Below are 461373 nucleotides of genomic sequence, written 5' to 3' on the forward strand. Positions count from 1 at the left end.
CCGCAGATCCATGCGAGAAAGGATGCCGCTTGCTCAGTATATTGCACCTCGATATACTTAACAAAGCGCGATTTCATGAGCCGTTACACCAGTAAACTCGGCTTAGTCTTCTAACCGTGAGATCATGCAGACTCCGCCGCTCGATCCCAACGTGGCTGACTTGGCTCCCACCGAACCCGCGCTGACATCGTACGATGAGCAGCACGCAATAACTTACGTTCGGCTTCTGCAGGCGGAAGGTGAGGGGGCTGACTGGCGGGAAGTAGCCCGAATAGTCTTACATATTGATCCAGACAGTGAGCCGGACCGCGCCCTCAACGCTTACCGAAGTCATCTTTCTCGCGCTAAGTGGATGTCCGAACAGGGGCGTCTATTTCGTGGCAAGGGCACAAATTAGAAGAAATCCATCCCCGCGAAGACTTGGCTAAAAATCCCTTTCTCCCGTTGAGCCGTGGTGCACCTGGAGCACCACATGGTGCTCAAATAGGGACTTCCCACAACCGAATCGATCACAATTATTGCGCCGCAATCTCTGTTGGTTGCGTGCAATGGAATGAAGTCATGCCTGAGTTTGACTGGCGCTCGCCGGAGTCCTACCGAAGCCTTCAAGATGCAGAAATTACCGACATCGCCTGGGAATGCCTGCGTCGCAATACGGATTATCAACGCGATTACGACGCGATGATTGCGAGGAGCCAGGACGGTCAAGTGACGCCCGAATTCAGGAGGAAGTGGGGTATCTGCTTTCGCCCATGACCCTCGGCGGTCATTCGGGGAAGAGACCATCTATTGGGCGCCCGAGGTTCTTCCGACAGTCGTTCCAATCGCAGTAGCGCCGCCATCTCTCGATCAAATGGCCGTATCTCCGCGACCCCTTGAACTTGCGGCCGGGCCGCTGCGCCGCGAGAATGATGGTTGGCACGCGGTGCTGCGCATTGGCGCGGTCGACCATCGCGTCTGGTCGAGGGAACCGCCGAGTATCGGCGCCCACTACGTGACCGAGTTGCCGTTCGATCGCGACTTCGAGGCGCGGGCCTACGCAGCGCGACGGTTGTGGCGCGCCATGAATGGACGGCCGGCCGGCCAGGCCTTTCATGAGCTATCCCAGCAGAAGCGCGAGCGCTTGAGCGCCGCCCTGCGTGCGCTCGACGTTCATGGTGCCGGCGGCACCTATCGCGTCGTCGCAGCAACACTCTTTGGCCAAAAGCGGGTCCCCGATCGTGCGTGGAAAACGCACGATCTTCGCAATCGAACTATCCGTCTGGTGCAGAGCGGCGCCGCGTTAATGCGCGGCGGCTATCGCAAACTATTGCGACCGGTGCGCAAAGACTTCTAGCGCCTCTCTCTAGGGGGATCGAAAACGGCCCGATCAATCTCCGGCATCCCCCTCCGACATCGCCCTTCTCCATGATGACCGCACACAAGCCGGCACCGCCGCGCGCTGCGAGTGTCACCCTGGAGTTCTCAAATGCCCGATCTGATGGCTGGTCTACCACCGCGCTTCCTGCGAACCCCGGAGGCCGCGCGCTATCTCGGGCTCTCCGGTCGCACGCTAGAGAAGCATCGGACGTACGGGACTGGGCCGACTTATCGGAAGATCGGTGGACGTGTCGTCTACGCTTTGGACGATCTGAAAGCCTGGGCCGATCGCGGCGCCAAGACGTCGACGTCCGATCCCGGCAAGGGGACGGTGTTGCCGGCCAAGAAGCAGTCAGGCTTACGCCCGTATGCGGGCCAGGAACGCCGCTGATTCACGTCGGAAGCAAAGATCATGCGGCACAAACACCGTTCCGAGCGCGATCAGCTCGAACTCTTTCGGGCATTGCCCGGCGATCTGGCGCGCCGCGATGCGCAGGATCTGAAGGCATATCCGTTCTTCTCGCTCGCAAAGACGCAGCGGATTGTGCCGATCGATTTTCGTGCCGGGTCAATCTCCATTCGCGTCGAAACCGTGCCCGAGCACGGCATGGCCACTATTTGGGATGCTGACGCACTGATCTGGGCCGCGTCCCAGATTGTCGAAGCTGGTGATGCCGGCTTAAGGACCTCTCGGTTGATGGCTGCAACGCCTTACGAGATTCTGACGTTTGTGGGCCGTGGGACGAGTGCGCGAGATTATGCCTGGCTGAAGGCCGGTCTCGACAGGCTGCAGTCGACGACGGTGATGACGTCGATCCGTCAGCCGACTGAGCGGCGGCGTCATCGTTTCTCGTGGATCAACGAGTGGCGGGGGACAGCCGATGCAAACGGCCGTCCACTCGGGCTCGAACTGATCCTGCCGGATTGGTTCTATGCCGGCGTCATCGATGATGCGTTCGTGCTGGCGGTTGATCGCGCTTATTTCGATCTGACGGGCGGAGTTGACCGATGGCTCTATCGTCTCGTCCGCCAGCACGGCGGTCATCAGGCAGTGGCTGGAGCTTTGACCTTGTGCATCTCCATGCCAGGTCCGGCGGCCTCTCTCCGCTCAAGCACTTTGCATACGATGTGCGCGAAGTGGTCAGCCAGCAGATGCCCGGCTACGAGCTAGTCCCCACGCGCGATCAGAACGGGGCTGAACTGTCGAACTTCAAGCCCATCGCCGTGGCGGCGCTATTTGCGAGACTTCGCAAGCGCGGTCTCATTCCAAACTCGGAGGACAATCTGTGAATCAGCTCGTGCTATCGGGGACCACGACCCTCGTGCCATCGGGGACCGGATCCTCGTGCTATCAGGGACCGGAATCGGGCCCAGGGGCTTGTTTCTCCGCGCTTTCCTGGCGCTCTAACTCTACTAACTGGAAATACTTCGGATTTCTTCTAACGGACCGCTCCAAAGCCCGTGATGGGCTCGTTCGTCAACGACAGTGTGGCCTCCAAACCGAGGGAGCCGCTGCATGAGCGATCTCACGCAAGTAGAGGTGCTGTGGCTCGAGAAGCGTATCGAGAATCGTGTTCGCTTCGGTCGCATCGCTGAGGAGCAGAGGATCGATCAATCGCGGCGCATCCTGTCTTTCGCGCCGGGCAGCATCTTTGCCTTCGTCCGCTGGACGTCCAACGACTTTGGAACACTCATTTCGCGCGTCGATGTCTTGCGAGCGGTCGCGCCGGGACAGCGCTGCTCGACCGTGCCCTATGTGAAGCCCGGGGCGGAGAGTTTGCTGCGGCTGGTCGGCTGGCAAAAAGTCGAACGGGTGCTGCAGGCGATCGACGCCATTGAGGCTCTTAGCATCAATCCGGCGGATGTCGCCCCTGATCATTGGCAGCACGTTCACAACCGGCTCTCGGTCAACGAAAACCCGCGCGCGTATACGAAGGCTCGTCATCAGGCTTGGCTCCATCGGCAGAGGATCATGCGATGATGGGGGGCCTGAAGACACTGACCATGACATCTGCGGGAGTGGCTGCGCTTGCCATAACGGTGATCGCAGACATAAGCCCGCTCTACATCTGGAACGCATCGCCGAGTGTCGCGATTGGGCTCTACCGCTTGCGATCCGTCGAAGAGTTTTACGTCACAGAGTTGGTGGCGGTTCGGCCACCCGAGCCGCTTGCGACCATTCTTGATCTGAACGGCTATCTGCCAATCGGCGTCCCCATGCTCAAGCGGGTACTGGCGCTGCCCGGACAAACGGTTTGCAGGCACGGTGTCTCAATCTCGGTCGACGCCATCGTCATGGGTGAGGCACGAGAACGCGACGGGCGAGGCCGACCTCTGCCGAACTGGCAGGGTTGTCGAGCCGTCGGCGAGGGCGAACTCTTCCTCATGAATTGGCAGTCTGACGACTCGCTGGATGGCCGCTACTTCGGCGTTCTACCCGCATCGGCTGTGATCGGCCGTGCGCGCCCCGTGTGGACCTGGGAGGAATGATCTTGGTCCTTCCATACTTTCGATCTGTCATTCGTCTGTTCGATCAGTTGCGGCACCATTCCTCCGTCCCGACCGAAAATTGTAATGCCGTCGCGCGCAGCGGCAGTCCAGGGCGGCCGAACGGCCGGTGCGAAGCAGCTTTACCCTGGGCGGTCGCGAGCACGGTGGCATGCTTGGGGTTATGGTGGGTGAGCACTTGGGCCGTCGTGCCACTGCTGTTCGCACTGTCGATAGACTGTCGTTTTGCACGCGCCGACGAACAAGAGGTCGCGCATCCGACGAGGGGCCAGACCACCGGCCGGTTCGAGCATTTCGTCGGCGAAGCCGCGCAGCGGTTCGCCATTCCCGTGCAGTGGATTCAATTAATCCTGCGGATCGAGAGCGCTGGAGATGCGCGCGCCAAATCGGACAAGGGCGCAATAGGGCTGATGCAGATCATGCCAGCGACGTGGACCGGACTTCGCCTGCGCTATGCTCTGGGAAATGATCCGTACGACCCGCACGACAACATACTGGCTGGTTCGGCATATCTAAGAGAGCTCTTTGACCACTACGGCTTTCCGGGTGCGTTCGCAGCCTACAACGCCGGGCCGGTGCATTACGAACAGCATCTTGCGGGCGACACTTTGCCGGTTGAGACGCGAGGCTATGTGAGCAGGATTGTTGCTGAGTTGGACGCCGCATCCGCTTCGACGTCGCCTGCCGATGCACGTCTATGGTTGGCTTCGCCGATCTTTCCTGCACAATCTGACCGAATGGGCGCCGCCGGCCGGCAGCAACCGACCGCGTCAAGACTGCACACGCCGTCGGTGATCGTTCCGAAGCCAACCGGAATGTTTGTCGCAAGGCTTGATGCGGGAGAGGGGCGATGACCCGTTACGCAATCTTGCGAATAGTCATGTGCTGCTCGAAGAAGTCTGCGGAGACTTGGAGATCGGTAGGAGATACGACGTATGCGTCCGGATCCTGCACATGAGCTCAGGCCTTGACAGGATGCTGAGCGTTCCAAGCCCACGGCAGCAGTTCGTCCAGACGGTTGATCGGATGTCCGTCGACCATTCGCTGCAGCACGTCACGCAGGTATGCGTAAGGCTCGACGTCATTGAGTTTGCACGTCTCGATCAGCGAACAGAGGATTGCCCATCGTTCCCCGCCGCCGTCGCTACCGGCAAAGAGATGGTTCTTGCGGCCGAGCGCCACAGGTCGGATCGCCCGCTCGACGGGGTTCGTGTCGAGTTCGATGCGGCCGTCATGGAGGAAGCGGGTCAATCCATCCCAGCGCGACAGCGCGTACCGGATCGCTTCGGCGAGATTGCCGCGGCCGGGCAGTTGCGGGAGCTGAACCTCGAGCCAAAGGCGAAGGCTGTCAATGATCGGCTTGGCGAGTGCGCGCCGCGTGGCCAGCCGATGCGCTGGCGATTGACCACGCACCTGCGCTTCGACGGCATAGAGGCTGGCGATGCGGCGCAGGGCCTCGTGCGCGATGGGCGTGTCCTCGGCTTGCGCAACCTCGTAGAACCTGCGCCTGGTGTGCGCCCAACATGCGGCGAGAGTGATGTTTCCGGCGCCAGTCAGCCGCTCGAATCCAGCGTAACCGTCGACGTGCAGAACGCCCCTAAAGTGCGTCAGATGCGCTGCCGGGCGCTCCGCTTTCCGGTCGGGCGCGAACACATAAACCGCAGCTGGCGGCTCAGGCCCAGCCCAGCTCCGTTGATCGCGGGCATACACCCACAGCCGTCCGGTTTTGGTGCGCCCGCGGCCAGGATCGAGCACCGGGATTGGAGTGTCGTCGGCAAACAGGTGATCCGACGCGAACATGTGCTCGCACAGCCGATCGTGCAGAGCCGCAAACCACCAGCACGCGCCGCCGACCCATCCGGCCAATGTCGAGCGCTCCAGTTCGACGCCATGGCGGGCAAAAATCTGCGCCTGTCGATAGAGCGGTGTGTGGTCGCAGTATTTGCTGACCAGCACCTGCGCGAGCATGGCTGGCGTGGCCAAACCGCCGGCGATCGGTCGTTCGGGCGCCGGTGCCTGGGTGATCGTTCCGCAGCTGCGGCAGGCATATTTCGGGCGGCAGACGCGCACCACGCGCAACTGCGCTGGTACCCAGTCCAGCATCTCGCTGACACTCTCACCGATCGCATGCAGCGCGCCGCCGCAGCACGCACATTTCTCGCTATCGACGTTGAGCACGACCTCTTCGCGGGGCAGATGATCCGGCAGTGGCTTGCGCTTCGGCCGCAGTTTCTGCGTCGGCGCAGACGCCTCCACCGAGGCTTGATCTGCCTCGACAGCCGACAGATCGACGTCCAGGTCTTCCAGTCCAAGGGCGAGTTGATCGGCGTCGAGACGCTCGGAACGTCGTCCAAATTGTGCACGCTGAAGCTGTTTGATGATTGCCTGGAGACGCTGGATCTCGCTGTTCCGATGCGTGATGACCGAAGCAATGTCGCGCACCAGGCGATGCAGAAGCGCAGTATCCGACGGCAGATTGTCGAGATCGAGCTGCATGACCGATTCTACTCGGACACGCTGATTCGACGAAGCAACTTCGCTATATTCTATGCGTGTTTTTGCGATTCAACCCGCGATGACCGGGCGCCAACGACGCTCGGGTGTGCGCCAATCGATGCCTTCGATCAGCATGGCAAGCTGCGCCGGGGACAGCGTCACCGTGCCGCCCGGATCGCTCATTCTCGGCCAGATGAAGCCGCCTTGGTCGAGCCTTTTGCTGAACAGACAAAGGCCGTTGCCGTCCCAGAACAGGATCTTAAGCGTGCTTGCCTTCTTGCCTCGGAAGGCAAACAGGTGGCCGGAGAATGGGTCCTTCTTGAGGTGTTCCTGAACGAGAGCGGCGAGGCCATCCAGGCCCTTCCGCATGTCGGTATATCCCAAAGCCAAATGCACTTTCACGCCGGCCGGCACGATCATCATCGGGCAGTCTCCTGCTCAATGACGTGGCGACGGACTGCATCCGGATCACTGCCGATCGGTGCGAAGACGCGACGCCCATCGTCCAATTCGACAACCGTCATGCCGTTAGGCGGCTGCAACAGATCGTTCAGGACGAGCGTTGCGGATTGTGCGCCGGCGACCCTCACAGCCGCCAATTTCGCCGGCACTCGCTTGCTGAACCCGAACTGTACCCGCCACCGGAACAACATGCTCGTGACGATGCCGTGGCGCCGGCAAACCTCGGCAGCGGTGGCACCGGGGAACTCGGACTGGGTCACAATCGCGAGCTTTTCCTCCTCACTGAAGCGACGCCGGTTGGCGCGTTCGTCGCTCGGCGGATCGACGGCTGGTGCATCTGTCAAGCGGCTTCTTGCGCGAGACCCCTTAGCAGCGCTGCTAACACTAGTGCTTATTAGTGGGCGGGCACTCGGATGAAGTTGCGTCCGCCAGTCGATTTCCACCTCATTGGCGTCGATCAGATCGCGCCACCGTTTCAGGCTGTGCTGCGATATGCCATGTGCCCGGGCATAGGCTTGCATGCTCAGTCCACACCACCTCATCGCTTCAACGTGCATTGTCCAGAACGCTTGGACGGCTCTGCAGCGCTGGTCCTTCGACACTGGACTCCGCTTCTTGCGAAGCCGCTCCCGACGTTCCTCGCGACGCAATTCCGCACGTACTTTCAGCGTTTCGGCGTCAATCAGATGCCGCAGCCAGCGATCGAATGTGCCGTCACTGAGACGATGCTGACGACAGTATTTGCGCTTGCTGAGACCGCTTCGCCGCCACGCCTCAACGTGTACCGACCAAAAAGAGCGACGCGCTTCGTTCTTGAAATATTCCGTACCCACCGGAGATCCTCCAATGCAGCAAGGAACCCGATATGGAACGACAACGCACTCTCGGAAAGTCGTGCAGGATTCGGACGCTTACGATACGACGGGCGATGGCGAGATAAAAGGGGCTCACCGGTCGAACCGCAAGCCATTGGCATGGCTTGGGTTCTGGCGTGCCGGTCGGTCGGTACGCGTGCCGCGCTCTGCGTTTTGGGCAATGCAATCAAAGACATCTTCGGCACTGTGGGTGCTTTTGCGCCATTTGAGGGCCGGATATGACCGTTCGCGATAGCGACTTGCGTGTCCGGCCTGGGCGTATCCGCAGCACGCGCGCGCCCAAGCTCAAAACATTCATCAGCCAGGTGTTACGTGCCGCCAAGAAGGCTGGACACATCTCCGGTCAGGCTGCCTCCGGCAGACGGTCAGCAGCCTATGGGCGCTCGACCTTTGGCCGCGGCAGGCTAGCCTTCAGCCGAAGCCGGTTGTCCAGCCCGACCCGACGTGTTGTCGTGAAGGCGCGTGTTGTTCGCCACAAGGGGCGATCCTTCCGCTCAGCGCCATTGACGGCCCATCTTTCGTACCTGAAGCGCGACGGCGTCACCCGAAGTGGTGAGCCCGCCAGTATGTTCGATGCTTCCGGCGACCGTGCGGATGGCGCGGCCTTTGCCGAGCGGTGTCAGGACGACCGCCACCATTTCCGGTTCATCATCTCGCCCGAAGATGCCGGCGGTATGACCGACCTCAGAGCGTTCACCCGCGACCTGGCCAAGCAGATGGAGATTGATCTCGGTACGCGGCTCGATTGGGCGGCCCTCGATCATTGGAACACAGACAACCCTCACATCCATCTTCTCGTTCGGGGAGTCGATGAGGAGGGGGCCGACCTCGTGATCTCCCGCGACTACATCAGCCGTGGCCTTCGTTCGCAGGCCGAGGAACTGGTTGCGATCGAACTAGGTCCGAAGCCCGAGCACGAAATCCGCGATTCACTGGAGAGGGAAGTGATTGCAGAGCGATGGACCCGGCTCGATCAGGAGATCTGGCTGGCCGCCGACGAAGCCGGCTATGTCGATCTTCGCCCTGACCCCCCTGGCAGCTCGGACCCCGAAATCCGGCGCCTGATGGTGGGCCGCCTACAGCATCTGAAGAAGATGGGCCTTGCCGCGCCAGCTGCGCTCGGAGAATGGATGGTGGGGCTCGAGGCCGAGCGCAGCCTGCGCGACCTCGGCATGCGCGGCGACATCATCAAGACCATGCACCGTGCCTTCACAGAGCGTCGGGAAGCACGAGGTGTTTCGGACTTCGTCATCGAAGGCGGACGGCCAGCGAACCCGATCATCGGGCGGCTGGTCGATCGGGGATTGCATGACGAGTTCACCGGCGAGGCTTACGCCGTGATCGACGGAACAGACGGTCGCGCGCACCACTTCCGCCTTCGCGGGATCGAAGCCTTCGAAAATGCTCCGCCAATCGGCGGAATTGTCGAGGTACGGCGCTTCGGTCAAGCCGACGATCCCAGTCCCACTTTGGTGCTCGCGACCCGTTCCGATTTCGATCTCGGCGCGCAGGTCGACGCGAAAGGCGCGACATGGCTGGATCACCGATTGGTCGAGCGCGAGCATTTGCCGCTAGCCATGGGCGGCTTTGGCCGCGAGACCCGCGATGCCATGGAGGCTCGGATTGAGCATCTGGTTCAGGAAGGTCTGGCGCGGCGGCAGGGCCGGCGCGTCATCCTGCAGCGCGACCTCCTGGACACGCTGCGCAGGCGCGAACTGGACGGAGTGGGCGCAAGGGTTTCGGCCGACACTGGCCTGCCTCAGGTGAAGGCCGCTTCCGGTGAGCATGTGGCCGGCACGTATCGCCAGCGGCTGACGCTGACCTCGGGACGGTTCGCCATGATCGACAATGGGCTCGGGTTTCAACTGGTGCCCTGGTCCCGCGAACTCGAAAGCCGGCTCGGCCAGCATGTCTCCGGGGTCGTGAAGGACAGCGGCGGCATCGAATGGGGTTTTGGCCGCAAACGCGGCTTGGGCCTCTAGCTAACTCTCAAATTGGCTTGTGAAGGTTGCGCAAAATGTCCGGGACCAAAATCCTCTGGGGGCAGATTTTCGTGGTCGGCTCGATCGTTCTGCTGGCCATCTGGGGCGCGACCGAGTGGACCGCTTGGCGGTTGGGCTATCAGCCAGAGCTTGGTCGGCCCTGGCTCGAGCTTTCGGGCTTCAAAGTCTATTACCCCCCGGTCTTCTTCTGGTGGTGGTTTGTCTATGACGCCTATGCGCCCGGGGTGTTTGTTGAGGGAGCCTTTGTCGCGGCCTCGGGGAGTTTGGCTTCGATTGCAGTGGCGATCTTTATGTCGGTCCGGCGGGCACGTGAAGCCAAGATTGTCGAGACCTATGGCTCGGCTCGCTGGGCGGAGGCGCAGGAGGTGAGGGCGGCCGGCCTGCTCGGGGCGGACGGTGTGGTGCTTGGCAAACTTGACCGTGACTACCTCCGCCATGACGGTCCAGAGCACGTGCTGTGCTTCGCGCCTACGCGGTCTGGCAAAGGTGTTGGCCTGGTCGTCCCCTCGCTGCTTGCATGGCCCGGCTCGGCCATCGTGCACGACATCAAGGGTGAGAACTGGCAGCTGACCGCCGGCTTCCGCGCGCGGCAGGGCCGGGTCCTTCTGTTTGACCCAACCAACCCAAAATCTGCAGCCTACAATCCGCTCCTGGAGGTTCGACGCGGGGCATGGGAGGTTCGCGATGTCCAGAACGTCGCGGACGTACTGGTCGACCCCGAAGGCTCGCTCGATAAGCGGAACCACTGGGAGAAGACCAGTCACTCGCTTCTGGTTGGCGCCATCCTTCATGTCCTCTATGCCGAGGCGGATAAGACGTTAGCCGGCGTGGTTGGCTTCCTGTCCGACCCGAAGCGGCCGATCGAGGCGACCTTGAAGGCGATGATGACGACGCCGCACCTCGGCGACCAGGGCGTTCATCCCGTAGTCGCCTCGACCGCGCGTGAGCTCTTAAACAAATCGGAGAACGAACGCTCGGGCGTCCTGTCCACCGCGATGTCCTTCCTGGGTCTCTATCGCGATCCCGTGGTGGCCGAGGTGACGCGCCGATGCGACTGGCGCATCGCTGATCTGACTGCCGATGCCCGTCCCGCCTCGCTCTACCTCGTGGTGCCGCCCTCCGATATCTCGCGAACCAAGCCATTGATCCGTTTGGTTCTGAACCAGATCGGCCGCCGCCTGACCGAGGATTTGCACGTCAGTGATCGGCGGCATCGAGTCCTGATGATGCTTGACGAGTTCCCGGCGCTTGGGCGTCTCGATTTCTTCGAGTCCGCTCTCGCCTTTATGGCGGGCTACGGCATCAAGGGCTTCCTGATCGCGCAATCGCTCAATCAGATCGAGAAGGCCTATGGACCCAACAATGCCATTCTCGACAACTGCCACGTCCGCGTCAGCTTTGCCACGAATGACGAGCGCACCGCCAAACGTGTGTCCGATGCGTTGGGTACCGCGACCGAAATGCGGGCGACGAAGAACTACGCCGGGCATAGGCTGAACCCCTGGCTTGGGCACCTCATGGTCTCACGGCAGGAGTCCGCGAGGCCGCTACTGACCCCTGGCGAGGTGATGCAGCTTCCGCCAGGAGATGAGATCGTCATGGTCGCAGGCATAGCGCCAATCCGGGCGAAGAAGGTGCGCTACTACGAAGATCCGGCGGTTCACCGAGCGGGTAATGCCACCGCCCGACCCAAGCACCGCCGGCCGGTCATTGCGAATAGACGGATGGTCCACGAGTCAGCTTCCTACGACAGCGGCGGGGTCGGCCACCCTTGCCGGCGGTGCCACGGAGGACACGGCCAACAGCGGGCTCCGTCTTGAACCAGAACTTCCCGATCACGTTGCAATCGCCAAGGAGGTGACTGAACCGACCCCGGCGGAGGAATTTGCGGCAGTTCTTGACGATGACGATGATGCGATCCGCCAGTCTCGTCTACTACGCCAGCAAATGCGCGGCCTAGCCCGCCAGGTGACCATGGACCCAAATGACGGTATGGAGCTGTGAGGTTCAATGCGCAACCGTATGAACGTCTATTTCCCTCCTGAGCTGCTCAAGCAGATCTCGGATCTTGCCGATCGCAAGAAACTCTCTAGGTCGGCGATCGTGGAAGCCGCAGTGGCCTCGTTTCTGTCGCCAGACGGCGCCGACAGGAGGGAGGCAGCATTTACACGCCGCCTTGATCATCTTTCACGCCAGATGCAGAGGCTCGAGCGCGACGTCGGTTTGACCGCCGAGACACTAGCTTTATTCATTCGCTTTTGGTTGACGATCACGCCGCCATTGCCCAACGACGCGCAGGCAACCGCGCAATTGAAAGGCCGGGAACGCTTTGAAGGTTTTGTCGAGACACTCGGACGCCGTCTACAAAAAGGGCAGAGCTTTCTGCGTGAGATTCCGGAAGACATCGTTCATCAGGACCCTCTGTAGTGGGGAAGCCCTGAGAAAAGAGCATCACTCGTATCGAGCGAAGCTACCGCTTCTCGAGCGAAGCTACCGCTTCGTTTTATGGCTTCCTCAGCCAACCTGTCCAACTCCGTGGCGAGGCGCAGCCTAGTATTTTTGTGCGGACGGGGCGATCACGTCTATTGACCAACGCCTTCGTCCTTATCCGCGGCCGAACTGGGTCCAATCACCTAGTTGCCATTCGGCCGCGGACCAAGGACGAATACGACAACTATATTGGCATCTTCGATAGTTTGATCAAACTGAAGCCAGTTTCAACCGAATTGTACGCACTCTGCTTGGAGGGCTTCGATACTGATGAGAGCTACTGCGATGGCAGTCGTAAGGAGGGCATCGGATACTTTAATTACAGGAGCGTCGATTTCGCACATCGACAAACGATCGTGTCGACGCTTCGCATGAAGTCTCTATCCACTTTCATTATTCTACCGGCCAACTCGGATTATGGGTCGTTCGAAGAACGGGTGACCGCTACCATCGGTGACATCAGGGAGGATTTCGGAATAACATCGGCAAGATGTGCCTCCAGGCGATCTACACAGCAACCCGTCAGTCCATGTGTCCAGCGTCGTGGCAAGAAGTACGATTGACGCGATCCTAAGCGCAGAAGCAGCAAAAGCCGCTCAGGTCTCCGGAAGCACCCCCACGACATGAACCGGGCGCAAGCTTCGCCCGGAAGGGGATGGGATTTTTACCAAATCAGCGGTGGACTGTCCGTTAGTTTAGCAACCCGGACCAGAGCTGAGCCGCATTCCTTGGTCAGGAAGGCCGAGATCCGCCGCATCCTGGCGGAGCGGGACCAATGAAGCGCCGCCGTCGACTGCACCGGAAGCGTGCCCGGCAGTGGCCAGCATTCGGGTTGTCTTACTGCGGCTGACAAGAGCGACCTAGATCGGTAGGCTGGTCTTCTACACCCAGCTTACCGGTTCTGATGATGAGGGTTTTGGCGGTCGTCGCCTTGCTACTACTGCCAACCAATCCGCTCCGCGCCGGCGCCACGATCGTGGGTGCCGGCTCGCAGTCGTGCTCGGCTTGGACGAACAGAACCAAGAACGCGGTAGTAAAAGGCGCTTTCGAATCCTGGGTTGTTGGCTTCATCAGTGGTCTGAATGTTAGCGGCGATAGAGAAATTGTCGGAGGCGGTGACTTTACAGCGATAGTTGCGTGGATGGACCAGCGCTGTCGATCGCGTCCGACCGACCAAATTGGAGTCGCAGCTCTAGCCCGCCCTATTCGTGAGAGCGCGGTATTTTGGTCCGACTGGTGCATCCGCACACCTCCGCTGACGAGGCGCACAGGATTGCCTTCGGCTTTTCACCGCCTGACGACCGGTACTTTGCAACGCGCTTGAGGGATGGGTTGGGTGAACGCGGGCGGACGCCCCACCGGTCAAGGACCGAGCGGCAGCAGCGCGCCGGGCAAGCTGCGGATCAGGTCGGCTTCGGGACATGCCGCGGCGAACGCAAGGCGAATGCGGCTCTTGGTCTCGACAACCCGGGCGGCGATTTTCAAGAGCCGAAGACGCAGCGTCGCGAACTCGGCAGTGGCCAATTCCCGGACTTTGGGAATGGCGTCGCGCACGGTCAGCATCAGCCAATAAGCGGCGGTATGGAGAACGAGGCGGACTTGATTGGCGAGCGCCGAACGGCAACTGGTGCGATCGGAGGCGAGCTGCGTCTTATGCAGCTTGATCAGATTCTCGGCTTGGCCGCGCGCGCAATACAGGCTGTCGTAGATCCACTCGGCCGAGCCGACATCGAGGCTGGTGACGACGAAGCGGATGTCGAGGCCGAGCATCGTCGCCTCAATACGGGCGACGGTGCGTCGTTCGCGATCCCAGGACTTTGCCTTGTGGCGCGTCTCGGTATAGCCGCGCAGAACCGGCAGGTTCTCGATGGCGCGTCGCGTGCGGATGTCGTCGGCGACCGCGTCGACTTTTCTGGCGAGCGGCTTGGTGCCGGACAGACCGAAGATGTAGTCGATGCCGTTGGTCTCGCACCACGCCATTGCCTCCGGCCGGGCATAGTGCCCGTCGCCACGGAACGTAATTCGCGTGTTGTGCCACCGCGTCCGGATATGCCGTACCAGGCGGCGCAGATGGGCACGCACCTCGACGCCGCCCGGCGTCTTGCCGGGCCGCAGCACGACCGCCACGGGCCGGCTCTTCTCCGTGTCGTAGACGTGGATCGGCAGGAAGCAGCGTTCGTCATAATGAGCGTTGAACAGCGAGAGCTGCTGATGGCCGTGGACGACATCGCAGGTATCATCGATGTCGAGCGTGACGGATGCCGGCTCGCGCGGGTAGCTATCCATCCATGCGTCGACCAAAGTGTAGGTCAGTCGGATCACGTCGCGCAGGCGCGGAGCATTCTCCAGACGCGACAGCGTCGGTTGGGAACACAGATCGCGACCCGTGTCCGGCAGCCGTCCGCAGGCCAGCTTGAATGCCGGATCGGACCGCAGATGATCGAGGTCGTCGGCGTCCTCGTAGCCGCAGCAGATCGCGAACATGCGCGCGCGGAACATATCGACAAGGCTGTGCACGACCCGCGTCGGATCGCGCCGATCCGGGAACACCCGGGCCAAATTGTCGGCCAAGCCGAGACGCCGCTCGGCCATCGCCAGAAGCATCACGCCCCCGTTCGAGGTCAGCCGACCGCCATCGAAGGCAGCTGTGACTTTCTTGGCGTGAACGGCTGGAAACGAGAAGGGCAGAATCGTATCATCGGTCATGGCGGGCCTGGTGTTCGCGGCTGAAGGTGATGGGGTTGGCTTTGCAACCGAATCCTACGCCGCATCAGCGCTTTACACCACGCTCGCCAGCCTCTCAGGCGCCCTCTGACGAATAAGACGGGCTAGATCTCGCGATGGAATTGGCTGGCAACGCAGCGAAGCGCTGACCCGCCGGCGGTCTGCTTCATCCGCGGTTCGACCAAACCCATTCCCGTGATGTCACGAGATTTCGACTGGCTCCAACGCCGCTAGCGTCCATATAGTTATGGTTGGGTGGGCAGTTGGACCTCAGGAGATCGTTGATGGCCAACCCCGTAGACCTTCGAGACCGCGCGGCCATGTTTGAAAAGCGTGCGGACGAGGCAAAGGATGCAATTTCCCGAGCGCACTATCGGGAGATGGCCGCGCACTATCGTACGCTTGCGGTAGAGCATTCCGAAATCATGCGCGCTGACGCTTAGCGCAAAGGCGTTCGTGATATAACCCGTCCACGACCGGGACACCCGGGCGTAATCTACAGTCCAAACTCCCGCCGGCTCACGCGGTCGGCGGGTTTTTTATGCCCGCTCCTCCAGATCGGCGATTGACCCGAACCGTGACGTTGGGCAGAAGTAGTATTTTACGCTCGTGCAGTCGTTGGTAGCAGTCAATTTCCGTGGGCAAAGAATTTTCCCGTGCGTCGCAGGTGCGGCGCGCGGCAATTTATTCGGTTGGGATGGCGGGCGGAGTGGCGCTCGCGCTGCTCGTTATGTTCGGCCTGCTCGACGATGCGATCGAGATGCGATTGTACAAAAATTGCCTAAGTGTCCGACCGAAAAATAAGTTGAGTGATATCAGCGAGTTCTGATTCCATCGGTGTTGCGAAGCATCAAAGGGATCGAGAATGTGGACTGATATCACCCGGGCACAGTTTGCCCGAGAGGAGCTGCGTTTGCCAAGCGACTTGACGGATGCGGAATGGGGCGTGCTGGAGAGGTTGCTTCCTGTGCGGGCCAAGCGCGGGCGGCGCCCGAAATGGAGCTATCGCGACATCGTCGAGGCAGTACTCTATCTGCTGCGCGGCGGATTGCCGTGGCGCATGCTGCCGCCCACTCTGTTTCCACCAATGACCACGGTGCAGTACTATTTCTACCAATGGCGCGACAGCGGATTGTGGCAATCGATCAACCACGCACTCCTGATGCTGGCGCGCGAGGCGATCGGCCGGGAGGCCTCGCCGACGGCCGGCGTGATCGACAGCCAATCGGTCAAGACCACGGAAAGTGGCGGCCCTCGCGGCTACGACGCGGGAAAGAAGATCAAGGGTCGAAAGCGCCACATCGTCACCGACACCCAAGGGCTCCTGGTCGGAGCGATCGTTCACGCTGCCGACGTCCAGGATCGTGACGGCACGCCAGATGTCCTGTGCAGCATTCGCTACCGCTTCCGGGGATGTCCCGATCGCTGTTGAACTACGTCGGGTCGACGTTGCCGGAATGAATATTACGCAGCCCTCGTGACGTGGGCAACGGACTTGATTGTCATGCGATCGTGGTGAGCTTGAAGGGCCGCACGCAGAACCGACAATTGCTTATGCGCCTTCAATCGTCGGAAGCCCTTGTTGGCCTCGATCATACCGGCCGCGACCCATCGCAAGGCCATACCGGCATCCCGCCAGCGTTTAACGTTGCGCGTGACGCGGCGAATGGTGCCCATCATGTTCTCGGCGATATTGGTACAGGCGAGCGATCGGCGAAGCTCCTTCGGCAACTTCAACCGGACGACAGTCAGGATTTCGTCGAGGCCTTCGAGGATACTGGCCGCAACGCCGGGCCATTGCTGGTCGAGTCGACGCGCGAGATTGCGGATCAATTTTTCAGCCTTGTCGGCGTCATCGAGCTCCCAGGCCTGGCGCAGCACCCGGCGGGTGGCCGCATGATGCTCTTTCGGCAGGCGTTCCATGATGTTGCGCGCCTTGTGGATCTGGCAGCGCTGGATCGCAGCGGCCGAACCGAAGGTGCGGCGGATCGCCTTCGACAACGCCTTCGCGCCGTCGGCGATGAACAGTCTTGGCACCGTCGGGTCGAGCCCGCGCGAGACCAGGTTGTCCAGCAGGGCCTGAACCGTTGCTGCATTCTCGGTCGCCCCTTCCACCAGCGCCAGCGGATGCTTGTTGCCTTCGCCGTCAACCCCGATCGCGGCCACCAGCACGAGATCGTCGTCGAGATGCAGCCCGTCGATTTGGACCACCAGAAGGTCGAGCGCGGACAGATCGGCAGCCATGAAGTCGGCCAGCCGCGCCGCCGACAGAGCCACGAACCTCCGCGAGGCCGCCGACTTCGAAATCCCCGATCCGGGCGGTGCCGGCACGTCACCCTCGGGCAGCCGGACGGCGCGGCCGAACCGGCGCGTCGACACATTGATCAGCATCAGGTTCATCGCCCAGCGACCGAGCCAGTCCTCCTGCGCCGCCGTTTCCCAGCTCGGGATCGTGACCTCGCGGCCGTCCATGCCCCGGACCCGCGGGCGACCGACCTCGATCTTGCCGCCGTGGAAACCGATCCGCCCCCGCGTTCGGCCCCAACGGTGCGCCCGCCGCGCCGCATCACGACCGTGGCGCGGCCCGCAGGCCGCTGTCACATCCGCCTCCATCATCGTGCCGAGCGCCTCGATTCCTGCCGCAAGGCAGAACCGATCGAAGCTCGCTCGCACTTCCGCAAATGATTTCTCCACAGCCCCGGTCGCCGGCCAACCAGCCGGTGTGATATCTCTCGTCATGGCGTTGCTCTCCTTTGTGGAATCAGCACCCCGAGCCTACCGGCTCAAGGTGGGCAACGCCGACCTCTTCAGAAATTCAACAGAACCCGGGACATCCCCACCGCTTCCCCTGGCTGCGCCATATCTTCGCCGATGGCGGCTATGCCGGCGAAAAGCTCAAGGCGGTGCTGGAAAAGATCGGCCGGTGGACTGTCGAGATCATCAAGCGCTCCGATGCCGCACAGGGCTTCGAGGTGCTTCCGCGCCGCTGGGTGGTCGAACGAACCTTCGCCTGGTTCGGCCGCAACCGCAGATTGGCCAAGGACTTCGAGCGAACCATCGAAAGCGCAACTGCCTGGCTCTTCCTCGCCTCTGTCCAACTCATGACAAGGCGCATCGCAGCGATAAAAACAGCAATGCAATTTTGAGTCAGGCTCTAAGGGCTCACCGGGACCTGCCAATGGCCTGCCTAACTGAGGAGCGGGCCTTACGGCTGGGATTTTACACGCCGTAGTGTTTCGGCGACCAACAACGACCGACACGCGTCCCTGCCATCAAAGGAGCGCGGGAACAAATGCCGTCGCGGCTGTTCATTTGTAAGCGTAGCTCTGCGGCCCTTTTGAATGGCGCTTGACGCCTATTTTGTTCGCGTGGCGCGTCGCCGCGGCTTCCTTGTGTCGGACAACGCGTTGACGGCGGCTTCGAGTGCCTTCCGGTCGACGACGTTGGGATCGAACCGCTCCGGGCCCCAGAGGCGCATGTGTCCGTGCTCGGGATGGGCGGGGTCGCTGATGGCGGCGAGGTATTCGGCATAGCCTGGCGCACCGCCGACGTCTTCCGGAGGACAACGACCGGCGGCCTCGAGCAGGAAGGGAAGCCCCTCCGTCGTGGTGTTCTCGAACCATTTTTCGAGCTTGATCACATGGTCCCAGCTGTCGCCGAAGTCATAGAGATAGTGGATCGTCTTGGCGCCGGTCTCGCGAACGATATCGCACAGCCGCGCTTTGCGGGCATCCATGGGCTGGTGACCGTAATCATTGTCGGGGTCGGGAATCCCCCAATGTGCCTCACCAGCAAAGAACTCGAAGAGGTGACTGTTCGTCCAGCCGAATGCCTCCTGAAGCGTCAGATGCAGCCGATCAAGGCGCAGGGTGACGGGTACGACAAGGCGACGCATCACCTCCGGCTTCACATCCTTGAGGGTCACCTTGATCCGGACCGCGGTCGTGTTCAGGCTCATGCCGCCAGCCTCGGATCGCGTGTATGCATCGTATAGGTCGACGCCCAGGGAAGCAGTTCGTCCAGTCGCGCTGCAGGCCAACCATTGACGAGCTTGGCGAGAACGTCAGCGAGCCAGTGCTCGGCACTGACGCCATTGAGCTTACAGGTCTCAATGAGCGAAGCCAGCAATGCCCAATTCCCGGCGCCTTCGTCGCAACCGGCAAAAAGAGAGTTCTTGGCGTTGAGCTTGATCGGTCGCATCGCACGCTCGACAGCATTCGTGTCCATTTCGATGCGCCCATCATCAAGATAGAGCGTCAGGCCGTCCCAATGACGTAGTGCATAGCGCAAAGCCTTCGCCGTGTCGCTCTTCTGCGCAAGGTGATCGAGCTTGGCCTCAAACCACTGCTTCAAGGCTGCAACCAGAGGCCGGGTATGCGCTTGTCGGCCAGCACGGCGCTCGTCCGCAGATCGGCCGCGGAGGGCCTTCTCGACCGCGTAAAGCTGGGCGATGCGCTCAAGAGCCTCGCGGGCAACCGGAGCTGGCGCAGGCGCAGCCTCCCGCTCGATCTTCACAAACTGGCGCCGCAGATGCGACCAGCAGAAGGCGAGCGTCCCGGACAGGGCGTCCGCACGCGTCTCTCGGGTCATGGTCTTGTAAGCCTGATAGCCGTCGCAGTGGATGATGCCGCGATAGCCCTCCAGCAGCCGCAAGCCATGAACGGCGCCGCGGCCCGGTGCATAGGCATAGACTACCCCAGGCGGATCAGGTCCGGCCCAAGGCCTGTCATCGCGTGACAGCGCCCAGAAGTAGCCGGTTTTTGTTCTGCCGCGCCCCGGATCCAGCACCGGCGCCGGGGTCTCATCGACACAGAGCTTCGAGGAGGCGAGCAGAAGCTGGCGCAGACGATGCCACACGGGCTTCAATTCCTGGGCGGCATAGCCGACCCAGAAGGCGAGCGTGGAACGATCCAGCGCTATTCCGTGCGTCGCCAGCATCTGCACCTGGCGGTAAAGCGGCAAATGCCAGTGATACTTGGCATCGATCACATGCGCGACCAGCCGCTCGGTGGGCAATCCTCCCCTGATCAATCGCTCGGGAGCCGCGTGCTGCAGGACGACGCCATGACAGGCGCGGCAGGCCAGCTTGGGACGGCGGGTGATGATGACGCGATACTGCGCCGGAACGACGTCGAGCCTCTGGCTCTCATCCTGACCAATCTCGAAGAGGTTGCCCTTACAAGACGGGCAGCAGCTCTCGGCCGGCATCATAGTCTCGATGACGCGCGGCAAATGCTCCGGCAGCTGACCACGGTTGGCTCTGCGCGCGGCAGCTCTCTTCTCGCCTGTTTTGGGATTGGCACGATTCTCGGCGGCTTCGAGAGCCGCAACGGCCTGATCGATATCCTCCAGAACAAGCTGCAGCTGATCAGCGTCCAGCTTTTCCGAGGACCGACCGAACTGCGCATCTTTCGCAAGCTTGAGCAACCGCTCGAGCCGGGCGCAGCGATCCAGCAGAGCCGCGGCAAAGGCACGCAACTCGGCTGGATCGCTCGGTAGCTCATCAGGCAAATCACTCATTGGCCCGAGCTTGCCATGCTTCGCGTCACGATGCAGCGATGATTTGCATTTTTACGCAAGCGCTTTCGGCTGCGGGATCCGAGGCGCGTGCATGCGCGTCCAATCCATGCCGGCCAGCAGTGCTGACAGCTGGGCCCCATTCATCCGCATCACACCGGCCACGATGGGTGGCCATTTGAAGCCGCTGCCATCGAGCCGCTTCCAGTACATCACAAGGCCGCTGCCATCCCAGACGACGATCTTCACCCGATCGGCGCGCTTCGCACGGAACACCACCGCCACGCCCTTCATCGGGTCATGGCCCAGCGTATCCTTCGCCAGCAGCGCCAAGCCCTCTGCACCCTTCCTGAAGTCCACAGGTTGCGTCGCCACGTAGATCATGAGGCTCGCCGGCATCGTCAGCATGAACGTGTCCGTCGCAGCGCAATGAACACATCGCTCAACGCAGCAAGGCCAGGCGCCCCGCGCACCTCCACGCGCGCGCCCTGGAACTCAACCGTAACAATGGCTGCTTCCGGCGAACCGGAGGGCTCTGCGGCCGCAGGCAACGCTAATTCCGACACCACCGGCACGAACGACAGCGTGTCCGCCGACGCCGGCAATACCAACTGGCCCAAACGCGCCCGGCGCCGCCAATCATGCACCTGCTGGGGCCGGCAGCCATGGCGACGAGCGACGTCTGTTACAACCGCCCCCGGTTCGAGGCTTTCCGCCGCAATCTGCGCCTTCAAATCATCCGGCCAGCGCTTTCGACCTGCGCCAGCGAACACTTCAATACGCGGTGACAACGGTCGTCTTATGTCGTCAGAATGGTCGTCCATTGTGAGCACCCTTCCAGAAGATGACTCTTCTAACGGTGCTCTCAAGACTCCGCACAAACAATCAGACGGGCCTCGGCGCTACGCTTACGTTCATTTGCATCTGCCTCGCGATCAGTCTGGGTTGTGTCGCCTACATTGCGACGCGGCCGGGATTTCAGTTCACGACGACGCTTGAACTGCTCAGGCAGGAGTGCCACGGCGATGAAGAATGTGCGCAAAAGCTCGAGGCGCAACGTAGAATCAACATAGCTGACACGATAGACAAAATGGGCGAAGCAGCCATCGCCAAGCAGGACGCCCTAAAGCGGAGTTCGACTTGTGCCAAACGCAACAATGCGTGCTCGTCGTCCGTTAAGAATCCGAATTGAGCGGGATGGGACATGTGAACGTGCGCCATATCCGGATCAGGAACAGGTCCAAGAAATCTCTCAGCCAGGCGAGGATGCGGCGGAAGTTGTGGCCTACGGCGGAGAGGACGACGTTGGCGGCGTCTCCTGCGCGGCCTTTGAGGTAGCAGCGCCCGAGGTGACCTTCGGCCTTCAGGTGTCCGATGATGGGCTCGATGGCGGATCGGCGGCGCAACTCGCGCTTGATGATCCCGAAGACGCCGCGCTTCTGGCCGGAGATGAAGACGCGACGTGGATTTTGAGCGTCGTGGCCGCGATACCCCTTGTCGACATAGGCCCGCTCGATCGGACAGCCGGTGAGTGCCTCGGTGCGGTCGATGACGTCGCGCAGGGTGTGACCGTCATACGGATTATCGGGCAGCGCCCTGACGTGTAGCACGAACAGACCGCCGGGAGCTCGGCGGTTGTTGGTGACGATGGAAGCCTTGACGCCGAACTCGTACGGCGCGGAGGCCTTGCCCTTGCCGATGCACTCCACCTCCGGGGCATGGAAAGAATAAAGCTTCCAGCCGCGTTGGCGCTGCTGCTGCGAGCGGATCTGGCTGGCCCGGCCAAGCGGAAGGGCGAACGCCTCCTCCAGGGCTGGCTGGCCGTCGATCTTGCGGCGGATATCGCGGATGATCCGGCCGAGCCTTGAGCGCAGGATACGCAACTGCCGCTGATGCCGCCTGAATTGTTTGGCATGGGCGTAGCGGCCCGCCATCATCGCGGCGGCCTTGGCGATCCGAGAATAGGACTGCCGCAGCCTGACGCCGTGCCTTCTCGCCAGGCGATTGAGCCCCTTGATGGCCGCATGCAGCAGCTTGGCGTCGGTCGGAAAGGTGATGGCCTTTGGCTGCACCGTGGTATCGACCGTGACCCGCTTGAGGTCCTGGCCGCGTAACGCGCCGGCCTCGTGCGCCACCCGCAGGCTCTCGGCCAGCAGCAGTTCCAGCTTGTCGCCGAGCCGCTTGCGCCAATGGCTCAGGTCCGATCGCTCGTGCGGGAAGGCGTGCTGGAAGAACTCTTCGCCGGTGAAGTACTGGAAATACGGGTCGTGGACCCAGCGCTCGCAAATCCCCTCATCGGACAGCCCGTAAATCTGCTTGAGCAACAGCAGCCCGATCATGAAGCGGGTCTCGATCCCCGGCCGGCCGTTCTCGCTGTAGAGCGGCGCGATCTCGCCGTCGATCCAGTCCCAATCGATCTTGCCGGCCAACAGAACCAGCTCGTGCTTCAGATTGATGATCTGGTCCAGCCGCGCCCGGAACAGGTCGTTCGATCCCGTCGTCTTGTGCTTCTTCGGTCGCATCGTCCCCTCCGATGCAACACAGAATCATGGTCCGCTGCGAAAGGGAATCTGGAGGGTTCTGTGAGGTCGCGCTCACGCGAGGGCGCGGCAGGCGCTTATGACGCGACCTCATTGAAGCCGGATTGAACGAAGGCGCGGGAGGCTATTCGCGGTTTTGCAGCTATGGGGATTGTTCGAGATCGCCATGCCCGATCTGCTGGCTCGGCGCGTGAGGCAGAGACACAGGAGTGCGCATCCTGGAAGAGTTGAGATCAGACGCGCTTCGCCTGAGATCGCGATAGGCCTTTTGCTGCATCGGACGGTTGTTGTCGCGCAGTGTGACAGCACGGATTCGACATCGTCCGCGATGATCGAGACGCTGGGAGCGAAATGACGAATGATGATCGTCGTGCACGACATGACTTGGCTCACGATGTGTCGCATCGGAACGGTGATGTTCGAGGGCTGGGGCGTCTGAAGCTATGTCGAAAGCGCTCAATGATGCGCATGACGCCACCACAATCGGGACAGGCAGGAACCTCGGCCCAGGTTTGAGCCTCCGAATCCACAGGCGACGGCTGGCCATCGTTTGGGGCTGTTCGCTCATGATCGAGAAGTTCGCGGCAAAGGGCGAGCTTGGCAGCGCGATGGCGGTTGGCCATGAAGCCGAAGTGGCGGATGCGGTGGAAGCCGTCAGGCGGCGTATGAAGCAGGAAACGGCGAATGAACTCATCGGGCTTGAGATTCATGATCTTTGTCGCGCTGTTTTGGCGATAGTCCTTCCATGAGAAGGCGACATGATCGTCGTCGAGTGCGACGAGCCGGCTGTTGGCGATCGCGACGCGATGGGTGTAGCGGCCGAGATAGGCCAGGACCTGTGCGGGTCCGCCGAAGGGCCGCTTGGCGTAAGCAACCCAGTTGATGCGTCGCATGGCGTCGAGGTGGGCCGCAAAGGCAGCCGGCTCGGCCAGAGCTCCGAGATCGCCGAAGAAACGCAAGGCACCGGAGTTGAAGGCTGCCGACAGACGTTTGAGAAAAAGTGTGCGAAATAGTCTGGACAACGGTTTGACGGCCAGGAAGAAGTTCGGTCGGCAAGCGGTCCAGCGCGCGCCATCGGGCGAGAGGCCGCCACCCGGAACGACGCAATGGACGTGGGGATGATGCATCAGCGTCTGTCCCCAGGTGTGGAGGACGGCGACGCCGCCGATCGCACCGCCGATCGCACCGCCGAGCCGGCGTGGATTGGCGGCGAGCGTCGTCATCGCCTCGGCGGCAGCCTTGAACAGGATGGCATAGACGACGGCCTTGTTCTGGAAAGCGATCGCGGCGATCGGTGCGGGAAGTGTAAAGACGACGTGGAAATAGGGAACCGGAAGCAGGTCGGCTTGACGCGCGGCGAGCCACGCGGCTCGGGCTCTCCCCTGACACTTCGGACAGTGCCGATTGCGGCAGGAATTATAGGCAACGCGTGTCGTGCCGCAGTCGTCGCAAGCCTGCATGTGGCCGCCGAGCGCCTCGGTCCGGCACGCAACGATCGCGCTCATCACGCGCCGCTCGACCCGCCCCAGATGACCGGCATGTACACGGCGATAGGCGTCGCCATGCCGGCGCAGAATATCGGCAATCTCGATGGCGGGCCTGTTGGAGCGGATGTCGGAGCGGGTCATGACCCGCATCCCGCTGCGGGTCATCCAGGTGGCGTCACCTCCAGCGACAGGCGATCGAGCGGGCTCTGCGTCGCTCGGATCGTATCGGTGGCGACCTGCGTGTAGCGCGCTGTCGACGACAAATTATTGTGCCCGAGCAAGACCTGGATGATCCGGATATCGGTTCCGTTCTCGAGAAGATGTGTCGCGAAGCTGTGGCGCAGCGTGTGCAGCGTGACGCGCTTGGTCAGGCCCGCAGCCTTCACCGCCGACCGGCAGGCGGCATGCAGCACGGTCTGATCGATCGGATGATCTTCGTCACGACCAGGGAACAGATAAAGCCGCGGCCGGGCGAGCCGCCAGTAGGTGCGCAGGATGCCCAGCAGCTGGGGCGACAGCATCACGTTGCGATCCTTCGCGCCCTTGCCGTGGCGCACCTGGATGACGCCGCGGGCGCTGTCGATGTCTTCGATCCGCAGTCCCGCAACCTCCGAGGCCCTGAGCCCGGCCGCATAGGCGGTGGTGAGCGCGGCGCGGCTCTTCAGGCTCGATACCGCTTCAAGAGTAAGCGTAGCGCCGAGGCCCGTCTGATTGTTTGTGCGGAGTCTTGAGAGCACCGTTAGAAGAGTCATCTTCTGGAAGGGTGCTCACAATGGACGACCATTCTGACGACATAAGACGACCGTTGTCACCGCGTATTGAAGTGTTCGCTGGCGCAGGTCGAAAGCGCTGGCCGGATGATTTGAAGGCGCAGATTGCGGCGGAAAGCCTCGAACCGGGGGCGGTTGTAACAGACGTCGCTCGTCGCCATGGCTGCCGGCCCCAGCAGGTGCATGATTGGCGGCGCCGGGCGCGTTTGGGCCAGTTGGTATTGCCGGCGTCGGCGGACACGCTGTCGTTCGTGCCGGTGGTGTCGGAATTAGCGTTGCCTGCGGCCGCAGAGCCCTCCGGTTCGCCGGAAGCAGCCATTGTTACGGTTGAGTTCCAGGGCGCGCGCGTGGAGGTGCGCGGGGCGCCTGGCCTTGCTGCGTTGAGCGATGTGTTCATTGCGCTGCGACGGACACGTTCATGCTGACGATGCCGGCGAGCCTCATGATCTACGTGGCGACGCAACCTGTGGACTTCAGGAAGGGTGCAGAGGGCTTGGCGCTGCTGGCGAAGGATACGCTGGGCCATGACCCGATGAAGGGCGTGGCGGTGGTGTTCCGTGCGAAGCGCGCCGATCGGGTGAAGATCGTCGTCTGGGATGGCAGCGGCCTTGTGATGTACTGGAAGCGGCTCGATGGCAGCGGCTTCAAATGGCCACCCATCGTGGCCGGTGTGATGCGGATGAATGGGGCCCAGCTGTCAGCACTGCTGGCCGGCATGGATTGGACGCGCATGCACGCGCCTCGGATCCCGCAGCCGAAAGCGCTTGCGTAAAAATGCAAATCATCGCTGCATCGTGACGCGAAGCATGGCAAGCTCGGGCCAATGAGTGATTTGCCTGATGAGCTACCGAGCGATCCAGCCGAGTTGCGTGCCTTTGCCGCGGCTCTGCTGGATCGCTGCGCCCGGCTCGAGCGGTTGCTCAAGCTTGCGAAAGATGCGCAGTTCGGTCGGTCCTCGGAAAAGCTGGACGCTGATCAGCTGCAGCTTGTTCTGGAGGATATCGATCAGGCCGTTGCGGCTCTCGAAGCCGCCGAGAATCGTGCCAATCCCAAAACAGGCGAGAAGAGAGCTGCCGCGCGCAGAGCCAACCGTGGTCAGCTGCCGGAGCATTTGCCGCGCGTCATCGAGACTATGATGCCGGCCGAGAGCTGCTGCCCGTCTTGTAAGGGCAACCTCTTCGAGATTGGTCAGGATGAGAGCCAGAGGCTCGACGTCGTTCCGGCGCAGTATCGCGTCATCATCACCCGCCGTCCCAAGCTGGCCTGCCGCGCCTGTCATGGCGTCGTCCTGCAGCACGCGGCTCCCGAGCGATTGATCAGGGGAGGATTGCCCACCGAGCGGCTGGTCGCGCATGTGATCGATGCCAAGTATCACTGGCATTTGCCGCTTTACCGCCAGGTGCAGATGCTGGCGACGCACGGAATAGCGCTGGATCGTTCCACGCTCGCCTTCTGGGTCGGCTATGCCGCCCAGGAATTGAAGCCCGTGTGGCATCGTCTGCGCCAGCTTCTGCTCGCCTCCTCGAAGCTCTGTGTCGATGAGACCCCGGCGCCGGTGCTGGATCCGGGGCGCGGCAGAACAAAAACCGGCTACTTCTGGGCGCTGTCACGCGATGACAGGCCTTGGGCCGGACCTGATCCGCCTGGGGTAGTCTATGCCTATGCACCGGGCCGCGGCGCCGTTCATGGCTTGCGGCTGCTGGAGGGCTATCGCGGCATCATCCACTGCGACGGCTATCAGGCTTACAAGACCATGACCCGAGAGACGCGTGCGGACGCCCTGTCCGGGACGCTCGCCTTCTGCTGGTCGCATCTGCGGCGCCAGTTTGTGAAGATCGAGCGGGAGGCTGCGCCTGCGCCAGCTCCGGTTGCCCGCGAGGCTCTTGAGCGCATCGCCCAGCTTTACGCGGTCGAGAAGGCCCTCCGCGGCCGATCTGCGGACGAGCGCCGTGCTGGCCGACAAGCGCATACCCGGCCTCTGGTTGCAGCCTTGAAGCAGTGGTTTGAGGCCAAGCTCGATCACCTTGCGCAGAAGAGCGACACGGCGAAGGCTTTGCGCTATGCACTACGTCATTGGGACGGCCTGACGCTCTATCTTGATGATGGGCGCATCGAAATGGACACGAATGCTGTCGAGCGTGCGATGCGACCGATCAAGCTCAACGCCAAGAACTCTCTTTTTGCCGGTTGCGACGAAGGCGCCGGGAATTGGGCATTGCTGGCTTCGCTCATTGAGACCTGTAAGCTCAATGGCGTCAGTGCCGAGCACTGGCTCGCTGACGTTCTCGCCAAGCTCGTCAATGGTTGGCCTGCAGCGCGACTGGACGAACTGCTTCCCTGGGCGTCGACCTATACGATGCATACACGCGATCCGAGGCTGGCGGCATGAGCCTGAACACGACCGCGGTCCGGATCAAGGTGACCCTCAAGGATGTGAAGCCGGAGGTGATGCGTCGCCTTGTCGTACCCGTCACCCTGCGCCTTGATCGGCTGCATCTGACGCTTCAGGAGGCATTCGGCTGGACGAACAGTCACCTCTTCGAGTTCTTTGCTGGTGAGGCACATTGGGGGATTCCCGACCCCGACAATGATTACGGTCACCAGCCCATGGATGCCCGCAAAGCGCGGCTGTGCGATATCGTTCGCGAGACCGGCGCCAAGACGATCCACTATCTCTATGACTTCGGCGACAGCTGGGACCATGTGATCAAGCTCGAAAAATGGTTCGAGAACACCACGACGGAGGGGCTTCCCTTCCTGCTCGAGGCCGCCGGTCGTTGTCCTCCGGAAGACGTCGGCGGTGCGCCAGGCTATGCCGAATACCTCGCCGCCATCAGCGACCCCGCCCATCCCGAGCACGGACACATGCGCCTCTGGGGCCCGGAGCGGTTCGATCCCAACGTCGTCGACCGGAAGGCACTCGAAGCCGCCGTCAACGCGTTGTCCGACACAAGGAAGCCGCGGCGACGCGCCACGCGAACAAAATAGGCGTCAAGCGCCATTCAAAAGGGCCGCAGAGCTACGCTTACCTTCAAGAAACTGAACCACTTCGTCGGCGCTGAGAACGACCGGCAGCTTGCGCGGTTCTCGCGCATAGGGAATGCGCTCTGGGATGAGCGCCTCGCCGAGCGTGACGCCGTAGAAAAACCGTAGCGCACAGACGATCTGGTTCAGCGCCGGCCATGAGATGCCGGTCGAGACCAAATGCACCTGGAAGGCGCGGACGTCTTCCAGCTCTAACCGGTCAGGCGATCGGCCAAAATAGCGGCTGAACTTCGAAACCGCGCTGATGTAGGATCTTTGCGTCGCCGGCGACAGATTGCGGACGGTCATGTCTTCGATCATGCGGCGGCGAAGAGGGCTCAAATCGGCCATCTCGATACTCCTGTCTGAGGGGGTGGGCTCCACCAACACCCACATCCTCTCAGCCAGGAGGCGATCTATGCCACCTTGCCCCCTACGCCGCGGCAGCGGCTTCGTTCAATCCACAATCGAATTTGCAGGCTTTGGCGGTCTTTACCTCCCAATCCCTGCAATCTCAAACCGTCTCAAATCCGAAAAACAGACTCTCGCTCAATCGCTTAGAGCCTTGTTCACGGACGACGTGCTCCGGAACCTGCGTTGGAAACGATGCTGGGAAAAGCTGTAAATCAAGCAGCTTACAGATGAGTGGCAGTTGCAGCTGCCAATGATTCGAAGCGAACTATTAGGTCTGCCGGCTCATATACCGGCAGACCTCACAATCATTGATCCCTCTTCAGCTTGCGACGGCCCCAATGGGGCTCTTTGCCCTTCGGGTTGAGCTCCGGGACATAGTGGCGGTTCAACGCTCGCATGACTCCGATGCGGGCAAACATCGTCGGGCCACCACCTTCCGCCACCAGGATCAGCACCTGCATGGCGGCTTCGCGTGGCGTGTGTGAACCATTTGGGCGCTTCCACACGCGCGTTATGCCGGATGGGTAGGGCGCTAGCTTATCAACATGGCCCCGAGGCAGGCCGATCGAAATAGGCTCGCGGCATCACCAGCCAGAGCAAGAAGAGAGTTCCAAGTCCGCTCGTCAGTAGTGCGGTAGACAGGGGAACGTTGAGCAGCGCTAACACAGCCATCCCACCAGAGACGATTACGAAGCGAGCGGGGAGTCGAGATGAGCAGGCATTGCCGAAGGCGAGTACCAAGCCACAACCGAAGACGCTGAGCGGCGCTAACCGCGGCCCCACCGACGCGATCCCCTCCGTGGCAAACAGAGAGGCGTTTAGTGTACCAAACCGATATTCGCGCTCCAACACGACGCCCAGTTGCTCGCTGTAGGGGCAATGAAGGAGGGGCTTCAAAAATGATATCTGGCAAAAATACGTAAGAGGATGGGTAGCAAAGAAGCGGTCGTAGAGGTCTATGGAAATAGCCGGAACCGCGATCAGCCTGAAATTGAAGAGCCCAAAGATAGGGAGATAGTCATCGGGTAGCCCGGGGACCAGGACTAGGGAAATCGACAGCAGCCCAACCACCATTGGGATGAGCAGCGAGAGCATCACGGTTGCGCGCGGCCCGTTCCACATAGACAGCAGCAACAGGAACAACATCCAGGCCGGGGCGAGAAGATTCATCTTTGTGAGCATTATTGGATAGCCTAGGAAAAGGAGCGCAAGAGCGGCGCCGGCTCCTAACCACCGCCTTGAGAACGCGAAGCACGCGAAGGTAAACGGGAGCAGAGCGCCAGTCACGATGCCCATGAGATACGCGAGTGGCGTCGGCAGCACGATCCCCGACCGGTGCAAGTAGATGTTCTCATAACTGACGAATTTGAAATGATATTGCGCTGCCGCGATAAGAACCACTGCGCTAAGCGCGAGAGCGCCAATCAACAGCTTTCGCAGCAAACCAACTGAAAGCTCAGGGACCGGAGGCCGGCGTAGCGGCAGGAACATCGCCGGCAGAAATAACGCTGCGGCAGCGGCCAGCATCTCCCAGCTTGAAGTTGCCTCCGTGAGCGTCACATAGGTCAAAAGAACACTGAAAAAATAATAGCAAGCGAAATACCCGAAACTGATTCGGGCGAACAGGAACACGAAGCCCAGACAAACAAAGGGCAAGATCTGGATCAGGTTAGCGGCCTGACCGAACGCCGGGGGGTGCACATCGAGGATGTAGGAATAATAGATTCGAACGAAGAAAGCCGAGACCCAACAGACACATATTTGAGCTGCAAAGACGAGGCTGCCCCGATATCTGGCGCCCGGTTTAGCCGAGGGCTGCACGAACTCTTCAAAGGACTCGAACCTAACGACCTCTCCGCGCACGACCGCGTCGATCGCCGTACCGTCAACGAACCTGTAGGGCACGCCGTCATAGTAGCCCTCAACGACGAACGGCTCGCCGTCTGGAGCGAGCGCTTCGGGAACTTTATTCATGAAAGTTGAATAGCACAGCCGCCTTATCCGCGTAAATTCGTGAATAGCTGGAAGGTGTTCTTCATGCCGGGATAGGGCCGTCGAATGCGCGGAACCAGGACATCAGATCTTGTCGCGCTCAGCTCGAGCTAGATCCTGAACCTGCTTCGGTGCCGTCGCTGAATCGCGCCTCGAAGTGTCGCAGTCGGCGACGATCGAGTGCGGATAATGCGGACGAACTCGCTATCAGTCATCGAAACTCTCGAGACATCGCTGGTGTGCACGGTTCTTCACCTTGATCCAGTCTTTCGACCGGCCGGAGCCATAGCGCCAGTCGCGCCGTTTCGACACCAAGCCTTCCAGACCCATGCGACAAGCGGCGCCGAACAGCAACGCACGCGCCTTGGTACGAGGGCGTGCGGCGAGCCGTAACCGAGATAAGTGAGAACGTGAGAACCGGTGGACTCCGACTAAAGAAGATCTGGACGCTATTGCGGACGATCTCTGGCGCAAGCGTGCTGATGAGCCTCGCGTCGAGCGGGCGAAAGGGGCTGCGCCTAAACCCCCAAGGGTGACCTACGAGGCGAAGGAAGCGGTGCGGGAAATTTAGGGCCCGGTCACGAGCATTGACAATAAGCTGAGGTGGCTGAGCGAAGTCGATCTCAGGGGCTTCGCTTTCGAGGCTGGCGAGGTGTCGAAGGGTGCCGCCCAGACTGGCTCGGCATTGCTAACCCGTCTTATTCGTCAGAGGGCGCCTGAGAGGCTGGCGAGCGTGGTGTAAAGCGCTGATGCGGCGTAGGATTCGGTTGCGAAGCCAACCCCATCACCTTCAGCCGCGAACACCACGCCCGCCATGACCGACGATACGATTCTGCCCTTCTCGTTTCCAGCCGTTCACGCCAAGAAAGTCACAGCTGCCTTCGATGGCGGTCGGCTGACCTCGAACGGGGGCGTGATGCTTCTGGCGATGGCCGAGCGGCGTCTCGGCTTGGCCGACAATTTGGCCCGGGTGTTCCCGGATCGGCGCGATCCGACGCGGGTCGTGCACAGCCTGGTCGATATGTTCCGCGCGCGCATGTTCGCGATCTGCTGCGGCTACGAGGACGCCGACGACCTCGATCATCTGCGGTCCGATCCCGCATTCAAGCTGGCCTGCGGACGGCTGCCGGACACGGGTCGCGATCTGTGTTCCCAACCGACGCTGTCGCGCCTGGAGAATGCTCCGCGCCTGCGCGACGTGATCCGACTGACCTACACTTTGGTCGACGCATGGATGGATAGCTACCCGCGCGAGCCGGCATCCGTCACGCTCGACATCGATGATACCTGCGATGTCGTCCACGGCCATCAGCAGCTCTCGCTGTTCAACGCTCATTATGACGAACGCTGCTTCCTGCCGATCCACGTCTACGACACGGAGAAGAGCCGGCCCGTGGCGGTCGTGCTGCGGCCCGGCAAGACGCCGGGCGGCGTCGAGGTGCGTGCCCATCTGCGCCGCCTGGTACGGCATATCCGGACGCGGTGGCACAACACGCGAATTACGTTCCGTGGCGACGGGCACTATGCCCGGCCGGAGGCAATGGCGTGGTGCGAGACCAACGGCATCGACTACATCTTCGGTCTGTCCGGCACCAAGCCGCTCGCCAGAAAAGTCGACGCGGTCGCCGACGACATCCGCACGCGACGCGCCATCGAGAACCTGCCGGTTCTGCGCGGCTATACCGAGACGCGCCACAAGGCAAAGTCCTGGGATCGCGAACGACGCACCGTCGCCCGTATTGAGGCGACGATGCTCGGCCTCGACATCCGCTTCGTCGTCACCAGCCTCGATGTCGGCTCGGCCGAGTGGATCTACGACAGCCTGTATTGCGCGCGCGGCCAAGCCGAGAATCTGATCAAGCTGCATAAGACGCAGCTCGCCTCCGATCGCACCAGTTGCCGTTCGGCGCTCGCCAATCAAGTCCGCCTCGTTCTCCATACCGCCGCTTATTGACTGATGCTGACCGTGCGCGACGCCATTCCCAAAGTCCGGGAATTGGCCACTGCCGAGTTCGCGACGCTGCGTCTTCGGCTCTTGAAAATCGCCGCCCGGGTTGTCGAGACCAAGAGCCGCATTCGCCTTGCGTTCGCCGCGGCATGTCCCGAAGCCGACCTGATCCGCAGCTTGCCCGGCGCGCTGCTGCCGCTCGGTCCTTGACCGGTGGGGCGTCCGCCCGCGTTCACCCAACCCATCCCTCAAGCGCGTTGCAAAGTACCGGTCGTCAGGCGGTGAAAAGCCGAAGGCAATCCTGTGCGCCTCGTCAGCGGAGGTGTGCGGATGCACCAGTCGGACCAAAATACCGCGCTCTCACGAATAGGGCGGGCTAAGCTCGCGGATCACTACCGTGAGGTACTCGCCGCCGCCGCACTGGTCGCGGGACGTGGTACGCGGTCCTGCACATCATGCGAGGTCCGCGGGTTTTCTTTGCCGTTTTCTGGCTTGAAATAATTTCCCCTACGAGTCCACCAGCCCGGTCGCAGATAGGTGCTGGGAACGGGCCCAACTTGAGAAATGCTAAGGCCGCTCGACCAGGGTCTTTCGCGGTCGACCAAGCTTCGGACGGGGTGGTCTGACCTTGGACTCAGTCGACGGCACGACCTCCAGCCTGACCCGGAAAGTCTCAAAGAGACTTAGGACCCGGCTTAGCTGCGGATCCACGGTTCCTCCGAACGTCTTGTAGACCGTCGTCCGCATAATGCCGAGTTCGCGCGCGAGCGAGGTGACGTTCTGCGATTTGACGACGGTGCTCAGCTCCCGGATGGTGTCAGTCGGATCGTCGAAAGCGAAGGCTTGACTGATTCGTGTAGCGATCGCGCTCGGGCTGGCGATCCCGGACGCAGGCGTAATTCGGGCCTTTACGTTCAGCGCTTCGAGCAGCCTAAGAACCCGGCCGAGCTTCGGGTCGATTCGACCGCCAAACGTCCTGTAGAGGGTGTCGCGTCGCAGGCCCGCGTCCCGTGCCAGGAGCTGTACGTTATGAGCTCGCGTGACGAGGCTGAGCGCCGTCTTAGCCTTTAGTATATCATTTTCTTCAAAGTTATCAGATAGATAAGTGGCGATAGCCGCTGGATTGTCGCGGAATAAATCGGCTAAGTTTTCTTCGTTGCCAGCCAGCATTTCCAGAGCGTTTGTCCGTCACTGTGGCCTTCCAGCTACAGCATTATCGGCCGATACGTCTAGATTACCTCGCAGACATCGACGACGCTTCCACTTGGGGAATTTTCGACAATGAAAAAGACTTTGCTCGCTCTCGCCGCGGTTGTGGCGATGACCGGTTCGGCCTCGGCCGCTGACCTGGCTGCCCGTCCCTACGTGAAGGCTCCGATGCCGGCGCCGGTCGCCAACTGGACCGGCTTCTACATTTTCGGCGGTGGCGGTGGCGGCCTCTCTAATGCTGACCAGAGCGTTGTGGATACGGTTTCCGGTACGCCGCTGACGATCACCCAGCGCCAGGGCGGCTCGGGCTGGTTCGGCACCGTGGGCGCCGGTTACGACTGGCAGTTCAGCGGCACCTGGGTCGCTGGCGTGTTCGCTGACGGTCAGTTCGGCAGCATCCGCGCCACCATCCAGGATCCGCTCAATCAGATCACGGGCTCCCAGAAGCTCGAGACGTCGTGGGCCGCTGGTGTGCGCCTCGGCTGGCTGGCCGCCCCGAACGTTCTCACCTACGTCAACGGCGGTTACTCGGGCGCCCACTTCGGCCAGACCAACTTCACGGACCTCGCCGGCGTTCCCGTCGGTGCCCACCTCAACAGCTACAACCGCAACGGTTGGTTCATCGGTGGCGGCGTCGAGAATAGCCTGAACTTCTTCGGCATCAGCTCGCCCGGCTGGTTCATGAAGACCGAATATCGTTCGGCCTTCTACAACGCCAAGACCCAGGACGAGCTGTTCGACGCCGGCAACGTTCCGGTCGGCAACAGCATCCGCGCCAACAGCTGGAACCAGACGATCTCGACCTCGCTGGTCTACCGCTTCAACTGGACCGGTCCGGTCGTCGCGAAGTACTGATCTGGTCTCACGGCCAAACGTCAAAGCCCCGGCATCGTCCGGGGCTTTTTCGTTTGTCCTGAACGCTAGGCGCGCCGAGGCGTGCGAAGACGATGCGGCCTCCAAGAATTTCTGACTCATATTCATCTGCTTCAGGCACAACGATTGGCGTCGCACATAGGAGGCATCGCATCCTCGGCGGAGCAAGGAGGCGAACGATGCGATCAATCATTGCCATTGTTGTAACGATATGCGCTTTTTCTCCCGCGTTCGCTCTGACGCAGGGGGAGATTGAGGCAAAGCTACGTGCCGCGGGCTATTCGCAGGTTCCAGAGCATTTCGCGCGGGCGGATCGCGCTGGTGGCCGCCGCCGGGGTCGCTTTGTCGGCCGCGCCGGCGCATGCCGCCGATCCCGATCCCTACGCCGGTTTCGGTGGCGCGCGTTACGTCGCCATGGGCGCGGGCTTCCGGCGCGCGGATCTGCCGATGTTCTGTGCCGCCGCACGTGCCCTGCTGGCCGAGGTCGGCGGCAACGAGGCTGCGGCTGAGAAGCTTGCGCGAAGCCGCGGCCACGGCCGACTATCGATCGCGCTCGCGCTCGTTTTTGTCGGGACAGGGGTTGAGGAGGTGTGGCGGGTCGCTCCGTGGTGCTTTCGCAGCTCGGGTTCCCGCTGGTGGATCTTCATGCTATAACGGTCAGCGGCCGGTCACCCGGCGCAATCTGCAGTCCAAATTCCAGCCGGCTCACAAGGTCGGCGCGATTTTTGATTGGGCGTCGAGCGTGAGTTCTCAGGCGATGATATCAGCGGCGTGTGTGGTCGTTCTCGGATCGCTTACCTCGGGTTGTCTGAGCACTGGTCAGGCCACGTCTAAGCCGGCGGCCCACTCGGCTGCCCCTTGGGCTCGTGATCTTAATGAGCCCCCACCAAGTCGGCCGGCCGCGAAGGACGCAAATCCTCGCTAGGAATACTCTGGCTCCTTGCAAGCCTCTAGCCGGTTTTGCTTGCTCTCGGTGGTTGACCCACTGCACGCTGTCACGGTCTTACTGCGGCTGACAAGAGCGACCTAGCCCGATCTATTCACGAGAGCACGGTCGTTCTTGACGTCTGACTGGGGCTGGCGGCTGGCGTGGGTGACCGTCCGGCCTTTTGTCACCGGGTTCTACATCAAGCTGTTTTGTACGCGTTGGAGGAGTGGGGCGGGTGAGCGGGCGCAGGCCCGGTCGGTTACGGGCCGAGCGGGAGCAGCGCGCCGGGCAAGCTGCGGAAGAGGTCGGCTTCGGGGCATGCCGCGGCGAACGCAAGGCGAATGCGGCTCGCGGTTTCGACGACCCGGGCTGCGATTTTCAAGAGACGAAGACGCAGCGTCGCGAACTCGGCGGCGGCCAATTCCCGGACTTTGGGAATGGCGCCGCGCACGGTAAGCATCAACCAATAAGCGGCGGTGTGGAGAACGAGACGGACCTGGTTGGCGAGCGCCGAACGGCAACTGGTGCGATCGGAGGCGAGCTGCGTCTTATGCAGCTTGATCAGATTTTCGGCTTGGCCGCGCGCGCAATACAGGCTGTCGTAGATCCACTCGGCCGAGCCGACATCGAGGCTGGTGACGACGAAGCGGATGTCGAGGCCGAGCATCGTCGCCTCAATACGGGCGACAGTGCGCCGTTCGTGATCCCAGGACTTTGCCTTGTGGCGCGTCTCGGTATAGCCGCGCAGAACAGGCAGGTTCTCGATGGCGCGTCGCGTGCGAATGTCGTCGGCGACCTCGTCGACTTTTCTGGCGAGAGGCTTGGTACCGGACAGACCGAAGATGTAGTCGATGCCGTTGTTCTCGCACCACGTCATGGCCTCCGGCCGAGCATAGTGCCCGTCGCCACGGAACGTAATTCGCGTCTTGTGCCACCGCGTCCGGATATGCCGTATCAGGCGGCGCAGATGGGCACGCACCTCGACGCCGCCCGGCGTCTTGCCGGGCCGCAGCACGACCGCCACGGGCCGGCTCTTCTCCGTGTCGTAGACGTGGATCGGCAGGAAGCAGCGTTCGTCATAATGCGGATTCCGACGAAGCCGGCCATGCATTCCAATTCGAAGCCGGCCGGGTATTCCGATCTGAAGCCGGCCACCCGTGGCGTCGTTCGCATGGGTCAATTTCATGATGTCGTCGAGGGCTGGGAAGGTCAAGAGACCGGTTGATCTTGAGCGGGTTGCTTCTGCTTCCTGAGGCTCTCTCCTTTGAGTTCGATGCGGTAGGCATTGTGGACGAGGCGATCGAGAATCGCGTCGGCGATGGTGGGGTTGCCGATGATTTCGTACCAGCGATCGACGGGCAGCTGGCTGGTGACGATAATCGAGCGGGCTTCGTATCGATCCTCGACGATTTCGAGCAAATCACGGCGCTGGTCGGCGTCGAGAGGTTCTGGTCCCCAGTCGTCCAGGATCAGCAGATCAAGTCGTGCGATCGCCCGCAGCATCTTGGTATAGCGGCCATCGGCGCGGCCGAGTGCGAGAGCGGCGAAGAGACGCGGCACACGATGGTAGGCAACTGAGAAGTCGTCTCGGCAAGCCTTGTTGCCGAGGGCACAAGCGAGCCAGCTCTTGCCGACGCCGCACGGCCCGGTAACAAGGAGATTATGTCGTGCCCGGATCCAGTCGCCAGCGGCGAGTTTTAGAAAGAGCGTGCGGTCGAGGCCGCGGATAGCGCGGTAATCGACATCCTCGACGCAGGCGGCATGACGCAGCTTGGCGGCTCGAGCTCTGCTTTCGAACCGCTTTTGCTGGCGCAGCGTTTTCTCGTGTTCCAGGAGCAACGCCAGCCATTCGGCGTGTTCGAGGCTGCGCGCTTCGGACTGGGCATCGAGGTCCTTGAAGCCTTTGGCCATACCGTGGAGACCAAGGCTATGCAGCAGGTCGAGGGTGGGATGGGTGAGCATGCTGGATAATCCTTTCAATGGAAGTAACCGGGGCCGCGCAGATTGGGATGTTCGATGATCGCGTCCTCGGTATCGCGAGAACTGCGTTCGAGCTTGTTGGCGATGATGGAGGCGATGCTCTTGTAGGTCAGTGCGCTGACCGCGACCGCGCGGGCCGCGATCAGCTCGGCGCGTTCGGGATCAATATCCTTGAACAGCCGAAGCACGCCGAGACAGGTCCGGAATCCCTGTTCGGGATGAGGCCGATTGGCCAGGATGGCGAGAACGAGCCCCTCGGTGTTGGGCCCGATCGACCGCCCCCAGCGCCGGAATCGATCGGGAGTCCACTCGGCGTAACGCCGATGCGCACTGGGCATGTGATCGGGATCAGTGCCGTGCCGGCGGCCGCCATAACGGCGCTGGTGAGCAGCAACACGCAAACCCCGATGGAACAACTCGATGGTCCGGGTGGTGGCGCGAACGTCGACCTGCTCCCGGATCAGGCCGTGTGGAACTGAGTAGAAGAAGCCGTCGACCTCGACGTGATAATCGAGCGAGACGCGGGCCAGGAGCCATTCCGCGAACTGATAGTCGGCATCCGGCAACGGCGCCAGGACAGGCATCTCGACGGTCTCGAACAATTGTCGGCGGCTGACGCCGATCCGGCGCATGACGTGGGCGTTGATGCGCTCCAGCGCGGCGGCGATTGCCGCATTCGCCTCAGCCAGCGAGAAGAAGGTCTGCCGGCGAAGCCGCCCGAGGATATAGGTCTGGGCAAAACGCACTCCGGCTTCCACTTTTGCCTTATCCCGGGGCTTTCTTGGCCGTGCCGGAAGGATGCCAACGCCGTAATGGGACGCCATCATCCCGTAGCTGCGATTGATTTCGGGGTCGTAGAACGACGCCCGGTGCACGCCGGACTTCAGATTGTCAGGGACGACGAGGCGTGGCACCCCGCCAAAGAACCGGAACATTCGGACATGAGCCTCGATCCAGTCCGGAAGTGTCTGCGTCCAGGTCGCCTCGGCGTAGGTGTAATTCGAGGCGCCAAGCACGGCGACGAAGATCTCCGCGTCGCGCACAACCCCGGTTGCGCGATCAACGATCATGATCTTCTTGCCGGAGTAATCGACAAAGACCTTGTCGCCGGCCGGATGGTCCTGCCGCATCGTCGGAGACAGCCGCCGCTCGAATTCCCGGAATAAATCGCAGAACCGGCTGTAGCCATAACCTTCCGGATGGACCGCCCGGTACTCCTCCCACAGCACCATCAGATTGACGCCAGGCCGCTTCAGCTCACAGGCCAGCGAGGCCCAATCCGGCTCCCGGCGCCGGCGGAAGCCGCGCCTGACGCCGGCATGGGCAAACAGACGTTGTTCAAGAACGGCGTCGGTCAGATCGCCCGCCAAAGGCCACGCCAGCCCGGCAGTCGAGGCACGCTTGAGATTGTCCTGGATCGTGCTGCGCGCCACCCCGAGCGTGCGCCCGATCTCCCGGGCGCTCACCCCATCACGGGCAAGCCGCAGCATCTGTCGTATCTGTCGCATGGTCAGTTCTCTCTTGGCCGGCATCCGCTTCCCCTCGTGGATCAACGAGGGACTTGATGCCTGAAGGACTGACCCAAACGAAAACGCCGACTTCCAAAACCCGGCCGGCTTCAAATCGGAACGATGGCCGGCTTCAAGTCGGAATACCCGGCCGGAATAAATCGGAATCCGCAGTCATAATGAGCGTTGAACAGCGAGAGCTGCTGATGGCCGTGGACGACATCGCAGGTATCATCGATGTCGAGCGTGACGGATGCCGGCTCGCGCGGGTAGCTATCCATCCATGCGTCGACCAAAGTGTAGGTCAGTCGGATCACGTCGCGCAGGCGCGGAGCATTCTCCAGACGCGACAGCGTCGGTTGGGAACACAGATCGCGACCGCTGTCCGGCAGCCGTCCGCAGGCCAGCTTGAATGCGGGATCGGACCGCAGATGATCGAGGTCGTCGGCGTCCTCGTAGCCGCAGCAGATCGCGAACATGCGCGCGCGGAACATATCGACAAGGCTGTGCACGACCCGCGTCGGATCGCGCCGATCCGGGAACACCCGGGCCAAATTGTCGGCCAAACCGAGACGCCGCTCGGCCATCGCCAGAAGCATCACGCCCCCATTCGAGGTTAGGCGTCCACCATCGAAGGCAGCTGTGACTTTCTTGGCGTGAACGGCTGGAAACGAGAAGGGCAGAATCGTATCATCGGTCATGGCGGGCGTGGCGTTCGCGGTTGAGGTGATGGGGTTGGCTTCGCAACCGAATCCTACGCCGCATCAGCGCTTTACACCACGCTCGCCAGCCTCTCAGGCGCCCTCTCGCGAATAAGGCGGGCTAGATCGGTGGGCTGGTCTTCTACATCCAGCTTACCGGTTCTGATGATGAGGGTATTGGCGGTCGTCGCCTTGCTACTACTGCCAACCAATCCCCTCCGCGCCGGGGCGACCATCGTCGGCGCAGGTTCGCAGTCGTGCTCGACGTGGACGAACAGAACCAAGAATGCGGTAGTAAAGGGCGCCTTCGAATCCTGGGCTGTAGGCTTCATCAGTGGTCTGAATGTTAGCGGCGATAGAGAAATTGTCGGAGGCGGTGACTTTACAGCGATAATTGCTTGGATGGACCAGCGCTGTAGATCTCGTCCGACCGACCAAATTGGAATCGCAGCCCTAGATCTCGCGATGGAATTAGCCCGCCCTATTCGTGAGAGCGCGGTATTTTGGTCCGACTGGTGCATCCGCACACCTCCGCTGACGAGGCGCACAGGATTGCCTTCGGCTTTTCACCGCCTGACGACCGGTACTTTGCAACGCGCTTGAGGGATGGGTTGGGTGAACGCGGGCGGACGCCCCACCGGTCAAGGACCGAGCGGCAGCAGCGCGCCGGGCAAGCTGCGGATCAGGTCGGCTTCGGGACATGCCGCGGCGAACGCAAGGCGAATGCGGCTCTTGGTCTCGACAACCCGGGCGGCGATTTTCAAGAGCCGAAGACGCAGCGTCGCGAACTCGGCAGTGGCCAATTCCCGGACTTTGGGAATGGCGTCGCGCACGGTCAGCATCAGCCAATAAGCGGCGGTATGGAGAACGAGGCGGACTTGATTGGCGAGCGCCGAACGGCAACTGGTGCGATCGGAGGCGAGCTGCGTCTTATGCAGCTTGATCAGATTCTCGGCTTGGCCGCGCGCGCAATACAGGCTGTCGTAGATCCACTCGGCCGAGCCGACATCGAGGCTGGTGACGACGAAGCGGATGTCGAGGCCGAGCATCGTCGCCTCAATACGGGCGACGGTGCGTCGTTCGCGATCCCAGGACTTTGCCTTGTGGCGCGTCTCGGTATAGCCGCGCAGAACCGGCAGGTTCTCGATGGCGCGTCGCGTGCGGATGTCGTCGGCGACCGCGTCGACTTTTCTGGCGAGCGGCTTGGTGCCGGACAGACCGAAGATGTAGTCGATGCCGTTGGTCTCGCACCACGCCATTGCCTCCGGCCGGGCATAGTGCCCGTCGCCACGGAACGTAATTCGCGTGTTGTGCCACCGCGTCCGGATATGCCGTACCAGGCGGCGCAGATGGGCACGCACCTCGACGCCGCCCGGCGTCTTGCCGGGCCGCAGCACGACCGCCACGGGCCGGCTCTTCTCCGTGTCGTAGACGTGGATCGGCAGGAAGCAGCGTTCGTCATAATGAGCGTTGAACAGCGAGAGCTGCTGATGGCCGTGGACGACATCGCAGGTATCATCGATGTCGAGCGTGACGGATGCCGGCTCGCGCGGGTAGCTATCCATCCATGCGTCGACCAAAGTGTAGGTCAGTCGGATCACGTCGCGCAGGCGCGGAGCATTCTCCAGACGCGACAGCGTCGGTTGGGAACACAGATCGCGACCCGTGTCCGGCAGCCGTCCGCAGGCCAGCTTGAATGCCGGATCGGACCGCAGATGATCGAGGTCGTCGGCGTCCTCGTAGCCGCAGCAGATCGCGAACATGCGCGCGCGGAACATATCGACAAGGCTGTGCACGACCCGCGTCGGATCGCGCCGATCCGGGAACACCCGGGCCAAATTGTCGGCCAAGCCGAGACGCCGCTCGGCCATCGCCAGAAGCATCACGCCCCCGTTCGAGGTCAGCCGACCGCCATCGAAGGCAGCTGTGACTTTCTTGGCGTGAACGGCTGGAAACGAGAAGGGCAGAATCGTATCATCGGTCATGGCGGGCCTGGTGTTCGCGGCTGAAGGTGATGGGGTTGGCTTTGCAACCGAATCCTACGCCGCATCAGCGCTTTACACCACGCTCGCCAGCCTCTCAGGCGCCCTCTGACGAATAAGACGGGTTAGCTGGCAACGCAGCGAAGCGCTGACCCACCGGTTCCCGCGCTGGCCGGTTTTTGTCACTGACGCGAGCGATTCCTCTGCTGAGAGGCGGTGCGTCATGGACTGTCTCAGCCTTGTCATACCCGCCACTATTGGCTGATCCTGACGATTTGACGCCGCCTCCGTTGGCGGGCACTGGTCCTGAGTTGATTTAGCCCGTGTCCTAGTTTGTACCAGACGCTAATCAATCGTGAATTGCCGGCACACTGCCCACGCAGGGATACTGACCCGGCGATGATGACGGTGCTGTTCATTACTGCCTCGGTCGGCGTCTTGGCTGTGAGTGCCACATTCGCGGTGATCATCTATATCGATGCTCGGGCCGAGCGCAGGCACCGACAGTAAGGCCGCCTCAGTTGGCCTCCTTCATTCTGCAGGTGGCGCGCGGCGTAAGGCGCCTTGTAACGTTATGAATTTTTGTGCGCTTGGCGCGGTGGCGCTCGATTTGCAGTACTGTTGATCTATCCAAGGGGGTCCGGCTGGATGAGAGCTCGCTTATGGGCGCCCCGCTTCGGCGTTACTTTGAGCTGCAAGCCCATTGCGGTGAGCACCGCCAAAACGGTTGAAAAATTCGGAAGCTGTTCATTGCCGAAAGCACGATAAATGCTGGTACGCTGCAGCCCGGCCTCCCTTGAGATCTCCGAAATGTTGAAATCTTTGAGCGCCTCTCCGATCGCCCCGCAGATTCTGTGAGGTTCAGCTGATGCGAATGCTTGGTTCAGCTCATCGGCGAGTTTCGAGGGGATGACTGGCCGGTAAGTCTTCGTCACTTGAGCCTCCCAAAGCAGAAGGCCGGCTCTTTGAGCCGGCCTTTGTTGTTTGAATGAAGCTACTCAATACCTTGGGATGAGCGGACCACCAAAACGGTAGTTCACGCGAACCAGACCCATGTCGACATCCTGACCGATGCGAGCCGTGGCGAAAGAAACTCCCGCCGGATCGGTGAAAACGGTGTCGTGATGGCCCAGGAAGATATGGTCGTATTCGAAGCCCACCGACCAATTCGGCGCGAAGCCGAACTCTACCCCGGCGCCGACCGTACCGCCCCAACGAGCGGTGTCGCGTGTGGTAGCCAGGAGCGTACCGGCGCCGACGAATCCAGGCGGAACGTAGGCGTCGAAGCGATCTCCAACTACCGCTGCACCGCCCTTTACGTAGAGGAGAACATTATTCCAGGCATAGCCCACTTGGCCCGTGATCAAACCAAAGGCGTCGATGCGGCTGCGATTATCGGTACCTGAGAAGAGACCGATGTTGCTGCCGGTGAAATCGGCCCAGTTGCCCTGGCCCTCGACGCCGAAGACCCAGTTAGCCGACTGCCACCGGTACCCGATCTGACCACCAACCGTGCCTCCAGTTGCGTTGTGGCACCCGTCGGCAGCAGCCGGAACAATCGGGAACGCGCCGATCGCGACGATATCCGCGCAAGTGTGCGCCGAGCCGTAACCACCGTTGACGCCAATGTAAAAGCCGCTCCAGTCGTAGATGGTGGCGACCATCGGCGGCGGAGCCTTGGTGTACGGCCGGGCGGCCAAGTCCGCCGCACTGGCTGGTGCCGCCAGAGCTAGAGCCAACGTTCCGGCCGCAGCCACAAAAAGCACTTTCATGCGCGTGTCTCCCCAGAATGAATTACAAGTTCAATGAATTCGGTGCGCTTCGCCACCTGACTTGGCCAAGTGTATGCGGCTCGCTGGGGATTGCTGTAACCGCCCTACAACACTTGTTGCCAAAGGTGGACGGTGGATTCCTAATATTTGTTAGATAGTTGGAACTTAGTGCCTGTTAACGTGCACAGGGCATTTTGAGCCCACCACCATTTAAGATGGCGGCGTTTTGGGACGCGGTCAGTTGCCAGCGGACCGCCCGTTGCCGCGTGGTTGACTGTTCGCCCGCCGCTCCACATCGCGCCTTCGGTGATTGATTTGACCGTGATCTTTCCGACGATCCGCGGCACACTTTTCCGGTTCATGCCGGGCCGCTATGCCGAAGCGGCATCGTGGGTGTCAATGGCATTGCAGGACAATCCGGACTATCAACCTGGATTACGGATCGCCGCTCCAAGCAATGCGATGGCAAGAAGGATTGCGGCAAGCCGGGCTGCCGGAATGACGATTGCAGCCAGGGATTTCGCCCGTGGCAACGAGGATCGAATGACTTCCGCTTCTGGCCCTAGCGGGCCTTCGTGAAATGTCGGCTTCTGCGCCGCTGTTGGCGAATATGCGGACATCGTGGACTTATGAGTACGCGCTCTAGTCGAAGCAAGCCCCTACTTGGGTGTGGCTGGCACGACAAGCTGTGAGGTGAGTGTTCCACCTCGGTTTTTGCCGATGGGCCGGCACGGTTCCTGACGTCAAGTTGAGATGGTCCGGCGGGTGAGATCGAGGCACGCCCCGATGGCAAGCAGCAGGAACATCCCGATCGGAAACATGTAGATCATCGCATAGTTGATTAGGACGGCCTGCCCGATGAAAAAGCAGGTGTAGAGCGACGCGACGAACAGTGCTGCGTCCGCGGCATTAGGTGGAAGGTGACGTGCGATCCAGATGCATATTTCAGTGATCGTGAGCAGCGATTTCGCGCGATCATGAGCGCCGAATTCAGACGATCGTGAGCAGCCTCGCTCCGGCCGAGGCGGTGATAGGGTCAGCGTTCTGGCTGCTCGTCAAGGGTGATGGTTTTGGCGTTGCGTTTTCGCATGCTTTCGCCAGCAAGCTGGAGGCGGTGAGCGTTGTGGACGAGGCGATCCAGAATCGCGTCGCCTAGCGTGGGATCTCCGATAACTTCGTGCCATGTGTCCACAGGGAGTTGGCTGGTTACGATGGTGGAGGAGCGGCCATGGCGATCGTCAAGGATTTCCAGTAGATCGCGCCGCTCGGCAGCGGTGAGCACCGACAATCCCCAATCATCCAAAATCAGAACCTGGGCGCGGCCAAGGGTTTTGAGCAAGCGGGCATAACGTCCATCGCCCCGCGCGAGCCCCAACGCTTCGAACAATCTTGGGACGCGGTGATAGAGGACCGAGCGATTATCTCGGCAGGCCTTGTGGCCGAGGGCACAGGCTAACCAACTTTTGCCCAATCCGGTCGCCCCGGTTATGAGCAAATTCTCGTGGCGATCGATCCAGTCGCCGCTGGCGAGCTTGGCGAAGACGGCCCGGTCGATACCCCGCGGCGTGCGCAAATCGACGTCCTCCACGCAGGCATTCTGGCGGAGCGAGGCCAGCTTGAGGCGCGTGGTGAGCCGCCTGGTGTCGCGTTCCGCCGCTTCCCGGTCGACCAGCAGGCCGATGCGATCTTCGAACGGCAAGGCTTCGAGATCAGGCGATCGTCGCTGCTCCTCGAAGGCCTTGGCCATGCCGCTCAAGCCGAGCTCGATCAGGCGTTCGTGGGTGGGATGGTTGAGCATACAGGTCTCCTTGGCTTCAGTGAAAATAATCGCGGCCGCGGATGTTGCCGTGGCGCAGGGGTTGGTGTTCGGAGGGCTCGTCGAGAAAGGTACGATCCAGACCGTTCTGGAGGATGGAGCGGATCGAGGCGACGGATCGCGCCTTGATCAGAATGCCGCGCCGGCAGGCCGCTTCGACGCGCTCCGCGCTGTAGCTTTTGACCAGTGACAGAATGCCGAGGCAGGTGCGAAAGCCTTGCTCGGGATGCGGCCGGGCCGCGATCACGGCCTGGAAGAAGGCGGCGGTCGACGGACCGATCCGCTCGCCGGCGACGATCACTCCGGCGGGCGTCCATTGACCGTAGCGCCGATGGGCGCTGGGCATATGGTCGGCGATGGTGGTGTGGCCCCGCCGGTTGGGCGCGCGGGCGTGGCTGGCGATCCTGCGGCCGTTGTGGAAGATCTCGACCGTTCTGTCATCGATGCGTGCGTCGACAAGCTCACGGATGAGCCGATACGGCGCGGAATACCAGTGTCCATCGATCTCGATATGATAGTCGGGGCCGATCCGGCATCGCTTCCAGCGTGCGAAAGCGTAAGCCTGGTCCGGCAGCTTTGTAAGCTTGGGCTTGTCGAGCTCGGCGAACAGTTCGGCGCGACTGGCGCCAAAGTCGCGCATCTGCCTTGCATTGAGTTCGACGACGAGTGTTTTGATGGCTGCGTTCAGCTCCGCCAACGAAAAGAAGCGTTGGTTGCGCAGCCGCGCCAGAATCCATCGCTGGGCGACTTGCACCGCAACTTCGACCTTTGCCTTATCTTTTGGGCGCCGCGGCCGGGCTGCGAGAATGGCCGTGCCGTAATGGCTCGCCATCTCGGCATAGGTTCGGTTGAGGCCGGGATCGTGGCGGTCGGGATTGGTGACGGCGGCCTTGAGATTGTCGCAGACTACGAATGTCGGCACGCCGCCGAGGAAGGCGAAAAGATTGATGTGGACCCGGATCCAGTCGGCGAGCCCCTCGCTTGGACAGGCCTCGGCATAGGTATAGTTGGAGGCGCCCATCGCCGCGACGAACAGCTTCATCGACTGCACTTCCCCGTTTGAGGGATCGATGACGTCGATGGTGTCGCCGGCGAAATCCACGAAAACCTTCTCGCCGCCCAGATGCGTCTGCCGCATCGAAGGCCGGGCTCGCCCCTTCCAGGCCTCGTACGTCGTGCAGAACCAGGTGTAGCCGAAGCCATCGGGATGGGTGGCGCGATACTCGTCCCACAGCAGCCGACGGGTCACGTTGCGTCGGCGCAGCTCCTTGTCGACATAGCCCCAGTCGGGAACGGCCCGCTGGGGGCTCTGCGACGCAGGCCTCGGCGCCGGGAAAAGCAGCAGCTCCAGGTCCTCGTCGCTCATTCCGGCCGGCAACGGCCAGTTCAGCCCGGCAGCCCCGGCTCGGCGTAGATAGCTGTGCACGGCGCCGTTGCTGATGCCCAAGGTGCGCGCGATGGCTCGCTCCGGCAAGCCTTGAACATGTTTTAAGCGGAGAACCTCTTTGATCCGGCGCATCGACAATCTCTGGGTGGGCATCGGCCTTCCTCGTTCACTGACGAGGCAGTTCCTAAGCCGGTTGAGTTGTCGGCCGAAGCGGGCTGAGTTGCTGAAAAGCTGCTCACGATCCCGCGAAACATGCAATCCAGAAGCGGACGACCATGGCAGCCAGCCCAACGAGCAGGAGCGGCCACATGATGGGGACGTGGAGCGGTGCGGGCAATGATTGGTGAAGGGTGCTAGCGAGCTTGGTCGCGTAGACTTGGAGAACCTGTCTTGGCGACGTCGTGACGATCCGGAAATATTCGTGCTTGAGCGCATCGAAATAGGCGGGAGTGCCGAACAGGATGCGAGAGTCTAAGCGTTCGACGGCTTCGATGCCGCTGGCGTCATCCCAGCGAATGCCGAACGGGTTCTTGTTCACCCCGAGCCCGATGTAGAGGCTGTGCCACGGGCCGTGCTCCTCGGTAAATCTCGCGGGCTGCAGGTTGTATGCAATGTCGCGGGCGCGGTGCACCAGGTGGGGGGCCTTGTAGGCAACGAAGACGGCGAGAAGCTGCGCGATGTGCGGCAGAATGGTGCGGCGGCCTGACACGGCCACGCTGACGGCGATCGCTGCCGCGGAGGCGGCAACTCCCATCATGGCCGTTGACTGGCGAAACAGACTTGCTGTCGCAAGACTCAGAATACCCGCCACCAGCCAGCCGATGAACGTTCCTTGCGATGCCTTGATCAGCGGTAGGCCCAGCAGGGCCAGCGGCAGGATGGCGGAAAGGCAGGCATCGCCAAGTCCTGCCGGGTGGGGAGTGAGGATGGGGTATTGCCGAGCGAGGGCGATCGACAGCAGCACGAGCGCTGCGCTGATCCGCAGCTGCAGCGTGAACAGCAGGAGGGCGAGCAGGATCAGGCCGATAACGTTGATGCCAAGGTTGATCCGGGCAATATCGGACGGCTTTGCCGCCCGTCCTGTCAGCGCGGAGTAGAGTCCCAGCGCGAGCGCGTGCCCGGGGTCGTCGCCGAGGCTGTCATCGCCGATAGGAATCACTCTGCTGTCGCGACACAGAACGAGGAACTTGCCGGTCTTGAGTGCGCAATCTGCACTGTCCAGCCAGAGGCGAGCCGCAAGCCAGTCCGGTGGGGGTTCATTGGCTTTTGCGTGGGAGACGAGTGAGAACGCCAACAGGCAGGCTAGCATGAGTGCACGCATAGTATGCCCCTCACTTCAATCTGATGGTTCGGAGGTCATGCAGCCGATCAAAAATGCATGTTGGTCTCCCAAGACCGAAAGCGTTATTGAGCCGCAACTGGAGCGCGAATACAAGCCGTAACGCACCAAACTATATGAGACCAAAGGCGGGGGGATGTCCCGGGTTCTGTTGAATTTCTGAAGAGGTCGGCGTTGCCCACCTTGAGCCGGTAGGCTCGGGGTGCTGATTCCACAAAGGAGAGCAACGCCATGACGAGAGATATCACACCGGCTGGTTGGCCGGCGACCGGGGCTGTGGAGAAATCATTTGCGGAAGTGCGAGCGAGCTTCGATCGGTTCTGCCTTGCGGCAGGAATCGAGGCGCTCGGCACGATGATGGAGGCGGATGTGACAGCGGCCTGCGGGCCGCGCCACGGTCGTGATGCGGCGCGGCGGGCGCACCGTTGGGGCCGAACGCGGGGGCGGATCGGTTTCCACGGCGGCAAGATCGAGGTCGATCGCCCGCGGGTCCGGGGCATGGACGGCCGCGAGGTCACGATCCCGAGCTGGGAAACGGCGGCGCAGGAGGACTGGCTCGGTCGCTGGGCGATGAACCTGATGCTGATCAATGTGTCGACGCGCCGGTTCGGCCGCGCCGTCCGGCTGCCCGAGGGTGACGTGCCGGCACCGCCCGGATCGGGGATTTCGAAGTCGGCGGCCTCGCGGAGGTTCGTGGCTCTGTCGGCGGCGCGGCTGGCCGACTTCATGGCTGCCGATCTGTCCGCGCTCGACCTTCTGGTGGTCCAAATCGACGGGCTGCATCTCGACGACGATCTCGTGCTGGTGGCCGCGATCGGGGTTGACGGCGAAGGCAACAAGCATCCGCTGGCGCTGGTGGAAGGGGCGACCGAGAATGCAGCAACGGTTCAGGCCCTGCTGGACAACCTGGTCTCGCGCGGGCTCGACCCGACGGTGCCAAGACTGTTCATCGCCGACGGCGCGAAGGCGTTGTCGAAGGCGATCCGCCGCACCTTCGGTTCGGCCGCTGCGATCCAGCGCTGCCAGATCCACAAGGCGCGCAACATCATGGAACGCCTGCCGAAAGAGCATCATGCGGCCACCCGCCGGGTGCTGCGCCAGGCCTGGGAGCTCGATGACGCCGACAAGGCTGAAAAATTGATCCGCAATCTCGCGCGTCGACTCGACCAGCAATGGCCCGGCGTTGCGGCCAGTATCCTCGAAGGCCTCGACGAAATCCTGACTGTCGTCCGGTTGAAGTTGCCGAAGGAGCTTCGCCGATCGCTCGCCTGTACCAATATCGCCGAGAACATGATGGGCACCATTCGCCGCGTCACGCGCAACGTTAAACGCTGGCGGGATGCCGGTATGGCCTTGCGATGGGTCGCGGCCGGTATGATCGAGGCCAACAAGGGCTTCCGACGATTGAAGGCGCATAAGCAATTGTCGGTTCTGCGTGCGGCCCTTCAAGCTCACCACGATCGCATGACAATCAAGTCCGTTGCCCACGTCACGAGGGCTGCGTAATATTCATTCCGGCAACGTCGACCCGACGTAGTTCAACAGCGATCGGGACATCCCCAAAGGCGGGGTCAGCTCATCCAGTCGGGCTCGCCGCCGACTTAGGCGGCCTCTTTCATTCACGGTTCGAGCAAACCCATTCCCGTGATTTCACGGAATTTCGACTGGCTCCAACGCCGCTAGCATCCATATAGCAGTGGCTGGGTGGGCAGTTGGACCTGTGGAGATAGCTGATGGCCAACCCCGTAGACCTTCGAGACCGCGCGGCCATGTTTGAAAAGCGTGCGGACGAGGCAAAGGATGCAATTTCCCGGGCGCACTATCGAGAGATGGCCGCGCACTATCGTGCGCTTGCGGTAGAGCATTCCGAGATGATGCGCGCCGACACTTAGCGCAGGCGTTCGTGCTATAACCCGTCCACGACCGGGAGACCCCGGGCGTAATCTAAAGTCCAAACTCCCGCCGGCTCACGAGGTCGGCGGGTTTTCTTTTGCCGCCCGTCGGTTCACGACGAACGCCAGTTGTATCAATACCAATCGATCGAGGATTTCGCCGGGCCCCAGTTCCATCTACCAGGCAAGTAACGATTGGTAGGAACATCTGCGGACTCAGTCCCGCCCGTTTGTACGGCCGCAAAAGTAACCTTCGTTGGTGTTCCATTTGCGGCAACCGAGCCGCTCAAGACCTTGCCGTCCCACTCGATAGTCCGTGTCCGATCGATTGACATGGTCCGATCTCCAGTGAACCGCCAAAATAGCAGGGCTGCGCGCGAGGCCCTGTGACCAAATGGCCACATCATCGTGGAAAGCGCAGCGGCCATTCCCAGCATCATCAACGCGATCACCTTCGCGGCGACAGATAAAAATTCTTTCACCGTTTATCTTCTTTCGAGCGCAGGCGGTCACGTGCCACGCGAAATATTTGACAGCTTTAAAATGAAAAGGGGCAGCGTTAGCCATAGCAGTCCGTATGCGTCAAACAGAGCTCCGGTTAGAGACGATTGCGCAATATAGTAGGCGAAGACGCATGCTGCGACTGTGGTCGCGATCGCCGCAGGGTCTCTGCCGCGTCCCAGACTGGAAATGAGGCCAAGCAGTGATCCGGCAACAAAGGTCGCGAACAATGCGTACCAGGGACCTGCCTCTGCATAGCCGGAGACGTTCACAGGTGCAGGCTGATAGCCTGTCGTGGACGTGACATTTGGAAATACCTTAGGAAATATTAGTGTTGGCGGGAAGCATCGTTGCTCGCCAAAGACCCGACGTAGCCACGATGGATCGATGCCACATCGGCGTTCTGGGTCTGAGAAGGTTTCTACATAGAAGGGAAAGCCGACGGCCATCCTCAATAAGTTGGAGCGAACCATCCGGATCGCGATGATCCGAAACGTTGACAGGCGATCTGGTCGCGATCCCTCTGGTCGCGATCCCTCCGCAAAGGGCGCGGGCGATACAACGTGTTCAGCAGCGCAAAACTGAGTGATGCTAAGCACGAGGAAGAGAGCGGCAGCAATCGGCAGCACGAGAATGCCGCTGCGTAAAATTCCGAATTCTGAGAGTGCGAGCGTCAGCCCCACCATCAAGAGGTAGATGAATGCGGGCGCCTTCTGCATTGTCGCAAGGTCAAGACTAAGGATGACGACGCTTAGAACGGCGAAGGACAGCAACGCCGGTTTGTTTTTACCTATCACGCCGCGTGCAAGCAGATAGCAACTGAGCATCGGGAGGCTCGCAAAGGCGAAGGCAAAGTAGAAGTTTCCAAGCGCGCTCTGCAATTCGGCCCGACGCAGGATCTTGGCTTCGTAACACGAGGTCAGGTCCCAGGGAGCTGTCAGAAGGTTGAGGCCGCCAGACAGCGAAAGCCGATAGAGGCAGTAGGCAGTCATCGCCAACGCGGTGGCGATTGGAAGCCAAATGGGTACCTTTGATTCTTCAGAGAAGATGGGGCGATCGATCAAGCCTCCTGCCAGCAACGCGGCTGTCGGTAGCGCGATCACAAAGACTAGCAGCAGCATCCAATACGTCAGAGAGCCGAGGGTGGGCCCCGAAATGATATTGGGTTCATGGCCCACGTACGCCATGAGCTGGTCGCGGCCGAATGAGAAAGGGAAGATCGCCGCGCCGACTCCCGTCGTAAGGATATAGGCGCCCACTGCAATAGAGATTGCTAGGTAAGTGCGCTTCACAGCTCTTCCCGCATAGTCTGTGGGCGCGCGCTAAACGCCGCGCTTATTCCTCGAATTTGGCCCGGTTGTTCTGAAACGGTATCGCGACCCTTGAGGGTAAAGAAGGCCTTCGAAAGGCGAAGCGGCAACCCTTGGGGAAATCTACGGGGAGCTACGGGGCTGCAGCACTGTTGGCGGTATCCTCTATTCGTCATCCGCGCTGGTGGTTCTTGACGTGCGGCGCGGTCCGCTCTCCAGTCATTTCCTCCACGTAGTCGTCAATGGTGGCTAAATGCTTCTCGCGGTTGCCGAAGCGGCGGGCTTGCGTGCCGAAGATGAGGTAGCGGCGAAGCCGATCGAGCTCAGCGAGGTCTGCCTTCACGCGTTCGACTTCTGCTTCCTCATCGATCTTGCGCATCCGTCCTTTGTGGTGGGCCTTCGCGGCCGCGCGGTTCTCTGCCTTGGTCATGACGCCATCGAAACGCGGCGCCAGTGAGAGTCAAATTGTCGTTTATAGTGGCTCGAAACCTGCGCGATCTGCTGTGCGTCGTGGGTGTGGGAAAAGGTCGTCCGGGCTGCCGACCCGGCTGTGACAAGGAGCGCCCCCACGACCGAGATCGGGACCTTGCGGCAAATCTTGGAACTATATGCACGCTACTCGCACAAGTGTTATTGCCACGGTTTTGCACTACAGAAGGATCAGCATGTACCAATGGGCGTGCGTGGTCGAATGAAGCGAGGCCTGGAAGAGCTCTGGCGGCTAGAGCAGATCTGCCTAGCTGAGGCTGCGCCTGCCACGATGCATATCGAGCGGATCGGACTACTGAAGGTCGCCGAGGATTGTAGGCGCTCGGCGGACGAGATCGAGGCACGGGCCGCCCTTCAGAGTCGAGCTCGCAGTTTTTTGGGGGTATCTTGGGGGTATCCTGGATACGCAGACACCAATTGGCCCGGTCACGTGGGCGTGCGGTCTGATCGGCTTGGCGCTGTTCGTCGCGCTCTATCTTCCTTGGTAAGCCGATCGCGAGTCCATCACAAAGGCCCGCCGGTTCACGCTGGCGGGTTTTTGTCGCTGACGCTTAACGCAGCCGAAGGCCCGTCAGTTTATCGGACAGGCGATTCCTTTGCTGACAGGCGGTGCTTTATGGACTTAACCTGGTAATATCGGGCGCTATTGGCGTGCTGGCCTGTTTGTTCTTCCTCGGCCATAGCTGGCGGGCCTAGCACTCCCGGCGCTCTAATCCGCAATTGGATCGGCAGCCGGGAGCATCGAGGCTGGAAATGACCTGCCGTGCATGTCTGCCCTCCAAGTGACCCCGGTTGCGAACAGGAGCATCTTCTACCGAGCAAGCGTGGATGGAGGGGCACCATGATCGACTTAACCCGCGTCTTTGATGCCGCCATGATTGCGCTGGGAGCATTTAACGTCGTGCTGGTGGCGATGCTCATACTCGCTTTCTAAGCCGCCTCAGATGGCCGAGCCACCGGGGCTCACTCTGACAGAGGTGTCCGGATGGCAAGCAACATGATTCGTCGCAATTCGCTGCGTCGATCGTGCGGAACGCCGCGGCAAGGGTCGCAGGAGCCGGACCAGACGGAGCCTGCGGCCCTTAGTTGAAGCACTGTGGGGATTGGGCCACAAGCAGCAGAAATGAGAATTTGGCTGGGAACATACCGGCTGCGGCCGACTTTCGTTCTGCGGCGACGGTCTCGGTCCCACGAGGCAAGAGCCTGTCCGGAGGCCTCAGCATCATCACGCCCCCCGGCCCGATGGGGCCGCCACGGGGTCGTCTTATACGAGGCGCCGAATGGATGAGACTTGGAGAGTTGTGTTCGCGCTTAGCGCGACGGCTATTGTCGCCGCCGGCTCCTTCTTTGCCATCCGGTTTATCATCGGATTGAACCTCTGACCTCGACCTGACAAGCGGCGCCGGAAGCGAATCGCAGGCTATCAATTCCTTGGGCCCCTGGAGCACGCTCGAGTTACTGCGCGTCGTGGTGCGGACGAAGCGAGCCCGCCGTTTCACACATCTTTGCTAATTGGCGGTGCTGCGGCTCTTGGCCTTGGACGACCGCTCACAGCCGGCCTGGCCGGCGCGGCCGACTTCTTCGACGCATCATCGCCGCGGGCAGTTCCCCACGGATCGACCGACTTCTGGTCCGGAACATTGTTGAGAGAGAGTTAATAGGTGCCCTCAGCCCGATCGTCGTCCGCCTTTTCCGACGCCGTCTTCTCCTTGGGCTGTTCGCCATACTGTTGAACATGGTCCTGCGCCAGCGCGGGGGCGGCGATCAGGGCAAGCAAGACGGCGACGGCGATTTTGCGCATCGAAAAAGCCCGGTTCTGCGCCGAACATAACATCGCCGATTGCGATAGCAATGCAGCACGAGCGTGAGTTGGGTAAGACGATGATCGGACGATGCGCGCACCAGATCCACTACTGGTGTCGTGGGTGTGGAAAAGAGGAAATCAGAATGATGGAGGGGCCGATGTTCACGCCGGCGGGCCTAATGGCCATCGACGCGATAGCCTTGAGCGGCGAGCATTTCCTTGAGCCACGCCACCTTCTCGCTGGCATTCCTCGAGCCAGCTAGCGCCTTCCGTACATCCTCAACGAGCCCTTCCAGGCGCTTCAAGTGCGCCTGTGCCGCGTTTCGTTCGATCTCATCGAGAGCAGCCATAGCGCGAGTATGGCCGATATTTCGCCCAGCGTTAAAGCGCGCCGGAGTCTGATCTGCTCCATGGGGTGGCATCAGCACGACGTTGACGAGCTCGCGCTTGGAGCGCATCTGCCTGGAGCTGCGCCGGACCAGCCGGATCCTTGAGGAGCGGGCAGGGCTGGAGTTCATGGCCAACCGCTACCGAGCCGAGGTCAGTTGCCTTCAAAGCCGCTTCCCATCTCCTTCCCATTGCGGAATTCTGGGAAGAATGGCGCTATAAAGCGCTGTATTACTTGGGGCACGAGTAGTGTTTTAAGTTCTATGCATTCTTCGCGACAGTGGAACACCGTGCATGCGGCACGCAGCAATCTATTCGGTCGGGATGGCGGGCGTAGTGGCGCTCACGATACTCGTCGTTTTCGGCCTGTTCGACGATGTGATAGAAAAGAGATTGTACAGGAGTTTCGTCAGGGCTTATCAGGACTCGCCAATCGGCCTAACTGAAAAGCGTGCATTGCGGCTCGGATTTTACATTTCGTAGCGTCCCCGCGACCGACAAGGACCGACGCGCGTCAGTGCCATCAAACGAGCGCGGGAACAAATTCCGTCACGGCTGTTCATTTGCATTGGCTTCGCGATCAGTCTGGGTTGTATCGCCTACATTGCGACGCGGCCGGGATTTCAGTTTACGACAATGCTTGAACTGTTCAGGCAGGAGTGCCACGGCGATGAAGAATGTGCGCAAAAGCTTGAGGCGCAACGTAGGGTCAACATAGCCGACACGATAGACAAGATGGGTGAAGCAGCCATCGCCAAGCAGGGCGCCTTAAAGCGTCCCTAGCTAATTGATTTGGGTGCGGCCCCCAAGGCACGGGGGCCGATTTGCCAGCGATTCTTCAACCACACTTGTGGTTCTGGGCGTGCAGCCAGGTCCAATCGCCGGTCATCTCTTCGACGTAGTCGTCGATGGCCTTCATCAGCTTCTCGCGATGCGCGCGGTTGTCCTTTCTACCGAAGATGAGGTAGTGGCGAAGCCGGCCAAGCTCGGCTAGGTCGCCTCGGCCCACGCTTCTTTCGCGCGCTGACGCATGCGCTCTTGGTGCCAGGCCCGGCGGCCGCTCGGTTCTCTGCCTTCGTCATGATGGCATCGAACCGTAGCTTCTGGCGACTATGCGATATAAAGCTGCGATGGCTCGGCCCAGCGAGTACGCTAAGCGATTGTCGTGGCCGGTCTCAAGGTTTGCTAAGGGTCAGATTCGGACCTGAACGTCTAGGGTAGGCGCGTCCGCCTTGCTCACGCGAACAGACGTCCAGTTCTCCCGCGGGTCTTTCTTTTCCTACGCCAACCTACGACGACCAAGGAGCGCTTGTTGCGCTAATTCGATTGGTGGCTCTTTTAATCACCCCATCTGAGGGCGCTCTTTAGAGGTCCTCGCTCGGTGGGGGCGGCGGTGGGAGTCCATTCTTATCATTCGGAAGCGACTTCGCGGGGTGCGCGAATGCTTCGTAGCGCGCTGGGCGCCGCCGTCGCTCGCTACTTGGAAGATGACGCGATCATCGAGGTGATGCTCAATCCCGATGGGCGGTTGTGGGTCGACCGGCTGTCGAGCGGGCTTGCTGATACCGGGGAAACACTATCGGCGGCAGACGGCGAACGTATTGTTCGCTTGGTAGCGCACCATGTTGGCTCAGAGGTGCACGCTGGATCGCCACGTGTTTCGGCTGAACTTCCGAGCACGGGCGAGCGGTTCGAAGGTCTCTTGCCTCCGATCGTTGCGGCTCCGGCGTTCGCCATTCGCAAGAAGGCGGTCGCGGTCTTCACGCTCGACGACTACGTCGTCGCGGGCGTCATGACCTCCGCGCAAGCCAAGACACTCAGGATCGCAGTCGCGTCTCGGAAAAATATACTCGTTGCCGGTGGCACGTCGACCGGAAAGACAACATTGACGAACGCGCTCTTGGCCGAAGTGGCAAAGACTTCCGATCGCGTTGTGCTGATCGAAGACACCCGAGAACTTCAGTGTCGAGCTCCCAATCTCGTAGCCCTTCGGACCAAGGATGGCGTAGCCACGCTTTCTGATCTCGTTCGTTCCTCACTCCGACTGCGGCCTGACCGCATCCCAATCGGCGAGGTCCGCGGTGCCGAAGCACTCGACCTGCTCAAGGCTTGGGGCACTGGTCATCCCGGCGGCATCGGTACGATCCATTCTGGTACCGCGATTGGAGCGTTACGGCGGCTCGAGCAACTCATTCAGGAAGCCGTCATCGCGGTTCCGCGCGCTCTTATAGCCGAAACAATCAATGTGGTCGCTGTGCTCGCAGGACGCGGTGCTGATCGCCGCCTCGTGGAGCTAGCCCTCGTCACGGGACTTGGGGCCGCTGGCGACTACAGCGTTTCATCAGCAGGAGACTGACATGCGTCTACCACTTCGTTCTCTTCAAGTCGTATCCTTTGCCGCCTCTAGTGCGATTCTCATGACAACGGCACCGGCATGGGCCGCCGGCTCGAATATGCCGTGGGAGCAGCCGCTCAATCAGATCCTGCAATCGGTGGAGGGACCGGTCGCCAAGATCATTGCGGTGATCGTTATCATCGTAACCGGATTGACCCTTGCGTTTGGCGATTCTTCCGGCGGGTTCCGTAGACTAATCCAGATCGTGTTTGGTCTGTCGATCGCTTTCGCGGCCTCGAGCTTCTTCCTGTCGTTCTTCTCCTTCGGCGGCGGCGTGGTGATCTGATGGATGAACCGGTCGTGGGTTTTGTCGCGCCCCTTCACCGTGCATTGACTGAGCCGATCCTAATGGGCGGCGCGCCACGGTCGGTCGCGATTATCAACGGCACGCTGGCCGCAGCCCTTGGCTTGGGACTGCGGCTTTGGATCGCGGGTCTCGTCCTCTGGTTCATCGGTCACATGGCCGCTGTCTGGGCGGCCAAGCGCGACCCTGCCTTTGTTGATGTCGTGCGCCGCCATCTGCGTATCCCCAGTAATCTCAACGTCTGAGCCGTCGGTCATGATGCATCTCGCCGAATACCGCCATTCCAACGTCCGGCTTGCCGACTTCTTGGTAAGCGCGAATTTCTCCGCACCTTTTGCTTTTGAGAGTCCTGATGCATGAGGTGTCCACCAAAATAGGTGGACACCTTGTGATGAGCGACGATGATCAGAAACTGCGGGTCAGGCTTGTCGGCCGGAACGGTCGCCGGCGCTACGAGGCGGCATCGAAAGAGCGTCTTGTCGCGGCCTGCCTTGAGCCTGGGGTTTCGGTATCGAGGCTTGCACTCGAACATGGGGTCAACGCGAACCTCCTTCGGAAGTGGATCAAGAAGCACAGCGCGACCAGGTCGCTGCCGCCGTCCTCACGCCCGGCGTTCATCCCGGTTCAGCTTGAGGGGAAGTCCGAGCGGGACCTGTCGCGAAAAGACAGCGTGGCGACGGTTGATTTGCCGGCTTACGATGAAGTGCGTGGTTCGGAACCCAAAGGGACTCCAGCTTTTTGTTCTCCGGCCAAAGTGAGCGTGTCGCTGCCGAATGGCGTGAAGCTCGCGCTGGAATGCGGCGATGTGGATGCATTGACGGCGATCATCGGAGCGCTGGGCGATGTTTAGACTGGGCGATGACCTGCAGGTCTATCTGCACCGTGAGCCGATCGACTTCCGGGCTGGCATCAACAGCCTTGCGGTCCTGGTCCAGGAGACGATGGCGCTCGATCCATTCACTCCGGCGGTTTTTGCGTTCTGCAATCGCCGTTGCGACCGGATGAAGCTTCTGTTCTTCGATCGGTCCGGCTTTGTACTGGTCCTGAAGCGGCTGACCGAAGACAGGTTCCGATGGCCGCGCCGCCAGGAGGCGATCGTCACGCTGACGACGGAGCAATTGCACTGGATCCTTGACGGCATCGATATCGATGCGATGGTCCGCCATCCGGTGCGGCAATATCAGGTTGCCGGCTGAGCTCTCGAGTTGAGCGGTTGACGCGTCGGTACGGTTCAGATTCAAGAATTCGATGAATCGAACCGGCGATCCGAGTGTTGAAGTGCTGTTGGCACGCATTGCTGCGCTGCAGGCGGAGAACCATCAACTCGCCGACCGCGTCGCCAAGCTCGAGGAAGAACTGGCGCTGGCACGCCTGCATCGTTTTGCGCCGCGCAGCGAAAAGCATGTTGATCGTCTCTTCAATGAAGCCGAGCAGGCCTCCGATGAGGAGGACGCCGGCAGTGAAACGAACAATATCGCCGAACTTCCGGACACGGGCTTGCCACCCGTCGAAAACACAATGGGAAAGAAGCGCGGCCGCAAGCCGCTGCCGGGGAACCTACCTCGTGAGCGCGTCGAGTATGACCTGTCCGACGATCAGAAGGCGTGTCCTTGCTGCCGTGGCCAGATGCATCGCATGGGCGAGGCTGTCACCGAGCAACTTCATATCGAGGTGAAGGCGAAGGTTTTACAGAATGTGCGCTTCAAATATGCGTGCCGCCATAGCGATCGCACCGGGATCCACGCCCCTGTCGTGACCGCGCCGATGCCGCCGCAACCATTGCCGGGCAGCGTTGCCACGCCCTCGACGCTGGCGTTCGCGCTGGTTCACAAATATGTCGATGGCACGCCGCTCTACCGCCTGGCGCAGGCCTTCGAACGTGCAGGTGTTCCTGTCAGCCGCGGCGCTTTGGGCCACTGGGTGATTGGCTCGAGCGAGAAGCATCTGCATCGCATCTACGACGCCCTGAAGCTGCGGCTCAGATCACAACCTCTCATCCATGGCGACGAGACAACGGTTCAGGTCCTCAAGGAGAAGGACAAACGGGCCACCAGCACATCGTACATGTGGGCTTATCGCAGCGGCAAGGGCAGCCACGAGCCGATCGTTCTTCTGGATTATCAGCCGGGCCGCGGCCAAATCCACCCGCAAGCCTTCCTCGGCGATTACCGTGGCATTGTAATGAGTGACGGCTATACCGCATGGCGCACGCTGGAAGGGGCCACCCACATTGGATGCATGGCCCACTCCCGGCGGCGCTTTGTCGATGCCCTCAAAGCCAGGAAGAAGGGCGGCGGTCCGCCCGAGCAAGCGCTGCGGTTCTTTGAACAGCTCTACCGGGTTGAAAGGCGGGCGTGGGACGGAATACCGGAGAAGGGTGAAACACAGGCCTACTGCATTCGCCGCTTCCGCCAGCAACATAGTGTCCCCATCCTCAATGCTCTCAAAGTATGGCTCGATGACATGGCCCCGAAGGTCTTGCCTGACAGCAAGCTCGGCGACGCCGTATCCTACACCCGAAACCAATGGGAATATCTGACGCGCTACACCGGGGACGGCAGCATGCCGATTGACAACAATCTTCTGGAGCGCGACATCAGGGTTTTTGCAACTGGCAGGAAGAGTTGGTTGTTCAGCGATACCGTGGACGGAGCCAAGGCCAGTGCCGTCGTCTATAGCCTGATGCTGACCTGCCGCGCCTCACGTGTCGAGCCGTTAGCGTGGTTGCGCCACGTCCTCACCGAATTGCCTCAGCGCGCCGGCGACGCCGATATTACAGACCTGCTGCCCTTCAACTTCCACAAAGCCGCCACTGCCTGAACGGCTCGGTATCGCCCGATACCAGGGCAATCCATCAAAACCGCCGGCGTGCGAAGAAAATCGCGCTTACACTTCTTGCCGTGGGCCGCTCTGGTCGACGAAGGAATCATCCTGAACAAGGACGGTTCGTTCCAACGGACGGCGAAATTTCGAGGACCCGACCTCGATAGCGCCGTGCCGTCCGAACTTGTTGCCATCGCCGGCCGTGTGAACAACGCTTTGCGGCGCCTCGGCTCAGGCTGGGCCGTGTTTTTTGAGGCGCAGCGTCATTCTGCGGGCACTTATCCCTACGACATGTTTCCGGATGTGGCATCGGCGTTGGTCGATGCCGAACGTAAAGCACAGTTCGAAGAAGCCGGTGCGCACTACGAGTCCAGCTACTTCTTGACGTTTTTGTACCTGCCTCCGGAGGAGGGAGCCGCCAAGGCGGAACGTCTGCTCTACGAGGGCCGCGATCGTGCCCTTGGAACTGACGCGCGCGAGGTCGTACACGGATTCATTGACCAAACCAATCGCGTGCTGCAGCTCATCGAAGGGTTCATGCCCGAGTGCGGCTGGCTCGACGATCAGGACACGCTGACTTTCCTGCACTCGACGGTCTCGACCAAGCGTCATCGCGTTCGCGTGCCAGAAATTCCAATGTACATCGACGCCCTGTTGGCTGATCAGCCGCTGACTTGCGGGCTGGGGCCGATGCTGGGATCAGCCAACGTCCGGATCCTCACGATTGTTGGCTTTCCTGGCGCAACCACGCCCGGAATTTTGGACGAACTCAATCGCCTGGCGTTCTCGTATCGGTGGTCGACCCGGGCGATCATGCTCGACAAGACCGATGCCACCAAGCTGCTGACAAAAATTCGACGCCAGTGGTTCGCCAAGAGAAAATCGATAGGCGCCATTCTCAAGGAGGTGATGACCAACGAGGCGTCGGCGCTGCTTGATACCGATGCCCATAACAAGGCGATGGACGCCGACGCCGCGCTGCAGGAACTGGGGTCAGATCAGATCGGACAAGCTTTCGTCACGGCAACTATCACGGTCTGGGATCGTGCCCTGAGAGAGCCGACGAGAAGTTGCGGCTGGTCGAGAAAATCATCCAGGGGCGGGATTTCACCTGCATGGTCGAGACGGTGAATGCCGTCGAGGCCTGGCTCGGCAGCCTACCGGGACATGCCTATGCCAACGTGAGGCGGCCGCCGGTCTCGACCCTCAACCTTGCGCATTTGATTCCGATGTCGGCGGTATGGGCGGGCGAGGCGAGAGATCTGCATTTCAGGGGTCCGCCGTTGCTGTACGGTCGGACCGAAGGATCGACTCCGTTCCGATTTTCCCTCCACGTCGGCGATGTCGGCCATACTCTCGTAGTGGGACCGACAGGCGCGGGCAAGTCGGTGCTGCTGGCCCTGATGGCGTTGCAGTTCCGCCGCTATCCGAACTCCCAGATCTTTGCGTTCGATTTCGGTGGTTCAATCCGGGCGGCAGCGCTCGCGATAGGTGGCGATTGGCATGATCTGGGTGGTGCGCTGTCCAACGAGAGCGAAAACTCAGTCGCCCTACAACCTCTCGCCTGGATCGATGATCGTTCGGAGCGAGGATGGGCCACCGAATGGATCAGTGCGATCCTGGCCCGGGAAAAGATCGAGATCACGCCGGAGGTCAAGGATCACCTGTGGTCGGCACTGAGCTCCCTCGCGTCAGCACCGGCGCAAGAACGCACCCTGACGGGCTTGTCAGTCCTTCTGCAATCTTCCCCCCTCAAACGAGCTTTACAACCTTATTGCTTGGGTGGTCCGTCCGGCCGCTTGCTCGACGCCGAATTCGAGCGCCTTGGCGAGGCCTCGGTCCAAGCGTTTGAGACCGAGGGGTTGATCGGAACGAGCGCGGCTCCGGCCGTGCTGTCTTACCTTTTTCATCGCATCGGGGACCGTCTTGACGGCCGGCCGACCCTTCTCATTATCGACGAAGGCTGGCTTGCCCTCGACGACGAGGGGTTCGCCGGCAAGCTTCGCGAGTGGCTGAAGACGCTTCGAAAGAAGAATGCGTCCGTCATCTTCGCCACCCAATCCCTTTCCGATATCGATGGCTCCGCAATCGCGCCGGCGATCATTGAAAGCTGTCCAACGCGCTTGTTACTCCCCAATGAACGGGCAATCGAGCCGCAGATATCAGCAATCTACCGGCGCTTCGGCCTCAATGACCGGCAGATCGAACTTTTAAGCCGGGCCCCGCCGAAGCGCGACTATTACTGCCAGTCTCGCCGCGGCAACCGGATGTTCGAATTGGGCCTTGGTAAAGTGGCGCTCGCCTTCGCGGCGGCCTCTTCCAAGACTGACCAAGCCGCCATGGAGCGAGTGCTCGCGGAACATGGACGGGATGGCTTCGTGCCCGCCTGGCTCCAGCACCGTGGTCTCGCCTGGGCCATCGACCTGATCCCCGAACTCGGCAATTTGGAGAGACCGCTATGAGAAGACTTAGCTCATTGCTCGCCGCCAGCATGATTACCCTCACGCTCGGTATCACGGCGCCGGTGCGGGCGCAGTGGATTGTCTTCGATCCTGACAACTACCTTCAGAACGTCCTAACCGCGGCGCGTGAGATCGAGCAGATCAACAATCAGATCACCTCGTTGCAGAACGAGGCGCAGATGCTGACCAATCAGGCCAGGAATCTGGCCAACCTGCCGTACTCGTCGTTGCAACAGCTGCAGTCATCGATCCAGCGGACCCAGCAGCTGCTGGCCCAAGCCCAACGCATTGCATACGACGTACAACAGATTGATCAGGCCTTCTCGACAAGCTATAGGCCGGCATCCAGCAACCAGTCCAGCCAGGCGTTGTTCACCAACGCTGAATCGCGCTGGCAAAATTCTGTGGCTGGCCTGCAGGACGCACTCCGGGTGCAGGCAGGTGTAGTCGGCAACCTCGACACCAACCGCGTCCAGACCGCTGCGCTTGTAACGTCAAGCCAGGGGGCCAGCGGCGCGCTGCAGGCAACTCAGGCCGGCAATCAGATTCTCGCGCTCCAGGCACAGCAACTTGCTGACCTCACCGCCACTGTGGCAGCCCAGGGCAGGGCGCAGAGCCTCGAAGGGGCGCAGCGCGCCGCAGCTCAAGACCAGGGACGTGAACAACTCCGACGGTTCCTGACGCCGGGTCAGGGCTACCAACCCCAGGAAGTGCGGATGTTCCACCAATGAGTGACGCAAGACCCTCTGGAGCCGTCTTGGTTGCAGCAGTTGGAGTGTTGCTCGCCGCAGCCTGCGCGATCCAGCTTCGTGGTGGCGAAGGCTCTTCCTCGCCGGCAACGGCTGAAGAGACGACCAGCTTGGATGGTTCTGACGTTGCTAGCTGCCGCAGCGTCACGACGAACGACACGATGGGTTACCAACATTGCCTGCGCATTTGGGCGGAGAACCGGCGCCGCTTCTTCGGTGACAAAAATGGTCCCTTAGATTTCGACCCTGGCAGCTCAGGGGCCGCACCAAAGGACCAGAGCCGCCTATCCCAAGGTTATCCCTCAGTTACAATTCCAGACGCGAGCAGGCGATGACTGGCACTGGTGTTATCGATCAATTTCTGGAGACGTTCACACGCTATATCGATAGCGGCTTCGGCATATTGGGGGGCGACGTCGGATATCTCGCAACAACGCTTGCTGCGATTGACGTCACTCTTGCTGCCCTGTTCTGGAGCTGGGGGCCAGACGAGGATATTATTGCCCGCCTGGTGAAGAAGACACTATTCGTCGGCGTCTTCGCCTACCTGATTGGCAATTGGAACAACCTCGCACGCATTGTTTTTGAAAGCTTTGCTGGGCTTGGACTGAAAGCATCCGGGACCGGCCTATTGGCATCAGATTTCCTACGACCGGGTCGCATTGCTCAGGTCGGCCTGGACGCCGGCCGGCCGCTGCTCGACTCGATCTCGAACCTGATGGGCTACATCAGCTTCTTCGAGAATTTCGTCCAGATCGTCGTTCTGCTGTTTGCATGGGCCGTGGTTCTCATCGCCTTTTTCATTCTGGCGATCCAGCTTTTCGTCACTCTGATTGAGTTCAAGCTGACGACACTTGCCGGCTTCGTGCTCATTCCTTTTGGCCTCTTCGGCAAAACCGCCTTCGCAGCAGAGCGGGTCCTGGGCAACGTGATGTCTTCCGGAATCAAAGTACTAGTCCTGGCCGTCATCGTCGGTATCGGCTCGACCTTGTTCTCGCAGTTCACGTCCGGATTCAGTGGCGGGCAGCCGACGATCGAAGAGGCGATGACTCTTGTTCTCGCGGCGCTCACCTTGTTGGGGCTTGGTATCTTCGGGCCAGGAATCGCAAACGGCTTGGTCTCAGGCGGACCGCAGCTTGGCGCCGGCGCGGCGATTGGGACGGGTCTTGCTGTTGGCGGTGCTGTTGCCGCGGGCGCTGGCCTTGCCGCTGGCGGTGTAGGCCTCGCCGGTGGTGCGATCGCAGGTGCTGCGCGCGGAGGAAGCGCCGCTCTAAGCGGGGTCTCCGCTGCTTATCGAAGCGGCAACGCTGCAGGCGCCGCCGAGACCGGTGTGTCAGCCGTGACAAATCCGTTGCGCCGGATGGCGAGCACATTCGCCAGCGATGGGCAAGCAGGCGAGCGGGCCGCAGCTAGTTCAGCGGATCGGCAACCAGATTTCGCACGGCGCGCGAAGCAGGCCCAGACAATTCGGCATGGCGCATCCGCGGCCGGGCATGCCCTTCGCTCCAGCGATCCCGGCGGAGCCGGCACTTCAGTCGATCTCTCCGAAGGAGAGCACTGATGCGTCGTCGATCCACCAACTACTGGCACTGACAACTCAGCCAACTTATTACAACGCTAAGACGAAACTCTTGATCTCAGGAGGAAATTTCATGTTCAAACGACCGTCCGTTCACTACGGGCGCATGCCCGAACCCGTCACGCCTTATCAAAAAGCTGCTCAGGTCTGGGATCAGCGCATTGGATCTGCGCGCGTCCAGGCCAAGAACTGGCGGTTGATGGCCTTTGGCTGCCTCACGCTAGCAAGTGGTCTTGCGGGTGGTCTCGTTTGGCAATCGAGTCAAGGATCGATCACGCCCTGGGTGGTCGAGGTCGATCGGCTCGGTCAGGCGCAAAGGGTTGCCCCGGCCAACATTGACTATCAACCCACCGACGCTCAGATCGCCTACCATTTGGCGCGTTTTGTTGAAGATGTCCGAGGCCTACCCGCCGACGGCATCGTGCTCCGCCAGAATTGGTTGCGCGCCTATGATTTTACGACCGATCGGGGCGCGGCCGCGCTCAATGACTTCGCGCGCAACAACGATCCGTTCGTTAAGTTGGGCAAGGCGCAAATCTCGGTTGATGTCTCCAGCGTCATCCGTGCCTCACCGGACAGCTTTCGAGTCGCTTGGGTCCAACGCACCTACGACTACGGCTCGTTGAGTTCGACCGAGCGCTGGACCGCGATTCTCACCGTTGTGATTGAGACGCCGCGCAACGCCGAACGGCTGCGCAAGAATCCGCTCGGCGTGTATGTACGCGCCATCAATTGGTCGAAGGAGCTGGGTCAGTGACCAAGACGACGTCAAACATTTCCTCGAAGCCTAACAACCCAACCACCGCTAGCGCCTTGATCTCGAAGCGCGCGATCGTGTCGGCCCTGCTGGTTTGCTCGTCGGCCCTTGGAGGTTGCGCGACCTATATTCCGCCGAAAATCAACTATGACGCTGAGCTGCCGGCGTTGCCTGCGCCTCCAGCACCGGTCGACAACAGACCGCACCCGCTTCACGTCCCGCCTGCCTGGAAGCCAGCTCTCGGCGGGAAGTCAGGAGGGAAGGAGGAGGCTGAACCGGTGAGCCGTGTTGAAACAGCAAACAATGCGGCGCGAGTCGAGCCGCGCAAGCGGGGATATTTCAACGCGGCTCAGATCTACGCTTACAGCCCGGGAGCGCTTTATCAGGTGCACGCCTCTCCCGGACAAATCACGGATATTGCGCTCGAAGAAGGGGAGCAACTGACAGGATCGGGGCCTATCGCGGCAGGAGACACGGTGCGATGGGTTGTAGGCGATACCGAAAGCGGAAGCGGCGACACCCGTCGTGTCCACATCCTCGCGAAGCCGACGCGGGCGGCAATCGAGACCAACCTTGTCATTAATACCGACCGGCGCACGTATTTGATCGAGCTTCGCTCCCGCGAGCGGCCCTACATGCCCTCCGTCGCCTGGTATTATCCAGAAACAGCGCGCGAAAAATCGCGCGAGGCTTCCCTCACACCGGTTCTTCCAGATCCAGCGCAGCGCGTGCTTCGCTACGCGATCGAGGGGGACAGTCCACCCTGGCGGCCGCTCTGTGCGTATGACGATGGCCGCAAGGTCTATGTCGAATTCCCGCAAGGGATTGTCCAAGGCGAGATGCCGCCGCTGTTCGTCATTGGCCCTGACGGAAAGACCGAGCTGGTCAACTACCGCGCATACGGCAATTTACTGATTGTGGATCGGCTGTTTGCAGCGGCAGAACTGCGGCTCGGGGGCGAACACCAGCAGAAGGTCCGAATTGTCAGGACTGACGGGAGGTCGTCGTCATGAATTCGCAGATTGAAGGCGATCAGGATCGATCGATTTCGAGGCAAACACAGGACGACCCGTCGAGAAGCTTCCGCCTAAGAGCGGAGCATCCGCGCGTAACACGGCTATCGCGCAAGGTTCTCGCAGGAGGAATTGCGGTCGCGCTGGTAGTCATTGGCGGCGCTGTATTGTGGTCGTTGCAAAACAATCGTTCCCGAAATCAGCCGGCGGATGAGCTCTACGCCACTGAGCATCACGATATTGCCGATGGCATTGCGACGCTGCCGAAGGACTACATGGGGTTGACGCGTCAAGGTATTCCCCAGCTTGGTCCACCTCTTCCTGGAGACCTTGGGCGTCCTATTCTGGCCGCCCAAGGTCAGTCGCCGACGATTGGAGCTACGGCTCTCGATGCGGAATAGCAGCGCCGGGATCAAGAAACCGAAGCGGCCCGCGTAAGCCATTTGTTCGCTTCGGTCAATGCAAGAGATGCGCGCCCGCCTGCTGCCGCGGCCCAGGGTGGCGACCGGAATGCTTCATCAATTTCGGCCACCAATGGCGACGAGGGAGTTTCGCAGGGTGGTCAGGACAGGAAGCTCGCATTCGTCAATGCATTCGTTGATCGCCGTACAGTAAGCCCCGATCGCGTCACCAAGCCGGCATCACCCTATGTCGTGCAGGCGGGAACTGTCATTCCAGGTGCCTTGATCACAGGGATACGGTCGGACCTTCCGGGCCAGATCACCGCACAGGTGACCGAAAATGTGTTCGATTCGCCCACCGGGCGCTTTCTGCTTATCCCGCAGGGAGCGCGCCTGATTGGCGTTTATGACAGCCAGGTTGCCTTCGGTCAGTCGCGCGTGTTGCTGGTCTGGACCCGGCTGATCATGCCGAATGGCCGTTCGATGGTGTTGGAGCGTGAACAGGGGGCTGATACCGCGGGCTATTCGGGGCTTGAAGACGAGGTCAATAATCACTGGGGCGAATTGTTCAAAGCCGCGGCTCTTTCGACCCTACTAGCCGTCGGCACCGAGCCCGGCGCGGGCTCAAATACGAACAGCAATGACAGCGCGATCCTCCAGGCGATGCGGCGCGGTGCAGGCGACTCCCTCAATCAAACAGGCCAACAGATCGTCCGTCGCAGCCTCGGTATTCAACCAACGGTGACCATCCGGTCCGGTTTCCCGGTGCGTGTCATCGTCAATCGAGATCTCGTTCTTGAGCTGTATAGAGGGTAGGTGTCTGGTGTCGAAGCTTAAGATCACGGCGTTGTCGGACGATAAGCCAGTCAAAGTCATGACGGAACTACCTGCTTCGGTGCACCGGGATTTGGTTGCGTACGCTGAAGCCTTGGCGCGCGAAACAGGCCAGGCGATTGATCCAATCAAACTGGTCGCGCCAATGCTGGCGCGATTTATGGCCGCAGACAGAGGCTTTGCGAAGTCAAAGCGCGTCTATCGCTCGGTTGGCGACGGGTAGCGCTCGGCTAAAAACGTCAGAAATGGACGTAATGCGAATTTCCTATTGCTGGGCATCCAGTGCGCATAAAAGCAGACGTCCACTTGACCCTGCTCGTCGTGCAATTCTCGATAAACAACGTCGTCTCCAACAGTGGCGACGTCGGAGTCTAGGATAAAGCTCACGCCGAATCCCAGTCTTGTGAACTTGTGAATGAGGTGCCGACTGACGTGATGCCGTTGCACGTTTTGGATGATCCCACGCATCTGGATTCTGGATTCTAACATTTCCTCCACGCTGCCGGCACGATCGGGCGTTACGAGCAAAATGGTTTGATCGCGAAGGTCCGTCCAGAAGACAGCTTCGTGGGAAGCAAGCGCGTGATCTGTCGGGAGCAAAACGAAAACCCGCTCGCGCCACAGCGCGTGCGCGTGGACGGTTGACGAGTCGGGCAGTCCTGATCCAATTATAATATCTGAATCGCTGCTCTGAAGAGATCTACGTAACCCTGTCGTAGATCGCTCTGTGGCGACTAGGTTAGTAGGAGCGCAACGTTGCCGAAAGCCGGCAAGGAGTTCTCCGAGGCGGCCAGGGGCGACCGACGCGCATAAGCCTACCCGAAGTTGATCAGACTGGCCACGTGCCAAGCCGCTTGTCGATTCGAGAAGTGCGTCAAGTTGCTCCAAAATTGAGATTGCGTGTTTCAAGAAATGCAGGCCAGCGAGGGTAGGTCGTACGCCTGTTGTCGAACGTTCGAATAAAGCCGCTCCAACCTGGGCCTCGAGTTGAGCCACCGCACGGCTCAATGCAGAATGCTGAACAGGAAGGAGCTCGGCGGCCTTCCGGAAGCTGCCGCATTCATATGCGAGTGCCGCGAATCGAAGGTGCTTGAGCTCGATCGCCTGTCCCGAGAGGTGGCGGTCGGACTTGGCCGAAAGGCTGCACATCCAATACGACCCCCTTGTCGATAATGAAGCCGGCACCTCCGAGGTAGGTCAGCTCAGATTTGGACGCACCTGTACGATTCGACAGGGGGCATTCCTCCCGAGATCGGGTATGGCGTTACAGGCGCGTCGGGACCAACGCTGTTGAACGCTCCGGTTACCCAAAAAGGAGCCTTGCTATGGCTTTCAGAGAATGGCTAGAAATTGAGCCTTTCGGCGAGGCTTCCGCTCAAAATGGCTTTGGCCCCACAAGCCGTATGCACAGATTCGGGCATCGTATCGCAGGGACTGACGCAGTTCTTGCAACTATCGAGATCCCATTGAGCATCGTGCTGCAGTCGATCCCAATCGAGGTGACTACGAGATTAACGCCGAGTGGCGCAATCAGAACCAACCTTCATTTGAATGAAAGAGGCATCCAAGAGACGCCGTTGATCCAGCTCGTCAAAGAGCTCCTGGAGCCGCGCGCTTTGGTGATGGAGGAGGTCCGCCTCTCGGACCTACAAGCGCTCCAGAGGAGCCTAGAAACTTCTATCCAGCTCGTGTCGGCTGTAACGGCTGCTCTCTAGGATTGGGGCATGAACCATGCGTTTGTGGGTCATGAGTGATCTCCATGTTATATTGACCCGTGGTTGGGATCTTGCGCCGCCGGCGGAGCGGCCAGAGTTCCACGTGTTGATTATGGCAGGCGAACTGATCCCGCGTGCCGAGCGTGGCGTCCGTTGGCTTGAGGAGCGCGTGCCGGATAAGCCGGCCATTTACGTGCTGGGCAACCATGAGGCTTACGGGGCGGACGAGGCTCGGACAGTAGAGAAGGCTATGGACGCCGCCCGAGGCACAAAGATCTACGTGCTTCAAAATTGCGCGATCCCTTTTGGCCGTAACGTTCGCAGGAGCGACGTTGTGGACCGACTTCATGCTGCGGGGCGACATGTACGCGCAATGGCGATCGCGGACAAGCGAATGAACGACTTCAAGAAGATCCGGACCGACCGCCACAAGCGACCTTTTCGTCCGGCAAATGCGCTGTTCCGTCACCGGCAATCGCGAGCGTTTCTAGAGGCTGAAATGGGTAAGTCGAGGGGCGACCGCAAGTTGGTGATTGTCACCCATCACGCGCCGGTGCCGGATGCCCAACACTCTCGCGACTACGCGCAACTAACGGACGAAGAGATTTTAGCTGCAGCGTACCGTAGTGACTTGACGGCGCTCATGGGGCCCCAGTCGATTGAGAGGAAAGAAAACGCTGCGGCTGGCAGATGCTTGGATCTTCGGCCATACCCACGAATGCTTCGAAAAAACTTTGGCATGACGAGGGTCGTCTCTAACGCCAAGGGCCGCGGTCCATAGCTGCAGACGCAGCGCGCATGGGAAAATCCGACTTTTGATCCAAATTTCGTAGTCGAGATCCAAAGGGGAATAATTTGACAGCGTCAACCCGCAAGCACATCGGGCTTTCACCACGGTTATACTGTCTCTGCGATTTCAGTATAACCGGCGCACTGCTATTGCTTGGGCGAATGAAAGGCCAACTTAGGCTGCCTGTCGCTGGGAAATCTTGGCGATCGCGTCTTCTAATACCCGGACGTCAGCTCCGGGCCGCGTCCCGTTTTCCGCTAAATGTCGGCGGAAGGCGCGTGCGCCGGGCACAGCGTGAAATGCCCCGACGAAATGTCGCGTGATAGCATGCAGCCGTGTGCCCCGCGCGAGTTGTCGCTCGATATAGGGCATCATCGCCTCGAGCGCGTCTTGCATGGTCGCATGCGGCGCCACCTCGCCGAAAATGTCTTGATCGACGGAGAGAAGCCGCCACGGCTCTTGATACGCGGCACGGCCGAGCATCACGCCGTCGACATGCGCAAGATGCGCTTTCGCTTCGTCAATGCCTGGGATGCCGCCATTGATGATGACCGGCACATCCGACATCGTGCGCTTGAGGCGGTAGACGCGATCATAGTCGAGCGGCGGGATGTCGCGGTTTTCTTTGGGCGACAGGCCGTCGAGCCAGGCCTTTCTGGCATGCACGGTCAGGGTATCGCAGCCGGAAGCGACGACGGCGCGCGCCAATTTATCCAGCGCGACTTCCGGATCCTGGTCATCGATGCCTATGCGGCATTTCACCGTGACGGGCACTTTGACCACGCGTTTCATCGCCTCGACGCAAACCGCCACAAGCTCTGGCTGCGCCATCAGGCAGGCGCCGAAGCGGCCGTCCTTTACGCGATCGGAGGGACAGCCCACATTGAGATTGATTTCGTCATACCCAAAATCCTCGCCAATCCGGGCGGCCTGCGCGAGGTCGCGCGGATCCGAGCCACCGAGTTGAAGCGCCACTGGATGCTCGATCGCGTCGAACCCGAGCAGCCGCTCTCGATTGCCGTGAATGATGGCGCCGGTGGTCAGCATCTCCGTATAAAGCAGCGCCCGCCGGGTCAGGTGACGATGGAACACCCGGCAATGCCGGTCGGTCCAATCCATCATCGGAGCCACAGAAAAGCGATAGGGAGCGGATTGCAACTTATGGCCCAACAAGGATGAAAGAACGCTTCGTGATCTCGTTGGAGATAACCCGGGGCCTGCGGAATTACAACCCAGCTCGCTCACGCGAGCGGCCCGTGCGGACATCTCTAGTGCGGACAAAGGGTTGCGAATTGATGTGCGGAGGACGCGATTTTTGTAACGGCAGCTGCGGGGACGATCATGGCGACACTTATTAGCCCGTCTTATTCGTCAGAGGGCGCCTGAGAGGCTGGCGAGCGTGGTGTAAAGCGCTGATGCGGCGTAGGATTCGGTTGCAAAGCCAACCCCATCACCTTCAGCCGCGAACACCACGCCCGCCATGACCGACGATACGATTCTGCCCTTCTCGTTTCCAGCCGTTCACGCCAAGAAAGTCACAGCTGCCTTCGATGGCGGTCGGCTGACCTCGAACGGGGGCGTGATGCTTCTGGCGATGGCCGAGCGGCGTCTCGGCTTGGCCGACAATTTGGCCCGGGTGTTCCCGGATCGGCGCGATCCGACGCGGGTCGTGCACAGCCTGGTCGATATGTTCCGCGCGCGCATGTTCGCGATCTGCTGCGGCTACGAGGACGCCGACGACCTCGATCATCTGCGGTCCGATCCCGCATTCAAGCTGGCCTGCGGACGGCTGCCGGACACGGGTCGCGATCTGTGTTCCCAACCGACGCTGTCGCGCCTGGAGAATGCTCCGCGCCTGCGCGACGTGATCCGACTGACCTACACTTTGGTCGACGCATGGATGGATAGCTACCCGCGCGAGCCGGCATCCGTCACGCTCGACATCGATGATACCTGCGATGTCGTCCACGGCCATCAGCAGCTCTCGCTGTTCAACGCTCATTATGACGAACGCTGCTTCCTGCCGATCCACGTCTACGACACGGAGAAGAGCCGGCCCGTGGCGGTCGTGCTGCGGCCCGGCAAGACGCCGGGCGGCGTCGAGGTGCGTGCCCATCTGCGCCGCCTGGTACGGCATATCCGGACGCGGTGGCACAACACGCGAATTACGTTCCGTGGCGACGGGCACTATGCCCGGCCGGAGGCAATGGCGTGGTGCGAGACCAACGGCATCGACTACATCTTCGGTCTGTCCGGCACCAAGCCGCTCGCCAGAAAAGTCGACGCGGTCGCCGACGACATCCGCACGCGACGCGCCATCGAGAACCTGCCGGTTCTGCGCGGCTATACCGAGACGCGCCACAAGGCAAAGTCCTGGGATCGCGAACGACGCACCGTCGCCCGTATTGAGGCGACGATGCTCGGCCTCGACATCCGCTTCGTCGTCACCAGCCTCGATGTCGGCTCGGCCGAGTGGATCTACGACAGCCTGTATTGCGCGCGCGGCCAAGCCGAGAATCTGATCAAGCTGCATAAGACGCAGCTCGCCTCCGATCGCACCAGTTGCCGTTCGGCGCTCGCCAATCAAGTCCGCCTCGTTCTCCATACCGCCGCTTATTGGCTGATGCTGACCGTGCGCGACGCCATTCCCAAAGTCCGGGAATTGGCCACTGCCGAGTTCGCGACGCTGCGTCTTCGGCTCTTGAAAATCGCCGCCCGGGTTGTCGAGACCAAGAGCCGCATTCGCCTTGCGTTCGCCGCGGCATGTCCCGAAGCCGACCTGATCCGCAGCTTGCCCGGCGCGCTGCTGCCGCTCGGTCCTTGACCGGTGGGGCGTCCGCCCGCGTTCACCCAACCCATCCCTCAAGCGCGTTGCAAAGTACCGGTCGTCAGGCGGTGAAAAGCCGAAGGCAATCCTGTGCGCCTCGTCAGCGGAGGTGTGCGGATGCACCAGTCGGACCAAAATACCGCGCTCTCACGAATAGGGCGGGTTAGGCTCCCTTCGAGCAACTGGCGCATTCAAGTCCGTCGAAAGGGACAGTACGCCACGAGAACCTTTCGCAAAAAGGAAGACGCGGAGACCTGGGGTTTAGCCCTGGAACGTGAAATCGATCTTACCGCAAAGGCACCATCCGATTGGGACAAGCGAACGTTGGAAGAGCTTATTGATCTCTACCTTCAGGACATGCTGGAAGTTGGGAAGAAGGTTGGGAGAACCAGACAGCTCTTCCTCGAAAGCATTCGGCCCACTTTGGGTAAACTGAAGCTTTCAGAACTCACGCGAGCAAACTTCGTTGAATATGGTCGTTCGCGAGCAAAGGGGGGAGCTTCGGCAAGTACGGTTCAGTTCAACTTCTCCGATATAAGCGCAATCCTGACCTATGCTGAGGCCGTGCACGGCGCGCCGCTGCGTCACGACGAGTTTGACTTAGCTCGCGTAGCCCTAAAGAAGCTCGGTCTGATGAGAAAAAGTCGAGCAAGAACGCGGCGTCCCACCGTTGAAGAGATTCAGCGTTTGATCGAATTCTTCGCAGCCAGTCCACGCCAGTACATCGGGGATGTCCCGGGTTCTGTTGAATTTCTGAAGAGGTCGGCGTTGCCCACCTTGAGCCGGTAGGCTCGGGGTGCTGATTCCACAAAGGAGAGCAACGCCATGACGAGAGATATCACACCGGCTGGTTGGCCGGCGACCGGGGCTGTGGAGAAATCATTTGCGGAAGTGCGAGCGAGCTTCGATCGGTTCTGCCTTGCGGCAGGAATCGAGGCGCTCGGCACGATGATGGAGGCGGATGTGACAGCGGCCTGCGGGCCGCGCCACGGTCGTGATGCGGCGCGGCGGGCGCACCGTTGGGGCCGAACGCGGGGGCGGATCGGTTTCCACGGCGGCAAGATCGAGGTCGATCGCCCGCGGGTCCGGGGCATGGACGGCCGCGAGGTCACGATCCCGAGCTGGGAAACGGCGGCGCAGGAGGACTGGCTCGGTCGCTGGGCGATGAACCTGATGCTGATCAATGTGTCGACGCGCCGGTTCGGCCGCGCCGTCCGGCTGCCCGAGGGTGACGTGCCGGCACCGCCCGGATCGGGGATTTCGAAGTCGGCGGCCTCGCGGAGGTTCGTGGCTCTGTCGGCGGCGCGGCTGGCCGACTTCATGGCTGCCGATCTGTCCGCGCTCGACCTTCTGGTGGTCCAAATCGACGGGCTGCATCTCGACGACGATCTCGTGCTGGTGGCCGCGATCGGGGTTGACGGCGAAGGCAACAAGCATCCGCTGGCGCTGGTGGAAGGGGCGACCGAGAATGCAGCAACGGTTCAGGCCCTGCTGGACAACCTGGTCTCGCGCGGGCTCGACCCGACGGTGCCAAGACTGTTCATCGCCGACGGCGCGAAGGCGTTGTCGAAGGCGATCCGCCGCACCTTCGGTTCGGCCGCTGCGATCCAGCGCTGCCAGATCCACAAGGCGCGCAACATCATGGAACGCCTGCCGAAAGAGCATCATGCGGCCACCCGCCGGGTGCTGCGCCAGGCCTGGGAGCTCGATGACGCCGACAAGGCTGAAAAATTGATCCGCAATCTCGCGCGTCGACTCGACCAGCAATGGCCCGGCGTTGCGGCCAGTATCCTCGAAGGCCTCGACGAAATCCTGACTGTCGTCCGGTTGAAGTTGCCGAAGGAGCTTCGCCGATCGCTCGCCTGTACCAATATCGCCGAGAACATGATGGGCACCATTCGCCGCGTCACGCGCAACGTTAAACGCTGGCGGGATGCCGGTATGGCCTTGCGATGGGTCGCGGCCGGTATGATCGAGGCCAACAAGGGCTTCCGACGATTGAAGGCGCATAAGCAATTGTCGGTTCTGCGTGCGGCCCTTCAAGCTCACCACGATCGCATGACAATCAAGTCCGTTGCCCACGTCACGAGGGCTGCGTAATATTCATTCCGGCAACGTCGACCCGACGTAGTTCAACAGCGATCGGGACATCCCCAGTACATCCCCATGGATCGCATTATTCCGTTCGCAATTGCTACGGCGATGCGCGAAGGCGAAATCTTCCGAATCGAATGGGCTGATGTTGATATGAGAAAGCGCTTGATCAAGATCAGAGCCCGCAAGGCCCCCCAGGATCAAGACGACAATGACCAAGTTATACCGATGCTGAACGCGACAGGCTTTGACGCTTGGCAGCTAGTTCTCGAGCAGAGGATTGTGACCCGAGGCAAAGGGCGGGTTTTTCCTTATCGAGCAGCCAGCGCAGGCGCCGCCTTTGCCAGGGCGTGCCAGGTTCTTCACATCGAGGACCTACGATTTCACGATCTGCGCCGCGAAGCGGCAACACGACTCTTCGAAGCTGGATTGCCGATCGAAAGGGTTGCGCTTGTCACAGGTCACAAGGATTGGGAAACGCTAAGACGGTACACTCGTCTTAAGCCCGAGGATCTCGTGAAATTGCAGCCACCGGCGGAACTGTCGGTTGCGGATTATATAGATCAGTTGATGGATCCGTAAAAATGGCGGCGCACGGCAATCGGGTTGCTTCAGAGATAGTGCCAAGTTTGCGCAGCGAGATCTACCAGCGCGCACTCTACGTTGAGCCCCAAGGTGATTTCATCGAAATGGTTCTCATACGAATGGACGCTATCGAAGAGGCAGTCGTGGCGTGGGACAAGACTGCGAGACAACGGACGAAACGACAAAAGGTGGGTGAAAAATCTCGACTGGAATAGTGAGCTTACGGGCCGGCCATGCGGTGAACCTGATCGTTCAGATCGCGGCGGCGATTTACGTCTTAATCCGCGGCTTTGAATGCGCTCTTTTAGTTCTGTGCATGCCGCTGCCTTATCTGCCGGCCGGCTGATGACCATTCAACAGATGAGCAGATTGCCGCGCGTCGTCTGGCTCGATATTTACTGCTCTAGCAATGATTAGTGGTCACAAAATCCCGCATAGATGGCGGCGAGAACCACGTTGCGCGGCTAAACCTCCACAATAACATTGTGGGCTCGAGCGAGGAGCGGAATTTCTGAGTGTCTGTTCCAAAACATGTTGAGTCGAATGAATCGGTTGTGATTCAAGGTGAGCGGCCTGATTCGATGGGGACGCGCCGCCAATGTGGACTACCGAGAACCGTGCACGCTACGACCGCAGCCGCCTGCGCTATCCGAGCGACTTGACCGACGAGGAGTGGGCGCTGATCGCGCCTCGCATCCCGCCGGCCAAGCGCGGCGGCAACAAGCGTACGGTGGACCTGCGCGAGATTGCCAACGGGCTGATGTACATCCTGAGCACAGGTTGCCAGTGGCGCGCGATCCCCAAGGACCTGCCGCCGCGCTCGACGCTGTATGGCTACTTCGATCTGTGGAGCTGGAACGGCACGCTCGATAAAATTCATCACGCCCTCTATGTCGAATGTCGCGAAAGGGCCGAGCGCGAGGCTTCTCCCACCGCCGCCATCATCGATAGCCAGAGCGTGAAAAGCGCTGAAAAAGGGGGCCTCATGATCTCCATGGCTACGACGCGGGCAAGAAGATCAAGGGCAAGAAGCGGCACATTCTCGTCGACACGCAAGGCCTCTTGATGCACGCCATCGTGCATGCGGCGGACATCCAGGATCGCGACGGCGGCGTGCTCCTGATGGCAACGTTGTTCGGCCTCTATCCCTTTCTTCTGAAGCTCTACGCCGACGGCGGATATCAAGGGCCACATTTCCAGAAGGGGCTGCGTAGCGCTCTGAAGCGCGTGAACCTCGAAATCGTCAAACGCTCCGATCAGGCTCACCGTTTCGTCGTCTTGCCCAAACGCTGGATCGTCGAGCGTACCTTTGCCTGGCTCGGGCGATGCCGAAGACTGTCCAAAGATTGGGAATGCTTCAATCACAGGGCGCTCGCCTTTCTCAAGCTGGCCTCCATCCGACTCATGCTGCGAAAGCTATGCAATCCAAGGTAATCTTTCCGGACAGACTCTGAGAGAGGCCGGCCTTTACTGGCACGCCTAGAAGGCGGTCGGGCCGCCTGCAGCTTGGCGGTAAGTTGTTAATTCCCGTTTCATGCTTCAAACAGGATGACATCAGCCGCCGGCGAACTTTCAGCATCGACGCACGTTTTTGCTTTGCCTCGCCGCGGACGAGCGCTATCCAGCGTTTGCCTTCAACCCCGCCGCCTGGATTCCCGCGACCGCACAAGCCTCATCATTGTCGGAGGTGTCGCCAGACACGCCGACGGCACCGAGCAGCGTCGCGCCATCCATGATCAGCACGCCGCCGGGGACCGGCACGAGCGCGCCCTTGGCGATGGTGTTCACGGAATCGATGAAATAGGCCTGCTCCTGCGCACGCTGGAACAAGGCGCGCGAGCCCATGCCCATGGCGAGCGCACCATAGGCCTTGCCGTGAGCGATCTCGGCGCGCATCAGGCTGGTGCCGTCCTGCGCCGCGGCGATCTTGAGCACGCCGCGTGCGTCTAGGATGGTGACGACCAGCGGCTTGAGCTTCAGCTCGGTGGATTTTGCGAAGGCGGCGTCGAGGATCTTGCGGGCGGTGTCGAGCGAGAGGTCAGCCATGGCTGGTTTCCTTTTTAGGGTGAGAAGTGGAATTTGCTCCGGCGCGGTCGAGGCTCATCGCCAGCACGCGCGCGACGTGAAGCGCTTCGCGCTGGGCGCCGTCGTGGATCTGATGCCGGCAGGAGGTGCCGTCGGCAACGACGAGTGTAGCTTGGTCGGCGCGCCGCACCGCGGGCAACAGCGACAGCTCAGCCATCTCGATCGAGGCATCATAGGTGTCAGCGCCGTAACCGAACGCGCCGGCCATGCCGCAGCAGCTCGATTCGATGGTCTCGACCTTCAGGCCTGGAATGAGGCGCAGCACCTGCTCGACCGGCTTGAAGGCGCCGAAGGATTTTTGGTGGCAATGGCCGTGCACGACGGCTTTGTCGGCGACGGTGCCGAGCGGCAGTTGCAGCCTTCCGGCCTCCGCTTCGCGCACCAAAAATTCCTCGAAAGTCAGCGCGTGGGCGCCGACCGCCCTGGCATCGTTGTCCTTGCGCAGTGAGGTGAGCTCGTCGCGCAGCGTCAGCAGACAGCTCGGCTCGAGGCCGACGATCGGCACGCCGCGGGCGGCAAAGGGCGCGAACGCCGCCACGAGGCGGTCGAGCTCGGCCCTGGCTTCGTCGACGAGACCGGCTGAGAGGAATGTACGGCCGCAGCAGAGCGGGCGGCTGCCGCTCGCCGGCTTGGGCAGATGCACGCGATAACCGCCCGCGGCGAGCACGCGGAGCGCGGCGTCGAAATTTTCGCGCTCGTAGATGCGATTGAAAGTGTCCGTGAACAACACGACTTCACGGCCGGTCTCCGGCCCGACCGCTTCCGCGGGCGGCACAAACACGTCGCTGCGGAAGGCGGGCAGGGCACGGCGCGCGCTGATGCCGGCAAAGCGCTCGAACAGCTTTCGCAGCAACGGGCTGCGGTTGCGCAAATTGGCGAGTGGCGCGAAGCGCGACGCGAGACCGGCATAGCGCGGGAGGTAGCCGACCAGGCGGTCACGCAGGGTCAGGCCATGGGACGCTGCGCGGGCGGCGAGCACCTCGATCTTCATCTTGGCCATGTCGATGCCGGTCGGGCATTCGTGGCGGCAGGCCTTGCAGGAGACGCAGAGCTTTAGGGTCTCCATCATCTCGTCGGAGGTCAACGCATCGGGACCAAGCTGACCTGAGATGGCGAGCCGCAAGCTGTTGGCGCGCCCGCGGGTGACGTCCTTCTCGTTGCGCGTCGCGCGATAGGATGGGCACATCACGCCGCCCTCGAGCTTGCGGCAGGCGCCGTTGTTGTTGCACATCTCTACCGCGCCCTGGAATCCGCCGCCGGCGCCGGGATAGGCGGACCAATCCAGCATCGTCTTCAACTCGTTGACGCGGTAGTCGGGTTTGAAGCGGAACAGCGAGCGATCGTCCATCCGGGGCGCATCGACGATCTTGCCGGGATTGAGGACGCCCTCGGGATCGAAGCGGCTCTTCACCTCCCTGAAGTCGGCGACGAGACGCTCGCCGAACATGGTTTCGTGGAATTCGGAGCGCACCAGGCCATCGCCATGCTCGCCGGAATGCGAGCCCTTGTACTCGCGCACCAGCGCGAAGGCTTCCTCGGCGATCGCGCGCATCGCCTTGACGTCCTTCTCCAGTTTCAGGTTCAGCACGGGCCGTACGTGCAGGCAGCCCTCGGAGGCATGCGCATACATCGTGCCGCTGGTGCCGTGCTTTGCGAAAACCTCGCTCAAGCGCGCGGTGTAGTCGGCCAGGTGCGGCAGCGGCACGGCGCAGTCCTCGACGAACGAGACCGGCTTGCCCTCCTGCTTCATCGACATCATGACGTTGAGGCCGGCGGCGCGGAAATCGGCGATGCCACTTTGCGGCGCGGGCTCGGTGATCTCGACCACGCCGCCCCATTTACGCTTGTCGTTATTCCAGCCGAAGCCGAGATCGCCCATCAATTCGCCGAGTTGCTTGAGGCGCACCAGATTGTCGGCCTGGTCCTCTTCGGCGAATTCGACCACCAGAACGGCATCCGGATCGCCCTTGATGGCGGCGGAGATGATCGGCCTGAACATCGCGATGTCGCGGCCGAGCGCGAGCATGGTGCGGTCGACCAGCTCGACCGCGATTGGCTTGAGCTTGACCAGGTGCTGGGCGGCGTCCATCGCCTCGTAGAAACTGCCGAAATGGCAGATGCCGAGCGCCTTGTTGCGGATCACAGGCCACAACTTCAGCTCGACCTTGGTGGTGAAGGCGAGGGTGCCTTCGGAGCCGACCAGGAGATGCGCCATGTTGTTGCGCGCATTGCGCGGCGTCAGCGCATCGAGATTGTAGCCGCCGACACGGCGCTGCACCTTGGGAAAGCGCGCGGCGATCTCGTCGGCCTCGCGGGCGCCGAGATCGAGCATGTCGCGGAACAGGGCGCGCGCGCCGTCGTTCGCATCGAGATCGGAGAGATCGCGCGACACCTCGCCGTACCGGCCCAGCGTGCCGTCGGCGAGCGCCGCCTCCATCGACAGCGTGTTGTCGCGCATGGTGCCGTAGCGAAGCGAGCGGCCACCGCAGGAATTGTTGCCGGCCATGCCGCCGATCGTGGCGCGCGAGGCCGTGGAGACGTCGACTGGAAACCACAGGCCGTGCTTCTTGAGCTGACGGTTGAGGTCGTCGAGCACGATGCCGGGCTCGACCACGCAGGTGCGGCCCGCGACGTCGAGCGAGAGGATGCGGTTGAGGTGCTTCGAGAGATCGACCACGAGGCCGTCATTGACGGTCTGGCCGCATTGCGAGGTGCCGCCGCCGCGCGGGGTGACCTTGATGCCCTCGTCGCGGGCAATCGCCAGCGCTTTGAGGGCCTCGTCCATGGTCCTGGGCACGACCACGCCGGCCGGCACGATCTGGTAGAACGAGGCGTCGGTGGCATAGCGGCCGCGGCTGAAGCCGTCGAACAGGACGTCGCCGGTCATTTCCGCGCGCAGGCGCCGTTCGAGCGAGGAGGCGTTTGTCATCCCTGGTCCCGGATTGACCCAGCGAGGCCCAGCCTTGCTGAGTTATTCATTATTTCTCACGACCGATTATATTATGAATTCAAAATGAGCAAGTCGGTCGCCCCTCAGGGCGAGGCCGGTGCGTCCTCTTGGGGCTCGGTCAGGTGCTCGATCGCGGCCGCCCGCTTGTTGCGCAGGTGCTGGAACAGGATGTCGCTGAGCTCGCTGGCGGCGCGGCGGCGCAGCGCGTCGAGGATGGTCTCGTGCTCGTGCATTGCTTCCGCCCAGCGCTGCCGCTTGCGGGCGAAATTGGCGGAGTAACGGACCCGGCGGATGCGGCCTGCGAAGTTGGCGTAGGCGGTCTTCAGGGTCTCGTTGCGCGCGGCCGCGACGATGCTTTCGTGGATGCGCTGGTTGGTCTGGAAATAGCCGTGCATGTCGCGATGCAGATAGTGCCCGTACATCTCGTAATGCAGCTGCTCGATCGCGGTGATTTCTTCATCCGTAATGGCCTCGCAGGCGAGGCGCCCGGCAAGGCTCTCCAGCCCCGCCATCACGTCGAACAGCTCCTCGAGGTCGCGCTGGCTGAGTTGGCGGACGCGCGCGCCGCGGTTGGGCAGAAGCTCGATCAGGCCCTCGGAGGCGAGCACTTTCAGGGCCTCGCGCAGTGGCGTGCGGGAGATCCCGAGCATCGCGCAGAGCTGCCGCTCGGGGACGCGCGCGCCGTCGGGAATATTGCCCTCGACCACGTAGTCGCGCAGCCGCAGCAGGATCTCGCCGTGAAGCGAGGCCTCCTGGCGGTCGCCGCCGTTCGCGGCTGGTGGGGCGATCGGAACCCCGGTGTCGGGAATCGTGGATTTCATTGCAGCACAATAGTTTGCCTGTTTGATCGCGTCGATGTTCACAATCGAATACCAAACTTCGATTGAAAAGACAAAAAATGAATGCAAAATAGTTCCGAAGCCGGCGAGAGCCCGCCGACAGGGAGGTTTTCATGCACCAGGGACGCCATTTCCTTCAGATTCCCGGCCCGAGCCCGGTCCCCGAGCGCGTCCTGCGCGCCATGGACATGCCGGTCATCGACCACCGGAGCGCGGAATTCGGCGAGCTCGGCCGCGCCGTGCTCGAAGGCAGCCAGAAGATTTTCCAAACGGCGGGTCCGGTCGTGATCTTCCCCTCGTCGGGGACGGGCGCCTGGGAGGCCGCGATCGTCAACACGCTGTCGCCAGGCGATAAGGTGCTGATGGTCGAGACCGGCCATTTCGCCACCCTGTGGCAGCAGATGGCGGGGCGGTTCGGCATCGACGTCGACTTCGTGCCCGGCGACTGGCGCCGCGGCGCCGATCCCGCATTGATCGAGGCGAAGCTCACCGAGGACAAGGCGCGCGCGATCAAGGCCGTCATGGTCGTGCACAACGAGACCTCGACCGGCGCGACCAGCCGCATCGCCGAGATCCGCGCCGCGATCGACCGCACCTCGCATCCGGCGCTGCTGATGGTCGACACCATCTCCTCGCTCGGCTCGGTCGACTACCGCCACGACGAGTGGAAGGTCGATGTCAGCGTGAGCTGCTCGCAGAAGGGTTTCATGCTGCCGCTCGGTCTCGGCTTCAATGCGATCTCGGAGAAGGCCCGCGCTGCTGCGAAGACCAACAAGATGCCGCGCTCCTATTTCGACTGGGAGGAGATGCTCAAGCCCAACGCCAACGGCTTCTTCCCCTACACGCCGGCGACCAATCTGCTCTACGGCCTGCGCGAGGCGATCGCGATGCTGCTCGAAGAGGGGCTCGACAACGTGTTCGCGCGCCATCAGCGGCTGGCTGCCGCGACGCGTGCCGCCGTCAGTCACTGGGGCCTCGAGATCCTCTGCCAGGAGCCCTCGGAGTTCTCGCCGGTGCTGATCGCGGTGCTGATGCCGCCCGGCCATGATGCCGATCAGTTCCGCCAGATCGTGCTCGACAATTACAACATGTCGCTCGGCTCCGGGCTCTCGAAGGTAGCCGGAAAAGTCTTCCGCATTGGCCATCTCGGCGAATGCAACGCGCTGACGCTGCTCGGCGCGCTGACCGGCGTGGAGATGGGCCTGTCGGTTGCGGGCGTGCCGCATCGCTCCGGCGGTGTCGACGCCGCGATGAAGCTGCTGGAGCAGCGCCCGCAGGGCAATGCCTCGCCGCATCTGAAAGTGGTCGGCACCTAGGTCGCGCGGGACACGCAAGGCCAATCATAAAAAACAGTCAGGGAGGGTGGAGATGGGAATTCGGTTCAAGGCCACGCATGTCGTCTTGGCGATGCTCTGCGCGATGTATTTCATCACCTATGTCGACCGGGTGAACATCGGCACCGCCGCGAGCGAGATCCAGAAGGAGCTGGGTCTGTCGAACACCCAGCTTGGCCTCGTCTTCTCCGCCTTCGCCTATCCCTATCTGCTGTTTCAGGTGATCGGCGGCTGGGTCGGCGATCGCTTCGGGCCGCGCAAGACGTTGTTCTGGTGCGGCATGATCTGGGCGGCGGCGACCATCTCGACCGGCTTCGTCAACGGCCTTGCCGCACTGTTCGTCGCGCGTTTCGCGCTCGGCTTCGGCGAGGGCGCGACCTTTCCGACGGCAACGCGCGCGATGCAATACTGGACGCCCGCGAACCGCCGCGGTTTTGCGCAGGGACTGACCCATTCCTTCGCCCGGCTCGGCAATGCCGTGACGCCACCGGTGGTGGCGTTGCTGATCCTCTGGCTGACCTGGCGCGGCGCGTTCGTCGTGCTCGGTCTCGTCAGCCTGGTCTGGGGCGTCGTCTGGGTCTGGTACTTCCGCAACGAGCCGAAGGAGCACGCCTCCATCACCGAGGCCGAGCTCGCCGCACTGCCGCCGCGCCCGACCGGCGAGCGGCCGCGCGTGCCGTGGGGGCCGTTGCTCGGCCGCATGTGGCCAGTGACGCTGACCTATTTCTGCTACGGCTGGTGCCTGTGGCTCTATCTCAACTGGCTGCCGCTGTTCTTCAAGAACAACTACAATCTCGATATCAAGAACTCGGCGCTGTTCGCCTCCGGCGTGTTCTTCGCCGGCGTGGTCGGCGACAGCGTCAGCGGCGTGCTCTCGGACAAGATCCTCGACCGCACCGGCAATGTCCGCCTGGCGCGGCTGAGCGTCACCGTTGCGGGATTTACCGGGGCGCTGCTTTCGCTGTTTCCGATCCTGTTCGTCCACGACATCACGATCGTCGCGCTGTGCCTGTCGGCCGGCTTCTTCTGCGCCGAGCTGGTGATCGGCCCGATGTGGTCGATCCCGATGGACATCGCCCCGAAATATTCCGGCACCGCCTCGGGACTCATGAATACCGGCTCGGCCTTCGCCGCCATCGTCTCCCCGCTCGTTGCCGGCTTCGTGATCGATGCGACCGGTAACTGGTACCTGCCGTTCCTGATGTCGATGGGGCTGCTGCTGCTCGGTGGCTTCTCCGCCTTCCTGATGCATCCGGAGCGCCCGTTTACGGAGGCCGAGGGGCGCCTGCCGGTCGGAAAGGTGGTGGCCGCGGAGTAGGGGCGGCGGAGGCCCGCCGCTTATGCATGGGAGGCGTCTTAAGGAGAGGGGACAAGCCGGTCAAATGGTGCTATTCGGCGCCCATCAAAACCAAGGCTAGACCGGGAAGGACGCCGATGACCGTGCACACTGGAAGGCATTTCTTACAGATTCCAGGACCGACCAACGTGCCCGACCGGGTGCTGCGGGCGATGGACATGCCGACGCTGGACCATCGCGGTCCGGAGTTCGCCGAGCTCGGTTTTGCGGTCCTCGCCTCGATGCAGCGGGTGTTCCGCACCCAGCAGCCCGTGATCATCTTCCCCTCGTCCGGCACCGGTGCCTGGGAAGCGGCGATGGTCAACGTGTTCGCCCCGGGCGACAAGGTTTTGATGTGCGAGACCGGCCAATTCGCCGTGCTGTGGCGCGGCATCGCCGACAAGTTCAAGCTCGACGTCGACTTCATCCCGAGCGACTGGCGTCATGGCGCCGACCTCGCCGAGATCGAGAAGCGCCTTAGCGCCGACAAGCAGCGCACGATCAAGGCGGTCTGCGTCGTTCACAACGAGACCTCGACCGGCTGCGTGACGCCGCCGCTCGAGGTGCGCAAGCTGCTCGACCGCGTCAAGCATCCGGCCCTCCTGATGGTCGACACCATCTCCGGCCTCGGCTCGATGGAATACGAGCACGATGCCTGGGGCATCGACGTCTCGGTCGCCGGCTCGCAGAAAGGCCTGATGCTGCCTCCGGGCCTCGGCTTCAATGCCGTCTCGGAAAATGCGCTCGCGGTGGCGAAGGCCAACCCCGGCATGCGCTCCTACTGGGACTGGCAGGAGGTCATCTCCTTCAACAAGCTCGGCACCTTCCCCTATACGCCCGCGACCAATCTGCTCTACGGCCTGCGTGAAGCGGTCAAGATGCTGGAAGAGGAGGGGCTGGAGAATGTCTGGACCCGCCACAAGCGCCACAGCGCCGCGACGCGCGCCGCGGTCAAGGTCTGGGGCCTGGAGACACAGTGCGCCGATCCCGCCGCACACTCGCCGGCGCTGACCGGCGTGCGCGTGCCCGATGGACACGACGCCGACGCCTTCCGCAAGGTGGTGCTCGAGAACTTCGACATGTCGCTCGGCACGGGCCTGAACAAGGTCAAGGGCAAGGTGTTCCGCATCGGCCATATCGGCCATTTCAACGACCTGATGCTGATGGGCACACTCGCCGGCGTCGAGATGGGCCTGGATCTCGCAAAGATTCCGCACCGGAGCGGCGGCGTATTGGCGGCCATGGACGTCCTGAAGGGACGCGACGCGGTGCCGATGGCCAAGGCTCAGGTGGCCTAAAGGCTCAGGTGGCCTGAACTAACCCAGAAAGTGAGCGCGCGATGAACGCACCGACGACGACCAACGAAGACCTGCTCTACTCCGTCACGGACGGCATCGCGCGGATCACCTTCAACCGCCCCCAGGCGCGCAACGCAATGACCTTCGCCATGTATGACCGCATGGCGGAGATCTGCCAGGAGATCAACGCCGATCGCTCGATCAAGGCGCTGATCCTGACCGGCGCCGGCGACAAGGCGTTCGCCTCCGGCACCGACATTTCTCAGTTCCGTGCGTTTAAGACCGCGCAGGACGCGCTCGACTACGAGGCCCGGATCGACCGCGTGCTCGGCACGCTCGAGCAGTGCCGCGTGCCCGTGATCGCGGCGATCGCGGGAGCCTGCACCGGCGGCGGCGCCGGCATCGCGGCCTGCTGCGACCTCCGCATCGGCACCGAAACCACGCGCATCGGCTTTCCGATCGCACGCACGCTCGGCAACTGCCTGTCGATGTCGAACATCAGCCGCGTCGTCTCGCTGGTGGGACCTGCGCGCACCAAGGATCTGATCTTCAAGGCGCGCCTCGTCGAGGCGCAGGAAGCGCTGTCGCTCGGCCTGCTCAACGAGGTTGTGCCCGACGTCGAGACGCTGCAGCGCCGTGCCGACGAGACCGCCAAGCTCGTCGCAAGCCATGCGCCGCTCACGCTTGAAGCGACCAAGGAGGCCGTGCGCCGCATCCGCCGGACGCTGTCGCGCGAAGAGGGCGAGGACCTGATCCTTAAGGCCTATATGAGCGAAGATTTCCGCGAGGGCATGGATGCCTTCCTCAACAAGCGTACACCGAGCTGGAAGGGCAAGTAGCGCGCAACACTACGTCTCCGCGTCTCGATCGCTCAACTCGCGGCCACGGGACCGCCGAGGCACCGACCTTGCAAGCGACGAGGTCAACCCGGCCAGAAATAGCCCCAGCGCAAAAGAAATTGTTCGCTCAGCCAGCCGATCCAAATAGCGGGCGCCATAAAAAGTCCGAACGGCAGGAATGCCGTACCTCGCAGCGACCGCCGTCGCACGACAGCATTGGCGGTGTAGACGGCAATCGCCGAAAGTGCCGCCAATTCGATCACCGCGGCCGCCGTTGGGAGTTCGAGCCAGGCACCGGCAACTGCGGCAAGCTTTACGTCCCCAAGTCCCAATCCGTTCCGGCCGCGCCAGTGGCGGTAGAACAACAAGAGAAGAAGCAACGGCAGACTTACCGCTGAGGCGCGAAAGACCAGCCACAGCATGGATGATGCACTCGCATTGAATAAGATTGATCCGCGTAACAAAGCAATTCCGAAAGCCGCGGCGGTCAGCTCGTTTGGAATGAGGTAGTGGCGGGCGTCGTTGCAGGCGATGGCGAGCATTAGGGCGGCGAGGTATGCACCTAACAGCCCATCCGCGCCCGGCGCGATCATGAGGCTTGTGACAACGAACGCGAATACGACAACAGCGAATACCAAAGTGCTTAGAGTCTGTCCGGAAAGATTACCTTGGATTGCATAGCTTTCGCAGCATGAGTCGGATGGAGGCCAGCTTGAGAAAGGCGAGCGCCCTGTGATTGAAGCATTCCCAATCTTTGGACAGTCTTCGGCATCGCCCGAGCCAGGCAAAGGTACGCTCGACGATCCAGCGTTTGGGCAAGACGACGAAACGGTGAGCCTGATCGGAGCGTTTGACGATTTCGAGGTTCACGCGCTTCAGAGCGCTACGCAGCCCCTTCTGGAAATGTGGCCCTTGATATCCGCCGTCGGCGTAGAGCTTCAGAAGAAAGGGATAGAGGCCGAACAACGTTGCCATCAGGAGCACGCCGCCGTCGCGATCCTGGATGTCCGCCGCATGCACGATGGCGTGCATCAAGAGGCCTTGCGTGTCGACGAGAATGTGCCGCTTCTTGCCCTTGATCTTCTTGCCCGCGTCGTAGCCATGGAGATCATGAGGCCCCCTTTTTCAGCGCTTTTCACGCTCTGGCTATCGATGATGGCGGCGGTGGGAGAAGCCTCGCGCTCGGCCCTTTCGCGACATTCGACATAGAGGGCGTGATGAATTTTATCGAGCGTGCCGTTCCAGCTCCACAGATCGAAGTAGCCATACAGCGTCGAGCGCGGCGGCAGGTCCTTGGGGATCGCGCGCCACTGGCAACCTGTGCTCAGGATGTACATCAGCCCGTTGGCAATCTCGCGCAGGTCCACCGTACGCTTGTTGCCGCCGCGCTTGGCCGGCGGGATGCGAGGCGCGATCAGCGCCCACTCCTCGTCGGTCAAGTCGCTCGGATAGCGCAGGCGGCTGCGGTCGTAGCGTGCACGGTTCTCGGTAGTCCACATTGGCGGCGCGTCCCCATCGAATCAGGCCGCTCACCTTGAATCACAACCGATTCATTCGACTCAACATGTTTTGGAACAGACACTTAGACCTACCTCTGATTTTCCTCCGGTGGAATTTCGATTGAAATAGACCATAGGCTCTCGGCATCTGCGAAATGAGGAAACGCGCCCGTTGTTCACTGAAGCGACTGGAGACCAGTGATCATATCGGTTGCATCCGGCGTGCTGGCCCATCCGCCCGATGATCTCGTGGGCTTTGTGGCACAAAGCTGTGACACATTATCTCTCACCGCCAAACAGCAGGTCATTCCCGAACGATCGTAGGGGGCAACCCGAACTGCAACGTTGATTTGGGGGCTCGCCTTCTATTCCAGTCCCCAGATTTTGGCGGTCGAGCTTGCAATCGATCTCATTCCAAAGTCATAAGCCGAGCGGCGCCGGGCCGGCTTGAACTGGCCGGCATTCGCCCGCACAATGCAATTCGCATTGCTTCGCGAATTGCCAATCCGAACAATAACATAGGCGAAAACTTGGGGAGACGCACGTGGGACATGGAATGAAGGCCGCGGTCGTGCTGGCCGCTGCGCTTTGTGGCGCGCCGGCTTTTGCCGGCTGGGAGCCGACCAAGCCCGTCGAGATCGTGGTGGCCGCCGGCGCGGGCGGCGCCTCCGACCAGATGGCGCGGATGATGCAGGCCGCCATTCAGAAGAACAATCTGATGAAGCAGCCGATCGTCGTCTCGCTCAAGGGCGGCGCCTCGGGCGCGGAAGCGCTGATGTACATGAAGTCCAGCGAAGGCGACCCGAACAAGGTGCTGATCGCCTATTCGCTGATCTACATGCTGCCGCTGTCGGCGAAGATCCCGTTCAACTGGCGCGAGCTGACGCCGGTCTCGGTGATCGCGCTCGACCAGTTCGTGCTGTGGGACAACAGCGCAGGTCCGAAGACGGTGAAGGAATTCGTCGCGGCGGCGAAGGCGGCGAGTTCGCCGTTCAAGATGGGCGGCACCGGCTCCAAGCGCGAGGATCACGTGCTGACCGTCTTCCTCGAGCAGAAAACCGGCGCGAAATTCTCCTATCTGCCCTACAAATCCGGCGGCGAGGCCGCGACCCAGCTCGTCGGCAACCACACCGAATCCAACGTCAACAACCCGAGCGAAAATCTCGAAGTCTGGCGTGCCGGCCAGGTGCGCCCGCTCTGCGTGTTCGACAAGGAGCGCATCTCCTACACTAGCAAGGTGACGGACACGCAATCCTGGGCCGACATCCCGACCTGTAAGGAGGAGGGCGTTGACGTCCAGTATCTGATGCTACGCGCGATGTTCCTGCCCGGCAAGGTCACGCCGGAGCAGCAGGCGTTCTATGTCGATCTGTTCCACAAGGTGACGCAGACCGCGGAATACAAGGACTACATGGAAAAGCAGGCGCTGAAGCCGATCTTCCTCACCGGCAAGGACATGGTGCAATTCCTCGAGGAAGACGACGCCACCAACAAGTCGCTGATGACGGAAGCCGGATTCGTCGCGAAGTAGCCGTCTCTCTTTGCCCTCCCCCCGTTCTTACGGGGAGAGGGCATGGGTGAGGGGCTTCCCTCCCGGAAGAGAATGGCAGACAGACTCGCGGAGGGTCCCCCTCACCCGGCGCTTCGGCGTTCTAGAAAACGGTCGCGGACGCGGCCTCTGCCTCTCCCCGCAAGCGGGGCGAGGTGACATCACTCCCGGCTTTTGCAAATCAGCTCATGTCCCAAACCGATCTTGAAATCATCGTCGACGATCCGACCGCGCCTGAAGACGGCTCACCCTCCGTCGTCTCCTCCGGCACGATCGAGATATTCGTCTGCCTGCTGTTGCTCGCGTTGGCCGCAACGCTTGGCTATGACAATTGGCGCACCGGCGCGTCCTGGGATTCGACCGGGCCGGAGCCCGGCTATTTCCCGTTCTATCTCTCCGTCATCCTCGGTGGCGGCAGCCTCTATGGCCTGATTGCGGCCTTCGTGGCGCATCGCGCGGCATCCGAAAGCTTCGTCACGCGTGCGCAAGCGCGCCGTGTGATGGCGGTGTTCGTGCCGACGCTGCTGTTCTGCCTGGTGATGCAGTTCCTCGGCCTCTACGTCGCGAGCTTCCTCCTGATCGCGGGCTTCATGCGACTCGTCGGCAAGATCGCGCTGTGGAAGTCGCTGCTCACTGCCTTCCTGTTCACGGCGATCATGTTCGTCACCTTTGACATCGCCTTCGACGTCATCATGCCGAAAGGGCCGCTAGAAGCGGCCTTCGGCTACTAGGCGCTCACGATGGAAGCTTTCGGTCTCTTGCTTCATGGCTTTGCCGTCCTGCTGACGTGGAAGACGCTCGTGCTGATGATGTTCGGGCTGGTGCTCGGCATCTTCGTCGGCGTGCTGCCCGGGCTCGGCGGTCCCAACGGCGTTGCGATCCTGTTGCCGCTCACCTTCACGATGGATCCGACCTCGGCGATCGTGATGCTGTCCTGCATCTACTGGGGCGCGCTGTTCGGCGGCGCCATCACCTCTATCCTGTTCAACATCCCCGGCGAGGCGTGGTCGGTCGCGACCACGTTCGACGGCTATCCGATGGCGCAGCAGGGCAGGGCGGCGGAGGCGCTGACCGCGGCGTTCACGTCCTCCTTCATCGGCTCGCTGGTCGCGGTGCTGCTGATCACCTTCCTCGCGCCGATGATCTCCTCCTTTGCGTTGAAGTTCGGCCCGCCCGAGTTCTTCGCTGTCTATCTGCTGACCTTCTGCTCCTTCGTCGGATTGGGGCGCGAGGCCAAGCACAAGACGGTCATCTCAATGTCGCTCGGTCTTCTGCTCGCGGGCGTCGGCATGGACACGGTGTCGGGCAATCTGCGCATGACCTTCGGCTCGGCCGAGCTCTTGCGCGGCATCAACTTCCTCGTTGCAGTCATCGGCCTGTTCGGCATCAGCGAGATCCTGCTGACGATGGAGGAGCGGCTGGCGCTGCGTGGACACGCCGCGAGCATTTCGCTCCGCGTCGTGCTCAGCGTCTGGAAGGACCTGCCGAAATACTGGGTGACGCTGCTGCGTTCCTCCTTCATCGGGTGCTGGCTCGGCATCACCCCGGGCGGCGCGATCGCGGCCTCCTTCATGGGTTACAACCTCGCAAAGCGCTTTGCCAAGGATCCCGAGAGCTTTGGCAAGGGCCGCATCGAGGGCGTGTTCGCGCCGGAGACCGCGGCGCATGCCTCCGGCACCTCGGCGCTGCTGCCGATGCTGGCGCTCGGCATTCCCGGTTCCGGCACGGCCGCGATCCTGCTCGGCGGGTTGATGGTGTGGGGACTCAATCCGGGTCCGCTGCTGTTCGTGGAGCACAAGGATTTCGTCTGGGGTCTAATCGCCTCGATGTATCTCGGCAATGTCGTCGGCCTCGTGCTGGTGCTGACGACGGTGCCGATCTTCGCCTCGATCCTGCGGGTGCCATTCGCCGCGGTGGCGCCGATGATCGTGGTGTCCTGCGCGATCGGCGCCTTTGCGATCCAGAACGCGATGTTCGACATCTGGCTGATGCTGGGCTTCGGCGTCGTCGGCTACGTTTTCAAGAAGATCGGCATCCCGCTCGCGCCGTTCACCCGCGCGCTCGTGCTCGGCAACCGCGCCGAGGATGCCTTCCGCCTGTCGATGATCGGGGCCGGCGGCAACCTCAAGGTGTTCTGGTCGAACGGCCTGGTTGGCTCGATCACAACCTTGGCGATTGTGCTGTTGTTTTGGCCTGTGATCGACCGCTTGCTGCGCTGCGTCGGGTGGCCGCGGCAGGCGAAGCCTGCCGTGTGAGCCAAGCGGATTGGAAACGCCATCAGTATAGGTGTCGCGTAAGTCCGATAAAGTTCGAAGCCCATGTCGCTGGGTGCAGTTTCGCCCTTGAATCGATCGCGATGTTGGGAATAGTGCATTACATGACTATCACCGCTCGCGAGGGGAGCATCGTCTACGTCGAGGACTGCCTGATCAACGGCAATTTCGCCTAGCCCGGCACAGGGATGTCGTGAACATTACGATTCGCGATATGGGAGGCAGCGGTCTACGATTGCAAGCGCGGCGGCGGGCTTGATCAGGGCGACGCTCAGCAATGTCAGGTTGATCAATGCAGCCAACGGTGTCGGCGTCGGTGGCGGCGCCGCCGTTCTCAGCAATTCGGTCGTGTCGAGCAACTCGGTTGCCGGTATTGCCATCTCGGGCGGCGGCATTAACATTGACGCCATGAGGATTTCCTTCAACGCGATCGGCATCAAGCAAGAACGGTCAACCCGTCCAACAATGACCGTTCGTTCAATACCGCTGGCGTGTCGGGCACGGTCAACTCGTATTCGAACAATCGCTTCTCGGATAACGGTGCAGGCGGAACGATCACGCCAATCGGCAGCACAACCAATCCGTCTGGGTTGCAGTAAGAACGATGATCGCAGCGGCTCAGCGATGACGTGAGATGCCAAAGCCCGGCTCGCCGGGGCTTTTGGTGCTTGCGATTTCCTTCACGCTGGCACGATGCAGGTCGTCGTTGCATTGATCCGACTCGATTAGGCCCCTGAGCGAAGCTCACGCGGTTAGCAGCAACCGACCTCGTTCGACATCGTGAGAGCGAAGTTGGCGAAAATTCGCTGAGCGCATCCCTGATCTGGAGCTCAGCATCTGCGGTGGTCCTCCTGATCGCGGTGACGATGAGTCGAAAGCCCGGCGCTGACGCCGCACTTTCGGTATTTCATCGTGAAACGGTCAGAGCCCGTGACGCTTCCCGCGCTTGTCAGCGACGCTAATCAGCACCAAAATACAATCTGAGATTTTGTTGATCTGTTCTTTTTTGGAGGACGTCATGGCTGTTGAGCATTATCGGGCCCGGAAGGGCAAGGAGATTTCACACGCGGCCGCCGCTGTAGTTGCCGGAGGCTACACGACGAAGTTCGATTCCTGGGCGGGCTGACGCCTAAGCAGAAGGCCGCCTTCAAGCTTGCTGCAGACCGCTGGACACACGCGATCGTTGGCGATCTGCCTGATGTCATTGTCGGCGGCGAGAGGTTCAACAATCGGCGTATCACGGCGCAAGGCACCGACATTTACGGCCCGGGGAGGATTCTCGGTCAGGCGGGACCGAACCGCTTGCGCCCGCAGAATGCCGGAGCGGCTGCGTTCCTGCCGGGCGACTGGCGACATGCAATTCGATACGGCCGACCTCTCGGCGATGGAGGCGGACGGCACCCTGAACGACGTCATCATGCACGAGATGGGGCATGTGATCGGCATCGGGACGATTCTGGACGAACAAGAAATTGCTGAAGGGTAAGCACGCCAACAATCCGACATTCAACGGCCCTACGCCATGCGCGAATACGGCAAGCTCCGTGGTTCCGCGGGGTCGCTGCCTGTTCCCGTTGAAAACACGGGCGGGGAGGGGACGGTGGACTCGCATTGGTGCGACACCGTGTTCGGCGCAGAGCTGATGACCGGCTTCGTCAATCAGGGCGGCAATCCGATGAGCCGGGTGACGAAGCTTGCAGGATCTCGGCTATGAGGTGAACATGGACGCTGCCCAGCCGTATCAGCTGCCTGATCATCTCCAGATGGCTGAGGCGGGGCTCGTTGCCGCGCATGCTAAAAAGTCAAGAGGCATCGTGCTCCCGCGGATTCCGATCACGTTGCCCGAGGAGAGCATTGGCACCTAAGGCCAACGCTTTGCCAAGCAAGGCTCCTCGGGAATTCAGCGATACAGGATCATGGAGGGCATGAAACGACCGAAAGCGATCGTGCTTCCAGATTCGTCACTGATCCCGTCGGACTGCCTGATCTCGCCGCCGCCCAACCAGTTCACCCACGAGGTGGCGAGATCGCAGCCCTTCTATGCCTCGCAGGGCGCGCCGGGCGACCCACCGACCGGACAGTTCGAGGCGGAGCCAAAGGTCGTGCTGCTCTACCATGACGGCGGAGAGCTTGTCGTGTCGTCGATGCTGCCGGCCGCTATGTCGGCACGCGCTTCGAGCGTTTGCGCGAGATCTAGATGGTTGCGTAAGCCGTCAATGCGCGGTCGATGGTGATCACCGCGGCGATCCGGATGCGAAACGCCGGCTGTTGAGACGCAGCCGTTCTTCACACCACCTTGGCGTTCCGGAGCGTCGCGATCTCGTCTGCACTGAGGCCGAACTCCTTCAAGACCTCGTCGGTGTGCTCGCCGAATTCCGGCGGCCGCGCCACCATCTTGCTCGGCGTGCGCGACAGCGTGACGGGTTGGCCGACCAGGCGGATGTGGCGGTCCTCGTCGTTCGGCACGTCCTGCGCGATGCCGAGATGTTTGACCTGCGCGTCCTCGAACATCTGGTCGATGGCGTAGATTGGTCCGCAGGGCACGCCGGCATCGTTGAACTCGCGGACCCAGGTCTCGGTCGACTTCGTGACCGTGCGCTCCTCGATCTTGGCGTTGAGCGCGTCGCGATTCTTGGAGCGGGCCGGCGCGGTCGCATAGTCGGGATCACTGTAGAGCTCCGGCGCGCCGATCGCCTGCGCGCAACGCTCCCAGATCCGTCCGCCCGTGGTGGCGATGTTGATGTAACCGTCCGAGGTCTTGAACACGCCGGTCGGGATGCTGGTCGGATGGTTGTTGCCGGCCTGCTTGGCGACTTCCTTCTCCATCAGCCAGCGCGCGGCCTGGAAGTCGAGCATGAAAATCTGCGCTTGCAGCAGCGAGGTCTGCACCCACTGGCCCTTGCCGGACACCTCGCGCTCGAGCAGCGCGGTGAGGATGCCCATGGCGCAGAACAGGCCGGCCGTGAGGTCGGCGACGGGAATGCCGACCCTCATCGGCCCTTCGCCCGGCGCGCCCGTGATCGACATCAGCCCACCCATGCCCTGGGCGATCTGATCGAAGCCGGGGCGCTTGTGGTAGGGCCCGTCCTGGCCGAAGCCGGAGATGCTGCCATAGACGATGCCCGGATTGATCGTATGCCGAGCTTCTTCTAGACGTCGGGCCGGAAATTCTTGACCACCACGTCCGCCTTGGCCGCGAGGCGCTTGTACACGGCGAGCCTGCGTTCGTCCTTCGGATTCAGCGTCATCACCCGCTTGTTGCGGTGCAGATTCTGGGAGTCCTGGTCAACGGTTTGGTCGGCTCGACCATGAGGCTGGCAGTCTGCCGCTTTTCTAAGCGAGGCTCATCGAGGCGGCCGAACCTGGGTCGTAGCAAGCAGCCCACAAAATCTCCTGCGTATCAGACTCCAGATGTTCGTGCCGACGCTGCTGTTCTGCCTGGTGATGCAGTTCCTCGGCCTCTACGTCGCGAGCTTCCTCCTGATCGTGGGCTTCATGCGGCTCGTCGGCAAGATCGCGCTGTGGAAGTCGCTGCTCACTGCCCTCCTGTTCAAGACGATCATGTTCGTCACCTTCGACATCGCCTTCGACGTCATCATGCCGAAAGGGCCGCTCGAAGCGGCCTTCGGCTACTAGGCGCTCACGATGGAAGCTTTCGGTCTCTTGCTTCATGGCTTCGCCGTCCTGCTGACGTGGAAGACGCTCGTGCTGATGATGGTCGGGCTGGTGCTCGGCATCTTCGTCGGCGTGCTGCCCGGGCTCGGCGGCCCCAACGGCGTGGCGATCCTGCTGCCGCTCACCTTCACGATGGATCCGACCTCGGCGATCGTGATGCTGTCCTGCATCTACTGGGGCGCGCTGTTCGGCGGCGCCATCACCTCGATCCTGTTCAACTTCCCGGGCGAGGCCTGGTCGGTTGCGACCACGTTCGACGGCTATCGATGGCGCAGCAGGGCAGGGCGGCGGAGGGACCCGGAGTAATTGCGTCACCGTCTCCGCCGATCAATCTTACTGTGGCCAAGGAAGAACAAACCCGCCAGGATGCCAATAGTGGCCGGTATGACAAGGCTGAGACAGTCCATGACGCACCGCCTCTCAGCAAAGGAATCGCCCGTTTAATAAAACTGACGGGCCTTCGGCGGGTTCCGCGTCAGCGATAAAAACTCGCCAGCCGGAGTTGGCGTGGCGCAGACGTACGACCGGACTTCAACTGGAACGCCAAAGAGCCTTTCGGGGGGATGTCCCGATCGCTGTTGAACTACGTCGGGTCGACGTTGCCGGAATGAATATTACGCAGCCCTCGTGACGTGGGCAACGGACTTGATTGTCATGCGATCGTGGTGAGCTTGAAGGGCCGCACGCAGAACCGACAATTGCTTATGCGCCTTCAATCGTCGGAAGCCCTTGTTGGCCTCGATCATACCGGCCGCGACCCATCGCAAGGCCATACCGGCATCCCGCCAGCGTTTAACGTTGCGCGTGACGCGGCGAATGGTGCCCATCATGTTCTCGGCGATATTGGTACAGGCGAGCGATCGGCGAAGCTCCTTCGGCAACTTCAACCGGACGACAGTCAGGATTTCGTCGAGGCCTTCGAGGATACTGGCCGCAACGCCGGGCCATTGCTGGTCGAGTCGACGCGCGAGATTGCGGATCAATTTTTCAGCCTTGTCGGCGTCATCGAGCTCCCAGGCCTGGCGCAGCACCCGGCGGGTGGCCGCATGATGCTCTTTCGGCAGGCGTTCCATGATGTTGCGCGCCTTGTGGATCTGGCAGCGCTGGATCGCAGCGGCCGAACCGAAGGTGCGGCGGATCGCCTTCGACAACGCCTTCGCGCCGTCGGCGATGAACAGTCTTGGCACCGTCGGGTCGAGCCCGCGCGAGACCAGGTTGTCCAGCAGGGCCTGAACCGTTGCTGCATTCTCGGTCGCCCCTTCCACCAGCGCCAGCGGATGCTTGTTGCCTTCGCCGTCAACCCCGATCGCGGCCACCAGCACGAGATCGTCGTCGAGATGCAGCCCGTCGATTTGGACCACCAGAAGGTCGAGCGCGGACAGATCGGCAGCCATGAAGTCGGCCAGCCGCGCCGCCGACAGAGCCACGAACCTCCGCGAGGCCGCCGACTTCGAAATCCCCGATCCGGGCGGTGCCGGCACGTCACCCTCGGGCAGCCGGACGGCGCGGCCGAACCGGCGCGTCGACACATTGATCAGCATCAGGTTCATCGCCCAGCGACCGAGCCAGTCCTCCTGCGCCGCCGTTTCCCAGCTCGGGATCGTGACCTCGCGGCCGTCCATGCCCCGGACCCGCGGGCGATCGACCTCGATCTTGCCGCCGTGGAAACCGATCCGCCCCCGCGTTCGGCCCCAACGGTGCGCCCGCCGCGCCGCATCACGACCGTGGCGCGGCCCGCAGGCCGCTGTCACATCCGCCTCCATCATCGTGCCGAGCGCCTCGATTCCTGCCGCAAGGCAGAACCGATCGAAGCTCGCTCGCACTTCCGCAAATGATTTCTCCACAGCCCCGGTCGCCGGCCAACCAGCCGGTGTGATATCTCTCGTCATGGCGTTGCTCTCCTTTGTGGAATCAGCACCCCGAGCCTACCGGCTCAAGGTGGGCAACGCCGACCTCTTCAGAAATTCAACAGAACCCGGGACATCCCCTTTCCGGACGCTCTAGAGCATTTTCCGATCACGTTGCGTCGTAACCAGCCGCGACGAGATAATTTTGACATTCCTCGGGTGAGAAGCGTTTGAGAGCGTTGGCGATTGCTTGCCAGAGATCGGGCATGGTGCGGGCTGCGGCGGCCCGCAACAGCGCTTTCAGTTTGGAGAAGGCCATTTCGATCGGGTTGAAGTCTGGACTGTAGGGCGGAAGATAGAGCAGGCTTGCTCCGACCGCCTGGATGGCCTCTCGAACGCCATGGACCTTGTGAGCGGGCAAGTTGTCCATGATAACGGTATCGCCCGGCCGCAGCGATGGGGCGAGCAATTGCTCGACGTAGGCCAGGAAAGCGTCGCCATCCATTGGACCGTCCAGAACAAGCGGCGCGATCAGACCGTCGGAGCGCAATCCAGCGGTGAATGTCGTCGTCTTCCAATGTCCGTGTGGGATAGCTGCACGACATCGCTCGCCGCGTGGCGAGCGGCCGTAAAGCCGCGCCATTTTGGTGTTGGCGCTGGTTTCGTCGATGAAGACGAGACGCTCAGGGTCAAGATCGATTTGCCCTTCGAACCACTCCTCACGCGCGGCATTTATATCGCCGCGCCGTTGCTCGGCGGCGTGCGCTGTCTTTTTTTAAGTGTGATCTTTCTGCGCTGGAAAAAACGCCAGAGCGACGCGATGCCAGTCGATATTCCACGACGTTTCAACAGTTCTCGCAACTCGGCGAGCGTGATATCCGGCTTCGCTGTCACTGCCTCCAGAATCAATTGCGAATGCGCTTCGATGCGCTGCGATTTGCGGTCACCGCCCTGGCGTTTAGGAACGATGTCGCCAACTTCCTTGAGGCGACCGCGCCAGCGGATCGCACTGGCCGCGCTGACACCAAAGCGCTCAGCAGCCTGTCGACAGGACATGCCACCGTCAATCGCGGCTATCACCCTTTGACGAAGATCAACCGAAAGCGCCCTGGCCATACATGCTGGCCTCCCTCGCCAGCATGTAGCTTGAATCTGACTCGCGCCGTTTTGGGAATCCCCACCCGATTCATTCCGGTCGGAAAACGCTCTAGCGGTTATCGATGTTCTCTTGAGGGGCACTAGCTCCCCGGCAGCACCGGGCTTTTTTTGTTTTTGGCATAATTGGACGATTAGTTATGTCCAGCATCAGCATTAAGGGGGATCTGCCCACTGGCTTGACCTTCTTGATACTCGACATGCGGCAGAACTGGCGTTTGCACGGCCCCCAAAAGAAAACGCGAGAGGCCCGCAAAAGCCTGATGCTGTAGCCACAAAGCCCCGTAGGCGGTCAGATGATGCTGATCTTTGTAGAAGGTTTGCGCGCCGTCGCTTAGCGGACAAAAATTGCCATTGCAAAGGTATGGCCATGCATCAAAGAAAAACACTTGGGTTGGATGGCTGGCTTCGATCTGCCTGAGGACTTCTCTAGTAAACGCATGGGTGTCAGGGTCAACGATGACGTTCATCTTGGAGCAATCAAAGCGGCCGAAGAAGGCGGGTCGATCAAAACACGCCGAGGGCGGATTGGCGACCAAGGGTCCATTGCCCATCAAAATGACTTTGCGATCATTCGTCAAAAGGAGGTCGACCGTCTTTTTCATTTTCGTGGACCACAGGAGTTGCGCCTCCTTTTGGTTCAACTCGCGCGGATCTCCATCAAGTTTATACCGTCTACCAAAACCTTCCCCCATTCCGACTTCCCAGAGGCCGGCGAGTATCACGACGCGAGGATTGTCCTGCGCCACACGCAAGAGCCAGTCGTACTTTCCCCCGATGCAAACAGCGCTCTTAGCCGAAGCATCGGCGGGACTAATGTCTACTACAAACGGGCAACCCGGCACCATTGGATACTGGCTTCCACGCAGGTGCGTCTCTTTCAAGGTCTCTGCAATTGCCGGGGCATAGTGAACGGCGTGGCTGTCGCCGACAAGGACGACATCCGGATGACCAGCAACGCAAAGTCCAAATCCTCCTTCGCAAGCGGGCCGCGATACTCGCTCCATGATCCATGGATCCGAAAGCGGTGGAATTTGTGGTCTGATCACTGTCGATGCGACCGCGCCTGCCACGACAAGAAGCGCAGATAGAGAACCCCAGGCTAACGCAAAGCGCAGACGCGTACCAGCAAGCCCACGTCGGTATCTTTGCTCAACGAGGTGATGGAGAGGGATAGCCGCCAGGATGGATGTAATAACCAATCCGATTCGTTCAGATTGCTGTATCTCATTGAAACGCCAGTATTGGTAAAAAACTATGATGGGCCAGTGGACTAGGTAGATAGAGTAGGAAATCCGGCCTGTGTACACGGCGACTGGATTGTTCCAAATTTTCTCAAGGGAAGGAACCACCCCCCCATAGATCATAAAAGCTGCGCCTACACAGGGAATAATTACGAGTGCGGTTGGCGTGTGCGGTCGGAACGTGATTATGGCCGTGATCACCAAACAAAGGCCGATGGATGAAAGCGCATTGCTTAATATTTGACGTTTTGGTTTGCGCTCTAGCCAGACCAGCAGGGCCCCTACTACGAACTCGAATATACGGAACGGTGTCAGGAAAAAAACGGCATCTTGGTCAATCCTGAAGTAGGCGACTGCAGCGACAAAGCTCAGAGCGCCAGTCAAAGCCAGTGCTGTCGGGACAAATTTGTTCGCAAACTTCGAAAGAAAGTAGAGAGCAAGGGGCCAAAAGAGGTAAAATTGCTCTTCGACCGACAATGACCATGTATGTAAGAGCGGTCTAAGGTGGTTGTCGGGGATGTCCCGATCGCTGTTGAACTACGTCGGGTCGACGTTGCCGGAATGAATATTACGCAGCCCTCGTGACGTGGGCAACGGACTTGATTGTCATGCGATCGTGGTGAGCTTGAAGGGCCGCACGCAGAACCGACAATTGCTTATGCGCCTTCAATCGTCGGAAGCCCTTGTTGGCCTCGATCATACCGGCCGCGACCCATCGCAAGGCCATACCGGCATCCCGCCAGCGTTTAACGTTGCGCGTGACGCGGCGAATGGTGCCCATCATGTTCTCGGCGATATTGGTACAGGCGAGCGATCGGCGAAGCTCCTTCGGCAACTTCAACCGGACGACAGTCAGGATTTCGTCGAGGCCTTCGAGGATACTGGCCGCAACGCCGGGCCATTGCTGGTCGAGTCGACGCGCGAGATTGCGGATCAATTTTTCAGCCTTGTCGGCGTCATCGAGCTCCCAGGCCTGGCGCAGCACCCGGCGGGTGGCCGCATGATGCTCTTTCGGCAGGCGTTCCATGATGTTGCGCGCCTTGTGGATCTGGCAGCGCTGGATCGCAGCGGCCGAACCGAAGGTGCGGCGGATCGCCTTCGACAACGCCTTCGCGCCGTCGGCGATGAACAGTCTTGGCACCGTCGGGTCGAGCCCGCGCGAGACCAGGTTGTCCAGCAGGGCCTGAACCGTTGCTGCATTCTCGGTCGCCCCTTCCACCAGCGCCAGCGGATGCTTGTTGCCTTCGCCGTCAACCCCGATCGCGGCCACCAGCACGAGATCGTCGTCGAGATGCAGCCCGTCGATTTGGACCACCAGAAGGTCGAGCGCGGACAGATCGGCAGCCATGAAGTCGGCCAGCCGCGCCGCCGACAGAGCCACGAACCTCCGCGAGGCCGCCGACTTCGAAATCCCCGATCCGGGCGGTGCCGGCACGTCACCCTCGGGCAGCCGGACGGCGCGGCCGAACCGGCGCGTCGACACATTGATCAGCATCAGGTTCATCGCCCAGCGACCGAGCCAGTCCTCCTGCGCCGCCGTTTCCCAGCTCGGGATCGTGACCTCGCGGCCGTCCATGCCCCGGACCCGCGGGCGATCGACCTCGATCTTGCCGCCGTGGAAACCGATCCGCCCCCGCGTTCGGCCCCAACGGTGCGCCCGCCGCGCCGCATCACGACCGTGGCGCGGCCCGCAGGCCGCTGTCACATCCGCCTCCATCATCGTGCCGAGCGCCTCGATTCCTGCCGCAAGGCAGAACCGATCGAAGCTCGCTCGCACTTCCGCAAATGATTTCTCCACAGCCCCGGTCGCCGGCCAACCAGCCGGTGTGATATCTCTCGTCATGGCGTTGCTCTCCTTTGTGGAATCAGCACCCCGAGCCTACCGGCTCAAGGTGGGCAACGCCGACCTCTTCAGAAATTCAACAGAACCCGGGACATCCCCTGGTTGTCCGGTGCCCAATACCCCGAATCAATCCAAAAGAAGATGTTTGAAGCAGATAGAGCTGCCCACACAGCTGATTGAGCAAATTGCTTGAAGTGGTCAGCGGCGAGCAACAGTGATGAAAGAAAGAACGTGACCAGAACTGTCACAAACAGAGCGGGGAAAAGCCTTCTCGCACGGTTTATGTAGAAATCTCGAAAGGAGAAGACCCCTAACGCAATCTCCTCTTGGATTTTTCTTGTGATCAAATATCCGCTGATTACGAAGAATACATCGACGCCGACGTAGCCACCGAGTGCTGTATGAAAACCGGCGTGGAAGAATACAACTCCGAGAACAGCTATAGATCTGAGAACGTCGATGTCTGGACGGTAGTGCTCTATAGTCTGCTCAAGAATCATTGGACTAGCAGCAAGCACCGGAGCGTCCAGCGAGCGCACGCCATATTGCGAGATGCCCTGCTTGTTAATTGACAGTTCCGCCATGGTTCCTCGTCCCAGTTCTCAGTAGCTCTACGGTGTTTTTTTTGCTGCGCGCGTCGTCGCACCAAGATTGGGGACGCTGATTATTTGCCCCAGCCTGCAGATCGCATGTTTTGCGGCAACAGTTTTCGCGGTTGAACAAAGCCCGCCAGCAGCGAAGTTCGTGCACGCCAAGTCAAAGCAATGTGTACTAGAGCGGCAAAAAAATGACGCGCCGCACCCGTAGCAATCACCGCCCCCGAATCCGAGTCGAGAACAAGCGGTCGAAGTTTTTGTCTGGGATAGTTGCAAAGTTGCCACGGGCGACGGAGAATAATTATACCGTCCGCATGTAAAGCCTGCCGGATCAGATCGCGGCAGCCGGGCAGAGGCGCGCCGACTTCGTGATGGACACGCTCTCCAGCGGCCGGCGCTTCCGTATCTTGACCCTGGTCGACGACTTCACCCGGGGAGTGCCTGACCCTGCTCGCCGATACATCGCTCACCAGCATGCGTGTCGTGCGCGAACTCGACCGTGTCATCGACGGACACAGGGTTGGCGGGGAGGCTACGCGCTGAAGGCAGCGGCGACGTGCACGGCGCGGATCACAGCACCCGAGTAGATTGCTGCAAAGCCGACAATCCATGTGCCCAATCTTCGCCCGAACCGGGCCTTAGAGTCTGTCCGGAAAGATTACCTTGGATTGCATAGCTTTCGCAGCATGAGTCGGATGGAGGCCAGCTTGAGAAAGGCGAGCGCCCTGTGATTGAAGCATTCCCAATCTTTGGACAGTCTTCGGCATCGCCCGAGCCAGGCAAAGGTACGCTCGACGATCCAGCGTTTGGGCAAGACGACGAAACGGTGAGCCTGATCGGAGCGTTTGACGATTTCGAGGTTCACGCGCTTCAGAGCGCTACGCAGCCCCTTCTGGAAATGTGGCCCTTGATATCCGCCGTCGGCGTAGAGCTTCAGAAGAAAGGGATAGAGGCCGAACAACGTTGCCATCAGGAGCACGCCGCCGTCGCGATCCTGGATGTCCGCCGCATGCACGATGGCGTGCATCAAGAGGCCTTGCGTGTCGACGAGAATGTGCCGCTTCTTGCCCTTGATCTTCTTGCCCGCGTCGTAGCCATGGAGATCATGAGGCCCCCTTTTTCAGCGCTTTTCACGCTCTGGCTATCGATGATGGCGGCGGTGGGAGAAGCCTCGCGCTCGGCCCTTTCGCGACATTCGACATAGAGGGCGTGATGAATTTTATCGAGCGTGCCGTTCCAGCTCCACAGATCGAAGTAGCCATACAGCGTCGAGCGCGGCGGCAGGTCCTTGGGGATCGCGCGCCACTGGCAACCTGTGCTCAGGATGTACATCAGCCCGTTGGCAATCTCGCGCAGGTCCACCGTACGCTTGTTGCCGCCGCGCTTGGCCGGCGGGATGCGAGGCGCGATCAGCGCCCACTCCTCGTCGGTCAAGTCGCTCGGATAGCGCAGGCGGCTGCGGTCGTAGCGTGCACGGTTCTCGGTAGTCCACATTGGCGGCGCGTCCCCATCGAATCAGGCCGCTCACCTTGAATCACAACCGATTCATTCGACTCAACATGTTTTGGAATAGACACTTAGACTAGCATGAGTTGTTTTTATGCTGCATCCGAGCCGCATTCCGGAATCGCTTCATGCAACACGGCGAGGATAATATTCCGATCGACCTTTGCGGTTGCTCGTTCCAGTGCATCCAACCATCGCTTCATCTGAAGAATGGATGGCTCGTTGGTCTTTGCCGCCATGACGCCCTGGATACCAATTTCAGCTGGCGGCTCCTCGCGCGCAAAGAGCTTTTCATTTAGTCGTTCACCGGGCCTCATCCCGCTAAACGATATCTCAATGTCACGCCCCGGCTCGAGGCCTGACAGCCGTATCATGCGTTCGGCCAATTCGACTATCCTGACCGGTTGTCCCATGTTGAGCACATAGACAGAGGCATCATCGGGACGGGACACGACGGCATGAGACGCCGCCGTTATGACGAGGTCACATGCCTCTCGAATGGTCATAAAATAGCGCACCATATCCGGGTGCGTGACCGTCACGGGCCCCCCCGCCTCGATCTGTGCCTTAAACTTTGGAACGACGGATCCTTTGGAGGCCAATACGTTCCCGAAGCGCACAGAAATGAGCCGCGTAGGTTGCTGCTCTCCCTCCTGAATATCGTGATCAAGCGCCTGGCAGTACATTTCAGCGAATCTTTTTGTGAGACCCAGCATAGAAACGGGTTCGATCGCTTTGTCGGTCGATATCAGCACCATGGCCCTGGCCCCAGAAGCCACAGCCGCATCGGCAACATTGATCGACCCAAATACGTTGGTTTTGACGCCCTCGCTCCAATCACGCTCCAAGATCGGAACATGTTTGAGCGCCGCGGTGTGGAAAACCATCTCCGGGCCAAAGCCGCGCAACAGCTGGAAAATGCGATTTCGATCGCGGACGTCGGCGATTCGTCCCTCGACCGTTGCTTCGGGATGGCGCGCCGAGAGTGCCTCCATCACGGCATACAGCGCGGGCTCCGAGTTATCGATGATGAGCAGTCGGCTGGTTCCATGGCGGAGCAGTCGCTCACATATCTCTGAGCCGATCGATCCCGCTCCTCCCGTAACAGCGATCGCTTTGTCTCTTACCAATTGCTCAATCCGCCCATGATCAATCGGCTGGGTCGGCCGAAGCAACAGATCCTCAACGGCGATCGGCTTCAGTCTGGGAGTTTCACCTCCATCCAAAGAGGGCAAACGGCTCACAACGAGGCCGAGTTTCCGTGCTTGAATAAGGATCTTTTCCGGGTGCGCATCGAGCTCAAAAGCCGATGGCCCCATCACGAGCCGAGCAATCGGCCGCTTGCGACTTGCCAAGTCGCGAACGACGTCCTCCAGGTCATCTACTCCGCCCAACACTGGAATGTTGCGCAACAACTGTCCCCAGTCCGCGCGCGAGGGCGACAGTAGGCCAGCCGGCCAAATCGCCTTCACCGAGCCATTTTCAATGGCGCGCAGCAGGACTTCCAGATCGGCGGCCCTGCCGATCATCAGTGTGGGGGTAGCACTCAGTTCGCGTGCATGATGCAGGGTGCGCGTATAGCGGAAATAGCGATATGCAAAACGGGAGGCGCCCAGAAAGAACACTTGAAAGAACCAATAGAGAATAATGGTCACCTTCCCCAGGAAATATGTCCCATAGATGTTCGGGGCTAGGAAAACATAGTCCAGGGCAACGAGCGCGACGGTTAGAACCGTCGCTGCGCGAAATAAATTCAGTACGTCAGGTAAAGAAAAGAACCGCCACTTCGTCGTGGTCAAATTGAACGCATAACAAACGATGACGCTCAAAGCGACGAAGAACGGCAGCACGCGAACAAGTAGCGGCAGCCGTTCAATGAACAGATCGCTTTCGAACCGCAAATAGAAACTGGCGAGCACTGCCGCAACGGTAGCAAGAGCATCATGCACCGCGATCAAAAAATTACGATACGTGAGACTCGACAAACGCGTCATTGGATTATGGCCCCAGAGTGCGATAGAACCTCGCCAGGCTCTTTCCGCTTCTAACCCGAATGGCAGGGGTTTGCCACTTGTCTCAACAGGAGCCGGGTTTGCAAGCTTTGAGATCACTGATGCCTGGTGTGGGTATTTCGCCGGGCTAGACACCTGCTGAAGCGCGATCGCATCGAAGACCCGTTCGAGCGTGCTGACTCGGCTTCAGGCCCGGTGAAGCTCTTCAGTGCTGATCTAACCTGTTGCCGCACCAATCGAGTGCAAGAAGGCTGCCGGTTTGCTGATTGGTTGTCTCCCAACTACAACGCGCGGCTTGGCGATGAACCAGAGAACCGGTACCGACTCGCCAAGCTAGTCAGCTAACTACTCCGCAGGGAATCCGACGATGCTTTGCCGCTGAGGTCAATGGGCCAGACTTCAGCCATTTGAGTCATCCCGCTAAACTCCCCATTCCTGAAGCCGATGCGATAAGAATAGACAGCAAGAGCGACCGACCAAACTGCCAAAAGCAAATAGACCATCGGATCTCCTTCTTGATTTCTACCAGGAAGCCTCAAAACGCACTAATCCACGCCCCCATCGCGGTATTTTATTACCTTCACATTCATTGCAACCAGAAGGAGAGTCGCCACCAACAAGACCGTAAGGGCTACCCCTAAGAACACCAACAGCATCAAGACCTCGGATTCTTTAGTATTGGCAAGACTTGCTAAGCGATACTCGGCATGCACGCAGCAGGTCAATAACGGCTGGTTTGTAGCCGAGTGGCGTGCGAAGCGGTTCCACTGCCGAGAACCGCGTCAAGACGCATCCTGTTTGACCGGCATCGGCGCCAGGACTGACTTGCCGTCGGAGGCTTCCACACTATGGTAGCCCCGTTAACCCGTCCTGGAGCCCAGCAAGATGCCCTTCCCGCATGCCTCGGAAGCCCTATCACGTTTCACCGTGCTCGATCTGACACGGGTCCGGTCCGGGCCTACCTGCGTGCGGCAGCTCGCGGACTGGGGGGCCAATGTCATCAAGATCGACGCGCTCACCGAGGATTCTGGCGGCGAACAGCCGGGCGGGCCGCGACGGGGGGCCGACTTTCAGAATTTGCACCGCAACAAGCGGGCGATGACGCTGAATCTGAAGGACGAGCGCGGGCTCGCCGTGTTCAAGCGTCTCGCCGCCAAGGCCGACGTCGTGGTCGAGAATTTCCGTCCCGACGTGAAGAAGAAGCTCGGCATCGACTATGAGAGTCTGCGCGAGATCAACCCGCGCATCGTCTATGGCAGCATCTCCGGCTTCGGCCAGGACGGGCCCTACCACAAGCGGCCGGGTTTCGATCAGATCGCGCAGGGCATGGGCGGCCTGATGTCGATCACCGGCGCGCCGGGCGAAGGGCCGATGCGGGTCGGTATTCCCGTCGCCGACCTCACGGCCGGCCTGTTCTGCGCCATGGGCATCCTCACCGCGCTGCTCGAGCGCGAGGTCTCGGGCAAGGGCCAGTGGGTGCAGACCTCGCTGCTCCAGGCCCAGATCTTCATGCTCGACTTCCAGGCCGCACGCTGGCTGATGGAGAAGGAGGTCGCCAAGCAGGCCGGCAACAATCACCCGACCAGCATCCCGACCGGCGTGTTCAAGACCTCGGACGGCTATATCAACATCGCCACGACCGGCGGGCGGATCTGGGAGCGTTGCGCGCAGGCGATCGGCGCCCCTGAGCTCTACAGCCATCCCGACTATGCGACCGCGCCGGCCCGCTCCAAGAACCGGGACGCGCTCAACGCCAAGATCGAGGAGCGCACCGTGACCCAATCGACCGAAACCTGGGTCCGCGAGCTCAACGAAGCCGGCGTACCCTGCGGGCCGATTTATGCGATCGACCAGATGTTTGAGGACGCCCAGGTGAAGCATCTCGGCATCGCGCAGGATGTGCCCAATGAGGAAGATCGGCACATCCGGCTGGTTGGCCAGCCCGTCACCCTGTCGCGCACGCCAAGCGAAATGGTGGCGCGGCCGCCGGAGTTTGGCGAGCAGACCGAAGAGGTCTTGGAGGAATTTGGCTTCACCTCGCGTGAGATTGCAGCTTTGAGGCAAGCCAAAATTATCTAACCCGTCTTATTCGTCAGAGGGCGCCTGAGAGGCTGGCGAGCGTGGTGTAAAGCGCTGATGCGGCGTAGGATTCGGTTGCAAAGCCAACCCCATCACCTTCAGCCGCGAACACCACGCCCGCCATGACCGACGATACGATTCTGCCCTTCTCGTTTCCAGCCGTTCACGCCAAGAAAGTCACAGCTGCCTTCGATGGCGGTCGGCTGACCTCGAACGGGGGCGTGATGCTTCTGGCGATGGCCGAGCGGCGTCTCGGCTTGGCCGACAATTTGGCCCGGGTGTTCCCGGATCGGCGCGATCCGACGCGGGTCGTGCACAGCCTGGTCGATATGTTCCGCGCGCGCATGTTCGCGATCTGCTGCGGCTACGAGGACGCCGACGACCTCGATCATCTGCGGTCCGATCCCGCATTCAAGCTGGCCTGCGGACGGCTGCCGGACACGGGTCGCGATCTGTGTTCCCAACCGACGCTGTCGCGCCTGGAGAATGCTCCGCGCCTGCGCGACGTGATCCGACTGACCTACACTTTGGTCGACGCATGGATGGATAGCTACCCGCGCGAGCCGGCATCCGTCACGCTCGACATCGATGATACCTGCGATGTCGTCCACGGCCATCAGCAGCTCTCGCTGTTCAACGCTCATTATGACGAACGCTGCTTCCTGCCGATCCACGTCTACGACACGGAGAAGAGCCGGCCCGTGGCGGTCGTGCTGCGGCCCGGCAAGACGCCGGGCGGCGTCGAGGTGCGTGCCCATCTGCGCCGCCTGGTACGGCATATCCGGACGCGGTGGCACAACACGCGAATTACGTTCCGTGGCGACGGGCACTATGCCCGGCCGGAGGCAATGGCGTGGTGCGAGACCAACGGCATCGACTACATCTTCGGTCTGTCCGGCACCAAGCCGCTCGCCAGAAAAGTCGACGCGGTCGCCGACGACATCCGCACGCGACGCGCCATCGAGAACCTGCCGGTTCTGCGCGGCTATACCGAGACGCGCCACAAGGCAAAGTCCTGGGATCGCGAACGACGCACCGTCGCCCGTATTGAGGCGACGATGCTCGGCCTCGACATCCGCTTCGTCGTCACCAGCCTCGATGTCGGCTCGGCCGAGTGGATCTACGACAGCCTGTATTGCGCGCGCGGCCAAGCCGAGAATCTGATCAAGCTGCATAAGACGCAGCTCGCCTCCGATCGCACCAGTTGCCGTTCGGCGCTCGCCAATCAAGTCCGCCTCGTTCTCCATACCGCCGCTTATTGGCTGATGCTGACCGTGCGCGACGCCATTCCCAAAGTCCGGGAATTGGCCACTGCCGAGTTCGCGACGCTGCGTCTTCGGCTCTTGAAAATCGCCGCCCGGGTTGTCGAGACCAAGAGCCGCATTCGCCTTGCGTTCGCCGCGGCATGTCCCGAAGCCGACCTGATCCGCAGCTTGCCCGGCGCGCTGCTGCCGCTCGGTCCTTGACCGGTGGGGCGTCCGCCCGCGTTCACCCAACCCATCCCTCAAGCGCGTTGCAAAGTACCGGTCGTCAGGCGGTGAAAAGCCGAAGGCAATCCTGTGCGCCTCGTCAGCGGAGGTGTGCGGATGCACCAGTCGGACCAAAATACCGCGCTCTCACGAATAGGGCGGGCTAATTTCCGCTCGCAGCTCACTTGCCTCATGATAGTCGGGCGGCGTCACTTTCGCGCTCGCCCAAGGTGCCCGGACCGAATGCCCCTCCTGCAGAACTCCCAAGCGGTTGAAGAGCCGTCAAATTGGAAGCGCGACTGGTTGCTTTCATTTCGCTCCGACCCAATCCTAACGAGCGACGTCCTTGCTGTTTTGACGGCGGCGTCACTCCCATGGTCCACAACTCTTGTCTCGATCTTCAGCGCCCTCTTGATCCTCAACATATCCCGAACATTGCGTCTTGAGGCATTCCGCGATTCGATCACGAGATCGAGGAGCATCTTTCCCATATTGCTGTTTTTGTTGGTTCTGATCGGAACCGTCTGGGCAACCGGAGTTTCCTGGCCAGCTCGCCTGCGCGGAGTGAATCCCGCGCTCAAACTCCTCGCGATCCCATTTTTGGTCTACCACTATCGGAGGTCGCCGCACGCAATCTGGACGTTGTTCGCATTTCTCCTCTCTTGCACGGTCCTAATGGCTCTGTCCTGGGCCACCGCACTGGATCCGAATCTTATTCGCAACCCGGCATCCGTACCCGGCGTTCCCGTCAAGAACTACATCGATCAAAGCCAGTCCTTCGCCTTGTGTGCCATCGTCCTGGCCTGGCCAATTCTCAAGCTATCCCAATCTCGCCGATACTTTTTTGCGTTCTCTGCATATTTCAGTGATCGTGAGCAGCGATTTCGCGCGATCATGAGCGCCGAATTCAGACGATCGTGAGCAGCCTCGCTCCGGCCGAGGCGGTGATAGGGTCAGCGTTCTGGCTGCTCGTCAAGGGTGATGGTTTTGGCGTTGCGTTTTCGCATGCTTTCGCCAGCAAGCTGGAGGCGGTGAGCGTTGTGGACGAGGCGATCCAGAATCGCGTCGCCTAGCGTGGGATCTCCGATAACTTCGTGCCATGTGTCCACAGGGAGTTGGCTGGTTACGATGGTGGAGGAGCGGCCATGGCGATCGTCAAGGATTTCCAGTAGATCGCGCCGCTCGGCAGCGGTGAGCACCGACAATCCCCAATCATCCAAAATCAGAACCTGGGCGCGGCCAAGGGTTTTGAGCAAGCGGGCATAACGTCCATCGCCCCGCGCGAGCCCCAACGCTTCGAACAATCTTGGGACGCGGTGATAGAGGACCGAGCGATTATCTCGGCAGGCCTTGTGGCCGAGGGCACAGGCTAACCAACTTTTGCCCAATCCGGTCGCCCCGGTTATGAGCAAATTCTCGTGGCGATCGATCCAGTCGCCGCTGGCGAGCTTGGCGAAGACGGCCCGGTCGATACCCCGCGGCGTGCGCAAATCGACGTCCTCCACGCAGGCATTCTGGCGGAGCGAGGCCAGCTTGAGGCGCGTGGTGAGCCGCCTGGTGTCGCGTTCCGCCGCTTCCCGGTCGACCAGCAGGCCGATGCGATCTTCGAACGGCAAGGCTTCGAGATCAGGCGATCGTCGCTGCTCCTCGAAGGCCTTGGCCATGCCGCTCAAGCCGAGCTCGATCAGGCGTTCGTGGGTGGGATGGTTGAGCATACAGGTCTCCTTGGCTTCAGTGAAAATAATCGCGGCCGCGGATGTTGCCGTGGCGCAGGGGTTGGTGTTCGGAGGGCTCGTCGAGAAAGGTACGATCCAGACCGTTCTGGAGGATGGAGCGGATCGAGGCGACGGATCGCGCCTTGATCAGAATGCCGCGCCGGCAGGCCGCTTCGACGCGCTCCGCGCTGTAGCTTTTGACCAGTGACAGAATGCCGAGGCAGGTGCGAAAGCCTTGCTCGGGATGCGGCCGGGCCGCGATCACGGCCTGGAAGAAGGCGGCGGTCGACGGACCGATCCGCTCGCCGGCGACGATCACTCCGGCGGGCGTCCATTGACCGTAGCGCCGATGGGCGCTGGGCATATGGTCGGCGATGGTGGTGTGGCCCCGCCGGTTGGGCGCGCGGGCGTGGCTGGCGATCCTGCGGCCGTTGTGGAAGATCTCGACCGTTCTGTCATCGATGCGTGCGTCGACAAGCTCACGGATGAGCCGATACGGCGCGGAATACCAGTGTCCATCGATCTCGATATGATAGTCGGGGCCGATCCGGCATCGCTTCCAGCGTGCGAAAGCGTAAGCCTGGTCCGGCAGCTTTGTAAGCTTGGGCTTGTCGAGCTCGGCGAACAGTTCGGCGCGACTGGCGCCAAAGTCGCGCATCTGCCTTGCATTGAGTTCGACGACGAGTGTTTTGATGGCTGCGTTCAGCTCCGCCAACGAAAAGAAGCGTTGGTTGCGCAGCCGCGCCAGAATCCATCGCTGGGCGACTTGCACCGCAACTTCGACCTTTGCCTTATCTTTTGGGCGCCGCGGCCGGGCTGCGAGAATGGCCGTGCCGTAATGGCTCGCCATCTCGGCATAGGTTCGGTTGAGGCCGGGATCGTGGCGGTCGGGATTGGTGACGGCGGCCTTGAGATTGTCGCAGACTACGAATGTCGGCACGCCGCCGAGGAAGGCGAAAAGATTGATGTGGACCCGGATCCAGTCGGCGAGCCCCTCGCTTGGACAGGCCTCGGCATAGGTATAGTTGGAGGCGCCCATCGCCGCGACGAACAGCTTCATCGACTGCACTTCCCCGTTTGAGGGATCGATGACGTCGATGGTGTCGCCGGCGAAATCCACGAAAACCTTCTCGCCGCCCAGATGCGTCTGCCGCATCGAAGGCCGGGCTCGCCCCTTCCAGGCCTCGTACGTCGTGCAGAACCAGGTGTAGCCGAAGCCATCGGGATGGGTGGCGCGATACTCGTCCCACAGCAGCCGACGGGTCACGTTGCGTCGGCGCAGCTCCTTGTCGACATAGCCCCAGTCGGGAACGGCCCGCTGGGGGCTCTGCGACGCAGGCCTCGGCGCCGGGAAAAGCAGCAGCTCCAGGTCCTCGTCGCTCATTCCGGCCGGCAACGGCCACTTCAGCCCGGCAGCCCCGGCTCGGCGTAGATAGCTGTGCACGGCGCCGTTGCTGATGCCCAAGGTGCGCGCGATGGCTCGCTCCGGCAAGCCTTGAACATGTTTTAAGCGGAGAACCTCTTTGATCCGGCGCATCGACAATCTCTGGGTGGGCATCGGCCTTCCTCGTTCACTGACGAGGCAGTTCCTAAGCCGGTTGAGTTGTCGGCCGAAGCGGGCTGAGTTGCTGAAAAGCTGCTCACGATCCCGCGAAATCCGTGCTCACGATCCCGCGAAACATGCATTCTCCCTTTTCGTGCTTGCGATTGGCTTCCTGGCCAATTTGTCGTTTGTAATTCTCGCGCGAACGGCGCTCGTTTACGTTCCAATAATGCTTTTTCTTTTTGTTGTGCTGCACCTACCGCGCTCATTTTCATACGGCGCTATCGCTTGTTCCATCGTTTTGGCAGCGACCGCTTGGTTTTTTTCAAGCAATCTCCAAACTCGCACGAGCAGCATCATGCTCGAATACTCGAAGTACGGCACCAGCAATGAAAAAACGTCTGCCGGGTTACGGCTGGAGTATTGGCGCAAATCGTTCGGCTTCTTTCTAGAAGCGCCCATCTTAGGACATGGCACAGGATCAGTTCAGATGCTGTTCGATCGAGCCGCGCAGGGCCAAACTGGTTTGGCCACAGAGACGATCAGCAACCCTCATAATCAGACCCTCAGTATAGCGGTGCAGTTGGGCGCCGTCGGATGCATAATTCTCTTCGCTATGTGGATAGCTCACCTGCTGCTCTTTCGCGGGACAGGTTTCAACTCATGGCTTGGCTTCATCGCTGTAGTCCAGAACATCGTAAGCTCGTTGTTCAACTCGCATCTATTCGATTTTGTGCCAGGGTGGATCTACGTGATAAGCGTTAGTCTCGCAGCAGGAATGATATTGCAACGACAAGGACGAAGCGCTTGAGGGGTATCCTCCGTTGTGAACCTCGCCGTTCTGCGCCTGCTTTCGCCGGCGTCCATCCGTGCTGAAAGGAAGATACTGCGTCCTGATCTTATCTGCCGCTGCGGTCGTGGCACGGGCGTCGTAGAGGGCGCGGCAGTTCGCCCTCAGTTTCGCCACTCGGGCCTCTGCCGCGACATCTTTCCCATGTCGTACAAGTTAGATCTTTACTGCATTTGTGAATAGCGCCTCACCCCACTCATACAAGGGGCGCATGAAATCGGATCGGGTGTGAATTGCCCGGCCTTTGCGCTCGCGCCATTTTCGACCGTAGGTATCAAACGGAAAGTGTCGTAGGTAGTATTCACAGGTCTCTTCCCAATGGTCGACTGACAACGACTTGCCATAGTGTTGGCAATACAGAGCAGTCTTCACGCGATCTACGCCGCCCGGCTCGCGTCCCTGCCGCTCCGCGAAGATGACCTCTGGCCGATTTCGCCACAACATCAGGATGTCTCGTCTCTCCGGGCCGAAGAAACGACGAAAGCCCAGCAGCTCCCGATCGGTTTGATAGGGCTCATGATCATCAGGGGTCATATAGGAGTCGAATAGCTGAACCCGCACGCCGTCACACTCACTGGAGTGCGCTGTTTCTATAAACTCCCGTAAATTTCCAGTAACGCGCTCATCCGCGTCGAAACAGAATATCCAGTCGAATGGCAATTGTTCGCGCGTTGTCTGCAGCAAGAGCGCGCGATGCCGACCCTCGGCAATTCGGCGTGCCTCGATGTCATCTTCCCACGCCTGATTTGCTAAGAGTCTGTCCGGAAAGATTACCTTGGATTGCATAGCTTTCGCAGCATGAGTCGGATGGAGGCCAGCTTGAGAAAGGCGAGCGCCCTGTGATTGAAGCATTCCCAATCTTTGGACAGTCTTCGGCATCGCCCGAGCCAGGCAAAGGTACGCTCGACGATCCAGCGTTTGGGCAAGACGACGAAACGGTGAGCCTGATCGGAGCGTTTGACGATTTCGAGGTTCACGCGCTTCAGAGCGCTACGCAGCCCCTTCTGGAAATGTGGCCCTTGATATCCGCCGTCGGCGTAGAGCTTCAGAAGAAAGGGATAGAGGCCGAACAACGTTGCCATCAGGAGCACGCCGCCGTCGCGATCCTGGATGTCCGCCGCATGCACGATGGCGTGCATCAAGAGGCCTTGCGTGTCGACGAGAATGTGCCGCTTCTTGCCCTTGATCTTCTTGCCCGCGTCGTAGCCATGGAGATCATGAGGCCCCCTTTTTCAGCGCTTTTCACGCTCTGGCTATCGATGATGGCGGCGGTGGGAGAAGCCTCGCGCTCGGCCCTTTCGCGACATTCGACATAGAGGGCGTGATGAATTTTATCGAGCGTGCCGTTCCAGCTCCACAGATCGAAGTAGCCATACAGCGTCGAGCGCGGCGGCAGGTCCTTGGGGATCGCGCGCCACTGGCAACCTGTGCTCAGGATGTACATCAGCCCGTTGGCAATCTCGCGCAGGTCCACCGTACGCTTGTTGCCGCCGCGCTTGGCCGGCGGGATGCGAGGCGCGATCAGCGCCCACTCCTCGTCGGTCAAGTCGCTCGGATAGCGCAGGCGGCTGCGGTCGTAGCGTGCACGGTTCTCGGTAGTCCACATTGGCGGCGCGTCCCCATCGAATCAGGCCGCTCACCTTGAATCACAACCGATTCATTCGACTCAACATGTTTTGGAACAGACACTAATCTTACTGCGTCACAAACGGTGGTCTGTGAAATGGGCGAACTTGATTGCACAACAAGGACATCTCGACAACGTTCGGACCAGCCCTTGTTCGAGTCGCCGTCGCATCGTCGTGATCGAATTTGGAATGTGACGTTGGGTCCGTAGCGGCAGAACCGCGGGGTCTGTAATCCGCGGAAACGCGAGCGAGCGGGATCGGCCGGGCGCGCCGAGCGCCTGAGGGGGGAAACGCCTCCCGCTCGGAGATCAGGAATCCGAAGGCTGCAATGCACATCGTTGCGTGATGATGAAAGCCGCGCCAGCCGCGTCCCTCGAAGTGGCCAAGCCCGACCTCCTGCTTGAGTTCCTGATAGTCGCGTTCGATGCGCCAGCGCAATTTAGCCGTCTCTACGAGAGTCCGGAATGCCACATCCTCCGGCAATGTCGAGAGCCAGTATTTGGTAGGCTGGTCCTCGCCTTTCGGCCATTCGATCAGCAACCATTCCTCCAACCGCTGGGTGGTTTGCCAATAATCACGGTGCGCGGCACGGACCCGCACGCGGGCAAAGCGCGAGCTCAGCTTTTCGTTCGTTCCTTGCCGCCACGTGATGGTGCGCCAAGCTTTGGCCGGCAGGCCGATCGCGAGCGCTTTAACGGCGGCCGGCCGACGCTGACGGTTGCGGCGCATCAGTTTCGGGGGACGGCCGCGGCCCGACCATGGCTTCGGCGGCAAGGGACCGGTGCCGGGCGCCCATACCGTTGTGCTCGACAGAAGACCCGCCACATAGGTCAATCCCAGCGCCGTGATCTCCGTGCGCAGATCGCTGTTGTTGCCATAGCCCGCGTCCATCAGCACGACACCACGCGGAAGGCCGGTCGCACAGGCCCACCGCAACTGCTCCAGCGCGATCTCCGGCTTGGTCCGGAAGCCGACTTCGGCAGGAATGCCCACCTTGCGCCGCCGATCGCAATCCTCAGTCCATTCCTTCGGAAGATAAAGGCGGTAGGCAACAGGCAGGCTGGCGTGGTGATTGGCAATCGATAATGACACCGCCACCTGGCAATTATCCTGCTTGCCGAGCTGCCCGCAATATTGCCGTGCAACTCCAACCGAATGTCGCCCCTGCTTGGGAAATCCGGTGTCATCGATGATCCAAGCTTCGATCGGGCCCTGGCGTTCGATCGCCGGCAGGACCATCTCTCGTACCTTGCCCAGCACCTTCTCATCCGACCAGGCGCCGCTGCCGACGAAATGCAGCAGCGATTGATGTTGGGCGGCCGTCCGTTCCGGAGCCGTCATCGCCGCCATTGGCTCCACGCTCTTACGACCGCCACAGGCCATGAGGCCGACGCAATAGTCGCGCAGCGGTGCCTTCCGATCAGCATGACCGATGACGCTGGCAAGCCCTTCCAAATACGTCGCAAATCGCATCTCACTGGTCTTGGTGCCACGCCCGCTCATGTAGCCTCCTCGGCTGATGGTCCATGCTTCAACCATCGCTGATTCCGGCCGGATAAAGCCTGCGGTTTTGTGACTCAGTCGTACTAAGAGTCTGTCCGGAAAGATTACCTTGGATTGCATAGCTTTCGCAGCATGAGTCGGATGGAGGCCAGCTTGAGAAAGGCGAGCGCCCTGTGATTGAAGCATTCCCAATCTTTGGACAGTCTTCGGCATCGCCCGAGCCAGGCAAAGGTACGCTCGACGATCCAGCGTTTGGGCAAGACGACGAAACGGTGAGCCTGATCGGAGCGTTTGACGATTTCGAGGTTCACGCGCTTCAGAGCGCTACGCAGCCCCTTCTGGAAATGTGGCCCTTGATATCCGCCGTCGGCGTAGAGCTTCAGAAGAAAGGGATAGAGGCCGAACAACGTTGCCATCAGGAGCACGCCGCCGTCGCGATCCTGGATGTCCGCCGCATGCACGATGGCGTGCATCAAGAGGCCTTGCGTGTCGACGAGAATGTGCCGCTTCTTGCCCTTGATCTTCTTGCCCGCGTCGTAGCCATGGAGATCATGAGGCCCCCTTTTTCAGCGCTTTTCACGCTCTGGCTATCGATGATGGCGGCGGTGGGAGAAGCCTCGCGCTCGGCCCTTTCGCGACATTCGACATAGAGGGCGTGATGAATTTTATCGAGCGTGCCGTTCCAGCTCCACAGATCGAAGTAGCCATACAGCGTCGAGCGCGGCGGCAGGTCCTTGGGGATCGCGCGCCACTGGCAACCTGTGCTCAGGATGTACATCAGCCCGTTGGCAATCTCGCGCAGGTCCACCGTACGCTTGTTGCCGCCGCGCTTGGCCGGCGGGATGCGAGGCGCGATCAGCGCCCACTCCTCGTCGGTCAAGTCGCTCGGATAGCGCAGGCGGCTGCGGTCGTAGCGTGCACGGTTCTCGGTAGTCCACATTGGCGGCGCGTCCCCATCGAATCAGGCCGCTCACCTTGAATCACAACCGATTCATTCGACTCAACATGTTTTGGAACAGACACTAAGAACGAGTGCTTCATTGCGAACGCGGGTGATCCCAACTAGAAAATGTTTCTGACCCAGCAAGCTCGCATTGCAAACAACGCTTCGTTCGCTGTCCCGCAGCTGCCAATTGCTCGTGCTTGGCATAGTCACCTCCTGGGATGAGGAATTGGCTCTAAAAGTGGTGGACGGGAGCCCTGTTGGCAAGCGAAAGCTGCACTTTCTGAACGCGCTCAGTCTGGGGCTTGCGGCATCGCGGCTGCACGTCGCATCGATAGATACTTCAGCAATTTGGGAGTGTCGCCGTGATTGAGCGTCGTGGCTTCATGTGAATTGCGATCAATCGTTTGGCGCTTCATTGGGTTAAGAGTTTTCCTGGGCCGCACCTTGCGTCGTAAGCGACGTGCTCGGCCGGGATGCACGTCTGCGGTCGGATCGGCTGCCGGCGGAAGCAGACCGCCTCGTTCTGTCGTTCAACGGTTCTAATCGAACATTACTGCCGGATCGTTTGGCGATCCGGCGCCGATCTTGGCGTCGCCTTTGTCCGCCGCGACGAACGACGTACCGCCCCGCCTTAGGGCCACGACTTGGAAGCCGCTGATATCGAGAGGCTGACCAAACGTGATATTGGATGCAAGGCCGTTTACGCGGCGTGGTTTGGCGCTGTGCCGCGCGATGCCGTGATCACCGGTTTCAAGGACCGCTTGATCTTTGTCCGCCTCAAGGACGAGGACCTTTCGAAGGCTGTTGAGCTCCTTCCATCTCCACTTCGAAGACGACTTTGAAAGCTGCCGGTGAAAATGAACTCGGAATGAATGTCCGGCACGCAGGTTCTCAGCACACGGCAGTCGACTTCCCAAATGGAATCCCTGAGTACGGCAAAGGCCAGGGGATGCATCACCTGACCCTTTGGCGGCCCTCGCTGGCTACCGTTGCAAGCACGGCTAGTACACGAAGGTATTTCCAAAAAGAAACTGGCGCGAAGATAGCCACGCAGCAGCTTTTCCGTGACTGTCCACTGCCGCGAGTGTTGGCTGAAACTGAAGCGGAGCGTGGCGCATCCTGTTGATCGAAGATGTTTCGGCGCTTAAAAGCGCTTGTTGTCAAACAGCGATTGCTGGAAATGTTTCAGGATATATACCGCTGCGATTGCAGAGGTGTTACCCAGCTAACGCCCTGTCTTCTCGCGCATCGCATTCAGGTCGGAACGCAATCGTGCTGCCGATTCAGCAGCCGGCTCTCGTTTCGGCGGCAGCTCATTGAGGTCCCGAGCCCAAGGGGCCCCCGACCGAAAGGTCGAGGCAGGTGGGTCGGAGGTCGTGCACGCCGAAATAAGGCTGCCAAGAGCCAGAAACCCACTCCTGGCGAGCGAGCGAAACGTTCTGTCCATCTGATCGCTCCGAATCAGGCTCATACAGAATAAATCGCGCTTATAGCTACTTCAACTTGCTTTCCGAGTGGGCAGACCGGCGATAAGGAAGCGCGAACAGAACCTAGCCCGCCCTATTCGTGAGAGCGCGGTATTTTGGTCCGACTGGTGCATCCGCACACCTCCGCTGACGAGGCGCACAGGATTGCCTTCGGCTTTTCACCGCCTGACGACCGGTACTTTGCAACGCGCTTGAGGGATGGGTTGGGTGAACGCGGGCGGACGCCCCACCGGTCAAGGACCGAGCGGCAGCAGCGCGCCGGGCAAGCTGCGGATCAGGTCGGCTTCGGGACATGCCGCGGCGAACGCAAGGCGAATGCGGCTCTTGGTCTCGACAACCCGGGCGGCGATTTTCAAGAGCCGAAGACGCAGCGTCGCGAACTCGGCAGTGGCCAATTCCCGGACTTTGGGAATGGCGTCGCGCACGGTCAGCATCAGCCAATAAGCGGCGGTATGGAGAACGAGGCGGACTTGATTGGCGAGCGCCGAACGGCAACTGGTGCGATCGGAGGCGAGCTGCGTCTTATGCAGCTTGATCAGATTCTCGGCTTGGCCGCGCGCGCAATACAGGCTGTCGTAGATCCACTCGGCCGAGCCGACATCGAGGCTGGTGACGACGAAGCGGATGTCGAGGCCGAGCATCGTCGCCTCAATACGGGCGACGGTGCGTCGTTCGCGATCCCAGGACTTTGCCTTGTGGCGCGTCTCGGTATAGCCGCGCAGAACCGGCAGGTTCTCGATGGCGCGTCGCGTGCGGATGTCGTCGGCGACCGCGTCGACTTTTCTGGCGAGCGGCTTGGTGCCGGACAGACCGAAGATGTAGTCGATGCCGTTGGTCTCGCACCACGCCATTGCCTCCGGCCGGGCATAGTGCCCGTCGCCACGGAACGTAATTCGCGTGTTGTGCCACCGCGTCCGGATATGCCGTACCAGGCGGCGCAGATGGGCACGCACCTCGACGCCGCCCGGCGTCTTGCCGGGCCGCAGCACGACCGCCACGGGCCGGCTCTTCTCCGTGTCGTAGACGTGGATCGGCAGGAAGCAGCGTTCGTCATAATGAGCGTTGAACAGCGAGAGCTGCTGATGGCCGTGGACGACATCGCAGGTATCATCGATGTCGAGCGTGACGGATGCCGGCTCGCGCGGGTAGCTATCCATCCATGCGTCGACCAAAGTGTAGGTCAGTCGGATCACGTCGCGCAGGCGCGGAGCATTCTCCAGGCGCGACAGCGTCGGTTGGGAACACAGATCGCGACCCGTGTCCGGCAGCCGTCCGCAGGCCAGCTTGAATGCGGGATCGGACCGCAGATGATCGAGGTCGTCGGCGTCCTCGTAGCCGCAGCAGATCGCGAACATGCGCGCGCGGAACATATCGACCAGGCTGTGCACGACCCGCGTCGGATCGCGCCGATCCGGGAACACCCGGGCCAAATTGTCGGCCAAGCCGAGACGCCGCTCGGCCATCGCCAGAAGCATCACGCCCCCGTTCGAGGTCAGCCGACCGCCATCGAAGGCAGCTGTGACTTTCTTGGCGTGAACGGCTGGAAACGAGAAGGGCAGAATCGTATCGTCGGTCATGGCGGGCGTGGTGTTCGCGGCTGAAGGTGATGGGGTTGGCTTTGCAACCGAATCCTACGCCGCATCAGCGCTTTACACCACGCTCGCCAGCCTCTCAGGCGCCCTCTGACGAATAAGACGGGCTAGCTCCGTGGCACGATACCCAAATCCAGGTTCCTCGGCGAAGGCGAAACTTCGTGCGGCCAAAAACCGAACCGCGATGACTGAAGAATGATAGGGAACTTCTCGCCCCTCGAAGTAACCGAGCTGGTCGCGCGTCTGGGGTGGGACTGCCGATGGTCGGACTGCCGATGGCCGGACCGTCGACCGCCAAAATTTCTAGACCTAGATTTTGTAGCACACAATTGGCCGCTTAAATGCCTCGCGCGTCCATCTAAGCTCGAATTGGATCCGTGCGGCGGCCGGTATCCTTGGTCGCAATCTACAGTCCAAATACACTCCCGCCGGCTCACAAGGTCGGCGGGTTTTTCTCTTGACCTTGGGAAATTCACGGGTGGGCGCCGGTTCACGCTGGCGGGTCTTGGAGGCGATGCGAGAGCTTGTTGCAAGCGCTAATCATTCGTGAGTTGCCCATACCGGAGGCTGCAGAAATACTGACCCGGCTATGGATCCCCTGTTGCTAATTGTCGGCGTTGTGGCCATTTTGGCTGTTGGCGCCACGTTCGTGGTGATCACCTATTTCGATGTTAGAGCTGAGCGCAGGCGCCAACGGTAAGGCCGCCTCTGTTCATTTCGGTTTTTGGCGGTTCAATGCTCGCATGACTCCGATGCGGGCAAACATTGTCCGGCTGCCGCCTTCCGCCACCAGGATCAGTGCTGCTCGCGGCTTGCCATTCCGGCGCGGCGTGCTCTTTCGGCAGCGTGGCGATGTGCTCGCCGGCGTCGAGCAGCGTCACCAGTACGCGATCGCCGATCCTGATGGGATCCTCGAACGGCCGACGCCATCCTCGTTCCGTCACACCGCCCCCGGTTACCAATAGCCCATGCCACCGAAAGGGGGGATGTCCCGGGTTCTGTTGAATTTCTGAAGAGGTCGGCGTTGCCCACCTTGAGCCGGTAGGCTCGGGGTGCTGATTCCACAAAGGAGAGCAACGCCATGACGAGAGATATCACACCGGCTGGTTGGCCGGCGACCGGGGCTGTGGAGAAATCATTTGCGGAAGTGCGAGCGAGCTTCGATCGGTTCTGCCTTGCGGCAGGAATCGAGGCGCTCGGCACGATGATGGAGGCGGATGTGACAGCGGCCTGCGGGCCGCGCCACGGTCGTGATGCGGCGCGGCGGGCGCACCGTTGGGGCCGAACGCGGGGGCGGATCGGTTTCCACGGCGGCAAGATCGAGGTCGATCGCCCGCGGGTCCGGGGCATGGACGGCCGCGAGGTCACGATCCCGAGCTGGGAAACGGCGGCGCAGGAGGACTGGCTCGGTCGCTGGGCGATGAACCTGATGCTGATCAATGTGTCGACGCGCCGGTTCGGCCGCGCCGTCCGGCTGCCCGAGGGTGACGTGCCGGCACCGCCCGGATCGGGGATTTCGAAGTCGGCGGCCTCGCGGAGGTTCGTGGCTCTGTCGGCGGCGCGGCTGGCCGACTTCATGGCTGCCGATCTGTCCGCGCTCGACCTTCTGGTGGTCCAAATCGACGGGCTGCATCTCGACGACGATCTCGTGCTGGTGGCCGCGATCGGGGTTGACGGCGAAGGCAACAAGCATCCGCTGGCGCTGGTGGAAGGGGCGACCGAGAATGCAGCAACGGTTCAGGCCCTGCTGGACAACCTGGTCTCGCGCGGGCTCGACCCGACGGTGCCAAGACTGTTCATCGCCGACGGCGCGAAGGCGTTGTCGAAGGCGATCCGCCGCACCTTCGGTTCGGCCGCTGCGATCCAGCGCTGCCAGATCCACAAGGCGCGCAACATCATGGAACGCCTGCCGAAAGAGCATCATGCGGCCACCCGCCGGGTGCTGCGCCAGGCCTGGGAGCTCGATGACGCCGACAAGGCTGAAAAATTGATCCGCAATCTCGCGCGTCGACTCGACCAGCAATGGCCCGGCGTTGCGGCCAGTATCCTCGAAGGCCTCGACGAAATCCTGACTGTCGTCCGGTTGAAGTTGCCGAAGGAGCTTCGCCGATCGCTCGCCTGTACCAATATCGCCGAGAACATGATGGGCACCATTCGCCGCGTCACGCGCAACGTTAAACGCTGGCGGGATGCCGGTATGGCCTTGCGATGGGTCGCGGCCGGTATGATCGAGGCCAACAAGGGCTTCCGACGATTGAAGGCGCATAAGCAATTGTCGGTTCTGCGTGCGGCCCTTCAAGCTCACCACGATCGCATGACAATCAAGTCCGTTGCCCACGTCACGAGGGCTGCGTAATATTCATTCCGGCAACGTCGACCCGACGTAGTTCAACAGCGATCGGGACATCCCCTCCGGAAATGAGGAAATGACTTCGTACGCCTCATACACCAGAAATACGCGCGAGCTGCTGAAGCAAATCGCGCACAAAAGGCGATATCGCCAAGTCCTCGATCTTGTTACGTCACCGTTGCCCACAGACCGCGTGCTCGATTATGGTTGTGCGGACGGACACTTGTTTTCATTTTTAGTCGACAAGTTCGAGCGACGGAACCTCGTTGGCTATGATCCCAGTCCTAAATTGCTGTCCGAAGCAGAACCTAGCGTTCTCGCAGGAGCGCAGCTGACTACAGACATCGACAGTCTTCTAGAAACTCAGCCGTCCAGTTTCACGCTGATCTATTGCATGGAGGTCTGCGAGCACTTGACTGATAGGTCGCTGGACGAACTCCTACAAAACATCACTTCGTTTGCGTCTTCCCATGCCCGGATCATTATCGGCGTGCCAATCGAGACAGGACTGAGCGGATTCTTAAAGTCCATCTACCGCACTGCTCATGGCGGCCGCCAATCAGCCAGCATCGCTCAGGCATTTCGTTCCCTCTTCAGTATGAAGGTCGAACGAGAGCTTACCGATGTCGAATGGTACGGTGCGCATACAGGTTTCAGCCACATAAGATTGCGCGAAATCCTCAAACACAAAGGCTTTTATATCTCAAAGACCCTCCACTTGCCTTTCCTAGCTCTCCGAAGCGTTTTAAATAACGAGATCTATTTCGTGTGCCAACGAGGCAGGCGTACATGACTGCCCGGACTAAATGCTCTGGATCGAAATAGCCGGGCCTGGCATCATTTCAGGCAAGCGAGTGCGTCGACCAGATGCCGTCCAGCAAGGAAGTTGCGGTCTTGTTGTAGCGTATCGCGCTCGCAATGACTTCAAATTGCTCGAGGGTGCATAGAAAAGCTGGCGACGGCTCGACGGACACAACCAGTTGCCAAAACTCGTTCTCGGTGGGACATTCAACGGCGGGATCGAGCTCATAGCCAAGCCGACCGACCGTCAATCGGCCGCCGCCTGAAATTGGCGACAGCTCACGCATCTGCGTGGAAGCCAATATCTCAATAGAATTGTCCAAAACAGTCGCTTGAGCGTCGTCACCCGAGAGAGAAATAGGCAAGCGTGGATGAGTTCAAACGGAGTATTGGCATCACGGCGTGTTGCTCTCGAGCCTAAGCTCGCCCCCGCGATCCCGCTAACAGCAAATGCCGAAGCTGCGCGGTTTCGCCCGGAGATTGCTGCGCTGCGAGCCGTGGCGGTTCTAGGAGTCGTTCTCTGTCATCTCAAGATAAGTGCATTTGACGGAGGGTTTGTAGGCGTTGACATCTTTTTCGTAATATCAGGCTATCTTATCTCTCGAAATACATTACTCGATCTTCGGCAAAACCGTTTTTCATTCACGAATTTCTATATCCGTCGTAGCCGCCGGATCTTGCCCGCCCTCATCTTCACGGTTGTCGTGACATTTGTGGTTGGAGCGCTTTGGCTACCACCTGACGCTTTTCGCCAATTGGCGAAAGAATCAACTCATGCCTTGCTTTCAATATCGAATATTCAATATTGGCGGGAGTCGAAGCAGTATTTCGCAACGGCGTCCGACCAGCTCGCATTGCTGCATTGCTGGTCACTCTCGCTTGAAGAACAATTCTATTTGTTTTGGCCCGCCCTCCTATTCTGGGCCTTCAGGCTAGGCCGGATCGCGACCATTATCTTGGTGATGGCAAGCGTATCGTTTACTCTCTCGATACTGGAGCTCAGTAGGGACCCGCAGGCTGCGTTTTTTTTGACTCCCTTCCGTATTTTTGAATTTTCAATCGGCGCGCAAATCATTTTTATCGAAGAAAGAATTCGAGTTTCGAATCTTGTTGCTGAGAGTATCGCAATTGGCGGGATGCTCGCGATCGGCACGTCCTACTTAACGTTCACCTCAACAATGCCATTTCCAGGTTTCGCAGTCTTGTTACCGTGCGTTGGTGCGGCAGCAGTTATTTTCGTCGGATCGAATGCCCGGACGACATGTTGGTTGGCTAACCCTTTGGCTCAGGCAATCGGGGCTATCTCGTATTCGCTCTATTTGTGTCACTGGCCGCTTATTTTCTTCACCCGATTTATCTTTGGCGCGGAAGTTATGACAGCGACCACCGACGCTATTTTAATAGCGATCATGGGTATAACAGCCACTGCAATGTATTTCTTCATCGAAAAACCGTTTGTTCATGAGAGGTCACGATCGCTCTCGCCGCGATCACGAACATCCATACTCGGCTATGGCGGTACAGTCCTGGTGCTTGTTGCGATCACTCACACGGCATTTTTACAAGACGGGTGGGCATGGCGCCTTTCCTGGGAAAAACAACAGCTGACGGAGCTGCAACGCTTCGGTGTGGTTTCCTGTGAGGCCAAATCGTCCAGTAGCATCTGCGCGTTTGGAAAGTTTGATGCCCCACTAAGCGTGGAAATCGTGGGTGACTCGGTAGCTCAGCAGTATGTCGCAGCACTTGACCCATTGTTGAAACAGCTTGGCCTTCGTGGCGAAACTCTGACGGTGGGAGGTTGCCCGATATTGATTGGTATGGCGTTGAAGGGATCGCAACGAGAAGCCTGTGAATCAAGGAAAAAATCGATCCTTACACGCCTCCGATCGAGTGATGGCAATGTCGTGCTGACCCAGGCATGGGGCGGCTACAATGATGACACGACGATCTCTGATTTTGGACGCCTCGATCTTTCCTCTGGCGAGGAGCGATCCTTAGCCCAGCTGGAGACTAGCCTTGAAAAAACAATTGAGGTTTTGGCGGTGGGCCGACGTAAGATATTGCTTGTCGGCGATCAAGTAAGGACGAATTGTAAAATCGATAAGGATCGACTCTTGCCTGGTCCCCTCTGGCATGCACCTCAAGCGCCTTGCCCAAGTATCAATCGGGATCAAATTGCCCACTCTGGTGAGCGAGTGAACGCGGTGCTCGAACGAGTCGCAGCGAGGTGGGCGGACCGAGTTACCCTTATTAAGCCCGTAGACTACTTCTGCGACGAGGAGTGCCCGGTAGTTCGAAACGGGTTGTGGCTTTACCTGGACGAATTGCACTTTACTAGAGCGGGCAGCCAATATATGGGTCAGCGTGCTGAGAATGTCTTTAGAGAATTCCTTATAAGATAATTGGGGTGCCAAACGAGGAGTTGGGCCTGCATTCAGGAGGGACCAGGCCGCAACGTCGCCGGGGATTTTTTTGAACGACAGGCGTCCGCGATTGAGGTTGTTTCGGCAGTAATGGACCATCGTCCCGGAAACTTCGATCTTATGCGGTTCGTAGCCGCCTCGTTGGTGTTTTGGTCGCATCAATATTCGATCTCGGGCTTCAACGAACCCCTCATTCCATGGGTTGGGTCGTTGGGTGGCCTTGCCGTCTATGTCTTCTTTGCAATCAGCGGGTACCTGAATTCGCAAAGCGTGGTGCGGTCGCGCTCGCCGGCGCAATTCCTCATCAGCCGGGCATTTCGGATTTATCCGGCCTTGATCGTTTGTATAGCTTTGTGCGTCGTGATGGGCGCTTTGGTCACAACCTCGTCGCTAAGCGACTATTTTGTTCCGCCAGGTTTAGGAATCAATGGTCGAAACACGCCATTTTCGTTCTTTTGGCGCGACTCGACGCTTTTCTTCGGGCTGGATTACCATCTGCCAGGGGTCTTCGAGTCGAGCCTAGGCACGACCGAGGTCCTCACTCCGCTCTGGACGCTTCCACAGGAGGCGAAGCTTTACATTTACTTGGCCATCATCGCATTGGTCTGCCGGTTCGATGCACGCGCGATGGCGAGCGCCATTGTTGTCGTGCTCGGTGGCTTCGCGGTCTTCGGTTTCTGGCGGGAATTGGGCCCGATCTGGCTCGGGGAGCGGGGTCTGACATGCGCAATTCTTTTTGCCAGCGGGGTCGGCGTTGCCGCGTTGGAGCGGTGGCTGACAAAGGCGATTGCGATCGCCTGCTTTCTGTCGATCGCATTGTTGCTGCTGTTGTGCGGGCATAAAGAGACGTTCGTTCTCGTGGTGATCGCGCCGGTCTGTGTCGTCCTGAATGATCTCCCGCTGCCCCGCTGGACCGCGCCCAAGCTCGATATTTCCTTTGGCGTCTATCTGTATGCGCTCCCAATTCAACATCTGACTTCAGGCCTGCCTGTCAGCTTCTGGAGCAAGGGTCTCCTCGCTTTCGCTATTACGCTCGGGGCAGGTACGCTTTCGGCACTGCTGGTCGAGCAGCCAATGCTCAGGATACGAAAGCGGATCGGGCTGGTGACATGGCTAGACAGTGTGTGGCCCGCATTCCGAGCAATCGCAAAATCAGAACGGCGGTTTCTGTCCGTATTTTATCGCATGCGGCGCAATTCAGGCCGGGCGATTACTTCCGGAGAGTGGGCCATTTCGGCTGGCACCAACCATCGCGATCTAACAGCGCCTCTTTCCGACCTTGCGGCGGGGGCGGGACCTGGTGATATCTTGAAGTGATCGGCAGAGGGGCTCCAATAGAGCGCCAGGCTGCTAACTTGCCAACTCCCGGCGCCACCCGATCAGGATTAACGACCGGGGGCGACGTCAGGCGGTAGACCGATATAGGACGTCCTGATCGCGTTGTTCGATGAAGGCCGCGCCGCCGCAGTGAGTGGATGGGGATGCAGAGTTTCGTTGTAGGCGCCACCGGGATCGTCGGAGGCTATATCGTCGAGCATCTGGTCAAGTCCGGCGAAACGCCTTTGGCGTTGTCCCGGGTAAACCATCGCAGTTGCGGAGTAGTGTGGCTCCAGGGTGATCTCGCCACGCCCGAGACCTTGAAACCGCCTTCGTTCGAGACCTTGTATTGCACCGCGGAGGTTGGTCTGTTGGCGGATGCGCTGCCGTATATTTATACGCCGACGCTGAGACGTGTTGTCGCCTTTACCTCCACCAGCATCGTCACAAAGATAGAATCCGAAGTCGCAGCAGAGCGCGAGCTGCTGCAGCGGCTAGCGGAGGGGGAGAGGCGACTGATCGCCACCTGCGAGCGCTACAACGTCAATTGGACCATCCTGCGCCCGACTATCATCTATGCAGAGGGCCGCGACGGCAACGTCTCGCGGCTGGCGCGGCTCATTCGGCGGTTCGGTATGCTACCTTTGATGGGTGACGGCGCCGGGCTGCGGCAGCCCGTGCATGCGGAAGACCTGGCGATCGGGGCCATTGCCGCGGCAGCAAGCGACGCGGCAATCGGCAAAACCTATGCGCTGCCGGGTGGTGAGACGATTAGCTATCGTGAGATGGTCGGTCGGATTTTCGACGCACTCGGCGAGCCGCGTCGGATCATATCCGTACCACCATTTGTCTGGCGGCTGGCATTTGCCCTAGCAAAGCCGTTGCTTCCGAATGCAAATGCCGCGATGGGCGCCCGGATGGCGAAGGACATGGTGTTCGATCCCGCGCTTGCAGTCCGCGATTTTGGCTGGAATCCGCGGGGTTTTCATCCGCGATTTGAAAAATAAAATGGATAGTCTAAGAGATGATCGAGTCTATTTCCAGCGTCGTCGCAGCGACGGCTGCGAGAGGCTCAATCAGGAATCATCCCAGTTGCCATTAGCAAGCCCTAAAGTCGTCATTCTGCTCGCGACCAGAAACGGCGCCCCATTTATTCAGGAGCAAATCGACTCCTATAAGGCGCAGACCTATCGCAACTGGGATTTGCTGGTGTCCGACGACGGCTCCACGGATGATACGATTCAGATCATCGAGGAGTTTGCCAAGCAGGTTCCCCAGCGGGTGGTGGTGCGGCGAGGGCCGCAGATGGGTTTCTGGCAGAATTTCGCGTCGCTGGTCCGATCTGACGATATCGACGGCGACCTGTTCGCCTACAGCGACCAAGACGACGTCTGGTTTCCGGAGAAACTTGCGAAGGCGGTGAGCTGGTTCGAAGCGCGTCCGAGCGATCGTCCGGCTCTGTATTTTACGCGAACCGAGTTGATCGAAGAGAGCGGCGCGCCGATTGGCTTCTCACCTCTCTTCTTACGCGAGCCAACTTTTCAGAATGCCCTGGTGCAGAACATCGGCGGCGGCAACACGATGGTGTTCAATCGCGCTGCGCGGCTGGCGCTTCTGGCCACGCCGGCTGAGGTTGCTCTGGTATCGCACGATTGGTGGACGTACCAGGTCGTGACGGGGATCGGCGGCGTTGCGCATTACGATCCCTGGCCCAGCCTAAGATACAGACAACATGTGGAAAATCTTGTCGGAGCTAACATCGGTCTGCGGGCTCGGCTTGTTCGATCGTTCGCATTCTTGGGTGGCCGCTTCGCAATGTGGAATGAGGTAAACCTGAACGTGCTAGGCAGCATGCGAAGCCTGCTGACGCCGCACAACGCACTCGTCCTCGCCCTCTACACCCAAGCGCGTTTGGCAGCATCGCCCAAGCGGCTATGGCTCCTTTGGAAATCCGGTGTTTACCGGCAAAGCTTCCTCGAGAATCTCGCGCTTTTCGTAGGAGCGCTGTTTGGTCGCCTGTGAGGCCGCTTCACGCCATCTCGACGTTGCCTCTTTGCGCCTCTGGGTCAGCTCAAGCAGGACTGATCGCGATCAACCTATGTTTGTCGCCGTATGTTGTGCGACGATTCCTCCTGCCCTTTTATTTCGTACAATCCGAAGCATCGGTAGCTCCAGATAATTGAAGCTCAACACGCCCCAAATGTTCGCTGCAATTATGCACAAACCTGCGAATAAAATCTGATCGACCAAGCCGTGCTGTTGGGTCGAGAAAAGGCGGGTCAAAAGTGCAAGCAACAGAAAGTGGCTGAGGTAAGTGGAGTACGAAGCATCGCCCAGTTTGATCGCCCACCGAGGGGGCGCCCCCCAGCCAGTGCTTTCAAGCGAAATCGCTCCATATACCACCAACATGTAGGGTGAGCCGATCAGCAACATCCGCAACCATTGCTGACTGGGATCAAGTAATCCACACAAGGGTTGTCCAACCGCGACAAGGGCTGCGCCGGTTACGAGTATTGCCAATCCATGACGTCGTACATTCGCTAACGCGATGAATCCGCCAGCAATGAATTCAATCGTGTAGGGGTGCGTCACGATCTGCAATACAGGATTTGTGGATGTCGTAAATAGCTGAGCGACGACGATCAGTACGGCCCAGCCTGTGAGAAGCCGCACCATAGAGAGTCCCAGCGCGAGTGCGAGCGCCACCACTGCGTAGAAATAGACCTCATGGACCAGCGACCATCCCACCGGTAAAAGCGGGGTCGTCGCAGGCAGAAGAAAAACCGAATTAAGAAAGGCGGGGGCGGGATCGGGCCAGCCTCTTGCCAAATAAAACGCCACCATCAGCGCCAAATAAACCCAATAAATCGGGTAAATCCTAACAATTCTCGAGAAAAGAAATTGCCGCCAATGCTCACGCTGCGCGACAGTCGTAATCACGAACCCGCTGATAACGAAGAAGCAATGCACGCCCCCGATGCCCAGATTTGCAATGGCGGACTCAATTGCTCGGTACGACGGGTCGATCCTCGCGTTAAGACCTACGAAATGGAATACGACCACCATGTTGGCGGCTAAAGCGCGCAGCACTTGGATGGATTGGAATTTTTGCATGGTGCCGGAGCCTAGTGGCGCAACCCGAGTGCGTAAAGACTTTCACCCAGGCACGAGCGTGGCATCGCATACGTCGCGCTTTTGCTCAAAAGTTTTAGAAAGGCCGTTTTCGCCCGTTCTCCCATATCTTGTGAGCCAGCGACCGAGAAATGTCTGCCATCTGTATAGCGACACTCCATTGCTCGTGATCGGGCAATGCTCATCTGTCCTCGACTGTTACGGCAGGATCAGGCAGGCCGCATGGTCGCTGTGGCTGATCTGGAAGTCCGGTGTCTTGCGGCAAAGCTTCATCGACAATCTGGGGCTTCTCGTGGGGGTATTGTTCAGCCGCCTGTAACGGACGCTCACGCCAGTTCGACGCGGTCTCTTTGCGTCTCCGCGTACATTTCGAGGATCTCCTCGAGGGAACCTGCCGCTTTGATAATGCCCCGATCCATCCAGAGCGCCTTGTTGCAGAACTGGCGGCAGGTCTCGGCGCTGTGGGAAGCGAGCACCAGGATGCTCGCCTTCGCGACGAAATTGTCGATGCGATGCCTGGCTTTGGTGATGAATCTGTCGTCGCCAGCCATGATCCACTCGTCCATCAATAGGATTTCGGGGGCAAAGCTGGTCGCCACCGCAAAGGTCAATCGCGTCATCATACCCGAGGAATAGGTGCGCACCGGGATGTCCAGATATTCGCCTAGCTCCGTGAAGTCGGAAATGTCCTGCATTTTGCTGGCGATCTCGTCGGACGTCATGCCGAGGATTAGGCCGCGCATGCGGACATTCTCATAGCCGCTGATGTCCGGATCAATGCCAAGACCGATGTCAAGCATCGGAGAGATCGTCCCGCGAGTACGGACCGTGCCGACGACCGGCTCATAAATGCCAGCCATCACGCGCAGCAAGGTAGTTTTGCCGGCGCCGTTTGATCCGATCAGCGCGACCCTATCGCCGGCGGCGATATGCGTCGAGACGTTTCGCAGCGCTTCGACGACGATGCGCTGGTTAGCGTCGGTTGCCAAATGGCCACCGGAGCTACGGAATAGCAGGCTCTTCTTCAACGACCGCGACCCGCCATGATAGATGGGAAACGACACGCTGACATTTTCCATCGTCAGTTCTGACTGAATATTGTCGGTATTCATCATCGTCAGATCCAGTAGGCGATACGCGGGCGAAAGCGCGTGAAGACCAAACCGGCAAGCCCAAGATTGACGGCCGTGATCAACAGCACGGCAAGGTAGTTCTTGAGGGTGGGAACATTTCCTAACAACGGCGTCCGCGCGATCTCGATCAGATGGAAAAACGGATTGATGTCGGCGATATAGGCCCGGCGATGGAGCAATTCGGGCTTCCACATGATGGGCGTAACAAAAAATATTAGCTGCACGACGGAGTTGATGAGTGGTGGGATGTCGCGGAATCGGGCGGACAAAATGCCGATATAGACCGTTGCCAGCGTGCCGTTCAACACAAGGAGGATCAGTCCGGGAATCGCCAGTAAGGCCGTGGCGCCGGGCCAAATCCCAAAATAGACAAGGACCCCAAAATAGATCACGAAGTTATGGGCGAAGATGATGATCTTGCTCCAGCTCGACCGATAAACATAGATCGAGTAGGGCAGCCGGACCTGCTTGATATAGGACTCGGCCGCCGTGAAGATCATGCCCCCTTCGCTGAGGAAGGTCGCGAGCAGATTCCAGACCAGCAGACCGGTGCAGAAAAAGGGCACGAAATCGCGAATTGGGGTGTTGAACAGTTCAGCGTAGAGGAATCCCAGCGCCACCACCATGACTGCCATGCTGGCGGTCAGCCAGAACGGTCCCAACACAGAGCGGCGATAGCGCTGAAGGATGTCGTTCCATCCCATCCGGCCCCACAGACGCCAGGCGGCGAAACCGTCCCGAATGTCGGCAATGGCCATTTCGGAGGACTTTTGTCCGGCACCCCAAGTAGCGGTCGCCGGCGGACGTCCTTCGCCGGTTCGTGTTTCGACAGTCGCTAACATCGATCGATTTCAACTTTGTGGTGGCTGTAGGCAAAGTTCGGATTTCGATCCGGAAAATCGCAATGTTTTCAATGTCATGCGACCAAAGTACACGATGCGGTCAGACATGATGCAAGTTCCAGACAATGTCTTAGGCCATACAACATCAGTCGCGTCTAGCGCGCAGATGCTTGAATAATTATAGATTGCGGCCGGTTTGGGAGCGAGCGCCAACAAGGCATGCACCAGAGGAACCTGGCGCGAACCAGAATTCTGTTGATCATGTTCGTCCAATTGAGGCATCAGACGCAAGCGGATACAAAAGACCAACATCCGAAAGTGGATATGAAAATTGAACGGCTCGAGATTCCGGACATTCTGCTGGTGACCGCCGCGAGGCATGGCGACACCCGGGGATTTTTTTCGGAGACATTTCGTGCGGACGCGCTTCTTTCGAGTGGCGTCGAAGCGGCGTTCGTGCAGGACAATCACGTTTTATCGACGCAGAAAGGCGTGCTGCGCGGATTGCATTACCAGCTTCCGCCCCACGTGCAGGGTAAGTTGGTGCGGTGCTCGCGCGGAGCAATTCTCGATGTCGGCGTTGACATCAGGGCAGGCTCGCCGACCTTCGGCCGGCACGTTGCCGTCGAACTGTCGGCGGCGAACTGGTGTCAATTGTGGGTGCCGCCTGGCTTTGCTCATGGCTACGTCACAATGACCGACGATTGCGAAGTCATCTATAAGGTTACCGATTACTACGCGCCGGACTGCGATCGTGGTATCGCATGGGACGATCCTGACCTGGCCATCGATTGGCGGATTTCGCCGGGTGACGTGGTCTTATCGGACAAGGACCGGAAGCAGCCGCGTTTGAAAGATGTCCCTCCGGGTTTTCAATTCGGCGGGTGAGGAGGTCGCGCAATGCGGGTGATCGTGACTGGAGGAGCCGGTTTTATCGGATCGGCGGTATGTCGTCATTTCATCGCCGATCTCGGCCATGACGTCGTCGTGGTCGATAAATTGACGTATGCCGGCAACATGGCGTCACTGGCGCTGGTTGCGTCCAGTCCGCAGTTTGCGTTCGAAAAGCACGATATCTGCGACGGCGCCGCGATGGCTGCGATCTTCGAGAAATACCAGCCGGACGCAATGGTTCATCTCGCCGCTGAGAGCCACGTCGATCGTTCGATATCCGGCTCCGACCTGTTCTTAAAAACCAATGTGGTTGGTACCTTCACGCTGCTCGAGACGGCTCGCCGCTACATCGCGTCGGCCAAGAAAAATGCGGATGATTTCCGTTTCGTGCACGTCTCGACGGACGAGGTCTACGGGTCGCTCGGAGAGGACGGGCTGTTCACAGAAACCACGGCCTACGATCCCAGTTCTCCCTATTCGGCCACTAAAGCTGCTTCCGACCATCTGGCGAAAGCTTGGCACCGAACCTATGACGTGCCTGTCATCGTCTCCAATTGTTCCAACAATTACGGGCCCTATCATTTTCCCGAAAAGCTGATTCCGCTGGTTATCCTCAACGCACTGGATCGTAAGTCGCTTCCGGTTTATGGCGACGGCTCCAACGTCCGCGATTGGCTGTTTGTCGACGACCACGCCCGGGCGCTTGGCATCATTCTCGCAACAGGCAGACCCGGCGAAACCTACAATATCGGCGGACGCAATGAGCGGACCAACATCGAAGTGGTCCGGCAGATCTGTTCGTGGATGGATCGCCTGCGCCCGAACGACGCCTCGCATCACGAGCTGATTTCGTTCGTTGCCGATCGCCCGGGGCACGATCAGCGTTACGCGATCGATGCCAGCAAGCTCGAAACCGATCTGGGATGGCGAGCGCGGGAAACGTTCGAAACCGGGATCGAAAAAACAGTGCAGTGGTATCTCGCGCGCGAAGATTGGTGGCGACCGCTGCGGAACAGGGTCTATGGCGGCGAACGTCTCGGTCTGGTGGGGGCGTGAATCCACAAGTGCGAATCTATGTGATTGGCGCCGAGGGCCAGGTCGCGCGGTCCCTCCGGGAGGCTGCGGCCGCCGACAAGGAGATTGAGTTCGGCTTTGGCCGACGACCAGACGTTGATCTGCTGAACGCGGTCTCGATCGAGCGAGCCATTGCCGCATTCCGTCCCGACGTGGTGGTCAATCCCGCGGCCTACACGGCGGTGGATAAGGCTGAGTCGGAACCCGATCTCGCATTTGCGCTCAATCGCGATGGTGCAGGCGTTGTAGCGGCGGCGGCCGCGGATCAAGGCATTCCGGTCATCCATCTGTCGACCGACTACGTCTTTGACGGGATGAAGACCGGCGCCTATGTCGAGAGCGATCCGGTCAACCCGCAAAGCGTCTATGGCCGCTCCAAGTTGGCGGGCGAGCTAGCTGTCGCCGCGGCGAACCCAAGGCACGTTATTTTGCGTACGTCATGGGTCTACGCGCCGTTTGGAGGTAATTTCGTGCGCACGATTCTTCGCCTTGCATCGGAACGCGACCGGCTGCGGGTAGTGAACGATCAGGTAGGTTGCCCCACATATGCGCCGGATATCGCCGACGCGATCCGCGGCATCGCCGGCCGGGTGGCGGGGGGCTGGCAGCCACATTATGCGGGTGTCACGCATCTTGCCGGGCCCGACCCGATGACTTGGTACGCCTTCGCGAAACAGATCACCGATCTCGCCGCGTCCCGCGGCGGGCGGTCCATATTGCTTGACCCGATCTCGACTTCCGATTATCCGACAGCTGCCGTCCGACCAGCAAATTCGCAGCTTTCGAGCGCAAAACTGGCGGCGGTGTTCGATGTGGGGCTGCCTCCGCTGAAGCAGTCTCTGACGGATTGCCTTGATCGTCTTCTTGGGATTTGAACGGGAGATCTGCTTTGAAGGGCATTATTCTTGCTGGCGGGAGCGGTACTCGCCTCTACCCCATGACGCTTGTGACCTCCAAGCAGTTGCTGCCCGTCTACGACAAGCCGATGGTCTATTATCCGCTGACCACGCTGATGTTGGCCGGCATCCGCGACATCCTGATCATTTCGACGCCGCAAGACTTGCCGTTGTTTGAGGCGTTGTTGGGAGACGGCAATCAGTGGGGGCTGTCGCTGTCTTACGCGGTGCAGCCTAAACCTGAAGGTCTGGCGCAGGCGTTCGTGATCGGCGCCGATTTCATTGGCGGCGACGCTCCGGCGCTCATTCTCGGCGACAACATCTTCTTTGGCCATGGCCTGCCGAATTTGCTCGCCAGCGCCACGTCGCGGACGACCGGCGCCACGGTGTTTGCCTATCACGTCGCCGATCCGGAACGATATGGCGTGGTCGCGTTCGACAAGCAGGGCAATGCGACCTCGATCGAGGAAAAGCCACTACAGCCGAAGTCGAACTTCGCCGTTACCGGACTCTATTTCTATGATAACCGAGTTGTCGATATTGCGGCCAATATCAAGCCGTCAGCACGCGGCGAACTCGAAATCACCGATGTGAACCGGGCCTATCTTGAGCGCGGACAGCTTGCGGTTGAGCTGATGGGGCGCGGCTTTGCCTGGCTGGACACCGGTACGCCAGACAGCCTGTTGGAAGCCGCCGACTTTGTCGCCACGCTCGAGCGGCGACAGGGATTTCGGATCGCCTGTCCCGAAGAGGTGGCTTTCGGCCAAGGATACATCGATCGCGATCAGTTGGCACGCCTGGGCGCGGCGCTGGGAAAGAGCGCCTATGCGCGCTACATCAGCGACCTCGCTGAAGCCCTGTGAGCCTGTCTTTCCGATCATCGCCGCAGGTCTTCGCTTCGGTGATCCAGCAACAAGGACAACAACGTCGTGTCAGGCCAGGCTTCAACCTTCACCAGCGATCTCGCTGTTGTTTATCTGGCGCGCCATGCCGAAGGAAAAGGACCGGTCACGAATTTCATTGAATCCTTCGAGCGTCATCCACCCGGGATTGCGCATGATTGCGTGGTGGTTCGAAAAGGCTTCCCGCCGGGGGAATCCACGCTCGACAAAGTCCTGAAGCGTGCATTCCCTCATTTCATTTCAGTGTCGGATGACGGCTTCGACATCAACGCCTATGCCAAGGCTGCTGCGCAGCTTCCCCACACGCGTGTGGTCTTCCTCAACACGTTCTCGGAAATCACGTCTGACAACTGGCTTCGCAAACTGCGTTCGGCGTTTGCCGATCCGGCGGTCGGAATCGCTGGGGCCACCGGTTCCTATGAAAGCCTTCTCAGCAGCATGAAGCACGTCCAAAAGGGATGGTGGCTGTTTCAGAATGAGGGGATTCCAAAACCGGCCGGCCTCCGACGGTTGTTCCGAGCAATCAGGACGCGGTTGCCGAAGCAGCTGGCGACTAGGGTGGTGGCAACCGCGATTTCCTATTTCGCTGTGCGCTCGTCACGCCACGACCGCACGCTGGACGATAAGTTTGAAGCGTATTGGGCCAACGAGATCGGGCCCGGCGGCGCGCTGGCGCGCCTGAACGACATGGCGCCTTTTCCGAATCCGCACATCAGAACAAATGCTTTCATGATCGAACGACAGGTCTTTCTCGATGTACTGCCCGAATCGATCGAAACCAAGAACGATTCATACCTTTTCGAAAGCGGGCCGGGCGGGCTGACGCAGCGAATCCTTCAGCGCGGCCTGAAAATCGTGGTGGTGGGTGCGGACGGACGCGTTTACGGGATGGAAGAATGGGCCGAAAGCGGCACATTTCGCCTTGGAGGCCAGCGCAATCTTCTCGTCAAGGACAACCAGACTCGGGCGTTCCAAAACATGAATGCGGCCGGGCAGCGCACTTTCACGAGGATGACCTGGGGCGACGACCAGGGTACCATCTCCGGTACGTTATGAGCAGGGCAAATGCGCCGGAATCCGATCGCCGCGGGAGGGTGACGGGGGAGAATTGCCAACTGCGGAGCGCGGTTAGATTGTGCTGCGTGGCATAGGTTGGTACATAGGCCAGCGAAGGGTGGGCCCTCGCGCGGGGACGAGAACGGGCACTTCCAACGGTTGAACCGAGATTCACAGTTCCTGGTGAAGAAGTATGCGCGTTGTCGAGAAAATTTGCCGTGTCCGATTGCGGTCGGATCCCACCGGTTTTACCGTCCAGGATGGCACTTCGGTAGCATCGGCGTGCGTGGGTGGCATCCCAGGATACGGGTGGCCTGAAAGGGCATCGCGGCTCTCTGGCTGCTGGTCAGATTTGTTTACCGAAGAAGTAGGGGCTCTACGATCTGAAGCTGCAGCGGTTCTTGGTTGATGCAGGAGTTCTCGATTTCTCCGCTGAAAATGCTGGTGGACTTGTGGCGCAAGCGCGGCCTGATACGCGCTCTGGTGCACCGGGAAGTGGTCGGACGCTATCGCGGATCCGTCCTCGGACTGTTCTGGTCATTCTTCAATCCGATTCTGATGCTAATCATCTACACACTAGTCTTCAGCGTGGTTTTCAAGATGCGCTGGAATGTCGGGAGTGACTCGAAGACTGAGTTTGCGATGGTGCTGTTTCCCGGCCTGATCGTATTCACGCTTTTCTCGGAATGCTTGAACCGCGCGCCCAGCCTGATCCTGAGCAACGTGAACTACGTCAAGAAGGTGGTTTTTCCGCTAGAGATACTTCCTTCCGTTGCGCTGGGTTCGGCGATCTTTCATGGCGCGGTGAGCATGTGCGTGTGGTTTATTGCGTATCTGTTCTTGTTTGGAATCCCGCACCTGACCGTCGTGCTGATCCCCCTGGTTTTGCTGCCGCTGGTGCTTTTCATTCTGGGGGTGAGCTGGTTCCTGGCCTCACTCGGCGTCTATTTGCGCGACGTCGCTCAGTTCATGGGCATGATCACCACGATCCTGATGTTCCTATCGCCGATCTTCTACCCGGTGAATGCATTTCCGGAGAAATATCGCAGCCTGCTGTTCCTCAATCCGATCACGCCCGCGATCGAGCAGGCGCGGGATGTGTTGTTCTGGGGGAAGGTGCCGGACTCGACGATGTACCTGATCTATCTTTTGGGCGGCGCCTTGGTCGCATGGTGTGGCTTTGCCTGGTTTCAGAAGACCCGCCGGGGGTTCGCCGATGTCCTCTAGGGAAACTGCAATTAAGGTACAAAGCCTCAGCAAGTGCTACCAGATCTACAACAAGCCGCACGATCGTTTAAAGCAGTCCTTGTTTCCGCGACTCGGAGCGCTGATCGGCAAGACGCCGCAGCAGTATTTTCGGGAGTTCTGGGCGCTCAGAGACGTTTCCCTTGAAGTCAAGAAAGGCGAAACCGTTGGTATTATCGGGCGCAACGGCAGCGGAAAATCGACCCTGTTGCAGATGATCTGCGGAACCCTCAATCCGACCGGCGGTACGATTAAGATCAACGGTCGTGTGGCCGCGCTACTTGAACTCGGGGCGGGCTTCAATCCGGAGTTCACTGGTCGCGAAAATGTCTATATGGCCGCTACGCTCTATGGGTTGACCCAGGCGCAGATAGACGGCCGTTTCGAGCGGATCGCAGCCTTTGCCGATATTGGCGATTTCATCGAGCAGCCGGTGAAGACCTATTCGAGCGGCATGTATGTCCGGCTGGCATTTGCGGTGATTGCGCATGTCGACGCCGATGTTCTGGTGGTCGACGAAGCGCTCGCGGTCGGGGATGCGGTGTTCACCCAAAAATGCATGCGCTTCATCCGAGAGTTTCAAAAGCACGGCACCTTGCTGTTTGTCAGCCACGATACCGCTGCCGTGCAGAATCTGTGCGAATCCGCGATCTGGCTGTCCCAGGGCCAGATCCGGATGACCGGCACTTCCAGAGAGGTTTCTGAAAGCTACCTCCAGTTCACGCTTCAGGAAGTCTACGGCGAAGAAGCCAAGCTGATCTCGGTCGCGTCGGACCGGGCGGCTGGGCTGGCGTCTGAAACATCGCCAATGGATTCGCATGCGGCGCCGGCTGTGGATTACGGCGCCGTGGCCAGCGTACGCGACAATACCGCTTTCGCCACCGGCTGGAAGACCGGCCATGCCGAAATCCAATCCGTTTCCATGACGAAATTGTCAGCCGGTCCGGAGGGGATTTACGAAGGTGGCGAGCGCGTTCGCATGACCGTCCGCGCCAAGGCACATGGTCCACTCGGCAAGCCGATCCTGGGATTTCTGATTCGTGATCGGTTGGGGCAGGATCTGTTTGGAGAGAATACGCTCTCATTTACCGATCGCATGCCGGTTCGCATCGAGCCGGGCGTGACATTCGAGGGCGTGTTCGAGTTCCGTCTTCCGATGCTTCCGAACGGGCAGTACGCCGTCATGGCGTCGGTCGCAGACGGCGATGGTTATGACAACATTCAGCATCATTGGATGCATGACGCGCTGATCGTCAACGTCGCTTCAAGCAAGATTCGTTACGGGCTCGTCGGCATCCCGTTCGAGCGGGTAGAGTTGCAGGTTACGAATGATTAAACGAACGCTTCACGAACTCTACGCCAGCCACTCAGGAAAGATGTCCGACAAGTGGTCGCTCTATCTCGATGAATATGATCGTTTGTTCTCGTCGATGAGGGATCGTCCGGTCCGGCTGCTCGAGATCGGAGTCCAGAACGGTGGTTCGCTCGAGATCTGGTCGCAATTCTTTCCGAAGGCGCAAGCGATCATCGGCTGTGACATCAATCCGGATTGCGAGCGCCTGGCATATGATGATCCGCGCATCGGCGTCATTGTCGGCAATGCAAATGATCCGCAGACCCAGGGGCTGATACTGCAGAGGTCCGGACAATTCGACATCGTGATCGACGACGGGTCTCATTTGTCCAGCGACATCGTCAAGACTTTTGCGCTGTATTTTCCGCATCTTGCAGAGGGCGGAATCTTCATCGCCGAGGATCTGCATTGCAGCTATTGGGACAAGTTCGAAGGCGGCCTCTACTATCCCTATTCTTCGATGACGTTTTTCAAGCGCCTTGCAGATGTCATCAATCATGAGCATTGGGGGGTGCCCAAGGCCCGCGCCGAAATTCTGCGCGGCATTTTCGGCAAATACGGTTGCGAGCTACCCGAAGAAAGTCTCGCGTTGGTTCATTCGGTTGAATTCACTAATTCGATGTGCGTGGTGAGGAAATCGCCCGCCGCAAAGAACGGCCTGGGTCACCGCATTATTTCCGGGACCTTGGAGTTGGTGGTTCCGGCCAACAAGGAATGGAGCGGTACTCCGTACAAACTGGATCCGATCTTCGACGAAACCAACAATGTCTGGACCGATCGCTCATCCGCGCCTGAAGAGATGTATATTGAGACAGTGCGCGACCTTGGTGCGTCGGTCGAACTCATTGAGGATCTGAAGCAGGAATTGAGTCGCAAGCTCGATGAAATTTTGCATCTGAAGGACAGAAACGAGCAGCTAAGTCGTGAGCTCGATGAAATTCGCAGATCGACCAGTTGGCAAATGACATCGGTCCCGCGGCTTTTGGCAACGCGCATGCGAAGCCTGGCATCCGATGCGCCCGGTACGGGCAGCCTGCTTCCGATACTCAGCGCAGGGGTGAAGTCTCACCGGCGCTCCTTTTCGAGGAGTAATTCGACGACCGCCGAGCGTCTTCATAAGTTCGTCCTGCGACACGGTTTGGGTTTTTATCAAAAGCGCATGAGGCACACCCAGTTGGGCCGCGCCATCGCGCAATATGTGCGCGATCGCGGGCTTATCAGTTCCTTCGACCTCCATTCGAGCTCGCTCCCGCAAGGCAGCCCGGAGATCGTCGCGTCCGGACCTGCGCACGCCTCGGACGCCGAAGTCCATTCGCAGGTACCCGGCTATCACCTGAGCCTTCCGCTAAATTTCGAGGTGGCGGACGACCTCGCCGTTCGCCCCTGCGTCAATGTGCTGTTGCCGAGTCTCCGCCTCAAGAGCATGTCCGGCGGACCCAATACCGCGCTACTGCTCGCGTGCATGCTGGCGGAGCGCGGCGAGCGTATCCGATTAATCGCCTGCGATGCGCCGTTGGAGGGTGAAGACGCCGCGTTACTCCCTTACATGGAGCGGCTATTGAACCGGCTGGTCGCCCGCGACCGCATTGAGATCGTCGATGGATTCGACCGCACCAGGCCGATACCGATCGGCATCCGCGATGTATTTTTCGCGACTGCCTGGTGGACCGCCCAGATTGCGAAATACGCGGTTGCCAACACATCTAATAAGACTTTCATTTACCTGATTCAGGATTTTGAGCCGATCCTACACGAGGGCTCCACCTTTCAAGCCCGTGCGCTCGAAACCTATGGACTGCCGCATATCCCAGTGATCAACACCCGGCTCCTGCTCGACCATTTGATCCGGGAAGATGCGGGGCGCTTCTCAGATCAGGCATTTGCGGCCGAGGCGCTATGGTTCAATCCCGCCCTGGATCGTACCCACTATTTTCCCGTCGCCGCTCAATCCGGCAAGAAGAGGGTGCTGCTGTTCTACGCTCGCCCCAACATCGCCCGCCGCAACCTGTTCGAACTTGGACTGGTCGCGTTGCGTCGCGCCGTCGCCTCCGGCGCTGTCGACAAGGATAATTGGGAAGTCTGGGCGATGGGCGAAAAGATTCCGCCAATTGCACTCGGCGAAGGCGTTATGCTCAATCCGCTGCCGTGGATGAGCTTCGACGACTATGCCGGACGCGTGCGCACCGCCGATCTCATGCTGTCATTGATGCTGTCGCCGCATCCAAGCTATCCGCCGTTGGAAATGGCTGCGTCGGGCAAGCTGGTCGTCACCAACAGCTTCTCCGTAAAGACGGCGGATCGCATGCGGGCGTTCTCGCCGAACATTATCGTTGCGGAGCCGAATGCCGAAAGCCTCGGGCAGGCTATCGAGAACGCAGCGGGGCGGATCAATTGCGGGCTGCCGAGTTACGATTCCTCCGGCGCGATCGCATTGCCGACGGACTGGGATCAGAGCCTCAACGGAATTGTCACGGAATTGCTTGCGAGGCTGGAAGGGATGCGCGAGCCTGCGCTGGAAACAGCGCAATCGGTAGCGCCGGGCTTGCCGTCGGTGGCGAAGAGCGACTACGAGGCCTACCGCAAGACGAGACTCGCCCGTCGTCGACGCGACGGAAAGTATAGCCAGACACCCGGCCTGCTTTCATTCGTAACCAGCGCCTACAACACCGATCCCCGGTTCCTCGAAGAGCTTGGCAACAGCGTATTTCTTCAGGACGGGGGGATGCATTTCGAATGGCTAATCCTCGACAACGGTTCCACGGAGGAGGGCACCCGGCGCGCCCTTACAAGGCTCGCACGCCATCCCAGCGTGCGGCTCGAGCGCGTCGAGAGCAATCTCGGTGTCGTCGGCGGAATGCGCTACTGCCTCGAACGGGCGTCCGGACGTTATATTCTGCCGCTGGATTCCGACGATCTGATCGAGCCCGATTGCGTCCACGTCCTGACCCGCTTCATCGAGGAGAACGATTATCCTGCCCTGCTCTTCACCGACGAAGACAGGCTGGACGCAGGAAGGTTTCATACACCCTATTTCAAGGCGGACTGGGACCCTGTGCTGTTTCTGCACTCGTGTTACATCGCACACCTCTGCGCCATAGATCGCGAACTCGCGCTGGAGCTTGGTTCGTACAGCGACAGCTCGTCTGAGGGGTGCCACGACTGGGACAGTTTTATCCGTTTCATGCTCGCCGGCAAAAAGCCGACGCACGTTCCGGAAGTGCTTTACAGTTGGCGCATGCATACCGCATCGACGTCCGGAAACATCGAATCGAAGTCCTACATCACCGAGTCCCAACGGCGGACCCTGCAGAGATTTCTTGATCGCTCCGGTGCCACAAATATCGAGCTCGTGAACAGCCCGCTGTTCCAGTACAATGTGAACTGGTGGTTCCGGCGAAAGCGATCGCATGCGCAATCGATTCGGACGATCGTGATTGTCGCGACGGATGACGCCGCTGACGCGCTGCCGGACACAACAGCCATCGTGGTGGGGCGGGAAAACGTTGCCGCTCTCGCCGATGCAGTCGACAGAATCGGCACCGACCTCGTCCATCTGCAATGGCACGGCGTTTTGCCGCTCGACGACGAGTGGCGCTGGGACGCCATGGCGCTGCTTGAATTGTTCGCCGATGCGGTGATGGTTGGCGGCATGCTGGATGACGGCTCCGCAATCGTGGATGGTCCGCGCGTATTTGGCTACGGCGATGGCTGTGGTTGTCCGGATCAGGGGCGCGCGCTGACCGATCCTGGCTACGGCGCGCGGATGTGGAAGGCGCATACGGTTTCGGCGGTTTCGACGGCGCATTGCGTAGCCAGGACATCCTTTCTGAAGCAGTGTCTGGGTGAACTGCAGCGCGAGGCCGTCGCGATTGAAATGCTCGGCCCCTGGCTCGGGGCAATGGCGGCGGAGGCAGGTAAGAGGGTGGTCTATTCGCCGTTCATGCGCGCGCGTGTGGAGAGGGCCGACGCGGCGGTTGTTTCCGGGAGCGGGACGGCGCGTTGGTTGTCACGCTTCTGGTCACTGATCCCTGACCAGCGAGTGTATTCGCCGAGGCTGGGCCTGGCTGCAGAACTTGCCTACCGGGAAGTCCACCCCGAGGCTAATCGCCAGCATCTGGCGCAGCTGCACGCCGGGCTTCTCAGCTACTCCGACTGGCTCGAAATGCATATTGCTGGGCGGCGTTCGCGCTATCGGCTCCCCGCTGAGGCGGTCTCGGTTTCGCTCATTACGACGGTCTATGAAGGCACGAAGATCGACCTACTCGACGCGTTGGCGGCGTCGGTTGTGGCGCAAACTTTAAAGCCGGTGGAGTGGGTCATTGTCGCGCACGGACCGATTGCGCCCGACGCGCTTGCCCACATCGTACGCGAGGGCGCCGATCATTGGCGCGCAACGGTGATCGTTGAGCCGGCGTCGCTCGGCATCATGGGTGCCATGCGTCGCGGACTAGATAACGCTCAGGGCGACTACATCGTGCCGGTGGATGCGGATGACCTGCTCACCGTGGATGCCGTTCAGATCTTGGCGAGTTCGATCGCGCGATTGGACCAGCCGGACATGATCTATTCCGACGAAGACGCGCTTGTAGAAGGCAAGCCGGTGTCGCCCTATCTTCGTGCTGCGTTTGATCCAGTGCTCAATCTCGAGAGTTCGTATATCTGGCACCTATGCGCAATTAACCGGCAGCGCGCGTTATCGCTCGGCCTCTACACTGATCCCGGCGCTACATGGTGTCACGATTGGGACTGCGCGACGCGTATTGCAAAAGGGGGCGGCCGCATCGAGCATGTTCCCGAAGTGCTTTATCACTGGAGGCAACATGCCGCTTCCACTACCCACAAGCCCGAAGGAGATGAGCGCTCAATGACATCGGTGAGGCATGTACTCGAGCGTCAGATCGCCCAACTGGCAGTCCCCGATCGGTTCTGCGTTGCGGAATGGCCCGATTATCGCGGCGCGCGCGAGCTATATATTGCGCGCAAGACCGATCACTTACCTCAATTGATCTGGGCGGGCGACGCGGCGCGGGTCGAGTCTGTCGATTCCGATGCGATCCTGGTGTTCGCCGCCAGCGGCGTGATAATTCAGTCCCAAGACGTCGCTGGCGAGGTGGCCCGTCTGCTTGAGTTGCATCCTAAGGTCGGCGCTATCGGAGGCGTCGTTGTCGGTCCAGCCGATTTCGTGACGGATGGATGCTGCATGGTCAATCGGGCCGGCTTGCTGGAATCGCCGTGGCTGGGCCGGAGCGCGGCGTGGTCTGGCCCCTATGCCCTGGCACTGAAGCCACAGACCGTGACGACGACTGGTAATTCGCTCGCGTTCTTCAGGGTCGCGGCGTTGAAGCAGGCGGATCTCTGGCCGCTGGAAATAAACGAGCGTTCGCCGAGCTCCGTCCGCGACATATGCCTTCTTCTCGCGAAGGACGGTTGGAGCACCGCGTTCTCACCGCTTGTGCGGGCGCGGCGCAGCATCGCAGGTCAAAGCGACCCAGCCAGCGCTCGACCACTGCCTGATGTACGGCGCGAAAGCCAGGCGCTGGTCAGATATGGAACGGCTCTCGGTTACAGCGACTTACGGGTAACCCGGGCGTGGTTGAGTTGCAGGTACGCGGTGAGGTTGCGGCACTGAATTGCGGGTGAAAGTGGAGACTGCTCATGTCGTCGGGTGTTGCCGCCGCGGTCCAGCCACAAATCGCCGTCGTTTACCTTGCGAGGCTCGCGGAAGGCGTCGCGCCGGTTCGCAAGTTCATTGATTCCTACAAGCGCCGCCCGGTAGGCGTCACCCATGACCTGGTGATCGTTTGGAAGGGCTTTCCCAATAACGATCCCGCCGGCTCCCCGCAGAAAGCGATTTGCGATCAGGTTGAGCATCGATCGATCGCGATGACCGATAAGGGCTTCGATATTACAGCTTACAAGCTGGCCAGCGAAACACTGTCGCACAACCACGTTTGCTTCTTGAACACTTTTTCCGAGATCGAATCCGACGACTGGCTGCGCAAGCTCTACGATCACGCATCACGGGCCAATATCGGCATCGCCGGCGCAACCGCATCGCTGGAAAGCGTCCGCGACAGCATGAAGAGCATGTCAAGGGCCGTATGGCTTTGTGTCCAGGGCATCCCCTATGATCCGCTGATCGCCGAACAGTGGGGCCACGAGATCGTAAAGCACGCTCCGAACTGGTTGGCGCGGCGGCCGCCGTCGCTCTACTGGCGCGCGCGGCGGTTTGCCCGACGGGCCCTGGCGCTAAAATGGGGTGCATTGAAACCGCCGAGCCGCCAAGAGATGGAAGATCTCTTCGAGACCGTATGGGCGAAGCAAGGCGCTATCTATGCTAAATTGCCTCCATTTCCCAATCATCACATTCGCAGCAACGCCTTCATGATGCGGCGGCCGGTGTTTCTGGATGCGCTCCCGCCGAGGCTTGCTACGAAAGAAGACTGCTTTGAGTTCGAAAGCGGTCATGCGAGCGTGACGAACAGGGTTGTGCGGCAGGGTCTGTGCGCTGTTGTCGTTGGTAATGATGGTAAGGCATACCATTCCTCTGAATGGTCGAGCAGCAAGACTTTCCGATCTGGCGCGCAAGAGAACATCCTCGTATCAGATAACCAAACCCGCGCTTTCGAGGCGATGTCGCCAGAGTCGAAGAAACTGTACGAGCATTGGACGTGGCACGGACCGGCAATTCCGTGATCGAGCCCAAGGCAAGCTGTGATTGAAAGTGCGGATTCCGACGAAGCCGGCCATGCATTCCAATTCGAAGCCGGCCGGGTATTCCGATCTGAAGCCGGCCACCCGTGGCGTCGTTCGCATGGGTCAATTTCATGATGTCGTCGAGGGCTGGGAAGGTCAAGAGACCGGTTGATCTTGAGCGGGTTGCTTCTGCTTCCTGAGGCTCTCTCCTTTGAGTTCGATGCGGTAGGCATTGTGGACGAGGCGATCGAGAATCGCGTCGGCGATGGTGGGGTTGCCGATGATTTCGTACCAGCGATCGACGGGCAGCTGGCTGGTGACGATAATCGAGCGGGCTTCGTATCGATCCTCGACGATTTCGAGCAAATCACGGCGCTGGTCGGCGTCGAGAGGTTCTGGTCCCCAGTCGTCCAGGATCAGCAGATCAAGTCGTGCGATCGCCCGCAGCATCTTGGTATAGCGGCCATCGGCGCGGCCGAGTGCGAGAGCGGCGAAGAGACGCGGCACACGATGGTAGGCAACTGAGAAGTCGTCTCGGCAAGCCTTGTTGCCGAGGGCACAAGCGAGCCAGCTCTTGCCGACGCCGCACGGCCCGGTAACAAGGAGATTATGTCGTGCCCGGATCCAGTCGCCAGCGGCGAGTTTTAGAAAGAGCGTGCGGTCGAGGCCGCGGATAGCGCGGTAATCGACATCCTCGACGCAGGCGGCATGACGCAGCTTGGCGGCTCGAGCTCTGCTTTCGAACCGCTTTTGCTGGCGCAGCGTTTTCTCGTGTTCCAGGAGCAACGCCAGCCATTCGGCGTGTTCGAGGCTGCGCGCTTCGGACTGGGCATCGAGGTCCTTGAAGCCTTTGGCCATACCGTGGAGACCAAGGCTATGCAGCAGGTCGAGGGTGGGATGGGTGAGCATGCTGGATAATCCTTTCAATGGAAGTAACCGGGGCCGCGCAGATTGGGATGTTCGATGATCGCGTCCTCGGTATCGCGAGAACTGCGTTCGAGCTTGTTGGCGATGATGGAGGCGATGCTCTTGTAGGTCAGTGCGCTGACCGCGACCGCGCGGGCCGCGATCAGCTCGGCGCGTTCGGGATCAATATCCTTGAACAGCCGAAGCACGCCGAGACAGGTCCGGAATCCCTGTTCGGGATGAGGCCGATTGGCCAGGATGGCGAGAACGAGCCCCTCGGTGTTGGGCCCGATCGACCGCCCCCAGCGCCGGAATCGATCGGGAGTCCACTCGGCGTAACGCCGATGCGCACTGGGCATGTGATCGGGATCAGTGCCGTGCCGGCGGCCGCCATAACGGCGCTGGTGAGCAGCAACACGCAAACCCCGATGGAACAACTCGATGGTCCGGGTGGTGGCGCGAACGTCGACCTGCTCCCGGATCAGGCCGTGTGGAACTGAGTAGAAGAAGCCGTCGACCTCGACGTGATAATCGAGCGAGACGCGGGCCAGGAGCCATTCCGCGAACTGATAGTCGGCATCCGGCAACGGCGCCAGGACAGGCATCTCGACGGTCTCGAACAATTGTCGGCGGCTGACGCCGATCCGGCGCATGACGTGGGCGTTGATGCGCTCCAGCGCGGCGGCGATTGCCGCATTCGCCTCAGCCAGCGAGAAGAAGGTCTGCCGGCGAAGCCGCCCGAGGATATAGGTCTGGGCAAAACGCACTCCGGCTTCCACTTTTGCCTTATCCCGGGGCTTTCTTGGCCGTGCCGGAAGGATGCCAACGCCGTAATGGGACGCCATCATCCCGTAGCTGCGATTGATTTCGGGGTCGTAGAACGACGCCCGGTGCACGCCGGACTTCAGATTGTCAGGGACGACGAGGCGTGGCACCCCGCCAAAGAACCGGAACATTCGGACATGAGCCTCGATCCAGTCCGGAAGTGTCTGCGTCCAGGTCGCCTCGGCGTAGGTGTAATTCGAGGCGCCAAGCACGGCGACGAAGATCTCCGCGTCGCGCACAACCCCGGTTGCGCGATCAACGATCATGATCTTCTTGCCGGAGTAATCGACAAAGACCTTGTCGCCGGCCGGATGGTCCTGCCGCATCGTCGGAGACAGCCGCCGCTCGAATTCCCGGAATAAATCGCAGAACCGGCTGTAGCCATAACCTTCCGGATGGACCGCCCGGTACTCCTCCCACAGCACCATCAGATTGACGCCAGGCCGCTTCAGCTGTAAGCGTAGCGCCGAGGCCCGTCTGATTGTTTGTGCGGAGTCTTGAGAGCACCGTTAGAAGAGTCATCTTCTGGAAGGGTGCTCACAATGGACGACCATTCTGACGACATAAGACGACCGTTGTCACCGCGTATTGAAGTGTTCGCTGGCGCAGGTCGAAAGCGCTGGCCGGATGATTTGAAGGCGCAGATTGCGGCGGAAAGCCTCGAACCGGGGGCGGTTGTAACAGACGTCGCTCGTCGCCATGGCTGCCGGCCCCAGCAGGTGCATGATTGGCGGCGCCGGGCGCGTTTGGGCCAGTTGGTATTGCCGGCGTCGGCGGACACGCTGTCGTTCGTGCCGGTGGTGTCGGAATTAGCGTTGCCTGCGGCCGCAGAGCCCTCCGGTTCGCCGGAAGCAGCCATTGTTACGGTTGAGTTCCAGGGCGCGCGCGTGGAGGTGCGCGGGGCGCCTGGCCTTGCTGCGTTGAGCGATGTGTTCATTGCGCTGCGACGGACACGTTCATGCTGACGATGCCGGCGAGCCTCATGATCTACGTGGCGACGCAACCTGTGGACTTCAGGAAGGGTGCAGAGGGCTTGGCGCTGCTGGCGAAGGATACGCTGGGCCATGACCCGATGAAGGGCGTGGCGGTGGTGTTCCGTGCGAAGCGCGCCGATCGGGTGAAGATCGTCGTCTGGGATGGCAGCGGCCTTGTGATGTACTGGAAGCGGCTCGATGGCAGCGGCTTCAAATGGCCACCCATCGTGGCCGGTGTGATGCGGATGAATGGGGCCCAGCTGTCAGCACTGCTGGCCGGCATGGATTGGACGCGCATGCACGCGCCTCGGATCCCGCAGCCGAAAGCGCTTGCGTAAAAATGCAAATCATCGCTGCATCGTGACGCGAAGCATGGCAAGCTCGGGCCAATGAGTGATTTGCCTGATGAGCTACCGAGCGATCCAGCCGAGTTGCGTGCCTTTGCCGCGGCTCTGCTGGATCGCTGCGCCCGGCTCGAGCGGTTGCTCAAGCTTGCGAAAGATGCGCAGTTCGGTCGGTCCTCGGAAAAGCTGGACGCTGATCAGCTGCAGCTTGTTCTGGAGGATATCGATCAGGCCGTTGCGGCTCTCGAAGCCGCCGAGAATCGTGCCAATCCCAAAACAGGCGAGAAGAGAGCTGCCGCGCGCAGAGCCAACCGTGGTCAGCTGCCGGAGCATTTGCCGCGCGTCATCGAGACTATGATGCCGGCCGAGAGCTGCTGCCCGTCTTGTAAGGGCAACCTCTTCGAGATTGGTCAGGATGAGAGCCAGAGGCTCGACGTCGTTCCGGCGCAGTATCGCGTCATCATCACCCGCCGTCCCAAGCTGGCCTGCCGCGCCTGTCATGGCGTCGTCCTGCAGCACGCGGCTCCCGAGCGATTGATCAGGGGAGGATTGCCCACCGAGCGGCTGGTCGCGCATGTGATCGATGCCAAGTATCACTGGCATTTGCCGCTTTACCGCCAGGCGCAGATGCTGGCGACGCACGGAATAGCGCTGGATCGTTCCACGCTCGCCTTCTGGGTCGGCTATGCCGCCCAGGAATTGAAGCCCGTGTGGCATCGTCTGCGCCAGCTTCTGCTCGCCTCCTCGAAGCTCTGTGTCGATGAGACCCCGGCGCCGGTGCTGGATCCGGGGCGCGGCAGAACAAAAACCGGCTACTTCTGGGCGCTGTCACGCGATGACAGGCCTTGGGCCGGACCTGATCCGCCTGGGGTAGTCTATGCCTATGCACCGGGCCGCGGCGCCGTTCATGGCTTGCGGCTGCTGGAGGGCTATCGCGGCATCATCCACTGCGACGGCTATCAGGCTTACAAGACCATGACCCGAGAGACGCGTGCGGACGCCCTGTCCGGGACGCTCGCCTTCTGCTGGTCGCATCTGCGGCGCCAGTTTGTGAAGATCGAGCGGGAGGCTGCGCCTGCGCCAGCTCCGGTTGCCCGCGAGGCTCTTGAGCGCATCGCCCAGCTTTACGCGGTCGAGAAGGCCCTCCGCGGCCGATCTGCGGACGAGCGCCGTGCTGGCCGACAAGCGCATACCCGGCCTCTGGTTGCAGCCTTGAAGCAGTGGTTTGAGGCCAAGCTCGATCACCTTGCGCAGAAGAGCGACACGGCGAAGGCTTTGCGCTATGCACTACGTCATTGGGACGGCCTGACGCTCTATCTTGATGATGGGCGCATCGAAATGGACACGAATGCTGTCGAGCGTGCGATGCGACCGATCAAGCTCAACGCCAAGAACTCTCTTTTTGCCGGTTGCGACGAAGGCGCCGGGAATTGGGCATTGCTGGCTTCGCTCATTGAGACCTGTAAGCTCAATGGCTTCAGTGCCGAGCACTGGCTCGCTGACGTTCTCGCCAAGCTCGTCAATGGTTGGCCTGCAGCGCGACTGGACGAACTGCTTCCCTGGGCGTCGACCTATACGATGCATACACGCGATCCGAGGCTGGCGGCATGAGCCTGAACACGACCGCGGTCCGGATCAAGGTGACCCTCAAGGATGTGAAGCCGGAGGTGATGCGTCGCCTTGTCGTACCCGTCACCCTGCGCCTTGATCGGCTGCATCTGACGCTTCAGGAGGCATTCGGCTGGACGAACAGTCACCTCTTCGAGTTCTTTGCTGGTGAGGCACATTGGGGGATTCCCGACCCCGACAATGATTACGGTCACCAGCCCATGGATGCCCGCAAAGCGCGGCTGTGCGATATCGTTCGCGAGACCGGCGCCAAGACGATCCACTATCTCTATGACTTCGGCGACAGCTGGGACCATGTGATCAAGCTCGAAAAATGGTTCGAGAACACCACGACGGAGGGGCTTCCCTTCCTGCTCGAGGCCGCCGGTCGTTGTCCTCCGGAAGACGTCGGCGGTGCGCCAGGCTATGCCGAATACCTCGCCGCCATCAGCGACCCCGCCCATCCCGAGCACGGACACATGCGCCTCTGGGGCCCGGAGCGGTTCGATCCCAACGTCGTCGACCGGAAGGCACTCGAAGCCGCCGTCAACGCGTTGTCCGACACAAGGAAGCCGCGGCGACGCGCCACGCGAACAAAATAGGCGTCAAGCGCCATTCAAAAGGGCCGCAGAGCTACGCTTACCTTCAGCTCACAGGCCAGCGAGGCCCAATCCGGCTCCCGGCGCCGGCGGAAGCCGCGCCTGACGCCGGCATGGGCAAACAGACGTTGTTCAAGAACGGCGTCGGTCAGATCGCCCGCCAAAGGCCACGCCAGCCCGGCAGTCGAGGCACGCTTGAGATTGTCCTGGATCGTGCTGCGCGCCACCCCGAGCGTGCGCCCGATCTCCCGGGCGCTCACCCCATCTGCATATTTCAGTGATCGTGAGCAGCGATTTCGCGCGATCATGAGCGCCGAATTCAGACGATCGTGAGCAGCCTCGCTCCGGCCGAGGCGGTGATAGGGTCAGCGTTCTGGCTGCTCGTCAAGGGTGATGGTTTTGGCGTTGCGTTTTCGCATGCTTTCGCCAGCAAGCTGGAGGCGGTGAGCGTTGTGGACGAGGCGATCCAGAATCGCGTCGCCTAGCGTGGGATCTCCGATAACTTCGTGCCATGTGTCCACAGGGAGTTGGCTGGTTACGATGGTGGAGGAGCGGCCATGGCGATCGTCAAGGATTTCCAGTAGATCGCGCCGCTCGGCAGCGGTGAGCACCGACAATCCCCAATCATCCAAAATCAGAACCTGGGCGCGGCCAAGGGTTTTGAGCAAGCGGGCATAACGTCCATCGCCCCGCGCGAGCCCCAACGCTTCGAACAATCTTGGGACGCGGTGATAGAGGACCGAGCGATTATCTCGGCAGGCCTTGTGGCCGAGGGCACAGGCTAACCAACTTTTGCCCAATCCGGTCGCCCCGGTTATGAGCAAATTCTCGTGGCGATCGATCCAGTCGCCGCTGGCGAGCTTGGCGAAGACGGCCCGGTCGATACCCCGCGGCGTGCGCAAATCGACGTCCTCCACGCAGGCATTCTGGCGGAGCGAGGCCAGCTTGAGGCGCGTGGTGAGCCGCCTGGTGTCGCGTTCCGCCGCTTCCCGGTCGACCAGCAGGCCGATGCGATCTTCGAACGGCAAGGCTTCGAGATCAGGCGATCGTCGCTGCTCCTCGAAGGCCTTGGCCATGCCGCTCAAGCCGAGCTCGATCAGGCGTTCGTGGGTGGGATGGTTGAGCATACAGGTCTCCTTGGCTTCAGTGAAAATAATCGCGGCCGCGGATGTTGCCGTGGCGCAGGGGTTGGTGTTCGGAGGGCTCGTCGAGAAAGGTACGATCCAGACCGTTCTGGAGGATGGAGCGGATCGAGGCGACGGATCGCGCCTTGATCAGAATGCCGCGCCGGCAGGCCGCTTCGACGCGCTCCGCGCTGTAGCTTTTGACCAGTGACAGAATGCCGAGGCAGGTGCGAAAGCCTTGCTCGGGATGCGGCCGGGCCGCGATCACGGCCTGGAAGAAGGCGGCGGTCGACGGACCGATCCGCTCGCCGGCGACGATCACTCCGGCGGGCGTCCATTGACCGTAGCGCCGATGGGCGCTGGGCATATGGTCGGCGATGGTGGTGTGGCCCCGCCGGTTGGGCGCGCGGGCGTGGCTGGCGATCCTGCGGCCGTTGTGGAAGATCTCGACCGTTCTGTCATCGATGCGTGCGTCGACAAGCTCACGGATGAGCCGATACGGCGCGGAATACCAGTGTCCATCGATCTCGATATGATAGTCGGGGCCGATCCGGCATCGCTTCCAGCGTGCGAAAGCGTAAGCCTGGTCCGGCAGCTTTGTAAGCTTGGGCTTGTCGAGCTCGGCGAACAGTTCGGCGCGACTGGCGCCAAAGTCGCGCATCTGCCTTGCATTGAGTTCGACGACGAGTGTTTTGATGGCTGCGTTCAGCTCCGCCAACGAAAAGAAGCGTTGGTTGCGCAGCCGCGCCAGAATCCATCGCTGGGCGACTTGCACCGCAACTTCGACCTTTGCCTTATCTTTTGGGCGCCGCGGCCGGGCTGCGAGAATGGCCGTGCCGTAATGGCTCGCCATCTCGGCATAGGTTCGGTTGAGGCCGGGATCGTGGCGGTCGGGATTGGTGACGGCGGCCTTGAGATTGTCGCAGACTACGAATGTCGGCACGCCGCCGAGGAAGGCGAAAAGATTGATGTGGACCCGGATCCAGTCGGCGAGCCCCTCGCTTGGACAGGCCTCGGCATAGGTATAGTTGGAGGCGCCCATCGCCGCGACGAACAGCTTCATCGACTGCACTTCCCCGTTTGAGGGATCGATGACGTCGATGGTGTCGCCGGCGAAATCCACGAAAACCTTCTCGCCGCCCAGATGCGTCTGCCGCATCGAAGGCCGGGCTCGCCCCTTCCAGGCCTCGTACGTCGTGCAGAACCAGGTGTAGCCGAAGCCATCGGGATGGGTGGCGCGATACTCGTCCCACAGCAGCCGACGGGTCACGTTGCGTCGGCGCAGCTCCTTGTCGACATAGCCCCAGTCGGGAACGGCCCGCTGGGGGCTCTGCGACGCAGGCCTCGGCGCCGGGAAAAGCAGCAGCTCCAGGTCCTCGTCGCTCATTCCGGCCGGCAACGGCCAGTTCAGCCCGGCAGCCCCGGCTCGGCGTAGATAGCTGTGCACGGCGCCGTTGCTGATGCCCAAGGTGCGCGCGATGGCTCGCTCCGGCAAGCCTTGAACATGTTTTAAGCGGAGAACCTCTTTGATCCGGCGCATCGACAATCTCTGGGTGGGCATCGGCCTTCCTCGTTCACTGACGAGGCAGTTCCTAAGCCGGTTGAGTTGTCGGCCGAAGCGGGCTGAGTTGCTGAAAAGCTGCTCACGATCCCGCGAAATCCGTGCTCACGATCGTCTGAAATCTCTGCTCACGATCCCCTGAAATCCGTGCTCACGATCCCGCGAAACATGCACACCATCACGGGCAAGCCGCAGCATCTGTCGTATCTGTCGCATGGTCAGTTCTCTCTTGGCCGGCATCCGCTTCCCCTCGTGGATCAACGAGGGACTTGATGCCTGAAGGACTGACCCAAACGAAAACGCCGACTTCCAAAACCCGGCCGGCTTCAAATCGGAATGCCGGCCGGTTTCATTTCGGAATCGTGGCCGGCTTCAAATCGGAACGATGGCCGGCTTCAAGTCGGAATACCCGGCCGGAATAAATCGGAATCCGCAATTGAAAGCGTGCTTTTTAAAGAATCGAGACTATAAGGACCCGATGAACGAAGGAAAATGGCAGAGCCTCGGTGGGATGCCGCTCTCGATGATATGGGGTGGCGCCGGCGCCTGGGTCACGCCGTCGCGATTCCTGTAGGCGTATTTCGGGCGGCGCGTCCGATCATCCGGAACTTCGCCGGCATCACGTCCAGACGCGCCGACACGTCCTCGCCGATCAGAACCTTCTTCAGTCGTTCGTGAAGAACTGGCGGCGGCGCCCGGCTCAAGCGGTGTTTCGAGCCGGGACGGTCTCGAAGAAGGCTCGGATGATGACACGCAAGAGCTCTGCGAGCCATCGCAGCAGCAGACCGAAGTTATAGCCGGCGGCGGCGAGAACAGTGTTGATGCGGTCGCCGAGGCGTCCCTTGAGATAATTTCTGTCCATGCGGTGCTCGGCCTTGACGTGGCCGATGACAGGCTCGACAGCCGCACGACGCTTCATCTCGCGACGGATGGAAGCTGTGACGCGGCGGACCTGACCCGAGATCCAGACCCTGAACCGATGCGGGTGGTTGTGACCGCGATATCCTTTGTCGACGTGGATACGGCGAGTCTCCACCCCGGTGAGCTTCTCCATGTCGGCGATTACGGGACCGAGCGTGTGCCCATCGAAGGGATTGCCATGCAGGGCCTTGGCATGGAGCACGAACTGGCCGCCCTTCGGAGACGTCACAGGGGTGGCGATGCTGACCTTGCAGCCGAACTCGTAGGGCGCGCGGGCTTTACCTTTGCCGATGCACTCAACCTCCGGAGCATGTAACGCATAGACCTTCGGACCGCGCTGATGCTGATCCTGGCTGCGCACCTGCTGCGCTAAACCGAGCAACGGGCCGAAGCGAGCTTCCAGCACCGTATCGCCATCAATCTTGCGGCGGATGTCGCGGATGATCCGGCCAAGCCGTGTCCGCAGGAACTTGAGCTGCCGCCGGGCGCGTTTGAACTGGTGGGCGTGGGTATAGCGGCCGGTCATGATGGCGGCGCGCTTGGCCAGGCGCAGATAGCTCTGGCGTAGCGGCACACGGTTGCGCTTGGCGAGCCCGACCAGCTTGGTGATTGCTCGATGCAGCAGCCGCGCGTCGGTCGGATGTGCAACCGCCTTGGGCTGCACTGTGGTATCGACGACCACCCGTTCCAGGTCCTTGGGACCGATGGCGCCGGTCTTGTGCGCCACTGAAAGACTTTCCTGGATCAGGGCGACGAGCTGTTCCTCGCCGAGCCGCTGCCGCCAGCGTGTCATCGACGATCGATCGAACGGCAGACGGTGGCAGAAGCTCAATTCGCCGCAGAAGTATTGGTAATAGGGGTTCTCGATCCAGCGAGCGCACAGCACCTCATCTGACAGGTTGTGCATGTGCTTCAAAATGAACAGGCCGGCGACTAGCCGCGTCGGCAAGCCCGGCTGGCCCGACCCTGCTTGGCACACTGAACTGAAGCGCTCATTCAGGATGTTCCAGTCGATCAGCGCTGCCAACCGCACCAGCGGATGACCCATGTCGATGATCTGATCAAGCGCCGGAAGCAACAGGTCTTTCTGGCGATCATCCCTCGGCTTGCTCATCGCATTCCCCAATGTCGACGACGCCGTCAGGGAATCACGAATCGCCCAAAAGCAAAATCCTAAAACGCAAGAAAGCGAGGTCCAACACCCCGCTTTCCTGCAAAATCGAATACTACATCAAGACAAATTCTGCTTATTTCTCAGATCAATCCGCATTCTTCACGGACGACTCTTCAACCCCTCGCACCCAGCGGGGATCTCAGCTCGATGACAATCTCAACCCGCTCCAGATTAGCCGCGAAGCCTTTCCGGGGACGCGGCGCACGTTTCGGCTTGTCCTGAACCGTGCTTTCGAGTGCGGCTTTGATCGCCGCCATGCCAGTCTCGATTTCGTCGAACACGAAGCCATGCTGCTCCTCGCTCAACGTCTCGCCGCGCAGGCGCTCCGAGCGAGTGCCGTAGCGCGACCGCTCCAGCATCCTCACGATCGCCGTCAGCGCCGCGATCCGCTCGCCGGCCGTCGTGTTCGCCACTTCGAGATGGCGGTTGCGCACCTCCAGCAGTGCTACAGTGACCTGGTCCGGCTCCAATCCATTGGCACGCGGAGGTCTAAGCGGTTAGTAGAGCGCAACTTCAGCGAAACATATGGCGCTGATTAAATTTCTCCCACTTCGTCGGGCTGTGAGACTCTTGCTGCTTGAACAAGTTAATAAGATGCTCATCAGGGTTGCCCTCAACAAGACAGGCAGCATTCATGCCGGCGAATATGTCTGGCGGACTAAAATAGCGATACTTCGCTAAGTTCTTTTTTATGAAAGGCATCCCGAGATATTTTGCGAACACGAGTGCGCCCAAACCGACCTGGTTTCCATCGTACACTGTTCGACAGATTTCCTCTACTGCCTGTTGCTTCCTGATGCCTCTCATAAAATTGTACTTGTCGTGTTCGTTCGCTAGCCATCCGACAATGCGGTTTTTACGAGTTTCCCGCGTGCTTGAGGGGAGAAGATCTGATGCGGCGATCAACTCCGGCGCATCCACCGACAACAGATGATCACGCAGGTCTCCGACGCGGAACAGAGCCCTTGGATGAAAGCCGGCCATAGAGATAGCACTCGTCAGTGCAACCTCGCCATTTAGGACGGTATACCGCCTTTCATTCATTGGAACATAGCTAGACCAGAAGTTTTTGAATGCTGCGGATGTGAGGACGTCCTCATTGAACGAGTAGCAATAGGACTGTATGTGGTAACGAATTTCGTGAGACTCTGTCGCCCCAATAAAAGGATGACCGTCTTTAGAGAGCCGCGAAATGTATTTGGAGAGATTTTCGCCTTCAAAAAAATGCACGCTGTCATTGAGAACTATCAGTCTCTTTGGCGAGAGCGTGAGTGCGAACTCAACTCCTGTCTTGTAGGCCCCGAAATCGTAGCCATGGTTGTTCCGCCGGATAAAAGTGTGGCACTCATTGGGTAGCTTTTCCTCTATGTCCCGTGGCGTCGCATTCACCGCGAAAATCACGTTAATCTTCTGACGATTCAGCTCTTCTACGAGCGCGACAATGTCCGGCGGAAACGTCTCTGGTTGATATACGGCAAGTACGCAGTACACGGAATTTGAATGCCTCGCATTGCCTTGGCGGAACTGAATCGCATTTATGGATGGATTGAGCATTTGGTTCGCCCGGTGGAGCGCCCTGTTTTTTCTCTCGATCAGAGAGACCAACCGCATCTCGGCTTTAGGAGAAAAATACGATTCCCACACGGCACCCTCATGGCCACTCAACGGAGCATCGCTTTGAATTTTTGCCGTTCTTCCTTTGCTAAAGTCAGCAACTGGTAATCGGTTGGCGCGGAGCGTGGGCCAAGAACAGTTGGATTTATCTCCATCTCGCAATATTGCTGGGTGCGAAGGCAGTGGGTCGATGCGGCCCATTTGACGTCAACGATATGGTCTCCGATCCCGTGGGTGACGTTGACTGAGAATAGCCAGAGCAATGCAGCCATCAGCGTAAAATGGCGCAAATTCGCGGACCTGAGAACGGAGATGATGGTCCAGATGACAAGAACGAGAGGAATATAGAAGTACCGGCCGTAGTTCTGGTACTGGTTCACATGATCTAGGGGCGGGGCCGTGAAGCAGCTCACCGCGAGCAAGGTCAGGCCGAAGGCAAGAAAGTAAATTGTAGGCCGGGCCGCGACTTTTTTATTCTGCCAGAGAAACCAGATGCCGGCGAGTGCAACTGCTATTGAGATGGACGTAGCCGCTCTTGTCGAAATGTCTTCGTACCCGGTGATCCACCTAAAGAAGATGGAGGTGAAATAGTCGGTCTTCTCCGAAAGAGTCCCCGCCGCTGCAGTGCCAGACGCGCGCTTGACGACGTGCGAAATCTGCACGAGGCCGGCTAGCGCCGTTATGACCGCGAGCGCCTTTGAATACAGCGTTCTCTCTGTAAAGACTTTGAAAGCCACGAGTGGCGCGGCAATGATCGTAAAAGGAGATGACAGGCCCACAAGCGCGAAGGTCGAGGCTAGGGCGATACCGTGATCTCTCGTTGGGTTGCGCTCGTAAAGCGCTAGAGCAACAGCGGGGCCCATCACCCACTGCATGTAACACATACCGTAGAACACCTCTGATCCTACGGGAGATGCGACCAAGGCGAGCACGGCGGCCGTTTTGCCCCAACCTTGGAAGGCCGTCGAAACGAACGCCAGAGCTGCGGTCCAGATGATCGATATCATAAAGAAGGAAGCATATAGGCGCGGGATTATTTCAAGTGAGGCGAACCCGCTGATGAACGCCACGATACGGCAGCAGAGCTGCACGAAGCCATTGTATGGTAAGAGGAGCGCTCTATAGCCAAACAGACGATCCTCAACGAGGTAAATGTTGAAATCCTCAGCCCAAAGCTCGGGCGAGAGCACCAATCTGTCGTTGCGAATAAAGATAAAAACCAGAAGCGCTGTCGTAGCCAACGCTACCTGCGCAACCCTCAACAAGTTGATGCGGTTGAAATCAAAAGTTCCCGGTCTCGCGACCAGCACGTCCAATCCGACCAAAGCCCTGATCCCTTAACCCACGACCATAGAGCAAAGTTGCGTATCACTAGTGTGCAACCCGCACAACCCCGGAAGAATGATGACCGACTTTGAACGGCCTGACCGCGGCGAACGCGTCGGCATTCTCAAATCCTTAAGATCACTGGAGAAATTGGCGTAGTCTGGCGGTTTTGCTCGCGCGCTCGAAATCTTGCGGGCGCAAGTCAATGTCGGTTCTAAATTTTGCTCCGGTCGAAGCACCGAGGTTCAAGAATGAGGGAATGAGCAATCCAGTCCGGCGCCCCCTGTAGGCCTGAAGAAATATGGTCCCGATCCAGAAGAGGAGCTTGGACCGGTAGACTCCCCTAGGGCAGCTCATCAAGAGGACATCGTAACTTTCGGCTTGGATTGGCCCGCACGGACACCGAGGCGGCCGAGATGTGGAAGGTCGCGGACCTACCCAACCAAGCCTGCGGCCACGGGTCGTCTCTTGCGTCCCCAAACTGGATCTTCATCGCCAGAGAAAGCGTGACGACGGCTGCATCGTTAGGCATAAAAAATGCTGGAGTATGGGGGCTGCGCGACTTAGGCGTGAATGCCGTCATAGCGCTTGTATTTCAATGAGGCAACGTTCCCACGCAGTTGATGAATTGACGAGAGACCGCCGGCTCTAAGCCATCCTGGCAACAATTCCCGAGGCCAGATACAAAGTTATTGGGGCCAATCGGCGACATCAGAACTAAGCCAGCCACTTTACACTTTTCGACAGATCAGGTAACGAATGCGTATACCAAAATTGCGTGACGCGGGTTCGGCACGACTTTGAATGACGATCAGCGGTTGCCGCGCATTACCATTGTCTGTCCTGTTTATAACGAGGAAAAGGTCGTTCCGCTGTTCTTGGAGCGGGCGCTGCCGGTGATAGAGCTGCTTTCCGCGCGTTACCGCGCGGAGTTGCTGTTCCTCAATAACGCCTCTACGGACGGAACCTATGCCGAAATCAGTAAGCTGCGCGCGCAATATGATTTCGTCTATGTGATCACGCTAAGCGCCAATGTCGGCTATCAGCGCTCGCTGGAATGTGGACTGCGTAATGCGCAAGGCGACGTCATCGTCTTCATCGACGTCGATTGCGAAGACCCGCCCGAGATGCTGCTGGATTTCGTCAGCTACTACGAGAAGGGCTTCGATATCGTTTATGGTGCGCGCGTGGATCGCGAGGAAGCGCGGCCAGTCAAGATGCTGCGCAAGTTGTTCTACCATATCGTCCGATTGCTGGCGGACGAGGACATCATCCTGTACATGGCCGAGTTCTCGCTGCTTACTTCCGAAGTGCGCGATGCCATTGTAAACGACCACAACTCCTTCCCGTTCATCCGTGCGTCGATCTCGCGGGTCGGCTTCAGGCGGATCGGCCTGCCTTACAAGCGGCAGCGCCGCATCGCTGGGAAGACAAATTACAATCTCGTTGGAATGACGATCTTTGCCATCGCCGGCATCCTGTCGTCGACCACTCTGCCCTTGCGCCTGCCGATCTACGCGCTGCCTTTGTGGCTGCTGCTCACGGCTGTATTGGGAGCCGCGTACATATTGGCCGAAAGCCCGTGGCTGTTGCTGCTGAACCTTCTGTGCGGCTGCACGTATTTCGGATTTACGGCGGCGTTCACAGCGCTCTACGTGGCCCGCTCCTACAAGAATGGCCTTGGGCGACCAAACTATGTGGTGAACCGCCGCTACACGCACGCCCAGCGTTCCATCGTGGCGTCGTGAGCGAAACCGGCGCCCAGATTTCCTTGATTTTCGTCAAGCCTGTCGGTATGGGGTTCTGAGCATTTTCCTGATAAAAGCGGGGGCTTTTCTGGTCCATGCGTCCGGGCGCGCGTCGCTCTCGAGCTGCCGAGCCGAAACGGCAATTCCGTTCTCGAATTGAGTGAGAGACAAGATGAAAGCGATCATTCTCGCCGGTGGTTTGGGCACCCGTATCAGCGAAGAGTCGCACCTTAAGCCGAAACCGATGATTGAAATCGGCGGGAAGCCGATTCTTTGGCACATCATGAAAATGTACTCGCATCACGGGATCAATGATTTCGTGGTTTGTCTTGGCTACAAAGGCTACGTCATCAAAGAGTACTTCTCCAATTACTTCCTGCACATGTCCAATGTCACGTTTAGCATGCGTGAGAATAGCATGGAGATCCATGAGAAGTTCGCCGAGCCCTGGCGCGTGACGCTGGTTGATACCGGCGAACTCACCATGACCGGCGGTCGCCTGAGGCGGGTCGCGGCGTATATCGGCAATGAATCGTTTTGCTTCACCTATGGCGATGGTGTCGCGGACCTTGATATTTCGGCTCTCATCGCCAAGCATCGCGACGCTGGACGGCTGGCGACCGTGACCGCGATCCAGCCCCCCGGTCGCTACGGCGCACTGCACATTGAGAAGGAAGCGGTCCACCATTTCCAGGAAAAGCCGGCGGGCGACGGCGCCTGGATCAATGGCGGGTTTTTCGTGCTCGAGCCCGGCGTGCTGTCCTATCTCGACGGCGACGAGACGGTATGGGAACAGCAGCCATTGCAGCGGCTGGCTGCCGAGGGCCAATTATCAGCCTATCGCCACAGCGGTTTCTGGCAGGCGATGGACACGCTTCGTGACAAGAATCATCTCGAGGAATTGTGGTCGTCAGGGAAGGCCCCCTGGAAGAGTTGGTGATGATGTTCGGCGATATTTACAAGGGCCGACATGTGCTAGTGACCGGACACACCGGCTTCAAGGGAAGCTGGCTGGCCCTATGGCTCAAGGCGCTGGGCGCGAAGGTGACGGGAATAGCGCTTCCGCCGGAGACCGATCCCCACCATTTCGGCCTGCTGAATCTAGACATCGAGTCCCACTTCATTGATATTCGCGACGAAAAATTGCTGCGCGATCGGATCCGCAAGGCAGATCCGGATGTTGTGTTCCACATGGCCGCCCAACCACTGGTGCGGCGTTCCTATCGCAGTCCACTAGAGACTTGGGCCGTCAACGTGATGGGCACGGCCAATGTGCTCGACGCATGCCGCGAGGCGGAGCGCCTTGCTGCGATTGTCGTCGTGACCACCGACAAGTGCTACGAAAACAAAGAGTGGGTCTGGGGCTATCGCGAGACCGATCGTCTAGGAGGGCACGATCCCTACAGTGCGTCCAAGGCCGGGTGCGAACTGGTTGCAGCCAGCTACCGGAAATCATTCTTTAACTCGCCGGACGCGCCACTGCTGGCCACGGCGCGCGCCGGTAATGTGATTGGCGGCGGCGACTGGTCCGAAGATCGTCTGATTCCGGATCTGGTGCGCTCGATCCGGCACGGCAGGCCGGTGGAGATCAGATCGCCGACGGCGACGCGACCCTGGCAGCATGTTCTCGAATGCCTCTCGGGTTATCTCATGCTCGGACAGAAATTGATCGAACGCGATTCCACCTTTGCCGAGGCCTGGAATTTCGGGCCCGATCGGGAAGGCAACCGCCAGGTTCGGCAGGTCCTCGACGCGATCAAGCTGCAATGGCCGGCTGCGGAATGGTGCGACGCTAGTCAAGTCCGGGCCCACGAAGCGCATCTGCTTCAGGTCGATAGCGACAAGGCTCGTCAGCGGATGCGCTGGCAGCCGGTATGGACTTTCGACGAAGGTGTAACAGCCACCGCCGAGTGGTATCAGGCCTGGCTCGAACGAAGCGACGTCATCAGCGGTGAGCAGCTCGATCGCTATGTCGCGCGCGCCAGTGCCCGGGAGCTGGCGTGGGCCGAGGGTTCGGCTTCATGAAGCTCGAGCAGACCGGCATAGAGGGTGTCTGGGTTGCGGAGAGCGTGACCCACCAAGACTCGCGTGGGGCATTTTCCCGGCTCTTCTGCTCGCGCGAGCAACAGGACATCATCGGATCACGATCGATCGTTCAGATCAATCATTCGATCACTCGTCGCGTCGGCGCGCTCCGGGGACTGCACTATCAAAACGCGCCACATGCGGAAATGAAGATCGTCCGCTGTCTCCGCGGTCGCGTGTTCGACGTGGCCGTCGATTTGCGCAAGGGATCGGCGACGTTCCGGAAATGGACGTCGCTGGAACTCTCGCAGGACAATCGCCGCGCCTTGGTCATCCCCGAAGGATGTGCGCATGGCTTCCAGGTGCTAGAGCCGGATTCCGAACTGCTCTATCTGCATACCGCGTTCTACGCCTCCAAAGCAGAAGGCGCCGTCCGTTTTGACGATCCGATCATTGGCGTGGATTGGCCACTGGCGCCGACCGACCTGTCCGACAGGGACCTCCATCATCCGCTTCTCGACAGGAATTTCGAAGGTATCGTTGTATGAAATGCCGTCATTGCCATCATGAGCTCGAACACGTCTTTCTTGATCTCGGTCACGCGCCCCCATCGAACGCCTATCTGACGGCCAGCCAGCTGCGCGCGCCGGAGACGACGTTTCCGCTGCGGCTCTATGTTTGCGACAAATGTTGGTTGGTCCAGACCGAGGACTATGCGGCGGCCGACGAATTGTTTTCGCGCGATTATGCGTATTTTTCTTCGACCTCCCGCAGCTGGCTACAGCACGCGGAGCGTTATGTGGAGAAGATCACTCAAATCCTGAAGCTGAACCGCGACAGTTTCGTGATCGAGGTCGCTTCCAATGACGGGTACCTGCTGAAGAACTTCGTTGCGGCGGACATCCCATGCCTAGGGGTTGAGCCGACCAGCAGTACCGCCGACGCTGCAGAAAAAATCGGCGTGCCGGTGCTGCGCAAGTTCTTCGGAGAGGCGACCGCGACGGAGCTGGCGGAAGGGGGCGGGCGCGCCGACCTGATCTGCGGTAATAACGTCTACGCGCACGTGCCTGACATCAATGACTTCACGGACGGCCTTCGGATCGCGCTGAAGCAGGGGGGCACCATCAACCTCGAGTTCCCGCATCTGATGAACCTGATCAAGCTCAATCAATTCGATACGGTCTATCATGAGCATTTTTCTTATCTCTCGCTGACCGCCGTCGTCCGCATATTTGCAAGGTCAGGACTGCGCATTTTCGACCTGGAGGAACTGCCGACGCACGGCGGAAGCCTGCGCATTTACGGATGCCACGAAAGTGATCCGCGAAAAAACCAGCCTGTTGTGATGGATATGCTGGAAAAAGAGAAGGCCTATGGCTTGCGTGACCTGTCCATCTACAAGGGATTTCAGCGCAAGGCGGACAAGGTCAAGGATGACTTCCTTGAATTCCTGATTACCCAAAAGCGCGCAGGCAAATCGGTGGCTGCGTATGGTGCCGCGGCGAAGGGCAATACGCTGATGAACTATGCTGGGGTCAAACATGATCTCGTGAGTTTCGTGTGCGATGCCGCGGTCTCCAAGCAAGGGAGCTACATGCCGGGAAATCACCTCGCGATTCTGCCGCCGTCCGAGCTTGCGAAGGTCAAGCCCGATTGGGTGGTCATCTTCCCCTGGAACATCGCCGAAGAGGTGGTGCAGCAGCAGCAGCAGCAGCAGCTTTTGGCATCGGGAAGCAAATTCGTCATAGCCGTTCCGGAACTCAAGGTTGTTCCGTGAAGGTCCTGGTGACAGGCGCGACGGGGTTTGTCGGGCGGCACGTTGTTAGCACGCTGCTTGGCCGAGGTCATTCTGTTGTCGCTGTCGCCCGCAACGGTGAGAAGGCCCGATCGCTGCCGTGGTTCACGCAGCTCGAATTTATCTCCTGCGACCTTCACCAGGACTTCCGGCCGGCGCTTTCGGGTGGATCTCACCCGGATGCGCTGATCCATCTGGCTTGGCCCGGTCTGCCGAACTATCGCGACTTCTTTCACCTCGGCCGCAATCTTCCTGCTGACCTGTCGTTTCTGGAAGCAGCCGTGGATGCGGGTGTCTCGCAAATCATGGTGGCGGGGACCTGCCTTGAATATGGCATGGAGTATGGGCCGCTGACCGAACAAGGCGCTACGGCGCCGATCACGGCCTATGGTCTTGCCAAGGACGCCTTGCGGAAATCCCTGGAGTTCTTGCAGCAGCAAAAGCCGTTCACTCTGCAGTGGATGCGGCTGTTCTATATGTATGGCGAGGGGCAAAACCCAAAGAGTCTGTTGGCGCAGCTCGATCGCGCAATTGACGAAGACGCTCCATTTTTCAACATGTCGGCGGGCGATCAGCTGCGCGACTATCTGCCAATCAACGATGTTGCCGCGAATTTCGCATTGGCTCTTGAGAATCCACTAGCCTGCAATGGGGTCATCAACTGCTGCAGCGGCGCGCCGATATCAGTATTGGATCTTGTGTCGCAACGCCGACGCTCACGATCAAGTGGGATTGAACTCCGCCGCGGTCACTTCCCTTATCCCGACTACGAGCCGATGGCCTTCTGGGGCGTGCCCTCCAAGCTCAACGCGCTGAAGCTGTCGTCGCAGTGACTATCGTGGGCGGTCAGGTCTCGTCCAAGCCATCCGCCGCTCCGGGGGCGGACTCAGATTTCGTCAATTTCGACGGCCGCATCCGTGCCCGAGGGCAACTGCAGCAGCCCGATCGGTATCGCTATTGGCGAACCGACTTGACAGAAACACCGCGCATTTCGCGAGGCTCCGGGCTTTCTTACGCGGCAGCAAGCTTCCTGCAGGATGGTTTATCGGTCTCGCACCGATCGTTCGATCGCGTCACGGATTTCGATTCCGCTCGCCATGTCGTTGAGGTCGAGACGGGCATCTCGCTGTTCGCGCTGCACCGCTTCTTGTCTTCGCGCGGGCTTTATCTGCCCATCCAGCCGGGGCATGGCCGAATTTCGGTAGGAGGATGTATCGCCGCCGATGTTCATGGCAAGAACCAAAGTCGCGATGGTACGTTTATCAACCAGGTCGAGTCGATTGAGTTATTGCATCCGTCTCACGGGATATTAGAGCTGTCGCCACAGAAAAATCCGGACCTGTTTCGATTGACCTGTGGCGGTTACGGTCTGACCGGACACATCATCCGCGCACGGCTGCGCGCCTCACCAGCGCCGACGGCCTGGGTCCAGATGCGCGGCGTGCCGTTCGCCGATGCCGCAGAAGGATTCGAGCGCCTACGGCTCGCCACCGGCGGCACCGATTTCGCCTATACGTGGCACGACATGGCATCATCGAGGCCCGGGTTCGGAAGCGGCTATCTATTTCAGGGCAGGTTCGTCGACGAAGGCGCATCGACGGCGTCGGATGCGGAACCGCCAGTGCTATCCTCCGAGAGCCGCGGCCGCTGGCCGGTTTCCCTGATGAACGCGATCTCATCGCGTGCCCTCAATCTGGAGTTTCGGCGCCGACAAAAAAGAACGCTGCGGGGACAGGTCGTCTCCTTGCAGGATGCGCTGTTTCCGGCTCACAAGACGCAGTTGTACTTTCAGCTGTTCGGCGCCGCAGGTTTTCGCGAGTATCAGGCGATTCTGCCTGACGCGACGATTGAGGACTATGTCGAAACGGTCCGCGCCTATGTCCGTGCCCAGCCTCTGCCGATCACACTGTCATCCGCAAAGGCATTTGCCGGGAGGCGGGAGTTGCTGCGATTCACCGGGGCAGGCATTTGTCTCGCCTTCGATGTGCCGGCTGGTGCAGCCGCTGATCGGTTCATGGCTTTTCTCGACGAACGGGTGATGGCCCTTGGCGGCCTGCCCAACATCATTAAGGATTCGCGCTTGCCCCGCGCTGTGGTCGACTTCTGCTATGGCGAAGCGGATCGTTTCCGGGACGCGCTCCACGCCTTCGATTCGAAACGCCTGTTTCGTTCCGATCTGTCCGAAAGGCTCGGCCTTTGAGAGCGCTGGTGATTGGAGCATCGGCGGGCGTGGGACGCGCGCTATGCGAAGCACTTGCGGCGCGTGGTACGGCGCTGCTTCTGGCGGCACGCGATGCACAGGACCTTGATGCGCTCGCCGCCCATCTTCGATTGGTCCACGGCGTCGAGGTGCGAAGGGTCGCCACCGATGCCAGTGTCCCCTCGGTCTGTGTGGAGCAGATCGCAGCGGCCGCTTCGCAGTTCGGCCAGATCGATGGGCTTTATTTTCCGATTGGGGCATCGCAGCCGGATGACCTTGGGCTGTTGAACGCGCAGGACACGCTTCGGATAGTGAATTCCAACCTCACCGTCGTGATGGCAGTCACGGCGCACTTACTGCCGCAGCTTCTGCAACAAAAGCGAGCGCGCATTGTCGGTTTCGGTTCGATCGCCGCCGTTCGCGGCAGGAGAGCCAACGTGGTATATTCCGCTGCAAAACGGGGATTGGAGAGCTACTTTGAAAGTCTGCGCCATCTCACCGTGGGCAGCAGCGTGCTGGTTCAGTTCTTTCGACTTGGCTACGTCGAAACCCAGCAGTCGTTTGGCAAGCGTCTGCTCTTCCCCATCGTATCGCCTGCGCGAGTTGCAGATTATGTAATGGCGAACGCTGACAACGATATCGGAGCGCGTTTTTTTCCGAGGTTTTGGGCGGGAATTGCCCTCGCGATTTCCTGGCTACCCTGGCTAATTTTCAAAAAACTGAATTTCTAACGTAACGCGTTGAACCGATCTGTTCTTATGGTTGCGAGAGTGTCAAGCGACGTCCGGACTTAACCCCGTGGCGATATGAGGAAGTGCCCCCTTGTTGTTTGTGAATTAAATTAAAGCAAGCCGCTCGCGAAGCGCGCCCTCCATAGCGCCGTAGCGAGCGGGCGGCTTGCTTCACAGCTGCTTCTCCGATGGTGAGGCGGGCTTCTGCAGGAGCCCGCTGCGACGCTTCTCCTTCGAGAGGTGGCTGTCGCCGCGTATTGTGATCACGTGGCTGTGGTGCAGCAGACCATTAAGGATCGCGGTGGCGACTACGGGATCGCTGAAGACCCAGCCAACTTGAAAGCCACCCGCTGCACAGAACGATCGTCCCACCAAAGCAGCTTTGGTCTTCATACGGAGCTCGACGATTTTGCGCTCTGCGCGCCTTCCATGGTGTTCACCTACTTCTTCTTTCCGCATGCCGCGATCAATCGCCATGCGGTGTTCAGGGAGACACCGCCCGCTGGCAGTTGATTTCGCGTAGCAGAGACGCTCTGCGAGATCGGGCCGTGTTAAGCCCGCTCTCGAAGAACAGTACGATATCACGAGCTTGCAACTAGACCTCCGCATTGGGGGCGTGATGGTCAAAGCCGTGGCAGCGAGGCGCACCTCGATTTCGCATGCTGCCTCTGGGTCAACTCGCCAAATGTGAGCGTTTCGGCGCTGAAAGGTCCATTCGATGTGTTTCGGCGTGGGACGCCGATCGGGGGTCCCAGTCCAATGCCGATTGACATTCGATGCCAAACCGCGGCGCCCGTTCAGCGAAAACCGCCTGGCGCATCAGCCGCGAAACCTTCGGAGCCCAATGTGGGAGGTATCTTCGTTTATTTCAACGAGGATCGTCTGTTTGGCGAGTCCATAGTGGTAGAGCCTTATTCTGGTTACCTTCAGCTCTGCTGCAGGATCATCGCCTTCATTGCCGGCTTTGCCCCCGTCGTTATGCCGCCGCCCTATACTCGGCGTTCTTCGTAGCAACGATCTTCGACGGCCGCGGTGATCTACACTTCTCCTGTGTTCACAGGATGGGGCAAGGTCCTCGCCGCCCTCGCGCTAGTTTGCTCGCCTAACAACTCCGAAGTGTTTTTCGGAATGCCATATACGCAGTGGATCATGGCTCCGGTTGTGGCGCTGGCGCTGTACGAGAGCCCGACCACGCGAGGAAGAACAGCGGTCCTGCTCACCTACTTCGCGGTGGTCGGCCTTTCGGCGCCGTTCGTGATCATCGCCGCGCGTTTGTCGCGTGGAAGGCATTCAAAGAGCGGGCCAGCTGTTCCTTCGCCTTGTGCGCGATCACGGTCGCTACCGCGGTCATTCAGCTCCAGGGGATCATTGTCCGCCAGTCGCACAACGCTGCGGACGGCAGCATATTTGAGCGGGCTTTTGCCGCAACAAGCGTCTTCTATAGCTGGGCCAAAGGGCCGCAATATCCGGGAATGTGGATAGCTATAGCGATAGGCGTTCCAACTCTGGCATTTGCTGTCTGGTATTTCTGGCAGAACTGGCAGCTCGGCCAACGCGCGTTCATCTACTTTGTCGCCTATGGCGGCCTGGTCTTGGTGGCAGGCTGCCTCCATGTGGACGCTTCCCTTCACGATCAGCGCTTCCTCCTTGGCTTGAGCCAGACCGAGCTGTTGCGAGAAATCCTCACCTCCACGGATTGTGCCCGGCGCGGCCCTGGAATGCGGGACGGAGTAGAAGAAAATTGATAACAGTCCACAAATGCAGTCCATTCTGCTCAAGATCGCCGACACTTGGTATCGCCGCACCGTGCTGGCCAAGCTTTTCAGCTTTGCCTCGATTGGGGTTGTGAACGTCGCGGTTGACATCGGCGCCTTTACGGCAGCCTTTCATGTTCTCCATCTGCCGTTGATCCTGTCGAATATTGTTGCATGGCTAATTGCCGTCACTGGCTCTTATGCCATGAATAGCAAGATCACCTTCGGCCGTGAAACCGGGGGCGTTTTGAATCTTGGAAAGTATCTTCGCTTTACCGCGTCCGGCATCCTCGGCATGACAGTCGCAACAATGGTACTGGTCGTGCTGTCGCAGTATTCCAATGTTCCCATTGCCAAGCTTGCCTCAATTATCGCCGCGTTCGGGGTGAATTTTTGTATGTCACATTTCCTCGTTTTCCGGACCACTGAACCGGAAATAGGGCGCATCTAAGCGGGTTGGCGCGGGTGGCCAACGATTGTCTGGTTTTGATTCCATGCTTTCATTTGATTCGGGGGACGTTCGATAGGCGGCTGCAATGAACCAAATGAACCAGCGTCCCGGAATTTCGATCTTATGCGGCTCGTAGCCACCTCGTTGGTGTTTTGTTCGCAACACCGCGAGGCGGCTTTGCGCCGGGACTTGGCGCGACTTTTAGCTCGTGAGCGGTTGAGGCCCGAGACCAGAATCCAGCGCATCCAGATCGTCCTCACCGGCGATACCGACGCGGGCGACGAGGGCATAGCGACGAACATAAGGTAGCGCCGCTCCTCCCATCCGGTGCACTTCGACGTACTTAGGCACAGACTGGCCAGTCCGAGGAGATCCATTTCCCGGAGGCGCGGGCGAGCAGGGTAGTGAGGTGGATCTGACCCTGTTCGATCCGGGTGCTCTGGATGGTGGCGATCTCCTGCTGGCTTAGCGCCTTGCGGACGATGTCCAGGCCACTCGCGAGGGAGGCGTAGCGAAAGATTCGATCCCCCTCCCGCGGGAAGGGTGACCGGGCGACAGCGGTGAGAGTCTTCTCCGGATCCATCAGCTCGGCCTGGCTCGCGCCAACGCCGCCGCGATGGTCCCGATTTGCTCACTGGATCGGTGCATGGGAGCCCTCCGCCACCAGGACCTCGGAGCTGATAGCGCCGAATTTGAAACGCTTGGCCTTGACGCCGCGACCGGCTACCTCCTTGGCATCCTCCGGCATGAGCTTCTTGAGGCCGGCCTTGGCAGTTTCATGTTCGCCATAGGCCGCTCGCGTTCGAAGGTAGGTTGTCGCCAGTTCTGACCATTGATTTGAGGTCGTTGTCGACGATCTTGACCGCCTTAAGCGCGAGCGGGGTGTCTCCAGATTGAACAGAGCAGGGGCCTCCCCGCAGGATGCAACGCCAGAACTTCTTTTCGGCCGTGAGCAAAAGGTGCTGGCAGAGGGGATTGGCGTGGATCTTGATCTCAACCCATTCGCCGCCGCCAGTGATGATGGACAGCACTGAAGTTCGGGCGGCTATGACCCACATGTTGTGCTGTAACTGAGCCATGTGTTTGTCGGCCGCCGCCTCTTCGGTGAAACCTGCAACATGAACTTGGCTTCAAACACCGCGCCGCCCTGTTCAACGATCCCGTCCAAGGTCGCCGCCATCCATTTGTGAACGGCGTGGCGGATGCGCTTCTGAATGTCGGTGACGGTGTGGCCGGACGATTTCTGGTACCAGGCGCGATTGAGGACCTCAGTCACCGTGCCAAGCTGAACAATGAGGTTGTTTGAGAGATATTCCGGCTCGACGTCGCCCCGCTTCTCCCGCCAAAGACGAGTGAGCGCATCCGGTCATCGCCGATGAAGATGCGGGCATCGAGCCGCCGATAAAATGGCGTCGGTCGTTCGGATTGAATCGAATGATACGGGTCGGCGTATTGGCGCCATCTGTTTGGACAATCGTTACCGGTATCTTCTAGGCAAGAACAAGCGGCGTTCATTTGCCGCACTGCCCGAAGCCCCGCATCCGCGAGATACCGGCGCTGGATCAGCGTTGGGGGCCCGGTCGAATCAGTAACGCTCCAATCGCACCGGAATGCCAGTCCTTTCTTCAGCAAGAATGTTGCTCGTTTTGGCGGTGGAAATGGCTCTTGTTCGCGGCCGCTTCAACGTAAGGATGGAAGGTTTTCGGGCGGCATCAAAGCTACAAAACGAAGCCAAATCGGACAAATAAGGAGCAAGACCAGGACGCAGCGCGAGCGCTTGGCAAAGCCAGATCCTGCCCGAGCGCGCGATGTATTGAAATCAAGCGGTGATTGTCGGAAGATGTCGGATGCGTGGTACATGTTGAACCAGTCAGATCGTATGCGTAGTGCAGTGTTTTTTGATCGCGACGGTGTCCTCAATGAGGATGACGGCTATACTTTTGACCCGAACAAGGTCCGGTGGGTGGAAGGCGCCCGCCAGGCCGTCAAAGCAGTCAATGACGCCGGATATTTCGCGTTTGTCGTGACAAACCAATCAGGGATCGCGAGGGGGTTTTACGAGGAGCGACATGTTCGCAGTTTGCACGCATGGATGTCGCGTGAACTTGCTATTGTAGGTGCGCATATCGATGCGTTCGAATTTTGCCCACATCACCCCGAGGGCCTGATTGAGCGCTACCGCGTCCTCTGCAACTGCCGTAAGCCGCGGCCGGGGATGATTAGAGCTCTGCTTGAGCGGTATCCGGTAGATATAGGCGCTAGTTTCATGATCGGCGATAAGAAGAGCGATCTTGCCGCGGCGCAAGCGGCGGGCATCGCAGCTTATCTGTTTGATGGGGCAAACCTCCATGCATTCATTGCTCCATTGTTGAAAAATCAGTCCCCTCGTCCTCATCGCACCGACACGGCCGGATAGAACCAACAGCCCTATAGCCTCGCAGTGATTAGGTAAATCCGAACTGCACGGTTTTGAGTGGACACACTGCCATCTCCCGGCCAATCCGCGGCTCTCAATGCGCCTAAAACCTTGGCTCGCTGCAGGCTTTCTAAGCATAAGCAGGGCATATTGGATTATGTTCTGATGCCCACTGACCGCAAAGTGAAGCGAACCATAAGATTTCAGAAGCCCGCAACGTCGCTTGGTGGCGTGCTTTAAAACGGTTGACGCTCTTGTGCGCGCGATCACCCAGAGACTAGCCAAGAAAAGCCGTGTTTCCCGAGCCACGCCAGCACCGCCGAGCATGCGAGCGAAAGCAAGCCGGCGCAAAACCAAGGGCGGCCTCGCGCGGCACTGATCGAGCGCAGATAGAGAAATGCGCCGAGTAGCGTCCCGTAGTTCTTCCGAAAATCCCCGTTGAGCTTCGCAATTTTTGACAACTCGGAAGAGGTCTCAACTACACCCGCCATTGTGCTGGCTCCTCTCACCAAATTTAGGTCCAGCATCTTATGAACCACTGTTTTGCCCGACAGATCAAGCAAAAATTCGACTTTCCGGAAGTAGAAATTCATCATCAGCACCGCTCCCGGTCGCTTGGCCGGCGCCTAAGGAAGGCGGAGCGTATCCGCTCCGCCTGCTCAGTTCAGACGTCACTCGATCTGACATTAGGAGCGCGTCTTCGACGTGGTTGCGAGTCAGCAACAGCACTCTCGATTTTCGTCTCACCGCCTATAAGTCGGTTTTTTAGATCGATGGTAAGCGCGATTTTCTTCGCACGCCGGCGGTTTTGATGGATTGCCCTGGTATCGGGCGATACCGAGCCGTTCAGGCAGTGGCGGCTTTGTGGAAGTTGAAGGGCAGCAGGTCTGTAATATCGGCGTCGCCGGCGCGCTGAGTGTCCGACCGAAAAATAAGTTGAGTGATATCAGCGAGTTCTGATTCCATCGGTGTTGCGAAGCATCAAAGGGATCGAGAATGTGGACTGATATCACCCGGGCACAGTTTGCCCGAGAGGAGCTGCGTTTGCCAAGCGACTTGACGGATGCGGAATGGGGCGTGCTGGAGAGGTTGCTTCCTGTGCGGGCCAATCGCGGGCGGCGCCCGAAATGGAGCTATCGCGACATCGTCGAGGCAGTACTCTATCTGCTGCGCGGCGGATTGCCGTGGCGCATGCTGCCGCCCACTCTGTTTCCACCAATGACCACGGTGCAGTACTATTTCTACCAATGGCGCGACAGCGGATTGTGGCAATCGATCAACCACGCACTCCTGATGCTGGCGCGCGAGGCGATCGGCCGGGAGGCCTCGCCGACGGCCGGCGTGATCGACAGCCAATCGGTCAAGACCACGGAAAGTGGCGGCCCTCGCGGCTACGACGCGGGAAAGAAGATCAAGGGTCGAAAGCGCCACATCGTCACCGACACCCAAGGGCTCCTGGTCGGAGCGATCGTTCACGCTGCCGACGTCCAGGATCGTGACGGCACGCCAGATGTCCTGTGCAGCATTCGCTACCGCTTCCCCTGGCTGCGCCATATCTTCGCCGATGGCGGCTATGCCGGCGAAAAGCTCAAGGCGGTGCTGGAAAAGATCGGCCGGTGGACTGTCGAGATCATCAAGCGCTCCGATGCCGCACAGGGCTTCGAGGTGCTTCCGCGCCGCTGGGTGGTCGAACGAACCTTCGCCTGGCTCGGCCGCAACCGCAGATTGGCCAAGGACTTCGAGCGAACCATCGAAAGCGCAACTGCCTGGCTCTTCCTCGCCTCTGTCCAACTCATGACAAGGCGCATCGCAGCGATAAAAACAGCAATGCAATTTTGAGTCAGGCTCTGAGGCAATTCGGTGAGGACGTGGCGCAACCACGCTAACGGCTCGACACGTGAGGCGCGGCAGGTCAGCATCAGGCTATAGACGACGGCACTGGCCTTGGCTCCGTCCACGGTATCGCTGAACAACCAACTCTTCCTGCCAGTTGCAAAAACCCTGATGTCGCGCTCCAGAAGATTGTTGTCAATCGGCATGCTGCCGTCCCCGGTGTAGCGCGTCAGATATTCCCATTGGTTTCGGGTGTAGGATACGGCGTCGCCGAGCTTGCTGTCAGGCAAGACCTTCGGGGCCATGTCATCGAGCCATACTTTGAGAGCATTGAGGATGGGGACACTATGTTGCTGGCGGAAGCGGCGAATGCAGTAGGCCTGTGTTTCACCCTTCTTCGGTATTCCGTCCCACGCCCGCCTTTCAACCCGGTAGAGCTGTTCAAAGAACCGCAGCGCTTGCTCGGGCGGACCGCCGCCCTTCTTCCTGGCTTTGAGGGCATCGACAAAGCGCCGCCGGGAGTGGGCCATGCATCCAATGTGGGTGGCCCCTTCCAGCGTGCGCCATGCGGTATAGCCGTCACTCATTACAATGCCACGGTAATCGCCGAGGAAGGCTTGCGGGTGGATTTGGCCGCGGCCCGGCTGATAATCCAGAAGAACGATCGGCTCGTGGCTGCCCTTGCCGCTGCGATAAGCCCACATGTACGATGTGCTGGTGGCCCGTTTGTCCTTCTCCTTGAGGACCTGAACCGTTGTCTCGTCGTCATGGATGAGAGGTTGTGATCTGAGCCGCAGCTTCAGGGCGTCGTAGATGCGATGCAGATGCTTCTCGCTCGAGCCAATCACCCAGTGGCCCAAAGCGCCGCGGCTGACAGGAACACCTGCACGTTCGAAGGCCTGCGCCAGGCGGTAGAGCGGCGTGCCATCGACATATTTGTGAACCAGCGCGAACGCCAGCGTCGAGGGCGTGGCAACGCTGCCCGGCAATGGTTGCGGCGGCATCGGCGCGGTCACGACAGGGGCGTGGATCCCGGTGCGATCGCTATGGCGGCACGCATATTTGAAGCGCACATTCTGTAAAACCTTCGCCTTCACCTCGATATGAAGTTGCTCGGTGACAGCCTCGCCCATGCGATGCATCTGGCCACGGCAGCAAGGACACGCCTTCTGATCGTCGGACAGGTCATACTCGACGCGCTCACGAGGTAGGTTCCCCGGCAGCGGCTTGCGGCCGCGCTTCTTTCCCATTGTGTTTTCGACGGGTGGCAAGCCCGTGTCCGGAAGTTCGGCGATATTGTTCGTTTCACTGCCGGCGTCCTCCTCATCGGAGGCCTGCTCGGCTTCATTGAAGAGACGATCAACATGCTTTTCGCTGCGCGGCGCAAAACGATGCAGGCGTGCCAGCGCCAGTTCTTCCTCGAGCTTGGCGACGCGGTCGGCGAGTTGATGGTTCTCCGCCTGCAGCGCAGCAATGCGTGCCAACAGCACTTCAACACTCGGATCGCCGGTTCGATTCATCGAATTCTTGAATCTGAACCGTACCGACGCGTCAACCGCTCAACTCGAGAGCTCAGCCGGCAACCTGATATTGCCGCACCGGATGGCGGACCATCGCATCGATATCGATGCCGTCAAGGATCCAGTGCAATTGCTCCGTCGTCAGCGTGACGATCGCCTCCTGGCGGCGCGGCCATCGGAACCTGTCTTCGGTCAGCCGCTTCAGGACCAGTACAAAGCCGGACCGATCGAAGAACAGAAGCTTCATCCGGTCGCAACGGCGATTGCAGAACGCAAAAACCGCCGGAGTGAATGGATCGAGCGCCATCGTCTCCTGGACCAGGACCGCAAGGCTGTTGATGCCAGCCCGGAAGTCGATCGGCTCACGGTGCAGATAGACCTGCAGGTCATCGCCCAGTCTAAACATCGCCCAGCGCTCCGATGATCGCCGTCAATGCATCCACATCGCCGCATTCCAGCGCGAGCTTCACGCCATTCGGCAGCGACACGCTCACTTTGGCCGGAGAACAAAAAGCTGGAGTCCCTTTGGGTTCCGAACCACGCACTTCATCGTAAGCCGGCAAATCAACCGTCGCCACGCTGTCTTTTCGCGACAGGTCCCGCTCGGACTTCCCCTCAAGCTGAACCGGGATGAACGCCGGGCGTGAGGACGGCGGCAGCGACCTGGTCGCGCTGTGCTTCTTGATCCACTTCCGAAGGAGGTTCGCGTTGACCCCATGTTCGAGTGCAAGCCTCGATACCGAAACCCCAGGCTCAAGGCAGGCCGCGACAAGACGCTCTTTCGATGCCGCCTCGTAGCGCCGGCGACCGTTCCGGCCGACAAGCCTGACCCGCAGTTTCTGATCATCGTCGCTCATCACAAGGTGTCCACCTATTTTGGTGGACACCTCATGCATCAGGACTCTCAAAAGCAAAAGGTGCGGAGAAATTCGCGCTTACGATCGATGAGGAGCCTGGTTATGGGCAAAATGAGAGCATCCAAGCCGCAAAGAGCAGACTGGAACGTGATTGGTTAGTTGATACGCTTGAACTCGTACCGTTCGATCACTTTCGCTTTGTCCGGTTCCAGGGGGTGTGCTTGCTGAGAGGTGCCAAATAGCAATCCAGATGCCTTCTGTTTTGCGACGCTGGCCAACATCAGGGCAACGAGCACAAGGCCAACAGCTCCGACAGTGACAATGAGCTCAGCGAGAAAAGGTGCGGCGCCCGTGCCGAAAATCGGCTCGCGTGGCCCTTTGCCATTGGACCGGTGATCCTCTTGCAGTTGAGTGATTTCAGGCCGTCTGTTTGGCTTGATGAATAGCGGTTGATCGGACCGTGCCGTTTCTTTTGGTTTTGAAGGGTCGATCATTGCTGCTGCGCTTCCGTCTGCAAAGTTTGGTGCGGTTTGCGATCCAATGCCGCGACTTCGGGGCTAGCGGTGGTAGCCGTGCTTGCCGCCCAGAGCTCCCTTGCGACAGGCAAGGGCGATATCTGCACGTTTGCCCACCACGCCTTTTCGTTGCCGTACCGGTGCAAGGCTTCGTGATGCAAGCGGCAGAGAGGCACGGTAAACTCGTCGCTGACCTTGCGGCTCAGTGTTCTAGGTTGAGCGAACTTCAGGTGATGCGCATCCGCCGGGGATTGTTTGCATACGAGGCAGGGATGTTCGCGGACGAAGGCGAGATGTAATTTGTTCCTCTTGCGGGGCGGTTCCTTGGGGATAGCGAGGCCGGTTTGAAAGGCCGTCGAGGTGCGCTCGGCCTCGTAGACCTCGGTGATATCCACTGGGTTTTGAGGGGCGCCAGCTATTGGTTGCATGGGATCTGGTGGCGACTCCAATCTCGCCTGATAAGCAGCCTCGATTGATCGAGCATCAATCTCTTGGAGGGTGTTTTTGAGGGGTAGGCTGGCTTTGGCCCAAGCCAGGAGATCTTCGGTGCCTGCGAGCTCAGTCAGCAACCGCTGACGCAGTGCCGCTGAATCTGGCCCTCCAAGAACCGGCGGTCTGTTCAAAAGAGGTTTGGGCGTCCTTTTTTTCACTTCTGAGGCAGGGCGTTGCTCAGGAGCGGGCGGTACTCCAGCGATGGCATCGGGTGCATCGAGGTCGTCTTCACCTGCGATACCGACGAGCGCGAACAGTGCGTATCGGCGTGTATAGGTTAGCGCCGCACCCATCCGATGCGGCGCCTCGACGTCCTTGCCGGAGCAGACCGGAAGATCGGAGGAAATCCATTCCCCCGAAGCATGGGCGAGCAGGGTCGTAAGATGAATCTGGCCGCTCATTTGCTCGGTTCGGGTGGTCTGGATAGTTGCGATCTCCTGCTGGCTCAGAGTCTTGCGGACGATGTCCAGGCCAGAGGCGAGCGAGGCATAGCGGAAGGTCCGGTCCCCCTCCCGCGGGAAGGGTGACCGGATGACCGCGGTCAGGGTCTTCTCGGGGTTCATCAATTCGGCCTGGGCTCGGGCGAGCGCGGCTGCGATGGCTCCGATATGCTCACTAGACCGATGCATGCGACCCCTCCTCAGACTGGGCCTCGAAGCTGACGGCCCCCGATTTGGAGCGCTTGGCCTTGATGCCGTGGCCTTTTGCCTCTTTGGCATCCTCCGGCATCAGCTTCTTCAGATCCGATTTGGCTGTCTCGTGCTCGCCATGCGCCGTCCGGGTGCGAAGATAGGTCGCGGCAAGTTCCGCCCACTGATTGGACGTGGACATGTCCATGACCTTGACCGCCTCCAGCCGTGGACGCGGCGTCTCGATGTTGAAGAGGATCGGCGGCTCGCCGCGTTGCACGCAGCGCCAGAACTTCTTTTCGGCGGTGAGCAGGAGGTGCTGATAAAGCGGATCGGCGTAGATCTTGATCTCGACCCACTTGCCGCCACCGGTGATGATGGAGAGAACGGAGCTGCGCGCGGCGGTAACCCACATGTTGTGCTGGAGCTGTGCCATGTGCTTGTCGGCTGCAGCCTCCTCTGTGAAGGCCCATGGAAGCATGAACTTGGCTTCGAATACCGCGCCGGTCTGCTCGACCATCCCGTCGAGCGTCGCCGCCATCCATTTGTGAATGGGGTGACGTACGCGTTTTTGGATGTCCTTGATGGTTTGGCCTGAGATGCGCTGGTACCAGGCGCGATTCAGTAGTTCGGTTACAGTGCCGAGCTGAACGATTAAATTGTCGGAGAGGTCTTCGGGTTCCGCCTCGCCGCGTTTCTCATACCAAAGCTGGGTAAGAGCGCCCTGATCGTCGCCCATGATGATGCGGGCGTCCGAACCGCCGATGAAGTGCCGCCGGTCGTGCGGATTAAATTTGAATGTTGGGTTATGCGGCTCTGTCGCGCGGGACGCATCAGTTTGAAGGGTACTCAACGGGATCTCCTGCTTAAAGCTTGCGCGGCTTCTCCGCCGCACTGCCTTAAGCCCCGCAGTCGCGAGGTGAGATGCCGAGGCCGCTTGCGCCCGGCAGAATCAGTAGCGCTCCGATCGGCTTTGAATGCCAGTCCTTTTCGGAGCAAGATTCTTGCTCTTTTGCGCGACTTCTGACCGGAAGGTGCTCAAGGATGCTCGCTCCACCATTTGGGCCATCGCACCTTCTTTGGCGTGCGCGTAGCGTCCACTACGATGCGCTGTTCGGCCGGCGAGAGCCGCCGCGGCAGGCGCTCTAAAGTGGCTTCGACAAGCCACGGTTCGATCGCCATGCGAGCGGTCTCGCGATACGGATCGAGCTTTCTCGCCATACGCAATGGTTCAAGTGCGAGGGTGACGCTACCTGGGTCTACACCTACGTGGACGATTGTCATTGGCTCGCTTTGGCTCTTTTCACCTCGTGCCTGCTCGATCAGTGCCAGCGAAGCCCGTGCCGCTGCGCCATCACCATCGAGGCCGCGCTTTGCCAGATGAAGGAGATATGCTTCAGTCGCCGTGACAAGGCGTTCAGTGCCGCGTTCACGGATCGTAACCATTTGACCGAGCACCGCCTCATAAGGTGCAAGCCGGTGACGACCGCGGGGGCGGCCGGCGGGATTGCCGCTCTGGCCTTTCACGAAGCGCGAACCCTTGGGCGGCCGTCCATAACCGACTTCGTTGGCGTTATTAATCCAACCCATCGGCGTCTCCTGTGAGTCGCTTGGAGCTGTCGCCCCCAAAAATTAGCATGTGAGAATCGCGCGTGCATCGCCGGACCTCGTTGCATTCGCTTTCGGTAAGACTTGCGCCACGACGAGTTCGGTCGAGCCCAAGTTGAGCCGCTGAAGGCTCAAGAAGAAGCTGGGCACGCTCCAAACCCAAATCCGACCTAGTCGGGTTCGGTGCTGCGATCCCGAGGATCACGAGTGCCGCATCGGCATTGTCCGGATCGGGGGAGAAATGCTGCGTGATTTTTGCGTGCGACGGCTGCGTGGGAGCATGTTTTTTCAGCCACGCTTCGCGCGTGATGATCCACTTCTCGACCTGCCGCATGGCCATGCGTTTGCCCGCGAACGCGTCCCTTAGGGTTCGGTGCCACAGTGCTTCTTCCATCGAGATCTCGCGCGCTCTTCCCCCGTGAGTGGTGATCACGGTCTTGTCGAGCAGCACTTCCAAGGCGGAGCCCTCTTTCGCGCGCTTGCTGGAACCGCGTGGTCGTCCCTTAGGGTTGCCGCTGCGGCCCTTGTGAAACCTGCCCGCATTCGGCGAATCCGGGGCTGTTCGATCGGGATCAACAGCAGGCTGAGGAGCGGTCTCGGGCTTGGCGTTCATGACCCTGCTCCTTCCAGGCGTGGCTCAAGGCCGGTTTGCGCCGACCAGCGCTCAAGCGCCACATCGACATATTTCGGATCGATCTCGATCCCGCGAAAACGTCGGCCAGCGCGCTCGGCCGCGAGCAATGTTGTGCCCGAGCCGAGAAAGAGATCGAGCACCAGATCGCCATGTTTGGTGACATCCTTGATGGCGTCCGCAACGAGCCCAACCGGCTTCACGGTTGGATGCAGGGCAAGGTCTTCTCGTCGGCCGCCCCGCATGGAATTGGCAGATGCATAGTCCCAGACATTGGTGCGATTGCGACCGTGCTTGCCAAGCTCGACCATATTGAGATGAGAGGCCGAGCCCACCCGGTAGACGAAGACCAGCTCGTGCTTGGACCGGTACAGCGATCCCATTCCGGCATTGGACTTGTTCCAGATGCAGAGATTGAGGAGATCGCCATAGATGGTTGAGCCCACCGCCGTAACGTCGTCCATGTGCCGCCAGTCCATGCAGATAAAATGGACCGCACCATCGCGGGAAAAGCTTGCCGCGGCGCCAAGCGTGTCTTTGAGGAACGCGCGGAATTGGTCTTCGCTCATCTCGCCTGAGGCCATGGCGAATTCACCGTGACGGCCCGTTGGGTTCGCATTGCCTTCGATCCGGACGTTGTAAGGTGGATCTAGGAACGCCGCATCGATCCGGGCGTCCTTGCCGACAACACGCTCAAGGAAAGCGGCATCGCGGCTATCCCCGCATCCGATTCGATGCTCTCCGAGAATCCAGATGTCGCCAGGTCTTGCTTTCGGAGTTCTGGGCGCGGCCGGAATGACCTCATCATCGGGATCGGCCGCCGATCTCGAGACGATGACGTCAATTTCGCCGGTCGAAAAGCCGGTGAGGGTTGCGTCGATGTCGAGATCAATCGAGGCGAGTTCGCCCAGCTCTGCTTGCAGGATTTCGATGTCCCAGCCGGCATTGAGCGCGATCTTGTTGTCGGCCAATCGCAGCGTGCGTTTCTGGGTCTCCGAGAGGCCGGAGAGGGTGATGGTCGGCACCTGGGCAAGGCCCAAAGCTTTTGCCGCTTGAAGCCGGCCATGACCGGCGATGATGTTGCTATCGGGATCGACCAGTATCGGATTGGTAAATCCGAACTCCTTAATGGAGGCCTTGAGCTGTTCAATCTGCCGCTTCGGATGTGTCCTCGCATTGCGCGGATCAGGAACGAGATTGTTAGCTGGGCGATAGACGATGGAGAGCTGCGAAGATGCCGCGGGTAAGACTGATGTGTTCATGAAACTCACGATGAAGGATCCTCCGTTACCAAATGCACAATGGGTCTGTGCATCCCCTCGACTTCACATCGCCGCTGCAGCAGCACCTGAGCAAGCGCTCGGCTATGAGAGCGTCGCCGCTTTGCGCGGATGAGGGACAACATCGTTGGCGGGACGATAGATAATGGAGAGCTGCGATGGTGCAGCAACCGAGAGGAAATATTCATGAGATCACGTGCGCGCCTCAAGTTACCAAATGTGAAACTCTATCCTCGACTTCCTCTTGCGCGTCCCAGAGGTCCCCAACGCCCGCCGTGGCACCACTGTGCATTCGTCTTATGGTCCTGCGACAGTGAGTTTGAACATTCCGGCCCTGCCAAGAGTCTGCCTATGACAGTATCGTAGCTTTGAACGCGGTGTTGCAGCGGCGCCACCAGTTTGATCGCGTCCAGAGGCGCGGACGCCATTCAATGGCGGCAACATATTCCGTCCGCCGAGTTCGGGCTTGCTCTAACCGGATCGGCCGTGCTCCGTCAGGACAGGAAAGCTGTTGCGCAATCGCGAGATATTCGAGACGAGCATTCGATTTTCATCTCGTCCGCGCAAATGCCTCAAGGTTGGGAGAGAAGGCGGGCGCGAGATTTTATCCAGATCGCCTCCTGTTCGCGGCCTGTTATTGGCATTAACAGGAAAGTGCCGGCAGCGATGCCGAAGCCGCGGAAAACATTACCCAAAGCAGGCTAGCCAATATTCGTGGACTCGGTGAGAACCTGTTCTTAGACCGTCTTTTTTGAGAAATTCCCTGTTATTTCGCTGTGGCGGACATTGGATGATCGGTTGCTCACCGCTCGTCCGCGATCACCTTGCCGTCGTTCGGCAGTGCGCCCGGGCTGACCAGTTCGACATTGCCGCCGAGCTTCGTCACCGTGCGCAAGCTGGCCGCGATGTCCTCCCGTAGCGCATTGCTTGCGGCCGCCGTTTCCGCTCTCAGCGTCATCGCGTCGGTCTCGCCCTGGCGCGTGACGAGGAGGCGCAGCCGCCCGAGCGCGGGATGGCGCTTGCCGATTTCGGCGATCTGCTCGGGACGGACGAACATGCCCTTGATCTTGGTGGTCTGGTCGGCGCGGCCCATCCAGCCCTTGATGCGCATGTTGGTACGGCCGCATTTGCTCGGGCCCGGCATCACCGCGGTGAGGTCGCCGAGCGCGAGACGGATCCAGGGATGGTGCGGATCGAGCGAGGTCACCACGATCTCGCCGACGTCGCCCGGCGCGACGGGATCGCCGGTGCCGGGTTTGACGATCTCCATGATGAGATCCTCGTTCACGACCATGCCCTCGCGCGCGTCGGTCTCGAAGGCGATGAGGCCGAGGTCGGCGGTGCCGAAGGCCTGGTATGCGTCGATGCCGCGCGCCTTGATCTCGGCTTGGAGCGAGGGAGGGAAGGCCGCACCCGAGACCAGCGCGCGCTTGATCGATGAGACGTCGCGCCCCGAGCCTGCTGCGGCATCGAGCAGAATCTTCAGAAAGTCCGGCGTGCCGCTGTAGCCGACCGGACGGTAGGCCTCGATCAGCTCGAATTGCTGCTCGGTATTGCCGGGACCGGCCGGGATCACCGCGCAGCCGAGCGCACGCGCCGAGGCATCGAAGATGAAGCCGCCGGGGGTGAGGTGGTAGCTGAAGGTGTTGAGCACGATGTCATCGGGGCGGAACCCGGCCGCGAACAGCGCCCGCGCACCGCGCCAGGGATCGGCCTGCCGCCCTTCAGGCTCGAAGATCGGACCGGGAGAGGTGAAGAGGCGAGCGAACGATCCCGGGGATGCCGGCACGAAGCCGCCGAAGGGCGCTGAGGCCTTGTGCAGGGCCGGCAGCTCCGACTTGCGCAGCACCGGCAGGCCCGCCAGCGCCGCCCTGGAGGTCACGGCGGCCGGATCTATGCCCTTCAGCCGCTCGGCGTAGGCGGGTGCGGCCATTGCGCCGCGCAGCACGTCCGGCAGGCGGGAGAACAGCTCCGCCTCGCGCACGGCTGGTTCGCGCGTCTCGCGGGCGTCGTAATGGGCGGTCATGGCTGGTCTTTCCGGGTTGGCATCCGTTGCACGCCGCCGCCGGCATGGGTATCAGACGGCCAGTATCGAGGCGTGGAGAGGACGCGATGGCGGACGAAGGCATCATTGTGGCGGACGAGGCGGCGGACGTCGTCGCGCGCCTGAAGCGCCGCATGATCGAAGAGGCGCTGCCGCTGTGGTCGTCCGTCGGCTGGGACGATGCGGCAGGCGGTTTCGTCGACCGGCTGCACCGTGACGGCACGGCCGACACGGCCGCACCGCGGCGCGTGCTCGTGCAGGCGCGCCAGATCTATTGTTACGCCAAGGCGGCGCAGATGGGCTGGTACCCTGGGGGGCGCGACATCGCGCTGAAGGGGCTGGAGCATCTGCTCAGCAAAGCGAAGGCGCCCGACGGCCGGCCTGGCTACGTGCACCGGCTGACGCCGGACGGCGCCGTGCTGGACGGCCGACGCGATGCTTACGACCACGCCTTCATCCTGTTTGCGCTCGCGGCCGCCTACGGGCTCGACCAGGATGCGCAAATTCGCGCCGAGATCGATGCGCTGCTCGCCTTCCTCGACGGCCATCTGCGCTCGCCGCATGGCGGCGTGCATGAAGGCCTGCCGGTCTCGCTGCCGCGCCGGCAGAACCCGCACATGCATCTGTTCGAGGCGATGATCGCGTGCTTCGATGCGACCCACGATCTGTCGTTCCAGAACCGCGCCGGCGAGTTCTTCGCGCTGTTCCTCGCCAATCTCTACGACAAGCAGAATCGGATCCTGACGGAGTATTTCGAGGAGGACTGGTCCAAGATCGAGCCCGTCAGCGTCGAGCCCGGCCATCAGGCCGAGTGGGTCTGGCTGCTGAAAGGGTTTGAACGCATCACGGGTTGCCCGACCGGACAGCGTCGCGCCGAACTGCTCGCCACCGCGCTGCGCTATCGCGATGAGGCCACGGGGTGCCTGGTCGACGAGGGCGATGCCAACGGCAACATCCGTCGCAGCACGCGCCGGCTGTGGCCGCAGACAGAGATGGCCAAGGCGTGGATCGCGCAGGCCGAGTCCGGCGAGGCGGGCGCTGCGGACGAGGCGCGCGCCGCGCTGGTGCGGCTCGAACGGCATTATCTCAGCCATCCCGTGAAGGGCGGCTGGTACGACCAGTTCGATCGCGACGGCAAATCGCTGGTCGACACCATTCCTGCGTCGTCGTTCTATCATGTTCTCTGCGCAGTCACGGAAGCGGAGCAGGTGCTGAGCTGAGTTTCACAGCCACCGTTTGCGCCGCTTGAAGCTCTTGAGGTTCTTGAAGCTCTTGCGCTGATCGCCGGCGCCGCCGAGGTAGAACTCCTTGACGTCCTCGTTGTCGCGCAGCTCGTCCGCGGTGCCGTCGAGCACGACCTTGCCCTGTTCCATGATGTAGCCGTGGCTCGCTACCGACAGCGCGGCGCGGGCGTTCTGCTCGACCAGCAGGATAGTGACGCCGAGGTCGCGGTTGATCTTCTGGATGATCGAGAACACCTCTTTCACCAGCAGCGGCGACAGGCCCATCGACGGCTCGTCCATCAAGATCATCTTCGGCCGCGCCATCAGCGCGCGGCCGATCGCGAGCATCTGCTGCTCGCCGCCGGAGAGATAGCCGGCAAGGCCGGTGCGCTCCTTCAGGCGCGGGAAATAGTTGAAGACCATGTCGAGATCGGCATCGACCTCGCGGTCCCTGCGGGTGAAGGCGCCGAGCTTGAGGTTTTCGAGCGACGTCATGTCGGCGACGATGCGCCGGCCCTCCATCACCTGGAAGATGCCGCGACGCACGATCTTGTCGGGATCGATGCCGGCGATGGCGGAGCCCTCGAACAGGATCTCGCCACGCGTGACCTCGCCGTCCTCGGTCTTGAGCAGCCCCGAGATCGCCTTCAGCGTCGTCGACTTGCCGGCGCCGTTGGCCCCCAACAACGCCACGATCGCGCCCTTGGGCACGTCGAGGCTGAGGCCGCGCAGCACCAGGATGACGTCGTCATAGACGACCTCGATGTTGCGGACGGCGAGGAGGGGCGGTGCGGGCACGGCGGTTGGGGAGGGACGCTCGATGTGAGCCGTTTCACTCATGGTCAGTTACTCTCTCGGTGTCGTCGCCCGGCTTGACCGGGCGACCCAGTATTCCAGAGATGTCGAAGCCTCACTCGAGAGGCCGCGGCGTACTGGATCCCCCGCTCCAGTGCGCACTGCGCACAAGGCGGGGGATGACAGTTGTGTGCGTGGTGAAAGCCGGGCTCACCACCCCAGCAGTTCCGGCTTGCGCGGCAGCTCGATGGTCTTGACCTTCTCGAGCTTGATCGTGCCCTTGGCCATGAGGTCATTGAGGTCGCCGTCGGTCGCGCCCGCGATCTTAGTGCGATAGAGGTCGACCTTCAGCGTGCCGCGGTGGTCCTTGTCGGTCCAGGTCGAGGCATTGCAGACGCCTTCCATGCCCGACGGCACCCAGTCCTTCTTCTGGTAGAAGCCCTTCACGACGTTGTCGCCGGTGGCGCCGCCGTTCTTGGCGGCCCAGTCGAGCGCCTCCTTCATGTAGAGCGCCGAGCAGACAGCGGCGATGTAGTGCACCGGCCGGTAGACTTTGCCGCTGGGGTCGGACATCTTCGAGATCTCCATCACCGTCTTCATGCCGGGCGCATCGCCGCCCCAGCTCACCGCGGTGCGTAGCGGGAAGATCACGCCGTTGGCGGCATCGCCGGCGGTCTTGGCGGCGTTCTCGTCCATGCCCCAGACATTGCCGAGGAACTGGATCTCGACGCCGGCGGTCTTGCAGGCCTTCATCACCGAGATGTTGGAAGCGGCGGTGTTGCCGAGATAGGCGTAGTTGGCGCCCGAGGATTTCAGGCTCAGGCACTGCGCGCTGTAGTCACCCGGTGTGAGCGCGAACACCAGCGGCGGCAGCACCTCGAAGCCGAGCTCCTGCGCCATGGCTTCGCCTGCGGCCTTCGGCGCGTTCGGATAGGGGTGGTTGGCGCCCATGTGCACGAACTTCGGCTTGCCGGGCTTGCCCTTGGCCTTCCAGTCCTCGGCCGCCCACATCAGCATCGCGCGCAGCGAGTCCGAATAGCTCGGGCCGTAGAAGAAATTATAAGGCGCAGGCTTGGCCTTGCCGCTGACGCCCTCGGGATCGGTGAGGGCTGCGGCATAGGAGCCGGAGAGGTCGGGGATCTTGTCCTGGGCGAGGAAGCCGGTCAGCGCTTCGGTGTCTGCGGTGCCCCAGCCCATGATCGCGGCGACCTTCGAGTCCGGCGCCGACCATTTCTTGTAGAGCGCGATCGCGCGCGGCACCTGGTAGCCGTAATCGTTGGTATCGACGCTGAGCTGCTTGCCGCCGACGCCGCCGTTCTTGTTGACCCAGGCGAAGGTGTCGGCGACGGCCTGGCCGTAGGGCGTGCCGACGTCGGAGGTGCCGCCGGAATAATCGGCGAGATGGCCGATCGCGATCTGCGCCTGCGCGCCGGCCGAGAATGCGGCGATCGCCAGCGCGAGCGATGCAGTGCTCAAAAGGGATTTTGTCTTCATTGGTTGCCTCCTCCTGTTTATTAGTTGGTTAGCGAGTTGCCCGTGCTCAATGCGAGAACGGGTAGAGTTTCCAGTACGCCTTGATCTGTCGCCAGCGATGGGCGAGCCCGTCCGGCTCGAACATCAAGAACGCGATGATGATCACTCCGATCGCGATCTCGCGCAGGAAGGTGATGTTGGTGTTGAGGGACAGCGCCTTGTCGATCGCGCCACCCTTCAGGTAGAGGCTGATGAATTCCATCGTCTCAGGCAGCAGCACCACGAAGGCGGTGCCCATCAGCGTGCCCATGATCGAACCGGTGCCGCCGATGATGATCATGGCGAGGAACAGGATCGAGCGCTCGATGCCGAAACCCTCCTGCGAGACCACGAGCTGGTAGTGGGCATAAAGCGCGCCGGCGATGCCGGCGAAGAAGGCGGCCAGCCCAAACGACAGCGTGCGGTATTTGGTGAGGTTGATGCCCATGATCTCGGCGGAGAGATAATGGTCGCGGATCGCCACCAGCGCACGGCCGTCGCGTGTGCGCATCAGATTGGTGACGAGAACGTAGCTCGCGACCACATAGGCCAGCACGACATAGAAATATTGCCGGTCGCCGCGCAGCGTGAAGCCGAAGATCGAGAACGGATTGGCGCTGGCCGGCACCGAGCCGCCGGTGAACCACTCCGCGCGGGAGAAGAAGTCGAGCAGGATATATTGCGCCGCCAGCGTTGCGATGACGAGGTAGAGCCCCTTCAGTCGCGCCGCCGGAATGCCGAAGATCAGCCCGACCAGCGCGGTGACGACGCCCGCAAGCGGGATCGCGAAGAACACCGGGATCGGCGCGTTGTTGGAGATGTAGGCCGAGGTGAAGGCGCCGAGCAGGAAAAAGGCGGCATGGCCGATCGAGATCTGGCCGGTAAAGCCGACCAGGATGTTGAGGCCGAGCGCCGCGATCGAGAAGATGCCGATCTGGATCAGGATGCTGAGCCAGTACCCGCCAAGGAATTGCGGCACGAGGCAGAGCAACAGCACGCCGATGATCGCAAAGTTGCGGCTGGTCGTGGTCGGGAAGATCGTGGTGTCCGCCGCGTAAGAGGTGCGGAAATCACCAGCAGGGATGAGGGCAGGGCCGGCCATGGATCAGACCCGCTCGATGTCGTGGGTGCCGAACAGGCCGTAGGGCTTGATCATCAGCACGATGATGAGGACGTAGAACGGTGCGATCTCGTAGAGATTGCCCCAGTGCAGATACTCGCTGTCGACATATTGCGCGATGTTCTCGAGCAAGCCGATGATGATGCCGCCGAGCACGGCGCCGCCGACGGAATCGAGCCCGCCGAGGATCGCCGCCGGGAACACCTTGATGCCGTAGGCCGCAAGTCCCGAGGACACGCCGTTGACGACGGCGACCACCACGCCCGCGACCGCCGACACTGTCGCGGAGATCGCCCACGCCATCGCGAACACGCTCTTGACGGAGATGCCGAGCGACTGCGCGACCTGCTGGTTGAACGCGGTGGCGCGCATCGCGAGGCCGTATTTGGAGGCGCGGAAGAACCAGGCCATGCCGATCATCATCGCGACCGAGACCACGAGGCTCATGACATAGACGGTCTGGATCTGAAGCCCGAGCAGGCTGACCGACTGGCTCTCGAACACGCGCGGGAACGGTTGCGGATTGACGCCGAACATCCATTTCAGCGTGGCCTGGAGCACGGTCGAGAGGCCGATCGTCACCATGATCACCGAGATGATGGGTTCGCCGATCATCGGTCTCAGGATCAGGACCTGGATCGCGATGCCGAATACGAACATGAACACCAGCGTCATCGGCATGCCGATCCAGAACGGCACCTGGTACTTCGCAAGCAGCGCCCAGCACACCCAGGCGCCGACCAGCAGCAGTTCGCCTTGCGCGAAGTTGACGACCTGCGTCGCCTTGTAGATCAGCACGAACGACATCGCGACCACGCCATAGAGCGTGCCGACCACGAGGCCGTTGACCAGGAGCTGGATGAGGAAGGCGGTGTTCATGTCGATGTCCGCGCAAAATGCAGAAGCGATGACGGTGCACCCTCTCCCCTTGTGGGAGAGGGTGGCTTCGCGAAGCGAAGCCGGGTGAGGGGTTCTCTTGGCCGCGACGGTGCGGAGAGAGGACCCCTCACCCGGGCGAGGGTGTGGCCAGCGGCGGAGATGCCCTCTCCCACAGGGGGAGAGGGCGCATCGGCTGGCAGCGCGGTCTCGGTTCGAAGCAGGTTCACTCCGCGGCCTCCGCCATATGCCCATGCCCGCCGAGATCCACCACGCGCAGCGTCGTTCGCACGCGTTGCGTGGTGCCGTCCTGGAAGCGGATCACGGTGTCGACGGGGATGTCGGCATCGCCGCGGTAGATTGCGTTGATGATGCCTTCGTATTTCTCGTTGATGACGCTGCGACGCACCTTTCGGGTGCGGGTGAGCTCGCCGTCGTCGGCGTCGAGCTCCTTGTAGAGCAGCAGGAAGCGCGAGATGCGTTGGGCCGGCGGCAGCGTGGCGTTGACGGTCTCGACTTCCTTCTTGAGCAGCGCGTAGACCTCGGGGCGCGAGGCGAGGTCGCTGTAGGTCGTGAACGAGAGCCGGCTCTTCTCCGCCCATTTCGAGATGATGGAGTAACGGATGCAGATCATCGCCGCGAGCGCGTCGCGGCCGGCCCCTAGCACCACGGCCTCCGCGATATAGGGCGAGAACTTCAGCTTGTTCTCGATGAACTGCGGCGAGAAGCGCTCGCCGCGCGAGGTCTCGGCGAGGTCCTTGATGCGGTCGATGACGACGAGCTGGTGGTTCGCGTTGAAATAGCCGGCATCGCCCGACAGCATCCAGCCGTCCCTGATGTCGGCAACGCTTGCTTCGGGGCTCTTGTAGTAGCCGAGAAACATGTTGGGGTGCCGCACCACGATCTCGCCGACGCCGTGGACGTCGGCATTGTCGATGCGGATCTCGACGCTGTCGGCCATCGGTACGCCTGTCGTGTCAGGGTCGACCTTGCCCTCGGGATGCAGCGTGTAGGCCCCTAGCAGTTCGGTCTGGCCGTAGAGCGTGCGCAGCGGCACGCCCATGGCCTGGAAGAACTTGAAGGTATCAGGCCCGAGTGCCGCGCCGCCGGTCGCGGCCGAACGCAGGCGGGTGAAGCCGAGGCGGTCGCGCAGCGCGCGGAACAGGATTGCGTCGGCAAAGCTCGAACGTTTGCCGTCTGCGAGCGCGGCGAGTCCGCTTTTCATGCCGATGTCGAACAGGCGCTGCTTGAACGGCGTCGCGTCCATCACCTTGGCGCGGACGTCGGCGGCGATGGATTCCCAGACGCGCGGCGCAAACAGCACGAACGTCGGCGCGATTTCGCGCAGATCGTTCATCATCGTATCAGGCTCTTCGACGAAGTTGATCTTCATCCGGCACAAGAGGCCTTTGCCGAGCACGTAGACCTGCTCCATGATCCACGGTAGCGGCAGCACGGAGACGTATTCGTCGTCCGGCCCCTTCGGATCGAAGGCGAGATAGGTCGCGCAATGGCCGAGCACGCGGCCGGCGGCGAGCATGGCGAGCTTCGGGTGCGAGGTGGTGCCCGACGTTGTGCAGAGAATCGCGACATCCTCGCCCTTGGTGGCATCGACGAGGCGATCGTAGAGCTCCGGCTCACGCGTGGCGCGGCCGCGGCCGAGTTCGGCGAACGCTTCCGCCGACATCAGTCGGGGATCGTCGTATTTCCGCATGCCGCGCGGATCGGAATAGATGATGTGCTTCAGCCGCGGCACACGCTCGGCAAGCGCGAGCAGCTTGTCGACCTGCTCTTCGTCCTCGGCGAAAACGACCTGCGCCTCGCCATAGTTGAGGAGGTAGGAGGCTTCCTCGTCCAGCACGTCGCGATAGAGCCCAAGGCTCAAGCCGCCGATGGCGTGGGTCGCCACTTCCGCCGCGACCCAGTCCGGCCGGTTGTCGCCGATGATGCCGATGACGTCCTCGCGCCCCAAGCCCAATTCGATCAGGCCGAGCGCAAAGTCGCGTACGCGGGTGTGGTAGTCATTCCAGGTGAAGACGCGCCAGAGCCCGAGATCCTTTTCGCGCAACGCGATCTCGTTGCCGTGCTCCCTGGCATTGAGCGCAGCATCTTCGGATAAGTGTCGGCCTGCGCGACGCGGCCCGCGTAATCCATCATGCCGCGCTCTCCTGCGCTGGAGGAGCATCGTCCGGATCGACCAGCACCTCGTCCTCCTCGCCGAGATAGGCGCGCCTGACGTGCGGATCGGCGAGCACGGCGGCTGGATCGCCCTCGGCGATCTTGCGGCCGAAATCGAGCACCATGACGCGGTGGGAGATGTCCATCACCACGCCCATGTCGTGCTCGATCATCACCACCGTCATCCCGAACTCCTCGTTGAGGTCGACGATGTAGCGGGCCATGTCCTCCTTCTCCTCGAAGTTCATGCCGGCCATCGGCTCGTCGAGGAGAATGAGGCGCGGCTCAAGCGCCATGGCACGGGCGAGCTCGACGCGTTTGCGCAGGCCGTAGGAGAGGGTGCCGGCTTGAGCCTTTCGCACCGACTGGAGATCGAGGAAGTCGATGATCTCCTCGACCTTGCGGCGGTGCTCCAGCTCTTCCTTGCGCGCGCCGGTGAGCCAATACAGCGATCCCGTAAGGAAATTGTTGTTCAGGAGGTGATGGCGCCCGACCATGATGTTGTCGAGCACGCTCATGTGGTGGAACAGGGCCAGATTCTGGAAGGTGCGGCCGATGCCGAGCGTGGGACGCGCGTTCGGCGTCAGCCCTGTGATGTCGCGGCCCCGGTAGAACAGCTGGCCTTCGGTCGGCTTGTAGCGGCCGGAAATACAATTCACGATCGAGGTCTTGCCGGCGCCGTTGGGGCCGATGATCGAGAACAGCTCGCCGTCATTGATGGCAAAGCTGACATCGGTCAGCGCACGGACGCCGCCGAATCGCAAGGACACGCCGCGCACTTCGAGACTGGTAGCCACCAAACAAATCCCTCCCGGTGATGGCGCATTCAGCGGCGCTCTTCGTCCGTTCCTGTCGGGCGATCCTAGTACGGCCGTGCCGGTGAGGCCATGCAGCTATTGGTCTCGACCGGCGCCGCACCACTCTTGCTCCCGATCGGGATCAAAAGCCGCATCGCCCAAGGTGGTCCTCAATAGGGGAAAGCGCTATTTTGAAATGTCTCCCGCCTGACAATTCTGCGACAAAGTTTTTTCAGGCGGGAGTGGCCTTTCTTTCGTCGGATGGTGGTCGAAGTGGTCGTGTTGCAGTGCAGCAGAGAGATTGGGTGGCGAACGGTGCGGCTGGCTTCGGCATCATGATTTCAGAGGATCAACTGAAGCGGGTCGCCGCCTTGTCGCGCGAGCTCACGGACGCGGAGATCGAGGTCGCCCGCACCGGGATCACGGAACGGTCCTACCGCACCGGTGAGACCGTGTTCATGCGCGGCGATACGTTCAGCTATTGGGCGGGCATGGTGAGCGGCCTGGCACGGATGGGCGGGGTCTCGCGCGACGGCAAGGAGACGAGCCTTGCGGGGCTGACGGCCGGGGCCTGGTTCGGCGAGGGCAGCGTGCTTAAGAACGAGCCGCGCCGCTACGACGTGGTCGCGCTGCGCGACAGCCGCGTCGCGCTGATGGAACGCAGCGGCTTCATGTGGCTGTTCGAGAACAGCGTCGGCTTCAACCGCTTCCTGGTGCGTCAGCTCAACGAGCGGCTCGGCCAGTTCATCGGCATGCTCGAGGTCAACCGCACGCTGGATGCCACCGCACGCCTCGCGCGCAGCATCGCCTCGCTGTTCAATCCGATCCTCTATCCCGAGTCGACCGCGCATCTGGAAATCACCCAGGAGGAGATCGGGGCGCTCTCGGGCATGTCACGGCAGAACGCCAACCGCGCGCTGAACCGGCTGGAGAAGGTGGGGCTGCTGCGGCTCGAATATGGCGGCGTCACCATTTTGGATGTCGAGCGGCTGCGCGGCTACGGGGACTAGCGCGCATTTGCCGGCGCGTGGACCGGCCAGAGGTCGGCGCGCCAGCGGATCGCGATCGCCAGCATCGCGATGAAGCCTGCGGCGGCGTAGAGCGAGCCCGTCGCGGAATAGCCGATGATGTCGATCAGGCTACCGGCCGCGAGCAATCCGAGCGGCAGGCCGTAGATCACCATCATGCGGACGCCCATGACGCGGCCGCGCAGGTGTGCGCTCGCCGTCCGCATCAGGATCACGGCAGCTGAGATCATCGACATGCTCTGGGCGATGCCGGCGAGAACGAGGCAGGCCATCGCCACCGGCATGGTCCTGATCTCGACGAACACCAGCAGCATGGCGTACCAGGCCAGCGTTGCGCCGATGAGAAGCCGGGCAATGCGCAGTCCGCTGACCAGGCTGAGCGTGATGGAGCCGATCAGCGAGCCCACGGCGAAGCTCGCCGAGAGATAGCCGAGGCCGGTCTGGTCGGTATGAAAGATGTCCCGCGCGATGTAGGGCAATAGTCCGCCGGTGAAGGGAAATGCGGTGAGATTGGCCAGGAAGGCGACGCACAGCGCCGCGCGCATTCCCGGGCCGTTCCAGGCATAGACGATCCCTTCCTTGAGGTCGCCCAGCAATCGCGAGACCGCGTGGCTGTTCGCCGGAAGATCGCTCGTCGTGACGGTCCTTTTCGGCCGGGTCAGGCAGAGCATGAGAAGTGCGGCCGCGAGATACAGACAGGCGATCGCCACATAAACGAGGCCGATGCCGAGGACGGCGAACAGACCTGCGCCCGTCAGCGCTCCGGCGATGCGGGCGCTGTCCTGGGTCGTGCGCGCAACGCTGATGGCGCCCACCAGTTGCTCGGGCGGCATGATCTCGGCAAGCAGCGCGCCGCGAACGCCGAGATCGGAGGGGCGGATCAGGCCCATGAGCGCGACGATGATCATCACGCTCAGCGGCGACAAATGACCGGTCAGCGCCAGGACCATGATGGTCGACGAGAGCGCGGTATAGGCAAGGCGCATCACGACCAGGAGGTCGCGATGACCCATCCGGTCGCCGATCATGCCGAGCACCGGCGCGACCAGGGTCCCGACGAACTGCAGCGACGCAAGCACGGTGAGCAGCAGCACGGAGCCCGTCTCGACCATGATGTACCAGCCGAGCACCAGCGTCTCCACTTCGAACGCCCACGAGGTGAGCAGATCGGACGGCCACTGGAAGCGATAATTGCGGATGCGGAATGGCGCGAGTGCGGATGTGCTCAAGATGCGATGACGGGTTTCACGGCGATTCCCCCTTATTTTTGTTCTTCTGTTGGCAGGGTAGCCCCGGCCATGCCTCTGTCAATTGGCGCTACCGCATGCCGCCATGCTTGCCGACGATTTGCGGTGCGCCAGTGCGCCCGCAGCATCGCTTCGTCGCCTAGCCGATACGGAGCGGGTGATCAACCACCGCTTGCTCTTCCCGTGTGACGAGCCCATGCTTGCCTGGTTCCTGGGGCCATTCGGCAGGTCCAGGAACTCGCGCCATCGCGGCTTCCGCGAGGTCTTGACCCATGAACTGCTCTTGCTGTGGTTTAGAGGTCCAGAGCGGCTTTGCCTTCTGCCCGAAGTGCGGCACGAAGCAGCCGAACGCGTGCCCTGGCTGCGGCTTTCCATGCGCGCCGGATTTCGCCTATTGCCCGAAATGCGGTGCCTTCGTCGCTGAGGTCCCCACAGGCGGGCAGACATCGGCGCGGACGAGCCAGACGACGCTCCCGATCCAGTCCTCCTCTCCGCCGCTCGTGCCGGCGGAGGAGGCTCAAGCCGCATTTCGAGCTCCGTCGGACAAGATCGACAGCGAGGCGAACCGCCGCACCATCACCGTGCTGTTTGCTGATCTCAGCGGCTTCACTGCGATGAGCGAGCGGCTCGACCCCGAGGTCCTGCAGACGCTTCAAAACGAATTGTTCGAGGAGTTGACGGCCGCGGTGCAAAGCTTTGGCGGCTTCGTGGACAAATTCATCGGCGATGCGCTGCTGGCTCTGTTTGGTGCGCCGGCGGCGCACGAGGACGACCCGGAGCGGGCGATGCGCGCTGCCCTCGACATGATCGGCCGGACGGCGCGCCTCAGCGAACGCGCGGAGGCGTATGCCGGTTCACCGCTGCTGCTCCATGTCGGCATCAACACAGGGCACGTCGTCGCGGGCGGGCTCGGGGCGGGTGTTTCCAAATCCTATTCGGTGACCGGCGACACGGTGAATACCGCCCAGCGACTACAGTCGATGGCGGCTCCGGGCGAGGTGCTGGTCGGGCCGTTGACCCACCGTCTGACGCGGCATGCGTTCTCCTATGACTCGCTTGGCGAGGTCTCGCTCAAGGGCAAGATGGGCAGCGTGCTGGTCCACCGTCTGAAGGAGCCGCTCGACACGCCCCGTGCGGCGCGCGGTCTCGACACGCTGGGCCTCAATGCGCCGTTGATCGGGCGCGACGCCGAGCTTGCGCGCCTGATCGGCAGCCTTGATCGCGCGTGCGGCGGCGCGGCTCAACTGGTGCGGCTGGTCGGCGAAGCCGGCATCGGGAAAACGCGCCTGGTCAGCGAGTTCGTCGCGCGCATCCGCGACCAGGATCGATTCGCCGGCGTGGCGATCCGGCACGCGGCGTGCTCGCCGCTCGGCGAACAATCCTACGGCACTCTCGCCGCCGTGCTGCGTAGCGCCTATGGCATCGCGCAGAAGGCGGGAGCCGTAGAGGCGGAGGCGAAGGTCGCCGAAGCGCTGTCGGAGCTTGGCCTCGCGACCGACGAGGCCGACCGCCTGATGCCCCTCTATCTGCACGTCCTCGGCGACCCCAACGCCGCCCTCAGGCATGTCGAGCCCGAACAGCTCCGCCGGCAGATATTCTTCGCGATTCGCACCGTCTTCGAACGCCGCCTGGCACTGTCGCCACTGCTGATCATCGTCGAGGATCTGCATTGGGCCGATGCGGTCTCGCTTGAAGCGTTGCGGTTCCTGATGGACCGACTGGAGCGGACGCGGCTGATGCTGCTGTTTACGCATCGGCCGATGCTGGAACTGGACCAGTTCGGTTCGAGCAGGATCAGTCACACAACCCTTCGGCTGCCCCCGCTTGGCGACGCCGACGGACAAGGGCTGCTCGCGGCCTATTTCAGTCACGGTTGGCGTGAACCGCCGGGAGGTCTGTTCGGTCGAATCCTCGATCGCGCCGGCGGCAATCCGCTTTTCCTCGAGGAGATCATACGCGGCCTCATCGAAGTCGGCACCCTCGAGCGCGACGGCGCGCAGTGGCGGATCAAGTCGGATGAAGCGGCCGCCGATATTCCGGCAAGCATTCAGGCGTTGTTGCTGGCGCGTCTCGACCGGTTGCCGCATCAGGTGCGCCGCCTGGCACAGGAGGCCGCCGTGATCGGCCCGCGTTTTGATGCGGTTGCACTCGGTGCGGCGGCAACCGAGCCAGCAAGGGTTGAAGCAGGGCTCGAGCTTCTGTGCGACGCGGAGATCATCGAGGAGATCGCGGGCGCGAACTCGATTTCACTGCGAACCTACCGCTTCACGCAAACCATGCTTCAGGACGTGATCTATCAAAACCTGCTTCTGCAGCGCCGGATCGAGCTTCATGGACGGATCGGCGGGGCGCTGGAGAGGCTCTATGGCCATGAGCCCGAGCGCCTCGAAGATCTCATACTGCTCGGACATCACTTCAGTCTGAGCGCGAGCAAGCCGAAAGGCGCACGCTATCTGCGCGCGGCCGGCGATCGGGCACGCGCGAGCTATGCGAACGACGATGCCATCCGTCTCTACCAACAGGCCCTCGCCGTACTGTTGACCGGCGGCGAACGGGAGCCGGAACGTCTGGTCCTGTACGAGCGGATTGCGGACCTTTGTGGCGCGGCTGGCCGCCGGAACACAGCCGAGGAGCACTATCAGAGCGCGTTGGAGGGGCACCGCGCCTTACAGGACGGTATCGGCGAAGCACGAATTCTTCGCAAGCTTGGCCGATTGCTGTGGGACGCCGGCAAGCGGATCAAGGCAGAGACGCATTACGCCGAGGCGGCCAACCTGCTTGGAGGGACCGACGCGCCCATCGAGTGGGCGCATCTCCTGCAGGAGCGCGGCCGTCTCGCGTTTCGGACCGGCGATCACGTCGCCGCCGCAAGATGGGCGGACGAGGCGCTCGGCTATGCACGGTCCGTACCGGCGGACGCGGACGAGCAGAGTGGGCCCGAGGCCGCACGTGCGATTGCGGAGGCCCTCAACACCAAGGGCGTTGCGCTGGCGCGGCTTGGACGACACGAGGAGGCAGTGCGCGAGGTGGAGCAAAGTGTTGCGGCCGCCGAAACAGCCGGCTTCCTTAACGTAGCCTGCCGCGGCTACACCAATCTCGGTGTGCTCTACACGATTGTCGACCCGGCGAAAGCCGTGGAGGTCTGCCGGCGTGGACTCGATGTCGCGCGTCGGATCGGGGATCTCGGCTTCCAGGCACGCCTCCTTGCCAATTTTGCCGTTGCGTGTTGCACCTTCACGGACAGATGTACCGAGGAAGGCGTGCCGGCTGCCGAGAAGGCGATCGAAATCGACCGGGCACTCGATCAGCGCGAACATCTCTCTGTGCCCCTGATCGTTCTCGGGCAAATCCATCAATGCCACTTCCGCCCCGATCTGGCCGCCCTTTGCTACAATGAGGCAATCGAGGTGGCGAACGAAACCGGCGAACCGCAGCAGCTCTTTCCATGCTATGATGGTCTCGCCACGCTGAGCCTTGATCGAGGCGACATGCCCGAGGCCGACCGATATTTCGCGCTGGCGCATGATGTCTGCGCCCGCCACGGGCTTGATCCCGCCGGGCTGATCGTACTGCCATTTCTTGACTAGGTCATATGAAGGAGTTCAACCATGTCAGAACTTCATGTCGACGGACCGCTTCAACCGGGCGATCGCGCACCGAACATCGTGCTGGACGCGATCACACGCGATGGAACGATCGCGCTCCAGGATTTTCGCGGGCATAGCCCGATATTGATCGGCTTGTTTCGCGGGCTGCACTGCCCGTTCTGTCGGCGCCACATCGCGGCACAGGCGCAACTTGACGCAGCCCTGCGCGACAAGGGCGTCGAAAGTCTCACGGTCGTGAACACGCCCATCGAGCGCGCGCGGCTCTACTTCCGCTATCATCCCTTGCCCAATCTGCTCGCCGCGTCCGACCCCGAGCGGGTCTCGCACCGCGCGTTCGGCCTGCCCACTATCGAGTTTACGGAGAACGAAACCGAGTGGCCGCGCAAGGTGGGTATGGACGTCGTCAAGAGCATGCAGGTGGAGGTGCCCGGCGAAACGTCGGGGTCGATGAATCGGTTGGCGGCTGCCGAGTACCTCAACAACAAGGACGGCTACGAGATGATGGAGGCCGATCAGCGCATGGCGGCAACCGGCCAGGGCCAGCTGTTCGGCCAGTTCCTGCTCGATCGCGAGGGGATCGTGCGCTGGACCTTTACCGAGGTTCCTGAAGGCGGCCACCGCATGTTCGGGGCTCCGAGCCCTCAGGAGTTGATGTCGGCCGCCTCGCATGTGGCGAGCTAAGCATCGTCGGCTGGTGACTAACCCGCCACCTTCGGCCGTTTCTCGGCGAGCGCTGCCGCCATCGCCGAGATCAGCGGGCGCATGAAATAGTGGTCTTCCGCCGGTGCGATGTCCGTGCGCAGGCCATGGGCGGCGAGCTCTCCCGACACCGCGGGACCCACCGACGCAATCAGCGTCCGCTCCAACCCTGCGCGCAACTTCGCCTCACTGCCATGTGCCTTCGCGGCTTCCACGAGGCGGCGGACCTGGCCAAGATTGGTCAGCGCGATGGAATCGATCCGCCCCTCGGCCATGTCGTCGATGGCGGCGACGATGTTGGCGTCCGCCGCCTTTGAGTCGTAGGCATAAGGCAGCACGGTATCGACATCGGCGCCTTGCGCGGCAAGTGCGCCGGTCAGTGCGCTGTGGTCCTTGTCCGGATAAAGCTGAAGGCCGACGCGTCGCCCGTTCAAGTCGAGCCTGCCCAGTATTTCGATCACGCCCTCGGTGGTCGGCTTCTCCGTGGTCTGCTGCGCATCGAGGGAGATCTCGCGCAACGCCTTGCCGGGCTTCGGGCCGCGAGTGAATTTTCGCGATTTGGCGAGGGCTGCGACCAGAGCCTGGTCGAGACCACGGCTCCGCGCGAGCTTCATGATCCGCCGCAGGCCTTCGCCCGTCATCAGCACGAGATCGTCAAAGGGCTGGTCGATGGCGCGGCGGATCCAGGCCTCGACCGGGGCGGGATCGGGCGCGTCGTGAATAGTGAACATCGGGCACTGCACGACATCGGCACCTTGCTCCGCCAGAAGCTTTGAAAACTGCGCCTCCTCGCGCGTCTCCAGGATCAGGATGCGGTAGCCGTTCAAGCGGTCGGCCATGGGTGTGCTCCGGTGGTAAATGGTCCGTTCATCCTGACTCCGCGCTTTATGCTGACGCAAGTCTTTGGGATCAAGTCTTGGGATTGGCGCGAGGGCGGGGTCGGTGATAGAGCAGGGCGCAAATCGCGGGTCGTTCCGCAGTCGCTGCCCAAACCTTCATCAAGAGCCATGCCCGATCATCAATATGTCCTGACCCTGTCCTGTCCGGATCGTCCCGGCATCGTCTCAGCGGTGTCGACCTTCCTGGCCCATAACGGACAGAACATTCTCGATGCCCAGCAGTTCGACGACATCGAGACCAAGAAGTTCTTCATGCGCGTGGTGTTCACCGCGGCCGATCTCGCCGTGGAGCTGTCGGCGCTCCAGACCGGCTTTGCCGCGATCGCGGAGCGTTTCGGCATGGAGTGGCAGATGCGCGACCGTGCCGCGCATCGCAAGGTGATGCTGCTGGTGTCGAAGTCCGACCACTGCCTGGTCGACATCCTCTATCGCTGGCGCACCGGCGAGCTACCGATGGTCCCGACCGCAATCGTCTCCAACCATCCGCGCGAGGTCTATGCCGGGCTCGACTTCGGCGGAATCCCGTTCCACCATCTGCCCGTCACCAAGGAGACCAAGCGCGAGCAGGAGGCGCAGATCCTCGATCTCGTCGCCGAGACCCGAACCGATCTCGTCGTGCTCGCGCGCTACATGCAGATCCTGTCGGATGATCTTTCTGCCAAGCTTTCCGGCCGCTGCATCAACATCCACCACTCGTTCCTGCCGGGCTTCAAGGGCGCAAAGCCCTATCACCAGGCCCATGAGCGCGGCGTCAAGCTGATCGGCGCTACCGCCCATTACGTCACGCGCGACCTCGACGAAGGCCCGATCGTCGATCAGGACGTCGAGCGCATCAGCCACCGCGACACGCCGGAGGATCTCGTCCGCAAGGGCCGCGATATCGAGCGGCGCGTGCTGGCCCGCGCGATCCGCTACCACCTCGACGACCGCGTCATCCTCAACGGCCGCAAGACCGTGGTGTTCATGGATTGATTGCCCGTCGTTCCGGAGCGCGCGACGCGCGAATCCGGAACCTCGAGATTCTCGGGTGCGCAATTGCGCACCATAGTTCGCCTCTGCGAGGCGTCCCGGAATGACAGCGAGATCGTTGTTGTGCCTCAGCGCACCGCGCCGCCCGACGTGGACCCCGTCGCACCCTTCTGCGCCTGCTCTTCCTTCTCGCGATCCGCCGCCGGCAGCAGCCGCTTGCGTTCGCGCTCTTTCATGTAGGCGTCGTATTGCGGCGTGCCGGGCCGCGGCGGTGCGTCGGCCGGCAGGCCGCCGGCCCATTGCGGGACGTAGTCGCCCATGCCGGCGGTGAGCTTTTCGTTGACGGTGCCGCAGCCGGACAGCCCCGCGGCGAGCGCAAAGAGGGTGAGGACGGAGCGGAAGGGCTTGAGCATTGTGCGCGCGCGAATTCAGTCAGGTTGGACGCCGGGTTAGGCTGGCGCGGGAAGAGTAGTCTTCAACAAGGTAAAATAGACTTATTCGAGGTAGGTAATTAGCTACCGATTTGCGCTGAACCGAAGACTCGCCGGTGTCCGAATTCTGCAAAAGAAAGACGAAATCCTCCATCCACGCGTCTGGTCGCTTTCTAGACTGTGGCAAGGGGCACGCGACAAACTGGCTTGGTCGGCGGCGGGGCTTTTTCGTTGACAGGTCCATTTTATTTGTACAATCGTACAAATAGGAGCGGCCAGGATCGGGGGCTCGGGTTACCCCGACGTAACCACGGCATCGCTCCCGTCGTCGGCAATCGGGACGCGCGGCTTGCGCCGAATGGTCGCCAAACGTCCGATTGACAATAAGGGCGCGAAAGACGCCATGTGGCGCGACATCGCGCGTGCGTGAGCTAAGGTTGAGCCAAGGACCGGGCACTCGGTCCGGCGCACAAGAGGTCAGGAATGAAGGGGAGGGACATCTGATGTTCGAACGGAAGACGTTTTCTTACAAGGTCTCTTGGACCGCAGCAGCGGCCGCCATCGCCGGCCTCGCGGCCATCGTGCCGGCCAAGGCCGAGGACACCGTCAAGGTCGGCCTGATCCTGCCGATGACCGGCGGCCAGGCCTCGACCGGCAAGCAGATCGAGAACGCGATCAAGCTCTACATGCAGCAGAAGGGCGACACCGTCGCCGGCAAGAAGATCGAGATCATCCTCAAGGACGACGCCGCGATTCCGGACAAGACCAAGACGGCCGCGCAGGAGCTGATCGTCAACGACAAGGTCAATTTCATCGCCGGCTTCGGCGTGACGCCGGCCGCGCTCGCGGCCGCGCCGCTCGCAACCCAGGCCAAGATCCCGGAAGTCGTGATGGCGGCCGGCACCTCCATCATCACCGAGCGCTCGCCCTACATCGTGCGCACCAGCTTCACGCTGGCGCAGTCGTCGACCATCATCGCCGACTGGGCGGTGAAGAACGGCATCAAGAAGGTGGCGACGCTCACCTCCGACTACGCGCCGGGCAACGACGCGCTGAACTTCTTCAAGCAGAATTTCACGGCCGGCGGCGGTGAGGTGGTCGAAGAGGTGAAGACGCCGCTCGCAAATCCGGATTTCGCGCCGTTCCTCCAGCGCATGAAGGACGCCAAGCCCGACGCGATCTTCGTGTTCGTGCCGGCCGGCCAGGGCGGCAACTTCATGAAGCAGTATGCCGAGCGTGGCCTCGACAAGGCCGGCATCAAGGTGATCGGACCGGGCGACGTCACCGACGACGACCTGCTCAACAACATGGGCGACGCCGTGCTCGGCACGGTCACCGCGCATCTGTATTCCGCGGCGCATCCCTCGCAGATGAACAAGGATTTCGTCGCGGCCTACAAGAAGGCCTTCGGCAACCGCCCGGGCTTCATGGCCGTGAGCGGCTATGACGGCATCCACCTCATCTACGAGGCGCTGAAGAAGACCAACGGCGACACCGATGGCACCAAGCTGGTCGAAGCCATGAAGGGCCAGAAGTGGGAAAGCCCGCGCGGCCCGATCTCGATCGACCCCGAGACCCGCGACATCGTGCAGAACATCTACATCCGCAAAGTCGAGAAGGTCGACGGCGAGCTCTACAATGTCGAGTTCGCGACCTTCGAAGCCGTCAAGGATCTCGGCAAGACCAAGAAGTGACCCGCGAAAGCGGGGCATCCCGGGGCGCGCATTAGCGCGACCCCGGGATCTCGTGAGCTACACTCTGCGTCATGCCCGGGCTTGTCCCGGGCATCCACGCAAAGCCCGGACAAGAACGTGGATGGCCGGGACAAGCCCGGCCATGACGATAACTCCAAGCTGAGACGATGACCTCTATCCTCACCAACCTGTTCGATGGCGTTGCCTACGGCATGCTGCTGTTCGTGCTCGCTTGCGGGCTTGCGGTCACGCTCGGCCTGATGAACTTCGTCAACCTCGCCCACGGCGCCTTCGCCATGGCCGGCGGCTATGTCTGCATGGTCCTGGTCAATCGGATGGGCTGGCCGTTCTTCGCCGCGCTGCCGCTCGCCTTCGTCTCGTCGGCTGCGATCGGCATCGTGCTGGAGCGAACGCTCTACCGCCATCTCTATGCGCGCAGCCATCTCGACCAGGTGCTGTTCACGATCGGTCTCACGTTCATGTCGGTCGCGGCCGTCGACTACATCCAGGGCTCGTCGCGGGTGTTCATCAATTTGCCGGCTGCGCTCCAGGGCCAGTTCGACGTGTTCGGCGTCGGCATCGGCCGCTACCGGTTGATGATCATCGTGATCTGCGGCCTGCTCACCATTGGTCTCCAGATGGTGCTGGCCAAGACCCGGTTCGGCAGCCGGCTGCGCGCCGCGGTCGATGATCCCCGTGCCGCGAGCGGCCTTGGCATCAACGTGCCGCAGGTGTTCGCCTTCACCTTCGCTTTCGGTTGCGGGCTCGCCGGCCTCGGCGGCGCGCTGAGCGCCGAGATCCTCGGCCTCGATCCGTATTTCCCGCTGAAGTTCATGATCTACTTCCTGATCGTCGTCACCGTCGGCGGCTCGTCCTCGATCACCGGGCCGTTCCTGGCCTCGCTCCTGCTCGGCATCGGCGACGTCGCCGGCAAATATTACGTGCCGAAGATGGGCCCCTTCGTGATCTACACCATGATGATCGTGATCCTGATCTGGCGCCCGAACGGCCTGTTCGGCCGCACGGCCGCGCGTTGAGGCCGCCGATGAGCGCTTCCTCCGACGTCGGTTATCACGCCCAGCGCCAGGCACGCTGGCACTATGGCGAAGTCGCCTTCTGGCTGGTCGTGCTGGCCTGCGGCTTCGCATTTCCCACGCGCTATCTGATCATGACCGACATCCTGCGGCTGGCGCTGTTTGCGATGTCGCTGGATCTCATCCTCGGTTATGCCGGCATCGTCTCGCTCGGCCACGCCGCCTTCTTCGGCGTCGGCGCCTACGCCGCGGGGCTTCTCGCCTTGCATGGCATCATCAACGAGCCCGTGCTCGCGCTGATCGTCGCCGGCCTTGCCGCGATGGTGCTGGGTTTCGCCACCAGCTTCCTGGTGATCCGCGGCGTCGATCTGACCCGGCTGATGGTCACGCTCGGCATCGCGCTGCTGCTTGAAGCGCTCGCCGAGCGCTTCTCTAACATCACCGGCGGCACCGACGGCCTTCAGGGCATCGAGATGCAGCCGATCTTCGGCGAGATTGCGTTCGACATGTTCGGCAAGACCGGCTTTTTCTACTCGCTGGCGGTGCTGTTCCTGTTGTTCCTGTTCGCCCGCCGCGTCGTGCATTCGCCGTTCGGCCTGTCGCTGCGCGCGATCAAGAACAATCCGCTGCGCGCCGCCGCCATCGGCATCCCCGTCAACCGCCGCCTGATCGCGATCTACACGCTCGCGGCGTTCTATGCCGGCATCGCGGGCGCGCTGTTCACCCAGACCACGGCGATCGCCTCCCTCGACGTGTTCGCCTTCGAGCGTTCGGCCGATTTGATGCTGGTGCTCGTGATTGGCGGAACCGGATATCTCTATGGCGGGCTGGTCGGTGCGGTGGTGTTCCGTATGCTCCAGGAATTGTTCTCCACCATCACCCCGCAATATTGGCAGTTCTGGATCGGTCTCGTGCTGGTCGTGATCGTGCTCGTCGGCCGCCAGCGCCTGCATCGCTGGATGCTGTACGTGCCGAACCTGGTCATCAAGCAGGTTGCCGGACGCAAGGCCGTCGTTGCCGTGCCGGAGAGCGACGCATGACCATCGCGCTCGAAACCCAAAATCTCGAAAAGCAGTTCGGCGGTCTGCGCGTGACGCGGGACCTGTCGCTCAAGATCGAGCAGGGCGCCCGCCACGCGCTGATCGGCCCGAACGGCGCCGGCAAGACCACGGTCATCAACCAGCTCACCGGCGTGCTCAAGCCGAACTCGGGCCGTATCCTGCTCGAAGGCCAGGACATTACCGATCTGCCGGTGCACAAACGCGTGCTGCGCGGTCTGTCGCGCACCTTCCAGATCAACCAGCTCTATCCCGACCTGACCCCGCTCGAGACCATCGGCCTTGCCGTCTCCGAACGCCTCGGCCATGGCGGCGACTGGTGGCGGCGGATGGGCACGCGGAGCGACGTCAATGGCGAGATCGCCGATCTTCTGAGGCGCTTCCATCTGCTCGACGTCATGAACGAAGAGACCGTGACGCTGCCTTACGGCAAGCAACGCCTGCTCGAGATCGCGGTCGCGATCGCCGCCAAGCCCCGCGTGCTGCTGCTCGACGAGCCCGCCGCCGGCGTGCCCGAGAGCGAACGCCACGACATTCTCGCCGTCGTAGGCAGCCTGCCGCGCGACGTCACCGTGCTCCTGATCGAGCACGACATGGACCTCGTCTTTTCCTTCGCCGACCGCATCTCGGTATTGGTCTCGGGCGCGCTGCTCACCGAAGGTCCGCCCGACGTGGTCGCGCGCGACCCGCAGGTCAAGGCCGTCTATCTCGGCGAGGAGGCGGTCAATGTCTGACCTGCTCGCGATCGACGCCCTTCGCGCTGGCTATGGTGAGGCGGTGGTGCTGCCCAACATGTCCCTGCGCCTCGCCGAGGGGCAGGTGCTTGCGCTGCTGGGCCGCAACGGCACCGGCAAGACCACGCTGATCAACTCCATCGTCGGCGTGACCCGCCGTTTCTCCGGTTCGGTCGCGCTGGCCGGCACCGATGTCACGAGCTTGCGGCCCGATCAGCGGGCGCGGGCCGGCATCGGCTGGGTGCCGCAGGAGCGCAACATCTTCCGCTCGCTGACGGTGGAAGAGAACATGACCGCGGTGGCGCAGCCCGGCCCCTGGACGGTCGAGAGGGTCTACGAGATGTTCCCGCGGCTGAAGGAGCGGCGGAGCAATTTCGGCAACCAGCTCTCCGGCGGCGAGCAGCAGATGCTGGCGATCGGCCGGGCGCTGACCCTCAACCCGAAGGTTCTGCTGCTGGACGAGCCGACCGAGGGCCTCGCCCCCATCATCGTCGAGGAGCTTCTGAAGGCGATCGGCAGCATCACCCGGGCGGGCGGCATCTGCTCGATCATCGTCGAGCAGAACGCGCAAAAGATTCTGGGGCTCGCCGACCGTGTTGTGATATTGGAGCGCGGAACGATCGTCCACGACGCCCCGAGTGCCGCGCTGAAGGCCGACCCGTCGGTCCTCGAACGCCACCTCGGCGTCGCAGGGGCGGCGGCCCACTAAAATATCCCGGGAGTAGAAAATGCAGCGAACCAAAGCCCCCTTCCGCGCCGACGAGGTCGGCAGCCTCTTGCGTCCCGCGAAGATCAAGGAAGCCCGCGCCAGGCTCGAGAAGGGCGAGATCTCGGTCGACGATCTGCGCAAGATCGAGGACATGGAGATCGAGAAGGTCGTGCACAAGCAGGCCTCGATCGGCTTGAAGCTCGCGACCGACGGCGAATTCCGCCGCTCCTGGTGGCATTTCGATTTCCTGGCCAAGCTCACCGGCTGCGAAATGTTTCACCCGGACACGGGCATCCAGTTCGCGGGCGTCGAGACGCGGCATGACGCGGTCCGCGTGATCGGCAAGCTCGATTTCCCCGACGACCATCCGATGCTGGATCACTTCCGCTTCCTGAAGAAGTCCGCCGACCAGGCCCACGTCACCGCCAAGATGACGATCCCCTCGCCGGCCGTGCTGCACTTCCGCGGCGGCCGCAAGGCGATCTCCAAGGACGTCTATCCCGATCTCGACGCGTTCTACGAAGACCTCGGCAAGACCTACCGCAAGGCCGTGAAGGCGTTTTACGATGCCGGCTGCCGCTATCTTCAGTTCGACGACACCGTGTGGGCGTATCTCTGCTCGCAGGACGAGTTGCAGAAGGCGCGTGAGCGTGGCGACAATCCCGAGGGTCTCCAGCAGATCTATGCGCGCGTCATCAATTACGCGCTGGCCGAGAAGCCGGCCGACATGGTGGTGACGACGCATGTCTGCCGCGGCAATTTCCGCTCGACCTGGATCTCCTCGGGCGGCTACGAGCCCGTGGCCGAGACCATGCTGGCCGGCACCAATTACGATGGCTACTTCCTCGAATACGACTCTGACCGCGCCGGCGGCTTCGAGCCGCTGCGCTTCCTGCCCAAGGGCAACAAGGTCGTCGTGGTCGGCGTCATCACCTCGAAGTTCGGCGAGCTCGAGAAAAAGGATGACATCAAGCGTCGTCTCGAAGAGGCCGCCAAGTTTGCACCGCTGGAGCAGCTCGCGCTGTCCCCGCAATGCGGCTTTGCCTCGACCGAGGAAGGCAACATCCTCTCCGAGGAAGAGCAGTGGGCCAAGCTCGGCCTTGCGGTCGAGATCGCCAAGGAAGTGTGGGGCAACTAAGTTTGCCACATGGCTGCTGTCATTCCCCGCGAAAGCGGGGAATCCAGTACGCCGCGTCTTCTCGGTGAATCACTGGCGTCTCGGATTACTGGATCGCCCGATCAAGTCGGGCGATGACACCGAGTGAGTGGCGGGCAGCGTCACACCCTCGAAAACCAGTGCGCTTACCCGCCCTCACTTCTCCGCCAGATAAACCTCGCCCAGCAGCGACGAGTTCGACCACGGCACCTGCTTGTTCTTCGTGCTCGAGACCACTTCCGCCCGCACGCGCGTCAGCATCTGCTGAACCTCCAGCCCCGGCGTGCCGAGATGGCGGGAGAGGGCGGCGGAGAACGGCGAGTTGGCGCCTTCGCCATCGAGTGCGACCTGGCCCGGCGCGGTGGCGAACGCGATCAGCGTGCCCGCGCCCAGCGTTGCACCGGCGCCCAGGCTTGTTGGCGCTGCGAGGCCCGAAGCGCCCTCGATGCCTCGGTTGGTGCCGGCGGCTGCGACCTGCTGCGCCATCGGATTGTTGCGGCAGGCATCGAAGATCAAAATGTTGGTGCGGACCTGATCGTCGAGGCCGGCCATGATCGTGTCCATGTCAATCATCGCCTCCGTCATGCCCGCGCCCGGCTTGAGGTCGACGTCGACGGGAATGAGATAGTTGCGGCCGTCGACCTGCACGCCGTGGCCGGCATAGTAGACCAACGCGACCTGCGCCCGCGCCGCCTCGCGCAGGAAGTCGCGCGTCACTTTCTGCATCGCTGCGCGGTCGAGATCGATGCCCTTCGACACCGTGAAGCCGATGTCGCGCAGGCTCCTGGCGACGGCACGCGCATCGTTGGCCGGATTGGGCAGCGCCTTGACATGCGCATAGGCGCCGTTGCCGATCACCAGTGCCAGGCGCTTGCCGAGCGTCACCGGGGCAGGCGAGGGCGCAGGCGCCGCGCCCGTTTGATGCGGGGCCGGCTGCGTCGCCGGTGACGGCGGATCGCGCGGGATGGGTGTGAGCGCATCCGTCACCAGCGACAGCCGCACCTTGGCGGTGGCCTGGTTGGCCTTGCTGCCGGCATCGGAAGCCACGATCGCCAGCGTCGCCTTGTAGTCGTCGCGCGCATGGGCGTAGTCGCCCTTCGCCTCATAGGCCAGCGCGCGGTGGATATAGCCTGATATCAGCACGCTGTTCGGCGGCGTCATGATGTTGACGGGCGGTTTCTCTTTCGCAAGCCGGATCGCCTCGCTGCCATCGGCAATGGCGCGATCGAAATCGCCCCGCACGCGCCAGATCGCGGTGCGATTGATCAGCGGCTGCGGCAGTGTCGGGTCGAGCCGGATCGCCTGGTTGATGTCGGCAAGCGCGCCGTCGAGATCGCCGAGCGCCTCCTTCGCAATGCCGCGATTCTGGAACGAGAACGTCGATTTGGGCTGCAGCTTGATCGTGGCATCGTAGTCGGCGATCGCCTTGGCGTAGTCGCCCTTGCCGCGCCAGGCGTTGCCGCGATTGTGGAAGATCGTGCCATCAGGCGGGCCGAGCTTCAGCGCATCGTCGAAATCGGCGATCGCGATGTCGTAGTCGCCCTTGTCGTAATAGGCCGATCCCCTGAGATTGTAGACCGCTTGGCTCGGCTGGAGCCGGATCGCCTCGGTGGTGTCGGCGATGACCTTCGAATAGTCGCCCTTCTTGTTCCAGCCCACCGCGCGCCAGAAATAGATCGTCGCGAGCTGCTCGCCGCGAAACACCTTCAGCGCGACGATCTTGTTGCAGGCGTCGATCATCTGGTCTGGCGGCGTGGTGTCGGTGGTGCAGAGCGGCCCGAGCTGGCTCCGCGCCTGCGCGAAGGCGGGTGCGGCCCACAGGGTTGCTGTGAGCAGGCAGAGCGCGACGAGCAGGCGGCGCATGGCGATGGTCCCTTGAAGGAGAAGCGCTTGTTTGTTGCTCGGCGGTGCGCCGGGGTTCACGCGCTCGTCATTGGACGTGGGGTAAAGCCAAGAGAGGGTATTCCCTCAGTGGGCAGATTTTGCTACGACGCTGGTCCCAACAGTTCTGCCCACCGCTTTCCCACTCATGAAGAACGACGAAATCCTTAGCCAAATCACCGAGTTCTGCCGCAAGGCGGACATGGCGGAATCGACGTTTGGCCGGCGCGCGGTGAACGATGGGAAGCTGGTCCATCGCCTGCGCGAGGGAAAGCGCATCACGATCGACACGCTGGAGCGGATCCAGGCCTATATCGCCGCATCGACGACGGGCGGCCTGCCGCCGCCGCGGGGACTCCAGGTACCCCCGGAAAAACGCGATCCGCGCGGTAATTTCCGTTTCTTCGAGAACCGGCAAAAATACCTGCTGTTCGTCCATACCTGCAGCGAGAAGAGGGTGGTCGCCGAGCGCGTCGCGCTGGAACTCGCCAGCATCCATCCGCGCCCGCCGGCGCTGCGCATCTTCGACGCAGGCGTCGGCGACGGCACGGTGCTGGCCCGGGTGCTGCGCGCAACGCACCAGCGCTACCCGCACATGCCGTTCTACGTGGCCGGCAAGGAGCTCAGTCTCGAGGACCTGCGGCTGACGCTGGAGAGGGTCCCGGACCGCATTTTCGAGCATCCGGCGTCGGTGTTCGTGTTCACCAACATGTTCTACTCCGAGGCGCCCTGGCTCACGCCGGCATCGCCTGCGGCGGCGGCGGCCACCGTCTGGCACGAGGTTCCGTTACGTGGCGCCTCGTCAGGCGAGTTCGAGCAGCAGATCGCCGAGTTGAGGCCGTTCCTGGAGCAGAACTGGCGCGCCGCGATCAGCCCACGCACGGCCATGCCGCTCTACGAGCGGCCCGTCGTCCTGGTGCTCTACCGCGAGGACCACAGGTTCCTGCTGGATTCGACCATTCCGCGGCCGGGCCAGGCCGAGGCCAATTTCGACCTGGTCATTGCATCCCAGCCCTACCGCGCCCTGTCCTCGGTCAATTTCCGGGCAAAGCGGATCATTGCACCGCTGGCGCGGGCGCTTCGGCCGGGCGGGCGGCTGATCGGAATCCACTCCCATGGTCACGATCCCGGCATGGAAATGATCCAGGCGATCTGGCCTGGAGAAAATCCTTTCGCGGTCAGCCGTCATGAGCTATTGCGCGCCGTGAAGTACGAGCTTGGGTCGTTGGGCCGGGACCTAAATTTTAATGCTTATGCGGACAACCGTTCGATCTTCAGGTATGATATGGAAGCGCTGCCCAACGAGGTGACGGGTACCATCGGAACCTCGACGGCCTTTGCAGCGTGGAATGCGGCGGTGTATGTGGCGCAGATCGAGGACGACCGATTGACAGAAATGACTCAAAACGGCCGCACTCTGGATGCCGCCCGGGACGTGCTGCGGAAGTACAACGGGCTCTGGTTTCTCGACGAGTCCTACGTCATCTCGCGACGGCGTGATTGACATAATCCAAGGTTAAACATCGCAAACGCCCGCCAGGTTAACGGCGGAACAAGGGGTTACTGATGCGCGCGTCCTATCTCTTCACCAGCGAATCCGTGTCCGAGGGTCATCCCGACAAGGTCTGTGACCGGATCTCCGACGAAATCGTCGATCTGTTCTACCGCGAAGGGCCGAAAGCCGGCATCGATCCGTGGCAGATCCGTGCGGCCTGCGAGACGCTCGCGACCACCAACAAGGTGGTGATCGCCGGCGAGACCCGAGGTCCCGCATCCGTTACCAACGAGCAGATCGAAGGCGTCGTGCGCGCCGCGATCAAGGACATCGGCTACGAGCAGGACGGCTTCCACTGGGAGAAGGCCGACATCGAAATCCTGCTGCATCCGCAGTCGGCCGACATCGCGCAGGGCGTCGATGCGCTGCAGCCGGGCGAGGTCAAGGAAGAGGGCGCAGGCGACCAGGGCATCATGTTCGGTTACGCCACCAACGAGACGCCTGATCTGATGCCGGCGCCGATCTTCTATGCCCACAAGATCCTGCGCCTCATCTCGGAAGCGCGTCACTCTGGCCGCGAGAAGGTGCTGGGTCCGGACTCCAAGAGCCAGGTCACCGTGCAGTACGAGAACGGCAAGCCGGTCGGCGTGCGCGAGATCGTCGTGTCGCACCAGCATCTGGTCGAGGACATCTCGTCGAAGCAGATCCGCGACATCGTCGAGCCCTATGTCCGCGAGGCGCTGCCGAAGGACTGGATCACGCCGAAGACCATCTGGCACATCAATCCGACCGGCAAGTTCTACATCGGCGGTCCGGACGGCGATTCCGGCCTGACGGGCCGCAAGATCATCGTCGACACCTATGGTGGCGCGGCCCCGCATGGCGGCGGTGCGTTCTCCGGCAAGGATCCGACCAAGGTCGACCGTTCGGCGGCTTACGCGGCGCGCTACGTCGCCAAGAACATCGTCGCGGCCGGTCTCGCCGATCGCTGCACCCTCCAGCTCGCCTACGCCATCGGCGTCGCGCGTCCGCTGTCGATCTACATCGACACCCACGGCACCGGTAAGGTGTCGGAGGACCAGCTCGAGATGGCCGCCGCCAAGGCGATGGATCTCACCCCGCGCGGCATCCGCAGCCATCTCGACCTCAACCGCCCGATCTACGCGCGCACCTCGGCCTACGGCCATTTCGGCCGCACGCCCGACAACGAGGGCGGCTTCTCCTGGGAGAAGACCGACCTGGTCGAAGCGCTCAAGCGCGCGCTCTGATCACCAACGTCGTTCCGGGGCGCCGCGACAGCGGCGAACCCGGGATCCTTATCCATAATGTCGAGATTCTGGGTCCGCCTTTCTAAGGCGACCCGGAACGACCAATTCAACAACAGGACCTCCGCTATGAATGCGAAGCCCGGCTTCACCGACTACATCGTCAAGGACATTTCGCTCGCCGATTTCGGCCGCAAGGAACTCTCGCTGGCCGAGACCGAGATGCCCGGCCTGATGGCCACCCGCGAGGAGTTCGGCCCGAAGCAGCCGCTGAAGGGCGCGCGCATCGCCGGCTCGCTGCACATGACGATCCAGACCGGCGTGCTGATCGAGACGCTGGCGGCCCTCGGTGCGGACATTCGCTGGGTCTCCTGCAACATCTATTCGACGCAGGACCACGCCGCCGCGGCGATCGCCGCCGCCGGCATTCCCGTCTTCGCCGTCAAGGGCGAGACGCTGGCCGAATACTGGGACTACACCGCAAAACTGTTCGACTGGCACGGCGGCGGTCACCCGAACATGATCCTCGATGACGGCGGCGACGCCACCATGTACGTCCATCTCGGTCTGCGCGCCGAGAACGGCGACACCGCCTTCCTCGACAAGCCCGGCTCCGAGGAAGAGGAAGTCTTCTTCGCGCTCCTGAAGAAGCAGCTCAAGGAGAAGCCGAAGGGCTACTTCGCCGAGATCGCCAAGAGCATCAAGGGCGTTTCCGAAGAGACCACCACGGGCGTGCATCGTCTCTATGACATGCAGAAGGCCGGCACGCTGCTGTGGCCGGCGATCAACGTCAACGACAGCGTCACCAAGTCGAAGTTCGACAACCTCTATGGCTGCCGTGAATCGCTGGTCGACGGCATCCGTCGCGGCACCGACGTGATGATGTCGGGCAAGGTTGCGATGGTCGCGGGCTTCGGCGACGTCGGCAAGGGCTCGGCCGCGTCGCTGCGTCAGGCCGGCTGCCGCGTGATGGTCTCGGAAGTCGATCCGATCTGCGCGCTGCAGGCCGCGATGGAAGGCTACGAGGTCGTGACCATGGAAGACGCCGCGCCCCGCGCCGACATCTTCGTCACCGCGACCGGCAACAAGGACATCATCACGATCGAGCACATGCGTGCGATGAAGGATCGCGCCATCGTCTGCAACATCGGCCACTTCGACAACGAGATCCAGATCGCGGGTCTGCGTAACCTGAAGTGGACCAACATCAAGCCGCAGGTCGACGAGATCGAATTCCCCGACAAGCACCGCATCATCATGCTGTCGGAAGGCCGCCTCGTGAACCTCGGCAACGCGATGGGCCATCCGTCCTTCGTGATGTCGGCCTCCTTCACCAACCAGACGCTGGCGCAGATCGAGCTGTTCGCCAACAACAAGGACGGCAAGTACAAGAAGGAAGTCTACGTGCTGCCCAAGTCGCTGGACGAGAAGGTCGCGCGCCTCCACCTCGCCAAGATCGGCGTCAAGCTCACCGAGCTGCGCAAGGACCAGGCCGACTACATCGGCGTGAAGCAGGAAGGTCCTTACAAGTCGGACCACTACCGCTACTGAGATCGCATCCAGCTGCGACACGAAGGCCCCGGAGCGATCCGGGGCCTTTTTTTGTGGCCTCGTTGTGCTACGCTCGGAGGTAGAGCCAGAACAAGCCCGCCACTTCTGAAGCGGGTGGCCGCGTTTCCCACGTTCATTGTCAAATGCATATGGAGGGAATGCGATGTCCAGCGAAGCCAACGTTCAGTTGCTCAAGGAAGCCTATCGTCGGTGGAACGACAGCAAGGGTGGCAGCGTCGACTATTGGTTCGACAGCGTCATCGGCCCGCAGATCAAATTCGAATCGCTTCCGCAGGGGGCTCCGGCGGTGCCCTTTGCAAAGTGTTATGATGACCGCGCCCAGCTGCGTGGCTATTTCGACGGTCTGTTGGCTGACTGGAGCATGCAGCACTACACCATGAATGAATACGTCGCCCAGGGCGATGCTGTTTTCGCGCGCGGCTCAACTGCCTGGACCAACAAGAGGACCGGGAAGGTCTTTGAGACCCCGAAGGTCGATTTCTGGCGCTTCAAGGATGGCAAGGCGATCGAATTTTACGAGTACTTCGACACAGCCCTTGTCTATGACGCCGCCACCGCCTGACGGTTGCAATTCGGCGCGGCGCCGCCCATCCTGCGCCGGGGGAAGAACGTGATGACCGAAGCCAAAGAACATTTCGACGTGCTGATCGTCGGTGCCGGCCTGTCCGGCATCGGCGCGGGCTATCATCTGCAGAGCAAGTGCCCGGGCAAGAGCTACGTCATTCTCGAGGGCCGCGACTGCATCGGCGGGACCTGGGACCTGTTTCGCTATCCCGGCATCCGCTCCGACAGCGACATGTTCACGCTCGGCTATTCGTTCAAGCCGTGGACCGATCCGAAGGCGATCGCCGACGGGCCGCAGATCCTGAATTACGTGCGCGAGACAGCAGCCGAGAACGGCATCGAGACGCACATCCGCTTCCGCCATCGCGTCAAGCGCGCGTCCTGGTCCACGCCGGATGCGCGCTGGACCGTCGAGGCCGAGCGCATCACGGGCGAGGGCGCAACCGAGCTCGTGCGCTTCACCTGCAATTTCCTGTTCATGTGCTCGGGCTATTACAAATACGAGGCGGGCTATACGCCGGAGTTTGCGGGCGTGGCGGATTTCGCCGGCCGCATCGTGCATCCCCAGAAATGGACCGAGGACATCGACTACGCGGGAAACCGCGTCGTCGTGATCGGCTCGGGCGCAACCGCAGTGACGCTGGTGCCTGAGCTTGCCAAGAAGGCGGCGCAGGTCACCATGCTCCAGCGCTCGCCGACCTACGTGGTGTCGCGCCCTGCGCAGGACCCCGTCGCCAACAAATTGCGCCGCAATCTGCCGACGCGGCTTGCCTATCATGTCATCCGCTGGCGCAACGTGATGTGGGGGATGTTCTTCTTCCAGCTCAGCCGGCGCCGGCCTGCCAAGGTGAAGGAGCTGGTGCTCAAGGGCGTGCAGATGGCGCTCGGCCCCGACTACGACGTCGCGACCCATTTCACGCCGCGCTACAATCCCTGGGACCAGCGGCTGTGCCTCGTGCCGGACGGCGACCTGTTCAAGGCGATCCGCGAGCAGCGCGCGGCTATCGTCACCAACGAGATCGACACCTTTACGCGCGACGGCATTCGCCTGAAGGATGGCAGCGAGCTTGCGGCCGACATCATCGTCACCGCGACGGGGCTGGTGCTCCAGGTCGTTGGCGGTCTCGAAGTCAGCGTCGACGGCCGCGCGGTCGATTTCGCCAACACGCTGACCTACAAGGGCATGATGTATGCCGACGTGCCGAACATGGCGTCGGCCTTCGGCTATACCAACGCGTCCTGGACGCTGAAATGCGATCTCACCTGCGAATATGTCTGCCGGCTCATCAACTACATGGACCGGCACAATTTCCGCCAGTGCATGCCGCACAATGACGACCCTGAAATCACCGCGCAGCCTTCGCTCGATTTCACTTCGGGCTATGTGCAGCGCTCGGTCGCGAAGATGCCGAAGCAGGGCTCGAAGCAGCCATGGCGGCTGTACCAGAACTACGCGCTCGACATCGTCACGTTGCGATTCGGCCGGATCGACGACGGCGTGATGCAGTATTCCTGATCACGCGGCCACCTGCTTTATGCCTTGCGCGTGGTGAGCGCGAGCCCAAGATCGATCGCAAGCGCGAGCACCACGGCGGCGCCGCCAAGTCCGAACAGGACCAGATAGTCGCCACCGGTCTGCGCGTAGATCCAGGAGAAGCCGTAAGCGGCCGCTGCCTGGAACAGCGCGAAGCTCGTGGTGGCGTGGCTCCATGTCGCGCGCTGCTGCTCGGTCGAGTGCGGCACGAGCTCGTGGATACGCCCGAGCACGAGTGGCACGATACCAGGGGTGAAGCCGCCGACCACCACGCTCGATACGATCAGCGAAACCGGCGCGGTGCTGACGGTAGGTAGCAGCACGGCGGCCGCCTCGATCAGGAACGCGGCGCGCAAGGCCGGTCCGAATCCCGAGCGGTCACCGAGATGGCCGGTAACGAGCGGGCCGACGATGGCGCCGAGACCGTACAGCACCCAGTAGCGCGAGCCCGCGGCAATGCCCTGGCCGAGGCCACGCGCCACGAAGTCGACGATGAAGACCATGTGCGGCACCAGCGCCACCGCGTTGAGGCCATACTGGACCAGAAGCGCGCGGACGGCGGGCGAGGCCTGATGGGACTTCGCGTGATGCGAAGGCGCGGCATCGCTCTTGGCCTCCGCAGGCCAGTTCCACCAGCTCGCGAGTGTGAGCACGGCGGAGAGCACGCCGAGGCCATACCAGCTCTGCTGCAAGCCCTGTTGAAGGAGCAACGGCACCAGCGTGCCCGATGCCGCGACGCCAAGGCCGACGCCGGCAAAGATCACGCCGCCGACGATGCCGCGCCTCGCGGCCGATACGTGCGGCAGAATGACGGAGGCCGCCAGCACCATGATGATTCCGCCGGTGAGGCCCGACAGAAAGCGCCAGGCGAAAAACCAGGTGAACGACACCGGACTAGAGCTCGCGAAGAAGGAGAGGGTGGCAAGCAGCATCATCGCCCGCAGCGCGCGGACTGCGCCGATGCGATTGGCCAGGGCGCGTGCCGCGAGCGCGCCGGCGAGATAACCGGCGAGGTTGGCAGCGCCGAGATAAACGACGTCGGATGCGCTGAACCACTTTGCGGCGATCAGCGCCGGGATCAGCGGCGTGTAGGAAAAGCGGGCGAGGCCAAGCCCGACCAGTGATGCGGACAATCCCGCCACGGCGTATCGCCAAGCCTGCCACGAAGTCGATTGCGATTCCGATCCCGGCCGCTGATGCGGCCGGGCGTGGTGCCCAGTGTTTGCATTGAGTTCGGTCATGTCATCCTCCTGCGCACACAATGGCGCGCGGATCATCCCGTCTTTGCGGCGCGCCGGCGCCGGAAGTCCTGCACGGGCAGGCCGCCCCAACCCCAATTGTCGGTGTCGACTTCCTCGATCACGACGAAGGTGGACTCGAGCGGCTTGCCGAGCACATCGAGCAGCAACTGGCTCGATCCCTTGATCAGCGCGGCCTTCTCCTCCGCCGTGAGCGACGCCGCTCCCGGCGTCGTTCCTTCGCGGGTCACTTGAATGGTGACGATCGGCATGGTGTTTCTCCGCGCTCAGTGGCCGGCGCTCTGGCCGCCGTCGACGTGAAGGATCTCGCCGGTTACGAAGCTTGCCTGCTCGAGATAGAGCACGGCGCCAACGATGTCGGACATCTCGCCCATGTGGCCGACCGGATGCAGCGCGCCGAGCTGGGCATGCGTCGCAACGGGATGCATCGGCGACTTGATGATGCCGGGCGCCACCGCGTTCACGCGGATGCCGCGCCTGGCGTATTCGACCGCGAGCGACTTGGTCGCGGCGTTCAGCCCGCCCTTGCTCAGCGAGGCCAGCACCGACGGCACGTTCGAATTGGCCTGATCGGCCAGGGTGGTCGTGATCTGGACGACGTGACCCGAACCCTGCTTCTCCATCTCCGCAATGGCGAGCTGCGTGATGTGGAAAAAGCCCGCAACGTTGGTGCCCATCACCGCCGCATAGTCCTCGGCCGTGTACTGCGTGAACGGCTTTGCGACGAAGATGCCGGCATTGTTGACCAGCGTGTCGACGCGGCCGAAGCGCGCGACGGCCTGCGAGACCACGCGTTCCGCGGTGGCCCGGTCGGCGATATCGCCGGGAACGGCGAGGATGTCATCGTCGCCCGACGGCTTGATGGACCGCGCCGTTGCGACGACGCGATAGTTGCGATCGCGAAAACCCTGGACCAGGGCGGCGCCGATGCCCTGCGATGCACCGGTGATGATGGCGACCTTCTGCTCGATACCCATGGCTGACTCCTGTTGTTGGCTTTCAGAACCTGCGCCAGCAGCGGCTGGCTCGCGTACTGAGGTACGCCGCGGCGGCCCGGCTGCGAATACACGTTGTCCGGCAGACACTGTTACGTGGTGCGAACGAATGCCGGACCGGCCTTTGGCGGCGGTTGTCGCGGCGGGGGCGAGCGCCTAGCTTGTCACTGGAATTTGATGGGGCGACGGGTCGGCATGGATCGTCTGGATGCGATGAAGGTGTTCGTCCTTGCGGTGGACGAGGGCAGCTTGGCCGCCGCAGGACGCAAGCTCGGCCGCTCGCCGGCGGCGGTCAGCCGCGCCATCGCCTTCCTGGAGGAGCGGGTCGGCGCCGAGCTGCTGCACCGGACGACGCGATCGATCAAGCTGAGCGAGGAGGGCGAGCGCTATGTTGCGATCTGCCGTCGCGTGCTCACCGAGCTGGAGGAGGCCGACGACATCGTGGCCGGACCGCGCACGGCGCCCCGCGGCCTGCTCGCGATCACGGCGCCGGTGGTCTCGGGCGAGATGGTGCTGCGGCCGATCCTCGATGCATTTCTCGATGCCTATCCGACGGTGTCGGCGAAGCTCCTGCTGTTCGACCGTTCGGTCAATCTGATCGAGGAGGGCGTCGACATCGCGCTTCGCATCGGGCCTCTCGCGGATTCGGCGATGGTGGCGATGCGGGTCGGCGAGATCAGCCGCGTCGTGGTGGCTGCGCCGCGCTACCTGAAGCAGCACCCGCGCATCGCTGAACCCGGCGATCTCGCCAAGCACCAGATCGTGGCGATGGCGCACCTTCCCAATTCCTGGACCTTTGCGCCACCGGCCGGCTCATCGGCAGCCAGGACAGTCCAGTTCACGCCGCGGCTCGTCGTCAACAGCACCTATGCGGCGGTGGCGTCCGCGGTCGCCGGGCGCGGCGTGGCGCGGATGTATTCGTACCAGGTGGCCGAGCAGGTCGCGCGCGGCGAGCTCGAGATCGTGCTGGCCGACGATGAGGATCCGGAGATGCCCGCGCATCTGATCTGCCCGCAGGGCCGGCTCGCGGTGCCGAAGGTACGGGCCTTCACCGACTTCGCCGTGCCCCGGCTGAAGAAGCACTTTGCGCAGCTCAAGAAGAGCCTCGGTGCACGCTAGACATTGCGGCCGCACAGCGACTGCCAATGCGTTGTTTTGCGTATACGGCCGCCGGGCTGAATCGGCGATGGTTCCAGAACGGTTAACGCCGATTTAACGGATGAGCCCTAGCCTGTCTGGGCCGGGGTTACTCGCAAGGCCGAGGTGAGCCCAATGGAAGCCCAGAAGATTGCGGTCGACGCCGTCGTCGCGCTGACCGATTGCGACCGCGACGCCGTCATCGCCTTCATCCGTCGGCTCTATCTCGCCGGCGTCACCGACCCGAAGCGCCTGACCTTCAAGGGTCTCCAGGCGCTGTCGCGGGCTTGATCGAACACAATCGAATCTACTTGATGGTCGGATCGCTGATCCGGATCGAGGTGACGCGGTCCTGCCGCACCTCGAATGAGAAGGGCCATGGCTCGTACGTCCAGAGCTCCGTCTTCTCCAGCCCGCTAGGCCCGACGTGGAATGGGCCGCCGAACTGCGCCATCAGTTTGTCGGTGCTGTCGCCGAGATTGACCCGGTTGAAGCTGTAGGCGGCGACCGGTGCCTCGCCGCTGATCTGGAGCGCGACGGTGCGGTTCGCTTTCACGATGGCGGCAAGATAGGGAAACTCGCCGGTCTTGCCGAGGAAGTAGACATAGGCCGTCGCGTTGTTCGGTTGCGGCAGCCTGCGGTGCGGCTCGCCGAGCACGGCCTTGAGCGAGGTCTCCGAGATGCCGACGCCGAGCGCGCCCATGCGCTGGCAGGCAAAGCTAAGCACGTCGGGATCGGGCGGGGTGATGCGCTTACCGGCTTCGACCTTGCAGGCGAATGTCTGCCCGACCCGTAGCCACTGGCCGCGCAGCTCCGGATCCGGAGGCTTGCCGCCTTGGGGTGACGGCGAAGTGCCTTGGCCGTTCACGGGTGCGAATATTCCAAGCAGAACCAGCGCGAGCGCGGAGCCCGCCAACGACCGCCACATCCCCAGCGCACCCCGATTTTCCAACCCTGGAACCAGGATAGCACGCCGCAAACCGACCGCAACGCGGGGATTGGCGGCGGGTCAGCTACGATTTCAAATTGTGCGCGGCGCGGCTCGGGACGGCCCAATCACAACCTGCGGAACAGCCTCAGGATGCACGCCAATATCTTGCAGCTCGGGCCGGGTCGGAGTAGATCACGTCCCCGGCTGGGTCACTCGGGATTTGGGGAAATGCTGAAACAGCTTTTTGCGCCGCAACTTGTCATTCTCTATGTGCTCGCGGCTTCGACCATTTACGTTCACTTCCGCGGCAAGCAGCGGCTGCGCTTTGCGCGCCAGCTCGGCGATCACTCGACCTATCTCGCGCCCTACAACGTGCTGATGTATGCGGGCTCGGCCGTACCGAACAGCCCGGTGATCCCGGTCGAGCAGTTTCCGGAGCTGAAGCCGCTCAGCGAGAATTGGGAGACCATTCGCGACGAGGCCGTGCGCCTGTTCGACGAAGGCTTCATTCGGGCCGCCGCGAAGAACAACGACTGGGGCTTCTACTCGTTCTTCAAGAGCGGCTGGAAGCGCTTTTACTTGAAATGGTACGACGACTTCCTGCCCTCGGCGCGCACGCTGTGCCCGAAGACGGTGGAGCTGCTCAACGCGATCCCGAGCGTGCACGGCGCGATGTTCGCGATGCTACCGCCGGGCGGCAAGCTCGGCGCGCACCGCGATCCCTTCGCCGGCTCGCTGCGCTATCACCTGGGGCTCGTCACACCGAACTCGAACAAGTGCCGCATCCTCGTCGACGGCGTCGAATGCGTCTGGCGCGACGGCGAGGCCTTCATGTTCGACGAGACCTTCATCCACAGCGCGGAGAATGCGACCGACGTCAACCGCATCATCCTGTTCTGCGACGTCGAGCGCCCGATGAAGTACGGCTTCATGACCGCGATCAACCGCTGGGTCAGCCATCACATCGTCAAGGCCTCGGCGACCCAGAACGTGGACGGCGAGAGCGTTGGCGTGCTCAACAAGGTGTTCGGCAAGCTCTATGAGATCCATCTCGGCAGCCGCAAGGTCAAGGAGTGGAACCGCAACGTCTACTACACGCTGAAATATTCGCTGACGGCGCTGATCCTCGGTCTCATCGTGATGTCGACGCTGCGCTAGACCGCCCTACGAAAAACCCCGGAGCAACGCTCCGGGGTTTGTTTTTGCGGACGTTGCTGCGGCCTCACACCGGCTTCGCGCCAGTGTTGATGATCGACCCCACATGCTGCCCGCGCAGCGCCGCCGCGATCCGGCCGGGAACGAGACCGTTGACGACCTGCACGCGCGTGATGTGCCGCGCGTTGGCCATCACCTCGAGCAGCGCCGGATCGAACGGCAGCGTACCCTTCAGCTTCGCAAGCTCGGCAAAGCTCATCTCTTTCAGCAGCTCGGCCTTCTTGCCATCCGCGCCATTGGGATCGGTCGTGTAGACGCCGTCAACGTCCTCCACGATCGTGAGCCCGGCAGCGCCAAGCGCGTCGGCGAGCAGGAAGGCGCCGGTATCGGCCCGATGCAGCGGGATGCGCGCGGTCGGGAATTCATGATGGTGGTAGGGCGGGAACGCGCTGCCGACGACAGCGCGCGCCGCCTGGAGGTGGATGGCGAGCTGGCTCGCGATGGTGGGATGCTCGATGTAGGAGACACCCTCCGGCGCGAGCAGGCTTGCCAGGATGTGGCCGTTCTGGCCGGCCTCGCTGGCGGCGAGTGGTGCGAGCGAACCCACGGGAAGGCCGAGGTCGAGGCCGACGCTGTAGAGATGGCGGGCGCGGATGCCGGCGCCGGTCAGGATGAGCAGGCGATGCTCCGGCAAGAGCGACCGCAGCTCGTCGACGAGCGGGAGGATCGCTTCGTGACCGCGGTCCATGATGCGGCCGCCGATCTTGATGACCTGCAGCCAGGGCAGCAGCTTGATCGGGCGGTTGCCGGCAACGGGGCGGGTGAGATCGCTGTCGAGCAGAGTCTGGCGCGCGAGCGGCGAGGCGACGTGCTTGATCTGGTTGGTATCAGCCATGACGGTGCTCTCTTCAGCTCGCGGTGATGATGGTGCCGACGTGCTCGCCCGCGAGCGCGCGGGTGAGATTGCCGGGGACGAGGCCGTTGATGATCTGCACCTGCCGGACATGGCGCGAGGCGTTGAGCAGATCGAGCACCGGGAATTCCAGGATCGAATCCTGCAGGCCCTTGGCCTTCATCTCCGCCACCGAGATCTTCGGGATGAAGGTGGCGTTTTTCGACGTCTTGGGGTTCGCGGTGTAGAGGCCGTTCTCGTCTTTCACATAGATCATCGCCTTGCAGCCGAACTGCTCGGCGACGAGGAAGCATCCGGCGTCGGTCGGTAGGGCGGAATCACGCCCTCGGCCGCAGGCCGCATCCACAGGCTATAGGGCGGCATGCCGCTGAAGATCACCGCATTCACTTCGGCGAGGAACAGCGGCACGGACGACAGCCCGGCACTGGAGACGGCGGAGATGCCGTGCTTGGCCAGCAGCTGCCCGAGCATCGCGGCGTTCTGGTCGGCGACGGAAGCCCCGAGCTGCGACAGCACGCCGGCGGGCAGGCGGAGCCCGGCAGCGATCGAATACAGATGCCGCGCACGGGTACCGGCACCGGTGCCGATCAACAGCTTGTGCGCCTTGCGGGCGGCGACGATCTCCTCGACGACCGGATAGACCGCGGCACTGCCACGATCGATCATGCTCTGACCGCCGATCTTGATGACCGTGGCTTCCGGCAGGATGCGGAAGTCCGCTGCCTTTTCCGCTGCGGCCACAAGCTGTGGGTCGGTGAGCGAGCGCTGCATCAGCAGCCCCTCGAGCTCCGTGATCGTGTTCGACATCCGAGACATCCTCTCGTTTTCTGATGCAGTCTCTGCGGCGGACCCTTCAGCCTCGACCGCGAATCTTGCCGCACACTTCAGTCCATGGCAACAAGGTGGCCGCGATTTAGCGGCCAAACATGGAGCAGGCAATGGCCCCGTTGCCACTTGCGAACACCGAGATCGTGCAATTCTTCCGCGAGTGGTTGGATACCTTCTCAGGCTATGTCCGTGAGGTCGACTACGCTTCGGCGCGGCCGCTCTTCCATCCGGACGTGCTCGCCTTCGGCACGCATAACGATGTCATCCCGGGCCTCGACCAATGGGTTTCGTCCCAATGGAACAACGTCTGGCCGAGGACGACTGACTTCCGCTTCGTCCTCGACCAGGTCTCGATCCTGGCATCTCCCGACGGCACGATGGCGACGGTGATCGCGCCGTGGGCGAGCACGGGCTATCATCCCGATGGCAGTTCGTTTCCGCGGCCGGGTCGGGCGACGATGGTGTTTTCCAGAAGTGCTGATGGTTGGCTGTGCGTGCATTCGCACATGTCGCTCAATCGCGGTGTGCCGCAGGCGAGCCACGCCAATCGGCCGGTGAAGGCCTGGTAGAAATGCAAAAGGCCCCGGACATGTCCGGGGCCTTTCGATTTCCAGATATCGTTCAGCCTATTCCGGCTGGCCGATCGAGACCTTCATCGTGCCGACGCCGTCGACGCCGCATTCGAGCTTGTCGCCGGGCTGGAGCTGCGACACGCCGGCCGGCGTGCCCGTCATGATGATGTCGCCGGCGGCGAGCTTCACCTGCTGGGAGAGCTGCCAGATGATCTCGGGCACGTTCCAGATCAGCTCGGTGAGATCGCCCTTCTGGGCTTCCTTGCCGTTGACCGTCAGCCAGATCTTGCCCTTGGCGGGATGGCCGATCTTCGAGGCCGGCTGCACTGCGGAGCAGGGGGCCGAGCCGTCGAACGACTTGCCGATCTCCCACGGGCGCTCCTTCTTGCGCGAGGCGATCTGGAGGTCGCGGCGGGTGAGGTCGATGCCGACGGCATAGCCGTAGACATGGTCCAGCGCCTTGTCGGCGGGGATGTTGAGGCCGCCGCTCTTCATCGCGACGATCAGCTCGACCTCGTGATGTAGATCCTTGGTCAGCGGCGGATAGGGAATGGTGGCGCCGTCGGGCACCAGCATGTCGGCGTGCTTGGCGAAGAAGAACGGCGGGGCGCGCTCGTCGTTGCCCATCTCGCGGATGTGCTCGAGGTAGTTGCGGCCAACGCACCAGATGCGGCGCACCGGGTAACGGCCGCTCTCTCCGACGACGGGAAGCGAAGCCTGGGGTGGAAGCGGAATGACGTAGGAGGCGGCGTTCATGGAGCTGTCTCGCTGCTCTTGAGGTTGATGAGGAACTCTATGCGGTTGCGCTGATCGGCGCCAGAGCGCCGGCGTCGTGATGTTGCAGGCGGAAGAACGAGGCGTAGCGACCCGAGCGGCGGAGCAATTCGTCGTGGCGGCCCTGCTCGACGATCTCGCCGCCCTCGACCACCAGGATCGCATCCGCGTGCATGATGGTGTGCAGGCGGTGCGCGATCACGATCGTGGTGCGGTTCTGGCAGAGATGCTCGATCGCCTCCTGCACCTGCCGCTCGGACTCGGAATCGAGCGCGGCGGTGGCCTCGTCCAGCAGGATGATCGGCGCGTTCTTGATCAGCGCGCGTGCCACCGCGATGCGCTGGCGCTGGCCACCCGAAAGCTGCGTGCCGTGCTCGCCGACCGGCGTGTCGTAGCCGAGCGGGAAGCTCATAATGAAATCATGCGCGCAGGCGGCTTTCGCGGCATCAATGATTTGCTCTTCGGTCGCGCCGGGTTTGCCGAAGGCGATGTTGTTGCGGATGGTGTCGCGGAAGAGATAGACGTCCTGGCCGACATAGGCGGTCTGCGCGCGCAGCGATTTGCGCGAGATCGCGCCGATCGACTGACCGTCGATCACGATGTCGCCTTGCGTCACCTCGTAGAAGCGCAGCAGCAGCCCCAGCACGGTCGATTTGCCGCCGCCGGAGGGGCCGACCAGCGCGGTGACTTTTCCGGGCTCGGCAACGAAGGACATGCGGTTGAGGACGGTCTCGCCGGTCCGGTAAGAGAAGCTGACATCGCGCAGCTCGATCTTCGCTTCGGACAGCTTCAGCGCCGGCTTGTCGTCGTCGGAATGTTCGCTCGCCGGGCTGTCGACGACCTCGAGCAACATGCGCGCGCCGACGAGCTGGCTGTTCAGATCGATGTTGAGCCGCGCCAGCCGCTTGGCCGGCTCGGTCGCCATCAGGAACGCGGTCATGAAGGAGAAGAACGCGCCGGGCGTGGCGTTGAGCGCAACCACGCTGTAGCCGCCGTAGAGCAGGCAGCCGGCGACCGCGAAGCCGCCGAGCATCTCCATCAGCGGGTTGGAGCGGTTGGCGACGCGGGCCATCTTGTTGGCGTTGCGCTCGACGATCGCGATGTTCTCGTCGATGCGCTTCTGCATGGTGTCTTCGAGCGTGAATGCCTTCACCGTGCGGATGCCCTGGAGCGATTCCTGCATCGTCTCCAAGATGTCGGCGGTGCCGGTGAACTGGTTGAAGGCGAGGCCCTTGATGCGCTTGACCAGCTTGCGCAGCACCAGCATCGCCGGCGGCACCACGACGAGGCCGATGAACGACATCACCGGGTCCTGCCACACCATCACGCCGATCATGGCGAGCAGCATCATGAGGTCGCGCCCGACGGCGTTGACCAGCATGTTGAGCACGTCGGTGATGGATTTGGCGCCGGCCGTCAGCCGCGCCAGGAATTCAGACGAATGCCGTTCGGAGAAGAAGCCGACGCTCTCGCGCATCAGCTTGGCGAACAGCTGGCGCTGGTTGGTGGCGAGGATGGCGTTGGAGATCTTGGTCAGGATCACCATGTGGCCGTAGGTCGCTACGCCCTTGATGAACAGCAGGATCACCGTGATGCCCGAGAACATCGCGATGCCCGGGATGTTCTTGTCGACATAGGCCTGGTTGATGACCTGGCCGAGCACGTAGGTCGCGCCCGCGGTCGATCCGGCGGCAAGCGCCATCAGCGCGAAGGCGACGAGGTAACGCCGCCAGTAGATGATCCCCTGTTCCGTGACCAGGCGGCGAATCAGGATTGCCGCCGTATAGGGATCGTCGGTGATTTTCTTTGGAAACTGGGCCATCCGGTGTCCATTGACGGGGCAAGGAAAAGCCTGCCCGCGCGTCAGGGATCGAAGGGCCTCTGTGCCCGCTAAAGCCGCGCTTTTCAAGCCCAATTAAGGGCTTGCGCTGGGATGGAATCTAGGCCGAGACGGCGTGGCGGAGCTCGCCATGGCGCTCGCGGAACAGCTTGTCCTCCCAGGCCAGCGCGTGGGCCGCGATGGTCTCGAGGTCGTCGTATTGCGGCTTCCAGTCGAGCAGGCCGCGGATGCGGCTGGTGTCGGCGACCATGGTCATGATGTCGCCGGGCCGGCGCGGGGCGTATTGCACGGCGAAGCTGCGCCCCGAAACCCGGCGCACGGCGTCGATGGTCTCCAGCACCGAATAGCCGCGGCCATAGCCGCAATTGAGCGTCGTCGAGGCGCCGCCATTGCGCAGGTAAGCGAGTGCCGAGCGATGGGCCTGCGAGAGGTCCGAGACGTGGATGAAGTCCCGGATGCAGCTGCCGTCCTGGGTCGGATAGTCGGTGCCGAACACGTCGATCTTGGCGCGCTGGCCGGTCGCGGCCTCGACGGCGATCTTGAGCAGATGCGTGGCGCCGACGGTGGCCAGCCCGATGCGCGCCTGCGGATCGGCACCGGCGACGTTGAAATAGCGCAAGGTCACGTATTGCATGCCATAGGCGGCGGCGACGTCGTGCAGCATGATCTCGGTCATCAGCTTCGACGAGCCGTAGGGCGACAGCGGCCGCGTCGGCGCGTGCTCGGGCACCGGTACCAGGTCCGGATTGCCGTAGACGGCCGCGGTCGAGGAGAAGATGAAACGGCTGATGCCGCGCTTGACGGCGACGTTGAGCAGGTTGCGCGCGGTCATGAAGTTGTTGCGGTAGTAGCCGAGCGGATCGCGCATCGACTCCGGCACGACGACGGAGCCCGCGAAATGGATGATGCTCTCGATGTTGTGCTGGGCGATCACGCCTTCGACCAGGTTCTCGTCGCCGGCGTCGCCAATGAACAGCGGCACGCCCTCGGGCAGATAGGCGGAAAAACCGGTGGAGAGATCGTCGATCACGACGACGTCCTCGCCGGCTTCCGCCAGCGCCAGGACCGTGTGACTTCCGATATAGCCGGCGCCGCCGGTGACTAGCACAGTCATGATCTCACCCGTCTTCGATCAACGCGCCACGTTAACGTTTGCGCGGTGAAGAGGGGGTTTCGGCAGCCCTGAACTGGTCACTATGCTTAATGTTGCGTATAGGGGGCTTCCGTAACGGAGCATGACGTGGCGAATTCCCCCGGCGATCTGGAAGTGATCGTGCCAAATCTGCACAGGCGCTATTCCGGGGTCACCGCGACCAACCGGATGGTGGCGCCACGGCTGGCAAAGCTCCATCGCGCGGCGTGGTTCGGCTCGGATGCGCCGGAGGGGATTTCGCGACTAAGCGCTGCCGATTTCCTCAAACTATGGGGCCGCAAGACGCCATTGATCTGGCATGCGCGGCGCAACAACGAGATGATCGCGGGCGTGCTCCTGCGCGCGCTCGGCTGGCCATTGAAACTCGTGTTCACGTCGGCCGCGCAGCGGCATCACAGCTGGATCACGCGCTGGCTGATCCGGCGCATGGACGCGATCATCGCGACATCAGACATCTCGGCCTCGTTCCTGAAGGTGAAGGCGACGGTGATCCCACACGGCGTCGACACCGACGTTTATGCACCGCCGAACGATCGCGCCGCGGCCTTTGCGGAAGCCGCGCTGCCGGGCCGCTACGCGATCGGCTGTTTCGGCCGGGTGCGCGCGCAGAAGGGCACCGATGTGTTCGTCGATGCGATGTGTCGCCTGCTGCCGCGCTATCCGGATTTCACTGCAATCATCGTCGGCCAAGTCACGCCGGAGCAGACTCCCTTTGCGAACGATCTGAGGAAGCGGATCGAGGCCGTCGGCCTGCAGTCGCGCATCGTCATCACCGGTGAACTGCCGATCGAAGCGGTGCAGCGCTGGTATCAGCGGCTGACGATCTACGCCTTCACCTCGCGCAACGAAGGTTTTGGTTTGACGCTGATCGAGGCGATGGCGGCCGGCAGCGCGCTCGTCGCCGCGCGCGCCGGTGCGGCCGCGCTCGTGGTCGAGGACGGCTCGACAGGTGTGCTGATCCCGACTGGTGACGCTGATGCGTTGGCCGCCGCGCTCGAACCGCTGATGCGCGACCCGGACGCCGCGCTCGCCATGGGCGCGCGGGGGCGGGCACGGGTGCTGGCGAAGTTCAGCCTCGATGCCGAAGCGGCGCGGATCGGTGACGTTTATCGTCCGCTGCTCTGAACTGCCGTTTTCGCGACAGCAAACAAAAATCTCGAAAACAACCCCATGCAAAGTAGCCGGTGCCAGCGGAATCAACGGGTTGACGGCCGGTGCAATGCGTTGCGGATTTTACGAGGCCGTTTGACACGTCGGGCAAAACAGCGGCACGATGTCATCATCGGCCGCAGTTGCGATACCCGGATCATCCATCCAGGTTCCTTCAGACCGTCGCGGTCGACTTCACATTGGGCAGCGCACATACGGCATTTGCACTGGCACCGGCTCCTTGGAGCTGAGTGTGATATTATTCTCTCCGGAGAATGTCAGGTCGAATGCGACGTCTGAAATCGCGACGCCGTCCGAGCACGACGCGATTATTCGCATATTCGGCCCGTCATCGCGCAACGATTTGACCGTGCATTTTTCAAATGTGCCGGTTACTTGCCTTCCCTGGACGATTAAACCGCCCGCGTGGAGATCAGCATCTTTCTTGAAGGCAAGCCTGTTGTTCTCTTTCGTAAATATTTGGCCACAGGCCGAGGCGTCGATTGTCCAAGCTCCGTTCAAATCCGCAGCCTGAATCGAGGCCGATTGCGTCACGAGAAGTACCAACGTCAGCAAAGGATTGAAGGTCCTCATGAAACTCTCCGACTAAATGGTCAATACTGCCAAATCAGCCTCTTCGGCGCCGATGGGGGCGCAGCAAGACGCGCCCCTTCGTATCGGTCTTGAGCAGTATTTGGGTGCGGCGAACTGGCGAAGCTGTTGTTGATCTAAGTCAATAGGCTCTGCAGAGCGCTCGTCTGCTTGAGGCAAAGCGCAGCGTAGCGCGATGACGAGTGCGATCTGTCAGAGCTGGAAAGGCCGCCGCATTTGTCCGGCGGCCTCCGCGCTTGAGTGGCTTGCGGGGCGGCGCCCCAGCTAGAGATCGATGCTATCGGCGATGTTGCGGCCCTGTAGTTGGGAAATCTTCATTCCGTCAGCCTGCACTTGCGCGAACTCCGGGTCGTTTGCCACGGCTTCCTGCACTTTGCCGTAAACTTCCCAATTGGAATAGCGCGTCGCAACCAGCAACTCTCCTGCCCACTGGCCAGTGTGGAAGCGGGAGAGCCGAAGAAATTCGGCGCCGTGTTTCTCAAAGATTTTCTTCGCCTGCCTGACGATCTTGATCATTTCCTCGGGCTTGTCGGTCTTGAAGCGAGTGAATTGAACGATCGGCATGGGGCTACCTCCATAACTGTGTAAAATGTCCAAGAGGCATGAATCGAGCGACGTTTGAGGAGCGAACCTCTTGTTCGAATCTCGATGAAGATTCGTCTTGTCGACGTGATCTTGGTTCAGCCCTCACAAGCGGCAGCGACGCAGCCTTATCCCGCGAATGAACTGACAACGTCACTGACTAAAGCTGGCGGACGGAAAGACCTGCTGTTGGATTCGCTGCCAGTTGCCCGACCAACGCATGGCGTCAATGAGTTCACACTCCGAGCACCCGCTGCGCGATCGCCACGACCTCGGAAGCCGCGATATCCCGCATGCAGCGGTGGTCGTTCATCTTGCAGATCGTGCTCTGGCAGGGCTGGCATGAGAGCACGCTCTTGTCCTGGACCACGGTCGCGGCGAGGCCGTTGAGGGGGGCCCAGAGATAGGGGCTGGTCGGGCCGAAGATGCCCATGGTGGGTGTGCCGAGCGCGGCTGCGATATGCATCAGGCCGGAATCATTGGAGATGGCGACGCCGGCCGCGGCCATGGCAAGGACGCCCTTGCGCAGATCGGTGCCGGTGAGGTCCCGCACGCCCGGACCGCCGGCGGCGACGATCTCCTGGGCGAGGCCCTTTTCGGCGGGGCCGCCAACCACCCAGACCTCCAGCCCGCGCTCGGCCAGCAAGCGGGCAGCCTCCGGATAATAGGTCCAGCGCTTTGAGACGCCGACTGAGCCGGGAGCCAGCGCGACCGCCGCCTCGGCGCTGAGGCCATTTGCCTGCCGCCAGCGGACGACGTCCTCGGCCGGGACCCGCAATTGCGGCACCGGCCATTCCGCGGGCAGGGGGGCGCCATCGGGTTGGGCCAGGGCGGCGTTCTTGTCGATGAAGCGGGGCAGCTTCTTCTCGCCCCAGCGCCAGCGGTTGAGTAGGCCGAACCGGAACTCGCCTACGAAGCCGACCCTTTCCGGAATCCCGGCCAGCGCGGGCGCGATGGCCGCCTTCCAGGTCCGGGGCAGCACCAGAGCTGTCCCGTAATTCCGCTCGCGCAGGAGCTTCGCCAGGCCGAGCTGGCGGCCTACGGCGAGCTGGCTGCGCGGCAGGTCCCACATGATGCCATCGCGCACGCCGGGCATGTAATCGACCAGGGGGGCGCAGAGGGAGGTGGTCAGGAGATCGACCGGCCGGTTGGGCCAGCGTTCGTTCAGGACCCGGACAACGGTGTGATTCCGGACGAAATCGCCGATCCACATATAGGGGATGATCAGGATCGGGCGTGTGTCGCTCCGATCTGCATCTCGATCAAATTGCGAATCTTGGTTCATTCGTTAATAGGACCGGAACGTGCTGATGTGGCGGTTCGGTTACCCGCTCCGGGGCGGCAGGTAAAGCCGGGACAGCGCCCGATCCAAAACCGCTTACACTTTGGTGGATCATGCGCTAGGGCAGGACTGGGCCGTGAAATCGGGCAGGGCAAAACCTGGGCAGGGTAGGTGGAATGTTGCTGGTGACCGGCGGGGCCGGTTTTATCGGATCGAATGTCGTGGCTGCGCTGAATGAGGCCGGCCGCAGCGACGTCGTGGTCTGCGACCTGCTCGGCAGCGACGGCAAATGGCGGAACCTCGCCAAGCGCCAGCTTGTGGATATCGTCCCGCCGGCGGAGTTGCTCGACTGGCTAGAGGGCCGCAAGCTCGATGCCGTGATCCATCTCGGGGCGATTTCCGAGACCACCGCGACCGACGGCGACCTCGTGATCGAGACCAATTTCCGCCTGTCGATGCGCCTGCTCGACTGGAGCACGGCGAATGCGGTGCCGCTCATCTACGCGTCCTCGGCGGCGACCTATGGCGACGGCGATGCAGGCTTTGACGACGACGCCTCGCTGCCCGCGCTGAAGAAACTGCGGCCGATGAATCTCTACGGCTGGAGCAAGCACCTGTTCGATCTCGCCGTCGCCGAGCGCGTCGCGCGCGGCGACAAGCTGCCGCCGCAATGGGCCGGACTGAAATTCTTCAACGTGTTCGGCCCCAACGAATACCACAAGGGCTCGATGATGAGCGTGCTGGCGCGCCGCTTCGACGACGTGAGGGCCGGCCGTGTCGTGCAATTGTTCAAGTCGCACCGCGAGGGCATTGCCGACGGCGATCAGCGCCGCGACTTCATCTATGTCGACGACGTCGTCCGCGTCGTCATGTGGCTGCTGGCGACGCCGTCGGTGTCCGGTCTCTTCAACGTCGGTACTGGCAAGGCGCGCAGCTTCAGGGATCTGATGCTCGCTGCCTATGCCGCGCTCGGCACCAGGCCCAACATCGAATATGTCAACATGCCCGAGCAGATCCGCAGCAGCTATCAATACTTCACCCAGAGCGAGGTCGATCGCCTGCACCGCGCCGGCTATAACGGCGGCTTCACGACGCTCGAGGATGCGGTGAAAGCCTATGTCGGCGATTATCTCGACCGGCCAGACCGCTTCCGCTGAGGCTTCAAGGACCATGCCGACGCCCATTCTCGATTTCGACGCCCTCGCGCAAGCCATCTCAGGCCGTACGGTGCTGTGCATCGGCGACATCATGCTGGACGAGTTCGTCTATGGCGAGGTGTCGCGGATCTCGCCGGAAGCACCGGCGCCTGTGATCGCCGCCCAGCGCAGCGAGATCCATATCGGCGGCGCCGGAAACGTCGCGCGCAATATCGCGTCCCTCGGCGCGCGCTGCATCTTCGTCGGCCTCGTCGGCGAGGACGATGCCGGTGCACGGCTCAAGGCCGCGCTCGATGAGCAGGACAGCATCGAAAGCGCGCTGGTGTGCGATCCGTCGCGGCCGACCACGCGAAAAGTCCGCTTCGTCTCCGAGCATTTTTCCACGCATATGCTGCGCGCGGATTGGGAGCAGGCGGTGCCTGCCTCCGACGACATCGAGACCAGGCTGATCGACGCAATCCTGCCGCAGATCGCGCGCGCCGACATCGTGCTGCTCTCCGACTACGCCAAGGGCGTACTGACCGCGCGGGTGATCCGCCACACCATCGACGCCGCGCGAACGCTCGGCAAGCCCGTGATCGTCGATCCCAAGAGCCTGAACTGGGCGATCTATCGCGGCGCCACGCTGCTCACGCCCAATCGCAAGGAATTTTCGGAGGCGACCCGCAGCCGCGCCGACACGCCGCAGAGCATCGTCGATGCCAGCGAGGACGTGATGCGGCTCGCCGATTGCGAGGCGATCCTGGTCACGCAAGGCGAGCACGGCATGACGCTGGTGCCGCGCAATGGCGAAGCCGTTCATGTTCCGGCTGCCCCCGTGCAGGTGCGCGACGTCTCCGGCGCCGGTGACACCGTCGCCGCCGCGCTTGCGGTGTCGCTCGCGGCGGGTGCGGACTGGGACACGGCGTTGCGGATGGCCAATGCGGCCGCTGCCGTCGCCGTCGGCAAGCAAGGCACGGCCAGCGTGAGCGCGGCCGAGCTGCGGCGGAAGATCCTGCCGCATGCCTATCTCGCGGCCGAGGAGAAGATCGTGCTCGAGCCTGATGCGCTCGACGCACAGCTCGCGGAATGGCGCCGGCAGGACCTGCGCGTCGGCTTCACCAATGGCTGCTTCGACATCCTGCATCCCGGCCACGTCAAGGTGTTGACCGCGGCGCGCGGAGCCTGCGATCGCCTGATCGTCGGCCTCAACAGCGATGCCTCGGTGCGGCGGCTGAAGGGCGCCGATCGCCCGGTTCAGGACGAGCGGGCGCGTGCGGAAGTGCTCGCGGCGCTCGAAGCCGTCGATCTCGTCGTCATCTTCGAGGAGGATACGCCGATCGATTTGATCACCCGGATCAAGCCGAGCGCGCTGGTGAAGGGCGGCGACTACACCCGCGAGCAGGTGGTCGGCCACGAGGTCGTCGAAGCCGCCGGCGGGGCCGTCGTGCTGGTCGACATCCTCCAGGGCTTCAGCACGACCGCGCTGGTCCATCGCGCGCGGGGAGGGGGCAAGTGACGGACCAAGCGACGACGCTCGCCCGGGAGACGACCGGCCAGACGCTGTGGCGGCGCTTTCGCAGCCCGGCGGCGTGGTACGAGACGGCCGACCTGTTCGCAATCCTGACCGTGGCGTCGCTGCCCTGGTCGACCTCGCTCACGGCGATCTTCAACGCTGTGTTCCTACTCTGCATGGTGCCGTTTCTCGACGTCCGCGCATTCCTGCAATCGCTGAAGCGCCCGATCGCAGCCGCGCCGATCGCGCTCGTCCTGCTCGCGCTGGTGGGCACGCTGTGGTCGGATGCGGCCTGGGGCGCGCGTCTCTATGCGGTCAATCCGACCGTCAAGCTGCTCGTGCTGCCGGTCTTCCTCTATCATTTCGAGCGCTCGCCGCGCGGGCACTGGATGTTCATCGCGTTCCTGGTGTCCTGCGCGCTGCTCTCGGTGATGTCGTGGCTGGTGGCCTTCTATCCCAACCTGACGCTCAAGCCCGATCAGCTTGAGCGCGGCATCTTCGTCAAGAACTACATCGACCAGAGCCAGGAATTCGCGCTGTGCGCGGTCGCGCTCGCCTATCCCATCGTGATGCTGCTGCGCGAGAAGCGCTATTGGTTCGCGGGGCTATTGATCGCGCTGGCTCTGAGCTTCTTCGTCAACATGGCCTTCGTGGTGGTGTCGCGCACCGCGCTGGTCACCGTTCCGATCATGTTCGGCGTGTTCGCACTGCTGCACCTGCGCTGGCGCAGCATCGCGATCATCTCGGCCGCTCTGCTCGCCGGCGCCGCTCTCGCCTGGCAGGCCTCGCCGCAATTGCGCAAGACCGCGGACACCTTCGCCAGCGACTACACGCGCTATGTCGAAAAGGGCGAGCCGACCTCGCTGGGCCTGCGGCTCGAATTCTGGCGGAAATCGCTCGGCTTCTTCGCGGAGGCGCCGATCAAGGGGCACGGCACCGGTTCGACGCGTGGATTGTTCGAGCAGGTCAAGACCGGCAGCGGCTACCAGGCCTCCGCCGAGGTGATCGGCAATCCGCATAACCAGACGCTCAATGTCGCCGTGCAATGGGGCGTTATCGGCATCGCCGTTCTCTACGCGACCTGGATCCTGCATCTCCTGTTGTTCCGCGGCGATGGGCTGGCCTATTGGGTTGGCCTACTGGTCGTGGTGCAGAACGTCTTCACCTCGCTGTTCAACTCCCATCTGTTCGACTTCCACGAGGGCTGGATGTATGTCATCGGCGTCGGCGTTGCCGGCGGCATGGTGATCCGGGCCAGACGCGTCGATGCGAAGGTGGGGGAAGCTGGTTCCTGAACGGCCGCGCGGCTGGCAAGTCTTGTACTGGCAAGTCTTGTCGAGATGGGCTATCAGCGCGGTCAGGTTGCACCTAACTGGGATTTCATCGGTCGGCGGATGACGCGTCTTTCGCATCTCACCTTGCGCAATTTCCTGATCGCGCTCCACGACCTGCTGGCAACCACGGCGGCGCTGTTCGCAGCCTTCTACGTGCGTTTCGAGGGCGGCGACGGCTTCTTCGATCGGCTGCCGCTGCTGTTCCGGATCCTGCCCTACTTCCTCGCCTTCAGCGTGGTCGTGTTCTTCCTCTTCAATCTGACCACGACGAAATGGCGCTTCATCTCGCTGCCTGACGCGCTGAACATCATCCGCGTCGCGACCGTGCTGACGGTTGCCCTCCTGGCGCTCGACTACATCTTCGTCGCCCCCAACGTCCGCGGCGCCTTCTTCCTCGGCAAGGTGACGATCGTCCTCTACTGGTTCCTCGAAATCGCCTCCCTCAGCGCGCTGCGCATGGCCTATCGCTATTTCCGCTATACGCGGGTGCGGCGGCATGCGAGGGGCGAGGATGCCGCGCCGACGCTGCTGATCGGCCGCGCCGCGGATGCCGAGGTGCTGCTGCGCGGCATCGAGAGCGGGGCGATCAAGCACATCTGGCCGGTGGGCGTGCTGTCGCCGTCGAGATCCGATCGCGGCCAGTTCATCCGCAACGTGCCGGTGCTGGGCGACATCGACGACATCGAGGACGTCATCGGCGACTTCGCCAAACGCGACAAGCCGATCGCACGCCTGGTGATGACGCCGTCCGCGTTCGAGCCGGACGCCCATCCGGAATCGATCCTGATGCGGGCGCGCAAGCTGGGCGTGATCGTCAACCGCATGCCCTCGCTGGAGAGCGGCGACGCGCCGCGCCTCACGGCCGTCGCGGTCGAGGATCTCCTGCTGCGGCCGAGCGAAAAGATCGACTATGCGCGGCTCGAAGCGCTGATCAAGGGCAAGGCTGTCATCGTCACCGGCGGCGGCGGATCGATCGGGTCCGAGATCTGCGAGCGTGTCGTTGCCTTCGGCGCCGCACGTTTGCTGATCGTGGAAAATTCCGAGCCGGCGCTCTACGCGGTCACGGAGACGCTGGCTGCGCAGGGCGCTGCGGCCGCGATCGAGGGGCGGATCGCCGACATCCGCGACCGGGAGCGCATCATCCGCCTGATGGCGGAGTTCAAGCCGGACATCGTGTTCCATGCCGCCGCGCTCAAGCACGTGCCGATCCTGGAGCGCGACTGGAGCGAGGGCGTCAAGACCAATATCTTCGGCTCGATCAACGTTGCCGATGCGGCGCACGGCGCCGGCGCCGAAGCCATGGTGATGATCTCGACCGACAAGGCGATCGAGCCGGTGTCGATGCTCGGCCTCACCAAGCGCTTCGCCGAGATGTACTGCCAGGCGCTCGACCACGATCTTGCCGCAGCTAGCGGCAGTGCCAGGCCGCCGATGCGGTTGATCTCGGTCCGGCTCGGCAACGTGCTGGCATCGAACGGCTCGGTGGTGCCGAAGTTCAAGGCCCAGATCGAGGCCGGCGGCCCCGTGACGGTGACGCATCCCGACATGGTCCGCTACTTCATGACCATCCGCGAGGCCTGCGATCTCGTCATCACGGCGGCAACGCATGCGCTCGGAACGCAGCGTCCCGACGTCTCGGTCTACGTGCTCAACATGGGCCAGCCGGTGAAGATCGTCGATCTCGCCGAGCGCATGATCCGCCTCTCGGGCCTCCAGCCCGGCTACGACATCGAGATCGTGTTCACCGGCATGCGGCCGGGCGAGCGCCTGCACGAAATCCTGTTCGCCTCCGAGGAGCCGACCCGTGAGATCGGTGTCGCCGGCATCATGGCCGCGCAGCCGAACGAGCCGCCGATGCAGACGCTGCGCAAATGGATCGCGGCGCTGGAGCAGGCGATCGCGCGGGACGATCGGGCCACGATCAAGACCATCCTGAAGGATGCGGTTCCTGAATTCGGGTCGACCGCGGCCTGACCATGCAGTCTCAAGGCAAGATCGTCGTCGCGAGCCAGCACTATCCGCCTGATCCGAGCACGACCGCCGCGATCATGGCAGAGATCGCATGCCGCGTCGCCGTCAACCACGAGGTCATCGTGCTGTCGGGCTCGCCCGGCGAATTGCCGGCCTCGCAAACCGGCCCGGGCAAGCCGCGCGTGATCGCCATCAAGAACCGGATGGCGGGAAAGGCCGCGCTGGTGCGACGTGGCGCCTCCGAGCTGCTGTTCGCGGCGCGCACCTTCTTCGCGTTGATCCGGGAGCTTAGGGCTGGTGACGTCGTGGTCACCGTGACCGCGCCGTTCATGCTGCCTTACGCGGTCGCGGCCGCGGCAAGATGCAAGGGCGCGCGCTCGGCGCTGATCATGCACGACCTCTTCCCCGATGTTCTCGTGATGGCGGAAATCCTGAAGCCCGGCTCGTTCGTGACGCGAACGATGCGCGCGGCCAACAGCCTGATGTTCCGCGCGCTCAATGCCGTCATCACCATCGGCCGCGATGCGGAGCGGCCGCTCTTGAGCTATTCCGGCATGACGCGGAACAAGATCCGCTTCATCCCGAACTGGGCGACGCTCGTACCGGCGGCACGTCCCCTGGCGCCGGACAATCCGTTCCGCAAGGCGCTTTCCGCGCGATTCATTGTCGGCCTGTCGGGCAATCTTGGCTTCACCCATGATCCGGAGATCGTGTTCGAGGCGGCACGCCTTTTGAAGGACGAACCGGACATCCACTTCCTGCTGTCCGGCTGGGGCATCGGCTTCAAGCGGCTGAAGCAGTTGCAGGCCGAGGCGAACTTGCCCAATGTGTCGTTCGTGGCGCGGGTGGCGGATGCCGAGCTCGAGGCGTTCCTGGCGGCTGCCAATCTCTGGATCATTCCGTACCGGAAGAACGTGGCGGGGGTGTCGGTGCCGAGCCGGTTCTACAATCTGCTGGCGGTCGGCCGTCCGGTGGCGCTGGTCTCCGAGCCGGAGGCCGAGGCCGCGTTGACGGTGGCGGAGAACGGGCTCGGCTGGGTCGTGACGCCGGGCCGCGCCGATCAGCTCGCCGACGCAATCCGCGCGGCATCACGTTGCGACGCCGCCGCCATGGCCGAACGCGCGGTGAAGGCGGCAGCGAGATTCGACCAGACGACCGCGATGAACGCCTATGCCGGGTTGATCGACGAATTGTTGCGCAACCCCGATCTGACGGAGCAACGATGAGCGAGCGGAAACCGGTCGTGCTGGTGACAGGGGCGAGCGGCTTCGTCGGCCGCCACGTCGCGCCTGAGCTCGCGCGCGAGGGATGGTCGGTCCGCCGCGCGGCGCGCAGGCCGGAGGGAATCGAGGACGAGGTCGCGATCGGATCGATCGGGCCCGATACCGATTGGGAGGCGGCGCTCGAAGGCGTCGACGCCGTGGTCCATCTCGCCGCGCGCGTGCATCACAAGCACGAGGAGCACGCGGTCCAGCTCTACCGCAACGTCAACATCGCCGGCACGCTGCACCTGGCGCGCTCCGCGGCAACGGCGGGCGTTCGCCAGTTCATCTTCGTCAGCACCGTTCTCGTGCATGGCCGCAGCAATGATGGCCGCGCGCCGTTCAGCGAAGAGGACATCCTCACGCCGCGCGGCCTCTACGGCATGTCCAAGGCCGCCGCCGAGGCGGGCTTGAGGACGCTGGCGCGCGACAGCGACATGAATATCTCGGTGATTAGGCCGCCGCTGGTCTATGGCGCTGGCGCTAAGGGCAATTTCGCGCTGCTGACGCGCGCCGTGAATCTGGGACTGCCGCTGCCCTTTGGCGCAATTCGCAATCAGCGTGCGTTCCTGGCCGTGCAAAATCTGTCGTCGTTCATCCTGCGCCGGCTGGCTCACCCCGATCCCACGAGCAATTTCGAGATCTTCCTGGTCGCGGACACGGAACAGGTCTCGACGCCCGAATTCATCGAGCGGCTGGCGAAGGCTGCCGGCAAGACCTCGCGGCTGTTCGGCATGCCGCCGGACCTGCTCTCAACGCTGCTCAGCGTGATGGGCCGGCAAGATACTCATGACAGCCTGATCGGCTCGCTCGAGCTCAACCTCGCCAAGGCGATCGCGACCGGCTGGCAGCCGCAGGTCTCCCTCGACGAGGGCCTGCGGCTCGCGCTGTCGGCTCAGGACGCCTGAGGTCGGGAGAAGCGGTGCAGGACGAATCCGATTGCGATCGCGCCCGCGACAAGCGCGAGCCATGTGACCGAGGTCGAGCTTGCGCGAACCGTGATGATGGCAAGCACAGCCAGCAATAGATTGAGCGCGAACACATCGCCGATCACGCCGCGGACCGTGAAGCCGTTGTCGGTAGCGCGCTGGTAGAAGTGCGAGCGGTGCGCCGACCAGAATTGTTCGCGGCGCGCGATGCGCCGAAACAGCGTGATGGTGGAATCGACGAGGTAATAGGCCGGCAGCAGCAGTGCCGCAGCCGGCTGCCCATGCCAGGCGAGCTCCAGCAGGCACCAGCCGAGCAAAAGGCCGATCGGCAGGCTGCCAACATCGCCCAAAAACACTTTTGCGACCGGACGGTTGAACGGCGCAAAGCCGAGCATGGCGCCGCACATTGCCGTGGCGATCAGCGCCGCCGGCCACGAGAGATCACCGAGCAGTCCCAGCAGCAGCAGCGCCGCGGTGACGGGCACGACTTCCGCGACCGTCATCAGGTCCAGCCCGTCCATGAAGTTGACGAGGTTCACGAACCAGACGCCGGCGAGCAGGATGAGGCCACGCTCGAGCGGAAGGGGCAGTGCCGGCACGATGCGCGCAGTCTCGGACGCGGTGAACACGACCGCGCCGACGCAGGCTGCTTGCAGCGCCAGCCGCGCCAACACCGGCAGCGACACGATGTCGTCGGCGAATCCGACCAGGGCGATCACGATCGTTGCAATGACTAGCGCCGGCGGGATCGCAACGTTCGCCCAGGCGGCCCAGGCCGATGCGACCAGCAGCGTGGCGGTGATCACCGCGATGCCGGCGCCCTGCGGGGTCGGAATGCGATGCGAGGAACGGGCATTCGGTCGCGCCAGGGCATAGCGCTGGAGCAGGGGACGGCTGGTCCAGGTGATGATCGCCGACATCAGCGCGGCGACCGCGACGGCAAGCAGCGACGACATGACGGCAACAGCGTCGACGGTTGGGCTCACTGCGGCACCCCGAGCGGCGCCGACCCTTTCGCGGCCTTCTCCGCGCTGAGGATCCAGACCAGGCCGCCGATCGCGCCGACGATGAAGAGCACGGCGCCGAATAGCAGCGAGACGTTAACGCCTTCATTGGCGGAAAGCCCGGCGAAACCGAAGGCCAGGCCCATCGTCGCCTCGCGCACGCCCCAGCCGGCGATCGAGATCGGCATCAGGGTGATCAGCATGATCGGCGGAATGAGGAGGAATGTTTGGCCGAAGCTGACGGGGGCGGCAATCGACTTCACCACGCACCACGCAATGACGACGGCGAGCACGTGAACGAGAAGCGACAGAATTGCGACGATCGGTCCGCGCTTGGCGTTGAAGATCACGCGGTTAGCAATCACGGCGCAGGCGTGGATGTGATGGGTGGCCCACCAGGTCTTCAGCCACGACCATTTCAGCGCGCCGAAGATCAGGAAACCGACGCCGCCCGCGAGCGCGGCGAAATCGACGAGCAGCAGCGCCGAGCGTCCGTGCGGATCGGTGATGAGCTCGTAGCTCCAGGGCAGGCTCGCGACGACGACGATCGCCAGCGCGACAAGGCCGATCGCGCGGTCGACGAAGATCGAGTAGGTGGCCGCACGCCATCCGGCGCCGGCGCGCGCAACCAACCATAGCCGGACCGCATCGCCACCGATCGCGGAGGGCAGCGTCTGGTTGAAGAACGCACCGATCACGTTGTAGCGCATCGCGCGGCCGAGCTCGAGCGGCGCGCCGCATTCGGCGCTGACCTCGCGCCAGCGGACCACGCCGACGAAGATTTGCAGGAACGTGACCGCGATCGCCATGGCGATCCAGAGCAGGCTGGTCGCGGTCAGGCGTGAAAACAGTTCGGACAGATCGACCTTGCGCAGCGCCAGGTAGAGCAGCGCTCCGGAAATCAGGATTTTGGCCGTCGACAGCAGGATTCGGCGCATCTCGCCCGCATGAACAGGGTTTGCGAAGATTTGAGGCAACCCGACGCGAGGCGTCGAATTCGACCGCTTTGGTATGGTCTTGGCGCCGATCTTGCAATAGCGCTTATCTGGAGCGGTGACGAATAGCGGCGAGGCTATTGCGACGGCCTCGATACCGCGGCTAAAGAGGCGCCGCGGGGCCGGCTTGGGGATCGCGTGGCAACAGATCGCTTGGGAACAGGATGACGGATCAGGCGATTTTGGTCACGGGAGCCGCCGGGTTCATCGGCTTTCACGTCGCCCGGCAGCTTCTGGCCGAGGGCCGGCCCGTGGTCGGGCTCGACAATCTCAACAGCTATTACGATCCGGCGCTGAAACAGGCGCGCCTGGCGCTGCTTCGGAACGAATCCCGCTTCGCCTTCGTCGAGGCCGATCTCGCCGACCGCGACACCATCGCGGCGCTGTTTGCGCGACATCGATTTGACAAAGTCGTGCATCTCGCGGCGCAGGCGGGCGTGCGCTACTCGATCGACCATCCGCACACTTACGCCGATTCCAATCTCCAGGGCTTTCTCAACGTGCTGGAGGGCTGCCGCAACAACTCTTGTCGTCATCTCGTCTACGCCTCGTCATCCTCCGTTTATGGCGCCAACACTAAACTGCCATTTGCCGTGCAGGACCGGACCGACCATCCCGTGAGCTTCTATGCCGCGACCAAGAAGGCGAACGAATTGATGGCGCAGTCCTACAGCCATCTCTACCGGCTGCCGGTCACGGGCCTGCGCTTCTTCACCATCTACGGCCCGTGGGGCCGGCCCGACATGGCCCTGTTTCTGTTCGTGAACGCCATCATGGCGGAGCGTCCGATCCGGCTCTTTAACCATGGCAAAATGCGTCGCGACTTCACCTATATTGACGACGTCGCCCGTGTAGTATCCAAGCTCATCGACCGGGTGCCCGCGGATGACCCGGCTGCCGCAAATGCGCCGTCTAAGGTCTACAATGTCGGCAACCACCATCCGGAAGAGCTGATGCATGTCGTCGGGCTTCTGGAGCAGGCGCTGGGTCGGACGGCAATCAAAGAATTGCTGCCGATGCAGCCGGGAGACGTCTTGGAAACGTTCGCGGATGTCGAGGATCTGACGCGCGACACCGGCTTTGCACCGTCAACGCCGATCGCGCTCGGGGTCCGTAATTTTGTCACCTGGTATCGGGACTACTTCAAGGTTTGAAATGACGATGGACAAACGCATTATCCCCCTGATCATGTGCGGCGGCGCCGGCACGCGGCTGTGGCCGGCTTCGCGCGAGGTGCGCCCAAAACAGTTCCTGCCGCTGTTCGGCACGCGCTCGACCTTCCAGGACACGCTGCTGCGCGTGTCGGATGCCTCGCTGTTCGATCGTCCGATCGTCATCACCAATGCGTCCTATCGCTTCATGGTGCTGGAGCAGCTCGCCGAGATCGGCATCGAGGCCGACGTGATCCTCGAGCCGATGCGGCGCGATTCCGGCCCCGCGATCGCCGCGGGTGCGGTGTTCGCGCAGAACCGCGCCAGTGACGCGATCGTGCTCGCGCTCGCCGCCGACCACGTAGTGCAGGACAATGCGGCCTTTGTCGCGGCCTGCCGTGAAGGCCTCACCGCCGCGAGCGCCGGGCGCATCGTCACCTTCGGCGTCAAGCCGGAGCGGCCGGCGACTGAATACGGCTATATCAGCCCGGGCGAGGTGATCTCCGGCGAGGTGCACGCCGTCGCGCGTTTCGTCGAAAAGCCTGATGCCGTGAAGGCGGCCGACTACGTCAGTTCGGGCTATCTCTGGAACAGCGGCAACTTCATGTTTCCGGCCACTGTCCTGCTCGACGAATACCGCAGGGTCGACGCGGCGAGCGTGGAGGCGATCTCCAATGCGGTGAGCAATGCGGGCCGCGATCTCGGCTTCGTGACGCTGGAGCCCGAGGCGTTCGGCGCGGCGAAGGCGATCTCGATCGACTATGCGGTGATGGAGAAGACCTCGCGCGCAGCGGTCGTGCCGGTGTCCTGCGGCTGGTCCGACGTCGGCTCCTGGCACGCCGTGTGGGAATTGTCGGAGAAGGACGCGCAAGGCAATGCTTCGCATGGCAGTGCGGTGTTCGAAGACTCCCGCAACTGCAACGTCACCACTGATGCAGCGCTGGTCGCGCTCGAAGGCGTCGACGATCTCGTCGTGGTCGCCACCGCGGATGCGGTGCTGGTCTCGCGCCAGAAGGATGCCAACGGCCTGAAGCGCCTCGTGACGAAGCTGAAGGCGGTCGCACCGAAGGTCACCGAGGAGCATCTCAAGGTGCACCGGCCCTGGGGCAGCTACCAGTCCGTCGACAACGGCGAGCGCCATCAGGTCAAGCGCATTGTCGTCAAGCCGGGCGGGCGGCTGTCGCTGCAGAAGCACCATCATCGCGCCGAGCACTGGATCGTTGTCCGCGGCGCCGCCCGGGTGACCGTCAACGAGACCGTCAAGACCGTGCACGAGAACGAGTCCATCTACATCCCGATGGGCGCGGTGCACCGGATGGAGAACCCCGGCAAGATCATGCTGGAACTCATCGAGGTCCAGACCGGAAGCTATCTCGGGGAAGACGACATCATCCGGATTGAAGACGACTATCAAAGGTCGTAACCAGCAAGCTCCGAATCACGCGACCCGGGCCGGAAGGCGCAAGCTTTTGGCGCTAAGGCCCGGGGAACGTGTAACTTTTTGAATCAAATCGTGTCCGGTCAATTCGGCTGACATTCGCCACAAATGTGGCGCCCGTGCTAGAAGCGGCCCGGGGATTTGCGTTGAATCGGGGTTTACTCAGATGAGTTCCAAAGGGTTTGCACCGGCAAAGGCCGGCTTGCGCGTTGGCGTCGTTGGCGCGGGCGTGATGGGCAGCAACCATGCGCGCGTGCTCGCGGGTCTTCCAGGCGTCAGCCTCGTCGGTGTGGTCGATCCGTCGCCGGCGCATCTGACGCGCACCACCGAGCTTGCCAGCTGCCAGGGTTTCGAGACGCTCGACCAACTCCTCGCCGAAGGTGTCGACGCCGTCACCATCGCCGCGCCGACCCATCTGCATCACGAGGTCGCGCTCGCCTGCATCGCCAGGAACGTTCATGTGCTGGTGGAGAAGCCGATCGCCTCCACGGTCGCGGAAGGTCGCGAGATCGTCGCCGCCGCGCAAAAGGCCGGCGTGACGCTGATGATCGGCCATGTCGAGCGCTTCAATCCGGCGGTCGCCGCCGTCAAGCAGGCGATCGCTGGCGAGGATATTCTCTCCATCGCGATCACCCGTGTCGGTCCGTTCCCGCCGCGCATGTCCAATGTCGGCGTCGTCATCGATCTCGCCGTGCACGACATCGATCTGATCCGCTGGTTCACCGAATCCGACATCGTCGAGGTGCAGCCGCAATTGTCGAGCGCGGTCGCCGAGCGCGAGGACATCGCGCTCCTGCAGTTCCGCACCGCCAACGGCGTGCTCGCGCACATCAACACCAACTGGCTGACGCCGTTCAAGGCGCGCAGCGTCACGGTCGCGACCCGCGGCAAATACGTGATGGGCGATCTGTTGACGCGCCAGGTCACCGAGTGCTTCGGCTTCAAGCCGGACGGCAGCTATTCGATGCGGCATCTGCCGGTCGGCCACGACGAGCCGCTCCGCGCCGAGTTGATCGCGTTCCTGAAGGCCGTCCGCAACGGCGAGACGCCGGCGGTCACTGGCGACGAGGGCGTCGCCAGCCTCGAGATCGCCACGCAGTGCCTGGAAACACCGTCCCGGCCCGCAGCCACGTCGTCCGCCCGCAAGGGTCCGCGCCGCGTCGCGGGCTGATCTCTTCTCCATGTCGACCGCTCAAAACCCGCAAGGCGCCATGAACCAGCATCTGCGTTCCGAACCCATTCCCTTCGTCGACGTCGCCTCGCAGCGCCGCCGGCTCGGCGCCTCGCTCGATGCCGCCGTCAAGCGCGTCCTCGACCATTGCCAGTTCGTCAATGGTCCTGAAGTCGCCGAGCTCGAGAAGCAGCTTGCGGCCTATAGCGGCGCCAAGCACGTGATCGGCTGCGCCAGCGGCACCGATGCGATCCTGATGGTCATGATGGCGAAAAATGTCGGCCCCGGCGATGCCGTGCTGTGCCCGTCCTTCACCTTCATCGCAACCGCGTCGCCGGTGGCGCGCACCGGCGCGACGCCTGTTTACGTCGATGTCGATGAAGCCACCTTCAACATGAGCCCGGAGTCGCTGAAGCGCGGCATCGCGACCGCCCGCAAGGCCGGCCTGAAGCCGGTCGCGGTGATTCCGGTCGACTTGTTCGGCCAGCCCGCCGACCACGATTCCATCGCCGAGATCGCCAGGGCGGAAGGCCTGTTCGTGCTCGACGACGCCGCACAGGGGTTTGGTGCGAGCTACAAGGGCCGCAAGCTCGGCACCTTCGGGCTCGCCACCGCGACCAGCTTCTTCCCGGCCAAACCGCTCGGCTGCTTCGGCGACGGCGGCGCGATCTTCACCGATGACGACGAGCTCGCCGCGACGCTGCGCAGCATCCGCGTGCACGGGCAGGGCGTCGACAAATACGACAACGTCCGCCTCGGCCTGACCGGCCGGCTCGACACCATGCAGGCCGCGATCCTGATCGAGAAGCTGAAGATTTTTGACGACGAGATCGCCGCCCGCAACAAGGTTGCGGAGCGTTACGCGCGTGGCCTGTCCAACGTTGTCACCGTGCCGCGGCTTGCGCCGGGCAATACCTCGGTCTGGGCGCAGTACACGATCCGTCTCCCTGAGGGCACCGACCGCGACGGCTTTGCTGCCGCGCTGAAGGCCCAGGGCGTGCCGACCGCGATCTATTACGGCAAGTCGATGCACCAGCAGACCGCCTACAAGCAGTATCCGGTCGCCGACGGTGGCCTGCCGGGCTGCGAGAACCTGTCGCAGGACGTCATCAGCCTGCCGATGCACGCCTACCTGACCGAAGCCGACCAGGAGCGAATCATCGCCGCAGTCCGCGGCGCGATCGCGGGCTGAATTCGCTGTTTTGCCCTCTTTTCCCTCTCCCCCTGTGGGAGAGGGTGGCATAGGCGGCCTTCGGCCGCCGTCCCTTAAGAACGCCGATGCTTTGCATCGGCTATGGCGATAGCGGCGAGACGGGTGAGGGGTCTCTCTCCGCACGGAAAGCTGGGAGAGAGACCCCTCACCCGATTGAGTTTGTATCTACCTGCGGCGCGGCCCTCTCCCACAAGGGGAGAGGGCACGGCAATGCGCATCGCAAGCCGAGCGCCCGTCTTTTTTGATCACGTCAAACTTCAAAGCCTTCTCGTTGGGCTGATAAGTCTCTAAAACAGACGCATGCTCGGACGCATCTTCACGGTTGGTGGTTACACGCTGCTCTCGCGGCTGACGGGATTTGCCCGCGACATCATGCTCGCGGCGATCCTGGGCGCCGGCCCCGTGGCCGACGCCTTTTTCGTGGCGCTGCGGCTGCCCAATCATTTCCGCGCGATCTTCGCCGAGGGTGCCTTCAACGCCGCCTGGGTGCCCGCCTATGCCCACGTCCATGGCGAGCGCGGGGAGGGGGCGGCAAAATTGTTCGCCGACCGCATCTTCACGCTGCTGCTGGCCTCGCAGGTGGTGCTGCTGATCGTCGCCTGGCTGTTCATGCCGCAGGCCATGAGCATTCTGGCGCCGGGCTTTTCCGAGGATGCCGAGCAGCGCAAGCTCGCGATCGAGCTGACCCGGATCACCTTTCCCTATCTGCTGCTGATCACGCTCGTGACGCTCTATGGCGGCATGCTCAACGTGATGCAGCGCTTTGCCAGCGCCGCGGCGGCATCGATCTTCCTCAACATCTCCATGATGATGACGCTGGCGCTCGCCGCATGGTTTCCCAGCGCGGGCCACGCCGCGGCCTGGGGCGTCCTGATTTCCGGCTTCCTGCAATATTTCCTGCTCGCGGGCGATCTCGCGCGCCATGGCGGCCTGCCGCGCTTTGCGCCGCTCAAGCTCGACGAGGACGTCCGCAGCTTCTTCAAGGCGCTTGGGCCGGCGACGCTGGGATCGATGGGCACGCAGGTCGCGCTGTTCGCCGACACCATCATCGCGACCTTCCTGCCCGCAGGCGCGCTGTCGGCGCTCTATTATGCCGACCGCCTCAATCAGCTGCCGATCGGTGTGATCGGCATCGCGATCGGCACGGTGTTGCTGCCCGAGATGTCGCGGCGGATCACCGCCAACGATCATGACGGCGCGATGAAGGCGCAGCGCCGCGCCTTCGATTTCACGCTGCTGTTCTCGGTGCCGTTCGTGGCGGCCTTCATCACCGTGCCCGACGCGATCATGCGTGCGCTGTTCGCCCGCGGGGCGTTCTCGAAGGCCGATGCCGCCGCCGCCGGCGCCACGCTCGCGGCCTATGCCATCGGCCTGATCCCCTTCGTGCTGATCCGCAGCGCGGTCGCGACCTTCTATGCGCGCAAGGATACGGCGACACCGGTCCGCGCCTCGCTGACGGGCATCGCGGTCAATGTCGCCCTGAAGGTGGCCTTGATGGGTTCGCTCGCCCAGATCGGCCTTGCGCTGGCGACAGCTGTCGGTGTCTGGACCAATCTGCTGCTGGTGCTGTTCTTCGCCGTGCGGCGAGGCTTTCTCGTGCTGGACCGCGCGTGGCTGATGTCGCTCGCCAAATTCCTGCTGACCGGACTGATCCTCGCCGCCACGTTCTGGCTGATCGCGCGCTTCAGCGGTTCTATGCTGGGTTCGATGCACTTCCGCGATGAGCTGATGCTGGTGCTGCTGGCCGTCGGAGGCACCATCGTCTACGCGCTCGCGATCCTCATCCTGTTCGGCCGCAGCTGGTTGGTCTCGCTGGTGCGTGGCTAGGCCTGTATCAATCCGACGGGCCAAAGCCTGCTGCAGCAGGCGAGACACGCCGGAAGCAGCCATCACGTATATGGCTCTCCTCTGGTTCCCGGTACATGGTAACGTTTAACCTCGGTCGAGTTCGAAAGGGTGCGGTCTCACCAACGGTTATGCGATGACCAGACGGGCGAAAAAGGCGACCTCGCCGCGGAAAGGGCGGGTTGGTGCTACCCTTGCGTCCCCCAGTTTGCAGGGTCGCGCGCAGGACATTGCGCTGATCGATCACCTGATCGAACGGATCGACCAAGGTGGATCCACGCTTGTTATCAGCGGTGAGCCCGGCATCGGAAAATCTGCGCTCCTCGATGTTGCCAGGCACAGAGCCAGTGAACGCGGCTTCTCCGTCTTGAGCATGACCGGCGTCCTCGCCGAAGTCCATTTGCCGTTTGCAGCACTTGAACAGGCCTTGCGTCCGCTGATGAAAGGGGCCGAGGGCCTTGTCCCTCGCCAGCGATCGGCCTTGCTGGCCGCTTTTGGCATGCATGACGACGCGGGGCCGCCCGATATCTTCCTGGTTGCGCTCGCGACGCTGTCTCTTCTGAGCGAAAGGGCGACGCGCGAGCCTCTGCTGCTTGTTGCCGACGATGCCCAATGGCTGGATCAGGCGACCTTTGAGGTGCTGGCCTTCGTCTCGCGCAGACTGAGCTCGGACCCGATCGTTCTCGTGGTCGCCATGCGCGACGACTTCAAGAGTTCGCTTGGCGACGCCTCCACCCTGAGGCTGCGCCTTTCAGGGCTCGATCAAGCCGACGCCGAGCGCTTGCTGGACGCCAATGCGCCGGGCCTTCCGGCGGAGCTGCGCAGCCGCTTCCTTCGGGAGGCCTCGGGCAATCCGCTGGCCCTTGTGGAGCTGCCCCGCGGAGAACGAGCCGCTGGAGATGCGCCGTGGCTTCCGCTGACCGACCGGCTCGAGCGCGCCTTCTCCAGTCGCTCGTCCGACCTCCCGCACATCGCGCTATTGTTGTTGTTCGTGACGGCGGAGAACGACGGGACATCGCTCCACGAAATCCTTTCCGCCGCCGAAGCCGTGTTGGGCGAGCGCGTGGGTATCGCTGCCATCGCGCCCGCGGTCGCCGCGAAGCTCATCGAGATCAACGGGACGGAGGTGAGGTTTCGGCATCCGCTCGTTCGCTCCGCCATGCACCAGGCCGCCGACCCGGCGACCCGCCAAAGGATCCACGCCGCGCTTGCTGCCGTGATTCACGATCAGCTCGACCGCCAATTGTGGCATCGTGCCGCAGCAACGATCGGACCTGACGACGAGCTCGCCGGCGAATACGACCTGATGGCGGCGCGCGCGTTACGGCGCGGCGCCGTGGCGATGGCGATCGAGGTTCTGGAAAGCGCGGCACGGCTGAGCAGCACGGCGAAGGCGAGAGGCGACCGGATGTTGCGGGCAGCCGAACTCGCCGCCGATCTGGGGCAGCCGGAGCTCATGGAGCGCCTGCTGCGGCAGGCCGACATCGACGAGACGAACCAGTTGCGCTGGTCCGGATCGCCTGGTGCCGTGAGATCAGCCAGCCCCCGGCGGTCAACGATCCCGCGAAGATTCTCGCATTGATTGGGTTCGCCGCGAAAGCCCACGCCGCCGGCGCGATCGATCTGGCCGCCAATCTTCTTTGGCGAGCCGCGCAACGTTGCTGGTGGAGCAGCGCAAGCGATGAACTCTGCGCAAGGGTTCACGATGCGGCTGCGCGGCTGGAATTGCCTGACGGGGACCCCCGCCTGATCGCGATATCCGCTTACGTCGAGCCGCTGCGGCGGGGGGCGGACTTGTACCTCAAGCTTCAGGGGCTTGCGGGAACGGCGCACAGCGACCCCACCGTTGCGAGCATCCTCGGCAGCACCGCCAATGTCATCGGGACCTTCGACATCGGCGTGAACTTTCTCGCCGAGTCCAGTGCCGTGCTGCGCATGCAGGGACGGCTCAGCGATCTCGCCCGGGTGCTTTTCGCCCAAGGGTGGGCGGAAATGGAAGTCGGTGACTGGCGGGGCGCCATGAGGGAGGCCGAGGAATCCGCCCGGCTTGCCGAAGAGACCGGCGGGCTTCCGTGGATTGCCGCAGCCACGATCCTGAAAGCCAGGCTCGCAGGAATGCAAGGCAATCTGGAGCAATCCGAAGCGTATGCGGCGCAGGCGGAAGCCCTGGCCCTGTCCATCGGCGCGAGTTTCCTGCTGGCTATGTTGCAGATCGCACGAGGCGTATCCGCAATCGGCGCGGGCCGTCATTGGGAGGCCTTTGAGCATCTGCGACGCCTGTTCACGCCGGCCGATCCCGCTTTCAATTTCGGCCTTCAGTTCTTTGGCCTCGCGGATTTCGTGGAGGCCGCCGTGTCGTCCGGCAATGCGGACGAGGCGAGCCGCGTGCTCGATGAGATCGAGCGCGCCTCGGCTCCGACGCCGGTGCCGTGGGTCGGGACGATGCTGCAATATGGCAAGGCGTTCCTCGCTGCGCCGGAAGACGCCGAGCCGTTCTTCCTGCAAGGTCTTGGACTGCAAGGTCCTGGGCCGGCCGCGAAGAAATGGCCGTTCCTGCGAGCCCGTTTTCTCCTGGCCTATGGCGGATGGCTGCGCCGCCAGCGCAGATCCGCCAATGCGAGGGCTCCGTTGCGCGAGGCACGCGACATGTTCGATGCGCTCGGCGCTTCGCCCTGGAGCGATCGGGCCCGCGAGGAACTGCGAGCGTCGGGCGAAACCAGCCGCCGGCGAACCGAACAGGTGTGGGACACGCTGACCCCGCAGGAGCTTCACATCGCGCAACTCGCCGCCGAAGGTCTCTCGAACAAGGAGATCGGCGCCAGACTGTATCTGTCCCACAGAACTGTCGGGTACCACCTGCACCGGATATTTTCGAAGGCCGGAATCACCTCGCGGTCCGGGCTACGCCCCGTTCTCGCAAGCATCAGCCGCCCCGCGGACTGATCGCCGTCCCGTCATCGGACTGGTCATTTGACAGAAGCGGCAGCCCCTCCGCGCGGGCTAGCTGCGCGAGTGCGTCTACCCCCAAGCAAAAGTTGACCATGAAACTGTTCTCTTCACTCGCAATCCTCAGCCTCGGAGCAATCCTCATGACCCAAGCCGCCGACGCGGCCCCAGACGCCGGGACCGACCCCCGGATCGATCCCCAGGTTCGCGCCTTCCTGCGCGAGATCAACAAGGATCCGAGCCCGTTCTGGGAGCTGCCCCAGCCCAAGCCGCAGGACATCCTGACGGAGCTTCAGAACAAGACGCCAGTCGACATGTCGGGGGTGAACACGACCGAGCAGACCATCACCCAGGACGGTCAGTCCGTGAAAATCTACATCATGAAGCCCGAGCACGTGACCGGAAAGCCCGGCGTACTGCTGTTCATTCACGGCGGTGTCTGGATCGTCGGAAATTTCCAGAACCATCAGCGTCTGTTGCGCGACCTGGTGGTCGGCTCCGGCCAGATCGGTGTTTTCGTTGAGTATACGTCCCTGCCGAAGGCGCGCTTCCCCACGCAGCTCGACCAGTCCTATGCGGTGCTGAAATGGGTGGCGAGCCACGCCGAAGAGTTCGGCGCGGACGGTAGCCGGATCGCGGTGGCCGGCAATTCGGTTGGCGGCAACATGACCGCGGCATTGTCGCTGATGGCCAAAGACCGCAGCGGACCCAAGTTCAGCTATCAGGTCATGATGATCCCGGCGACCGACGCCAGCGTCGACACCGCATCCTACCACGAATATGGCACGGGACGATTTCTCGCCCGCGCCTTCATGAAATACGGCTGGGATCTGTACGCGCCGGACGCAGCGACGCGCAACAACCCCTACGTCTCGCCGCTGCGCGCCAGCCTGCAGCAATTGAAGGGGCTTCCTCCGGCTCTTGTCATCACCGCAGAGAACGATCCGCTGCGCGACGAAGGCGAGGCTTACGCGCGCAAGCTCAAGGAGGCCGGCGTGTCCGTGATCGCGACCCGCTACAACGGGATGATCCACGACTTCGTCCTGCTGAACGGCATCCAGAGCGACCCCGAGCCCCAGGCCGCGATTCGGCAGATGTCGGCGGAGATCAAGGCACATCTCGCACCTTGATCCAGCCTTGAAAGAGCAGGCGGCGACACCGTCGCCGCTTGCTACGTTTTGATTGATCCCGAACTTATGATTGCGACGTTCTCGCGCAATGCCCCGCTGACTGAATAAGTCCAGTCGGTTGGTGTCTGCAGCAACTTGCCAAGCCCAGTTTTGCGATTCTCGTCGGCTTACAGTCTCAAGGCCGACATCACGGCATCGGTTGGTACAGCCAGAATCGTCAATCTTGGCCCTTTTATATAGCCAGGCGCAACGCATCTACTCGCTACGACCATGGATCGGAGCGAGCCCGATCCATCGGGCTCGGCGGGAGTTCCGATCGGTGCAGATAACTCAATCGCCGACACGGAGACAGGAGTTCCACACTGCCTGGCATTTTGTGGAAAGCCGGCGCGTGCGCGCTCCCTCACATTTCCACCGAAGAGATAAATGACCAAGGAGCAGATCTCATGAAGGCGATCGTTGTAACGGAGCAAGCCGCGGGAACGGCCGGTATGAAGCTGGTGCGCCGGCCCGAGCCGCAGGCAGCGATAAACGATGTCGTCGTCCAGGTTCATGCGTCGAGATTCATCCCGACTGAGCTTGCGTGGCCCTCGAGCTGGGCCGATCGCCTTGATCGCGACCGGACGCCGTCGATCCCTGGACACGAGCTGGCCGGAGTGGTCTCTGCCCTTGGATATGGAACGACGGGGCTGTCGGTGGGACAACGGGTGTTCGGCCTCGCGGACTGGTATCGCGATGGCACGCTGGCCGAGTACGTGGCAATCGAGGCGCGCAACCTTGCGCCGCTGCCGGGCGACGTCGACTTTACCGTGGGCGCGAGCCTGCCGATCTCGGGCCTCACCGCGTGGCAAGGGCTGTTCCAGCACGGTCGCCTTCAGGCGGGGCAGAGCGTGCTGGCACACGGGGCGGCAGGCGCAGTCGGGTCTATGGTGACGCAACTCGCACGAGCGGCCGGAGCTTACGTCATCGGCTCCGGACGTGCCGCCGATCGTCAGACAGTGCTCGACCTCGGCGCGAAGGAGTTCGTCGACCTCGACAACGACGCACTGGAGGACATCGGCGAAGTCGATCTGGTGTTCGATGTCATCGGTGGTGAGATCCAGAAGCGGTCTACAGGACTCATTCGAGCCGGGGGAACACTGGTGTCCATCGTCGGGCCGGCGGAGGCGCAGCCTTCCAACGGGCTGGCGATCGACTTCGTCGTCGAGGCTGATCGTGCCCAACTGAGTGAGATCGTCCAGCGGGTGCGGGACGGACGACTGCGGACTAACATCGGCAACGTCTCGACCCTCGACGATGCCGTCGCCGCCTTAAATTCGACCGAGCGACGTAAGGGAAATACGATTATCCGCGTTCGTCCCTGAGCGACGCACGTCCGTTGATGCGCGCAGCCGGTCGGCTCGTCCAGGTCGGCCGGCTGTTGAGAATGTCCCAGGGGGCAATGGCCGCCCTCTCGGAGCGGTCGTAAACGTGCGCTTTGGAATGCCCCTCGCGTAGGGGGCATGAATCGTCGCGTCGAATGAGCGAATTCGTCGGAGCGAGGGACTCGCCTCCAAGGTGCAACCGACCTCCGCACATCCCTTGATTTTGCACGATTGCCGTGGTATTGGCGCCGCATGATCAAATCGTCGCGCCATTTCAACCGCAACCACATGACCCGCTTCGGCTGGGCCGTGGAAGGAGTCGCGCGCTAGGAATTCGACGACGACATCTTTTCCACCAGGCCCCGCCGGCATCGGACGGGGCCTTTTGTTTGGCCTCGCTCCCTGCCGGCACAACAGCAGGAGCATCCGATGCCACCCCAACAGACGAACATCTCATCCGAGATTGAGCGCGATGCCGCGAGGCTTCGCCTCGACCTCTCCATCGTCTTGAGACTGATCAAGCGATACTGGTATGCGTTTCAGGAGCGGTGGCAGCGCCCAGGGATCGCATTGCAGGACCTGAGTGACAGGGAGCTGATGGATATCGGCTTGACGCGTAGCGAGATCGACTACATCTCGCCTGAACGCGCTATCGATACGCTGAGAGATCGCGCCACGGATCTTTGGAGGCGGGGCGTGATATAGGTGATCAACCGTCAGAAGCGGAGATACGCTTTGCGAACAAGCGGCAGTCAGCGCGACTACTTTGTAGGAGTGCACCGCGGGACGAGTTCGGCAACTATCGTGCCATCAACCGGACCGTTCCTCACAGGGAAATGACCGGGCTGCGGCGTTTTCGTCGCATCCCGCTCTGACAGGCGAGGCGCCGGGCGAGTCTTCGCGGCCTGTGCCCGCCTAAAGCCGTTTGCCTTGCCACTTTTTCCACGGCAATATGCCCGCAAAACAACCATGAGGACGGGATAAGAAAATGGCGGCTCCCATCAAGTTCGGCGTTGGCCAAAGCGTGCTGCGCAAGGAGGATGACGCGCTCATCCGCGGCAAGGGCCGCTATACCGATGATTATGCGCCGCAGGCCGCGCTTCGCTGCCTGATGCTGCGCTCGCCGCACGCGCATGCCAAGTACACCATCGATGCGAGCCGGGCCCGTACGCTGCCGGGCGTTGCGCTGATCCTGACCGCCGATGATGTCAAGGATCTCGGCAATCTGCCCTGCCTGTTCAATCTCGAGACCGATCCCTTCACCGGCCCGCCTTACCCGATCCTCGCCAAGGACGAGGTGCGCCATGTCGGCGATTCCATCGCCTTCGTGGTCGCCGAGACCATCGACCAGGCCCGCGACGCGATCGAGGCGATCGAGGTCAAATGGAGCCCGCTGCCGGCGGTGACAGGCGTCGTCAACGCCGTCAAGAAGGGCGCGCCGCAGGTCTGGCCGGACAAGGCCGGCAACGTGCTGTTCGACGTCTCGATCGGCGACAAGGCGGCGACCGAGGCTGCCTTTGCGAAGGCGCATGCGGTGGCCGAAATCAACATCGTCAATCCGCGCGTCGTCGCGAGCTTCATGGAGGCGCGCGCGGCGGTTTGCGAATACGACGCCAAGCGCGATCATCTGACGCTAACCGTCGGCAGCCAGGGCAGCCACCGCCTTCGCGACATCCTCTGCCAGAACGTGCTCAACATCCCGACCGAGAAGATGCGGGTGATCTGCCCCGACGTCGGCGGCGGGTTCGGCACCAAGCTGTTTCCGTACCGCGAATACGCCTTGATGGCGGTCGCTGCGCGGCAGCTCAAGAAAGCGGTGAAATGGGCGGCCGACCGCACCGAGCACTTCATGGGCGACGCGCAGGGCCGCGACAACGTCACCACTGCCAAGATGGCGCTGGCCGAGGACGGCAAATTCCTCGCGATGGATTGCGACCTGATGGGCGACATGGGCGCGTATCTGTCGACCTTCGGCCCCTACATTCCCCATGGCGGTGCCGGCATGCTGCCGGGCCTCTACGACATCCAGGCCTTCCACTGCCGGGTGCGCACCATCTTCACCAACAGCGTGCCGGTCGATGCCTATCGGGGCGCGGGCCGTCCCGAGGCGGCCTATGTGATCGAGCGTCTGGTGGACGCGTGCGCGCGAAAACTCGACATGACGCCGGACGCCATCCGCCGCAAGAATTTCATTCAGCCGAAGGCGCTGCCGTACAAGACCGCAACGGGCAAGGTCTATGATTCCGGCGATTTCGCCGCGCATCTCAAGCGCGCGATGGAGATCGGCGAGTGGAAGGAGTTTCCCAAGCGCGCCAAGGCGGCCAAGAAAAATGGCCTGATCCGCGGCATCGGCCTTGCGAGCTATGTCGAGATCTGCGGCGTGATGGGCGAGGAGACCGCCAATGTGCGGCTCGATCCCAACGGCGACGTCACCGTCCTGATCGGCACACAGTCGAGCGGGCAGGGCCACCAGACGGCTTATGCGCAGATCGTCGCCGAGCAGTTCGGCCTGCCCCCGGAGCGCGTGCACGTGCGCCAGGGCGACACCGACGAGATCGCCACGGGGCTCGGCACCGGCGGCTCGGCCTCGATCCCGTCAGGCGGCGTCAGCGTCGAGCGCGCCACGCGCGAGCTTGGGCAGAAGCTGAAGGAGATCGCGGCGCAGGCGCTGGAAGCCAGTGCCGGCGACCTCGAGCTCTCCGACGGCGTGGTGCGGATCGCCGGCACCGACCGTTCGATGTCGTTCGCCGATCTCGCCAAGCGCGGGAGCGCCGATCCATCGAAGCTTAACGGCAGCGCGACCTTTGCCAGCGCCGACGGCACCTATCCGAACGGCACGCATCTGGCGGAAGTCGAGATCGATCCGGCCACCGGCATCATCAAGATCGTCAACTACGTGATCGTCGACGATTTCGGCAAGACGCTCAATCCGCTGCTTTTGGCGGGCCAGGTGCATGGCGGCGCCATGCAGGGTATCGGCCAGGCGCTGATGGAGCAGGTGGTCTACGGCGCCACTGACGGGCAACTGATCACCGCGACCTTCATGGACTACGCGCTGCCGCGCGCGGCGGATGGTCCGGACTTCGTGTTCGAGACCAGCAACGTTCCCTGCACGACCAATCCGCTGGGCGTGAAGGGGGCGGGCGAGGCCGGCGCGATCGGCTCCTGTCCGGCCGTCGTCAACGCCATCGTCGACGGGCTCTGGCGCGAATACAAGATCGACCACATCGACATGCCGGCCACCCCGGAGCGGGTGTGGATCGCCGTCAACGAGCACCACCGCCGTCACAGCCTTTAATCTCGAGCTCGACCAAATAATCCATAGTGCGACGATCTATCGCCGCGCTTTGGATGGAATGAACTCTGCCAATCGGTGTTGGCCCAATGTGGGGTCAGCACGATCCTGTCTCAGGGAAAGGGATTTTGCGAATGAAGCGAGTGTTGGTTGTTGGGGGCGCGCTGCTGCTCGGCATGGGCGCGGTTTGGGCGCAGCAGGACTCCGTCAAGGAGGTCCAGACCCTCATGAAGGGCAACGGCAAGAACGCCGGCGCGGTTGCGGCGATCGTCAAGGGCGAGAAGCCTTACGACCAGGCCACGGTGGATAGCGCGCTGGCGCAGTTCGCGGATACTGCCAAGAAGCTGCCGAACCTGTTCCCGGCGAGCGCAAAGGGCCAGAAGCCCGAGGGCGACTACAGCGCCTCGCCGAAGATCTGGGAGGACAAGGCCGGCTTCGACGCCAAGATCGCAAGCTTCGCCAAGGTCGTCGGCGAGGCCAAGGGCAAGATCAAGGACCTGGATTCGCTCAAGGCGACTTTTCCCGCGGTCGGCAAGGAATGCGGCGGCTGCCACGAGACCTTTCGTGTGAAGAACAGCTGACGCGGAGTCGGCAAAAAGTGAGGGCGGATGCGCACGGCATCCGCCCTTTTTGCGTTGTGTGCGGGCGCCTCGGTTGACTCGTACGCGTTTTCGGTCGGACGCGCATCTGGGCGGATCGAAGGCGAGCGCAATTGCTCAGCCGGCTCCCGAAGCTTTTCGAGCGGCAGGCTTGCGAGTCTCTTTTTCGAGTAACCACCCCAAAGCCTTCGCTGGGTTCAACCAGCGCACCTCATCGATCTGTTCGGCGAGCGTCAGCGCATGAACGGTCAGTACCTCAATGTCCTGAGGATTGACGTCCGCCTTTTCCAGCACGTGTATGCACCGGTTGATCGCCGCCAGATCGAGCTGAAGTTGCTCGACACTTGAGTGGTGATGTTTGGCCCCCACGACTTTCCATGGTCTCATTGCGCGCACTTTTTTCTCCCCATACGCGGTCACGCCTTCGTGAGTGCAGTTTGTGGCGGCAACACGAAAATGGATGGACGGAATCGGGGATGTTTGCGGGCGGCCCGTCAAAGGTAGGGCAGCAGCGGGGGAGGCTTGGACCATTGCGTTGAGGTGCCTCGGTTACCGAGGCATCGATTCGTCGAACCACACCAAGGGCAAAATTTGTTTGCGAGGCCTGGCTGATCGCTGTCGGGGCGCCACGTATGAGCTTATCTTCAACCGCAGCCGCTGCGACGTTGACGAGAGTTGTCGGATGCAGGCGCATCCGAGTCGTGTGCTTCGATCGCAGAGTTCCAATTCGCGGCGAGAATCTGAATCAAAACAGCGAGGCAGGCCATGGTCAAACCGTTCCCGTCGAAGACGCACATCGGCAACCATATGCTGCATCCTGAAACGCTGATGCTGACCTATGGCTACGATCCGCAATTGTCGGAAGGCGCGATCAAGCCGCCGGTGTTCCTGACCTCCACCTTCGTGTTCAAGACGGCCGACGACGGGCAGGACTTCTTCGATTTCGTCGCCGGCCGGCGTGAGCCGCCGGAAGGGATGGGCGCGGGGCTGGTCTATTCGCGCTTCAATCACCCCAACAGCGAAATCGTCGAGGACAGGCTCGCGATCTACGAGCGCACCGAGAGCTGCGCGCTGTTCTCATCCGGCATGGCGGCGATTGCAACCACGATCCTGGCGTTCGTCCGCCCCGGCGACGTCATTCTGCACTCCCAGCCGCTCTATGGCGGGACGGAAACCCTGCTGACGAACACGCTTGCGCGCCTGTCGATCGGCGCCGTCGGCTTCGCCGATGGCGTTGATGAAGCGGCGGTCAGCCAGGCCTCGGAGGAGGCCATGCGCAAGGGCCGGGTCTCGATGATTCTGATCGAAACTCCGGCCAACCCGACCAACGGGCTGGTCGACGTCGCGATGATGCGCCGTGTCGCCGACGCCATCGGCAAGACCCAGGGACACATTCCGATCATCGCCTGCGACAATACGCTGCTCGGTCCGGTGTTTCAGCGGCCGATCGAGCATGGTGCGGACATTTCCCTGTACTCGCTCACGAAATATGTCGGCGGTCATTCGGACCTGATCGCGGGTGCCGCGCTCGGCGCGAAGGCGATCGTGAAGGGCATCAAGGCGCTCCGGGGCGCGATCGGCACCCAGCTCGATCCGCATTCCTGCTGGATGATCAACCGCTCGCTCGAGACGCTGAGCCTGCGCATGGAAAAGGCCGACAGCAACGCGCGCCTCGTCGCGGACTATTTGCGCGATCACCCCAAGGTGGCCAAGGTTCACTACCTCGGCCATCTCGAGAAGGCTTCGCCGGCCGGAATGGTGTTTGCGCGGCAATGCCTGGGGGCGGGCTCCACCTTCTCGTTCGACATCGTCGGCGGCAAGGACGCGGCGGTGAAATTCCTCAACGCGCTGCAAATCCTCAAGCTGGCGGTGAGTCTCGGTGGAACGGAGTCGCTTGCGAGCCTGCCCGCAACCATGACTCATTCCGGCGTTCCCGCCGACATCCGCCGGAAAATCGGTGTGCTCGATTCCACGATCCGGCTGTCGATCGGCATCGAAAACCCGACGGACCTGATCGCCGATCTCGCGCAGGCGCTGAACGCGGCTTGAAGGCGTAGCCCGGACATTGCCGAACCCAAGCAACGCAATGAGGTCGGCCATGCCGCCGCTCGCGCGAGCCAAGGTGCCAAGCCGTTGGTCAGGCTGGTATCCCCTGGCAGGTCGAATGGCTCCGGACTTACGCTCCGCGCGAATGGCTCACGATGTCTCGAGGGTCGATATCGCGGCTGGAGGCAACGTAGTCGATCTCGCCGCGCGTCGTGCCGATGTCCATCAACTCCCGGTCACTCAAGCCGGACAACGTGCCGCGCAATCTCTGGCGATCGCGACTTGCCTGAAAGACATCCCAGTACTTCCGGATCAGGCTGCGGACATGCCGGGACGATATGGACGCCCGTTCCGGCCACATTGTACCTTGGATCAGGGTCATTGCAGTGTCTTCGGAGGGGGTTTTACACCCCGAGAAGGTGCCCGAAGACCGACGCGCGTGCTTGACCGACAGCTTACATTTTTCCTACCGGCAGCTTATTCTTGCGACGTCCAGCGGGCCCAAAAGCCCACCCCGGTCGCCCCGGAGGGCTCACCCAAGGGATTCGCACCGTGCGCTATCTCTTTGAGGAGTATGCATTCGACGCCGGTCGGCGAGAGCTGCATCGCGGAGCGGATCGGATCTCAGTTACGCCACTGGTGTTCGATCTCCTCGATTACCTGATCCGCAATCGGGAGCGCGTCGTAGGCAAGGATGAACTCATCGATGCCATTTGGCAGGGACGCTGCGTGTCCGATGCTGCGCTGACGACCCGCCTCAACAGTGCGCGATGCGCGATCGGGGATTCTGGCGAAGAGCAGCGGCTGATAAGAACACTGCCACGCAGAGGCTTCCGCTTCGTGGGTCAGGTCCGGGAAACGCTTGCCGCCGAGGGCGCAGCGGCCGCCGACGGCGGAGCCGAGACGCCGAAACCTGCGCTCTCGCTCCCCGACAAACCCTCGATCGCGGTCCTTCCATTCGCTAACCTCTGCCCGGATCCGGAGCAGGACTATTTTGCCGACGGTATGGTCGAGGACATCATTTCGGGACTGTCGCGTTCGAAGTCTCTTTTCGTCATCGCGCGACATTCGACTCTGGCCTACAAGGGCAGGGCGATCGACGTCAAACAGATCGGTCAGGAGCTGGGCGTTCGCTACGTGCTCGAAGGCAGTGTGCGCAAGGCCGGCAATCGAGTCCGAATCGCCGGTCAGTTGATCGACGCGGCGACCGGCCTGAATCTCTGGACGGACCGGTTTGACAGTGAGATCGAAGATCTTTTCGACCTGCAGGATCGGCTGACGAGCAGCGTCATCGGCGCAATCTCCCCGCGACTGGAGCGCGCCGAAATCGAGCGCGCCCAACGCAAACCCACCGACAACCTACAGGCCTACGACTACTATCTCCGGGCGTTCGCCGCCTTCTTCAGATTCACGGAGGAGGCAAGCATCGAAGCTATGGAGCTCGCAAAGACGGCCCGCTGTATCGATCCGGAATTTGCGCGCGCATATGCGCTCGGCGCCCGTTGCTATGTCCTGAGGAATGTTTTCGACTGGATCACTGATGAAGCCCATGAACACAGTGAAGCCGCGCGGCTGGCGAGGCGGGCGGTCGAGCTTGACCCGAACGATCCGTCGGTGCTTGCTATGGCCGGACACGCGCTCTCCCAGGTGGCAGGCGAGGTCGAGGAAGGCGATGCTCTTCTCGTGCGCGCGATAAAGCTGGACCCAAACCTCGTCATCGCACGACATTGGAACGGTTGGAGCCAACTCTGGCTTGGTCGTGGTGACGCCGCAATCGAGCAATTCAACACCGCATTGCGTTTGAACCCGCTTCATCCGCATGGGGGCGCCAACGCCCAGACGGGCTTGGCTTACGCTCATTTTCTTGCTGACCGTCATGATGACGCCTTGGCTTGCGCGGCAGCCGCCATCAGGCTGATACCGATCTTTCCGCCTGCGCAATTCATTATGGCGGCATGCCATGCGGCGTCAGACCGGGTTGGGGAAGCCCGGCGGATTTGCGACCGTGCGATGCAACTATGTCCCAATAAGCGTATCGATGCGTACACACGGCGATACCGCCGACGGGAAGATGTCGAAAAGCTGACGCAAGCGCTCCGGGTTGCCGGCATGCCGGAATGAGCGTGCGCGGCCACCTCGCGGCGTGCGGAATCGAAAAGGCCGGACGCTCCCTCCGGCGTCCGGCCTTCGCGTACGAAGCAGCCTTGAGGTTACTTCGTCACCTGGCCGCGGATCTCGCCGCCCGGATTGGCCGCGGTGTGGATGTTGACGTAGAGCTTGCCGGCGAGCAGATCAGCGGCCTGCGCATCGGTCAGCGTCGCCGAGCCCTCGACCGGGCTGGAGGTCGCATTCGGAATCGCGACCGCGACGCCGGCGTTCTTGCCGGCCTCGGCCGGCCCGTGGAAGTGAGCGGCCGTTGCCGGGCCGGACAGACCGGAATAGGTGACCTTCCAGGACAGCTTCTTGCTGGCGGCATCATAGTCCAGATCGGCGGTTCCGGCGCCGCTGGTGGTGGTTGCTGGCACCTCGGATTTGCCGTCGAGCGTTGCTTTCAGCTTTTCGGCGCCGGCGGGGGCTGCAAAAGCTGCGGCGCCCAGCGCGACCATGGCGATGACGGTCTTGTTCATGACATTCTCCCTGAGGCCTCGTTGGCCTGCCAAACTTCCAACATTGGCCGTTTCAGTTTATTCCCGTTTCCGGCCGGGGCGGGCTAAATTCTTCGTGGCTGGAGCCGCGTGGACATCGGTCATAGGTTCGCGGCAAGCAATGAATGGATCTGCATGTTGCAACGAACAATTGTCGTGGCGCTGCTTGCCGCGGTCACTGCTGCGGGCGTCTATTGGTGGCTCAGCGCGCCGGTGGTGGCGGCCGGTGCCGCCGCGCCTGCCCATGTCCCCAATCTCGCCAATGGCGAGGTGATGTTCAACGCCGGCGGATGCGCGTCCTGCCATGCCGTCCCCGACCAGCCCGATCGCACCAGGCTCGGCGGCGGCGTCGCGATCAAGTCGCCGTTCGGAACGTTCTACGCGCCGAACATCTCCTCCGATCCGACCTACGGCATCGGCAAATGGACCGACGCCGATTTCGTCAACGCGGTCATGCACGGGGTCTCGCCGGACGGACAGCATTATTTCCCGGCGTTTCCCTACACGTCCTATCAGCACGCCAGGCGCGAGGACGTGCTCGACCTCTTCGCCTATCTGAAAACGTTGCCGCCCGTTGCAGGCAAGGTGCGTGACCACGACGTGCGCTTTCCGTTCGACATCCGGCGCAACATCGGCATCTGGAAATTCCTGTTTATGGACGGAAAGCCCTTCGTCGCCGACGGCACGAAGTCGCCGCAATGGAATCGCGGCGCCTATCTCGTCAACAGTTTCGGCCATTGCGCCGAATGCCACAGCCCGCGCAACGCGCTTGGCGGCATCATCTCCGGAGAACGCTTTGCCGGTGGACCCAATCCGGAAGGCGAGGGCTGGGTGCCCAACATCACACAGAAGCGCCTCGGCGAGTGGAGCGCGAAGGATATTGCCTATTTCCTGAAGACCGGCGAATTGCCCGACGGCGACAGTGTCGGCGGCGCGATGACGCGCGTGATCAAGAACACCTCGCAATTGCCGGACGAGGATCTCGCGGCGATGGCGGATTACATCAAATCGCTGCCGCCGGTGGACGGGCCGCCGCGGCCGAAACGCAAGGAAGCCAGCTAGGGCGTGTATTCCTAAGGCGATAAATATCGCCCCATTAGGCCGCAGCCGCCGAGTGCCGTATTCATGTCCGCTATTGGAGAACAGGCTGACCAATTTCAAACGCCAACGCACTTCCGAATCTGACGACCCAAAGCTGTCGTCGGACAGGGCAACGGTTTACGACCGCTACTGACCTTCCATACCTGTGGTGCAAGGCGAACGTTGTTCAAGTATGTTACAGAACTCGATGAAACCTGGAGGCTATGATGAAATTTCTGGCGCTGGCGTTTTGTTTCTTGTTTGGCGCTTCTGGAACGGTTGCGTTTGCGGGGCCTGCAGAAGAGGCCAACGCTGCGATCGATCAATGGTCAGCGACGTATAGTGCAAACGACCGCGACGCGCTCGTAGGTCTATACGCCCCCGACGCGGTTTTGCTTGGAACGACAAGCCCGGCAATTTCCGAAGGAACAGAGGGGATACGGAAATATTTTCAGGAATTGCCGGGAAGCGGTCGCAAGAACTCGATTGTCGAGATACGAACGCTCGTCCTCAGCGAGACATCCGTCTTGGGAATCGGATTTTACAATTTTGCTCGAGCTGCAGAGAACGATACACCCCGGCCATCACGCTTTACTTTCGTGCTTGTGAAGCGCGACGGTCGATGGATGATCGCGCACCACCATTCGTCACCGCTGTCGGCCGCGCGTCAGTAGCTGTCGGAATTTTGGGAGACATCCTGCAACGATAGCAAGCGAGTGCTCATGGCCGCTAACGGGCTCGGCCGCGGTTCGGACCGATGTCAGCTAAATGGTCGTCCGTTAAGAATCCGAATTGAGCGGGATGGGACATGTGAACGTGCGCCATATCCGGATCAGGAACAGGTCCAAGAAATCTCTCAGCCAGGCGAGGATGCGGCGGAAGTTGTGGCCTACGGCGGAGAGGACGACGTTGGCGGCGTCTCCTGCGCGGCCTTTGAGGTAGCAGCGCCCGAGGTGACCTTCGGCCTTCAGGTGTCCGATGATGGGCTCGATGGCGGATCGGCGGCGCAACTCGCGCTTGATGATCCCGAAGACGCCGCGCTTCTGGCCGGAGATGAAGACGCGACGTGGATTTTGAGCGTCGTGGCCGCGATACCCCTTGTCGACATAGGCCCGCTCGATCGGACAGCCGGTGAGTGCCTCGGTGCGGTCGATGACGTCGCGCAGGGTGTGACCGTCATACGGATTATCGGGCAGCGCCCTGACGTGTAGCACGAACAGACCGCCGGGAGCTCGGCGGTTGTTGGTGACGATGGAAGCCTTGACGCCGAACTCGTACGGCGCGGAGGCCTTGCCCTTGCCGATGCACTCCACCTCCGGGGCATGGAAAGAATAAAGCTTCCAGCCGCGTTGGCGCTGCTGCTGCGAGCGGATCTGGCTGGCCCGGCCAAGCGGAAGGGCGAACGCCTCCTCCAGGGCTGGCTGGCCGTCGATCTTGCGGCGGATATCGCGGATGATCCGGCCGAGCCTTGAGCGCAGGATACGCAACTGCCGCTGATGCCGCCTGAATTGTTTGGCATGGGCGTAGCGGCCCGCCATCATCGCGGCGGCCTTGGCGATCCGAGAATAGGACTGCCGCAGCCTGACGCCGTGCCTTCTCGCCAGGCGATTGAGCCCCTTGATGGCCGCATGCAGCAGCTTGGCGTCGGTCGGAAAGGTGATGGCCTTTGGCTGCACCGTGGTATCGACCGTGACCCGCTTGAGGTCCTGGCCGCGTAACGCGCCGGCCTCGTGCGCCACCCGCAGGCTCTCGGCCAGCAGCAGTTCCAGCTTGTCGCCGAGCCGCTTGCGCCAATGGCTCAGGTCCGATCGCTCGTGCGGGAAGGCGTGCTGGAAGAACTCTTCGCCGGTGAAGTACTGGAAATACGGGTCGTGGACCCAGCGCTCGCAAATCCCCTCATCGGACAGCCCGTAAATCTGCTTGAGCAACAGCAGCCCGATCATGAAGCGGGTCTCGATCCCCGGCCGGCCGTTCTCGCTGTAGAGCGGCGCGATCTCGCCGTCGATCCAGTCCCAATCGATCTTGCCGGCCAACAGAACCAGCTCGTGCTTCAGATTGATGATCTGGTCCAGCCGCGCCCGGAACAGGTCGTTCGATCCCGTCGTCTTGTGCTTCTTCGGTCGCATCGTCCCCTCCGATGCAACACAGAATCATGGTCCGCTGCGAAAGGGAATCTGGAGGGTTCTGTGAGGTCGCGCTCACGCGAGGGCGCGGCAGGCGCTTATGACGCGACCTCATTGAAGCCGGATTGAACGAAGGCGCGGGAGGCTATTCGCGGTTTTGCAGCTATGGGGATTGTTCGAGATCGCCATGCCCGATCTGCTGGCTCGGCGCGTGAGGCAGAGACACAGGAGTGCGCATCCTGGAAGAGTTGAGATCAGACGCGCTTCGCCTGAGATCGCGATAGGCCTTTTGCTGCATCGGACGGTTGTTGTCGCGCAGTGTGACAGCACGGATTCGACATCGTCCGCGATGATCGAGACGCTGGGAGCGAAATGACGAATGATGATCGTCGTGCACGACATGACTTGGCTCACGATGTGTCGCATCGGAACGGTGATGTTCGAGGGCTGGGGCGTCTGAAGCTATGTCGAAAGCGCTCAATGATGCGCATGACGCCACCACAATCGGGACAGGCAGGAACCTCGGCCCAGGTTTGAGCCTCCGAATCCACAGGCGACGGCTGGCCATCGTTTGGGGCTGTTCGCTCATGATCGAGAAGTTCGCGGCAAAGGGCGAGCTTGGCAGCGCGATGGCGGTTGGCCATGAAGCCGAAGTGGCGGATGCGGTGGAAGCCGTCAGGCGGCGTATGAAGCAGGAAACGGCGAATGAACTCATCGGGCTTGAGATTCATGATCTTTGTCGCGCTGTTTTGGCGATAGTCCTTCCATGAGAAGGCGACATGATCGTCGTCGAGTGCGACGAGCCGGCTGTTGGCGATCGCGACGCGATGGGTGTAGCGGCCGAGATAGGCCAGGACCTGTGCGGGTCCGCCGAAGGGCCGCTTGGCGTAAGCAACCCAGTTGATGCGTCGCATGGCGTCGAGGTGGGCCGCAAAGGCAGCCGGCTCGGCCAGAGCTCCGAGATCGCCGAAGAAACGCAAGGCACCGGAGTTGAAGGCTGCCGACAGACGTTTGAGAAAAAGTGTGCGAAATAGTCTGGACAACGGTTTGACGGCCAGGAAGAAGTTCGGTCGGCAAGCGGTCCAGCGCGCGCCATCGGGCGAGAGGCCGCCACCCGGAACGACGCAATGGACGTGGGGATGATGCATCAGCGTCTGTCCCCAGGTGTGGAGGACGGCGACGCCGCCGATCGCACCGCCGAGCCGGCGTGGATTGGCGGCGAGCGTCGTCATCGCCTCGGCGGCAGCCTTGAACAGGATGGCATAGACGACGGCCTTGTTCTGGAAAGCGATCGCGGCGATCGGTGCGGGAAGTGTAAAGACGACGTGGAAATAGGGAACCGGAAGCAGGTCGGCTTGACGCGCGGCGAGCCACGCGGCTCGGGCTCTCCCCTGACACTTCGGACAGTGCCGATTGCGGCAGGAATTATAGGCAACGCGTGTCGTGCCGCAGTCGTCGCAAGCCTGCATGTGGCCGCCGAGCGCCTCGGTCCGGCACGCAACGATCGCGCTCATCACGCGCCGCTCGACCCGCCCCAGATGACCGGCATGTACACGGCGATAGGCGTCGCCATGCCGGCGCAGAATATCGGCAATCTCGATGGCGGGCCTGTTGGAGCGGATGTCGGAGCGGGTCATGACCCGCATCCCGCTGCGGGTCATCCAGGTGGCGTCACCTCCAGCGACAGGCGATCGAGCGGGCTCTGCGTCGCTCGGATCGTATCGGTGGCGACCTGCGTGTAGCGCGCTGTCGACGACAAATTATTGTGCCCGAGCAAGACCTGGATGATCCGGATATCGGTTCCGTTCTCGAGAAGATGTGTCGCGAAGCTGTGGCGCAGCGTGTGCAGCGTGACGCGCTTGGTCAGGCCCGCAGCCTTCACCGCCGACCGGCAGGCGGCATGCAGCACGGTCTGATCGATCGGATGATCTTCGTCACGACCAGGGAACAGATAAAGCCGCGGCCGGGCGAGCCGCCAGTAGGTGCGCAGGATGCCCAGCAGCTGGGGCGACAGCATCACGTTGCGATCCTTCGCGCCCTTGCCGTGGCGCACCTGGATGACGCCGCGGGCGCTGTCGATGTCTTCGATCCGCAGTCCCGCAACCTCCGAGGCCCTGAGCCCGGCCGCATAGGCGGTGGTGAGCGCGGCGCGGCTCTTCAGGCTCGATACCGCTTCAAGAAACTGAACCACTTCGTCGGCGCTGAGAACGACCGGCAGCTTGCGCGGTTCTCGCGCATAGGGAATGCGCTCTGGGATGAGCGCCTCGCCGAGCGTGACGCCGTAGAAAAACCGTAGCGCACAGACGATCTGGTTCAGCGCCGGCCATGAGATGCCGGTCGAGACCAAATGCACCTGGAAGGCGCGGACGTCTTCCAGCTCTAACCGGTCAGGCGATCGGCCAAAATAGCGGCTGAACTTCGAAACCGCGCTGATGTAGGATCTTTGCGTCGCCGGCGACAGATTGCGGACGGTCATGTCTTCGATCATGCGGCGGCGAAGAGGGCTCAAATCGGCCATCTCGATACTCCTGTCTGAGGGGGTGGGCTCCAACACCCACATCCTCTCAGCCAGGAGGCGATCTATGCCACCTTGCCCCCTACGCCGCGGCAGCGGCTTCGTTCAATCCACAATCGAATTTGCAGGCTTTGGCGGTCTTTACCTCCCAATCCCTGCAATCTCAAACCGTCTCAAATCCGAAAAACAGACTCTCGCTCAATCGCTTAGAGCATTGTTCACGGACGACTTCGTACTGTTGCGATAAAATGCCATGGTCCGCGACCGCCGCGCCTATCCCGGTAGCCTACGCTTCCGAAGGATCGAGCATTTCGCCGATCTTGTTGACGGCGACATTGATCGACATGCCCAAATAGTCGCCGGGATCGCCGAACCACGAGCCAGCCAACGGCACGGCCTGGCCCGGATGCCGCGCAATGGCCACCGGAATGAGGTCGAAGCCGGCGCTCAAACTGTTGGTGGGATCGTAATCCAGCCAGCCGGCGCCGGGCAGGAATACCTGCACCCATGCGTGGGTCGCGCCGGAGCCGGTCATGCCCACGGCGCCGCCATCGAGCGCCGCATCATAGAGATAACCGCTGACGAAGCGCGCGGCAAAGCCGAGCCGGCGCAAGGTCTCGATCATCAGCCAGGCGAAATCCCGGCAGGTGCCCGATTTCGTGCGCAGCGTTTCGCCGGGTGGCTGTGTGCCTTCGGCATCTCTGCCGCGATAGCTGAAGTCGCTGCGAAACTTGCCTAGCATTCGGCGCAGCACGTCGGCGGTCCGATCCTGATCGCCGGCAACGAAGCTCTTGGTCCACGCCGCATGGCTGCCGTCTGCATCGTCGGCGTGCGGGCGCAGGTAACCGGCAAGGTCGGTCCATTCGTCCGGGGTGTACTGCACCGGGACCTCCTCGGCCCGGGGCTCCAGCGGAAATGTCTCCAGGCCTTTGACGCCGAAATAGACGCCACGAACCCTGAACGTGAATGTCAGCTCGCTGCCGGGTTCGCTGAAGTCCATCACCGTGACGGCATTGGAGCGGGAGTCGGTGACCCAATGCACCTTTGACGGCAGGCTGGTAGCAGCGGACCAGCGAAGCAGCCGGGTCGAGGCGCCGCGCCGCGGCAGGAACATCGCCCGGTGCGTGCCGAACCTCACCGGCTTTGCATAGCGGTAGGTCGTGGTGTGCGTGATCTCGCCTATGATCGCCATGCATCGATCCGCTTCGCATTGCGGGGCTCGTTGAGCACCTTCCGCACAAGAAAGAGCAGGGACCAGCTTTCGGCTCGGCCGCTGCTGCCCATTGATCTAGATCAACGTCGTTCCCGGGATCGTCTGGCCCATCAAGCGATCACGCATTCCTTCAGACGTTGATGTGCAAACCGACCGAATGGAGCGATGGACATGGGTATCCTTTGGACGATCATCATTGGATTTATCGTCGGCGTGGTCGCGAAATTCATCATGCCCGGCGACAAATCCGAGCCCACGGGGTTCATCCTGACGACGGTTTTGGGGATCGTCGGTGCGTTCGTCGCGACGTGGCTCGGTCAGGCCGTGGGATGGTATAAGTTCGGGGAGGGCGCCGGCTTCATCGGCAGCGTGGTCGGCGCCATCATTCTCCTCTTCCTGTACGGGCTTGTTATGGGTCGTCAGGGCCGCGCCTGATCGACCCGAATGATCTTGCTGCGCATGAAAATCAAATTGTCAGTCGTCGCGATGCTCGCGACGATCGTACCGGGAGTCATGTCAGGATCGGCGCGAGCCGCAGCCCTCAGCGATGCCGAGGCGACGTTCCTTGACCAGCTCGTCACCGCATCGGTGGTGCTGGAGCAGCGATGCGACGGTTACGAGGTCGACGGCGCCGGCGGCGTTCAACTCGGCGCCCGGCTTCTCGGCAGCCCTGAGGCGGCGATGGCCATGATCGACGCCTATGCTGCAGCCATCAAGGCCCGCGACGGCGAGACCTACGATCCCGGTAAATTCCGCCCCGAGGTGCGTGAGGCGGCCGGCAAAACGTTCAGGCGCGTCCGGACGGACTTGATCAAGAACCCGACAAGGGGCTGCGCTGACTACGGCGATGCCAGCGTGGACCGCGGTTTGCTGAGGCGGTACTGAACGCGAACAAGCTCTGATTGAGAAGGACCTGTCACTCGCGTCATGCGATCGTCTGTTCCGGGACGTGCATTGCCGTCCCAGGCAACAAGAACAGGGAGGATGGCTATGAAGACGTTAGCGATGTCAGCGTTGATCCTTGCTACCTTGTCGATCGCGCCGGTGAGCGCCGCACCGATCGGTCCCGCGGCTCACCTGAACCCAAACCAAGGTCCGGGATGCTCGCTCTCCGGCGGCGCGGTTGCGAATTGCAAGAACGTCCTCAACTTCAAGTCCTACTACGAGTGCCGCAGTAACCGCATGGAGCGAGGCTGGACGGGCGTTGAGAGCGGCTACTACTGCCGGGCTCTCGACCTCAAATAAGAGCGCGGGTCAGTTCAGAATTTTGGGAGGCCGCCTGCGTTGGCGGCCTCTTCTATCGCGATGAGTGTCAGGCACGCATCCCGATCGCCGGACGAAATGGCGGGCCGTCCCAGGGCTGCGGTGCGGCGGCATAGCGGTCGAAGCGCATTGTGTGGCTGGCGAGCCCCTGGCTCAACACGCGCAGGCTGTTCGCATAGCCGAACATCGCTATGAGCGGTACCGTCGCATCGATCGCGACCGTGTCATCGTCGACGACCCTGGAGTGGGCGGTCCCACGCCGTGATGTCAGGTCGTCAACGATCGATTGTGCGAACGGCGTCGGTGTCACCACTTCGACCTTCATGATCGGCTCAAGCAAGACCGATTCTGCCGTTTGCAGCGCCCTGCGGAACGCGGCATTAGCCGCGATCTCGAAGGCGAGCGGTGAAGAATCGACGTCGTGATACTTGCCGTCGATCAGCTGGACCCTGACGTTCACCACCGGAAAGCCCGCAATCACGCCGCAGGCCAGTACGCTTTCGAGCCCTTTCTCGATCCCGGGCATATATTTGTTCGGTAGCGCATCCACACCAGTCTTGCGTTCAAGCTGGTATCCCGTGCCAGGCTCATTCGGCTCGATGGCAAGCTTGACGGCGGCAAACTCCCCCTTGGGCCCGTAGATCTTTTTGTGAGTGTATTCCGCCTCCGCACGTTTGGTCGGATGCTCGAGAAATGCCACCTGCAGGGCACCAATATTGACGGCTATTCCAGAGGTCCGGTTGAGGGCGTCCATCGCGCTCTCAATGTGGGTTTCGCTCGTTCCCTTCAGGATGATCTGAGCAGAGTCTTGATCGACCGACACGGCGAGCGCTCCGTCCTTGGCGGTGAGCTTCAAGAGCGCAGCAACGAGCTTCTCATGATCGGCCCTGGACTTCGCTTCGATGGCGACGTCAACAAGCAGGGGTGGCGTGCTCACATCATGCGGCATTGTAAGACCTGTAGCGTTGCCTTGGTCTAGCGTCAGCTCTCCTCACCCGCAATCCTCGCCAGATAATCCGACTTGCTGAACTGCATGTGATCCACACACAGCTGCGCCAGCGCCCAGCTGTCGCGGCCCTTCAACAGCTCGATCATCAGCTCGTGCTGGCGCCGCGATTGCGCAAGTCCCTCGCGGTCGGCGAGGTTCTTGGCGCGCATCGGCAGCGTCAGGCTCATGTAGTCCTGGAGCGAGCGGACGAGATAGGGATTGCCGCAGGCCGAGAACAGCGCGAGGTGAAAGGCGTCGTTGGCCTCGTGAATGCCGCGCAAATCCTGCACGTCTGCCTTCGCGCAATATTGCCGTTGCAGCCCAGTCAGCTCGTCGATCAGGGCTTGCGGTGCAGGCAGGGGGATCATCAGCGCGGCCTGTCGCGTCAGCATCTCGCGGACCTCGTAGATCTGCCGGACTTCCTCGGCCGAGTAGAACCGCACGGTGGCGCCGACGTTCTTCTCGCGGCGGACGATGCCGCGGCGCTCCGCATCCACCAGCGCCTGGCGCACGAAGTGCCGGGAGGTGCCGTAGCGCGACATCAGCGCGTCCTCGGTGAGGCGCGCACCCGGCGGCAGGCGGCCGAAGATGAAGTCCTCTTCCAGCCGCGCGACGACGTCGTCCGGATCGTCGCGCCGGACCGGCATGGCGTCTGCGGTGCGAATGTCGGACATGCCCTCAGCCTCCGGCATCTGCCGGTTCGTCTTGTGGAGCAGGGCGAGGCCGGATTGTCAATAATTTGTGTCCGCAGGCAGCGTCTGGAGCCGGAAAGCGCGGCGATCCGGCCCAATCTTATTGACAATCAGGGGGCAGGCTGTAGCACAATGGCAAGCGAGAAGGAGCGGCATGATGACGAGTGGTTTGCGCAAGGGTCTGACGAGCTATGGCGATGCCGGCTTCTCGCTGTTCCTGCGCAAGGCGTTTATCAAGGCCATGGGCTATTCCGACGACGCGCTGGAGCGCCCGATCGTCGGCATCACCAACACCTATAGCGACTACAATCCCTGCCACGGCAACGTCCCGCAGATCATCGAGGCCGCCAAGCGCGGCGTGATGCTGTCGGGCGCGATGCCGTTCGTGTTTCCGACCATCTCGATCGCCGAGAGCTTTGCGCATCCGACCTCGATGTATCTGCGCAATCTGATGGCGATGGACACCGAGGAGATGATCCGGGCCCAGCCGATGGATTCGGTGATCGTGATCGGCGGCTGCGACAAGACCCTTCCTGCGCAGGTCATGGCCGCGATCAGCGCCGATTTGCCGACCGTGGTCATTCCCGTCGGTCCCATGGTGGTCGGCCATCACAAGGGCGAGGTGCTCGGCGCCTGCACCGATTGCCGCCGTCTCTGGGGCAAATATCGCGCCGGCGAAATGGATGATGCCGAGATCGAAGCGGTCAATGGCCGCCTCGCGCCGTCCGTCGGCACCTGCATGGTGATGGGCACGGCGTCGACCATGGCCTGCATGATCGAAGCCATGGGCCTGTCGCTGCCGATGAGCGCGACGATTCCCGCGCCGCATGCCGAACGCTTTCGCCTGGCCGAAGCGAGCGGCAGAGTTGCCGCCGAGATGGCCAAAACCAAGGGGCCGAAGCCGAGCGAATTGCTGACGCCGGCCTCGTTCAGGAATGCGCAGGTCGTGCTCCAGGCGATCGGCGGCTCGACCAACGGCCTGATCCATTTGACGGCAATGGCGCATCGCTCGCCCCACCGCCTCGATCTCGAGGTGTTCGACCAGATCGGCCGCGAAGTGCCGGTGCTGGTCGACCTCAAGCCGTCGGGCGAACATTACATGGAGCATTTCCACCACGCCGGTGGCGTGCCGAAATTGCTGGCGCAGCTCGGCGATCTCGTCGATCTCGACGCGAAGACCATCAGCGGCCAGACGCTGCGCGATGTCGTCGCGAATGCGGAGGACGTGCCGGGCCAGGATGCGATCCGTCCGCGCGACAATCCGATCAAGAAGGAAGGCGGCCTTGCCGTCCTGCACGGCAATCTCGCCCCGCGCGGTGCCGTCATCAAGCAGTCGGCCGCAAGCCCCAAGCTGTTGCAGCACACCGGGCGTGCGGTGGTGTTCGAGTCCGTCGAGGACATGACCTTGCGGGTCGACCATCCCGATCTCGACGTGAACTCCGACGACGTGCTGGTGCTGCGCAATGCCGGCCCCAAGGGGGCGCCCGGCATGCCGGAGGCGGGTTATCTGCCGATCCCGAAGAAGCTCGCGCGCGGCGGCACCAAGGATATGGTGCGCATTTCGGATGCGCGCATGAGCGGCACCGCGTTCGGCACCATCGTGCTTCACATCACGCCGGAATCCGCCGTCGGCGGACCGCTCGCGCTGGTGAAGAACGGCGACATGATCCGGCTGGATGTTGCCAAGCGCAGCATCGAGCTGCTGGTCGATGCCGCCGAGCTGGAGCGTCGGCGCACCGCATTGAAGCCGGCGGCAGCACCCGATGAGGCGCGGCGCGGCTACGCCTGGCTGTTCAACGAGACCATCATGCAGGCCGACGAGGGCTGCGACCTCGATTTCATGCAGAGGACTGGGAAGCAGACTGGGAAGGGGTGACGAACCACCCGAACGAGCGCTCAGACCGCACAAGCGGCGGGCGATAAAACAGGGGGAAACGATGATTGCACGATCCATGCGTGGGTTGGTGGCCATGGCCGCCGTACTTTTCGTCACCGGGGCCGGGGCACAGGAGGTGAAGCATTATCGCTTTGCCTACGATCAGCCGCGCAACACCGGCTATTCCATCGCGGGCGACCTCTTTGCCGACAAGCTCAAGGAATTGAGCAAGGGCACCATGATCATCGATCAATATCCGGGTGCGCAGCTCGGGCAGGAGCCGCAGGTGCTCCAGCTCGTGAAGGCCGGCGACATCGAATTCGCCATCATCTCCTCGGCCAACACCGCGACGATCTCGCCGCAGGCCGGCGTGATGTCGCTGCACTTCCTGTTCCGCGACGAGAACCACGTGGTCAAGGGGCTGGCCGATCCCCGCGTGTTCGAAGCCCTCAAGACCATGATCGACGAGACCACGCAGGGCCTGCACGTGATCGCGACGGGCTCGCAGGGTGTACGCCACATGTACTCCAAGAAGGAGATCCACAATGTCGGCGACATCAAGGGGCTGAAGATCCGCGTCCAGGCGACCGCGACAGAGGACATGATGTTCCCGGCCTACGGCGCCCAGACCGTGCATATGCCGTTCGGCAGCGTCTATACGAGCTTGCAAACCGGCGTCGTCGACGTCGCCGAGAACAGCATCAACGTCTACCTCGTCAACAAGCACTACGAGGTCGCCCCGGTCCTCAACATCACCGAGCACGAGGCCAATAACGCGCTGGTGTTCGTCTCCGACAAGCTCTGGCAGAGCCTGTCGGCCGAGCAGAAGCAGTGGGTGCAGACCGCGGCCAACGAGGTCAGCACGAAAGAGCCGCAGAAGGCGTTCGACCTCGAGCGCACCGCGGCCGACAAGCTGAAGAAGATGGGCGTGAAGATCGTCGACAACGTCGACAAGAAGAGCTTCACGGTGATCGCCGATCCCTATCTCGACAAGCTCGCCAAGGAGCTCGGCCCGCATGCCGAGAAGATCAAGAATTTGATCCGGTCGGTGAACTAGTTACAGCAAAGTCGTCATGCCCGGGCAGAAGCGCGAAGCGCGCCTTCGTGCCAGATGTCCCGGGCATCCACGTTCTTCCTTCGAGCCCGCACCAAGTGCGTGGATGGCCGGGACAAGCCCGGCCATGACGGAAAGCTGCAGCCGGGAGCAACAATGCCCATCGCCGACAAACTGCTGGTGCAACGGCAACGCCACCTGAAATGGCGCTGGCTCGACTGGCTCGAGCTTGCGCTGATGGTTCTGTGCGGCGTGCTCTGCTTCGGCTTCTCGCTGTCGGTCACCGCCGACATCGTCACACGCACCATCGGCCACCCCTGGCTGTGGCTTCAGGAAGTCACCTCGACGCTGTTCATCTATGCGATCTTCGTCGGGACCGCGGTCGCGACCCGACGCAACGATCACCTCTATCTCACCGCGATCTCCGAAGCGATGCACGGCACGGCGCGGCTGATCGTCGAAGTGATCATTCGTCTCGTCGTGCTCGGCGTCGCCTTCTGCCTGATCTGGTACGGCTATCAGAACTATCTTCGCGGCTTCGGCAGCTTTCGCCTGCCGTCGGGCACGCCGATCGCCTCGCTCTATGCGATCATCCCGCTGTCCGGCGTGTTGATCGGACTGTTCACCATCGAGCAGCTCGTCAACGGCTTGCGCAACGGCTTTGACCATCGCGAGCCGCCCGAAGAGGACGGAGCGCCCGTCATCACGGACGTGCAGATGAGGGCGCAGCCGTGAGCGCACCTGTTGTCCTGGCGTTGATGTCGATCTGCTTCCTGTCGTTCGGCTATCTCGGCGTGCCCGTGCCGTTCTCGCTGATGGCCGGCGTGTTCATTGGTGCGCTCCTCTCCGATGTCTCGCTGGCCGCGATCATCCAGAAGATATTTGACGGCGTGGACTCCGAGGCGTTGCTGGCAATCCCGTTCTTCCTGCTGGTCGGCGAGCTCATGAGCTCGGCCAACGTGGTGGTACGAATAGCCAACCTGTCAGTATCGCTGGTCGGGCACATCAGGGGCGGGCTGTCGCAGGTCGTCGTTGTCTTCAGCATGTTCTTCTCGGAAATGTCGGGCTCGACCACTGCCGACGTCGCCGTGATGAGCCGTGCGCTGGGCGGCCCGATGAAGCGCGAGGGCTACGAGCCCGCCTTCATCGCCGCGATCATCGCGTCTGCCTCGACCATCGCGGCGCTGGTGCCGCCGAGCATCACGGCGGTGGTCTATGGCGCCGTCGGCAACGTCTCGATCGCCGGCCTGTTCATGGCGGGCGTGGTGCCTGGGCTGATGATCGGCTTCGGGTTGATGATCTATTGCTACTTCTTCGGCCCTTCCGGCCTGCGCAAGCCGCGCGCGCCGCTGCGGCAGGTGGTGTTCGCCGCGGGTGATGCCGCCCTGCCGCTGATGATCCCTGTCATTTTGCTCGGCGGCATCCTCACCGGCTGGTTCACGCCAACGGAAGCCGGCGTCGTTGCGGTGGTCTGGATTGTCGTCGTCGTGATCCCCGCGCTGAACCGCGGGCATATCAAAAAGATCCCATATGATTTCTGCCTTGCAGGCCTGATCTTCTCGCTGCCGCTGATCACGATCGGCGCCGCCAATGCCTTCGGCTGGATGCTCGCTTACTTACGCGGTGCGAGTTACATCGCCGACATGATCACCTCGATTGCCGGCAACGATCCGCATCTGATCATGCTGCTGATGGTGCTGCTCTTCACCGTGGTCGGTGACTTCATCGAGCCGGTGCCGACCATCATCATCTTCATGCCGCTGGTCAACGCGCTGACCGAGGCCGGCGACATCAACGCCGTGCATATGGGCGTGGTGCTGATCGCCACGCTCGCCTTTGGCCTGATCACGCCGCCATACGGCCTGGTGCTGCTAATGGCCTCGAAATTCGTCGGCATCAGTTTTGCCAAGGCCTTACGCGCCGCCTTGCCGATCTATGTTGTGTTCCTGGCCACGATCGCGTTCGCGATCTATTTCCCGAGCGTGGTGCTGTGGCTGCCGCAGAAAGTGCTGCCGGAATCGGTCGGCTGCTTCAAGTCGCCGGCGGGGACAGGCTACATCTGTCCTAAGTGACGAGCTGCTCGACGCGCCATTGCTCGCCTTCACGGAGGTAGCGAAACGGCGTGCCGTGGCTGTTCTTGAAATAGCTGCCGGCGAGCGATTTCGCCATTCCCTGCATCACCGCGTCGTGGCAGACGAACAGGAAGTCGTCGTCAGGATGACGGTCGTGCCATGCGGAGACGCAAGCCAGCGACCGTTCGGTCATGGCGTCCCAGTTTTCGCCGTCGGCGGGCAGGATCGAGACGAGGCCCGTCGCTGAGTTGACGCCGTGCTTGATCATGAGGTCGCGGACAGGGAGGCCCTCAAAGCTTCCGAAATCGAACTCGATGATGCCGTCATCGATCGAGAGCGGCACTGAGATGGCGTCTGCGATGATCTCGGCCGTTCGGGCTGCGCGCACGAGCGGGCTCGCGACAATTCGGCTGATGCCGGTACCGCGCAACATGTCCGCGGCCTCGTGCGCCTGCGCAAGGCCGTCCGCGTTCAGCGGGTTGTCGGTTCGTCCCTGAAATAGCCCCTGCCTATTCCAGTCGGTCGCGCCGTGGCGCAGGCCGCAGAACGAGCGCGCCGGTGCCGGCACGCTCACTTGCCCTTGCTCGTGAATTTCTTCACGGCGGCGCGGAAATCTTCCGTATTCATCGCCATGATGATCTTGTGCTCCTCGGCATCGAGCTGCTGCTTCACCGGCGTGGTCGCGGCCTGGTAGACCAGCGACTTGGTGCCGGCGATCGCCGCCGGCGGATTCTGCGCCAGGCGCTCGGCGAGTTTTCGCGTGGCCGCCTTCAACTCCGCGGCGGGGACGACCTTCGCAACCAGGCCCCATTCATAGGCCTGCTGCGCGGTAAAATTGTCCTCCGACAGGAAGATCTGGAGCGCACGTCGCGATCCGACCGTACCGACGATCCCGACCGTCGAGCCGCCGTCCGGCGACACCCCGATCTTGGCATAGGCCGGCGTGAACTTGGCATCCTCCGCGGCGATGCAGAGATCGGTGACGAAGGCGAGGCCCATGCCGGCGCCGGCCGCCGAGCCGTGCACGCTGGACAGTGAGATCTTCGGCATGCGCCGGATCATCTCGATGAAGGCGTGATAGTGCTTCAGCAGCTCGCCGACGACCGGCGTGACCGTGCCGGTTTCGGCCGCAGCGCCGATCGTCTGCAGATCGCCGCCAGCCGAGAAGGCGCGGCCTTCTCCTTCGAGCACGACGACCCTGATGTCGTCGGCGCCTTCGAGATAGGCCGCAAGCTGTTCGAGCTTCTGCGCGATTGCAAGGTTGACCGAGTTGAACGCGGCGGGGCGGTTGAGCGTGATGGTTGCGATCGGGCCGTCGATCCGCAGCAGGGCGGGATCATCGGGTTTGGAGACGGGAGCTGGCATCTGGAATATCCCCGGCATGAGGTCGTTGCTGCAACTAAATCGCAGAAGGTCGGGGGTGACAATCCCCGCATGCCGCTCTTGCGCAGGACGGAATGATGGGCTCAAATAGGCCGCCTTCGTTTAGGAACGGACACGAGCGCCGGCTCCTCCTGGGCAAGCCAAGCCAATATCAGCGAGAGAGGAGACGACATGGGTGACGCTCGTGTCTCCGGAAATGGGCTGTTCCAATGACGGGTGGTCCGGTGATCATTGTCGGAGCCGGCCATGGCGGCTACCAGGTCGCGGCATCCCTGCGTCAGGCGGGCTTTTCCGACCGCGTCTGCCTGATCAACGACGAGGCGCATCTTCCCTATCAGCGGCCGCCGCTGTCCAAGGCCTATATCAAGGGCTCGGCCGGGCCGGAGAGCCTGATGTTCCGGCCGGAGAAATTCTACCAGGATCAGAAGATCGAGCTGATCGCAGGCCGCGCAGTGTCGATCGATCGCGCCGGCCACAAGGTGCATCTCGCATCCGGCGAGACGCTGCCTTACGGCCACCTCATGCTGGCCACGGGCGCGCGCAACCGGCTGCTTGATTTGCCCAATGCGAATTTGCCCGACGTGAAATACTTACGCATCCTCGACGACAGCGAGGCGCTGCGACAGATCATGCCGTCGAAGTCGCGTGTCGTGGTGATCGGCGCCGGCTTCATCGGCCTCGAATTCGCGGCCACCGCGCGGATCAAGGGCCTCGAGGTCGACATGCTCGAGCTCGCCCCACGCGTGATGGCGCGCGCGGTGACGGCGGAGGTCTCGGAGTATTTTCAGGCGCGGCATCGCGAGGCCGGCATCCGCATTCACCTCGGTGTGCAGGCAACCTCGATCGAGGCTGAGGGCGGCAAGGTCACCGGCGTTTCCTTGAGCGACGGAAGGCATCTGCCGGCCGACCTCGTCGTGGTCGGTGTCGGCGTGCTGCCGAACATCGAGCTCGCGGCGGAGGCAGGGCTTGCCGTCGCCGCCGGCATCATCGTCGACGAATATCTCTCGACGTCCGATCCTGACATCTCCGCGATCGGCGACTGCGCGCTGTTCGCCAGTCCGCGCTTCGGCGGATCGCAGCGGCTGGAATCGGTGCAGAACGCCACCGATCACGCCCGCTGCCTCGCGGCACGGCTGACCGGCGACCGCAAGGCCTACGACAGCCATCCCTGGTTCTGGAGCGACCAGGGCGACGACCAGCTCCAGATGGCGGGGCTGACCACCGGCTACGACCGCGTCGTGCTGCGCGGCGATCCCGCGAAGAAAGCGTTCTCGGCGTTCTGCTACAAGGGCGACAGGCTGCTCGGCATCGAGTCGGTCAACCGTGCCGGCGACCACATGTTCGGCCGCCGCCTGTTCGGCCTGGAGCGCTCGATCACGCCGGAGCAGGCCGCGGATGAACGCTTCGACCTGAAGAGCGCGCTGGCCTGATCGCCCGGTTTGCGGGGCGAGATGAAGAAAGCGCCGCGCTCTACAAGACCGCGGCGACTTCCGCGGCCGTCGGCATCGACGGCCCGGCGCCCATCCGCTGCACGCTGATCGAGGCGGCCGCGTTGGCGAAAGCGAGCGCGGTACGCAGGGACACGCCCTCCGCCAGCTGCGCCGCAAGCGCGCCGACGAAGCAATCGCCGGCGCCGGTGGTGTCGACCGCCTTCACCGCGCGGCCGGACACCGCGAATTCCTCGCGGCCGGCGAGCGCGAGCACGCCCCGCTTGCCGAGCGTCACGCAGATGGTCTGGTCTTCGCGCGCCTGAAGTTGCCGCGCGACGTCGATGATTGTTGCTGCCTCGTCGCCGTCGGAGAGCTCCACGCCCGCGAGGAAGCCGAGCTCGGTCTCGTTCAGCACGAGGGTGTCGACGAGCGCCAGCAGCTCGGCGGACATCGTTTGCGCCGGTGCGGGGTTGAGCAGCGTCGTGGCGCCGGCGCTACGGGCGCGCTGGAAGAAGGCGGCAATCGTCGGCAGCGGAATCTCGAACTGGCTGACGGCCACATCGCCCTTCGCCAGCGGCGCATCCGCGACGTCATCCGCACTGACCAGCGCATTGCTGCCGGGGATGACGACAATGGTATTGTCAGATTCTGCGACGGTGATGATGGCGGTGCCGCTATGCGTGTCGGCGTCGCGGACGGAGCCGAGATCGATGCCCTGGGCGCCGAGGAATGTCCGGAGCTCGGCCCCGAACGAATCCTTTCCGAGCCGCCCGATCAGCGTGGTCTTCACGCCGAGCCGTGACGCCGCGACTGCCTGGTTCGCGCCCTTGCCGCCAGGAAAATACAGCACCTGCCGGCCGGCGACGGTCTCACCGACCTTTGGATGGCGATCGGCGGTCGCCGCCACATCCATGTTGATGCTGCCGGCGATAAAGACGCGCCCCATGATATGCCCTTACAAAACCCTAGACCCTGACTTCGAACTCGTGCCTGACTTTGGCGATGTCCACAAGGGTCGGCAGCCCGGCCTCGTTGCCGAGGCGCTGGATCTTGAAGGTCGAGGCGGCGCGGGCAAAATCAAAATGCTCGCGCCAGCTTTTGCCGGGGTGGGCGAGGTAGGAATAGACATAGGCGCCGTGGAAGACGTCGCCGGCGCCGTTGGTGTCGATCACGCGCTCGCGCGGGATCGGCATCGCCGGCATGACCTCGACCGCACCCGTTTCATTGTACCAGAGCAGGCCCTTCTCACCCATGGTGACGCCGCCGATCTTGCAGCCGCGGCTCTTGAGGTAGTCGAGCATCTTCTCGGGCGTCAGGTCCATCTGCTCACACAGGCGTTCGGCGACGATGGCGACGTCGATGAATGCGAGCAGCTCATGCGTGTTGGTGCGCAGGCCGCCGCCGTCGAGCGAGGTCAGGATTCCGGCCTCGCGGCAGACCTTTGCATAGTGGATCGCGGCATCGGGCTGATGGCCGTCGATGTGCAGGGCGCGACAGCCACCGAGATTGAGCATCGGGAACGGATGGATGTGCTCGTCGTCGCGGCAGCGGACGATGGCGCGCTTACCGTCCTTGGGCATGATGAAGGACAGCGAGGACTGGTTCACCTTCCGCCCGTGCAGCGAGATCGCGTATTTCGCGCACATGTCCTGGAACATCCGCCCCAGCCAGTCATTGGCCGCCGTGGCGATGAGGTCGGGCACGATGCCGAGCTTGGCGCAGCAGAACGCCGCCGTCACCGCGTTGCCGCCGAAGGAGACCGCGTAGTCCGTTGCCACGTGCTTTTCGTCGCCGGTCGGCATGTGGTCGGTGATGAAGACGACGTCGATATAGGTCTGACCGATAAAGAGAGCCTGCATTGGTTGTCCGTGATGCGCTGGGTGGTCCCGGCCGGCGAGCTTACTCTAACACCGGTTCCGCTCTGGGGACGCTGAAATTATTCGCAAATCTGCCGCCCGAGCGCTTGAGGTCGGCATGGGGCCGGAATACGACCATCACCGGTCCATGCCAAGCCCGGACAAACGCCGTCCTTCGGAATGGTTCCAGGTCGATCAAGGGGGGAATGATGATCACCGGCCTCGATCACGTCGTCGCCCTGGTGAGGGATATCGGTGCGGCCAAGGCGGCGTATCAGACGCTGCTCGGGCGCGCGCCGGCCTGGCAGAATTCCGGCGAGGGCGCCGACCGCGTGCTGTTCACGCTTGCGAACATGACGATCGAGCTGATGGCGCCGAGCGGCTTTAACGTTGCGGCGGACCGGATCCGCGCGCTGCTCGACGATCGCGAGGGCGTGCTCGCCAGCCTGTGCTTTCGTGTCGCAGACATGAGCAAGATGCACCGGCGGCTGGAGCGGGTGGCCTTGAGGCCTGATCCGGTCGCCGAGGTCGAAAGCAGCGACGTCGCGAGCGGCGCAATCCTGCACTGGAAACGCACGCGTGCCGCCACCGAATTGACGCGCGGCGTGCGCATGTTCTTCCTCGAGCTCGCCGAGGAGCGGCCGCTGTCGGCTGCGACCGACATCGCGCCGATCGATGGGCTCGACCACGTCGTGATCACCACCGAGGATTCCGACCGCGCCGCTGCGCTCTATGGCGCGCGGCTCGGCCTTGATCTCGCACTGGACCGCTCGCACCAGGATTGGGGCCAGCTGATGTTCTTCCGCTGCGGCGGCCTCATCGTCGAAGTGGTGCGCCGCCCCGTGGCGGGCGGGGATTCCCTGCATGATCGTCTCTGGGGCCTGAGCTGGCGGGTCGCCGACATCGACGCCACCCGCGCCCGCCTGCTCGCCGCCGGCCTCGACGTCACCGAGGTGCGCAACGGCCGCAAGCCGGGCACGCGGATCATGACGGTGCGGAATGGGACCTGCGGGATCCAGACGGTGCTGCTGGAGCGCTCGCCGAAGCCGGTGGATTGAAGGGGCGGCCTCCCCGTTCGTCATTGCGAGGAGCTCTTGCGACGAAGCAATCCAGTCTGTCTCCGCGGTGGCAGTCTGGATTGCTTCGCTGCGCTCGCAATGACGAAACTATGCGGCGGGCCTCGCGCATGATAAATGCGATCTGGACGATCACCCAGCGGGCACCCGGTTTGGCGAAAGCAACGGCAAAGCGAACTCTGAAATGGCAGCGCGACCCCGAGGGGATGCGGCTGCGCATTCTCGAAGCCGCCAAGCAGGAATTCTCCACCCACGGGCTCGCGGGCGCGCGTGTCGACCGCATCGCGGCGAAGGCCGGCGCCAACAAGCGCATGCTCTATTATCACGTCGGCAACAAGGACGAGCTCTATCTCGCGGTGCTCGAAGGCGCCTATGACAAGATCCGCAGCGAGGAGCGGGGGCTGGATCTCGAGCATCTCGATCCGCCCGAAGCGATCCGGCGCCTGATCGAGTTCACCTGGAACTACTTCCTGCGCAACCCGGAATTCCTGTCGCTGCTCCAGACCGAGAATCTCGCGCGCGCAAAGCACCTCAAGCGCTCGACCAAGGTCAAGTCGATGCACTCGCCCTTCGTCGAGATGATCCGCACCGTGGTGCGGCGCGGCGTCGACAGCGGCGATTTCCAGGTCGCGGTCGATCCGGTGCAACTCTACATCTCGATCGCGGGGCTCTGCTTCTTCTATCTCTCCAATTCGGCCACGTTGAGCGTGATCTTCGGCCGCGATCTGCTGGCCAAGGACGCCAAGGACGAGCGGCTTTCGCACATGGTCGGCCTCGTGCTGGCCGCGCTGACGGGGCGATCGACCGCGCTGTTCGAGATCGCCAAGGCGCCGAAGTCGCGCAGCGCCGTGGCGCAGACGGTGTAGCGGCCTAGTCCGCGCGTTGGTGGACTAATCGTCCGTCGTTTCCTCAATCTCCGCCGTCATTGCCCGCGAAGGCGGGCAATCCAGTATTCCAGAGACGGTTGAGATTGAACCGAGAAGCCGCGGCGTACTGGATTCCCCGCCTTCGCGGGGAATGACACCAGGGTGAGGCGGTCTCGTGCCCCGGACGTAGCGCAGCAGCGCGTCCGGGACACGAGCGGAGGTGAGGAACCCGGCACAAAACGTCACAGGGAAAGCTCTGGACAGTATTTATCCAACGAGTTAATTTCTCCCCCGAACGAAGAAGAATGCCGGGAGTGAGACGTGGCTGAGTTGAAGCCGCAAGGTGCGGTATCCAAGATGCTGAATGCGGCCTGGGTCCGGCCGTTCCTGTTCCTGGTCTTCATCGTCGTCGCCTGGGATCTTGCGATCCGCCTGTTCAAGATCCCCGCCTATCAGATCCCGGCGCCGGGCGATGTTCTCGCCGTGCTGCGCACCGAATGGCCGGAACTGCTGCGCCAGTCTTGGCCGACCACCTATGCGACCGTCTGCGGCTTCCTGCTGTCGGCACTGTTCGGCATCCCCGTCGCCATGCTGATCGCGGGCTCGAAGACGGTGGAGAGCTATGTCTATCCGCTGCTGGTGTTCTCGCAATCCGTGCCGAAGATCGCGATCGCGCCGCTGTTCGTGGTCTGGTTTGGCTTCGGCATTATTCCCAAAGTGATTTCCGCCTTCCTGCTCGGCTTCTTCCCCGTGGTCGTTTCCGCCGTGCAGGGCTTCAAATCGGTCGACCCCGACATGGTCGATCTCGCGCGCGCCATGCAGGGCAGCCGGTTCCGGGTTTTCCTCGCGGTGAATTTGCCGCATGCGCTGCCGGCGATCTTCTCAGGCCTCAAAGTGTCGGTGACGCTGGCCGTGGTCGGCGCCGTCGTCGGCGAGTTCGTCGGCTCTAATTCCGGCATCGGCTACGTGATGCAGCGCTCAATCGGCACGTTCGACCTGCCGACGATGTTCGCAGCGCTGGTGATCCTGGCGCTGCTCGGTGTGATCCTGTTCTGGATCGTGGACCGGATCGAGAAGCTGGTCATTCCCTGGCATGTCAGCCAGCGTGAGGACGTGATTTTCGCCTCGTAACAAAACTAAGGCAACGAACGGCCATCAACGGCCGACGCAACAAGGGCAAGGGAGAGAAACGATGAAGCGGTGGATAGGAGCTGTCTCGGCTGCGCTGATGGTGTTTGCGGCGATGCCCGCGCAGGCCGCCGACAAGGTCGTGCTGATGCTGAACTGGTACGTCTATGGCGAGCACGCGCCGTTCTATTACGGCAAAGCCAAGGGCATCTATGCCGCCGAGGGCATCGACCTCGAGATCCAGGAAGGCCGCGGCTCGGCTGCGACCACGCAGGCCGTGGCCGCCAAGACCGCCGACTTCGGCTATGTCGACGTCCCCACCATGATGCGCGCCGCGATCAAGGGCGCGCCTGTCGTCGCGACCGGCGTGCTGCTCCAGACCAGCCCGATGTCCGCCATGGGCTTTGCCGACAAGAACATCAGGAAGCCGGAGGACATCAAGGGCAAGACGGTGGCGATCACGCCGGCCGATTCCATGACCCAGATTTGGCCGCTGTTCCTGAAGAAGACCGGCCTGAAGGAGAGCGATTTCCAGACGGTCGCCGGCGACGGCCAGACCAAGCTCAACGCCGTCATCAACGGCCAGGCGGATCTGCTGCTCGGCTACGTCATGGACCAGTCGATGAAGATCAAGGATGCCACCGGCAAGGACGTCTATCCGATCAAGTTCGCCGACTACGGCATCAACATGGTCTCCTCGGGCATCATCGCCAACTCCGATTATGTGAAGGCCAATGCCGATCTCGTTCGCCGCTTCATGTCAGCGACGACCAAGGCGGTCGAAGCTGCCGAGAAGGAGCCGAAGGCCGCGGCGCAATCGATTCTCGATGCCAACCCCAAGGGCGGCAAGATCGACACGCTGACGCAGGGCTTTGAGCTGACCATCCCGCTCTACCGGACCGCGGAGACCAAGAGCAAGCGGCCATTCCAGGTCACCGACCAGAACATGACGGACTCCGTCAATCTGATGGTCGAATATGGCGGACTGGATGCCAAGGCCAAGGAGAACCCGAAGGCCTTCTACACCAACGATTATCTGCCGAAGAGCGGATCGTGAAGCAAGCCGCAGCCGTGAGCGAAACCGTGCAGCAGGCCGCGCATCTGAGACTGGTGAGCGACCGGGCTGCCGGCGATGCGTCGGGCATCAAACTGTCCGGCGTGTCGAAGACCTACCGGACGCGCGACGGCGACGTGCCGTCGCTGCGTCCGCTCGATTTCCACATCAACGACGGCGAATTCTTCGTCGTGGTCGGCCCAAGCGGCTGCGGCAAGTCCACGCTGCTCAAGCTGATCTCGGGGTTGCTGCCGCCGACATCAGGCGAGGTCCTGGTCGAGGGTGAGAAGGTCACGAAGCCGCACGGCAATGTCGGCATCGTCTTCCAGAACGCGCTGCTGCTGCCCTGGCGCAACATCCTCGCGAACGTGATGCTGCCGATCGACATGAAGCGGCTGCCGCGACAACACTATCTCGATCGCGCCAAGGCGCTGCTGAAGCTGGTCGGCCTCGAAGGTTTCGAGAAGAAGCTGCCCTGGCAGCTCTCGGGCGGCATGCAGCAGCGCGCCTCGATCTGCCGTGCGCTGGTGCACGATCCCAAGATCATGCTGATGGACGAGCCGTTCGGCGCACTCGACGCGTTGACGCGCGAGCGCATGAATGTCGAGCTGATGCGGATCCAGCGCGAGACCAGGAAGACGGTGCTCCTGATCACGCATTCGATTCCCGAGGCCGTGTTCCTCGCCGACCGCGTGCTGGTCATGACCGAGCGGCCCGGCGCGATCGCGGCGATCTACGACGTGCCGCTGCCGCGCCCGCGCTCGCTCGATGTAATGGCTGATCCTGTCTTCACCGAGCTCGTGCAACGCATCCGCAAGCATTTTTTCTCGCAAGGTTCGCTGGATTAAAGTCATGGCGCCGCGCCTGAAGCTGCGAGATATCGCGTTCTTTGAACGTCCCGTGCATTTCGCGCGGCCGTTCCGCTTCGGGGCGATCACGATCAACGCGACGCCGCAGCTGTTCGTGCGGGTCGAGATCGAGGTCGAGGGCAGGGGAGCTGCGGTCGGCGCCAGTGCCGAGCTGCTGGTGCCAAAATGGTTCGACAAGCGGCCGGAGCTATCGCCGGCGCAAACGGTCGACGGCCTGCGGCGTTCGCTGGAGATTGCGCGGGGCCTTTATCTTGCGCGGACTGGGTTTTTGACGGCGTTCGATCTGCATGCCTCGTGCATCGGAGCCCAGGTCGCGACTTGTGCGAAAAAGAACATTCCGGCGCTTGCTGCGGCCTATGGCCCGGCGGAGATCGACAAGGCGATCCTCGACGCACTGCTGCGCGGCGTTGAAACCAACTTTTTCGACGGCATGGCTGGCAACATTGCCGGCATCGATGCGCGGCTTTCGCCGGACCTCAAGGAAGCGGATCTCACGTCGTTTCTCGCCGGCCGGAAGCCGCTGCCGCGCGTTGCCATCAGGCATACCGTCGGCCTCGACGATACCGTCGAAGGCGATGGCGGCGTGGCCGACACACGCGAGAACGCCGGTGCGAATTATTTCAAGCTGAAGCTGTCGGGCGATACCGCAGCCGATGCAGGACGGCTGGCGCGGATCGGCAAGGAACTCGACACGCTCGGGCGCGACTACAAGGTGACGCTCGACGCGAACGAGCAGTACGCCGATCTTGCCGCACTACAGGCGCTGATGGACCGGCTTGATCGTGATTCCGCGCTGCGCCCGATCGCCTCGCGCTTGCTCTATGTCGAACAGCCGATGCCGCGAGACATCACCCGGCAATCGCCGCTCGGCTCGCTGGCCGCGCACGGCTTCATCATCGACGAGGCCGACGATTCCTACGACGCCTTCCCGGCGGCGCGTGCGCTCGGCTATTGCGGCATTTCCTCGAAATCCTGCAAGGGCCTCTACAAATCCATCGTCAACGCGACGCGCGCGGCGAAATGGAGCGCGGGCGGCGCGCGGTTCTTCGTGACGGGTGAGGACCTGACCTGCCAGGCCGGCCTTGCCGTGCAGCAGGATCTCGCGCTCGGCGCCTTCATCGGCGTCACCCATGCGGAGCGCAACGGTCATCACTATGTCGACGGATTTGGTGAGACGCCGACCGCTGAAGCGCAGGCTTTCGCGCTCGCGCATCCGGATCTCTATGCCGATGCCGGGCAGGGCATCCGCCTCTCCATTCACGACGGCGATCTCCTGACGGGATCGCTTCATGCAACGGGCTTTGCGACGTCGGTCCATCCGGACTGGTCGGCGCTCCGCCCGCTCGAACAGCCAACATCACCTTGGGAGTAATTGGCATGACCACCCAACGCCTCGGCCTCATCATGAACGGCGTTACCGGCCGCATGGGTCTCAACCAGCATCTGATCCGCTCGATCGTCGCGATTCGCGAGCAGGGCGGCGTTCGCTTGAAGAACGGCGACCGCATCATGCCCGATCCGATCCTGGTCGGCCGCAGCGCCGACAAGGTCGAAGCCCTCGCCAAGCGCTACAACATCACGCGCTGGACCACCGACCTCGATGCGGCGCTCGCCGACAAGAAGGACACCATGTTCTTCGACGCAGCGACCACGCAGGCCCGCCCCGGCCTGCTGACCCAGGCGATCAATGCCGGCAAGCACGTCTATTGCGAGAAGCCGATTGCGACGAATTTCGAAGAGGCGCTCGAGGTCGTCAAGCTCGCCAACGCAAAGGGCGTCAAGCATGGCACGGTGCAAGACAAGCTGTTTCTGCCCGGCCTGAAGAAGATCGCCTTCCTGCGCGACTCCGGCTTCTTCGGCCGCATCCTCTCGGTGCGCGGCGAATTCGGCTATTGGGTCTTCGAAGGCGGCTGGCAGGAGGCGCAGCGGCCGTCCTGGAACTATCGCGACGAGGACGGCGGCGGCATCATCCTCGACATGGTCTGCCACTGGCGCTACGTGCTGGACAACCTCTTCGGCAACGTCCAGAGCGTGGTCTGCATCGGCAACACCGACATCCCCGAGCGTTTTGACGAGCAGGGCAAGAAGTACAAGGCGACCGCGGATGATTCCGCCTACGCGACCTTCCAGCTCGAGGGCGGCGTCATCGCCCACATCAACATGTCCTGGGTCACACGCGTCTATCGCGACGACCTCGTCACCTTCCAGGTCGACGGCACGCACGGCTCGGCGGTCGCGGGCCTGTCGGATTGCATGATCCAGGCGCGGCAGGCAACGCCCCGGCCGGTGTGGAATCCCGACGAGAAGCGGCTGCACGACTTCTACGGCGATTGGCAGAAGCTGCCTGACAACGTCACCTACGACAACGGCTTCAAGGAGCAGTGGGAGATGTTCATCCGCCACGTCTACGAGGACGCGCCCTACAAGTTCACGCTGCTCGAAGGCGTCAAGGGCGTGCAGCTCGCTGAATGCGCGCTGAAGAGCTGGAAGGAGCGGCGCTGGATCGACGTCGCCCCGATCAAGGCCTGAGGTCTGTTGGATAAGTCTCGATGTCTGTTGAGCCGTCATTGCGAGCGAAGCGAAGCAATCCAGAATGCCTCCGCGGCGAGAGCCTGGATTGCTTCGTCGCTTCGCTCCTCGCAATGATGGGAAGAGGTCTGAAATCATGAACAAGCCCGTCCTGCCGATGTCGTCATTGTCGCTCAAGCTGCCGAAGGCCGATCGCTCGATCGAGACCTACCGGCTTGCGGCCTCGCGCACGTTTCCCGCAAAGCTCGAGGGACCGCTGAACCGCATCGCGTTCTCGGCCGTGCACACGGTTGTCGATCCCTTTGCGGACAACGATCCCTGGCTCTCGGCTGCCGTCGACTGGGACAAGACCATCGCCTTCCGCGAGCACGTCTGGGACCTCGGCCTCGGCGTCGCCGAAGCCATGGACACCGCGCAACGCGGGATGGGGTTGGACTGGCCGACTTCGCTGGAGCTGATCACCCGCTCGGTCGGCGCCGCCAAGCGGCGAAACGCGCTGGTGTTCTCCGGCGCGGGCACGGATCATCTTGCGGTCGAGGACGCCAAGAGCCTTGACGATGTGATCCGCGCCTATGAGGAGCAGCTCTCGGCGGTCGAGAAGGTCGGCGGCCGCATCATCCTGATGGCGTCGCGTGCTCTCGCAAAACTCGGCCGCAGCGCCGACGATTACGCCAAGGTCTATAACCGCGTGCTGTCGCAGGTCCGCGAGCCCGTGATCATCCACTGGCTCGGCGATATGTTCGATCCCGCTCTGACCGGATATTGGGGCACCAAGGACCTCGACAAGGCGATGGACGTTGCGGTGGCCATCATCAACAACAACGCTGCCAAGGTTGATGGCGTCAAGGTCTCGCTGCTCGACAAGCAGCGCGAGATCGACATGCGCAGGCGCCTGGACAAGCGCATCAAGATGTACACCGGCGACGATTTCAACTACGCGGAGCTGATCGCCGGCGACGACCAGGGCTTTTCGCACGCACTGCTCGGCATCTTCGACGCGATTGCGCCGGCTGCCTCTTATGCGTTGTCACGCCTCGCGGCAGGCGACGAGGCCGGCTTCCACGACGTGCTGGGGCCGACCGTGCCGCTGTCGCGTCATATCTTCAAGGCGCCGACGCGCTTCTACAAGACCGGCGTGGTGTTCATGGCCTATCTCAACGGCCACCAGGATCATTTCACCATGGTCGGGGGACAGGAGAGCGCGCGCTCGATGCTGCATCTGGCCGAGCTGTTCCGCCTCGCCGATCAGGCCGGGCTGCTGGCCAACCCCGAACTGGCGACCCGTCGCATGAAAACAGTGCTGGCCTCTCACGGGCTGGACTCCTGATGCGCGATTTTTCGTCCGACCATCGCTGGCTGTCGCTCAACACGGCGACGGTCCGCAAGCAGGGTGACCTCGTCGAGATCATCGACGCCTGTGCGAAGCATGGCATCCGCGCCATCGACCCCTGGCGCGATCAGGTCGCTGCGGTCGGTCTCGACCGCGCCGCACGCGCGGTGCGCGACGCCGGCCTCGAGCTGTCGGGCTATTGCCGCGGCGGCATGTTCACCTCGGACGCATCGCGTCGCGGCGAAGTGCGCGACGACAACCGCCGCTGCGTCGACGAAGCCAAGGCACTGGGCGCGCCCTGCATCGTTCTCGTCGTCGGCGGTCTGCCGCAATATTCGCGGCCGGGCAGCGAGGCGTCCAAGGACATCGTCGCAGCGCGCGGTCAGGTCGAGGAGGCGCTGGCCGACATGCTCGACTACGCCAGACAGGCAAAGCTGCCGCTGGCGATCGAGCCGCTGCATCCGGCCTACGCTGCCGACCGCGCCTGCGTGAACACGACGAAACAGGCGCTCGACATCTGCGATCGGCTCGACCCCGCTCGCAGCGGCATGCTCGGCGTCGCGCTCGACGTCTATCACATCTGGTGGGATCCGGAGCTGGTGGCCCAGATCGCGCGCGCCGGCAAGGACCGGTTACTTGCGTTCCATGTCTGCGACTGGCTGGTGCCGACCAGGGACATCCTCAACGACCGCGGCATGATGGGCGACGGCGTCATCGACATCAAATCGGCGCGCGCCGCGGTCGAGGCGCAGGGTTTTGCCGGCTATTCGGAGATCGAGATCTTCTCCAACGATTGGTGGAGCAAGCCGATGGACGAGGTGTTGCGCACGTGCATTACGCGGCACAGGACGGTGGTCTAGCTCCCACGCGCGCTGTCCTCACGGGCTTGCGACTTGTTGCCGCGTGTTGAAGCACGCCTTCCGCTTCACGGTACCGAAGCGGCGGGCTCGCTCAGCGAGCCGGTTGGAGTACCACCAACGAGAGGTGGACAGCCGTCAGCTTTCAGGCAGAATGATATCATCCCGATGCCGCAGCCTCGCCACGGTCTGCGCCAGATCGGATGCGGTAATGAGTGGCATCAACGATCGGCAGGCACGGCGGATGTACCCACGCCTGATGATCTTGGATGGCCCCGACGTGCAATCGTCGGGGCCATTGTTGTGATCGGCGGGGCAACGCGAGCGACTTTTGCCGGAGGCCCCGGCGTGTTCCACCCCCAGGCCCGTTCTAATGCGGCGATAAGGGATAAGGAAAGACCGCCCGAAGGCGGTCTTGCAGTCCAATGTGCCGGGCCAAAATAGTTTCGGGATCAAACCTTGTCCGGCCCGGTCTGATCGCCAGCTAACCACTATCGCGGGAAGGCCGCTGACAATTAAGATTTCAGTCCTGAAATGGAATGCACCCGCGACGTGGGAACCCGTCGTCCGACGCGAGTCTTGTTGCGTGCCTGCGTACAGCGCTGGCCGAAGGGGCTACGGCGCTGAGAACTTCGACTAGCTCTCAGGCTGGAGCTGCTCACGTCGGTGAAAAGTCAGACGATTGCGCTATCATTGATTGACCGTCAAACACCGGACTATCACTTGGCAATTCAATCTGCGAAATTGTGACAGCATAAATGCGCTTGTAAACAAGCTGGCGCGAAGGGAGGTTCGCAGTGGAGGCAGTGGAGAGAGTGCAGCGCTTGCGTGCGATGGGTTCGCTGTGCCGCCAACAGGCCGCGTACAACAGCATGAACAAATGGAAGCTGCTCGCAGAAGCAGAATACTGGGACCACCTGGCCGATCTTGAGTTGTCTGCTCACTCCCAGCAATGCAGCGCCATCAGCTCGGATGAGAAAGAGCGGCCTCAAGCGATCCCAACCGCGAATGAAGCTGGACCGAAGACGATTTCCGTCGCGTGAGGTCAAGACGAGGCCGTTGTTTGCATTCCGTACCACCGCACTTCTCGCAGAGAGAAGCGGCCCGGACAGCATGTTCTGGTCGAACTGTGGAGCAGGGCGATGATGGCACCCCGCGTCGCTCGGCCGTTGCTCGAATTGAAACGAGAGAATGCGACGCTGCCGTCACGGGCCTGCGAGCTGTTGCAGCGTGTTGAAGCGCGCCTTCTGCTCGCTGCTCAGCGTGGCATAGAACTCGTCAAGGGCGGGCTCGACCAGCTTGGCGGCCTGAAGCATGGCCTCGAGCCGGTGCTGCATCGCCTCCAGTCGTCCGACCGGCGTCACCGGCACATCGTTCGGACAGGCCGCCTGTAGGCCCTCAACGCCCTTCGCCGTCGCTTCGCCGAGGCGGTCGAGCGCTTCCTTCTGCTTACCCGCGGGGTGGAGCACAGCCTCGATCCTCTGGATCGGCAACTGGGTCAGGCCGGACTTCGGATCGCCGCAGCCTTCGGCACTGGCTTCCCGGGCATTGGCTTCCTGCTGCCGAGGCGAGCGGTCGCCGATGTTGGGGCCGAGCGCGTTGAAGCGGGCCTGCTGCTCGTCACTGAGCGAGTTGTAGAAAGTCTCCAGTGCCGGTCGCACGATCTTGACCGCATCCAGTGTCGCGCTGACGCGGTTCATCATCGCCCGCAAGCGGCCAGGCGGCGTCAGTGCATAAGTCTCCGCACAGGGGTCCTTGAACACACCGGCGGCGTTGGCCGCCGCGGTCTTCAACGCGTCGAGCAGCGCGCGTTGCTCCGCCGTCGGCCGCACCGCCCGCGTGATATCGTCAAGCGGCCAAGCGGTGACGCCTTTGTCCGGTGTGCCGCATAATTGCTGCAGCGTTTGCGGGCTCACGCTGGCGCGCTGGCGCGCGCGGGTGCCGCCGCCGGCTTGCGGATAGTCATTCGGGTTGGTGCTGGCATAGGCGGAATAGGGGCTGTCATCGCCCCAGAACACGGTGTCGACGAAGTCGTCATACGCGTACGCCCAATAGCCGGGCTCGTAGGCATAGGACCAGAACGTGTAGTCAAAAATGTCGGAATAGGCGTAAGGCCAGAACACGGGCCCAAGCCATGCCACGAACACCGCGGGATGGCGGTGTCGCCAGGCCTGCCGGGGAGCCCAGCCGCTGTGGCGGGCGACGAGAGCCGCCTGGGTTTGCGCATTCGCCCGCTCGCGGAAGTGCGCGGCAAACCGCCCGCGCGCGGCGGCAGCCGCTGCGGCTGTTGCAGCGGGGGCCTGCAGTCCCAGCCTCTGCTGGCGCGCCAGATCGATTTGCTGCGCCCGTTGCTCGTGCTGCAGCAGACGGTTCTGCGCCTGCAGTGCGCGTTCTTGTGCGCGTTGTGCGCGTGCGCCTTCAGGTTTTTGCGACTGCAAGGTCTGCACACGTTGCTGGAGGCGATCGATGCGGGTCCGGCGCTCCGTGGTCTGGCGCGACAGCATCTCGCGCTGTCGCTGCTCGACGTGCTGCTCACGCTGTTGAACGCGCTGCTCGCGCTCCGGCAGCCTATTCTGCGACTGCAGCAACCGCTGCTGCTCGCGTTGCGCTCTTGCGCCTTCCGGCTTTTGCGACTGCAATGTCTGCACACGCTGCTGCAAGCGGTCGATGTGGCCCTGGCGTTCCGAGGCTTGGCGCGACAGCGTCTCGCGCGGCTGTTCCCGCCGCTCGCTCACGGTCGGCGGCGCGCTGGGGTGTGAGGGGGCGGCAATATGCGGCGTCGGCGGCGGTGCCATCGCCGGACGTTGCGGTGCTGCCGGAGCGCGGTGGAATTCAGGTCGCGGTGCCGCCACGTGCGGGGCAGCTCGCTGCGGCGGTGCCGCGAAGTGCGGGGCCGGGCGCGGCGGCGGGGAGGCCATGCGAGGCGCCGGATTCGGCGCCATGGCCGGCCGCTGCGGCATGGCCGGGGGATGAAATGCCGGCGCGGCAGGACGCGCTATCGCAGGTGGCGCCGCCGGTCGGGCCATCGCGGGCGGCGCTGCCGGTCGGGCAGCCGCTCCCGGTGGTCCACCCCGATGGTCCTGGGCGGACGCGCCGACGCTCGCCGCGAGCATCGAGACACCGACCAAAAACGCCGAAAGGCACACGGCACGCGGAAGCATGATCGCAACTCCACGCTCGTCCCAGTCGCCCGGAACCGTTCAACGCGCAGGCGGCGAAATCGTTCGTTGTTGACTGTCAGCGGCCTTGCGGTCTTCCGACGCAGGCAGACCTCACGCGAAATCCTGCGTCAGGGTGGCAGCGATTCTCTCCAAGGCCCAATCAACCTGGTCACTGGTAATCACCAGCGGCGGGGCGAAGTGGATCGTGTGCTCGTGGGTATCCTTGGCGAGGATACCTTCGGTCTGCAGAGCCTCACAGTAGCGGCGCGCACGGCCGGCTTCAGTGTTGAGCTCGACCGCCAGCATCAGTCCTCGTCCGCGCACGTCGCGCACGGTGTTGGCGCGGATGCTTCTGAGGCCTTTCAGGAAGCGTTCACCTTGCACCGCAGCGTTCTCGATCATTCCTTCCTCGACGAGAACGCGGAGCGCGGCCCGCGCCACCGCGCAGGCGAGCGGATTGCCACCGAATGTTGAGCCATGCTGACCTGGTTTCAGCGTGCCGAGGACCTCGTTGTTGGAAAGCACGGCCGAGACGGGATAGAAACCGCCGGACAAAGCTTTGCCGAGCAGCGTCACATCCGCCTCGATGCCCTCGTGCTGTTCCGCAAGCAGCTTGCCGGTGCGGCCGAGTCCAGTCTGGATCTCGTCGAGGATCAGCATCACGTCGTGCGCAGTGCAGAGCTCGCGCACCCCCGTGAAATAGCCTGCCGGTGGAATGATGACGCCGGCTTCGCCCTGGATGGGTTCGACCAGGAAGGCGACGGTGTTCGGCGTGATGGCGTCTTCCAGCGCGGCAAGATCGCCGAAGGGAATGATTTTGAAGCCCGGCGCGAAGGGGCCGAAATGTTCGCGCGTGGCCGCGTCGGTCGAGAAGCCGACGATACCGAGGGTGCGTCCATGGAAATTGTTGGCGCAGACGATGATCTCGGCTTGCCCGTCGGGCACCCCCTTCACCTCATAGCCCCATTTGCGCACGGACTTGATCGCGCTCTCAACGGCTTCGGCTCCGCTATTCATCGGCAGCACCTTGTGAGAGCCGGTGAGTTCCGCGATCTCCTCGTAGAAGGGAGCGAGCTGGTCGTTGTGGAATGCGCGCGAGGTCAGGGTCAATCGGCCGGCCTGCTCGACCATGGCGGCCAGGATTTTCGGGTGGCAATGGCCCTGGTCGACCGCCGAATAGGCGGAGAGGCAATCCAGATATCGGTTGCCCTGGGTGTCCCAAACGAAAACGCCTTCGCCGCGCGACAGGACAACGCCAAGCGGCTCGTAATTGCGGGCGCCGAAGCGCGCCTCCCTCGAGATGAAATCAGCGACTGGCGGACTACTCATTCGTCACTCCAGCTCACGTGTCTCACGCATTCTAACAGATCTAATGCGTGGCTCGTTCGAAATGATGCGCGCGGGGCCTCAACCTATGGAGCAGGGCACGCTCAGGAAGCCGCGGAACCGCACCCGTCCGCCCCGCACCGGATGGCCGCTCACGGCATAGTTCGGGAAGCGCGCCAGGAAACGCGAGATCGCAATCGCGCCTTCGAGCCGCGCCAGCGCCATGCCGGCGCATTGATGCGCGCCGGTGGCGAAGGCGAGATGCCGGTTCGGCGTGCGCGCGATGTCGAAGCGTTCGGGCTCCGGGAACTGGGCGGGATCGCGGTTGGCCGCTCCGATGCACAGCGTCACCGACGTGCCGGCGTCGAGCATGATGCCGCCGAGCTCGATCTTCTCTGTCGTCATGCGGTTGCCGAGCTGGTTCGAGCTCTCGTAGCGCAGCATCTCTTCGACCGCAGTCTTGATCATGTCGGAGTTTTCGATCAGCCGCTGCTTCTGGTCCGGATTCCGGTGCAGCGCGACGAGGCCGTTGCCGATCAGATTGGTGGTGGTCTCGTGCCCGGCATTGAGCAGGAAGATGCAGTTGTGCAGCAGCTCCTTCTCGGTCAGCCGCTCGCCGTCCTCCTCGCCGTTGCCTTCTCCCTGGATCAGGCGCGTCAGCACGTCACGCTCGGGATTGCCCGGCTTTTGGCGCCTGCGCGCGACCAGGGTTTCGAGATAGGCGAGGAAGTCCTTTACCGCCTTGTTGCCGCGCGCAGCCACTTCGGGCGACACCACCGGCTCGAGTGCACCGAGGATCGCCAGCGACCAGTCGCGCAGCGGCTCGCGTTCGTCGTGGGGAACGTCGAGCAGATTGCCGATCACTTCGATGGGGATCGACGCGGCGAAGTCGTCGATCAGCTCGCAAGCCCCCTTGGCGGCGATGGCATCGAGCAGGCCGTCGACCAGCTTGACGATATCAGGCTCCATCCCCGCGATCGCGCGCGGCGACAGCGCGCCCATGATCAGGCGGCGCACGCGGGTGTGGGCAGGCGGGTCGTCGAAGACGAGGCTCGTGGTGTGGTGCTCGTAGAGCGGGGTGTCGCCGTATTTCGGCGCGAACTCGCGCTTCTTGTCCGAACTGAACGACTTTGTGTTCTTGTAGGTGGTGACGAGATCGTCATAGCGGGTCAGGAACACAGTGCCGTTGGGGAGGCGCTTGACCGGCTCGTTTTCCCGCAGTGCACGATAAGTCGGGTAGGGATCGTCGTAGAATTCGGGTGTCAGCTTCTCCAGATCGAAATTGGCCGCCAGTTCTTTCGCACTTGCGTTCATCGCCGCCATACTCGCCGGTTGAGACCGATATGCTGTTTTCGCTCTTTCGAGCGGCTCGGCTCACCGTCTACAGTCGTGTCGTGATTTGCAAGCCGACCGGACAGGAAAATGCACGCCCGCGCTGACGCTGCTGACACGGCCCCGAATTGGCCCGACGATATTTTCGCGACATTGCAACGCTTCGACGTCCGGCAGGTGCCTTACGTGCCCGATGCCGGTCATTCGAAGCTGATCCAGCGCGTGCTGGCCTCATCCTCGATGCGCGGCACTCCGCTGACGACGGAGGAGGAGGGTGTCGCGCTCCTGGCCGGGGCCTGGACCGGCGGACAGCGCGGCGTGCTTCTGATGCAGTCGAGCGGGGTCGGCAATTGCATCAACATGCTGTCGCTGATCCCGATCCTGCGCTTTCCGTTCCTCACGCTGGTGACCATGCGCGGCGAGTGGGGCGAGTTCAATCCGTGGCAGGTGCCGATGGGATCGACCACGCAGGGCGTGTTCGAGCTCTCGGGCGTCCAGGTGCTGCGCGCGTCCAATGCGGCCGAGGTGCCGGCGGTGCTGGAGGCGGCCGCAGCGCAGGCCTACAACGCACTCACGCCCACCGCCGTTCTGCTGTCGCAGCGCCTGATCGGCGCCAAGGTTTTCACCAAATGAGCAAGGCCAATCTCCTCGACCGCCGCCAGGTGGTGTCCACCCTGCTTGCGAACCGCAAGGACGTGGTTGCGATCGGCGGCCTCGGGGCCTCCACCAACGACATGTGTGCCGCCGGCGACCACGCGCGCAACTTCTACCTCTGGGGCGGCATGGGCGGCGCGGCGATGATCGGGCTTGGTCTGGCGCTGGCGCAACCAAAACTGCCGGTGCTGGTCATCACCGGCGACGGCGAGATGCTGATGGGGATGGGGAGCCTTGCCACCATCGGCCTGCAGAAGCCGTCCAATCTCTCGATCGTGGTGCTCGACAACGAGGCCTATGGCGAGACCGGCGGTCAGACCAGCCACACCTCCGCAGCTGCCGACCTCGTCGGCGTCGCCAGGGCCTGCGGCATCGGGGACTCCCGCGCGATCTCGACCATGGCCGAGGTCGAGGCCTTCGCCAAAGCCGTCCACGACGTTTCGGCGGGGCCGCGATTTGCCAATGTGAAGATCGACAGCGCCAGCCTGGAACGGATTCTCCCGGTCCGGGACGGGACTTACATCGTCAACCGGATCCGTGGCGATCTCGGCTTCCAGCCGATCTAGCCCCGCTTGCTCCGTCCTGAGCTACGTCCCGGGCCCTCCGGTCGGGGAAGTGTGGCCATTTTCCAACAAGTTTGTACCCACATAGGTTGCGCCGCAGCATTCTGCTTGACTTTTGCGTGGGTGAGTGCTTACTCACTAACATGAGCTCATTGCGAATGACGAGCGACCTGAGGCGTCAATTGATCCTCGGCGCCGCAAAGCGTTGCTTTGCCCGACACGGCTATACCGGCACCACGACCAAGAGCGTGGCGGCCGCCGCTGCCATTTCCGAGGCGCTGCTGTTCAAGCATTTTCCGTCCAAGGCGGCGCTCTACGCCGAAATCCTCAGCGACGAATGCGAAGCCGATCCGGCACTGACGGACCTGCTCGAGCGGGAGCCCTCGACGGCCACGCTGGTCGAGTTGATCCGCGGCATGGTCCAGCATTTCCTCCACATCGCCGACGGGCCCGATCAGGAGGAGGCGCAGCGCCTGCGACTGATGGCCACCAGCCATCTGGATGACGGCGAATTCGCCCGTCTGCTATATGCCAAGATCGAGAAGCTGATCGGGGCGGTCTTCCTCGCCTCGCTCGAGCGTACGGTTGCCGCCGGGGACGCACGGCCATTCAGCGGCGATCCGCTCAACCTGTTCTGGTTCGCGCATCATTCGGTGATGATGGCTGCGCTGACCAGGCTGCCGGCCACGCCCTGCCTCGTCTACGGCAAGGCGAACGATCTGGAGCGGCAGCTCTGTGAGTTTCTCCTGAGGGGTATCGGACTTAACGACGCCGCAATTGCTTCGCATTTGGGCCGCGATCAGGCCGCGGATGCGGGCAAGACGGCGATTGCAGAAAGCGCATGACATGAACATCGTAACCGAACACAAGATTTCGGGCGAACCGATCGACACCAAGGCTCGCCGGCGTCCGGTTAGGCCGGTGCTGTGGTTCATCATCGTCGGCACGCTCCTGGGCGTGCTCGTTGGCGGCCTCGTCTGGTTCAATTACTTCCGCGGCCAGATGATCAAGCAGTTCTTCGCCAACAACAAGCCGCCGCCGACCGCGGTCAGCGCGGCCGAGGCGAAGTCCGAGGTGGTGCCGAACCTGCTCACCGCAGTCGGCGGCCTTGCCGCCGTGCACCAGGTCGACGTCAGCGCCGACGTCAACGGCCGCGTCACCGAGATCAAGTTCGAGCCGGGTACGCATGTCGATGCCGGCACGCCGCTGGTGCAGTTCTTCGACATGCCGGAGCAGGGCGACCTCGCCAACTACAAGGCGCAGGCAACCGTCGCACAGCTCTCGCTCGACCGCGCCAAGCAGCTGGCATCGCGCCAGTTCGGCCCGCAGGCGACCGTCGATAACGCGCAGGCCGCCTACGATCAGGCGCTGGCCGGCATCGCCAAGACCGAGGCGGTGATCTCGCAGAAGCTGGTGCGTGCGCCGTTCTCCGGCGATCTCGGCGTCCGCAAGGTCGAAGTCGGCCAGTACCTGACGGCCGGCACGGCGATCGTCTCGCTGACCGATCTGTCGGAGCTGTGGGCCAACTTCACGGTGACCGAAAAGGACTCGGGCAACCTCAAGGTCGGCCAGCCGGTCCGGCTCAAGGTCGACGCCTACCCCGGCCGCACCTTCGATGCCAAGATCACCACGATCGAGCCGCAGGTCGCGGCCGACACCCGCAACATCCGCGTGCAGGCAACGGTCGCCAATCCGGAGAAGATCCTGAAGCCGGGCATGTTCGTGACCACGACGGTGGTGCTGCCGGCGAAGCCGGCCGTGATCACCGTGCCGGAAACGGCGGTCGATTACACGCTGTACGGCGACTCCGTGTTCGTGATCACCGAGAAGAAGGAAGAGGACGGCAAGACCAGCCTCTCCGCGGTGCGCACGTTCGTGCAGACCGGCAGCCGGGTCGACGGTCGCGTCGAAATCATCAAGGGCGTGAAGGTGGGCGACAAGGTCGTCGCTGTCGGCCAGCTCAAGCTGCAATCGGGCGCCCCAGTTGCGATCTCGACCGATCCGGCGCCGCAGATCCCGGCGCAGCCGCCGCGCTACTGATCCAATACATCCAGGTGATCCGGCCTCGCCGGGTCACTTTTCTTGAGACAAAGAAATCGAGATCGCCGCTCTTGAGACAAAGAAATCGAGATCGCCGCGATGCGCTTTACCGATATTTTCATCAAGCGACCGGTCCTGTCGGTCGTCGTCAGTCTGCTGATCCTGCTGATCGGCCTGCGCGCGGCGATGGTGCTGCCGATCCGGCAATATCCGAAGCTGTCGAACACGGTCATCAACATCACGACCGTCTATCCCGGCGCGTCCGCAGACCTGATCCAGGGCTTCATCACGACGCCGATCGAGCAGGCGGTCGCCTCGGCCGAAGGCGTCGACTACATGACCTCGTCCTCGGTGCTCGGCACCTCGACGATCCAGGTCTACATCAAGCTGAACTTCGATCCGAACCAGGCGCTCACCGAGGTGCTCGCCAAGACCAACTCGGTCAAGTACCTGATTCCAAAGGAATCCAACGACCCGATCGTCACCAAGACCACCGGCCAGACCACGGCCGTGATGTATCTCGGCTTCTCCTCCGAAGAGCTGTCGGGCTCGGCGATATCAGACTATCTGACGCGTGTGGTGCAGCCGGTGCTGTCGACGGTCGACGGCGTGGCCTCGGCCGACATTCTGGGCGGCCAGACCTTTGCGATGCGGCTGTGGCTCGATCCCATGAAGATGGCCGGCCGCAACGTGTCGCCGGCCGATGTCGCCGCCGCGATCGCCGCCAACAACTTCCAGTCCGCAGCGGGGCAGACCAAGGGCTATCTGATCGTTTCCAACATCTCGACGAACACCAGCCTGACTGACGTCAACCAGTTCAGGAAGATGATCGTCAAGGCCAAGGACGGCGGCTTTGTGCGGATGGAGGACATCGCCACAGTCGAACTCGCCGCCCAAAGCACGGATGCCAGCGTCGCCTTCAATGGCGAGCATGCGATCTTCATTGGCGTGAACGCGACGCCGCAGGGCAACCCGCTGACGCTGGTCAAGGGCGTGCGCGCGCTGTTCCCCGAACTCGAGCGCAATCTTCCGCCGTCGATGAAGATGAAGGTCGCCTACGACTCGACCAAGTTCATCCAGTCTTCGATCGACGAGGTGGAGAAGACGCTGGGTGAAGCCGTGATCATCGTGATCGTGGTCATCTTCCTGTTCCTGGCCTCGCTCCGTTCGGTCATCATTCCCGTCGTCACCATTCCGCTGTCGATGATCGGCGTCTGCACCTTGATGCTGGCGTTGGGTTTCAGCTTCAACCTTCTGACCCTGCTCGCGATGGTGCTCGCGATCGGCCTCGTGGTCGACGACGCCATTGTCGTGGTGGAGAACATCCATCGCCATCTGGAGGAGGGGAAGACGCCGGTTCAGTCGGCGCTGGAAGGCGCGCGCGAAATCGTTGGGCCGGTCATCTCCATGACCATCACGCTCGCGGCGGTGTACGCGCCGATCGGCTTCCTCGGCGGCCTGACCGGTTCGCTGTTCCGCGAATTCGCCTTCACGCTCGCGGGCTCGGTGATCGTGTCAGGTGTGATCGCGCTGACGCTGTCGCCGATGATGTGCTCTATTCTGCTCAAGAATACCGAAGAGGGCCGCTTCGCCAAGCTGGTCAACAAGGTGTTCGGCGCTTTGACGCGCTGGTATGGGCGCAGGCTCGACCGCTCGCTCGATTACAAGGCGATCACCGGTCTGTTCGCGGTGACGATCCTCGGGCTGGTCGGCTTCCTCTACATGCACACCTCGAAGGAGCTGGCGCCTGAGGAGGACCAGGGCATCGTGTTCGCGGTGACCAAGGCGCCGAAATACGCCAACATCGACTATGTCGATTTCTACGGCGAGAAGCTCGACGAGAAATTCCAGAAGTTCCCCGAAACCGATCTGCGCTTCGTGCTGAACGGCATCAACGGCCCGCAGGGCGGCATCGCCGGCATGCTGCTGAAGTCGTGGGACGAGCGCAAGCGCTCGTCGATCCAGTTGAAGCCGCTGGTGCAGGCCGAGCTTTCCAAGATCGAGGGCGTGCAGGCTTTCGCGTTCAACCTGCCGCCGTTGCCGGGTGGCCCCGGCGGTCTGCCGGTTCAGATGGTGATCAATTCCACCGCGGGCTTCCAGACGGTCTATGAGCAGATGGAGAAGCTGAAGGACGCCGCGCGCAAGAGCGGCATGTTCATCGTCTCCGACAGCGACCTCGCCTACAACCAGCCGAACGTGGAGGTCACGATCGACCGCACCAAGGCGCAGGATCTCGGCGTTAACATGCAGAACCTCGGCTCTACGCTCGCGGTGCTGCTCGGTGGCAACTACATCAACCGCTTCAATCTGGAGGGCCGGTCCTACCAGGTGATCCCACAGGTGCCGCGCAGCAGCCGGCTCTCGCCGGAATCGCTCGGCGGCTATTATGTGACGACCAACACGGGCCAGCAGCTCCCGCTGTCGACCGTGGTCTCGGTCAAGACCAAGACTGATCCGAATTCGCTGACGCACTACAATCAGCTCAATTCGGCGACGTTCTCGGCTGTGCCGATGCCCGGCGTGACGGTCGGATCGGCGGTCGACTTCCTCGAAGGCGAGGCCAAGAAGCTGCCGGCCGGCTTCAGCCACGATTATCTCGCGGACTCCAGGCAATACGTGCAGGAGGGCAACCAGCTTGCGATCACCTTCGGTTTTGCGTTGATCATCATCTTCCTGGTGCTGGCGGCGCAGTTCGAGAGCCTGCGTGACCCGTTCGTGATCATGATCTCGGTGCCGATGGCGATCGTGGGTGCGCTGATCCCGCTGTTCTTCGGCATGGCGACCATGAACATCTACACCCAGGTCGGTCTGCTGACCCTGGTCGGGCTGATCACCAAGCACGGCATCCTGATGGTGGAGTTCGCCAACGAGCTCCAGGTCAACGAGCGGCTCGACCGCCGCTCGGCCATCGAGATGTCGGCCCGCATTCGTCTGCGGCCGATCCTGATGACCACGGCCGCGATGGTGACCGGCCTGATCCCGCTCCTGACTGCGTCCGGCGCGGGCGCGGCCAGCCGCTTCTCGATCGGCCTCGTGGTGGTCGCCGGCATGTCGATCGGTACGCTGTTCACGCTGTTCGTGCTGCCCGCAGTCTACGTCGTGCTGGCAACCGACCACCGGGCGGCGGCCGATTCCGAGCGGAACAAGGAGGTCAACGATCTCGGCCTCAATTCCAAGGCGCTGCGACCGACCTGAGCCGCAGGTCAGCGAACCAGAAGGGCGGCAGCGGCATCCGTTGCCGCCCTTTTCATTTGCCCCGCAGCCTGCGGACGCCGTCAGGCTAGGGGGGAGCCCTTTCCGCGTTGGCGAGAGACAAGTTCCGGCCTTCTTGCTAGATTCGCCGGGATGAGCATCTCCCTCCACCCCGACACCCCGCAAGCCAGGACAGCGCCGAGCGCGGCCGCGGCTGGCGTCGTGCCCGGCGAGGCGGCGGGGCGCGGGATCAGGACCCGGCTTTTCACCAAATATGTCGCGCTGTTCGTGGCCGTCGTCGCCATTGCGCTGCTGGCCAACGGGCTGTTCGAAGTCTTCTTCTATTATCGCGAGCACAAGGCCGCGCTGATCCGGGTCCAGCATGAGCAGGCCGAGGCAGCGGCGGCCAAGATCGGCCAGTTCGTCAAGGAGATCGAGAGCCAGCTCGGCTGGACCACGCAGCTGCCCTGGTCGGCGGGCTCGATCGAGCAGCGCCGGTTCGACGCGCAACGGCTGCTGCGCCAGGTGCCCGCGGTCACAGAGCTCGCCCAGGTGGATGCGACCGGCAAGGAGCGCTTGCGGGTCTCGCGGCTGGCCATGGACGCGATCGACAGCGGGATCGACCTGTCGGCCGACCCGAAGTTCACCGAGGCGGTCGCGCACAAGGTCTATTACGGCCCGGTCTATTTCCGCAGGGAGTCCGAGCCCTACATGACGCTCGCGCTGGCCGGCGCGCGCAAGGATGCCGGCGTCAGCATCGCGGAGGTCAATCTCAAGCTGATCTGGGACGTCGTGTCCCAGATCAAGGTCGGCGAGCACGGGCACGCCTATGTGGTCGGCCCGGAGGGACGCCTGATCGCGCATCCCGACATCAGCCTGGTGCTGCGCAACACCGACATGTCGGGCCTCGCGCAGGTGCGCGCCGCGCAGGCTGGAGGCGGCACCCTGTCCGACGCGCTCCCCGAAGCGCGCAATATCCAGGGGCAGAAGGTGCTGACCACATCGGCCCCGATCGAGCCGCTGCATTGGACCATGCTCGTCGAGCTGCCGGTCGAGGAGGCCTATGCGGCGCTCTATGCCTCGCTGCAGCGGCTGGCGATCGTGTTGCTCGCAGCGTCGATCTTCGCGGTGCTCGCCGGGATTTTTCTCGCACGCCGCATGGTCGGACCGATCCAGGCCCTGCGCAGCGGCGCCGAGCGGATCGGCGGCGGCGATTTCTCGCAGCGCATCTCGATCAAGACCGGCGACGAACTCGAGGGACTCGCCGACCAGTTCAACGACATGGGCGCGCGCCTACAGGAATCCTACGCGGATCTGGAAAAAAGAGTCGAGCTGCGAACGGCTGAATTGTCCGAAACGCTCGAGCAACAGACGGCGACTTCTGAGGTGCTGGAGGTCATCAGTTCCTCTCCGGGCGAACTCGCTCCCGTGTTCTACAAAATGCTCGAAAATGCGACGCGGGTCTGTGGCGCAAGTTTCGGCGTCATGAATCTCTGGGACGGTGAAAGCTTCACGATTGCGGCGGATTACAATGTGCCGGCTGCGTTCGCTGCTTCGCGAAAAGATGTGGAAATCCGACCTCGTCCGAACAGCGCGCTCGCCGAGGTCGTCAGGACACGTGAGGTCGTCCACGTTCACGATGTGCGAAACACACCTGCCTATCTTGCTGGTGGGCCTGCCGTTCGCGCGATCTCAGACGTCGCCGGCGCCCGTACGATCGTCGTGCCGATGCTGAAGGAGAACGAGCTGATTGGCACGATCGCGGTCTATCGCAAGGAGGTCCGTCCGTTCGCCGACAAGCAGATCGCACTGGTTGAGAATTTCACCAAACAGGCTGTGATTGCGATCGAGAACGCTCGACTACTCAAGCAGCTTCGTGAGCGTACCACGGAGCTGTCGCAGTCGCTCGACAATCTGCGTACCGCGCAGGATCGCCTGATCCAGACCGAGAAGCTCGCCTCCCTCGGCCAGCTCACGGCGGGGATCGCCCACGAGATCAAGAACCCGCTCAATTTCGTCAACAATTTCTCCTCGGTCTCGACCGAGCTGATCGATGAACTCAACCAGGCCCTGCAATCGGCTTCGCTCGACGGCAAGACGAAGGAGGAGGTCGACGAGCTGACCGGCATGCTCAGGAGCAATCTGGAAAAGGTGGTGCAGCACGGCAAGCGCGCCGATTCCATCGTCAGGAACATGCTGCTGCATTCGCGCGCGGGTTCCGGCGAGCATCGTCCCAGCGATATCAATGCCATCGTCGAGGAAAGCCTCAATCTCGCCTATCACGGCGCGCGCGCGGAACGGCCCGCCTTCAACGTCACGCTCGAGCGCGAGTTCGATCCCGGGGCCGGGATGGTCGATGTCTATCCGCAGGAGATCGCGCGCGTCTTGCTCAATTTGATCTCGAACGGCTTCTATGCTGCGGCCAAGCGCAAGGAGAGCGCGACGGACGGCTTCGAGCCCACCTTGAACGCGGCCACCAAAAACCTCGGCGACAAGGTCGAGATCCGGATCCGCGACAACGGCACAGGGATTCCGCCCGAGGTGAAGGCGAAACTGTTCAATCCGTTCTTCACCACCAAGCCGGCCGGCGAGGGCACCGGGCTTGGCCTGTCCATGAGTCATGACATCGTCGTGAAACAGCACGGCGGCACGATCGACGTGAACACCACACCCGGTGTATTCACCGAATTCATCATCACGCTGCCGCGCCAGATGGCGGCGGACGATACTCCCGGAGGCAAGAATTGAACGTTTACATCCTGGTCGTCGATGACGAGCCCGACGTCGAGGCGCTGTTCCGGCAGCAGTTCCGGCGTGACCTGCGCGCCGGACGCTTCCAGATGGAATTCGCGCCGTCCGCGTCCGATGCGCTCAGGCTCGCCTCCGAGGTGCGCGACCCCTCGTTGATCCTGATCCTGTCCGACATCAACGTGCCCGGCATGAGCGGGCTCGACATGCTGCCCAAGGTGCGCGCCGAGCATCCGGACGTTCCCGTCATCATGATCACGGCCTATGGTGACGCCGAGACGCGCCGGAAGGCGATCGAGCGTGGCGCCATCGGGCTCCTCACCAAGCCGATCGATTTTGCGCTGCTGCGGCAGGAGATCGACACGAGGCTCGAGCAAGCCGCATGACTTCGACCATCCTCTTTGTCGATGACGAGCCAGACCTCGAGGCGCTGATCCTGCAAAAGTTTCGCAGGCAGATCCGCGACGGGCTCGTCGACATCATGTTTGCACGCGACGGCGTCGAGGCGCTGGAGTCCCTCGAGCAGAACCCGCATGTCGACATGGTGGTCTCCGACATCAACATGCCGCGGATGGATGGGCTGTCGCTGCTGGCGAAGCTCCAGGAGGCCGAGGACAAGAAATCGACCATCATCGTCTCGGCCTATGGCGACATGAGCAACATCCGCACCGCCATGAACCGCGGCGCGTTCGACTTCCTCACCAAACCGATCGACTTCGCCGACCTGGAAGCCACGATCGAGAAGACCATTCGCCATATCGAGATGCTGCGCGAGGTGCGGCGCCGTCAGATGGAGGCGGAGCGGGCCCATGCCGCGCTATCGCGCCATTTCTCGCCCGAGCTCGCCAAGCGTCTGGTGGCCGGCGGCGAGGGTGAGGGGATCGAGGTGCAGTGGCGCGATGTCGCGACCATCTTCACGGATATCACCGGGTTCACCTCCCTGGTCGAGAGCGCGCCGCCCGAGACGCTGGGCGCGCTCCTCAACGAATATGTTGGCGGGATGACCGAAACCATCTTCGCGCATGAGGGGACGGTCGCAAAAATCATCGGCGATGCGATCCAGGTGCTCTTCAATGCGCCCGGCGATCAGCCGGACTATGCGACGCGTGCGGTCGCCTGCGCCCATGACCTCGATGCCTGGGCGCAGGATTTCTGCGCGCGCCAGAGGGCCGTGGGCGTGAATTTCGGCACCACCCGCATCGGCATTCACGCCGGGCCGGCACTGGTCGGCAATTTCGGAGGCAACCGCTTCTTCGACTACACCGCCTATGGAGACACCATCAACATCGCGGCGCGACTGGAGGCCGCCAACAAGCATCTGGGAACACGCATCTGCGCCAGTGCCAGCGTCGCCAAGGCGGCCGAGCATTTTCAAGGCCGTCCCGTGGGTGATCTGATGCTGCGCGGACGCAGCGAACCGCTGCGTGCGTTCGAACCGTTGCCGCAGGAAAAATTCGAAGCGCCAAGGACGGCGCAATATTTCGAGGCTTTTGCCAAGATGGAAGCCGGCGACGTCGCGGCGATGCCGGCCTTTGCCGCGCTGGTCGGGATGCACGCCGACGATTCCCTGGCCGGCTTTCACCTGAAGCGCCTGCTCAACGGCGCCAAGGGTGTCCGCATGAAACTGGAATAGGAGTTCGACATGATTGGTGATTTCTCCGCCGGCAACTATCGTTTCATTCCGTCCGTGTTCCAGTATTCGGCGGGTGCTGCCGCTGACGACGGCTACGAGATCGAGCGGGTTCGGTTCGATCGCCTGGTGCCGCTGGCCGAGGGATTTGCGCTCGCGGCGAAGTATATCCGGGAAGCAGGCCGGCCGCTGATGGCGTTCTGTGCCTGCGAGCTGCGCTCACCGGCGGCCTTCAGCGAGGAAGGCTTTCGCGCATTCAACCTGCATTATGTGAAGACGCTGTCCGAATGGAGCATCTTCGACGGCACCACCAATCCGGTGGCGCGCAGCAATGTCTGTCCGGAGTTCGATCCGCCATCCGAACCGTCGTTCTATGCCTTCTCCTTCACGCGTCCGACAACCTCGAAGAGTCCTAGCTTCGTGATCGCCGGTGGCGCTGAGGCGCGCGAGGGCGGCGGGACCTATGTCGAGCGCACCGTGCGCTATCGCGACCTCAGTCCGGAGGGTCTTCGCGAGAAGGTGCGGTTCACCACGACATCGCAGATGGAGAACCGGATGACGGCCTTCGGCTTCGGCTGGAAGGACACCACCGGCGTGCAGGCCTATTCCGTGCACGATTTCCACCACGCGCTGGTCGACGAACTGGTCCGCCGCGGTGCGCTGCGCTCCGGCCTGACTTGGCATTTCGCCCGTCCGCCGGTGGTCGACCTCGAGTACGAGATGGATTGCCGACGGGTGCTGCGCGAGACGGTGATCTAGCGCTGACGCGGGTCGAGCGCGTCGCGCAGGCCGTCGCCGAGCAGGTTCAGCGACAGCACCACCAGGAAGATCGCAAGGCCTGGCCAGATCGCCATCCACGGAGCCTGGGTCAGGAAGCGCTGCGCCGCGTTGAGCATGCTGCCCCAGGACGGTGCGGGCGGCTGCTGGCCGAGACCGAGAAACGATAAGGCGGCCTCGGCGATGATGGCGGCGGCAATCGACAGCGTCGCCTGCACCAGCAGAGCCGGCAGGATGTTCGGCAGGATGTGCGAGAACGCGATCCGCCAGGGCGGATTGCCGAGCGCGCGCGCCGCCTCGACATAGTCTTCGGCCTTGACGCTCAGGACCTGCCCGCGCGTCAGACGGATGAAGATCGGCGTTGCCGAGATGCCGATCGCGATCATGGCGTTGCCGAGGCTGGGACCGAGGAACGCGGCCAGCGCAATCGCCAGGATCAGGAACGGGCAGGCCAACATTGCATCGGTGATCCGGCTGATCAGCGCGTCGACAAATCCGCCGCGATAGCCGGCGAGGAGACCAAGAGGAACACCGATCCCGAGCGCGATCGCGACCGAGATCAGACCCGCCATCAGGGAGGCCCGCGCACCGTAGATGACGCGGCTGAGGATGTCGCGGCCGAGATCGTCGGTGCCGAACCAGTGGGCGGCGGTGGGCGGCTTGCGCACCAGGCTCCAACTCGTCGCAATCGGATCATAGGGCACGACCAACGGCGCAAGGGCCGCAAGCAGAATGAAAGCCGTGATCACGACAAGTCCGAAGACCGCAGCCTTGCGCTTGAACAGGCGCCGCCGCGCACGGCGGGCCGGGCTGTCCAGCTCGTAGGCCTGGGTGGCGGGACCGGCTGGGAGTGCGGCGTCGGTCATCGTCTAACCTCGCAGCCGCGGATTGACGAGGACATAGGCGACGTCGGCAACGAGATTGAGCGTGATGTAGACTGTGGCCGTCACCAGCACCACGCCCTGCACCACCGCGTAGTCACGGTTGAAGACGGCATCCACGATCAGCTTGCCGAAGCCGGGAATGGAAAGGATCTGCTCGGTCAGCACCGCGCCCGACAATAGCGTGCCGAGCTCGAGCGCTCCGAGGGTGATGATCGGCGTCAGCGCGTTGCGCATCGCATGCTTGAGGATGACCGAGCGCTCGGAGAGACCTTTCGCGCGCGCGGTGCGGACATAGTCGCTCTCCAGAACCTGGAGCATGGCGCTCCGCGTGTGCCGCATCAGGACCGCCGAAATTGCGTTGCCGAGCACGAAGGCCGGCATGATGGTGGCTGCCAGGCTCGCGCGCCAGTCCTCGGTCAGCGGCACATAGCCTGAGGCCGGCAGCCAGCCGAGGTGAATCGAGAACAGGAAGATCATGAGGATTCCGAGCCAGAAATTCGGCGTCGAGATTCCCCACAGCGCGAACAGATTGGCGCCATAGTCCCAAACCGTGCCCTTCTTCACCGCGGAGATGATGCCGGCGGGAATGCCGATGAGGAATGCGATCAGGATCGCCATCGAGCCGAGCTGGAGCGTCACCGGCAGTTTCTGTGCGATCAGCTCGCGCACCGGCATCTTGTTGCGCAGCGACTCGCCGAAATTGCCGGTGAGGACTCCCTTGAGCCAGTAGACATATTGCACGGGGATCGGCTGATCGAGCTTGTACTGCTGCCGGATCTGCTCGATCGCGGCGGGATCGCGCTCCTCGCCGGCCATCACCAGCGCGGGATCGCCCGGCAGCAATTGCTGGAGCGAGAAGATCAGCACCGACACGAAGAACAGTGTCGGCACGATCTGCGCGATGCGGCGGGCGAGGAAGTTCAGCATGGCTCCACGCGTTTCCCGAGTGATGCCGCGATCACTTGAACTTCAGCCCGACCACGCGCACGAGGCCATCAGGCATCTGCCGGTAGCCCTCGAGCTTCTTCGTATGCGCGATCAGGAGCGTACGATGATAGATGTAGATGATCGGCAGGTCGTCGAGCAGGATCTTGGTCAGCTTCCCGTAGATCGCCCTGCGCTCCTCGACATTGGACGTCGCCCGTCCGTCTTCCATCAGCTTGTCGGCTTCGGGGTTCGAATACACGCCGTCGTTCTGCGGCGCCTTGCTGCGCATGAAGATGTAGGAATTGCCGTCCGGGTCGATGCGTCCGCTCCAGTTGATTTGGAACACCTGGAACTCGCCGGCCTGCGCCTGCTTGAAGGTGGTCGCGAATTCGACGACGCGGACCTTGATGTCGAAGCCTGCTTCGGCGGCCATGGACTGCACGACCTGGGCGACGGCCTCGTACTCGGTGCCCTTTGGTACCATGTAGTCGACGGTGACGGGCAGGCTGACACCGGCTTCCTTCAACAGCGCCTTGGCCTTGGCGATGTCGCGACCCGGAATGGGGAAAGCCTTCTGATAGTATGGATGCGTCGGGCTGACCCATTGATTGCCCGGCGTGAACTCGCCGTTGAATACGACCTGGTTGATGGCCTCGCGATCGATCGACAGGCTGAGTGCTTGGCGTACCTTCGCGGATTGGCTGAGTGGCCCCTTGGTCTTGTCGTTGCCGATGTTGATCGTCAGGCCCTGATAACCGAGCTCGGGGGCCGTCGACAGCACCAGCTTGGGATCGGCGCGCACGTCCTTGATGTCGGTGGCCAGCACGCGCTCGATCAAATCGAGCCCACCGGACTTGAGGTTGGCAAGGCGCACAGTGGCGTCGACAATCGGCAGGAACACGACGCGGTCGATATGGATGTTGTCCTTGTTCCAATAGTCGGCAAACCTCTCGAACACCATGCGGTCCTGCTGGGCGCGCTCGACGAATTTGTAGGGGCCGGCGCAGACCGGATGCAGGCCGAACTTGTCGCCCGCCACCTTCGCTGCCTTCGGCGAGACCATCATGCCGGAGCGGTCGGTGAGCTGGGCGATCAAGGGCGAATAGGGCGTCTTGAGCACCAGCTTGATGGTCAGGGGATCGACCACCTCGACATGGTCGACGCTGGCAAGCTCCGACTTCCGGAACGAGGTCGGCAGCGTCATGTGACGCTCGATCGAGAACTTTGCGGCTTCGGCGTCCAGCGGCTCGCCGTCATGGAATTTGACGTTGGGCCGGAGCTTGATCGTCATCTCCTTGCCGTCGGCCGAAGTCTCGTAGGAGAGCGCGAGCTGCGGCACGATGTTGAGCTTCTCGTCGATGTCGAACAGCTTGTCGCAGAAGGCGGAGAAGACGATGCGGCCGACATAGGTGCGGCCGATGCTGGGATCGAGGATGTCGGGGTCTTCGGCGATGCCGATGCGAAGCGTGGTCTGAGCCTGGGCTGCGCCCGCGAGCGACGTCAGCACAGCCGACGCCAGGATTGTCAAACGCATGAAACTCATCGCTCTCAACCTCTGTTTTGCGGCTATGCCGGGTCCGTTCCCAATGAACTAACCCCGCTGCCGCGGACTGCTTCCGGGCCGCCGCTGAAGGCGGCGACCAATTTTTCAAGGACCGGCGAGAAGCCGCCGTCGGACGGGACGATCGCCGCGGAGGACGGCAGTTCCGACGTTCGGTGACAGGCCGTTGCATGTCCGATGCCATCCGGTATGAGCTGCGGCATTTCACTGCGGCAGCGGTCGATCACGTAGGGGCAGCGGGTGTGGAAGCGGCATCCCGGCGGCGGATTGAGCGCGCTCGGGATCTCTCCCTGCAGCACAATCCGGCTGCGCTTTGCCCGCGGTTTAGGCATGGGGATCGCAGACAGCAGCGCACGGCTATAGGGATGGCGGGGTGCCGCGAACAGGGCGTCCGCCTCGGCGGTCTCGACGATCTGGCCGAGATTCATCACGGCGACATGATCGGCGATGTGCTTGACCACAGCCAGATCGTGCGAGACGAAGATGTAGGCCAGCCCAAGCCGGTCCTGCAGCTCGCGCAGGAGGTTGAGGATCTGCGAGCGGATCGAGACGTCCAGCGCCGAGACCGGCTCGTCGCAGATGATCAGTTTCGGTTCGACCGCGAGCGCGCGGGCGATGCGCTGGCGCTGGCCGCCGGAGAATTCGTGCGGATAGCGCCGTTCGAGCCGCGGCTCGAGGCCGACCAGCCGCAGGATTTCCGCGACGCGCTCGCGGCGTTGCGCCGGCGGTACCAGATCGTGCAGCGCCAGCGGCTCGGTGAGAATCTGGCCGACCGTCATGCGCGGATTGAGCGAGGCGTAGGGGTCCTGGAAGATGATCTGCGCCTCGCGGCGGAAGGCGCGGAGCGCCCAGGCGTCCAGCGAGAGCAGGTCACGGCCGGCGAAACGCACCGTGCCTGCATCCGGCTCGATCAGCCGCAGCACCAGGCGACTGACGGTGGATTTGCCGCAACCGGATTCGCCGACCAGGGCCAGCGTCTTGCCGGCGTCGAGAGAGAAGCTGACGCCATCGACCGCTTTGACATGCCCCAGTGCCCGGCCGAACAGCGAGCGCCCGGCGACAAAATGCTTGACCAGGCCTTCGACCTCGAGAAGCGCCATCACGACACCAGAAGTTCGAGCGGCGCGCGGATGCAGCGCGAGAGGTGGCCGGGGCTGACCTCGACCAGCGGTGGCGGCACCTCGGTGCAGGCGTCCAGCACGAAGGGGCAGCGCGCGGCGAAACGGCAGCCGGCGGGTGGCTGCGCCATGTTCGGCACCATGCCCTCGATCGTGGCCAGCTGCTCGGCGCGGTGGTCGAGCCGCGGGATCGAGCCCAGCAGGCCGACGGTGTAGGGATGCTGCGGCATCGCGAACAGCTCGTCGACCGGCGCGCGCTCGACGATCTCGCCGGCATACATCACCGCGACCTCGTCGCAGACTTCGGCGACGACACCGAGATCGTGGGTGATGAGGATGATGGCGGCGCCGCTCGCCGCCTTCAGTTCGCGCATCAGCTCCAAGATCTGCGCCTGCAGGGTGACGTCGAGCGCGGTAGTCGGCTCGTCTGCGATCAGGAGTCGCGGGTCGCAGGCCAGCGCCATCGCGATCATCACGCGCTGGCGCATGCCGCCGGAGAGCTTGTGCGGATATTCGTCGATCCGCCGCTCCGGCGAGGGGATGTGGACGCGGCGCAAGAGCTCGATGGCCCGCTCGCGCGCACTGCGCCGTGGGCCGCCGCGGTGGCGCAGAATGGTCTCGATGATCTGGTCGCCGATGGTGAAGCTCGGATTGAGCGACGTCATCGGCTCCTGAAAGATCATCGCGAGCCGGTTGCCGCGGAGATCGCGCAGCGTCTGGTCAGGAGTCTTCAGCAAGTCGAAGCCGTCGAAGCGGATCGCGCCCGAGATCTCCGCGCTTTGCTTCGGCAGCAATCCCATGATCGCCAGCGACGTCACGCTCTTGCCGCAACCGGATTCGCCGACGAGGCCGAGCGTCGCGCCATTGGCGACGCTGAGATCGACGCTGTCGACGGCGTGGGTCACGCGGCCGTCGTCGCCGTGGAAGCGGATGCGCAGATCCTTGGTTTCGATGAGAGGACTTGCGCTCATGATTGCCTTGCTCGGCTCGCAGCGATGCTGGCGTCGATGACGCTGCGATCGGTGTTGCCTGCCGGGTTCTGCCGCGTCGGCATGGAAGAGCGGAAATGCACCCAGAGTTCCTGACTGACGCGCTCCAGCCGTTCGAGCTCGCCCAGCGGGTCGGGATGGTCGTCGGCGCGAATGTCCAGCGCTGGCCATTCCTCCTCGCCGTGGATCAGGAGCGCGGCGGATTGCTTGCCGCGCTTGTCGCCGCCGGCGGCCTCGCCCGCGCGCATGGCGGCAAGCAGGCGGCGCGGGAAGGGCAGGCTGTCATTGGCGATATAGGTCTTCGCGGTCTCGTCGAGCACGTCGGCGCCGGCAAGCATGTTACCGGCGATCGAGAAGCCGCTGCCGGCGATGTGCCGGCACCAGTCGACGCAGTCGCGCCCGGTATGCGCGGCGATCGCGCCGCTGGCGTCCATGATGTGGATCTGGCGGCTCTCGCGGCCGTCGTCGGTCGCGAGCTGGGTGGCGAGAACGTCATGCGCATTCAGGCCCTCGCGCAGCAGCTTGACGCCGTCGATGCCGTAATAGGGATTGACGAAGGCCTGGGTCGCGATGGCGCCGAGACCGGCCGCGATGTAGGGCACGCGCGCGCCGACGGCGAAGAAGCGGGTAGCTACAGCGATGCCGAACTGGCCGGTGGCAGGGTCTCGCGCGATAATCGACCAGGTCATGTGCTGCCTTCAGCGCCCTGCGGCGTAGCCCTGCATGCCACGCGGGTTGGCGGCGGCGCGGCGGCGCACCCCGACGCGCGAGGCCGCGGTGAGGCGACCTTCCGACCAGTCGGGGCCGACCTCGACAATGTGTCCGCGCTCGCGAAGGTTCTCGATCGTCGCCTTCGGCACGCGGTTCTCGACCACGAGCACGCCGGGGCGCGCGGTGCGCGGCCAGAACGAGATCGGGAAATGCTCGGAGTGCCAGGCTGGCGCGTCGATCGATTCCTGGAGATTGAGGTTGCAATGGACGTGCCGCAGGAAGAACTGCGTGATCCACTGATCCTGCTGGTCGCCGCCGGGCGAGCCCCAGGCGAGGTACGGCTCGCCGTCGCGTAGCGCCATGGTCGGCGACGGCGTCGTGCGCGGCCGCTTGCCCGGCGCAAGCGCTGCAGGATGGTCTTCCTCCTGCCAGAACATCTGCGCGCGGCTGCCGAGGCAGAAGCCGAGCTCCGGAATGATCGGCGAGGATTGCAGCCAGCCGCCCGATGGCGTCGAGGACACCATGTTGCCGGCCTTGTCGATGATGTCGAAATGCACGGTGTCGCCGCGCACTTCGCCGAAACGCCCGACTGTCGGCTCGCCCGCGCCAAGCGCGCCGACCGCCTCGCGCTGCCCCTCGGCGCGGCGCAGCTTGACCACGCCGCCAAAACCTTCGACCGAACCGGGGAGGAAGTCGAGCGATGCCTTCTCTGAGATCAGTTTGCGGCGTTCGTCGTTATAGGCATCCGACAGCAGCGTCGCGATCGGGATCTCGCTGAACTTGGGATCGCCGTAGAACTTTTCGCGGTCTGCGAAGGCGAGTTTTGCGCACTCGATCTGGAGGTGAATGAATTCCGGCCCGGTCGGATCGAGCCCGTCGAGCGCAAAGCCCTTGAGCAGCGCGAGCTGCTGGAGCGTCACCGGACCCTGGCTCCAGACGCCTGCCTTGCAGACGGTGTAGCGGCCATAGTCGTAGGTCAGCGGTGCCTCGATCGTCGGCTGCCAACGCGCCATGTCGTCGGCCGAGAGCACGCCGCGATGCGGCGAGCCGCTGACATCCATCACTTCCTGGGTGCGGCAGAATTTGTCGATGGCTTCCGCAACGAAACCTTGCGACCAGGCCTTTCGCGCGCGCTCGATCTCGGCGTCGCGGTCACTGCCGCCGCTCTCGGCTTCGCTGAGAATGCGGGCGTAGGTCGCAGCCAGCGTCTTGTTGGTGAAGAGCGTGCCGGGCCTCGGCACTTCGCCATTGGGCAGATAGACCGCGGCCGACGTCGACCAATGCTTGCGGAACAGCTGCTCGACGGTCTGGATCGTGGCGCAGGCGCGCTCGACCAGCGGATAGCCGTCACGCGCATAGGAGATCGCCGGCTCCAGCACGTCGCGCACGCGCATCGTGCCGTAGTCGCGCAGCAGCATCATCCAGGATTCGAACGTGCCGGGTACGCAGGCCGCGAGCAGGCCGGTGCCCGGCACCATGTCGAGGCCTTCGCTCTTGTAATGCGCGATGGTGGCGCGCGCCGGCGCCGGGCCCTGGCCGCAGATCACCTCGGTGCGTGCGCGTTTGACGTCATGCACGATGATGGGCACGTCTCCGCCGGGGCCGTTCAAATGCGGTTCGACAACCTGGAGCGTGAACGCCGTGGCGACGCCGGCATCGAAGGCGTTGCCGCCCTTTTCCAGGATGGCCATGCCGACAGCGGTCGCGATCCAGTGTGTGGTGGCGACGACCCCGAATGTGCCCTCGATCTCGGGGCGCGTCGTGAAGGGATCGGGATTGACGTTGCTGGCCATGGGATTTCGCTACCTTATTTGTCGCGCGCGCAATTGATCACAGGCGATGCCGTGCCGCCAATGCGTGGACCGCATGGCACGCGCGCGTCACGCCGGGACCGGCGCAGTGTTCACCGCATGGCAGGCGACGCCGGCGATCAGTTCCGGGGCTTCCTTGCGGCAGAGATCGAACGCCAGCGGGCAGCGCGGATTGAAGGCGCAGCCGGGCGGCGGATTGATCGGATTCGGGATCTCGCCCTTCACCGGAATACGTTGGCGGCCCGACATTGCGAGATCGGGCACGGCGCCCAGCAGCATCTTGGTGTAGGGCATGCGCGGTCGGGCGAACAGCTCGCGTCCCTCCGCGATCTCGACGATGCGGCCGAGATACATCACGCCGACTCGGCTCGCCATGTGGCGGACCACGGCGAGGTTGTGGCTGATGAACATGTAGGTCAGGCCGAACTTGTCCTGGAAGTCGCGCATCAGGTTCAGGATCTGCGCCTGCACGGAGACGTCGAGCGCCGAGGTCGGCTCGTCGCAGACGATGAACTCCGCATCGGAGGCGAGCGCTCGCGCGATCGCGATACGCTGGCGCTGGCCGCCGGAGAACTCGTGCGGAAATTTCAGACGGTCGTCGGGATGCAGGCCGACGAGGCTGAGCAGTTCGCTGACGCGCGCCTGGATGTCGCGCTCGCCCTGGATCAGGTCGAAGGCGCGGATCGGCTCGGAGATGATGGCATCGACCCGGAAGCGCGGGTTCAGGCTCGCATAGGGGTCTTGAAAGATCATCTGGATGCGGCGGCGCAGTTTTCGCCGCGCCTGCGCCTGCCGTGGATCGGTCATCGAGATGCCGTCGATCAGCACGTTGCCGGAGCTTGGCGGCAACAGGCCGACGACCATCCGCGCCACCGTGGTCTTGCCCGAGCCGGACTCGCCGACCAGCGCAAAGGTCTCGCCCTTCCTGATGTCGAAGCTAACGTGATCGACAGCCTTGAGATATTCGAGATGCCCGCCTTCGAGCACGCGGTTGAGCCAGGGTTTTGAGACGTCGAAGACGCGGCGCAGATTTGTGGCCTGGACGAAAGGCGTGCTCATGCCGCGCTCTCCGCCGGCACGGTGTCGTAGAGATGGCAGGCAACGGATTGTGTGCCGCGTGATAGTGGCTCCGGCCGTTCAACCCGGCAGCGATCGAAGGCGAAGGCGCAGCGCGGATTGAACGAGCAGCCGCGCGGGATCGCCGACAGGCGCGGCATGGAGCCGGGGATCTGCACCAGGCGCTTGTCGTCCCCGGCAAGCGTCGGAATCGCGCCCATCAGGCCCTTGGCGTAAGGGTGCAGCGGATTCTTGACGACGTCCTGTACCGGGCCGATCTCGGCGACGCGGCCGGCGTACATCACCGCGACGCGGTCGGAGGTCTCCGCGATCACGCCCATGTCGTGGGTCACCAGCATCACGGCGGTGCCGTGGTCGCGGCCGAGCCGCTTGATCAGCGAGATGATCTGCGCCTGCACGGAGACGTCGAGCGCGGTGGTCGGCTCGTCCGCGATGATCAGCTCGGGCTCGGCGCAGATCGCCAGCGCAATCACCACGCGCTGGCGCATGCCGCCGGAGAATTCGTGGGGATAGCCGTCGATGCGCTTTTCCGGTGCGGGAATGCCGACCTCGGCGAGCAGGTCGATGGCGCGGCTGCGGGCGGTCGTCTCGGACAGGCTCAGGTGGGTTTTGATCGTCTCGATGATCTGGTCGCCGACGCGGTAAAGCGGATTGAGCGAGGTGAGGGGATCCTGGAAGATCATGCCGATCCGTTTTCCCCGGATGCGGCGTATCTGCTCGGCCGGCAGATTGTCGATGCGCTGGCCGGCGAGACGAATCTCGCCGCCGGCGATGCGGCCGGGCGGATCGATCAGGCCGATCACCGCCAGGCCGGTGACGGACTTGCCGGCGCCGGATTCTCCGACCACGCCGAGCACCTCGCCCTTGGCGATGTCGAACGAGACGCCGTCGATCGCGCGCAGCGTGCCGCGGCGGGAGGCGAACTCGACCTGAAGATTGCGCACGGAGAGTACGGGTTCGGTCATGGGCGAGGCGATTTCATCGAAGCTTTGCTCATCGAAGTCTTGCTCATCGAAGTTTCGGGTTGAGCGCGTCGCGCAGCCAGTCGCCGAGCAGGTTGATCGACAGGATCAGCGCGGCGAGCGCAAGCCCGGGGAAGGCGACGATCCACCATTCGCCCGCGAACAGATAATTGTTGCCGATGCGGATCAGCGTACCCAGCGACGGCATGGTGTCGGGCAGGCCGACGCCGAGGAAGGACAGGGTCGCCTCGGTGATGATGGCGAGTGCGAGGTTGATGGTGGCGATGACCAGGATCGGACCCATCGTGTTCGGCAGCACGTGGCGGAACATGATCTTCGGCGCGGGCAGGCCAATCAGCTGCGCCGCGGCCACGTAGTCCTTGTTCTTCTCGACCATGACCGAGCCGCGCACCGTCCGGGCATATCCCACCCAGAAACTCAGGCCGATCGAGATCACCAGCACCACCAGCATGCTGTTGGCATCCAGCCGGTTGCCGAGGATCGATTTCGCGATGCCGTTGACCAGCAGCGCGATCAGAATGGCGGGGAAAGTGAGCTGCACGTCGGCGATCCGCATGATCACGCCGTCGACCGCCCCCCCGAAATAGCCGGCGATCAGGCCGAGTGCGATTCCGAGCGCGCCGGCGAAGACCACGCCGGCGACACCGACGGCGAGCGAGATGCGCAAACCATACAGGATGGCGGAGAACACGTCGCGGCCCTGCTCGTCGGTGCCGAGCAGGAACGGGCTCTGGCCGTCGGCGGTCCAGAGCGGTGAGATCCGCGAGTTCATCAATTGCAGCTGCGCCGGATCGAACGGGTTCTGCACCGCGAGTGCTGATGCAAAGATCGCGAGCAGGAAGAACAGCATGGTAATGGCCGCCGCCACCATGGTCAGCTTGGAGCGGCGGAACGAATAGAAGATGTCGCTGTCGAGCGCGCGGCTGAGCCAGCTGCGGGCGGCATGCGTCGGCAGCGTGCTCGGCTTGTCGGAATTTGAGGCGACTACGTCGGACATGGAGGCTGCCTTATGCCGCGCGGCCGATGGTCGAGCGCAGGCGCGGATCGACCACGGTGTAGAGGATGTCGACCACCAGATTGATGGTGACGAAAATCAGAGAGACCATCAGCAGGTAGGCGGCCATAATCGGGATATCGACGTTTTGCACGGCCTGCACGAACAGAAGTCCCATGCCGGGCCATTGGAATACGGTTTCGGTGATGATCGAAAATGCAATAACCGAGCCAAACTGCAGTCCGGCCACCGTGATGACGGGAATGAGCGTGTTCTTCAGTGCGTGGCCGAAATGGATGGCACGGGTGGTCAGCCCGCGGGCCCGAGCGAAGCGAATATAGTCGGTCCGAAGCACTTCCAGCATTTCCGCGCGCACCAGCCGCATGATCAGGGTCATCTGGAACAGGCCGAGCGTGATCGAGGGCATGATCAGCGCCTTCAGGCCCGACAGCGTGAGCAGCCCCGTCGTCCACCAGCCGAGCTTGACCACCTCGCCGCGACCGAACGAGGGCAACCAGCCCAATGTCACCGCGAACAGATAGATCAGGAGAATGCCGATCAGGAAAGTCGGCAACGAGATGCCGATCAGCGAAACCGCCTGGAATAATTTGGCGAGCACGGTGTCGCGTTTGAGCGCCGAATAGACGCCCATCAGGATGCCGAACACCATTGCGAATACGGTCGCGCAGATCGCCAGTTCCAGCGTCGCGGGCATGCGCTCCATCAACAGCGTAGAGACCGGCTGGCGGAACTGATAGGAGACGCCGAATTTGAACTGCGCGGCGTTGCCGAAATAGCGGACGAACTGCACCGGCACGGGATCATCGAGGCCGAGCGATTTGCGCACGGCTTCGCGTTCGGCCGCCGACGTATCGATCGAGACGATCTGGTTGACCGGGTCGCCGGCGAAGCGGAACATCGAGAACGCGATGATGCCGACGGCGAACATGACGCCGATGGCCTGAAGGGCGCGGCGAAGAGTGAAAGCGAGCATGCCTTCCACTATCCTTGGGTGTGCGTTTGGCTGACGTCTTTGTCAGCCGGAAAAGGAAAGGTCCCGGAAGCCTGACGCTGCCGGGACCTCGTGTTCAACTGTCGCTATTCCTTCTTGGTCGCCCAGTGGAACATGACCAGATTGTCGGCGCGCTGCGGCAGGTTGACCTTCTTTGATACGCCCCAGGCCAGCGCCTGCTGGTGCAGCGGGATGTAGGACCAGTCCTTGTTGCCGATTTCGTAGGCCTGCTTGATCAGCTGGTTGCGCTTGGCGGTGTCGGTTTCGACCAGCACCTTGTCGGTGATGGCGTCGAACTCCTTGTTGCAGTAACCGCCGAGATTGGCTTCGCCGCGCGAGGATTTGGCATCGTCGCGGCAGCCCATGATGTCAAAGAGCACGTTGTGGGAGTCCATTGTGCTCGGCGTCCAGCCCAGCATGTAGAACGAGGTCTGGTAGCCTCCTTGCTTCAACACCTTGGCGAAGTATTGCGCCTTGGGCTGCGCCAGCAGATTGATCTTGACGCCGATGCGGGCGAGCATGCCGACGACGGCCTGGCAGATCGCTGCGTCGTTGACGTAGCGATCGTTCGGGCAATCCATGGTGACCTCGAAGCCGTCGGGGTAGCCGGCCTCGGTCAGGAGCTTCTTGGCGCCATCAGGGTCGAATTTCGGCCGGGTGAACTCCTTGGACAGCAGGAACAATTCCGGAGCGATCATCAGGGCCGACGGCGTCGACAGCCCGCGCATCACGCGCGTCTTGATCAGCTCGATGTCGATCGCCTTGTAAAAGGCCTCGCGGACCCGGATGTCCTTGAATGGGTTCTTGCCCTTGATGCTGGAGTAGAGCAACTCGTCGCGGACTTGATCGAAGCCGATGAAGATGGTGCGCAGCTCCGCCCCCTTCAGCACCTGGGCGTTCGGGCTCGAATCGACGCGGGAGATGTCCTGGATCGGCACCGGCTCAATGACGTCGACTTCGCCCGACAGCAGCGCGGCGACGCGGGTGGCGTCGGAGGCGATCGGGGTGAAGATGATCTCCTTCAGGTTACCTTCGACCTTGCCCCAGTAATTGGGGTTGGCCTTGAACACGGTCTTCACGCCGGGCTGGTGGCTTTCGATGACGAAGGGACCGGTGCCGTTCTCGTGGAGCGAGGCGTAGCTCGGCGTGGTCGCCGCCACCGGCGTCGGGTCGACGACGTTGTTCTCCTCGGCCCATTTCTTGTCCATGATGTACCAGACATCCCACGCGTTATGCAGGATGGGATTGGGCGAGGGCAGGACGAAATCGACGGTGTAGTCGTCGACCTTGATCACCTTGACGTCCGGAGCAAGGCGGGTCTGCATGTTGGACCCCTTCTTGCGGACGCGATCGGCCGAGAACAGCACGTCGTCGGCGGTGAAGGGATCGCCGTTGTGGAATTTCACGCCTTTGCGCAAATGGAAGCGCCAGCGGGTCGGCTCCGGGGTTTCCCAGCTTTCCGCCAGCGCCGGGATGATCTTGAGGTCTTTGTCGCGCGCGGTGAGGCCTTGATAGACGTGACCGAGATGGGCGTGAGTGGTGCTCTCGTTGAGGGTATAGGGATCGAGCGACTTCAGGTCACCCTGGTTGGCATAACGTAGCGTCTGGCTCGACGCCGACGAGACCGTCAACGCAAGCGTACCGGCGAGCGTCGCCGCAAACAGAGTTCGACCGACTGACATTCTTGACCCTCTCCACTCTGCCGCGCCGTGATTTTTGATTGTTCGGCGGGCGTCCCAATCCATGTTGCCCAGAGTTCACGACCCGTGCAAGCGCCATTCCAGCAAGGAACGCGCCAAGTTGCGCCGCTGTGCAGCAATGCTGGCCGACAATCTGGCGGCGAGGGGTTCGCGGGCGATATTCGACTTTCGATCGGTGAAGTCCCCGGCCGCGGGGCCCTCGTGCCCCGCCGGGCGCCGAGGAAGCGGGCTCATGGCGGGCGCGATTTCATTGACCATATCCGCCGATCGCGGAAGCAAGGCCGGCCGCCAGCCTCAGGTCGCTTGCGTTGCACACCGTCTCGCGGCGATACTGCGACAGGCCGCTCGAATCTCATCTGGAGGGGACATGAAAGTTAACATCGAAATTGACTGCACCCCCCTTGAAGCCCGCCAGTTCTTCGGACTACCCGACGTGATGCCGATGCAGACCGCCGTGATGGACAAGTTGCAACAGCAGATGATGTCCAACATCGAAAAGGTCTCGCCGGAGTCGCTGATCCAGAGCTGGTTCACCTTCGATCCGAAGATCGCCGAGCGGTTTCAGGACATGTTCGTCACCATGGCCGGCCTCGGCAGCCCGCGCAGCGGCGACAAGAAGAAATAAATGTCGCCCGGGCCGGACGAGCCGCAGGCGTCGGGCCGGCTTCGTCCGCCGAGCCTCGGCATGCTGCTGGCCGAAGCGCGTGGACTTTTCGAATTCAACGCCAGCCTGATGCTGTCGCCGCTCCTGATGCGCGCGCCCAGGGGCGACGGCCATCCGGTGCTGGCACTGCCGGGCTTTCTTGCCAGCGATCTCTCGATGGCACCGATGCGGCGCTATCTTAGCGAGCTCGGCTATGAGGCGCACGCCTGGCGGATGGGGCGCAATCTCGGTGGGCTGGGGCGGACGAGGGAAGCCTTGCGCACGCGCCTCGCCGAAATCCACGCCACGAGCGGACGCAAGGTCAGCCTGGTCGGTTGGAGTCTCGGCGGCGTCTATGCCCGCGATCTCGCACTCCAGGCGCCCGAGATAGTCCGTTACGTCGTCACGCTCGGCAGCCCGTTTGCCAACGACGTGCGGGCGACCAACGCCACGCGGCTCTACGAAGCGTTGTCCGGCGATCGTGTCGAGGATTTTGCCGAACTGCGCGAGGCGATCGCCGGCGATCTGCCGGTGCCGGCGACGTCGATCTATTCGCGCGCCGACGGTGTCGTGAACTGGCGAACCTGCTTGTTGCGTCCCTCCGACCGCGCCGAGAACATCGAGGTGCACCTGGCGAGCCATATCGGGCTTGGCGTGAACCCCGCGGCGCTGTGGGCCGTGGCGGACCGCCTGGCGCAACCGGAGGGGGAATTCTGGCCGTTTGACCGGGCAGGGCCGTTTGCCATTGCATATGCCCCGCCGGAACGGGCAGTATCGGCCTGACGAGAAGCGCCGGCAAAGGCGCCCGTCAAAATTAGCGGAGGGAACTATGGCTGACGGTAAGAAGCTGTCGTCGCTGGACGCATCATTTCTCTATCTGGAAACGCCGGAGATGCCGATGCATGTCGGCAGCATGGCGATCTTTCGCCTGCCTGACGACTACAAGGGCGACTTCTTCGAAGACTTCAAGGCGATGATCGTCTCGCGCTTGCACATCGCGCCGATCCTGAAGGCGCGGCTGGAGAAGGCGCCGCTCGATATCGATCATCCCTCCTGGGTCGAGGACGACCAGTTCGACATCGACCGCCACATCTTCCGCGCCAGCCTGCCGCAGCCGCGCGACCGCGCCACGCTCGAACGCATCGTCGGCTGGATGCACGCCAAGCTCTTGAACCGCGCCCGGCCGCTCTGGGAGTTCTACGTGTTCGAGGGCATGAAGGACAACGAGGTCGGGCTCTATTCCAAGATGCACCATGCCGCCATCGACGGCGGCGCCGGGGCGGCGCTGACCAACATGATCTACGATATCTCGCCCACCCCCCGGAAGGTCGATCCGCCGACGGCGGGCAGCAAGCCCGGACAGGAGCCGCGCGACATCGCCGCCAACCTGCTCGATTCCTATCAGCAGCTCTTCACCCAGCCGCTCGATGCCTCGGCCGCCGCGAAGAACCTGCAATTGCCGCGCACGGGCAAAAGCGACATCGGCTCGATCCTGTTCGACAATGCGATGTACCAGATCGAGAGCGCGGTGCGCTTCGCCGGCAACATCCCGACCATGGTGAAGAGCGTCTCCGACGTGCTCGGCAAAATCTCCGATCCGAAATCCCGGGAAAGCCTCGCCAGCATGGTGTCGCCGCCGACCATGCTGAACAAGACGATTTCCTCGGAACGCAGCTTTGCCGGCGTCTCGATCTCGCTGTCGCGTTCAAAGGCGCTCGCCAAGCAGGCCGGCGGCAAGCTCAACGACGTGGTGCTGGCGCTCGCCTCCGGCGTGGTCCGGCGCTACCTCCAGCAATATGGCACGCTGCCGGCGAAATCGCTGACCGCCGCCGTGCCGATCTCGCTGCGTGAGGAAGGCAACACCGAAGCCAACAACCAGGTGTTCGGCATGATCTGCTCGATCGCGACCAATATCGACGATCCCAAGGCGCGGCTGGAGGCGATCATCGCGCAGTCGACCAAGTCCAAGGAGATGTCGCATCCGTTGCGGGCCCTGATGCCGCAGATTTCCAACATCTCGATGCTGGGTGCGCCGATGATGGTGCAGGTTCTGGCGCTGCTCTACAGCCGCTCGAACCTGTCGGATGTGCTGCCGCCGGCGGCCAACATCACGGTGTCCAACGTGCCGGGGCCGCGGCAGACGCTCTATGCCGCCGGCGCGGAGCTGTTGCACATCTTCCCGGTGTCGATCTCGACGCATGGCCAGGCGCTCAACATCACCGTGCAGAGCTATCGCGACCAGCTCGACTTCGGCTTCATCGTCGGCGCCAACATCATTCCGCACGTGCAGGTGATGTGCGACATGCTGCCGGAGGAGTTCGCCGCGCTGGAGGCGGCCTACGCGCCGCCGGCGGCCGACGTCAAGGGCGCCGCAGAGTAGGAATATTGCGATGATTGAAATGCCACCGCTCAAGTTCGTGCAGACGAACGGAATCCGCATGGGCTACTACGAGGCGGGCCCTGTCAGCGACAAGCCGCCGATGGTGCTGTGCCACGGCTGGCCGGAACTCGCCTTCTCCTGGCGTCACCAGATCAAGGCGTTGAGCGAGGCCGGCATCCGGGTGATCGCGCCGGACCAGCGCGGCTATGGCGCGACCGACCGGCCCGAGCCGGTCGAGGCCTACGACATCGAACATCTGACCGGCGACCTCGTCGGGCTCCTCGATCATCTCCAGATCGACAAGGCCATCTTCGTCGGTCACGACTGGGGCGGCTTCATCGTCTGGCAGATGCCGCTGCGGCACATCGACCGAGTTGCGGGGGTGGTCGGCATCAACACGCCTCATACCAACCGTGCCTGGGCCGATCCGATCGAGCTTCTGCGCGCTCGCTTCGGCGACAAGATGTACATCGTGCAATTCCAGGATCCGGCGCGCGAACCCGACAGGATCTTCGGCAGTCGCGTCGAGCAGACATTCGATGCGTTCATGCGCAGGCCGGCGCCGCGCCCGCCCGATGCGCCGGCGGAGGAAGTGATTGCCGGCGTGGGCGCTTCGCCGCGGGTCAATCTGGCGTTTCCGCAGATGATTGCGGCTTATGACGCGAAGCACGATCCGCGCACGCCGATCCTGTCGCCGGAAGAGAAAAAGGTGTTCGTCGACAATTTCACCAGAACGGGCTTCACCGGCGGCATCAACTGGTACCGCAACATGTCGCGCAACTGGACGCGCGCCGAAGGGCTCGATCATACGGTGCGCGTGCCGTCGTTGATGATCATGGCCGAGAACGACGCGGTGTTGCCGCCGATTTCCGCCGACGGCATGGACAAGCTGATTCCCGATCTCGAAAAATATCTGGTCCGCGACAGCGGCCATTGGACGCAGCAGGAGAAGCCGGAAGAGGTCAGCGCCAAGTTGATCGAATGGCGTAGAAGGCGGTTTGGCTAGCGCTCGTCGTTGCGAACTCGCCATCGCGAGGAGCAAAGCGACGAAGCAATCCAGACTGCCTCCGCGGATATATTCTGGATTGCTTCGCTTCGCTCGCAATGACGAACATTGAGGCAGGGGGACTACATTTCAATGTCATCCAAGAACCGTCTGGACCCGATTCCGCAGCCGCCGACCAAGCCGGTGGTCGGCAACATGCTGTCGCTGGATTCGGCCGCGCCGGTGCAGCACCTGACCCGGCTCGCCAAGGAGCTTGGGCCGATCTTCTGGCTCGACATGATGGGCTCGCCGATCGTCGTCGTCTCCGGCCACGATCTCGTCGACGAGCTCTCCGACGAGAAGCGCTTCGACAAGACGGTGCGCGGTGCGCTGCGCCGTGTGCGCGCGGTCGGCGGTGACGGCCTTTTCACGGCCGACACCCGCGAGCCGAACTGGAGCAAGGCCCACAACATCCTGCTGCAGCCGTTCGGCAATCGCGCCATGCAGTCCTATCACCCGAGCATGGTCGATATCGCCGAGCAGCTCGTCAACAAATGGGAACGGCTCAACGCCGACGACGAGATCGACGTCGTCCATGACATGACCGCGCTGACGCTGGACACGATCGGCCTGTGCGGCTTCGAGTACCGCTTCAATTCCTTCTATCGACGCGACTACCATCCCTTCGTCGAGTCGCTGGTGCGCTCGCTCGAAACCATCATGATGACGCGCGGCCTGCCGTTCGAGCAGCTCTGGATGCAGAAGCGCCGGAAGACGCTCGCCGAAGACGTCGCCTTCATGAACAAGATGGTCGACGAGATCATCGCCGAGCGCCGCAAGAGCGCCGAAGGGATCGACGACAAGAAGGACATGCTCGCCGCGATGATGACCGGCGTCGACCGTTCGACCGGCGAGCAGCTTGACGACATCAACATCCGCTACCAGATCAACACGTTCTTGATCGCGGGCCACGAGACCACCAGCGGCCTGCTGTCCTACACGCTCTATGCCTTGCTCAAGCACCCGGACATTCTCAAGAAGGCCTATGACGAGGTCGACCGCGTTTTCGGCCCCGACGTCAATGCCAAGCCGACCTACCTGCAGGTGACGCAGCTCACTTACATCACGCAGATCCTCAAGGAAGCTCTGCGGCTGTGGCCGCCGGCGCCGGCCTATGGCATCTCACCGCTGAACGACGAGACCATCGGCGGCGGCAATTACAGGCTCAGGAAGGGCACCTTCATCACCATCCTGGTGACGGCGCTGCATCGCGATCCCTCGGTCTGGGGTCCAAATCCCGACGCGTTCGATCCCGAGAATTTCAGCCGCGAGGCGGAGGCCAAGCGGCCGATCAACGCCTGGAAGCCGTTCGGCAACGGCCAGCGCGCCTGCATCGGCCGCGGTTTTGCGATGCACGAGGCGGCACTCGCGCTCGGCATGATCCTCCAGCGCTTCAAGCTGATCGACCATCAGCGCTATCAGATGCATCTGAAAGAAACGCTGACCATGAAGCCCGAGGGCTTCAAGATCAAGGTACGTCCGCGCGCCGATCGCGAGCGCGGCGCTTATGGCGGGCCGATCGCAGCTGCAGTTTCAGCGCCGAGAGCACCGCGTCAGCCGACGACGCGGCCCGGCCACAATACGCCGATGCTGGTGCTGTACGGCTCCAACCTCGGCACGGCCGAGGAGCTCGCAACGCGCATGGCCGACCTTGCCGAGATCAACGGCTTTGCCGTGCATCTCGGGCCGCTCGACGATTACGTCGGCAAGCTGCCGCACGAGGGCGGCGTGCTGATCATCTGCGCCTCCTATAACGGCGCGCCGCCTGACAATGCGACGCAATTCGTCAAATGGCTCGGCGACGATCTGCCGAAGGATGCCTTTGCCAATGTGCGCTACGCCGTGTTCGGCTGCGGCAACAGCGTTTGGGCGGCAACCTATCAATCGGTGCCGCGCTTCATCGACGAGCAATTGTCGAAGCATGGTGCGCGCGCGGTCTATCCGCGCGGCGAAGGCGATGCGCGCAGCGATCTCGACGGCCAGTTCCAGAAATGGTTCCCTGCGGCCGCGCAGGTTGCCACCAAGGAATTCGGCATCGACTGGAATTTCACCCGCGCCGCGGAGGACGATCCGCTCTATGCGATTGAGCCTGTCGCAGTAACCGCCGTCAACACCATCGTCGCGCAGGGCGGTGCTGTCGCGATGAAGGTGCTGGTCAATGACGAACTTCAGAACAAGTCCGGCGCCAATCCGTCCGAGCGTTCGACGCGCCATATCGAGGTGCAGCTGCCGTCCAACATCATCTATCGCGTCGGCGATCACTTAAGCGTCGTTCCGCGCAACGATCCGACGCTGGTGGATTCGGTTGCCCGTCGCTTCGGCTTCCTGCCGGCGGACCAGATCAGGCTTCAGGTCGCCGAAGGCCGGCGCGCGCAGCTGCCGGTCGGCAATGCCGTCTCGGTCGGACGCCTGCTCAGCGAGTTCGTCGAGTTGCAGCAGGTGGCGACACGGAAGCAGATCCAGATCATGGCCGAGCATACCCGCTGCCCGGTCACCAAGCCGAAGCTGCTGGCCTTCGTTGGCGAGGAGGCCGAGCCGCTCGAGCGTTATCGCACCGAGATTCTGGCCAGGCGCAAATCGGTGTTCGACATGCTGCTCGAATATCCGGCCTGCGAGTTGCCGTTCCACGCTTACCTGGAAATGCTCTCGCTGCTGGCGCCGCGCTACTATTCGATTTCGTCCTCGCCGTCGGTGGACCCGGCGCGATGCAGCGTCACGGTCGGCGTGGTCGAAGGGCCGGCCGCCTCCGGGCGCGGTGTCTACAAAGGCATCTGCTCGAATTATCTCTCCAACCGGCGTGCGGGCGATGCGATCTATGCCACCGTGCGCGAGACCAAGGCCGGCTTCCGGCTCCCGGATGAGTCATCGGTGCCGATCATCATGATCGGCCCGGGCACCGGACTGGCGCCGTTCCGCGGCTTCCTCCAAGAGCGCGCCGCGCGCAAGGCGAAAGGCGCCGCCCTCGGTCCGGCCATGCTGTTCTTCGGCTGCCGCCATCCCGACCAGGATTTTCTTTACGCGGAGGAGCTGAAGGGGTGGCGGCAAGCGGCATCACCGAGCTCTTCACGGCATTCTCGCGTGCAGATGGACCGAAGACCTATGTGCAGCACATGCTTGCCGCGCAGAAGGACAGGGTCTGGCCGCTGATCGAGCAGGGCGCGATCATCTATGTCTGCGGCGATGGCGGCAAGATGGAGCCCGATGTGAAGGCCGCGCTCGTCTCGATCCATCGCGAGAAGAGCGGCAGCGATGCCGCCGCGGCTGCGCGCTGGATCGAGGAGATGGGTGCGAAGAACCGGTATGTGCTGGATGTCTGGGCGGGAGGGTGATTGTTCGTCCGATCGTGCTAAAGCTCTCGCATGATTCCCTGGGAAAAGATCGACACCGCAAAAATCCCCGGCTCCGACGAAGAGCTCCGCCTGATGCGGCGCGGCAAGGAGTTCTCTATCAAGCTCGGCACCAACGAGCTGATGAACAACCGCCTGTCAGGCTCTGAGGCCGCGCTCGCAACTCTCGCGGCAAAGCAGATCGAGACGGTCGCAAAACCCGTTGTCCTCATCGGAGGCCTCGGGATGGGCTTTACGCTGCGCGCGGCGCTGACTGTGCTCGGGAGCAAGGCGAAGATCGTGGTCTCCGAGCTCGTGCCGGCGGTGGTCGCCTGGGCGCGCGGCCCGATGGCCGAGGTCTTTGGCGACAGTCTCGATGATGTCAGGGTGAAGATCCGGGAGACCGACGTTGGCGAGATCATCCGTGCACAGCGGTCGGCCTTCGACGCCATTCTGCTCGACGTCGACAATGGGCCGGAGGGGCTGACCCGGAAGGGCAATAACGCACTCTACAATGCGAGCGGGTTGAAAGCGGCGAAGGTGGCGCTGCGGCCGGGCGGCGTGCTCGCCGTCTGGTCGTCGGGACCCAACCCGGCCTTCACCAAGCGCCTCGGTAGCGCCGGCTTCGATGTGAACGAAGTCAATGTTCGCGCCACCGGCAGAGGCGGCGGCGCGCGCCACGTGATCTGGATAGCGCGGAAGAGCTAGGCGGCGATTTGTAGCCCGGATGGAGCGAAGCGAAATCCGGGGCGGTCGATCCGCAAAGAGTGGTCCCGGATTACGCTGCGCTTCATCCGGGCTACGGCTCTAGAACATCGTATTGTTGTTCGCCGGATTTTCCGGGATGTCCTGAACGACGTCCCAGTGTTCGACGATCTTGCCGTTCTCCAGCTTGAAGATATCCACGATCGCGCGGCCCCTGCTGCCGGGCTCCCGAACGGAGTGAACGTGCAGGATGACAAAGTCGCCATCGACGAATGAGCGCTTGATCTCGCTGTGCGAGTTCGGAAACTTTTCGCGCAGGAAGCCGATGAACTTGCGAAAACCGTCCGGACCATCGGGCGCATTCGGATTGTGCTGGACATAGCGGTCGCCGACATAGGCGAGGGCCGCATCGGCGTCCTTCTGATTGAGGCCCTTCTCGTAGAAGGCCAGCACGGCGGCGCGGTTGGCTTCTTCCTGCGCGCTGGCGGCCAGCGCAGCGCCGTTGCCGACAGACAGCATGAGAATGGAAGCCGCAATCATTGTGACGGACCGGACGATGAGATGCATGTGAGCTCCGAGAGGCCGCAGCCTCTGTCTTGCGATTGAGGGAGGCCTGTATAGCTTTCGCGCCAGCTCGCGTTAAGAGAGTAACCGGAAGCTCACATGGTCACAGCGAGGAGACCGGTCGCGTCTACGCCGCCTGCGCCGCCGCCCCATGAGCGTGCTTGTCGATGGCGCGGATGATCTCGGGCCAGAAGCGCATCGGCAGCGCGTGGCCCATGCCGTCGATCATCAACAGCTTTGCGCCGGGAATCGACTCTGCGGTGTCCTTGCCGCCTTCGGGACGCACCAGCGGATCGACAGTGCCGTGAATGACCAGCGTCGGTGTTTTCACGCCATGAAGCCGCTCCTTGCGGCTGCCGGAAGCGGGCACCGCACGGAGCTGCCGGCCGACGCCGGCCGGATTGAGCCCGCGTGCGAAGACGCGCTCGGCACGATCGGGGTCGAGCGCTTCCTCTTCCGGAAAGGACCCGGCGCGCAGCACCTTCCAGGTCTCGCCGAAGCGGACGATGAACTCCTCCTTGCTGCGTGGCGGCGGTGCCATCAGCATCGCGGAGGCCTCGCGTGTCGGCGGCGGCACACGCGGATTGCCTGTCGTCGACATGATCGAGGTCAGCGAGCGCACGCGCTCTGGAAACGACAGCGTCACCTCCTGCGCAATCATACCGCCCATCGAGGCACCAACCAGATGCGCGGACTTGATGCCGAGCGCGTCCATCAGGCCGACCGTGTCCTTCGCCATGTCGATCAGCTTGTAGGTCGCGGCGACGGGAATCCTCAGAAAGCGCAGCTTCAACAGCTCGAGCGGCGTCAGGCGTTTGCCGCCCGTCAGATGGCTCGACTTGCCGATGTCGCGATTGTCGAAGCGGATCACGCGAAAGCCATGCACGGCGAGCTGCTCGCAGAACGCATCGTCCCAGTGGATCATCTGCGCCCCGAGCCCCATGATCAGCAGCAGCGGCTCGGCGTTGTCGTTGCCGAAGATCTCGTAGCAGATGTCGATGCCGTTGGCGCGGATGGTCTGGGGCGGCTGATGGGTGGTCACGGGCGCGTTCCCTCCTGCTGATCGATGCTGTATCGCACGGTTTGCCGCCGCAAAGAAGCCGTGTGCGCCGCACCGCGCGACCTGCCGGTTGACCGCTCCCTCGCAACGGTGTGGTATGGCGAAAAAAGAAGGGCATCGCAGCTCTCGATATCAGGAGGACGCCGATGACCGACAAGACCAATGACCCCGTCGCCATGTGGCAGAAGATGGTTGGTGAGATGGAGAAGGGGTTCAACTCCTTCGCCAACCAGGCCATGTCGTCGCCCGAGTTTTCACAGGCGATGAACCGCGCGGGAGGGGTTGCTGCAGGTGCTCAGAAGCAACTCGGCGAGCTCATGGACAAATATCTGGTCTCCATGAACCTGCCCAGCCGCGATCAGGTCACTGGCCTTGCCGAAAGGTTGCAAGCCATCGAAGGCCAGATCGGTGAGATCAAGTGGATGCTGAGCCAGATGGCGGCACGTTCCGGCGTATCTCAGGGCTCCGATACGGCATTGCGACCGCCGCGCACCAGGCGCCCGCCGTCCGAGGGCGGAGAGCAGACATGAATGCAGCCACCGGACTAGATCTCGCATCGATCCCGGATCGCATCCAGTCCGAGGTGCAGCGCGCCATCCAGCGCAGCATCAAGGGCGTCGAATATTTCTCGACTTCGGGCCCTTCGCTCGGCTCGACGTCCGAAGGACGTGCTGCATTCGCGCGGCACCATGAGCCTCTATCACTACCGGCCGATGTCCGACGAGATCTACCGCGTGCCGGTCTTGATCGTGATGGCGACCACCAATCGCGGCTACATCCTCGATCTCGTGCCTGGTCAGAGCTTCATCGAGTTCCTGCTCAAGCGCGGCTACGACGTCTACATGCTGGACTGGAGCGCGCCGCGGCCGGAGGAGAAGAGCCTGCGCATGGAGGACTACGTCCTCGACTTCATCCCGGATTGCGTCCGCCGCGTGCAGGCCGATTCCGGCGAGCAGGACGTCTCGGTGATCGGCTATTGCTTCGGCGGCGTGCTGTCGCTGCTCTACGGCTCGATCCACAAGGACGGGCCGATGAAGAATTTGATCTGCTTCACCACCCCGATCGATTTCCGCGAAATGAAGCTGTTCTCCAATTTCTCCGACCGCCGCTATTTCGACGTCGACCGCCTCGTCGACAGCGTCGGCAACGTGCCGCCGGAGATGATCCTGTCCTCGTTCGAGATGCTGCGCCCGGCCTCGCGCACGGTGAGCCAGATCCAGCTTTGGGAAAACATCTGGAACGATGAGTTCGTGAAATCGTACCGCATGTTCGACCGCTGGGCGACCGACACGCTGCCGCTTGCGGGCGAGTATTTCCGCACGATCACCAAGGATCTGATGTGGGACAACAAACTGTTCAACGACACCATGTCGGTCGGCGGCCGCGCGGCGAAGCTCGAAGACATCAAGGTGCCGTTCCTGCATGCGGTCGCCGAGCACGATCACATCGTGCCGTATGACGCCGCAAAACACCTGATCGCGAAGATCGGATCCGATGACAAGGAAGAGGTGATGCTGAAGGGTGGTCACGTCTCGCTTGTTGCCGGCGCCAACGCTGTGAAACGGCTGTGGCCGAAACTGGATTCCTGGCTGGGGAAGAGATCGACATGAGTGAGCAGCGTTCCTATCCGCGTCAGGTCAAGACCGACGCTGGCGATATCGAGATCCGCCTGATGTCGCCTGCGGACGAGGCCGCGGTGCTGGCCTTCGGCAAGGGCCTGCCGACCCATGATCTGTTGTTCCTGCCGCGCAACATCAGCGAGCTGAAGGTGCTCTCGGCCTGGGTCAAGGAGATCGAGCGCGGCGCGATTACCAGCCTGCTCGCGGTCAGGGACGCCAAGGTTGTCGGCTGCGGCACGCTGGTGCGCGATCCGCATTCCTGGTCGCCCCATGTCGGCGAGATCCGGATGGTTGTTTCCCTCGACGTGCGCGGGAAGGGGGTCGGGCGGGCGCTCTCGCAGGAGACCTTTGCGCTCGCGCTCGGCGCCGGCCTGGAAAAGCTTTCGGTCCAGATGACGGTCGACCAGCAGGCGGCGATCGCCCTGTTCGAGAGCCTCGGCTTCAAGGCCGAGGCGCTGCTGCGGGACCATGTCCGGGACGTCGACGGCAAGACCCACGACATCGTCGTGCTCGGGCACAATATTGCGCAGGTGCAGGCCCAGATGGAAGCCTATGGGCTGCCGGGTGCCGTCCAGTAAGGCGCCGTCTTCCGGGAAACGATTGGCTACAGGGGCGCCAGATTGCCTGACATTAAGGCTGTTCACGATTTCGTGATATCGCAGTGCAATATGAATATTGCATCGCACCATTAATTATGTCATATAAGCCGTGCCCCGGGCCAATGAGGACGGGGTGAGCCCATAGCTCAACCCAATGAGGATGGAGAGAACCCCATGACCACCGAAACCAACACTGCCTTCGAGGGCTTCAAGGACGCTTTCAAGAACATCCAGAACCTGGAAGTTCCCGAGGCCGCTCGCGAGTTCGTCAAGAAGTCCGCCAACACCGCCAAGGACCGTGCTGCCGAGGTGTTCGCTGGCTCCGAGCGCGTGACCGCCGCCGTCGAGAACGCGGTGACCGAGTCCGTCACCGAGGCCGGCAAGATCAGCCGCAACATCCAGCAGGCGATCTACGAGGACGCCGAGGCGTTCTTCTCGGGCATCGACAAGCTCGCGTCCGCCAAGTCGATCAGCGAAGCCGTCGAGATCCAGTCGAGCCTGCTCCGCGCCCGCGGCGAAGTTTTCGTCTCGCGCGCCAAGGCGACCGCCGACTATGTCGGCAAGCTCGCTGCCAACGGTGCGAAGTCCGCTCAGGACAACTTTGCCAAGGTCTACACCAAGACCGCTTGATACGGCACCCTGAGTACAAACTGAAATTTGAGGCCCGCTTCGGCGGGCCTTTGTTTTTTGTGCTGCCGTCATTGCGAGCGCAGCGAAGCAATCCAGTGTCTTTCCACGGAGGCAGACTGGATTGCTTCGCTTCGCTCGCAATGACGGGTACTGTGATCCAGTGATGACCCCACCCGCCACCTTCTCCTTCAACAGCCCCGGTGACGCCGAACGCGCGGCGGAGCTTCGCCGCATCAAGGCACTGGCGACGCTGGTGCTGGCCTCGACGCTTGCCCTGTTCGTCGTCGCGAAATGGCTTCTGCCAGTGCATCCCGTGTTCGGCTTCATCGCGGCCTTCGCGGAAGCTGCGACCATCGGAGGGCTCGCCGACTGGTACGCGGTGGTCGCGCTGTTCAAGCGGCCGCTCGGCCTGCCGATCCCGCACACCGCGATCATCCAGAGCAATCAGGCCCGCATCGCCGATAAGCTCGGCGAGTTCATCCAGGTGCATTTCCTCGAGGCCGGCCCGGTCGAGGCCAAGCTGAGGGAGATCGATTTCGGCTCCTTCGTCGCCGACTGGCTGCGTGACCGCAAGCGCAGCGATGATCTCGCGCGCTTCGCACTGCGCCTGCTGCCGGAGGCCGTTTCCGCGACGGAAAGCTCGGGTCTGATGACCTTCATCATTCGCCGCATGTCCTCGCAGCTCCAGGCGATCGACCTTGCGCCGCTCGCGGCCGGCACGCTGCGCGGCTTCGTCGCGGAAGGGCGGCATCAGATCCTGTTCGACGATCTCCTGCGCGTGATGCACGAGACGCTGAACCAGACTGAGACGATGGCGATGATCCGCGAGAAGGTGCGCGCGGAGTTGCCGACCCTGCTCAGGCTCTATCGCGCCGACAAGTTTCTGGTGAACAAGATCGTGGCGTCCGCCACGGCTTTTTTCAACGAGGTGCGCAGCGATCCCAAACATCCGTTTCGCGGCGAGTTCGATCGCATGGTGCTGGGCTTCGTCGACCGGCTCGGCACCGATCAGGCCTATATCGATCGTATCGACGGATTGAAGCGCGATCTGCTCGCCCGGCCGGAGCTTGCCGATCTCGCCCGCACCGTCTGGGCCAACATGCGCTCGTTCATCGAGCGCAGCGCGAGCGGCGAGACGCAGGTGCTGCAGCATCATCTCGCCGGGATGTTCGTGGCAGCGGGCGAGGCGCTCGCCGGCGATGCCGAGCTCCGCGGCGAGATCAACAAGGGTCTGGTGGCGGTGCTGCGCAGCTTCGTTGCGGATCAGAAGAGCGGTGTCTCGACCTTCATTTCCGACCAGGTCAAGGCGTGGGATATGGCGCAGCTGATTTCGCTGATTGAAATCAACATCGGCCGCGATCTGCAATACATCCGCTTCAACGGCTCGCTGATCGGCGGGCTCGCAGGTCTTGCGCTCTACTCCGTAGAATTCCTGCTTCGATGGTTGTGACTTTTGCGTCACGGACGCTGGCATTCACCTGCGGGCCTATTGTCGCCTTGGGCTTCACCCGCTTGAATGTCCGGAACCGGCCGCCTAGCTGATTCATGCTGCGTTGCGGAACGTTCGAGAAGCCGGACTGTTGGAATTCGTACCCATTTGCCGGCATCGCAACCGGTAGCCTTTTCAGCAATTCTGCCCAGGGGACCATTGATGACCGCTACTGCCCAGACGCTGCGTCCGCCGTCCCGTACCTTGATGTTCCTGGAAGGGCGCGCGATCCACGAGTTCGGTGCATTCCTCGGCGCGCTGCCGCTGCTGAGCCTCGCGCCCCGCGGCGATGGGCATCCGGTGCTGGTGTTCCCGGGCCTCGTGGCCTCCGACGCGTCGACACGCGCACTGCGCTCGTTTCTGACCAGTAAGGGCTACGCGGCAAGCGGCTGGCGCCAGGGCCGCAACTACGGTCTGCGCGAGGGCGTGCAGCATGCGATGGTCGATCTCGTGCAGGAGCTCAGTGACAAGCATGGCCGCAAGATCAGCCTGGTCGGCTGGAGCCTCGGCGGCCTCTATGCGCGCCAGCTCGCCAAGATGATGCCGGCGCGCGTGCGCCAGGTGATCACGCTCGGCAGCCCCTTCGCGGGCGACCCCCGTTCGACCAATGCCTGGCGCGTCTATGAGTGGGCGAGCGGGCGGAAGTCCGACGAGGTCGATCCGCAGTTCGGCGGCGAGCTCGCCGTCCCGCCGCCGGTGCCGACCACCGCCATCTTCAGCCGTACCGACGGCGTCTGCGCCTGGCAGGGCTGTATGGAGAAGACGGGAGCGCAGACCGAGAGCATCGAGGTCGAGAGCAGCCATTGCGGTATGGGCCATCATCCCGCCGCCGTCTATGCGGTCGCCGACCGCCTCGCGCAGAAGGAAGGCCAGTGGCGGCCGTTCGACCGCAGCGGCTGGCGCAGCATGGTCTATCCCGATCCGCATCGGTAAGCGGGGCCTGCATGGTTCGAGACGCGCGGCTTTGCCGCGCTCCTCACCATGAGGACTGAGAGCTAGTGATGCCGCGCGAAAGTGATCAGACCTCATCCTGAGGAGGCGCGAAGCGCCGTCTCGAAGGATCGAGCCCGGTTCTCGCTTTGATTGTCGCCCCCGTCCATTGTCGCGCCCGCACCAAACGCGCTATGCCTCGGGCATGGCGCATCCGCTCTCCCGCATCATCGACCAGCTCAAGCGTGAGCCGTCACGCACGGGCTCCATCGTCATCACCGTGTTCGGCGACGCCATCGTGCCGCGCGGCGGCTCGGTGTGGCTCGGCACGCTGTTGGAGTTCTTCGAGAGTGTGGACATCGATAGCGGCGTGGTGCGCACCGCGATGTCACGCCTTGCTGCCGATGGCTGGCTGACACGCGAAAAGGTTGGCCGGAACAGTTTTTATCGCCTGGCCGATAAAGGAAGTCAGACCTTCGAGGCCGCCACGCGCCACATCTACGATCCGCCATCGTCGGACTGGACCGGGCGCTTCGAGCTGCTCCTGATCGGCAACGGCGAGGATCGCGACGTCTCGCGCGAAGCGCTGCGCAACGCGGGCTTCGGCAGTCCGCTGCCCGGCGTGTGGGTCGCGCCATCAGGTGTGCCGGTGCCGGACGAGGCTGCCGGAGCGATCCGTCTTGAAGTCTCGGCTGAGGATGACAGCGGGCGCCGTCTGCTCAGCGCGAGCTGGCCGCTGGACCGCACCGCCGACGCCTATCTGAAATTCATGAAGACGTTCGAGCCGCTCCGTGCCGCTATCGCGCGCGGTGCGGATCTGTCCGAGGCGGACGCCTTCACCGCGCGCATCCTGCTGATCCACTACTACCGCCGCGTCGTGTTGCGCGATCCGCTGCTGCCCGAGAGCCTGCTGCCCGGCGACTGGCCTGGCAGGGCAGCACGTGAACTCTGCGGCGAGGTCTATCGCGCGCTGCTTGCGCCGTCTGAACAATGGCTTGATAGCCATGGAACCAATGAAAAGGGGCCACTGCCGCCGGCTCGAAAGCTCCTGGAGCGGAGGTTCGGGGCCTGATGTATATGTTACAGAAATATCTTGCATGAAGTAATTTCTGTTATATATTGCCTCCCAATAAACGGGAGGATGCGCATGTATACCCAGGCGCTGAACACGGCCGAGACCGACGATCGCGGTCTTGAGGACGCGGCCAAGGCTGCGCAGTTCCAGGCCCGCATTGATGCCGAGGAGCGCATCGAGCCGAACGACTGGATGCCGGCGGCCTATCGCAAGACGCTCACCCGCCAGATCTCCCAGCACGCCCATTCCGAAATCGTCGGCATGCTGCCTGAGGGCAACTGGATCACGCGCGCGCCGACCTTGCGCCGCAAGGCGGCGCTGCTGGCCAAGGTGCAGGACGAGTGCGGCCACGGACTCTATCTCTACGCCGCCGCCGAAACGCTCGGCACCTCGCGCGAAGAGCTGGTCGATGCCATGCTTGCCGGCAAGGCCAAATATTCCTCGATCTTCAACTATCCGACGCTGACCTGGGCCGATATCGGCACCATCGGCTGGCTGGTCGACGGCGCCGCGATCATGAACCAGATCCCGCTGTGCCGCTGCTCCTATGGCCCTTATGCACGCGCGATGATCCGCGTCTGCAAGGAGGAATCGTTCCACCAGCGCCAGGGTTACGAGATCATGCTGACGCTGTGCCGCGGCTCGGATGAGCAGAAGGCGATGGCACAGGATGCGCTGAACAGGTGGTGGTGGCCGGTGCTGATGATGTTCGGTCCGCCCGATGCGACGAGCCAGCACAGCGACACATCGACGAAGTGGAGGATCAAGCGCTTCTCCAATGACGAGCTGCGCCAGAAGTTCGTCGATGCCACCGTGCCGCAGGCGCAATATCTCGGCCTCACCATTCCCGATCCCGGCATGACGCAGGACGCCGAAGGGCACTGGCGCTACAGCGAGATCGACTGGACCGAATTCAAGCAGGTGCTCGCCGGCAACGGCCCGTGCAACCGCGATCGGCTTGCCGCGCGTCGCAAGGCGCACGATGAGGGCGCCTGGGTGCGTGAGGCGGCAGCTAGCTATGCCGCAAAGCGCGCGCAGCGTCAGACCGCACAAGCCGCGGAATAAGGAGATCACGATGGCCACGCCGACACGCCGCTGTGGGAAGTCTTCATTCGCAGCCGCAACGGGCTCGCGCACAAGCATGTCGGCTCGCTGCATGCGAACGACGCCACCATGGCGCTGCAGGCCGCGCGCGACATCTACACCCGCCGCGGCGAGGGCCTGTCGATCTGGGTCGTTCCGTCGATCGCGATCACCGCGAGCGATCCCGCCGAGAAGGGCATGATGTTCGAGCCGGCGGAATCGAAAATCTACCGGCATCCGACCTTCTATGAGGTGCCAGAGGAAGTGGGGCACATGTGATGCTTGTGGCCAACATCCAGGTCGCGGAAACGCCGCTGGTACTCTACGCGCTACGCCGCGCCGACGATGCGCTGATTCTCGGTCATCGTCTGTCGGAATGGTGCGGACATGCGCCGATGCTGGAAGAGGACATGGCGCTCTCCAATATCGCGCTCGATCTCATCGGCCAGGCGCGTGAGCTCTACACCTACGCAGCCAAAGCCGAAGGCAAGGATAACAACGAGGACAAGCTCGCTTACCTGCGCGACGTCAGGCAGTACCGCAACCTGCTGCTGGTCGAGCAGCCGAATGGCGACTTTGCCCAGACCCTGGTGCGGCAGTTCTTCTATTCCGCCTTCGCCGACCTCTATTGGCGGGCGATGATGGCCTCGCGTGATCCGACGCTTGCGGCCATTGCCGCCAAGTCCGAGAAGGAGAGCGCCTATCATCTGCGCCACGCCTCGGAATGGATCATTCGGCTCGGCGACGGCACCAGTGAGAGTCACGCCAGGGCGCAGGCCGCGATCGATCACCTCTGGGCCTTCACCGGTGAGATGTTCGCCGTCGATGACGGAGAGCGCGCCCTGATCCATGCCGGTATCGCGATTGATCCCGGCAGCTTGCGCGGTCGCTGGCTGACGACGCTCTCCGATGTCGTCAGCGAAGCAACACTCACGCTGCCGCAGAATGACTGGATGCAGCAGGGCGGCCGCGTGGGCCGCCACAGCGAGCATCTCGGTCATCTCCTGTCCGATCTTCAGTCGATGCAGCGTACTTTTCCAGGGCAGACATGGTGACGGTGCTGGACCGCGACAGTGAGCTGCGCCGGCGCGCCTGGGACGCCGCGGCGGGCGTCGTTGACCCCGAAATCCCGGTGCTGACCATCGCCGATCTCGGCGTGCTGCGCGATGTCGTGCTCGACGGCGATCATGTCGAGGTCGCGATCACCCCGACTTACTCGGGCTGCCCGGCCATGAACATGATCGCGTTCGAAATCGAGCTCGCGTTGGAACGCGCCGGTTTTCGCCAGCCGAAAGTGCGCACCGTGCTGTCGCCGGCCTGGACCACCGACTGGATGAGCGAAGAGGGCCGCCGCATGCTGCACGCCTACGGCATCGCGCCGCCGCAGGCCTCCAGCTCACGTCGCGCGCTGTTCGGCGAGCAGGCCATCGCGTGCCCGCAATGCGGCTCTGACAAGACCGAGCTGCTGTCCGAATTCGGCTCGACCTCCTGCAAGGCGCTGTGGCGCTGCAAGGCCTGCCGCGAACCCTTCGATTATTTCAAGTGTCATTGATCATGTCCGCAGCCGCACCGCGCTTTCATCGCCTGACCGTCAACGACCTCCGCCGCGAGGCGGCCGATGCCGTGTCCATGACCTTCGCGGTCCCCGGCGAACTCGCGGGCGACTACGCTTTCGCGCCCGGCCAGTACCTCACGCTCCGCACCATGCTGGATGGCGAGGAAGTCCGGCGCTCCTATTCGATCTGCTCGGGTCCTGACGATGGCGAGATCCGCATTGCCGTGAAGAAGATTGACGGCGGAGCATTTTCGAACTGGGCGGCGGATGAACTCAAATGCGGCGACGAGCTCGACGTCATGACGCCGACCGGGCGCTTCGGCGTGATCCCGCCGGCAGATAGCGGACGCATCCATGTCGGCTTTGCCGCGGGCTCCGGCATCACACCGATCCTGTCGATCGTCAAGGGCGTGCTCGCGCGCGAGCCGCACAGCCGCTTCTTCCTGTTCTACGGCAACCGCGCCACCGACAACATCATGTTCCTGGAGGCACTTGAGGAGCTGAAGGACCGCTTCATCGATCGCCTCTCGATCTTCCACGTCATCTCCGGCGAGGAGCAGGACATCCCGATCCTGCATGGCCGGCTCGACGGCGACAAGGTGAGGGTGTTGCTGCGCTCGCTGGTGCCGGCCGCCAGTGTCGACCATGTCTTCATCTGTGGCCCCCTTGGCATGAGCGAGGAGATCGAGGTGACCTGTCGCGATCTCGGTATCGCGGAAGAGCGCATCCACGTGGAGCGCTTCGTCTCCGAATTCGGCGGCAAGCCGCGACCGAAGAAGATCGTTGCACCCGACGCGCCGCCGAAGGCGATCGCCTCGCTGATCATCGACGGCAAGCGCCGCGACGTGCCGGTCGCCGAAGATGAGGCGATCCTCGATGCCGCGCTGCGCGCCGGCGTCGATCTTCCCTTCGCCTGCAAGGGCGGCATGTGCTCGACCTGCCGCGCCAAGCTGGTCGAGGGCGAGGCGCCGATGGACATCAACTATTCGCTGGAGCCGTGGGAATTAAAGGCCGGCTTCGTCCTGACCTGCCAGGCAAAGCCATCATCGGAGCGGGTCGTCGTCGATTACGATCACGTTTGACAGTTATGGCCGGGCAGCAGAGCATTGTGGCCAAACATTTGGCCGGGAGAAGCGCGTGAACGTCAAAGCCAACCTGTCGCCGGAGGATGTTGCCCGCGCCTGCGCCGACGCGATGTGGGCGGAGGACGATGCCTCCAAGGGTCTCGGCATGGAGATCGTCGAGATCGGTCCAGGCTTCGCGACGCTGGCGATGAATGTGCGGCCGGACATGGTCAACGGCCAGCGCATCGCCCATGGCGGCTTCATCTTCACGCTGGCCGATTCCGCCTTCGCCTTTGCCTGCAATTCGCACAATGAACGTGTCGTGGCGGCACAGGGCCAGATCACCTTCATCAAGCCGGGCAAGCTTGGTGACCGCCTCGTTGCAAGAGCGCGCGAGGTCAGCCGTGGCGGACGCTCAGGCATCTACGATGTGCGCGTGACAGCTGGCGACACCGTCATCGCGGAATTCCGGGGGCATTCGCGTGTCATTCCCGGCACGTGGCCAATAAAAAGAACCAACCAATGTGGGGAAACGAGGATGGCTCTGACGAGGCTCAAGGAAGGTGGCAACACCTATAGTGCCGAGATGGACGCGCATGAGCGCGCGTCGCGTGACGAGATCATGGCGCTGCAAAAGCAGCGGCTGGCCTGGTCGCTGAAGCACGCCTACGACAACGTCGCGCATTACCGCCAGGCCTTCGACAAGGCCGGCGTGCATCCGTCCGACTTTCGCGAACTCTCCGATCTCGCGAAATTCCCGTTCACCGTGAAGACGGATCTGCGCGACAATTATCCGTTCAACATGTTCGCCGTGCCCCGCGAAAAGCTGGTGCGCGTGCATGCCTCCTCCGGCACCACGGGAAAGCCGATCGTGGTGGGCTATACGCAGCGCGACATCGACACCTGGTCCGAGGTGATGGCGCGCTCGATTCGCGCCGCCGGCGGCCGCACGGGCATGATCATCCACAACGCCTATGGCTACGGCCTGTTTACCGGCGGATTGGGCGTGCACTACGGCGCCGAAAAACTTGGTTGCACCGTGGTGCCGATCTTCGGCGGCATGACCGAGCGGCAGGTGCAACTCATCAACGACTTCCGACCCGACATCATCACGGTGACGCCGAGCTACATGCTGGCGATCCTCGACGAGTTCAAGCGCCAGAAGCTCGACCCGCGCCAATGCTCGCTCAAGGTCGGCATCTTTGGCGCCGAGCCCTGGACCAATGCGATGCGCGGGGAGATTGAGGATGCCTTCGACATGGATGCGACCGACATCTATGGCCTCTCGGAGGTGATCGGTCCAGGCGTTGCGCAAGAATGCATCGAGACCAAGGACGGCCTGCACATCTGGGAGGACCATTTCTATCCCGAGGTGATCGATCCCGAAACCGGCGCGGTGCTGCCGGACGGCGCGAAGGGCGAGCTGGTCTTCACCTCGCTGACCAAGGAAGCCTTCCCGGTGATCCGCTATCGGACCCGCGACCTGACGCGGCTGCTGCCGGGCACGGCGCGGCCGGGCATGCGGCGGATGGAGAAGGTGACGGGCCGCTCCGACGACATGATCATCCTGCGCGGCGTCAACCTGTTCCCGACCCAGATCGAGGAGGTGTTGCTTGCGACCGACTGGTGCGGCGGGCATTTCATTCTTGAACTCACCCGCGAAGGCCGCATGGACGAGCTGACCATCATTGCCGAGGCGCGCCCGGAGAGCTGGGACGGCCGGGGGCTCGTCGATCACGCCGACCGCATTTCGACCCACATCAAGAACACCATCGGAATCAGCTCCAACGTGCGGGTGGTCGCCCCCGCCACGCTGGAGCGCTCGCTGGGCAAGGCCAAACGTCTCTACGACAAGCGGCCGAAGGATTAGCCGTCTCTCGTCATGGTGAGGAGCGCCAAAGGCGCGTCTCGAACCATGAAGGCCCGGATGCTGCGGCGCGGGCCTGCATCCTTCGAGACGCCGCTCGTGCGGCTCCTCAGGACGAGGGGAAGCGGTTGACTTGACCGGTCCCAAAGGCGACAAGGCCCGCGAGAAATCGTGGGTCTTTCGATGTCATCAGCCGATCGCAAAACCGTCGAAGCGCGCTGCGTCCGCCTCAATGCCAAGGCCGACAATGCTGCGGCGATCGCGCCGCTGATCGAGCGTCATATGCTCACGCGCGGTCCGAAGGATCTCCTGATCGAGATCAAGGCCGCCGCCGTCAACCCGTCCGATGTGAAGGCCGCGACCGGGCTGATGCCCTATGCAGTCTTCCCCCGCACGCCCGGCCGCGATTATGCTGGCGTGGTGATTGACGGGCCGGCCGATACGATCGGCTGCGAGGTGTTCGGCTCCTCCGGCGATCTCGGCATCCGCCGTGACGGCACCCATGCCAGCCATCTCGTCGTCGAAGCTGACGCCGTGGTGGAGAAGCCGAAGACGGTGTCCTGGGAGGAGGCCGCCGGCATCGGCGTGCCCTTCGTCACCGCAATGGAAGGCTTTCGCCGCGCCGGCATTCCGAAGCCCGGCGAAACCGTGCTGGTGTTCGGCGTCAACGGCAAGGTCGGTCAGGCCGCGGTCCAGATCGCGACCTGGCAGGGCGCGCGCGTCATCGGCGTGGTGCGCAAGGCGGAAGCCTATGAGGGCCATGCCAACGCAGCCATCGAGACGATTGACGCCTCGGCGACCGATGCCGCCACGCGCGTGCGCGAACTGACCGGCGGCAAGGGGGCCGACATCGTCTTCAACACGGTCGGCGATCCCTATTTCCAGGCCGCGCACAAGTCGCTCGGATTGCGCGGCCGCCAGATCCTGATCGCCGCGATCGACCGCATCGTGCAGTTCAACATCCTCGAATTCTACCGCGGGCAACACACCTATGTCGGCATCGACACGCTCGGGCTGTCCTCGGCCGCGACCGGCGCGGTGCTGCGCGACCTCGGCCCCGGCTTTGCGAGCGGTCACCTGAAGCCGTTCCCGATCAAGCCGAATGCCGTCTATCCGCTGGAGCGCGCCAAGGAGGCCTATGTCGCGGTCGCCGGTTCGTCGCGGGATCGCGTGATCCTGAAGCCCTAACCATGGACTCGTCCACCCAACTCGTCATCCTTGCCGGCCTCGTCATCGGGCTCATCTATGGCGCCGTGGGCCTGCTCAGCGGGTTCTGCCTGATGAGCAGCATGCGCGGCTGGCTGGCCGAAGGAGACGGGCGGCTGGTGCGGACCTTTGCGATGGCGATTGCTGTTGCGGTTGCTGCGAGCCAATTCCTTGCCGGTAGCGGCATGGTCGATCTCGGCAAGTCGATCTATCTGCAACAATCCTTTTCAGTGCCGGTGCTGTTCCTCGGCGGCCTGTTGTTCGGCTACGGCATGGTGCTGTCGAACGGTTGCGGCTCGCGGGCGCTGGTGCTGCTCGGCCGCGGCAATCTCCGCTCCTTCGTCGTCGTGATCGTGCTCGCCATCGCCGCGCAGATGACGCTCAAGGGCCTGATCGCGCCGGCGCGCATTGCGCTGGTTCAGGCCTCGCAAACGACCGTCAACGCCAATTCGCTGCCGTCACTCTTGGCGACGCTCGGTCCCGGTGAAGCGGTCTCGCGCGCGCTGACCGCTGCTGCAATCGTCGTTGCGCTGATCCTGTTTGCGTTCGCGCACCCGGCGTTCCGGCGTTCGCCCGGCCAGATTGCAGCCGGTGTCGTCGTCGGCCTCCTGGTCGCCAGCGGCTGGTTCGTCACCGGCTATCTCGGCGCCGACGATTTCAATCCGGTCCCGGTGACGTCGCTGACCTTCGTCGCGCCGATCGCGGACGCGCTGCAATACGCCATGCTTTCGACCGGTCTGACGCTCAACTTCGGCATCGCCACCGTTGCCGGCGTTCTCGCCGGCAGCCTCGTCACCGCGCTCGCCACGGGCCGTTTCCACCTCGAAGGTTATTCGTCGCCGCGCCACATGCTGCGCTCGGCCGGCGGTGCAGCGCTGATGGGGATAGGCGGCGTGATGGCGTTCGGCTGCTCGATCGGTCAGGGGCTCACCGGCGTATCGACGCTTGCTCTGGGCTCGTTCGTCGCGGTCGCCGGCATCCTGCTCGGCACGTCGGCCGGCCTGCGCGGTGCACTGCGGGTTCAGCCGCTCGCGGTGGCTTGACCGCGCAGCAGCCGGTCGCCCAGCGTCGCGAGACCGATGCCGGTGACGATCAGTCCGGCCGCGACGGCAAGACTCATGTTGATTGGCTCGCCCAGCAGGATCGCAGCACTGGCGATACCGACGAGCGGCGTCCCGGTGGTGCCGAGCGACGTCGTCAGGGCCGAGATGCTCTTGTTGACCATCGACATCGCCCAATAGGCCAGCGCCGTTCCGATCAGGCCGGAATACAGGAAAAGCAGCACGAGCTTCCACGACCATTCCGCGTGCGGCGGGCCCTCCATGATAACAGCCGATCCCGTCAGTACGATCGTCGCCACGAGCACCTGCCAGAGCAGGAGCTGGAGCGGCGATGCAATCCAGCGATGCGCGCTCATATAGATGATGTTCGCGGCCCAGGACATCGCGGCCAGGACGACCATGCCGGCCCCGAGCAGGACGTTGGTATTGGTCCAATCGATCGACGTGGGGTTCAGGATCACGGCAAGGCCGATCAGCCCGAGCAAGGCGCCGGCGAGCTTGGGCGCCGTCAGCGTATCCTTCCCCAGCAAGGGCGCGGCGATCGCGACCCAGAGCGGCGTGGTGTAGCCGAGCACGATCGCTTTGCTCGCGGGCAGGAAGCGCACACCGGCCGCAACCAGAACCGAGAACACCGTCATGTGCAGCAGCGCGACGCTCAGGATCACCGGAATGTCGCGCCGCTCCGGGATCATCAGGTTGTTGCTCAGCCCGAGGATCACGAGCAATCCGGCCAGCGCGATCCAGCTCCTGATCGCCGAAGTCCATAGTGGCGGAAGGAACTGGACGAGTTGCTTCGTCACCGACCAGTTCACTACCCAGGCCAGCACGACGATGAGGAACAGGCCGACGGCTGCGCGGGAGGAGAGGGAGTTCATCGCAAAATCCTTGAAGCAGTCCAGTCCGGCCGATAGCATCCGGATTGGCACCTGAAAAAGTGCCAGATCGGAAAGGAATAAGGTGCCAGTTTCGGAAGGTGTGATCTCCGCCCTGATCGAGCTGAAGCGGACCGACGACGAGGGGTTGACGGCGCAACTGACGAGCCAGCTTCGCGGCCTGATCGCGACCGGTCGACTCGGCAAAGGCCGCGCGCTGCCGTCGAGCCGTCGGCTTGCGAGCGATCTCGGCGTCTCGCGCAACACCGTCACTTATGCCTTCGAGCAACTCGCCGCCGAGGGATATCTCGAGGCGTCGCACGGTCGTCGTCCCATGGTCACGGTAGACGGCGGCCGTAACGAAGGGACAGGCGCCGTCACACCGAGCGTCCGCTCTGGCAAACCGCGGCTCTCGCCCTGGGCGTCGAAGCTCAAGCAGACCGACTGGCCGATGTCCTATCAGGCGCCGCTAAAACCCCTGCGTCCGGGGCATGGAGATGCGCGGGAGTTTCCGAACGAAGTGTGGGCCCGCTGCCTGCGCCGCAGCGCGGTGCGCGCAGCCAAGCGCGAGCTTGGACCGGTCAACCGGACGCGACTGCGCCAGGGGCGTCCGCGCCGCCGCAGACCAGATCCTGATCCTGCCGAGCGCGCAGGCCGCTCTGACCCTGATTGCGGCTGCGCTCATCACGCCCGGCGACGATGTCTGGGTCGAGGACCCCGGCTATCCCGGCGCTGCGGCGGCCTTCCGCGCCTCCGGCGCGCGCGTGATGGGGATGAAGCTGGATGAGCAGGGCATGCAGCGGATGCCGGGCATGACTGCGCCAAAGCTCATCTTCATGACGCCCTCGCATCAACATCCGACCGGGCGGCTGATGTCGCTCGCGCGCCGCACCGAATTCCTGGGCATGAGCAGGCCAGGCGAGACCTGGATTGTCGAAGACGATTACGACGGCGAATTCCACTATGACAGCCGGCCGGTGCCGGCCCTGCAGGGGTTAGACGCCCATGGCCGCGTGTTCTATGTCGGAACGTTTTCGAAGGCGATGACGTCGGATATCCGGCTCGGCTATGTCGTCGCGCCACCAGGGCTGGTCGGCACCCTGGAGATCGCACAGCGGCACATCGGGCTGATCGCCTCCAGCCACATCCAGGAAGCGCTGGCGGAGTTCATCGCAGACGGGCATTTTCTCGCGCATCTGCGCCGGATGCGACGGCTCTATCACGCGCGCCGCGATCACCTCGTCGAGGGACTGGAGCGCCATCTGGGCGAAGTTCTCTCCGCTGAAGTGCCCTCGGGCGGTATCCAGTTGGTCGCCCGCCTCAAGCGCAGTCGCGCCGATCAGGCGGCGGTGCAACGGCTGGTCGAGGCAGGCGTCGAAACGCGGGCCCTGTCCAGCCTGGCGCTCGGCCGTCCACGCGACCATGGCCTGCTGCTCGGCTTCGCGGCCTGGCGCGAGAATGAGATCAGCGCGGCGGTGCGGACGATGGCGTCGTGCTTCTAGAGCGTGATCCGGAAAAGTGTGAAGCGGTTTTCCGAAAAGATCATGCTTAAACAATAGCGCGCTAGTCCACGGCCTTCGTCACGATGCGGATCTCCGAGGTCAGCGTCCGGTGCACCGGACATTTGTCGGCGATCTCCATCAGCTTCTTGCGTTGCTCCGCATCGAGCGCGCCGTCGATCGCGATGTCGCGCTCGATCTGGTCGAGCATGCCATCGCGCGTCTCGCACTCCGCGCAGTCCTTGGCGTAGATTTTCGAATGCTTCAGCGTGACCGTGACGCGATCGAGCGGCAGCGATTTGCGATCAGCATAGAGGCGCATGGTCATGGAGGTGCAGGCACCCAGCCCGGCGAGCAGGAAGTCGTAAGGGCCGGGGCCGGCATCCTCGCCGCCAGCGGCGACCGGCTCGTCAGCCACCAGATGGTGCGGGCCGACGGTGATGGCCTGGTTGAATTTGCTCTTGCGGGTTTCCTGCACCACCACTTTGCGCGGCTCTTCCGCGATATCCGTCGCTTTCGCGGGCTTCGCGGTGTCGATGTAGCGGCTGGCCCAGGCCGCGATCACGTCGGCCGCGTAGAGGGCGTCGGCCGGCTTGGTCAGGAGATGATCGGCGTGGTCGAGCGAGACGAAGCTCTTGGGGTGTCTTGCCGCAACGAAAATCTTGGTCGCATTGTCGATGCCGACGGTGTCGTCGACAGGGGACTGCATCACCAGCAGGGCCTTGTGCAGGCCGGTGATGTCCTTCATCAGTTCTTGCTCGGCGATGTCGTCGAGGAATTCGCGCTTGATGCGGAACGGGCGCCCCGCGAGCGAGACCTCGACTTCGCCCTGCGCGCGGATGCTGTCGAGCTGCTCGCTGAACAGACCGGTGACGTGAGCGGGATCGGACGGCGCCGCGATGGTCACGACAGCCTTGGCTTCCGGAATCCTTCCGGCGGCGGCGAGGATCGCGGCACCACCGAGGCTGTGGCCGATCAGGATCGACGGCGCCGTGCTGACCTGGCGCAGATGATCGGCGGCGCGCATGAGGTCGGCGACGTTGGAGGAGAACGTCGAATTGGCGAAATCGCCTTCGCTGGAGCCGAGCCCGGTGAAGTCGAAGCGCAGCACCGCAATGCCCTTGGCGGCGAGCGCGACCGAGATGCGTTTTGCCGCCAGCGTGTCCTTGCCGCAGGTGAAGCAGTGCGCGAACAGCGCGTAGGCCCTGGGCTCGCCATCCGGCAGCTCCAGCGCGGCGGCCAGTTGATGGCCACCTTCGCCGGTGAATTGAAAGCGTTCGGTCGGCATGGGCTTCCCCCGTCCTTGCTTGAATCTAGTCGGCTGAATAACGCTGCTCGGCCCAGGGATCGCCGCGGTTATGATAGCCGCGAACTTCCCAAAAGCCCGGCGCGTCCTCGGTCAGGAATTCGATGGCCTGAAGCCATTTGGCGCTCTTCCAGAAATACAGATGCGGCACGACGAGCCGTACCGGGCCGCCGTGCTCTTCGGTCAGCGGCTGACCCGACCAGCTGTGGGCGAGCAGGGCTTCCTCGGCGGCAAAGTCTTCCAGCGTGAGGTTGGTGGTGTAGCCGTCATGGGAATGCAGGACCACGAAGCGCGCGTCCTCGCGCGGCTGGCAAGCTGCTAGCAGCTCGCGCGTCGCGAGCCCTTCCCATTGATTGTCGTAGCGCGACCAGGTCGTCACGCAATGGATGTCGGAGGTGATCTGCGCCTGCTTCTGCGCCGTAAATTCGGCAAAGGTCCAGAACACGGGGGTCTCGATCGCCCCGTAAACGTCGAGCCGCCAGCGTTCGCGCGAAACCGGCGGCACGACTCCGAGATCGAGCACCGGCCAGTCCTTGGTGAGATGCTGGCCCGGCGGCAGCCGCTGATCCTCCGGTCGCGTAACGCGGCCCGTGAGGAAGCGGCCTTCGCGCGCCCACTTCTCCTTGGTGCGCGTCAGCTTGCTGTCGGGCGGCTCGTTGTCGTCGGCCATGAGCTACTCGTGGCGATGCATCGCGGAGGCGTGCTTGGTGTCACGCATGGTGGAATAGATGATTAGCGACATGCAGATGACGCCGGCGAGATAGTAGTAGAACCACTCCTCATGCCCGATGCTCTTGAAATAGAGCGCGATCGCCGGCGCCGTGCCGCCGAAGATCGAGACCGTGATGGCGTAGGGCAGGCCGACGCCGAGGGCGCGGACATTGGTCGGGAACAACTCGGCCTTCACCACAGCGTTGATCGAGGTGTATCCGGCGACGAACAGCCAGGCGCAGCAGATCAGAATGAAGGCCATGAAAGGCGACTTGGTCTCCTTCAGCGTCATCAGGAGAGGCACGGTCGCGAGCGTGCCGGCGACACCGAAGAAGATCAGCAGTGGTTTGCGGCCGATCTTGTCGGAGATCGCGCCGTAGATCGGCTGCAGGATGGTCGCGAAGATCAGCGTGCCGAAGATCACGAAGGTGGTCTGGTCCTCGGTCAGGCCGACCGAGAGCTTGACGAACGTCTGCATGTAGGTGGTGAAGGTGTAGAACGCCGCGGTGCCGCCGGCCGTGAGGCCGACTACCAGCAGCAACTCGCGCGGGTAGCGTAGCAGATTGGCCAGCGAGCCGGTCGGCTTCACCACCTTCCTGGCTTCCTCGAAGGCCTCAGTCTCGTGCAAATTGCGCCGCATCACTGCGGCAAAGATCGCCAGCGCCGCGCCGATCGCAAACGGGATGCGCCAGCCCCAGGCTCTGAGCTCCTCCGGCGTGAGGAAGACCTTTTGCAGGAGCAGCAGCACGATGATCGCGGTGAGCTGGCCGCCGATCAACGTGACGTATTGAAAGCTCGAATAGAAGCCGCGATGCTTGGGATCGGCAACCTCGCTGAGATAGGTCGCGCTGGCACCATATTCGCCGCCGAGGCTCAGGCCTTCGATGACGCGGGCGAGCGCCAGGATCACCGGCGCGGCGAAACCGATGGTCGCATAGGTCGGCGTCAGCGCGATGATCAGCGAGCCGAAGCACATGAAGACGACCGACAAGGTCAGCGAGATGCGCCGGCCGAAATGATCCGCGATGTAGCCGAACAGCCAGCCGCCCAGGGGGCGCATCAGGAAGGTCGCCGCGAACACCACGGCGACGTTCAGTTGCTGGACGACGGGGTCGTTGCCGGGGAAGAAGGCCGGAGCGAAATAGAGCGCGAACGCCGTATAGGCGTAAAAGTCGTACCACTCGACGAGATTGCCGATCGAGCCGATGAAGATCGGCTTGATCCGCCGTTTGGCGTCGGCGATGTCGATGTCGATGTCGATGTGATCAGAGGCCGGTAGGGTTGCTTGCTCTGTCACGTCCGGCCTCTCTCCGTTGGTCTTGGAAAGGTCTACATCGCCTTTCCGAACAGAAATGGCAACTGGCGGGGGCCTCTCACCGTGCCCTGTGACCAGGTCACCGTGCCTGCCGGATCGAGGGTGAAGTCCGGGATCCGCTTCAGCCATTCCTCCAGCGCAACCTGCATCTCCATGCGTGCAAGGTTGGAACCGACGCAGCGGTGGATGCCGAGGCCAAAGGCGGCGTGGCGGTTTTCGCGGCGGTCGATCACGACTTTGTCAGCGTCCGGAAACATCTTGGGATCACGGTTCGCGGCCGGGAAGGACAGCAGCACCATATTGCCCGCCTTGACCGGGCAGCCCGAGATCGTGGTCTCCTTGACCACCTCACGGGCCATGGTCACCGGCGAATAGGCCCGCAGCAGCTCCTCCACGGCGATCGGGATCAGCCCGGGCTCGGCGATCAGCCGTTCGCGGTCGGCCGGCGTTTTCGCGAGATGCCAGAGCGAGGAGCCGATCGCACTCCAGGTGGTGTCGATGCCGGCGATCAGGAGCAGCCGCAGCGAACCCAGCACATGGGACTCTTCCAGCGGCTGGCCTTCCTTGTCCTTGGCGTTCATCAAATAGGAAATCAGGTCGCCGGTCGGCTTCGATCTGCGCTCCTCGATATGCGTCCTGAAATAGGCGCTCATCTCCTGCACGGCCTGGAGCAGCTTGTTCTCGTCCTTGATGCCGAGCTCGAGGATCATGTGGATCCAGTCGATGAACAGATCGCTGTCGCTCTCGGGAATGCCGAGCATGTGGGCGATGGCCTGAACCGGAATATATTTGCTGTAGCGCGCTGCGGCATCGACCTTGCCATCGGCGATGAACCCGTCGATCAGCTCGTTGCAGATCGCGCGCATCCGCGGTTCCAGCTTCTTCATCGCGTCCGGCGTGAACGGCGGCAACAGCAATTGCTTGGCCGGCTTGTGCACGGGCGGGTCGGAGGTGATCGGCGGAGCGGCGTTCCTGGCGACTTCGGGCCGAACGTCACGGACGATGATGCGGCGCGAGGAGAAATGTTCGGAGTCGTTGGCGATCTCGCGCACGGCCTCATAGGTCGTCGGCATGTAGCAGCCGAGGAAGCGCTCGGTGTGCACGACCGGGCTCGCGGCCCGCAGCTCCTCCCAGATCGGGAAGGGATCGTCCGTCCATTGCGGATCGGTGTGGTCGAAATCATGGACCCAGTCGGTGACGGGCGGGTGGGCGACAGGCTGGCTGACGTCGGACATACGGGAAATCCCTTGGGGCTCGTGTTCGCTAAAAGCACGCAAGCGGGCCGGGACCCGCGCTACTCCTCGATCACATCGATTGCGATTTCCGGGCAATTGGATTTGGCAAGCCAAGCCTTGTCTTCGAGGCCGGGCGGCACGGTGCCGTCCCCGGCCTCATGGGCGTTGCCGTATTCGTCGAGCTCGAACAGCTCCGGCGCGAGCGCCTTGCAGCGCGCGTGGCCCTGGCATTTGTCGGGATCGACGTGAACCCTCAGTCGCTCTGTCATGGCGGCTTCCTCGGTCGTGTGCGCGGGACCCGAAGGCCGCGCGTTCCTCATGTCAATTTTATCGGCGGCATTTGCCGCCGCTTTAAGTTATATCCTATTACATTCGCGGCGGGCTTCCCCTGTCAAGGGCAAACTTATAGGCTTGACGCAACATGCGTTCACAACTCGTCCGTAAGCCGGAGAATACCTACCACCATGGCGATCTCCGTGACGCCTTGATCAAGGCTGCGCTGCGCGAGGCGGAGCAGGGCGGCGCCGAGGCGATCAGCATCAAGGCGCTTGCCAAACAGCTCGGCGTCTCGCAGCCGGCGCCGTATCGGCATTTTGCCGACCGTGATGGGCTGCTAACGGCGGTGACGGCGGAGGCGTTCCGGCAGCTCAGTGCACTTCTGCGCGAGGCGATGGCGAAGCCGTCGAAGCAATCGAAACTGTCGCGGCTGGCGCAGGCGACGCTCGATTTCGGTCTGCGCCGCAACGGCATCTATCGCCTGATGTTCGCTTCCCGCACCGTGTCATGCGCGGCGAAGGGCAGCGAGCTGCACGACGCCACGCGCGAGACTTTTGCGCTGGTGATCGAAGCCCTCGAGGCACCGGCGGTCGGCTTCTTGCGCGAACGGCAAGCCCTCAAGATCTGGGCGGCGTTGCATGGCGTCGTGATGCTGGCCGAGCAGGGCCTGTTCACCGGCGAGGCCGCGCATGCCACGCGCGAGGAACTGGTCGAGGACTTTGTGAACGAAACGAAGGCCGCGCTTGCTGCTGCGATCAAGGATGCGCGTCGTCGGAAAAAGGCCGGCGCCTAGGCCTTCGCTTTCAGCAGCCTCATCAGCTTGTCGACCGCGCTGTCCGGGGTCGTCACGACCGGGCGGCCGGTGGCTTCGGCGACCAGCGGCGCGGTTGCCGCGATGCTGAATTGCGCAAGCGCAATGACGTCGCAGTCGCGCAAGTCCTTTGAAGCCTCGACAATCAGCCTGTCGTGCGTGGCGCGGTCGCCGCGATCGAGCGCGGCCAGCGCGCCCTCGGCGAGTTTCGGCACGACCTGGGCGGAGGCCGGAAACTCCGGTGGCATCGAGGCCAGTGTCGGCGGGAAGGTCGAGAGCAGGCCAATGCGCTTGCCCATGGTCACGGCCTGCTCGATCATCGCCTCGTTCGGCTTCAGCACGGGCATCGGCGCATGTGCGCGCGCTACGGCCTCGATGCAGGGGCCGAAGGCCGAGCAGGTGAACAGGATTCCGTTCGCTCCCGTAGCTGCCGCATAGTCGCCGAGCGCGAGGAAGCGCTCGGTCATGGCATCGTTGAGCACGCCGTCGCGGGCCAGATCCGCCGACAGGCTGTCGTCGAGCAGGTTCATCAGCCGCGCCTCTGGCCACGCCTTCGCGAACGCAGCCTCGATCGGCGCGATGGAATGCTTGAGGGCGTGGATGAGGGCGATGCGCATCGGTGTCTCTTCTCCCTCTCCCCGTTCTTACGGGGAGAGGGTCGGGGTGAGGGGCTCTATCCACGTTTAAAGTGAGGGATGAATTCGCGGAGGCTCCCCCTCACCCGACCGCTGCGCGGTCGACCTCTCCCCGCAGGCGGGGAGAGGTGAAGCACCGTTTACTTGAACGGCACCGCGTACATCAAGCCGCCCTTGCTCCAGAGGCCGTTGAGGCCGCGGTCGAGCTTGAGCGGGCTCGCCTTGCCGACATTGCGCTCGTAGATCTCGCCGTAATTGCCGGTGGCCTTGATCACCGTCACCAGCCATTTGTTGTCGAGACCGAGCCGCGAGCCGAGATCGCCGGAGGCACCCAGCAGGCGCTGGACCGCCGGCGTCTGTGACTTCGCCATCTCATCGACATTGCCTTGCGTGACACCGAGCTCCTCGGCCTCGATCAGGCCGTAATGCAACCAGGTGATGATGTCGCTCCAGACCTCGTCACCATTGCGGGTGAACGGCCCGAGCGGCTCCTTGCTGATGGTCTGCGGCAGCACGACGTAGTCGGCCGGATTCGGCGCCGCGGTCGTGACCGCGCCGGCGAGCGCGGAGGCGTCCTGGGTCATGGCATCGCAGCGGCCGCCGAAGAAGGTCTGGTACATGGTGTCGACGCGGTCGAACACCAGCGGCTTCCAGTCGATGCCGTTGGCGCGGCCGTAATCGCCGAGCGTGACTTCATGCGTGGTGCCCTGCGCGACGCAGACAGTCGCACCCTTCAGATCCTTGATCTCCTTCACGCCGAGGTCCTTCTTCACGACAAAGCCCTGGCCGTCATAGAAGTTGACCGGCCCCTGGCGGAGGCCCAGCGTCACGCCGCGCAGATAGGTCTGCGTCGAGTTGCGGTAGAGTACGTCGATCTCGCCCGATTGCAGCGCGGTGAAGCGATTCTGCGCGGTCAGCGAGACGTAGCGCACCTTGCTGGCGTCGCCGAGCACGCCGGCCGCGAGCGCGCGGCAATAATCGACGTCGAGACCCTTGTAATTGCCCTGCGAGTCCGGCGCGGAGAAACCGGCAAAGCCGGCGCTGACGCCGCAGATCAGCGTGCCGCGGCTCTTCACCGTGTCGAGCGTCGCCGCCGACCCGGCAACCGTCGATGCCGCGAGCATGCTGGCTACGATAACCACTTTCCTCATCATATGACTCTCCCCTCAGTGATTGACACTACGCAACACGTTGTCGACGGCGGTGCCGAGCTTGTCGACGATCAGATCGATCTCGGCAGCCGAAGCGATATAGGGCGGCGCCAGCAGCACATGGTCGCCACGGACGCCGTCCACGGTACCGCCACCGGGATAGCAGCCGAGCCCGTTGGCGAAGGCTTCCGCCTTGATCTTCTGGTTCAGCTTGAGCGCGGGATCGAACGAGGCGCGGCCGGCGCGATCGGCGACGAGCTCGATCGCCCAGAACAGGCCGCGGCCCCTGATGTCGCCGACATGGCGGTGATTGCCGAAGCGCTCGGTCAGGCGTTGCTCGAGCTGCTTGCCGCGCTCCTTGACGCGGTCGAGCAGGCGGTCCTCGCGGATCACGTCCTGCACCGCGAGCGCGGCCGCGCAGGCGAGGGGATGCGCCAGATAAGTGTGGCCATGCTGGAACGCGCCGGAGCCCGAGCGGATGGTGTCGATGATCTTGCCGCTCGCGAGCATCGCGCCGATCGGCTGGTAGCCGCCGCCGAGGCCCTTTGCGATCGCCTGGATATCAGGAGCAACGCCCTCCTGCTCCCAGGCGTGCGTCGTGCCGGTGCGGCCCATGCCGCTCATGACTTCGTCGAGGATGAGGAGAGCGCCATGCCGGTCGCAGATCTCGCGCACCGCCTTAAAGTAGCCGTCCGGTGCCGTCACCGCACCGGCAGTGGCACCGACGACGGGCTCGGCGAGGAACGCGGCGACGGTGTCGGGGCCAAGCCGCTGAAATTCGGCTTCGAGCTCCGCGGCCAGTCGCGCCACGAACTGCGCATCGGATTCGCCCTCGTGCTTCTCGTGATAGGCGAAGGCCGGCGTCACATGGCTGAAGGCACCGGACAGCAGGGGCGCATAGGGCGCGCGCCGCCAGGCATTGCCACCGGCGGCGAGCGCGCCGAGCGTGTTGCCGTGATAGCTCTGCCGCCGCGCAATGAAGTGCTGCCGCTGCGGCTCGCCGCGCTCGATGAAATACTGCCGCGCCAGCTTGATGCTGGCTTCGATCGCCTCCGATCCGCCGCTGACGAAATAGGCGTAGGCGAGACCGCCGGGTTCATGCCCGACCAGCGTCTCGGCCAGCACCTCGGCCGGCTCGGAGGAGAAGAAGGCGGTGTGCGCATAGGCCAGCGTCGAGGCTTGTTTTGCGATCGCCGCGATCACGCGCGGATGCTGATGGCCGAGGCAGGAGACGGCTGCGCCGCCGGAGGCGTCGATCACGCGCCGCCCGTCCTCGGCGAAGAGATAGACGCCTTCGCCGCCGATCGCCTTGGGCGGCGTTTCGCGCAACGAACGGTGCAGCACGCGGCTGGTGCGAGCGGCCATGGGTCAACCTTTCTCTGAAACGTATGTAGAGGCCGCGGCGAGCCGCGCCTCGGTGGTTTCCAGGCGCTTCTTCGCGGCCGTGCCGCCGAGCGAGAATGTGACCGCCGCGAGCGATTGCGCAATCGCGATGGCACCCGTGAGACTCGGGAAGAAGCCGGGGGACGAGGCCGCCTCGAACAGCAGCACGTGGTCGGCGCCTTCTGCCATCGGCGCCGAGAGGCTGTCCGCGATCGCGATCAGCGCTGCGCCGGCACGATGGGCGGCCTGCGCAACGCGGACGCTCGCATGCGTGTAGGGCAGGAAGCCGATGACGATGACGGCTTCGCCGGTACGAAAGGCGCCGAGATCGAGATCGTCGGGGCCGGATGCGCCGACGAGTTGCACCTGTTCGGGACGGAACAGCCGGAGCTCGTAGTTCAAGAGCTCCGCGACGCTCCGGCAGCTTCGGTAACCGGCAATCCAGATCCGCTTGGCGTCGTGCAGCGCGCGGGCTGCATCCGCAATCGGCTGGGCCGGAATGCGCAGAAGGCCGGCGCCCTCGGCCTCGAGCTTGTCGGTGACGAGCGCGACATCGGCGTTCGGGCCGTGACGGCGGCTCTTGGCGCGGCCCGAGAAAGGTGAGATCTGCGAAGGCCGCCGCGCTTCGGTGAGTGCCGCGCGCAACTGGTCCCAGCCGGAATAGCCGATGGCCTTGGCAAGCCGCGTGAATGCAGCCGGGTCGGCGCCGGCCTCGGCGGCGAGATCGCGCATCGAACGGGTGGTGGCGTCGTAGTCATTGGCGGCAACGAAGCGGCCGACCTCCTGCAGGCGCAGGGGGAGCGATGGCAACGCAATGCGCAGTTCGCTCAAGGGCGAGGATTTCGCGGGCTCGGCCATGAAACATTTGTTGCACGCTTTTAAGATTGGTGCAACAGTTGACGTGCGCCGCCGGAAATCGTTGCTCGCCAGAAGGATTTTTGTGCTGTGACTTCAGACAGTCCAAGACCGCCGCCCCGCCGTCGCTTCTTCGGCGGATTTGGCCGCCGAGAGCTGCAAGGCCTGTTCTGGCAGGTGCTCGTCGTCGGAATCGTGCTTGGGGTTGTCGCCTTCCTCTGGTCCAACACCGTCACCAATCTCTCGGCCCGCCGCATCACCACCGGCTTCGCTTTCCTCGGCCGGGAAGCCGGCATGCCGATCGCCGACAGCCTGCTCTCTTATAATCCGAGAGACACGTACCTGTGGGCCTTCGTCGTCGGCATCGCCAACACCTTGCGCGTCGCCGTGATCGGCATCGTGCTCGCGACGATCCTGGGCACGCTGATCGGCATTTCGCGTCTCTCCGCCAACTGGCTGTTGTCGCGGCTCGCCGCCGTCTATGTCGAAACGCTCCGCGACATCCCGCTGCTGCTTCAGCTCTTGTTCTGGTACGTGTTGATGCAGGCGCTGCCGGCCGCGCGCGCGGCCTGGCGGCCGGTCGAGGGCGTATTTCTGTCCAATCGCGGCCTGATCCTGCCGGCGATTCCGGTCGGCTCGCCGCAGCTCTGGGTGCTCGGTACAGCCGTGCTCGGGCTTGCCGTGTTCTATCTCATCAGGCGATGGCTGATCGCGCAGCAGATGCGCGACGGCAAGCCGCGGCCAGCGTGGCCCTTTGCGGTTGGCCTCATCGTCGCGCTGCCGGCGGCAATGTCGGTGGCGCTTGGTGTGTCCTGGAAGATCGAATGGCCGGAGCTGCGCGGCTTCAACTTCGTCGGCGGGCTGACGCTCGCGCCGGAGTATTTCGCGCTGCTGATCGCGCTCGTGACCTACACCTCGGCCTTCATTGCCGAGATCGTGCGCAGCGGCATCCAGTCCGTGCCGCGCGGACAATGGGATGCCGCCAATGCGCTCGGCTTGCGCCGCAGCTTCATGCTGCGGCAGATCATCCTGCCCCAGGCGCTGCGCGTCATCGTGCCGCCGATGACGAGCCAGTACCTCAACCTGACCAAGAACTCCTCGCTCGCGGTCGCGATCGGCTACCAGGACGTCGTGTCAGTCGCCAATACCACGCTGAACCAGACCGGGCAGGCGATCGAGGCCATCGCGCTGATCATGGCGGTGTTCTTGACCATCAGCCTCGGCATCAGCTTCTTCATGAACTGGTACAATTCGCGCATCGCGCTGGTGGAGCGCTGATCATGAGGGCGATCACCGACATTCCGGACGCCCCGCGTGCTGCCCGCCGCCCGCAGATGGGCAATCCGGTGCTGCGCTGGCTGCGCACCAATTTGTTCTCGTCGATCCCCAATGCCATCCTTTCGGTCGTGTTGCTGGCGATCCTCGCCAAGGGCATCTTCAGCTTCGTGCAGTGGGGCATCGCGAATGCCGTGTGGCTCACGCCGGCAAACGACTCGAGCGCCTGCCGCGCCGCGCGCGGCCTCGGTGCCTGCTGGGCGATCATCCCCGAAAAATATCGCTTCATCCTGTTCGGCACCTATCCGTTTGACGAGCAGTGGCGGCCGGCGCTGTCGGTCGTGCTGTTCATCGCGCTGTTCTATCTCTCCACCCGCCGCGCCCTGTGGCGGCGCGAGCTGGCCTATATCTGGATCGGCGCGCTGGCGCTGATCAGCGTACTGATGTGGGGCGGCGTATTCGGCCTCTCCTTCGTCTCGCAGGACCGTTGGGGCGGATTGCCGGTGACACTGATCCTGGCGACGTTTGGATTGGCCTTTGGTTTCCCGCTCGGAATCCTCGTTGCACTCGGCCGGCGCTCAAAGCTGCCGGCGATCCGCTCGCTCAGCGTCCTCTATGTCGAGCTGATCCGCGGCGTGCCGCTGGTGAGCCTGCTCTTCATGGCGAGCGTGATGTTTCCGCTGTTCATGCCGAGCGGATTCAACATCGACAAGCTGTTGCGTGCGCAGATCGCCATCATCCTGTTCGCGGGCGCTTACCTTGCCGAAGTCATCCGTGGCGGCCTCCAGGCCGTGCCGCGCGGGCAATATGAGGCCGCCGAGGCGCTGGGGCTGTCCTACTGGCGCAAGCATCGCCTGATCGTCCTGCCGCAGGCGATCCGCCATGTCATCCCGCCGCTGGTCAACACCTTCATCGCCTTCTTCAAGGACACCAGCCTGGTCCTGATCATCGGCATCTTCGACCTGCTGACGACGGCCAAGACCGCAATCATCGATCCGGCCTGGCAGCAATTCTCGGTCGAGGTCTACATCTTCGTCGCCGCGATCTACTTTGTCTTTTGCTTTGCGATGTCGCGGTACAGTCGCGGCCTGGAGGCGAATACCGCGTCGAGGTGAGCGGCTTTCCCCGCCGCGGGAGCGGGCCAGAAGCGCTGGAAGCCTATACTGGAGCGCGAAATGATTATGCCGCGCCTATATCGCGTGCCTGGATTCAAACTGGCAATCCTACGCGGCGAGATCCATCTGCAATTTGCTGGTGGCACTCACAAGAGGCACGTCACATCATGATGAAATCAGTTCTCGCAGCGTCGGCCATGCTGGTCGCGCTTTGCTCCGCCGCCTCTGCCCACGAGGCAATGAATCACTCGCACATGGCTTCGGCGGCCACCGTCCAGATGTCGCAAACGCATCCGAACTCCTTCGCCTTCGCCGCTCCAACGGATGAGGCCGGATACGACGCGCATCGGTATCACGGCGGGCCGAAAGCGAACGACTAGGGTCTGACCGGCGCACGGCGGGGACGGCCAAGTCCCCGCCGGTGCGGCTCGCGTTATGCCTTCACCTTGGGATCGATCGGCGTGGAGCCGCGCAGACCCAGAATATCCTCCAACACCTTCGCGCCGGCGATCACCTGCGCATCCGCGCGCGGGGCGCCGACGACCTGCACACCGATCGGTAGGCCCGACGCCGTAAAGCCGCAGGGCAGCGACAGCGACGGGCAGCAGGCGAGCGTGATGGCGTAGACGATGCCGAGCCATTCGACATAGTTCTCGAACTTCTTGCCGGCGCATTCGGCGACATAGCGGTGCTCGATCGGGAAGGGCGGTACGATCGTGGTTGGCGTCAACAGAAGGTCGTAGTTTTTGAAGAACTCGATCGCGCGCGCAGTCATGCCGACGCGCTGCGCCTCGGCGCGCGCGAGCTGCTCGACGGTGAGCTTGAGGCCTTCCTCGATGTTCCAGATCACCTCGGGCTTCAGAAGGTCGCGCTTGGTACGCAGCAGATTGGCCTTGGTGATCGCGAAATCGAAGGCGCGCAGGACGTGGAAGCATTCATGCGCCTCGCGCCAGTCCGGATGCGCTTCCTCCACGATCGCGCCGGCCTCCGCAAAGCGTTCCGCGGCCTTGCGCGTGATCGCCTTGACCTCGGGATCGACCGGCGTGATGCCGAGATCGGACGAATAGGCGATGCGCTTCGGCTTCTTGCCCGACTGCGCCGCCGACAGGAACGAGGTCGCAGGCGCCGGCAGCGACAGCGGGTCGTCCGCATAGTCGCCGCTCATGGCATCCAACAACAGCGCAAGATCCTCGACGTTGCGCGCCATCGGCCCAACCACGCCGAGATTGCGGTCGATCGCCGATTTGGGGGTGTGTGCGACGCGCCCGATGCTCGGCCGCATGCCGACCACGCCGCAGAAGGCCGCGGGGCTGCGCAGGCTGCCGCCCATGTCGGAGCCCTGCGCAAGCCAGGCCATGCCGGTGGCCAGCGCCACCGCCGCGCCGCCGGAGGAGCCGGCCGCAGACTTCGTCGTATCCCAGGGATTGAGCGTCGCGCCGAACACTTCGTTGAAGGTGTTGGCGCCGGCGCCGAATTCCGGTGTGTTCGACTTGGCGTAGACGACCGCGCCATTGCCTTCGAGGTTCTCGACCATGAGATCGGACTGCTTGGGCACATTGTCCTTGAAGATCGGCGAACCCTGCGTGTTCAGCACGCCCGCGACATCGGTCAGGTCCTTGATCGGTACCGGCAGGCCCGCGAGCAGGCCGCGCGCGCCGGCCGGCTTCTGCATCAGCGCCTTGGCGTTGTCCCGCGCGCGATCGAAGCATAGCGTCGGCAGCGCGTTGACCTTGCCGTCGACCTCACCGATGCGCTTCTCCAGCGCATCCAGAAGCTCGAGCGGCGAGACGTCGCCGGATCGCAGCTTGTCGACGACGGCGCGTGCGGTTTCGCGGATCAGGTCTTGAGACAACTATTTTACTCCTGTGCTTATTGTGTCGTCATTGCGAGCGCAGCGAAGCAATCCGAACTGCCACAGCGGATGCATTCCTGGATTGCTTCGCTGCGCTCGCAATGACGGGAAAAACTAACCCCAGCCCGCGCTGATGCCGCCATCCACGGTATAGATGACCCCCGACGTATATCCGGCGCGATCGGACGCCAGGAACGCCATGAGATCGCCGATCTCGCGCGCATGCGCGGGCCGGCCGAGCGGCAGGCTCTTCTGGAATTCCTTGTAACGGCTCTCATCGCCGAACTGGTGCTTTGCCCGCGTCTTGAGCAGGGTGACGTGGCGATCAGTGCCGACCGGGCCGGGATTGATGCCGACCACGCGGATGTTGTCGGCAAGGCTCTTGCCGCCGAGCGCGCGGGTGAAGGCCATCAATGCGGCGTTGCCGGCGCTGCCGCAGATGTAATTGGCGTCGAATTTTTCGCCGGCCGCGCCGATGTCATTGACGATGACGCCGCCGCCCTTCGCCTTCATCTGCGCGTAGATCTGCCGCGTCAGATTGATGTAGCCGAACACTTTCAATTCCCAGGCGTGCCGCCAGGTCGCCTCGTCGATCTTGTCGATCGAGCCGCCGGGGATGTCGCCTGCATTGTTGACGAGCACGTCGATGTCGGCGGCTTCCCTCGCGAGCCGCGCGATGTCCTCGGCCTTGCGCAGGTCCACGATGCTCGTCGCGGCATCGATCTGGTGCGCGGAGCGCAGGCGGTCCGCCAGCGCCTTGAGCTGGTCGCCGCTGCGGGCGGCGAGCAGGAGGTTCGCGCCTTCCTCGGCAAACGCCTCGGCGGCGGCTGCGCCAATGCCTTTGGACGCGCCTGTGATCAGGACGCGCTTGCAACGCAGATGCAGATCCATGAAGGGTACTCGCTCGGTGGGAACATCAGGATCAAACCAGTAGGCGCTCGGCCGCGCCACGGTCAACATTGCAGTGCAGCGTTGCACTGCTGCCGAGTTTGGTCCATTGCAGTGCGGTCAAAAAGGCGGCGGCTGCCGGACCAACCAAGGACGTTCTCGATGAGCAAGAAACAATACCGGATTGCAGTCATTCCCGGCGATGGCATCGGCAAGGAAGTGATGCCCGAGGGCATGCGCGTTCTCGAGGCAGCGGCGAAGAAGCACGGGGTGTCCCTGCATTTCGACCATTTCGACTTCTCGTCCTGGGACTATTACGAGAAGCACGGCCAGATGATGCCCGACGACTGGAAGGAAAAGATCGGCAAGCATGACGCGATCTATTTCGGCGCCGTCGGCTGGCCGGCCAAGATTCCGGATCACGTCTCGCTGTGGGGGTCGCTGATCAAGTTTCGCCGCGAGTTCGACCAGTATGTGAATTTGCGCCCGGTGCGGCTGATGCCCGGCGTGCCGTCGCCGCTGGCCAACCGCAAGCCCGGTGACATCGATTTCTGGGTGGTGCGCGAGAACACCGAAGGTGAATATTCCTCCGTCGGCGGCCGCATGTTCCCGGACACCGACCGGGAGTTCGTGACGCAGCAGACGGTGATGACCCGCACCGGCGTCGACCGCATCCTGAAATTCGCTTTCGAGCTCGCGCAGTCGCGCCCGAAGAAGCACCTGACCTCGGCGACCAAGTCCAACGGCATCTCCATCACCATGCCCTATTGGGACGAGCGCGTGGAGGCGATGGCCAAGAAGTTTCCGGGCGTGAAGTGGGACAAGTACCACATTGACATTCTGACCGCGAACTTCGTGCTGCATCCGGACTGGTTCGACGTCGTGGTCGGCTCGAATCTGTTCGGCGACATCCTCTCCGATCTCGGCCCGGCCTGCACTGGCACCATCGGCATCGCGCCATCAGGCAACATCAATCCCGAGGGCGATTTCCCCTCGGTGTTCGAGCCGGTGCACGGCTCGGCGCCCGATATTGCGGGGCAGGGCATCGCCAACCCGATCGGCGCGATCTGGTCCGGCGCGATGATGCTCGAGCACCTCGGCGAGAAGGAGGCCGGTAAGTCGATCGTCGATGCGATCGAGCGCACGCTCGCCGAACGGACGCTGCGAACGAAGGACCTCGGCGGCAACGCCGACACCACCGCCTGCGGCAAGGCGGTCTCGGATATGGTGGATTGAGGCGGCAGATCTTCCCCTCCCCCCTTGTGGGAGAGGGTGGCTCGCCGCGTAGCGGCGAGACGGGTGAGGGGTCTGTCTCCGCAGAGACGGGCCTCTCGTCCGAGAATTTTTTCTTCGCGGAGAGAACCCCTCATCCGGCGCTTCGCGCCACCTTCTCCCACAAGTGGAGAAGGGAAGGGGCAGCGGTGTTTTGGGCGCACTCTACACGTAAGATTTCCGCGTCGGATCGAAGATCGGCGGATAATTGTTCTCGTCGAGCAGATCGAGAAACGGGTCGAGTCCCCTGGACTTGATGAGGCCGAGCTCCTGATGCGAGATCAGGTTCACGGTCAGGATCTCCACGGGATCGCTCGCGATCTCCAGCGCCTCGGCGATCTGCTTATCGGGGCCGATGATCGGTGTGAGAAACAGGAGCGTCTCGAAGTCCGTTCCTGCAACCGGCGGACACGGCAGCGCGACGCGATGACCAAAACCGAACCACGTCGTGTCGATGAACGGCAGATTGGCCAGCCAGCGCAGATTGGCGCAAACCTCCTCTGTCGGCTCCCGGACATACCACATCAGCTCGGCACGTGGCTTGGCGTCCCCATGCACCCCCGGCATTCGCTGTTCGCTCATGCCGTTGGTCAGAAGCACATAACCTTCGTCAGATCCCTCCTGGCACACCGGCACGAAATCGCGGCCAAAGGCGTGGATGTCGATGCGGCGCTCCGCGCTGTCGGTGAAGCTGTGCTCGGGCTCGCCAAGCTCGCTTTCATAGATCGCGAGCCGGTGCCGGTAGAAGTCGGTTTCGGGTAACGGCTCGCTTGAGCCGGACATGAGCTTTGCAAGACGGGAGAACATGTGAACCTCGGGGGCGGATGTGGACCGGGATATCCGCGTTGTCGTGAGACGACGCGGGCCGGTTCAAATCCGCTCCACGAGTGCGGTGATGCTTCGCTTTAGTCCAGACCTCGTTGCGCGATCGTGCACTTGGCCGGGCTATTCTCAGCGATGCGCTTCGTTCCCGACTACCCCGCGATCTTCTCGATCGCCGCCTGATCCAGTCCGAACTTCGTCCCGGCCTCCAGGATTTCCTGCCACGTGGTCGGGTCGACCGGAATGCCTTCGGCCAGACGCTTCTTCCTCGTCTCGCGCTCGGGATCGCCGGCGATCTTCACCTTGTCGACGCCGGGAGCGGGCGGCGAGCCGGTGTGCCAGGCAACAAAACTCTCGACCTCGCTCGCAAGGTTGTCGCCGGTGCCGAGCTTGTTCGGGTCGATGACGATCGAGAGCATGCCGTTGAGGACGTTGTACTTGCCGTCGGACGGGCCCTTGACCACCTGCCCGCCGGAGAGCGCGCCGCCGAGGATTTCGCACACCAGTGCGAGGCCGGAGCCCTTGTGCTCGCCGAACGGCAGGATGGCGCCGTGCGGCGGGATCACGGTGTAGCGCGGGTTGGTGGTCGGCTTGCCTTCGTTGTCGATGATGGTGCCGGGCTCGAGCTCGACGCCCTTGTTGTGGGCGACGCGGGTCTTGCCCTGCGCGATCCTGCTGGTGGCGAAGTCGAGCACGATCGGGTCCTTGCCCCTGCGTGGGATGCCGACGCAGAACGGGTTGGTGCCGTGGCGCGCATCGCTGCCGCCCCACGGCGCCACGATCGGGCGCGAGATCACGTTGACGAAGTGGATCGAGACCAGTCCGTGGTCGATGCACTGCTCGGCCCAATGGCCGATGCGGCCGATGTGGTGCGAGTTGGAGAGGCCGACGAGACACACGCCGTTGCGCTTGGCGCGCTCTGCCGCCAGCTCCATCGCTTCATGGCCGATCACCTGGCCATAGCCGGTGAGGCCGTCCAGGGTGAGAAGCGGACCGGTGTCGAGCACGATCTTGACGTGCGCGTTCACGGCGAGGCCGCCCGTGGTGACGCTCTGGACATAGCGCGGGATCATGCCGACGCCGTGCGAGTCATGTCCTCTAAGATTGGCCTCGACAAGGTTGGTGGACACGAGCTCGGCTTCGCGGTCCGTAGATCCGCCCGCCTTGACGATGGCGCGGACGACGTTGGTGAGCGGCTGTGCCTTGATGGTGCGATAGTCGGCCATTGTTGTTGCTTTTATCCCTTCACGATCCGGCGGCAATGGACCCATGCCGCTTCAATCAGGTTCTCGCTCGCTTCCGGCGTGCGGAAGGCCGAATGCGCCGACAGCGTCACGTTTGGCAGTTTTGTCAGCGGATGGTCGCCGGGCAGGGGCTCGATGTTGAAGACGTCGAGGCCGGCATGGCGGATGTGGCCGCACTTCAGCGCGTCGATCATCGCCTGCTCGTCGACGACCGCGGCACGCGCGGTGTTGATCAGGATGACACCGGGCTTCATCGCAGAAATCTTCTCGCGCGTGATCATGCCGCGGGTCTCGTCGTTGAGCAGCAGATGCAGCGACACGACGTCGCTTCTGGCCAGCAGCGTGTCGAGATCGGTGAACTCGACGCCCGGATGGCTCTTGGGCGACCGGTTCCAGGCGATCACCTTCATGCCTGAGCCGACCGCAATGCGTGCGACTTCCGCGGCGATGCCGCCGAAGCCGATCAGGCCGAGCGTCTTGCCGGTGAGCTGCATGCCATCCTCGCGCAGCCAATTGCCGCCGCGCATCTCGCGATCCATCATCGCGATGACGCGGGCGGAGGCCCACATCAGCGCGATCGCGGATTCGGCGACGGCGGTGTCGCCATAGCCCTTGATCAGGTGCACGGAGATGCCGAGCTCGGCGAGTTCTTCCGGGTTCATATAGCTGCGCGCACCGGTGCCGAGGAACACGACGTGCTTGAGGCCTGTGCACCTCTTCGCGACCTCGGTCGGCAGCGCGGTGTGGTCGACGATGGCGATCTCCGCACCATCGAGGATCTCAGGATATTGCTCGGGCTTGATGTCGGGATCCCTGTGGATCCGCACCTCGGGGTCGCCGGGCTTCCCCAGCCGCTCCATGATCACGGCGAGGGCTTCGTTGGCGTCGACGAAAACTCCGCGCATGGCTCTCTCCGATCAGGACGCGACGCCGGCGATCGCCAGCACGGTATGCATCAGCACGTTGGTGCCCGCGGCGCAGTCGGGCTGCGTGGCGTCTTCCAGCTCGTTGTGGCTGATGCCGTCCTTGCAGGGCACGAACACCATCGCCGCCGGCATGACGGTGTTGAGGTTGCAGGCATCGTGGCCGGCGCCGGAGGTGATGCGACGGGAGGAATAGCCGAGCGTCTTCGCCGCGTTCTCGACCGCCGCGATCAGCTTGGAATCGAAATGCGTCGGCGGCTTGCGCCAGACCAGGTCGATCTTGACCTCGACCTTGCGGCGCGCGGCGATCTCGGCAATGGCGGCGCGCAGATCGCGATCGAGCGCGTCCATGATGGCGCCATCCGCGCTGCGGCAATCCATGGTGAAGGCGATCTCGCCGGGAATGACGTTGCGCGAGGGATTTGCGATCACGGCCTCGCCGATTGTGCCGACGGCCTTGGGCCCATGCTTCTTGGCAATGGCCTCCATCGCGAGCACGATTTCGGAGAGCGTCGCAAGCGCATCGCGCCGCAGCGGCATCGGCGTCGATCCGGCATGGCTCTCGAAGCCGGAAATCTTGCCGTCGTACCAGAGCACGCCCTGGCCGGAATCGACCACGCCGATGGTCTTGCCCTCGGCCTCGAGGATCGGACCCTGCTCGATGTGCAATTCGACGAAACAGCCGAGCTTCTGAAAGCCGACCGGCTTGTCGCCGCGATAGCCGATGCTGTCGAGCGCCTGGCTGACGGTCGTGCCGTCGATATCCTTGCGCGAGAGAATGTCGTCGGTGGTGAAGTCGCCGACGTAAGCGGCGGACGCCATCATCGCCGGTGCGAAGCGCGAGCCTTCCTCGTTGGTCCAGTTGACGACGCAGATCGGTGCTTCGGTTTCGATGCCGGCGTCGTTCAGCGTGCGGATCACTTCCAGCGCGCCGAGCGTCCCCAGAATGCCGTCATACTTGCCGCCGGTCGGCTGGGTGTCGAGATGCGAGCCGATGCCGACGGGCAGCTTCGACATGTCGCGGCCCTTGCGCAGGCCGAACTGTGAGCCGAGCGCATCGGTGTGCACCTCGAGGCCGGCATCCTCGCAAGCCTTGCGGAACCAGTCGCGCACCTGCTTGTCTTCGCTGCTCAGCGTCAGCCGCCGTACGCCGCCCTTGGCCGTCCCGCCAAACTGGGCGGTCTCGTGGATGGAGCCCCAGAGGCGGGCAGAATCGATTTGCAGATTGGTGGCGGCTCGGCTCATGCGGTCGGTCTCTCGGTTGTCCGGCGCCTTTTTCAATGACGCGCCGGCGCGGACTCGTCAACCGCGAGGCTGCTCTGCGCAATCTGCCGTGCGAGCTCGGCGACGCGCTCCACCGCGACGACGTCAGGCGAGGCCAGCCAGCTCGCCGTGAATGTCAGCGGCGCTATGGCGAGATCGGTTTCGAGCAGTTGCAACCGCCCGTCGGCGAGCTCGTTCTCGACGATGGCATCGGGGATCACGGCGATGCCGAGCCCTTCGACCGCCATATGGATGACCGTCGCCAGCGATGCGGAGGCATGCAGCCGGATCGGCGGCAGCTCCGGCCGGTCGAAGACTTCGCGCACGACCTCGTAAGGCCTGGTCTTGCGCGGGAAGGTGATGATCGGAAACCGCGCGAGGTCGGCGCGCGTCACCGGGCCGTCGCCGAGCCCGAGCGAGGGGCTTGCGAGAAAGCCGATCGGATAATCCGCGAGCACGCGATTGTGGACGCCCGAGGCCGACAGCGGCCCCACCACGAAGGCGAGCTCGATCTCCTGCGCGAGCAGGCGCGCAGTGAGGTTCGGCGTGATGTCGACCTCGATCTCCAGTGACAGGTTCGGATAGACTTCGTTCATGCTCTTGACGAGCCGCGGCAGCCAGGTGTGCACGATGGTCTCGGCGACGCCGAGGCGCATCACGCCGCGCATCGCCGAGCGGTCGCCGATCTCGGCGATCATCGCCGCCCTCAGGCCGATCAATTTCTCCGCATAGACCATCATCTGCCGGCCGCTCGGCGTCGGCGAAGCAACGCGATGATCGCGGTTGAGGAGCTTTACGCCCATCTCGCGCTCGAGCTGGGCGATGCGCTGGGAGATCGCCGGCTGGGTCGTATTGAGCCGTGCTGCGGCGCCGCGAAAGCTGCCGAGCTTCACAACCCAAAGGAAGGTTTCGATCGACCTGAAGTCCAGCATGAGAAGGATTTTCCCGATCGATAAATCTAATTTATCAAGATCGATTAGAAAGGAAGATTAGACTTTATAGCATGCTTGGTGTTGGCTGTCTTTGTCGAGTTTATAGGCAGGTCGATCAAATGACTATTTTGGTGGCAGCGCAGCAAACTGAAACGCCCGACACGCTCCCAAGCCGCCTGGCACGGCTCGCCTATCGCGGCGGCCAGGTCGGATCTACCGCCGGCGTCGCTCCCGGCTTCGTCCAGGGCAATCTGGCGATCCTGCCGGCCGAATATGCCAGCGCCTTTCACCGCTTCTGCCAGCTCAATCCGAAACCGTGCCCGATCATCGGCATGTCCGATGTCGGCAGCCCGCACATCCCCGCGCTCGGCGCCGATCTCGACATCCGCACCGACGTGCCGCGCTATCGCATCTGGCGCGACGGCGAGGTGGTCGACGAGCCGACCGACGTGACCAAGCATTGGCGCGACGATCTCGTGACCTTCGTGCTCGGCTGCTCGTTCTCGTTCGAAGAGGCGTTGCTCGACGAGGGCATGCCGATCCGCCACATCGAGCAGAACGTGCGCGTGCCGATGTACCGCACCAACATCGCCTGCGGCGAGGCCGGTCCGTTCGCCGGTCCCATGGTGGTGTCGATGCGTCCGTTCAAGCCGGCCGATGCGATCCGCGCGGTGCAGATCACCTCGCGTTATCCCGCCGTGCACGGTGCACCCGTGCATCTCGGCCATCCGCACCTGATCGGCATCAAGGATCTCGCCAAGCCGGATTACGGCGATCCCGTGCCCGTCGCCGACGACGAGATCCCGGTGTTCTGGGCCTGCGGCGTGACGCCGCAATCGGTGATCAACGCCGCCAGGCTGCCGTTCGCGATCACGCATTCGCCCGGCCTGATGCTGGTGACGGATCTGAAGAACCGGAACATGGCCGTGATTTAGTAGGCAGCGTTTGCTGCTTCTTCGGGCTTTACCGCATCCATCAATCGCTCCATTCGATCAGTCGAAATTTAGTAACAGGGGACTTTGCCATGACGATCTCTCGCCGTGACGTGCTGCTTGGTGCCACAGCCACTGCCGCGCTGGTGCCGCTCGCTGCACGCGCCCAGACCTCCGAGGTCGTGATCGGCGTGATCTATCCGTTCTCCGGCGGCAGCGCGCAGCAGGGCGTCGACGCGCAGAAGGCCTATGAGACCGCGCTCGAGGTCATCAACAAGGACACCGATTTCGATCTGCCGCTGGCCAAGGGCGAGGGTCTGCCGGGCCTCGGCGGCGCAAAAGTCCGCCTCGTGTTCGCCGACCACCAGGCCGATCCGCAAAAGGGCCGCGCCGAGGCCGAGCGCCTGATCACGCAGGAGAAGGTCTCCGCGATCATCGGCACCTATCAAAGCGCGGTCGCCGTCACCGTCAGCCAGATCTGCGAGCGCTACCAGATCCCGTTCGTCTCCGCCGACAACTCCTCGCCGAGCCTGCATCGTCGCGGCCTCAAATACTACTTCCGCGCCGCCCCGCATGACGAGATGTACTCGGCTGCGATGTTCGACTTCTTCGATGCCTTGAAGAAGAAGGGCACCAAGATCGAGACGCTGTCGCTGTTCCACGAGGACACCATCTTCGGCACCGACTCCGGCAACGCCCAGGCCAAGATCGCCGGCGAGCGCGGCTACAAGATCGTCACCGACATCAAGTATCGCGCCAACTCGCCCTCGCTCTCGGCCGAGGTGCAGCAGCTCAAGACCGCCAATGCCGACGTGCTGATGCCGTCGAGCTACACCACGGACGGCATCCTGCTGGTCAAGACCATGGCCGAGCTGGGCTACAAGCCGAACGCGATCGTGGCGCAGGACGCCGGCTTCTCGGAGAAGGCGCTCTATGACGCCGTCGGCGACAAGCTCGAAGGCGTGATCTCGCGCGGCACCTTCTCGCTCGATCTCGCGCAGAAGCGTCCCATGGTCGGCAAGATCAACGAGATGTTCAAGGCGCGCTCGGGCAAGGACTTCAACGACCTCACCTCACGCCAGTTCATGGGCCTGATCATCCTGGCCGACGCCATCAACCGCGCCAAGTCGGCCGACGGCGAGAAGATCCGCGATGCGCTGGCCGCGACCGACATCCCGGGCGAGCAGACCATCATGCCCTGGAAGCGCGTCAAGTTCGACGAGGCCGGCCAGAACAACGACGCCGACCCGGTGCTGCTGCAATATGTCGGCGGCAAGTTCGTCACCATCTTCCCGCCGCAGGCCGCGATCGCGGAAGCGATCTGGCCGATGAAGTAGGATTGGGAAGCGGGAGCTCGGACGTAGCTCCCGCCCTCATCCTGAGGAGCGGGCGTAGCCCGCGTCTCGAAGGACGAGGGCTGGGCCATCCTTCGAGACGCGCGCTGGTGCGCGCTCCTCAGGATGAGGATCTATTTCGGGGGACGACTTTTGACAGCTCAAGCCATTATCCAGAGTCTCGCGAGCGGCCTTCTGATGGGCCTGCTCTACGGACTGATCGCGGTCGGCCTCGCGCTGATCTTCGGCCTGATGGACGTCACGAACTTCGCCCATGGCGAATTCCTGATGCTCGCGATGTACCTGTCCTTCTTTCTGTTCGCGTTCTTCGCGATCGATCCCCTGCTGTCGGCCCCATTGGTCGCAGCGGCGATGTTCGTGTTCGGAGCGGTGGTCTATCTACTCCTTGTACGCTTCGCCATGCGGGCCAAGGCCAATGCCGGCATGGTGCAGATCTTCACGACTTTCGGCCTTGCGATCGTGATGCGCGGCCTCGCGCAGTACTTCTTCACGCCGGACTATCGCAGCATTCCACAGTCCTGGCTCGGCGGTAAAACCATCTCGGTCGCCGGCATCTTCCTGCCCGAGCCGCAGCTCATCGGTGCGCTGGTCTCGATCGCGGCCTTCGCCGGGCTCTACCTCTTCATCCACCGCACCGACTTCGGCCGCGCGCTGGAAGCCACCCGCGAGGATCCCGGCGCCGTCGCGCTCGTCGGCATCGACAAGAACCGCGTGTTCGCGTTCGGCTGGGGCCTCGGCGCCGCGCTGGTCGGTCTCGCCGGTGCGATCATGGCGGTGTTCTTCTACATCTATCCCGATGTCGGCGCGTCGTTCGCGCTGATCGCCTACGTCACCGTGGCGCTCGGCGGCTTCGGCAGCGTGTTCGGCGCCTTCGCCGGCGGCATCATTGTCGGCCTGGTCGAAGCGGTGACCGCGCTGGTGTTGCCGCCATCGCTGAAGTCCGTCGGCATCTATGCCGTCTATCTCCTCGTCGTCTTCATCCGGCCGCGCGGCCTGTTCGGGTCGATGTGATGGACAAGGCTTTTGCAGCGCGGCGCCGCCGCGACCTCATCATCGCCGCAGTGCTGGCCGGGCTCGCAGCGCTGGCTCCGCTGTTGATCAAGGATGTTTACGTCCAGAACATCCTGATCCTGACCCTGATGTATGCGGCGCTGTCGCAGAGCTGGAACATCCTGTCCGGCTATTGCGGGCAGATCTCGCTGGGGCACGCGCTCTATTTCGGCATCGGCGCCTACACCACCGAGCTGCTGTTCACCAAGTTCGGCGTGCTGCCCTGGTTCGGCATGCTCGCCGGCGGCGTGATTGCGGCGATCATCGCAATGGGGCTCGGCTATCCCTTCTTCCGCCTGCGCGGCCATTACTTCGTGATCGCGACCATCGTCATCGCCGAGATCGGACTGCTCTTGTTCCAGAACTGGGAATGGGCGGGGGCTGCGATGGGAATCACCGTTCCCGTGCGCGGCGACAGCTGGCTGAAATTCCAGTTCATGCGCAGCAAGCTGCCGTACTTCTATTTCGCGCTGGTGCTGTGCGGCCTCGCCTGGTTCGTCACCTGGTGGCTGGAGGACTCCAAATGGGGCTTCTGGTGGCGCGCGGTGAAGGACAATCCGGAAGCGGCCGAGAGCCTCGGCGTCGTCGTGTTCAACTCCAAGATGGGCGCGGCCGCGGTCTCCGCCTTCCTCGTCGCCATCGGCGGTGCCTTCTATGCGCAGTTTCTCGCCTATATCGACCCTGAAAGCGTGATGGGCTTCCAGTTCTCGCTGCTGATGGCGCTGCCGGCCGTGCTCGGCGGCATCGGCACCCTCTGGGGGCCTGTGCTTGGGGCTGCCATCCTGATCCCGATGACGGAGCTGACGCGCTCTTATATCGGCGGCTCAGGCCGTGGCGTTGACCTCATCGTCTACGGCGCCCTGATCGTCGCGATCTCGCTGGCCCTGCCGCGCGGCTTGGTGAGCCTGTTCTCCCGTTCGAAAGCAAGAGGAGCCACGCGATGACTGCGCTCCTTGAGACCCGCGGCGTCTGGCAGCGGTTCGGCGGCCTGGTCGCCAACAGCGATGTCTCGATCTCGGTCGGCCGCGGCGAGATCGTCGGTCTGATCGGGCCGAACGGTGCCGGCAAGTCGACGCTGTTCAATCTCATCGCCGGCGTCCTGCCGCCGACGCAAGGGTCGATCTGGTTCGACGGCGAGGATGTCACCAACATGCCGGCGGCCGAGCGCTGCCAGCGTGGCGTCGGGCGCACCTTCCAGGTGGTCAAGAGCTTTGAGACCATGACTGTTATCGACAACGTCATCGTCGGTGCTCTCGTCCGCAACACCGTGATGCGCGAGGCACGCCGCAAGGCGCATGAGGTGCTCGAATTCACCGGCCTTGCCGCGCGCGCCGACGTGCTCGCGAGCGACCTCGTGCCGGCCGAGAAACGCCGCCTCGAAGTCGCCCGTGCGCTGGCGACCGAACCAAAGCTGCTGCTGCTGGACGAAGTCCTCACCGGCCTGACGCCGACCGAGGCGCAGACCGGCGTCGCGCTGGTGCGCAAGGTCCGCGATGCCGGCATCACCGTTTTGATGGTCGAGCATGTCATGGAGATCGTGATGCCGCTGGTCGACCGCGCCATCGTGCTCGACCTCGGCAAGGTGCTGGTCGAGGGTAAGCCTTCCGACGTCGTCCGCGATCCCAAGGTGATCAGCGCATATCTGGGAGATCGTCATGCTGTCGGTGCATGAAGTCACGACCGCCTATCAGGGCCTGGTCGCGATCTCTGCGGTCTCGATCGAGGTCCAGAAGGGTGAGATCGTCTGCGTCGCCGGCGCCAATGGCGCGGGCAAGTCGACGCTGCTCAAATCCATCACCGGCGCCGAGCGCCCGCGCTCGGGCACGGTGACGTTCGACGGCAAGCGCCTCGACGGCATGGCGCAGCATCACATCACCGCCACCGGCATCGCCTATGTGCCGGAGAACCGCCGCCTGTTCCCGCGCCTGTCGGTGCGCGACAATCTGCGCCTCGGCAGCTATCTGTACCGCGGTGACGCCGACCGCGAGGGGCCGCTCAATCTCGTGTTCACGCTGTTCCCGCGTCTCCAGGAACGTTTGGAGCAACGCGCCGAGACGCTGTCCGGCGGCGAGCAGCAGATGCTTGCCATCGGCCGCGCGTTGATGACGCGCCCGCGGCTGCTGATGCTGGACGAGCCCTCGCAGGGCATCATGCCGAAGCTGGTCGACGAAATCTTCCAGGCGGTGCTGCGCATCCGCGACGCCGGCATGACCGTGCTGATCGTCGAGCAGCGCATGGCCGAGTGCCTGGAGATCGCCGACCGCGCCTACATCCTGCAAACCGGCCGCGTGCTGATGCAGGGCCCGGCAGAGGAGATCAGGGGGAACCCGGACGTACGGAAGGCGTATCTGGGGCTTTAGTTACTACACGATCGGTGTCATCGCCCGCGAAGGCGGGCGATCCAGTATTCCAGAGACATTAGTTGGCTACGGAGAAGCCGCGGCGTACTGGATTCCCCGCCTTCGCGGGGAATGACAGCGGTGAGTGAGGCCGCGCCATCGCGCTCGTCACGAGACGGTGGCGCTAATGCTCGTGCCCGGGCAGCGTCACCCCGAACACCTTCACCAGATCCTTCACCTGCTCCGGCGACAAATACCGCGGGTTCATCCCGCGCAGCAGCAGGTACAGCTTCGCCGTCTCCTCCAGCTCCTCCGTCGCGAATACCGCGGCCTCCAGCGTGTCGCCAGCGACCACCGGGCCGTGATTGGCGAGCAGCACGGATGAATATTTGCCCGCCAGTCCCTTGATCGCATCCGCAACCGCGGGATCGCCGGGGCGGTAATAGGGCACAAGCGCAGTGGCGCCGCATTTCATCAGATAATAAGCCGTCATCGGCGGCAGCGCGGCGCGTGGGTCGATCTCGGGTAGCATCGAAAGCGCGACCGAATGGGTGGAGTGCAGATGCACGATCGCCCGCGCGCTTTCGCGCGTGTCGTAGAGCGCGGTGTGCAGCGGAACTTCCTTGGTCGGCGCATCGCCCGAGAGGAGGCGGCCCCGTGCGTCCAGCCGCGACAGTCGCGCCGGGTCGAGGAAGCCGAGCGAGGCGTTGGTGGGGGTGACGAGCCAACCCCCGTCGTGCATCTTGACGCTGATATTGCCGGAAGAGCCCGGCGTCAGCCCGCGCTCGAACAAGGACCGTCCGAAGCGGCAGATATCCTCGCGCAGCCGGGTCTCGTTGCTCATGGCCGTCATGCCCGCTTGTCTCACGCTTTGGCAGCGCGGCCAAGCCGTGTTATTCGGATCAGTGAGCCGCCGCAAAGGGCGGCCGTCCAGGAAACGTTCGCAAGGGTCAGTTGCATGTCCGCCTCCACGTCACAAAATCAGCGTATCGTGGTCATCGGGCTCGGCTCGATGGGGTTCGGCATGGCGACCTCGCTGAAGCGCGCCGGTCATGCGGTGACCGGCTGCGACGTCTCGGCTGACGCCGTGGCGCGTTTCGTGAAGGACGGCGGCACAGGCGTCAGCACGCCGGCGGAAGCGGCCAAGGGCGCCGACATCGTCGTCAGCGTCGTCGTCAATGCCGCGCAGACCGAGACCATCCTGTTCGGCAAGGATGGCGCCGCCGAGACCCTGCCGAAGGACAGCGTCTTCCTGTCCTCCGCCACCATGGACCCGGATGTGGCCCGTCGCCTCGCAAAGCAGTTGGAGGCGACCGGCCGTCACTATCTGGATGCGCCGATCTCCGGCGGCGCGCAGCGCGCGGCCCAAGGTGAGCTGACGATCCTTGCCTCCGGCAGTCCCGCCGCCTTTGCAAAGGCACGGCCGGCGCTCGATGCCATGGCGGCAAAACTCTACGAGCTCGGCGATGCCGCAGGGCAGGGCGCGGCCTTCAAGATGATCAACCAGCTGCTCGCCGGCGTGCACATCGCCGCCGCCAGCGAAGCGATGGCGTTCGCCGCCAAGCAGGGCCTCGACATCCGCAAGGTCTATGAGGTGATCACGGCCTCCGCCGGCAATTCCTGGATGTTCGAGAACCGCATGCCGCACGTGCTCGACGGCGATTACACGCCGCGCAGCGCGGTGGAGATCTTCGTCAAGGACCTCGGCATCATCCAGGACATGGCGCGCAGCGCCCGCTTCCCGGTGCCGGTCTCGGCCGCCGCTCTCCAGATGTTCCTGATGACGTCAGCAGCCGGCATGGGCCGCGATGACGACGCCTCGGTGGCGCGCATGTATGCGCAGGTCACCGGCGTAAAACTTCCCGGCGACAAGTAGAGCCAAGAGGATTCCAATGCCCCGTTTCGCCGCCAATCTCTCGATGATGTTCACCGAGGTGCCGTTCCTCGACCGTTTCGACGCCGCCGCGCAAGCGGGCTTCACCGCGGTCGAATTCCTCTTTCCCTACGAGCATCCGGCCGAGGTGGTTGGCGAGCGGCTCAAGCGCAACGGTTTGACGCAGGCGCTGTTCAACCTGCCGCCGGGCGACAGGAACGCCGGCGAGAAGGGCTTTGCGGCGCTGCCGGCGCGGTTCTCCGATCTCAAGGCGAGCCTGGAGACCGCGTTGCCTTACGCCAAGGCGACCGGTGTCAAGCGGCTGCACTTGATGGCCGGCATTGCCAACCGCGGCGAGCGCGTCGCGATCGAGGCCTTCTACAAGTCGGTGGCGTGGGCTGCGGAGTTCTTCGCTCCGCACGGCATCGACATCGTGCTCGAGCCGATCAATGCGCGCAATGTGCCCGGCTACTTCCTCAACGATTTCGGTTTCGCGCGCGACCTGATCCAGGAGCTGAGACTGGCGAACCTGAAGCTCCAGTTCGACATCTATCACTGCCAGATCATCCACGGCGACGTCACGATGCGCCTGCGTGAGATGATGCCGATCATCGGGCACATCCAGATCGCCAGCGTTCCCTCGCGCAACGAGCCCGACGGCGAGGAGCTGAACTATCCGTTCCTGTTCACTGAACTCGACCGGCTCGGCTATACCGGCTTCGTCGGCTGCGAATACAATCCGCGCGGCAAGACCACCGATGGCCTCGCCTGGTTCAAGCCTTATGCGGGAGTGAAGCCGTGACGCTCGCACTGGGTTGCATCGCCGACGACTACACCGGCGCCTCCGATCTCGCCAATACGCTGACGCGCGCGGGCCTGCGTACCGTGCAGACCATCGGCGTGCCCGCGGACGATCTCGCGCTGCCCGAGGTCGACGCCGTCGTGGTGTCGCTGAAGAGCCGCTCGATCGAGGCAGGCCTTGCCGTGTCGCGTTCGCGCGCGGCGGAGAAATGGTTGCGTGGTCGCGGGGCGCGCCATGTGCTGTTCAAGATCTGCTCGACCTTCGATTCCACCGATGCGGGCAATATCGGCCCGGTGATGGACGCGCTGCGCGCCGATAGCGGCGAGGCCGTCGTGCTGGTGACGCCGGCCTTCCCGGAGACCGGTCGCACGGTCTACCAGGGCAATCTGTTCGTCGGCGCCGTGCCGCTGAACGAGAGCCCGCTCAAGGACCATCCGCTCAACCCGATGCGTGATTCCAACCTGGTGCGCGTGCTGGCGCGCCAGAGCAAGACGCAGGTGGGTCTCGTCGACCTCGCGACCGTCGCCCGGGGCGCGGAGGCCGTGCGGGCTCGGCTTGCCGAATTGTCAGGCAAGGGTATCGGTGCCGCGATCATCGATGCCGTGTTCGACCGCGACCTCGAGACCATCGGCCTCGTCGCTGCCCAGCATCGGCTGTCGGTCGGCGCCTCCGGCATCGGCCTCGGACTGGCGCGGGCTCTGGTCTCGACGGGCAAGGTCAAGTCGGCCGCTGGCAGCGGCGGGGCGGACGCCGCCGTCGGCGGACCGGCGGCCTGCCTCGCCGGAAGTTGCTCGCAGGCGACGCTTCAGCAGATCGCCAACGCCGAACGCGTCATGGCGGTGCTCCATCTCGATCAGGACCGTATTCTTACGGGAGCGGACGAAGTGCAGCGCGCGATCGCCTGGGCCAAGCCGCGACTCGCCGACGGTCCGGTCCTGATCGCGTCGAGCGCGACACCGGATCAGGTCGCCGCCTTGCAGGCGCGCCACGGCCGCGATGCAGCCGGTCACGCCATCGAGCAGGCGATGGCCGACATTGCGGAAAACCTAGTCAAATCAGGCGTCCGGCGGCTGGTCGTGGCTGGCGGCGAGACCTCCGGCGCCGTCGTCGATCGCCTCGGGATTCCCGGCTTCCTGGTCGGCGCGGAGATCGCTGCGGGCGTCCCGGTGCTGCGCGCCGTCGGCGCTGAAGCAGGCGATATGCTGCTTGCGCTGAAGTCCGGAAATTTCGGCGGACCGGAATTCTTCGCGGACGCGCTTGGGCTCATGCGCTGAGCGCAGGGCGTTCTTAGCTGCCTGTTCATTTCTTTCAGGCTCCGTACTCGTATGGAGTCGTAGTTAACATCTGCTCAGTCGCTCTGTTGTCTGATGTCGGCGTCGCTCCTTTTGGTTGATTGTTAAGACCTCCCGGACGCGCGCCCGCGCCAGCACAACGAGACCCGATTATGTTCGCCACCATTTCCATTCGCGCCAAGATCATCAGTGTCGTGGCGTTCCTGCTGGTCGCGATGACCGGCATGGGCCTGCTCGCCGTCACGAAGATGCGGTCGATGAACGCCAACACCACCGACATCACCACGAGCTGGCTGCCCAGCGTCCGGGTGCTCGGCGAACTCCGCGCCAGCGTCATCACCTACCGCAACGTCGTTCGCCAGCACATGCTGTCCGAGACTCTCGAGGAGAAGCTCGCCAACGAAAAGACGGCCGGCACCGTCATCGAGGCGCTCGCCAAGTCCCGCAAGGCCTACGAGCCGATGATCACTTCGCCCGAGGAACGCCGGCTGTACAACGAATGGGCCAAGCTCTGGGACGATTACAAGAAGGGCACCGAAGACGTCATGGCGCTGTCGCGCAAGGAGGCCGGCAAGGTCCCGCATGACGCCCAGGAGCTGAACACCAAGACGGTCAACAAGATCGGCCTTGCGTCGGATGAGGTCCTGATGAAGGACATCGATCTCAACACCAAGGGCGGCGACCAGGCTGCCCAGGATGCCGCCGACAGCTATTTCTATGCCTTCATGCTGGTCTCGATCATCCTCGGCGCCGCCGTGATCATCGGCATCGGCGTCAGCTTCTACCTGGTCCAGGACGTCTCCGCCGGCATCAACTCGATCATCCAGCCGATGCAGGCGCTCGGCAAGGGCGACCTCTCCGCCGAAGTCCCGCATCGCGGCGAGAAGACCGAGATCGGCGCCATGGCCGATGTGCTCCAGATCTTCAAGGAAGCCTTAATCGCCAAGAAAGCCGCCGATGAGGCCGCCGCCGCCGATGCCGAAGCCAAGATCGAGCGCGGCCGCCGCGTCGACGGCATCACCCGCGATTTCGAAACGATGATCGGCGAGATCGTCCAGACCGTGTCGTCGGCCTCGACCCAGCTCGAGGCCTCCGCCTCGACGCTGACTTCGACTGCCGACCGCTCCCAGCGGATGGCGACTACGGTCGCCGCGGCCTCGGAGGAAGCCTCGACCAACGTGCAATCGGTGGCCTCGGCCACCGAGGAGATGGCCTCGTCGGTCGGCGAGATCAGCCGTCAGGTGCAGGAATCAGCGCGGATGGCGGGCGACGCCGTCGGCCAGGCCCGTGCCACCACCGAGCGCGTCAGCGAGCTGTCCAAGGCGGCTTCTCGCATCGGCGACGTCGTCGAGCTGATCAACACCATCGCGGGCCAGACCAACCTCTTGGCGCTGAACGCCACCATCGAGGCGGCGCGTGCCGGTGAAGCCGGCCGCGGCTTCGCGGTGGTCGCCTCCGAGGTGAAGGCGCTCGCCGAGCAGACCGCCAAGGCGACCGGCGAGATCGGCCAGCAGATCTCCGGCATCCAGGCGGCGACCAACGACTCGGTCGGCGCCATCAAGGAGATCTCCTCGACCATCGAGCGTCTCTCCGAAATCTCCTCGGCGATTGCGGCTGCGGTGGAAGAGCAGGGCGCAGCGACCCAGGAGATCGCCCGCAACGTGCAGCAGGCGGCGCAGGGCACCCAGCAGGTCTCCTCCAACATCACCGACGTGCAGCGCGGCGCGACCGAGACCGGCACGGCCTCCTCGCAGGTGCTGTCGGCAGCGCAGATGCTGTCCAACGACTCGAGCCGCCTCAAGACCGAGGTCAGCAAGTTCCTGACCAACGTCCGCGCGGCCTAAGCCGGGACACGCTCGCAGTTCTGAAGGCGGCGCCTGCGGGCGCCGCTTTTTTACGTGGGGGTGAGCCGCTTTCGTAATGTTCCGGCCGCAGGCTGCATATCTGGAATGCGATTTCGCAGTGCGATAGCAGGGAAGTGACCGGACGGGGCGGCGCTGTCGTTGGCCATTTCCACGGTGTTCGGGTAAATCAGCCCTAGAGCATTTTCCGACCGGAAAGAATCGGGTGGGGATTCCCAAAACGGCGCGAGTCAGATTCAAGCTGCATGCTGGCGAGGGAGGCCAGCATGTATGGCCAGGGCGCTTTCGGTTGATCTTCGCCAAAGGGTGGTAGCCGCGATTGACGGTGGCATGTCCTGTCGACAGGCTGCTGAGCGCTTTGGTGTCAGCGCGGCCAGTGCAATCCGCTGGCGCGGTCGCCTCAAGAAAGTTGGCGACATCGTTCCTAAACGCCAGGGCGGTGACCGCAAATCGCAGCGCATCGAAGCGCATTCGCAATTGATTCTGGAGGCGGTGACAGCGAGGCCGGATATCACGCTTGCCGAGTTGCGAGAACTGTTGAAACGTCGTGGAATATCGACTGGCATCGCGTCGCTCTGGCGTTTTTTCCAGCGCAGAAAGATCACACTTAAAAAAAGACAGCGCACGCCGCCGAGCAACGGCGCGGCGATATAAATGCCGCACGTGAGGAGTGGTTCGAAGGGCAAATCGACCTTGACCCTGAGCGTCTCGTCTTCATCGACGAAACCAGCGCCAACACCAAAATGGCGCGGCGTTACGGGCGCTCGCCACGCGGCGAGCGATGTCGTGCAGCTATCCCACACGGACATTGGAAGACGACGACGTTCACCGCTGGATTGCGCTCCGACGGTCTGATCGCGCCGCTTGTTCTGGACGGTCCAATGGATGGCGACGCTTTCCTGGCCTACGTCGAGCAATTGCTCGCCCCATCGCTGCGGCCGGGCGATACCGTTATCATGGACAACTTGCCCGCTCACAAGGTCCATGGCGTTCGAGAGGCCATCCAGGCGGTCGGAGCTAGCCTGCTCTATCTTCCGCCCTACAGTCCAGACTTCAACCCGATTGAAATGGCCTTCTCCAAACTGAAAGCGCTGTTGCGGACCGCCGCAGCCCGCACCATGCCCGATCTCTGGCAAGCAATCGCCAACGCTCTCAAACGCTTCTCACCCGAGGAATGTCAAAATTATCTCGTCGCGGCTGGTTACGACGCAACGTGATCGGAAAACGCTCTAGGAACCCGTGGGGCGTGTTCCCTGTCCCCGATTTGGAATTGCCTGACCAATGATTGCTCTGGTCCGTATTGCCCTGAGCCGACCCTACACGTTTGTCGTGCTCGCGCTTCTGCTCCTGATCATCGGGCCGCTCGCGGCCCTGCGGACGCCGACCGACATCTTCCCGGACATCCGCATCCCCGTGATCGGCGTGGTCTGGCAGTACACCGGCCTGCCGCCGGACCAGATGTCCGGCCGCATCACCACGCCGTTCCAGCGCGCGCTGACGACGACCGTCAACGACATCGAGCATATTACAGCTAACTCCTATAACGGCTTTGGCATCATCAAGATCTTCTTCCAGCCGAACGTCGACATCCGCACCGCCAACGCGCAGGTCACCGCGATCTCGCAGACGCTGCTGAAGCAGATGCCGCCGGGCGCAACGCCGCCCCTGATCCTGAACTACTCCGCCTCGACCGTGCCGATCATCCAGGTGGCGCTGTCGGGCGATGGCCTGACCGAGCAGAACCTCGCCGATATCGGCATCAATAATCTGCGCACCCCGCTGGTCACGGTGCCCGGCGCGGCGATCCCGTATCCGTTCGGTGGCAAGCAGCGCCAAATCCAGATCGACCTCGATCCTACCGCGCTCCAGGCCCGTGGCCTGTCGGGCCAGGACGTCGCCAACGCGCTCGCAGCCCAAAACCTGATCACGCCGGTCGGCACCCAGAAGATCGGCCAGTTCGAATACAACATCCAGCTCAACAACTCGCCGCTGAAGATCGACGAGCTCGGCAATCTGCCGATCAGGACCGTCAACGGCGCGATGGTCTATGTGCGCGACGTCGCGACCGTGCGTGACGGCAATCCGCCGCAGACCAACATCGTCCACGTCGACGGCAACCGCTCGGTGCTGATGATGGTGCTGAAGGCGGGCGCGACCTCGACGCTCGATATCATCGCCGGCATCAAGCAGAAGGTTATCGACGTCAAGGACCAGCTGCCGGACGCGCTGAAGATCGGCTTCATCGGCGACCAGTCGGTGTTCGTCCGCGGTGCGATTCAAGGCGTCGCGATCGAAGGCGTGATCGCGGCGCTGCTGACCAGCGTCATGATCCTGCTGTTCCTCGGCAGCTGGCGCTCCACGGTCATCATCGCGGTCTCGATCCCGCTCTCGGTGCTCGGCGCCATCATCATGCTGTCGGCGATCGGCGAGACGCTCAACATCATGACGCTCGGCGGCCTTGCGCTCGCGGTCGGCATCCTCGTCGACGACGCCACCGTCACCATCGAGAACATCAACTACCATCTGGAGCAGGGCAAGCCGGTCGAGCAGTCGATCCTCGACGGCGCCAACCAGATCGTGACGCCGGCTTTCGTCTCGTTGCTGTGCATCTGCATCGTGTTCGTGCCGATGTTCTTCCTCTCCGGCGTCGCGCGCTTCCTGTTCGTGCCGATGGCCGAAGCCGTGATGTTCGCGATGATCTGGTCGTTCATCCTGTCGCGCACGCTGGTGCCGACCATGGCGAACTATCTGCTGCAGGCACACGTCCATCACGAGGGCGCGCCGCCGAAGTCGCGCAATCCGCTGGTTTGGTTCCAGCGCGGCTTCGAGAAGCGGTTCGAGCGCATCCGCGGCGGCTACCATAATCTGCTGGGACTGGCGCTGGTGCACCGCGCGGTGTTCGTGATCGGCTTCCTCTGCGTGGTCGGCGCGTCCTTCGCGCTGGTGCCGTTCCTCGGGCGCAACTTCTTCCCGGCGGTCGATGCCGGCAATATCCTGATGCATGTCCGCACCCAGGTCGGCACCCGCGTGGAGGAGACGGCGAACCAGCTCGCCGACGTCCAGAAGGCGATCCGCAAGCTGATCCCCGGTGAAATCGAGACGCTGACCGACAACATCGGCATGCCGATCTCCGGCATCAACATGACCTACAACAACACGGGCGTGATCGGCCCGCAGGACGGCGACATCCAGATCAAGCTGAAAGAGGGCCACAAGCCGACGGAAGAGCACGTGCGCGTGCTGCGCGAGCAGCTGCCGCGCCTGTTCCCCGGCGTCAGCTTCGCGTTCCTCCCCGCCGACATCGTCAGCCAGATCCTGAACTTCGGCGCGCCGGCGCCGATCGACCTGCAGATCCGCGGCGCCAACATCAACGCCAACTTTGCCTACGCCAACAATCTGCTGGCGAAGGTCCGCAAGATTCCGGGCGTTGCCGATGCGCGCATCCAGCAGTCGCCGAACAACCCAACCTTCAACATCGACGTCGACCGCACCCGCGCGCAATATGTCGGCCTGACCGAGCGCGACGTCACCAACAGCCTCGTGGTCAATCTCGCCGGCTCCTCGCAGGTGGCGCCGACCTACTACCTCAATCCGGACAACGGCGTGTCCTACTCGATCGTGATGCAGACGCCGCAATACCAGATCGACTCGCTCAGCGCGCTCCAAACGCTGCCGATTACGGCGACCGGCAATTCGCAATCGCCGATCCTCGGCGGCATCGCCGACATCAAGCGCTCGACCTCGAGCGCGGTGGTGTCGCAATACGACATCCAGTCGCTGGTGCAGATCTTTGCCACGACCTCGGGCCGCGATCTCGGCGCGGTCGCCGCCGACATCCGCCAGGTGATCGCCGACACCGCCAAGGACGTGCCGAAGGGCTCCTCCGTGGTGCTGCTCGGCCAGGTGCAGACCATGAACAGCGCCTTCACCGGTCTTCTGTTCGGCCTGCTCGGTGCCGTCGTGCTGATCTACTTCCTGATCGTCGTGAACTTCCAGTCCTGGTCCGATCCGTTCGTGATCATCACGGCGCTGCCGGCCGCGCTCGCCGGTATCGTCTGGATGCTGTTTATGACCGAGACGACGCTGTCGGTGCCGGCGCTCACCGGCGCGATCATGTGCATGGGCGTTGCCACCGCCAACAGCGTGCTGGTGATCTCCTTCGCCCGTGAGCGCTACGAGGAGCTCGGTGACCCCATCGCCGCTGCACTCGAGGCCGGGTTCGTCCGGTTCCGCCCGGTGCTGATGACCGCGCTCGCCATGATCATCGGCATGGCACCGATGGCCCTGGGGCTCGGGGAGGGCGGCGAGCAGAATGCGCCGCTTGGCCGCGCCGTGATCGGCGGCCTGATCTTTGCAACTTTCGCCACCCTGATGTTTGTTCCCGTGGTGTTCAGTATGGTACACAAGAAACAAGGCGCCAAAGCCGCCGCCCCATTGGAGACTCCGCATGTCGCCCACTGAACCCCGCTCCCCGGTGTCGCACCGGAAACTGGGCATCTTCGGCGTGGTGGCGCTGATCGCGGCAGGCCTCGTCGTGGGTACCGGCATTCGTGCCCGCGAGGAGCAGGGCTCCAAGCTGAAGGAATGGACCGACGATCAGGCCGTTCCCAGCGTTGCGGTGACCCTGCCGAACGCAAAATCCCTCAACGGCACCATCGACCTGCCGGGTCGGCTCGAAGCCTATTACCGCGCGCCTATCTTCGCACGCGTCTCCGGCTATCTGAAGAGCTGGAGCGTCGACATGGGCGCGCGCGTCAAGGCGGGGCAGGTGATCGCCGAGATCGAGGCGCCCGACCTCGACCAGCAATTGCTTCAGGCCCGCGCCGACCTCGCCAGCCAGCAGGCCAGTGCCAGGCTCTCGGAAGCAACGCTCAACCGGCGCAAGACGCTGGTCGCCTCCAACTTCGTCTCCGCGCAGGAGATCGACGAGCGCACCGCCGATCTCTCCAACAAGAACGCGGCCGTCCACTCAGGCCAGGCAAATGTCGAGCGGCTTGAAGCGCTGGCCGGCTACAAGAAGATCACGGTGCCGTTCGATGGCGTGGTCACGGCGCGCGATACCGACGTCGGCGCGTTGATCAATGCAGGCGGCGGCTCCGGCCCGGCGATGTTCGTGGTCTCCGACATCACCAAGCTGCGCGTTTACGTCAACGTTCCCCAGAACTACGTGCCTGCGATCAAGATCGGCGCCAAGGCCACCATGGTCATGCCGGAATACCCGAACCGGACATTCCAGGCGACGGTTGAGGCGTCTTCGCAGGCCGTCGACGTCGCCTCAGGAACCACCCGCATGCAGCTTCGGCTCGACAATTCCAACGGCGAGTTGATGCCCGGCGGCTATGCCAGCGTGAAGCTCAACCTTCAGCGCGACACCGCGCCGCTGAGCATTCCCGCCAGCGCCCTGATTTTCAACGGCAGCGGTCTGCGTGTTGCGACCGTCGGTCCCGACGACAAGGTGCAGTTTAAGACCGTGACCATCGCACGCGATCTCGGCAAGGAGATTGAACTCGCCTCGGGCATCGCACCCGACGACCGCGTCATCACTGCCCCGCCGGATGGTATTTCCGACGGCGACCAGGTTCGCGTCGCCGGCGGTGCCGGTGCCAAGGGCAAGCCGGCGACGGCGTCGGAGAAGCAGGCGCCGAAGGGCTAGGTTGATCTCGTAGGGTGGGCAAAGCGAAGCGTGCCCACCGTCTTCATGTGATTGGAAGAAGAATGGTGGGCACGGCGCAAGAGCGCCTTTGCCCACCCTACGAAAGCTACGCCACCCGCCACTCCGGCACGTCATCCGCGGCCATCGCGATCTCGCCGAGCGAACCCACCGGCGTGCTATCCATGTTGAGCAGATGCGCCAGCGTCGCCGCGTCGCTCGCCGGAATCCGCGCCAGGGTGCGTCGATCATCTTCCGTCCGCAGCATCACCACGCCGTGCTCGACATCGCCGCCGCGGCCATAGAGCACCGTGAAACTCTCGACCTTGCCCTTGCCTGAGACCTCCGTGACGAACTCGGGCACCGCGCGCTTGTTGCGGTCGGCCTCGCCTTGCACGCTCGTCTCCTGCGCCAGCGCCTCACGCGGCGTCTTCGACACCACCAATGCGTGGTGCTTGGTGACGAAGCCGCCCTGGCCGTAGAGCAGCCCGAGCTTGGCACCATCGCGCACACGCCGCACCATCGCGCAGGCCGCGTGCGTCATGTAGGTGTTGAGCGGCGCGCCGAAGAAGGTGAGGCCACCGGTCACGGTCGGCTGCACGTCGGCCCCGAGGCCCAGCGTCCGCCGCGCCATCTTGGGCACGCAGGGGAAGCAGCTATAGAGCTCGATCGCGTCGAATTTCTTGCCGTCGCCGCCGGCGAGATCCATCGCCGCCTTCAGCACCGCATTCTGCGGATGGCTTTCATGGAACTGATCGCGCAGGAGGTAATCGCGCGGCTCTTCGGCCGAGGCGCCGCCAAGCGGGTAGACCAGCTTGTCCTCCGCGATGCCGGCCGCGCGCGCCTTGGCGAGGCTGGTGAGCAGCAGCGCGCCGCCCATGTTGACGCTGGGGTTGGCGACCATGAGCTTGTTGTAGGGCCAGGCGATCAGCCGGTTGTCGGCCGTCGGCGTCGTGATCTCGTCCGGCGCATGGCGCCGCTTCAGCCAGGCGTTGGGATTTTCGGCGGCGGCCTCGGAGTAGCGCGACCACAGCGTGCCGGACTCTGCCATGGCTTCGCGCGGCGTCTGGCCCCAATGGGCGGAGGAGGCGGACTCATAGAATGGATAAACGGTGACGGGACGGAACACGCCGAGCTTCACCGCCAGCGGCTTCTGGAATGCCGCTCCACGCTTGGGCTCCTCGACGTCATGGGCGAACGGCGTCCAGGGTAGCTTGACCCCGGCGCGCTCCGCCTTGGTCGCGGTCGACTGCGCCTCCGCGCCGCAGACTGCCGCCACCGTGCATTCGCCGCGCGCGATGCGCTTTGCCGCCTCGTGGAGGTAGCGGATCGGGCTCTCGCCGCCGACCGGGCCGTAATAGCAATGCGCAGGCGCAATGCCGAGCCGCTGCGCCAAAAGCTTCTCCGGATCGCGATAGCGCCAGCTCAGGAAGTTGACGACGTCGAGCGACTGCACCTCGCCAAGCAGCTTTGCGTCGGCGTCCTGTTCGGCCCGCCGTAGCGCCTGTTCGAGCAGATCCAGCGGCTCGAGGCCGTCGGTAATCTCCTTGGGTCGGTCGATGATCTCGCCGATGCCGACGATGACGGGGATGCGGTCTTCCGGGATGTTGTCAGTCATAATCTCGATTCACGATGTTAGTTGTCTCGTCATTGCGAGGAGCTCGCGACAAAATTGCGAAGCAATTTTGCGCTGTAGCGACGAATCAATCCAGAAATGTATCCGCGGAAGAAGTCTGGATTGCTTCGCTTCGCTCGCAATGACGATGTGGATGCTACTCCGCCACCAGCGCATTCATGTGCTCGACGGCCTCGGCAAATTCTTCCTTGAACTCCTGCACCACCGCGCCCGCCGACTTCACGCTGTCGATCAGGCCGACACCCTGGCCGACGAAATAGCTGACGAGGTCGCGCGCCTTGGCGTTGCCGCTCGCCGCCGCGCGGTCGATCGCGTTGAAGGCGTCGCGGCTGATGACGCTTTGCAGCGGCATCGGCAGCGCGCCGGGGCTTTCCGGCGCGCGGTCCCAGGCATCGGTCCAGACCGAGCGGAGCTGGCGTGCCGGCTTGCCGGTGCGCCCCTTCGAACGGATCGCGTCGCGCGAGGACGCCGCGATCATCTTCTCGCGGAAGATCTCCGTGGTCTCGGCCTCGACGGTGGCGAGCCACACCGAACCGGTCCAGGCGCCAGCCGCGCCCATCGCCATGCAGGCGGCCATCTGCCGTCCCGTCATGATGCCGCCGGCCTCGGTGCCCTGCACCACGAGAATGTCGACGCCGGCCGCGACCTGGCGCAACGCATGCTCCTTGGCGCCGACGAGGGCGGCAACCGGCACGCCGTGCTTCCTGCCCATCTCGATCATCGCCTTCGGCGGCACGCCCAGCGCGTTGGCGATCAATCGGATCGGATGGTTGAAGGAGACTTCGAGCAGCTGAAGTGCGGTCTTCGCGTCGAACGGTTGCGGCTGGTTGTCGGCCACATCACTTGTCGTCAACTCGATGTCGTACTTCATCAGGAGGTCGCGCGTGTAGGCGCGGTGCTCCTGCGGCACGCGCGCCTCCAGGCTCTTCCAGGTGACGTCCTTCTCGCCTGCGGTCGAGATGTTTTCGGGGATCAGCACGTCGATGCCGTAGGGCTTGCCGTCGACGTGCTCGTCGATCCATTTCAGCTCGCGTTCGAGCGTGTCGGGCGTGTGCACGGTGGCGCCCAACACGCCAAAGCCGCCGGCGCGGCTGACGGCGGCAACGACGTCGCGGCAATGGCTGAATGCGAGCAGCGGGAACTCGATGCCCAGCATGTCGCAGATCGGCGATTTCATGGCTCTCTCCCGGCAGCCGTCGCGTTGCTGTTGTTGCTTTGCTTGAGCGAAGGCGCTTCGAAGCTAGCTCATCGTCGCCAGCGATGCCAATCCGGATTTGGCCGCGCATCTTGCGTGCAGACGCCACGCGGCGGATGAGCCATTCCGCTGCACAAAATAAACAGGCCAGAGCCCGCCGATTTGTCTCTTGCGCTTTTGTGAGTCTGTGAGAATGCTGGCGCAAACAAAGAGAAAACAGCGAGGGAGCGCCAACCGATGTCGTCAGCGCAAGCGAGTCCGGCCCGAACCGTGAAGGCCCAAGCCTTGAAAGCTTACGACGTGGTCGTCGTCGGCGCGGGCTTTGCCGGCATGTACATGCTGCACCGCCTGCGCGGTCTTGGCTTCTCGGCGCGCGTCTATGAGCAGGGCGGTGGCGTCGGCGGCACCTGGTACTGGAATCGCTATCCCGGCGCGCGCTGCGATGTCGAGAGCATGCAGTATTCCTACTCGTTCTCGGAAGAGCTTCAGCAGGAGTGGGACTGGAGCGAGCGCTACGCGCCGCAGCCGGAGATCCTGAACTACGCCAACCACGTTGCCGATCGTTTTGATCTTCGCCGTGACATCCAGTTCGACACCCGCGTCGCGCGCGCGGCGTTCGACGCGCGCACGAAGTGCTGGTCGGTGACGACGTCGGACGGCCAGACGGTCGAGGCGCAGTTCATCGTGCTCGCGACCGGCTGCCTCTCGAACGCGCGCAAGCCTGACATCAAGGGCCTTGAGAGCTTCAAGGGACCGGTCTACCACACCGGCAACTGGCCGCATGAAGACGTCGACTTCACGGGCTTGCGCGTCGGCCTGATCGGGACGGGATCGTCTGGCATCCAATCGACGCCCGTCATCGCCGAACAAGCAAGACATCTCACCGTGTTTCAGCGCACGGCGAATTTTTCGATTCCTGCGCGCAACGCCGCGCTGACCGACGAAGAACGCGACAACTTCCGCAAGACCTATCCGGAGATCCGCCGTTTCGCCCGCGAAGTCGCACGCAACGGCATTTTCGCCGAGCAACCCGATCGCGGCGCACTCGACGACAGCGATGAGACCAGGAATGGCAAATATTCGGCGCGCTGGGAGCGCGGCGGGCTCACCTTCATGTATGTCTACAACAATCTCGGCCTGGAGCGATCCGCGAACGATACCGCGGCGAACTTCGTGCGCGGCAAGATCGCCGAGATCGTGAAGGACCCCGAAACCGCGAAGCTGTTGCAGCCGAACAGCCATCCGATCGGCACCAAGCGCATCTGCATCGATACGGATTATTTCGCGACCTTCAACCGGCCGAACGTCTCGCTGGTCGACATCAAGACCAATCCGATCAAGGAGATCACCGCGAATGCCGTGCGTGTCGCAGGCAAGGACCACGAGGTCGGCGCGCTGGTGATGGCGACGGGCTTCGATGCCATGACCGGCTCGGTCGCGAAGATCGACATCAGTGGCCCGGGCGGACGGACGCTGAACGAAAAGTGGGCGGAAGGCCCGAAGACCTATCTCGGGCTGATGAGCGCGGGCTTTCCGAACCTCTTCATCATCACCGGCCCCGGCAGTCCGTCGGTGCTCTCGAACATGATCGTCTCGATCGAGCAGCATGTCGACTGGATCGCCGATTGCCTCGTTCACATGCGCAGGCAGGATGTTGCCACCATGGAGGCAAGCGGGGAGGCCGAGGACAAGTGGGTCGCCCATGTCAACGAGGTCGCCCACGGAACGCTCTATCCGCAGGCCAATTCCTGGTACATGGGCGCCAACATTCCCGGCAAGCCGCGCATCTTCATGCCCTATATCGGCGGCGTCGGCGTCTACCGCCGGATCTGCGACGAGGTCGCGGCGAAGGGATATGAGGGGTTTTTGCTGGGGCGGGCCGAGCGGGGGCTGACGGCGGCCGCGTCCTGAACCTGGCTCTTTGCGATCGTAATTCCCGGGCGGCGCGGAGCGTTGGGCCCGGAACGACGGCGGGGAAGTGGCCTGCCATGACGAAACGTCGAGTTGCCCCGCCCGGCAATGCATTTCTGCGCCCTTGCCATCGGCCATTCGCGGGCTAATTAATGCAGGCGCATCTTTTCGCCGGAGCCCCCGCATGACCGACGCCCCCGCCTACGTGCCGCCCAAAGTCTGGACCTGGAACAAGGAGAACGGCGGGCAGTTCGCCAGCATCAACCGCCCCATTGCCGGCGCGACCCACGACAAGGAGCTGCCGGTCGGCAAGCATCCCTTCCAGCTCTATTCGCTGGCGACGCCGAATGGCGTGAAGGTCACGGTAATGCTGGAGGAGCTGCTGGCGCTCGGCCACAAGGGCGCCGAATACGATGCCTGGCTGATCAGGATCGGCAATGGCGACCAGTTCGGCAGCGGCTTTGTCGACATCAACCCGAACTCGAAAATTCCCGCGCTGGTGGACCGCTCCGGTCCCGAGCCTGTCCGGGTGTTCGAATCCGGCTCGATCCTGGTCTACCTCGCCGAGAAGTTCGGCGCCTTCCTGCCGAAGGACATCAAGAGCCGCACCGAAGCGATGTCCTGGCTGTTCTGGCAGATGGGCAGCGCGCCCTATCTCGGCGGCGGTTTCGGTCACTTCTATGCCTACGCGCCGACCAAGATCGAATACGCCATCGACCGCTTTGCGATGGAGGTCAAGCGCCAACTCGACGTGCTCGACCGGCGCCTCGCCGACAACGAGTACCTCGCGGGCAAGGAGTACACGATCGCCGACATCGCGGTGTGGCCCTGGTACGGCGCGCTCGCCAAGGGGCTGGTCTATGGCGCCGGCGAATTCCTGTCGGTGCAGGACTACAAACACGTGCAGCGCTGGACCGACCAGATCGCCAAGCGTCCGGCCGTCAAGCGCGGCCGCATGGTCAACCGCGTCTCCGGCGATCCCGCCAGCCAGCTCCACGAGCGGCACGACGCCGGCGATTTCGACACCAAGACGCAGGACAAGATCGGCGAGCCGGCCGCGACGTAAACGGTGCTCGCTTCACCTCTCCCCGCTTGCGGGGAGAGGTCGAATTCGATCAAAGATCGAATTCGGGTGAGGGGGACTTTCCGCGAGTCCAACTCACACTGTTTTCTCGGAAGCAGCCCCTCACCCCAGCCCTCTCCCCGTAAGAACGGGGCGAGGGAGCGCGATGGCGCGGCCTACTTCCTCTTCGCCCCTTCCGCGGCCGGAAACACCACGCGATCATCCGTGCGGCAGTAGCGGTCGGCGAACATGCGGCCGATCGGGTGATAGCGGTCCATGTGCACCCGCATCGCCTTGTCGTCCCACAGCTCGTCGCGGATATGGAAGTGGATGCCTTCGCCCATGATCAGCCGGCGATCGTCGTTGACGTCGATCATCTTCCAGAGCTTGCACTCCATCGCCCAGGGCGTGTCGGCGAGCCGCGGCACGGCGATCTTCGCCGACGGTGCGAGCTTCAGCCCGAGATAGTCAGGCTCGCCCACTTCAGGGGGAAAGTCGCCGCTGCTCTCGTGCATGGCCTTCGCCAGCGGCTCGTCGGCGAGGTTGACCACGAACTCGCCGGTGCGCTGGATGTTGAGAAACGTGTCCTTGTCCTGGCCGTTGGGCTTGCGGTTCGCCGCGAACATGCACAGCGGCGGATCTTCGCAGAAGGCGTTGAAGAAGCTGAACGGCGCGGCGTTGACGACGCCGGTCGGCCCGACCGAGGTCACCCACGCGATCGGCCGTGGCAGGATGAAGGACGTCAGCACCTTGTAGCGCTCGCGTGGCGTCAGGTCGCTGGCGGCGTATTCCATGGTGGCTCCGTGGGGGTGAAACTCTCGTAGGGTGGGCAAAGCGAAGCGTGCCCACCACTTTCTTGCGAAGCCGCGATGGTGGGCACGGCGCGCGAAGAGCGCGCCTTTGCCCACCCTACCGCTCTTCCCGAGCGGGGAGAGGCCAGAGACTTTTACGCCATGCTCAGCTCGTGGCGTCCCACCACCATCCAGTGCACCTCGTCCGGACCGTCGGCGAAGCGCAGATGGCGGACGTCCTGGTACATCTCGGCGAGCGGGGTCCAGTGCGAGATACCGGTGGCGCCGTGCATCTGGATCGACTGGTCGATGATCTTGCAGGCGCGCTCCGGCACCATGGCCTTGACCATGGAGACCCAGACGCGGGCCTCCTTGTTGCCGAGCACGTCCATGGCCTTGGCGGCCTTCAGCACCATCAGCCGCATCGCCTCGATCTCGCAGCGGGCCTGCGCGATGATCTGCATGTTGCCGCCGAGATGGGCGATCTTCTTGCCGAAGGCCTCACGGGTGAGGCCACGCTGCACCATCAGATCCAGCGCCTTCTCGGCCTTGCCGATGGTGCGCATGCAGTGATGGATGCGGCCCGGGCCGAGGCGGAGCTGCGAGATCTCGAAGCCGCGGCCTTCGCCGAGCAGCATGTTCTCCTTGGGCACACGGACGTTGTTGAAGCGCATGTGCATGTGGCCGCGCGGGGCGTGGTCCTGGCCGAACACGTACATGGGCCCGAGCACCTCGACGCCGGGCGTGTCGCGCGGCACCAGGATCTGCGACTGCTGCTTGCTCGGCGCCGCATCCGGATTGGTCTTCACCATCACGATGAGGATTTTGCAGCGGGGATCGCCGACGCCGGAGATGTAATATTTCTCGCCGTTGATGACCCATTCGTCGCCGACGAGCTTTGCGGTCGTCGAAATGTTCTTGGCGTCGGAGGAGGCGACGTTCGGCTCGGTCATGACATAGGCCGAACGGATCTCGCCGTTCATCAGCGGCTTCAGCCACTTCTCCTTCTGCTCCTTGGTGCCGACGCGCTCCAGCACTTCCATGTTGCCGGTGTCCGGCGCCGAACAGTTCATGGTCTCGGAGGCCAGCGGACTCTTGCCGAGCTCGGAGGCGATATAGGCGTAGTCGAGATTCTTCAGGCCCTGTCCGGTCTCGTCGTCGGGCAGGAAGAAGTTCCAGAGACCTTCCTTCTTGGCCTTGTTCTTGGCGACCTCGAGCACCTCGAGCTGCTTCGGGGTGAAGCTCCAGCGATCCTGCTTGCCTTCGCCGGCCTTGGCGAATTCGATCGACATCGGCTCGACGGTGTCGCGGATGAATTTCCTGACGTGATCGTAGAGCGGCCGGACCTGGTCCGACATGCGCAGATCGTTGAGCTCGTCGCCGGGATTGAGGGTGTAGTTGGTGGTGCGGGGTATGTAGGCGTGCTTTGTCATTGTTCCTCCCGGGGTCACTGAGATCGCGTTGGGCCGCAGAATAGTCGCAGCGCGGCCAAAGCGCGAGCGCGCATTTTTTCAGGCGACCCATGCCATGCGATGGAATATCGCGAGCGCGTTTGAAATGTTGTTTGAACGGGGTCGCAGTTTCGGTGTGTCCGCGCGCCAATCTCCGCTGTCATCGCCCGATTCAATCGGGCGATCCAGTACTCCGTGACGTCTGTGGTTCACCGAGAAGCCGCAGCGTACTGGATTCCCCGCTCCAGTGCGCAATTGCGCACAAGGCGAGGAATGACAGCGGTGGATGTGGCTGGCCTAGTTCGCCATCCGATGCATCGCGCAGATCTTGTTGCCGTCGAGGTCGCGCAAATAAGCGATGTAGAGCTTGTTCCCTGCGCCCTCGCGGATGCCGGGCGGATTCTCGATCGGCGTTCCGCCGGCGGCGACACCGGTGGCGTGCCACTTGTCGACCTGCTCAGGCGAGTTGGCGGCAAAGCCGATGGTGCTGCCATTCGCACACGTGGCGGCCTCGCCGTTGATCGGCTTCGTCACCGAGAACACGCCGGTCTTGGTGATGTAGAAGATGCGATGGCCGTCGACCCTGGCCGGGCGCACCTCGAGCGTGCCGAGCAGCTGGTCGTAGAACGCCTTAGCCTTGTCGAGGTCGTTGGTGCCGATCATGATGTGTGAGAACATTTGCCCATTCCCCTTCTGCGCTTACAAAAACTAGCATCGTAGGGTGGGCAAAGCGCAGCGTGCCCACCACGACAATCTAAAACGCTTATGGTGGGCACGCCGCAAGTGCGGCTTTGCCCACCCTACAAGAAATCAAAACGCCGTATAGCCGCCGTCGATCACGAACGTATCCGCGGTGTGATACGACGATGCCTTGCTCATCAGATATACCGCGATGCCGCCGAAATCGCTGGCCTCGCCGAAGCGCCGCATCGGAATGCGCGGCATCACATTGGCGACGAACTTCTCGTTGGCCATGATGCCCGCGGTCATGTCGCTCTTGATCCAGCCGGGCAGGATCGCATTCGCGGTGACGCCGTGACGCGCCAGTTCGACGCCGAGCGCGCGCACCAGCGCGTTGATCGCGGCCTTGGTCGCGGCATAATGCTCGTTGCGCGCCGTGCCGAAGATCGAGGCGAGGCTCGATGTCGCGACCAGCCGGCCGAAGGGATCGCCGGCATTGGCGCGCTCGGTCATGTGTTTTGCGGCGGCCTGGAACGCGTGGAACACGCCGTCCAGATTGGTCGCAAACATCGTGCGCCACTCTTCCTCGGTGCGCTCGATGAAGGAGCGCCGGCCGCCGCCACCGATGCCGGCATTGGCAAAGCAGCCGTCGACCCGCCCGAAAATGTCGAGCGTCGCCTTCATCGCGGCATTGACCGAAGCGGGATCGGTGACGTCGCAGACGCGGGTGTCGACCTTGCCGGATAGCCCCGTCATGCTCGCGGCAGCAGCCTTGTTCTTGTCAGGATTGCGGCCCCAGATCGAGACGTTGCAGCCCTGGCCGGCGAGCGCCTGCGCGATGCCGAGCCCGATACCGCCATTGCCGCCGGTGATCACGGCGACGCGGCCGCTGAGGTCGAAAAGGTTCATGGCGCGTTTCCTGTTTTTGGCACGGGCGCGCGCCAGCCTGTGCGCGCAAGATTGTGCGATACGACGACAAGGTATGTTCGGACCACCATGGACAAGGCCGCGACAAAAATCAAATATGCGCCCCGGCAAAACTAATTCCGGTCTGCGAAACATCGCTAGTACCAACTGACGAGGAAACCATGCAGTTCAAACACGTCACGCTCGATTTCGATGGTTCGGTCGCGATCCTCCGGCTCGACCATCAGGAGGTGATGAATGCGGTCTCCATGGACATGCTGGGCGGCCTCTCCGATGCCCTCGACGCGATCGAGGAGAAGAAGGGCGAGGTCCGCTGCGTGGTACTGACCGGCGCGGGGCGGGCGTTCTGCACCGGTGCGAATCTGCAAGGGCGCAACAACCAGTCGAAGAAGACCAAGGCCGGCCTGACGCTCGAGACCGGCTTTCATCCCTTCCTGCGCCGCATCCGCAATCTGCATTGCCCGATCGTCACTGCCGTCAACGGCCCGGCCGCCGGTGCCGGCATGAGCTTCGCGCTGCTCGGCGACATGATTTTGTGCGCGCGGTCCTCTTATTTTCTTCAAGCGTTTCGTCGCATCGGCCTGGTGCCGGATTGCGGCTCGACCTGGCTGCTGCCGCGCCTGATCGGCCGGGCGCGTTCGGTCGAATTGTCGCTGATGGGCGAGCGCCTGCCGGCCGAGAAGGCGCTGGAATGGGGCCTCGTCAACCGCGTCTATGACGACGGCGTGCTGATGGAGGAGGCGATGAAGCTCGCGCGCGATCTCGCGAGCGGCCCGACGGTCGCGCTGTCGCTGATCCGCAAGCTCTACTGGGACAGCCCCGAAAATTCGTTCGAGGATCAGCTCAATCTCGAATTCCAGTGCCAGCTGCGTGCCGGCGACACGGACGATTTCCGTGAAGGCGTTGGCGCGTTCCTGGAGAAGCGCCCGGCGCAGTTCAAAGGCAAATGATCGAGGCCGAGCTCTCCCGCAGCGTCGCGCGCTGGTGCGAAGGGGCGACCGGCGTCACCGGCGCGGCAAAACTGTCCGGCGGCGCCAGCCAGGAAACCTGGCGCTTCGACATCGAGCATCCCGATGGGCCGATCGGGGCGATCCTGCGCCGCTCGCCGAAGGGCTATGGCGCCGCGCCGACGCGGGCGGCCGGTCTCGGCGCCGAAGCGCAGTTGATGCAGCTTGCCTATGAGGCGGGCGTGCCGTCGCCGCGCGTCATGCATGTGCTGACGCCGGACGAAAATCTCGGCACCGGCTTCATCATGCAGCGGGTCGAGGGCGAAACCATCGCCCGCAAGATTCTTCGCGATGATGAGTATGCGGCGGCGCGGCCGCGTCTCGCGCGGCAGATCGGCGGCGTGCTCGCCGGCCTGCACAGGCTGCCGCAGGACAAGCTGCCCGAGCTGCGCAGCCGGTCCGCGACTCAGGAGATCGGCGAGTTCGAGCGCGACTATCGCAGCCTGAACTGGCCCAAGCCCGTGTTCGAGCTGGCGCTGCGCTGGCTGCGCGACCATGATCCCGGCCCCTCGGCCGAGACCACGCTGGTGCACGGCGATTTCCGCAACGGCAATCTCATCATCGGCGCCGACGGCGTCCGCGCCGTGCTCGACTGGGAGCTCGCCCATCTCGGCGATCCCATGGAGGATCTCGGCTGGGTCTGCGTCAATTCCTGGCGTTTTGGTGAGATCGACAAGCCGGTGGGCGGTTTTGGCACACGCGAGGAGTTGTTCGCCGGCTATGAGGCCGCGGGCCGCAAATGCGATCCGGTGCGCGTCAAATTCTGGGAAGTGATGGGCACACTGCGCTGGGGCATCATGTGCGGCGGCATGATGCAGCGGTTCCGCGAGGGGCCTGACCATTCGATGGAACGCGCCATGATCGGCCGCCGCGCCAGCGAGACCGAGATCGATCTGTTGCGGCTGTTGGCGCCGCGCGGGAGCTGACACATGCAGGACGAACCGACACCGACCGAGCTGACCAAGGCGGTCGCCGATTTCCTCCGCAACGACATCACGCCGCTGATTTCCGGTCATCAGGCCTTCATGCTGCGCGTCGCCGTCAACATCCTCGACCTCGTCACGCGGCAGCTGACGCAGGAGGAGAGGAGCGACGCGAAGGAGGTGGAGCGGCTGCGCGCGCTGCTGGGCATGGACGGCTCGGTCACCGATCTCAACCGCGCGCTCGCCGATCGCATCGCCAAGGGTGAGGTTGATCTGGCAACGCCTGGCCTCGCTGAGCATCTTTGGGCGACCACGATGGACAAGCTCGCGGTCGATCAGCCGAACTACGCGTCTTACAAGCGGGAATTGGGACGAGGCGGGTAGGCGGTGCGATATTCTCCGCTGTCATCGCCCGCCTAGTGCGCAATTGCGCACAGGGGCGGGCGATCCAGTATTCCAGAGACGGCAGTGAGATACGTTGAAGCCGCGGCGTACTGGATGCCCCGGTCAAGCCGGGGCATGACACCTGTGGTGTTGGGGCATCCGTCGTAGTGACGAAGAGAGCGGCACTCTACTTCCCCACCCATTTCGGCGGCCGCTTCTCCGAGAACGCCTTCGGGCCCTCGATGTAATCCTGCGAAGCCACCATCGCCTTCACCGCCGGATATTCGCGCTGCTCCTCGATCGCCTGTTTCAGTGACACGGCGAGCCCCTTCTGGATGGTCTGCTTCGACGCCCGGATCGACATCGGCGAGTTCTTGGTGATCATCTCCGCCCAGCGCAGCGCGCCCAACAGGGCCTCGCCTTGCGGCACCACCTCGTTGACGAAGCCGAGCTCGTGGCCCTCCTTGGCGCTGACATGGCGCGCGGTGAGGATCATGCCCATGGCGCGCTTGAGCCCGATCTGGCGCGGCAGCCGGTGCAGGCCGCCGGCAAGCGCAGCAAGGCCGACACGTGGCTCGGGCAGGGCGAAGGTCGCGTTCTCGGACGCGATGATCAGGTCGCAGGCGAGCGCGATCTCGAAGCCGCCGCCCATGGCGACGCCGTTGACCGCGGCGATGATCGGCTTGTCGCAGTCGAAGCGCGAGGTGAGGCCGGCAAAGCCGCCCTTGTCCCAGCCGCGCTTGCCGCCCGCCGCCTGCCACTTCAGATCGTTGCCGGCGCAGAACGCCTTGTCGCCGGCGCCGGTGACGACCGCGACCCACTGCTCGGGATCGGCGGAGAAATCGTCGAACACCTTGTTGAGCTCGAAATGCGCATCGATGTGCAGCGCGTTGTAGACCTCGGGCCGCGACAGCGTGATGATCGTGATCGGCCCCTTGCGTTCCACCTTTGAGAATTTCAGATCCATCGCGTGCTCCCGCATTTTCTCGTGAAGGAATATTGCGGACATACTAGCGCGCGTCGGCGCCGCGACACCATCGAATTGCGCGGGCGCGCCTTGCGCCTGTCACACGCCTTGCCTTGCTTGACTTGCGCGCGCACTTCTCACCTTAATCGTGCGAAGCAAAAAGCGCGGTTAGCGCCTTAACGCAAAACGACAAAACTACTCCGGGAGAGAGCCGTGGATTTCTCATTGCCTGCCGATCTCGTCGCCTATCTCGGAGAGCTCGATCGATTCATCGAACGCGAGATCAAGCCGCTCGAACAGGCCGACGACAACATCCGCTTCTTCGACCATCGCCGCGAATGGGCGCGCACCGATTTCGACAATGGCGGCCTGCCACGACATGAGTGGGAAGCGCTGCTGCGCAAGGCCAAGGATCTCGCGGACGCCGCCGGCCATCTGCGCTTTCCGGTGCCAAAGCAATATGGCGGCAAGGACGGCTCCAACCTCTGGATGGCCGTGATCCGCGAGCACTTTGCCGCCAGGGGTCTCGGCCTGCACAACGATCTCCAGAACGAGCACTCCATCGTCGGCAATTTCCCTGTTGTCACCATGCTCGATCGCTATGGCCGCGACGACCAGAAGGCGATGATCGACGGCTCGATCAGGGGCAAGTACCGCATCACCTTTGGATTGACGGAGCCGCATCACGGCTCGGACGCGACGCACATGGAGACGCGCGCGGTGCCCGCGACCCGCGACAACGTCAAGGGCTGGATCATCAACGGCGAGAAGATGTGGACGACCGGCATGCACGTCGCCACGCATTGCGCGCTGTTCGCGCGCACCTCGGGCAATGACGGCGATGCGCGCGGCATCACCTGCTTCCTGGTGCCGGCCAAGAGCCATGGCGTGAAGGTCGAGGAGTACATGTGGACCTTCAACATGCCGACCGACCATCCCCGCGTCAGTTTTACGGACGTGTTCGTGCCGGAGGACGCGCTGTTCGGCGAAGTCGGCCGCGGCCTGTCGCTGGCGCAGTGCTTTGTCCACCAGAACCGCATCCGCCAGGCGGCAAGCTCGCTCGGCGCCGCCGTCTACTGCATCAACGAGAGTGTGAAGTACGCGCGCGAGCGAAAGCCGTTCGGCAAGGCGCTCGCCGAGAACCAGGCGATCCAGTTTCCGCTGGTCGAGCTCGCGACCCAAGCCGAGATGCTGCGCCTGTTGATCCGCAAGACAGCCTGGGAGATGGACCAGCTCAATGAGGAGCAGATCGAGCGCACGCTCTCCGACCGCGTCTCCATGTGCAACTACTGGGCAAACCGCCTCTGCTGCGAATCCGCCGACCGTGCCATGCAGGTCCACGGCGGCATGGGCTATTCACGCCACAAGCCGTTCGAGCACATCTACCGCCACCACCGCCGCTATCGCATCACGGAGGGGAGTGAGGAGATCCAGATGCGGAAGGTGGCGGGGTTCTTATTCGGGTATATGGGGCCGGGGAAGCATTAGAGAGACGCTGCGATCTCTCCCCGAGTCGTCCCCGCGAATGCGGGGAGGACCCATAACCCCAGGGAGTAGTTTGAGGCGAGACGGCAACTCCGTGTCTTCGCCAAACTCCACCCTGTGGTTATGGGTCCCGGGCTCGCGCTGCGCGCGCCCCGGGACGACGACGCGGATAGAGCGGGGCTAATTCACCCGTCGGTCCTTCCCTACCCAATACGGCTCCCTCAGCTGCCGCCGCAAGATCTTGCCTGACGGATTCCGCGGCAGCGCCGGCAAGAACTCCACGCTCTTCGGTGTCTTGAATCCAGCGATACGTTCGCGGGTGAAGTTGATGATGTCGGTGGCGGTCGCCTGCTTGCCGGGCTTCATCACCACGACGGCCTTCACGGCTTCGCCCCATTTGTCGTCGGGCACGCCGATCACGGCGGCCTCGGCGACGTCAGGATGATCGCACAGCGCGCTCTCGACCTCGGCCGGGTAGATGTTCTCGCCGCCGGAGATGATCATGTCCTTGATGCGGTCGTGGATGTAGAGATAGCCGTCCTCGTCCATGTAGCCGGCGTCGCCCGTGCGCAGCCAGCCATCGCCGCGCAGGGTCGAGGCGGTCGCCTCCGGTAAATTCCAATAGCCGGCCATGTTGGAGCCCGAGCGCGTCGCGATCTCGACGCCCGGCAGCGCCTTGCCGGCCGAGCGCATCCGCTCGAGGCCCTCGACGTGGTCCTCCGGCGGCAGCGCGACGATGGTGCCTGTCGTCTCGGTCATGCCGTACATCTGCACGAAGCCGCATTTGAAGATCTCGATGCATTCCTTCAGCAGCGCCGCCGGAATGGGCGAGGCGCCATACAGCATGTATTTCAGGCGCGAGAAATCGACCGTCTTCGCGCGCGGCTGCCGTACCACGAACTGCATCGCCGCCGGCACCATGAACAGCTTGGTGATGCCCGACTGCTCGAAGAAATCCAGCACCTTGGTCGGATCGAACTCGCGCGCGATCACGCCGCGGGCGCCGTGATAAAGGCCCATCACGCCCCAGCCGGAGCCGCCGATATGGAAGATTGGCATCGCCACCAGCGACACGTCGTCGGTGGACCACCGGTTCCACTCCGGCTTGTCCGCGGCATTGCCGGTTTGCACGAGGTTGAGGAAGTTCGCATGCGACAGCATCGCGCCCTTGGGCTTGCCTGTGGTGCCCGACGTATAAAGCTGGATTGCGATGTCCCTGGTGTCGATCGGCACCCTGGGATCATCGCCGCTCTGCGCATCGCGCCAGGCCGTAAAATCCTGCCATTCCGGCGCGCCGCCTTCGGTGGTGATGACAGTGCGCACGCCAGGCAGCTGGTCCTTGATCTGGCGGACCTGCGCGATGAACTCCGGCCCGACGAACAGCACCGGCGCGTTGCAATCCGCAACGATGAACGCGACCTCGGGCCCGGCGAGACGCCAGTTCACCGGCGCCATCACCACGCCGGCCTTCATCGCGCCCATCAGCAGCTCGAAATAGAGATCGCTGTTCTTGCCGAGATAGGCGATGCGGTCGCCCTTCTCCACGCCCATCGCGATCAACGCGTTGGCGACCTTGTTGGTCTTGACGTTAAACTCGGCAAAGCTGGTGACGCGGCCCTCGAACTCGTAGGCGGTCGCGTTGCCGCGGCTGGTCGCGCGCTCGCGCACCATGTCGGCGAGATTCGCCAATGGCTGTGTGGTGGACATGTCTCTCCCGTGGCGTCTTGTTTTTATGCCTGGGAGTGTGGCGTCATCCGCGGGTGAAGACAAGATGGGAGGGGCCCCCCGCTGTCGTCCCGGACAAGCGCAGCGGAGCGGAGCGGAGATCCGGGACCTATAGCCACAGGGAGGAGTTGTGGCGCGAGATCGGGGTTATGAGTCTTCGCCAAACCTCATCCTGGGGTTATGGGTCCCGGGCTCGCGCTATGCGCGCCCCGGGACGACAGCGGTGGGTGCATCACCCCCGCTTCGCCCGGTCCTTCTCGTTCTGCGCCATGATGCTCTCGCGCGCGGTTTTCCAGTCGTCGTCGCTCCAGTCGCGGAGCTGGTAGAAATTGCCGCCCATCGCCAGCGCCTGCGCGCCGTCCATCGCGATGGTCTCGCCGCTGATCCAGTCGCAGCCGCCGGAGATCAGGAACACCGCGAGGTTCTGCAATTCCTCCATGGTGCCGACGCGGCTCATCGGGTTCATCGCCTTGGTGCGCGCGCCGGCTTCGTCGCCGGGCTTGATGCGCTTGCTCATGCCCTCGGTCGGGATCTCGCCCGGCGCGATGGTGTTGAGGCGGATGCCGTAGCGGCCCCATTCGGTCGCGAGCGACATCGTCATGGCGTGGATCGCCGACTTGCTCATCGCCGACGGCACCACGTAAGGCGAGCCGTTGCGCACCCAGGTCGTGGTGATGGAAACGACATTGCCGGGCTGCTTCAAGGCGATCCAGCGCTTGCCGACGGCATGGGTCACATAGAACGTGCCGTGCATCACGATGTTGGCGACGGCATCGAAGCCGCGCGGCGAGAGTTCCTCGCTGCGCGAGATGAAATTGCCGGCCGCGTTGTTGATGAGATCGGTGAGGGGAGCGTCACGAAAGATGGTCTCGATCATCTCTTCGACCGCGAGGGCGTTGCGGATGTCGACGCCGTGGCTGGTGACGCGGCCACCATGCAGGTCCATCAGCTCGGTCGCGGTCTCGTCGCACACGATCTTGCGCCGGCCGCAGATGTGCACCTCTGCTCCAAGCTGGAGGAAGCGCGCCGCCATCGACTTGCCGAGTCCGGTGCCACCACCGGTGACAAGGATGTTCCTGCCGGCCAGAAGATTTTCCTTGAACATGGCTGTTTCTCCCGTACGGATTGTCAGTTAATTGGTCGATTGACTAAATCCGGCCGCTGGCTTCCTGTAAAGCGGCACTGAACAAGAACAGGGGAGAATTCATCCATGGAAGAGCGCGTCTCGATCTCGGAAGGCGTCGCCGACGTGCGGCTGGTGCGCGCCGACAAGATGAATGCGCTCGATCAGGCGATGTTCGAGGCCCTTGTTGCCGCAACCGACCGGCTTTCGAAGGAAAAGCGCGTGCGTGTCGTCGTGCTCTCGGGCGAAGGCCGCGCCTTCTGCGCCGGTCTCGACATGGGGCGTTTTGCCGCCATGAAGGAGACAGGCGGGAACGGAATTCCGGGTGGCGAAAATCGCGATCTCACCAAGCGCACGCATGGCCATGCGAACTTTCCGCAACAGGCGGTGTGGGGATGGCGCCAGTTGCCGGTTCCCGTGATCGCGGCCGTGCACGGAGTCGCTTTCGGCGGTGGGTTCCAGCTCTCGCTCGGTGCCGACATGCGCTTTCTCTCGGCCGATGCGCGGATGTCGGTGATGGAGATCAAATGGGGCCTCGTGCCCGACATGGCCGGCACGCCGATCCTGGCCTCGCTCGTGCGCGACGACATTTTGCGCGATCTCACCTACACCGGCCGCATCTTCTCCGCACAGGAGGCGATGAGCTACGGCCTCGCGACGCGCATCTGCGACGACCCCCGCGCCACGGCTCTCGAAGTCGCGCGCGAAATCGCCGGCAAGAGCCCCGATGCGATCCGCGCCGCAAAGCGCCTGCTCAACAATCTCTCGGTCGATCCGGGCCCGGCGCTGCTCGCCGAGTCGGTCGAGCAGCAGAAGCTGATCGGCAGTGCGAACCAGACCGAAGCGGTGCGCTCCAATCTGGAGAAGCGCGAGGCGAGGTATGTAGACTGACAGGCTCTCCGTCATGGCCGGGCAGAAGCGCGAAGCGCGTCTTCGCGCTAGATGTCCCGGCCATCCACGTTCTTGGTCAGAAGCGGCAAGCAAGAACGTGGATCACCGGGACAAGCCCGGTGATGACGACTAACTGGCAACGTCGCTAAACAACAAAGAAAAACAAAAATGAGCGAAACGTCCCCATTCCTCGGCATCGTCTCCGGCGCCCGCCGCCGTACCCACGCCGAAGTCGCCAACCGCGCGGATCGCATCGCGAGCGGCCTCAGCAAAATCGGCGTCAAGCAGGGCGATTGCGTCTGCATGCTGATGCGCAACGACATCGCCTTCCTCGAAGCCGCCTACGCCGCGATGCGGCTCGGGGCCTATGGCGTGCCGATCAACTGGCACTTCAAGCCGGAGGAGATCAACTACATCCTCAACGACACCGGCACGTCCGTGCTGATCGGGCATGCCGACATGCTGCACGTCCTGCGCGATGTGATCCCGAAAGGCGTCACCGTGCTCAGCGTGCCGACCCCGCCGGAGATCCTGTCCAACTACAAGATCGATCCCGATCATCTGGTGAAGCCGGACTTCGCGATCGATTTCGAGTCCTGGCTTGCGCAACACCAGCCCTATGACGCCCGGTCGTGCCGCAGCCCATGAACATGATCTACACCTCGGGGACGACAGGCCATCCCAAGGGCGTGCGGCGCAATGCGCCCACGCCGGAACAGGCGGCGGCCGGCGAGCGCATGCGTGCGATGATCTATGGGCTCAAGCCCGGCGCCCGCGCGATCCTGCCGGGCCCGCTCTATCACTCCGCGCCGAACTCGTTCGGCATCCGCGCCGGCAAGCTCGACGGCGCGCTGGTGCTGATGCCGCGCTTCGAGGCCGAGGAGTTCCTGGACCTGATCGAACGATACAAGATCGACACCATCTTCATGGTCCCGACCATGTTCATTCGCCTGATGAAGCTGCCGGAGGTGGTCCGCAAGAAATACGATGTCTCGTCGCTGCGCCACATCATCCATGCCGCCGCGCCATGTCCGGCCGACGTCAAGCGCGCGATGATCGAATGGTGGGGGCCGGTGATCTACGAATTCTACGGCTCGACCGAATCCAGCGCCGTCACCTTCGCGACCTCTGAGGATGCACTCAAAAGGCCCGGCACCGTCGGCAGGATTTCGCCCGGCGCCGAGCTGCGCTTTATCGGCGATGACGGCCGCGTGCTGGGCGTGGGCGAGATCGGCGAGATCTATTCCCGCATGGCCGAAATGGCTGACTTCACTTACCACAACAAGCCGGAGAAGCGCGCCGAGATCGACCGCGACGGCTTCATCACCTCCGGCGACGTCGGCTATATCGACGAAGACGGCTACGTCTTCATCTGCGACCGCAAGCGCGACATGGTGATCTCAGGCGGGGTCAACATCTATCCGGCCGAGATCGAATCCGTGCTCCACGCTGTGCCCGGCGTGCATGATTGCGCCGTGTTCGGCATCCCCGATGCCGAGTTCGGCGAGGCGCTGATGGCCGTGGTCGAACCGCAACCGGGTGTCACGCTCGATGCGTCCGATGTCCGTGCAAGGCTGAAGACGTCGCTCGCCGACTACAAGGTGCCGAAGCATATCGATATCCGCGCTGGGCTGCCGCGCGAAGACTCCGGAAAGATCTTCAAACGCCGGCTCCGCGATCCCTATTGGGAGCAGGCGGGGCGGAAGATTTGAGAAAGAACCCGTAGGGTAGGCACGGCGCAAACGCGCCTTTGCCCACCCGACGAGGGACACGCTGGGAAACATTCATTATGAGCGACGCTGCCAAGGAAGTGCTGTACGAAGTCGCCGACCACATCGCGGTGATCACGCTGAATGCGCCGGAGCGCATGAACACGATCTCCGGCCCGATGCTGAACGATCTGGCGCGGCTGCTGACCGAGGCCAATGAGGACCGCAACGTCCGGGTCGTGATCTTCACCGGCAAGGGGCGGGCATTCTGCGCCGGCCTCGATTTGCGTCAGGAGCGCGACGGCAATGGCCTCAGTGCCGCGTCGTCGCCGACCACGATCAATCTGCGCAACACGCCGCCGACCGTGCTTCAGGCGATGGACAAGCCGACCATCTGCGCCGTCAACGGCGGCGCCGCCGGTTACGGCATGGACACCGCGCTCGGCTGCGATATCCGCATCATGGCGGAGTCCTCGAAGCTTGCGGCGGCCTTCGTCAAGCGCGGCGTCGTGCCGGAATCCGGCGGCACCTGGCTGCTGCCTCGGATGCTCGGCTGGGCCAAGGCTTCCGAGCTGACCTTCACCGGCCGGACGCTCAGCGCCCGCGAGTGTCTGGAATGGGGCCTCGCCAACGAGGTCGTGCCGGATGCCGACTTGATGGGCCGCGCCCGCGCCATCGCCCGCGAAATCGCAGCCAACGCGCCGCTCGCGGTGCAGGCCTCCAAGCGCATGATGCGGATGGGCCTCAACGAGAACTTCTCCGATCACGTTCACCACGTCTACCTCCAGCTTCTGCCGCTGTTCAAGACACAGGACATGGCCGAGGGCATGAAGGCGTTCATGGAGAAGCGTGAGCCGAAGTTCGAGGGGCGGTAGGCGCCGCCTGATCGCGCACGCTGGAGTAGCAATCAGTAATCGGCTCGGCTAGGTTGACGTTCCCACGCCAACCGCTTGCGATCGCCGATGCCCTCAAACCGCGCCAGCTTCTTCGAAGTTCCTCATGCGGCCCTTTACGCGCTGATGACGGTGACCGTCCTGGCGTCGGGATTCTGCTTCATCCAGGCAGGCAGTCCGGCGGCGCCGGCAGAGTTGCTGTATCGCTATGGCGGCATGTATTCGGGCGCAATCGCGCGGCATGAGTACTGGCGCCTGCTCGCCTATGGCTTCCTGCATGTCAACTTCGTCCACCTCACCATGAACATGTTGTGCCTCGTGCTGTGGGGCGGACATCTCGAGCGGCGAGTGGGACCGGCCTATTTCCTCATCATCTATCTCTGCGCGATGGTGTTCGGCGCCGTCATCGGCAATGGCATCCATTCCACGCCCTATTTGACCGTCGGCGCGTCCGGCGCCACGTCGGGCGTTTTGGGTGCGCTGCTCTGCCTGTGGATCCTCGGCAAGCTCGACGTCAGGTTCGACTTCTTCGCCATCAACATCGGATTGAACATTGCGTTTGCGCTCGGCAATTCGCGGATCGACTGGGGCGTCCATCTCGGCGGCTTTGCGGCCGGATTGATCGCCTGCGCATTGCTGGACCTCATCGAGAAGGCGAATCCTTACGCGCTTCGTTGCAAATTTCCCGAAGCCGTGAAGGTCAATCTCACTCTGTTGGCCTGTGTTGCTGCTGCGTGGGCTTGGAGCGGTCAGGCCATCGCCGCCGGGATTTCCGGATGGGGCCTGGCCATCGTTGTCGTGGTCGCATGCTGTGCGGTCGTGAAGGTGGTTGATCTCGTCCTCTCCATGAAGAAGGGTCTTGCGATCGTCGTGGTCGCCCTGGCTGGAGCGAATGCTGTCACCATCCTGCTGTGCGGTTTGGCTCTGGCATCTTCTTGCAGTCCGCGCTGGCCAACCGGGTCCGTTCCACTCGATAATCTTCTCGTCATATTCTGTCCCAATCCTGTTCTGATCTCGGGGCTGGCCGCGATCGGTGCCGCCGCGGTGACGCTGTGGCTCTGTGCAAGGGAAATTTCGCGCGGGATCGAGGATGTCGGATTTGTCGGCACATCGCTGCGTGCCGAACGCAGCCGGCGTCATGGACTATGACCGCGGAGGTCGTGCTATAAGAGGGCTCATTGACCCCGGATCATCCCAAGGTTCCTAAATCTAATGGCCCCCGTTTCCATTCTGCTCAACGTGATCTGGATTCTCATCGGCGGTGCCTGGATGGCATTCGGCTGGCTGGTGGCTTCCGTCATCATGGCCATTACCATCATCGGCCTTCCCTGGGCGCGGGCGGCGTTCAACATCGCGGTCTACGCCCTGCTGCCGTTCGGCTCGCGCGCGGTCAACCGCGACGAGGTCACCGGTATGGGCGATATCGGCACCGGCCCGCTCGGGGTGATCGGGAACATTATCTGGTTCGTGCTGGCCGGCTGGTGGCTGGCACTCGGCCACGTGCTGACAGCCGTGATCTTCGCCGTCACCATCATCGGCATTCCCTTTGCCTGGGCCCATCTGAAGCTCGCGGGGATCGCGCTCTGGCCGATCGGCAAGGTGATCGTGCCGGCCTAGCCGCAAGGAGTGATCGCCCCTTTCAGTGTGCGCCGCCCCCAACTTCATCTTGCGCTGCGGCAAAAAACTTGCACACTCGGCTGAGCCGGGCAGCGAAGCGAGCTCGAACAAGGAAGCGAGCCATGTCCCTCCAGACCGTGCCACCCGACGCCATTGACAACCGCGCGAACCGCGCTGAGGACGCCCAGGCGCTGGAGGCAGATGCGCGGCTGCGTGACGACATCCGCCTGCTCGGACGCATCCTGGGCGACACGGTGCGCGACCAGGAAGGCGCGGAATTGTTCGACCTGGTCGAGCGCATCCGCCAGACCTCGATCCGGTTCCACCGCGACGAGGACCGGCTCGCCCGCCGCGAGCTCGAGCAGATCCTCGACAGCATGTCGACCTCGGAGACGGTGCGGATCGTCCGCGCCTTCAGCTATTTCTCCCACCTCGCCAACATCGCCGAGGACCAGAACAACATTCGCCAGATGCGCGCCCGCAGTGCCGCCCAGAGCACCGGTTCCGGCGTGCTGGCAGAGACGCTGGCCCACGCCAGGGACGCCGGGATCAGCTCCGATATGCTGCGCAATTTCTTCAAGACCGCGCTGGTCAGCCCGGTCCTGACCGCGCACCCGACCGAGGTCCGCCGCAAGAGCACCATGGACCGCGAGATGGAGGTCGCTAGCCTGCTGGACCGCCGCGAGCGTGTGGCGCTGACTGAAGACGAGGCCGCCGCCAGCGACGAGCAGCTTCGCCGCGAGGTGCTGACGCTGTGGCAGACCAATCTCTTGCGCCGGACCACGCTCACGGTGCTCGACGAGGTCGCCAATGGCCTGTCGTTCTACGACTACACCTTCCTGCGCGAGGTACCGCGGCTGGTCAACGTGCTCGAAGACAGGCTGGAGGAGGCTGGCGAGGCGGCTGCAAGCGAGCTCGCCTCGTTCCTGCGCATGGGCAGCTGGATCGGCGGCGACCGCGACGGCAATCCCTTCGTCACCGCCGATGTGATGCGCGGGACGCTGCGGCTGCAGTCGAGCCGGGTGATGCAATTCTATCTCAACGAGCTGCACGTGCTCGGCTCGGAGCTGTCGATCGCGGCGCACCTCGCCGACGTCTCCGAGGAGCTGCGGACGCTGGCGGAACGCTCGCCCGACACCTCGCCGCACCGGAGCGGCGAGCCTTATCGTCTCGCGGTCTCCGGCATCTATGCGCGCCTGACGGCGACGGCCGAAAAGCTCGAGGTCGAGATCACGCGCCGGCCGGTCGGCAAGGGCAGGCCTTACGAGACCGTCAAGGAGTTGCAGGCCGATCTCGACGTGCTGCACCGTTCGCTGATCTCCAACAATGCCCGCGTGATCGCCCGCGGCCGGCTGCGGCTGCTGCGGCGCGCGGTGGATTGCTTCGGCTTCCATCTGGCGCGGCTCGACATCCGTCAGAACTCGGCCGTGCACGAACGTACCATTGCCGAGCTGATGGATGCCGCGAACCCCGGCATGTCCTATCTCGCGCTCGGCGAGGACGCGCGCATCTCGCTGCTCACCAACGAGCTGCGCAGCACGCGCTCGCTGGTCTCGCCATTCGTCAAATACAGCGACGAGACCATGGGCGAGCTCAACGTCTTCCATTCCGCCGCGGAGGCGCATGCGAAGTTCGGCTCGGACGCCATTCCCCAATGCATCATCTCGATGTGCAAGGGCATGTCCGACATGCTCGAAGTGGCCGTGCTGCTCAAGGAGGTCGGCCTCGTCCATCCCTCCGGGCGCAGCGCCATCAACATCGTGCCGCTGTTCGAGACCATCGAGGATTTGCAGGCCTCCAGCAGCATCATGGATCGCATGCTGTCGCTGCACGATTACCGCCGCCTCGTCGACAGCCGCGGCAGCGTGCAGGAGGTCATGCTCGGCTATTCCGACTCGAACAAGGATGGCGGCTTCGTCACCTCGGGCTGGGAACTCTACAAGGCCGAGATCGGCCTCGTCGACGTGTTCGAGCGCCACGGCGTGCGCTTGCGCCTGTTCCACGGCCGCGGCGGCTCGGTCGGCCGCGGCGGCGGTCCGAGCTATGACGCCATCATCGCCCAGCCCGGCGGCGCGGTGAACGGGCAGATCCGCATCACCGAGCAGGGCGAGATCATCTCGTCGAAATATTCCAACGCCGAAGTCGGCCGCAACAATCTGGAGATCCTCGCCGCCGCGACGCTGGAGGCGAGCCTGCTGCATCCGCGCCAGAGCGCGCCGCGCCGCGAATATCTCACCGCGATGGACGAGCTTTCAAATTTGGCTTTCAAGGCCTATCGCGGCCTCGTCTACGAGACCGACGGTTTCGTCGATTATTTCTGGGCGTCCACGGTCATCAACGAGATCGCGACGCTGAACATCGGCAGCCGTCCGGCCTCGCGCAAGAAGACCCGCGCGATCGAAGATCTGCGCGCCATTCCGTGGGTGTTCTCCTGGGCGCAGTGCCGCCTGATGCTGCCGGGCTGGTATGGCTTTGGCAGTGCGGTCGAGCAGTGGATCGCGGAGCATCCCGACAAGGGCATGCCGTTCCTGAAGGAGCTCTACAGGGAATGGCCGTTCTTCCGCATGCTGCTGTCGAACATGGACATGGTGCTGGCGAAAAGCTCGATCGCGATCGCCTCGCGCTATGCCGAGCTTGTTCCCGATGAAGCCCTGCGCGAAAAAATCTTCGGCCGCATCCGCCGCGAATGGCATTCCTGCATCGAGACGCTGCTCGACATCATGGGCCAGGACCGGCTGCTCCAGGGCAATCCGCTGCTGGAGCGCTCGGTGCGCCACCGCTTCCCCTATCTCGATCCGCTCAACCACGTGCAGGTCGAGCTGCTCAAGGAACATCGCGCGCAGAACCCGGACGAGCAGGTGCTGCGCGGGATTCAGCTCACGATCAATGGCATCTCCGCGGGGTTGCGGAACACGGGTTAGCAACGCGGCGTCTTCTCGCCTCGTTGCTAACGTGGATGGCCGGGGCAAGCCCGGCCGTGACGCCGCAGCTATCAGGGCTTCATTGCGCCTTGTACACTGGTGTAAACGGCATAGAGCGACGACGAGCCACAGATATAAAGTCTGTTTCGCTGCTGCCCGCCGAAGCTCAGGTTGGCGACGGTTTCCGGGATGTGAATTTTGCCAAGCAGTTGGCCGTTGGCCGTATAGCAGCGCACGCCGTCTTCGTTCGGATCGCCCCAGCCCACCGAACACCAGACCCGTCCCTCGGTGTCACAGCGGACGCCGTCGGTAATGCTCGGCTTTGGCATCTCTGCGAAGACTTTGCTGTTCGACACCTTCCCCGCCGCCACATCGAGGTCGAACACGCGGATATGGGATGGGTTGTCCGGTCCGTCCGTGAATCCGGTGTCGCAGATATAGAGCTTCTTTTCGTCGGGTGAGATAGCGAGTCCATTGGGCTCCACGAAGTCGTCGACGACGACCTTGATGTCGCCGGTCTTCGGGTCGACGCGGTAGACGTTCTTTTTCTCCTGCTCGGGGTCGGCCTTGACGCCCTCGTAGAAGCCGCCGATGCCGTAGGCCGGATCGGTGAACCAGATCGCGCCATCGGCGGTGACGACCGCATCGTTCGGCGAGTTCAGTCGCTTGCCATTGAATTTGTCGGCAATGATGGTGATCGAGCCGTCGAGTTCGGTGCGCGTCACACGCCGCCCGCTATGCTCGCACGTGATCAGGCGTCCTTCGCGATCGATCGTGTTGCCGTTCGAGTTCATCGAGGGTTGACGGTAGACGCTGGTATGACCGTCATCCTCCGAGAAGCGCATGATGCGATTGTTGGGGATGTCGCTGAACAGCAGATATCGTCCGGCTGCAAAATACACGGGACCTTCGGCCCATCGGAAGCCGGTTGCAACACGCTCGACCGCCATGGTGCCGGCGAAGGCCGGGAAGTCGGCAGGCCCGAACGTTGGCGGCCCCTTCTTCGCGGATTCCAGACGGGAGTCCGGGTAGCGGCTGCCGGGAAGCGGTCCCAAGGGCAACGGGGCCGTCGATATCGTCGGAGTGCCGGTCTGGCCCAATGGCGCGACGGAGGCTGCCAGGGTTGCGTTCATGGTAACGCCGGTCGCGGCTACTGCAGCCGCCGCGCCCTTCAGGAGGGTGCGGCGCCCGAGGCAAGGCTCGTCAGTATCGGCAGAATTGGTCAGTGATTTTGTCATAGTCGCCTCCCATTTTTTGTTGGAAGGAAACCATTCGCCCGCAATCGGGCGTAATGCGGGCGATCTCCGGTCGGACAACCGGAGATCGCAATGCAACAATTGCTGGGAAAACGGCTAGACGGGATCCCAGGGGAAGATGTCGGCGGAACGGTCGAGCTTGTAGAACGAGCCCTTCAGTGCCGGCATGCCGTGTTCCGCGATCGTTTGCGGCGTCCAGCCCTCGCTGCGATGAACCGAGCGCAGCGGGCGGTTCTGGCTGAACAGGAACAGCTCGTTCATGCGTGCGCCGAAGATCTGCCCGGAGACGTCCTTGGCGGCATCGGAGAGCAGATAGGCGCAGATCGGCGCGATCTTCTCCGGGCCCATCTGCTTGATCTTCTCGACGCGCGCCTTCTCGGCTTCGGTCTCGGTCGGGATGGTGCCGATCATGCGGGTCCAGGCAAACGGCGAAACGCAGTTGGAGCGGACGTTGAAGCGGCCCATGTCGAGCGCGATCGACTTCGACAGCCCGATGATGCCGAGCTTGGCCGCGGCGTAGTTGGCCTGGCCAAAATTGCCGATCAGGCCGGAGGTCGAGGTGAAGTGCACGAAGGAGCCGCTCTCCTGCTCGCGAAAGATCCGCGCCGCAGCGTGGCTGACGTAGAACGAGCCCATCAGGTGAACCTTGATGACGGCCTCGAACGCTTCCACGCTCATCTTGTGGAAGATCATGTCGCGCAGGATGCCGGCATTGTTGACGACGCCGTCGAGCTTGCCGAAATGATCGGTCGCGGTCTTCACGATCTTGCTGGCGGGGACGGCTTCCGCCACCGACTCGAAATTGGGCACCGCGATGCCGCCGCGCTTCTTGATCTCATCGACCACCTCCTCGGCGGGCGAAGCGCTGGAACCGGCGCCGTCGGCGGCAACACCGGGGTCATTGACGACGACCTTGGCGCCCTCCGCCGCGCAGAGCAGCGCGATCTCGCGCCCGATGCCGCGGCCCGCGCCGGTGACGATGATGACCTTGTCTTGCAGTGATTTTGTCATGTGAGTTCTCCGCTAGCCGTTCCAATTTCCGCCGTCATTCCGGGATGCGCCGCAAGGCGCAGGCCCGGAATCCATACTCCCGATCGTGGTTACGGATTCCGGGCTCGTCGCTGACGCGACGCCCCGGAATGACAGTCGTTACCTCTCGTTCGTAAACACGATCGTGCCACTCGCGGCGAACATGCCGCCGACGCCGTGGCACACCGAAATCTTCGCATTCGGCACCTGTGCCGGGGCAATCCCGCGCATCTGGCGTACGCTCTCCTGGAGTGCGTACATGCCGTACATGCCCGAATGCATGTAGGACAGGCCGCCACCATTGGTGTTGAGCGGCAGCTTGCCACCGGGGCGCGTGTTGCCATCCGCGATGAATTGGCCGGTTTCCTCGTGCGGCATGAAGCCGAGGTCGCCAAGGCCGAACAGCGGCAGATGCGCAAACGCATCGTAGATCATGAGATGGTCGACATCCCGGTGCGCGATGCCGGCTTCCTTAAAGGCGAGGGGGCCGGCGGTCTTGAATGCGCGCGAGGAGTTGAAAGTCTCCATCTGGCTGACCATCGGCGTCTCCACGCTCTCGCCGGTGCCCATGATGTAGACGGGCTTCCTCGGAAAATCCTTGGCGCGGTCGGCCGAGGTCAGGATCAGCGCGCCGCCGCCGTCGGTGACGAGGCAGCACTGCAGCAGCCGGAATGGATAGGCGATCATGCGCGAGTTGAGGACATCAGCGACCGTGATCGGGTCCTTCATCATCGCGCGGGGATTTTTGGCCGCCCATTCCCGCTGCACCACCGCCACCGAGGCGAGCTGCTCATGCGTGATGCCGTAGGTCTTCATGAAGCGCAGCACGGGGATCGGGAACATGCTGGGCGGGCCGTAGACGCCGTAGGGCGCCTCGAACTGCCCTTGCAGGCTGTCGGCGGGGATCGAACGCGGCGCCTTGCCGATCATCGACTTGCCGCTCTCGGCATGCGTGATCAGCACGGTCTTGCAGAGACCTGCCTCGATCGCCGCCGCCGCATGGCGAACGTGCAGCATGAAGGAGCAGCCGCCGACCGAGGTGCCGTCCACCCAGGTCGGCTTGATTCCGAGGTAATGGCAGACCTGCTGCGGCGTTTCGACCGCGGTGGCAAAGCCGTCGATGTCGGAGAGTTTCAGCCCGGCATCCGCGATGGCGTTGAGCGCCGCATCCGCGTGGAGCTGGAGCTGCGACATATTGGGGATGACGCCGAGTTCGGTGGTCTCGGCCGCGCCGACGACGGCAACCTGGTTGCTGCGCATGGCCTATCCCTTCGCCGGACGGAACACGGGGAGGGTGATCTTGTCGTCGAGCGCCTGGAAGGCGACTTCGAGCTTCATGTCGAGATCAAGCGCCTCCGGCGTCTGCGGACAATCGATGATGTTGCTCATCATCCGCGGTCCTTCGGCAAGCTCGACCACCGCGATCGCATAAGGCGGCGTGAAGCCGGGAGCGGCGGGACGATGATTGATCACGTAGCTGTAGAGGAAACCCTTGCCGCTCGCCTTGAAGATGCTGACCTTGCGCGAGGCGCAGGATGGGCAGAACGGACGCGGCGGGAAATAGACATGCGCGCAGGCGTCGCAGCGCTGCAAACGCAATTCGCCCGCTTTCGTGCCGTCCCAGAAATGCTGGGTCTCCGGCGTCGGTTTCGGGCGCGCGCGCTGCGGTTCGGCCATGTCGGAAAACCCTCCCAAAGGCAATTCTTGATAAGGCCTGGGCTTCACGCCTGGCTGTTTCGATCTTGATGCGACAATCGACCATCGCGCGTCAACGGTCCAGCAATGCGCATGCATGCCATCATGCGCACAATGCTTGTGTCGAACCGAGGCGGCGCTATAGATTGCGCGCGCAATATTCCGTGAGACAGACATGCCCGATTTTCCGACACTGGCGAAACTCGCCGACGACCTCGAAAGCGGCCGCACGACCTCCCGCAAGCTGGTCGAGGCATGCCTCGCCAGGATCGCCGACCCGGCCGGCGAGGGCCAACGCACATTCATCCACGTCGACAAGGACGCCGCGCTCGCAACCGCGGATGCGATGGACGGCTTGCGCAAGGTCAAGGCGGCGCCGTCGCGCTATGCCGGTATCCCGGTCTCGATCAAGGATCTCTTCGACATTAAGGGCCAGGTCACACGCGCCGGCTCCCGCGCGCTCGACGATTCTGCGCCGGCCGATCAGGACGCCGCGACGGTGGCGCGGCTGCGTAAGGCCGGCTTCGTCGTGATCGGGCGGACCAACATGACTGAGTTCGCCTATTCCGGCATCGGCATCAATCCGCACTACGGCACGCCGAAGGGCGCCTGGAACCGGGCCGAGGGACACGTGCCCGGCGGCTCGTCCTCGGGCGCCGCGGTGTCCGTGCTCGACGGCATGGCGCATGGCGCGCTCGGCACCGACACCGGCGGCTCCTGCCGGATTCCGGCCGCCTTCAACGGCATCGTCGGCTACAAGCCGACGCAGCGCCGCGTGCCGCTGGACGGCTCCGTGCCGCTGTCCTTCTCGCTCGACAGCATCGGGCCGCTGGCGCGGTCGGTCAGCTGCTGTGCCATTCTCGATGCCGTACTCGCGAACGAGCCGATCGTCCCGCTGAAGCCGCGGCCGGTAAAGGGCATGCGGCTCGCAGTGCCAACCACGATTGCGCTCGACGATCTCGACGCGGACGTGGCCTCGACGTTCGAGCGCGCGCTCAAGAGCCTTGCCGATCACGGTGCGATCGTCGAGCGCATCGAGATGGCCGAATTTCACGACATCGGCCCGATGAACGCCAAGGGCGGCTTTGCGGCGTCCGAAAGCTACGCCTGGCATCGCTACCTCATCACGGCCAAGGGCGACATCTACGACCCCAGGGTCTCCGTGCGCATCATGCGCGGCGAGGCGCAGAGCGCGGCCGATTACATCGATCTCCTCAACGAGCGCCGCTCGCTGATCGCGCGCGTCAATGCGCGCGTCGCGCCCTATGACGCGCTGGTGCTGCCCACCACCGCCAACACGCCGCCGAAGATTTCCGATCTTGCCGATGACAAGGCGTTCACCAGGGAAAACCTGCGCGCGCTCCGCAATTGCACTCTCATCAACATGATCGACGGCTGCGCCATCTCGCTGCCCGCGCATCGCGAGGGTGACGTTCCCGTCGGCCTGATGCTGGCGGGCGCGGGCGGATCTGACCGTCGTATTTTCGAGCTTGCTGCCGGCATGGAGGCCGTAATTCGTGTTTGACCTGACTTTCACCGTTGACGCCCAGGACACCACCACGCCGCTGACATTAGCGATCGACCAGATGGTCATTGCGGGCTGGACCGGCCGCGATCCCGTCGCGCGCGACAAGCACATCGCCGAGCTGCAAGAGATGGGCATCGCCCCGCCGGCCTCGACGCCGATCTACTACCGCGCCTCGGCGCGGCGGCTAACCCAGGAAGACCGCATCGAATGCTGCGGCGGCGATTCCTCCGGCGAGGTCGAATTCGTGCTGATCGGCTGGCAGGGCCGCATCTTCGTCGGCTGCGGCTCCGACCATACCGACCGCAAGGTCGAGGCCTACAACGTCACGGTCTCCAAGCAGATGTGCGACAAGCCGGTCGCATCCACGCTCTGGGAGCTCGAGGACGTCATCGGCCATTGGGACAGGATGATCCTGCGCTCCTACGCCACCATCAAGGGCGAGCGCGTGCTCTACCAGGAGGGCACGCTGGACGCGATGCTGCCGGTCGCCGACCTCATCGCGCGCGGCTTTGAGGGTGGCAAGTTCCCCGACGGCTGCGCCATGTTCGGCGGCACCTTTGCGGCCAAGGGCGGCATCCGCCCCGCCGATCGCTTCGAGTTCGAACTCGAGGACCCCGTGCTGAAGCGCACGATCAAGCACGGCTATGACGTGACGACGCTGCCGGTGCGGGGCTGATACCCCTCCGCCGTCATTGCGAGGAGCCCTTGCGACGAAGCAATCCAGGATCCCTCTGCGGAAAGACTCTGGATTGCTTCGCTGCGCTCGCAATGACGAGGAGATAGTCGGGAATCGGGTGGCAAAGGGCGGGCCGGTCTTGCGAAGGTGGCAGTCATGACAGCAACGGCACGTAAATCACCCCCTAAGCCCTCAGTCGACCTCGCCACCCACGTCGACGCCCTCGGCTGGCCTCAAATCACCGCCGAGCTCGATGCCCAGGGCAGCGCCGTCCTGAAGAATCTGCTGACGCCCGACCAATGCCGCGCCATCGCCGCGCTCTATCCTGATGATGCAGGCTTCCGCAGCCGCATCGTCATGGGCCGCCACGGCTTTGGCCGCGGCGAGTACAAATATTTCTCCTACCCGCTGCCCGATCTGATCGCGCAGCTTCGCCCGACGCTGTATGCGCATCTTCAGGGCGTCGCCAATCGCTGGAACGAGGCGATGGGGATCGACATCCGTTACCCGGCCGCGCATGCCGCGTTCCTCAAGCGCTGCCACGAGGCAGGCCAGGCGCGGCCGACGCCGCTGCTGCTGCAATACGAGACGGGCGATTTCAACTGCCTGCACCAGGACCTCTATGGCGAGCACGTGTTTCCGCTCCAGGTCGCGATCCTCTTGTCCGAGCCGGGACGCGATTTCACCGGTGGCGAGTTCGTGCTGACCGAGCAGCGCCCGCGCATGCAATCGCGCGCCGAGGTCGTGCCGCTGGCGCAGGGCGATGCGGTCGCTTTCGCCGTGCATCACCGTCCGGTGCAGGGGACACGCGGCACCTACCGCGTTAATCTCCGCCATGGCGTCAGCCGGATCAGGTCCGGCCAGCGCCATACGCTGGGTGTGATCTTCCATGATGCCAAATGAGCGCTGCGATTGACGGGTGATCTGTTCGACACGGCCGCCGAGGCACAGCCGTCGCGTGAGGAGATCGCCGACGGCGCCGTGTTGCTGCGCGGATTCGTCAGGCCGATCGAGAGCGAGCTGATCGAAGCCGTGCGCGCGATCGTGGCGCAGTCGCCGTTCCGCCGCATGACCACGCCCGGCGGCCACCTGATGTCCGTGGCGATGACCAATTGCGGCGAGCGCGGCTGGATCACCGATCACACCGGCTATCGCTATGATCCGATCGATCCGCGAACCGGCGCGCCATGGCCCGCGATGCCGACGGTGCTTCGCGACCTGGCTCGAGGCGCGGCGGAGCAGGGCGGCTTTGGCGGCTTTGCGCCCGACGCCTGCCTCGTCAATCGCTACGAGCCCGGCACGCGGCTGTCGCTGCATCAGGACAAGGACGAGCTGGACTATTCGGCGCCGATCGTCTCGGTCTCGCTCGGCCTGCCCGCGACCTTCCTGTTCGGCGGCCTGGCGCGCAGCGACAAGCCGCGCCGCTTCCGGCTCGTCCATGGCGACGTCGTCGTCTGGGGCGGGCCCAGCAGGCTCGCCTATCACGGCGTCGCGCCGCTCGCCGATGGCGAGCACGCGCTGCTGGGAAGGAAGCGGATCAATTTGACGTTTCGCCGGACGCGGTGATCTTCCTTCTCCCCTTGAGGGAGAAGGTGCCTTCCCGAAGGGGAGGCGGATGAGGGGTCTCTATCCGCGGAGACAGACCCCTCATCCGTCTCGCTGCCGCTTCGCGTCAGCGATCCACCTTCTCCCACAAGGGGAGAAGGGAAGAGTCCCGGAACGACGATGCTTCGTTTACGGCTTCGGCGGGTGAATGAACGCCCAGGGGCTGACTTCCGAATCCCGCGTCACTTCCACCGAAATCAGATACGGCCCGCCATGGGCCAGCGCCTTTTCCATCGCCGCCTTGAACTGGTCCGGCGCGGTGACACGCGCGGCAGCCACACCAAAGGACTCCGCGAGCTTGACGAAATCCGGATTGACCAGATCGGACGCCACCACGCGGCCGTTAAAGCGCTCGCGCTGGTCGCGGCGGACATTGCCGTAGGCGTTGTTGTTGAACACCAGCGTCACCACGCCGATGTTGAACTGCACGGCGGTGGCAAGCTCCTGCACGCCGAACATGAAGCCGCCGTCGCCGGTGATCGCCACCACCGGCTTGTCGGGGTTGGCCACCTTGGCGCCGAGCGCGGTCGGGAAGCCCGAGCCGAGCGTGCCCTGATACCCTGACGTGATGAAGGTGCGCGGCTCGTAGATCGGAAAGCCGTACCAGGACGCGAAGCCGAACTGCGACAATTCATCGGTGACGATCGCGTTGGCCGGCAGCACCTCGCGCAGGATGTTGAGATACGCCATCTGCGGCTGGATGCTCTGGATCTCTGCCAGCGCGGTCGCGGTGGCCTCGCGGATCGCGGCGCGGCGGCCGGCGGACTTGCTGTAGCCGGCCTTGCTGACCGCTTGGATCAGATCGGCGGTCGCGGTTTTGGCATCGGCGACGATGGCGGTGTCGGAGATGAAGCGCCGCATCTCGACGGGATCGATGTCGATGCGGATGCTCTTCAAGCCGTCAGGTCGATACGGCCAGCGCGACATGGTCGGCAGTTCCAGCCGCGAGCCGATACCGATCATGAGATCGGTCTTCGGCCATAGCTTGTAGGCGGCAGCCATCGTGAGCCCCAGCTCATGCGCGTTGGAGACGATGCCGCGCCCGCTGCGGAAGGCGACGACGGGTGCATCGATCATCTCGGCGAGCTCGAGGATTTCGTCGCGCGCCTCGATCGCGCCGCTGCCGACAAAGATCATCGGCGCCTTGCTGCTCCTGATCACCGCGGCCGCCTGCCTGATCAGATCAGGATCGGGCAATGGTGCGGGCAGCGGCTCGAGCACCTTTGCGGCACAGGTGTCCGCGCGTTGGGTGAAGATATCCCAGGGCATCTCGACCGAGGCGGGGCCGCGACGGCCGGACGTCATCTCCTGGAAGGCGCGCGACACGGTGGTCGGCGCGTTGCCGGGCGTCTCGATGCGGTCGGCCCATTTGACATAGGTGCGCAAGGTGGCGAGCTGGTCCGGCATCTCGTGCAGATGGCCGCGGCCCTTGCCCAGAAACTGCGTCGGCACCTGGCCGGTCACGCACAGCACCGGCTCGTTGCAGCCGTAGGCGGTCAGCAGCGCCGCGCTGGCGTTGAGCACGCCGGGGCCGGGCACCACGCTGAACACGCCGGGCTTGCCGCTGGAGCGCGCATAGCCGAACGCCATGTAGCCGCAGGCCTGCTCGTGCCGCGCGCCGATCACGTTGAGCTGGGCCTGGTGGAAGGCGTCGAACAGGCCGTAGACCTGCGCGCCGGGCAGGCCGAACACGGTGTCGACGCCGTGGGCGACAAGGCCGCTTACGATCGCTTCGCCGCCGGTGAGGGTGGTCATTGCACTATTCCATTTCGATTGTTGTCAGGCTTCGTCGACGACGCCATTCCGTAGCATGCCGATGCCTTCGGCTTCGACCTCGATGACATCGCCGGGCGTCAGATAGCGCGGCGGATCGAACCGCGCACCGGCACCGGTCGGCGTGCCCGTCACAATGATGTCACCGGGGACCAGCGTCGCGAAGGTCGAGATATAGCTGATGAGATAGCGGAACGGGAACATCAGCCGGCTGGTCCGGTCGTCCTGCCTGAGCTCGCCGTTGACATGCGTGGTCAGACGAATGTCGGCGATCTGCGATTCCCGCGTGTAGGGCACCAGCCACGGGCCGAGGCTGCCGCTGGAATCAAAGTTCTTGCCCTGCGTGACGTTGAACTTGGCGTGGCGCAGCCAGTCGCGCACCGAGCCTTCGTTGCAGAGCGTGAGCGCCGCGATGTGGTCGAGCGCGGCACTTTCCGCGATGTGTCGGCCGGCCTTGCCGATCACAAGCACGATCTCGCCTTCGTAGTCGAGCTGCGCTGACGCGCGCGGGCGCACCAGCGGCGTGTCGTGGCCCACGAAGGAGCGGGGCGAGCGCATGAACATGCTCGGATATTTCGGCGCCTCCTGGCCGTCCTTGTACTCGGCATTGCGGTCGGGATAGTTGACGCCGATGCAGATGATCTTTTCCGGCGCGGGCACTGGCGGCAGCCAGGTGATGTCGCCGAGCGCATGGTCCGGCGCGCGGCTGGCGGCCTCCTCGGCAAGGCTCACGAGCTTTCCGGCCGCGATCACCTCGCGCAGCGTCGGATAGTCCTTGGCGTGACGCGTCGAGAGGTCGACGATGCCTCCCTCCAGGACGGCGCCGTAGCGGGTTGCACCCTTGACGGAATAGGTAGCGAGGCGAGGGAGCTTCATTGGCAATCTATCTCTCTTGTCGTCCCTGCCTAGTGCGCAATTGCGCACGGGAGCAGGGACCCATACCGCGTGATCTATCGATAGCGTGCGATGACAATCCCGAACGACCAACCTTCGCCAAACTCCTCCCCGTGGTTATGGGTCCCTGCTTTCGCAGGGACGACGGGGAGAGTTATTTTGCTTGTCACCGGCATTAATCCGCCACCAGCACGTCGGCGACGAACTTCGGCTCACGCACGGCCTGCCCGCTGAACGGCGAGCCCTGCTCGAACCAGGACCGCGGCGCCGGCGCGCCCCACAGCGTCTGGCGGCGCGGATCGCGCAGCGACCAGCGCAGCGGCTCGTGGTCGTGATCGCCGGTGAAGTAGTCGCTGGTGTAGAGTTCGAGACGGTGCCCGTCGGGGTCGCGCACGTAGAGGAAGAACGCATTCGAGATGCCGTGGCGTCCCGGTCCGCGCTCGATGTTCTTGACGAAGCCTTGTGAGGCCATGACGTCGCAGAGATGGATGATGTTCATCGCCGTCGGCGTCCAATAGGCGAAGTGGTGCAGGCGAGGGCCCTTGCCGTTGGTGATGGCGAAGTCGTGGACATTGCCCTTGCGATGCATCCAGGCAGCCGCAATGCGCCCGTTCGGTCCGTCCTCCTCGGCATATTCGGTGAGGCGGAAGCCGAGCCGGGCGTAGAACTCGACGGTGTCCTGCACTTCGGCGGCGAAGACGTTGAAATGATCGAGCCGCTGCGGGTGGCATCCCCTGTAGAGATCGTAGCGGCGAAGCAGATGCGGGCGGCGGTCCATCGACGCGTAGAGCTCGATCTGGAAGCCGAAGGGGTCGGTGAATTGCAGTGTGCGGCCCTGGAAGGGCTGGTCGACGAAGGCGTAAGAGAGACCGTTCTCCGAAAGGAAGGAGGCGGCCTTGTCGAGGTCTTTGTCGTTGCCGACCTTGAAGCCGAGCCGGGCGCAGGCGGGTACCGGCGCCTTGCGCAACACCAGCGAGTGATGCTGGTGCTCCTCGGCTGCGCTCAGGTAAACGACCTTGTCGTCGGCATCCTCGACATGCAGCCCGACGGTGGTCTCGTAGAACGCACGGCTGAGCTTCAGGTCAGTCACGTCGAGCACGACGTGGCTGGAGCGGATGATGTTGAACGGCGGTTCGAAGATGTGTTGCGGTACGGGCATCGGCGTTTCCCCTCGGCTCGACGAGCGTCAGATTCCCAATTTCTGAATCTTGTGCGTGCCCCGCGCCAGCGAGACGTGCTTGGTTTCCATGTAGAAGTCGAACGAGTAGTCGCCGCCATCGCGGCCGATACCTGAGGCCTTCATGCCGCCGAACGGCGTAGGCAGATGGCGGACGTTTTCCGAGTTCAGCCAGATCATGCCAGCCTCCAGCGCGTCGGCGACGCGCAGTGCGCGGCCGACGTCGTTGGTCCAGACATAGCCGGTCAGGCCGTAGCGGGTGTCGTTGGCGATCTCGATGGCGTCGGCCTCGTCCTTGAAGGGCAGCACGGTGAGGAAGGGGCCGAACACTTCCTCCTGCGCCACGCGCATCTTGCCGTTGGCGCCGGTCACCAGTGTCGGCTCGACGTAATGTCCGCCGCCGGGGCCGTCATAGGCCTTGCCGCCGACGGCGATCACAGCACCATCCTGCCGCGCGACGTCGAAATACGAGCACACCTTTGCGAGGTGCCGCTCGTGGATCAGCGGTCCGATCTCGGTGGCGGGATCGAGCGGATGGCCGACCCTCAGCGCTTTCACGCGCGCGGTCAGCTTCTCGATGAATGTCTCGGCGATGCTTTGCTGGATCAGCAGGCGGCTCGACGACGTGCAGCGCTCGCCGTTGAGGGAGTAGATCATGAACACGACGGCATCGAGCGCGCGGTCGAGATCGGCGTCGTCGAACACGATCACCGGGTTCTTGCCGCCGAGCTCGAAATGCACGCGCTTCAAGGTCGGCGCGCCCTGGACCATGATCGCCGATCCCGTCGCGCTCTCGCCGACGAAACCGATCGCCTTGATGGCGGGATGCTCGGTCAGGGCCTTGCCGGCCTCCTCGCCAAAGCCGTGCACGGTGTTGAGCACGCCGTCGGGAACACCGGCTTCCTTGACGAGCCTTGCCAGAATGGCGGCCGTCACCGGTGACCACTCGGCCGGTTTGTGCACGACGGTGCAGCCCGCGGCCAGCGCCGGGGCGATCTTCCAGGTCGAGAGCATGAACGGCGTGTTCCACGGCGTGATCACGCCGACCGGACCGATCGGCACGCGGGTCGAGACGTTCCAGTGCTCGTCGCTCGGCGTGTTCTGGCCATCGCGCGCCTCGGCGCATTTGTCGGCGAAGAAGCGAAAATTCTCGGCGGCGCGGATCGCGGCCTTGGCCATGAAGCGATAGGCTTGGCCGGTGTCGATGCATTCGAGCACGGCGATGTCGTCGGCATTGTCCTCGATCGCGTCGGCGACGCGGTGCAGCAGCTTCTTCCGCATCGCCGGCCCCATGTCGCGCCAGGACTTGAAGGCCAGCGCAGCGGCGGTGGCCGCGGCGTCGATGTCCTCGGCGTTGCCGCGCGCGACGCTCGCAAGCGTAGCGCCGTCGACCGGCGACTTGGTCTCGAATGTCTTACCGGAGATCGAGGCGACGATCTTGCCGTCGATCATGTGGCCGATGCCGTCGGCCCGCAGCTTCTTCAGCAGCGGTGCGGCGCGGTCGCGGTTGGCCTGGAACACATCGGCTTTCGGCGTGGGCTTATCCATGGGCAGCCTCCACTTTCAGGGCGTCGTGGATGTTGTTGCGCTTCCAGCTGGTGTCCTTGTCGTTGATCTGCATGTCGAACGACAAAGCGAACTTGCTCGCGGCGAAGATGGGATCGAGATGTTTTGAAAGCGCCTGGAAGACGTGCTCGCCGGCTTTCTGGCGCGTGGGAAGGTCGCGGCCTTCGCCGATGCGCAGGACCATGTCGAGGAAACCGTAGTCCTGTCGCGCGTCCGCGATCGCATAATGCTCGCATCTAATGGCGTGGACGCGGATGCCGCCGAGCGGGAAGATGCCGGTCTCGACCGCCGCCTTCCGCACCACCTCGCACACCGCGCCGATGTCGAGGCGGCCGTCGAGATTGGCCGAATATTCGATGGTGAAATGCGGCATCGCGGTTTCACTCCCTGTTTTTTGTTCGTCTAAGCGAAGTAGCAGCTCACCGAGCCGTAGGCGCCATAATCGGCCTGAATTGTGTCGCCCTTGCGGGTCTCGATCGGACGGATGAAGGAGCCGGCAAGCACGATCTGTCCGGGCTCCAGCGCTAGCCCAAGCGGCGCGATCTTGTTGGCGAGCCAGGCAACCGCAGTCGCGGGATGATTGAGCACGCCGGCGGCAAGGCCCGTCTCCTCGAGCTGGCCGTTTTTGAAGCAGAGCGCGCCGATCCAGCGCAGGTCGGCGTCCAGCGGGCGGATCGGCCGTCCGCCGAGCACGATGCCGGCATTCGCCGCGTTGTCGGCGATGGTGTCAAAAATCTTTCGCGTCGCCTTGGTCTTGGGATCGACGCGCTCGATGCGCGTGTCCAGGATCACAAGCGCCGGCACGACGAAATCGGTGGCGTTGAGCACGTCGAACATCGTGCAGTCCGGCCCCGCGAGGCGCCTGCTCATGACGAAGGCGAGCTCGGCCTCGACGCGCGTGGCGATGAAGCGCTCGGTCGGGACAAGGCCGCCATCGGCAAAGAACATGTCGTCGAGCAGCACGCCGGAATCCGGCTCGTCGATATTGAGCGCGCTCTGCATCGCCTTCGAGGTCAAGCCGATCTTGTGGCCCTTGACGGTGCGGCCTTCCGCGAGCTTGAGGTCGACCCAGGCCTTCTGAATCGCGTAGGCGTCAGCGATGGTAATGCCTGGAAAATCCTGCGAGAGCTGCCGGATCTGGGTGCGGGTCTTCTCCGCCTGGTGCAGACGGTTCGCACAAGCTTGGATATCGTCGTTGGAAAGCGCCATCTGTGATCTTACAAATCGTGGTGCCGGAGAGACTTAACATGTTAAGTGAATGCGTCAAACACAATTTGGGTTTGCTGCACTGCAAACATTTTGCGGCTTGAAAGGACGACATGGCGAAGAGACCGGCTGATCCCGCGAACGGAAGTGAGCCCGCCGCACGGCAGGTGCCGATGCGCGACTTCTCGCGCTCGCTGCCGATGTCGCTGCTCAGGGCGCGTGAAGCGGTGATGCGGCAATTTCGTCCCAAGCTGCGCGAGCACGGCCTGACCGAGCAGCAATGGCGCATCCTCCGCGCATTGGCAGCCATCGAGGCCGCGGAGGTGACCGAGCTCGCGCGCACGGCATTTCTCCTCGGCCCGAGCCTGTCGCGCATCCTGCGCGATCTCGAGGCGCGCAATCTGATCGAGCGCAAGACCGCGAAGGCGGACCAGCGCCGCAGCATGGTCTCGATCTCGAAAGAGGGCGTGAAGCTGATGGCCGCGGTCGCCCCATCCTCGGAAGCGATCTACGCCGAGATCACGCAACGCTTCGGCGCGCGCAAGCTCGCCGAACTGCAGGAGATGCTCGGTCAGTTGGAATCGTGTCTCGCTTCCACGGACGCGAGTGACGTCACGGATGAAACGTAACGGCAAATTTGCATGATCACTTTCCAACTACGCATGACTGTCATCATTGCATAATGCGTGGGCAGCGCGATCGCCGCGAAATGCGTGAAAAAAGCCGTGAGAAATCGCCGAGAATAGACAGCCGTCGCAGGTGTTGATCACTATTGGGTGCGCGCTCTGCGCAGTTAGTCGATGTTGGCGCAATATCAATTTACTCGTATCGGCAGAATTCGTAAGTGTCTGTTCCAAAACATGTTGAGTCGAATGAATCGGTTGTGATTCAAGGTGAGCGGCCTGATTCGATGGGGACGCGCCGCCAATGTGGACTACCGAGAACCGTGCACGCTACGACCGCAGCCGCCTGCGCTATCCGAGCGACTTGACCGACGAGGAGTGGGCGCTGATCGCGCCTCGCATCCCGCCGGCCAAGCGCGGCGGCAACAAGCGTACGGTGGACCTGCGCGAGATTGCCAACGGGCTGATGTACATCCTGAGCACAGGTTGCCAGTGGCGCGCGATCCCCAAGGACCTGCCGCCGCGCTCGACGCTGTATGGCTACTTCGATCTGTGGAGCTGGAACGGCACGCTCGATAAAATTCATCACGCCCTCTATGTCGAATGTCGCGAAAGGGCCGAGCGCGAGGCTTCTCCCACCGCCGCCATCATCGATAGCCAGAGCGTGAAAAGCGCTGAAAAAGGGGGCCTCATGATCTCCATGGCTACGACGCGGGCAAGAAGATCAAGGGCAAGAAGCGGCACATTCTCGTCGACACGCAAGGCCTCTTGATGCACGCCATCGTGCATGCGGCGGACATCCAGGATCGCGACGGCGGCGTGCTCCTGATGGCAACGTTGTTCGGCCTCTATCCCTTTCTTCTGAAGCTCTACGCCGACGGCGGATATCAAGGGCCACATTTCCAGAAGGGGCTGCGTAGCGCTCTGAAGCGCGTGAACCTCGAAATCGTCAAACGCTCCGATCAGGCTCACCGTTTCGTCGTCTTGCCCAAACGCTGGATCGTCGAGCGTACCTTTGCCTGGCTCGGGCGATGCCGAAGACTGTCCAAAGATTGGGAATGCTTCAATCACAGGGCGCTCGCCTTTCTCAAGCTGGCCTCCATCCGACTCATGCTGCGAAAGCTATGCAATCCAAGGTAATCTTTCCGGACAGACTCTAAGTAGCATCCGGTTCTGTATTCAGCGATAGAGCCAAGACCAAGAAGGGCCGACAAGGATGCCCGGCCCCAGGGAGGAATGAATGAGACTGACGAGACGCGACTTCGCGGCCGGAATTGCTGCCGGCATTGCCGCGCCCTACCTCATCAAGAGCGCGAATGCGCAAGGCGCTACCATCAAGATCGGCATGTGCGCGCCCGTCACTGGTCCCGCCGCTGAATCCGGCGGTTACGCCATCAAGGGCGCCAAGCTCGCGCTCGAAGCTGTGAACAAAGCCGGCGGTATCCTGGGAAAGCAGGGCGAGCTGATCGTCGAGGACGACCAGACCACCAATCCCGGCATCGTGCTCGCTTTCTCCAAGCTCGCCGCGCAGTCCGACATCGTCGGGTTCCTCGGCTCGATCCGTTCGACCCAGGTGCACGCGATGGCGCCCGACGTGATCAAGCTTGGCAAGCCCGTGATGATCGGCGGCACCGATCCTAACCTCACCCACATGGGCAATCAGTGGCTGTTCCGCTGCCGCCCCAATGACAGCTATTCCGGTCGCGTCATCGCCGAATACGGCGTCAATACGCTCGGCAAGAAAAAGTGGGCCGTGCTGCACTCGACCGACGCTTTTGGCACCGCCGGCGGCAAGGCGTTGACCGCCGCGCTCGAAAAGCTCGGTGCCCCCTCGGTGCTCGACCAAGGCTACGCCAACCAGAGCCAGGACTTCACCCCGGTCGTGCTCGCGATCAAGCAGTCGGGTGCCGACATTCTCGGCTATACTTCACCTTCGAGAACGATCTCGGCATCTTCGCCCGGCAGCTCCGTCAGCTCGGCGTGAACATCCCGTGGGTCGGCTCGCCTTCGATCGTCAACATCACCGCGCTGAAGCTCGCAGGTCCCGCGCTGTACAATACATATGGCGTTGCCGATTATGCCGAGAATTCCAGCGAAGGCTCGAAGGCGTTCGGCAAGATCTACCGTGATGCGGTCAAGGTCGCGCCCGACAACCAGAGCTCCTGGACCTTCGACGCCATCAGCGTCTTGTCGGCGGCCATCAACAAGGCCGGCACGACCGATCCGGCCAAGGTCCGCGAAGCCATCCTCGCGATCAAGAAGTTCCCGGGTGCCGAGGGCGAATACAATTTCGACCAGAACGGCGATGGTCTCCACGGCTACAACATCGTGAAGAACGAGAAGGGCAACATCGTCTTCGACAAGCACATCGAGTTCAACGACTGACGTTCATTCGACCTCCCCGATGGAATCGGGGAGGTCGAACCGTCTTTCGGCGAACGCATCCGACCTCCAACAGAAGCTTGTCATGGATCTCGCCCTACAACTCCTTTTTACCGGCATCGGTATCGGCGCCGTCTACGCGCTCGTCGCGCTCGGCTTCGTGCTGATCTTCCGTGCCACCAATGTGGTGAATTTTGCCCAGGGCGAATTCTCCATGGTCGCGGCCTATCTGATGGTCGTCGCGGTCGAAGCCGGTCTGCCCTATTGGGCGGCCTTCATCGTCGCGCTGCTCGGCATGGCGCTGCTCGGCGTCATCTTCAATCTCGGCGTCTATTATCCGCTGCGCCACCGCACCTATCTGCCTGTCATCATCGCCACCATCGGCGCCTCGATCCTGCTCGCCAATTCCGTGCTCGCGATCTACGGCCCGCAGCCGCAGGTGCTGGAAGGCTGGTTTGAGACGCCCGGCATTCAGGTCGGCCCGGTCTATCTCGACAGCCAGTATCTGCTGATCATCGGCGTCACCATCTGTCTCGTGATCTTCAATTTCTCGTTCTTCGAGAAGACGCTGCTCGGCAAGAAGCTGCAGGCGACCTCGCAGGACAAGGAAATGGCCTCGCTGCTCGGCATTTCCGTCTCCACCATGATCATGATCACCTTCATCTATTCGGCGGTGCTTGGCGGCCTTGCCGGCATCCTCGTCGCGCCCGTGCTGTTCGTCTCGATCCAGATGGGCTCGACGATCGCGCTGAAGGCGTTCGCGGCCACCATCATCGGCGGCTTCGGCGACGTTGCCGGCGCCATCATCGGCGGTCTCGCGCTCGGCGTGATCGAGACCTTTGGTGCGGCCTATATCTCGGTGCCCTACAAGGACGGCTTCGCCTTCCTGGTGCTGGTCGCCTTCCTGATCTTCCGGCCGCAAGGCATCTTCGGCGAACGCGTGGCGGAAAAGGCATGAGCGCACCCAGCGACAACATGCCGATTCCGGCGCCCGCCATCCGTTCGAAACCGCTCGTGATCCGGCACCTGCCGTACTTCATCGGCGCGGCGATCCTGGTCGCGCTCGCGGCCAACATGCGCTTCGACGGATACGTCCATAACATCCTGCTGCAGGCCACCACGTTCTCGATCGCGGTGTTCGGCCTCTCGGTGGTGCTCGGCCTGTGCGGCCAGATCAATCTGGCGCAGGCCGCGTTCTTCGGGCTCGGCGCCTATGCGGTCGGCATGGGCACGACGGATCTGCAGCTCAGCTTCTGGCTGTGTCTCGTCGGCGGCTGCGTGATCTCGCTGCTCGCGGGCGCGTTCCTCGGCATGTCCACGCTGCGGCTCGGCGGTCATTATCTTGCGATGGTGACGATCTCGTTCCAGCAGATCGTCACGCTGGTGATGATCAACGCGATCTGGCTCACGCGCGGTCCCGACGGCGTCCCCAACATCAAGCGTCCCGAGCTGTTCCAGTCGTCGCAAAGCTATCTCGCCTTCTGCGTCGCGATGCTGGCGATCGTCGGCTACCTGGTCTGGCATCTCTCCGACACCAAACTCGGCCGCGCCATGCGCGCCGTGCGCGACAACGAGCTTGCGGCCGGCGTCAACGGCATCGACGTCTTCCGCACCAAGATCTACGCCTTCGCGCTCTGTGCGCTGCTCGGCGGGCTCGCGGGCGGATTGTTCGCCGGCGGCTTCGCCTATGTCAGCCCCGATCAGTTCTCCTTTGCGGAATCGATCGTGTTCCTGACCATGTCGCTGCTCGGCGGCGTGGCCTCGCCGATCGGTTCTGCCATCGGCACGGGTCTCTTGATCCTGATCCCGGAATGGCTGCGCTTCCTCAAGAGCGTGCCGGGCCTGTATCTCGCAATCTACGGCCTGTTCGTGATCCTGATCATCCGCTTCATGCCCGACGGCATCTGGGGCTTTGTTGCGGACGCCTTCACGCGCTGGCGCGCCAAGATCAAGGCGCCGCCGGCAGCGGCTGCCCTGCAATTGAAGCCGGCGACGATCGGCGGCGACACGGTGCTGGAAGTCACCGGCCTGTCGAAGCATTTCGGTGGCCTCAAGGCCGTCGACGGCGTCGACATCGCCGTGAAGCGCGGCGGCGTGCATGCGCTGATCGGTCCGAACGGCTCGGGCAAGACCACGACGCTCAACGTGCTCTCGGGTCTCTATGAAGCGACAGCCGGCAGGATCGTGCTCGACGGCACCGACATCACCCACATGCCGCCGCATCAGCGCACGGCTTCTGGTCTCGGCCGCACGTTCCAGAACATTCGTCTGTTCCGTTCGATGACGGCGCTGGAGAATGTCGAGATCGGCGCCGAGCGGCCCGGCAACACCATGGTCGGGAAGGGCGACGACGCCCTGACCGAGCGGGCGATGGAGGCGCTGACCTTCGTCGGGCTCGGCAGCCGCGCCAACGAGCTGATCTCGAGCTTCTCCTACGGCCATCAGCGGCTGATCGAGATTGCCCGTGCGCTGGCCTCGAACCCGACGCTGCTGCTGCTCGACGAGCCCGCGGCCGGCCTCAACTCGACCGAGAAGCTGGAACTGCACGAGCTGCTCAAGCGCATCGCGGCGCAGGGCCTGACCATCCTGATCATCGATCACGACATGACGCTGGTCTCGGAAGCGGCCCAGCACATCACCGTGCTCAACTTCGGACGCCGTATCGCGGACGGCGAATCCCTGGCCGTGCTGCGTCATCCCGACGTCGTCTCCGCCTATCTCGGGAGCGAATGATGCCGTTGCTCGAAATCCGCAATCTGGTGGTGCGCTACGGCGAGATCGAAGCGCTGCGCGGGGTGACCTGCGCGGTGGAGCAGGGGCAGGTGGTGACGCTGCTCGGGGCCAACGGCGCCGGCAAGTCCACGACCTTGCGTGCCATCTCCGGCCTCGCCAAGCCGACCTCCGGCGACATCCTGTTCGACGGCAAGTCGATCGCAGGTCTTGGTCCGGAAGCGATCGTCCGCATGGGCATCTCGCACGTGCCGGAAGGCCGCAGGGTATTCCCGGGTCTCACCGTGAAAGAGAACATCATGCTCGGCGCGTCCAATCGCCGGGCGCCGACCTCGGAGATCTCGCGGGAGGCGGACGCGATGTTCGACCTGTTCCCTGACATCCGGAAGTTCACCAACGCGCTCGGCTGGACGCTGTCCGGCGGCCAGTTGCAGATGGTGGCGGTTGCGCGCGGCTTGATGGCCAAGCCGCGGCTGTTGTTGCTCGACGAGCCCTCGCTTGGTCTTGCGCCCGTCATCGTGCAGGCGGTGTTCAAGATCATCTCGGAGATCCGGCGCAACACGACGGTGCTGCTCGTCGAGCAGAACGCGCGCATGGGCCTGTCGGTGGCCGATTACGGCTATGTGCTCGAAACCGGCCGCATCGTGCTCGGCGGCAAGCCCGACGCGCTCTGGGGCAACGAAGCGATCCGCGCCGCCTATCTCGGCGGCCATGCCAAGGTGAATGCTTAGGGCATGATCCGGACCCGGAGGGCCGCGTTAGCGCAAAGTGTGCAGCGGTTTTCCGAGAAGATCATGCCCAAACAATAACCGGGGAGTTTGTCCATGGTCACGATCCAGGTCCAGAACCTCATCGACTTCGTCGGCGAGGTATTTGGTCACGCAAAATCCTCGCCGGAGGAGGCCAAGCGGATCGCGACTTATCTCACCACGGCCAATCTCACTGGCCATGACAGCCATGGCGTGATCCGCGTGCCCGTCTACATCCGCTGGCTGAAGACCGGCTTCGTGGTCCCGAACCAGACCGCAGAGGTGGTTGTCGACACGCCCTCGCTCGCGGTGGTCGACGGCAAGTTCGGCTACGGCCAGACCGTGACGCCGCAAGCGGTCAGGATCGGCATCGAGAAGTGCAAGAAGGTGGGCCTTGCCGCTGTTGCGCTGCGCAATGCCGGCCATATCGGCGGCGTCGGCGACTGGGCCGAGATGGCCGCCGCCGAAGGGTTGGTCTCCGTGCATTTCGTCAATGCCGCCGGCTCGCTGCTGGTGGCGCCGTTCGGCGGCGTCGAGAAGCGGCTCTCCACCGCGCCTTACTGCGTCGGCATCCCCCGCGAGGGGCAGGATCCGATCGTGCTGGATTTCGCCACCTCGGTCGTCGCCGAAGGCAAGGTGCTGGTCGCGAGCCGCGGCGGCAAGAAGCTGCCGAAGGGCGCACTGGTCGATGCCGACGGGACCCTGAGCGAGGACCCGACCGTGCTCTACGGGCCCTTCACGCCGGAAGGGCCGCGCGATCACACCATGGGCACCGGCGCGATCCGCGCCTTCGGTGATCACAAGGGCTCGGGCCTTGCGTTCATGTGCGAGCTGCTCGGCGGCGCGCTGACCGGAACCGGATCCACCTCGGGCGGGCGGCGCTTCGCCAACGGCATGCTGGCGTTCTATATCGATCCGAAGGTCGTCGATACCTCCCATGTGTTCGACGCAGAGGTATCGCGCTATACGGACTTCATCCGCGCCACCAAGCCGATGGCGGGGGTCGATCAGGTGCTGATTCCCGGCGATCCCGAGTGGAAAACCCGGGCCGAGCGCACCAAGAACGGCATCCCCTTGCCGGATGACACCTGGGCGGCAATAGTGAACACCGCCCGCGAGGTCGGCGTCAGCGAAGTCAGCATCCAGCGGGCGACCGCATAGGTCTTGCGTCATTGCGAGCGTAGCGCGGAGCCCCGGTTCGCGGTAACAGCAGAGCCGTGCTGTCGCGGCGCTCGTCATGGTGACGAAGGTCCAAACAACGGTCCAAGCAACAAAAGAAGGAAGGCAACGTGGCGAACAAGGTCAAGGAAATCTGGAAGTCGGGCAAGGCCGTGGTCAACGCGTGGCTCGCGATTCCCTCCGGCTTCTCGGCCGAGATGATCGCGCAATGCGGCTTCGACAGCGTCACCGTCGACATGCAGCACGGCGTGCAGGACTATCTCTCGATGGTGCAGTGCTTCCAGGCAATGGACAAGCATCCCGTGACCCCGATGGTCCGCGTGCCCTGGAACGAGCCCGGCATCATCGGCAAGGTGCTCGACGGCGCCGCCTATGGCGTGATCTGCCCGATGGTCAACACGGCGCAGGAGGCCAAGAACCTCGTTTCCTATTCCAAGTATCCGCCGCAGGGCGTCCGCTCCAACGGCCCGATCCGCGCCGGCATGTACGGCACCGCGGGCTCCTACCAGAAGACCGCGAATGCCGACACCATCCTGCTGCCGATGATGGAGACCAGGACCGCGGTCGAGAACATGGAAGCGATCCTCGACGTCGAGGGCATCGACGGCGTCTATATCGGCCCGTCCGACCTCGGCTTCTCCTACGGCCTCGAGCCGAAGCTCGACCGCAGCGAGCCCGAGATCCTCGCGATCTACGACAAGATCATCAGGGAATGCGCCAAGCGCGGCCTCAACCCGGGCATCCATTGCAGCGGCGCGGAAGGCGCGGCGCGTGCGATCAACATGGGCTTCAAGCTGGTGACGTTGTCCAACGAAGTCGGCCTGATGACGACCTACGCCAAGATGCAGGTCAACGCGACCCGCAAGGATTCGGCCGGGAAGGCCTAAGAGTCTGTCCGGAAAGATTACCTTGGATTGCATAGCTTTCGCAGCATGAGTCGGATGGAGGCCAGCTTGAGAAAGGCGAGCGCCCTGTGATTGAAGCATTCCCAATCTTTGGACAGTCTTCGGCATCGCCCGAGCCAGGCAAAGGTACGCTCGACGATCCAGCGTTTGGGCAAGACGACGAAACGGTGAGCCTGATCGGAGCGTTTGACGATTTCGAGGTTCACGCGCTTCAGAGCGCTACGCAGCCCCTTCTGGAAATGTGGCCCTTGATATCCGCCGTCGGCGTAGAGCTTCAGAAGAAAGGGATAGAGGCCGAACAACGTTGCCATCAGGAGCACGCCGCCGTCGCGATCCTGGATGTCCGCCGCATGCACGATGGCGTGCATCAAGAGGCCTTGCGTGTCGACGAGAATGTGCCGCTTCTTGCCCTTGATCTTCTTGCCCGCGTCGTAGCCATGGAGATCATGAGGCCCCCTTTTTCAGCGCTTTTCACGCTCTGGCTATCGATGATGGCGGCGGTGGGAGAAGCCTCGCGCTCGGCCCTTTCGCGACATTCGACATAGAGGGCGTGATGAATTTTATCGAGCGTGCCGTTCCAGCTCCACAGATCGAAGTAGCCATACAGCGTCGAGCGCGGCGGCAGGTCCTTGGGGATCGCGCGCCACTGGCAACCTGTGCTCAGGATGTACATCAGCCCGTTGGCAATCTCGCGCAGGTCCACCGTACGCTTGTTGCCGCCGCGCTTGGCCGGCGGGATGCGAGGCGCGATCAGCGCCCACTCCTCGTCGGTCAAGTCGCTCGGATAGCGCAGGCGGCTGCGGTCGTAGCGTGCACGGTTCTCGGTAGTCCACATTGGCGGCGCGTCCCCATCGAATCAGGCCGCTCACCTTGAATCACAACCGATTCATTCGACTCAACATGTTTTGGAACAGACACTAAGAAAATCGTGAATGGCGAATGGGGAGTAGCGAATAGTGCTGCTCCCCTTTTTCCATTCGCCACTCACCACTCGCTATTCGCCTCCGAAGGAGACCTGCCATGACCATCAGCCCCGTCATTCGCCTCCATCCCGATGATGGCGTGCTGATCGCGCGCGCGAGCCTGCCGCCGGGAACATTGGTTGCCGACGGCGTGACCACGGTCGAGCGCATTCCCTCCGGCCACAAGGTCGCGATCAAGCCGATCGCAGTGGGCGAGCCGGTCAGGCGCTACGGACAGATCATCGGCTTTGCGACGGTGCCGATCGCGCCGGGCCAGCACGTGCATACGCAGAACTGCGGCATGGGCGATTTTTCCAAGGACTATGCCTATTGCGCCGACGTCAAGCCGACGCCGAACTTCGATCTGCCGGCAACCTTCGAGGGCATCCGCCGCCCGGATGGCCGCGTCGCCACGCGCAACTATATCGGCATCCTCACCTCGGTGAATTGCAGCGCGCATGTCGCAAGCCTCGTCGCCGACGTCTTCAAGAAGAATCCGTTCACCGGCGACAATCCGCTCGCCGACTTCCCCAATGTCGACGGCGTGGTCGCGCTGACCCACAAGACCGGCTGCGGCATGACGCAGAACGAGCCCTTGGCGCTGCTCCGCCGCACGCTCGGCGGCTATGCGCGTCACGTCAATTTCTCCCACGTCATCGTGCTTGGGCTGGGCTGCGAGGTGAACCAGATCGGCGGCCTGATGGAGGAGCAGAAGCTCGCCGGCCGCCTGCGCGCGATGGACATCCAGGAGGTCGGCGGCACCCGCAAGACTGTCGAAGCGGGTATTGCCTTCGTGCGTGAAGCTCTCGCGGACTCCAACAAGGTCAAGCGCGAATCCGTGCCCGTCAGCGAACTCACCGTGGCCCTGCAATGCGGCGGCTCGGACGGCTATTCCGGCGTATCCGCCAATCCGGCGCTTGGGGCTGCCAGCGATCTCATCGTCCGTCACGGCGGCACCGTGATCCTGTCGGAGACGCCGGAGACCTACGGCGCCGAGCACCTGCTCACGCGCCGCGCCGTCAGCCGCGAGGTCGGCGAGAAGCTGGTCGATCTCATGCGCTGGTGGGACGCGTATACCGAGCGCGAGGGCGCCGAGATGAACGCCAATCCGAGCCCCGGCAACAAGGCCGGCGGCCTCACCACCATTTTGGAGAAATCGCTCGGCGCGATGGCCAAGGCCGGCACCACCAATCTCGTCGACGTGCTGCGCTATGCCGAGCCCATCACCAAGAAGGGTTTCATCTTCATGGACACGCCCGGCTACGATCCGGTCGCGGCGACCGGCCAGGTCGCCGGCGGTGCCAATCTGGTCTGCTTCACCACCGGCCGCGGCAGCGTGTTCGGCTGCAAGCCGGCGCCCTCGATCAAGCTTGCCACCAACACGCCCATGTACAAGCGCATGGAGGAGGACATGGACGTCAATTGCGGCACCATCCTCGAAGGCGAGGAGAGCGTCGAGCAATGCGGCCAGCGCATCTTCGAGCTCATCCTGAAGACGGCGTCCGGACAGCCGACCAAGAGCGAAAGCTTCGATTTCGGCGGTGCCGAATTCGCGCCCTGGGTGCTAGGGGCGACGATGTGAGGCTACGCGGCAGTTACGGAATGGTGACCGACAACGCCCGGAAGTAGCTTGCCGGAACATGGTCGCGCACGAAGCCGGGCAGTACGTCGGATTGGTCGAGCGTCCGCGGGTCGATGTTGCGGAGTTCCTCGATGCTTGGGATCTTCAGGTGGAAATTGCCTCCGGTAAGAAGGGTACCAAGCCCGACTAGGTTGAAGTTGGGGTCGTTTCCCTCTTTCGACGCCGGCACCTGACCTGCGAAGGTCGAGCCAGACGCGCAACGCAGCATTCGGCCGACGTGGCGGAAGTTGCCTCGCAGGCTGGGTGGAACGGCCGGGACGATGTCGTTACCGTTGACGAGCCGGAACGTGCTTTCGCTGAGAGGCTCGTAGGCTTCAAAGAAATCCTGACCGCCGGTTCGCGGCCCGCCAAACGTGTAAATGGCGGTTGCCCGCAGGCCAGCATCCAACGCCCGCAGTGCTGAGATATTTGCCAAGGCGCCGCCCATGCTGTGTCCAGTAAAGAAGAGCGGCTGTCCGGCGCCGCCACTCCTGATCGCGACTTCGATGTCTGATCGGACTGCATCGACGGCTTCGGCAAATCCCTTGTGAAGAACATTTTGACTTGGTGCGAGGGTGAAGTCGGTGATCCAATCCTTGATACTGAGCGGATCGGTGCCGGAGAGTGTGACGAAAGTCGCGCCGCGTCCGACGGCGACAATGAAGCGGGCTTTTGGCGGTACCAAACCTGTAGCGGGAGTGTCGGCACCGAAGCCGCGCATCTCTAGCCCCAGTGCCGTCAGGATATTGTCTACCTTGTCGCGGTCGTCGGTCTCGTAGGCGAGCTGCGACAACCACATCATGGCTTGCGCGTTTCCCGGTGTGAAACCTGGAGTGACAGTGAAACCATCGAGCGCGTCGGCGCGATAGGAAGCCCGCGGGAATCTGACCAGAAAGCTCATCGGACACATCTCCTCTTTCAGGCCGCGCCACGCGTCGAGACGTTGCGCGGCAACCATTACGAACGGGAGAGTCCATCATGCGCAAAGCGGCGCGTCGGGCGCGGCTTGTGCAGGCAATGGTTCATTCGATCATAGGTAGATCACTTCGGCAAGTGTAACTCGCAGATCAGCCCGCGGCGTAGGCAACCCGTGCCCGTTGTTAGTGCTTGATCCCACCCGGAACCGGTGTTCTGCTCAAAAAAGCTGCTGGAGCACCGCACCCCGTGTCGATCTACGTCGCATTACACCACGTCACGCACTACAAATACGACCGCCCGATCGATCTTGGCCCGCAGACCATCCGGCTGCGGCCGGCGCCGCATACGCGCACGCCGGTCCTGAGCTATTCGCTCAAGGTCACTCCCGCCAATCATTTCGTGAACTGGCAGCAGGATCCGCAAGGCAACTGGCTGGCGCGCTACGTCTTTCCGGAGAAGGCGACCGAGCTGAAATTCGAGGTCGATTTCACGGCGCAGATGACCGTGGTCAACCCGTTCGACTTCTTCGTCGAGCCCTATGCCGACAGCTTTCCGTTCGAATACACCAAGGATCTCAAGACGGAACTCGCGCCTTATCTCGAGACCATCAAGCCCGATCGCCATTTCGCGAAGTATCTCGACTCGATCCCGCAGGAAGCCCCGAACACCGTCAACTTCCTGGTCGATCTCAATCGCGAGCTTCAGAAGCACGTCCGTTACATCATCCGCATGGAGCCCGGCGTGCAGACGCCAGAGGAAACGCTCTCCTCCGGGGCCGGCTCGTGCCGCGACTCTGCCTGGCTCCTGATCCAGACCCTGCGTCATCTCGGCCTCGCGGCGCGCTTCGTCTCCGGCTACCTGATCCAGATCCGTCCCGACATCGATCCGATCGAGGGACCGCCCGAGGTGGAAAACGATTTCACCGATCTGCACGCCTGGGCCGAGGTCTATCTGCCGGGCGCGGGCTGGATCGGATTTGACGCGACGTCCGGCATGCTCGCGGGCGAGGGGCACATCCCGGTTGCGGCCACGCCGCATTATCGCTCGGCGGCGCCGATCTCCGGCGGCGCCGGCTTTGCCGAAGTCGAGTTCGCCTTCGACATGAGCGTGAAGCGCATCCGCGAGGCGCCGCGCATCACAAAGCCGTTTTCCGACGAATCCTGGACGCGGCTCAACGATCTCGGCGAGCAGGTCGATGGCGATCTCGCAAGCCAGGACGTGCGTCTCACCATGGGCGGCGAGCCGACCTTCGTCTCCGTCGATGATCTCGAAGCGGCGGAGTGGAACACCGAGGCCGTCGGCCCGACCAAGCGCGCATTGGCCGACGATCTGATCCGCCGCCTTCGCACGCGTTTCGGGACGGGCGGCTTGCTGCATTACGGCCAGGGCAAATGGTATCCGGGCGAGAGCCTGCCGCGCTGGGCCTTTGGGCTCTATTGGCGCAAGGACGGCGTACCGATCTGGAAGAACGCCGACCTCATCGCCAAAATCGAAAATCCGCGGCCCGCGCAGGTGAAGGACGCCGAGACCTTCATGGAAGGTACGGCGCTGCGGCTCGGGCTCGATCCTGGCTACATCATGCCGGCCTACGAGGACACCGCGCTCTGGCTTCAGAAGGAAGCTGAGCTTCCCGTCAATGTCGATCCGTCCGACTCCAAATTGTCCGATCCGGAGGCACGTGTGCGGATCGCGCGAGTGTTCGAGCAGGGCCTCAACACCCCGCGCGGATTCGTGCTGCCGGTGCAGCGCTGGAACGCGCCGCCGCGCTGGCGCAGCGAGCGTTGGCAACTCCGGCGCAATCATCTGTTCCTGATGCCGGGCGATTCCCCGCTCGGTCTGCGCCTGCCGATCGGTTCGCTCGGCTACGTTCCACCCGATCAATATCCCTACATCGTCGAACGCGACCCGATGGAGCCGCGCGGCAAGCTGCCGGTGTTCAGCCTTCCGGCGCGTCCGGAAGCGCCGCCGCGGGCCGCGCCCGAGAAACTCAACATGTCGGTCCCGGTCCGCACCGCAATGTCGGTCGAAGTTCGCGACGGCGTGCTCTGCGCCTTCATGCCGCCGGTCGAGCGCATCGAGGATTATCTCGAGCTGGTCGCGGCCCTCGAAGCCACCGCCGAGGAGATGCAGCTCCAGGTCCATGTCGAGGGCTACCCGCCGCCGTTCGATCCGCGCGTCGAGGTCATCAAGGTGACGCCGGATCCCGGCGTCATCGAGATCAACATCCAGCCGGCCAGGAGCTGGCGCGATGCGGTCGACATCACCTCCGGTCTCTATGAGGACGCCGGCAAGGTGCGCCTCGGGGCCAACCGCTTCCTGGTCGACGGCCGCCACACCGGCACCGGCGGCGGCAACCACGTCGTCGTCGGCGGCTCCTCGCCACAGGACTCGCCGTTCCTGCGCCGTCCCGATCTGTTGAAGAGCCTCGTGCTGCACTGGCAGCGGCATCCGTCGCTGTCCTATTTCTTCTCGGGCCTGTTCATCGGCCCGACCAGCCAGGCGCCGCGTATCGACGAGGCGCGTCATGACAGCATCTACGAGCTCGAGATTGCGCTCTCGCACGTGCCGCCGCCGGGCTACCAGACGCCGCTGTGGCTGGTGGACCGGCTGTTCCGGCATCTGCTCGTCGACATCACCGGCAACACCCATCGCGCCGAGATCTGCATCGACAAGCTCTATTCGCCCGATGGCACCACGGGCCGGCTCGGCCTCGTCGAATTCCGCGCGCTCGAAATGCCGCCCGACCCGCGCATGTCACTGGCGCAGCAACTCCTGATCCGCGCGCTGATCGCAAAATTCTGGCGCGAGCCGCAGACCGGCAAATTCGTGCGCTGGGGCACCGCGCTGCACGACCGCTACATGCTGCCTCACTTCATCTGGGAGGATTTTCTTGATGTGCTTTCTGAGTTGAAGCAGTCCGGTTATCCCTTTGAGCCGGAATGGTATCTGGCCCAGCTCGAATTCCGCTTCCCCGCCTTCGGCCGCATCCATCATGGCGGCGTGACGCTGGAGCTGCGGCAGGCGCTGGAGCCTTGGCATGTGCTCGGCGAGGAGGGCTCGGCCGGCGGCACGGTGCGTTATGTTGACAGCTCGGTCGAACGGCTTCAGGTGAAAGCTGAGGGGTTTGTCGAGGGCCGCCACATCGTGACCTGCAACGGCCGCCGCCTGCCGATGACCTCGACCGGCCGCTCGGGCGAGGCCGTGGCCGGCGTCCGCTTCAAGGCTTGGCAGCCGGCCTCCGGCCTGCACCCGACCATCCCCGTTCATGCGCCACTGACCTTCGACCTGATCGACACCTGGAACGGCCGCTCGCTGGGCGGCTGTGTCTATCACGTCGCCCATCCCGGCGGCCGCAGCTACGACACCAAGCCCGTCAACACCTACGAGGCCGAGGCGCGGCGGCTGGCGCGCTTCCAGGACCACGGCCATACGCCGGGTCCGATGCAGCCCCCGCCCGAGGAACGCACAAATGAGTTTCCGCTGACCCTCGACTTGCGGACCCCGCTCCTGCAATGAGAATGATGGTGGGGCAGGGAGAGGCGCATGGGCGAGGGCGCAGCCGAGCAGGACGACAAGACGGGTAAGGCGCGAGGTCAGCGCGAAGGTCAGCGCCGCCTCGCGCAATGGGTCCGCGACTATAGCCGTCTGCCCGGCATCCCCGACGAGTTCCTGGGGCCCGACGGCGCCCCCCGCGCGGTCTGGAGCCGCTTCTTCGACGCCTTCGGCGCGCTCGCGCCGGACGAGATCGAACGGCGGTTTGGCATGGCCGACCGCCATTTGCGCGAGGCCGGCGTCACCTACCGCGCGCCCGGCGACAGCGCCGACCGGCCGTGGTCGATCAGCCATCTGCCGCTGCTGATCGACGAGGCCGACTGGAAGCAGCTGTCCGCCGGCATCACCCAGCGCGCCGAACTGCTCGAGCTCGTGCTGCGCGACATCTATGGCGAGGGGCGGCTGGTCGCGGAAGGCGCGCTGCCGGCGGCCGCGATCGCCGGTAGTCCCGAATATCTCCGCCCCGTCTGCGGCGTGCCGCCGCCGGGCGGGCGCTATCTCTCGCTCTATGCGGCCGATGTCGGCCGCGGGCCCGACGGGCGTTGGTGGGTGCTGGGCGACCGCACGCAGGCGCCGTCGGGGGCGGGCTATGCGCTGGAGAACCGCCTGGTGCTCTCGCGTGCCTTCTCCGACCTCTACAAGTCGATGAACGTGCCGCGCGTCGCGCCGTTCTTCGAGGCGTTTCGCGACAGCCTGCGCGCGCGCGCCGATCGCGACGAGCCGCGCATCGGCGTGCTCACGCCGGGCAGCTTCAGCGAGACCTATTTCGAGCACGCGACCCTGGCGCGCTATCTCGGTTTCCTGCTGGTCGAGGGTGACGATCTCGCCGTCAGCGACAACCGCATCCACATCCGCACCGTCGCCGGCCTCAAGCGGCTCGACGTGCTCTTGCGCCGCGTCGATTCCAACTCGCTCGATCCGCTCGAGCTCGATGCGTCCTCGCATCTCGGCGTGGCCGGCCTGATCGACGTGCTGCGCAAGGACGGCGTCGTCGTCGCCAACATGCCGGGCTCGGGCGTGCTGGAGGCGCGCGCGCTGCTCGGCTTCCTGCCGGCCCTGAGCCGCCGCCTGCTCGGGCAAGAACTCAAGATGCCGCATATCGCGACCTGGTGGTGCGGCCAGCGCATCGCGCGCGACGAGGTGTTGTCACGGCTCGACGAGGTCGCGATCGAGGGCGCCTATCGGCGCGGCGTTCCCGGCTTCGACAGCAATGGCCCGGTGCTCGCGAGCGAGCTCGACGCCGCCGGGCGCCAGCGCCTCATCGACGCCATCAGCGCGCGCGGCATGGACTATGTCGGCCAGGAAGTGGTGCGGCTTTCGACCATGCCGGTGTGGGAGCAGGGCCAGCTCACGCCGCGTCCCTTCGTGCTGCGCGTGTTTGCGGCCGCGACGCCCGACGGCTGGGCCATCATGCCCGGCGGCTTCTGCCGGATCGCCGAGCAGGCGGACGCGCGCGCGGTGTCGATGGGCGACGGCGCGCGCGCCGCCGACGTCTGGGTGGTCTCGGACAAGAAGGTCTCGATCGCGACGCTGCTGCCCGCGACCGACAAGGTGCGGATTCGCCGCATCGCCGGCGTGCTGCCGAGCCGCGCCGCGGACAATCTGTTCTGGCTCGGCCGCTATCTCGAACGCGCCGAGGCAACGCTGCGGCTGGTGCGCGCGCTGGGCTCGCCGAGCGGGCCCAACAAGGGCACCGCGGCCTCGCTGCAATCGGCCGACCGCATCCAGCGCCTGCTGGTGGCCTGGGGCGCGATCTCGCAGGCCTCGCGCACTGCGCCTGGGCGCATCGTCGCCGAAGCGCTGCAGAGCCCGGAGCGTTTCGGCTCGGCGCTGTCGCTGGTGCGCGCGGCGCAGCGCACGGCGACATCCTTGCGCGAGCGGCTGTCGCCCGACGCCTGGCAGGTCATCACCGAGATGGCCGATCGCCTCGCCTACGAGGTCGAGGACGACGACGATGTGCTGAGCGCGGCCGAGCTGACCTTGCAGGAGCTTGCGAGCCTTGCGGGACTGGCGCAGGAGAACATGAACCGCGCCGCCGGCTGGCGCTTCCTCGATATCGGCCGCCGCACCGAGCGCGCCATCAACACCACGCGCTTCGCGCGCCAGTTCGCCTATGACGAGGCCTGCGACGAGGACCTCGATATCCTGCTGACGCTGGTGGATTCCCAGATCACCTACCGCTCGCGCTATCTGCTGGCGCCGATCCTGGCGCCGGTGCGCGATCTCGCCGTGCTCGACAGCTACAATCCGCGTTCGGTCGCATTCCAGGTGACGACGCTGAACGAGCACATCGCTTCGCTCCCGAGTCTGAAGGAGCACGGCCTGATCGAGCAGCCGCAGCGGCTCGCGGTGGCGGTGCAGTCCATGCTGGCCACCGCGGAAGCCGAGAAGCTCGAGGTCAAGACCCTGTTCTCGCTGGAGCAGGACCTGCTCAGCCTCGCCGAGGCGATCGGGCTGCACTACTTCCCGCACGGCCCCAATGCGAGCCGGCCGGAAAAGCTGACGGGGCTGGCGTGATCTACGACATCCGTCACGTCACGACTTACGAATACGAGAGTCCGGTCAGCTTCGCCCGCTGCACGCTGCGGCTGGAGCCGAAGAGCGGCGACGGTCAGGAACTGATCTCGCACAGGGTCGAGATCCGGCCACGCCCGTCCGAGCGCCACGTCCGCCGCGACTTCTTCGGCACGCTCACCGAGAGCGTCGTGATCGAAACCGCGCACCGAAACTTGCGCATCGACTCGCGCTCGCGCGTGTCCGTCTCGCGCAAATCGCCGGCGCGCGATGCCGTCAGCCCGCCTTGGGAGAGCATCCGCGACATCGCGTTTGAAGCAACGAGCCTCGGGCCGTCCTCGCCGGTCGGCTATGTCTTTGCGAGCCCGCTGGTGCCGGTGCTGCACCCCGTCAGCGCCTATGCGGCCACGAGCTTTGCGCCCGGCGCAGGGATCCTCGCCGGCGCGACCGATCTCATGCATCGCATCCGCACCGAATTCCGCTACGATCCGAAGGCGACGGTGATCTCGACGCCGCTTGGCGAGGTCTTCGACAAGCGCCACGGCGTTTGTCAGGACTTTGCCCATGTGATGATCGCAGGGCTGCGCGGGCTCGGCCTTCCGGCAGCCTATGTCAGCGGCTATCTCCGTACCATTCCGCCGCCGGGCCAGCCGCGTTTGCAGGGCGCCGATGCCACCCATGCCTGGGTGTCGCTGTGGTGTGGGGCTGAGCTTGGCTGGGTCGATTTCGATCCGACCAATGATTTGCTGGTCGCCAACGATCACATCGTGCTCGCGGTCGGCCGCGACTTTTCCGACGTCTCGCCGGTCGACGGCATCATCGTCGGCTCGCCGAAGCAGAAGCTCGGCGTCGCCGTGGACGTGCTGATGGTGGAATAAAAGCGGTCTCGCCGGGCCCGGCCAGGCTGTGTCGCGCCCCGACTGCAACCGTGATGTCGCAGGGCACAACAGCAACATATTTCCGTAAATTCGTCCCGGCGTTTGGTCACTTGGCCCAAGATGGGCTATGCTGGCCGTTGCGTCGAAGACACGAAATGAGACGTCGGGAGCTGGCGTGGGACACCACCGACGAGCGGGGCTGCATCCATGATGACGTTACCGAGACTGGCGGCTGAATCCCTGGAGAAAGTGCTGGGCTCGTTCATGCGTCGCAGGTACGGCGAGTCTCCCGCGAACATCGTCGAGAGCGCGACGCGCACCGCGATGGAGTGCATTGGCAACAGCGACGCGCTCTACCACAATGTCGAGCACACGATGCTGGTGACGCTGGCGGGCCATTCCATCCTCAGCGGCCGATATCTCCATACCCACCTCGAGGCCGCGGATTACGTCCACATCCTGATCGCGTGCCTCGCCCACGACATCGGCTATGTCCGGGGCCTGTTCGAGGAGGATGACAATGACGGCTTCGTGATCGACGCGGCGGGCACCAAGGTTTCATTGCCGCGCGGCGCCTCGGATGCCAGCCTGATGATGTATCATGTCGACCGGTCGAAGCTCTATGTCATGCGGCGGCTGCAGCATATCCCGGGGCTGGACCCGGAACGCATCGCCAGCGCCATCGAGGGCACCCGCTTCCCGGCCCGCGAAGGCCAGGAGTACGACGATGAAGCCTCGATCCTGCGTGCCGCCGATTTCATCGGCCAGCTCGGCGATCCCAACTATCTGCGCAAGGCCAACGCGCTCTATTACGAATTCGAAGAGGTCGGCATCAATCGCCAGCTCGGCTACGACTCGCCCGCCGACATCGTGAACCGCTATCCACAATTCTACTGGAACAGCGTCGCACCGCACATCCAGACCGAGATCAGCTACCTCAACAAGACCGAGATCGGCCGGCAGTGGATTGCCAACCTCTACAGCAACGTGTTCCGCGCCGAACGCGAGATCTCGCTGTCAGGCCCGCAGAAATAGCCCCCGTAGCCCGCATGGAGCGAAGCGGAATGCGGGGACGCCTGCATCCGCGATCCCGGATTGCGCTGCGCTCCATCCAGGCTACCCCTCTCAACTCCGTGAGCAAATCATGCAACAAAAAACCATCACCACGGATATCCTCGACATCGCCTATCTCGAATACGGCGCGCCGGATGGCTGGCCCTGCATCATGGGCCACGGCTTTCCCTACGATGTGAACGCCTATGCCGAGACCGCGCCTCTGATCGCGGAAGCGGGTGCGCGGGTGCTTGTGCCGTGGCTGCGCGGCTACGGGCCGACGCGGTTCCGGTCCGCCGCGACGCTGCGCTCCGGCGAGCAGGCGGCGCTCGGCGCCGATCTGCTGGCTTTCATGGATGCGCTTCGCATCGAACGCGCGGTCGTCGGCGGTTACGATTGGGGCGGGCGCGCGGCCTGCGTGGTCTCGGTGCTGCATCCCGAGCGCGTGATCGCCCTCGTCTCCGGCAATTCCTACAACATCCAGAACATCGCGCGTGCGATGGAGCCGGCTTCGCCAGCGGAGGAGGCGGCGCTCTGGTATCAATATCTCTTCCACAACGAGCGCGGCCGTCGCGCGCTGGAGCGCAACCGGCGCGGCTTTGCGCGCCAGCTCTGGGCGATGTGGTCGCCGAAATGGGCCTTCGACGATGCGACGTTCGAGACAAGTGCGATGTCGTTCGACAATCCTGATTTCGTCGATGTCGTGATCCATTCCTACCGTCACCGCTATGGGCTGGTCGAAGGCGATCCCGCCTATGCCGCGATCGAGGCCAAGCTCGCCGCGCAGCCGCCGATCCGTGTCCCGACGATCGCGGTCGACGGCGACAGCGATGGCGTCAATCCCGGCACCGCCCATCATGCGCCCAGGTTCGAAGCCTTCTTCGAACGGCGTGTCTTCACTGGAGCCGGCCACAACCTGCCGCAGGAGCGGCCCGCCGAATGGGCGCAAGCCGTGCTCGACGTGCGGAAAGCAGCCTCGTAAAGCCCGGCTTTCCCGCCCTGCCGCCCGGGGCGCCCGATTTTTCGCGACTTCGGGAACCTTTTCCGATTGCAGCCGTCCAAGCTGAGGGACCGCCAGATGTGCGCGGCTCATTGCAGGGAGGCTATTGATGAATTCACATGCGCGCAGGTTGGAGGGCGTCGCGGTTGCGCAGCTGCCGGGCGAACGGCCTGGCAGGGCCGAGGTCGAGCAGGCGGTCCGGACCATGATCCGCTGGGCGGGCGACGATCCCGCGCGCGACGGTCTGCACGACACGCCGGACCGGGTTGCGCGCGCCTTCGCAGAGTATTTTTCCGGCTATGCGCAGGATCCGACCGAAATCCTGCAAAAGACCTTTGAGGAGATCGAAGGCTATGACGAGATGATCGTCCTGCGCGGCGTTCGCTTCGAAAGCCATTGCGAGCACCATATGGCGCCGATCGTGGGCCGCGCCTGGGTGGCCTATATCCCGCGGGGCCGCGTCGTCGGCATCAGCAAGCTCGCGCGTGTGGTGGACATCTACGCGAAACGCCTCCAGATCCAGGAGAAGATGACCGCGCAGATCGCCAATACGATCAACGATGTGTTGAAGCCGGAAGGCGTCGGCGTCATCATCAAGGCGACGCATCATTGCATGACCACGCGTGGCGCGCACAAACCTGGAACCGATCTCGTCACCAGCCGCATGCTGGGTGTGTTCCGTGACAACGCGCTGACACGTCAGGAGCTGTTGGGGCTGGCCAATTCGGACGCGTGATCCGCGCGGGCCGAGCTGAAGGAGACGACACCATGACCGAGCACAAGACGCCGAGCGGGCCGGACCTCACCAAGGGCGTGTTGCTGACCGCGTTCGAGGACGGCAAGCTGCTCGGCCATGTCGGCGAGGAAGACGTCTTGCTGGTGCAAGCCGGCAGCGAGGTCTTCGCGATCGAGCCGTCCTGCAGCCACTACCACGGCCCGCTCGCCGAAGGGCTGGTCGTCGGCGACACGATCCGCTGCCCCTGGCATCACGCCTGCTTCTCCTTGCGCACCGGCGAGGCCACCCGCCCGCCCGCGCTGAACGCGCTGGCGGTCTGGGAGGTCACGCGCGACCAGGACAGGATCTCCGTTCAGCGCAAGCGCGAGATGCCGCAGCCTGCAGCGTCACATCGCAGCGCGCCGACGCCGGAAAAATTCGTCATCGTCGGCGGTGGTGCGGCCGGCTTTGCGGCCGCCGAGACGCTTCGGCGCGAGGGCTTTGCCGGCGCCATCACCATGCTCAGCGACGACGGCGCGATGCCGGTCGACCGGCCGAACCTCTCCAAGGATTACCTCACCGGCAGTGCACCCGAGGATTGGCTGCCGCTGCGGGGCGAGGACTATTATCAGGACGCAGGCATCGATCTCAGGCTCAACATCAACGTTGCAGCGATCGATCCGAAGGCGCGCATCATCACGCTCGGCAATGGCGACAAGCTGCCGTTCGACAGGCTGCTGCTCGCGACCGGCGCCGAACCGGTCAAATTGCAGATTCCGGGCGCGGACCAGCCGCACGTGCACACCTTGCGCACCGTCGCCGACAGCCGCGCCATCATCAAGGCGACGGGCAGCGCGAAGCGCGCGCTGGTGATCGGCGCCAGCTTCATTGGCCTCGAAGTCGCGGCCTCCTTGCGGGCGCGCAAGCTGGAGGTGCATGTGGTTGCGCCCGAGCAGCGGCCGATGCAGCGCGTGCTCGGCCCCGAGATGGGCGATTTCGTCCGCTCGCTGCATGAAGACAACGGCGTCCACTTTCACCTCGAGGACACCGTCGAAAAGCTCGACGGCAAACGCGCCACGCTGAAAAGCGGCGGCGTGATCGAGGCCGATCTGGTCGTGGTCGGGATCGGCGTCAAGCCGCGCCTTGTGCTCGCCGAGCAGGCGGGGCTCGCCATCGATCGTGGCGTCAGCGTGAACGAGTATCTCGAGACCAGCGCATCAGGCATCTTCGCCGCCGGCGACATCGCGCGCTGGCCCGATCCGCATTCGGGCCAGAACATCCGCGTCGAGCACTGGGTGGTGGCGGAGCGGCAGGGCCAGGCCGCGGCGCGCAACATGCTCGGCAGGCGCGAACGTTTCGACGCCGTGCCGTTCTTCTGGTCGCAGCACTACGATGTTCCGATCAACTATGTCGGCCATGCCGAGAGCTTCGACGACATCGCGATCGACGGCAGCATCGACGGCAGGGACTGCCTGCTGAAGTATCGCAAGGGCGGGCGCGTGCTGGCGGTTGCTTCGATCTATCGCGATCTCGATAGTCTCAAGGCCGAGCTCGACATGGAGCGCTCGCGCGCGTGAGGCGCCCCGTCCGCTCTTGACTTAAGTCAATGGGGGCTCTCGCGGGGGCTGCTCTACTGGCTGTTGTCCCGGCGCGGCTCGTGCTATCCTGAGATGTGCCTTGGGACTTCGCATGCAGGAGTAGCCGTCATGACAAGTGCTTCGGATACGTCTCCAAACTTGGGTCTTGGGTCCGGCATTGCTGCGCTGCACGCCAAGTGGGGCTGGATCGTCGCCCTCGGCGTCGTCTATCTCATCACCGGCTTCATCGCGCTCGGCAGCATGATGATGGCGACGGTGGCGAGCGTGCTCGTGGTTGGTGTGATGATGATCATCGCCGGGGTCACCGAGGTGATCGGCGCGTTCCAGATGAAGAGCTGGGGCAAGTTCCTGATCTGGGCCTTGCTCGGCGTGCTCTATATCGTCGCGGGCTTCCTGACCTTCGAGAACCCGTTGTTCGCCGCGGTGCTGCTCACCTTGTTCCTCGGCGCGTCGCTGCTGGCCTCGGGCGCCGTCAGGCTGTTTCTCGCCTTCAGCATGAAAAGGGAAAGCCCGTGGGTGTGGGTGGCGCTGTCTGCGGTCATCACCCTGCTGCTCGGGCTCTTGATCCTGGCGCGCTGGCCGGTCAACAGCGTCTATATCCTCGGCCTGTTCCTCGGCATCGACCTGATCATGGCCGGCGCCGGCTGGGTCAGTCTGGGCTTTAGCCTGCGGCGGCGCCATTAAGGTTTGATCCGGACAAGGACCGTGGTCGCCCAAGAGCGCGATGACGGTTCATCCAGATTTCATCGCGCGTCGGGCGACGCTGAGGGATTGTCATGCGCTGGTTTCATCTCGCCGTGATCGTGTTTTTCGCCGTAGCGACCATCGTCTTCGCCGTGCAGAATCTCGACACGGTCACGATCTCCTTCTTCAAGATGAATCTCAGTCTGCCGCTCGCGCTCCAAACCCTCGTTGTCTATCTCGTTGGAGCCGCGACCGGCGGCAGCCTGTTCGCCCTGCTGCGGCGTTCATACGCAGGTTCGAAACGAGACGTCGAATGAACCAGCAACTCGACGCAAGACCGTGTTGCGGAACTCCGCTGATCTGACGTGCTGGCAAAAAGCAGCACGCCGCGCGGTCGCCTCGCGTGGACGATCATCACCGGGGAGAAACCATGAGAGCCGCTTTGGTCCTGGCCGCAGCGCTGGCTGCCGCCTGCCTGTCCACGCCCGTCTCCGCGCAAAAGTCCTACGGTCCTGGTGTCAGTGACACCGAGATCAAGATCGGCAACACCATGCCCTATAGCGGCCCCGCATCGCCGCTGGGCATCACCGGCAGGGTGATCTCCGCCTATTTCGATGAGGTCAACGAGAAGGGCGGCGTCAACGGCCGCAAGCTCAATCTGTTGTCGCTCGACGACGCCTTCTCGCCGCCGAAGACCATGGAAGCCGCGCGACGCTTGGTCGAGGGCGACGGCGTCGCCTTCATCTTCGCGACCATGGGCACGGCGCCGAGCTCGGCGATCGCAAAATACCTCAACAGCAACAAGGTGCCGCAGCTGTTCCTGATCAGCTCGGCCTCGAAGTGGAACGATCCCGCCAACATGCCGTGGTCGATGGCGCTGCCCTGGGCGCCGAACTACACCAGCGAGGCCGCGATCGACGTCGCTTACGCCCGCGCCAAGAACCCGAACGCGCGTTTCGCGGTGCTCTATCAGAACGATGACGCCGGCAAGGAATATTTTCGCGGTGTCAAGGAAGCGCTTGGTGCCGACGCCGACAAGGCGCTCGCGATGGCCTCGAGCTTCGAGGTCACCGATCCTACCGTCGATTCCCAGGTGCTGACGCTGGCCAACACCAAGGCCGACGTCTTCATGATCTATTCGGTGACGCCGCGCGCCTGCGCGCAGGCGATCCGCAAGGCCCATGAGGTCGGCTGGCAGCCGACGCGCTTCCTCGCCTCCGGCTGCGCCAACAAGGCGACCGTCATGGTCCCTGCGGGTCTCGATGCCGGCAAGGGCGTGCTGTCGCTCGGCTCGCTCAAGCCGTTTGTCGAGCAGCCGAAGGACGACCCGTCGATGACGGCCTATATTGACTTCATGAAGAAGCGCCTGCCCAATGCCGACATCAACAACGTCGCCGGCCTCTACGGCTACACCGTCGCCGAGGCATTGGTTGTCCTGCTCAAGCAGTGCAAGGACAACCTGACGCGCGAGAACATCATGGCGCAGGCGGCGAACCTCAAGAACGTGCCGCTGTCACTTCTGTTGCCCGGCATCACGCTAAACACCACACCGCAGGATTTCCGCCCGATCAAGGACGGCTACATGCTCCAGTTCGACGGCAACGACTGGATCGTGGCGAGCGAGCTCTTGCGCGGGACGTGAGGGGACTGCGCGAGCGGCCGCAGAGACAGTGCACCCTCTCCCCTTGTGGGAGAGGGTGGCTTCGCGAAAGCGAAGCCGGGTGAGGGGTCTCTCTCCGCGAGTCGTCTCTACATTTGAACTCGCGGATGCAACCCCTCATCCGGCGCTTCGCGCCACCTTCTCCCACAAGGGGGGAAGGGAAGAGGAGACCACCATGGACTTTCAACACTCTGCCCGTTCGCTGGAGCTGCAGGAGCGCGTTCGCCAGTTCATGCGGACGCAAGTCGAGCCGGTCGAGGAGCTCTATTACGAGCAGGTGAAGCCGGAAGCCGCGCGTTACAAGACGCCGCAGGTGCTGCAGGACTTGAAGCGGTTGGCGCGCGAGCAGGGGCTTTGGAACCTGTTCCTCTCCGGCGAGCACGGTCCAGGCCTGACCAATCTCGAATACGCCCCGTGAAAGAGATCATGGGCCGCATCCTCTGGGCGCCGGAGGTCTTCAACTGCTCGGCGCCTGATGTCGGCAACATGGAGGTGCTGGCAAATTACGGCACGCCGGCGCAGCAGGAGCGCTGGCTGAAGCCGCTGTTGGACGGGCGCATCCGCTCCGGCTTCTCGATGACGGAGCCGCAGGTCGCCTCCAGCGACGCCACCAACATCCAGTGCGAGATCAGGCGCGACGGCAGCGACTACGTCATCAACGGCCGCAAATGGTTCACGTCAGGCGCGATGAACGAGGATTGCGAGATCCTGATCGTGATGGGCAAGACCGCGCCCGATGATCCCGATCGCCATCGCCAGCAATCCATGATCCTGGTGCCGAAGGCGGCGCCCGGCGTGCGCATCGTCCGCGACATGCTGACCTACGGCTACGACGACGCGCCGGTCGGCCATCCCGAAATCGTCTACGAGAATGTCCGTGTACCGGCCGAGAACATCCTGCTCGGCGAGGGCCGCGGCTTCGAGATCGCGCAGGGCCGGCTCGGCCCCGGCCGCATCCACCATTGCATGCGCTTGATCGGCTGCGCCCAGCGCGCGCTGGAATTGATGTGCCAGCGATCGGTGTCGCGCACGGCCTTCGGCAAGCCGCTCGCAGACCAGGGCTCGGTGCGCGAGGACATTGCGCACTCCTTCTGCGAAATCGCGCAGGCGCGGCTGCTCACCTTGCAAGCTGCCGACAAGATGGACCGCGAAGGCAACAAGTCAGCGCGCGATCTGATCGCCGCCGCCAAGATCGTGGTGCCCAGCATGGCCGCCCGCGTCATCGACCGCGCCATCCAGATCCACGGCGCCGCCGGCGTCTCGCAGGACACCTTCCTCGCCCGCGCCTACGTCTACGCCCGCTTCATCCGCATCGGCGACGGCCCCGACCAGGTGCACCTTGCCGCAGTCGGCAAGGAGCTGATCAAGCGCGGCGGAGTGATGGGGTAGCGCCTGACCCTCTCCAGGGGCGCGTGCATCTTGATGTGGGATGAACGCTCATAACGGCGCGCAGGATGCCGTGCGCCCCCCCGGCGTCTCGCCTTTCGACCTGACATTTAACCATGAAACGGCACTGTTTCAGGCCGTTGCGGCATTGTTTCAGATCATTGTAGCACAATAGTAACGACTCTCGATTGAAAGTGGCGCTGAGTGCGCGCTGCGGCAGGTTCGCGCACGGGTGAGAGAGAATAGACCGCTTCCGTTCGAGGAGAGGGCCTTTGCCGGCGTCAAAAGAGGCGGTCACGTCCCTGGCCATGTCAGGAAGCAAGTTTAGCATGAGCTACCGCTGGATCATCGTGTCGGCGATCCTGTTGATGGCCCTGCTCGTTCAAATGCCTGTCGTTCTCAACGCGGATTTGAGCTGCCTGCTGACCGAAGGCGAGAAAGTTCTCGATGGCGGAAAGCTCGGCGTCGACGTCTTCGAGCTGAATCCGCCGCTGTCGGTCTATTTGTATATGCCGGCGTTGCAGCTTGCGCGCATCACCGGCATTGCCCCCGAGATCATCGTGATCATCCTGGTGATGATCGAGATCGTTGCCGCGCTCGTCATCATCGATCGCGCCGCTGCGGCGGCAAAGCTGGAAGCCGACGAGAGGAGCATTACGGCGTGCGTGCTCGCATTCCTGTTCGCAATTTTTCCCAGCGCCGTATTCGGACAGCGTGAACATATCGCCGTCATTGCGATGACGCCTTTCGTCGCCATGGCTGCGATCCGCTGGCGCGGGCTTGCGCCCGGACCGGTTGCGATCCTGGCGGGACTGGGTGCCGGGTTGGGCATGAGCCTGAAGCCCTACCTTACCCTCGTGGTCGGCCTGCCGATCATCCTCTGCGTCCTCCGTCAACGCTCGATCAGACCCTTGTTCACCCCCGAAGCGTGTGCGGCCGCTGCTGTCGTCATCGGCTACGCAGCGGTGCTCGCCATCTTCTTTCCGGCTTATCTGTTGACCTTTGCCCCGATGGTCACTGCCGCTTATGTGCCATTGAGGATGGATTTCGGCGATCTGCTCTTTTTCCCGGCCGTTATGCTGGTCGCTTCCGTCGGCCCCGTGCGCCTGTTGGCTCCGCAGGACTTCAAATGGGAAGGCGGCGCAACGCCGTGGCTGGCCGCAGCGTTTGGCGGAGCGGCGAGTTTCATCATCCAGGGCAAGGGCTGGACCTACACGGCATTTGCGCTTTGCATGTTTGCGAGTGCCGCGCCATTGCTGCAGGCTCGCACGAAGACGTTGCGGCTGCCTGTCATGATCTGCGCCCTTGCTGCGATTGTGTGCATCGGCTCCCGCTTGTCGCTTCAGGTGCGGCCGTTCCCGCCACTGGAGGGGCGTATCCTGGCCCTCGCAAAGCATCCGCGGCTGATCACGATTGGCGATCACGTCGCTCTCGGGCATCCGCTCGTCCGCCAGATCAATGCGAGCTGGGCGGGCAACACGTGCGGGCAGGCGTTGGCGGCCGGCTCGATGCTCCAACAGAAGAGCTCGCAACTGCCTGAGGGGGAGCGAGCGAAACTGGACGGCATCATCAATTTCGAGCGGCGGCTGCTGTTGGCGGACCTGCGAGCCGGTCGTCCGAATGTGATTCTCGTGGATACCTATCTGCTGAGCTCAATGCCGTTCGATTGGCTGGCCTGGGCCAATTCGGATCCCGACCTCAAGGCGGAGTTGAGCCGTTATCGTGAAGTCGAGGATGCCGACGGCCGCGTTCGCATATTGGTCGATCCTTCCGGTTCGGAATGATGATCCCGTCTCGTTCGATGTGAGCTGTCGATGGCAGTGCTTGCCGGGGCTGCAGTGGCTAATAGCTGCTTTCGTTTGCTTTGCCGCTTATTCGTGGTGGCCGACGTCACGTCCCTAAGGGGCCGGTCCAACGCAATTCGGGTGTGCAATGGCGAGACTCATCACGCTTGCTGGTTTGCCGGGGGTCGGCAAGTCAAGCATTGCCCGGGTTCTGGCGCGGCGTACCGGAGCCGCCTGGCTGCGGATCGATTCGATGGATCAAGCGATCTGGGCATCCGGTACTGCACCGGCTGATCTGCTGGACTGGACCTATCGCGCCGCTCAGGCCGTCGCGACAGACAACCTCGCCCTCGGCCTGGACGTGATTGCCGACTGCGTCAATGATTGCGAGGAGGCGCGGGAAGGCTGGCAAATCGCCGCGCGAAAGGCTGGCGCCGAGATCGTCTGGATCGAGGTGGCGTGCAGCGATGCCGACGAGCACCGACGCAGGATTGAGACGAGATCGACCGACATTGCCGGGCTGTCGTTGCCCGGCTGGAATGCGGTCGTCGGCCGAGCCTACGCTCCGTGGGAGCGCGATCATTTTACGGTCGACACAGCACGGCGCAGTCTCGAGGAGTGCGTGGAAGAAGCGCTCGGCCTGCTTGACCGTCGGTAGCCGCTTCTGGCGCCTCCTTCCGCAAACACAAGTCTACTGAAGCTGACCCAGCTCATCCATGGCGATGATGAAGCCAACGAATGCAAGCAATCCCAGAAACAACACAATGGAATAGAGAAACTCTCGCGTGAGCGTCGCGCGAAACATCGTCTCCAGGGAGAAAATTGACGCTCCGGGCCTGAGAGCCTTTCGGTACATTTGCTCCTGCAAGAAGGAGCCGTAAGCCACTGCCACAAATACGATTGCGGTCACAACAGCGATGATCCTGGCTCGTCCCTCTCCTGTGATCCCTAGGTAGGCAAAACACGAGAACAGGATGATCAGAACGACAATTTGGGCCTTCCGCATGTTGGGTTTCGCCGGCTCCGGGCCATCCAAATTGACGATCGACTTTAGCGTGCGCAATTGAAGCCGCGCAGGTAACCCAGGCGTCCGGCTTCCATGACGCCTGACGCCGCCACGATGACATCATGCCAGTGTTTTGCCCGACGAGTCAAAGCGATTTCGTAAAATCAGCAATCATCCGAGCGCGAAGCCAAGCCATTGATATCGCTGGCCCCGGCTACTGTGCTTGGGGTTGTTTTTCAGTTTTTGATTCTGGCAGGCCTGCCGCCGGCCTCATGGCGCCGGGGTGCGCCTGATCATTTCGCCTTCATCATCCCGCTTTGGCGATACGGCTGTCGGCCGCTCCCGAACGCAGGTTCTGGAAGAACTTTTCCACCTCGCGCGACAGCGTGTCCGCCGTCTCCGTCAGGCTGCTCGCCGCCGTCAGCACGGAGGCTGCCGCCGTGTCCGTCTCGCCGATGGCGTCGCGCAGCGAGGTGATGTTGGCAACCAGGGTCTCGTTGCCCTGCGCGGCCGATTGGGCGTTGGACGAGATCTCGCGCGTGGCGGCGTCCTGCTGGCCGATGGCGCCGGCGATTGCCGAGGTGACGTCGTTGATCTCGCGCACGGCGCCGCCGATCTCGCGCAATCGACCGCGTTGCGGGTGGACGCCTGGATCATCGAGACGTTCTCGCCGATCTCGGCGGTCGCCTTGGCGGTCTGACCCGCCAGCGCCTTCACTTCATGGGCAACGACGGCAAAGCCGCGGCCGGCGTCGCCTGCGCGCGCGGCCTCGATGGTGGCGTTGAGCGCGAGCAAATTGGTCTGCTCGGCGATGGCCTGGATCAGGTTGAGCACGCCGTCGATGCGCTGGGTGGCGGCCGCGAGGCTTTCGATCTCGGAGATCGATTTTTCGGTGCGCTGGCCGGTCTGCTCGACCGCGCCTGCGGACTGCCGGACCTGGCGGCCGATCTCCACCACCGACGCGGACAGCTCCTCGGCCGCGCCTGCCACCGCCGTGACGTTGTGCGAGGCCTGCTCGGTGGCGTTCGCCGCGGTGCCGGCGCGGCTGTTGGCATCCGCTGTGACGCGGGTGATGGTCTGTGCCGTCTCGCGCATGACGGAGGCGTTGTCGCTGAGGCCGCGCATGATCGCGCCGATCGCCTCGCGAAACGCGTCGACGGATTGCTCGATGTGGCGGGCGCGCTGCTCGCGCGCGGCGGAGTCCTGCGAGACCTGCGAGGCGAGATTGCGGTTGCGGCCCATCGCGTCCTGGAAGATCTGGATGGCGCGTGCCAGCGCGCCGATCTCGTCGGCGCGGTCGGAGTGCGGCACCACGACATTCTCGGCGCCGTCCGCGACCTGCTCGATGGTCGCGGTGATGGCGGAGAGGGGGCGGGCGATCGAGCGGGCGATGATGACGATGCCGATCACGACGAGGGCCAGCGCCACGCCGCCGAGGCAGGTCAGCACGAAGGAGAGGGTGCGATTGGTCTCGGTCTCGTGCGCGATCTGCCTGGCGCGTTCGGCATAAACCTTGGACAGCGCCTCGAGATCCTTGTTCAGCGCCGAGCGCACGGCGCGATTGGCGTCGTTGTCGCCCCATTCGCGGCCCGCGGCCGCATTGATCTCGACGCCGCGGCGCACCAGCTCCTTGCGGAACTCGACGAACTGCTCGATGCGCTTCTTGAAGGTGGCGAACTGCTCGGCATCGTCGGCTTTGACGATGGTCTCCCAGCGCTTCACGACATCGAGGATCTGGGCGTTGAACTTGAGCAGGCCTTCGCCGTATTTCTTCACGACGGCCGGTTCGGTCGACATGTAGACGCCGCGCGATTCCATCACGACCGCGTAGACCAGCGAGTTGACTCGCTCGACATTGAGCGCGGCGGCGTTCGCCGTCTCGATCGCGCTCGTCAACTCGGCGCTGCGGCGGCTGTTGTAGTCGGACAGTATCGCGATCGCCGCCGTGAGCAGCGCGAACAGCGCGAAGATCGCGTAGAGCTTGATCGCAAGCGTGAAACGGCCTGCCACCCCCGTGGCATTCCCAGAACGGTCGGTTGTCATGCTTTTCAGAGGCCCCAATGGCCGGAAGCGGCCGGAGAGCGCGGTCGTATAAAATTGATGCAAAACTATGCAGAATGAAGATGGACGCCGTCTTAACGCCCTGGCCCGGCCCCTTCGTCCTTAGTCAAAAGAAAGGTAAGATATTTCAGTGTCTTGATCTGGATATAGTTTGGGATCGCGCTGATGTCGGCCACTGGCCGATGAACCCCGGAGGGGCCTTTGGTCTACCGCCACACCATCGACGCCACGACCTACACATTTCCGGACCTGCGCGACCTGCTCGCCAAGGCGACGCCGCCGCGCTCCGGCGACCGGCTGGCCGGAATTGCCGCGGCAAGCGCCGAGCAGATGATCGCCGCGCGGATGGCGCTCGCCGACGTCCCGCTCGGGCAGTTCTTGCAGGAAGCTGTGATCCCGTACGAAGCCGACGAGGTCACCCGCCTCGTCATCGACAGCCACGATGCCGGCGCATTCGCGCCGGTGGCTTCGCTGACGGTCGGCGCCTTTCGCGACTGGCTGCTGTCGGACGCGGCGACATCCGAGGTTTTGCGCAGGCTGGCAAGCGGCATCACCCCGGAGATGGCGGCCGCGGTTTCAAAGCTGATGCGCAACCAGGACCTGATCCTGGCGGCGCGGAAATGCGAGGTCACCACCGCCTTTCGCAACACCATCGGCCTGAAGGGGCGGATGAGCACGCGGCTCCAGCCCAACCATCCCTTCGACGACGCCAGGGGCATCACCGCCTCGATCCTCGACGGCATCCTGTTAGGGGCCGGCGATGCCTGCATCGGCATCAATCCAGCGAGCGACGATCCGGCCGTGATCGGCCAATTGCTGCGGCTGCTCGACGAGATCATCGCGCGGCTGAAGATCCCGACGCAAGCTTGCGTGCTGACCCATGTCACGACGACGCTGTCGCTGATCGGGCAGGGCGTGCCGGTCGACCTCGTCTTCCAGTCGGTCGCCGGCACCGAGGCCGCCAATCGCAGCTTTGGCGTCGACCTCGCGCTCCTGAAGGAGGCGCAGCAGGCCGGCCTGTCGCAGAAGCGCGGCACGGTCGGTGAGAACGTGATGTATTTCGAGACCGGCCAGGGCTCGGCGCTGTCGGCGGGCGCCCATCACGGCGTCGACCAGCAGACCTGCGAGGCGCGGGCCTATGCGGTCGCCCGCGCCTTTGCGCCGTTGCTGGTCAACAGCGTGGTCGGCTTCATCGGCCCGGAATATCTCTACGACGGCAAGGAAATCATCCGCGCCGGGCTGGAGGACCATTTTTGCGGCAAGCTGCTCGGCCTGCCGCTCGGGATCGACATCTGCTACACCAACCATGCCGAGGCGGACCAGGACGACATGGACAATCTGCTGACGCTGCTGGCGGCCGCCGGCGTCACCTTCATCATGGGTGTCCCCGGGGCCGACGACGTCATGCTGAACTACCAATCGACGTCTTTTCACGACGCGCTCTATGTCCGCGACGTCTTCGGCCTACGCCGTGCGCCGGAATTCGACGACTGGCTGGTGCAGTCGGGGATCGCGGGCGCCGATTTCCGTCTTGCCGGCGACGCAGGCCTGCTGCCCGATTTTGCCTCACGGCTGATCGCGTGACGCGGCGGGAGCGCCCGGCGGCTTGAGGAAACCATTGGTCCCTCTCGGAATTATGGTCCTGCCACAATATTGAGAAATTCCGGCGACAGCATTACGCTATGTGTCTGGCTGGCAATTTCCGCAGCTATGTCGACCGTGGCGGGGGAGCTTTGATGCGAGCTGAAAGTAACGGTACGGCCCGGCGGATTCTGTGCGTGTTTCCCCGGTACACGTCGTCGTTCGGGACGTTCGAGCATTCCTATCCATTGACCGACGGCGTCTGCGCCTTCATGCCCCCGCAGGGGCTCTTGCTGCTCGCGGCCTATCTGCCCGAGGAGTGGGAGGTCAAATTCGTCGACGAGAATCTCCGTCGCGCGACCAACGAAGAGTTCGCGTGGGCGGAGGCGGTCTTCGTCAGTGGCATGCACATCCAGCGCCAGCAGATGAACGACATCTGCCGCCGCGCCCATGAGTTCGATCTGCCGGTCGCGCTCGGCGGTCCCTCCGTCAGCGCCTGCCCGGACTATTATCCGTCCTTCGACTATCTCCATGTCGGCGAACTCGGCGACGCCACCAATCGGCTGATCGAGATTTTGGCGCGCGACACGTCGCGTCCCGGGGAGCAGGTGGTGC

The 461373-nt window shown here is 62.8% G+C and carries 389 protein-coding genes and 37 pseudogenes (2 of these 426 running past the window's edge); 246 read left to right on the forward strand and 180 right to left on the reverse strand.

The features are described from left to right. Positions 1 to 12, reverse strand: the 5' portion of a protein-coding gene (locus HAP41_RS15820) for a helix-turn-helix domain-containing protein (RefSeq protein ID WP_038958600.1). 219 nt of this gene lie to the left of the window's left edge; 12 of the gene's 231 nt are visible here — the first part of the coding sequence; the start codon lies at positions 10 to 12; its stop codon lies off the left edge, out of view. 112 nt (positions 13 to 124) lie between these two features. Here HAP41_RS15820 and HAP41_RS15825 point away from each other — a divergent pair, with 112 nt between their 5' ends. The 8 genes and pseudogenes from HAP41_RS15825 to HAP41_RS15860 all read left to right on the forward strand — a co-directional run bounded on the left by HAP41_RS15825 (position 125) and on the right by HAP41_RS15860 (position 4721). Continuing rightward, entirely contained in the window at positions 125 to 397 is a 273-nt protein-coding gene (locus HAP41_RS15825) for a DUF2285 domain-containing protein (RefSeq protein ID WP_080584123.1), read from the forward strand. Positions 398 to 561: 164 nt separating this feature from the next. Beyond that, on the forward strand, positions 562 to 756 hold the full coding sequence (locus HAP41_RS15830) for a transcriptional regulator domain-containing protein (RefSeq protein WP_038958601.1): 195 nt from the start codon (positions 562 to 564) through the stop codon (positions 754 to 756). 97 nt (positions 757 to 853) lie between these two features. Then, on the forward strand, positions 854 to 1336 hold the full coding sequence (locus tag HAP41_RS15835; protein ID WP_166100009.1) for a DUF2285 domain-containing protein: 483 nt from the start codon (positions 854 to 856) through the stop codon (positions 1334 to 1336). Between the two features lie 132 nt (positions 1337 to 1468). Further along, on the forward strand, positions 1469 to 1750 hold the full coding sequence (locus tag HAP41_RS15840; RefSeq protein WP_038958603.1) for a helix-turn-helix transcriptional regulator: 282 nt from the start codon (positions 1469 to 1471) through the stop codon (positions 1748 to 1750). A 21-nt stretch (positions 1751 to 1771) separates the two neighbouring features. Beyond that, positions 1772 to 2649: pseudogene (locus tag HAP41_RS15845) on the forward strand (replication initiator protein A). 226 nt (positions 2650 to 2875) lie between these two features. Further along, positions 2876 to 3340: a DUF2840 domain-containing protein gene (locus HAP41_RS15850; protein ID WP_038958604.1), complete on the forward strand. Its 465-nt coding sequence runs from the start codon at positions 2876 to 2878 to the stop codon at positions 3338 to 3340. Beyond that, positions 3337 to 3849: a S26 family signal peptidase gene (locus HAP41_RS15855; RefSeq protein WP_038958605.1), complete on the forward strand. Its 513-nt coding sequence runs from the start codon at positions 3337 to 3339 to the stop codon at positions 3847 to 3849. Before HAP41_RS15850 ends, HAP41_RS15855 begins: the two co-directional genes overlap by 4 nt. A gap of 206 nt (positions 3850 to 4055) precedes the next feature. Further along, complete coding sequence (locus HAP41_RS15860; protein ID WP_166100005.1) at positions 4056 to 4721, forward strand: lytic transglycosylase domain-containing protein; 666 nt, start codon at positions 4056 to 4058, stop codon at positions 4719 to 4721. Positions 4722 to 4827: 106 nt separating this feature from the next. Here the strand turns inward: HAP41_RS15860 and tnpC (HAP41_RS15865) are convergent, their stop codons facing one another. From tnpC (HAP41_RS15865) to tnpA (HAP41_RS50750), 4 genes and pseudogenes are all read right to left on the reverse strand, one after another. After that, positions 4828 to 6363 (reverse strand): IS66 family transposase, encoded by a 1536-nt coding sequence (gene tnpC, locus HAP41_RS15865; RefSeq protein ID WP_166100001.1) that lies wholly within the window; start codon positions 6361 to 6363, stop codon positions 4828 to 4830. Positions 6364 to 6432: 69 nt separating this feature from the next. Then, entirely contained in the window at positions 6433 to 6786 is a 354-nt protein-coding gene (tnpB, locus tag HAP41_RS15870; RefSeq protein ID WP_045003380.1) for an IS66 family insertion sequence element accessory protein TnpB, read from the reverse strand. Continuing rightward, entirely contained in the window at positions 6783 to 7169 is a 387-nt protein-coding gene (locus tag HAP41_RS15875; RefSeq protein ID WP_224580828.1) for a transposase, read from the reverse strand. Before HAP41_RS15875 ends, tnpB (HAP41_RS15870) begins: the two co-directional genes overlap by 4 nt. Positions 7170 to 7322: 153 nt before the next feature. Then, positions 7323 to 7658 (reverse strand): annotated as a pseudogene (gene tnpA, locus HAP41_RS50750) (IS66 family insertion sequence element accessory protein TnpA); the annotation flags it as partial. Positions 7659 to 7918: 260 nt separating this feature from the next. Here tnpA (HAP41_RS50750) and HAP41_RS15885 point away from each other — a divergent pair. The 3 genes and pseudogenes from HAP41_RS15885 to HAP41_RS15895 all read left to right on the forward strand — a co-directional run bounded on the left by HAP41_RS15885 (position 7919) and on the right by HAP41_RS15895 (position 12130). Continuing rightward, positions 7919 to 9682 (forward strand): relaxase/mobilization nuclease domain-containing protein, encoded by a 1764-nt coding sequence (locus tag HAP41_RS15885; RefSeq protein WP_166099992.1) that lies wholly within the window; start codon positions 7919 to 7921, stop codon positions 9680 to 9682. A gap of 35 nt (positions 9683 to 9717) precedes the next feature. Beyond that, a pseudogene (locus HAP41_RS15890) lies at positions 9718 to 11707 on the forward strand (conjugal transfer protein TraG). A 6-nt stretch (positions 11708 to 11713) separates the two neighbouring features. Beyond that, complete coding sequence (locus HAP41_RS15895) at positions 11714 to 12130, forward strand: ribbon-helix-helix domain-containing protein (protein ID WP_038958611.1); 417 nt, start codon at positions 11714 to 11716, stop codon at positions 12128 to 12130. A 1425-nt stretch (positions 12131 to 13555) separates the two neighbouring features. On the opposite strand, the gene HAP41_RS15900 is transcribed toward HAP41_RS15895, so the two are convergent. Then, complete coding sequence (locus HAP41_RS15900; protein WP_166053720.1) at positions 13556 to 14899, reverse strand: IS1380 family transposase; 1344 nt, start codon at positions 14897 to 14899, stop codon at positions 13556 to 13558. A gap of 302 nt (positions 14900 to 15201) precedes the next feature. Between HAP41_RS15900 and HAP41_RS15905 the strand changes: the two genes are divergently transcribed. From HAP41_RS15905 to HAP41_RS15915, 3 genes and pseudogenes are all read left to right on the forward strand, one after another. After that, the gene (locus HAP41_RS15905) at positions 15202 to 15360 is read left to right on the forward strand and encodes a hypothetical protein (protein WP_157789193.1); all 159 of its coding nucleotides are present in this window, start codon (positions 15202 to 15204) and stop codon (positions 15358 to 15360) included. Between the two features lie 194 nt (positions 15361 to 15554). Then, a complete protein-coding gene (locus HAP41_RS15910) occupies positions 15555 to 15746 on the forward strand; it encodes a hypothetical protein (protein ID WP_166099987.1) in 192 nt (63 codons plus the stop codon). A 36-nt stretch (positions 15747 to 15782) separates the two neighbouring features. Then, a pseudogene (locus tag HAP41_RS15915) lies at positions 15783 to 16325 on the forward strand (IS5 family transposase); the annotation flags it as partial. A gap of 56 nt (positions 16326 to 16381) precedes the next feature. Here HAP41_RS15915 and HAP41_RS15920 read toward each other — a convergent pair. Next, the gene (locus HAP41_RS15920; protein WP_166080342.1) at positions 16382 to 17656 is read right to left on the reverse strand and encodes an IS256 family transposase; all 1275 of its coding nucleotides are present in this window, start codon (positions 17654 to 17656) and stop codon (positions 16382 to 16384) included. A gap of 98 nt (positions 17657 to 17754) precedes the next feature. Between HAP41_RS15920 and HAP41_RS15925 the strand changes: the two are divergent. After that, positions 17755 to 18063, forward strand: a pseudogene (locus HAP41_RS15925) (transposase); the annotation flags it as partial. Between the two features lie 209 nt (positions 18064 to 18272). Here the strand turns inward: HAP41_RS15925 and HAP41_RS15930 are convergent. The 7 genes and pseudogenes from HAP41_RS15930 to HAP41_RS15960 form a co-directional block, all read right to left on the reverse strand. Further along, positions 18273 to 18875 carry a plasmid pRiA4b ORF-3 family protein gene (locus HAP41_RS15930; RefSeq protein ID WP_166055583.1) on the reverse strand — a complete coding sequence of 201 codons (603 nt, stop codon included), beginning with the start codon at positions 18873 to 18875 and terminating at the stop codon, positions 18273 to 18275. After that, complete coding sequence (tnpC, locus tag HAP41_RS15935; RefSeq protein WP_166099966.1) at positions 18872 to 20437, reverse strand: IS66 family transposase; 1566 nt, start codon at positions 20435 to 20437, stop codon at positions 18872 to 18874. The genes HAP41_RS15930 and tnpC (HAP41_RS15935) overlap by 4 nt, the downstream gene beginning before the upstream one ends. A 51-nt stretch (positions 20438 to 20488) precedes the next feature. Further along, complete coding sequence (gene tnpB / locus HAP41_RS15940) at positions 20489 to 20842, reverse strand: IS66 family insertion sequence element accessory protein TnpB (protein ID WP_166065968.1); 354 nt, start codon at positions 20840 to 20842, stop codon at positions 20489 to 20491. Continuing rightward, positions 20836 to 21258: an IS66-like element accessory protein TnpA gene (gene tnpA, locus HAP41_RS15945; RefSeq protein WP_166055731.1), complete on the reverse strand. Its 423-nt coding sequence runs from the start codon at positions 21256 to 21258 to the stop codon at positions 20836 to 20838. The genes tnpB (HAP41_RS15940) and tnpA (HAP41_RS15945) overlap by 7 nt, the downstream gene beginning before the upstream one ends. 351 nt (positions 21259 to 21609) lie before the next feature. Beyond that, on the reverse strand, positions 21610 to 22956 hold the full coding sequence (locus tag HAP41_RS15950; RefSeq protein WP_166053956.1) for an IS5 family transposase: 1347 nt from the start codon (positions 22954 to 22956) through the stop codon (positions 21610 to 21612). Between the two features lie 407 nt (positions 22957 to 23363). After that, positions 23364 to 24602, reverse strand: coding sequence for an IS91 family transposase (locus HAP41_RS15955; RefSeq protein WP_166099975.1), 1239 nt, complete (start codon positions 24600 to 24602; stop codon positions 23364 to 23366). A 20-nt stretch (positions 24603 to 24622) separates the two neighbouring features. Further along, positions 24623 to 25144, reverse strand: a pseudogene (locus HAP41_RS15960) (tyrosine-type recombinase/integrase); the annotation flags it as partial. Between the two features lie 89 nt (positions 25145 to 25233). Here HAP41_RS15960 and tnpA (HAP41_RS15965) point away from each other — a divergent pair. From tnpA (HAP41_RS15965) to HAP41_RS15980, 4 genes are read left to right on the forward strand one after another with little or no spacing between them, the layout of a single operon-like run. Further along, positions 25234 to 25656, forward strand: a complete 423-nt coding sequence (gene tnpA, locus HAP41_RS15965) for an IS66-like element accessory protein TnpA (protein WP_166055731.1) — start codon at positions 25234 to 25236, stop codon at positions 25654 to 25656. Continuing rightward, the gene (tnpB, locus tag HAP41_RS15970) at positions 25650 to 26003 is read left to right on the forward strand and encodes an IS66 family insertion sequence element accessory protein TnpB (RefSeq protein ID WP_166065968.1); all 354 of its coding nucleotides are present in this window, start codon (positions 25650 to 25652) and stop codon (positions 26001 to 26003) included. Before tnpA (HAP41_RS15965) ends, tnpB (HAP41_RS15970) begins: the two co-directional genes overlap by 7 nt. A gap of 51 nt (positions 26004 to 26054) precedes the next feature. Next, on the forward strand, positions 26055 to 27620 hold the full coding sequence (tnpC, locus tag HAP41_RS15975) for an IS66 family transposase (RefSeq protein WP_166099966.1): 1566 nt from the start codon (positions 26055 to 26057) through the stop codon (positions 27618 to 27620). Then, positions 27617 to 28219 carry a plasmid pRiA4b ORF-3 family protein gene (locus HAP41_RS15980; protein ID WP_166055583.1) on the forward strand — a complete coding sequence of 201 codons (603 nt, stop codon included), beginning with the start codon at positions 27617 to 27619 and terminating at the stop codon, positions 28217 to 28219. Before tnpC (HAP41_RS15975) ends, HAP41_RS15980 begins: the two co-directional genes overlap by 4 nt. A 30-nt stretch (positions 28220 to 28249) precedes the next feature. Here the strand turns inward: HAP41_RS15980 and HAP41_RS15985 are convergent. The 3 genes and pseudogenes from HAP41_RS15985 to HAP41_RS15995 form a co-directional block, all read right to left on the reverse strand. Further along, a pseudogene (locus HAP41_RS15985) lies at positions 28250 to 28606 on the reverse strand (phage integrase N-terminal SAM-like domain-containing protein); the annotation flags it as partial. A gap of 368 nt (positions 28607 to 28974) precedes the next feature. Beyond that, the gene (locus tag HAP41_RS15990; protein WP_166099961.1) at positions 28975 to 29130 is read right to left on the reverse strand and encodes a hypothetical protein; all 156 of its coding nucleotides are present in this window, start codon (positions 29128 to 29130) and stop codon (positions 28975 to 28977) included. 79 nt (positions 29131 to 29209) lie between these two features. Continuing rightward, positions 29210 to 30643: a hypothetical protein gene (locus tag HAP41_RS15995; protein WP_166099955.1), complete on the reverse strand. Its 1434-nt coding sequence runs from the start codon at positions 30641 to 30643 to the stop codon at positions 29210 to 29212. An 832-nt stretch (positions 30644 to 31475) separates the two neighbouring features. Between HAP41_RS15995 and HAP41_RS16000 the strand changes: the two are divergent. Continuing rightward, positions 31476 to 32819, forward strand: a pseudogene (locus tag HAP41_RS16000) (IS1380 family transposase). A gap of 357 nt (positions 32820 to 33176) precedes the next feature. On the opposite strand, the gene HAP41_RS16005 reads toward HAP41_RS16000, so the two are convergent. Beyond that, a complete protein-coding gene (locus HAP41_RS16005) occupies positions 33177 to 33779 on the reverse strand; it encodes a helix-turn-helix domain-containing transcriptional regulator (protein WP_166099952.1) in 603 nt (200 codons plus the stop codon). Positions 33780 to 33890: 111 nt separating this feature from the next. On the opposite strand from HAP41_RS16005, the gene HAP41_RS16010 reads away from it, so the two are divergent. Continuing rightward, positions 33891 to 34673 (forward strand): outer membrane protein, encoded by a 783-nt coding sequence (locus HAP41_RS16010; protein ID WP_038958616.1) that lies wholly within the window; start codon positions 33891 to 33893, stop codon positions 34671 to 34673. Positions 34674 to 34958: 285 nt separating this feature from the next. Beyond that, positions 34959 to 35345, forward strand: coding sequence for a hypothetical protein (locus HAP41_RS16015; protein ID WP_166099945.1), 387 nt, complete (start codon positions 34959 to 34961; stop codon positions 35343 to 35345). A 533-nt stretch (positions 35346 to 35878) separates the two neighbouring features. On the opposite strand, the pseudogene HAP41_RS16020 reads toward HAP41_RS16015, so the two are convergent. The 7 genes and pseudogenes from HAP41_RS16020 to HAP41_RS16050 form a co-directional block, all read right to left on the reverse strand. Then, positions 35879 to 36709 (reverse strand): annotated as a pseudogene (locus HAP41_RS16020) (IS1380 family transposase); the annotation flags it as partial. Between the two features lie 119 nt (positions 36710 to 36828). After that, entirely contained in the window at positions 36829 to 37581 is a 753-nt protein-coding gene (istB, locus tag HAP41_RS16025; protein WP_166057122.1) for an IS21-like element helper ATPase IstB, read from the reverse strand. Between the two features lie 14 nt (positions 37582 to 37595). Continuing rightward, positions 37596 to 39107 carry an IS21 family transposase gene (gene istA / locus HAP41_RS16030; protein ID WP_166105319.1) on the reverse strand — a complete coding sequence of 504 codons (1512 nt, stop codon included), beginning with the start codon at positions 39105 to 39107 and terminating at the stop codon, positions 37596 to 37598. 173 nt (positions 39108 to 39280) lie between these two features. Beyond that, positions 39281 to 39808, reverse strand: a pseudogene (locus HAP41_RS16035) (transposase); the annotation flags it as partial. Between the two features lie 641 nt (positions 39809 to 40449). Next, complete coding sequence (locus HAP41_RS16040) at positions 40450 to 41793, reverse strand: IS1380 family transposase (RefSeq protein WP_166053720.1); 1344 nt, start codon at positions 41791 to 41793, stop codon at positions 40450 to 40452. Positions 41794 to 42416: 623 nt separating this feature from the next. After that, positions 42417 to 42725 (reverse strand): addiction module antidote protein, encoded by a 309-nt coding sequence (locus HAP41_RS16045; RefSeq protein ID WP_166099937.1) that lies wholly within the window; start codon positions 42723 to 42725, stop codon positions 42417 to 42419. Positions 42726 to 42788: 63 nt separating this feature from the next. Further along, entirely contained in the window at positions 42789 to 43562 is a 774-nt protein-coding gene (locus HAP41_RS16050; RefSeq protein WP_038958620.1) for an outer membrane protein, read from the reverse strand. Positions 43563 to 43868: 306 nt separating this feature from the next. Here HAP41_RS16050 and HAP41_RS16055 point away from each other — a divergent pair, with 306 nt between their 5' ends. After that, on the forward strand, positions 43869 to 44141 hold the full coding sequence (locus HAP41_RS16055) for a hypothetical protein (RefSeq protein ID WP_166099933.1): 273 nt from the start codon (positions 43869 to 43871) through the stop codon (positions 44139 to 44141). Positions 44142 to 44598: 457 nt separating this feature from the next. Here the strand turns inward: HAP41_RS16055 and istB (HAP41_RS16060) are convergent, their stop codons facing one another. The 3 genes from istB (HAP41_RS16060) to HAP41_RS16070 form a co-directional block, all read right to left on the reverse strand. Next, positions 44599 to 45360: an IS21-like element helper ATPase IstB gene (istB, locus tag HAP41_RS16060; protein WP_166063422.1), complete on the reverse strand. Its 762-nt coding sequence runs from the start codon at positions 45358 to 45360 to the stop codon at positions 44599 to 44601. Between the two features lie 16 nt (positions 45361 to 45376). Further along, positions 45377 to 46918, reverse strand: coding sequence for an IS21 family transposase (gene istA, locus HAP41_RS16065; RefSeq protein ID WP_166065845.1), 1542 nt, complete (start codon positions 46916 to 46918; stop codon positions 45377 to 45379). Between the two features lie 82 nt (positions 46919 to 47000). Next, positions 47001 to 48086, reverse strand: a complete 1086-nt coding sequence (locus HAP41_RS16070) for a hypothetical protein (RefSeq protein ID WP_166099930.1) — start codon at positions 48084 to 48086, stop codon at positions 47001 to 47003. A 249-nt stretch (positions 48087 to 48335) separates the two neighbouring features. On the opposite strand from HAP41_RS16070, the gene HAP41_RS16075 reads away from it, so the two are divergent. Together HAP41_RS16075 and HAP41_RS16080 are read left to right on the forward strand one after the other, a co-directional pair. Continuing rightward, entirely contained in the window at positions 48336 to 49610 is a 1275-nt protein-coding gene (locus HAP41_RS16075) for an IS256 family transposase (protein WP_166064748.1), read from the forward strand. A 227-nt stretch (positions 49611 to 49837) separates the two neighbouring features. Further along, positions 49838 to 49996 (forward strand): hypothetical protein, encoded by a 159-nt coding sequence (locus HAP41_RS16080; protein ID WP_158332916.1) that lies wholly within the window; start codon positions 49838 to 49840, stop codon positions 49994 to 49996. Positions 49997 to 50130: 134 nt separating this feature from the next. On the opposite strand, the gene HAP41_RS16085 is transcribed toward HAP41_RS16080, so the two are convergent. The 6 genes from HAP41_RS16085 to HAP41_RS16110 form a co-directional block, all read right to left on the reverse strand. Continuing rightward, positions 50131 to 50478 carry a hypothetical protein gene (locus tag HAP41_RS16085; protein ID WP_157789195.1) on the reverse strand — a complete coding sequence of 116 codons (348 nt, stop codon included), beginning with the start codon at positions 50476 to 50478 and terminating at the stop codon, positions 50131 to 50133. 27 nt (positions 50479 to 50505) lie between these two features. Then, positions 50506 to 51789 carry a hypothetical protein gene (locus tag HAP41_RS16090; protein WP_166099920.1) on the reverse strand — a complete coding sequence of 428 codons (1284 nt, stop codon included), beginning with the start codon at positions 51787 to 51789 and terminating at the stop codon, positions 50506 to 50508. A gap of 190 nt (positions 51790 to 51979) precedes the next feature. After that, complete coding sequence (locus HAP41_RS16095; RefSeq protein WP_038958625.1) at positions 51980 to 52237, reverse strand: hypothetical protein; 258 nt, start codon at positions 52235 to 52237, stop codon at positions 51980 to 51982. Between the two features lie 1713 nt (positions 52238 to 53950). Beyond that, positions 53951 to 54097: a hypothetical protein gene (locus HAP41_RS16100; RefSeq protein ID WP_224580826.1), complete on the reverse strand. Its 147-nt coding sequence runs from the start codon at positions 54095 to 54097 to the stop codon at positions 53951 to 53953. A 179-nt stretch (positions 54098 to 54276) separates the two neighbouring features. Then, positions 54277 to 54558 (reverse strand): hypothetical protein, encoded by a 282-nt coding sequence (locus tag HAP41_RS16105; RefSeq protein ID WP_166099917.1) that lies wholly within the window; start codon positions 54556 to 54558, stop codon positions 54277 to 54279. A 767-nt stretch (positions 54559 to 55325) separates the two neighbouring features. Then, the gene (locus HAP41_RS16110; RefSeq protein ID WP_157789197.1) at positions 55326 to 55496 is read right to left on the reverse strand and encodes a hypothetical protein; all 171 of its coding nucleotides are present in this window, start codon (positions 55494 to 55496) and stop codon (positions 55326 to 55328) included. Between the two features lie 432 nt (positions 55497 to 55928). Here HAP41_RS16110 and trbB point away from each other — a divergent pair, with 432 nt between their 5' ends. The 14 genes and pseudogenes from trbB (at position 55929) to HAP41_RS16180 (ending at position 68027) form a co-directional block, all read left to right on the forward strand. Continuing rightward, positions 55929 to 56843, forward strand: coding sequence for a P-type conjugative transfer ATPase TrbB (gene trbB / locus HAP41_RS16115; protein ID WP_038957464.1), 915 nt, complete (start codon positions 55929 to 55931; stop codon positions 56841 to 56843). A 61-nt stretch (positions 56844 to 56904) separates the two neighbouring features. Beyond that, positions 56905 to 57168 carry a TrbC/VirB2 family type IV secretion system protein gene (locus HAP41_RS16120; RefSeq protein WP_232674470.1) on the forward strand — a complete coding sequence of 88 codons (264 nt, stop codon included), beginning with the start codon at positions 56905 to 56907 and terminating at the stop codon, positions 57166 to 57168. Further along, positions 57168 to 57431 carry a VirB3 family type IV secretion system protein gene (locus tag HAP41_RS16125; protein WP_166099910.1) on the forward strand — a complete coding sequence of 88 codons (264 nt, stop codon included), beginning with the start codon at positions 57168 to 57170 and terminating at the stop codon, positions 57429 to 57431. Before HAP41_RS16120 ends, HAP41_RS16125 begins: the two co-directional genes overlap by 1 nt. Before the next feature lie 146 nt (positions 57432 to 57577). Then, entirely contained in the window at positions 57578 to 58036 is a 459-nt protein-coding gene (gene tnpA, locus HAP41_RS16130; RefSeq protein ID WP_166073826.1) for an IS66-like element accessory protein TnpA, read from the forward strand. Continuing rightward, positions 58029 to 58382, forward strand: coding sequence for an IS66 family insertion sequence element accessory protein TnpB (gene tnpB / locus HAP41_RS16135; protein ID WP_166073804.1), 354 nt, complete (start codon positions 58029 to 58031; stop codon positions 58380 to 58382). The genes tnpA (HAP41_RS16130) and tnpB (HAP41_RS16135) overlap by 8 nt, the downstream gene beginning before the upstream one ends. 52 nt (positions 58383 to 58434) lie before the next feature. Then, positions 58435 to 60006, forward strand: a complete 1572-nt coding sequence (gene tnpC / locus HAP41_RS16140; RefSeq protein WP_166073793.1) for an IS66 family transposase — start codon at positions 58435 to 58437, stop codon at positions 60004 to 60006. Between the two features lie 33 nt (positions 60007 to 60039). Continuing rightward, positions 60040 to 62471, forward strand: a pseudogene (gene trbE, locus HAP41_RS16145) (conjugal transfer protein TrbE). Then, positions 62468 to 63202, forward strand: a complete 735-nt coding sequence (gene trbJ / locus HAP41_RS16150) for a P-type conjugative transfer protein TrbJ (protein WP_063982123.1) — start codon at positions 62468 to 62470, stop codon at positions 63200 to 63202. The pseudogene trbE and the gene trbJ overlap by 4 nt, the downstream one beginning before the upstream one ends. Beyond that, on the forward strand, positions 63199 to 63555 hold the full coding sequence (gene trbK-alt / locus HAP41_RS16155; protein WP_166099889.1) for a putative entry exclusion protein TrbK-alt: 357 nt from the start codon (positions 63199 to 63201) through the stop codon (positions 63553 to 63555). Before trbJ ends, trbK-alt begins: the two co-directional genes overlap by 4 nt. Beyond that, positions 63552 to 64781, forward strand: a complete 1230-nt coding sequence (trbL, locus tag HAP41_RS16160; protein WP_166099882.1) for a P-type conjugative transfer protein TrbL — start codon at positions 63552 to 63554, stop codon at positions 64779 to 64781. The genes trbK-alt and trbL overlap by 4 nt, the downstream gene beginning before the upstream one ends. A 91-nt stretch (positions 64782 to 64872) precedes the next feature. Continuing rightward, positions 64873 to 65556: a conjugal transfer protein TrbF gene (gene trbF / locus HAP41_RS16165; RefSeq protein WP_063982125.1), complete on the forward strand. Its 684-nt coding sequence runs from the start codon at positions 64873 to 64875 to the stop codon at positions 65554 to 65556. Continuing rightward, positions 65553 to 66569 carry a P-type conjugative transfer protein TrbG gene (gene trbG / locus HAP41_RS16170; protein ID WP_166099879.1) on the forward strand — a complete coding sequence of 339 codons (1017 nt, stop codon included), beginning with the start codon at positions 65553 to 65555 and terminating at the stop codon, positions 66567 to 66569. The genes trbF and trbG overlap by 4 nt, the downstream gene beginning before the upstream one ends. After that, positions 66566 to 67786: pseudogene (locus HAP41_RS16175) on the forward strand (TraB/TrbI/VirB10 family type IV secretion system protein). Before trbG ends, HAP41_RS16175 begins: the two are co-directional and overlap by 4 nt. A 7-nt stretch (positions 67787 to 67793) precedes the next feature. Continuing rightward, positions 67794 to 68027 (forward strand): DUF2274 domain-containing protein, encoded by a 234-nt coding sequence (locus HAP41_RS16180; protein ID WP_084795049.1) that lies wholly within the window; start codon positions 67794 to 67796, stop codon positions 68025 to 68027. On the opposite strand, the gene HAP41_RS50755 is transcribed toward HAP41_RS16180, so the two are convergent. Further along, a complete protein-coding gene (locus HAP41_RS50755) occupies positions 68003 to 68953 on the reverse strand; it encodes a LysR family transcriptional regulator (protein WP_063982128.1) in 951 nt (316 codons plus the stop codon). The two genes, HAP41_RS16180 and HAP41_RS50755, sit on opposite strands and share 25 nt — an antisense overlap. A gap of 582 nt (positions 68954 to 69535) precedes the next feature. Between HAP41_RS50755 and HAP41_RS16185 the strand changes: the two genes are divergently transcribed. After that, positions 69536 to 70300 carry a metallophosphoesterase gene (locus HAP41_RS16185; protein WP_166099871.1) on the forward strand — a complete coding sequence of 255 codons (765 nt, stop codon included), beginning with the start codon at positions 69536 to 69538 and terminating at the stop codon, positions 70298 to 70300. 183 nt (positions 70301 to 70483) lie between these two features. Here HAP41_RS16185 and dusA read toward each other — a convergent pair whose 3' ends face one another. Then, positions 70484 to 71431 carry a tRNA dihydrouridine(20/20a) synthase DusA gene (gene dusA, locus HAP41_RS16190; protein WP_248577208.1) on the reverse strand — a complete coding sequence of 316 codons (948 nt, stop codon included), beginning with the start codon at positions 71429 to 71431 and terminating at the stop codon, positions 70484 to 70486. Positions 71432 to 71789: 358 nt separating this feature from the next. Between dusA and HAP41_RS16195 the strand changes: the two genes are divergently transcribed. The 5 genes and pseudogenes from HAP41_RS16195 (at position 71790) to HAP41_RS16215 (ending at position 77249) form a co-directional block, all read left to right on the forward strand. Further along, a complete protein-coding gene (locus HAP41_RS16195) occupies positions 71790 to 73133 on the forward strand; it encodes an IS1380 family transposase (protein ID WP_166053720.1) in 1344 nt (447 codons plus the stop codon). Positions 73134 to 73253: 120 nt separating this feature from the next. After that, on the forward strand, positions 73254 to 73925 hold the full coding sequence (locus HAP41_RS16200) for a site-specific integrase (protein WP_166099859.1): 672 nt from the start codon (positions 73254 to 73256) through the stop codon (positions 73923 to 73925). A 36-nt stretch (positions 73926 to 73961) separates the two neighbouring features. After that, positions 73962 to 75236, forward strand: coding sequence for an IS256 family transposase (locus tag HAP41_RS16205; RefSeq protein WP_166064748.1), 1275 nt, complete (start codon positions 73962 to 73964; stop codon positions 75234 to 75236). A gap of 66 nt (positions 75237 to 75302) precedes the next feature. Further along, on the forward strand, positions 75303 to 75812 hold the full coding sequence (locus tag HAP41_RS16210; protein WP_166099852.1) for a site-specific integrase: 510 nt from the start codon (positions 75303 to 75305) through the stop codon (positions 75810 to 75812). A 601-nt stretch (positions 75813 to 76413) separates the two neighbouring features. After that, positions 76414 to 77249, forward strand: a pseudogene (locus HAP41_RS16215) (IS5 family transposase). Positions 77250 to 77432: 183 nt separating this feature from the next. Here HAP41_RS16215 and HAP41_RS16220 read toward each other — a convergent pair. The 3 genes from HAP41_RS16220 to HAP41_RS16230 form a co-directional block, all read right to left on the reverse strand. After that, the gene (locus HAP41_RS16220; protein ID WP_038957479.1) at positions 77433 to 77861 is read right to left on the reverse strand and encodes a GlcG/HbpS family heme-binding protein; all 429 of its coding nucleotides are present in this window, start codon (positions 77859 to 77861) and stop codon (positions 77433 to 77435) included. Then, positions 77854 to 80829, reverse strand: a complete 2976-nt coding sequence (locus HAP41_RS16225) for an FAD-binding and (Fe-S)-binding domain-containing protein (protein WP_166099849.1) — start codon at positions 80827 to 80829, stop codon at positions 77854 to 77856. Before HAP41_RS16225 ends, HAP41_RS16220 begins: the two co-directional genes overlap by 8 nt. A gap of 104 nt (positions 80830 to 80933) precedes the next feature. Then, positions 80934 to 81671, reverse strand: coding sequence for a GntR family transcriptional regulator (locus HAP41_RS16230; RefSeq protein WP_166105971.1), 738 nt, complete (start codon positions 81669 to 81671; stop codon positions 80934 to 80936). Positions 81672 to 81802: 131 nt separating this feature from the next. Between HAP41_RS16230 and HAP41_RS16235 the strand changes: the two genes are divergently transcribed. The 4 genes from HAP41_RS16235 (at position 81803) to HAP41_RS16250 (ending at position 86496) form a co-directional block, all read left to right on the forward strand. Beyond that, positions 81803 to 83005, forward strand: coding sequence for a pyridoxal-phosphate-dependent aminotransferase family protein (locus HAP41_RS16235; protein ID WP_166099845.1), 1203 nt, complete (start codon positions 81803 to 81805; stop codon positions 83003 to 83005). A 52-nt stretch (positions 83006 to 83057) separates the two neighbouring features. Beyond that, a complete protein-coding gene (locus tag HAP41_RS16240; protein WP_166099840.1) occupies positions 83058 to 84341 on the forward strand; it encodes an MFS transporter in 1284 nt (427 codons plus the stop codon). A 116-nt stretch (positions 84342 to 84457) separates the two neighbouring features. Continuing rightward, a complete protein-coding gene (locus HAP41_RS16245) occupies positions 84458 to 85657 on the forward strand; it encodes a pyridoxal-phosphate-dependent aminotransferase family protein (RefSeq protein ID WP_166099835.1) in 1200 nt (399 codons plus the stop codon). A gap of 41 nt (positions 85658 to 85698) precedes the next feature. Next, the gene (locus HAP41_RS16250) at positions 85699 to 86496 is read left to right on the forward strand and encodes an enoyl-CoA hydratase/isomerase family protein (RefSeq protein ID WP_166099830.1); all 798 of its coding nucleotides are present in this window, start codon (positions 85699 to 85701) and stop codon (positions 86494 to 86496) included. Between the two features lie 83 nt (positions 86497 to 86579). Here the strand turns inward: HAP41_RS16250 and HAP41_RS16255 are convergent, their stop codons facing one another. Both HAP41_RS16255 and HAP41_RS16260 read right to left on the reverse strand, forming a co-directional pair. Next, positions 86580 to 87038 carry a prepilin peptidase gene (locus HAP41_RS16255; RefSeq protein ID WP_248577209.1) on the reverse strand — a complete coding sequence of 153 codons (459 nt, stop codon included), beginning with the start codon at positions 87036 to 87038 and terminating at the stop codon, positions 86580 to 86582. Between the two features lie 121 nt (positions 87039 to 87159). Further along, a pseudogene (locus tag HAP41_RS16260) lies at positions 87160 to 87995 on the reverse strand (IS5 family transposase). A gap of 556 nt (positions 87996 to 88551) precedes the next feature. On the opposite strand from HAP41_RS16260, the gene HAP41_RS16265 reads away from it, so the two are divergent. From HAP41_RS16265 to HAP41_RS16275, 3 genes are all read left to right on the forward strand, one after another. Continuing rightward, on the forward strand, positions 88552 to 89526 hold the full coding sequence (locus tag HAP41_RS16265; protein ID WP_028149699.1) for a Bug family tripartite tricarboxylate transporter substrate binding protein: 975 nt from the start codon (positions 88552 to 88554) through the stop codon (positions 89524 to 89526). Positions 89527 to 89732: 206 nt separating this feature from the next. Then, entirely contained in the window at positions 89733 to 90275 is a 543-nt protein-coding gene (locus HAP41_RS16270) for a tripartite tricarboxylate transporter TctB family protein (RefSeq protein ID WP_038957486.1), read from the forward strand. A 9-nt stretch (positions 90276 to 90284) separates the two neighbouring features. Next, positions 90285 to 91799 carry a tripartite tricarboxylate transporter permease gene (locus HAP41_RS16275; RefSeq protein ID WP_166099822.1) on the forward strand — a complete coding sequence of 505 codons (1515 nt, stop codon included), beginning with the start codon at positions 90285 to 90287 and terminating at the stop codon, positions 91797 to 91799. 218 nt (positions 91800 to 92017) lie between these two features. On the opposite strand, the gene HAP41_RS16280 is transcribed toward HAP41_RS16275, so the two are convergent. Continuing rightward, on the reverse strand, positions 92018 to 92254 hold the full coding sequence (locus HAP41_RS16280; RefSeq protein ID WP_166099817.1) for a hypothetical protein: 237 nt from the start codon (positions 92252 to 92254) through the stop codon (positions 92018 to 92020). A gap of 917 nt (positions 92255 to 93171) precedes the next feature. On the opposite strand from HAP41_RS16280, the gene HAP41_RS50050 reads away from it, so the two are divergent. From HAP41_RS50050 to HAP41_RS16290, 3 genes are all read left to right on the forward strand, one after another. Then, positions 93172 to 93303: a hypothetical protein gene (locus tag HAP41_RS50050; RefSeq protein WP_256478596.1), complete on the forward strand. Its 132-nt coding sequence runs from the start codon at positions 93172 to 93174 to the stop codon at positions 93301 to 93303. A 36-nt stretch (positions 93304 to 93339) separates the two neighbouring features. Beyond that, entirely contained in the window at positions 93340 to 93531 is a 192-nt protein-coding gene (locus HAP41_RS16285; protein WP_224580824.1) for a hypothetical protein, read from the forward strand. 202 nt (positions 93532 to 93733) lie between these two features. Beyond that, positions 93734 to 94051 (forward strand): hypothetical protein, encoded by a 318-nt coding sequence (locus HAP41_RS16290; RefSeq protein WP_224580823.1) that lies wholly within the window; start codon positions 93734 to 93736, stop codon positions 94049 to 94051. Between the two features lie 52 nt (positions 94052 to 94103). On the opposite strand, the pseudogene HAP41_RS16295 reads toward HAP41_RS16290, so the two are convergent. Continuing rightward, positions 94104 to 95098: pseudogene (locus HAP41_RS16295) on the reverse strand (CaiB/BaiF CoA transferase family protein); the annotation flags it as partial. Between the two features lie 124 nt (positions 95099 to 95222). On the opposite strand from HAP41_RS16295, the pseudogene HAP41_RS16300 reads away from it, so the two are divergent. Continuing rightward, positions 95223 to 95453, forward strand: a pseudogene (locus HAP41_RS16300) (tripartite tricarboxylate transporter TctB family protein); the annotation flags it as partial. Positions 95454 to 95462: 9 nt separating this feature from the next. Next, positions 95463 to 95785 (forward strand): annotated as a pseudogene (locus HAP41_RS16305) (tripartite tricarboxylate transporter permease); the annotation flags it as partial. Positions 95786 to 96106: 321 nt separating this feature from the next. Here the strand turns inward: HAP41_RS16305 and HAP41_RS16310 are convergent. From HAP41_RS16310 to HAP41_RS16330, 5 genes are all read right to left on the reverse strand, one after another. After that, entirely contained in the window at positions 96107 to 97381 is a 1275-nt protein-coding gene (locus HAP41_RS16310; protein WP_166064748.1) for an IS256 family transposase, read from the reverse strand. A gap of 127 nt (positions 97382 to 97508) precedes the next feature. Next, positions 97509 to 98455 (reverse strand): IS630 family transposase gene (locus HAP41_RS16315; RefSeq protein WP_166099812.1). Its coding sequence is split into 2 segments (ribosomal slippage): positions 97509 to 98116 and positions 98116 to 98455, totalling 948 coding nucleotides; the frame shifts between segments, so codons are not numbered across the junction. 173 nt (positions 98456 to 98628) lie between these two features. After that, positions 98629 to 100215, reverse strand: coding sequence for an acyltransferase family protein (locus tag HAP41_RS16320; RefSeq protein WP_166099806.1), 1587 nt, complete (start codon positions 100213 to 100215; stop codon positions 98629 to 98631). A 91-nt stretch (positions 100216 to 100306) separates the two neighbouring features. Continuing rightward, complete coding sequence (locus HAP41_RS16325; protein WP_166064748.1) at positions 100307 to 101581, reverse strand: IS256 family transposase; 1275 nt, start codon at positions 101579 to 101581, stop codon at positions 100307 to 100309. 68 nt (positions 101582 to 101649) lie between these two features. Further along, positions 101650 to 102165 (reverse strand): acyltransferase family protein, encoded by a 516-nt coding sequence (locus tag HAP41_RS16330; protein WP_166099803.1) that lies wholly within the window; start codon positions 102163 to 102165, stop codon positions 101650 to 101652. 371 nt (positions 102166 to 102536) lie between these two features. On the opposite strand from HAP41_RS16330, the pseudogene HAP41_RS16335 reads away from it, so the two are divergent. Further along, positions 102537 to 102684: pseudogene (locus tag HAP41_RS16335) on the forward strand (IS3 family transposase); the annotation flags it as partial. A gap of 151 nt (positions 102685 to 102835) precedes the next feature. On the opposite strand, the pseudogene HAP41_RS16340 reads toward HAP41_RS16335, so the two are convergent. Together HAP41_RS16340 and HAP41_RS16345 are read right to left on the reverse strand one after the other, a co-directional pair. After that, positions 102836 to 103671 (reverse strand): annotated as a pseudogene (locus HAP41_RS16340) (IS5 family transposase). Between the two features lie 104 nt (positions 103672 to 103775). Beyond that, positions 103776 to 105677: a nucleoside-diphosphate sugar epimerase/dehydratase gene (locus tag HAP41_RS16345; RefSeq protein ID WP_166099800.1), complete on the reverse strand. Its 1902-nt coding sequence runs from the start codon at positions 105675 to 105677 to the stop codon at positions 103776 to 103778. A gap of 903 nt (positions 105678 to 106580) precedes the next feature. Between HAP41_RS16345 and HAP41_RS16350 the strand changes: the two genes are divergently transcribed. The 3 genes from HAP41_RS16350 (at position 106581) to HAP41_RS16360 (ending at position 110164) form a co-directional block, all read left to right on the forward strand. Further along, complete coding sequence (locus HAP41_RS16350) at positions 106581 to 107774, forward strand: CaiB/BaiF CoA transferase family protein (RefSeq protein WP_166099797.1); 1194 nt, start codon at positions 106581 to 106583, stop codon at positions 107772 to 107774. A gap of 122 nt (positions 107775 to 107896) precedes the next feature. Beyond that, on the forward strand, positions 107897 to 109240 hold the full coding sequence (locus HAP41_RS16355) for an IS1380 family transposase (protein WP_166053720.1): 1344 nt from the start codon (positions 107897 to 107899) through the stop codon (positions 109238 to 109240). 246 nt (positions 109241 to 109486) lie between these two features. Then, entirely contained in the window at positions 109487 to 110164 is a 678-nt protein-coding gene (locus HAP41_RS16360; RefSeq protein ID WP_166099793.1) for a hypothetical protein, read from the forward strand. A 32-nt stretch (positions 110165 to 110196) separates the two neighbouring features. On the opposite strand, the gene istB (HAP41_RS16365) is transcribed toward HAP41_RS16360, so the two are convergent. Continuing rightward, on the reverse strand, positions 110197 to 110958 hold the full coding sequence (istB, locus tag HAP41_RS16365) for an IS21-like element helper ATPase IstB (protein ID WP_166063422.1): 762 nt from the start codon (positions 110956 to 110958) through the stop codon (positions 110197 to 110199). Between the two features lie 16 nt (positions 110959 to 110974). Continuing rightward, the gene (istA, locus tag HAP41_RS16370) at positions 110975 to 112516 is read right to left on the reverse strand and encodes an IS21 family transposase (RefSeq protein WP_166063394.1); all 1542 of its coding nucleotides are present in this window, start codon (positions 112514 to 112516) and stop codon (positions 110975 to 110977) included. Here istA (HAP41_RS16370) and HAP41_RS16375 point away from each other — a divergent pair. Continuing rightward, positions 112482 to 113312 carry an O-antigen ligase family protein gene (locus HAP41_RS16375; RefSeq protein ID WP_166099787.1) on the forward strand — a complete coding sequence of 277 codons (831 nt, stop codon included), beginning with the start codon at positions 112482 to 112484 and terminating at the stop codon, positions 113310 to 113312. The genes istA (HAP41_RS16370) and HAP41_RS16375 overlap by 35 nt on opposite strands. Before the next feature lie 195 nt (positions 113313 to 113507). Here the strand turns inward: HAP41_RS16375 and HAP41_RS16380 are convergent, their stop codons facing one another. The 6 genes and pseudogenes from HAP41_RS16380 to HAP41_RS16405 all read right to left on the reverse strand — a co-directional run bounded on the left by HAP41_RS16380 (position 113508) and on the right by HAP41_RS16405 (position 120492). Next, a complete protein-coding gene (locus HAP41_RS16380; protein WP_175618116.1) occupies positions 113508 to 114137 on the reverse strand; it encodes a glycosyltransferase family protein in 630 nt (209 codons plus the stop codon). Further along, a pseudogene (locus HAP41_RS16385) lies at positions 114122 to 114957 on the reverse strand (IS5 family transposase). The gene HAP41_RS16380 and the pseudogene HAP41_RS16385 overlap by 16 nt, the downstream one beginning before the upstream one ends. A gap of 88 nt (positions 114958 to 115045) precedes the next feature. Then, positions 115046 to 116482 (reverse strand): IS701 family transposase, encoded by a 1437-nt coding sequence (locus HAP41_RS16390; protein ID WP_166105276.1) that lies wholly within the window; start codon positions 116480 to 116482, stop codon positions 115046 to 115048. Positions 116483 to 116586: 104 nt separating this feature from the next. Continuing rightward, positions 116587 to 117422 (reverse strand): annotated as a pseudogene (locus tag HAP41_RS16395) (IS5 family transposase). A gap of 545 nt (positions 117423 to 117967) precedes the next feature. Continuing rightward, the gene (locus tag HAP41_RS16400; RefSeq protein ID WP_166099784.1) at positions 117968 to 118345 is read right to left on the reverse strand and encodes a hypothetical protein; all 378 of its coding nucleotides are present in this window, start codon (positions 118343 to 118345) and stop codon (positions 117968 to 117970) included. A gap of 803 nt (positions 118346 to 119148) precedes the next feature. Further along, a complete protein-coding gene (locus HAP41_RS16405) occupies positions 119149 to 120492 on the reverse strand; it encodes an IS1380 family transposase (RefSeq protein ID WP_166053720.1) in 1344 nt (447 codons plus the stop codon). A gap of 683 nt (positions 120493 to 121175) precedes the next feature. Between HAP41_RS16405 and HAP41_RS50360 the strand changes: the two genes are divergently transcribed. From HAP41_RS50360 to HAP41_RS16445, 8 genes and pseudogenes are all read left to right on the forward strand, one after another. Continuing rightward, positions 121176 to 121472, forward strand: a complete 297-nt coding sequence (locus HAP41_RS50360) for a hypothetical protein (RefSeq protein WP_166099779.1) — start codon at positions 121176 to 121178, stop codon at positions 121470 to 121472. 116 nt (positions 121473 to 121588) lie between these two features. Continuing rightward, complete coding sequence (locus HAP41_RS16415; protein ID WP_166064748.1) at positions 121589 to 122863, forward strand: IS256 family transposase; 1275 nt, start codon at positions 121589 to 121591, stop codon at positions 122861 to 122863. 70 nt (positions 122864 to 122933) lie between these two features. Beyond that, positions 122934 to 123650 carry a class I SAM-dependent methyltransferase gene (locus HAP41_RS16420; protein WP_166099772.1) on the forward strand — a complete coding sequence of 239 codons (717 nt, stop codon included), beginning with the start codon at positions 122934 to 122936 and terminating at the stop codon, positions 123648 to 123650. A gap of 130 nt (positions 123651 to 123780) precedes the next feature. Beyond that, positions 123781 to 123924, forward strand: a pseudogene (locus HAP41_RS16425) (IS256 family transposase); the annotation flags it as partial. Positions 123925 to 123990: 66 nt separating this feature from the next. Continuing rightward, positions 123991 to 126060: an acyltransferase family protein gene (locus HAP41_RS16430; protein WP_166099768.1), complete on the forward strand. Its 2070-nt coding sequence runs from the start codon at positions 123991 to 123993 to the stop codon at positions 126058 to 126060. A 111-nt stretch (positions 126061 to 126171) separates the two neighbouring features. Continuing rightward, entirely contained in the window at positions 126172 to 127398 is a 1227-nt protein-coding gene (locus tag HAP41_RS16435) for an acyltransferase family protein (RefSeq protein WP_224580822.1), read from the forward strand. Between the two features lie 164 nt (positions 127399 to 127562). Further along, the gene (locus HAP41_RS16440) at positions 127563 to 128405 is read left to right on the forward strand and encodes an NAD-dependent epimerase/dehydratase family protein (protein ID WP_166099758.1); all 843 of its coding nucleotides are present in this window, start codon (positions 127563 to 127565) and stop codon (positions 128403 to 128405) included. Beyond that, positions 128347 to 129420: a glycosyltransferase family 2 protein gene (locus tag HAP41_RS16445; protein WP_224580821.1), complete on the forward strand. Its 1074-nt coding sequence runs from the start codon at positions 128347 to 128349 to the stop codon at positions 129418 to 129420. The genes HAP41_RS16440 and HAP41_RS16445 overlap by 59 nt, the downstream gene beginning before the upstream one ends. 69 nt (positions 129421 to 129489) lie before the next feature. Here the strand turns inward: HAP41_RS16445 and HAP41_RS16450 are convergent, their stop codons facing one another. From HAP41_RS16450 to HAP41_RS16460, 3 genes are all read right to left on the reverse strand, one after another. Beyond that, on the reverse strand, positions 129490 to 130512 hold the full coding sequence (locus HAP41_RS16450; RefSeq protein WP_166099755.1) for an acyltransferase family protein: 1023 nt from the start codon (positions 130510 to 130512) through the stop codon (positions 129490 to 129492). Between the two features lie 344 nt (positions 130513 to 130856). Continuing rightward, a complete protein-coding gene (locus tag HAP41_RS16455) occupies positions 130857 to 131645 on the reverse strand; it encodes an ABC transporter ATP-binding protein (protein WP_166099751.1) in 789 nt (262 codons plus the stop codon). A gap of 2 nt (positions 131646 to 131647) precedes the next feature. Then, positions 131648 to 132421, reverse strand: a complete 774-nt coding sequence (locus HAP41_RS16460) for an ABC transporter permease (protein WP_166099748.1) — start codon at positions 132419 to 132421, stop codon at positions 131648 to 131650. Positions 132422 to 132829: 408 nt separating this feature from the next. On the opposite strand from HAP41_RS16460, the gene rfbC (HAP41_RS16465) reads away from it, so the two are divergent. The 9 genes from rfbC (HAP41_RS16465) to HAP41_RS16505 all read left to right on the forward strand — a co-directional run bounded on the left by rfbC (HAP41_RS16465) (position 132830) and on the right by HAP41_RS16505 (position 146622). Further along, positions 132830 to 133393, forward strand: a complete 564-nt coding sequence (gene rfbC / locus HAP41_RS16465) for a dTDP-4-dehydrorhamnose 3,5-epimerase (protein WP_166105966.1) — start codon at positions 132830 to 132832, stop codon at positions 133391 to 133393. A gap of 12 nt (positions 133394 to 133405) precedes the next feature. Then, positions 133406 to 134455, forward strand: a complete 1050-nt coding sequence (gene rfbB, locus HAP41_RS16470) for a dTDP-glucose 4,6-dehydratase (protein WP_166099744.1) — start codon at positions 133406 to 133408, stop codon at positions 134453 to 134455. Positions 134456 to 134463: 8 nt separating this feature from the next. Further along, entirely contained in the window at positions 134464 to 135348 is an 885-nt protein-coding gene (gene rfbD / locus HAP41_RS16475; protein WP_166099739.1) for a dTDP-4-dehydrorhamnose reductase, read from the forward strand. A 14-nt stretch (positions 135349 to 135362) separates the two neighbouring features. Beyond that, positions 135363 to 136232, forward strand: coding sequence for a glucose-1-phosphate thymidylyltransferase RfbA (gene rfbA, locus HAP41_RS16480; RefSeq protein ID WP_166099732.1), 870 nt, complete (start codon positions 135363 to 135365; stop codon positions 136230 to 136232). 66 nt (positions 136233 to 136298) lie between these two features. Then, positions 136299 to 137327, forward strand: a complete 1029-nt coding sequence (locus HAP41_RS16485) for a hypothetical protein (protein WP_224580820.1) — start codon at positions 136299 to 136301, stop codon at positions 137325 to 137327. A 408-nt stretch (positions 137328 to 137735) separates the two neighbouring features. Then, complete coding sequence (locus tag HAP41_RS16490) at positions 137736 to 138554, forward strand: ABC transporter permease (protein WP_166099718.1); 819 nt, start codon at positions 137736 to 137738, stop codon at positions 138552 to 138554. Beyond that, on the forward strand, positions 138544 to 139908 hold the full coding sequence (locus HAP41_RS16495; protein WP_166099712.1) for an ABC transporter ATP-binding protein: 1365 nt from the start codon (positions 138544 to 138546) through the stop codon (positions 139906 to 139908). Before HAP41_RS16490 ends, HAP41_RS16495 begins: the two co-directional genes overlap by 11 nt. Continuing rightward, complete coding sequence (locus tag HAP41_RS16500; RefSeq protein ID WP_224580819.1) at positions 139901 to 145555, forward strand: rhamnosyltransferase WsaF family glycosyltransferase; 5655 nt, start codon at positions 139901 to 139903, stop codon at positions 145553 to 145555. Before HAP41_RS16495 ends, HAP41_RS16500 begins: the two co-directional genes overlap by 8 nt. 26 nt (positions 145556 to 145581) lie before the next feature. Continuing rightward, complete coding sequence (locus HAP41_RS16505; RefSeq protein WP_166099707.1) at positions 145582 to 146622, forward strand: formyl transferase; 1041 nt, start codon at positions 145582 to 145584, stop codon at positions 146620 to 146622. Between the two features lie 156 nt (positions 146623 to 146778). Here HAP41_RS16505 and istB (HAP41_RS16510) read toward each other — a convergent pair whose 3' ends face one another. Together istB (HAP41_RS16510) and istA (HAP41_RS16515) are read right to left on the reverse strand one after the other, a co-directional pair. Next, the gene (istB, locus tag HAP41_RS16510) at positions 146779 to 147531 is read right to left on the reverse strand and encodes an IS21-like element helper ATPase IstB (RefSeq protein WP_166057122.1); all 753 of its coding nucleotides are present in this window, start codon (positions 147529 to 147531) and stop codon (positions 146779 to 146781) included. A gap of 14 nt (positions 147532 to 147545) precedes the next feature. Then, a complete protein-coding gene (gene istA / locus HAP41_RS16515) occupies positions 147546 to 148781 on the reverse strand; it encodes an IS21 family transposase (RefSeq protein WP_248577210.1) in 1236 nt (411 codons plus the stop codon). 114 nt (positions 148782 to 148895) lie between these two features. On the opposite strand from istA (HAP41_RS16515), the gene tnpA (HAP41_RS16520) reads away from it, so the two are divergent. The 4 genes from tnpA (HAP41_RS16520) to HAP41_RS16535 are packed head-to-tail and all read left to right on the forward strand — an operon-like array spanning position 148896 to position 151881. Next, a complete protein-coding gene (gene tnpA, locus HAP41_RS16520; protein WP_166055731.1) occupies positions 148896 to 149318 on the forward strand; it encodes an IS66-like element accessory protein TnpA in 423 nt (140 codons plus the stop codon). Further along, the gene (gene tnpB / locus HAP41_RS16525) at positions 149312 to 149665 is read left to right on the forward strand and encodes an IS66 family insertion sequence element accessory protein TnpB (RefSeq protein WP_166065968.1); all 354 of its coding nucleotides are present in this window, start codon (positions 149312 to 149314) and stop codon (positions 149663 to 149665) included. The genes tnpA (HAP41_RS16520) and tnpB (HAP41_RS16525) overlap by 7 nt, the downstream gene beginning before the upstream one ends. Positions 149666 to 149716: 51 nt before the next feature. Beyond that, complete coding sequence (tnpC, locus tag HAP41_RS16530) at positions 149717 to 151282, forward strand: IS66 family transposase (protein WP_166086948.1); 1566 nt, start codon at positions 149717 to 149719, stop codon at positions 151280 to 151282. Beyond that, positions 151279 to 151881, forward strand: coding sequence for a plasmid pRiA4b ORF-3 family protein (locus HAP41_RS16535; protein ID WP_166055583.1), 603 nt, complete (start codon positions 151279 to 151281; stop codon positions 151879 to 151881). Before tnpC (HAP41_RS16530) ends, HAP41_RS16535 begins: the two co-directional genes overlap by 4 nt. A gap of 14 nt (positions 151882 to 151895) precedes the next feature. Here HAP41_RS16535 and HAP41_RS16540 read toward each other — a convergent pair whose 3' ends face one another. The 8 genes and pseudogenes from HAP41_RS16540 to HAP41_RS16575 form a co-directional block, all read right to left on the reverse strand. Then, complete coding sequence (locus HAP41_RS16540) at positions 151896 to 152138, reverse strand: helix-turn-helix domain-containing protein (protein WP_206706226.1); 243 nt, start codon at positions 152136 to 152138, stop codon at positions 151896 to 151898. Between the two features lie 105 nt (positions 152139 to 152243). Then, positions 152244 to 153005: an IS21-like element helper ATPase IstB gene (gene istB / locus HAP41_RS16545; RefSeq protein ID WP_166063422.1), complete on the reverse strand. Its 762-nt coding sequence runs from the start codon at positions 153003 to 153005 to the stop codon at positions 152244 to 152246. Positions 153006 to 153021: 16 nt separating this feature from the next. Continuing rightward, a complete protein-coding gene (gene istA, locus HAP41_RS16550; protein ID WP_166065845.1) occupies positions 153022 to 154563 on the reverse strand; it encodes an IS21 family transposase in 1542 nt (513 codons plus the stop codon). Between the two features lie 507 nt (positions 154564 to 155070). Continuing rightward, a pseudogene (locus HAP41_RS16555) lies at positions 155071 to 155225 on the reverse strand (IS66 family transposase zinc-finger binding domain-containing protein); the annotation flags it as partial. 38 nt (positions 155226 to 155263) lie between these two features. Next, a complete protein-coding gene (locus HAP41_RS16560; RefSeq protein WP_085398139.1) occupies positions 155264 to 156598 on the reverse strand; it encodes an IS5 family transposase in 1335 nt (444 codons plus the stop codon). 173 nt (positions 156599 to 156771) lie between these two features. Continuing rightward, positions 156772 to 157128 carry an IS66 family transposase gene (locus HAP41_RS16565; RefSeq protein WP_166099699.1) on the reverse strand — a complete coding sequence of 119 codons (357 nt, stop codon included), beginning with the start codon at positions 157126 to 157128 and terminating at the stop codon, positions 156772 to 156774. 43 nt (positions 157129 to 157171) lie between these two features. Then, entirely contained in the window at positions 157172 to 158323 is a 1152-nt protein-coding gene (locus tag HAP41_RS16570; RefSeq protein WP_166099692.1) for a rhamnan synthesis F family protein, read from the reverse strand. After that, entirely contained in the window at positions 158320 to 159588 is a 1269-nt protein-coding gene (locus tag HAP41_RS16575; protein ID WP_166099689.1) for a hypothetical protein, read from the reverse strand. The genes HAP41_RS16570 and HAP41_RS16575 overlap by 4 nt, the downstream gene beginning before the upstream one ends. 828 nt (positions 159589 to 160416) lie before the next feature. Here HAP41_RS16575 and HAP41_RS16580 point away from each other — a divergent pair. The 8 genes from HAP41_RS16580 to HAP41_RS16615 all read left to right on the forward strand — a co-directional run bounded on the left by HAP41_RS16580 (position 160417) and on the right by HAP41_RS16615 (position 168097). Continuing rightward, positions 160417 to 161346, forward strand: coding sequence for a glycosyltransferase family 2 protein (locus tag HAP41_RS16580; protein WP_224580817.1), 930 nt, complete (start codon positions 160417 to 160419; stop codon positions 161344 to 161346). A 172-nt stretch (positions 161347 to 161518) separates the two neighbouring features. Further along, complete coding sequence (gene rfbF, locus HAP41_RS16585; RefSeq protein ID WP_166099679.1) at positions 161519 to 162286, forward strand: glucose-1-phosphate cytidylyltransferase; 768 nt, start codon at positions 161519 to 161521, stop codon at positions 162284 to 162286. After that, a complete protein-coding gene (rfbG, locus tag HAP41_RS16590; RefSeq protein WP_175618114.1) occupies positions 162286 to 163371 on the forward strand; it encodes a CDP-glucose 4,6-dehydratase in 1086 nt (361 codons plus the stop codon). Before rfbF ends, rfbG begins: the two co-directional genes overlap by 1 nt. Then, positions 163368 to 163919, forward strand: coding sequence for a dTDP-4-dehydrorhamnose 3,5-epimerase (gene rfbC, locus HAP41_RS16595; RefSeq protein WP_166099672.1), 552 nt, complete (start codon positions 163368 to 163370; stop codon positions 163917 to 163919). Before rfbG ends, rfbC (HAP41_RS16595) begins: the two co-directional genes overlap by 4 nt. Next, entirely contained in the window at positions 163916 to 165148 is a 1233-nt protein-coding gene (locus HAP41_RS16600; RefSeq protein ID WP_166099669.1) for a class I SAM-dependent methyltransferase, read from the forward strand. The genes rfbC (HAP41_RS16595) and HAP41_RS16600 overlap by 4 nt, the downstream gene beginning before the upstream one ends. An 8-nt stretch (positions 165149 to 165156) precedes the next feature. Beyond that, positions 165157 to 165999 carry an NAD-dependent epimerase/dehydratase family protein gene (locus tag HAP41_RS16605; RefSeq protein ID WP_248577211.1) on the forward strand — a complete coding sequence of 281 codons (843 nt, stop codon included), beginning with the start codon at positions 165157 to 165159 and terminating at the stop codon, positions 165997 to 165999. A 137-nt stretch (positions 166000 to 166136) separates the two neighbouring features. Beyond that, positions 166137 to 167366, forward strand: coding sequence for an FAD-binding oxidoreductase (locus HAP41_RS16610; protein ID WP_224580815.1), 1230 nt, complete (start codon positions 166137 to 166139; stop codon positions 167364 to 167366). 8 nt (positions 167367 to 167374) lie between these two features. Then, positions 167375 to 168097 (forward strand): SDR family NAD(P)-dependent oxidoreductase, encoded by a 723-nt coding sequence (locus HAP41_RS16615; RefSeq protein WP_224580814.1) that lies wholly within the window; start codon positions 167375 to 167377, stop codon positions 168095 to 168097. Positions 168098 to 168268: 171 nt separating this feature from the next. Here HAP41_RS16615 and HAP41_RS16620 read toward each other — a convergent pair whose 3' ends face one another. Next, entirely contained in the window at positions 168269 to 168574 is a 306-nt protein-coding gene (locus HAP41_RS16620) for an ATP-binding protein (RefSeq protein ID WP_224580813.1), read from the reverse strand. 842 nt (positions 168575 to 169416) lie between these two features. Here HAP41_RS16620 and HAP41_RS16625 point away from each other — a divergent pair. Continuing rightward, positions 169417 to 169842 (forward strand): hypothetical protein, encoded by a 426-nt coding sequence (locus HAP41_RS16625; protein WP_166099647.1) that lies wholly within the window; start codon positions 169417 to 169419, stop codon positions 169840 to 169842. Between the two features lie 13 nt (positions 169843 to 169855). Continuing rightward, positions 169856 to 170302 (forward strand): GtrA family protein, encoded by a 447-nt coding sequence (locus HAP41_RS16630; RefSeq protein WP_166099645.1) that lies wholly within the window; start codon positions 169856 to 169858, stop codon positions 170300 to 170302. 343 nt (positions 170303 to 170645) lie between these two features. Here the strand turns inward: HAP41_RS16630 and HAP41_RS16635 are convergent, their stop codons facing one another. After that, a complete protein-coding gene (locus HAP41_RS16635) occupies positions 170646 to 170885 on the reverse strand; it encodes a hypothetical protein (protein WP_224580812.1) in 240 nt (79 codons plus the stop codon). Between the two features lie 48 nt (positions 170886 to 170933). Then, a pseudogene (locus tag HAP41_RS16640) lies at positions 170934 to 171741 on the reverse strand (YqaJ viral recombinase family protein). Between the two features lie 419 nt (positions 171742 to 172160). On the opposite strand from HAP41_RS16640, the gene HAP41_RS16645 reads away from it, so the two are divergent. Then, positions 172161 to 172718, forward strand: a complete 558-nt coding sequence (locus tag HAP41_RS16645; protein ID WP_224580811.1) for a D-glycero-alpha-D-manno-heptose-1,7-bisphosphate 7-phosphatase — start codon at positions 172161 to 172163, stop codon at positions 172716 to 172718. A 266-nt stretch (positions 172719 to 172984) separates the two neighbouring features. Here the strand turns inward: HAP41_RS16645 and HAP41_RS16650 are convergent, their stop codons facing one another. Beyond that, positions 172985 to 173314 carry a hypothetical protein gene (locus HAP41_RS16650; RefSeq protein WP_166050781.1) on the reverse strand — a complete coding sequence of 110 codons (330 nt, stop codon included), beginning with the start codon at positions 173312 to 173314 and terminating at the stop codon, positions 172985 to 172987. 400 nt (positions 173315 to 173714) lie between these two features. Between HAP41_RS16650 and HAP41_RS16655 the strand changes: the two genes are divergently transcribed. Beyond that, the gene (locus HAP41_RS16655) at positions 173715 to 174557 is read left to right on the forward strand and encodes an IS5 family transposase (protein ID WP_166072549.1); all 843 of its coding nucleotides are present in this window, start codon (positions 173715 to 173717) and stop codon (positions 174555 to 174557) included. An 8-nt stretch (positions 174558 to 174565) separates the two neighbouring features. On the opposite strand, the pseudogene tnpC (HAP41_RS16660) reads toward HAP41_RS16655, so the two are convergent. From tnpC (HAP41_RS16660) to HAP41_RS16705, 10 genes and pseudogenes are all read right to left on the reverse strand, one after another. Then, positions 174566 to 176071 (reverse strand): annotated as a pseudogene (gene tnpC / locus HAP41_RS16660) (IS66 family transposase); the annotation flags it as partial. Positions 176072 to 176123: 52 nt separating this feature from the next. After that, entirely contained in the window at positions 176124 to 176477 is a 354-nt protein-coding gene (gene tnpB / locus HAP41_RS16665) for an IS66 family insertion sequence element accessory protein TnpB (RefSeq protein ID WP_166073804.1), read from the reverse strand. After that, positions 176470 to 176928 carry an IS66-like element accessory protein TnpA gene (gene tnpA / locus HAP41_RS16670; RefSeq protein ID WP_166073826.1) on the reverse strand — a complete coding sequence of 153 codons (459 nt, stop codon included), beginning with the start codon at positions 176926 to 176928 and terminating at the stop codon, positions 176470 to 176472. The genes tnpB (HAP41_RS16665) and tnpA (HAP41_RS16670) overlap by 8 nt, the downstream gene beginning before the upstream one ends. 155 nt (positions 176929 to 177083) lie before the next feature. Continuing rightward, positions 177084 to 177422, reverse strand: a complete 339-nt coding sequence (locus HAP41_RS16675) for a hypothetical protein (RefSeq protein ID WP_166099642.1) — start codon at positions 177420 to 177422, stop codon at positions 177084 to 177086. Then, positions 177419 to 178564, reverse strand: coding sequence for an ERF family protein (locus HAP41_RS16680; RefSeq protein WP_166099640.1), 1146 nt, complete (start codon positions 178562 to 178564; stop codon positions 177419 to 177421). The genes HAP41_RS16675 and HAP41_RS16680 overlap by 4 nt, the downstream gene beginning before the upstream one ends. Then, complete coding sequence (locus tag HAP41_RS16685) at positions 178551 to 179417, reverse strand: YqaJ viral recombinase family protein (RefSeq protein WP_166099638.1); 867 nt, start codon at positions 179415 to 179417, stop codon at positions 178551 to 178553. The genes HAP41_RS16680 and HAP41_RS16685 overlap by 14 nt, the downstream gene beginning before the upstream one ends. 185 nt (positions 179418 to 179602) lie before the next feature. Continuing rightward, positions 179603 to 180154, reverse strand: a complete 552-nt coding sequence (locus tag HAP41_RS16690) for a DUF5681 domain-containing protein (RefSeq protein WP_166099635.1) — start codon at positions 180152 to 180154, stop codon at positions 179603 to 179605. After that, the gene (locus tag HAP41_RS16695; protein WP_175618113.1) at positions 180141 to 180785 is read right to left on the reverse strand and encodes a DUF5681 domain-containing protein; all 645 of its coding nucleotides are present in this window, start codon (positions 180783 to 180785) and stop codon (positions 180141 to 180143) included. Before HAP41_RS16695 ends, HAP41_RS16690 begins: the two co-directional genes overlap by 14 nt. Continuing rightward, complete coding sequence (locus tag HAP41_RS16700; protein ID WP_166105956.1) at positions 180782 to 182065, reverse strand: site-specific DNA-methyltransferase; 1284 nt, start codon at positions 182063 to 182065, stop codon at positions 180782 to 180784. Before HAP41_RS16700 ends, HAP41_RS16695 begins: the two co-directional genes overlap by 4 nt. An 820-nt stretch (positions 182066 to 182885) precedes the next feature. After that, complete coding sequence (locus tag HAP41_RS16705) at positions 182886 to 184109, reverse strand: phenylacetate--CoA ligase family protein (protein ID WP_166099634.1); 1224 nt, start codon at positions 184107 to 184109, stop codon at positions 182886 to 182888. 86 nt (positions 184110 to 184195) lie between these two features. Here HAP41_RS16705 and HAP41_RS16710 point away from each other — a divergent pair, with 86 nt between their 5' ends. Beyond that, positions 184196 to 185347 carry an AGE family epimerase/isomerase gene (locus HAP41_RS16710; RefSeq protein WP_166099632.1) on the forward strand — a complete coding sequence of 384 codons (1152 nt, stop codon included), beginning with the start codon at positions 184196 to 184198 and terminating at the stop codon, positions 185345 to 185347. A gap of 3 nt (positions 185348 to 185350) precedes the next feature. On the opposite strand, the gene HAP41_RS16715 is transcribed toward HAP41_RS16710, so the two are convergent. From HAP41_RS16715 to HAP41_RS16740, 6 genes and pseudogenes are all read right to left on the reverse strand, one after another. Continuing rightward, entirely contained in the window at positions 185351 to 186190 is an 840-nt protein-coding gene (locus HAP41_RS16715; protein ID WP_166099630.1) for an ABC transporter ATP-binding protein, read from the reverse strand. A 165-nt stretch (positions 186191 to 186355) separates the two neighbouring features. Further along, positions 186356 to 187639 carry an ABC transporter substrate-binding protein gene (locus HAP41_RS16720; RefSeq protein WP_166099628.1) on the reverse strand — a complete coding sequence of 428 codons (1284 nt, stop codon included), beginning with the start codon at positions 187637 to 187639 and terminating at the stop codon, positions 186356 to 186358. Between the two features lie 46 nt (positions 187640 to 187685). Further along, positions 187686 to 188759 carry a branched-chain amino acid ABC transporter permease gene (locus tag HAP41_RS16725; protein ID WP_041960455.1) on the reverse strand — a complete coding sequence of 358 codons (1074 nt, stop codon included), beginning with the start codon at positions 188757 to 188759 and terminating at the stop codon, positions 187686 to 187688. A gap of 3 nt (positions 188760 to 188762) precedes the next feature. Beyond that, positions 188763 to 189656, reverse strand: coding sequence for a branched-chain amino acid ABC transporter permease (locus tag HAP41_RS16730; protein ID WP_166099625.1), 894 nt, complete (start codon positions 189654 to 189656; stop codon positions 188763 to 188765). A gap of 223 nt (positions 189657 to 189879) precedes the next feature. Beyond that, positions 189880 to 191810, reverse strand: a pseudogene (locus HAP41_RS16735) (AMP-binding protein). Continuing rightward, positions 191807 to 192628, reverse strand: coding sequence for an ABC transporter ATP-binding protein (locus tag HAP41_RS16740; RefSeq protein ID WP_063986231.1), 822 nt, complete (start codon positions 192626 to 192628; stop codon positions 191807 to 191809). Before HAP41_RS16740 ends, HAP41_RS16735 begins: the two are co-directional and overlap by 4 nt. A 335-nt stretch (positions 192629 to 192963) precedes the next feature. Between HAP41_RS16740 and HAP41_RS16745 the strand changes: the two genes are divergently transcribed. Beyond that, a complete protein-coding gene (locus HAP41_RS16745; RefSeq protein WP_166105954.1) occupies positions 192964 to 193638 on the forward strand; it encodes a Crp/Fnr family transcriptional regulator in 675 nt (224 codons plus the stop codon). On the opposite strand, the gene HAP41_RS16750 is transcribed toward HAP41_RS16745, so the two are convergent. Continuing rightward, positions 193635 to 194885 carry an MFS transporter gene (locus HAP41_RS16750; protein WP_175618111.1) on the reverse strand — a complete coding sequence of 417 codons (1251 nt, stop codon included), beginning with the start codon at positions 194883 to 194885 and terminating at the stop codon, positions 193635 to 193637. The two genes, HAP41_RS16745 and HAP41_RS16750, sit on opposite strands and share 4 nt — an antisense overlap. Before the next feature lie 290 nt (positions 194886 to 195175). Between HAP41_RS16750 and HAP41_RS16755 the strand changes: the two genes are divergently transcribed. Together HAP41_RS16755 and HAP41_RS16760 are read left to right on the forward strand one after the other, a co-directional pair. After that, complete coding sequence (locus tag HAP41_RS16755) at positions 195176 to 198490, forward strand: adenylate/guanylate cyclase domain-containing protein (RefSeq protein ID WP_166099619.1); 3315 nt, start codon at positions 195176 to 195178, stop codon at positions 198488 to 198490. A 21-nt stretch (positions 198491 to 198511) separates the two neighbouring features. Continuing rightward, entirely contained in the window at positions 198512 to 199192 is a 681-nt protein-coding gene (locus HAP41_RS16760; protein WP_166099617.1) for a redoxin family protein, read from the forward strand. Positions 199193 to 199209: 17 nt separating this feature from the next. Here the strand turns inward: HAP41_RS16760 and HAP41_RS16765 are convergent, their stop codons facing one another. Next, complete coding sequence (locus tag HAP41_RS16765) at positions 199210 to 200049, reverse strand: uroporphyrinogen-III synthase (RefSeq protein WP_166099615.1); 840 nt, start codon at positions 200047 to 200049, stop codon at positions 199210 to 199212. Positions 200050 to 200217: 168 nt separating this feature from the next. On the opposite strand from HAP41_RS16765, the gene purU reads away from it, so the two are divergent. Further along, a complete protein-coding gene (purU, locus tag HAP41_RS16770) occupies positions 200218 to 201081 on the forward strand; it encodes a formyltetrahydrofolate deformylase (protein WP_166099612.1) in 864 nt (287 codons plus the stop codon). A gap of 125 nt (positions 201082 to 201206) precedes the next feature. On the opposite strand, the gene HAP41_RS16775 is transcribed toward purU, so the two are convergent. Then, positions 201207 to 201491, reverse strand: a complete 285-nt coding sequence (locus HAP41_RS16775; RefSeq protein ID WP_166099607.1) for a hypothetical protein — start codon at positions 201489 to 201491, stop codon at positions 201207 to 201209. A 521-nt stretch (positions 201492 to 202012) separates the two neighbouring features. On the opposite strand from HAP41_RS16775, the gene HAP41_RS16780 reads away from it, so the two are divergent. From HAP41_RS16780 to HAP41_RS16805, 6 genes are all read left to right on the forward strand, one after another. Further along, positions 202013 to 203203, forward strand: coding sequence for an ABC transporter substrate-binding protein (locus HAP41_RS16780; RefSeq protein ID WP_014493878.1), 1191 nt, complete (start codon positions 202013 to 202015; stop codon positions 203201 to 203203). Between the two features lie 167 nt (positions 203204 to 203370). Continuing rightward, on the forward strand, positions 203371 to 204240 hold the full coding sequence (locus tag HAP41_RS16785; protein ID WP_007612509.1) for a branched-chain amino acid ABC transporter permease: 870 nt from the start codon (positions 203371 to 203373) through the stop codon (positions 204238 to 204240). A gap of 8 nt (positions 204241 to 204248) precedes the next feature. Beyond that, a complete protein-coding gene (locus tag HAP41_RS16790; RefSeq protein WP_166099602.1) occupies positions 204249 to 205277 on the forward strand; it encodes a branched-chain amino acid ABC transporter permease in 1029 nt (342 codons plus the stop codon). Next, entirely contained in the window at positions 205274 to 206029 is a 756-nt protein-coding gene (locus tag HAP41_RS16795; RefSeq protein ID WP_014493881.1) for an ABC transporter ATP-binding protein, read from the forward strand. Before HAP41_RS16790 ends, HAP41_RS16795 begins: the two co-directional genes overlap by 4 nt. Next, complete coding sequence (locus tag HAP41_RS16800; protein ID WP_166099597.1) at positions 206022 to 206738, forward strand: ABC transporter ATP-binding protein; 717 nt, start codon at positions 206022 to 206024, stop codon at positions 206736 to 206738. Before HAP41_RS16795 ends, HAP41_RS16800 begins: the two co-directional genes overlap by 8 nt. Positions 206739 to 206757: 19 nt before the next feature. Further along, on the forward strand, positions 206758 to 207876 hold the full coding sequence (locus tag HAP41_RS16805) for a cobalamin-independent methionine synthase II family protein (RefSeq protein ID WP_166099590.1): 1119 nt from the start codon (positions 206758 to 206760) through the stop codon (positions 207874 to 207876). Positions 207877 to 208050: 174 nt separating this feature from the next. On the opposite strand, the gene HAP41_RS16810 is transcribed toward HAP41_RS16805, so the two are convergent. Further along, the gene (locus HAP41_RS16810; RefSeq protein WP_166099586.1) at positions 208051 to 209757 is read right to left on the reverse strand and encodes a caspase family protein; all 1707 of its coding nucleotides are present in this window, start codon (positions 209755 to 209757) and stop codon (positions 208051 to 208053) included. A gap of 166 nt (positions 209758 to 209923) precedes the next feature. Between HAP41_RS16810 and HAP41_RS16815 the strand changes: the two genes are divergently transcribed. From HAP41_RS16815 to HAP41_RS16835, 5 genes are all read left to right on the forward strand, one after another. After that, positions 209924 to 211279 (forward strand): hypothetical protein, encoded by a 1356-nt coding sequence (locus HAP41_RS16815; RefSeq protein WP_166099582.1) that lies wholly within the window; start codon positions 209924 to 209926, stop codon positions 211277 to 211279. Between the two features lie 62 nt (positions 211280 to 211341). Continuing rightward, a complete protein-coding gene (gene metK, locus HAP41_RS16820; protein WP_166099577.1) occupies positions 211342 to 212538 on the forward strand; it encodes a methionine adenosyltransferase in 1197 nt (398 codons plus the stop codon). Between the two features lie 126 nt (positions 212539 to 212664). Continuing rightward, complete coding sequence (gene ahcY, locus HAP41_RS16825) at positions 212665 to 214086, forward strand: adenosylhomocysteinase (RefSeq protein ID WP_063982186.1); 1422 nt, start codon at positions 212665 to 212667, stop codon at positions 214084 to 214086. A gap of 163 nt (positions 214087 to 214249) precedes the next feature. Further along, complete coding sequence (locus HAP41_RS16830) at positions 214250 to 214669, forward strand: nuclear transport factor 2 family protein (RefSeq protein ID WP_166099574.1); 420 nt, start codon at positions 214250 to 214252, stop codon at positions 214667 to 214669. A gap of 51 nt (positions 214670 to 214720) precedes the next feature. After that, positions 214721 to 216187, forward strand: coding sequence for a flavin-containing monooxygenase (locus HAP41_RS16835; protein ID WP_166099569.1), 1467 nt, complete (start codon positions 214721 to 214723; stop codon positions 216185 to 216187). A gap of 17 nt (positions 216188 to 216204) precedes the next feature. Here HAP41_RS16835 and HAP41_RS16840 read toward each other — a convergent pair whose 3' ends face one another. Genes HAP41_RS16840 through HAP41_RS16850 form a run of 3 tightly spaced genes read right to left on the reverse strand, consistent with a single transcriptional unit; the run spans position 216205 to position 218441 of the window. Continuing rightward, complete coding sequence (locus HAP41_RS16840) at positions 216205 to 217446, reverse strand: YbfB/YjiJ family MFS transporter (protein WP_166099566.1); 1242 nt, start codon at positions 217444 to 217446, stop codon at positions 216205 to 216207. Positions 217447 to 217478: 32 nt separating this feature from the next. Beyond that, entirely contained in the window at positions 217479 to 217715 is a 237-nt protein-coding gene (locus HAP41_RS16845; RefSeq protein ID WP_063982190.1) for a tautomerase family protein, read from the reverse strand. A 15-nt stretch (positions 217716 to 217730) separates the two neighbouring features. Then, positions 217731 to 218441: an SDR family NAD(P)-dependent oxidoreductase gene (locus HAP41_RS16850; RefSeq protein WP_166099560.1), complete on the reverse strand. Its 711-nt coding sequence runs from the start codon at positions 218439 to 218441 to the stop codon at positions 217731 to 217733. A 213-nt stretch (positions 218442 to 218654) separates the two neighbouring features. Here HAP41_RS16850 and HAP41_RS16855 point away from each other — a divergent pair, with 213 nt between their 5' ends. Then, a complete protein-coding gene (locus HAP41_RS16855; protein WP_166099557.1) occupies positions 218655 to 219578 on the forward strand; it encodes a LysR family transcriptional regulator in 924 nt (307 codons plus the stop codon). Positions 219579 to 219731: 153 nt separating this feature from the next. Next, positions 219732 to 219887 (forward strand): hypothetical protein, encoded by a 156-nt coding sequence (locus HAP41_RS16860; protein WP_014493894.1) that lies wholly within the window; start codon positions 219732 to 219734, stop codon positions 219885 to 219887. Between the two features lie 16 nt (positions 219888 to 219903). Here HAP41_RS16860 and HAP41_RS16865 read toward each other — a convergent pair whose 3' ends face one another. After that, a complete protein-coding gene (locus tag HAP41_RS16865) occupies positions 219904 to 220512 on the reverse strand; it encodes a hypothetical protein (RefSeq protein ID WP_208070480.1) in 609 nt (202 codons plus the stop codon). Between the two features lie 243 nt (positions 220513 to 220755). Here HAP41_RS16865 and HAP41_RS16870 point away from each other — a divergent pair, with 243 nt between their 5' ends. Then, positions 220756 to 221685 carry an aspartyl/asparaginyl beta-hydroxylase domain-containing protein gene (locus tag HAP41_RS16870; protein ID WP_166099546.1) on the forward strand — a complete coding sequence of 310 codons (930 nt, stop codon included), beginning with the start codon at positions 220756 to 220758 and terminating at the stop codon, positions 221683 to 221685. A 64-nt stretch (positions 221686 to 221749) separates the two neighbouring features. On the opposite strand, the gene HAP41_RS16875 is transcribed toward HAP41_RS16870, so the two are convergent. Together HAP41_RS16875 and HAP41_RS16880 are read right to left on the reverse strand one after the other, a co-directional pair. Further along, positions 221750 to 222577: an amino acid kinase family protein gene (locus tag HAP41_RS16875; protein ID WP_166099543.1), complete on the reverse strand. Its 828-nt coding sequence runs from the start codon at positions 222575 to 222577 to the stop codon at positions 221750 to 221752. A 13-nt stretch (positions 222578 to 222590) separates the two neighbouring features. Further along, positions 222591 to 223402, reverse strand: a pseudogene (locus tag HAP41_RS16880) (amino acid kinase family protein). Between the two features lie 131 nt (positions 223403 to 223533). On the opposite strand from HAP41_RS16880, the gene HAP41_RS16885 reads away from it, so the two are divergent. Then, positions 223534 to 223992: a YybH family protein gene (locus tag HAP41_RS16885; RefSeq protein ID WP_166099539.1), complete on the forward strand. Its 459-nt coding sequence runs from the start codon at positions 223534 to 223536 to the stop codon at positions 223990 to 223992. Between the two features lie 57 nt (positions 223993 to 224049). On the opposite strand, the gene HAP41_RS16890 is transcribed toward HAP41_RS16885, so the two are convergent. From HAP41_RS16890 to galE, 3 genes are all read right to left on the reverse strand, one after another. Then, positions 224050 to 224751, reverse strand: a complete 702-nt coding sequence (locus tag HAP41_RS16890; protein ID WP_166099535.1) for a fumarylacetoacetate hydrolase family protein — start codon at positions 224749 to 224751, stop codon at positions 224050 to 224052. Positions 224752 to 224788: 37 nt separating this feature from the next. Further along, positions 224789 to 226591: an ABC transporter ATP-binding protein gene (locus HAP41_RS16895; protein ID WP_166099532.1), complete on the reverse strand. Its 1803-nt coding sequence runs from the start codon at positions 226589 to 226591 to the stop codon at positions 224789 to 224791. A gap of 118 nt (positions 226592 to 226709) precedes the next feature. Further along, positions 226710 to 227723 carry a UDP-glucose 4-epimerase GalE gene (galE, locus tag HAP41_RS16900; RefSeq protein ID WP_028153516.1) on the reverse strand — a complete coding sequence of 338 codons (1014 nt, stop codon included), beginning with the start codon at positions 227721 to 227723 and terminating at the stop codon, positions 226710 to 226712. 126 nt (positions 227724 to 227849) lie between these two features. Here galE and HAP41_RS16905 point away from each other — a divergent pair, with 126 nt between their 5' ends. Then, a complete protein-coding gene (locus HAP41_RS16905) occupies positions 227850 to 228887 on the forward strand; it encodes a glycosyltransferase family 4 protein (protein ID WP_166099529.1) in 1038 nt (345 codons plus the stop codon). Between the two features lie 219 nt (positions 228888 to 229106). Here the strand turns inward: HAP41_RS16905 and HAP41_RS16910 are convergent, their stop codons facing one another. From HAP41_RS16910 to waaF, 3 genes are all read right to left on the reverse strand, one after another. Continuing rightward, the gene (locus HAP41_RS16910) at positions 229107 to 229505 is read right to left on the reverse strand and encodes a hypothetical protein (protein WP_166099525.1); all 399 of its coding nucleotides are present in this window, start codon (positions 229503 to 229505) and stop codon (positions 229107 to 229109) included. Positions 229506 to 229787: 282 nt separating this feature from the next. Continuing rightward, positions 229788 to 230087: a hypothetical protein gene (locus tag HAP41_RS16915; protein WP_166099523.1), complete on the reverse strand. Its 300-nt coding sequence runs from the start codon at positions 230085 to 230087 to the stop codon at positions 229788 to 229790. 253 nt (positions 230088 to 230340) lie between these two features. Further along, positions 230341 to 231390 (reverse strand): lipopolysaccharide heptosyltransferase II, encoded by a 1050-nt coding sequence (gene waaF, locus HAP41_RS16920; protein ID WP_166099517.1) that lies wholly within the window; start codon positions 231388 to 231390, stop codon positions 230341 to 230343. 173 nt (positions 231391 to 231563) lie between these two features. Here waaF and rfaD point away from each other — a divergent pair, with 173 nt between their 5' ends. From rfaD to HAP41_RS16950, 6 genes are all read left to right on the forward strand, one after another. Continuing rightward, on the forward strand, positions 231564 to 232544 hold the full coding sequence (gene rfaD / locus HAP41_RS16925) for an ADP-glyceromanno-heptose 6-epimerase (RefSeq protein ID WP_166099514.1): 981 nt from the start codon (positions 231564 to 231566) through the stop codon (positions 232542 to 232544). Between the two features lie 13 nt (positions 232545 to 232557). Then, entirely contained in the window at positions 232558 to 234042 is a 1485-nt protein-coding gene (rfaE1, locus tag HAP41_RS16930; RefSeq protein WP_166099498.1) for a D-glycero-beta-D-manno-heptose-7-phosphate kinase, read from the forward strand. After that, the gene (locus tag HAP41_RS16935; protein WP_166099485.1) at positions 234039 to 235334 is read left to right on the forward strand and encodes an O-antigen ligase family protein; all 1296 of its coding nucleotides are present in this window, start codon (positions 234039 to 234041) and stop codon (positions 235332 to 235334) included. Before rfaE1 ends, HAP41_RS16935 begins: the two co-directional genes overlap by 4 nt. 99 nt (positions 235335 to 235433) lie before the next feature. Further along, a complete protein-coding gene (locus tag HAP41_RS16940) occupies positions 235434 to 237347 on the forward strand; it encodes a nucleoside-diphosphate sugar epimerase/dehydratase (protein ID WP_166099481.1) in 1914 nt (637 codons plus the stop codon). A gap of 2 nt (positions 237348 to 237349) precedes the next feature. Further along, a complete protein-coding gene (locus tag HAP41_RS16945) occupies positions 237350 to 238570 on the forward strand; it encodes a glycosyltransferase family 4 protein (RefSeq protein ID WP_166099479.1) in 1221 nt (406 codons plus the stop codon). Further along, on the forward strand, positions 238567 to 239514 hold the full coding sequence (locus HAP41_RS16950) for an NAD-dependent epimerase/dehydratase family protein (RefSeq protein WP_038957566.1): 948 nt from the start codon (positions 238567 to 238569) through the stop codon (positions 239512 to 239514). Before HAP41_RS16945 ends, HAP41_RS16950 begins: the two co-directional genes overlap by 4 nt. On the opposite strand, the gene HAP41_RS16955 is transcribed toward HAP41_RS16950, so the two are convergent. Then, the gene (locus HAP41_RS16955; RefSeq protein ID WP_175618479.1) at positions 239502 to 240491 is read right to left on the reverse strand and encodes an MraY family glycosyltransferase; all 990 of its coding nucleotides are present in this window, start codon (positions 240489 to 240491) and stop codon (positions 239502 to 239504) included. The two genes, HAP41_RS16950 and HAP41_RS16955, sit on opposite strands and share 13 nt — an antisense overlap. A gap of 26 nt (positions 240492 to 240517) precedes the next feature. Next, a complete protein-coding gene (locus tag HAP41_RS16960) occupies positions 240518 to 241477 on the reverse strand; it encodes a lysylphosphatidylglycerol synthase transmembrane domain-containing protein (protein WP_166099473.1) in 960 nt (319 codons plus the stop codon). Between the two features lie 221 nt (positions 241478 to 241698). Between HAP41_RS16960 and HAP41_RS16965 the strand changes: the two genes are divergently transcribed. The 12 genes from HAP41_RS16965 to HAP41_RS17020 all read left to right on the forward strand — a co-directional run bounded on the left by HAP41_RS16965 (position 241699) and on the right by HAP41_RS17020 (position 257668). After that, positions 241699 to 242688, forward strand: coding sequence for an SDR family NAD(P)-dependent oxidoreductase (locus HAP41_RS16965; RefSeq protein WP_166099466.1), 990 nt, complete (start codon positions 241699 to 241701; stop codon positions 242686 to 242688). 7 nt (positions 242689 to 242695) lie between these two features. Then, the gene (locus HAP41_RS16970; RefSeq protein ID WP_071917338.1) at positions 242696 to 244108 is read left to right on the forward strand and encodes a mannose-1-phosphate guanylyltransferase/mannose-6-phosphate isomerase; all 1413 of its coding nucleotides are present in this window, start codon (positions 242696 to 242698) and stop codon (positions 244106 to 244108) included. 181 nt (positions 244109 to 244289) lie between these two features. Beyond that, entirely contained in the window at positions 244290 to 245294 is a 1005-nt protein-coding gene (locus HAP41_RS16975; RefSeq protein WP_028153038.1) for a Gfo/Idh/MocA family protein, read from the forward strand. A gap of 40 nt (positions 245295 to 245334) precedes the next feature. Next, on the forward strand, positions 245335 to 246486 hold the full coding sequence (locus HAP41_RS16980; protein ID WP_071912095.1) for a DegT/DnrJ/EryC1/StrS family aminotransferase: 1152 nt from the start codon (positions 245335 to 245337) through the stop codon (positions 246484 to 246486). A gap of 321 nt (positions 246487 to 246807) precedes the next feature. After that, positions 246808 to 248334 carry a murein biosynthesis integral membrane protein MurJ gene (murJ, locus tag HAP41_RS16985; protein ID WP_166099460.1) on the forward strand — a complete coding sequence of 509 codons (1527 nt, stop codon included), beginning with the start codon at positions 246808 to 246810 and terminating at the stop codon, positions 248332 to 248334. 154 nt (positions 248335 to 248488) lie between these two features. Further along, complete coding sequence (locus HAP41_RS16990; RefSeq protein WP_224580810.1) at positions 248489 to 249934, forward strand: AAA family ATPase; 1446 nt, start codon at positions 248489 to 248491, stop codon at positions 249932 to 249934. A 212-nt stretch (positions 249935 to 250146) separates the two neighbouring features. Then, positions 250147 to 251295, forward strand: a complete 1149-nt coding sequence (locus tag HAP41_RS16995) for a LuxR family transcriptional regulator (protein ID WP_224580809.1) — start codon at positions 250147 to 250149, stop codon at positions 251293 to 251295. Between the two features lie 146 nt (positions 251296 to 251441). Beyond that, the gene (locus tag HAP41_RS17000) at positions 251442 to 252428 is read left to right on the forward strand and encodes an alpha/beta hydrolase (protein ID WP_224580808.1); all 987 of its coding nucleotides are present in this window, start codon (positions 251442 to 251444) and stop codon (positions 252426 to 252428) included. Positions 252429 to 252874: 446 nt separating this feature from the next. After that, positions 252875 to 253792: an NADP-dependent oxidoreductase gene (locus HAP41_RS17005; protein WP_166099452.1), complete on the forward strand. Its 918-nt coding sequence runs from the start codon at positions 252875 to 252877 to the stop codon at positions 253790 to 253792. Between the two features lie 429 nt (positions 253793 to 254221). Continuing rightward, positions 254222 to 254497, forward strand: a complete 276-nt coding sequence (locus tag HAP41_RS17010) for a YjiS-like domain-containing protein (protein WP_166099449.1) — start codon at positions 254222 to 254224, stop codon at positions 254495 to 254497. A gap of 283 nt (positions 254498 to 254780) precedes the next feature. After that, on the forward strand, positions 254781 to 257090 hold the full coding sequence (locus HAP41_RS17015) for a xanthine dehydrogenase family protein molybdopterin-binding subunit (RefSeq protein WP_166099444.1): 2310 nt from the start codon (positions 254781 to 254783) through the stop codon (positions 257088 to 257090). 131 nt (positions 257091 to 257221) lie between these two features. Beyond that, the gene (locus tag HAP41_RS17020; RefSeq protein ID WP_028153044.1) at positions 257222 to 257668 is read left to right on the forward strand and encodes a c-type cytochrome; all 447 of its coding nucleotides are present in this window, start codon (positions 257222 to 257224) and stop codon (positions 257666 to 257668) included. A gap of 135 nt (positions 257669 to 257803) precedes the next feature. On the opposite strand, the gene HAP41_RS17025 is transcribed toward HAP41_RS17020, so the two are convergent. Then, entirely contained in the window at positions 257804 to 258082 is a 279-nt protein-coding gene (locus tag HAP41_RS17025) for a hypothetical protein (protein WP_166099441.1), read from the reverse strand. Between the two features lie 369 nt (positions 258083 to 258451). Here HAP41_RS17025 and HAP41_RS17030 point away from each other — a divergent pair, with 369 nt between their 5' ends. Beyond that, the gene (locus tag HAP41_RS17030; RefSeq protein ID WP_166099438.1) at positions 258452 to 259735 is read left to right on the forward strand and encodes a cystathionine gamma-synthase family protein; all 1284 of its coding nucleotides are present in this window, start codon (positions 258452 to 258454) and stop codon (positions 259733 to 259735) included. Between the two features lie 127 nt (positions 259736 to 259862). Here HAP41_RS17030 and HAP41_RS17035 read toward each other — a convergent pair whose 3' ends face one another. Continuing rightward, entirely contained in the window at positions 259863 to 260114 is a 252-nt protein-coding gene (locus HAP41_RS17035) for a DUF1127 domain-containing protein (protein ID WP_166099432.1), read from the reverse strand. 170 nt (positions 260115 to 260284) lie between these two features. Here HAP41_RS17035 and HAP41_RS17040 point away from each other — a divergent pair, with 170 nt between their 5' ends. Further along, positions 260285 to 261853: a winged helix-turn-helix domain-containing tetratricopeptide repeat protein gene (locus HAP41_RS17040; RefSeq protein WP_166099429.1), complete on the forward strand. Its 1569-nt coding sequence runs from the start codon at positions 260285 to 260287 to the stop codon at positions 261851 to 261853. A gap of 89 nt (positions 261854 to 261942) precedes the next feature. On the opposite strand, the gene HAP41_RS17045 is transcribed toward HAP41_RS17040, so the two are convergent. Beyond that, a complete protein-coding gene (locus HAP41_RS17045; RefSeq protein WP_166099426.1) occupies positions 261943 to 262359 on the reverse strand; it encodes a CHRD domain-containing protein in 417 nt (138 codons plus the stop codon). Positions 262360 to 262512: 153 nt separating this feature from the next. On the opposite strand from HAP41_RS17045, the gene HAP41_RS17050 reads away from it, so the two are divergent. Together HAP41_RS17050 and HAP41_RS17055 are read left to right on the forward strand one after the other, a co-directional pair. Then, positions 262513 to 263439 (forward strand): c-type cytochrome, encoded by a 927-nt coding sequence (locus tag HAP41_RS17050; RefSeq protein ID WP_166099423.1) that lies wholly within the window; start codon positions 262513 to 262515, stop codon positions 263437 to 263439. A 245-nt stretch (positions 263440 to 263684) separates the two neighbouring features. After that, positions 263685 to 264131, forward strand: a complete 447-nt coding sequence (locus HAP41_RS17055) for an SgcJ/EcaC family oxidoreductase (protein ID WP_166099415.1) — start codon at positions 263685 to 263687, stop codon at positions 264129 to 264131. A 105-nt stretch (positions 264132 to 264236) separates the two neighbouring features. Here HAP41_RS17055 and HAP41_RS17060 read toward each other — a convergent pair whose 3' ends face one another. The 4 genes from HAP41_RS17060 to HAP41_RS17075 form a co-directional block, all read right to left on the reverse strand. Beyond that, on the reverse strand, positions 264237 to 265583 hold the full coding sequence (locus HAP41_RS17060) for an IS5 family transposase (RefSeq protein ID WP_166053956.1): 1347 nt from the start codon (positions 265581 to 265583) through the stop codon (positions 264237 to 264239). A 407-nt stretch (positions 265584 to 265990) separates the two neighbouring features. Beyond that, positions 265991 to 267217, reverse strand: a complete 1227-nt coding sequence (locus HAP41_RS17065) for an IS91 family transposase (RefSeq protein ID WP_166061603.1) — start codon at positions 267215 to 267217, stop codon at positions 265991 to 265993. Between the two features lie 20 nt (positions 267218 to 267237). Continuing rightward, a complete protein-coding gene (locus HAP41_RS17070) occupies positions 267238 to 268098 on the reverse strand; it encodes a tyrosine-type recombinase/integrase (RefSeq protein WP_029085027.1) in 861 nt (286 codons plus the stop codon). 283 nt (positions 268099 to 268381) lie between these two features. Continuing rightward, on the reverse strand, positions 268382 to 269287 hold the full coding sequence (locus tag HAP41_RS17075; protein WP_166099398.1) for a transglutaminase family protein: 906 nt from the start codon (positions 269285 to 269287) through the stop codon (positions 268382 to 268384). Between the two features lie 192 nt (positions 269288 to 269479). Here HAP41_RS17075 and HAP41_RS17080 point away from each other — a divergent pair, with 192 nt between their 5' ends. The 3 genes from HAP41_RS17080 to HAP41_RS17090 all read left to right on the forward strand — a co-directional run bounded on the left by HAP41_RS17080 (position 269480) and on the right by HAP41_RS17090 (position 270553). Beyond that, entirely contained in the window at positions 269480 to 269743 is a 264-nt protein-coding gene (locus tag HAP41_RS17080) for a GlsB/YeaQ/YmgE family stress response membrane protein (RefSeq protein ID WP_028146794.1), read from the forward strand. A gap of 24 nt (positions 269744 to 269767) precedes the next feature. Beyond that, the gene (locus HAP41_RS17085; RefSeq protein ID WP_085404551.1) at positions 269768 to 270193 is read left to right on the forward strand and encodes a hypothetical protein; all 426 of its coding nucleotides are present in this window, start codon (positions 269768 to 269770) and stop codon (positions 270191 to 270193) included. Between the two features lie 105 nt (positions 270194 to 270298). Then, positions 270299 to 270553, forward strand: a complete 255-nt coding sequence (locus HAP41_RS17090; protein WP_135216299.1) for a hypothetical protein — start codon at positions 270299 to 270301, stop codon at positions 270551 to 270553. A 67-nt stretch (positions 270554 to 270620) separates the two neighbouring features. On the opposite strand, the gene HAP41_RS17095 is transcribed toward HAP41_RS17090, so the two are convergent. Together HAP41_RS17095 and HAP41_RS17100 are read right to left on the reverse strand one after the other, a co-directional pair. Continuing rightward, a complete protein-coding gene (locus HAP41_RS17095; RefSeq protein WP_166099394.1) occupies positions 270621 to 271520 on the reverse strand; it encodes a translation factor GTPase family protein in 900 nt (299 codons plus the stop codon). A gap of 32 nt (positions 271521 to 271552) precedes the next feature. Further along, positions 271553 to 272233: a GntR family transcriptional regulator gene (locus HAP41_RS17100; RefSeq protein ID WP_166099391.1), complete on the reverse strand. Its 681-nt coding sequence runs from the start codon at positions 272231 to 272233 to the stop codon at positions 271553 to 271555. A gap of 175 nt (positions 272234 to 272408) precedes the next feature. On the opposite strand from HAP41_RS17100, the gene HAP41_RS17105 reads away from it, so the two are divergent. From HAP41_RS17105 to HAP41_RS17120, 4 genes are all read left to right on the forward strand, one after another. Further along, on the forward strand, positions 272409 to 274127 hold the full coding sequence (locus HAP41_RS17105) for an IlvD/Edd family dehydratase (protein ID WP_166099385.1): 1719 nt from the start codon (positions 272409 to 272411) through the stop codon (positions 274125 to 274127). Positions 274128 to 274188: 61 nt separating this feature from the next. Next, positions 274189 to 275184: a TRAP transporter substrate-binding protein gene (locus HAP41_RS17110; protein ID WP_166099381.1), complete on the forward strand. Its 996-nt coding sequence runs from the start codon at positions 274189 to 274191 to the stop codon at positions 275182 to 275184. A gap of 153 nt (positions 275185 to 275337) precedes the next feature. Next, positions 275338 to 275916 (forward strand): TRAP transporter small permease, encoded by a 579-nt coding sequence (locus tag HAP41_RS17115; protein WP_166099376.1) that lies wholly within the window; start codon positions 275338 to 275340, stop codon positions 275914 to 275916. Then, a complete protein-coding gene (locus HAP41_RS17120) occupies positions 275913 to 277253 on the forward strand; it encodes a TRAP transporter large permease (RefSeq protein WP_166099373.1) in 1341 nt (446 codons plus the stop codon). The genes HAP41_RS17115 and HAP41_RS17120 overlap by 4 nt, the downstream gene beginning before the upstream one ends. On the opposite strand, the gene HAP41_RS17125 is transcribed toward HAP41_RS17120, so the two are convergent. Beyond that, positions 277246 to 277827, reverse strand: coding sequence for a histidine phosphatase family protein (locus tag HAP41_RS17125; RefSeq protein ID WP_166099367.1), 582 nt, complete (start codon positions 277825 to 277827; stop codon positions 277246 to 277248). The two genes, HAP41_RS17120 and HAP41_RS17125, sit on opposite strands and share 8 nt — an antisense overlap. Continuing rightward, a complete protein-coding gene (locus tag HAP41_RS17130; protein ID WP_166099363.1) occupies positions 277824 to 278618 on the reverse strand; it encodes an enoyl-CoA hydratase/isomerase family protein in 795 nt (264 codons plus the stop codon). Before HAP41_RS17130 ends, HAP41_RS17125 begins: the two co-directional genes overlap by 4 nt. A gap of 227 nt (positions 278619 to 278845) precedes the next feature. On the opposite strand from HAP41_RS17130, the gene HAP41_RS17135 reads away from it, so the two are divergent. Further along, entirely contained in the window at positions 278846 to 280066 is a 1221-nt protein-coding gene (locus HAP41_RS17135; RefSeq protein WP_166099358.1) for an NAD(P)/FAD-dependent oxidoreductase, read from the forward strand. A gap of 40 nt (positions 280067 to 280106) precedes the next feature. Here the strand turns inward: HAP41_RS17135 and HAP41_RS17140 are convergent, their stop codons facing one another. Both HAP41_RS17140 and HAP41_RS17145 read right to left on the reverse strand, forming a co-directional pair. Next, entirely contained in the window at positions 280107 to 281012 is a 906-nt protein-coding gene (locus HAP41_RS17140; RefSeq protein WP_166099352.1) for a ribokinase, read from the reverse strand. Positions 281013 to 281031: 19 nt separating this feature from the next. Then, positions 281032 to 281925 (reverse strand): sugar kinase, encoded by an 894-nt coding sequence (locus tag HAP41_RS17145; protein ID WP_014496984.1) that lies wholly within the window; start codon positions 281923 to 281925, stop codon positions 281032 to 281034. Between the two features lie 206 nt (positions 281926 to 282131). Here HAP41_RS17145 and HAP41_RS17150 point away from each other — a divergent pair, with 206 nt between their 5' ends. The 10 genes from HAP41_RS17150 to HAP41_RS17195 all read left to right on the forward strand — a co-directional run bounded on the left by HAP41_RS17150 (position 282132) and on the right by HAP41_RS17195 (position 292674). After that, positions 282132 to 282980, forward strand: coding sequence for a VOC family protein (locus HAP41_RS17150; RefSeq protein WP_166105950.1), 849 nt, complete (start codon positions 282132 to 282134; stop codon positions 282978 to 282980). Positions 282981 to 283108: 128 nt separating this feature from the next. Next, entirely contained in the window at positions 283109 to 283864 is a 756-nt protein-coding gene (locus HAP41_RS17155) for a TetR/AcrR family transcriptional regulator (RefSeq protein ID WP_175618109.1), read from the forward strand. 321 nt (positions 283865 to 284185) lie between these two features. After that, positions 284186 to 284995, forward strand: a complete 810-nt coding sequence (locus HAP41_RS17160) for an ABC transporter permease (RefSeq protein WP_166099348.1) — start codon at positions 284186 to 284188, stop codon at positions 284993 to 284995. Positions 284996 to 285056: 61 nt separating this feature from the next. Then, positions 285057 to 286049, forward strand: a complete 993-nt coding sequence (locus HAP41_RS17165; protein ID WP_071915911.1) for an ABC transporter substrate-binding protein — start codon at positions 285057 to 285059, stop codon at positions 286047 to 286049. Further along, the gene (locus tag HAP41_RS17170; RefSeq protein WP_166099344.1) at positions 286046 to 286894 is read left to right on the forward strand and encodes an ABC transporter ATP-binding protein; all 849 of its coding nucleotides are present in this window, start codon (positions 286046 to 286048) and stop codon (positions 286892 to 286894) included. The genes HAP41_RS17165 and HAP41_RS17170 overlap by 4 nt, the downstream gene beginning before the upstream one ends. Positions 286895 to 286898: 4 nt before the next feature. Next, positions 286899 to 288287 (forward strand): enolase-like domain-containing protein, encoded by a 1389-nt coding sequence (locus HAP41_RS17175; RefSeq protein WP_166099341.1) that lies wholly within the window; start codon positions 286899 to 286901, stop codon positions 288285 to 288287. A gap of 5 nt (positions 288288 to 288292) precedes the next feature. Beyond that, positions 288293 to 289444, forward strand: coding sequence for a Gfo/Idh/MocA family protein (locus tag HAP41_RS17180; RefSeq protein WP_166099337.1), 1152 nt, complete (start codon positions 288293 to 288295; stop codon positions 289442 to 289444). A 136-nt stretch (positions 289445 to 289580) separates the two neighbouring features. Then, positions 289581 to 290771, forward strand: coding sequence for a dihydrodipicolinate synthase family protein (locus HAP41_RS17185; RefSeq protein ID WP_166099334.1), 1191 nt, complete (start codon positions 289581 to 289583; stop codon positions 290769 to 290771). Next, positions 290771 to 291634 carry a sugar phosphate isomerase/epimerase family protein gene (locus HAP41_RS17190; RefSeq protein WP_166099331.1) on the forward strand — a complete coding sequence of 288 codons (864 nt, stop codon included), beginning with the start codon at positions 290771 to 290773 and terminating at the stop codon, positions 291632 to 291634. The genes HAP41_RS17185 and HAP41_RS17190 overlap by 1 nt, the downstream gene beginning before the upstream one ends. Positions 291635 to 292428: 794 nt before the next feature. After that, complete coding sequence (locus tag HAP41_RS17195; protein ID WP_321576408.1) at positions 292429 to 292674, forward strand: hypothetical protein; 246 nt, start codon at positions 292429 to 292431, stop codon at positions 292672 to 292674. A gap of 162 nt (positions 292675 to 292836) precedes the next feature. Here HAP41_RS17195 and HAP41_RS17200 read toward each other — a convergent pair whose 3' ends face one another. The 3 genes from HAP41_RS17200 to HAP41_RS17210 all read right to left on the reverse strand — a co-directional run bounded on the left by HAP41_RS17200 (position 292837) and on the right by HAP41_RS17210 (position 297432). Continuing rightward, a complete protein-coding gene (locus HAP41_RS17200) occupies positions 292837 to 294426 on the reverse strand; it encodes a Spy/CpxP family protein refolding chaperone (protein WP_166099326.1) in 1590 nt (529 codons plus the stop codon). A gap of 477 nt (positions 294427 to 294903) precedes the next feature. After that, positions 294904 to 296121 (reverse strand): ornithine--oxo-acid transaminase, encoded by a 1218-nt coding sequence (gene rocD, locus HAP41_RS17205; RefSeq protein ID WP_166099323.1) that lies wholly within the window; start codon positions 296119 to 296121, stop codon positions 294904 to 294906. A 78-nt stretch (positions 296122 to 296199) separates the two neighbouring features. Continuing rightward, the gene (locus tag HAP41_RS17210) at positions 296200 to 297432 is read right to left on the reverse strand and encodes a cytochrome P450 (RefSeq protein WP_166099316.1); all 1233 of its coding nucleotides are present in this window, start codon (positions 297430 to 297432) and stop codon (positions 296200 to 296202) included. A 108-nt stretch (positions 297433 to 297540) separates the two neighbouring features. On the opposite strand from HAP41_RS17210, the gene HAP41_RS17215 reads away from it, so the two are divergent. The 9 genes from HAP41_RS17215 (at position 297541) to cnbZ (ending at position 309036) form a co-directional block, all read left to right on the forward strand. Further along, positions 297541 to 298083 carry a phosphonopyruvate decarboxylase gene (locus HAP41_RS17215; RefSeq protein WP_166099313.1) on the forward strand — a complete coding sequence of 181 codons (543 nt, stop codon included), beginning with the start codon at positions 297541 to 297543 and terminating at the stop codon, positions 298081 to 298083. Next, positions 298080 to 298670, forward strand: coding sequence for a thiamine pyrophosphate-dependent enzyme (locus tag HAP41_RS17220; protein ID WP_166099310.1), 591 nt, complete (start codon positions 298080 to 298082; stop codon positions 298668 to 298670). The genes HAP41_RS17215 and HAP41_RS17220 overlap by 4 nt, the downstream gene beginning before the upstream one ends. Positions 298671 to 298810: 140 nt before the next feature. Further along, positions 298811 to 299512 carry a TetR/AcrR family transcriptional regulator gene (locus HAP41_RS17225; protein ID WP_166105944.1) on the forward strand — a complete coding sequence of 234 codons (702 nt, stop codon included), beginning with the start codon at positions 298811 to 298813 and terminating at the stop codon, positions 299510 to 299512. Between the two features lies 1 nt (position 299513). Further along, a complete protein-coding gene (locus tag HAP41_RS17230) occupies positions 299514 to 300707 on the forward strand; it encodes an efflux RND transporter periplasmic adaptor subunit (RefSeq protein ID WP_166099306.1) in 1194 nt (397 codons plus the stop codon). A gap of 99 nt (positions 300708 to 300806) precedes the next feature. Further along, positions 300807 to 303902 (forward strand): MexW/MexI family multidrug efflux RND transporter permease subunit, encoded by a 3096-nt coding sequence (locus HAP41_RS17235; protein WP_166099302.1) that lies wholly within the window; start codon positions 300807 to 300809, stop codon positions 303900 to 303902. A 150-nt stretch (positions 303903 to 304052) separates the two neighbouring features. Then, positions 304053 to 306647: a sensor histidine kinase gene (locus HAP41_RS17240; RefSeq protein ID WP_166099295.1), complete on the forward strand. Its 2595-nt coding sequence runs from the start codon at positions 304053 to 304055 to the stop codon at positions 306645 to 306647. Further along, on the forward strand, positions 306644 to 307033 hold the full coding sequence (locus HAP41_RS17245) for a response regulator (RefSeq protein WP_166099288.1): 390 nt from the start codon (positions 306644 to 306646) through the stop codon (positions 307031 to 307033). Before HAP41_RS17240 ends, HAP41_RS17245 begins: the two co-directional genes overlap by 4 nt. Further along, positions 307030 to 308280 (forward strand): adenylate/guanylate cyclase domain-containing protein, encoded by a 1251-nt coding sequence (locus tag HAP41_RS17250; protein ID WP_166099283.1) that lies wholly within the window; start codon positions 307030 to 307032, stop codon positions 308278 to 308280. Before HAP41_RS17245 ends, HAP41_RS17250 begins: the two co-directional genes overlap by 4 nt. Before the next feature lie 9 nt (positions 308281 to 308289). Next, the gene (gene cnbZ, locus HAP41_RS17255) at positions 308290 to 309036 is read left to right on the forward strand and encodes a 2-amino-5-chloromuconate deaminase CnbZ (protein WP_166099280.1); all 747 of its coding nucleotides are present in this window, start codon (positions 308290 to 308292) and stop codon (positions 309034 to 309036) included. On the opposite strand, the gene HAP41_RS17260 is transcribed toward cnbZ, so the two are convergent. The 12 genes from HAP41_RS17260 to HAP41_RS17315 form a co-directional block, all read right to left on the reverse strand. Further along, the gene (locus HAP41_RS17260) at positions 309033 to 309920 is read right to left on the reverse strand and encodes an ABC transporter permease (protein ID WP_014496957.1); all 888 of its coding nucleotides are present in this window, start codon (positions 309918 to 309920) and stop codon (positions 309033 to 309035) included. The genes cnbZ and HAP41_RS17260 overlap by 4 nt on opposite strands. Positions 309921 to 309923: 3 nt before the next feature. Then, positions 309924 to 310865, reverse strand: a complete 942-nt coding sequence (locus tag HAP41_RS17265) for an ABC transporter permease (RefSeq protein ID WP_166099274.1) — start codon at positions 310863 to 310865, stop codon at positions 309924 to 309926. A gap of 31 nt (positions 310866 to 310896) precedes the next feature. Beyond that, the gene (locus tag HAP41_RS17270) at positions 310897 to 312408 is read right to left on the reverse strand and encodes an ABC transporter substrate-binding protein (protein ID WP_166099271.1); all 1512 of its coding nucleotides are present in this window, start codon (positions 312406 to 312408) and stop codon (positions 310897 to 310899) included. A 23-nt stretch (positions 312409 to 312431) separates the two neighbouring features. Then, positions 312432 to 313526 (reverse strand): ABC transporter ATP-binding protein, encoded by a 1095-nt coding sequence (locus tag HAP41_RS17275; protein ID WP_166099266.1) that lies wholly within the window; start codon positions 313524 to 313526, stop codon positions 312432 to 312434. After that, a complete protein-coding gene (locus HAP41_RS17280; protein WP_166099263.1) occupies positions 313526 to 314515 on the reverse strand; it encodes an ABC transporter ATP-binding protein in 990 nt (329 codons plus the stop codon). The genes HAP41_RS17275 and HAP41_RS17280 overlap by 1 nt, the downstream gene beginning before the upstream one ends. Beyond that, on the reverse strand, positions 314512 to 315222 hold the full coding sequence (locus tag HAP41_RS17285; protein ID WP_166099260.1) for a DUF1028 domain-containing protein: 711 nt from the start codon (positions 315220 to 315222) through the stop codon (positions 314512 to 314514). Before HAP41_RS17285 ends, HAP41_RS17280 begins: the two co-directional genes overlap by 4 nt. 9 nt (positions 315223 to 315231) lie before the next feature. Further along, complete coding sequence (locus tag HAP41_RS17290) at positions 315232 to 317037, reverse strand: gamma-glutamyltransferase family protein (RefSeq protein WP_166099257.1); 1806 nt, start codon at positions 317035 to 317037, stop codon at positions 315232 to 315234. Between the two features lie 87 nt (positions 317038 to 317124). After that, complete coding sequence (locus HAP41_RS17295; protein ID WP_166099254.1) at positions 317125 to 318114, reverse strand: ABC transporter ATP-binding protein; 990 nt, start codon at positions 318112 to 318114, stop codon at positions 317125 to 317127. Then, positions 318111 to 319097 carry an ABC transporter ATP-binding protein gene (locus HAP41_RS17300; RefSeq protein WP_166099249.1) on the reverse strand — a complete coding sequence of 329 codons (987 nt, stop codon included), beginning with the start codon at positions 319095 to 319097 and terminating at the stop codon, positions 318111 to 318113. The genes HAP41_RS17295 and HAP41_RS17300 overlap by 4 nt, the downstream gene beginning before the upstream one ends. Positions 319098 to 319140: 43 nt before the next feature. Beyond that, positions 319141 to 320112, reverse strand: a complete 972-nt coding sequence (locus tag HAP41_RS17305) for an ABC transporter permease (RefSeq protein ID WP_166099246.1) — start codon at positions 320110 to 320112, stop codon at positions 319141 to 319143. 10 nt (positions 320113 to 320122) lie between these two features. Then, a complete protein-coding gene (locus HAP41_RS17310; RefSeq protein ID WP_063984746.1) occupies positions 320123 to 321103 on the reverse strand; it encodes an ABC transporter permease in 981 nt (326 codons plus the stop codon). Between the two features lie 104 nt (positions 321104 to 321207). After that, complete coding sequence (locus tag HAP41_RS17315; protein WP_166099240.1) at positions 321208 to 322803, reverse strand: ABC transporter substrate-binding protein; 1596 nt, start codon at positions 322801 to 322803, stop codon at positions 321208 to 321210. Between the two features lie 385 nt (positions 322804 to 323188). Between HAP41_RS17315 and HAP41_RS17320 the strand changes: the two genes are divergently transcribed. The 6 genes and pseudogenes from HAP41_RS17320 to HAP41_RS17345 all read left to right on the forward strand — a co-directional run bounded on the left by HAP41_RS17320 (position 323189) and on the right by HAP41_RS17345 (position 330923). Then, positions 323189 to 323446: a DUF6489 family protein gene (locus HAP41_RS17320; RefSeq protein WP_008139320.1), complete on the forward strand. Its 258-nt coding sequence runs from the start codon at positions 323189 to 323191 to the stop codon at positions 323444 to 323446. Beyond that, positions 323447 to 324247 (forward strand): esterase/lipase family protein, encoded by an 801-nt coding sequence (locus HAP41_RS17325; RefSeq protein WP_166099235.1) that lies wholly within the window; start codon positions 323447 to 323449, stop codon positions 324245 to 324247. Positions 324248 to 324293: 46 nt separating this feature from the next. Then, positions 324294 to 325844, forward strand: coding sequence for a WS/DGAT/MGAT family O-acyltransferase (locus tag HAP41_RS17330; protein WP_028157105.1), 1551 nt, complete (start codon positions 324294 to 324296; stop codon positions 325842 to 325844). Positions 325845 to 325854: 10 nt separating this feature from the next. Next, positions 325855 to 326850, forward strand: coding sequence for an alpha/beta fold hydrolase (locus HAP41_RS17335; protein WP_166099225.1), 996 nt, complete (start codon positions 325855 to 325857; stop codon positions 326848 to 326850). A gap of 132 nt (positions 326851 to 326982) precedes the next feature. Next, positions 326983 to 330218, forward strand: a pseudogene (locus HAP41_RS17340) (bifunctional cytochrome P450/NADPH--P450 reductase). A 30-nt stretch (positions 330219 to 330248) separates the two neighbouring features. Continuing rightward, positions 330249 to 330923, forward strand: a complete 675-nt coding sequence (locus HAP41_RS17345) for a spermine/spermidine synthase domain-containing protein (RefSeq protein WP_166099220.1) — start codon at positions 330249 to 330251, stop codon at positions 330921 to 330923. Positions 330924 to 331022: 99 nt separating this feature from the next. On the opposite strand, the gene HAP41_RS17350 is transcribed toward HAP41_RS17345, so the two are convergent. After that, positions 331023 to 331487: a nuclear transport factor 2 family protein gene (locus HAP41_RS17350; protein WP_166099217.1), complete on the reverse strand. Its 465-nt coding sequence runs from the start codon at positions 331485 to 331487 to the stop codon at positions 331023 to 331025. A 124-nt stretch (positions 331488 to 331611) separates the two neighbouring features. Continuing rightward, entirely contained in the window at positions 331612 to 332526 is a 915-nt protein-coding gene (locus HAP41_RS17355; RefSeq protein WP_166099214.1) for an alpha/beta fold hydrolase, read from the reverse strand. A gap of 164 nt (positions 332527 to 332690) precedes the next feature. Here HAP41_RS17355 and HAP41_RS17360 point away from each other — a divergent pair, with 164 nt between their 5' ends. The 16 genes and pseudogenes from HAP41_RS17360 (at position 332691) to HAP41_RS17435 (ending at position 346704) form a co-directional block, all read left to right on the forward strand. Further along, positions 332691 to 333074: a hypothetical protein gene (locus HAP41_RS17360; RefSeq protein ID WP_166099211.1), complete on the forward strand. Its 384-nt coding sequence runs from the start codon at positions 332691 to 332693 to the stop codon at positions 333072 to 333074. Then, a pseudogene (locus HAP41_RS17365) lies at positions 333071 to 334154 on the forward strand (PHA/PHB synthase family protein). Before HAP41_RS17360 ends, HAP41_RS17365 begins: the two are co-directional and overlap by 4 nt. Then, positions 334151 to 334741 (forward strand): GNAT family N-acetyltransferase, encoded by a 591-nt coding sequence (locus tag HAP41_RS17370; protein ID WP_166099208.1) that lies wholly within the window; start codon positions 334151 to 334153, stop codon positions 334739 to 334741. Before HAP41_RS17365 ends, HAP41_RS17370 begins: the two are co-directional and overlap by 4 nt. 195 nt (positions 334742 to 334936) lie before the next feature. After that, the gene (locus HAP41_RS17375; RefSeq protein WP_071915875.1) at positions 334937 to 335392 is read left to right on the forward strand and encodes a phasin; all 456 of its coding nucleotides are present in this window, start codon (positions 334937 to 334939) and stop codon (positions 335390 to 335392) included. A gap of 163 nt (positions 335393 to 335555) precedes the next feature. Further along, a complete protein-coding gene (locus HAP41_RS17380) occupies positions 335556 to 336842 on the forward strand; it encodes a DUF445 domain-containing protein (protein ID WP_166099205.1) in 1287 nt (428 codons plus the stop codon). Positions 336843 to 337043: 201 nt separating this feature from the next. Beyond that, positions 337044 to 337814 carry an esterase/lipase family protein gene (locus HAP41_RS17385; protein WP_014496932.1) on the forward strand — a complete coding sequence of 257 codons (771 nt, stop codon included), beginning with the start codon at positions 337044 to 337046 and terminating at the stop codon, positions 337812 to 337814. Between the two features lie 202 nt (positions 337815 to 338016). Next, positions 338017 to 338883, forward strand: coding sequence for a phenylacetic acid degradation operon negative regulatory protein PaaX (paaX, locus tag HAP41_RS17390; RefSeq protein WP_166099198.1), 867 nt, complete (start codon positions 338017 to 338019; stop codon positions 338881 to 338883). A gap of 75 nt (positions 338884 to 338958) precedes the next feature. Continuing rightward, the gene (gene paaA, locus HAP41_RS17395; RefSeq protein ID WP_166099190.1) at positions 338959 to 339951 is read left to right on the forward strand and encodes a 1,2-phenylacetyl-CoA epoxidase subunit PaaA; all 993 of its coding nucleotides are present in this window, start codon (positions 338959 to 338961) and stop codon (positions 339949 to 339951) included. 30 nt (positions 339952 to 339981) lie between these two features. Next, positions 339982 to 340248 (forward strand): 1,2-phenylacetyl-CoA epoxidase subunit PaaB, encoded by a 267-nt coding sequence (paaB, locus tag HAP41_RS17400; protein ID WP_248577235.1) that lies wholly within the window; start codon positions 339982 to 339984, stop codon positions 340246 to 340248. Further along, complete coding sequence (gene paaC / locus HAP41_RS17405) at positions 340248 to 341024, forward strand: 1,2-phenylacetyl-CoA epoxidase subunit PaaC (protein ID WP_166099182.1); 777 nt, start codon at positions 340248 to 340250, stop codon at positions 341022 to 341024. Before paaB ends, paaC begins: the two co-directional genes overlap by 1 nt. Next, entirely contained in the window at positions 341018 to 341521 is a 504-nt protein-coding gene (gene paaD, locus HAP41_RS17410; RefSeq protein WP_166099178.1) for a 1,2-phenylacetyl-CoA epoxidase subunit PaaD, read from the forward strand. Before paaC ends, paaD begins: the two co-directional genes overlap by 7 nt. A 2-nt stretch (positions 341522 to 341523) precedes the next feature. Beyond that, positions 341524 to 342606: a 1,2-phenylacetyl-CoA epoxidase subunit PaaE gene (gene paaE / locus HAP41_RS17415; protein WP_166099176.1), complete on the forward strand. Its 1083-nt coding sequence runs from the start codon at positions 341524 to 341526 to the stop codon at positions 342604 to 342606. Between the two features lie 55 nt (positions 342607 to 342661). Beyond that, a pseudogene (gene paaI, locus HAP41_RS51025) lies at positions 342662 to 343090 on the forward strand (hydroxyphenylacetyl-CoA thioesterase PaaI); the annotation flags it as partial. Positions 343091 to 343126: 36 nt separating this feature from the next. Beyond that, the gene (paaK, locus tag HAP41_RS17425; protein ID WP_175618473.1) at positions 343127 to 344458 is read left to right on the forward strand and encodes a phenylacetate--CoA ligase PaaK; all 1332 of its coding nucleotides are present in this window, start codon (positions 343127 to 343129) and stop codon (positions 344456 to 344458) included. A 180-nt stretch (positions 344459 to 344638) separates the two neighbouring features. After that, the gene (locus HAP41_RS17430) at positions 344639 to 345643 is read left to right on the forward strand and encodes a quinone oxidoreductase family protein (RefSeq protein ID WP_166099171.1); all 1005 of its coding nucleotides are present in this window, start codon (positions 344639 to 344641) and stop codon (positions 345641 to 345643) included. A gap of 2 nt (positions 345644 to 345645) precedes the next feature. Then, entirely contained in the window at positions 345646 to 346704 is a 1059-nt protein-coding gene (locus HAP41_RS17435) for a YeeE/YedE family protein (RefSeq protein WP_166099164.1), read from the forward strand. Here HAP41_RS17435 and HAP41_RS17440 read toward each other — a convergent pair. Continuing rightward, positions 346683 to 347597, reverse strand: a complete 915-nt coding sequence (locus HAP41_RS17440; protein ID WP_166099157.1) for a DMT family transporter — start codon at positions 347595 to 347597, stop codon at positions 346683 to 346685. The genes HAP41_RS17435 and HAP41_RS17440 overlap by 22 nt on opposite strands. A 100-nt stretch (positions 347598 to 347697) precedes the next feature. Here HAP41_RS17440 and pdxR point away from each other — a divergent pair. Beyond that, positions 347698 to 349096, forward strand: a pseudogene (gene pdxR, locus HAP41_RS17445) (MocR-like pyridoxine biosynthesis transcription factor PdxR). 61 nt (positions 349097 to 349157) lie between these two features. Here the strand turns inward: pdxR and HAP41_RS17450 are convergent. Genes HAP41_RS17450 through HAP41_RS17470 form a run of 5 tightly spaced genes read right to left on the reverse strand, consistent with a single transcriptional unit; the run spans position 349158 to position 353929 of the window. Then, on the reverse strand, positions 349158 to 350381 hold the full coding sequence (locus HAP41_RS17450; protein ID WP_166099154.1) for a bifunctional alpha/beta hydrolase/OsmC family protein: 1224 nt from the start codon (positions 350379 to 350381) through the stop codon (positions 349158 to 349160). A 25-nt stretch (positions 350382 to 350406) separates the two neighbouring features. Next, on the reverse strand, positions 350407 to 351069 hold the full coding sequence (locus tag HAP41_RS17455) for a sulfite oxidase-like oxidoreductase (RefSeq protein WP_166099151.1): 663 nt from the start codon (positions 351067 to 351069) through the stop codon (positions 350407 to 350409). A 3-nt stretch (positions 351070 to 351072) separates the two neighbouring features. After that, positions 351073 to 352407 carry an MFS transporter gene (locus HAP41_RS17460; protein WP_166099148.1) on the reverse strand — a complete coding sequence of 445 codons (1335 nt, stop codon included), beginning with the start codon at positions 352405 to 352407 and terminating at the stop codon, positions 351073 to 351075. A gap of 32 nt (positions 352408 to 352439) precedes the next feature. Then, positions 352440 to 353660 (reverse strand): cytochrome P450, encoded by a 1221-nt coding sequence (locus HAP41_RS17465; RefSeq protein ID WP_166099143.1) that lies wholly within the window; start codon positions 353658 to 353660, stop codon positions 352440 to 352442. Positions 353661 to 353719: 59 nt separating this feature from the next. After that, positions 353720 to 353929, reverse strand: coding sequence for a ferredoxin (locus HAP41_RS17470; protein ID WP_007607931.1), 210 nt, complete (start codon positions 353927 to 353929; stop codon positions 353720 to 353722). Positions 353930 to 354081: 152 nt separating this feature from the next. Between HAP41_RS17470 and HAP41_RS17475 the strand changes: the two genes are divergently transcribed. Continuing rightward, positions 354082 to 354729, forward strand: coding sequence for a TetR/AcrR family transcriptional regulator (locus HAP41_RS17475; RefSeq protein ID WP_166099138.1), 648 nt, complete (start codon positions 354082 to 354084; stop codon positions 354727 to 354729). Here the strand turns inward: HAP41_RS17475 and HAP41_RS17480 are convergent. The 4 genes from HAP41_RS17480 to HAP41_RS17495 all read right to left on the reverse strand — a co-directional run bounded on the left by HAP41_RS17480 (position 354726) and on the right by HAP41_RS17495 (position 358774). Beyond that, positions 354726 to 355364: an aspartate/glutamate racemase family protein gene (locus HAP41_RS17480; RefSeq protein WP_166099135.1), complete on the reverse strand. Its 639-nt coding sequence runs from the start codon at positions 355362 to 355364 to the stop codon at positions 354726 to 354728. The two genes, HAP41_RS17475 and HAP41_RS17480, sit on opposite strands and share 4 nt — an antisense overlap. 158 nt (positions 355365 to 355522) lie before the next feature. Then, positions 355523 to 356536: an amino acid ABC transporter substrate-binding protein gene (locus tag HAP41_RS17485; protein ID WP_166099128.1), complete on the reverse strand. Its 1014-nt coding sequence runs from the start codon at positions 356534 to 356536 to the stop codon at positions 355523 to 355525. Positions 356537 to 356548: 12 nt separating this feature from the next. Then, entirely contained in the window at positions 356549 to 357898 is a 1350-nt protein-coding gene (locus HAP41_RS17490; RefSeq protein ID WP_166099125.1) for an aspartate aminotransferase family protein, read from the reverse strand. A 3-nt stretch (positions 357899 to 357901) separates the two neighbouring features. Continuing rightward, positions 357902 to 358774, reverse strand: coding sequence for a MurR/RpiR family transcriptional regulator (locus tag HAP41_RS17495; protein WP_166099120.1), 873 nt, complete (start codon positions 358772 to 358774; stop codon positions 357902 to 357904). A gap of 87 nt (positions 358775 to 358861) precedes the next feature. Here HAP41_RS17495 and HAP41_RS17500 point away from each other — a divergent pair, with 87 nt between their 5' ends. The 3 genes from HAP41_RS17500 to HAP41_RS17510 all read left to right on the forward strand — a co-directional run bounded on the left by HAP41_RS17500 (position 358862) and on the right by HAP41_RS17510 (position 361541). After that, positions 358862 to 360049 carry an amino acid ABC transporter permease gene (locus HAP41_RS17500; protein WP_071915770.1) on the forward strand — a complete coding sequence of 396 codons (1188 nt, stop codon included), beginning with the start codon at positions 358862 to 358864 and terminating at the stop codon, positions 360047 to 360049. A 2-nt stretch (positions 360050 to 360051) separates the two neighbouring features. Continuing rightward, on the forward strand, positions 360052 to 361161 hold the full coding sequence (locus HAP41_RS17505; protein ID WP_166099117.1) for an amino acid ABC transporter permease: 1110 nt from the start codon (positions 360052 to 360054) through the stop codon (positions 361159 to 361161). A gap of 197 nt (positions 361162 to 361358) precedes the next feature. After that, the gene (locus tag HAP41_RS17510; protein WP_166099112.1) at positions 361359 to 361541 is read left to right on the forward strand and encodes a hypothetical protein; all 183 of its coding nucleotides are present in this window, start codon (positions 361359 to 361361) and stop codon (positions 361539 to 361541) included. A 53-nt stretch (positions 361542 to 361594) separates the two neighbouring features. Here the strand turns inward: HAP41_RS17510 and HAP41_RS17515 are convergent, their stop codons facing one another. Together HAP41_RS17515 and HAP41_RS17520 are read right to left on the reverse strand one after the other, a co-directional pair. Next, on the reverse strand, positions 361595 to 363013 hold the full coding sequence (locus HAP41_RS17515; protein WP_166099109.1) for an amidase: 1419 nt from the start codon (positions 363011 to 363013) through the stop codon (positions 361595 to 361597). A 114-nt stretch (positions 363014 to 363127) separates the two neighbouring features. Further along, the gene (locus tag HAP41_RS17520) at positions 363128 to 363904 is read right to left on the reverse strand and encodes an SDR family oxidoreductase (RefSeq protein ID WP_166099105.1); all 777 of its coding nucleotides are present in this window, start codon (positions 363902 to 363904) and stop codon (positions 363128 to 363130) included. Between the two features lie 159 nt (positions 363905 to 364063). On the opposite strand from HAP41_RS17520, the gene HAP41_RS17525 reads away from it, so the two are divergent. Beyond that, positions 364064 to 365137: a tartrate dehydrogenase gene (locus HAP41_RS17525; protein ID WP_166099101.1), complete on the forward strand. Its 1074-nt coding sequence runs from the start codon at positions 364064 to 364066 to the stop codon at positions 365135 to 365137. Between the two features lie 201 nt (positions 365138 to 365338). Here HAP41_RS17525 and HAP41_RS17530 read toward each other — a convergent pair whose 3' ends face one another. From HAP41_RS17530 to HAP41_RS17550, 5 genes are all read right to left on the reverse strand, one after another. Beyond that, a complete protein-coding gene (locus HAP41_RS17530) occupies positions 365339 to 365980 on the reverse strand; it encodes a suppressor of fused domain protein (protein WP_166099094.1) in 642 nt (213 codons plus the stop codon). A 167-nt stretch (positions 365981 to 366147) separates the two neighbouring features. Beyond that, positions 366148 to 367221, reverse strand: coding sequence for a malate/lactate/ureidoglycolate dehydrogenase (locus HAP41_RS17535; RefSeq protein ID WP_028146878.1), 1074 nt, complete (start codon positions 367219 to 367221; stop codon positions 366148 to 366150). An 11-nt stretch (positions 367222 to 367232) separates the two neighbouring features. Next, positions 367233 to 368144 (reverse strand): NAD(P)-dependent oxidoreductase, encoded by a 912-nt coding sequence (locus HAP41_RS17540; RefSeq protein WP_166099091.1) that lies wholly within the window; start codon positions 368142 to 368144, stop codon positions 367233 to 367235. A gap of 12 nt (positions 368145 to 368156) precedes the next feature. Further along, positions 368157 to 369407 (reverse strand): Zn-dependent hydrolase, encoded by a 1251-nt coding sequence (locus tag HAP41_RS17545; RefSeq protein WP_166099088.1) that lies wholly within the window; start codon positions 369405 to 369407, stop codon positions 368157 to 368159. A gap of 32 nt (positions 369408 to 369439) precedes the next feature. Beyond that, on the reverse strand, positions 369440 to 370357 hold the full coding sequence (locus HAP41_RS17550) for a LysR family transcriptional regulator (RefSeq protein WP_071915762.1): 918 nt from the start codon (positions 370355 to 370357) through the stop codon (positions 369440 to 369442). A 119-nt stretch (positions 370358 to 370476) separates the two neighbouring features. On the opposite strand from HAP41_RS17550, the gene HAP41_RS17555 reads away from it, so the two are divergent. The 6 genes from HAP41_RS17555 to HAP41_RS17580 all read left to right on the forward strand — a co-directional run bounded on the left by HAP41_RS17555 (position 370477) and on the right by HAP41_RS17580 (position 376054). Further along, the gene (locus tag HAP41_RS17555) at positions 370477 to 371292 is read left to right on the forward strand and encodes a putative hydro-lyase (RefSeq protein ID WP_166099083.1); all 816 of its coding nucleotides are present in this window, start codon (positions 370477 to 370479) and stop codon (positions 371290 to 371292) included. Positions 371293 to 371381: 89 nt separating this feature from the next. Next, positions 371382 to 372626: an ABC transporter substrate-binding protein gene (locus tag HAP41_RS17560; protein WP_166099080.1), complete on the forward strand. Its 1245-nt coding sequence runs from the start codon at positions 371382 to 371384 to the stop codon at positions 372624 to 372626. A 195-nt stretch (positions 372627 to 372821) separates the two neighbouring features. After that, the gene (locus tag HAP41_RS17565; protein ID WP_231145228.1) at positions 372822 to 373655 is read left to right on the forward strand and encodes a branched-chain amino acid ABC transporter permease; all 834 of its coding nucleotides are present in this window, start codon (positions 372822 to 372824) and stop codon (positions 373653 to 373655) included. Further along, positions 373655 to 374638: a branched-chain amino acid ABC transporter permease gene (locus HAP41_RS17570; protein ID WP_166099077.1), complete on the forward strand. Its 984-nt coding sequence runs from the start codon at positions 373655 to 373657 to the stop codon at positions 374636 to 374638. The genes HAP41_RS17565 and HAP41_RS17570 overlap by 1 nt, the downstream gene beginning before the upstream one ends. Further along, positions 374635 to 375366, forward strand: coding sequence for an ABC transporter ATP-binding protein (locus tag HAP41_RS17575; protein WP_028146884.1), 732 nt, complete (start codon positions 374635 to 374637; stop codon positions 375364 to 375366). Before HAP41_RS17570 ends, HAP41_RS17575 begins: the two co-directional genes overlap by 4 nt. After that, a complete protein-coding gene (locus tag HAP41_RS17580) occupies positions 375350 to 376054 on the forward strand; it encodes an ABC transporter ATP-binding protein (protein ID WP_166099072.1) in 705 nt (234 codons plus the stop codon). The genes HAP41_RS17575 and HAP41_RS17580 overlap by 17 nt, the downstream gene beginning before the upstream one ends. Before the next feature lie 163 nt (positions 376055 to 376217). Here HAP41_RS17580 and otnC read toward each other — a convergent pair whose 3' ends face one another. Beyond that, on the reverse strand, positions 376218 to 376886 hold the full coding sequence (otnC, locus tag HAP41_RS17585) for a 3-oxo-tetronate 4-phosphate decarboxylase (RefSeq protein ID WP_166099069.1): 669 nt from the start codon (positions 376884 to 376886) through the stop codon (positions 376218 to 376220). A 105-nt stretch (positions 376887 to 376991) separates the two neighbouring features. Between otnC and ltnD the strand changes: the two genes are divergently transcribed. The 7 genes from ltnD to HAP41_RS17620 all read left to right on the forward strand — a co-directional run bounded on the left by ltnD (position 376992) and on the right by HAP41_RS17620 (position 387515). Continuing rightward, a complete protein-coding gene (gene ltnD / locus HAP41_RS17590; protein ID WP_166099066.1) occupies positions 376992 to 377909 on the forward strand; it encodes an L-threonate dehydrogenase in 918 nt (305 codons plus the stop codon). Positions 377910 to 377925: 16 nt separating this feature from the next. Next, positions 377926 to 378708: a 2-oxo-tetronate isomerase gene (otnI, locus tag HAP41_RS17595; protein ID WP_166099061.1), complete on the forward strand. Its 783-nt coding sequence runs from the start codon at positions 377926 to 377928 to the stop codon at positions 378706 to 378708. Then, complete coding sequence (gene otnK, locus HAP41_RS17600) at positions 378705 to 379982, forward strand: 3-oxo-tetronate kinase (protein ID WP_166099058.1); 1278 nt, start codon at positions 378705 to 378707, stop codon at positions 379980 to 379982. Before otnI ends, otnK begins: the two co-directional genes overlap by 4 nt. Positions 379983 to 380152: 170 nt before the next feature. Next, the gene (locus tag HAP41_RS17605; RefSeq protein ID WP_063984694.1) at positions 380153 to 381844 is read left to right on the forward strand and encodes a methyl-accepting chemotaxis protein; all 1692 of its coding nucleotides are present in this window, start codon (positions 380153 to 380155) and stop codon (positions 381842 to 381844) included. A gap of 288 nt (positions 381845 to 382132) precedes the next feature. After that, a protein-coding gene (locus HAP41_RS17610; protein WP_166063836.1) for an IS630 family transposase occupies positions 382133 to 383079 on the forward strand; the annotation gives its coding sequence in 2 pieces (ribosomal slippage) (positions 382133 to 382472 and positions 382472 to 383079; 948 coding nt in all). 64 nt (positions 383080 to 383143) lie between these two features. Beyond that, positions 383144 to 386323, forward strand: coding sequence for an efflux RND transporter permease subunit (locus tag HAP41_RS17615; RefSeq protein ID WP_166099055.1), 3180 nt, complete (start codon positions 383144 to 383146; stop codon positions 386321 to 386323). Then, positions 386310 to 387515, forward strand: coding sequence for an efflux RND transporter periplasmic adaptor subunit (locus HAP41_RS17620; protein WP_063984692.1), 1206 nt, complete (start codon positions 386310 to 386312; stop codon positions 387513 to 387515). The genes HAP41_RS17615 and HAP41_RS17620 overlap by 14 nt, the downstream gene beginning before the upstream one ends. A 106-nt stretch (positions 387516 to 387621) precedes the next feature. On the opposite strand, the gene HAP41_RS17625 is transcribed toward HAP41_RS17620, so the two are convergent. Next, positions 387622 to 389130, reverse strand: a complete 1509-nt coding sequence (locus HAP41_RS17625; RefSeq protein ID WP_166099052.1) for an acetyl-CoA acetyltransferase — start codon at positions 389128 to 389130, stop codon at positions 387622 to 387624. Between the two features lie 154 nt (positions 389131 to 389284). After that, on the reverse strand, positions 389285 to 390325 hold the full coding sequence (locus HAP41_RS17630) for a nitronate monooxygenase (RefSeq protein WP_166099039.1): 1041 nt from the start codon (positions 390323 to 390325) through the stop codon (positions 389285 to 389287). 255 nt (positions 390326 to 390580) lie between these two features. Between HAP41_RS17630 and HAP41_RS17635 the strand changes: the two genes are divergently transcribed. Beyond that, the gene (locus HAP41_RS17635) at positions 390581 to 392254 is read left to right on the forward strand and encodes a flavin-containing monooxygenase (RefSeq protein ID WP_166099036.1); all 1674 of its coding nucleotides are present in this window, start codon (positions 390581 to 390583) and stop codon (positions 392252 to 392254) included. 184 nt (positions 392255 to 392438) lie between these two features. Then, positions 392439 to 393320 (forward strand): glutathione-dependent disulfide-bond oxidoreductase, encoded by an 882-nt coding sequence (gene yghU / locus HAP41_RS17640; RefSeq protein ID WP_166099027.1) that lies wholly within the window; start codon positions 392439 to 392441, stop codon positions 393318 to 393320. Positions 393321 to 393493: 173 nt separating this feature from the next. Here the strand turns inward: yghU and HAP41_RS17645 are convergent, their stop codons facing one another. The 4 genes from HAP41_RS17645 to HAP41_RS17660 form a co-directional block, all read right to left on the reverse strand. Next, positions 393494 to 394111, reverse strand: coding sequence for a flavin reductase family protein (locus HAP41_RS17645; RefSeq protein WP_085403933.1), 618 nt, complete (start codon positions 394109 to 394111; stop codon positions 393494 to 393496). A 152-nt stretch (positions 394112 to 394263) separates the two neighbouring features. Then, positions 394264 to 395541, reverse strand: coding sequence for an acyl-CoA dehydrogenase family protein (locus HAP41_RS17650; RefSeq protein WP_014496881.1), 1278 nt, complete (start codon positions 395539 to 395541; stop codon positions 394264 to 394266). A 315-nt stretch (positions 395542 to 395856) separates the two neighbouring features. Continuing rightward, on the reverse strand, positions 395857 to 396237 hold the full coding sequence (locus HAP41_RS17655) for a VOC family protein (RefSeq protein ID WP_166099008.1): 381 nt from the start codon (positions 396235 to 396237) through the stop codon (positions 395857 to 395859). 132 nt (positions 396238 to 396369) lie between these two features. Further along, entirely contained in the window at positions 396370 to 397149 is a 780-nt protein-coding gene (locus HAP41_RS17660; RefSeq protein WP_028157159.1) for an SDR family NAD(P)-dependent oxidoreductase, read from the reverse strand. A gap of 179 nt (positions 397150 to 397328) precedes the next feature. Between HAP41_RS17660 and HAP41_RS17665 the strand changes: the two genes are divergently transcribed. Genes HAP41_RS17665 through HAP41_RS17675 form a run of 3 tightly spaced genes read left to right on the forward strand, consistent with a single transcriptional unit; the run spans position 397329 to position 399481 of the window. Further along, positions 397329 to 398117, forward strand: coding sequence for an enoyl-CoA hydratase/isomerase (locus HAP41_RS17665; RefSeq protein WP_028146899.1), 789 nt, complete (start codon positions 397329 to 397331; stop codon positions 398115 to 398117). Next, on the forward strand, positions 398114 to 399100 hold the full coding sequence (locus HAP41_RS17670; protein WP_166099000.1) for a phosphotransferase family protein: 987 nt from the start codon (positions 398114 to 398116) through the stop codon (positions 399098 to 399100). Before HAP41_RS17665 ends, HAP41_RS17670 begins: the two co-directional genes overlap by 4 nt. A gap of 3 nt (positions 399101 to 399103) precedes the next feature. Next, entirely contained in the window at positions 399104 to 399481 is a 378-nt protein-coding gene (locus HAP41_RS17675; protein WP_166098997.1) for a DUF6285 domain-containing protein, read from the forward strand. 187 nt (positions 399482 to 399668) lie between these two features. Here HAP41_RS17675 and HAP41_RS17680 read toward each other — a convergent pair whose 3' ends face one another. Further along, positions 399669 to 400448: an enoyl-CoA hydratase-related protein gene (locus tag HAP41_RS17680; protein WP_166098992.1), complete on the reverse strand. Its 780-nt coding sequence runs from the start codon at positions 400446 to 400448 to the stop codon at positions 399669 to 399671. 213 nt (positions 400449 to 400661) lie between these two features. Here HAP41_RS17680 and HAP41_RS17685 point away from each other — a divergent pair, with 213 nt between their 5' ends. Next, the gene (locus tag HAP41_RS17685) at positions 400662 to 401936 is read left to right on the forward strand and encodes an acyl-CoA dehydrogenase family protein (protein WP_166098989.1); all 1275 of its coding nucleotides are present in this window, start codon (positions 400662 to 400664) and stop codon (positions 401934 to 401936) included. A gap of 177 nt (positions 401937 to 402113) precedes the next feature. On the opposite strand, the gene HAP41_RS17690 is transcribed toward HAP41_RS17685, so the two are convergent. Both HAP41_RS17690 and HAP41_RS17695 read right to left on the reverse strand, forming a co-directional pair. Then, positions 402114 to 403640, reverse strand: a complete 1527-nt coding sequence (locus HAP41_RS17690; RefSeq protein WP_166098986.1) for a fatty acid--CoA ligase — start codon at positions 403638 to 403640, stop codon at positions 402114 to 402116. Positions 403641 to 403890: 250 nt separating this feature from the next. Further along, positions 403891 to 404763, reverse strand: a complete 873-nt coding sequence (locus HAP41_RS17695; RefSeq protein WP_166098976.1) for an SDR family oxidoreductase — start codon at positions 404761 to 404763, stop codon at positions 403891 to 403893. Positions 404764 to 404868: 105 nt separating this feature from the next. Here HAP41_RS17695 and HAP41_RS17700 point away from each other — a divergent pair, with 105 nt between their 5' ends. The 6 genes and pseudogenes from HAP41_RS17700 to ppc all read left to right on the forward strand — a co-directional run bounded on the left by HAP41_RS17700 (position 404869) and on the right by ppc (position 412812). Beyond that, entirely contained in the window at positions 404869 to 405672 is an 804-nt protein-coding gene (locus HAP41_RS17700) for a crotonase/enoyl-CoA hydratase family protein (protein ID WP_166098973.1), read from the forward strand. Between the two features lie 168 nt (positions 405673 to 405840). Further along, positions 405841 to 407384, forward strand: a pseudogene (locus tag HAP41_RS17705) (acyl-CoA synthetase). 77 nt (positions 407385 to 407461) lie between these two features. Then, positions 407462 to 408256 (forward strand): enoyl-CoA hydratase/isomerase family protein, encoded by a 795-nt coding sequence (locus HAP41_RS17710; RefSeq protein WP_166098968.1) that lies wholly within the window; start codon positions 407462 to 407464, stop codon positions 408254 to 408256. 87 nt (positions 408257 to 408343) lie between these two features. Beyond that, complete coding sequence (locus HAP41_RS17715; RefSeq protein ID WP_166098965.1) at positions 408344 to 409423, forward strand: rhomboid family intramembrane serine protease; 1080 nt, start codon at positions 408344 to 408346, stop codon at positions 409421 to 409423. A gap of 63 nt (positions 409424 to 409486) precedes the next feature. Then, positions 409487 to 409891, forward strand: a complete 405-nt coding sequence (locus HAP41_RS17720; protein WP_071915736.1) for a YccF domain-containing protein — start codon at positions 409487 to 409489, stop codon at positions 409889 to 409891. 122 nt (positions 409892 to 410013) lie between these two features. Further along, positions 410014 to 412812, forward strand: coding sequence for a phosphoenolpyruvate carboxylase (gene ppc, locus HAP41_RS17725; protein ID WP_166098959.1), 2799 nt, complete (start codon positions 410014 to 410016; stop codon positions 412810 to 412812). 71 nt (positions 412813 to 412883) lie between these two features. Here the strand turns inward: ppc and HAP41_RS17730 are convergent, their stop codons facing one another. The 4 genes from HAP41_RS17730 to HAP41_RS17745 form a co-directional block, all read right to left on the reverse strand. Continuing rightward, positions 412884 to 414050 (reverse strand): SMP-30/gluconolactonase/LRE family protein, encoded by a 1167-nt coding sequence (locus HAP41_RS17730; protein WP_166098954.1) that lies wholly within the window; start codon positions 414048 to 414050, stop codon positions 412884 to 412886. A 114-nt stretch (positions 414051 to 414164) separates the two neighbouring features. Next, the gene (locus tag HAP41_RS17735) at positions 414165 to 415079 is read right to left on the reverse strand and encodes an SDR family oxidoreductase (RefSeq protein ID WP_014496864.1); all 915 of its coding nucleotides are present in this window, start codon (positions 415077 to 415079) and stop codon (positions 414165 to 414167) included. A gap of 138 nt (positions 415080 to 415217) precedes the next feature. Further along, complete coding sequence (locus HAP41_RS17740) at positions 415218 to 416357, reverse strand: thiolase C-terminal domain-containing protein (RefSeq protein ID WP_166098950.1); 1140 nt, start codon at positions 416355 to 416357, stop codon at positions 415218 to 415220. Positions 416358 to 416360: 3 nt separating this feature from the next. Further along, the gene (locus HAP41_RS17745) at positions 416361 to 416774 is read right to left on the reverse strand and encodes a Zn-ribbon domain-containing OB-fold protein (protein ID WP_166098947.1); all 414 of its coding nucleotides are present in this window, start codon (positions 416772 to 416774) and stop codon (positions 416361 to 416363) included. 193 nt (positions 416775 to 416967) lie between these two features. Here HAP41_RS17745 and HAP41_RS17750 point away from each other — a divergent pair, with 193 nt between their 5' ends. From HAP41_RS17750 to alkB, 4 genes are all read left to right on the forward strand, one after another. Next, entirely contained in the window at positions 416968 to 418317 is a 1350-nt protein-coding gene (locus tag HAP41_RS17750; RefSeq protein WP_166098944.1) for an amidase, read from the forward strand. Then, positions 418310 to 418996, forward strand: coding sequence for a DUF2848 domain-containing protein (locus HAP41_RS17755; protein WP_028146915.1), 687 nt, complete (start codon positions 418310 to 418312; stop codon positions 418994 to 418996). Before HAP41_RS17750 ends, HAP41_RS17755 begins: the two co-directional genes overlap by 8 nt. A gap of 156 nt (positions 418997 to 419152) precedes the next feature. Continuing rightward, positions 419153 to 419899, forward strand: a complete 747-nt coding sequence (locus tag HAP41_RS17760) for a 2OG-Fe(II) oxygenase (RefSeq protein WP_166098940.1) — start codon at positions 419153 to 419155, stop codon at positions 419897 to 419899. A gap of 9 nt (positions 419900 to 419908) precedes the next feature. Continuing rightward, a complete protein-coding gene (gene alkB, locus HAP41_RS17765) occupies positions 419909 to 420562 on the forward strand; it encodes a DNA oxidative demethylase AlkB (RefSeq protein ID WP_166098935.1) in 654 nt (217 codons plus the stop codon). Positions 420563 to 420730: 168 nt separating this feature from the next. On the opposite strand, the gene HAP41_RS17770 is transcribed toward alkB, so the two are convergent. From HAP41_RS17770 to hpaH, 6 genes are all read right to left on the reverse strand, one after another. Next, entirely contained in the window at positions 420731 to 422356 is a 1626-nt protein-coding gene (locus HAP41_RS17770; protein WP_166098932.1) for a thiamine pyrophosphate-dependent enzyme, read from the reverse strand. 24 nt (positions 422357 to 422380) lie between these two features. Next, positions 422381 to 423250 carry a fumarylacetoacetate hydrolase family protein gene (locus HAP41_RS17775; RefSeq protein WP_166098928.1) on the reverse strand — a complete coding sequence of 290 codons (870 nt, stop codon included), beginning with the start codon at positions 423248 to 423250 and terminating at the stop codon, positions 422381 to 422383. Between the two features lie 193 nt (positions 423251 to 423443). Continuing rightward, a complete protein-coding gene (hpaD, locus tag HAP41_RS17780; protein WP_166098925.1) occupies positions 423444 to 424427 on the reverse strand; it encodes a 3,4-dihydroxyphenylacetate 2,3-dioxygenase in 984 nt (327 codons plus the stop codon). A 27-nt stretch (positions 424428 to 424454) separates the two neighbouring features. After that, entirely contained in the window at positions 424455 to 425993 is a 1539-nt protein-coding gene (gene hpaE / locus HAP41_RS17785; protein ID WP_166098922.1) for a 5-carboxymethyl-2-hydroxymuconate semialdehyde dehydrogenase, read from the reverse strand. Then, complete coding sequence (locus HAP41_RS17790) at positions 425986 to 426384, reverse strand: 5-carboxymethyl-2-hydroxymuconate Delta-isomerase (RefSeq protein WP_166098912.1); 399 nt, start codon at positions 426382 to 426384, stop codon at positions 425986 to 425988. Before HAP41_RS17790 ends, hpaE begins: the two co-directional genes overlap by 8 nt. A 29-nt stretch (positions 426385 to 426413) precedes the next feature. Beyond that, entirely contained in the window at positions 426414 to 427220 is an 807-nt protein-coding gene (hpaH, locus tag HAP41_RS17795; RefSeq protein ID WP_166098908.1) for a 2-oxo-hept-4-ene-1,7-dioate hydratase, read from the reverse strand. Between the two features lie 110 nt (positions 427221 to 427330). Between hpaH and hpaR the strand changes: the two genes are divergently transcribed. The 8 genes and pseudogenes from hpaR to HAP41_RS17835 all read left to right on the forward strand — a co-directional run bounded on the left by hpaR (position 427331) and on the right by HAP41_RS17835 (position 435767). Then, positions 427331 to 427846, forward strand: a complete 516-nt coding sequence (gene hpaR / locus HAP41_RS17800; RefSeq protein ID WP_166098904.1) for a homoprotocatechuate degradation operon regulator HpaR — start codon at positions 427331 to 427333, stop codon at positions 427844 to 427846. A 298-nt stretch (positions 427847 to 428144) separates the two neighbouring features. Beyond that, positions 428145 to 428980 (forward strand): annotated as a pseudogene (locus HAP41_RS17805) (IS5 family transposase). A gap of 100 nt (positions 428981 to 429080) precedes the next feature. Next, positions 429081 to 430225, forward strand: a pseudogene (locus HAP41_RS17810) (ABC transporter substrate-binding protein). A gap of 82 nt (positions 430226 to 430307) precedes the next feature. Further along, positions 430308 to 431180, forward strand: coding sequence for a branched-chain amino acid ABC transporter permease (locus HAP41_RS17815; protein WP_166098899.1), 873 nt, complete (start codon positions 430308 to 430310; stop codon positions 431178 to 431180). Then, complete coding sequence (locus tag HAP41_RS17820) at positions 431177 to 432955, forward strand: branched-chain amino acid ABC transporter ATP-binding protein/permease (protein WP_166098894.1); 1779 nt, start codon at positions 431177 to 431179, stop codon at positions 432953 to 432955. Before HAP41_RS17815 ends, HAP41_RS17820 begins: the two co-directional genes overlap by 4 nt. After that, positions 432955 to 433683 carry an ABC transporter ATP-binding protein gene (locus tag HAP41_RS17825; protein ID WP_063986556.1) on the forward strand — a complete coding sequence of 243 codons (729 nt, stop codon included), beginning with the start codon at positions 432955 to 432957 and terminating at the stop codon, positions 433681 to 433683. Before HAP41_RS17820 ends, HAP41_RS17825 begins: the two co-directional genes overlap by 1 nt. A gap of 93 nt (positions 433684 to 433776) precedes the next feature. Next, positions 433777 to 434862: a malate/lactate/ureidoglycolate dehydrogenase gene (locus HAP41_RS17830; protein ID WP_166098882.1), complete on the forward strand. Its 1086-nt coding sequence runs from the start codon at positions 433777 to 433779 to the stop codon at positions 434860 to 434862. A 128-nt stretch (positions 434863 to 434990) separates the two neighbouring features. Beyond that, positions 434991 to 435767, forward strand: a complete 777-nt coding sequence (locus tag HAP41_RS17835) for an HpcH/HpaI aldolase family protein (RefSeq protein ID WP_166098878.1) — start codon at positions 434991 to 434993, stop codon at positions 435765 to 435767. 17 nt (positions 435768 to 435784) lie between these two features. Here HAP41_RS17835 and HAP41_RS17840 read toward each other — a convergent pair. Beyond that, positions 435785 to 436620: pseudogene (locus HAP41_RS17840) on the reverse strand (IS5 family transposase). A gap of 185 nt (positions 436621 to 436805) precedes the next feature. On the opposite strand from HAP41_RS17840, the gene HAP41_RS17845 reads away from it, so the two are divergent. Beyond that, positions 436806 to 438329, forward strand: coding sequence for a UxaA family hydrolase (locus HAP41_RS17845; protein WP_071915717.1), 1524 nt, complete (start codon positions 436806 to 436808; stop codon positions 438327 to 438329). 13 nt (positions 438330 to 438342) lie between these two features. On the opposite strand, the gene HAP41_RS17850 is transcribed toward HAP41_RS17845, so the two are convergent. Beyond that, a complete protein-coding gene (locus tag HAP41_RS17850) occupies positions 438343 to 439269 on the reverse strand; it encodes a lipase family protein (RefSeq protein ID WP_166098875.1) in 927 nt (308 codons plus the stop codon). A gap of 263 nt (positions 439270 to 439532) precedes the next feature. Between HAP41_RS17850 and HAP41_RS17855 the strand changes: the two genes are divergently transcribed. From HAP41_RS17855 to HAP41_RS17915, 13 genes and pseudogenes are all read left to right on the forward strand, one after another. Beyond that, positions 439533 to 442802 carry a transglutaminase family protein gene (locus HAP41_RS17855; RefSeq protein WP_166098873.1) on the forward strand — a complete coding sequence of 1090 codons (3270 nt, stop codon included), beginning with the start codon at positions 439533 to 439535 and terminating at the stop codon, positions 442800 to 442802. Between the two features lie 27 nt (positions 442803 to 442829). Further along, complete coding sequence (locus tag HAP41_RS17860) at positions 442830 to 445355, forward strand: circularly permuted type 2 ATP-grasp protein (RefSeq protein ID WP_166098870.1); 2526 nt, start codon at positions 442830 to 442832, stop codon at positions 445353 to 445355. Then, positions 445352 to 446230 (forward strand): transglutaminase family protein, encoded by an 879-nt coding sequence (locus HAP41_RS17865; RefSeq protein WP_166098865.1) that lies wholly within the window; start codon positions 445352 to 445354, stop codon positions 446228 to 446230. The genes HAP41_RS17860 and HAP41_RS17865 overlap by 4 nt, the downstream gene beginning before the upstream one ends. 207 nt (positions 446231 to 446437) lie before the next feature. Then, positions 446438 to 447265 (forward strand): metal-dependent phosphohydrolase, encoded by an 828-nt coding sequence (locus HAP41_RS17870; RefSeq protein ID WP_166098862.1) that lies wholly within the window; start codon positions 446438 to 446440, stop codon positions 447263 to 447265. Positions 447266 to 447374: 109 nt separating this feature from the next. Then, positions 447375 to 448265: an alpha/beta fold hydrolase gene (locus HAP41_RS17875; RefSeq protein WP_166098859.1), complete on the forward strand. Its 891-nt coding sequence runs from the start codon at positions 447375 to 447377 to the stop codon at positions 448263 to 448265. Positions 448266 to 448392: 127 nt separating this feature from the next. Continuing rightward, positions 448393 to 449019, forward strand: a complete 627-nt coding sequence (gene folE, locus HAP41_RS17880; RefSeq protein ID WP_166098855.1) for a GTP cyclohydrolase I FolE — start codon at positions 448393 to 448395, stop codon at positions 449017 to 449019. A 32-nt stretch (positions 449020 to 449051) separates the two neighbouring features. Continuing rightward, complete coding sequence (locus tag HAP41_RS17885) at positions 449052 to 450575, forward strand: FAD-dependent oxidoreductase (RefSeq protein ID WP_166098852.1); 1524 nt, start codon at positions 449052 to 449054, stop codon at positions 450573 to 450575. A 129-nt stretch (positions 450576 to 450704) separates the two neighbouring features. Next, complete coding sequence (locus HAP41_RS17890) at positions 450705 to 451280, forward strand: HdeD family acid-resistance protein (protein ID WP_014496836.1); 576 nt, start codon at positions 450705 to 450707, stop codon at positions 451278 to 451280. A gap of 92 nt (positions 451281 to 451372) precedes the next feature. Next, a complete protein-coding gene (locus HAP41_RS17895) occupies positions 451373 to 451597 on the forward strand; it encodes a LapA family protein (protein WP_166098847.1) in 225 nt (74 codons plus the stop codon). A 113-nt stretch (positions 451598 to 451710) separates the two neighbouring features. Further along, on the forward strand, positions 451711 to 452922 hold the full coding sequence (locus tag HAP41_RS17900; protein WP_166098840.1) for an ABC transporter substrate-binding protein: 1212 nt from the start codon (positions 451711 to 451713) through the stop codon (positions 452920 to 452922). A 193-nt stretch (positions 452923 to 453115) separates the two neighbouring features. Beyond that, positions 453116 to 454329, forward strand: a pseudogene (locus HAP41_RS17905) (acyl-CoA dehydrogenase family protein). A 326-nt stretch (positions 454330 to 454655) separates the two neighbouring features. Next, on the forward strand, positions 454656 to 456110 hold the full coding sequence (locus HAP41_RS17910; RefSeq protein ID WP_166098837.1) for a hypothetical protein: 1455 nt from the start codon (positions 454656 to 454658) through the stop codon (positions 456108 to 456110). 148 nt (positions 456111 to 456258) lie between these two features. After that, positions 456259 to 456768 carry a P-loop nucleotide/nucleoside kinase family protein gene (locus HAP41_RS17915; RefSeq protein WP_166098834.1) on the forward strand — a complete coding sequence of 170 codons (510 nt, stop codon included), beginning with the start codon at positions 456259 to 456261 and terminating at the stop codon, positions 456766 to 456768. A 33-nt stretch (positions 456769 to 456801) separates the two neighbouring features. Here HAP41_RS17915 and HAP41_RS17920 read toward each other — a convergent pair whose 3' ends face one another. Both HAP41_RS17920 and HAP41_RS17925 read right to left on the reverse strand, forming a co-directional pair. Beyond that, on the reverse strand, positions 456802 to 457116 hold the full coding sequence (locus HAP41_RS17920) for a hypothetical protein (RefSeq protein ID WP_166098831.1): 315 nt from the start codon (positions 457114 to 457116) through the stop codon (positions 456802 to 456804). A 307-nt stretch (positions 457117 to 457423) separates the two neighbouring features. Continuing rightward, positions 457424 to 459159: pseudogene (locus tag HAP41_RS17925) on the reverse strand (methyl-accepting chemotaxis protein). 219 nt (positions 459160 to 459378) lie between these two features. Here HAP41_RS17925 and HAP41_RS17930 point away from each other — a divergent pair. Both HAP41_RS17930 and HAP41_RS17935 read left to right on the forward strand, forming a co-directional pair. Continuing rightward, the gene (locus tag HAP41_RS17930) at positions 459379 to 460761 is read left to right on the forward strand and encodes an ethanolamine ammonia-lyase subunit EutB (RefSeq protein ID WP_166098825.1); all 1383 of its coding nucleotides are present in this window, start codon (positions 459379 to 459381) and stop codon (positions 460759 to 460761) included. Positions 460762 to 460913: 152 nt separating this feature from the next. Further along, positions 460914 to 461373, forward strand: the start of a protein-coding gene (locus HAP41_RS17935; protein ID WP_166098823.1) for a B12-binding domain-containing radical SAM protein. It continues 1127 nt past the right edge of the window; the window shows 460 of its 1587 coding nt (coding positions 1-460); it begins with the start codon at positions 460914 to 460916; the stop codon falls past the right edge of the window.

The organism is Bradyrhizobium barranii subsp. apii, assembly GCF_011516635.5.
In the GTDB taxonomy this organism is placed as follows: Bacteria; Pseudomonadota; Alphaproteobacteria; order Rhizobiales; family Xanthobacteraceae; genus Bradyrhizobium; species Bradyrhizobium barranii.

Coding starts and splice junctions, on each gene's coding strand:
- tnpB (WP_166065968.1), top strand. CDS start 25,650: ATGCTGACGATGCCGGCGAGCCTCATGATCTACGTGGCGACGCAACCT.
- HAP41_RS16095 (WP_038958625.1), bottom strand. CDS start 52,237: ATGACCAAGGCAGAGAACCGCGCGGCCGCGAAGGCCCACCACAAAGGA.
- HAP41_RS17210 (WP_166099316.1), bottom strand. CDS start 297,432: ATGAACGCAAGTGCGAAAGAACTGGCGGCCAATTTCGATCTGGAGAAG.
- HAP41_RS17475 (WP_166099138.1), top strand. CDS start 354,082: ATGCGTTCACAACTCGTCCGTAAGCCGGAGAATACCTACCACCATGGC.
- HAP41_RS17815 (WP_166098899.1), top strand. CDS start 430,308: ATGGATCTCGCCCTACAACTCCTTTTTACCGGCATCGGTATCGGCGCC.
- HAP41_RS50360 (WP_166099779.1), top strand. CDS start 121,176: ATGTTAGAGCTGAGCGCAGGCGCCAACGGTAAGGCCGCCTCTGTTCAT.
- HAP41_RS17005 (WP_166099452.1), top strand. CDS start 252,875: ATGAAGGCGATCGTTGTAACGGAGCAAGCCGCGGGAACGGCCGGTATG.
- HAP41_RS17075 (WP_166099398.1), bottom strand. CDS start 269,287: ATGGCGATCATAGGCGAGATCACGCACACCACGACCTACCGCTATGCA.
- HAP41_RS17305 (WP_166099246.1), bottom strand. CDS start 320,112: ATGTCCGACGTAGTCGCCTCAAATTCCGACAAGCCGAGCACGCTGCCG.
- HAP41_RS17165 (WP_071915911.1), top strand. CDS start 285,057: ATGAAGCGGTGGATAGGAGCTGTCTCGGCTGCGCTGATGGTGTTTGCG.
- HAP41_RS16230 (WP_166105971.1), bottom strand. CDS start 81,671: ATGAAATCCACGATTCCCGACACCGGGGTTCCGATCGCCCCACCAGCC.
- HAP41_RS16235 (WP_166099845.1), top strand. CDS start 81,803: ATGCACCAGGGACGCCATTTCCTTCAGATTCCCGGCCCGAGCCCGGTC.
- HAP41_RS16950 (WP_038957566.1), top strand. CDS start 238,567: ATGAGCGAGCGGAAACCGGTCGTGCTGGTGACAGGGGCGAGCGGCTTC.
- HAP41_RS16240 (WP_166099840.1), top strand. CDS start 83,058: ATGGGAATTCGGTTCAAGGCCACGCATGTCGTCTTGGCGATGCTCTGC.
- HAP41_RS16680 (WP_166099640.1), bottom strand. CDS start 178,564: ATGCATCGGTCTAGTGAGCATATCGGAGCCATCGCAGCCGCGCTCGCC.
- HAP41_RS17045 (WP_166099426.1), bottom strand. CDS start 262,359: ATGAACAAGACCGTCATCGCCATGGTCGCGCTGGGCGCCGCAGCTTTT.
- hpaD (WP_166098925.1), bottom strand. CDS start 424,427: ATGCCCGTACCGCAACACATCTTCGAACCGCCGTTCAACATCATCCGC.
- HAP41_RS17200 (WP_166099326.1), bottom strand. CDS start 294,426: ATGGCACCGCCGCCGACGCCGCATATTGCCGCCCCCTCACACCCCAGC.
- dusA (WP_248577208.1), bottom strand. CDS start 71,431: ATGATGGATTGGACCGACCGGCATTGCCGGGTGTTCCATCGTCACCTG.
- HAP41_RS16835 (WP_166099569.1), top strand. CDS start 214,721: ATGACCGAAGCCAAAGAACATTTCGACGTGCTGATCGTCGGTGCCGGC.
- HAP41_RS17545 (WP_166099088.1), bottom strand. CDS start 369,407: ATGAGCCGAGCCGCCACCAATCTGCAAATCGATTCTGCCCGCCTCTGG.
- HAP41_RS17690 (WP_166098986.1), bottom strand. CDS start 403,640: ATGTCCACCACACAGCCATTGGCGAATCTCGCCGACATGGTGCGCGAG.
- HAP41_RS17240 (WP_166099295.1), top strand. CDS start 304,053: ATGAGCATCTCCCTCCACCCCGACACCCCGCAAGCCAGGACAGCGCCG.
- HAP41_RS16645 (WP_224580811.1), top strand. CDS start 172,161: ATGTTGAACCAGTCAGATCGTATGCGTAGTGCAGTGTTTTTTGATCGC.
- HAP41_RS16955 (WP_175618479.1), bottom strand. CDS start 240,491: ATGTCGTCGCTGCTTGCCGTCGCGGTCGCCGCGCTGATGTCGGCGATC.
- tnpB (WP_166073804.1), bottom strand. CDS start 176,477: ATGTTTAGACTGGGCGATGACCTGCAGGTCTATCTGCACCGTGAGCCG.
- HAP41_RS15835 (WP_166100009.1), top strand. CDS start 854: ATGGCCGTATCTCCGCGACCCCTTGAACTTGCGGCCGGGCCGCTGCGC.
- HAP41_RS17910 (WP_166098837.1), top strand. CDS start 454,656: ATGAGCTACCGCTGGATCATCGTGTCGGCGATCCTGTTGATGGCCCTG.
- HAP41_RS17720 (WP_071915736.1), top strand. CDS start 409,487: ATGGCCCCCGTTTCCATTCTGCTCAACGTGATCTGGATTCTCATCGGC.
- HAP41_RS17105 (WP_166099385.1), top strand. CDS start 272,409: ATGACGAGTGGTTTGCGCAAGGGTCTGACGAGCTATGGCGATGCCGGC.
- HAP41_RS16675 (WP_166099642.1), bottom strand. CDS start 177,422: ATGATCGACCCTTCAAAACCAAAAGAAACGGCACGGTCCGATCAACCG.
- HAP41_RS17070 (WP_029085027.1), bottom strand. CDS start 268,098: ATGGCCGATTTGAGCCCTCTTCGCCGCCGCATGATCGAAGACATGACC.
- HAP41_RS16280 (WP_166099817.1), bottom strand. CDS start 92,254: ATGCCGATCGCGTTGAAGGAAATCCTCATGGCGTCAATGTTAATGCCG.
- HAP41_RS17540 (WP_166099091.1), bottom strand. CDS start 368,144: ATGCGCGGAGTTTTCGTCGACGCCAACGAAGCCCTCGCCGTGATCATG.
- HAP41_RS17310 (WP_063984746.1), bottom strand. CDS start 321,103: ATGCTCGCTTTCACTCTTCGCCGCGCCCTTCAGGCCATCGGCGTCATG.
- HAP41_RS17715 (WP_166098965.1), top strand. CDS start 408,344: ATGCCCTCAAACCGCGCCAGCTTCTTCGAAGTTCCTCATGCGGCCCTT.
- HAP41_RS17020 (WP_028153044.1), top strand. CDS start 257,222: ATGAAGCGAGTGTTGGTTGTTGGGGGCGCGCTGCTGCTCGGCATGGGC.
- HAP41_RS16005 (WP_166099952.1), bottom strand. CDS start 33,779: ATGCTGGCTGGCAACGAAGAAAACTTAGCCGATTTATTCCGCGACAAT.
- HAP41_RS17495 (WP_166099120.1), bottom strand. CDS start 358,774: ATGGCCGAGCCCGCGAAATCCTCGCCCTTGAGCGAACTGCGCATTGCG.
- HAP41_RS17250 (WP_166099283.1), top strand. CDS start 307,030: ATGACTTCGACCATCCTCTTTGTCGATGACGAGCCAGACCTCGAGGCG.
- HAP41_RS17155 (WP_175618109.1), top strand. CDS start 283,109: ATGATAAATGCGATCTGGACGATCACCCAGCGGGCACCCGGTTTGGCG.
- HAP41_RS16745 (WP_166105954.1), top strand. CDS start 192,964: ATGATTTCAGAGGATCAACTGAAGCGGGTCGCCGCCTTGTCGCGCGAG.
- istB (WP_166063422.1), bottom strand. CDS start 153,005: ATGCTCAACCATCCCACCCACGAACGCCTGATCGAGCTCGGCTTGAGC.
- HAP41_RS17260 (WP_014496957.1), bottom strand. CDS start 309,920: ATGACCGACGCCGCACTCCCAGCCGGTCCCGCCACCCAGGCCTACGAG.
- HAP41_RS17745 (WP_166098947.1), bottom strand. CDS start 416,774: ATGGCCGAACCGCAGCGCGCGCGCCCGAAACCGACGCCGGAGACCCAG.
- istA (WP_166065845.1), bottom strand. CDS start 46,918: ATGCCCACCCAGAGATTGTCGATGCGCCGGATCAAAGAGGTTCTCCGC.
- tnpC (WP_166099966.1), top strand. CDS start 26,055: ATGAGTGATTTGCCTGATGAGCTACCGAGCGATCCAGCCGAGTTGCGT.
- HAP41_RS16380 (WP_175618116.1), bottom strand. CDS start 114,137: ATGCAATCCAAGGTAATCTTTCCGGACAGACTCTTAGCAAATCAGGCG.
- HAP41_RS17380 (WP_166099205.1), top strand. CDS start 335,556: ATGACCCCACCCGCCACCTTCTCCTTCAACAGCCCCGGTGACGCCGAA.
- HAP41_RS17060 (WP_166053956.1), bottom strand. CDS start 265,583: ATGCGACCGAAGAAGCACAAGACGACGGGATCGAACGACCTGTTCCGG.
- HAP41_RS16860 (WP_014493894.1), top strand. CDS start 219,732: ATGGAAGCCCAGAAGATTGCGGTCGACGCCGTCGTCGCGCTGACCGAT.
- HAP41_RS17915 (WP_166098834.1), top strand. CDS start 456,259: ATGGCGAGACTCATCACGCTTGCTGGTTTGCCGGGGGTCGGCAAGTCA.
- HAP41_RS16730 (WP_166099625.1), bottom strand. CDS start 189,656: ATGAACACCGCCTTCCTCATCCAGCTCCTGGTCAACGGCCTCGTGGTC.
- HAP41_RS15955 (WP_166099975.1), bottom strand. CDS start 24,602: ATGACCCGCTCCGACATCCGCTCCAACAGGCCCGCCATCGAGATTGCC.
- HAP41_RS17185 (WP_166099334.1), top strand. CDS start 289,581: ATGAACAAGCCCGTCCTGCCGATGTCGTCATTGTCGCTCAAGCTGCCG.
- HAP41_RS16535 (WP_166055583.1), top strand. CDS start 151,279: ATGAGCCTGAACACGACCGCGGTCCGGATCAAGGTGACCCTCAAGGAT.
- HAP41_RS15825 (WP_080584123.1), top strand. CDS start 125: ATGCAGACTCCGCCGCTCGATCCCAACGTGGCTGACTTGGCTCCCACC.
- rfbC (WP_166105966.1), top strand. CDS start 132,830: ATGAAAATTGAACGGCTCGAGATTCCGGACATTCTGCTGGTGACCGCC.
- HAP41_RS16725 (WP_041960455.1), bottom strand. CDS start 188,759: ATGGCCGGCCCTGCCCTCATCCCTGCTGGTGATTTCCGCACCTCTTAC.
- HAP41_RS16050 (WP_038958620.1), bottom strand. CDS start 43,562: ATGAAAGTGCTTTTTGTGGCTGCGGCCGGAACGTTGGCTCTAGCTCTG.
- HAP41_RS17825 (WP_063986556.1), top strand. CDS start 432,955: ATGCCGTTGCTCGAAATCCGCAATCTGGTGGTGCGCTACGGCGAGATC.
- HAP41_RS17580 (WP_166099072.1), top strand. CDS start 375,350: ATGCTGTCGGTGCATGAAGTCACGACCGCCTATCAGGGCCTGGTCGCG.
- HAP41_RS17790 (WP_166098912.1), bottom strand. CDS start 426,384: ATGCCGCATTTCACCATCGAATATTCGGCCAATCTCGACGGCCGCCTC.
- HAP41_RS17700 (WP_166098973.1), top strand. CDS start 404,869: ATGGAAGAGCGCGTCTCGATCTCGGAAGGCGTCGCCGACGTGCGGCTG.
- HAP41_RS16600 (WP_166099669.1), top strand. CDS start 163,916: ATGAAATGCCGTCATTGCCATCATGAGCTCGAACACGTCTTTCTTGAT.
- galE (WP_028153516.1), bottom strand. CDS start 227,723: ATGACTGTGCTAGTCACCGGCGGCGCCGGCTATATCGGAAGTCACACG.
- otnI (WP_166099061.1), top strand. CDS start 377,926: ATGCCCCGTTTCGCCGCCAATCTCTCGATGATGTTCACCGAGGTGCCG.
- HAP41_RS16080 (WP_158332916.1), top strand. CDS start 49,838: ATGGCCAACCCCGTAGACCTTCGAGACCGCGCGGCCATGTTTGAAAAG.
- HAP41_RS17115 (WP_166099376.1), top strand. CDS start 275,338: ATGCCCATCGCCGACAAACTGCTGGTGCAACGGCAACGCCACCTGAAA.
- paaA (WP_166099190.1), top strand. CDS start 338,959: ATGTATACCCAGGCGCTGAACACGGCCGAGACCGACGATCGCGGTCTT.
- HAP41_RS16760 (WP_166099617.1), top strand. CDS start 198,512: ATGTCAGAACTTCATGTCGACGGACCGCTTCAACCGGGCGATCGCGCA.
- HAP41_RS16360 (WP_166099793.1), top strand. CDS start 109,487: ATGCCCCTCCTGCAGAACTCCCAAGCGGTTGAAGAGCCGTCAAATTGG.
- HAP41_RS17345 (WP_166099220.1), top strand. CDS start 330,249: ATGATTCCCTGGGAAAAGATCGACACCGCAAAAATCCCCGGCTCCGAC.
- HAP41_RS17670 (WP_166099000.1), top strand. CDS start 398,114: ATGATCGAGGCCGAGCTCTCCCGCAGCGTCGCGCGCTGGTGCGAAGGG.
- HAP41_RS17190 (WP_166099331.1), top strand. CDS start 290,771: ATGCGCGATTTTTCGTCCGACCATCGCTGGCTGTCGCTCAACACGGCG.
- HAP41_RS17625 (WP_166099052.1), bottom strand. CDS start 389,130: ATGACTGACAACATCCCGGAAGACCGCATCCCCGTCATCGTCGGCATC.
- HAP41_RS17555 (WP_166099083.1), top strand. CDS start 370,477: ATGACTATTTTGGTGGCAGCGCAGCAAACTGAAACGCCCGACACGCTC.
- HAP41_RS16105 (WP_166099917.1), bottom strand. CDS start 54,558: ATGCGCTCCAAGCGCGAGCTCGTCAACGTCGTGCTGATGCCACCCCAT.
- HAP41_RS16830 (WP_166099574.1), top strand. CDS start 214,250: ATGTCCAGCGAAGCCAACGTTCAGTTGCTCAAGGAAGCCTATCGTCGG.
- trbK-alt (WP_166099889.1), top strand. CDS start 63,199: ATGAGTGACGCAAGACCCTCTGGAGCCGTCTTGGTTGCAGCAGTTGGA.
- HAP41_RS17235 (WP_166099302.1), top strand. CDS start 300,807: ATGCGCTTTACCGATATTTTCATCAAGCGACCGGTCCTGTCGGTCGTC.
- HAP41_RS16910 (WP_166099525.1), bottom strand. CDS start 229,505: ATGAGGACCTTCAATCCTTTGCTGACGTTGGTACTTCTCGTGACGCAA.
- HAP41_RS17000 (WP_224580808.1), top strand. CDS start 251,442: ATGACCCAAGCCGCCGACGCGGCCCCAGACGCCGGGACCGACCCCCGG.
- HAP41_RS16460 (WP_166099748.1), bottom strand. CDS start 132,421: ATGGCCATTGCCGACATTCGGGACGGTTTCGCCGCCTGGCGTCTGTGG.
- HAP41_RS16810 (WP_166099586.1), bottom strand. CDS start 209,757: ATGCGCCGCCTGCTCGTCGCGCTCTGCCTGCTCACAGCAACCCTGTGG.
- tnpC (WP_166099966.1), bottom strand. CDS start 20,437: ATGAGTGATTTGCCTGATGAGCTACCGAGCGATCCAGCCGAGTTGCGT.
- HAP41_RS16710 (WP_166099632.1), top strand. CDS start 184,196: ATGGCGGACGAAGGCATCATTGTGGCGGACGAGGCGGCGGACGTCGTC.
- HAP41_RS16700 (WP_166105956.1), bottom strand. CDS start 182,065: ATGAACACATCAGTCTTACCCGCGGCATCTTCGCAGCTCTCCATCGTC.
- HAP41_RS16345 (WP_166099800.1), bottom strand. CDS start 105,677: ATGACGCGTTTGTCGAGTCTCACGTATCGTAATTTTTTGATCGCGGTG.
- HAP41_RS16850 (WP_166099560.1), bottom strand. CDS start 218,441: ATGGGTATCGAGCAGAAGGTCGCCATCATCACCGGTGCATCGCAGGGC.
- rocD (WP_166099323.1), bottom strand. CDS start 296,121: ATGAGTAGTCCGCCAGTCGCTGATTTCATCTCGAGGGAGGCGCGCTTC.
- otnC (WP_166099069.1), bottom strand. CDS start 376,886: ATGACGGCCATGAGCAACGAGACCCGGCTGCGCGAGGATATCTGCCGC.
- istA (WP_166105319.1), bottom strand. CDS start 39,107: ATGCGACAGATACGACAGATGCTGCGGCTTGCCCGTGATGGGGTGAGC.
- HAP41_RS16440 (WP_166099758.1), top strand. CDS start 127,563: ATGCAGAGTTTCGTTGTAGGCGCCACCGGGATCGTCGGAGGCTATATC.
- HAP41_RS16270 (WP_038957486.1), top strand. CDS start 89,733: ATGTCCCAAACCGATCTTGAAATCATCGTCGACGATCCGACCGCGCCT.
- HAP41_RS15980 (WP_166055583.1), top strand. CDS start 27,617: ATGAGCCTGAACACGACCGCGGTCCGGATCAAGGTGACCCTCAAGGAT.
- HAP41_RS17430 (WP_166099171.1), top strand. CDS start 344,639: ATGTCATCAGCCGATCGCAAAACCGTCGAAGCGCGCTGCGTCCGCCTC.
- HAP41_RS15930 (WP_166055583.1), bottom strand. CDS start 18,875: ATGAGCCTGAACACGACCGCGGTCCGGATCAAGGTGACCCTCAAGGAT.
- HAP41_RS17360 (WP_166099211.1), top strand. CDS start 332,691: ATGACCGACAAGACCAATGACCCCGTCGCCATGTGGCAGAAGATGGTT.
- HAP41_RS17830 (WP_166098882.1), top strand. CDS start 433,777: ATGGTCACGATCCAGGTCCAGAACCTCATCGACTTCGTCGGCGAGGTA.
- HAP41_RS16245 (WP_166099835.1), top strand. CDS start 84,458: ATGACCGTGCACACTGGAAGGCATTTCTTACAGATTCCAGGACCGACC.
- HAP41_RS16875 (WP_166099543.1), bottom strand. CDS start 222,577: ATGGCTGATACCAACCAGATCAAGCACGTCGCCTCGCCGCTCGCGCGC.
- HAP41_RS17135 (WP_166099358.1), top strand. CDS start 278,846: ATGACGGGTGGTCCGGTGATCATTGTCGGAGCCGGCCATGGCGGCTAC.
- HAP41_RS17450 (WP_166099154.1), bottom strand. CDS start 350,381: ATGCCGACCGAACGCTTTCAATTCACCGGCGAAGGTGGCCATCAACTG.
- rfbG (WP_175618114.1), top strand. CDS start 162,286: ATGATGTTCGGCGATATTTACAAGGGCCGACATGTGCTAGTGACCGGA.
- HAP41_RS16310 (WP_166064748.1), bottom strand. CDS start 97,381: ATGACGAGAGATATCACACCGGCTGGTTGGCCGGCGACCGGGGCTGTG.
- HAP41_RS16960 (WP_166099473.1), bottom strand. CDS start 241,477: ATGCGCCGAATCCTGCTGTCGACGGCCAAAATCCTGATTTCCGGAGCG.
- HAP41_RS16890 (WP_166099535.1), bottom strand. CDS start 224,751: ATGAACGCCGCCTCCTACGTCATTCCGCTTCCACCCCAGGCTTCGCTT.
- HAP41_RS17275 (WP_166099266.1), bottom strand. CDS start 313,526: ATGGCGCTTCTCGAGGTCGAAGGCCTGGTCAAGCATTTTGTCGCCGGG.
- HAP41_RS17315 (WP_166099240.1), bottom strand. CDS start 322,803: ATGTCAGTCGGTCGAACTCTGTTTGCGGCGACGCTCGCCGGTACGCTT.
- HAP41_RS17635 (WP_166099036.1), top strand. CDS start 390,581: ATGTCGTCAGCGCAAGCGAGTCCGGCCCGAACCGTGAAGGCCCAAGCC.
- hpaR (WP_166098904.1), top strand. CDS start 427,331: ATGGCGAAGAGACCGGCTGATCCCGCGAACGGAAGTGAGCCCGCCGCA.
- HAP41_RS16330 (WP_166099803.1), bottom strand. CDS start 102,165: ATGGCGGAACTGTCAATTAACAAGCAGGGCATCTCGCAATATGGCGTG.
- HAP41_RS16275 (WP_166099822.1), top strand. CDS start 90,285: ATGGAAGCTTTCGGTCTCTTGCTTCATGGCTTTGCCGTCCTGCTGACG.
- istB (WP_166057122.1), bottom strand. CDS start 37,581: ATGCTCACCCATCCCACCCTCGACCTGCTGCATAGCCTTGGTCTCCAC.
- rfbF (WP_166099679.1), top strand. CDS start 161,519: ATGAAAGCGATCATTCTCGCCGGTGGTTTGGGCACCCGTATCAGCGAA.
- HAP41_RS16070 (WP_166099930.1), bottom strand. CDS start 48,086: ATGCGTGCACTCATGCTAGCCTGCCTGTTGGCGTTCTCACTCGTCTCC.
- HAP41_RS15990 (WP_166099961.1), bottom strand. CDS start 29,130: ATGCAGGTGCTGATCCTGGTGGCGGAAGGTGGTGGCCCGACGATGTTT.
- HAP41_RS17505 (WP_166099117.1), top strand. CDS start 360,052: ATGAGGGCGATCACCGACATTCCGGACGCCCCGCGTGCTGCCCGCCGC.
- HAP41_RS17320 (WP_008139320.1), top strand. CDS start 323,189: ATGAAAGTTAACATCGAAATTGACTGCACCCCCCTTGAAGCCCGCCAG.
- HAP41_RS17080 (WP_028146794.1), top strand. CDS start 269,480: ATGGGTATCCTTTGGACGATCATCATTGGATTTATCGTCGGCGTGGTC.
- tnpB (WP_166065968.1), top strand. CDS start 149,312: ATGCTGACGATGCCGGCGAGCCTCATGATCTACGTGGCGACGCAACCT.
- rfaD (WP_166099514.1), top strand. CDS start 231,564: ATGTTGCTGGTGACCGGCGGGGCCGGTTTTATCGGATCGAATGTCGTG.
- HAP41_RS17665 (WP_028146899.1), top strand. CDS start 397,329: ATGCAGTTCAAACACGTCACGCTCGATTTCGATGGTTCGGTCGCGATC.
- HAP41_RS17100 (WP_166099391.1), bottom strand. CDS start 272,233: ATGTCCGACATTCGCACCGCAGACGCCATGCCGGTCCGGCGCGACGAT.
- HAP41_RS16650 (WP_166050781.1), bottom strand. CDS start 173,314: ATGATGAATTTCTACTTCCGGAAAGTCGAATTTTTGCTTGATCTGTCG.
- HAP41_RS16420 (WP_166099772.1), top strand. CDS start 122,934: ATGACTTCGTACGCCTCATACACCAGAAATACGCGCGAGCTGCTGAAG.
- HAP41_RS17645 (WP_085403933.1), bottom strand. CDS start 394,111: ATGGAATACGCCGCCAGCGACCTGACGCCACGCGAGCGCTACAAGGTG.
- HAP41_RS16495 (WP_166099712.1), top strand. CDS start 138,544: ATGTCCTCTAGGGAAACTGCAATTAAGGTACAAAGCCTCAGCAAGTGC.
- yghU (WP_166099027.1), top strand. CDS start 392,439: ATGACCGACGCCCCCGCCTACGTGCCGCCCAAAGTCTGGACCTGGAAC.
- HAP41_RS15950 (WP_166053956.1), bottom strand. CDS start 22,956: ATGCGACCGAAGAAGCACAAGACGACGGGATCGAACGACCTGTTCCGG.
- HAP41_RS17885 (WP_166098852.1), top strand. CDS start 449,052: ATGACCGAGCACAAGACGCCGAGCGGGCCGGACCTCACCAAGGGCGTG.
- HAP41_RS17675 (WP_166098997.1), top strand. CDS start 399,104: ATGCAGGACGAACCGACACCGACCGAGCTGACCAAGGCGGTCGCCGAT.
- HAP41_RS17485 (WP_166099128.1), bottom strand. CDS start 356,536: ATGATGAGGAAAGTGGTTATCGTAGCCAGCATGCTCGCGGCATCGACG.
- HAP41_RS16870 (WP_166099546.1), top strand. CDS start 220,756: ATGCTGAAACAGCTTTTTGCGCCGCAACTTGTCATTCTCTATGTGCTC.
- HAP41_RS17370 (WP_166099208.1), top strand. CDS start 334,151: ATGAGTGAGCAGCGTTCCTATCCGCGTCAGGTCAAGACCGACGCTGGC.
- HAP41_RS17550 (WP_071915762.1), bottom strand. CDS start 370,357: ATGCTGGACTTCAGGTCGATCGAAACCTTCCTTTGGGTTGTGAAGCTC.
- HAP41_RS16705 (WP_166099634.1), bottom strand. CDS start 184,109: ATGACCGCCCATTACGACGCCCGCGAGACGCGCGAACCAGCCGTGCGC.
- HAP41_RS16695 (WP_175618113.1), bottom strand. CDS start 180,785: ATGAACGCCAAGCCCGAGACCGCTCCTCAGCCTGCTGTTGATCCCGAT.
- murJ (WP_166099460.1), top strand. CDS start 246,808: ATGCTCGGACGCATCTTCACGGTTGGTGGTTACACGCTGCTCTCGCGG.
- istA (WP_166063394.1), bottom strand. CDS start 112,516: ATGCCCACCCAGAGATTGTCGATGCGCCGGATCAAAGAGGTTCTCCGC.
- HAP41_RS17065 (WP_166061603.1), bottom strand. CDS start 267,217: ATGACCCGCTCCGACATCCGCTCCAACAGGCCCGCCATCGAGATTGCC.
- HAP41_RS17440 (WP_166099157.1), bottom strand. CDS start 347,597: ATGAACTCCCTCTCCTCCCGCGCAGCCGTCGGCCTGTTCCTCATCGTC.
- HAP41_RS17300 (WP_166099249.1), bottom strand. CDS start 319,097: ATGACCGAACCCGTACTCTCCGTGCGCAATCTTCAGGTCGAGTTCGCC.
- HAP41_RS17850 (WP_166098875.1), bottom strand. CDS start 439,269: ATGAGCTTTCTGGTCAGATTCCCGCGGGCTTCCTATCGCGCCGACGCG.
- HAP41_RS17575 (WP_028146884.1), top strand. CDS start 374,635: ATGACTGCGCTCCTTGAGACCCGCGGCGTCTGGCAGCGGTTCGGCGGC.
- HAP41_RS16075 (WP_166064748.1), top strand. CDS start 48,336: ATGACGAGAGATATCACACCGGCTGGTTGGCCGGCGACCGGGGCTGTG.
- HAP41_RS17650 (WP_014496881.1), bottom strand. CDS start 395,541: ATGACAAAGCACGCCTACATACCCCGCACCACCAACTACACCCTCAAT.
- HAP41_RS17735 (WP_014496864.1), bottom strand. CDS start 415,079: ATGACAAAATCACTGCAAGACAAGGTCATCATCGTCACCGGCGCGGGC.
- trbB (WP_038957464.1), top strand. CDS start 55,929: ATGCTTCGTAGCGCGCTGGGCGCCGCCGTCGCTCGCTACTTGGAAGAT.
- paaE (WP_166099176.1), top strand. CDS start 341,524: ATGTCCGCAGCCGCACCGCGCTTTCATCGCCTGACCGTCAACGACCTC.
- HAP41_RS17455 (WP_166099151.1), bottom strand. CDS start 351,069: ATGGCCGACGACAACGAGCCGCCCGACAGCAAGCTGACGCGCACCAAG.
- HAP41_RS15920 (WP_166080342.1), bottom strand. CDS start 17,656: ATGACGAGAGATATCACACCGGCTGGTTGGCCGGCGACCGGGGCTGTG.
- HAP41_RS16225 (WP_166099849.1), bottom strand. CDS start 80,829: ATGACAAACGCCTCCTCGCTCGAACGGCGCCTGCGCGCGGAAATGACC.
- HAP41_RS17110 (WP_166099381.1), top strand. CDS start 274,189: ATGATTGCACGATCCATGCGTGGGTTGGTGGCCATGGCCGCCGTACTT.
- HAP41_RS15855 (WP_038958605.1), top strand. CDS start 3,337: ATGATGGGGGGCCTGAAGACACTGACCATGACATCTGCGGGAGTGGCT.
- HAP41_RS15830 (WP_038958601.1), top strand. CDS start 562: ATGCCTGAGTTTGACTGGCGCTCGCCGGAGTCCTACCGAAGCCTTCAA.
- HAP41_RS17875 (WP_166098859.1), top strand. CDS start 447,375: ATGCAACAAAAAACCATCACCACGGATATCCTCGACATCGCCTATCTC.
- HAP41_RS17525 (WP_166099101.1), top strand. CDS start 364,064: ATGAGCAAGAAACAATACCGGATTGCAGTCATTCCCGGCGATGGCATC.
- HAP41_RS16285 (WP_224580824.1), top strand. CDS start 93,340: ATGCGCGAATACGGCAAGCTCCGTGGTTCCGCGGGGTCGCTGCCTGTT.
- HAP41_RS16500 (WP_224580819.1), top strand. CDS start 139,901: ATGATTAAACGAACGCTTCACGAACTCTACGCCAGCCACTCAGGAAAG.
- HAP41_RS16970 (WP_071917338.1), top strand. CDS start 242,696: ATGGACAAACGCATTATCCCCCTGATCATGTGCGGCGGCGCCGGCACG.
- HAP41_RS17280 (WP_166099263.1), bottom strand. CDS start 314,515: ATGAGCGCAAGTCCTCTCATCGAAACCAAGGATCTGCGCATCCGCTTC.
- HAP41_RS50755 (WP_063982128.1), bottom strand. CDS start 68,953: ATGTGCAGCCTTTCGGCCAAGTCCGACCGCCACCTCTCGGGACAGGCG.
- HAP41_RS17465 (WP_166099143.1), bottom strand. CDS start 353,660: ATGTCCGACGTCAGCCAGCCTGTCGCCCACCCGCCCGTCACCGACTGG.
- HAP41_RS16040 (WP_166053720.1), bottom strand. CDS start 41,793: ATGACCGATGATACGATTCTGCCCTTCTCGTTTCCAGCCGTTCACGCC.
- HAP41_RS17295 (WP_166099254.1), bottom strand. CDS start 318,114: ATGAGCACGCCTTTCGTCCAGGCCACAAATCTGCGCCGCGTCTTCGAC.
- istB (WP_166063422.1), bottom strand. CDS start 110,958: ATGCTCAACCATCCCACCCACGAACGCCTGATCGAGCTCGGCTTGAGC.
- HAP41_RS17570 (WP_166099077.1), top strand. CDS start 373,655: ATGGACAAGGCTTTTGCAGCGCGGCGCCGCCGCGACCTCATCATCGCC.
- paaX (WP_166099198.1), top strand. CDS start 338,017: ATGGCGCATCCGCTCTCCCGCATCATCGACCAGCTCAAGCGTGAGCCG.
- HAP41_RS16195 (WP_166053720.1), top strand. CDS start 71,790: ATGACCGACGATACGATTCTGCCCTTCTCGTTTCCAGCCGTTCACGCC.
- HAP41_RS16715 (WP_166099630.1), bottom strand. CDS start 186,190: ATGAGTGAAACGGCTCACATCGAGCGTCCCTCCCCAACCGCCGTGCCC.
- rfbC (WP_166099672.1), top strand. CDS start 163,368: ATGAAGCTCGAGCAGACCGGCATAGAGGGTGTCTGGGTTGCGGAGAGC.
- HAP41_RS16980 (WP_071912095.1), top strand. CDS start 245,335: ATGAACCAGCATCTGCGTTCCGAACCCATTCCCTTCGTCGACGTCGCC.
- HAP41_RS17560 (WP_166099080.1), top strand. CDS start 371,382: ATGACGATCTCTCGCCGTGACGTGCTGCTTGGTGCCACAGCCACTGCC.
- ltnD (WP_166099066.1), top strand. CDS start 376,992: ATGTCCGCCTCCACGTCACAAAATCAGCGTATCGTGGTCATCGGGCTC.
- purU (WP_166099612.1), top strand. CDS start 200,218: ATGCCCGATCATCAATATGTCCTGACCCTGTCCTGTCCGGATCGTCCC.
- HAP41_RS17095 (WP_166099394.1), bottom strand. CDS start 271,520: ATGCCGCATGATGTGAGCACGCCACCCCTGCTTGTTGACGTCGCCATC.
- HAP41_RS16290 (WP_224580823.1), top strand. CDS start 93,734: ATGGAGGGCATGAAACGACCGAAAGCGATCGTGCTTCCAGATTCGTCA.
- hpaE (WP_166098922.1), bottom strand. CDS start 425,993: ATGGATAAGCCCACGCCGAAAGCCGATGTGTTCCAGGCCAACCGCGAC.
- HAP41_RS16125 (WP_166099910.1), top strand. CDS start 57,168: ATGGATGAACCGGTCGTGGGTTTTGTCGCGCCCCTTCACCGTGCATTG.
- HAP41_RS17350 (WP_166099217.1), bottom strand. CDS start 331,487: ATGCATCTCATCGTCCGGTCCGTCACAATGATTGCGGCTTCCATTCTC.
- HAP41_RS16775 (WP_166099607.1), bottom strand. CDS start 201,491: ATGCTCAAGCCCTTCCGCTCCGTCCTCACCCTCTTTGCGCTCGCCGCG.
- HAP41_RS17565 (WP_231145228.1), top strand. CDS start 372,822: ATGGGCCTGCTCTACGGACTGATCGCGGTCGGCCTCGCGCTGATCTTC.
- HAP41_RS16210 (WP_166099852.1), top strand. CDS start 75,303: ATGGATCGCATTATTCCGTTCGCAATTGCTACGGCGATGCGCGAAGGC.
- HAP41_RS16220 (WP_038957479.1), bottom strand. CDS start 77,861: ATGGCTGACCTCTCGCTCGACACCGCCCGCAAGATCCTCGACGCCGCC.
- HAP41_RS16200 (WP_166099859.1), top strand. CDS start 73,254: ATGCACCAGTCGGACCAAAATACCGCGCTCTCACGAATAGGGCGGGTT.
- HAP41_RS16845 (WP_063982190.1), bottom strand. CDS start 217,715: ATGCCGATCGTCACCATTCAAGTGACCCGCGAAGGAACGACGCCGGGA.
- HAP41_RS17220 (WP_166099310.1), top strand. CDS start 298,080: ATGAGCAAGGCCAATCTCCTCGACCGCCGCCAGGTGGTGTCCACCCTG.
- HAP41_RS16855 (WP_166099557.1), top strand. CDS start 218,655: ATGGATCGTCTGGATGCGATGAAGGTGTTCGTCCTTGCGGTGGACGAG.
- HAP41_RS17760 (WP_166098940.1), top strand. CDS start 419,153: ATGACAGCAACGGCACGTAAATCACCCCCTAAGCCCTCAGTCGACCTC.
- HAP41_RS17140 (WP_166099352.1), bottom strand. CDS start 281,012: ATGGGGCGCGTCTTTATCGCCGGCAGCATCAACATGGATGTGGCGGCG.
- istB (WP_166057122.1), bottom strand. CDS start 147,531: ATGCTCACCCATCCCACCCTCGACCTGCTGCATAGCCTTGGTCTCCAC.
- HAP41_RS16800 (WP_166099597.1), top strand. CDS start 206,022: ATGTCTGACCTGCTCGCGATCGACGCCCTTCGCGCTGGCTATGGTGAG.
- tnpC (WP_166073793.1), top strand. CDS start 58,435: ATGAATCGAACCGGCGATCCGAGTGTTGAAGTGCTGTTGGCACGCATT.
- HAP41_RS17015 (WP_166099444.1), top strand. CDS start 254,781: ATGGCGGCTCCCATCAAGTTCGGCGTTGGCCAAAGCGTGCTGCGCAAG.
- HAP41_RS17620 (WP_063984692.1), top strand. CDS start 386,310: ATGTCGCCCACTGAACCCCGCTCCCCGGTGTCGCACCGGAAACTGGGC.
- HAP41_RS16805 (WP_166099590.1), top strand. CDS start 206,758: ATGCAGCGAACCAAAGCCCCCTTCCGCGCCGACGAGGTCGGCAGCCTC.
- HAP41_RS15850 (WP_038958604.1), top strand. CDS start 2,876: ATGAGCGATCTCACGCAAGTAGAGGTGCTGTGGCTCGAGAAGCGTATC.
- HAP41_RS16945 (WP_166099479.1), top strand. CDS start 237,350: ATGCAGTCTCAAGGCAAGATCGTCGTCGCGAGCCAGCACTATCCGCCT.
- istA (WP_248577210.1), bottom strand. CDS start 148,781: ATGGTGCTGTGGGAGGAGTACCGGGCGGTCCATCCGGAAGGTTATGGC.
- HAP41_RS16010 (WP_038958616.1), top strand. CDS start 33,891: ATGAAAAAGACTTTGCTCGCTCTCGCCGCGGTTGTGGCGATGACCGGT.
- HAP41_RS16415 (WP_166064748.1), top strand. CDS start 121,589: ATGACGAGAGATATCACACCGGCTGGTTGGCCGGCGACCGGGGCTGTG.
- HAP41_RS17470 (WP_007607931.1), bottom strand. CDS start 353,929: ATGACAGAGCGACTGAGGGTTCACGTCGATCCCGACAAATGCCAGGGC.
- HAP41_RS16405 (WP_166053720.1), bottom strand. CDS start 120,492: ATGACCGACGATACGATTCTGCCCTTCTCGTTTCCAGCCGTTCACGCC.
- HAP41_RS17820 (WP_166098894.1), top strand. CDS start 431,177: ATGAGCGCACCCAGCGACAACATGCCGATTCCGGCGCCCGCCATCCGT.
- HAP41_RS17655 (WP_166099008.1), bottom strand. CDS start 396,237: ATGTTCTCACACATCATGATCGGCACCAACGACCTCGACAAGGCTAAG.
- tnpA (WP_166073826.1), bottom strand. CDS start 176,928: ATGAGCGACGATGATCAGAAACTGCGGGTCAGGCTTGTCGGCCGGAAC.
- HAP41_RS17750 (WP_166098944.1), top strand. CDS start 416,968: ATGCCCGATTTTCCGACACTGGCGAAACTCGCCGACGACCTCGAAAGC.
- HAP41_RS15895 (WP_038958611.1), top strand. CDS start 11,714: ATGCGCAACCGTATGAACGTCTATTTCCCTCCTGAGCTGCTCAAGCAG.
- HAP41_RS16975 (WP_028153038.1), top strand. CDS start 244,290: ATGAGTTCCAAAGGGTTTGCACCGGCAAAGGCCGGCTTGCGCGTTGGC.
- trbJ (WP_063982123.1), top strand. CDS start 62,468: ATGAGAAGACTTAGCTCATTGCTCGCCGCCAGCATGATTACCCTCACG.
- HAP41_RS17530 (WP_166099094.1), bottom strand. CDS start 365,980: ATGTTCTCCCGTCTTGCAAAGCTCATGTCCGGCTCAAGCGAGCCGTTA.
- HAP41_RS16990 (WP_224580810.1), top strand. CDS start 248,489: ATGACCAGACGGGCGAAAAAGGCGACCTCGCCGCGGAAAGGGCGGGTT.
- HAP41_RS17680 (WP_166098992.1), bottom strand. CDS start 400,448: ATGGATCTGAAATTCTCAAAGGTGGAACGCAAGGGGCCGATCACGATC.
- HAP41_RS16635 (WP_224580812.1), bottom strand. CDS start 170,885: ATGGATCCGGAGAAGACTCTCACCGCTGTCGCCCGGTCACCCTTCCCG.
- HAP41_RS16560 (WP_085398139.1), bottom strand. CDS start 156,598: ATGAGCAAGCCGAGGGATGATCGCCAGAAAGACCTGTTGCTTCCGGCG.
- HAP41_RS15995 (WP_166099955.1), bottom strand. CDS start 30,643: ATGAATAAAGTTCCCGAAGCGCTCGCTCCAGACGGCGAGCCGTTCGTC.
- HAP41_RS17630 (WP_166099039.1), bottom strand. CDS start 390,325: ATGAAATCGCCGATCTGCGACATGCTGGGCATCGAGTTCCCGCTGCTC.
- HAP41_RS17180 (WP_166099337.1), top strand. CDS start 288,293: ATGACCACCCAACGCCTCGGCCTCATCATGAACGGCGTTACCGGCCGC.
- HAP41_RS16100 (WP_224580826.1), bottom strand. CDS start 54,097: ATGCGCAAAATCGCCGTCGCCGTCTTGCTTGCCCTGATCGCCGCCCCC.
- HAP41_RS16120 (WP_232674470.1), top strand. CDS start 56,905: ATGACAACGGCACCGGCATGGGCCGCCGGCTCGAATATGCCGTGGGAG.
- HAP41_RS17335 (WP_166099225.1), top strand. CDS start 325,855: ATGATTGAAATGCCACCGCTCAAGTTCGTGCAGACGAACGGAATCCGC.
- paaK (WP_175618473.1), top strand. CDS start 343,127: ATGGCTCTGACGAGGCTCAAGGAAGGTGGCAACACCTATAGTGCCGAG.
- HAP41_RS17845 (WP_071915717.1), top strand. CDS start 436,806: ATGACCATCAGCCCCGTCATTCGCCTCCATCCCGATGATGGCGTGCTG.
- HAP41_RS17035 (WP_166099432.1), bottom strand. CDS start 260,114: ATGACCCTGATCCAAGGTACAATGTGGCCGGAACGGGCGTCCATATCG.
- HAP41_RS16690 (WP_166099635.1), bottom strand. CDS start 180,154: ATGGGTTGGATTAATAACGCCAACGAAGTCGGTTATGGACGGCCGCCC.
- HAP41_RS16790 (WP_166099602.1), top strand. CDS start 204,249: ATGAGCGCTTCCTCCGACGTCGGTTATCACGCCCAGCGCCAGGCACGC.
- HAP41_RS16355 (WP_166053720.1), top strand. CDS start 107,897: ATGACCGACGATACGATTCTGCCCTTCTCGTTTCCAGCCGTTCACGCC.
- HAP41_RS16720 (WP_166099628.1), bottom strand. CDS start 187,639: ATGAAGACAAAATCCCTTTTGAGCACTGCATCGCTCGCGCTGGCGATC.
- HAP41_RS17660 (WP_028157159.1), bottom strand. CDS start 397,149: ATGAACCTTTTCGACCTCAGCGGCCGCGTCGCCGTGATCACCGGCGGC.
- HAP41_RS17695 (WP_166098976.1), bottom strand. CDS start 404,763: ATGTTCAAGGAAAATCTTCTGGCCGGCAGGAACATCCTTGTCACCGGT.
- HAP41_RS17480 (WP_166099135.1), bottom strand. CDS start 355,364: ATGCGCATCGCCCTCATCCACGCCCTCAAGCATTCCATCGCGCCGATC.
- HAP41_RS15885 (WP_166099992.1), top strand. CDS start 7,919: ATGACCGTTCGCGATAGCGACTTGCGTGTCCGGCCTGGGCGTATCCGC.
- HAP41_RS17740 (WP_166098950.1), bottom strand. CDS start 416,357: ATGCGCAGCAACCAGGTTGCCGTCGTCGGCGCGGCCGAGACCACCGAA.
- HAP41_RS17900 (WP_166098840.1), top strand. CDS start 451,711: ATGAGAGCCGCTTTGGTCCTGGCCGCAGCGCTGGCTGCCGCCTGCCTG.
- HAP41_RS16455 (WP_166099751.1), bottom strand. CDS start 131,645: ATGATGAATACCGACAATATTCAGTCAGAACTGACGATGGAAAATGTC.
- HAP41_RS16265 (WP_028149699.1), top strand. CDS start 88,552: ATGAAGGCCGCGGTCGTGCTGGCCGCTGCGCTTTGTGGCGCGCCGGCT.
- HAP41_RS17890 (WP_014496836.1), top strand. CDS start 450,705: ATGACAAGTGCTTCGGATACGTCTCCAAACTTGGGTCTTGGGTCCGGC.
- rfaE1 (WP_166099498.1), top strand. CDS start 232,558: ATGCCGACGCCCATTCTCGATTTCGACGCCCTCGCGCAAGCCATCTCA.
- HAP41_RS17860 (WP_166098870.1), top strand. CDS start 442,830: ATGGGCGAGGGCGCAGCCGAGCAGGACGACAAGACGGGTAAGGCGCGA.
- HAP41_RS17265 (WP_166099274.1), bottom strand. CDS start 310,865: ATGCTGAACTTCCTCGCCCGCCGCATCGCGCAGATCGTGCCGACACTG.
- HAP41_RS17730 (WP_166098954.1), bottom strand. CDS start 414,050: ATGACAAAATCACTGACCAATTCTGCCGATACTGACGAGCCTTGCCTC.
- HAP41_RS17490 (WP_166099125.1), bottom strand. CDS start 357,898: ATGGCCGCTCGCACCAGCCGCGTGCTGCACCGTTCGTTGCGCGAAACG.
- ppc (WP_166098959.1), top strand. CDS start 410,014: ATGTCCCTCCAGACCGTGCCACCCGACGCCATTGACAACCGCGCGAAC.
- HAP41_RS17895 (WP_166098847.1), top strand. CDS start 451,373: ATGCGCTGGTTTCATCTCGCCGTGATCGTGTTTTTCGCCGTAGCGACC.
- HAP41_RS17375 (WP_071915875.1), top strand. CDS start 334,937: ATGACCACCGAAACCAACACTGCCTTCGAGGGCTTCAAGGACGCTTTC.
- HAP41_RS17030 (WP_166099438.1), top strand. CDS start 258,452: ATGGTCAAACCGTTCCCGTCGAAGACGCACATCGGCAACCATATGCTG.
- HAP41_RS16885 (WP_166099539.1), top strand. CDS start 223,534: ATGGCCCCGTTGCCACTTGCGAACACCGAGATCGTGCAATTCTTCCGC.
- HAP41_RS16895 (WP_166099532.1), bottom strand. CDS start 226,591: ATGGCCCAGTTTCCAAAGAAAATCACCGACGATCCCTATACGGCGGCA.
- tnpB (WP_166065968.1), bottom strand. CDS start 20,842: ATGCTGACGATGCCGGCGAGCCTCATGATCTACGTGGCGACGCAACCT.
- metK (WP_166099577.1), top strand. CDS start 211,342: ATGCGCGCGTCCTATCTCTTCACCAGCGAATCCGTGTCCGAGGGTCAT.
- HAP41_RS16250 (WP_166099830.1), top strand. CDS start 85,699: ATGAACGCACCGACGACGACCAACGAAGACCTGCTCTACTCCGTCACG.
- HAP41_RS16255 (WP_248577209.1), bottom strand. CDS start 87,038: ATGCTCGCCATCGCCTGCAACGACGCCCGCCACTACCTCATTCCAAAC.
- ahcY (WP_063982186.1), top strand. CDS start 212,665: ATGAATGCGAAGCCCGGCTTCACCGACTACATCGTCAAGGACATTTCG.
- HAP41_RS17145 (WP_014496984.1), bottom strand. CDS start 281,925: ATGCAGGCTCTCTTTATCGGTCAGACCTATATCGACGTCGTCTTCATC.
- HAP41_RS16505 (WP_166099707.1), top strand. CDS start 145,582: ATGTCGTCGGGTGTTGCCGCCGCGGTCCAGCCACAAATCGCCGTCGTT.
- HAP41_RS16185 (WP_166099871.1), top strand. CDS start 69,536: ATGCGTTTGTGGGTCATGAGTGATCTCCATGTTATATTGACCCGTGGT.
- HAP41_RS16435 (WP_224580822.1), top strand. CDS start 126,172: ATGGACCATCGTCCCGGAAACTTCGATCTTATGCGGTTCGTAGCCGCC.
- HAP41_RS16915 (WP_166099523.1), bottom strand. CDS start 230,087: ATGCCGATCGTTCAATTCACTCGCTTCAAGACCGACAAGCCCGAGGAA.
- HAP41_RS17050 (WP_166099423.1), top strand. CDS start 262,513: ATGTTGCAACGAACAATTGTCGTGGCGCTGCTTGCCGCGGTCACTGCT.
- HAP41_RS16325 (WP_166064748.1), bottom strand. CDS start 101,581: ATGACGAGAGATATCACACCGGCTGGTTGGCCGGCGACCGGGGCTGTG.
- HAP41_RS17225 (WP_166105944.1), top strand. CDS start 298,811: ATGAGCTCATTGCGAATGACGAGCGACCTGAGGCGTCAATTGATCCTC.
- HAP41_RS17330 (WP_028157105.1), top strand. CDS start 324,294: ATGGCTGACGGTAAGAAGCTGTCGTCGCTGGACGCATCATTTCTCTAT.
- tnpB (WP_166073804.1), top strand. CDS start 58,029: ATGTTTAGACTGGGCGATGACCTGCAGGTCTATCTGCACCGTGAGCCG.
- istA (WP_166065845.1), bottom strand. CDS start 154,563: ATGCCCACCCAGAGATTGTCGATGCGCCGGATCAAAGAGGTTCTCCGC.
- HAP41_RS17285 (WP_166099260.1), bottom strand. CDS start 315,222: ATGACCTGGTCGATTATCGCGCGAGACCCTGCCACCGGCCAGTTCGGC.
- HAP41_RS16630 (WP_166099645.1), top strand. CDS start 169,856: ATGCAGTCCATTCTGCTCAAGATCGCCGACACTTGGTATCGCCGCACC.
- HAP41_RS16795 (WP_014493881.1), top strand. CDS start 205,274: ATGACCATCGCGCTCGAAACCCAAAATCTCGAAAAGCAGTTCGGCGGT.
- rfbB (WP_166099744.1), top strand. CDS start 133,406: ATGCGGGTGATCGTGACTGGAGGAGCCGGTTTTATCGGATCGGCGGTA.
- trbF (WP_063982125.1), top strand. CDS start 64,873: ATGTTCAAACGACCGTCCGTTCACTACGGGCGCATGCCCGAACCCGTC.
- waaF (WP_166099517.1), bottom strand. CDS start 231,390: ATGAACCAAGATTCGCAATTTGATCGAGATGCAGATCGGAGCGACACA.
- HAP41_RS17605 (WP_063984694.1), top strand. CDS start 380,153: ATGTTCGCCACCATTTCCATTCGCGCCAAGATCATCAGTGTCGTGGCG.
- trbL (WP_166099882.1), top strand. CDS start 63,552: ATGACTGGCACTGGTGTTATCGATCAATTTCTGGAGACGTTCACACGC.
- HAP41_RS15905 (WP_157789193.1), top strand. CDS start 15,202: ATGGCCAACCCCGTAGACCTTCGAGACCGCGCGGCCATGTTTGAAAAG.
- HAP41_RS16490 (WP_166099718.1), top strand. CDS start 137,736: ATGCAGGAGTTCTCGATTTCTCCGCTGAAAATGCTGGTGGACTTGTGG.
- HAP41_RS17435 (WP_166099164.1), top strand. CDS start 345,646: ATGGACTCGTCCACCCAACTCGTCATCCTTGCCGGCCTCGTCATCGGG.
- HAP41_RS16965 (WP_166099466.1), top strand. CDS start 241,699: ATGACGGATCAGGCGATTTTGGTCACGGGAGCCGCCGGGTTCATCGGC.
- HAP41_RS16620 (WP_224580813.1), bottom strand. CDS start 168,574: ATGGCGATTGATCGCGGCATGCGGAAAGAAGAAGTAGGTGAACACCAT.
- tnpA (WP_166055731.1), top strand. CDS start 25,234: ATGGACGACCATTCTGACGACATAAGACGACCGTTGTCACCGCGTATT.
- tnpC (WP_166100001.1), bottom strand. CDS start 6,363: ATGCAGCTCGATCTCGACAATCTGCCGTCGGATACTGCGCTTCTGCAT.
- HAP41_RS17385 (WP_014496932.1), top strand. CDS start 337,044: ATGACCGCTACTGCCCAGACGCTGCGTCCGCCGTCCCGTACCTTGATG.
- HAP41_RS16755 (WP_166099619.1), top strand. CDS start 195,176: ATGAACTGCTCTTGCTGTGGTTTAGAGGTCCAGAGCGGCTTTGCCTTC.
- HAP41_RS17175 (WP_166099341.1), top strand. CDS start 286,899: ATGGCGCCGCGCCTGAAGCTGCGAGATATCGCGTTCTTTGAACGTCCC.
- HAP41_RS17085 (WP_085404551.1), top strand. CDS start 269,768: ATGAAAATCAAATTGTCAGTCGTCGCGATGCTCGCGACGATCGTACCG.
- HAP41_RS17090 (WP_135216299.1), top strand. CDS start 270,299: ATGAAGACGTTAGCGATGTCAGCGTTGATCCTTGCTACCTTGTCGATC.
- HAP41_RS17535 (WP_028146878.1), bottom strand. CDS start 367,221: ATGGCCGACTATCGCACCATCAAGGCACAGCCGCTCACCAACGTCGTC.
- HAP41_RS17710 (WP_166098968.1), top strand. CDS start 407,462: ATGAGCGACGCTGCCAAGGAAGTGCTGTACGAAGTCGCCGACCACATC.
- tnpA (WP_166055731.1), bottom strand. CDS start 21,258: ATGGACGACCATTCTGACGACATAAGACGACCGTTGTCACCGCGTATT.
- HAP41_RS17520 (WP_166099105.1), bottom strand. CDS start 363,904: ATGGATCTGCATCTGCGTTGCAAGCGCGTCCTGATCACAGGCGCGTCC.
- HAP41_RS16780 (WP_014493878.1), top strand. CDS start 202,013: ATGTTCGAACGGAAGACGTTTTCTTACAAGGTCTCTTGGACCGCAGCA.
- istB (WP_166063422.1), bottom strand. CDS start 45,360: ATGCTCAACCATCCCACCCACGAACGCCTGATCGAGCTCGGCTTGAGC.
- HAP41_RS16450 (WP_166099755.1), bottom strand. CDS start 130,512: ATGCAAAAATTCCAATCCATCCAAGTGCTGCGCGCTTTAGCCGCCAAC.
- HAP41_RS16205 (WP_166064748.1), top strand. CDS start 73,962: ATGACGAGAGATATCACACCGGCTGGTTGGCCGGCGACCGGGGCTGTG.
- HAP41_RS16765 (WP_166099615.1), bottom strand. CDS start 200,049: ATGGCCGACCGCTTGAACGGCTACCGCATCCTGATCCTGGAGACGCGC.
- cnbZ (WP_166099280.1), top strand. CDS start 308,290: ATGATTGGTGATTTCTCCGCCGGCAACTATCGTTTCATTCCGTCCGTG.
- HAP41_RS17770 (WP_166098932.1), bottom strand. CDS start 422,356: ATGACCACCCTCACCGGCGGCGAAGCGATCGTAAGCGGCCTTGTCGCC.
- HAP41_RS16940 (WP_166099481.1), top strand. CDS start 235,434: ATGACGCGTCTTTCGCATCTCACCTTGCGCAATTTCCTGATCGCGCTC.
- HAP41_RS16350 (WP_166099797.1), top strand. CDS start 106,581: ATGCCCTTCCCGCATGCCTCGGAAGCCCTATCACGTTTCACCGTGCTC.
- tnpC (WP_166086948.1), top strand. CDS start 149,717: ATGAGTGATTTGCCTGATGAGCTACCGAGCGATCCAGCCGAGTTGCGT.
- HAP41_RS17775 (WP_166098928.1), bottom strand. CDS start 423,250: ATGAAGCTCCCTCGCCTCGCTACCTATTCCGTCAAGGGTGCAACCCGC.
- HAP41_RS17615 (WP_166099055.1), top strand. CDS start 383,144: ATGATTGCTCTGGTCCGTATTGCCCTGAGCCGACCCTACACGTTTGTC.
- HAP41_RS16785 (WP_007612509.1), top strand. CDS start 203,371: ATGACCTCTATCCTCACCAACCTGTTCGATGGCGTTGCCTACGGCATG.
- HAP41_RS50050 (WP_256478596.1), top strand. CDS start 93,172: ATGCAATTCGATACGGCCGACCTCTCGGCGATGGAGGCGGACGGCACC.
- HAP41_RS17510 (WP_166099112.1), top strand. CDS start 361,359: ATGCTGGTCGCGCTTTGCTCCGCCGCCTCTGCCCACGAGGCAATGAAT.
- HAP41_RS17010 (WP_166099449.1), top strand. CDS start 254,222: ATGCCACCCCAACAGACGAACATCTCATCCGAGATTGAGCGCGATGCC.
- tnpB (WP_045003380.1), bottom strand. CDS start 6,786: ATGATGATCGTGCCGGCCGGCGTGAAAGTGCATTTGGCTTTGGGATAT.
- HAP41_RS16840 (WP_166099566.1), bottom strand. CDS start 217,446: ATGACCGAACTCAATGCAAACACTGGGCACCACGCCCGGCCGCATCAG.
- HAP41_RS16815 (WP_166099582.1), top strand. CDS start 209,924: ATGAAGAACGACGAAATCCTTAGCCAAATCACCGAGTTCTGCCGCAAG.
- HAP41_RS17325 (WP_166099235.1), top strand. CDS start 323,447: ATGTCGCCCGGGCCGGACGAGCCGCAGGCGTCGGGCCGGCTTCGTCCG.
- HAP41_RS17230 (WP_166099306.1), top strand. CDS start 299,514: ATGAACATCGTAACCGAACACAAGATTTCGGGCGAACCGATCGACACC.
- HAP41_RS17920 (WP_166098831.1), bottom strand. CDS start 457,116: ATGCGGAAGGCCCAAATTGTCGTTCTGATCATCCTGTTCTCGTGTTTT.
- HAP41_RS17150 (WP_166105950.1), top strand. CDS start 282,132: ATGATCACCGGCCTCGATCACGTCGTCGCCCTGGTGAGGGATATCGGT.
- HAP41_RS17870 (WP_166098862.1), top strand. CDS start 446,438: ATGATGACGTTACCGAGACTGGCGGCTGAATCCCTGGAGAAAGTGCTG.
- HAP41_RS17270 (WP_166099271.1), bottom strand. CDS start 312,408: ATGAGTTTCATGCGTTTGACAATCCTGGCGTCGGCTGTGCTGACGTCG.
- HAP41_RS17055 (WP_166099415.1), top strand. CDS start 263,685: ATGAAATTTCTGGCGCTGGCGTTTTGTTTCTTGTTTGGCGCTTCTGGA.
- hpaH (WP_166098908.1), bottom strand. CDS start 427,220: ATGGCGCTTTCCAACGACGATATCCAAGCTTGTGCGAACCGTCTGCAC.
- HAP41_RS15900 (WP_166053720.1), bottom strand. CDS start 14,899: ATGACCGATGATACGATTCTGCCCTTCTCGTTTCCAGCCGTTCACGCC.
- HAP41_RS16655 (WP_166072549.1), top strand. CDS start 173,715: ATGTGGACTGATATCACCCGGGCACAGTTTGCCCGAGAGGAGCTGCGT.
- paaC (WP_166099182.1), top strand. CDS start 340,248: ATGCTTGTGGCCAACATCCAGGTCGCGGAAACGCCGCTGGTACTCTAC.
- HAP41_RS15840 (WP_038958603.1), top strand. CDS start 1,469: ATGCCCGATCTGATGGCTGGTCTACCACCGCGCTTCCTGCGAACCCCG.
- tnpA (WP_166073826.1), top strand. CDS start 57,578: ATGAGCGACGATGATCAGAAACTGCGGGTCAGGCTTGTCGGCCGGAAC.
- tnpA (WP_166055731.1), top strand. CDS start 148,896: ATGGACGACCATTCTGACGACATAAGACGACCGTTGTCACCGCGTATT.
- paaD (WP_166099178.1), top strand. CDS start 341,018: ATGGTGACGGTGCTGGACCGCGACAGTGAGCTGCGCCGGCGCGCCTGG.
- HAP41_RS17290 (WP_166099257.1), bottom strand. CDS start 317,037: ATGGCCAGCAACGTCAATCCCGATCCCTTCACGACGCGCCCCGAGATC.
- folE (WP_166098855.1), top strand. CDS start 448,393: ATGAATTCACATGCGCGCAGGTTGGAGGGCGTCGCGGTTGCGCAGCTG.
- HAP41_RS17215 (WP_166099313.1), top strand. CDS start 297,541: ATGCACGCCCGCGCTGACGCTGCTGACACGGCCCCGAATTGGCCCGAC.
- HAP41_RS17130 (WP_166099363.1), bottom strand. CDS start 278,618: ATGCCAGCTCCCGTCTCCAAACCCGATGATCCCGCCCTGCTGCGGATC.
- HAP41_RS16390 (WP_166105276.1), bottom strand. CDS start 116,482: ATGAGCGGGCGTGGCACCAAGACCAGTGAGATGCGATTTGCGACGTAT.